Here is a 461373-nt window from a genome sequence, read left to right on the forward strand (position 1 = left end):
GGCGACAACCATTCCGACATCCGGCCCGGGCCGTTCAGCACGGACGATCCGTTTGCCGGCAACAGCGGCGGAAGCGGCTCGGTCAACGCCGACAACCTCACCATCAGCGCCACCACCTCAGGCCGGATCACGGCAGCGGCCGTCGCGGCTTCGATTTCCGAGCCGTCATTGTCCAGCTTCGCCGACAAGGCGGGTGCCGCCGGTGCCGCCGCGACCGGCGGGCCGGCGGGGATTGCGCTGGCTGCGAACAAGATCAGCTCGGGCTCGGGATCGAGCACGAGCGGCTTCACCATGGACCTTGCGGGCAGTTCGTCCGTGAGCGACGTCTCGCTCGGAACCAGTGCCTATATAAGGAACACGTCGGTCAACAAATTCACCGCGGCGACCGCGGTGAACACGAATACGATCGTGCAGGCGCTCAACGACACGATCCTCAGCAACGGCTCCGGCTCCGCCGCGGCCAACATGTCCGGGTCGTCGTCTCAGGGAGCCGCGATCGGCGCCGCCATCGCGGCTGCGATGTCCAACAATGCCACGCTCGCATATATCTACGGCACCACGATGCAGAACCAGATGTCTGTGACGGTGCAGGCGCTCAATGGCGGGTCGGAAACCGTCGTCGCCATCGGCGTGGCGGGCGGAACGTCAGCCAATGCGGCCGCCCTGTCGGGGTCGGTCGGCATCATGACGGACAGCGCCAACGCCTATATCGAGAGCTCGACCATCACGGGCTACGCGACGGGGACCAATCGCGCGATCGAGGTCGATGCCTACCAGACCACGAACATCGCAATCGGCGGCGGCTCGCTCTACGTGTCCGGCGGCAAGGCCGGTGTCGGCATCGGGCTGACTTACGCGTCGATTGCCGATCCCGCGGGCGGCAATGCCACCGACGCGCATATCCGCAGCACGTCGATCACGAATTATGACAGTCTGCTGGTGCTGGCCGACAGCGCCAGCGTCATTGCCGCCGGTGCGGCCACGGGCGGGGCAGGGGGCAACGGGCTTGCCGGTGCGATCGTCGTCGACGAGATTACGCCCACGACGACGGCCTATATCAGCAGCAGCTCGACGGTGAACATCAACGTCGGGCGCGTGACGGTGCTGGCGGACAGCGGCGCTGTGTCGGACCTCGATACGGCGCTCGGAAATCTCGTCAAGAAGTCGAACAACAATCATCTCGCATCGGACACGTGCACGGCTGCCGCCGGCAATGGCACGCAGAACTGCATCGATTTCAGCGCGGCGGCGCTCAACGGTGGCACGGGTAACGGTCCGGGCGCCAGCATCGTCTCCGTTGCGGGCACCATCCAGGCCGGCAAGAACAATGTCGGCGCCTCGATGGTGTACGACACCATCGCGACGACGCATTCGGCCTATATCGCCAACGTCCGGATGTCGACCCTTGGCAGTGTCAGTGTGAGTGCGCTCGACACCACGAAGATCCAGTCGGTCACGATCGGATTCGGCCTGGCGACCAGCCAGTTTGCCGGCGTCGGCGGCATGACGATCAGCTCGATCGCCAATACCGTTACGGCGGCTATCGGCAACAACCAGTCCGACCCGACGCAATCGACCGTGACGGCCTCCAACATCTCCGTCAGCGCGAGCGACAATTCCAGCATCACCGGAGCCGCCGCTATCGCTGGCGCCTCGACGCAAGGCAGCGCCGCGGGCCTGGCGCTTGTCTACAGCAGCATTGCCAACAATGTCAGCGCCGGCGTCACCGGCTCCAAGCTGACCGCCTCCGGCAGCGTCGCCGTCAGCGCGAACTCGAACTCCAGTATCTCGACCATCGCTGTTGGTATCGCGATGTCTTCGCAGGTCGGCCTGGCCGGTTCGGTCGCCACCAATCTGATGGGGACCAACGTCACCGCCAACATCACCGCTGCCGGCACCAACGGTATCAACGGCGCCGACGTGATCGCCGCCAACAACGTTGCCGTGATCGCCGGCAACAACGACAAGGCGGCGGTGTTCGCGGGCGCCGTGTCGATCAGCAAGGGCGCGGGCGGCGCCGCCGGTTCGCTGGTGACCAACAAGATCACCGGGGCCACCGCGGCCTATATCAGCGGGGCGAATACCAAGATCGATGCGCGCGGAACCAGCGCGACCGATGCGCTGTCGGTCAACAACGGCACGCTCGTCCATGCCTTCGATCTCGGCACCGCCCAGGCGCCGAGCGACAGCACGCCCGACCTCTCTGAAAACCAGGACGCTTTGCGCGGCCTCGCCGTCGTGGCAAGCTCGCACCAGGCGGTCGTGGCCAACGTTGCGTCGCTCGCCGCGAGCAGCGGCATCGCCATCATGATCAACCCGATCACCAATGTGATGAGCGGGGCGACCAGGGCCTATATCGACAGCGCAGCCATCGACACGCGCCTGACCTCCTCGACATTGGCGCCGCAGATCGAGGTGGCCGCGTCGAGCTTCTCCTATTCCGGCACGCTCGGCGCCGGCATCATTCCGCCCACCGGCAACGGCGGCGGCGGCGCCACGATCATCAGCACGACGATGTCGCGCGACACGCGCGCCTACATCACCAATGCCACCGTCGGCGGCGTCCAGTCGCCGAGCCCGACGGTCGGCGCCGTCACCGTGAAGGCCAACGCCGAGCAGGACGCGTCCTCGATCGCGATCGGGTTCAACACCGGCTCGGTCGGGCTGAACGTGTTCCAGGCCACGACGGAAGCCTATGTCGACGGCGGCGCGCTGACGGCCGCGTCACTGACGGTGAACGCCAACAACAACACCGGCATCTTTTCCGCGAACGGCTCCGGCGCCTATGGCAGCCAGGCCGCGATCGGCGCGGCGTTTCTGGTCCAGGTCTCGGCGAACCGGACCGAGGCCTATGTCGGCGACGAATTCCACTACCAGGGCAACGGCGCGGCGCATACGACCGCGGTCAATCTGACCGGCGCGCTCGACGTCGAGGCCAAAACGAAGAACCGCTTCGAGGCCTATGCAGTCGGCGGCGCGCTTTCGACAGGGACGGCGGCGATCGCCGGCATGGCGAACGTCGAGATCGCAAACAACACCACCATCGCCGGCGTCTACGACACCACGCTGCAATCGCCCACGGGAGGCGCGGCCGGCGCGGTCACTATCAACGCGAACGAGGACGTGGCGATCAAGGAGATCGCGGGTGCACTCGCGATCGGGGCCAGCGGAGGCGGCGTCGGCGTTGGTGCCGCGGCGAACGTCATTGTCTTCAAGAGCCAGACCATTGCGGAAAGCCGCAACAGCAATTTGAATTCGTCCGGCGCGATCAATGTCGGGGCGCTCAGCACCAAGGAAGTGCTGTCCTACGCGGTCACCGCCGGCATCGGCGGAAGCGTCGGCATCGGTGCGACCGTCGGCGTCATCATCATCGGCACCAATACCGCCGATCCGGATACGCAGGGCGAGCAGACCGGCCAGCTCAATCAGGGCGGCAACGGCACCATCGCGTCGGTGAACGCCGGCACGAATTCTTCGCATGGCAGCAACGCGGTCGCGAGCGGCACCGCCGGGAATCCGAACAATGCCAACGTGACCTCGACCTACGACGTCAGCAGCGTGCTGACCGGCGGCAATGACGGCGTCACGGCGCAGATCGCGGGCGGCAACGTCACGGGCACGCAGGTCAATGTCGCCGCCACCAGCGCCAACGCGGCCAAGATGTATCTGCTCGGCGCCGGCTTTGCGAAGAACGTCGGTATCGGCGCCGGCATCGGCTACACCAGCGTCAGCAGCAGCGTGCTGGCCAATCTGAGCGCGGTCGTATCCGCGCCTTCCGTAGCTGTTGCTGCGGTGGTCAAGGACGCCGGCACCGGACCTTATGCCGGCAAGACCATCGACACCGAGGCGATCGCCGGCGGTGCCGCGCTTTACTTCGGCGCGGACGCAGCCGTGGCGGTCGGCAACGTTGCCAACACCGTGACCGCGCAGCTCGGCGGCCAAATCACCGGCACGGGCGGCGACGGCGTCGCCGTCATGGCGCTGGACTCGTCGACCCAGGTCGTCTTCACGGGCGGCGTCACCGGCGGTGCCGTGGCGGTCGGCGCTTCGATCGCCACCGCGGGACGATCGAGCTCGGTCGCGGCGAAGGTTCTTGACGACGCCGTCGTCAATACCTCGACCCTGGCGGTTGGCGCGTCCGGCGCCGGGCAATTGACCACGACCTCGACGGCGCTTGGCGGCGGTATCGTCGCCGGCGTCGGTGCGGACGCTGAGGCTCACGAAAATTCGACGGTGCTTGCGGAGATCGGTTCGGGCTCCTCGATCACGACCTCCGCGGCCGGCGTCGGTACGCTCGTGACGGCGTCGATCACGCCCAATCTGTCGAGCACCGCGATCGGCGTCTCGGTCGGCGGCGGCGCTGTCGGCGTCGCCGTCGCCAAGTCCACGGTCGGAGCCACGGTCACGGCCGATGTCGGCGACAATGCCGTCTTCTCGGGCGGTGCGCTCGCCGTGACCGCCATGGCGCTGGTCCCGACCAGTGGCACGACGACCTATGCCTGGGCGCTCGCAGGTGGCGGCGGCTCGCTGATCGGCGCGCAGGGCAGCTTGGCCATGGCTTCCGAGAACGCGACGGTCAGCGCGTACGGCGGAACGGGGATTACGCTTCCCAACGGCGACGTGGTCATTGCGGCCGAAAATGACAGCAGCCAATACGCCCAGGCGACCGGCCTTTCGACCGGGTTCCTGGCGCTGGGTGCGACCGTCGCCCAGACGTCGTCGAGCGCGCACACTTACGCCTATCTGGGCGCGCCCGTGGATATGGACACGGCTCATCTGAATCACACTGACTACACCGGCATCCTCCAGATCACGGCCACCGGCAAGGATACCAACGTCTCCAACGCGACGGTCGGCGCGGGCGGCACTTACGCCGGCGCCGCTGCGGTCGCAACCACGAGTTCGACCGCCGTGACCGATGCGCGGTTCGACGGTGGCACGACGGATGACACGGTCTATTTCGGCGGCCTCAGCATCAACGCCAAGCACACCACGAATTATGCCGCCAGCGGTGACGCCTATCAGGCGTCCACGGCCGGTGTCTCCGCCGGCAAGGCGCAGAACGACGTCAACTCGACCACCACTGCCGAGATCGGAAACCACCTGATCATCAATTCGGCCGGCGGCAACATGGTCGTCATCTCCAACGACATCGTCAACCAGGCCGGTGGCGGCGCGCGTTCGGGCTCTGGCGGCACGTTCTCGGGCGCTGCCGCACTCAGCGACTCCCATGTCACCCAGACCGTCACCACCAACATCGGCTCCGGCACGGTCCTGAGCCTCAACGGCGATCCGCGGACCTCGGCGGCGGTGATCAACATCGAGGCCTACAACACGCTGAACACCAACGACACTGCCAGCCTGGCCACGGCCAGCTTCTTCGCGGGCGGCGGCGCCGAATCCAACATGACGGCAAACGCCACGCTCGCGGTCAACATCAACGCCCGCGAACTCTTCAGCGTCGGCAAGATCTATATTGGTTCGGCGGCGAAGATGGCGGCGGCCAACAATGCCAATGCCAGCCTCTACGGCGCGATCGCCGGCGTCGGCGCCAGCACCAACACCTGGGTGCACGCCAACCAGGCCGTCAATGTCGGCAACAACGCCAAGGTCGAGGCCTGGGGCCAGATCAACATTTTTGCCGGCATGTCGGGCGATACCATCATCTTCAGCAGCGTGCAGGCAACCGCGACGACGGTTGTCTACAACAACACCGCGATTCCGATCTCGACGCTCTACCGCGGCACGGCCAATGCAGATGACACCACAAGCCTGACGCTCGCCAACACCTCGAGCGTGCTCGGCGTACAGAACATTTCCCTGGGAGCGACCCAGGGTCAGGTCACGGCCTCCGGCAACGGCAGCAACTACAATCCGTATCTGGACATCTTCAGCGCCAAGAACAGCGATAACCACAGCCACACCAGCGGAACCGGCGATGTCGCGCTCAATGGCCTGGTGGTGGCGGGCATCAACAACGATATCACCATTACGATCGACATAGGTGCGAGCACGCCGACCGCGAGCACGACGAGTCCCTACTCGTCACTGCTGTCCGGCGGTTCGTCGACACCTACCCTCGAATATGTCGCCGACGTCGACCACTTCAACCCGATGATGAGCTGGAACCACCAGGTGGTCCAGTACACCATTGTCGGCGGCTTCAATCCCTACCAGAGCGTCGTCAACCAGCTCGTCACGCTGACCGGTCTGACCGAGACGCAAATTCGCTCACAGCTGGCGGCGGCGACGCCCGCGGCGCCCGCCACGATGTCGCCGTCAGGCACCGATCCGACCGGCGACTTCCAGCGCCAGATCAACGCGTTGATCCAGCAGGCGCCGTACACCTCCGACTCCACCGGCAATGCCTTCGCATTCGGCGATATGCTGGTGTCCGCCGGCAACGTCTCGATCCTGGCGCAGAAGCTGACTGGAAACAGCGGCACGAATCCGACTGCGCCGGCGGTGATCGCGCGCAGTTCGCCGATGATCAAGATCGAGAACAGGGGTCTCGACTTCATGGACCTGGCCAACCTCACGGTCACCAATGTAACCGGAGGAAACATCACCTACCGCCAGATCGACCATGTCGACCCGGATTCGCACTCCAACGTGACCTTCACCGCCACGCCGAGCGCGACGCCGATCATCGACATCTCGGCCACCTACAACCGCCTGGATCCCTCCAGCGGGCTCGGCGTCGACCAGAACGGCAACCAGCTGACCCGCACGCCCGACATCTATTTCGACGGTGCCGTCAACAACGAGAACGGCCTGCTCAAGATCACCAACAATCTCGGCAGCATCGTCGCGTCGCAGTCACTCAATGCCGCGACCGTCCAGATGGTGGCGCCCAACGGCTCGTTCGTCTTCCTCGGCGGCATTGGCAGCTTTTACACCTCCAACCACGATGTTCTCTCGCAATGGGCCGGCGTCGAATTCAAGCCGGCTGACGACGACACGCTGACGGCGGTGATGGCGGCGGCGACCTATCTCGGCGCCTATGGCGATTACGCGACCGCTCCGCATATAGCAGGGGGAGCCGGTCACCCGTATTTCTACTACTGCTGCGTCGACGGCAACAACGGCGTTCAGCAAACGGCCGCCAACAGCACGATCTTCACTGCGCGCATGCTGGAACTGTATTACGACGGCCTGTCGCTCTATTCGGCGATCTTCCTGCCGATGGGATCGGGGGCGCCGGGTAGCGGCAACCCCAACGCCGGCAGCGTTGGGAGCACCACCGTGCTCGGGCAGATGGAAGGGCCGACGCGCCAGACCATCACCACCGCGCCGTGGGAGCGGGATACCTATACCGGCCAGGGCGTCTACAGCAACTCGACCTACGACTACACCACGACCTCGACAGATTCCCAGGGCAACACCACCACCACCAACCACACGTCTACGTTCTACTCGCCATTCAATTGCGCGGGGTGCTCTGCCTATTTCCAGGTCGTCAATATCCAGCCCGACGTGATCACGCCGAGGACCGCGCAATCGAACGCGTCCTCGAACTGGAGCTCGACCGCGCCCACGGGGACCAACCCGCCGGATAACGCGCCCTTCATCTTCGGCAAGGCGATCATCATCTCGGCGGGGGTCATCAACATCAACGGCACGATCCAGAGCGGCACGAGCAGCGATTACTCGGTCGACATCGGCGGCACCACGTTGACCGCCATCAACGACCTCAAGAGCCGCAATGCGGGCGCGGACTTTGCCCAGGCCCAGGTCAACGCGCGGAACGGCAGCTATTACGACATCACGGCCTCCGCGACGACGGAGGCCGCAGGCGACATCAAGATCGGGGTCAAGTACAACGCTCTCACCGATCAGATCCTAGTGAATGGCGTGGTGCAGGGCTCGGGCGGCTACGTCTATCTGAACGGAAAAATCATCTCGACGTCGACCCAGGATGGTGTCTCCCAGGGCACTATCGCGGTCAAAGGTGGCGCCGGCTCGATCACCGTCAACAACACAACCGGCCTGCAGCTCGTCACCAACACCATCAATACCGGCGTCAGCGCACCGAGCGTTGTCGAGATCGTCGATCAGCTCAAGCAGCAGACGACGTGGTACGTCTACAATCCTTCCGCTGCGGGCGGCCAGCAGGTATCGACGTATCAAACGAGCGGCGTCAATGCGAGCCAGTACACCGACACGATGCTGACCAGCCTCAGTGGCACGGCAGGCATCCAGTACGCGACCAAGGCAAACATGTTCTACCAGTGGGTCGATACGGCTACGCTGGATCGTCCGACGGACTCGACGCAGTTCGACTACGGCTGGCACTATACGCCCAACGCGGCCACCGGGCAGAACTGGACCCGCACCATCAGCCTGGTTTCGGACGTGCAGCAGGCCCAGGGCGGCGGCGGCAGCACTGGCCCACAGACCTCGAACTTCCAGGAAGTCGTCACCGCGACCGGTTCCTATCACACCGGCGGCGGCAACACCCATCCCGAGAAGTGCTGCGGCGCGGACGGTCAGTACAATTGGTACCAGGAGATCTACGATCACCTGACACTGACGCTGACCAATACGGTCAAGGCGTCGAACCCGATCAACATCTCGTTCAGCGGCGGCGGCAACAGCACGGTTCTGGTCACTTCGAACTCCGGCATCGTCGTCAACGGTCCGATCAACAACCTCTCGGGCACGACGACCGTCAACGCCGCCGGGGCCAATTCGGCCATCACCAGCGGCACGAACGCGAACAACCCGATGATATCGGGCCGGAGCGTAATTCTCTCGGCGGATGGCGGCATCGGCACGATCGGCGCGAACGGTGTTCCCGTCCAGGTGCAGGTCTATGGCGGCAGCCTGACGGCGAGCTCGATCGACCACGACATCGCGATCGCGGCCATCGGCTCGCTTTCGATCAATCAGGTGAAGGTAAATTCGGCGGGCAGCACGCCGCAGGGCAGTGTCCTTATCTCGGCGACCGGGGACATCAACTCGGCCTCGCCCTACGACGTCGCCAACCCCGTCGTGATCGGCAAGAACGTCGAGATCAACTCCACCGCCGGCGCGATCGGCGCGACGAGCAGCGTCGTCAATGGCGCGAGCACGCTTACCAATATCAATCCGCTGGTGATCCAGGCGACGGGCACGACGCAGGCCGGCGGCAGCGTCGACGGCGGGGTTCTCGACAGCGCCTCGGCCACCGGCACCTACATCGTGCAGTCCAAGGGCGATTTGCGCCTCGGCACGGTCCAGTCGAGCGGCGGCCCGGTGTTCCTGGAGGCCGCCGGCTCGGACGGCAACCAGGCGAGCATCCTGAACGGAAGGGCAGCGGTTGGTCTCACCCAGGCGCAGAGCCAGCATCTGCAGGACGTCTGGGCCAGCCTCGACCTGCTCAGCGGCAACGCCGCCACCAATGCCGTCAACAGCTACCAGTCGATGGTGACGTCGGCCTACAACGACTACTTCCAGCTCAAGAACATCGCGTTCACGAACGGCAGCACCTACAACCCGACTTCGGTGGGGCTGACGGTGCTGCGGGCGCAAGTGGCGGCCAAGCTCGGCATCGATCCCGCGAACGTCTCGACGACGGACATGAAGGTCGAGGCCACGACGCGGTTCCTGAGGGATCAGTTCCTGCTCGGCAAGATCACGACCGACGAGCTCAAGACCTCGCTGACGACATTGCTCGGCACCGCACCGGCAGATCCGCTGGCGACCGTGTTCGGCAGCTCGTTGTCGTCGACCCTGTTCACGAAGCTGTTCGACGGCGTAACGACAGCCAATCAGCGCCTGCCGAGCAATACGGCGCTGCAAACGGCGCTCAACGCCTATAATGCGAACTACACCTACACGCTCGCATCGACCGAGACGGTCTACAGCATCATCACGGCGGGCTCACAATGGACGCAGAGCCAGCTCGCCTACACCGTCTCGTCGTCGGCCGTCGGCGCCGCACCGCCGCCGATCGACGAGAACGTCGTGGCCAATGTCAGCGCCAACCAGATCATGCTCTACGCGCCGCGCGGTTCGGTCGGCAATTCGGCCGCGCCGCAGGCGTTCACTTTCACGAGCGTCGATTCCTCGTCGCTGACGACGGAGCAGAGGGGATTGCTCGCGACCGCCGGCCCCGGTCAGCTCACTGTAGGCGCGGTCACCGACCCGACGACCCATGTCGTGACCTATACGGTCAGCCTGTCGCAGCAGAACCTCGTCGTTGTCGACAACCCGATCGCGATCTCGGCCAAGTCGCTGACGAATGTCTATCTCGGCAGCAAGAACAGCCTTACACTCGGCGGCGTCACTGCGAACTACGGCCCGATCGCGGCCGCGCAGGCCAACGGCATCGAAGTGACCGGCCGTGGCGACGTCAAGCTCGACGCCGTGACCAGCATCACCGCCGCCGCCGGCGTGACCGGTACGCCCGTGATCTCCGGCGATATCGGCAACCTGACCCTGATCGCCGAGCACGGCAATGTCGGTGCCCCCGGGGCCGCCGGAAGCAATCCCGCAGCCAATGCAAACGCGATCCAGATCGCGTTCGCCGATCCGAGCAACGATCAGCTCGACCAGGTCTCGTCGGCGCAGGGCATCTATGTGAAGCAGACCACCGGCGATCTCATCCTCGGCAACATTGCCGCCGGCAATGCAATTCAGCTCGCGGCGACCGGCAGCATCTACGCCGAATCCGGCTTCTCAGACCGTACCGCGATCCACATTCTGGGCACCGACCTCGATCTGCGTGCCGGCGGCAGCATCAGCTTCAACGGCTCGACCTTCCAGCCCGTGCAGGTGAATATCTCCGGCGCCGTGACCGGCTCGGCGGTCGGCGATCTCAGCATCCTCGCGGTCACCGGCGATCTCGTGGTCGGCACGAGCGGCACCTATGGAACGCTGACGGCTGGCGGAGCACTGACGCTGAACGTTCCGCGCGGCGTGCTCACCATCAATGCGGACATCACCAGCGGCGGCCTGATGCAACTGCTTGCCAACCGCGGCATGACTTTCACGGCCGGCACCAGCACGGCGCCTGTGACGGCGACCAGCAGCTCGGACGGAGTGACACTGGTGGCCGCGACACTGTCGATGGGAGCTTACGCCGCCATCAACGCGGCCGACGTGATCTCCGTGACCACCACCGGCGACGCGACCATCGGCCAGCTGAATTCGTCGCTGTCCTATGCGGCGGCCTCGAATGCGCCTTCGATCATCGTCACCGCCGGCGGCGTCGCCTCGCTGGGGGCGATCATCGACAACGGCGATGGTCAGACCAAGTTCGTCGCCGCCGGCTCGGGCGCCGAAGTCGCGCTGAGCGCATCCAACGGCATCGGCAACGCGACAAGCCGGTTCATCTTCAGCGCCGCGCGGCTGGCGGCAAGCACGAGTGCCGGCGGCATCTACCTGAAGGCTCTGACCGACACCGAGGCGAGCCTGCTCTCCGCGGTCAAGGGCAGCGTGGACATCCTCGGCACCGGTGGCCTGACGCTCGACCAGGTGCTGGCGGGCACGGCGGCGGGCGCGAGCGGCTCCTTCAGCGCCGTGGCGAACAACGGCAGCATCGTCATCGGCACCGCCGACAGCAGCGGGTCGCAGACGGTCCACGCCACCCAGAACGTGACGTTCAAGTCGCTCGCGGCAACCGGCTACAGCGGCGACGTCGGCAACATCAATGTCACGGCCGATAACGGCTCCATCCTGGCGCAGACGGTGATCTCGGGCGGCGTGACGACGCTGGGTTCGGTCTCGGCCAACGGCTCGGCAAGACTGCTCGCGGCGGCCGCGAACACCGGTCATAACCTCACGGCTTCGACCGGCAACGCACTTCTGCAGGGCACCGTTGTCAGGTGGGACAATCTCAATGTCGGCGGCACGCTCGGCATCACTGCGACGGCTGGAGGGATCACGCTCGGCACCGCCACGAGCGGCGGCACGCAGACCCTGCATGCCGTGGACGACATCGTCTTCAGCCAGCTGACCACGACGGGAATCCCGGGCGATGCCGGCGGCATCGACGTCAAGTCCGACACCGGTTCGCTCCGCGGCGGATCGATCTCCGCCAACGGCGATACGCATTTCGATGTGGCCGGAGGGGTCTCGTTCGACCGGATCAGCGGCAATGTGATCAAGCTGATTTCATCGGGCGACCTGACCATCAACTGGGTCAGCGTGGTCAAGGAGCTCGACCTCGCCGCCGATACCATCAACGTCAAGGGCGAGCAGGTCCGCTCGAACCCGTCGGTTCCGCTGATCATGAACATCACCGGCTACAATGGCGGTACCGCGAAATACGCCAACATCTCGATCGATCCTGACACCATCATCGTCAACCAGTTCAAGGTGGTGGACGCGAACTTCCTGACCGATGCACACTCCGTGACGATCCTGAACGGCTATGTTCCGGGCCAGCTCATGCTCACCACCGCCACCCAGCAGGTGCTGCTGGACAACCGTTCGCCGGCACCGACGAACGGGCCGTCGCTCCAGCTTTATCAGCCGGGCGGCGTGTTCACGATGAGCCAGGTCGGCAACGCCAATGTCAGCAACGCCTATGTGGTGTTCTACACCGGCGACGTCTCGGCGACCGTCACCAACTACGGCTCGACCCACACCTGCTGCAACGACTTCACCGGCGCGAGCATGGTGCGCAACATCCCGGTTGACGGCGAGGGCAAGGAGAGCATCGAGACCTGGCTCGCGAAGAAGGACGGGGGGACGTTCTACCTGCTCGGTCTGTCAGGCCAGGCGCGGCTCGACGCGCTGCTGACGCCGCGGGCGGTCGAGACCGTCGGGTCCGGCCCGGCCGTCAACATCGAAGGACTGAACGACATGCACAAGCTGCGCCGCCAGGGGCAGCGCGTGGGGCGCACGGGCTGGAAGGATGCGGCGGTCGAGACGGCGAGGCCGGCGATTGGCCGTCTGGCACAGGCATGGTAACGGGATTTGGAATGCGGATTCTGGGGGCAGCATTTGGGGTTGGGCTGGCAGCTTGCTGCATCGCTCCCGCACGCGCGCAGGTGCCCTCGATCAATCCCGGCGTGATCCAGAACGACGTCGACCGGCAGCGCCGGCAGCTCGAACAGCAGAGCGCGCCGCCGAAGCTCAACGGGCCGGCGGTGATCGGCGGTGAGCGGGAAAAGTCCCAGCTCCTGAAGCCGGGCGGCCCCAAATTCCGCCTGCGCAAGGTCGAGTTCGACGGCTCGAAGTTCATCACGCCGGCCGAGCTCGACGAGATCGCGAAGAAGTATGTCGGCAAGAACGTCGACATCGCCTCGCTGTTGCAGCTCGTCGCCGACATCAATGCCATCTACACCGAGCGCGGCATCGTCACGGGCATAGCGACGCTGCCCGAGCAGGATGCCAAGGGCGGCATCGTCCGCGTCAAGCTGACCGAAGGCCGGCTCCAGAAGACGACCATCGAGGGCAACAAGCAGACCCGCACCGACTACATCCTTCAGCGCGTGAAGGAGCCTGAAGGCGAGGTCCTCGACGTTCCAAAACTCAATCGCGATGTGATCTGGTTCAACCGAACCAACGACGTGCAGATCAAGGCGCTGCTCCAGCCCGGCACGAGCTTCGGCCTGACCGATCTCCAGTTCGCGGTGATCGAGCCGCCGATCGACACCCTGCAGCTCTTCACCGACAACCAGGGCGCGGAAAACACCGGGCGTTGGGAGGGTGGGGCCTTCTACAAGCGCCACGGTCTGTTCGGCGTCGACGACCGCCTGACCTTCTATGGTGTCCGTTCCGACGGTAATCTCAACGGCAACGCCGCCTACAGCGTTCCGGTCAATCCCTGGGGTGGCCGCGTCGGTGTCAGCTACACCGAAGGCAAGATCAAGATCATCCAGGGCCCGTTCGTCGCGCTCGACGTCACCGGACGCTCGAGCCAGGCCGCGGTCAATTTCAGCCAACCGGTCTGGGTGACGCAGAACTGGCTGGTGCTGCTCAACGCCGCGGAGACCGAGGGCAAGACGGTCAGCCGCTTCGCCACGGTGGCCGTGACCCAGGATCATTACGATAAGGCCACGGCGGGCCTCTCGGTGACTAATTCCGGCAACACCTATTCGATCACGGTCTCGCCGGCCGTGAACTACATCGAGTGGCAAGACCATGTGCTTGGCAACAACCGCGCGTTCAACACCTATACCGGCTCGATGTTCGCGACCAGCGCCGCAGGGCCTGCGAATTTCAGCACCAATGTGCTGGCGAGCTGGCAATACACGCAGGAAAAGCTGCTGCCGGGCGACCAGATTTTTTCGATCGGTGGCCCCACCACCGTGCGCGGTTATCCCTCCAACTCGGCGTCCGGCGACAGCGGCTATTACTTCAACGCCGAGCTGCACTACAATTGGTCGTCATGGCTCAGGGGATTTGACACCTACATCTTCACCGACTGGGGCGCGGTATATTCGACATTTCCCGGCATTACCGAACTGGGCTCGGTCGGCGTCGGCTTTTCCTGGACCTACGCGTCGTTCCTGACGTTCGAGGCCAATTACGCGACCCCGCTGAAGATGGCCGTCTCGACCCAGAACCACTACGAAGCCTATGGCCGCGTCATTCTCCGGCCGTTGTTGATGTTCCAGAAGCCGGAAAATCCCGCGCCGGTGGCGGCAATTGCCGGCAGGAGCAAGTCGTAGGGCGTATGGGACGCGCTTAACGCCGCAGCGTGAATTCTCCCGCGTCGCGGCGCTGCTCCCATTTCGCCTGTTCCAGCTCGGGCTGGTCGCATTCGATTTCGGGATAGCCGATGCAGAGATAGGCGATGAACTTCCAGGTATCAGGCACGTCGAGAATGGCGTGGATGCGATCCGGATGGAGGATCGATACCCAGCCAAGCCCGATGCCTTCGGCGCGCGCCGCCAGCCACATCGCGGTGATCGCCGCGACCACGGAATATTCCGTCGTCTCCGGCATCGTCGCGCGGCCGAGGCCGTGACCGACGTCGCTGGCCTTGTCGGCGAACACGGCGAGGTGGCCGGGGGCCTGTTCGAGACCCGACAATTTCAGCGTGGCATAGCGCGCCGCGCGCTCTCCGGCATAGGCATTCAGCGCATCGGCGTTGCACGCTTTGAAGTCGTCGATCACGGCGCGACGCCGTGCGGCGTCATCGACGATGACGAAGCGCCAGGGCTGGCTGAGGCCGACCGAGGGTGAGAGACAGGCCGTCTCGATCAGGCGATCGATGGCGCCGTCCTGCAAAGGATCGTTGCGGAAGCGGCGCACGTCGCGGCGCCACACGAATAGTTCGCGCAAGTGCTGACGGAAGGTGCCGTCGAACTCGACCATATGATCAGCCTCCCATCCGGAAGGATGCCGCCACCAGTAGAATGAGGATTTCGCCGCTCTGTTCGAACGCGCCGAGGATGTCGCCGGTTTGCCCGCCGATCTGGCGGATGGCAAGTCGCGCCAGCATCAGGCCGGCGAGGGAGAGCAGGATCAGGCTGACGAGCGCCTTGCCCGGTCCGAGCGTAAGGGCGAGCGCGAACGTTCCAACAGCGATGGCGATGGCAATGCTGCGGCCCGGCGGAGATCCCGCACTTGCCGACAAGCCGTCAGTTCGTGCGGGGGTGACCAGCGACATGAAGGCGGGCACGCCCGCGCGGGCAGCGATGTGCGCAGCGCACAGTGCGAGCATGACTGCCCACGGATTGACGATCGCCGCGAGCGCGCTCCAGCGCAGGCCGAACGACAGGATCAGCGCGCAGACGCCATAGGTCCCGATCCGGCTGTCGCGCATGATCTCGAGCTTGCGCTCGCGGGTGCGGCCGCCGCCGAGCCCGTCGGCAGTATCGGCGAAGCCGTCCTCATGCAGCGCGCCAGTGACGAGCGCGGTCGTGGCCAGCGCGAGCAGGGCGGCAAGGTTCGGTGTCAGTCCGAACCGGCTGGCGATTGCATAAACCAAACCGCCGGTAAGCCCGACCGCCAGCCCCGCAACGGGAAGCGCCCAGGTCGCGCGCGCGATGGCCCCGTCGCCGGCTGGCTTCGACGATGCCACCGGCAGGATCGTGACAAAGGACACGGCGATCCTGAGATCGGCGATGATGTCCCGCAGAAGCTCGGCGCGCGGCGTCATTTCAGATTCATCGGCAGGCCGGCGACGACGAACTCGACCTCGTCGGCCAACGCCGCGATGGTCTGGTTCATGATCCCTGCGGCATCGCGAAAGCTGCGCGCCAACGCGTTGTCGGGCACGATACCAAGGCCGACTTCATTGGTGACGAAGACGACGGGGCTCTTGAGGCGGGGCAAGGCGGTCGCGAGCTCGCTCACCTCGCGCTCCCAGTCGCGCTGCGCATGCATGAGGTTGGAGAGCCACAGCGTCAGGCAGTCGACCAGCCTTGCGCCGCCGCCGTCGGTTGCGACGAGCGCGGGCACGAGATCGAGCGGTACTTCGCGTTCCATCCAGTCGGTTCCGCGGCGCGCGCGATGCTTGGCGATGCGCGCCTCCATTTCCGCATCGAGAGCCTCGGCCGTTGCGACATAGACCGGCTGCCCGGGAAAGGAGCGCGTGCGCATTTCCGCACGCTTGCTCTTGCCCGACCGTGCTCCGCCGGTGATCAAAATGACGGCCATAAAGTCTCCTGTCGGCCAGCACTAATCACCAAACTTGGGCAAAGACAAAGCCGAAATCCGCCAGCCGGGGGCTTGCGCTCCGGCCGGGGTTTGCGCAACAGGGGCGGGACAGGAGGCGTGCGTGGGTTTTGCCGGTGCGATGGTCGTGGCGATGGCGGTGGATGCCCTGTTGGGCTGGCCGTCGTGGTTGTTCGCGCGGATCGGCCATCCCGTCACTTGGCTGGGCCGGCTGATCTCTGCCATCGACAGCGCCTGGAATCGCGCGTCCGATCCGCCGGCGCTTCGCCGGGCCGCGGGCATTGCCGGCGCACTCGTCGTGATCGCGCTCGCCGTCGCGCTCGGTTGGGCGCTTCAGTCCTTGCTTCCCTTGGGCTGGATCCAGATCGTGCTGGTTGGCGTCCTGGCCTGGCCGCTGGTCGCCTTGCGCTCGTTGCACGACCACGTTGCTGCCGTCGCTAACCCGATGCGGGCCGGTGACATCGCCGCCGCACGCGACGCGGTCTCGCGCATCGTCGGCCGCGATCCCCTGGTGCTCGATGAGGCCGGCATCGCGCGCGCGGCGATCGAGAGCCTCGCCGAGAATGCATCCGACGGCATTGTGGCACCGGTGTTCTGGGGCGCGCTGTTCGGTCTGCCCGGCATCTTGGGCTACAAGGCGATCAACACGCTGGACTCCATGATCGGTCATCGCAACGAACGGCACGAAGCCTTCGGCTGGGCGGCGGCGCGCATCGACGATGTCGCCAATTTCATTCCGGCGCGGCTGACCGGATTTCTGTTCGTGCTGCTTGCGCCACAGCGATCCGAGGCGTTGTCTTGCATGATGCGGGATGCACGCCGTCATCGCTCGCCGAATGCCGGCTGGCCGGAAGCGGCCATGGCCGGCGCGCTTGGTGTGCGGCTCAGCGGTCCGCGCATCTATCACGGCAGCACCACGAACGAGCCATGGCTGAATGAAGGTGCGCGCGATCCGCTCGCCGCCGACATCGGCGCGGGGCTGATGGTTTACCGCCGCGCCATGCTGCTGCTCGCCGGAATCCTTGCGATCCTGGTCTTCGCGTGAAAGAACAGCGCATGCGCGAGCACGGTGGAAATCTCGATCTGGCCCAGCAGCGTTTCGGCGGTCGCGCCGAGGACTGGATCGATCTGTCGACGGGGATCAACCGCCTGCCTTATCCCGTGGGCGAGGTGAGCTCGCGCGCATGGAATGCCTTACCGTCGCGATTCGAGATCGAGGCGCTGCATCAGGCGGCGCGGCACGCTTACCGCACCAGCGCGGCGGTCGTTGCGCTTGGCGGCGCACAGGCCGCAATTCAATTGCTGCCGCAACTCGCACCACCCGGCTGCGCGCGCATCCTCGCGCCGACGTACAACGAATATGCCGGGGTGCTCTCGGCTGCGGGCTGGAAGGTGGAAGAGGTCAGCGCGCTCGACGCACTGGCCGGCGCGGACCTCGCCATTGTCGTCAATCCCAATAATCCCGACGGCCGGTGCCATCCGTCAAAGGATTTGCTGGAACTGCTGCCGAGCGTCGGCCGTCTCGCCATCGACGAGAGTTTTGCCGATATGGACCCGCAACTGTCGCTCGCGCCGGAAGCAGATCGGCCGGGGCTGCTGATCCTGCGCTCCTTCGGAAAGTTCTATGGCCTTGCCGGCCTGCGACTTGGCTTCGCGCTCGGCAATTCGTCCGATATTGCCAGGCTCGCGGCGATGTCGGGGCCGTGGCCGGTCTCGGGAGCGGCGATCGCGATTGGCTGCCGCGCTCTGCGTGACGATGCCTGGGCGGAAGCCACGTCCGCGCGGCTCGCGCGTGACTGCGTTCGCCTCGACGCCATGATGCAGTCGCAACGCTGGACGCTCGTTGGCGGGACGCCGCTGTTTCGTCTCTACGAGACACCCGACGCGCTCGCCGCGCAAGAGACGCTGGCGCGTCGCCAGATCTGGTCACGCGTGTTCGCGCGAGAGCCGACATGGCTACGCCTCGGGCTTCCGGGCAGCGAATCCGAATGGACGCGTCTGGCCGAGGCTCTAGCGGGCTAGCGCGAGCAGGCCGTCGACGTCGAGATGTTGCTCGATGTGATCGGCGAGGGCATCGAGCACACTCTCGACCCTGGCGTGATACGGCTCGTCGCCTGCGGGAATGTCGAGCTTTGCCAAAAACGCCTTGCGGAAATCATCCGACCTGAAAAGGCCGTGCAGATAACTGCCTTGCACACGTCCGTCGCGCGAGATCGCGCCTTCCGGTTCACCATTCAGCTTTGCGAATGGCCGCGCGCGGTCGGGCCCGTCGGTGCGGCCGATATGGATTTCGTAGGCTTCGATCGGCTGATCCGTCGCGGCATGCACGGCCGCGATGCGCGTCAGCGTCTTCTCCGAGCTCATCACAGTTTCTACGTCCAGAAGTCCGAGACCGGGTGTGTCGCCCGCGGAGCCCTCGATCCCATCGGGATCAGTGACGCTGCGTCCGAGCATCTGATAGCCGCCGCAGAGGCCGAGCACATGGCCGCCTCTGCGGTAATGCGCCAGGAGATCAATGTCCCAGCCCTGCGCGCGCAGGAAGGCGAGGTCGCCACGGGTGGACTTCGAGCCGGGAATGATGACGAGCCTGACGTCGCCGGGAATGGCTTCGCCCGGCCGCACCATCACGAGATCGACGCCAGGCTCGAGTTTTAGCGGATCGAGATCGTCGAAATTGGCGATCCGCGACAGCGCGAGACATGCGATCTTGCATTGCCCCGGCTTGCGCGCATCGCTCAGGCCCAGCGCATCCTCGGCCGGCAGCTCGCCGGCGCGCGTGAACCAGGGCAGCACGCCGAAGCCGCGCCATGATGTTTTCTGCTCGATCAGCTTGTAGCCGTCGTCGAACAGCGTGGGATCGCCGCGGAACTTGTTGATGACAAAACCCTGGATCATCGCGGCATCGTCCGGGTCGATCACCGTCTTGATGCCGACGAGTTGCGCGATGACCCCGCCGCGGTCGATGTCGCCGACCAGTACCACCGGCACATCGGCCTTGCGCGCAAAGCCCATATTGGCGATGTCGGCCTCGCGTAAGTTCACCTCGGCCGGACTGCCGGCGCCTTCGACCAGCACGAGATCGGCGCGCACCTTCAGCCGCCCAAAGCTCTCCAGCACGGCGCCCATCAATGACGGCTTCATCGCCGCATATTCACGCGCGCGCGCGGTCGCGATGCGTTTCCCCTGCACGATCACCTGCACGCCGACATCGGTCTCGGGCTTCAGCAACACCGGGTTCATGTCGGTGTGCGGCTCGACGCCGGCGGCGAGCGCCTGGAGCGCCTGGGCGCGGCCGATCTCGCCGCCGTCGACGGTCACGGCCGCATTGTTCGACATGTTCTGCGGCTTGAACGGGAGCACGCGCAGGCCGCGTCGCGTGAAGGCGCGCGCGAGGCCGGCGACGATGAGCGACTTGCCCACGTCCGAGCCGGCCCCCTGGATCATCAATGCGCGCGCCATCGCGTCGTGCTCAGAACTCGACGCCGGCTTGCGCCTTGATGCCGGAGCGGAAGGGATGCTTGACCAGCGTCATCTCGGTGACGAGATCGGCGATCTCGATCAGCTCGTCCTTGGCGTTGCGTCCCGTGAGCACGACATGCGTCATCGGCGGCTTCTGCGTCGCCAGAAAATCGACGACCTCGGCGATGTCGAGATAGTCGTAGCGCAGCGCGATGTTGATCTCGTCGAGCACGACCATGCGCAGGTTGTGGTCGAGAATCAGCTCCTTGGCCTTCTCCCAGCCGGCGCGCGCGGCGGCGATGTCGCGGGCGCGGTCCTGCGTCTCCCAGGTGAAGCCTTCGCCCATGGCGTGGAACTGGCAGAGGTCGCCGAAATGGCCGGTGAGCATGCGGCGTTCGCCGGTATCCCAGGCACCCTTGATGAACTGCACGACCGCGCAGGGGAAGCCGTGGGCGACGCAACGGACGATCATGCCGAAGGCGGAGGAGGACTTGCCCTTGCCGGCGCCGGTGTGGACGATGATGAGGCCCTTTTCACCGCTCTTGGTCGCCATGATCTTGTCGCGTGCGACCTTCTTCTTCGCCATTTTCGAGGCGTGGCGTGCGTCGGTCTCGTCGACCGTTTGGGTATCCGGTTCAGGCGTCATCGGACGGGGTCCTTCGGCTTGACAAGAGGCGGCCGGGGGCAAATGGTGGCCCGGCGTTGGTTCCTGTCCTACGACAGGCGAAGAGGGAATGCGATAGGGTCCGAATCGGCAAGATTTGGTTCCAAAATGCAGCCGCCCCCGCGACCGTGACCGGAGAGATGCCCGAAGCCACTGACCCCTTGGGGATCGGGAAGGCGGGGATCGAAGGGGAAACCCTGCTTCGGAAGCCGGGAGACCTGCCAGCGCGGACGAGTTTTGGACCGGCGGACGGGGTGTTCCGCGACGGGGAAGCGGGCCTTCGCAAGAATGGTTCGTGCGCCTCTTCGCTTCCCGCTATTTATTCTGGAAGAGGCGATGACCGTCACACTTCACGTCTGCATCACCTGCCGTGCCGGGGAGACGCTCGGCGAGGGCGAGGCGACACCCGGCAAGCGCCTGCATGGTGCGATCCTTGATGCCGGCGTGCCCGACGGCGTCAATGTAGTTCCCGTCGAATGCCTGTCTGCATGCAGCCAGGGCTGCTCGGTCGCGCTCAGCGCGCCCGGCCGCTGGTCTTATGTCTATGGTCGCCTGTCGGATGCGAATGCGCCCGACGTGGTCGCGGGCGCCGCCGCTTATGCCGCCGCGCCCGACGGCCTCGTGCCCTGGCGCAGCCGTCCCGAGATCTTCCGCAAGCAATCGCTTGCCCGCATTCCCCCCATGGCCGTCGTGCCGGAGGCCGCCGAATGAATTCGCTCGCAAAAGTCCCGGTCACGGTGGTCACGGGATTTCTCGGCTCCGGCAAGACCACGCTGATCCAGCATCTGCTCGCCAACGCCAACGGAAAGAAGCTTGCGGTGCTCGTCAACGAGTTCGGCAGCCAGGGCGTTGACGGCGAGATCCTGAAATCCTGTGCCGATGCCAATTGCCCGGAAGAGAACATCATCGAGCTCGCCAATGGCTGCATCTGCTGCACCGTCGCCGACGATTTCATTCCGACCATGGAGAAGTTGCTGTCGCGGCCGGTAAGGCCCGATCACATCCTGATCGAAACCTCGGGCCTGGCGCTGCCAAAGCCGTTGCTGAAGGCATTTGACTGGCCGGAGATCCGTTCGCGCATCACGGTCGACGGCGTAATCGCGCTGGCCGATGCCGAAGCTGTCGCCGCTGGTCGCTTCGCGCCCGACCCGATTGCTGTCGAAGCGCAGCGCGCGGCGGACAAAAATCTCGATCACGAGACGCCGCTGTCGGAGGTGTTCGAGGACCAGATCGCCTGCGCGGACATCGTGCTGCTGACCAAGGCGGATCTTGCGGGCGCGGCAGGCCTCGAAGCGGCCAAGGCGGCGATCACCGCCGAGATGCCGCGCCGCGTGCCGATGTTGCCGGTGACCGATGGCGCGATCGACGCGCGCCTCATTCTCGGTGTCGGCGCTGCCGCCGAGAACGATCTTGCTGCGCGTCCTTCGCATCACGACGGCGAGGAAGAGCACGAGCACGATGATTTTGCTTCGGTCGGTGATCGATCTTCCTGAAGTCACCGATGTCGATGCGCTGGTCGCGTCGGTCCAGCGTCTCGCGCGCGAGCAGAACGTGCTGCGCGCCAAGGGTTACATCGCGGTTGCGGGCAAGCCGATGCGCCTGCTGCTGCAAGCGGTCGGTGAACGCGTCCGCCACCAGTTCGACAAGCCCTGGGGCGCTGGTCACAGGCAGTCAAAGCTCGTCGTGATCGGCGAGCACGGAAATATTGATGAAGCCGCGATCAAGGCGGGACTCGGTATCTGATGCACGTCGTCTTCCGCGAGAGCCGCGGTCTCGAGGAGGCCGCGACGCCAAGGGACATCGGCCAGGACCCGGCCGATCTCGTGGTGCTCTCGTATTCGGATTCCGATCTTGCGGCGTTCACGGCCGGCTGGCGCCGCGGCTGCGACACTCTGCCGTCGCTGCGGCTCGTCAATCTCGCAGAGCTCCGTCATCCGCTTTCGGTCGACACCTATATCGAGCGTACGTTGTCGCGGGCGCGCGGCATTCTGGTGCGTCTGATCGGCGGTGAGTCCTATTGGGCGTATGGGCTCGCGGCTCTGCAGCAACTGGCTAGGGATCGCGGCATCGTCCTGGCCGTGCTGCCGGCCGACGGCCGCGACGACACGCGGCTGGACGCATATTCGACCTTGCCGGTCTCGACGCTGCGGCGGCTCAAGGTGCTCTGCGACACCGGCGGCCCCGTCGCGGCGCAAGCGGCGATCGCGCAACTCGCGCTGGCCTCCGGTCTCTATGCCGGTCCGGTTATCGGCGAGATGAACGTTCCCGAGATGGGTTTTTACGACCCCGCGCGCGGCGTCATTGCGGCGCCGACTGACGGCGAGGGCAAGCCGCGCGCGCTGGTGACGTTCTATCGCTCCTATCTCACCGCCGCGGACACCGGCCCGGTCAATGCCCTGATTGCCGCGCTGCGCGAGAAGGGATTTGATGCGCATGGCGTGTTCGTCACCTCGCTGAAGGCTGCGGGCATCTCGGATTGGCTTAGGGGGTATTTCGCGAAGAATCCTCCGGCTGCGATCGTTAATGCGACGGCGTTCTCGGCGGTGGGCGAGGACGGCACGACGCCGTTCGATGCTGCATCCTGTCCGGTGTTCCAGGTCGCGCTCTCATCGGTGCGGCGCGAGGACTGGACCGAGTCGCTGCGTGGTCTGTCGCCCGGCGATCTCGCGATGCATGTGGTGCTGCCGGAGGTCGACGGCCGTCTGTTCGCGGGCGTGGTGAGCTTCAAATCGGCCGCGATGCGCGATCCCGATCTGCAATTCTCGCATCTTGCGCATCGCGCGGATGAAGAGCGCGTGAACGCCGTCGCCGCGCGCGTTGCAGCCTGGCGGCGCCTTGCCGAGAAGCCGGCTGCCGACAAGCGGTTGGCGCTCGTGCTCTCGAACTATCCGGGTCGTCCGCACCAGATCGCGCATGCGGTCGGTCTCGATGCGCTTGCTTCGGTCGAAGCGTTGCTGTCCGACCTCGCAGAGGCCGGCTTCGATGTCGCGCTGGTCCATGGACTCGGCGAAACGCTGCTCAAGCAGACCTTGAGCTGGAGCATCACCGACTACCGCGCCGCGCTCTCGCGCCTTCCGCAAGTCTTGCAGGATGATCTCGCGCAAGCCTGGGGCGCGCCGGAGGATGATCCAAGCTGCCGCGACGGCGCGTTCCACTTCGCTGCGATCCGTTGCGGCCGGTCGATCATCGCGGTTCAGCCGGAGCGTGGCGATGCGACCACGCGCGATTCCGACTATCACGATCTCGCCCGCACGCCACGCCACGCCTATGTCGCGTTCTATCTCTGGCTGCGGGGGCAGGGCTGTGATGCCGTCGTGCACATGGGCGCGCATGGCACGCTGGAATGGCTGCCCGGAAAATCCGTGGCGCTGTCGCAGACGTGCTGGCCGGAAGCCCTGATCGGCGATTTGCCCGTCATCTATCCCTTCATCGTCAACGATCCCGGCGAGGCCGCGCAGGCCAAGCGGCGTTTGGGTGCCGTCACGATCGGCCATCTGCCGCCACCACTTGCAGCATCAGCGGTGCCGGACGGGTTGCGCAGGCTCGAACAGCTTCTCGATGAATATTCGACTGCCGATGGCCTCGATCCCGCCCGCCGCCAACGCTTGATCGCCGCGATCCGTGACGAGGCACGCGCGGCTGGCCTCGAAGACGATCTTGGTCTCGATGCTGCGGCCGCACCGGCCGAAGCGATCCCGCGGATCGACCGCTTCGTCTGCGACCTCAAGGAAAGCCAGTTCGGCGACGGCCTGCATGTGTTCGGCCGCGGCGCCTGTGGCGGCGCGGAGCGAGACGCTTTGCGGGCCGCGCTTGCAGGACAGCGTGTCGCGCCGGGGCCGTCGGGCTCACCCTATCGCGGGCGTCAGGACGTGCTGCCCACCGGACGCAATCTCTTTGCTGTCGATCCGCGCGCGGTGCCGACGCCGTCGGCGCATGCCCAAGGCATCAAGCTCGCGGAAGAATTGCTACGCCGTCATCTGCAGGATCACGGCGACTGGCCGAAGGGCCTTGTCGTCGATCTCTGGGGTTCGGCGACGATGCGTACCGCGGGCGAAGAGTTTGCCATGGCGCTGCATCTGGCCGGCCTCGCACCGCGCTGGGATCACGCTTCCGGCCGTGTGACCGGCTACGACATCATCGCGCCTGCCGAGCTTGACCGGCCCCGCATCGACGTCACGCTGCGTGTCTCGGGCCTGTTTCGCGATGTCTTCTCAGGCCTTGCGCAATTGTTCGAGGCGGCAGCCGAGGCGCTGTCGGCCCGCGAGGACGAGGGCGACGAAAATCCATATCGGCACCGCACGTCGCGCGTGTTCGCGCCGCGTCCCGGACAATACGGCGTCGGCCTCTCGGCGATCCCGGACGCCTTCACGCCCGAGACGCGCGAAGCCGCCGGCGAAGCGTGGCTGTCGGCATCGTCGTGGGCGTTCTCCGCCGATGGCGAGATCAGGCCCGATCGCGCCGGTATCGAGAAGCGGCTCGCATCCGCCGATGTTTTTGTTCACGTGCAGGACTTGCCGGAAACCGATCTTCTGCTCGCGGCCGACTATGCCGCCCATGAAGCCGGCATTGCGGCGGCCGCAGCGCATCTCGGCGCGGCGGGACCATCGCTCTATCATCTCGACACGACGCGGCCCGAGCAGCCGCATGCGCGTACGCTGACCGAGGAGATTTCCCGTGTTGTCCGCGCGCGCGCGGCCAACCCGACCTGGATCGCCGGCATGATGCGCCACGGTTTTCGCGGAGCGGCCGAGATCACCGCAACGCTCGAGCACATGGCGGCCTTCGCGCATCTGGCCGGCGCCGTGCCGCCGCATCTGTTCGACCTCTACTACGATTCGACGCTCGGCACCGACGACGTCCGGGCCTTCATGGCGCGCGAAAATCCGGCGGCGCTGGCGGCGATGGAGACGTGTTTCACGCGCCTGCATGAGGCCTCGCTCTGGCGAACGCGCCGCAATTCGATCGCGGCTGCGCTGCGGGAGGCGTCATGAACGCTTCCGTGGTCAAGGGCTGGTGTCCCGGCGCGCTGCGCCCGATGCAATCGGGCGACGGGCTCGTGGTTCGTGTGCGTCCGTTCGGCGGACGGCTCGATGCCGCACAAATCTCCGGACTGGCCCGTCTCGCCGAACGCCATGGCAACGGCCTGATCGACGTGACCAGTCGGGCCAATCTCCAGATCAGGGGCGTCAGCGACACCAGCCACAGGCTGCTGCTCGACGGCCTTTCGGAATTGGCGCTGCTCGACCCCGACGCTGACACCGAATCCCGTCGCAACATTCTTGTGACGCCGTTCTGGCGTGCCGGAGACACGACACAATCGCTCGCCGCCGAGCTTGAGGAGGCGCTCGCTGGCAGCAAGCTCGAACTTCCAACCAAGTTCGGCTTCGCCATCGATGACGGCAGCTCACGCGTGCTTGCGGGCGATTCCGCGGACGTACGAATCGAACGCGATCGAACCGGCGGACTGCTGGTGCGGGCCGATGGCGACAAACTCGGCCGCTCCGTCGCGCGCGGCGAAGCCGTGACCACCGCGCTCGCGCTCGCCAACTGGTTCGTGATCTCAGGCGGCGCCAGGGGCGGGCGAGGGCGGATGGCGGCGCATCTGGCCGCCGGTGCGACCCTGCCGGCGGCATTGCTCGGCGATGCCGAGCCGGCGCCGATCATGGCCGCGGCGCGTCCCGGCCTCTATTCGCAAGGTGCGATGGTCGGCGTCGCCTTCGGACAGATGGCGCATGCGACGCTCGACCAGTTCGCCGGTTTCGGACATGCGCTGCGCATGACGCCGTGGCGGATGGTTTTGAGCGAAGGCAAGCGGGTGATGCCGAACGCGACTGGCCTGATCACCGAGGCCTACGATCCTGCGCTACGCGTGATAGCCTGCAGCGGCGCGCCACGCTGTCGCGAGGCGCATGCCGATACCCGCGGTCTGGCCGCGGCCCTGGCTCCGAACATCGGCGCGGCCGCACGGCTCCACGTCTCTGGTTGCGCCAAGGGCTGCGCCCATTCTGGTGCCGCCGCCATCACTCTGGTCGCGACCGGCGCAGGCTTCGATCTCGTGCGCGGTGGGTCGACACGCGATGAGCCCATCCTGCGGGGGCTGAGCCGCGACGATATCGTCAGAGATCCCTCAATCCTGATGGGGGGGCACTGATGCCGCACTCGTACGAGACCGACGGCGCGGCGATTTACCGACAATCCTTTGCGGCCATCCGGGCCGAAGCCGATCTTGCGCGCTTCACGCCGGACGAGGAGCAGGCGGTGGTGCGGATGATCCATGCCGCCGGCATGGTTGGCCTGGAGGCGCATATCCGCTTCACGCCCGGCATGGCGACAGCCGCGCGCGCGGCCTTGCAGAAGGGCGCACCGATCCTGTGCGACGCGCGCATGGTCTCCGAAGGAATTACGCGCGCGCGGCTTCCCGCGGCCAATGCTGTCATCTGCACGTTGGGCGACGAGACCGTTCCCGCGCTCGCGCAATCCATGCGCAACACCCGCTCGGCTGCGGCTCTCGAATTGTGGCGCCCGCATCTCGATGGCGCGATCGTGGCGATCGGCAACGCGCCGACCGCATTGTTTCATCTGCTCAACATGCTGGAGCACCGCGACTGTCCCCGGCCAGCGGCGATTATCGGCTGTCCCGTAGGCTTCGTCGGCGCCGCCGAATCCAAGGCTGCGCTGATGGCCGAACCGCCGGTGCCGGCGCTCACGGTCGAGGGCCGCCTCGGCGGTTCCGCGATCACGGTCGCCGCCGTGAACGCGCTGGCGAGCCGGAGCGAATAGCGATGGGACGCATCATTTGCTGCGGCCTCGGCCCCGGTGATCCCGATCTGATGAGCGTGCGCGCCGACCGCACGGTGCGCGGCGCGAAACACGTTGCCTATTTCCGCAAGAAGGGCCGGCCCGGCCAGGCGCGCCGCATCGTCGAGGGCATGCTGGCTACCGACGTCACCGAATATCCCATGGAATATCCTGTTACGATCGAGATCGCCTTCGACACGCCTGAATACGTCCAGCTGCTTTCCGGTTTCTACGACGAATGGGCGGAACGCCTGGCGCGGCTGGCGCGCGGGGTCGGTGTCGTCGTGCTCTGCGAGGGCGATCCTTACTTCTACGGCTCCTTCATGCATCTGCACACGCGCCTGCAAGCGCGTGTCGAGATCGAGGTGATCGCGGGCATTCCCGGCATGGTCGGTTGCTGGAATGGCGTCGGACAGCCGATCGCGCTCGGCGACGACGTGACGACGGTGCTGATGGGCACGCTCGCCGAGGACGAGCTTGCACGCCGCATGCGCGATTCCGATGCACTTGTGATCATGAAGACCGGGCGCAATCTCGCAAAGGTGCGCCGCGCGCTCGCTGCCGCCGGGCGGCTGGACGATGCCTGGTTGGTCGAGCGCGGCACCATGCCGGGCGAGCGCGTGGTGCGGCTCGCGGAGATCGATGCCGCCGACTGTCCCTATTTTGCGATCGTGCTCGTGCACGGCAAGGGCCGGCAATTGGACGCCGCCGAATGACGGGCACCCTGACCATCGCGGGCCTCGGGCCGGGCAGCGATGCGCTGGTCACGCCCGAGGTCTCCTCCGCGCTTGCCGCCGCGACCGACATTCTGGGCTATGCGCCCTATGTCGCGCGGGTGCCGCCGCGGCCGGGGCTCAAGCTGCATCCGTCGGACAATCGCGAAGAGCTGCAGCGTGCGAGCGAGGCCTTGCGGCTCGCCGCCGAAGGCGGCCAGGTCGTCGTCGTATCCTCCGGCGATCCCGGCGTCTTCGCGATGGCGTCTGCCGTATTCGAGGCGCTCGAACAGGCGCCGCAATGGCAGGAGCTGCCGATCCGCGTGCTGCCCGGCATCACCGCGATGCTGGCGGCCGCCGCGCGCGCCGGTGCGCCGCTCGGCCATGATTTCTGCGCGATCAACCTCTCGGACAATCTTAAGCCGTGGGCGGTGATCGAGAAGCGCCTGCGGCTCGCGGCGGATGCCGACTTTGCCATTGCGATGTATAATCCGCGCTCGGCGAGCCGGCCGGAAGGATTTGGCCGTGCGCTTGCGGTGCTGAAGGAGGCCGGCTGCGGCGGGCGTCTCGTGATCTTCGCGCGCGCGATCAGCGCCGCCGATGAAAAGATCGAGACCGTCACGCTGAACGAGGCGACGCCTGAAATGGCCGACATGCGCACGCTGGTGATCGTCGGTAATTCGCAGACCCGCCGCGTCGGCCGCTGGGTCTATGCGCCGAGGCAGGTGCGATGACCGAGCCACTGCATGATCTCCGCCACGCTCTCGACCCGCAATCGTTCGGGCAGTTCCGGTCGCGAGATCATGATGACTGGCAGGCCGAGTCTGCGGGCGGCGTCGATCTTGGCGCGCGCGCCGTCGCCGCCGGAATTGCGGGCGACGATCCGGGTGATACCTCGCGCGCGCATCATTTCCAGCTCGCCCTCAAGCGTGAACGGCCCGCGCGACACGATGACGTCCGCGGCGAAGGGCAGCGGCGCTTCGGGCGGATCAACGAATCTCAGCGTATAGGCGTGCTGCGGCTTGGCCGCGAATGGCGCGATGTGCTGGCGGCCGATAGCGAGGAACATGTTTGCCGGCGCGTCCGGCAGCGCGGCGACTGCAGCGTTGACATCTGCGACCTCGATCCAGTTGTCGCCGGGAATTTTGGTCCATGGCGCACGCTCAAGAGCGATCAGCGGCGTTCCGGTTTCCGCGCACGCCTCAACCGCGTTGCGGCTCATCTCGGCCGCGAAGGGGTGCGTCGCATCGATCACATGCGTGATGTCTTCACGGCGAATGTAGTCAGCAAGTCCGCTGACGCCGCCAAAACCGCCGATCCGGGTCGGCAGCGGCTGATTGGCAGGTGCACGGGTGCGGCCGCCATAGGAATAGACGGCGTCGATGCCTGCGCGCGCGATCTCCGCCGCGAGCAGGTTTGCGTCGGCCGTTCCGCCCAGAATGAGGGCGCGCGTCATGGCTGATCCCTGGCTGACCATTATCGGTATCGGCGAAGATGGCCTTGCCGGGCTGTCCGAAGCAAGCCGAAAGGCGCTCGATAATGCCGAAACTGTCTTTGGCGGTGAACGGCACCTTGCACTTGCCGGCGTGACCGGGCGCGGCCGTCCATGGCCGGTGCCGTTCGATGCAGATGTCGTGCTGAGCCGCCGCGGCCGCCCGACGGCGGTGCTCGCCTCCGGCGATCCGTTCTGGTACGGCGCTGGCGCGGGCCTCGCCGAGAAGCTGGACGCCGGCGAGTGGATTGCGCATTCCGCGCCGTCGACCTTCTCGCTCGCCGCCGCGCGACTGGGCTGGCGCCTCGAAGCAATTGCCTGTCTCGGTCTCCACGCCGCGTCATTCGAGCGCCTCGTGCCGCATCTGGCGCGAGGTGCGCGCATCATTTGCCTCGTACGCGACGGCAAGGCGGCCGGCGATCTCGCGAAATGGCTGACGGCGCGCGGTTGGGGTGCCTCGTCATTCTGGACGCTCGCCGCGCTCGGCGGGCCGCGCGAAGATATCAACGAGCATCGCGCCGATAGTTTTGCGGGTGATCTTGCCGAGAGCCTGGTTGCAGTGGCCGTTGAGGCGGCGGGCATGCAGGGCCTTCCTCGCAGCTCGGGACTACCAGACGATCTCTTCGTCCATGACGGCCAGATCACCAAGCGTCCGGTCCGGGCGCTCGCGCTTTCGGCGCTGGCGCCGCGTCCCGGTGAACGGCTGTGGGACATCGGCGCCGGTTCGGGCTCGATCTCGGTTGAGTGGGCGCTGTGCGGCGGTACGGTGATCGCGGTCGAGGCGCGCGAGGATCGTGCCGCGAACATTCGCAACAATGCGGCGGCGTTCGGGTTGGCACATCGGATCACAGTCATCACGGGAAAGGCGCCCGAAGCTCTGGTTGCGCTGGAAGTGCCGGATGCCGTCTTCATCGGCGGCGGTCTCGACGTCGCGATGTTCGACGCCGCCTGGTCGCGCCTCGTGCCCGGAACGCGGCTCGTTGCGCATGCGGTGACGCTGGAGACGGAAGCGCTGCTCGGTGAGCTGCACCAGCGCCACGGCGGCGAATTGATGCGGGTCGAGATTGCGCACGCCACTCCGCTCGGCCGCTACCGGTCCTGGGAGGCCGTGCGGCCCGTGGTGCAATGGAGCGCGGTCCGATGAAGGTCGCCGGGCTCGGATTCAAAAAGGATGTCACGCTGGCGTCGCTGCGTGAGGCGCTGCTGGCGGCCGGCGGTTCCGAAGGCCTCGCGGCTATCGCGACTGTGAGTGACAAAGCCGAGGCAGAAGCCCTCAAGCAGCTTGCGCACGAATGCGGCGTGCCGATCAAGGCGATCGCCGCCGAAATGCTGGCCGGCATCGATACGCCGACACAGTCAGAACTCGTAGCGGAAAAGTTCGGAACGGGATCGGTCGCCGAGGCCGCAGCGCTCGCGGCAGCTGGACCTCGCGCGCGACTGATCGCGACGCGGGTGGTCTCGCAGGATCGCACCGCGACTGCGGCAATCGCGGAAGGAGACGGCACGTGACGCTGCATTTCATCGGCGCCGGACCGGGCGCTCCCGATTTGCTGACACTGCGCGGACGCGATCTGATCGCCACGTGCCCGGTCTGCCTCTATGCCGGCTCGCTGGTGCCGGAGGGCGTGCTGGCGCATTGCCCGCCTGGCGCGCGCATCGTCAACACCGCGCCGCTGTCGCTCGACGAAATCGTCGCGGAGATCGCCGCCGCGCATGCCGACGGCAAGGACATCGCGCGGCTGCATTCGGGCGACCTCTCGATCTGGTCGGCGATGGGTGAGCAGCTCCGCCGCCTGCGCGCGCTCGACATTCCCTACACCGTGACGCCGGGCGTGCCTTCCTTCTCGGCCGCCGCGGCTGCGCTGGAGGCCGAGCTGACGCTGCCCGGCCTTGCCCAGACCGTGGTTTTGACGCGCACCCCGGGCCGCGCCAGCGCGATGCCCGAAGGCGAGAAGCTCGCCGCGTTCGCCGCCACACCGGCGCGGTGCTCGCGATCCATTTGTCGATCCATTTGCTCGACAAGATCGTCGCCGAGCTGACGCCGCATTACGGCGCGGATTGCCCGGTCGCGATCGTCTGGCGTGCGAGCTGGCCCGACCAGCGCATCGTCCGCGCCACGCTCGCGACACTCGACGCAGCTGTTGGCGGCGAGATGGAGCGCACCGCATTGATCCTGGTCGGCAAGACGCTGGGCTCGGCGGATTTTTCCGAGAGCCGCCTTTATGCTGCCGACTATGACCGCCGCTATCGCCCCGTGGGCGCAGAGCCGCGCTTTCCGGAGGAATCGTGATGGCGGCAGGGCTCGTCATCTCCGCGCCGGCCTCCGGCGTCGGCAAGACGACGCTGACGCTGGCGCTCGCTCGCGCCTGGCGCAATAGCGGATTGCGGGTGCAGTGCTTCAAGAGCGGCCCCGACTATATCGACCCCGCGTTTCATGCCGCCGCTACGGGACGCGCCTCCGTCAATGTCGACAGCTGGGCGATGGATCGCGGGACGATCTCGCATCTCGTCAGCCGCGGCACTGACGCCGATGTCGTGCTGGCCGAAGGCTCGATGGGCCTGTTCGACGGCGTCGCCGCGCGGGGCGTCTGCGGTACCGGGGCGACCGCCGACATTGCAGAGATGCTGGACTGGCCGGTGCTGCTGGTGATCGATCCCTCGGGACAGGCACAGACGGCGGCAGCCATCGCCGCAGGCCTTCGCGACTATCGTCCTGGCGTGCGCCTTGCAGGCGTCGTGCTCAATCGCGTTGCCAGCCCGCGCCATGAAGCCCTCGTGCGGCGTGCGCTGCTGGATGCCGGCATTGCCGTGTTCGGCGCGCTGCCGCGCCATGCCGAGATCAGCCTGCCGAAGCGGCATCTCGGACTGGTGCAGGCCGAGGAGCAAGCGGAGATCGGCAAGCTGATCGACGAGGCCGCGCGCTTCGTCGCCGAGCATGTCGATCTCGATGCGGTGCTGCAATCGGCTGCCAGCTGGTCGCCGCAACCTGCCGCAGGCGGCGTAAACGTGACGCCGCCCGGCCAGCGCATTGCGCTTGCCCGTGACGCTGCGTTCTCCTTCGTCTATCCGCATATGCTGGAAGCGTGGCGCGCGGCGGGTGCGGAGATATCGACATTCTCGCCGCTGGCTGACGAAGGTCCTGATCCGGGCGCCGATGTGTGCTGGCTGCCCGGCGGTTATCCTGAGCTCCAAGCCGGGAAGATCGCCGGCAATGCGCGCTTCCGCAGCGGATTACGCGCCTTCGCAGCGACGCGGCCGGTGCACGGCGAATGCGGAGGCTATATGGTGCTGGGTACCGCTTTGACCGACGCCGACGGTATCCGCCACGAGATGACGGGCTTGCTCGGCCTGGAGACGAGCTTTGCCAAACGCCGCATGCATCTGGGCTATCGCTTGGCAGAACTCACAGCGCCGATGCCGGGTCATCAGGCGGGTGCACGCCTGCGTGGCCATGAATTCCACTATTCGACGATCCTCGCGCAGCCCGACACGCCGCTGGCGGTCGTGCACGACGCGACAGGTGCGGTCATCACCGAGACCGGCTCGCGGCGGGGACAAGCCACCGGCACGTTCTTTCATCTGATCGCGGAGGACCGGTGAGCGGTTTTGTCTCCTTCGTCTCCGCCGGCCCCGGCGATCCCGAGCTCCTCACGCTCAAGGGTGCCGCGCGGCTGCGCGAGGCCGACGTCGTGCTCTATGATGATCTTGCTTCGGGCGCGATCCTCGATCTGGCCCGTCCCGGCGCCAATCTCGTCGCGGTGGGAAAGCGGGCAAGGCGGCCCTCGACCAAGCAGCACCACGTTAACCGCCTCCTAGTCGACTACGCCGCAACCGGTGTGCGCGTAGTTCGCCTGAAGTCGGGCGATGCCGGTATCTTTGGCCGGCTCGAGGAGGAGCTCGAGACGCTGCGCGATGCGGGCATCGGCTATGAGATCATTCCGGGCGTCACCACGGCCTGCGTCGCTGCGGCCCAGGCCGGGATTCCCCTGACCCGGCGCCATACCTCGCGCCGGGTGCAGTTCATCACCGGCGCGGACGTCACGGGCGAGCTGCCGCCAGACCTCAACTGGGCGGCGCTGGCCGATCCGGAGGCGACGACCGTGGTCTATATGGGCCGCCGCACGTTTCCGGTGCTTGTCCCAAAATTGATCGAGCACGGGCTCTCCCCAACCACGCCGGCCTTGTTCGCCGAATCCCTCGGCCGTCCCGATGAACGATTGGTCCGCACCACCATTTCGGAGCTTGCCGAGCAGCTTGCGCGGGGCGGGGCGGCCTCCACGGCGGCCGTGATCCTGTTCGGCGCGCTGGCGGGGGAATATCCGTCATGACGGCCTCGGCCGCCCTTCGCCCCTTGACGCCCGGCTTGCGAAAGAGGCACACAGGAGAGGCATGGTGCTCGACGCGGCGCAAAGCGCCGGAGCATAATCGGGAATGGGGATGGGCGGACCCAGTTGCGGCGCCCAAAACCCCAGCCGCCCCCGCGACTGTAAGCGGTGAGGGACTTCGATCAGCCACTGGGCCGCAAGGTTCGGGAAGGCCGGAGACTCCCAGTGAACCGCGAGCCAGGAGACCGGCCCTGCACGTTTTTAGGCCACGGCCGTCGGGTGTGACGGCAAGAAGGATCTGAGCCATGCATATCGAACCCGGACTAGTCTCGGACGCCAAGCTGGTGTTGAGTTACGCAACCGGCATCGCCGTCGGCGGCGTTGCGTTGAAGCTCGCGGTCGAGACCGTGCGCGAGCAGGGCATCGCGTCGTTCGCGGCGCGGACGCTCGCCACCACGGGCCTCGTGTTCGTCTTCTTCGAGATCCTGCCGCACTTCCCGGTCGGCGTCTCCGAAGTGCACTTCATCCTCGGCTCGACCCTGTTCCTGCTGTTCGGTGCTGCGCCAGCGGCCTTCGGCCTCGCCTTCGGCCTGCTGTTCCAGGGCATCTTCTTCGAGCCGCCCGACCTGCCGCAATATGGCATGAACGTCACCACGCTGTTGGTGCCGCTGTTCGCGATCCAGGCGATGGGCACGCGGATCATTTCGCGCAACACCGCTTATGTCGATCTGAAGTACCGCCAGGCACTGGCGCTTTCGACGACGTATCAGTTCGGCGTCATCGCCTGGGTGGCGTTCTGGGCGCTCTATGGCTCCGGCTTCGGTGCGGCCAACCTCGCCAACATCGCGACGTTCGCGGCGTCCTACGCGCTGGTCGTCGTGATCGAGCCGCTCGCCGATCTCGGCGTGCTGGCGCTGGCAAAGTCGCTGCGTGGTATCACCGCGCCCGGCCTCGTCACCCCGCGTTTGCACAACGCTGCCTGAGAGACAAGCGAATGGGCGGCCGTCGTGGCCGCCCTTCGCAGCCTCGATGTTCACGCTCTCCCTGATAGGCATCGGTTGCGGCAATCCCGAGCAGCTGACGCGCGCCGCGATCTCTGCGATCAACGCGGCCGATCTCGTCCTGATCCCGCGCAAGGGGACCGCAAAATCCGATCTGGCCGATCTCAGGCGGACGATCTGCGCGGATGTGCTCACCAGCGACACGAGGCGCATCGCCGAGTTCGATCTTCCCGTGCGCGATGCGGCTGAAGCGGACTACCGCAAGGGCGTGGACGATTGGCACGATGCCGTGGCCGCGACCTGGTCGCAGGCCATCGCAGATCATCTCGAAGCTGACGGCAAGGTCGCGCTGCTGATCTGGGGCGATCCATCGCTTTATGATTCTTCGCTGCGCATTGCGCGGCGGCTCAATCCCTTGCCTGAGATCGAGGTCGTGCCCGGCATCACCTCGATCCAGGCGCTGTGCGCGGCGCATGCGCTACCGCTCAATGATATCGGCGAGCCATTCCTGGTGACGACGGGCCGCCGCTTGCGCGATGGCGGCTGGCCGCAAGGTGTCGATACCGTGGTGGTGATGCTCGACGGCGGCACGGCGTTCCAGTCGCTCGATCCGGAAGGGCTTCACATCTGGTGGGGCGCCTATCTCGGCATGCCGGATCAGGTCATCATGTCCGGCGTGCTGGCCGAGATCGGCCCGCGTATCGTCGCCGTGCGGCAAGAGGCGCGCGAGCGGCATGGCTGGATCATGGACAGTTACATCCTCAAGCGCAGGCCGTAAGGCAAGCGAGGCAGCATGCTCCCCGAATGGGTCTACCAACAGTGCCCCGATATCTCGGCGGTCCATCGCGAGGCGGCGGTCGCGCGGCAGGCACAATTGACGAAACCGACCGGCGCGCTCGGCCGGCTCGAGCAGCTCGCGATCGAGCTTGCGGGCCTGCAAGCAACTGAGCAGCCGCGCGCAGCGCGGGTGCCGATCATCATCTTCGCCGGCGATCACGGCATTGTCGCGCAGGGCGTCTCGGCCTATCCGCAACAAGTGACCATCGCGATGCTGGCGAATTTTGCCTCCGGCGGCGCCGCGATCTCGGTGCTTGCACGTGAACTGGGATCAAACCTGGAGGTCGTCGACGCCGGCACGCTGGCGCAGCAGGAGATGGCGGGAATCGTTACCGACAAGCCGCGTAGCGGCACGCGGGATTTCAGCGTCGAAGCTGCGCTCACCCCCGCGGAGCTGGCGTTTGCCTTCGAAGCCGGTCAGCGCGCAGTTGCTCGCGTCGCGGCCAGCAAGCCCGATCTCCTGATCTTCGGCGAGATGGGCATCGGTAATACCACGACATCGGCGGCGATTGCGGCGAGCCTGCTCGGCATGAGTGCCGAGGAGATCGCGGGCAGCGGAACCGGCGTCGACGCGGCCGGCCGTGCGCACAAGGCGCGGGTGATCGACGCTGCGATTGCACACCATGGCGTTGCGGGCGCTTCGCCCGAGAAAATCTTGTGCGCCGTCGGCGGCCTCGAAATCGCGGCCATCTGCGGCGCCGTCATTGCGGCTGCGCAGCGCCGCATCCCTGTGCTGCTCGACGGCTTCATCGTGTCGGTGGCGGCGCTGGCGGCGACGCGGCTCACCCCCTCTTGCCAGCCATTCGTGTTGTCATCGCATCGATCGGCGGAGCAGGGGCACCGGCTGGTGCTGCGTGCGCTGAACGTGCAACCGCTGATCAGCCTCGATCTCAGGCTCGGCGAAGGATCGGGCGCGGCCATCGCGCTGCCATTGGTGCGATCTGCCTGCGCGCTCCACAACGACATGGCGACCTTTGCGCAGGCCAATGTGCCGGATCGTCCGGCCTGATCAAAGCATCCGCTGGTTGACGGAGACGACGCGCCAGCCGGTCGTGAGCCGGTCGATCCGGGTCAGCGACAGCGGATCGATGACGAAGCGCAGGGCCGACTGTGGCGTCAGATCCAGCGCGATGCACAGCGCCGCGCGGATGGTGCCGGAATGCACGACGAGCGTGGCCGATCCGGCTCCGATCCGCGAGAGCCCCAGCCGGACGCGCGTGACCTGATCCTCAAAGCATTCGCCGCCCGGCGGCCGTCCGTGCGCCGGATCGTTCCAGAACTGCGCATAGGCGTCCCCTCCGGTCGCTGCGAGATCGTCATGCCGACGACCGGTCCAGGCACCGAAATCCTGCTCGCTGAATTCGCCCACCAACTCGGGTTCTAGCCCCAGCGCGCGGGCCGTCTCGACCGTGCGCCGCGACGGGCTCGCAAAGCTCGTGGCGTTCTGCGGCAGACGCTGCCGCAGCGCCTCCAGCGCCACCCGATCACCGAGATCGGCCGGCGCATCGGCTCCATGGATCGTCCCGGCGATCCCGTCGACGGGCGCATGCCGTATCAGCCAAAGGAAGGTCTCGCCTTCCATGCTTATCTCCAAGGAAGTTGGTCGTTGTGGCAATAACGCCTGCTGGCACATTGACTCTGTCTGGATCGTAATCCTAGATGCTCGTGACGGTTTCCCCGAGAGGGGATGAAAAGGGAATGCGGTGCGGGGATTTTGTCCCCAATGCCGTGGCTGCCCCCGCAACTGTAAGCGGCGAATCTTGCGTCACGAGCCACTGGGTATCTCGGTCCCGGGAAGGCGATGCAAGGTAGTGACCCGCGAGCCAGGAGACCTGCCGTCAGCCGTGGTCACACGCGAGATGTCGGTCGGGGAGTACAGACATTCGGCTTCATCGGAAGGCTGACAAGCCAAGGTGAGACCTCGTTCGCTGTGACGTGCCACTGACGTCATACCGAGGTCTGAACCATGTTTTCCGTCCATGCCACCCGGCTGCGCAAATTCCTTGCGTCCGCTGCGCTCACATCCCTTGCCGTCCTTGATCTGCCCGCCGCGATGGCGCAGTCGGTTCGCGAACCTCTGCCGCCCGTCGAGATATCGCCCGCTCATCCCCGCAAGCTGGCCAGGCCAGCCGCCCGGGAAGGGCAGAGCCCACGCCGCGCAGTAGTTCGCCGGCCGGCGACTGCATCCGCAGCGCCCAAGCCTGTCGTGCCGACCGCAGCGGCGCAAACGCCGCTCAACACCAATGCAGTCGCCGAGAGCGCCTCGCGTCTCGGTCTGACCGTGCGGGAGATCCCCGCCACCGTCGAGGTGATTTCAGCGAAAACTATGCGCGAGCAGGGCTATCGCACAGTTTCCGAGGTTGCGCAGGGCGCCGTCGGCGTCACCTCAGGGGATAACCCGGCCGAGCCCGCGGCGTTCTCGATGCGCGGCTTCACCAACAGCCAGATCAACATGCTCTACAACGGCATCAAGATCGGTCCGCAGAACATGACTTCGCGGATCATGGACACGGCCAATCTCGAAGCAGTGGAATTCCTGAAAGGTCCGGCCTCGCTGATCTCGGGCGAAGGTGCCGCCGGTGGCGCGATCAACACCGTCACCAAGCAGCCGCACACCGGACCAATCCGGAACGAAGCCGAATTCTCCTGGGACTCGCTGAACTCGTTCGGCGCGCATTACGGTTCGGGCGGCAGCACCAACGTACAGGGACTCGACTATCGCTTCGACGTCAGCCGTGCTTCGCTCAACGGCTTTGCCGACGACACCAACACCAAGACGCTCGACGTCTCCGGCCAGCTCAACTACCGCATTTCGGACAGTCTCAAGATCTGGAGCGCGATCGAGTATCGGGAAGACCGTTCGAAAGCCTATTGGGGTGCACCGCTGGTGCCGATCGCCTTCAGCGGCTCGCATGCGACGACGGGGATCGTTTCGGGTAATTACTTCAACAGGACTGATCTTGGGGCTGTCACCATCGACGACCGCACTTTCAACACCAACTACAACGTCCTCGACAATCGAAACGTGGCGCAGGAGGTGTGGCTGCGCGGCGGCTTCGAGCTGAGGCTTGCGCCTGACCTGACGCTGAAAAGCCAGGCCTATGGTTATGGTGCGGAGCGCACCTGGTTCAACAATGAGATCGAGGCGTTCGATTCCACGACGAACAGGGTGTATCGCGAGCGCTTCTATGTCGCGCACAGCCAGCGCCTTGTCGGCAACGTCACCGACTTGATCTGGGATGCCAACATCGCCGGCTTCGACAACCGACTGGTCACGACGCTTTCGTCGAGTTATCTCGACTTCGTCAGGCCGGGCGCGGCAAACTTCCCGAACGACGATGTCTCGCTGGTCAATCCCGACCGCGGCTATTACGGCCTGCTCACGACCAGGCAGCAGACCGCCCGCATCGACAACGAGGCACTGTCGTTCGAGGACCGGCTGAAGTTGACGCGCAGCTTCGCGCTCGTCGGCGGCCTCCGCGTCGAGCATATCGGGCTCGACCGCAACTCGACCGACAAGTCCGGGCTAGAGAACGCGAACTTCCCGTTCTCGAAATCCTGGGTCCCGACAACGGGGCGTATCGGTTACACGTGGGAAGCCGTTCCGGGTCTGACCTTCTTCAGCCAGTACGCCACCGGCGCCGACATCGCCGCCAACAACATCTTCCTGCTCAATCCGACCGATCCGCTCAACCTGACCACTGCGCGCACCTATGAGACCGGCGTCAAGCACCTGTTCTGGGACAACCGGGCAGAGTGGTCGTTCTCGGCCTATGACATCCTGCGCAAGAACGTCTATGCCGCGGCCGGCGGCATGCAGCTCAACCTCGCCGGGCGGCAGGAGTCGAAGGGTGTGGAGCTGGCGGCATCCGTGCGGCCGATCGAGCCTCTGCGTCTCTGGGGCAACATCGCCTATGTCGATGCGCGCTATGCCGATTACAATTTTGTCGGCGGCTCGTTCTCCGGCAATACGCCGCCGAATGTGCCGCGCATCGTCGCGAACGCCGGCGCCTCCTGGCGCCTCTTCACGCCCTGGCCGGTGGAGCTCGGCATCACCGGCCGCCATGTCGGCGACCGCTACAACACCGATGCCAACGTCGTGACGATGAAGGCCTACACCGTCGCGGACGTCTACGCCTTCGTCGACATCCCCAAAACGGTGTTCGATGCGGTCGACCAGGCCCGCCTGACCTTCCGTGTGCGCAACATCGCCGATAAGCGTTATGCGATCTGGGGCGATCCGTTCTATCCCGACCAGATCCTCTTGGGTGCGCCGCGCACCTATGAGATCTCGGCTGCGTTCAAATGGTAGGATGCTGATCGATGATGAGCGCGATCGTCCTGTTGCATCGCTGGCTCGGGATCGCGTTCTGCCTGCTGTTTGCGATGTGGTTCGCGACGGGAATCGTGATGCACTTCGTTCCGTTTCCGTCCCTGACGGAGGCGGAACGCTTTGCCGGACTGGCGCCGGTGGATCGCGCAGAGGCGAGGATCGCGGTTGCCGATGCGGTGACCGCGAGCGGGATCGGGGATGCGACGCGCGTTCGCCTGATCCAGCGCAGCGACGGACCGGTCTATATCGTCTCGGCGCCATCGCGTGCAGGCGCAGTTCGTGCCGCCGATGGGGGCGACGCGTCGGTCGCGTCTTCCGACATTGCACTGGCTATCGCGCGAGATCATGCACGTAGCCGCGGACTCGATGCCGCGCGGGCCGCGATTGTCGCGCGCGCGGGCTATGACCAATGGAGCGTGCCGAACGGCTTTGACCGCCATCGGCCCTTGTTTCGCATTGCTCTCGGCGACGCCGCCGCAACGGAGGTCTACGTCTCCTCGCTCACCGGCGAGATCGTTTTGGACACGACGCGCAGCGAGCGCGGCTGGAATCTCGTCGGCAGCGTGCTGCACTGGATCTATCCAACGATCCTGCGAAGCAACTGGTGGCTGTGGGATCGCGTGGTCTGGACCTTGTCGTTGCTGGCCCTGATCGCAGCTTTGCTTGGCGCTGTGCTCGGCCTTACGCGGATCAAGCTGGGCGGAGGTCTGATCGGCTCACCCTATCGTGGCTGGCATGCCCTGCATCATCTCATCGGACTCGCGGCGACGGTCTTCGTGCTGACATGGATTTTCAGTGGCTGGCTCTCCATGGATCACGGGCGGCTGTTCTCGCGCGGGCAACTGACCTCGGCAGAAGCCGGCGTGATGAACGCTTCACCGAATTGGACGACGGCCGCATCGCTCGATCGGCAGCCAATATCGCTGTCGGCCCGTGAAATCGAATGGTTTGCCGTCAACGGCAATCTCTATCGGCGGGATCGGATGGGCCTTGCCGCCCAGACCTTGATCGAGGCAGGCGATGCGCCCCGCGATAGATCAACGGGATTTCTGGATGCGCAAGAGCTCCAGGGGCTGACCGCGCGCCTCGCGGCCGGCTGCGCCGTACCGTCCGTACTTGCCGACAGCGACGACTATCCCGCGCAGTCCACCGTCCCGGGTGCCCCGGTCTACCGCTCGCGCTGCGGCGACCTCTGGTTCGACATCGACGGTGCCGACGGCAATTTGCTGCAAAGGCTGGATTCGTCGCGGCGGGCTTATCGCTGGTTCTACGGCGCGCTGCACACGCTGGATTTTCCAGCCTTGATGGCGCATCCACGTCTGCGCGAAGTCCTGATTGTCGGACTGTGTATGTTGGGACTGGTGTTCTCGGTCACCGGGATCGTCATCGGCTGGCGCCGGTTGCGGTTCTCATTGTCAGTCCGAGCGATTGGGCCGGGCCGCAGCGGCTGAAACGCATAGCCGGGGACTTGCGCGTCCGGCCGAATTCTCGAAACATGGGGCCATTAAGGGACGGAGACCTCTGTGACGCAGCTCGATCTCGCCATCCGCGGCGGCACCATCGTGACGGCCAGCGACGAGTTTCGCGCCGATATCGGCATTCGTGACGGCCGCATCGTCAGCATCGCTGATCATATCGACGGCGCGTCGCGCGAGATCGACGCGACGGGGCTGCTGGCTCTGCCAGGCGGGATCGACAGCCACGTTCACATCTCGCAGCCCTCGGGCCCCGACGTGGTAATGGCGGACGACTTTGCTTCGGCGACGCGCTCAGCCGCTGCCGGCGGCAACACCATGGTGCTGCCCTTCGCGCTCCAGGAGAAGGGCACATCGCTCCGGACCTGCGTCGAGAACTACCGCAAGCTCGCCGAGGGCGAGTGCTACATCGATACTGCCTTCCACCTCATCATCTCCGATCCGACGGCGGTCGTGCTCGGGCAGGAGCTGCCTGCCCTCGTCAAGGACGGCTACACCTCGTTCAAGGTGTTCATGACCTATGACGATCTCGTGCTCAGCGACAAGCAGCTGCTTGAGGTGTTCGACGTGGCGCGCCGCGAGAAAGCGTTGGTGATGGTCCATTGCGAGGGTTATGACGCCATCCGCTTCCTCACCACCAAGCTCGAGCGCGAGGGGCACATCGCACCCTATTATCACGGCGCGTCGCGGCCGCAGGCGGTCGAGCGTGAGGCGACGCATCGCGCCATCAGCCATGCCGAGGTGATCGGCGTCCCCATCATGATCGTCCACGTCTCCGGGCGCGAGGCGATGGAGCAGGTGCGCTGGGCCCAGCAGCGCGGATTACCGGTGCATGCGGAGACCTGCCCGCAATACATCACACTGACGGCTGACGACATGAAGGGCCTGAACATGGACATCACGGGCGCAAAATACGTCTGCTCGCCGCCGCCGCGCGATGCCGAAAGCCAGCAGGCGATCTGGGAGGGTATCACTACCGGCGTGTTCCAGACGTTCTCGTCTGACCATTGCCCGTTCCGCTACGACGATCCCAAGGGCAAGCTCGCTCCGAATTCCCGCACCTCGTTCCGCTGGGTACCGAACGGCATCCCCGGCGTCGAGACGCGGCTGCCGATCCTGTTCTCCGAGGGCGTCTCGAAAGGGCGCATCAGCTTGCAGAAATTCGTCGAGCTGACCGCGACCAATCATGCGCGGATCTATGGCCTCTATCCTCGCAAGGGCTCGATCGGAATCGGTTTCGATGCGGACATCGTGCTGTGGGACCCAAAACTGACAAGGAAGATTCGACAGGCCGATCTGCACCACGGTGCGGACTACACGCCGTGGGAAGGCTTTGACGTGACCGGCTGGCCCGTCACCACCGTCGCACGGGGGACGCGTGGTGTACGAGCAGGGCAAGATCGTCGGCGACAAGGGTGCAGGCGAGGTACTCAGCCGCGGCAAATCGAGCCTGGTTTGACCGTCACATCGAACAGATGCGACCGATCATATCGGCTCGATGCCAATCTCCTTGATGATCCGGGCCCACTCGGTGCTGCGTTATGCTGCACGTCCCGGGACGTCGTTGAGATCGTGGCTTCACCCAAGGATCACCAGGAATTCACTGATGCGTATCGTCAATGTTGCCGCCGCCCAGATGGGCCCGCGAGGCCGTGGTCAAGCGCATGATCGCGCCGATGGACGAAGCCAATGCAAAAGGCGCCGACCTGATCGTCTATCCGGAACTGGCGCTCACGACCTTCTTCCCACGCTGGTATGTGGAGGATCAGGCCGAGTTCGACAACTGGTTCGAGCGCGAGATGCCGAATGCGGCGACCAGGCCGCTGTTCGAGCGCGCGGCGCAGCACCAGATGGCGATGAATTTCGGCTATGCGGAGCTGACGCCTGATGGACATCACTTCAACACCGCCTTTCTCACCGACAAGTCCGGAAAGATCGTCGGCACCCTATCGCTATGACGAGACCGGCAAGCGACCTCGTTCTACTGTGCATGGGGTTGTTTTCGCGTTTTTGGTTTTGCCCGCCCTCAGCCCTGGCGGCGCAGGAATCCGGTGATCGTGACCTTTTCCCAGATGTCGGCCGTGGCAAACGGATCGGCTCGGTTGAAGGCTTCGACTTCGCTGCGGCCGGGCGCCTCGATCAGGAACAGGCTGCCGATCATCCTCTCGCCGTCGTCGGAGACGAGCGGCCCTGACATCACGATCTTGACGCCGTAGCGCGAGGTGTCGCTCAGGAACGATTTATGGGCATCGTAATTGGCGAGCCGCGTCGGCAGTGCGCCAGTACGGTCGATGGCGTGAATAGCGAACAGCATGATGTCTCCGTTTCCTGCTCGGATTCTTGGGACGGCCGCGACGGCGGCCGTCCATGTTTGTCTTGATGGATACGCTTACTTGCCGCCGAGCTTGCCGGCTTCTTCGAAAGTCGGGCAGTTGCGCTGCTCCAGCGGCACGTCGAACGGCTGGTAATTGTCCTTGGTGATGACGGTCGGCTTCAGCACGATTTCGGCGATGACGGGCTGGTTGCGCAAGGATCGGATCGCCATCATGGTGCCGAGGCAGCCTTGAAAAAATCCGTTGTAGTCGCCGCTCGCGAGCAGCTTGCCGGACTTGATCGCGTCGATCGCTTCCTTGGTACCATTGATGCCGATCACCTGCGCCTTGCGGTTGGCGCCGTCGAGCGCCTCGATCGCGCCGACCGCCATGGCGTCGTTGGCGGCGAGCACGCCGTCGATCTGCGCGTTCGACTGCATCAAATTCTCCATCACCTGGAGCGCCTGGAGTCGCTGATAGTTGCCGGGCTGCGAGGCCAGCAGTTTTGCGCCGGCGTTTTCCTTCAGCGCGTCGTTGAAACCGCGGACGCGGTCGACATTGGTCAGCGAGCCCTTGACGCCCTCGATAATGACGATGTTGCCCTTGCCGCCCAACGTCTTGAGCAGGAAGCGCGCGGTCTCGAGGCCGAGGCTGTAATCGTCGGCGCCGACGAAGGAGAGGAACTTGCCGCCGGCGGAGCGGTCGGTGATGTTGATAACGGGGATCTTGGCTTCGTTGATCTTCTCAACCCCCGGCACCATCGCCTTGTAGTCGACCGGCGTGAAGACGATGGCGCTCGGCTTCTTCACCACGACGTCTTCGATCTGGCTGAGCTGTTCTGGGATAGAGTCAGGCTTGGTCGGAATGTACTGCAGCGTCTTCGCGTTCAGGGTCTTCGCCATGTTGTCGGCGCCGACCCGCACCGTCTGGAAGAACGGGTTGGTCTGGTTCTTGGTGAAGACGGCGATGGTCTCGCCGTCGGCGCGAACCTCGGTGGTGAACGCGGCCGCCATCAGCAGCGGCAGCGTCAAATAATACGTCAGGTAACCCAGTTTCTTATTCATGTTGTCTCCATCCCTCATTTTGCTTGTTGGAACTCCAGAACTCATTGCGCGCGGCGGCGGGTCTTCATGTCGAGCCAGACCGCGAGAATGACGATGATGCCGGTGACGAGCGGCTGCCAGTTGGCGCTGACCGACAACAGGTTCATGCCGTTCAGCACCAGCGTCAGGATCAGCGCGCCGATAAAGGTGCCGAAGACTGTGCCGACGCCGCCGAACAGCGAGGTGCCGCCGATCAGCACCGCTGCGATCGCGGGCAGTGTCAGGCTTTCGCCGATGTCGGCCTCGGCCGAATTGAGCCGCGACAGGAAGATGATCGAGGCGAGCCCCGCCATGGTGCCTGATACCGCGTAGACCAGCAGCAGGCGCCGCGCGACCGGAATGCCGGAGAGCCGTGCCGCGACCGGATTGGCGCCGATCGCATAGATCTCCTGACCCCAGATCGTTCGCTGCGCAAACAGCGTTCCGATCCCGAGGAACACCAGCAGCAGGTAGACCGGGATCGGCAGGCCGAACAGATAGCCGCTGCCGATCTGGCGGAAGCCCGCCGGGAAGCCGTGCAGGGTCTCGCCCGCCATGTACCAATAGGTGAGGCCGTTCAGCACCCAGAGCATGCCGTAGGTGGCAATGAAGGAGGGGATGCGCAGCGCCGTGACCATGATTCCGTTGAGGAGCCCAACGATGCCGCCGCAGGCAAGCCCGGTGAGGATGCCGAGCGCGGGCGAGCCGGTCTTGTGGATCACGGTGCCGGCGATGCAGGCCGACAGCGCGACATTGGCGCCGACAGAGAGATCGAGGCCCGCGGTCAGCACCACGAGGGTTAGGCCGGAGGCGATGAAGAAGGTCAGGCTCGCCTGCCTGAGCACGTTGAGGATGTTGCCGAGGCTCAGGAAGGAATCGCTGAGCACCGCCAGCACCGCGCAGATCAGCAGCGCCGCGAGCAGGCGATAGAATACCTGGATCGCGTCCTGCGACAGGAACGAGCGCGGCGGCGCGATGGCGTCTTTGCTGATGTCGGTCATGCGCGGCTCCGCAGGCCATCCAGAAACAGCGCGACGATGACGAGCACGCCAACGCTTGCGACTTGCACCGAGGACGGCATCGAGATCAGGTTCAGCCCGTTGCGTAAGACACCAACCGAGACGACACCGAGCAAGGTGCCGAGAAGCCAGCCATTGCCGCGCTCGAACGAGGTGCCGCCGACCGCAACGGCGGCGATCGCATCGAATTCGAGACCGAGGCCCGCCGTCGGGTGGCCGGAATTCATGCGCGCAGTCATCAGCAGGCCGGCGATGCCGGCCATGGCGCCACCGATCGCGTAGACCGCGATCAGAAGCCGGTTCGGCGAGAGGCCGGCATAGCGCAGCGCCTCCCGGTTGCCGCCGAGTGCGAAGATGTAGGTGCCGAAGCGGGTGTGATAGAGCAGGCCGTGGAACGCCGCATAGGTCACCAGCGCCATCACGATCGGCACCGGAATGCCCGGCAGCGTCGCCGAATAGATGTCGCGCACGCTGTGGGGAATGCCGACCACGCTCTGGCCGTCACTGACGATCAGCGACAGGCCCTGCGCCATGCCGAGGGTGCCGAGCGTCGCGACGAAGGGCGGGATGCCGAGGATGGCGACCAGCCAGCCATTGATCGTGCCAAAGGCCGCGCCGACCAGCAGGCCGGCGCCGAGGCCCAGCAGCATCGAGTGGGTTGCGAGCGAAACGATGGCGACGCCGAGCGAGGTCAGCGTCAGCACCGCGCCCATCGACAGGTCCAGCCCCTCGGTCATGATGATCAGCGTCATCGGCAGCGCGAGCATGGTCAGGATGGTCGACTGCACCAGCACGTTGGAGAGGTTGGCGACGGACAGGAAGCCGGGCGCGATGGCGCCGAACACCGCGATCAGAAGCACCAGCACGATGGCGACGCCGGGAATGCGTTGCAGTGGATTGGACTGTGAAACGACCGCGGCCTCACGCATGATGCATCCCCAGTCGCACGATGTTCTCCTCGGTGAGCTCGCTGCGCGTCAGGTGCCCGGCGATGCGCCCCTCGCGCATCACATAGGCGCGGTCGCAGACATGGCAGATCTCGACCTGCTCGGACGAGATCATCAGCGCCGCCGCGCCTTCCGCGACAAGGCGATCGATCAGGGCAAAGATTTCAGACTTGGCACCGATGTCGATGCCCCGGGTCGGCTCGTCGAAGATGAAGAGCTTTGATCCCGCAGCCAGCCATTTGCCTATCACGACCTTCTGCTGGTTGCCGCCGGAAAGAAGGCCGACGGTCTGGCGTGCGCTTGGCGTCGCGATGCGCAGCTGCCGGATCAAGCCGTCGGAGGTGCGCTGCGCGCCACGCTGGTCGAACAGGCCGCTCGGGAACAGCTTTCGCAGCGCCGATACCACCAGATTGTCACTGACCGACCGCAGCAGCGCGAGGCCCTCGCTCTTGCGGCTCTCCGGGATCAGCGCGATGCCGCGGCGGGCGGCAAGATCCGGTTCGCCCGACATAGCCTTGCCGTCGAAGAAGATCTCGCCTGAGCTCACGGGATCGGCGCCGAAGATGGCGCGCGCGACCTCGCTGCGGCCCGATCCGACCAGGCCGCACAGGCCGACGATCTCGCCTCGGCGCACCTCGATATTGATGTCCGAGATTCCGGTGGAGGCACTCAGCCCCTTGACCTCGAGCAGCAGCTCGCCGGGCTTGTCGGAAAAATTACGCGGATAGGTCATGTCCACGTTGCGACCGACCATCATGCGGACGAGCTGGTCCGGCGTGACGTCGGCAGGGCGAACGCCGTCGATGCGGCGGCCGTCGCGCAGCACCGTGATGCGGTCGCCGAGCGCGAACACCTCGGCCATGCGGTGCGAGATGTAGACGATGGAGACGCCGTCGGCCTTCAGCCGCGCGATCAGTGCGAACAGCAGCTCGGTCTCGCGGTCTGACAGCGCCGCGGTCGGCTCGTCCATCACGAGAATGCGGGCGTTCTGGCTGATCGCTTTCGCGATCTCGACCATCTGCTGCTGCGCCACCCCTAACTTGTCGACAATGGTGGAGGGATTGATCTCAAACCCGATCAGGCCAAGCACGTGCCTGGCGTCGGCGAGGATCTTGCGTCGATCGATCGTGCCGGGAATGCGCCCCCGCGGCTCGCGGCCGAGGAAGATATTCTGGGCGATATCGAGATGGGGGACGAGCGAGAATTCCTGAAAGATCACGGCAATGCCGAGCTTCTGCGCATCCGCGGTCGAGTTGATCGCGACCGGCTCGCCCTTGTAGTAGAACTCGCCGGCATCGGCGCGGTAGGCGCCGCACAGCACCTTCATCAGGCTCGACTTGCCGGCGCCGTTTTCGCCAAGCAACATATGGACTTCCCCGGGGAAGACGGCAAAGGACACGTCGTCGAGTGCCTTGACGCCGGGAAATTCCTTGCTGATGCCGCGCAGCTCCAGCAGCGGGGCAGGTGAGGTGGGTTCAACGGCCAATGCGGCGGTGCTCATGCGCGCGCTCCGCTTGCAAAGATCTTTCCGGGGTTCATCAGCCCATCAGGGTCGAGCGCCTGCTTGATCGACCGCATCACATCGACGGCCTCGCCGAGTTCGTCAGCGAGATAGTCGATCTTGCCGAGCCCGATGCCGTGCTCGCCGGTGCAGGTGCCGTCCATGGCGATGGCGCGGGCGACCATGCCGGCCTGGAGCGCCTTGGCGCCTTCGACTTCCTCCGGCTTTGCCGGGTCGATCAGGATCAGCATGTGGAAATTGCCGTCGCCGACGTGGCCGACGATGGGCGCCGTAAAACCGTGCTCGTCCGCGTCGCGCCGGGTTTCGGTCAGGCATTCCGCCAGCCGCGAGATCGGCACGCAGACATCCGTGATCACGGCACGCGCGCCGGGGCGTAAGCCGAGGCCCGCATAGAGCGTGTTGTCGCGGGCGTGCCAGAGCCGGCTGCGATCCTCCGGCGCTTTCGCCCAGGCAAAACCATGGCCGCCATGGTCGGAGGCAATGGCCTGCGCGGCCTCGGCCTGCTCGGCGACGGAGGTCTCGGAGCCGTGGAATTCGAAGATCAGGGTCGGGGCTTCGCGATAGCCGAGTTTTGCGTAGGCGTTGATACCGCGCATCATGACGTCGTCGAGCAGCTCGATACGCGCCACGGAGATCGCCGACTGGATCACGGAGATTGCGGTGTCGACGGCCTCGTGCAGGGTGTCGAAGCTGCACACCGCGGCCGAGATCGCCTGCGGCACCGGATGCACCTTCAGCGTGATCTCGGTGATGATTCCGAGCGTGCCCTCGGCGCCGACGAACATCCGCGTCAGATCATAGCCGGCGGCCGACTTGCGCGCGCGCCTGGCGGTCCGGATCACGCGGCCGTCGGCGAGCACCACCTCCAGCGCCATGACGTTGTCCTTCATGGTGCCGTAGCGCACCGCCATGGTGCCGGAGGCGCGCGTGGACGTCATGCCGCCGATCGAGGCGTCGGCGCCGGGATCGATCGGAAAGAAAAGTCCGGTGCCGCGCAGTTCCGCATTGAGCTGCTTCCTGGTGATTCCCGGCTGCACCACGACATCCATGTCGCTCTCGTGCACCGTCAGCACCTTGTTCATGCGCGCGAAGTCGAAGCAGACGCCACCCGCGACCGCGGCCGCATTGCCTTCGAGCGAGGTCCCGGCGCCGAACGGCACGATGGGCATACTCGCACCGGCGCACAGCTTGACGATTTCGGCGACTTCCTGCGTGGTTTCAGGGAAGACGACGATGTCGGGCGGCAGGTTGCGATAATGCGACTCGCTCTGCCCATGCTGATCGAGCACGCCACGCGCGACGCTCGCGCGCAGGCCGATCATGTCTGTGAGGCGATCGGCCAATATGCTCGTGCTGACCCGCGCTCCCATCCTTGCTCCCTGTCTGCCCCTGTTGCCGGACTCTTGTCTGGTCCGCCGTCGTTCAGCTTAAGCGGCTCTTGCGCTGCTCGCGACCTGCTTCAGGCCGAAATCATAGTTGAGATGAAAATACTCGCTGTCCACCATGCGACCATCCGGCGCACGGCCGGGCGGGCAGCGCACAAATTCCCGGATCAGGCTGTCCTTGACGCCGAACACCACGTCAGAGTCGAGATATTGGTCGCTGGCGACGAACACATGGGTCACGAGCTGCTCGAAGCCAGGCGCCGAGATCATGAAATGCACATGCGCGGGACGCCAGGGATGGCGGCCCTGGACCTCCAGCATGTCGCCGACCGGGCCGTCATGCGGGATCGGATACGCCGCAGGCTTGATCGACCAGAAATTGAAGCGGCCATTCTGGTCGGTGTGGAAGCGCCCGCGCATCGCGAGATCGCCGATCTTGTCGAGCTGCTGCACGTCGTAATAGCCATCATCGTCGGAATGCCAGACGTCCACGACGGCGCCGGCAAGCGGCCGTCCGTCGACGGTCGAGACCGAACCGGTCACCAGCATCGGATCGCCCTCCATCGGACCGGAGATATCAGCGCCGTTGTTTTTCTCGGGCGAGGCCTGCACGAAGAACGGGCCGAGTACCGTGGTTTCGGTCGCGCCTTCCGGCACCGGATGGTTGATCGCGTCGACCAGCATGGAGACGCCGAGCGCGTCCGACAGCAGGATGAACTCCTGGCGTTTGTCGTCGCACATGTGGCCGGTGCGGGTCAGGAAGTCGATGCCGTATTCCCATTCCTTCTGAGTCGGTCGCACCTCGCGGACGAAGGCATGAAGGTGGCGCACCAGCGCCTCGCTGACCTGCTTGATCCGCGGATCGATCGCGCCTGCGATCCGCTCCAGCACTGCGTCGGTGATCGTGTTCTCGTCGAAGTTACGCATGTGTGCCTCCGCCGATCAGAGTTTGGGTTCGCCAAGCCCGGACAATCGTTCCAGGTGCTTGACGGTCGCGATGAAATCAGTGTCGCCGTCGCCCTGCGCCACCAGCGAGCCATAGGTTTCGCGCACTTGAGCCGCGAGCTGAAGCGGAACGCCGACGGCGTGGCCGGCGCCGAGGATCAAGTCGAGATCCTTGGCCATCTGCTTGCAGGAGAAAGTCGAGTCGAAATCGCGGTTACGCAACGGCGCGGTCTTGTACTTCACCATCGGTGAGGCGACCGCGCTGTCATCGAGAACTTTCAGAATGTCCTGCCAGCCGATGCCGCCCTTGCGCGCCAGCGCCAGGCTCTCCGCCATCATGGCGGCCGACACCGCGATCATCAAATTGACCGCAAGCTTCGCATATCGCGCTTCCTCGCCGGGCCCTAGATAGGTCTGCGCGCGGGTGAAGGCGGCGAACAGCGGCTTTGCGCTTTCGTAGGCGTCCTTCGGGCCCGAGACGAAGCAGCTCAGCGCGCCGGTGTGAACGATGCTGGCGTTGCCCGAGACCGGCGCCCGCAGATAGGCAATGCCGCGCGCCTGCGCGGCGATTGCAACTTCCGTGGAGGCTTCGACGCTCACGGTGCTGGTCTCGATCAATACGGCTGCCGGCGCCATTGCGGCGATGAGGCCGGTCGGGCCGAGCATCGCGCCGCGCAACGCCGTGTCGTCCGGCAGCGACGTAACGGTCGCGGCCTTGCCGCGCACGGCCTCGGCCGGTGAAGCGGCAATCGAGATGCCTTGCGCGCGCGCCTCGTTGAGCCGTGCGTCGCTCCGGTCGAACGCGGTCACGGCGTAACCGGCCTTGGCGACGAGCACCGACATCGGCAGGCCCATCTTGCCGATCCCGATGAAAGCGATGTTCTCTAGCGCGTCTGTCATTGTTGTTGTCCTTGACGCCTTCAGGCGGCGTGTCCCTGTCGTTCGATGTCGTGCACCAGCCGCCGGCCGGATTGCACGAGCAGTTCCTTTTTTGCCTCCAGACCGTCGGCCAGCAGCCGCCCATTCCGCTTCTTCCACACGCCGCCGATCATCACGGCCTCGATATTGGCAAGGCTCGTCTGCATCACGACCGTTGCGACGGGATCGTGCACCGGGACGAGGTTGAGATCGCTGGCATTGATGATGACGAGGTCGGCGAGCTTGCCCGGCGTCAGCGAGCCGATCTGGTTCTCGCGGCCGAGCATGCGCGCTCCTTCCGTCGTGATCCAGCGCAGCGCCTCGCGGACGGGGATCGTGGTCGTCGCTGGAATGGTGCCGTTGACCTTTCGCGACTCGGCGTTGTCGAGCGATCGCTGCGTCGAGAGCGCAACGCGCGCAGCGGAGAAGAGATCGCCGGCGAGCACGGATTCCAGATCGATGCCGATGGTCGGCCGCACCCCGCGCTTGAGCAGCCGTCCGGTAATCGGAAAGCCATGGCCCTGGATCATCTCGTTCTCCGGCGTCACCGAGAAGGACACGCCGAGGTCGACCATCCGGTCCAGCAGATCGTCAGGCAGGTCGTTGCCATGGACGATGTTGATTCCGGCGCCGACGAGGCCGGCCTCGATCAGCTTCTCCCAGCCATCAGGCGTCTTCGCGGGACCGCCGCCCTGATGCATCGATGCGATCAGCTTGAGCTCCCGCGCCATGCGGAAATCGTGCATGGCGACGTCGAGCGTCGAATAATGCGGGCCGAGGATCGCGAGCCCAAGCGTGACGAGGCCGTCGCGGTCGGCGAGGGGCCCCGCCAGCAGCCGCTCGACCTCGCGGCGTGGATGCGGCACCTCCGAGAAGTGCCGCTCGCCCGGTTTCGGCTCGGGCTTTGGCGAACCGTGGAAGAAGGCAGCGCGGATGCCGCTCTCGATCAGGCCGCGCACGGCAGCGTCGGTGTGATCAGGCGTCGGATTGTTGTGGCACCAGTCGACCAGCGTGGTGGTGCCTTGGTTGATCTGGTTCAACGCGCCGACCAAGGTCGCGATATAAATGTCCTCGGGCCGGAAGACCGTTGCGAACCCGGCATGCATGCGGCGGAAATATTCCAGCAGCGTCCAGTTGGCGGCATAGCCGCGCAGCGCCGTCTGCCAGGTGTGCATATGCGCGTTGATCAGGCCGGGGATGACGATGCGCCCGGTGCCGTCCACGATCTCCGTTTCGGCCGCGCTGCTGCCGACGTCGATCGATGGGCGCACGTCGACGATGCGGTTGCGCTCGATCAGCACGTCGCCAGTGCTGAAATCGCCGATCGCATCATCCATGCTGATGATGACCGCGGATTTGATCAGCGTGCGCCGCATGGAATCAAGCCACCGCTTTGACGTCGGCGGGCGGCTCGCCGGCCCAGGCGCGTGCGATCAGGTCGCGGATGGCGTTGCGCTCGAGCGGCCGCGGGTTCCAGTAGGCGTTGGTGACGGCCAGGTCGGCAGCCTTGCCGATGCCGTCTTCGGGCATGCCGATGTCGCGTAGTGCAAGCTTTGCACCTAGCCGCTTTGCGAGATCGTAGAGTCCGCGCGACGCATCGGCAGTACCGATCGCGCGCGAGATGCGTGCCATCGCATCGGGCACGGCCGGCGCGTTGTAGGCCAGCGCATGCGGCAGCACGATGGTGTGGGTTTCGGCATGCGGCAAATCGAAGGTGCCGCCGAGCGTGTGGCAGAGCTTGTGATGAAGCGCCATGCCGACGGTGCCGAGACAGACGCCGCATAGCCACGCGCCATAGAGCGCTTCGGTGCGGGCCTCGCGGTCGTCACTCTTGGCGGCGATGGCGGGCAGGGCACGTGCCAGCGCGCGAATGCCTTCTTCCGCCATCAGCGACGTGACCGGATTGGTGTCGCGCGCATAGAGCGCCTCGACTGCATGTGCGATCGCATTGATGCCCGAGGTCGCAGCCAGGCTCGCCGGCAGCGTCAAAGTGAGATCGACATCGTAGATCACGGTCTCCGGCAGGATGGCGGCGTCGCGTACGGTGGTCTTCAGGCCGTTCTCGGTCTGGCCGACGATCGGCGTCATCTCCGAACCTGCATAGGTTGTGGGAATGCAGAGCTGGTTCACACCCGTGCGCAAGGCGAGCGCCTTGCCGAGGCCCGTGGTCGATCCGCCGCCGAGCGAAACGACGCAGTCGGCCTCGCATGCCTTCATCTCGGCGAGCGCCCGCTCCGTGACCTCGACCGGCGTGTGCATGGTGGCGCCCGGAAAGATGCCGGCATAGAGCGAGCCGAGTGCCGCGCCCAGGCTCTTGCCTTGCGCCTCCTGCTGCGGCGTCGTCAGCACCAGCGCGCGCTTGCCGCCGAGCCGCTCGACCTCGGCTTTGGCCGAGGCCAGCGTTCCGCTGCCGAACACGACGCGGCAGGGCAGGTTTTCAAAGGTGAACGTACCGATCATGCGCCGGTCTCTTTGATGGGATAATCGACCTGGAAGCGCCCGATCCGCAAGTCGCCCAGCGCCTCGCGCACCCGTAAATGTTCCGGGTGGGTGGCGTAGGCCTGGAGCGAAGCGTGGTCGGTGAATTCGGAGAACAGGACGACGTCGCAGGCGTAGTCGACATCGCTGACATCCACGCCGACCTCGATATGGGTGAGGCCGTCGATCCTGCCGCGCAGCCCCTCGAACAGGGTTTTGACCTTGATCCGGGCGGCGGAACGCTCCGCTGGCGTCTCCCCGCGCAGCCGCCACATCACGATGTGCCTGATCGGGCCCGACATTTCCCTGTTTCCTTGCCTGCTATCTTGCTTGTCTTGGCGCCATTTTGACTTGCGGGATGCGGAAATAAAGGCCAATAATCGCAAGTCTCTTTTTCTATTTGCGAAAAAATGGACCGCCTGCTCCAACTCGAAGTGTTTGCCAAGACGGCCGAACTCGGCAGCCTGTCCAAAGCTGCCGAAGCCCTGCGGATGTCGAATGCTGCCGCGAGCCGCCACCTCAGCGCGCTCGAGGAGCGGCTTGCGGTCCGGCTGATCGAGCGCAACACCCGCCGGCTGTGGTTGACGGAGGCGGGGCAGGAACTGCTGGAGCGCTCCAGCCGGGTCTTGAGCGAACTGGCGGAGGCCGAGGACATCGTCAGCGACCGCGCGCTGTCGCCGCAAGGCACACTGCGGGTCACGAGTTCGCTGTCCTTTGCTGTGATCTATCTGGCGCCGATGCTGCCGGCCTTCCGCGCGCGCTATCCGAAGCTCAACATGCAGATCACCACCGCCAATCGGTACTCCGATTTCATCGAGGCCGGAATCGACGTGGCGATCAGGACGCGCGAGCAGGAGCCGGATTCGAACATCATCGTCCGCCGCATCGGCCAGATGCGGCGTGTGCTTGCTGCTGCGCCCTCGTATCTCGCAAGCTGTGGCGAGCCGGAACAGCCCGCCGATCTCGCGCGCCACAACATGCTGGTCTACAATCTCGCCAACGATCCTTATTCGCTGCGGCTGCGCAAGGGCAACGGCGCGCAGACTGTCCGCATCACGCCGACGCTCGACAGCAATGACGGCCAGGTCATCCGCGGCGCCGCACTTGCAGGGCTCGGCATTCTCATCCAGCCGCTCTACATCGTGCAAAGCGATATCGCGGCGGGTCGTCTCGTCCCGGTTCTGATGGACTGGGAGCTGCCGCTGCTGACGATGAACATCGCTTACCAGAACCGTGCCGGACTGCCCGCCAAGATCAGGGTCTTTTCCGACTTTCTGGTCACCCACATCCGCGAGCATTCGCAGCCGGGGATCTGGATCGACGCGGCGAAGTGAGACGAACGCTTTGAGTTTCGACCGCCATGATCCGGCAGTTGATTCGCGGGCCGATCGATCAGTGTGCCGAGTTTGCGCTGGTCCGCGGCGACAAAACGCGCGACGGAAATTTGCTCGTGAAGGCGCGGGTCTTGGGTTGGACACGCGATCCGTCGATCACCTCGAGCCGGCCGCAGCTGTTCAAGGTGTGCAGCTTCCTGCCGGGCCAGGCCAGTCCGGGCCTCAGGGAGTGGCAGACGATCTGCTTGAACGTCGTCGGTGACAGTTCGACGATTTCCGCCAGGGCGAGCGCTGCCCCGTATCCGCCGGCACAATCCTGGACCGGTCGCCACAATCGGTCATTGACGGTAATGAAATTCCCCGCAGGTCGCGTGCTCGCGCGGTCGATCAGGACGGGGTTGCTGGCATGCGGCAACCACGGGCCCATGAGGTGCTCGGCGTAATAGATCGCCAGCGAATCCGAATACCCGCCGGTGCCGTCGCGCCAGGCCCCGAACAGATAGTTCAAGCCGTTGTGCCGCGTGATCGTCGCATCAGCCAGTTCGAAGCCCGAAAGCAGCGTCGCGTGCCGTTCCCATTTGTCCGGAAACCGAACGCATTTATAGATGGCGACGTCCCCATTGGTCGAACTCTCCGGGATCATCCACAACGCGCCATGGTCCTCGATGAGGAACGGATATGAGAGGTGCCAAGGCTCCTCCAGCACGGGGACGACCTCTCCGACGGGGCCGGCGTCGTTGAACTCGATCGCCGACACGATGCCTTTTCCAACCCGGTGGTCGAGATCTTCAAAGAAGACGAATGTTCGCCCCTGCCAGGTGATCGGGAACGGATCGGCGTAGAAGTGGTTTCCGGGATCTGCAAGGACGTTCCAGCCTGGGCCGGAGAGATCTCCGGTCTGCCAGACGTCTGCGCCATCATTGAAGCGCCATCCGACATGCCAATGCGGGGCATAGCAGCACAGGCGATAGATCTCCTTGGCAATCGATACGGCGAGGCCGCGCGCGACGTACGCCGCTGGCGGGCGGCCGTTGCCGGCTCGGGCCGGGCGTGCCAGCTGCGGCACGATGCGCGGTCTTCCCGACAGGATGGCCGCCACCATGGTCAGGGTTCGCGCCATGACCGTTTCTAGGCCGCCGCTCAGACCGGCCGCGATTTCGGCGGAGGGGTGGCCGCGATCGAGGATTGCACCGTCGACCTCGTCCACGATTTCGATCACCGGCAGGTCGCCGGCGAGAATGGCGGCAAGGGCTGCGTTTTCGCCTGCGGCTCCGTTGAACAGCGGACGAAGATACTGCCGGGCGGAGCAGTTCGGATCCCGCGCGGCGCCGGTGAAATCGACGATCATGTCGGCCGTACCGGCGCGAGCCTGCATCCGTTCCGGACTGATCTTCAGCCTGTCGGCGCCGCTGTGTTTGCCCTTGTGCAACACCAAGCGTTCGAGCTCGAACAGCGCGTCGAGACCGGTGGGGCGCGGCTCGGCCGTTGCCGTCCATGCGATCTGAACCGGTACATCCCGGCCGTCGACCGACAGCGTCTCGCGGCCCATCCACCGCCGCGCATGCTCAGTTTCACAACGAAACTCGATGATCATGTCGAGCCAATCCGTTTCAATGCGACCCGGTCAAATGACCTGGCCGAGAATTCGAACGTATTCCTCCACCATGGCATCCACTGAATAGCGCAGCTTCAGGCCTTTGGCGTTTTGTCGCAGTTCGTCGCTCAGTTGTTGGTCCGTCAGCAGCCTGGAGACGGCCGCCGACAGCTTCGTATGATCGGAAGCATCGACGAACAGCGCCGTCGGCTTTCCTTCAACGGACAACACCTCGCGCAAGACCGGAAGATCGGTGACGACCGAGGGAACGCCTGCGTTCGCGGCTTCCACAGCGGCCAGACCGAAGGTCTCTGCCTGGGTCGGAAATACAAACACGTCGAGAGCGGCGAGAAACTCCGCCATCTGCCGCGGGGTGATTTCGCCGAGCAGATGCAGCCTGTCCGAGACATTCAACTCATCCGCCAACTGCGTCAGCCGGGCCTCGTCGGCTCCCTGGCCGGCGAGTGCGAGGTGCCAGGATGGTTGATCCGGCAACAGGCGTATCGCCGCATCGAGCCGCTTGTGCGGGTGCAATCTTGCTGCGCAGCCGAGCAGGACGGCATCCGGCGGCAGATTGAATTTCTGTCGCGCAGCTTGCTTCGACAGGGTGAGGGCCTTGTCGTCGAAGCCGTGCGGGACATGCACCATGCGCGACCGATAAGCCCTCGGGTAGCGCGAATACTCGCGCTGCATGTCCAGCGAGTTGAGCGTGATGCGGTCGAAGAAGCCGAGGCTGCCCATGACGATGTCGGCCGCACGGACCGGCCAGCTCATCGACAGCGCCGATGAAACCTGATTGGCGATAACAGGCGCGCGGCAGACGAGGCGCGCCACGCCGGCGCCGATGACATTGCCGAAGTGCTGAAACGTCAGAACGGCGTCGGGCCTGGTGGCCCTGATATGGCGGCCGAGCGTCCACAGCAGTTGCAGCAGTGCCAGCGGATGTCCCGGCCGGTGCGATGCGCAATAGACCGTATCAGGCGGCTCATCGAACGAATCCGACTTGCGGAAGAAAAACAGATTGGTGACCCGGTAGCCCCGCGCGGTCAGCCCGGCGCCAAGCAGTCGCGAGATCTCCTGCGCACCGGCGTTCTCGGCCTGGGTCTGTACGAGAAGCACGTGCAGCTTTCGTCCGCTGCCCTCGGGCGGCGGGAGTGCTGTCGCAGCCGTCTCGCCGAACTCCTTGTTTGGCTGGTAATGGAGCACGGATCCCGACCCACTGATGAAACGAAATGTTCACCTTCTTGACTCCGTAGCTACCATGCGGGCATCGCGCGGACACCGACTAGCAATAAACGGAGTTAATGCGCGGCCTGTCGGAAGGGCACCGTTCGCGAGAGAATTCCGCTGGGTCCCAACCAAATGAAGCGAGCGCGTTAACCAATTGGTCATGGTCGGATGAGGCGCGGGTAACCGCGGATTAACCATAGATATTTACGTTGGAGGAGGCCACTGAACAGTGTTCGCCAGTTGAATCCGAGTAAAATCCATGACGTTCGGTCGCCGTGCAGACCCGACAAGTTCCGGATCGACCGGTGTCGCCGCGTCGTGGCAGCCTCGGAATGCGTCGAACGGCGAGGCTCGTGAAGCCGCCGCACGCTCTGGCCGTGCGCTCACGGCCGCGGGTGCGCTCTCCTTCTTGCGGGACAACGCTCGCCGCATCCTGACGTTCGCAGTCGCGATCTTCGCCCTTGGCGTCGTCGTTCTCCTGGTGATTCCGGTTCGGTACGCAGCGACCGCGCTGGTCGTGGTCGATCCCCGCGAGCAGCGCGTGACCACCGAGCAGGACGTTCTGCCGGGTATCGGGCAGGACAGCGCCGCGCTGCAAAGCCTGGTCGAAGTGGCGAAGTCCGACGGCTTTCTGAAGCCGCTGATCGAGCAGCTCAAGATTCGCGACGACGAAGACATTTCCGGGGGACACACCGACCCCGCGCGCCTGCTCGAGAGATTCCGTAACCGCCTCGACATTTCCCGTCGCGGGCTGACCTATGTCATCGCCATCCGCTTCACCTCGAGCCGGCCGGAGCGGGCGGCCTACTACGCCAATGCGATCGCCGAGGCGTTCGTCGCCAGCCAGGGCCGCAGCCGCACCGATGCGACCGACGAGGCCGCCGACTGGCTCAGTGGCCGGCTCAAATCATTGAACGAACGGTTGAAGACGTCAGAGGACGCCGTAGCCACGTTCAAGCTCGAGCACAGGATCGTCAACGCGGGCAAGGATTCCACCACCCAGCAATTGCGGGTTACCGAACTGTCGCAGCAGGTTGCCGCTGCGCGCGCCCGGACCGAAGAGGCGAAGGCCCGCTACGAGCAGGCGCAGCGCGACGTGAAGGCGAATGTCGAGAGCCCCGTCAAGCAGGATCTCCTGAGCGCTCTGCGCGCACAGCGGTCGGCGCTCAATGACCAGATTGCGCAGAAGCGGGCGGTGTTCGGCGATCGCCATCCCGACCTCGTCATGTCGTACAGCCAGTTGACCGATCTGAACAGGCAGATCGAGGTCGAGCGGACCAAGGGCGTCGACACCGCAAAATCGGAATACGAGGCCCAGCGTGAGCAGCAGAAGGCGCTGGAAGGCCAGATGAAGGCGGCGGAATCGCAGCTTCTGGTCGACGGTCAGGCTCTGGTCCGGCTCCAGGAGCTGCAGCGCGACGCCGAGGCCAACAGAAACATCTACGAGCAGTTCCTCTCGCGCTCCAAGACGACGAACGAGCAGCGCCTCTTGCAGAGCTCTCAGACCAAGATTGCATCGTCCGCCATTCCGCCGCTGCGCTCGACCCTGCCACCGCTGTCTTTGCTGCTCGCCGCTCTCGCGATCGGTTCGCTGCTGACATCGACGGCGGTCGTCGCCGCCACGGGACGCGGATCGGACAAATCCGCTCCTGATATCCGCGACCCCGAACCGGCTCCGCGCCAGCCCGCGACCTGGTCACGTCCGCCCGTGTGGGCCCGCATTCCCGACCTGACGCCCGGCGAAGTCCCCAGAAACATCTGGCAAGGGCCGGTGTCCGCGACCACCGAACTCGATCTCAGTCCCCATCTGCGTCCGTTGCTGGAGCGGCTGGAGAAGGTGCCGGGACCTCATGGCAAGGTCGTCTTCGTGATGTCGGTCGGCAAGCGGGCCGGCGGCAACACCGTCGCGCGGTCGCTGAACCGATGGGCCGTGAACACGGGGAAGCTGAGCGTCCTGATCCGGGTCGAGCCGGACCTCGGCGGTGCCGGGGCTGGCCTCGCCAACGGCCACGCCGACGGCATGACCACCGCGGACTTTCGCAGCGTCGACGAGCTCCTGGGCGCCGGCAAGAAGCCCGAGCCACAGCCCGCGGACGATATTCGTTCGGAGTTCGATCTGATCGTCGTCCACGCCACCTCTCTGGCCTTGCAGCCGGAGGCGGCGGCGCTGGCGGCTCACGCCGATCTTGTCGTCCTGGTCGCTCGCGAAGACGCGGTCGATTCAGCCGCAATGCGCAGGGCTATTGCTGCGCTCTCCCGGTTTGTCGGTGTGCCGACCGGCGTCGTCGTCAACCGTGTGCCGACGGACTCGTCGGCGTCCCGTCGCGGCGAAGTGCTGGGGCTGGCCGGTTGACGCCACGCGGCAACTGATTGCCGAGCCATGCAATGCCCTGACTGAGAAGACGTCTATTCGCCGGGTTCCGCGCCGCGGACCGCGTAGGCGCCGCGCTTCGATGCCGAGAAGCGCAAAAGTCCCAGAACCGAAGGATCGACCCCGGTTCGCCGCCGACAGAGGATGTTGAGGGCGATGGTCGCGAGCGCCAGCGACACAGTGGCCGAGATCGCTGCGCCAAGAACGCCGAGCCAGGGAATGAGGACGAGAAATCCGATCAGCCGCAACGCCACGTTGGCGGCAACGACAGGGACATACTCGCGCTCGTGGCCGGTCAGCTGCAAGATCGCCGCAGATGGACCGCCCGCTGCCTGGAAGGCCGTCCCGATCGCGAGCACGATCAGGACCCAGTGCTGCGCGGCAAAATGCGGCCCGAACAGGTTGAGAAGATGGGGACCGCCAACCCAAATCAGGAGAAGTCCGCTGACCACGCACAGCGCGGTCACTTCCGCCATGAGCCGCAAGGTTCGCTCGAATTCCTCGTGGTTCTTGCTGAAGTACAGTGACGGGAGCCGCCGCGCGCCAAAACTGTACAATGCGGCGGACAGCATGGCGAACATGTTGGCCAGGCGCGAAGCGGCGAAATAAATTCCGGCGGTTGCCGGGTCCAGCATCCAGTAGACCAGAATGACGTCGAAATACTGGTTCGCTGCTTCCAGGATGGACGCAACCCAGAAATGGAGCGCGCTCGATCTCCAGCGCGACGTCTCGGAGCGCACCGCCGTGCCGCGGAAATCCGGCAGAACTCGCGCAATCGCGATGGTCTGCGCGACCAACCCGACCGACATGGCAATCGTCATCACGGCGATCAATTCGGCGGGATCGAGCTGCCGATGGCCGGACATGATTGCGAGCAGAAACAGCACGACGCTGACGCGCCAGAAGAACTCCCTGTTTCCTTCTCCCATGAGAATGCTGACCAGCGAGCGAGCGATCTGGCTGCCAAGCATTAGTCCTGCATTCACAGCGATGTAGGCCGACACCGCGATGATCAGCAGCCACGAATCGCCTCTGATGTTCGCGCCGATCGCGGTTGCGCCGATCGCAATCAGCATTGCGACGGAGGAAATCCTGAAGCTCGATAGCAGAACGCCTTTGGTGAGATCGGGCTGATTTCCCACCCGATACTCGTTCAGAAATCGCACCAGCAGCGATTCCTGGCCGACCAGCCCGACGACGGCCGCCATCTGGGCCACCGAAAGCCAGGTCGCAAAGATACCGAACCCATCGGGCGACATCGTTCGTGCCGCCAGCGAGAACAACGCAAACGCAAGCGCACCGCTACCAACCTTGAGGAGGATGGTTCCGGCAACACCGCGCGTCACGTCGCGCCGCATGAACTGGACGATGGAATCGATCATGGGAATTTAAGGGGTAACTCCCCCTGGAGAGACATTTTCCGATACAGTCGACAGCCTAGCATGCCGAAAAACCGCGAGTGTTAATAGGCGGCCTCGATGCGCGTGCCGGCCGCGGCGATGTCGTGGCTATGCCAGTTGCTTCACTATGGAACATCGCTGATCCCACTGTCCCAGATCAAGCAAAGCCCGGCCCGATCGCGTGGCGGCATAGCGCCGCATCGACGGTCAATGAAGTCGAGATGAGCCGTTTGAACGCGGACTGGCTCGCCCGGAATGGCCGCCGAGTTGCCGGAGACCGAAGTTTGCAGGGCATCCTCAGCAAGGCGCGTGCCGGATATCGTCAAGCCGAGCAGCCCTCTGCTTCATTAACCGAGATATCGAGAAATGATCGCGTTTGGTCCTGTGATGCGACATCAGGCGAGAGAATTGCACGTGCAACCATCGTTGACCGTGGGAGCCTGGACCATGACGCTGGATAGCAAGTTGACCGAGCCGAGCGCTGGATCTGCGACCGCGACGATCGTCGCCGACATCGCGATCGTCGGCGGCGGCCTGGCGGGATCGCTTGCGGCAGCGGTGCTCGCGCGGGCAGGGCATCGTGTCGCTCTCGTCGACAAGCGCGCGGTCTATCCGGACGAGTTTCGGGTCGAGAAAATCGGCGGCCATCAGCTGGTCATGTTGCGCAAGCTGGGTTTCCTCGATGCGCTCGACCGCGTGGCCTGCCGATATGATCAGGTGCTCAATATCAGGGAAGGCAAGGTGGTCGATGTCAGCGTCGGCCAAGCTTACGGGCTTCCCTACGCCGATCTCGTTGCCATGGCGCGCAGCCAACTGCCTGATCCGTCCAGCCTGATCGTCGACGAAGTCACTGCAGTCAATTGTAGCGACGATATCCAGCATATCGAGCTCGCTTCCGGAAGGCGCCTCGACGCGCGTCTCGTCGTTCTGGCTACGGGCATGGCGGGCGTTCTCGGCTACAAGCTCGGCATCAAGCGGCGCGTGCTGGCCGAGCGCCATTCGGTTTCGTTCGGCTTCACGATCGCCCGCCGGGACGATGCGCCGTTCGATTTCGATGCGCTGACCTGTTACGGCGAGCGCACGGCGGACGGCATCGATTATCTCAGCCTGTTTCCCGTGCGTGCCGGTATGCGCGCAAACCTTTTCATGTTCCGCGACCCGGCCGATCCGATCATGCGCGAGCTACGCCGCGAACCGGAAGCGACGGTTTTGCGCCTGCTGCCGGGATTGCGGCCTTACCTTGGCGATTTCCATGTGACCGACAGGGTGCAGAATTGGGTGATGGACCTGTCCGTCGTGGAAGGACATCTCCAGCCCGGCGTCGTGCTCATCGGCGATGCGTTCCAGACCAATTGCCCCGCCGCCGGCACGGGCGTTGCCCGGCTGCTGGTGGACGTCGATCGCCTGTGCACCGAATATGCGCCGCGTTGGCTCAAGACGGGGGGCATGAGCAAGGAGAAGATTTCGGAGTTCTATTCCGATCCCGACAAAGTCGCGGCGGACCAGCAGTCACTGAAGATGGCGCGCTTCCGCCAGGCCCTGACGTCCCGCAACGATATCGGTTGGGACGTGCGGCGGCGGCTGCACTTCCTGCGCCGCAGTATCACCCACCGGGTCGATCAAATGCGGCCGGGCTGGCTCGCGCATGTTCGAAGCGCGCTACGCGCCTGAGAGCCGCACCCTGTCGGCGCCTCGCGCTGGTCAGCGCGTGGGCGTCGAGGTGCGGGTCGGCAGGAGCCTGAACTCCGACATTCGCTTGGCGGCGAGTTTCAGCCAGGGCGCTTGTTTCAGGGCGAACAAGGATATGGCGCCCACGGTGCTGCCCGCCTGTGTGACCGCCCACATCGGCGAAGGCTGCGCGCCGAACAGTTTCTTGTAGGGTTCGTCACCGATGGTGAAATCGAGCATCCGATCCCCGCGCTCGATGCAATCCCTCGCCACCTGCTCGAACATCAACGCGCCCAAGGACTGGCTCTTGTATCCGGCAATGTCGAAGGCGCTCATGATGACAAGGAAGCTGCCTTGATGGCAGAGTCCGAGCACGGCGGCGATCACGTCGCCGTCCATCTTCATGGCATAAAGCCGGACAAAGGAGCCGAGACCGCGGAGCGCCATTTCGGAATAGAAGCCGTAATATTCCGGGCGCTGGAGCAGGTCTCCGTCGCCTTGTGCCTGAAAGCGCGGACCGCGCAATTTTCTCATCACGTCCAGCGCCTCGATCACGGAGGCGCCGTCGTTGCAGCATGAAAAACTCAAGTCGCCCTTCTTCTGGAGCTGCCTGGACTTTTTTGCGAGCTCCTTCTGATAGGAGCGATCCATCGCACTGGCGCGCCATTGCTCGAACGGCGCGACCAGAACGCTCGCGTAGGCATTGGAGTCCATCGCGACGCGGCGGGGCGTAGCCAGGAGGTTCTCGATCGGAAGCCGTCCGTCTGGCAGCTTGGCCATTCGCAGCAGATCGAACGGGCGGACGAGGCAGCGGATTTCTGCGCAGGCACTCTCGTCCTTGAGCAGCTCGGAAAATACCTGCGGGCTGCACACCGGCGCCAGATAGTCGGAGACGCGGAGGTCGGCGAATTCGACGGTCCGTATCGGGCCGCGACGGACCCGCAGCAAGGGCAGCACCATCGCAAGGGTGCCCGTCGGGCGGTGGCGGACCGCGACAACCAGGGGAGTTGCGCCTGCATGAGACGTGAGCCTGGTGTAGAGGGTATCCAGCCAGAGCGGATGCTGGAACGCGGTGGCGGCCGAGTTTTCAAACAGCTTCGCATAGTCCGGAGACAGGAAGTCGAATCCCTGCTCGATGGCGATGTCGAACGTGTTGCTAGGTCTGTTCATGCGCAGCCAGGGAAAACCAGATAGCTCGGGACGATCGAGCCGGATCTGTGCTTTATAGCAGGGTCGTTACGGGTGAGACACCGGCGGCGTGTGATTTGCATTAATGCTTCGAGCAACGTTCGTATCGTTACCAAATCCTTAAATTTCGCGCCCGAGCGGCCTCGTGGCGCGGAGATCGACCTGCGCTAGCAAATAATTAACCGCGCTTAAGGAAGGTCGTTTCATGGCCAGCCTGTACACCGAGGTGGATTCCGGGGCATCCGGGAGCGCGATCTGGAAGACGCGCAGCGTTGGCGCTGAGAGGATTGCCAGGGCGGCGATCAGCTGTTCGATCACCGTCAACGTGGTCGCATCGATGGGCATCTTCAACGCCGGGCTGCTGCCGGCGGAGCTGAGCTTTCTGCAGCAGGCCATAGCCATCCTGATGTGGGGTGTCCTGATCTACGCTAGTGCATTCGTGCAGCCGCGTCTGCGGTTACAGGTCAATCCCGATCTGGTGGCGCTGGTCGCATTCTACGGCTTCGCCGTTGTCTCGGTGTTCTGGTCCAGCCTGAACGTCGCAGCGATCATGAAGAGCGCTGCGCTTGCGATGACGACGTTCGGCGCATTCTGTCTCGTCACGCGCGCGTCGATCTGGACGAGGTCGTGAGGACCACGGCCAATGGGCTTTTTATACTGGTCGCCGCATCGGCTTTCTGCGCGATCGCCGTGCCCGACATCGGGGTCGACCACAGCTGGATGCACAATGGTCAATGGCAGGGCGTCTACGAATCCAAGCAGACACTTGGCTTCGTGGGTGCCTATCTGATGTTCCTTGCCTGCTATCGGAAGATGACGGGGCAGGGGTGGCTGGCCTTCCTCGTTGTATTCTTGCTGGCGTCAACAAGCGTCCTCGCGTCGGAATCGCGCGGCGCCGGTGCTGTCGCCCTGGCTGCTTGCGCAATGCTCGTGACCTCAATGTGGTCGGTCGGCTGCATGAGGCTCTATGCGGTCCTGCCATTCGTCATGTGCACTCTGGCCGGATTCCTGATCCTGTATTTTTATGCGACGGGATATGACGCCATTCATATCGGCGACGCGAGTGTCGATTTTACCGAGCGGACCTTCATCTGGCACTACGCGATAAGCCATTTTGACGATGCGCCGTTGCTTGGCTTCGGCATCAACGGCTTTTGGACGATCCCGTCGATCTACGATTATTTCGAACAGAACCACGGCTGGGTGCTCGACAATTATCACAGCGGCTACATCGCGATCCTGATGGAAACGGGATTTTTGGGGTACACGCTGTTTGCCGCGAGCGTCCTGCTGTTCTCGCACAAGATCCTCCATCTGATTTCCGCACGCACGATCGACCGATCGCACTGTGCTCTCATCATCGGATTCGTCGTCCTCAGCTTTCAGACCAATTTCACGGAGACGACATTCCTTCGCTCGACGATGTTCACATCGGTGCTCCTGGTGGGGTTTTTCTTCGCGACGTGCAGACCGGTGCGATCGACGGAATTGTAGTCTTTACCAATGGATGCAGGATGACCGCCGTACGCGCTCGTTGGCCGAGAAGCTTCAATCTTGCAGCAACGGCATTTTTCTTTGCTTCGCTGTTGTCCCACGCCCATGGGGCCGAGCAGTCCGCCTCCCGCGATATGCCAAAACTGGGTCGCGGCATCAACATTCTCGGCTACGATGGAATCTGGGAAGGTGGCCAAAACGCGCCATTTCGCCTGAACAGTTTGACCGCAATCAAGAAGGCCGGGTTCTCGCACGTCAGGATCAATTTCTTCGGCTTCAAGTTCATGGGCCCGGGGAACGTCCTGGACGAGATCGTCCTGAGGCGGCTCGACGCCGTCATCGAGGACGTTCTTGCAAGGAAACTCGTTCCCATCCTCGATGAGCACGATACTCACCTTTGCCAACGCGACGTTTCCGAATGCGGCGATAAGCTCAGGGCGTTCTGGCGGCAGATCGCCGAGCGCTATGCCGGCAAATATCCGGCGCTCGTCTTCGAGGTCTTGAATGAGCCTGGTGGAGAAATGACGTCCGCCAGCTGGAATTCGCTCCTCAACGAATGTCTCGGCATCATCCGCCGCACCAATCCCGAACGGCCGGTCATTGCCGCCGTCCTCAACACGGATGAGATCCCGGTCGACGAACTGGCTCTGCCGGCCGACGACAGGCACCTCATCGTCACGTTTCATTATTACGCGCCGATACGGTTCACCCATCAGGGCGCGCCCTGGTCTCCGACGTTTTCGCGGATCGGGCCTCTGGATTGGGGCAGCCCGGACGACGAAGCGAAGGCGGCCGCCGATTTCAAGAAAATGAGCGTATGGGCGGAGAAAGAGAAGCGCCCGGTCTATGTCGGTGAGTTCGGAGTGTACGAGCGTGCGCCATCCGACAGTCGCCAGCGCTATTTGTCGTTCGTGGCGAGAAGCGCCGATAGGCTCGGCTGGGCATGGGCCTATTGGCAATTCGATCACGACTTCGCGGCCTTCGACAGCGCACGTCAGGCCTGGAAGCCGGGCATCCTGCGCGCCCTGATGCCGCCAACGCGTTGAAATTGCGCGCCCGATTCTTCTGCACGGTTTGCTGCACCTCCGAGCTTGCCGCAAATATCAGCCAGATCGCGATTGCCTTCAGGCGACAGTGAGAAAGTCAGCTCGGCGAGGTGGGGTTGCGTCAAGCGGAACCAATTCACCTCACGGAACGATTGTCGCGCTGAGACCTGTCGGGCAAAACACTCAGCACCCCGTCAACCCCTCCCCGCAAAAATATTCCACTTTACCGAAATTCGGAAATGGCGTATGTGTCGCCCATCCCGGCTCACCCTTGAGGGGCGACCATGTGTCGTGATGGTCGTAGAGCCGGGCTTGCGGTGGACGCGACAGCGTCGGGCCCGAAAGTGCGGGCAGGGCGGATTGCTCTCCGTGAGCCCGAGGCTTCGTGCCGACGAGCGGCGCTGTCAGGTTCGTCTCGTCATCAGGTCGGCGGCAACGTGCACAACGTCGTCGAAACCGGTGGCGACAAGCGAGCCGTGCGTACGGCAAAACCGTGTGGTCCTGGCCGTCGTTGCTACGGTCAAGCCTTGGCGGAGGCGGCATTCGCGTCAACCGGCGCGGTGTCCGCGACTTTCGTGAAGGCGAGGGAGGCCAACAGGAACTCGGCTCCCGGGAGAGCACGGCATACGCCGTAAAGCCACTGCGCAGGGAAGGCCGAGTGATTTGGCTACACCTGTATGCTGCTGTGCGGTTTCCTTGCGCTACACTTTCGCGCAGCGGACCGCGGGTGCCAGCCGGCACCCGGCCTTCCCTGCGCCCTCCTGGACAAGAGGGTGGAGAACCGCGGTCAATCTCGGGCGCCATGCGTCGCGAGAGCGCGGCCGTGCGTCCGAAGCGTGCGCAGACGCTCGGGCACCGATGTCTTGTCCCTAACGCTAGGGACAGACACGTTCCTCCGGTCCGCTTACGGTGGTCCGCCCGGTTGCTCAGGACCGCAGGAGCAAGCGCGTATGTCGGACGAAAGCGGACGAGGAGGAAACAGGACATGAAGATCGGTTTCGCGCGAGCTTCGATTCTTGTGGCATGCGTCCTTTATGGAAATACGGCGAACGCGGAGATTAAAATTGGAGTTGTGATCTCGGCAAGCGGCCCGGGATCCGCGCTGGGGCAGCCGCAGCTCAAGACGGTTGCAGCTCTTCCGAAAGAGATCGCTGGAGAGAAGGTCACCTATATCACCCTGGACGACGAATCAGATTCGACCAAAGGGGTTCAGAACGCACGCCGCCTCGTGATCCAGGACAAGGTCGACGTGCTGGTCGGCTCCTCGCTGACCCCGGTGACCATGCCGATGCTGGATATCGCGCTCGAATCGAAGACGCCGCTGCTGTCGCTCGCCGCCGCTACCGCGATAGTTCAACCGATGGACGAGAAGCGCGCCTGGGCCTTCAAGGTCGTTCCCAATGATGACCTCATGGCGGCCGCCATCCTCAGGCATATCGCGAAATCGGGCGTGAAGACGCTCGGCTATATCGGCGTTTCGGATGGGTACGGCGAAGGCTACTACAAGGAGGTGAGCCGCCTCGCGCCCGCTCTGGGTCTGACCGTGACCACACATGAGGTCTATGCGCGCGCAGACACGAGCGTCACCGGTCAGGCGCTCAAGGTGATGTCGACCAATCCCGATGCCGTCTTCATTGCTTCCGCAGGAACTCCGGCGGTCTTGCCGCAGCAGGCGCTCCGCGAGCGCGGATACGCTGGGAAGATATTTCAAACACACGGCGTGGCCAGTGAGGAGTTCATCAAGCTCGGGGGCGCGAACGTCGAAGGTGCCGTATTTGCAGGCGAGGCCTTTACCATTGCCGCCGATCTTCCCACAGGAGATCCGTTCCGTCGCTCGACGGAGGAATTCGTGACCGCGTATGAAGCGGCGAACGGGCAAAAGCCCAACATGTTCGCTGCCCACCTTTGGGATGTCGTCGCGCTGATTGGGAGAGCTGCACCGGATGCGCTGAAGACGGCAAAGCCCGGCACAACCGAATTTCGCGCGGCTCTGCGGGACGCGCTCGAGCGCGGGCAGAACATCTATCTCAACAATGGGCTGTCGAACATGAGCAAGGCCGATCACAACGGCTACGACGAACGCTCCGCCTTTCTGATCAAGGTGGAAGGCGGGAAATTCCGCCTGGCAAAGTAGCGGCGCCCGGACGGAATCTTCGCCGGATTATTGCGGCTCGATTTCCGGCGGCCTTGATGATCTTTCGCCATTTGGCGGTCGCACTCATGAACATCAGCCCTGATCAGGAGCGTATCCGCATCGATATTTTCATGCGCGACAATCTGCCCTGACTTAGAGTTCGCTTGCGGAGTGCATCAGAACCTCGCGGCCATTGCGGCCAGGCGTTGATGGGCTCGTTCGCGGGAAGCCTCGATGGGCTGTAGCGGTCCGATGGTTGGCCCGATCGGTACGAAACGGACATTGCTAATCCCGACAAAACGCAAAATTTCGCGCAGGTACGGCGTTGCCATGTCAATGCGACCGCGGTTCATTCCGGTGGCGAAATCGCTGCCACTGGCGATGATGACGATGGTCGGCCGGTCCTTCAGCAACGGGACATATCCCAGGGATGGGTCGAACCGGAAGGTGAGCCCGGGCTGGACGATAACGTCGAACCATTGCTTGAGCTTATAGGGAATGCTGAAGTTCCACATGGGAGTCGAGATCAGCACCCGATCGGCAAGCGCCAAGCGGAGCGCCACACGCTCGGCCTCCGCAAAGCTGTCCCGCTGCGCGTCGTTGAAGGCTTCCGCCTTCATCCGTGCGTATTTGGCCTCGACGATAGGGCCTGAAAATTCCGGCAGCCGCTCCCGCCAGATATCCATGACATCCACGTCCCAATCGGGCCGGACCCGGCGAAAGCCGTCAAGGAAGACGTGTGCGCTGGCGCTCGACCAGGAGTCGCTGCGGGGCGAGCAGGACAGGTGCAGGAGCTTTGCCACCGCTCATCCCAGCGCTTTGATGACTGCATCGGCCTTGGTCACGACGGCAACGTTTTGCATGGCGAAGTTGATCGATGCAGCGTGCCAGTCGGCGTTCATGGTGGAGCAGCAATCCTCAGGAACTACCATGAAGTAACCCTTGTCGGCACCGGTCCGTGCCGTGTGCTCGACCGACATGTTGGTCCAGGCGCCGGTGTTGATGATCATGTCGCGGCCGGTGGCTTTCAGGATCGTTTCGAGCCGCGTGCCCTCCCAGGCGCTCATTCGCACCTTCTCGACCACGAAATCGCCGGGCCGTGGCTCGAGACCTGACACCGGCGCGGCCCCCCAGCTTCCGCGCACCATCGCCTTGCTGTCGACGAGACCCTCGAACAGCGGCGCATTCAGCGTCACGCCGGGCGCGCCGGCTTCGACCACGAACCAGACATGGATGATAGCGACGCCGCGGGCCCGCGCAGCTTCCGCAAGACGCCGGACGTTTTCGACGACTTGCTGCTGCTTCGCGTGACCTGGTGCGCCGGAATCGGCGAATGCGCCGCCGTCCATGATGACGTCGTTCTGGAGATCCTGGATGATCATGGCACAGCGTCGCGGGTCGAGCTGCATCTCGCTGTCGGCCACGATCGGCGCTGCTGGCGCGGTGCCAGTGCCTGTACCGCTGCCACTCCGCCGTCCGCTCATATAGGGCTCATGACGTGGGCCGACCTTGGTCGGGATCGCGTAGACCGAATGCGTCGAAGTCAGATAGAGGGTGCGGAAATCCGGCCCGCCCCAGGCGAGGTTGGCGGCCAGTTCAGGCACGCGGAGTTTGCCGAGCAGCTCGCTCCGCGGCGAATAGACCCAGACCCCGCCGGGTGCAGTGACCCAGACATTGCCGTGCTGGTCGCACTTCATGCCGTCGGGCAAGCCGGGCTCGAGCTCGGAGCGGATGCCGCTCGCGAACACACGCGCACCCGACAGCGAGCCGTCGCCGTTGACGTCGAATACGCGGATCAGTGCCTGCACGGTGTCGTTGACATAGAGCAGTTTCTCGTCGGGCGAGAAGCACAGCCCGTTCGGCTGGTCGAATAGATTGCGGTCAACTAGCAGCTTCGGGTCGGCGCCGGGCACGACACGATAAACGCCCTGGAAGCCGAGCTGCCTCGGCCGCTCGACGCCATAGACCGGCATGCGGCCATACCAGGGATCAGAGAAATAGATCGCGCCGGAGGAGTGCACGCAGACGTCGTTGGGGCTGTTGAGCTCCTGTCCCCCAAAGTGCGAGGCCAGCACCTCGCGCCGTCCGTCCGGCCGCTCGCGGATCAACGACGATGTCGCGTGCTCGCAAACGATCAAATTGAGCTCGGCGTCATAGGTCATGCCGTTGCATTTGTTCGACGGCCGTTTGACTTCGGCGACGCCGCGCCGCGCATCCCAGCGCCGGCGCACGTCCCCCGGCATGTCCGAGAACAGCAGATAATGATCGACCGGATGCCAGATCGGTCCCTCCGTGAAGTCAAAACCGGTGCCGACCTGCGCGACCGGCGCGTAGGGGTCGATCAGGGTCTCGAATTCGGAGCGCAAGGTGACGTGCGTCATCGTCCATCCCCTGGTGTCTAGGCCGGAAACCAGTTGCGCTGGGGCACAGATTGCACGATCGGTCCGGGGACCTGGTCGTGTAGCCGGCCGACGACGTTGCCGCCTTCGATCTTGGCGGGACGGTCGTGGACCGGCAGGAGATAGCGCGAATTGCTGAGCAGCTTTTTGATGGCGGCCTTCTCGGCGCGCTTGGTGGTGCCGTGATTGCCCGTGGTGCGCGGCTCCCAGTCGTGGATCTCGTTGAAAGGCGTCACGATCTGGTCGTTGAAGTCATAGATGACGTCGCCGCAGATGGTAGCAATGCCGTCGGCGGTCTCGACGATGATGTTCATCGAGCCCTCGGTGTGCGCATTCGCTGCGTCGCAGTAGACGCCCGGCATCAGCTCGATGGGACCCGTGATCTCGAGGTCGAGAAAGCGCAGCGCGCTCTTGGTGTGCAGACGGTCGATCAGATGCTTGATGTCCGGCGCCGGATATTGCGGATGCATCAGGCCGGACACGGAATACTCGAGCTCGCGGCGGTTGACGACGACGGTCGTGTTCATCGGGAACAGATCGTCCTTGCCGGCGTGGTCGATATGCAGATGGGTGTGGCAGACGAAGCGCACATCGCCCATGCGCACGCCGTGCCGCGCAAGCTGGTTCTCGATCATGTGCTCGTGATACTGCAGGCCGCGCATCCCCAGCGTTTCCATGATCTGGTTGGAGCGGTAACCCGTATCTACCACGACCGGATATTTGCCGCCGAGGATCAGGAAGCCGAGGGTGAGGACACGGCGGGTGCGGCCGCAGTCGTGGCCGAGAACCAGAAAGCTCGATTCCAGCTCGATATCACCATAGTCCAGGATCTTGATTTCCAGCGGCATTCTGTCCCTCCCTGTGTCCGTTCTCGTTCGTTTCCTCGGCGCTCAGAGCCGATAGACGCGCATGGCGGTTGTCTTGAAAATGGCTTCGCGCTGATCATCTCGCAGCGGCGCTGCGGCGGCACGGAACGCATCGATCAGCTCGCGATAGCTGGTCCACAATTTCTCGATTGGAAAATTAGAGCCGAACAAGCAGCGTTCGGCGCCGAAGATCGCAATCGTGTCGGTCAGGACGGATGCGATATGTGCGGGGTCGTTGCGGTGGATGAAGGTTCCGAGCCCCGACAGTTTCGACACGACGTTCGGGCAGGCGGCGAGGCGGGCCATCCCGGCGCGCCACGCCGCGCGACCTGAGGGTGAAAGGTTCTCCAGCATGCCGGCGTGCTGGAGGATAAAGGTCACTTTGGGACAGGTTTCCGCAAGGTGTGCGGCGTCCGGCATCTGCGGCGTGAACACCTGGAGGTCAAAACTCAAGCTATAGTCCGCAAGGCGGGCGATGTTGCGCCGGATCACGGGATCGGTGCAGAGATCGGGGCGGGCCGCAAAGCGATAAAGCGGGTTCTCGTGCCAATGAAGTTGCATGCGGACGCCGCGTACGAGGGAATAGCGCTTCAGGCGGTCGAGTTGCGGACGCACGTCGTCCACTGAGAAATCGGCGTAAGCCACGATGGCATGCGGCCAGCCGTGCTCCTCGGCGGTCTGCTGCACCCAAGCGGCCTCGTCCTCGAAGCGGTCATTGGACCAGTTGGTCTGGACATAGACCGAGCGGGTGACGCCGCTGCCTTTGAGGTCGCCGAGATATTCCTCGATCGGGTAATCGCGTCGAATCGGCTCGTATGGACCGAAGATGCGCGGCTGCATCGAACCGACCAGCCAGGGCAGGTCGGCCTGGCGCCAGATATGATGGTGCCCATCGACGATGTCGGTCACGCAACTCTCCTTTGTCCCAGCGCCAGCACATGCGCGACGATCGACGCGCTTGATCCGCCGTCGACGAGGTCGTCGACGAACCGTTCGATTGCGACCAGCGCTTCGGTCTGCGGACGAAAGCCGGGACCAGCCGCGAGCGGCGTCAGCCAGCTCACGCGCCACGCACGGCGCGACAGTTTCGCTACCGCATCGCGCAGCGCATCGGGTTCGCCCCGCTCCAGACCGTCGGAAACGATGATCACGGCGGCGCCGCGCGCATATCCGCCGAAGCGGGGTATGGCGAGAAAGGCCTGAAGCGCGTCGCCGATTCGGGTGCCGCCGTCCCAGTCGCTGACCAGATAGGCTGCGGCGTTGAGCGCCTGCTCGCGGCGCCTGAGACGTAACGGGCGGGTGATACGGGTCAGCCGCGTGCCGAAGGTGAAGACCTCGACATTGGGCGCCGCCTGCACCAGCGTGTGCGCGAGCTTCATGTTCTCTTCGGTGCGGGTCTTCATCGAGCCGGAGACGTCGATCAGGAGCAGCAGCTTGCGTGGGCGCTGCCGACGCTTCAAACGCCCCAGCCGAAGGATTTCGCCGTCGCTGCGTACAGAGTCACGCAGGGTGCGGCGCAAATCGGCGTAGGGCCCCCGTCGGGCCCGCATGCGGCGATGGCCGCGCCGCTTCGGCAGGCGCCTGGGCGCCTCACGGGACAGCCGGCGCAGCGCGTCAGTGGTCGAGAGCTGCGCAAAGCGGCGCTCGACCAGGGCTTCCGCGCGCGCTGCTGCGAGACCGGACTCGTTGGCCTCGTCCGACAACAACGGCTCGTCGTCTCCGCGGGCCTCCTCTTGCAGCCGAACAGTCTCGTCTTCCTCCCCGTCATCGACGCGCTCGATTGCCTCGTTTCCGCGAAAGTGCAGATCGAATAGCCGGTCGAACGTGGCACGACGCTCCGGCGGAGGCGCCAGTGTTGCGAGGGCTGCCTGCCGAATGTCTTCCAGGCTGCGTGGGCCGAGCATCTGGATTGCGGCCAGGAACGAGGTCGTCTGTTCCGGTGCGACGGCAAACTTGTTCGTTCGCAACAGCCCTACGAAGGAGATGAAGACACGCGCAGCGCGCGGCAGTTCGGGTTCGGTGCTCATGCAGAGGCCTCCGCCAGCAGGGCGTCGAGGCGCGGCGAAATGAAGTGCAGATCCTCCTCGTCTTTCAGCGCAACGCCGATCGAGCGCCTGAAGGCATCGGGCCAGCGCGCGCCGCCCTTGTGCAGCAGCGTGGCGGCTTCAGCCCAGTCGACGGCCTCGGCGATCCCCGGCGCCTTGCTGAGCGGCTCGCGCCGCAGCTTCTCAACGGCCGCGACGACGGCACGCGCGGTCCCCTCGGCGACGCTGGAGGCCCGCATCATCACGATACGTGCTTCGCGCTCGGCGGAGGGATAGCCGATCCAGTGGTAGACGCAGCGCCTCCGCAACGCTTCATGAAGATCCCGCGTGCGGTTTGAGGTTAGGACGACGACCGGGCGCTCCGAGGCGCGTACCGTACCGCGCTCGGGGATCGAGATCTGGAAGTCGGACAAAAACTCGAGCAGGAACGCTTCGAACTCCTGGTCGGCGCGATCGATCTCGTCGATCAACAGCACGGTCGAGTCGGGCGCGCGCAGCGTCGCCAGCATCGGCCGCTCGATCAGAAACGCTTCGCCGTAGATATCGATGCTCTCATCGCCGGCTTGGCGGATGGCGAGCATCTGGCGCGGATAGTTCCATTCGTACAGCGCGGCGGACGCGTCGATGCCTTCGTAGCATTGCAGGCGGATCAGCCGGCGACCGAGGACAGCGGCAATGGCTTTGGCGGCCTCGGTCTTGCCGACGCCCGGCGCACCTTCGAGCAGCAATGGCTTGCCGAGTGCCAGACCGAGATAGGCTGCGGTCGCCAGTCCCTCGTCGGCGAGGTAATAGGCCGCCCTAAGCGCCTTCTCCAGTGCCTCGGGGCTATCGATGCCGACGATGTTGCTGCGGACGGCCATCGAAACCTCAGCGCCGCGCCTGAGGGCGTGCGCCGCCCTCGGCCTTGATCGCGCGCAGCACTTTCTCCGGCGTAATCGGCAGGTCGTCGATGCGGACGCCGACGGCGTTGAAGATGGCGTTCGCGACGGCCGGCAATACGGGATTCGCGCACATTTCGCCGGGGCCCTTGGCGCCGAAGGGGCCATCGGGAGCGGGGCGTTCCAACACGGCGATGTCGTGCGGGCAGATGTCGCCGGGGCCAGGCATGACATATTCGACGAAGTCGCGAGGGCCGTGGATTGGGTCGGGATAATAGGGTTCGGGCGTCTCGTAGAGCGCGTGACTGACGCCCATCCAGGCGCCACCGACGAGCTGTTGCTCGACCAGGCGCGGATTGAGCGCACGGCCGAGCTCATAGGCAGAATCCATGCGGATCATCGTGACCTCGCCGGTCTCGTCGTCGACCTCGACCTCGGCGACAAGACAGGCATGAGCGTAGCAGGTCGCCGGCGACATCTCGCCAGTCTCGGGATCGACGTTGGATAGCGGCACCAGGAAGATGCCGCGGCCCGCGATAGTCTTGCCCTGTTTGAACTGCGCGGCGATGGCGACGTCCTTGGTGGAGATCGAGCGGTGCGGTGCGCCCTTGACGTGGATGTTGCCACGCCCGTCGGTTTCGAGGTCGGCGGCATTGACCTCGAGCTCCTCGGCGGCGGCCTCCATCATCACGCCGCGCGCCTCGCGCGCCGCCGCCATCACGGCATTGCCGACGCGATGGGTGCCGCGCGAGGCGAACGAGCCCATGCAATGCGGGCCCGTGTCGGAATCGGCGGTGTCGACATAGACGTCCTCGACGGGCACGCCGAGCGTCTCTGCGCAGATCTGCCGCGTCACCGACTTCATGCCCTGGCCGAGGTCGATCGACGACAGCGCCACGGTGAACTTGCCGCTTGGATTGGAATGGACCAGGGCCTGGCTGGGATCGCCACCAAGGTTCATACCGATGGGATAATTGATCGATGCGATGCCGCGTCCGCGATGTCGGGTCATCTCAACGTCTCCTGGTGCCGAACACGGATGAGAAGCGGCCCGCTCCATGCGAGGGCGACGCCGGTCGCGGTGACGGCGGCGGTGCGGGTGGTGGCGGCTCGCGCGGTGGTTCGCGCGACGCGGCCGTCGGCAGGCGATCATAGCTCGTGCGCTGCTGCGCCGGCGCGGTTGTCCCCGCGTTGGTGTCGGCAGGCGTCCGCGGGATGGCGGCACGGCTGCCGCCACCGTCCTTGCGGGAGGAGGCGCGCTTGAACTCGTCGCGGATCGGCCATTTGGCTTTCTCGGCCGCGACCTGGACGCACTCGATCAGCGCCGTGTTCTTGGCCTCGCGCCGATGGGCCTTCATGTCGCCGTCGCGATAGGCATTGAGGATGCGGAACTCCATCGGATCCATGCTGACGAGATGCGCCAGCTTGTCCATCTGGCACTCGATCGCAAAATCCATTGCAGTGACGCCGAAGCCGCGCATTGCGGTCGCCGGCGTGCGATTGGTGAAGACGCAGTAGACGTCGCCATAGACGTTCGGGATGGTGTAGGGGCCGGGCAGGTGGGCTGCGCATTTCACCGCGGCATAGCTCGAGAGCCGCGTATATGCGCCGCTGTCGAAATATGCCCGGATCTTGCGCGCGACGACACGGCCGTCGCGCATCACGCCGTCCTTGATGTAGATGCGCTCGGCGCCGCGCGGCGGGCCATATTGCATCTCCTCTTCGCGTCCGAACACGTAGCGCTCACGGGACGTCCCGTCAGCATCGCGCCCAGGATGCATAAAGGTTCGGTCAGCGTGTCCACCTTGCCGCCAAAGCCGCCGCCGACGGTGCCGCCAATGAAATGAAAAGTGTTGGAGGGGACGTCGAGGATCTTGGCGCAGGTGTCAACCGAGAAGAACAGCGCCTGCGTCGACGTATAGACGACATAGCGGCCGTTGGTGTCGGGCGCCGCGATCGATCCGTTGGTTTCGGTCGGCGCGTGCTCGATAGGCGACATCTGGTAGCGCTGTTCGAGCACGTGATCGGCGGTCGCGAGGGCGGCATCGGCGTCGCCGAAGCGGAGTTTCTGGTGGTCATAAACGTCGTGGTAAATGAAGGCATTCTTCGGATAAGTATCGTTGACGATCGGCGCGCCGGCCTTCAGCGCATCTTCGACGTCGAACACGGCCGGCAGGGGCTCATAGTCGATCCGCACCTTCGCGATCGCCTCGAAGGCCTCGCGCTCGCTGTCGGCGACGATGGCCAGGATCGGTTCACCCTTGTAGCGGACCTTGTCGATGGCCAGCGACGGTTCGTCGTCCTTGCCGAAATTGATCAGGCTCAAGAGCGTGTTGAGATTGCGGGGCACGTCGGAGCCGCGGATGATCCGGCGCACGCCGGCTGAGCGTTCGGCGTCCGCGGTGTCGATCCGCCGGATCCTTGCATGCGAATGGGTCGAGCGGACGACTTTCAGGTGCAGCATGCCCTGGAGCTTGTGGTCGTTGAAATAGCTCGACGTGCCCGTGACATGGCCGAGCATGTCCTGGCGCTGGGTGCCCTTGCCGATCTCCTTGAGATTGTCGTCGCGCTCGTCGGCGAAAATATCCTTGCGCAATTCCAGCATGGTCTGGTCCCTTAGGCGCTTGCCCGGCCGCCGGAGGCGGCGAGGATGGCGTTGATGATCGGCTCGTAGCCGGTGCAGCGGCAGATGTTGCCGGAGATCGCCTCGACGACTTCGGCGCGACTCGGAGAGGGATTGCGGTCGAGCAACGCCTTGGCCGCCATCAGCATGCCCGGCGTGCAATAGCCGCACTGGGCGGCAAAATTCTCGGCGAAGGCGCGTTGCAGCGGATGGAGGTTGGGTCCCTGCTTCAGGCTATCCAGCGTCTCGACGGAGCGGCCGGCGACGGTCTCGGCCAGCGTCAGACAGGAGAGATGGAGCTCGCCGTCGATCAGGACACTGCACGTGCCGCAGCCCCCTTGTCCGCAGCCGAACTTCGGCGTCATGTCGCCGATCAATTCGCGAAGCGCCACGAGCAGGTTGGTTCCGCCATCAACGAAAATGGCGACATCGCTGCTGTTGTGACGAAATTGCAGGGCAGTCTTGGCCATACGATCTATTCCTGACCCAAGAGAAGACGACGCAGATGCACGCCGACGATCTCGCGGCGGTACCAGGCGCTACTGAGCGCGTTGTCAGACGGCGATGTCCCTTCCGCGGCTGCAGCGGCTGCGGCCTCGACAGTCGCGGCGTCGAGCGAGCGGCCTTCCAGCGCGCGTTCGGCCGCCCGCGCACGTATTTGCGTCGGCGCCATCGATCCCAATGCAATGCGCGCCCCGGCGATCCGTCCGCCACTGATCGGCAGATGTGCGGCGAGCGTGATGACCGAGCCGCCTTTGGGCTTGATCCGTGCGATCTTGCGGTAGTGAAAAGCTTCTGCGCTTGTCGGCCGCGTGCAGGATACCGACAAGACGAGCGTGCCCGCCTGCCTCTCGCGCGATTGCAAAAACTCCTCAATCGGAATGTCGCGCGACCCAAAGCCGCCTTGCAGGGCCACCGTGGCATCGAGTGCAAGCAGGGCGACGGTGAAATCACCATAGGGATTGGGCGCGAACAGATTGCCACCCACCGTACCCATGTTGCGGACCGCCGGGCCACCAATCGAGCGGGCAGGGGCGTGTAGGAAAGCGAGGTCGCGCTCGCCCAGAATCCGGGCGAAAGTTACGCCAGCACCCAGGGTGATCCGCGGGCCGGATGGGTCGATGCGCGTCAAGGCTTGGTCATTGGCGCGCACGACGGTCGAGAGCGAGATGTCGCCTTCGTTCAGTGCGCGCATCACGAGCGTGCCGCCGCCGAGATAGCGCGCGTTGCGATCGGACGACAGCGCGGCGGCGGCCTCGCTTGAACTCGTGAAGGTCTTCACCGTCACAGTCATGTTGACACAGCCTCCTTGAGGTGTCGGCGGATCGCTTCGAATCCCGCCTGGTAGATGTCTTCCGCGACCATGTGGGTGATGCGGTCCTTGTCTTCCGGCCGCGTCGAGAAGCGGGATTCCCAGTGCCAGAAGGTGCGGTCGCCGTCCGTCACGGGCAGCAGGCGGACATGGGCCACGTAGTTGAACATCGGGATCGGCGTATCGAGCAGGCAATAGCTGAAGGTCTGCTCCAGATCCGACAGCGTCAGCAACTGCTCGCGCAGCTCCGAGCCGTCCTGCAGCTTGAAGCGCCTGACACAGCCGATCTTGTCCGAGGCCTGCGCACGCTCGATCGTGGAGGCTGCGACCGCCGGATGCCAGCGATCGTGCCCGTTGAAATCGCGCAGCACGGCCCACACGGAACCGGTCGGCGCATCCAGGATCGTGCTCTTGACGACATGCGGCACGGCGCTCACCCTCCGAACTGGCGCTTGAGGGCGTCGAAGCCGCCCTGGAACACGCCGCCGCCGATATTTCCGACCAGTTCCGCCTCCCGTTCGGGTGCGCAGTCGAACTCTGCGGTCCATTCCATGAAGGTCTGGTCGCCATCCGTGACCGGCGTCAGCCGTAGCGTCGCGACGTAGTTCTCGACCCCCATCGGGGATTCGAGGATCGAGTAGGTGCAGAACATGTCGTAATCGGACAGGCCGAGCAGCTTTTCCCGGATACGATCGCCGTTGCGCAGGCGAAAATCCCTGACGCAGCCGATCTTGTCGGAGGGCTCGCCGCCCTCGATGCGGCTTTCCGCAATCGCGGGATGCCAGTTCGGCAGACCGTTGAAGTCGCGCACCCGCGCCCAGACGCGGTCGTTGCGCGCGTTGACGACGGTTGAGATGTAGACGCGGGCCATGGTGCGACCTCAGCCCTTCTTCCGGGGGCTACGCTCCGCGGGCGGCTCGCCGTCGGAAGGCGAGGGCGCAGCAGCCGGCTTCTCGCCGCCGCCTTTGCGCGCGGACTCCTTGATGCCCTGCATGTCGCGGGCCTCCCGGATCAGGCCCGGCATCTTGGCGAGGCTGCCGCCTTCGACGCCGATGTCCGCCAGAAGCGAGTCGATCAGCGGCGCCTGGACGCGATAACGCAGCGCCGAGTCGATCACCTCGTCGGTGGCGCTGCGGCCGCCATTGCCGCCATGGCCATTGCCGTTGAGGCCATCGACCTGAAGGATGCGGATGCCCTCGATCTTCTCCATCGGCTTGACACTCTCGCGGACGATGCCCTCGATGCGGTCGAGCAGCTTTCTGCGGAACAGCGAGTAGCGTGCCTGGTCGGTCAGTACATTTTCGGCCTCATTGAGCATGCGCTGCGCCTCGGCCTCGACCGCGGCGCGGACGCGCTCGGCTTCCGCGGCAATTCGCGTTTCCTCAGCCTGCTTCTCGGCGATCAGGATCTCCACGGTCTTCCGGCGCTTCGCGATCTCGCTCTCGCGCGCGGTGATGACGCGCTCGGTGGCTTCGGTCGCATGCACACGCGCCTCCTCGGCCGAGGTTTTGGCCGCGGATTCCTCCAACGACTTCAGGTGGATCGCAATCGCCTTCTCCATCAAAACGGTCTCGACCTCCTTCTCGCGATTGATTTCGAGTTTGCGCAGCTCGCGCTCGCGGCCGATGCGGGCCTCGTCCAGGCCGCGATCGGATGCGATGCGGGCGCGCTCGACCTCTTCGCGCGCGGCAATCTCGGACTCCTGGAGCGACTGGACGCGGGCGACCTCGAGTTGTTCGATCGAACGGCGGCGTTCGATCCGCGCCGCCTCCAGCGCTTGCTCGCGCGAGACGTCCGTGGTCTCGAGCTCCTTGCGTGCGACGATCTCGGCCTGCTTAACTTGGCGGTCGGCGTCGATGCGCTCGGACTTCTTGGTCGAGAGCGCAATGACGCGGTCCTCATCCGCGATCTCGATCGCCTTCTTATGCTCGATATTGAGCACCTCGCGTTTCCTGGAGGAAGTGATCCGCTCGGCTTCGAGCGCGAGATCGACGCCGATGCGCTGTCGCTCGATGGCGTCGCGACGCTTCAACTCGGCGGCCTCGAGCACGGCGGTGCGCTCGATCTCGAGCGTGCGCGTGTCACGCTCGGCCTGAATACGCTCGGCTGCAACGGACTTCTCCTGCGCAATCCGGGCGGCCTCGATGGCTTCGCGGGAGGCAATGTCGGCTTCCTCGACGACGCGGTTGCGGGCGATTTCCAGGGAACGAACACGTTCTTCCTGGGTGATGCGGGCGGCTTCCGTCGCTTCGCGCGCTGCGACCCCTGCGACTTCCAGCGTCTGGTTGCGTTCGATCTCCAACTGACGGGTATTCTGCTCGGCGGCGATGCGCTCGGCGGCGAGCCTGTGCTCACGGGTGATGCGCGCGCTCTCGACGGCGCGCTGCGCCTCAATCTCGGCTTCCTGGATGATACGCACCTGCTGGATCTCCAACGCGCGGGTGCGCTCATCAGATGCGATACGCTCGACATTGACGATCATGGTCTGGGCGATGCGGGCCTTTTCGGTCGCCTCGCGGGCCGCGATCTCGGCTTCGTCCACGGCGCGGGTCCGCTCGATCTCGCGGCGCCGGGTCTCCTCTTCGTTGGCGATGCGGGCGTCGGTCACCACGCGGTCCTGCTGGATACGCGCTTTCTCGATCGCCTCGCGGGCGGCTATCTCGGCTTCCTCGATGGTCCGCATCCGCTCGATTTCGCGCTGGCGCACCTCGCGCTCGGAGGCGATGCGGCTGGTATCGATCGAGCGCTGGTTGGCGATCCGGGTCTTCTCGATCTCCTCCCGTGCGAGCAGCTCCTTCTCCTCGATGGTGCGGGTGCGCTCGATCTCCCGCTGACGGGTCTCACGCTCCGAGGCGATGCGGGCTTCGGCGATCGCCTGGTCGTTGGCGATGCGCGCCTTCTCGATAGTCTCGCGGGCGGAAATCTGCGCCTGCTCGGCTTCGGTCTCGCGCAGGGCCCGCTCACGCGCGACCTCGGTGCGTTGCAGGGCGCGGCGCATCTCGATGTCGCGCTCCTGCTCGAGGCGCGCCGTTTCGCTTTCGCGCTCGATCTCAAGAGCCTGCCGCTCTGCCTCCAAATTTCGGGAGCGGATCTTGATCATCGAATCCTGCTCGATGTCGTTGCGCAGCTTGCGCTTCGCCTCGATGTCCTCCATCAGGCGTGTCAGACCTTCGGCGTCGAAGCGGTTCGAGGGGTTGAAGAATTCGAGATCGGTCTGGTCGAGATCGGTGATCGCGACCGATTCCAGCTCGAGTCCGTTCTGGGCGAGGGCCTCTGCCGCGTTCGCCTTGAGGCGGGCGACGTACTCACCGCGCTGCTCGTGCATCTGCTCGAGGGTCATCTCCGAGGCAACGGAACGAATAGCTGAGATGAATTTTCCGGCAAGGAGGGCGTGGAGCTGTTCGGGCTCCATGGTGCGGCGGCCGAGCGTGGCGGCCGCGATGGACACGGCTTCGCGGGTCGCCTGGACGCGGACATAGAAATCGGCCTCGATGTCGACGCGCATGCGGTCACGGGTGATCACGGCGTCCTGCCGGGAGCGCACGATGCCCATCGGCTGCACGTTCATGTTGACCGGCGTGTAGTCGTGAATGAAAGGCAGCACGAACGCGCCGCCGTTGATCACGACGCGCTCACCGAGCAGGCCGGTCCGGACGAATGAGGTCTCCTTGGATGAGCGGTGATAGAGCCAGTTCACGATATAAACGCCGACCACGATCACCACGACGGCGACGATCAGCCAGAGGATCAATTCACCGACTAAAGTCCCTGACATGTTTCTCTCCCTCGTCCTTCCGGCGTTATCGCGCGCCGATCGCCTTGAATTTGCGCACCTGATCCGTCAGCGCCCGCTCGACCGGCAGCCGCTCCATCGAGGAGGCGCCATAGAAGCCGTGGCAGTGGCGCGTGTTCCTCATGATGAAATCGGCATCGTCCGGATCGGCAATCGGTCCGCCATGAGCGAGCACCAGAATGTCTGGATTGACGCTGAGCGCGGCGGAGGCCCAGGTGTCGATGTGCGCTGGGCAATCCTTCAGCTTGAGCGCGGTCTGCGCGCCGATGGTGCCCCCGGTCGTCAGGCCTAGATGACAGACGATGATATCCGCGCCTGCGATAGCCATCGCCGCGGCTTCCTTCTCGCTGAAGACGTAGGGCGTCGTCAGCAGGTCCTTCTCGCGCGCCTTTGCGATCATGTCGATCTCCAGCGCATAGGACATGCCGGTCTCTTCGAGGTTGGCGCGGAACACCCCGTCGATAAGGCCGACGGTCGGAAAGTTCTGCACGCCAGCGAAGCCGAGCGCCTTCAACTGATCCAGGAAAAGATCCATGTCGCGGAACGGATCGGTTCCGTTGACGCCTGCGAGCACTGGCGTCCTGGTTACGACGGGCAGCACTTCGCCGGCCATTTCCAGCACGATTGCGTTGGCGTCGCCGTAAGCCATCAATCCCGCGAGCGAGCCGCGGCCGGCCATGCGGTAGCGACCGGAATTGTAGATGACGATGAGGTCGACACCGCCGGCCTCCTCGCATTTGGCCGACAGGCCGGTGCCTGCGCCGCCGCCGACGATGGGCTCGCCGCGCCTGGCCATGTCGCGGAATCGTTTCAACAGTGCTGCGCGTTCAAACCGGGCCATCGGTCACCTCGCTAGTCTCCGGCGCGCCCCGGTGCGGCCGAACAATGTTCGGAACGCGCCGACAATGGTGGAGGCGAACTCGGGATCGTTGATGTTTTTGGAGACGCGGATGAGCTGACGGTTGGCGGTCTGCCGCACGTTCCGCTCCAGCGCGCGGAACAGCGCCGCATCGGCGTTCCGGATCCCAGAATGGCTGTCCTCTCGCGTCGAGCGCGGAGACGCCGCCCTCGGGCAGGAAGAAGCGCACCGGGCCGTCCATCCGGTTGAGCCGATCGGCGACCCATTGCCCCATGCGCTCGTTCTCCTCCGCCGTGGTCCGCATCAGGGTGACCTGCGGGTTGTGGACGTGGAATTTCCTGCCGCGGTAGCGCTCCGGGATGGTCTCGGGGGCACCGAAATTCACCATGTCCAGTGCGCCAACCGAGCCGATGAAAGGCACCCGGCTGCGGATGATGGCGCCAAAGCGGTCGTCGGTTGCCGGGAACACGCCGCCCATCAGGAGATCGCCGACCTCCGTGGTCGTGAGGTCGATGACGCCCGCGAGCTGTCCGGAATCGACGAGCTTCTCCATTGAGCGGCCGCCAACGCCGGTGGCGTGGAAGACGATGCACTCGAAATCCCCGCCGAGGCCGGCCGCGATCTTCTGTACCGCCGGCGTCGTGACACCGAACATGGTGATGCCGACCGACGGCAATCCGCTGTCGCCGCGATCCTTGCGTGCATGCTGTTCGAGGCGCGCCTTGACCATGCCGGCCAGCGCGTTGGCGCCATTGGCGAGCACGGCGCGTGAAATCGAGTTGAGGCCCTGCACGTCGGCGACCGAATGCATCATGGTGATGTCCGCGGCGCCGACATAGGGCCCGACGTCGCCGGAGGCGACGGACGAGATGATCAGCTTCGGCACCCCGACAGGAAGGGTCCGCATACCCGGTGCGACCAGTGAGGCCGCGCCCGAGCCGCCCGCCGAAATCACGCCGGCAACATTGCTCTGGCGCCGCAGCCAGCTGGCGAACGCCTCGGCCATCGCGGTGACGGCGGCGCCGCGGTCGGGTCCGAACACCGCCGATCCGCCCCGACCGTGGTTCAAGGCGATCTCCTGAGCGGAGACGTCGCTGGCCGCGTGCCTGCCGCTGGTGGAGACATCGACCAATCGCGTGCGCAGACCGGCTCCGGTGATGATGTCGCGGATGAAGCGGAGCTCCGTGCCCTTGGTGTCGAGCGTACCGACGACGAGCACGACCGGGTGGCCCTGCGTTTGCGCCGCGACCGGTTCGCGCCTGCGCCGTGCCGTCTCGTCGAGACGCATCGCCTGTGCCGAGAACGTACGGGCGGCGGCCTCGATGCGAGCGATCGGCACCGGCTGCGACCAGCGCGTCGGCGGCGTCGGGTTCGACATGTAGATGCGGATCGCGCCGCCTGGGCGCGCTTGCCGCGGGGCAGGCTTCGCCTCCGTACCCGCGGGCAAGTCGAGGTCGAGCTCGAGCTCGGCGTGCAATCCGACGCCGAGCAGGCGCTGCTGCAGTTCGCGGTCGGCGGCCAGCCGCGCCGAATCGATGATGCGGTTGACGCGACCGTTGACCATGATGGCGACGTTGCGCGACACGGCGGTCGCCACGCCAATATTCTGCTCGATCACAAGGACGGACATGTCGCCGTCCTCGCCAAGCTGTAGCAGCATCTCCTCGACCTGGGCGACGATAACAGGCGCAAGCCCCTCGGTGGGTTCGTCCATGATCAGGAGCCGCGGGTTGGTGAGCAATGCGCGCGAGATCGCGAGCATCTGTTGCTCGCCGCCGGAGAGTTGGCCGCCGCCGTGATTCTTGCGCTCGGCCAATCGCGGAAACGTCTCGTAGATGCGCTCGACCGTCCAGGCGCCGCGGCGCAAGCCTGCAGCAAGCTGCAGATGCTCGTCGACGCTGAGCGAACGCCACAGCCGCCGTCCTTGCGGGACGTAGCCGACGCCGAGTCGGGCTATGTGGGCGGGCGGCCGCCGGGTAATTTCATCGCCGCGGACGCGGATCGAGCCGCCGCTGACCGGCGCCAGCCCCATGATGGCCTTGCACAGAGTGGTCTTGCCCATGCCGTTGCGGCCGACGACCGAGAACACGCCGGCCTCGAGCGTCAGGTCCACGCCCTGCAGCGCATGCGAATGGCCGTAGTAGACGTCCAGGCCGCGGACTTCGAGCGCGGCTGCGGAACGGCGGGCCTCACTCATGGCCGCCTCCGAGGTAAAGCTCCTGCACCTCGGGATCGGACTCGATCTCCTGCGGACGGCCTTCCTTGAAGATACGCCCGTTGTGCATCATCGTGACGCTCTCGACGACGCGCAGGGCCACGTCCATGTCGTGCTCGATGATGATGTAGCCGATATGCGCCGGCAGCGAGGTCAATATCTCGATCAGCTCGGCACGCTCGGTCGGCGACAGTCCTGCGGCCGGTTCATCGAACAGGACGAAGCGAGGCGCGCCGGCAAGCGCCAGTGCGATCTCGAGCTGGCGCTGCTGGCCATGTGCGAGCTCGGCAACGTGCTGATCCTTCACGCCCGTGAGATGGACGGCCTGCACGAGATTTTCGGCCGCGTGCATCAGCGCGTCGTTCTGGCCGGGGCGGAGAAACGAGAACCGCCCCCGTGAGACGCCACGGCAAGCGAGATAGACATTGTCCTGGACGGTGAGGCCGGGGAACAGCGCGGAGATCTGGTAAGTCCGGCGCAGGCCGCGGCGGATTCGTTCATCGGGCGGGAAGTGCGTGACGTCCTCGCCGAAGAAGCGGATGGTGCCGGAAGAAGGCGGGAAGTCGCCGGTGATGCAGTTGAACAGCGTGGTCTTGCCGGCGCCGTTGGAGCCGAGCACGGCGCGCCGTTCGCCGGGGCGGACGGTAATGGTAACGTCGGTGATCGCCGCGAGCGCGCCGAACATGCGCGTCACGCCGCGAAGCTCCAGCGCTGCGCCGGCACCGACGGCAGAGAGGCGTTGCGCGACGCTATCCATGGCTGGATCCTTGGCCAGATCCTTGGCCAGATACTCGGCCACGTCGGCCGCTTGAACTGACCGCGCCGGAACGTTGGCGCTGCCGCCAGCTCTGCCAGAGCCCGATGACGCCGTCCGAGGACCAGAACACGATGGCGAGGAAGCCAAGGCCGATCAGGAGCCGGAAGCGGTTGCCGTCGAGCCCCAGCTTGACCAGGAAGTCGAGGGCGAAGGTGCGCAGCAGCACGAAGATCAGCGCACCGATAAAGGGACCGATGGGCCGCGTGATGCCGCCGACCACTGCGATGATGAGGATATCGATGCAGGCTGCAACGCTCACGGATCCCGGCGAGATCTGTCCGTAATTCCAGACTTGGAGCACCCCGGCCAGCGCCGCGACAAAGGACGCGAAGGCGTAAGCCGCGACGCGGTGCGCATTGACGTGGAAGCCGAGTGCCGCCATGCGGCGGGGATTGTCGCGCACGCCTTGCAGCGCCAGGCCGAACGGGGCGCGAGAGATGTAGTCGACGGCGAAGTAGCAGAGTGCGGCTACCGCGAGCACGATATAATAGTAGGGAATGTCGGCGCGCCAGTTGACGCCCCAGAAATGCGGCGTGGCAACGGTGTTGATGCCGGTATGACCGTTGAAGATCGCCCAGTTCTGGTTGGTGAAATAATAGAACGCCGCGCCGATCGCGAGCGTGATCATGATGGTGTAGATGCCTTCAGTGCGCACGGCCAGCGCGCCGCCAAGCGTGCCGAAGATGGTCGCCAGCGCGAGTGCCATCGGAACCGCGAGCCACCACGGCCAGCCCAAGCTGATATTGGCGTTGCCGCTGACGCCGAACACCGCGACCATATAGGCGGAGAAACCCGCGATGGTGAGCTGCATCAGGCTGACCATGCCGCCATAGCCGGCAAGAAACATCAGACTCAGCGCCATGATTCCGAGAATCAGCGCGGTCGCGAAGATCTCGATCAGGAAGAAGCCGTTGGCGATCAGCGGCATGATCAGGAGAATGGCCGCGACGATCCAGGCCGCTGGATTGTCGATCTCCGGCCATCCGCGCAATTTGGAGTCCTGAACCGCAGCCGTGGGACGAACCGTGACGTGGGCGTCGTGAGCGAGGGACATGTCAGCGCCTCGCCAACAGGCCCTGCGGCCGAATTGCCAGCACCAGCACCATGATCAGGAAGGTCACAACGATAGCGTAGGTCGGGATGTAGACCGAGCCGAGCTGCTCGGCGAGGCCGATGATAAGCGCGCCCAGCGCGGCTCCCGGGATCGAGCCCATGCCACCGACGATCACGACAACGAGGGAGGCGAGCAGGAAGCGGATATCCTCGCCGGGCGAGAGCGACTGGAAAGTCCCGCCGACGACTCCGGCGATGCCGGCGAGCCCGGCGCCGAGCGCAAACACCACCACGAAGACGAGCTGGATCCGCACTCCGGTCGCAGCCAGGATGTCGCGATCGTCAACGCCGGCGCGGATGATCATGCCGATGCGCGTGCGGTTGAGCGCCAGCCACATCGCCACGCCGATCACGACTGAGGCGGCGAAGATCACGAGCCGGACCAAGGGATAGCGCAGATAGACCGGCTCGCCTGATGATTTGATCGCGGTGACCAGCGGCAGCTCCACAGGTCCGATCAGCCAGTTCGGGGTCTGAATCTGATAGAAATCGCCGCCGCAGGCCCACAGCATCAAATCGGCGAACACGATCGAAAGGCCGATCGTCACCATGGTCTGGCGCAGGTCCTGGCCCTCCATGCGGCGGAAGACGAGGACCTGAAGCAGGACGCCGACCAGTGCCGTCAGGATGAAGGCGACGATGAAGCTGAGAACCCATGAGCCGGTCGAGGCGCTGATGGCGTAGCCGACATAGCCGCCGAACAAATAGAGCGAGCCGTGCGCGAGGTTGACGTTGCGCATCAGGCCGAAAATCAGCGTAAAACCGCTGGCGACCAGGAAGTAGAGCCCGCCGAGCGTGATGCCGTTGAAGACAGCGTTGAGGAAGACGCGCTTGCGGCCGATCGCTTCTTCAAGGCCCTGCGGCCACACCGCGAAAATCAGCCAAAGCGCCACCGCGATCGCGATGATGACAATCAGTGCCCAGGCGGGATGGCGTTCGACAAAGCGGGTCATGATCGCCGCTCCGTCTTCACGTCACCCCAACTCTCACCCCGCAAGCGGGGCGAAGGGGCACGCAGACCGTTGCCGGCCGCAAGCCCTGCCATGAACGTGCGCTCCCTATCGAGTGCGATCCTCTTTTCGGGACCGCGTTTGGCGCATCCTAATGCGGCCATAAGGGAGGCACTTGATCGTGAGTATCTTTTCGCGTGCCGTCAGGTGCGCAAAACCTTGGCCGCGCGGCGATAATCGGTCGGCGCCATGCCGACATTGGCGGCGAAGAAACGAGTGAATCCGCTCTGCGATGAGAAGCCGAGGTCGAAGCCGATATCGGCGATCGGCGCTTCGCTCGCCACCAGCGCCTCCAGCGCCTGCTCCATCATCAGCGTGTTGAGATAGAGGTGTGGGGTGACGCCGGTCTGGGTGCGGAATAGCCGGTAGAAATGCGGCCGCGACAGGCCGGATTCGCGCGCGATAGTGTCGAGCTCGATCTCGGCGCCGGGACTTTCCGACATCATCTTGATGCACTTGCGCACGCGAAAATCTGTGACGGAGCCGTTTGCGCGAGGATCACGCGCCGTCGCGGCCTGCTGCCAGCTTTCGTCGTAACAGATATCGATCAGACCTCTCAGCTCGCCATCGAGGCTGTTGAGCGACGGTGCGCCGCACACGAGGGCGGCTGCGTGCCTGATATGCTTGTCCAGCGCAACCGACCGCGTGAACTGGGTACGGCCGAAGCGCAGACGGTCGGCGCCGGGCGCATCGGGCGCGAACCACTCCGCATTGACATAGAGCACGAAGAAAACGGCGCCGCCTTCCAGATCGGATGGCAGGAAATTATGCGGCTCCCATGGATTGACCGCGACGACAGAACCTTCGGTGAGTTCGTAATGTCCCTCGCTGACATCGATGCAAGCGGGACGTCCCCCGACATGGAAGATCAGATGACCTTCGCGATGTGCGTGGATGTTGAAAGGGCGGTTCAACTGATAGACCGTCGCCCGGCCAAAGCGGCCGTGGAAGACGGCGAGCGCCCGGCTCATGCCTTCCCTCCCAAAAGCTCTTGTCGTTTTTTCGGTAGCGTTCAACAACCGGGGAGAGAATGCAAGGGCGCACGAAGTCCGCGCCTTGCAAATCTCTCCCAAGTCCGCCATCGCTCGCGAACGAGACTACGTCAGTACTTCTTACATTCCGGTACTGTACGGCTTGGCAAACCGATCTTGGCGAACACCGCGGGATCGTAGCCGAGCGTCTGGTTGACGTTCGGAATCACCTTCACGACCTTTGAAAACAGCGCGCCCTTACCGTCGTCGACGACCTCGGTGACGAAGTTGGTGCCGATCGCCTGGCGGTTGGAATCCAGCTTGATCTTGCCGTTGGGTGCGTCGAGTTCGATCTTGGCGAGTGCTTCCTTGTACTTGGCCTGGTTGTTGGAGAGATCGCCGTTGACCTGACGCAGCGCCAGGATCAGCGCCATGGTCGAGCCGTAATAGTTGGTGGCGAGCAGCGATGGGCTCGGGAAGCGCTTGTTGGGCGGGAAGGCGTCCTGATAGTCCTTCACGAACTTCTGCCAACCGGGGTTTTCCCAGGTGTCGGCCTGGCCGCTCGCGGCCAGCGTGCCGACCAGCGCGTTCTTGGCGTTGCCCTTGGACGACAGGATGGTCTGGTCGATCATGATCGAGCCGCCCATCAGATGCGCCTTGCCGCCGGCCTGTTGGTACTGATTGAGGAAGTTGACGGCGTCGGCGCCGCCGAGGCCGAGATAGATTGCATCGACGTCGTCGGGCAGCGCGGCGATGACCGAGGCAAAGTCCTTGGTGCCAAGCGGCACCCATTGCCGGTTGGTGACCTGTCCGCCGGCACCGCAGAACTCGAGCACGAGGCCGAACACCTGGGTGTAGATGAAGGAGTAGTCTTCGCCGACGGTGGCGATCTTGCGATACTTCTTTTCCTCAAAGGCGTATTTTCCGAGGCCGACCTGCCATTGCGCGCCGTCCATGTTGTAGCGGAAGAAATTTGGAGCCGGATCGACATAGGTCGTTTCCTGGGCGCCGGAGGCGGCGTTGATGAAGGTCAGCTCGGGATGGGTCTTTGCAAAATTCTTGACCGCGATGCCTTCGTCTCCGGACAGCGGCGACAGCAGAATCTGCACCTTGTCCTGCTCGATCAGTTTTCGTACGGCGCGGACCGCGGAGTCGGGCGTCGCGTCGGTCGAGGCGATGACAAATTCGAGTTCCTTGTCGCCGACCTTCTTGCCGAGCACGTTGAGGGCCGTCTGGAAGCCGCGGATACCGTCCTCGCCGAGCACGGTGTAGGTGCCTTCGAGCGTCGCGGTGACGCCGACCTTGATCTTCTCCTGTGCGAAGGCGGTGCCCGAAAGTAATAGGCTGCTCAACGCGATCAGTCCTAGACTGCTTCTCAACATTGCTCCCCTCCCTGGGCGTTCTTGTCGCAATTTTTTACCGCACCCTCGCGCGTCCGCCGCGAGGTGCGGCGTTTTGACGAGGCTGGCGGTTCTTGAAATGGAAGCTAACCGAACTCGGATGCAGCGCACGTGTCGGAGCCGTGCGCGGCTTAACGGCCAGTCTCATTTTGAATGTTGCGGCGCAAATCGTTCTGCGGTGCACTCTCGCGCATGTCTTCGGCAAAGAGATGAACGAGCAGCGTGCTTGTTGCAGGCTCGGACGCGTCAGTTCTGGCTAATGCGAAGCCCTTGTGGCCGGGAGCGTCGGGTCAATCATCCCGCCAAGAAACCGCCGTCTACGGCGACAACTGTTCCGGTCGCGTACTGCGAGGCCGGCATGCAGAGGAAGGCAACGGCGCCTGCAATGTCTTCCGGTTGCCCCCAGCGCTTGAACGCGGTGCGGTCGGCGATGCGCTGATAATGTGCGAGATCGGTGCGGCCGGCCGCGTTGATCGCCGTTTCGATATAGCCGGGCGCCACGGCATTGACGCGGATACCTTCCTCGGCCCATTTCAAGGCGAGCGCCTTGGTCAGCATCACGACGCCGCCTTTGCTGGCGCAGTAGGCGGGAATCCGCGGCAGCGCCAGCGTGGCATTCATCGAGGCGATGTTGACGATCGACCCTCCTCTCTCGGCGAGCAGCGGACGGAACGCCATGCAGGTTCGGAACGTGCCGGTGAGATTGACGTCGAGCACCTTCATGAAGGTCTCGATTTCGAATTCCTTGTCGCGCGCGAGAATCCCGGCGCAGTTGATCAGCGCGTCGACGCGCTCGTGCTGTCGGGAGAAAGAGGTGACAGCGTCGTCGTTCGTGACGTCGAGCGATGCGAGCGTGAGCCCGGTACGCGATTTCAGCAGGGTGCGCGCAAGATCGGTCTCGTTGGCACCTGTTGCAGTCACGGTTGCGCCGAGGTCGCAAAACTGGTTGCTGATTGCGGCGCCGATGTCGCCGGCCCCGCCGATCACCACGGCATGAAAGCCGGGGGCAAGAGAAAAGATTGAGCTCATCGCAAGGATCTCACTTCAGGATTTGGGAGGCGAAGCTGTCGATTCGCGGACTACCAGCGAAAAATCGATCTCTCGATGCATGATGGTTTGCTCGCCAGCGAGGCTGCGCACCAGATATTCTCCTGCGCGCTGCCAGGTCTCTCCGGTCGGAACATGGATCGTGGTCAAGCTAGGTCGCAAATGGCGGCTCCAGTCGAGGTCGTCGAAGCCGACGACTGATAGATCGCGCGGCACCGAAAAACCGCTGCGTTCAGCCTCGAGCAGGACGCCGTAGGCGATAACGTCGTTGCCGCACACCACGGCCGTTGGACGATCACTCAGATTGAGGAGATAGCGCGCCGCCTCGCGCGCGTCGTCCAGCGTATAGGGCACCTCGACGTGCCATTGCGGGGGGCGTTCGAGGCCGTTTTCCGTGAGCGCGCGGTGAAAGCCGGCAACGCGGGCGCTGGCGCGGTCGTTGTTGCGCTGGAGGGCCGAGACGATTCCGATGCGGCGATGGCCGAGTTCGATGACATGCGTGGCTGCGCGGTGCGCGGCAGCTTCATTGTCGGTTCCGACGCAGGGGTAGGGCCGGTCCGGCTGATAGATGCCGACATTGATGAAGGGCACTGCATTGTCCGCGAGCAGCTTGCGCAACCCGTCATGATGGCAGTCGCCGCGAAGCACGAGGCCATCGACACCGCGGCTGATCAGGTTGCGCGCCTGCTGTAATTCGACATCGAGATCATAGCCGCTGGTGGTGAGAAACAGCATGTATCCAACCGAGGAGAGATACTGCTGAAGCGAAGCGATACCGCGCGCGAACATCGTGTTGTCGATCGTCGGCACGATCGCGCCCAGCGTGCGCGAGCGCCGCGACGACAGGATGCGCGCCGGTGCATGAGGGATGTAGCCGAGTGCCTCGATGGCCTGCGTGATGCGCGCGCGTAAAGAGGGACTTACCGCGTCGGGATTGTTGAGAACGCGCGAGACCGACGCGGTCGAGACGCCGGCGCGTGCCGCAACGGCGCGGATGCCCTGCTTCACAGATTTGGCGTTCGTCAGTCTCATAAATGTAACGTTACATTGACATCAGGCGGCCGTTGGGTAGCGGCGATATTGTAAATCTGCCTTAGATTGTGCGGTTTGTCCATCGCTTGACAGGGCCGATGTGATGCTTAGGATGTAACCGTTTTCAGCCAATGTTCAAACAGATCGCGTTCAAAAAGGTCCGCCAGCTTAAGGCGGGCCAACCGGGAGGAGAGTTCGATGAAGGCCAGGATGCTCGCGACGCATGTCGCATTGCCGGTTCTCGCAATTGCCGCCGCCAGTGCGCAGGCTCGCGCGGCCGATTTCGACTGGATGAAATTCAAGGGCAAGACGGTCACCTTTCTCGCCAACAACAATCCGGTCTCGCAGGCGCTGCTGACCTACAAGGCCGATTTCGAAAAGCTGACCGGCATGACGCTAAAGGTCGACGGCTATCAGGAACAGCAGATGCGCCAGCGTCTGATCACGGTCATGAATGCGAACAGCGACGAGGTCGACGTGTTCATGACGCTGCCCTCGCGTGAAGGCGAACAGTTCGCCGCCGCCGGTTGGTACGGGGATCTCACCGCGATGGCCAAGAACGATGTCGCCAGGGAATACGACCCGGCCGGGCTGAGCCAGGCCCTCCTGAAGGCTGCGACCTTCGGCGGCAAGCTGACCAGCATGCCCATGAACATCGAAGGTCCGATCTTCTATTACCGCACCGACATCTTCAAGAAATGCGGCATCGAGACGCCGAAAACGATCAAGGACGTCGAGGCCGCGGCCGAGAAGATCAAGACCTGCGACAGCGCGGTCACGCCGTTCGTCTCGCGCGGCCTCAAGCCTGCGATCGCTTACACCTTCAGCAATGTGCTGCACAATGTCGGCGGCAGCTACATCGCCGCCGGCAAGTCGAACCTCTGCTCGGCCAAGGGCAAGGAGGCACTCGACACCTATAGCCGGTTGCTGCGTGACTTTGGACCGCCCGGCGTCGTCAACTACAGCTTCCAGCAGATTTCCGCGCTCTACCGCAGCGGCCGCGCTGCGATGGCGTTTGAATCGTCGAATGAGTTGCGCACGGTGATGGAAGGCGGCGCGCGCCTCAAGGATACGGGGCTCTTGCCGTTCCCGGCGGGCGAGGCCGGGCAGGTGCCAACCACGATCGGCTGGGGCATGGCAGTGTCCTCGCACAGCAGGCAGCCGGACGCAGCCTGGTATTTCGTGCAATGGGCGACCAGCCCCGAGGTGCAGAAGAAGATGGCGCTCCAGGGCATCGCTCCGCCGCGCCCGTCCGTCGCCAAGGATCCTGAATATCGCAAGTGGATCGACGAAGAACCGGTGCGCAAGGAATGGCAGGCCGCGCTCGACGTGCTCGCCACCAAGGGCTCCTCCGAGGTCGGCTATCCCATCGTCGCCAACCCCGAGTCGCGCGAGTTCATCGGCCAAGCCGTGCAGGATCTCATCCTGAAGCAGAAGCCGATCGACCAGGCTTGTGCTGACGCCGACAAGGCGCTCGACGCGCTGATCGCACAGAAGTAACGGCCCGATGCCGGTCGGCTTCGTGCCGACCGGAATCTCAACCGATCAAGGACACCGGACGCATGTCTGATGCGGCTGCGACAATAACGCGGGACCGACAGCGACTGGAAATGTCGGCCCTCTCGGCGCCGGCCGTGATCTTCACGGTCGCGATGATCGCGTTTCCGGTCGTCTATACGATCTGGCTCGGCTTCCAGACTTTCTCCTCGACCGGCAAGCAATCCTTTGCCGGCCTCGCCAATTACTCCAAGCTGATCTCCGACTACGAATTCTGGCACGGGCTGTGGATCACCATTGCGCTGTTCGTGCTGTCGCTGATGCTCCAACTCGTCTTCGGGGTCTGGCTCGCGCTGGTGCTGTTCCACGCCAAGCGCTTGCCCGGAATCGTGCGCTCGCTATTCATCTCGCCGTTCATGATGCCGCCGGTGGTGGCCGGCATGATGTGGCTGGTGATCCTCGATCCTTCGCTGGGTGCGGCCAACTATATCCTCCAGTCGTTAGGCCTGCCGCCGTCCGACTGGCTGGCATCGCCGTCACTGGTCATTCCGACCATCGCACTGATCGACAGCTGGCAGTGGACTCCTTATGTCGCTTTGATCGTGCTGGGTGGCCTGCAATCCCTGCCACCGAGCGTCTACGAAGCCGCGCAAATCGACGGCGCAACTCCATTCAAGACGTTCCAGCGCATCACGCTGCCGCTGCTGCTGCCGACGATCGTCACCGCGGCGATCCTGCGCAGCGTCGATCTCCTGCGCTTCTTCGACATCATCTACATCACCACCCAGGGCGGCCCGGGCAACGCCTCGAACACGCTCAACATCTATGGCTTCCGGGTCGGCTTCGAATTCTTCAACATCGGCTATGCCAGCGCGCTGATGCTGACGCTGACAGCGATCGTGTTCGGCGCCGTGCTCGCCTTCAACCGCCTTCGCGGCGCGGTGGCATGGTGACACCATGACGGACGCAGTCAACACCGATCGCTGGATCCGCTGGCTCAATCTGGTGCAGCTCGTGCTGGCCGGAATCATCATCATGGCGCCCACGGTCTGGATGGTGGCTGTCCTCGTTCAAGCCATCGTTCGAGGTGACGGCCTATCCGCCGACGCTGGTCTTTACGCCGACGCTGGATAACTATGTCGAGCTGACGAAGACCACGCCGTTCCTGAGCTATGCCCTCAACAGCCTCATCGTCACCATCGGCTCGACTGCGCTCGGGCTGCTGTTCGGAATTCCTGCCGCTTTCGCCGTGTCCTGGACGCGGATTACGTGGCCGGCGATCCTGACGCTCGCGGCGCGCATGGCGCCCGGCACGCTGTTCCTGCTGCCGTGGTACGTCATGTTCAGGCAGGTCGGCATGATCGGATCGTACACGGCGCTGATCCTCAGCCACGCGGTCATCACGCTGCCGATCGTGATCTGGGTACTGCTGCCGTCGTTCGATGGTATCCCGCGCAGCATCTTCGAGGCGGCGCAGGTCGATGGATGCAGCGTTACGCGCATCCTTTGGCGTATCGCGCTGCCGCTGGTGGCATCCGGCGTCGCCGTCGCCGCGATCCTCGCCTTTGTATTCTCGTGGAACTACTTCCTGTTTGCGCTGGTGCTCTCGAATGGTGACACCAAGACGCTGATCGCGGCGGCCTTCAACTTCATCGGCGAAGGCTCGACGCAATGGGGCGCCCTCATGGCCGCGGCGACGTTGATCGCATTGCCGCCGCTGGTGCTGGCCGCCCTGGTTCAGCGCTGGCTGGTGTCTGGGCTGACGCTCGGTGCGGTGAAAGGTTAGGTATCTGATGAATTTGTCACCACGACCGAATTCGATCATGCAGGCGGCGGTCTTCCACGGCCACGACCGCATCACCATCGAGCGGGTGGCGATGCCTGACGTCGGGGCAGGCGAGCTCCTCGTGCGTGTCTCGCGCACCGCGCTGTGCGGTTCGGACTTCAAGCTCTGGCACAAGGGCGCCGAGTTCACCGCTGGCCACGAGATTTTCGGCGTCGTCGAGCAGCCCGGTCACCGCCTGCATGGCCGCCGTTGCGCCGTCTATATTCCCTTGCATTGCGATCACTGTGCCGCCTGCAAGCGCGGCGATACCCAGATGTGCCTCGAAGTCTCCAGCCTGATCGGTTGGAACAGGCCCGGCGGCTATGCCGAATATGTGCCGGTGCCGGAAAATTGCCTGCTTCCGGTGCCCGACGATATCGAGGACAGCCTCGCGCCGCTCCTGCTCGACACCATCGGCACGTCCGGCCACGCCGTGCGCTTTGTCAGCCGCGTGGTGCCGCCGGGCGAGGCGGGGCCGGTTCTCGTGATGGGAGCAGGGCCTGTCGGTCTCGGCGTCGTACTGGCGCTCCGTGCGCTCGGCTACGACGACATCCACGTCGCCGATCCGAACGCGGCGCGCCTGAAGATCGCGCAATCGTTCGGTGCGAAGGCGCATCCGGTGGGCGATGCGTCAAAACGCTTTGCCCTCATCATGGAATGCTCCGGCGCGCATGCCGCGCGCAACCTCGGGATCGAACTCGTGCTGCCGCGGGGCGCGCTGGTGTTGGTCGGCGAGAACGCCGCGCCCTGGACTATCGAGGAAGGCAAGGTGTTCCGCCGCAAGGATTTTTACATGATCCGGACCTTCTATTTCCCGGTCTCGGACTTCGAGCCGAATGTCGAGTTGCTGCGCAAGTACAAGGACGAGTACCGCGTGCTCGTCGATGGCGAGTTCGGCCTGTCGGCTCTGCCCGAGAATTTCGCGCGGTTCGCCAAGGGCGAGTTGATCAAGCCAGTTCTGGCGCTGGATTAAACGATCATGGCCTCGATATCGATCCGTAACCTCGTCAAGCGCTACGGCAATTTCACCGTGATCCCCGATCTCAATCTGGAGATCGCTGACCACGAATTCGTAGTGTTCGTCGGCCCGTCCGGCTGCGGCAAGTCGACCCTGCTGCGCATCATTGCGGGCCTCGAGCCGATTTCATCGGGAGACCTTTATATCGGCGACAAGCGCGTCAACGGCGTCCAGGCCGCGCGGCGCGACATTGCGATGGTGTTCCAGGACTACGCGCTCTATCCGCACATGCGCGTCTACGACAATATGTCGTTTGCGCTGGAGTTGCGGGGGACGCCGAAGGCGGAGATCGATGCGCGGGTGAAGCGCGCCGCCGCGCTTTTGCACATCGAGCCCTATCTCGACCGCAAGCCGAAAGAGCTCTCCGGTGGTCAGCGCCAGCGGGTCGCCATGGGCCGCGCGATCGTGCGCAATCCCAAGGCGTTCCTGTTCGACGAACCGCTGTCCAATCTCGACGCAAAACTGCGCGGGCAGGTGCGGGCGGAGATCAAGGCGCTGTCGCAGGAGCTCAAGACCACCATGGTCTTCGTGACCCATGACCAGATCGAAGCCATGACCATGGCGGACCGGATCGTCGTGCTCCAGAGCGGCACGATCCAGCAATATGACACGCCGGAGACGGTCTACGAGCGGCCGGCCAACCAGTTCGTGGCCGGCTTCATCGGCTCGCCCGCCATGAATTTCTTCGCCGTAGAATGGCTCGAGGAGCGTGCGATCCTTTCGCAAGGAGGAGCAACGCTGCCGTTGGATGGTGAGACCGCGGGCCGCCTGCGGCAGGCCGGCAGCGCTGTCGTCGGTGTTCGCCCTGAACATTTTGCCATTGCTCCCGATGCCGCCGACGGCATCGCCATCGACGTCAAGCTCGTCGAGCCGCTCGGCTCGGATACGCTGATCCATTTCGATCTCGCCGGCGTGTCGTCGATCGCGCGGGTCGATCCGTCCCTGCGGCCAAAGGTCGGCGATCGTCTCGGCCTGCGTCCGCAGGCGGGCAAGACCCATTTGTTCGATGCGACCAACGGGCAGGTCTTACGGTGAGCGCGTCGGCGAACATCGGAGATATGTCGGCGCTGGCGGACGTGGCGTCCGGGGCCCGGCCTGTGCAGGTGGTCTGCCTGGGATTGTCCGCGCTTGACCAGGTCTGGCGCGTCGATCGTCTGTTCGTGGGTGGAAGCGAGAAGATCAAGGCCGCCGGCTACGGCGCGCTTGGCGGAGGCATGGCTGCCAATGCGTCAGTCGCGGTGGCAAAGCTCGGCGCTTCCGTCGCGTTCTGGGGCCGGGCAGGCAATGATGCCGCGGGCGCGGAGATGCGCTCGGCCTTTGTTGCCGAAGGCGTCGATGTCGATAATTTCCGGCTGTTTCCCAATGGCCGCTCCTCCGTCTCCGGAATCATCGTCGATCGCTCGGGTGAGCGGCAGATCGTCAACTTCCGTGGCCTGTTCCCGGAAGCTGCGGATTGGCTTCCGCTCGAAGCGGTCGCCCGCGCATCCTCCGTGCTGGCCGATCCGCGCTGGGTCGAAGGTGCCGCGACGTTGTTCCGTGAAGCCCGCGCGCGCGGCATTCCCGCGGTGCTTGACGGCGACGTGGCCGATGCCGACGTATTCGAGCGGCTGCTGCCCTTGACCGACCACGCGATCTTCTCCGAACCCGCGCTCACATCCTTTGCCGGCTCGGCTAGAGATGAATCTCTTGCCTCGCTCGCGCGCTTCGGCTGCCGTGTCATCGCCGTCACGCGCGGTGATGCGGGCGTGAGCTGGTACGAGAATGGCCAACTGCACCAGCAGGCCGCGTTTGCGGTCGATGTCGTCGACACCACCGGCGCGGGCGACGTCTTCCACGGCACCTATGCGCTTGCGATCGGCGTCGGCCTCGATGTGCGCGCCGCCATGGCGTTTTCGGCAGCGACAGCTGCGATGAAATGCCGCCACGCCGGCGGCCGCAACGGAATCCCCACCATCAACGAGTGTCTTGCATTCATGAGGACGAAGCCATGAGAACGATTGGAAAGAACCGCGGCCTGGCACGGCTCGCAGACGCGGATGGCCACTTTCGCATGGTCGCGCTGGATCAGCGGCCGCCACTTTTCGATGCTATCGCGAAAGCAAGAGGCATCGCGCGGGATCAGGTCGAATATTCCGACGTGACGGCGGCCAAGCGTCTCCTGGTCGAGAACCTCGCGCCGCATTGCAGCTCGATGCTGTTCGACCCAAATTTCGCGGTTGCCTGCCGCGATCGATCTGCTGCCGCCGCGCTGCGGCCTGATCATGACGCTGGAAGAGCATCGCGTCGAAGAAACCGCAGGCGGTCGCAAGTCACGCGCAATCACCAACTGGAGCGTGGAGAAAATCCGTGCCATGGGGAGCGATGCCGTCAAGGTGCTGGCCTGGTACCGGCCGGATGCCGATGCCGCGGTGAACGAACATCAGAAGCGGTTTGTCCGCGAGATCGGCGAGGACTGCGCCCGCCAGGACATTCCCTATGTCCTCGAGCTGCTTGTCTATCCGTTCCTCGGCAGCGCCAATCACAGCGCTGATTACGTGGAGTCGCCGGGCAAGCTGCCGGGCCTCGTCATCGACAGCGTCCGCGAGTTTGCCAAGCCGGAATACTGCGTCGATCTCCTCAAGCTGGAGAGCCCGCTGGCGGCCAATAGCCTGCCGGCCCGCGACGGCAGTGCGCAAGCGAAAGCCGCGCAGAAGGAATTCGATTCGATTGGCGATCTCTGCCGCGAGCGCAACATCCCCTGGGTGCTGCTGTCGGGTGGCGCTGCGCCCGAAAAGTTCGAGCGCGTCCTCGACTTCGCCTATGCTGCGGGCGCCGGCGGCTTCCTCGCCGGCCGCACCATCTGGCTCGATGCCGTCCTGAAGAATTTTCCGGACCGCGCGGCGGTGTCGGCAAGCCTGCGCAACGATGGCCTCAACGTGCTCGAACGGCTCAGCGAACTGACCACGGCCAAAGGCACGCCGTGGAAGGCGCGCTTTCCTGTGTTCACTGATATCAAGCAGGAAGGTGACTTCGCGCGCGCCTATTGAGAGGGTGGCAGTTCAGCGTGGTCCGATCTCGCTCGCAGGATCTGCAACATGACGACTGACAGCTTCACCATCCGCTCGATCGAGGCGTTCTGCTATCGCTATCCGTTGGCGACGCCGGTGGTGACGTCGTTCGGAAAAATGCTCAACCGCCCCGCCGTCTTCGTTCGTGCTGTCGACGAAGACGGCGTCGAGGGGTGGGGCGAAGCCTGGTCCAACTTCCCCGCACCGGGGGCGGAGCATCGCGCACGGCTCGTCAACGAGGTGCTCGCGCCCGGCCTCGTAGGGCGCAAGTTCGATAGTCCCGCGCTGGCATTCGAGGTCCTGACCAAGGGCACCGAGGTGCTTGCGCTTCAATGCGGCGAGCCCGGCCCGTTCGCGCAGGCGATTTCGGGCATCGATCTCGCTCTGTGGGATCTCTCCGCGCGTCGGCAGCGCTTGCCACTGTGGCGGCTTCTCGGCGGGCAGTCGCGCAGGATCAAGGTCTATGCCAGCGGCATCAATCCCGGCGGCGCCGCGCAAACAGCCGAAGCCGCGCTCAAGCGCGGCCATCGCGCGTTGAAGCTGAAGGTCGGGTTCGGAGCCGAGACCGATCTCGCCAATCTGGCTGCACTGCGCGCGATCGTTGGTGCCGACATGCTCGCCACAGATGCCAATCAAGGCTGGTCAGTCACGCAGGCGCTGGAGATGATGCCGCGCCTTGCCGAATTTGATTTGCGTTGGTTGGAAGAGCCCATCAGGGCCGATCGGCCGCGCGAGGAGTGGCACAAGCTGCGCGCCGAGGCGAAGATGCCGATTGCCGCCGGCGAAAACATTTCGAGCGTCGAAGGCTTCAAGGAAGCCCTGGCCGAAGACGTGCTCGGCGTGGTCCAACCCGATATCGCGAAGTGGGGCGGGCTCAGCGCCTGCGCTGGACTGGCTCGCGACATTCTGAAGGCGGGCAAGGCCTTCTGTCCGCACTATCTCGGCGGCGGCCTCGGCTTGCTTGCGTCCGCGCATGTTCTCGCCGGTATCGGTGGCGACGGCTGGCTGGAAGTCGATGCCAATGACAATCCGTTGCGCGATCTGTTTTGTGGCCCGATCCTCAATGTGAGGGACGGCACGGTTGAATTGGACCAGGATCCGGGGCTCGGAATAGTGCCTGAACTTTCATATATCGAACGCTATCGCAGCAGTTAGACTTGCGGGCGATCTGTCGGCCTTCTGGCCACTGTGGATCACTCTTGATTGAGCTCGATTTCTTTGGCCACGATTTCGAGGCGTGGAAAGCGAGCAATGAGGCCCAGGGGCTTCCAGGTGAGTAGGCGATCCTCACGGCCGGTGCTCATAGGCGCAGATGCTCGATGCTTGCGGACCGGTCGATCCGATTAGAACCAGCGCCAGCCGCAAACACGGCGGCCGCGATGCCACCAGCAAACCCATCGGCGCCGACGCCGGCGCGGCGGAGGCCCCCAACCGGGACCCCACTGTGCTTCAGTCACGAAGTTGGGCCGCTTATCGGCAGGTCCGGGGTTGGACGCGACCGGCATCGCCTCCGCTGTGCCGATGAAGCGAAGTGCAATCGCGCCAACCGCGCCAGCGGCGACGGCGTTCTGGGCGAGACCGAGGAAATCGCGACGGGTGGGAGCGTTCATGGTTTTCTCCTCTTCGGGTTAGGTTAAGCGGCTCTCCGCGGGGATTGCAGCGCGTAGAGCAGCCAAGCGAGCCCGTGCGAAATCAGATCGACTCCCAGCAGGAATCCAAGCGCCCAGACGCTGATGGATGGGAAGCCAAACACGATCAGGAAGCCGGCGAGCAGCCCGATGACGCCAGAAGCCAGCATCAGCCAGCCACCCTGTCGCCAATGTGCAAAGCTCAGCACGCACCGGATGATGCCCGATGCCAACAGAACCGCGCCCAGCAGGGAGGTCAGGATGAGGGCACCGGCCGCCGGCTGCATGAGCAGCAGCAACCCGAACGCGAGATAGAGCGCGCCGAGCAGGATCTGCCACAGGAATCCGCCCCATCCCTTTGTCCAGAAGGCGTGGATGATCTCGAATGCACCGGCAAGGATTGCGGTAAGCCCGATCAGCTTGACGCTGATGATCGTTGCGAAGACGATGTCGCCCAGCGCCAAGATGCCGGCCGCGATCATCACGACGCCAAGGAGCGCGCATGTCCACCGGGATGGAGAACTAAAGGTCTTTACCTGGGGCGCTGCTATCGTAGGTGGCCACGTCATCCTCCCGCATTCCGGCGGCCAATCAAGTTAGCGCCACGGAAACGCTAGTCGCCGCTGTGCAACCTCGACATCCGATGAAACCCTGAATGTGTCGGCGGGAATATTGGCGGTGTCCCGAAGCCTGCCGGAAAGTGCTTCCCGGCGTTCTGGACGCGCGGGTCAGGTGGTTCGCGCCGGAACCGATCGTGCCTTCATGCGCTCGCGCAGGCGCTGGAATGTCACATAGAGCATTGGCACCATAAAGATTCCGATCGAGCTTGCGCCGAGCATGCCGGCAAAGACGGCGGTCCCGACCGCCCTGCGGCTCAGTTCAGCGGCGCCGGTTGCGAGCACCAGCGGCAGCAGCCCGAGAATGAAGGCAACCGAGGTCATCATGACCGCGCGGAACCGCATATGCGCACCCTCGATCGCGGCCTCCGCAAGTTCCGTCCCGGCTTCTCGTCGCTCCTTCGCGAATTCCACGATCAGGATGCCGTTCTTGGCGGCAAGCGCGATCAGCACCACGAGGCCAATCTGGCCATACAGATCGAGATCGAGGCCGGCGATTTTGATCCCGATATAGGAGCCGAGCACGCCGACAACTACGGACAGCAGCACCGGGATCGGGATCACCGTGCTCTCATAGAGCGCCACCAGGAACAGATAGGCGAACAGCACGGCCAGCGCGAGCACCGCTCCGGTTTGTCCTGAAGCCTGTTGCTCCTGATAGGCGGTGCCGGTCCACTCGAAACTGTAGCCCGCGGGCAGTACGGCATTGGAGACCTCCGCCATGGCCGCTATCGCGGTGCCCGACGAGACGCCTGGCGCCGGGCTGCCATTCAACGTCACTGAGCGATAATTGTTGTAGCGGGTGATGACCTGAGGCCCGGTTACGATCTTGATGCCGGCGAGCGACCGCATCGGAACCATCTGACCGGTACTGTTGCGCACATAGATGCGCCAGATATCGGAAATGTCGGCGCGATCGAGCGCCTCGCCCTGCACGTTGACCTGCCAGGTGCGTCCATAGAGGTTGAAGTTGTTGACGTAGATGCCACCCAGCGTCGCCTGAAGGGCGGTGAAGATATCGCTAATGGTCACGCCGAGCGCCTGCGCCTTGCGGCGATCAATGTCGAGATAGATCGATGGATTGGTCGCGGTGAAGGTCGAGAATACGCGCGTCAGTCGTGGATCGGCATTGGCCGCTTCGATCAACGCACTCGTGACACTGGAAATCGCGGCTGGGTCCTGTCCTTCCAGCGCCTGGAGCTGGTATTCGAACCCGCCTGAGGTCGAGAGTCCGATGATCGGCGGCATATTGAACGGTAGCACATTGGCCTGCCGGATTTGCGCGCCGGCTGCGTAAGTCTGCCGGATCAACGCCTGCACCGAATCCGCGGCCGCCTTGCGATCGGCAAACGGCTTGAGGCGCGTCACCACCAGCGCACTGTTGGGCTCGGACGCCCCGTCGAGCAGGGAGAAACCTATGATGGCCAAGACGTGGTCGACCGCAGGCATCTGCGTCAGGACGCGCTCGATCTGTCCGGTGACCTCGCTGGTTCGCGTGACAGACGCGCCGTCCGGCAGCTGTATCGAGGTGAAGAAGGCGCCCTGGTCTTCCTCGGGAAGGAACCCTGTCGGAGTCAGGTGCGACATCCCGAAAATGCCGGCCGCGAACATTCCGGCGAGTATGAGCGAGAGGCTCGCCACGCGCAGCAGACGTCGTACACCGCCGCTGTAGCGGTCGCGAATCCAGTCGATGCCGTCAAGAACGCGTCCGATCATGCCGCGCCGCGGTCCGGTATGCCGTAGGATGAGCGCACACAAAGCGGGCGACAGGGTCAGCGCATTGAGCGCCGAGATTATCATGGCGGCGCTGATCGTCACCGCAAACTGCCGAAACAACGTGCCGGAAATGCCGGGAATGAAGGCGATCGGAACGAAGACGGAGAGCAGCACCAGCGTGATCGCAACAATCGGCGCCGTGATCTGCCTCATGGCCTTCTTGCTGGCCTCGGTCGGCGAAATATCCGGTTCTTCCTCCATCACACGCTCGACGTTCTCCACGACGACGATGGCGTCATCCACGACGATGCCGATGGCGAGCACCATTGCGAGCAGCGACACCGTATTCGCTGAATAGCCGAGCATCAGCAACACGGCGAAGGTGCCGACCAGGCTGACCGGCACGGCAACGGCCGGTATCACCGTCGCGCGAAGATTGCCGAGGAACACATAAACCACGATCACGACAAGGACGAATGCCTCGCCCAGCGTCCGCAGAACTTCCGAGATCGTATCTCGTACGAAGCTCGTGGAATCGTACTGCACGAGATAGCTCAACCCCGTCGGGAATCGCTTGGACAGCCGCTGCATCGTGGCTGCGACCGCCTGCGCGGTCGTTACGGCATTGGCGCCCGGCGCCAGATAGATCGCGAGAGGCACCGCGGCGCGCCCGTCGATCCTCGCTTCGCTGTCAAGGTTCTGCGCGCCCATCTCGACCCGGGCGACGTCCTTGACGAGCAGCGTCGAACCGTCCGGGTTTGCGCGCAGCACGATATTGGCGAACTGGTCGACCGTTGCGAGCCGCCCCAGGGTCTGCACGTTGAACTGGAATTGCTGGTCGTCGCTGATCGGACGCGCACCGATGCGGCCGACCGGCGCCTGGACGCTCTGCGTGCGAATTGCTGCGATCACGTCCGAGGGCGTGAGATTGAGGCTGGTCAGCCGCTGCGTATCGAACCAGATCCGCATCGAGTAATTCATCTTGGCGAACAGGTGAGCCTGGCCGACGCCGGGTGTGCTGGAGATCGCGTCGAGCACGTTGATGATCGCGTAATTGGTGATGAACAGCGGGTCCTGCTGACCTTCGGCGCTGTACAGCACCAGAAATTGCAGGATCGCCGACGATTTCTTCTGCACCGTCACGCCCTGCTGCTGTACCTCAGTGGGCAATTGCGACAGCGCGCTCTGCACCCGGTTGTTGACGTTGACGTGTGTTGATATCGGGGTCGGTGCCGAGCGCAAACGACACCGTCAGGGTGTAGCTGCCGTCGTTGCCGCTGGTCGATTTCATGTAGAGCGCACGATCGACACCGATCACTTGCGCTTCGAGGGGCTGAGCGACGCTGGTCTCCACGACCTCGGCAGACGCGCCGGGAAAGGTGCCGGCGACCGTGACCTGCGGCGGCACGATGTCCGGGAACTGCGCTACCGGGATCCGCGTCAGCGCGAGCGCGCCTGCGATGGTGATGATGAAGGCAACGACCATCGCAAGTCGCGGGCGATCAATGAAGACGGCGGACATCATGGTTTTTTGTCCTCCGGGCGCGTGGCGGTCGAGGCGCCACGGTCTGGCAACGAGGGTGCGTCGCTTGCGCCGGCCTTCATGCTCGACTGGATCAGCGCACTGGCCGGACCCGGCGAAACCGCCTGACCCGCACGAGCCCTTTGCAGGCCTTCGACGATGACCTTGTCGCCGGCGGCGAGGCCATTGATGACGGAAGCGATGGTGGGCGTCGACTGCCCAAGCTGGATACGGCGTTGTTCGGCCTTGTCGCCGGTGCCGACGATGAGAACGTAGTCGCCCTGCTGATCGGACAGCACCGCCGAACGCGGGACCGCCAACACCTCGATGGGCTGGATACCTTCCAGCACGACCGTAACGAATTCGCCGTCGGTCAGTTCGTGGACGGTCACGCCCGCGACGGACGGCGCGCGCAGGATCGGGTTGTCGATCTCGCCGCGCACGGTGATCGTGTCGGTATTCTGGGCGATCGTGTTGTCGACAAAGTTCAGCTTGCCGGACTGGCCATACATGCGGCCATTGGGCAGTCGCAGCCGGATCACCACGGCTTCCAGACCCCCTTGCGGTCCATAACGTTCGCGCAGTTCGAGTGCCTGACGCAGCGGCACCGGGAAGGTGACGTACATCGGATCCTGGCTGACGATCGTGGTCAGCACGCCCGAGCTTGGACCGACGACATTGCCTTCAGTCACGGCTGTGCGTCCGATCTTGCCGTCGATCGGCGCGCTGATCATGGTGTAGTCGAGGTTGATCTGGGACGCATTGACTTGTGCTTGTGCGGCCTGGACCTGGGCTTCCAGGCTGCGCTCGTTGGCGATCGCTGCGTCGTAGGTCGATTGCTGACCGGCTGGCCCACTGAGCAGCGTACGCGCGCGCTCGGTCGTCAGCTTGGCGTTCTCGAGCATCGCCTGGAGCTGGGCCACCTGCGCCTGCTTTGACGCAAGATCGGCCTCGAACGGGCCGCGCTCGAGCCGGTAGAGCGGGGCGCCCTTTTTGAGCTCGGCACCGTCGACGAACAGTCGCTGTTCCAGAGACGCGGTGACGCGAGCCACGATATTGACCCGATTGACCGCCTCGATCCGCCCGAGAAATTCGCTGCTCTCGGTGATCGGTCGCTTGATCGCTTCGACGATGCCGACAGCAGGCGGAGCGCTGGAGGCTGGCTGTGCTTAGGCCATGCCGCCAGCGATGAATGTCAGGAAACTCGCCGCCAGCATCCTGACCGAAATTTCCGCAAGGTCCATTGTCCGCTCCCGGCTCCAGGGCTTGGGACAAGCTGCTATCGCTGTCCGCGCGGGCCGAGTGTCAGGTTCGTAATCCCCGCCGCAAGGTTCAATCCGATTGATCGCTCGATCGACAGCGGCTGGAGCGCAATCGTCCGGCGAGAACCTCCGATGAGAACGTTTGCTCCGAGCCCGGGACCGAACGCGACATTGCCGCTCGCGCCCACGTAGCTCCCCCGCAGCGTGCCGGGGCCGACGCGCGAGTTCCTGGCGAAGACGGCCCATGAGAGGCTTCCGGCGCTGGTCACGCCGATGTCGAGACCAACCCGCCTGATCCGCCCGTCGTAGACGTACTGCCGAGTCGGGCGTGTGGTCGTGAATACGCAACGAAGCTCCTGCGCGGAGCCAAGCACCAGCCCAACGCGTGGTGTGCTGGCGCATATAAGCCGGCCGACTCGGAACGTTTCCGCGCGCGCGGGCAGGGCATCGGCGCACATCAAAGCGAATCCGCAGATGATTGCGAGAAGCAGGTTAATGCGCATTCAGGCCTCCGTTTGGCTTCCAGTGTTGTCGGGCAAGCTCGCTGGGCTGCGGTCCTGACGAAGCCAGAACGTGATACCGAGGCCAATCAGCAGGACGGCGCCCAACAGGAAGAAGATGATGGATTGCTGCAGCCAGGATATCGCCGGAACCGTGATGCCCATCGCAAGGCCGAGGAAGGCGATCTGGGCGGACTGGAGACTGACGCCGGCGAGGAATGTCCCGAGCGCGAGCAAGGTAAGGAGAACCAGGCTTGTCGCCGGCGTCGGCAGCAACTGCTGAACTCCGGATACCAGCATGATGTTCATCGCGACCAGAACGGCGACCCAATGTAGCGCCTGGGTCCAGATTAGCCGCCAGCGCTCCTCCCTGCCGTCGACCTCGGGCCACTTGTTGATGACGCAGACTACGCCGATGGCAAGAGCAAGGAATTCCCAATAGCCGACGAGAGGCTGATGCGAAGCATTGGTGTAGGCGACGCCCGCAATGGCGAGCACAAGCGCGACGATGTAGGGCAGCTGCTGCCACAGCAAGCGGGTCATCCCCGGATGTATTGACGGCGGACCCGTTGCGGCGTTCCGTTCAGCTTCGAGCTCGCTCATGCGGCACCTCAGGATCGTCCCTTGTTGACCACCAGCGGGGGATCGCCGAGATAGTCCTCGACGTAGAACCTGATGATCGCGACCCGGCCGACCGCGACGAGTGGCATGGCGAGCGCGATGCCCATGACGCCGAACATGGCGCCCAGCAGCACGATCGCCACCAAAGTCCAGGCCGGGGGGATTTCGACGGCTTGGCGCTGGATCAGGGGGCCGATCACGTATCCTTCGATCGACTGGATCAGGGTATACACGACAACGGCCCAGATCAGCGGCGATCCTCCGAGCGGCATAGCGACGAGCGCGATCGGAATTGCGGCGACGATCGGCCCGAGATACGGGACGAAGTTCGATAAGCCCGCCTGCAAACCAAGCAGGAAGGGACCAGGCAGCCCGATCCAGTAGAGCGCGATCCAGACGCACAGCGTCATCAGGACAATGCGGATAAGTTGTCCTACGAACCAGAGCCGCAGGACGCTTCCCATCTGGTCCATCACGCCGCGCATCCGTGCGCGATAGGACGGCTTCGCGAGTATGACGAGACTTTCGCGGTGGCTATCGGGATCGAAGGCGAAGAGGATGCCCAGGAACAGGATCACCAGCACGCCAGTCAGGAAGCTCGACGCCCCGCCAAGGACGAATTGGGCGTGGCTGAAGAACCGGCCTTGGTCGGAGACCAGCCATTGCGTGAAATCCCGGCCCCATTCGGGACCGAGCAGATCGACGCCATAGGTCAGAAGATGCTGCTGCAGGACGTCAAATTGGGTGTCCATGACCTTCAGCAAAAGACGAGTTTGCTCCGGAAGCTTGCCGGCTCCCCACACGAGGCCAAGTCCGACCGCCGCAGTGAGCAGCAGCAGCACCAAGGTCAGGCGCCAGATGCGACCGAGGCGGACGACAGGCGCAATCGCCCTTGCGGCGGCATCCAGAAGGGCTGCAAACAGCACGCCCGCGAAGATGATGAGCAGGCTCGAGACGGTTTTCCAGATCAAAAAGAGGGCCACGCATACGCCGAGCAGAGCGAGGCCCGTTGCGAGAATGCTGCGCGGGCCGTGTTCGATCGCCGGCGTCCTGCGGATCGCGCTCTCGTGGAGTTGCTCCTGTCCGGACGTCGCGTCGCTCATCGTGGGAACTCGAGGACTGCAGCTGGGACCGTCGCATCCGCCCATCAGGTACGAACACGGCGGCTGCCATAGTGAGGATGCGAGCCGCCGCGATGGCGCCAGTAGCGATGCTTGGTCGGGTTCGTATTCGTATTTGGTGTGGCGGCTGCGGGCGCTGTCGCTGCGGGTTTCGGCGCCGACGCGGTCGATTGCGCTTGGGAGAAAGACTCGGCTGCGCGGCCGCGATCGACCCGATTAGGATCAGAGAGCCGTAAACCTGCCGGACGTTCATGTTCGCCTCCATTTGGTCCCAACACCTCAGATCGAGATTGCACCCACGGCCAGCGCATAAACTCCGGCACAAGCAGCGAGCGTGATCGCGGCAAAGATGATCGCCTCGAACGGCTTGAAGACGGATTCCTTGCGCTCGCGCTTGGCCAGAACGAACAGAACCGTTCCCGGCGCGTAGAGTATCGATGACAGCAGAAGAAACGTTGGACCGCCCGCGTAGAGCATGCCCATGGCGTAGAGCGTTGCGATGGCCGAGCGGATCCCGTCGACGGTGCGGGCGCGTTCGCCGGCACGGTAGGAATTGCCGAGATATGACAGTTTGAGGCCGTACGCCGCGACCAGCAAATAGGGGATCAGCGTCATCGCGCTGGTCATCTTCAGGGCGACGGTGAACGCGTACTCCGCGAACCAGGTGACCAGAACGAAGGCTTGGATGACGCAGTTGGTGAGCCAGAGTGCTCCGACCGGGACTTCGTGTTTGTTCACGACCGCTAGAAAGGAGGGCATGGTGCGGTTGACGGCCGCGGAATGCAGCACCTCCGCAGCGAGCAGCGACCAAGAGAGGTAATTCCCGAGGATCGAGACCAGCAGCGCCAGGCTGATGAAAATGCCGCCCCATCGCCCGACCATCGCTTCCATCACGCCGGCCATCGACGGTGTCGGCAGGCCCGCGAGCTCCCGTCGCGGCAGCACCCCGTAGGATAGTATCGTCACAAGGACGAGAAGGCAGAGAACGGACAGGAATCCGGTGACGGTCGCAAATCCGATGTCGGAGCGGTCGCGGGCGTAGCGCGAATAAACGCTCGCACCCTCGATTCCGACGAAAACGAATACGGTGAGCAACATCGTGCTTCGGACCTGTGAGGACACCGCTACCGCGCCCGGCTGCTCGGTCCCCCAGAAATTCTGCGAGATCAGGTCCGGATCGAGGACGATGAACGCCACGCCGATGAAAAGCAGGATCGGAATGATCTTGGCGTAGGTCGCAATCGTGTTGAGCGTGGCGGCGTTCTTGATGCCTCGCAGTACGAGGAAATGGACGCTCCACAGGAGGAGGGATGCCGATGCGATCGCCGCCGGCGTCGTGCCGTCGCCGAAGATCGGAAGGAATTGGCCGATTGTCGCCTTGATCAGGATGAGGCAGGCGACGTCTGCGAGGCAGCATCCGATCCAATAGCCGGCCGCCGAAGCGAAGCCGATATATTCACCGAAGCCAGCCTTGGCATAGGCGTAGATGCCGGCGTCCAGGTCCGGCCGACGACGGGAGAGCGCCTGAAAAACGAAGGCGAGCATCAGCATGCCGGTGCCCGCGATGATCCAGGCGATCAACGTCCCGAGGACGCCCGTGGCGTGTCCAAACGATGCGGGCAGCGCGAAGATGCCGGAGCCGATCATCGACCCGATCACGAGCGCGATGAGCGCGCTACGCGAAAGCTTTTGGTCGACCTCGTTCGACGAAGGAGCCATGAGGAGAATGGCTTTCCGGCCGGAGATGAAGTGGGCGCGACCTCGAAATGAAACGGGACCGGCCACTCTTGGTCGAGATCTTAGAAGCGACCTCCCGGTCGGAACATCAGGGATTCCATGTAGAGGGCAATGTCGGAAATCGGCCCGACGGCGACCCCGCGGCAGCGGGACGCCGGCGGGGAGGAGCTGTGCTCTAATGCCGACTGGCCGGTCCAGGCGCCGCGGCGACGATCAGCACGAAGCTGGCGCGGCAGAATTCGCCTGCTTTTGCGATTTCTGCTGCGATACGTCTGGCGTGTACGACCGCGGCTTCCTGATCCACGTGCTCATATCCGGTCCCGTCCAGGCAGAGCCCGTACTTGTCGACGACATGAAAAAAGTAGCGCATGCGGATTGAGTAGGCCGCTGTGCCGCGAGCTACCAGTGACAAGCGTGTAAGGAATCTAGGCAAAAGGGATGAGGAACTCGCGCGCACGCTATGGTTCGCCGGCCACCAGCGCGTCCGGAGATAGGTATTGTATCTGCCTGCGATCGGGTGATCAGCTGATGTTCCAATCGCAGGCCGGCCGGTATTGTGCATACTTCCTGCCCAGACGCGAGGAGGCCAAGCGATGTCCGACTATGATCCGAACGCGACTTTCTCGACCACGGCTGGCACGTCGCCTGCGATCGACGTTGGATTACGCGGCTACATGCTGCGCATCTACAACTATATGGCCGCGGGCGTTGGCCTGACCGCCGTTGTTGCGTGGCTGACTTATGAGGTTACCGGTCCCGCATTGCTGGAGAGCCCGCTGATGTGGGTTTTCATTCTAGCTCCGCTCGGGCTGGTGTTTTTTATCGGAGCGCGCATCAATACGCTGTCGGCGGCAACGGCGCGGCTGTTGTTCTTCGTCTATGCCGCGTTGGTCGGTGTCTCGCTCTCGATCCTGCTGCACATCTACACCAGTGCCTCGATCACGCGCGTCTTCTTCATCGCGGCCGCAATGTTCGGAGCGCTCAGCATCTTCGGTTACTCCACAAGGCGAGATCTGTCCGGGCTTGGGAGCTTCCTGTTCATGGGCCTGATCGGCGTCATCGTCGCAAGCCTGATCAACCTCTTCCTGAGGTCGACGGGGCTCGATTGGTTGATCTCGATCGTCGGCGTCGGTGTCTTCGCGGGGCTTACTGCCTACGACACCCAGCGGATCAAGGCGATGTATGACAACAGGGACGACGAGACCACGGCAGGTCGCAAGTCCGTGATCGGGGCGCTGTCGCTCTATCTGAACTTCATCAATCTGTTCATGATGCTCCTGCGCCTCTTGGGCGGTCGGCGCTGAAGGCTAAGCTCGAGCGGTCGTTGTCGCGGACCGGCTTTGCTATCCTGCTCGTCGATCAATGACCGAAACGACTGCATCCATGTCGACGACGAGGAGCTTATCCACGGCACCGAACGTAGCCGCGCGCGCCGCCTGCGCGACTACCCAGGGCCTCCCTCTCAACCACGAGAAATGACTGGCGCGCCTCACCTCAGGTCGACGCTGGAAAGCAGAGACCGGCGGTTTCAGGAAACCGGTCGCTCCGCCGCGCTGGCGAGCGCGTCGCGCAGGATCTTTTCCTTGGTCTCGTCCAGAGAGGTCTTCAGCACGACCCCGCCGGCGTCCTTGATCTCGTTGAGGACCTTGTCGGCGGTCATGTTCTTGATCAGAACGAAGAGGGCCGCGTTGCCGGGGTGGAGCGATGCCGAAAGCTCCTTCACGAACGCGTCGTTGATGCCGAAATCGGTCAATGCGCCTCCCAGCGCTCCGGACGCGGCGCCGAGCGCCACACCGATGATCGGATTGAGGAAGAGGACGCCGATCAGGAGGCCCCAGAAGCTGCCGGAGATCGCGCCCGTCGCCGTGGTGTTGACGAGCTGGTTCAGCTTCACGCTGCCTGTTTCTGTCTTCACTGCGATGACGGCATCGCTGATGGAGATCAGATACTCTTTTTGCAACTTGAGCAGCCGCTGGCGGACGTCCTCGGCCTTCGCCTCGCTCGGGTACACGATCGCGACAAGATCAGACATGGAGGCCTCCGTTTACATTGAGGTAGCTCGTCCAGAAGGGACTGATCCCGGCTGCACGGTGCGACATCGAGACTAGAAGGTGAGAGGCCAACCCGGCATCCGAGAAAACCCTCGGGAGCAGGGAGGATGTTCCGGACCTGCCGGAACGCGAATCCTTCGCCGGCCTTAGAAATTCAATTGGCGGCGAACATCAGCGCGGCGAGCAGCAACGCGACCAGGAGGAGGGATATGGTGGCCGTCGACCATTGGCGAAGAATGCCGTCGCCCGCTTCGACGAGGCTGCCGAGTCCGATACAGGTTCGCCGCAAGGGGGCGATCAGCTGCATGATCGTTTTCCCGGCTGCCGAAAACGCCAGGGGATGCGGCCAGGGGCTGAGCAGGATCGCAAGCGCGGCACCTCCGAACACGGTTACGAGCAATTTGACGAGCGCTTCGACTCCGAGCAGTTTCGATTCCACGGTATATGTGATCGGCAAATACGGCTCCCATGGCAGCAGGCCAAGGAGTAGCGAGCAGAGTGCCAAGGCAAGCGCCGCCAAACCGCTGCCGCGTGGCAGCTTCGCGACGAGGGCGACCGGCTGATCCGAAGGCGAAAGCGCATGGGCAAGTACCAGAACGACATAGGCGGCCGTGAACATCCCGCCGACCTGAAGCACGCCAGCCCACCACCACTGTCCCGTCCTCGCCGCCTCCTGGAGCAACAACTCCTTCGCGAGGAACGCGCCGCTCGGTTGAATTCCCATCAGTGCGAAGCCGGCTAACCCGAAGGTCATGACGCTCAAGGGCAGTGCGCGTGCGGCGCCGCGGATCTCGGTGATGCGATCATGGCCCAGTCGTGCGTAGATCGACCCGACTGCCAGGAACATTGCCGCTTTCGCGGCGGCGTGGGAGATCGCCTGCATCAATCCGCCCGCCAGGGCCTGTCCCGTTTCGAGCCGTCCTGAGGCATCGAGAGCGAGTGGAAACAGCAGGAAAAGGTACCCGATCTGGGCCATTGTCGAATATGCGACGAGCAGCTTGAGGCGCTGCTGCCGCAGGGCGACGATGCTTCCGACCACGATCGCGCCGGCTCCCAACGCTGCGAGAAATTGTGCAGCGGCAAAGCCGGGCACGCCGGGCAGCACGTTGAACCACACCCGCAGGAGGATGAAGAACGATCCCTTCACGACCAGGCCGGACAGGATCGCGCTCGCTGCGGCCGGGGCGCCGGCGTGAGCGGGCGGCAGCCAGAGGTGTAGCGGAAACAGCGCGGTCTTGGCGAGGAGGCCGGTCGTCATCAACGCTGCCGCAATCAGCGCGCCGGGCTCCGTGGAGACGCGATGAGACAGCAGCACGATATCGAGCGTGCCGTAGAGGCCGTAGAGCAGCGCCGTGCCCATCAGGTAGAGGACGGACCCGACCAACGCGAAGAGAAGGTAGCGCAACGCTGCCTGAAGCGTCTCCGCCCGGCCCTCCAGAGAGACCAGCGGCACCGCGGCGAACGTCAGTAATTCCAAGGCAACGTAAAGGGTGAAGAGGTCGCCTCCGATGAAGATGGTGTTCAGCGCCGCCCAAACCGCCAGCAGAAGAATCCAGAATGCGAACGGTGCCCGGCCGTATCCTGCTGCAAGACGAAAATCGGCTGCGGCAAAAATGGCGACCGCACAGACTACGATGGCCGTGGCGGCGAGCATCACCGCCGACCATCCGTCCGCGCGCAGGGCCACCCCCAGAGGTGGCGGCCAGGCACCGAGCAGATAGACCATGTGACCGTCGTTCTGCGGCAACGCCAGGAGAACGCCCCCGGAAATTGCTAGGCCGACCGGTATGACCGTGAAGGCGACCCGCCGGACATAGCGGTCGCCGAGCGCGAACGCCAGCAGCACGCCCGCGACTGGCACGACGATCAACAGCACCAGCAGGAGATCTGCCGCCCGTCGTCGCCAGCGCGGAGGGAGTGGCCATCATCAGCCGCCGGGCGCGTTGGAACGCGAGCTGGTCGGCGCGCGACTGCCGAGCGTCGTGGAGCCGCTGGTGTGGAACAACCGCAGCAAAAGGGCGATCGCCATTGCCGTCGCGGAAAACGCGACCACGACCCCGGTGATTACCAGGGCCTGCGGCACCGGATCGTTGCCAACACCCGCCGCAGCCCCCCTCCGTCCGACGATTCCGAACAGAAGGAACACGCCGCTACCGAGCAAGTTGAACGCGAGGATCTTGCGGAGCGATTGCGGGTTCGTGATCAGGCCGTAAAGCCCAAGCCCGACCGCAGCGGCCGCGCACAATCCGAACACCGATACGCTGCTCATCGCTATGTATTCCTTTCCGGCGCGCCAGCGAGGAGGAGGGCTAGGGTCGCTGCGATCGTGAGGATCATCGCGACCTCGATGCCGAGAATTAGCGGTTTGGCGAACGCAACCGGATAGGCGAGGAAGGCCGCTCCGAAACAAAGCCCGCCGAGGCCAACGACAAGAAACAGGCAGGGCCCGGCGACCAGGATAAACCGCAGCCATCGGCTGCTCACCGGTGGTGTGTCCGCCAATCCAGCCATGATGACCAGCAGCCACATGGACGCGAGAACCGCACCGCCCTGAAATGCTCCGCCGGGGTGATCGGCGCCTGTCCACAGCATGTAAATGCCGACGACGATCCCCGCCGGGGGCAACAGGCGGGCGAGGAAGGCGAGAACGCCATTTGGGTTGGCTTCGTGACGCGGTCCCGGACGGCCGCCCCAGGCCCGGTCCGACGCGAGCGACCAGACGCCCACGACGGCCAACAGGAGCACGACCTTCTCGAGCATGGTGTCCAGCCCTCGAAATGCCATGAGGACATTGGTGACCGGATTGGCCATTCCGGTCGCTCCGGCATTCGCGACGACCGCCGGTGCCAGCGTCGGAGCATAATCGGGCAGGATCAGGATCGCGAACGCCAGGGTTTGCCGCGATCGATGCGGACAGGATAGCGGCGATCAGACGTGTAGAACGGTCTGGTCGTTCGGCTGCCGTCGCCTCGGCATCGCGCAACCGGGCAGCCGCACCCAACAGCACAACGCCGCCCAAGCCGCCGCCGATGGCGGCTTCCGTCAGTGCGACATCGACCGCGTCGAGACGGACCCAGATCAGCGCAACCAGGAGACCGTAGGCGACGAAACCGACGGTCGCCGAATACGTCTCGGGGACGGCGATGGTCCAGATGGCGAGGCCCAGTACCACGGCGGCGAGTGCGATCTCGAAAACCGTTGCGATGCTCATCTGGCCCCGCTTCGGCGCACCGCGCGCGCGATCAATTGCGAGACGGTGGCGCCCGCCAGCAGTGCGAACATCCAGATGCTGATCAACTTCAGCCCGTCGCGAAGGCCTTCAGCTTGCGGGAGCAACCCGAGCACGACGAATCCGAGGCCGAGGTTGTCTGCCTTGGTCAGCGCGTGGAGGCGGGTCAAGGTGTCGGGGAAGCGAAGGAGGCCCACTGTACCTGCCAGGAAGAAGAACGCGCCCGTCGACACGCACGCAATCGTCATGATGTCCCGCGCGAGGTTCATTTGCCCTCCGCCGAACCGACGCCGTCGCTTTCCAGGCGGGACAGCCCTTTTTTGACGAACGCGATAGACGCGAAAGTGGCGAGCAGCGCGAGGATCAACGCCACGTCAACGGCCGCCCGGACGCCTGTCACGGTGCCGAGGAGCAGCAGCACGGCAATGCCCGCGGTGCCGATCAGCTGCGCAGCCGTCATCCGATCGGCATCGCCCGGACCGCGCAATATCGACACAAGGCCGAGGGCCAGCAGCGTCAGGATCAAGCCGACGGCGGCGGTCAGGAATTCAGTCATTGTAGAGGGCCCGAATGAGTGCCGCTTCCTCGGCGGCGAGATCGGCAAGGACCGGCTGCGTGACATCGAGGCAGTGATAGATGATCTGTCCGTTCTCCTCGCCGGCAGGCACTGTTCCGGGCAGCAGGCTGGTCAGTGTCGTGAAAACGTTTTGCCGCACGCCTCGCGGCAGCCGCGTCGGATAGGCTACGAACCCGGGACGCAGAGGCAATCGGGGGTTCAGCGCGCGGCCTGCCACGTCTATTCCGGCGACGACGGAGTGATACAGGAAAAGCGACGCCAGACGGGCAATGGCTGGGAGCGACCGCCGCGAACTGCCCGGCTCCAGCAAGTACAAGCTTGTCCAGGTTGCTACCGCGATTGCGACCGCTGCGGCAGGAACGTCTCCGACCTGAGCGCCAGCGAGCACGAGCCAGAGGCAGCCGAACCCGACCGCACGCGAAGCAACGCTCGACCACCACCCTCGGGTGATGGTGCCCGCCGGCACGTTTCGTTGTCCTGAGGATCCGCTCATGCTGGAAATCCTCCATCGGCATCACATCGCATCGTCGAGCTTCAGGGTACCTGAAGGGATCAGCCTTCGCGTTGGTGCACGACTGCGCGTAGCGATACATCATAGGTCGTTCGTCCGGCGCCAGCGTGCCGGTGCTTCGCCGGACGATTCCATCATGTGTCCTGGGCGTAGGCGGCGATATCGGGTGATTGCCTAATCGGGTCTCGGGAATCTCCCAAGCCGCGAACCCGGGCAAACCGCGATTACATCCGGACGCATCGGGTAGATTTACCGATGTCCGGGACCGGCGCTTCCGGCAAAAATGGCGGCGGGGATCGTCGGAAGACCGAGGCCTGCGGAAAGCCGATTTGCCAGGCGACGTTTCACACCGGGAACGGAAGAGCTCATGTTCAAGCGCGGCAGCCATTCCTCGTTCAGACGCATCAGAGCTATGGCCATTTTGACGGCGCTCTCGCCGGTGCTGGCAGCCTGCGGGAGGGAAACGGCAGCGAATGACACGCCAGCGCCTCGTATAGTGCGCACGACGACCGTGGAAAAGCGCAAGCTCACGACGCCCCTGACGTTCTCCGGACGGATCGAAGCCGAAGATGAAGTCAATCTGGCATTCCGGATCTCGGGTCGGCTGTTGAACAACGACACCAGGATCGGCGATCGGGTCAAAGCCGGTCAGGTGCTGGCGCGATTGGAGTCCCAGAACGAGTTGAACGCGCTGCGCCAGGCACAGGCGTCGCTTGCCGCGGCACAAGGGCAGCTGACACAGGCGCGCAATCATTTCGACCGTCAGGAGACGCTCCTGGCGCAGGGTTGGACCACACGGGTCAACTACGATGCCGCGACGCAGGCCCAGCAAACGGCGCGGTCGCAAGTCGACGCCGCCGAAGCCGCGCTGAGTGCCGCGCATGACCTCGTCGGCTTCACCGAACTGAAAGCCGATGCCCCAGGCGTGATCACCGCCACCGGTCAGGGAGCCGGGGAAGTGGTGCAGGCCGGACAGATGATCGCGAGGATCGCGCGGCAAGACGGTCGCGATGCTGTCTTCGACGTTCCCTCTCAACTGGTCAGATCGGCTTCGGCCGATCCGGAGATCGAGGTCAGCCTGGCAGATGATCCGACCATCAAGGCCAAGGGGCGCATCCGCGAGGTTGGCGCGCAGGCCAACGCCGTGACCAGGACCTTCGAGGTCAGGGTCGGCCTGACCGACCCACCGCCGGCGATGCGCCTTGGTGCGACGGTCGTCGGGCGGGTGAGCACGAGCGCGGGACCGATGATCGATATTCCGGCCTCAGCCCTGACGAGGATGAACCAGCGACCCGCCGTGTGGATCGTCGATCCAGCCGTCAGTACGGTGTCGGTGCGCAATGTGGACGTTCTGCGGTTCGACGAGGCCCAGGCGGTGATTTCGCAAGGATTGGACACCGGCGAGATCGTTGTTACCGCTGGGGTCCAGGCGCTTCATCCGGGCCAGAAAGTCCGGGTTCTCGGATCAGAGCAATGAGCGGGGTCAATCTGTCCGATTGGGCGCTGAAAAGCCGTTCGCTGGTTGTCTATATGATGATCATCGCGGTGGTTGCGGGTGGGCTGTTCTATTTCCGCCTGGGTCGCAACGAAGATCCGGCCTTTATCATCAAGACCATGGTCGTTCAGGCCGCTTGGCCGGGCGCGTCCGTCGAGGAAATGATGAAGCAGGTGACGGAGCGCCTCGAACGCCGCCTGCAGGAGACGCCGCATCTCGACTTCCTGCGAAGTTTTACCAGGGCAGGCGTCTCGACCGTCTTCGTGAATCTGAAAGGCAGTGCCAGCGCACGAGAGGTCACAGACACCTGGTACCACGTGCGCAAGTCGATCGGCGACATGCGCCATACGCTACCCGCCGGAGTGATCGGGCCTGGGTTCAACGACGAATTTGGCGATACTTTCGGAATTATCTACGGCTTTACCAGCGACGGCTTCAGCCAGCGTGAGCTGCGCGACCGGGTCGAAGATATCCGCTCAAGGCTGCTTCTCGTGCCCGACGTGTCGAAGATCGAGCTCCTGGGCGAACAGGACGAGGTGATCTTCGTCGAGTTCTCCACGAAGGAGCTTGCGGCACTCGGAGTCGACCGGTCCGCCCTTATTGCGGCCCTCCAGTCGCAAAACATCGTACGTCCGGCCGGAACGATACAGACGAGCGCCGACAGCATCTCGATACGGGTATCTGGCGGGTTTCAGTCGGAACGGGACATCGCCGACATCAATTTTTCCGCGAGCGGACGTATGCTTCGCCTGAGCGACATCGCGCGGGTGCGTCGCGGTTACACGGACCCGCCCCACCCGATGTTTCGGGTCAATGGGAAGCCGGCGATAGGACTCGCAATCGCCATGCGGGACGGCGGTGATATTCTTGCGCTGGGTGCGAACATCACGAAGGCGATGGCGCAAATTACCGCGGACCTCCCGATCGGGATCGAGCCAAGCGTGGTCGCGGATCAGCCCGTCGTGGTCAACCACGCCATTCGGGAGTTCATGGTCTCGCTGCTTCAGGCGATCGCCATCATCATGGTGGTGAGTTTCATCAGCCTCGGCGTGCGACCCGGCCTGATCATAGCGCTTGCCATACCGTTCACGCTGGCGATCGTCCTGCCGATCATGGGTCTGCTGAGCATCGACATGCAGCGGATATCGCTCGGCGCGCTGATTATCGCGCTCGCGTTGCTGGTCGACGATGCGATGACGACGACCGACGCGACCCTCACCAAACTGGCGGAGGGCGCCGGCAAGGTCGAGGCGGCAACCTTCGCCTACCGGACCCATGCGATGGCGATGCTCGCGGGCACGCTGGTGACGATCGCGGGATTCATCCCGGTCGGCTTTGCGGCAAGCTCGGCCGGCGAATACACGTTCTCGCTGTTCGCGGTGGTGACGATCGCGCTGCTGGTGTCGTGGTTCGTCGCGGTCATTTTCACGCCGCTGCTTGGCGCTGCGATCCTCGTCCCGCCCAAGCAAGGCAACTCAGCCGACCCGGGCAGGATTTTCCGGATCTACCGCAGTTTCCTAACATCGGCGATGCGCGCGAAATGGCTGACCATTACGATCTCGGTGGCGCTCTTCGTCGCCTCGGTTCTGGCGATGCCGATGATCCCGCGGCAGTTCTTTCCCTCGTCGGATCGGCCGGAGCTGCTGGTCGATGTCAGCCTGCCTCAGAACGCTTCGATCTACGCGAGCGAAGCTGCGGCGAAGCGCCTCGATGCCGCGCTCGCGAGCGACCTCGATGTGGCGCGGTGGAGCACCTACGTCGGACGGGGTGCGATCCGCTTCTATCTGCCCCTCAACGTCCAGCTCCCGAACGACTTCTTCACGCAGACCGTCGTGATCGCGAAGGATGTCGCCGCACGCGAACGCCTGCATTCCAAGCTTGAAAAGCTGCTCGCCGAAGAATTTCCCAAGGCCATCGCGTTCGTATCTCCGCTCGAGCTCGGGCCGCCGGTCGGTTGGCCGATCCAGTATCGGGTCAGCGGGCCTGACGTCGAGCGGGTGCGCGAGATCGCGCTGCAGGTCGGGAAAATCGTCGCGTCCAGTGCGGACACCAAGCAGGTGAATTTCGATTGGATGGAGCCCGACCGACAGGTGCGCATCCGTGTCGACCAAAACGAGGCGCGACAACTCGGCCTGAGCTCGCAGGCAACCGCGACCGTCCTGAACGCCGTCATCACGGGCACGCCCATCACCCAGGTCCGTGACGATATCTACCTGGTCAACGTGGTGGCGCGGGCTACCGACGAGCAGAGGGTCTCGTTGGACAGTCTGCGCAATCTGCAAGTGGGACTGCCGGGCGGACAAACGGTTCCTCTCAGCCAATTTGCGTCCTTCGAGTATGACCAGGAGTTTCCGCTCATCTGGAGGCGAGATCGGGTTCCGACCTTGACGGTCCAAGCCGCCATCGCCGGTGACAGCTTGCCGGAAAGCGTGGTCGCCTCGCTATTGCCGGCGATCGAGAAGTTCCGGAAGACGCTCCCGCCATCGTACAGCGTGGTGGTGGGTGGGACAGTGGAGGAAAGTCAGAAGTCGCAGGCATCCGTGCTGGCGGTCGTGCCGGTGATGCTATTGGTCATGTTCACAGTCCTCATGGTGCAGCTCCAAAGCTTCCCTCGACTGTTCATGGTCTTGAGCGTGGCTCCCCTGGGGCTGATCGGGGTCGTCGCAGCGTTGATGTTGTCCGGGAGGCCGCTTGGTTTCGTCGCCATTCTGGGGGTCCTCGCGCTCCTCGGCATGATCAGCAAGAACGCCGTCATCCTGATCGGTCAGATCGACGCGGAACGCGCCCTCGGCAAGACGCCCTGGGACGCCGCAGTCGACGCCAGCAGCTCCCGGTTCCGGCCGATCATGTTGACGGCCGTATCCACCGTCCTCGGGATGATCCCGATCGCGCCGACGGTGTTTTGGGGACCGATGGCATTCGCGATCATGGGCGGCTTGCTGGTGGCGACGGTCCTTACGCTCGTCTTCTTGCCGACGATTTACGTCGCGTGGTTCGGCGCGACCGAGCGGGCCGGCGGCGCCGCTCTGCGCAAACCGTCAGAGGGGGCAAAGCAAAGCCGGATAGGGGAATCCTCGTCATCGGCTAGGTAGTCAACCCTATGTTTTTCCGCTCCATGATGGGTGCATCTGTGACGACAGATAATCGGGACGCTTCTAATGACCACCAATAAGGACGTCCAAAGATTGCCGCTGCGGACCCTGACAGCCATGGTGGTCGGCGGCATGGTCGGTGCCGGCGTGTTCTCGATACCGCGCAACTTCGCGCAGGCGACGGGCATCTACGGGGCCCTTATCGCCTGGGCCATTGCTGGTGCCGGCATGCTGATGCTCTGCTTCGTGTTTCAGACGTTGGCCAACCGCAAGCCGGATCTCGATGCCGGTGTCTACGCCTATGCGCGGGCGGGATTCGGGCCGTATGTCGGCTTCTTTTCGGCGTTCGGCTACTGGGCCAGCGCCTGCGTCGGCAACGTGTCTTACTGGATCTTGATCAAGTCGACGCTCGGCGCATTCTTTCCCGCTTTGGGCCAGGGCAATACCTTGACCGCAGTCCTGATCTCCTCGGTCGGGATATGGGCATTCCATTTTCTGGTGCTGCGCGGCGTGAAGGAAGCAGCCGGAATCAACGCCATCGTCACGGTCGCCAAGATCATTCCGCTGCTGTTGTTCGTGGTGTTGTCGATCTTCTTCCTCAAGCCGTCCGTGTTCGTGGACAACCTCTGGGGCGGCGCGGCGGGCGACTATGGTAACCTGTTCGAGCAGGTCAAGGCGACGATGCTGGTGACCGTCTTCGTGTTCCTGGGCATCGAGGGTGCGAGCAACTATTCGCGCTTCGCGGAGAAGCGCGAGGACGTGGGTGTCGCTACCGTCACGGGATTTCTCGGCGTGCTGGCGCTGTTCGCGTCGGTGTCGATATTGGCCTACGGCGTCCTGCCACGCGCGGAGATCGCGCAGCTTCGCCAGCCCTCTGTCGGTGGCGTGCTCGAGGCCGCGGTCGGCCATTGGGGAGCGGTGTTGATCGGGGCCGGCGTGATCGTCTCGGTTCTCGGCGCTTATCTGGCGTGGACGATGATGGCTGCCGAGGTGCTTTCGGTGGCCGCCAAAAAACTGGACATGCCGGCGTTCCTGGCACGAGAGAACGCCAATCAAGTGCCGTCATCGGCGCTGCTGATGACCACGCTGCTGATTCAAGTGGTGCTCGTCGCCACGCTGTTCTCAGACGACGCCTTCACCTTCGCGCTGTCGCTCTGCAGCCACCTCTCGTTGATTCCGTACTTTCTGTCAGCGGCCTTTGCGTTGATGCTGGTTTTTCGCAGAGAGACTTACGAAAAGGACCCGCGCGACCTCCGCAAGGACACCATCATTGCGGTTCTGGCGACGATCTACACGATATTCCTGTTGTTCGCCGGCGGGACGAAGTTCCTGCTGCTCGGCTTCATCATCTACGCCCCCGGCACGATCCTGTACTACATCACGCGGAAAGAACAGGGCAAACAGCTCTTCACGCCGGCCGAATGGGTCTTGTTCGCGGTGGCGGTGATCGGATGTGTCGTCGGTATCCATGGCCTCGCTACCGGCTATATCAGCATCTAGCCCCAGTACGAAAGGAGCCACCAATGGCGAATTCCTCAGCCTTCGGCGTTCATTCGGAGGTCGGTCAGCTCCGGAAGGTGATGGTGTGCTCGCCAGGTCGGGCGCATCAGCGGCTCACGCCGTCGAACTGCGATCAGTTGCTGTTCGATGATGTTCTCTGGGTGGAGAACGCCAAGCGTGACCATTTCGACTTCGTCACCAAGATGCGCGACCGGGGCGTCGATGTGGTGGAAATGCACAACCTTCTGGCCGAAACGGTGGCGGTACCGGAGGGTAAAAAGTGGATACTCGACAATCAGGTCGTGCCCAATCAGGTCGGGCTCGGCTTCATCGACGAATTGAGGAGCTACCTTTCCGGCCTCGACAATCGCGCGCTTGCGGAAACCTTGATCGGTGGCCTGTCGACTCATGACTTTCCTGAAGAGCATGGCGGCCAGGCGATCAAGATGGTCAAGGAGGCGGCGGGTGCCACCGAGTACCTGCTGCCGCCGCTGCCGAACACGCTGTACACGCGCGACACCACCTGCTGGATCTATGGAGGCGTGACGCTCAACTCGCTTTATTGGCCGGCCAGACACGAGGAAACGATCCTCACAACCGCGATCTACAAGTTCCATCCTGATTTCGCCGGCAAGGTCAATGTCTGGTGGGGCGACCCCACGCACGACCATGGGCTGGCTACTCTGGAGGGCGGCGACGTGATGCCGATCGGCAAAGGAGTCGTGCTGATCGGGATGAGCGAACGTACATCCCGTCAGGCGATCAGCCAACTCGCGGCGACGCTGTTTGCGAAGAAGGCGGCCGAACGCGTGATCGTCGCGGCGATGCCCAAGATCCGCGCAGCCATGCATCTCGACACTGTGTTCACCTTCGCCGACCGCGACTGCGTACTGACCGCGCCCGACTTCATCAATCAGACCCGCGCCTACTCCTATCGCCCGAGCGACCAACCGAGTGGCGTCGAGTTGCACCCCGAGAACAAGCCATTCGTCAGTGTCGTCGAGGAAGCGCTGGGTCTTAAGAAGCTTCGTGTGGTCGAGGCGGGAGGAAGCGATTATCAGCGCGAGCGCACGCAATGGGACAGCGGCGCCAACCTCGTCTGTGCGTCGCCAGGCGTGGTGTACGCGTACGATCGAAACACCTACACCAACACACTGCTGCGCAAAGAAGGTATCGAGGTCATCACCATCGTCGGGGCGGAACTGGGCCGTGGTCGCGGTGGCGGCCACTGCATGACGTGCCCGATCATCCGTGACGCCGTGGACTACTAGCGCAGAGGCACCCTGGCGGGTGAAGCCAGGATGAAGCCTGGGCGAAGCCCAAGGCATCGGAGGCCGTGAGTTCGGGAAGCTCGGCCGGCCTCGCGGCCGTTCAGCGGCCTCGGCACATGCAGGAGCTTGCATCGACGGCCCCGAGCCCGCAATGGGCAGGATCGTCACGAGGCTCTCGCCTTCCTTGCAGCTGTTTCACACGCTCGACCCCACGCAGGCGCTGTTTAAGGCCGGGCGCCGCTCACTGATCATCGGCATCGTCATCCTCGCGATCTGTCTGGCAGTCGGATGGCTTGCTTCATTGATGCTCGGAGATGGACCTCTCCCAGAATGAATCTGCGCCGGTCTACGGTGGCGCGGTTTAGGAAGCGATGTGCACGTTTCTTTCGGCAGTCTCCGAGCTTGTGTGATCCGAGATTGTGTGGTCAGGCAGTAACAACATTCCGCGAAAGGGTCGTGCGTTGTCGGCGTCGCTTGACACAACTACTGCGGGGCCTATGGTCGCGTCGTTGGGGAAGGCGGGGCCGACAGTCTCGAGGTTCAGATGCGTGTATCTGGAGTTCTTCTGCAGCTGGTTGGAGCCTTGGGTGCCACTGCTGCAGTGGCCGCGGACGTGGACCTGAAAGAGTTCAGGGCGGATCCGCCGGCACTGCCGCTGCCTTCGTGGAGTGTGGTCGGTTCCGTGTCGTCGATGTTTACCGACAACGCTCTGTTCACGCGCGACGCCCGCAAGTCGGATGGTTATTACGAGCCCGATATCAGCGCCAGACTGGACGGATACCTGACGAACGACCTGTCCTATCGCCTCTATGCCCGCGCGCAGTATGAGGCATTCGCAACGGAGAAGGACGGGAATGCCGCAATCGCCCGCTTGGGAGGACGATTGACCGAGAACTGGAATGGCTGGCGGTTCTCGGCGATCTACGAAAATCGTTACGACTTCGACGGCGTCTACCGCGGCCTCGCGTTTACCTCGAACGACGTGATGGGATCGGTGGCCCGCGACTTTCGTATCAACAACGTCACCCTGTCGCCATTGTTGCTGCTGACCTACCGGTTTTCCGATCTTGCGGAAGCGCGCCGCTGGCGCTTCGATGCCGTTCTCGGAATCGAAGTGCAGCTCGACTCCAAATGGTCGGTCGTGAGCTCGCCTCTGTTCGAAGCCTATTGGTTCACCGATGGATTGAATTCAGGACGGCAGGACCAGCTCTATTCGGCGGATATCGGTCTGAAGTATAATTTCGCGAGCAATCTGTCGCTCACGACCACGGTGCTGTACGAGGCCCGGACGTCCAACGTTCCGATTCGGCACTACAGGGATCTTCGGATCGGTCCGCGGCTCGACTTCGCCTTCTGAGAAAGAATACGAAATGTCAACGAGACGACTCTTCGTCCTGCTGTGGACGGTTTTCGGAATGACGGCGGCAACCGCCGCGTTGGCGGACCCCCGTGATTCCGTCGAGCGGAGCCAGCGCATGGATACCGACGCGCTCCGGGATGACATCGGGCAGAATCGCCTGCGAGTTCCCGCTCATCCACTGGTGATAGTACCGGCCCCGCAAACTCCTCCGGTCTCTCGGACGAAGAAGAAGTCGGGCTCAGCCAAAGATAGCGGTCGATAGGACGTCGTCGTGCGGTAGTTCGGGCATCTGGCGATGTGCCAGAAACGACGCCACCCTGCATTTCCATAAAGCTCGTCCCTGATGGTCTGGACCGTAAGGTGACGTTCGGTCGTGTCCGGATGCGCGACGAAGAATTTTAGCAGTCATTGTCTCATTTTATCGCGTTGGTTCCAGCGATTGGCACAAACTGCATATACCGGACGAAAACTCATGTCAGTCATGCGCAGGTTTTGAAGTATTATGAATTAACCCCTTGGTTGTATGGAAAACCAGGAGGTATGATAGTGCACGTCATTCCCTTAGGGGTGCGCGTCGAATTGCGGCCCTCATGGGACATGTTGAACGGGTCATTATCTAGGTCGTCGATTGGCGACAGTCGATGTCCAGGACGGACTTAAAAGCTGGATGCGTCCAATGAAGCCGTGCAGCCTTCCTGCGAGCCTGTTGAAGCCACATGGAACCGCGAAGCGCCTCGGTCGACACCGGATGAGCGTTCTTGAGTCTTCTGAAGAACAGCCGGATAACCCAACCGGTCGTGATTTGGCTTCCATACAGGAGGGTATTCAGCAGCGGATTGCCTCGGAACTTCATGATTCGACTTGTCAATATTTGGTCGCGGCAAGTCTTGGGTTGATGCGAATCCGCGCCTGCGTCGGCGGAGCAAACGGCGTCGATAGGCTTTGCGACGACGTTGATGCATCGATCGACCGCGCTCTGAGGGATATCCGCTCGCTTACATATTTGCTGCATCCACAGGACGTGATGGAGGAAGGACTGAAGGCGACGATCGAGTGCTATGTCCGCGGCTTTGCTGCGCGCACCGCCTTGCGCGCCCGGAGCGTCGTCGACGCTGGAGTGGACGGGCTGCCATACGACAGCCAAAGGGCATTGCTGCGGATCGTTCAGGAAGGACTCGCGAACATATTCCGGCACGCGAGCGCGACGGAGGTCAAAATCCTCGTCCAGGCAACCCGCGGGCAGTTTCGACTGACCATCAGCGACAATGGACGCGGCTTCGCGGCTCACCGCGCTGAACGAGGCGGCGGAACGACGTCGATGGGTGTCGGCATTCCCGCCATGAGGGAGAGGCTCGCGCGCCTTGGCGGCAGCCTCGAGATTCGATCCGATCCGGAAAGCTCCGGGACCACGTTGTACGCGGTTATCCCGGTTCGCAACGAGGCGAAGCGGCACAAGCGGCGCTTGTTGTTGCAGTCATGAGAGCCGACGCGCATCTCCAAGGACGAGATCCGTCGGGCGACCGTCGCGCTCCGATACGGCCATCGGCTTGCGGTACTCGAAGCGGCGGCGATCGAAGCAGGAGCACTTTGCATGAAACGTATCCTGATCGCCGATGATCATGAGGCTGTCCGTTCAGGTATCCGAGCGGTGCTTGGGCAACGTGCCGATTGGGAGGTCGTGGCGGAGGTGAGCGACGGCAGAAAGGCAGTTGCCGCCGCGATCGAGAGCAGGCCGCATGTCGCCATTCTGGATTTCTCCATGCCGCGCATGACCGGAGTTGAGGTGACCCGGCGGATCAGGGAGTGCTCGCTCCCCACCGAGGTCCTGATCTTCACCGTTCACAGCTCTAGCCTGCTGGCGCAGCAGGCCTATCAGGCCGGTGCGCGGGCCTTCTTGTCGAAGTCGGAGGCGAACAAGCTGCTGCTTGCGGCTGTCGATTCACTCCTGGTTCACAAGTCGTTCGGCGTTGGAAGCGGGGTTGACCATATGGATTGCGCACCGCTCGATGAGGCGAGGCTGACGCCCCGCGAGCAACTGGTCGTCAAGCTCGTTGCCGACGGATACAGCAACAAGGGCATCAGTGCCATCTTGAACCTCAGTGTGAAGACCACAGAAGCTCACCGGGCCGCCGCGATGCGGAAGCTCGATGTGAACTCGACAGCCGGTCTGGTCCGATACGCGGTTAGAGCCAAACTGGTCGACGAGTGATGGAGCATTCCGGCGATCGGGACATCCGCGACCCGATCTCAGGGTTTTGTGGGATAACTTTCCGGAAGAGGGTCGATACAGTCAGCCGACTTGGCTGCCAGTCATCTCCGTTGATTGCCCGATAGGTTCTGGGTCGACATACGGGAGCGCCCGTCGTGAAGCGCATCGTCATTGCCGATGATCATGAGGTTGTACGGTCGGGGCTGCGCGCGATCGTCCAAATGCGCTCTGATTGGGTCGTCGGCGGCGAGGCTTGCGACGGCGAGCAGGCCCTGGCTTTGGCGATCGAAACGCGTGCGGACGTCCTGATCGCCGATTACTCGATGCCGTTCATGAATGGACTCGAAGTGAGTCGCCGCCTCAGCGCTATGCATATGCGAACGGAGGTGTTGATCCTGACGATGCATGACAGCGAGGAACTGTTGACGGAGGCCATTCTGGCCGGCGTTCGCGGCTTCCTGTTCAAGTCTGATGCCCGAGAACACCTGATATCCGCGATAGACGCCTTGCTTGATCGCAGGCCGTACTTCACTGGCGTGTTGCTGGAAAAGCTTCTGCGGGACTTCCAACTCAACAAGCAGAACAAGTCGGGCGTACTGCTCACCTCGCGGGAGCAGAGCGTGGTCCAGCTCATTGCGGAGGGGCATACCAACAAATCGATCAGCGCCATCTTGAAATTGAGTGTGAAAACCATCGAGACCCATCGTGCCGCGGCGATGCGCAAGCTCGGGATGTCATCGACGGCGGAGCTTGTTCGCTATGCGATTCGGAAGAAACTGGTCGCGCCATGAGTGCGACGACAGCGACCGACCCTGCGCTCCGAGGCTAGTTTTCGTCGTCTCGTCGAAGCACACGCGCATGCTGGCAGCGAATTCCGAGGATCCGGACCGGGCGGCCGGCGCAGACGCATTTAAGGTCCCCCAGCCGGACAAGTTTCCGCGATCCGGTTGAGTTCGCCATCATTGCGGGACTAGAGTGCCCTTGCGGGGAAAATAAAACAATGATGGCACGGCGCTATGCGGTCCGAAAGGCTTGCCCTGGCTGCGGCAGGCCAATGAAGGGTTTGCCGGACGATGCAGCGGAGGGACGGCTGCGCTACGTCTGCGCCAAATGCGACGACGACCCGCTGCGTGATCCTGCAGCGCGCAAGTGGGCGGACGGCCCGCTGCGTCCTCCGGAGAAATGAGCGCTCTCGCCAGCTATTCCGATCGGTTAGAGCAGGAACGAGGCTCTCCAGAGGGGCGTGCGCCGACCTGCTCGACGCGTAGACTGAGCGCATGGCGATCATGGAGAACTCCGACCAAGGAGATCATCCGGGAGACGCACGGCCAGATGCATTTTGCGGCGCGCGCTTACCGGTTTTTCGCGGGCTTCGCGGACAAGATCTTTGGCGATACGATACCGCTGGATCAGCGCGATTTTTCAGAAACATCCTATTTCGTAGACGACTAAAACAGCTCGGCGCCGAGCGAGCATGATGGCAACTCGCTGCCATAATTTCCTAGGATGGCCGTTCGACGAAGGCGACGGCCTTGTTGCTATAGGTCCATGTGGCACCGTCGCGTTTGCTGATCCCGAGAAAGGCGGTCGACGTACCGGCATATTTCATGGCCTGATTGCCGCCGTCGATGCCATAGGCCCATGGGTCGAGGCACAGAAACTCGGTGACCTTGTTGTCGGCCCCCGTAGTGCGGTGGCCGACGATGCCGACATAATGGGCGCCGCCGAGGGACGCCCGTACCGGCATCTTGTTTTCGAGATTCTTGATTGTCCAATCCACCGCTTTGCTGGGATCCCTTCCCACGCTCACTTGGTCGCGCGCTGTCGGTTCGGCCATTTTCCAGCCCATGTAGCGGACGAACACGATCTTGAGGATCGAACCGCACCAATATTCATTGTTCACCGCTTTGAGGAAGCCGCCATTGTTCTGGTTCCATGGCAGCTTGCTCTTCTTGTAGTTTTCCATCGACTCGTCCGTCGAGGTCGTCGACAGCGTGGGATGGGTGTGCAGCGGCTCATCCACCAGCATTTCATAGACGCGATGGCGGTTGTCCAATTCGTCGCTCGGGTCTTGGTTGCTGTAGAATTTGCGATAGGTGGGCACCTTGGCCGCCGTACTGACGGCGTGGAAATAGTGCCAGATCAAATCGGTTTTCCACGAGGGCTCGCGTGTATGGGTGTCGGACATGGAGACGTTCCATATGAGGTATTCGGCTGCTGCGGATTCGCGGCCTTTTCTCACTTGCGGTCAGACCCAGCCGCGCTGAAAGGTTAGTCCCCGCTCGATTGATGACGGTTCAATTTCGTAGGCGGAACCTCACGCGGTGCCAGCGCAGTTTTTGGGGATGCGGCAAGCCCGGTTCTGGCTCTCAACCGCAGCGCAGGCGTCCGATATTGCGGTCCAAGCCGACATTGTCGCAGATAGCGCAGGCTCTTAAACAGGCGTTCGGAATTCAACGAAGTGCCGGCGCTGACCGCAGCCTCAACGTGCTGAAGGGATGCCGAGAACGAGTGCTCTCACCATGCGTTGAAGTTGGTGACGAGTTGCTTGTCCAAGGACAAGCTTTCCATGCCACTGGAAAGCAAAATACCACTTCGGCTATGGTGTCCACTCCCGGGCATGTTTCGCTTGTGGTGCAAGAAGTGACCGAGATTTCTAGTCCAGGTGCCTTGCGCGCAGATCTTGAAGGTCCTTTTTCAACGCCACCAGATCCAGCCCGCGAGGAAAAGTGAGGCGTCCAGAGCGGATCACGAGCCGGACGTACGGATAGCGTTCCTCGGCAAGCATCGGATAACTGATCTTGTACTTGTGCCAATCTTCAACGATGTGTGCCTGTTGCTCGACGTTGTATGAGTCCCAGGAATCGCCCGGCGTGTACTTGTAGCCGGCACCGACTGTCTGCGCCCAGAAGGAGCGCGCCATCGTCCAATTTGAATCGTTGAACGCCTGCCACACGTGGGTCATTTCGTGCACGAAGAGGTCGCAGATGCGACCGAAATCGTCGCACAAGAGGCCGAAGGTGGGGTTAGGCGATGCCATGTTACTGAACGCGACATTGCCAAGATTGATGGCATACCGCATGCTTGGCACCATGGGATTGCTTCCCCTAAAGAACGGCCCATCGTTCGTCCACGGTCTTCCGCCTGCTCCGCAGGCCATTGGTAATCGCAATTGTCTCCCACGGCGGCAGCGTCGGGCCAAAGACGTTGCGCGCGAAATTCCGCTCGCTGACGTCCAGCACGCGCGCGAAGTCCGGTCGGCTTCCTTCACATGCCGGCGGGGTCGGAGCCGCTGGGGTGGGCGCAACCGGTGGAGTCGGCGCAATCGGCGGGGGAGGCGGCGTACCTGGCGGCAGATAGATGAATCCCCCTCGCCACCCACCTTTCCCGCCGGTCGTACCGGAAGAGAACGCAAAATTCTGGCGGTCGCGCGACATCGTGCGGCAGCCTACATACTCGGCCAGGTACCAGTTCACCTGTCGTGTGGCTTGTTGGAAATCGCGCTGTTTGACGAGCTTGATGCCCGGAAAGTTGAACTCGATGAGGTCCCAGGGATCGATGCCGATCCGCTTGGCGAGGGATATCCAAGTCTCGCCCGCCGTCACGGCATGCCGGATTCCTGCTGGCGGTACATAGCTTTCGACGACAGGCTTCAAGGGCCTTTCCTGGTTCGGCAATGTAAAGCCTCCCCTGCTGATTCCTGCGGAACTATGCGTTCTCGCAACCAATATCTATTGGTCGCCACTACCTCGAGTCGGTTCGATGGTTCCATTCATTCGATGCGCGAACTGGCAGTGGCAAATCGAGGAGCCTCATTCGTAGCATGAAGGCGTAGACAAGGAGCAATGTCGAATGAGCAATATCCGCTTTAGCGCCGGCCCTTTGAGCTCGAACCGAGCAGATCATGCGTTCCGCTGATGCTCACGGTTCCCGAGCACTCGAAACCGCCGAAAATTCCGCAGGAGCCGGTGACCGTGACACGCAAATCTTTGCGCTGGTACATGTCGACCGAAATGCCCAGGCGCGAAAAGTCGTTCGCGCTGTTCGGCAGAATCAGGTCGATATGCTCTGCCGCCCATTGCGGTATATGCTTGTTGCTCTTCCAGAACAGTTCATTGCCGGCGTGATGCAAAAAGTTTGGGCCCACCGTCAGTGCACCACCTACACCCTCGAACGCGAAGCCCGTTTCGTCGATGTGAACGTTTACCCGATCGGGTGCCACCGCGAAATGTAGCGAGGTGATGTCTTGTGGCTGCGGGTCCTTGCCGAATTGCGAGCTGTAGGCGTCGCCCCACTGTCCGCGATCGCGTCCAAGCCCGAAACCGTGCCGCCCCGGAAGATCGCGCGTTGAGAGTGGCCTGTCGGAGAGCTTTGGACGCCAGATCTCCCGAAATCCCTTGCCGATTGTGGCGGCCATCGACAGGTCAAGAGCCCAGTGCGATGGCTTCTCGGCACTTTGGCCTTCGGCGAAGGCGTCGAATCCTTCCGGCGTCTTGGCGATACGCAGCTTCTTGGTCAGATCTCGCCAGTGCTTCGGCAGGAAGGTGACGCCATCGAGTGTGTTCGTCGCAGCCGCGACACCATACTTCTCGAGTTGGTGTCGGATGTAGGGCTTTTCGTCGTAGAGCCGCACATCCGGGTTGGGCCCCGCAAAATACTTTGTCAAATCGATCTGCGGCCGAAACATGGTCAGCCGTGCCGCGATCTTCCGGTAAGTGTCGGTCGTCGTCGGATCGGTCGTCGTCATGGGGCGCCTTCCGCGGCAATCCTCGCCTCAGATTAGTCTCGCCCGAACGGGTTCGGGTTCAATGCCGGCGCATTCGATGAAGCTCGCGCCCGGCCCAGGTCATGCGAAGTCATGTCGCGCCAGCGCAGTGTTTGAACCTGCCGATCGGAAACGGCGACCACCATCCGTGGGGTAGTGTGAACAGTGAGGACGATCAATGTCACTGCGGAGCAGGGTATTAGACGTGCTCAATGGCCCGGCGGTCGCACGCATGCGCTTCCGGTTTCCGATCCGCGGCAGCCACGTGACGATTGCGCCGCAAACGTTTCATCACGTTGCCCGGGCGATCCGGTTGGGGCAGGTCACAGTCGCGGTTCCGACCGATCTCGCAGCGGGTGTTGCTGCGCAATATAACGATGTCGCGCGAACCCGAGCCGACGGCACAGCGGTTGCGGCTAATACGCTTGAGGTCGTGTCGGCGACGGGCCGGCTGGACGCAGCCTATATCGTCCACGAGAGCCTGCACGCGGCATACGATCTGTTGCGTACCGGCCTTGATGCCAATGCGGAAGAGGCGTCTGCCTATGTCTGCACGGCGCTCTATTGCCGCATGACTGGCCTGCCCCGCCCTCGCTGGGCCAACGGGCCGATCTACGCCAATGCCGCAGAAGTCGCCCGAACACTGCTGTCCCAGTATCAGAAGGGCGATCCCGGGATTCCCTGGGTCGGGGAGCATGAATGGAAAATGCTGCGCGCAGGTGTTGGCTTTGATCCGGTCTATACCAGCGGCCCCGGCGGTATTCTCACGGGATGGCTCCTCGGCCAGCAATATACCCACGACGGCTAGAGTGCCGGGGACCGCATCCGTTTCAGGAAACGGCAGGAGCTTCCAACTCCTGCCGTTCATCGCCAACGGAGCCGTGCACTTGAGCGCGTCACGCGACCAGCAGGCCCAGCTTGCCGACCATCGCAAGCGAGCGTTGAACGCTTTCTCGCATTGACAGCAGTAACGGCTCGGCTGGCTGCCCGGCTCCATCCTTCTGGCCTATCCGGATGGTAGGGCCGAATTTTTCGGTCATTTCGGCCGTGATCTGGTCGATGGTCCGCGCACCGTCGAGCAATTGCAGGAAATCCCTGGTCCGGTCGTCCTCCAACTGCACTGTTTGGTGGAGGAGATTGGTGACCAGCGGACCTGTTTGCGCTTGTCTTCGCGCGAGCAGGCTGGCCTGCGGATGCTCCGTAGCTTCCTTCAACAAAAAGGGACGCGACAGCAGGAACGAAACCTCGCCGCTGCAAGCCAGGATGAACATCGCCTCAGTCAACACCTTTTGGTCATCATATGCCTGCCGGTTGCCCAGCAGCGCGCGGGCGCCATCGAGCAACTCGTTAAATGATAATGCCCGCGGCCAAGCTCGGCCGAGACATAGATACGCGGCCTTCAAGAGCGGATTGATTAGCGTGACCCTGCTGCCGTCCTGGTTCTCGAATTCCATCGCGGAATCGTCTGTCACGCAGGAGTCGGAATGGACCGGGTTGGTCGTGCTCAGCAAATGGAACCGGGTAACGAAATCGAGGTCGATCTGGCGGGATAGCGAAATGCTGTTGTGGCAGAGCAAGGTGCGCCGAAAACCGTTGCCGTCGATGAAGTCCTGATATTGATCGCGCGCCATGAACTCGCTTTCCGGGAAGCGCTGCAGCGCTGCGCGAACCTCCTCGGAATAGCCGGCAAGATAGCGTCGTGAAAAATCAGCGTCGCCCAGGTATTGCAGGCCATGGCGGCTTGCGTCTTCGGCGACCTCATGCAGCAGGAAGGCCTCGGCGCCATCATCGAGATCGTCGTGAAATAAAAGTTCGTCGGGCGACTTGAGGACGCGGTTGTACTGGTCGCGCATAACCGCGCCGTGCACCGAGTCGGCCTTGGAGCCGTCGCTCAGGAACTTCAGGATCGCGCGGGCCTGTCCTACCTTCTCCTCCATGCCGGTGAGGCGGCGGGTGTGATACCGCATCATGTCGCGGACCATGTCGCGAAGATGCGAGAATGGGTGCGCGTTGTAGCTGACGTAGCAGACCCCGCGCGGAGCCAGGTTCTGCTTGAAGACCATCATCATCTTCTCGCGCACTGCCGGTGGCACCCAGGAATAAACGCCGTGCGCGATGATGTAGTCGAACCGTCCGAAGCTTGCATCGACATTCATGATGTCGCAGTGGAGAAGCTTGATGTTCTCCAGGCCCAATGTAGCGACATTTTGCTGGCCGCGCTCGATCGTCACGCCGCTCAGGTCGACACCGACGAATTCGCTGTTCGGGTATTGAAAGGCCACCGGCAACAGGTTGCCGCCGACGCCGCAGCCAAGCTCCAGCACCCGGCAACGCTCGACCGGCGCCGGCTGCATGCCGTAAACGGCGGCCATGGTAGCAAGATGGTTGGGATGAGTAAGCCCATAAACATGACCCGGGTAGTAGACCTCGTCGTATGGCGTTGGACCGATGTTCGGGTGAAGATGCTCGGCTTGAATGTTCATCGTGCTCAATTCCACGAATATGCGAACTTGTCGTTCTCGATCGAGACGCGTGCTTCCTTCACCTCTTCCTTGGCGAGCGACTTGCTGAGGAATTCGCGCGACAGCTCGGGGAGCAGGGTGTTGGTGATGATGTTGTCAATCATTCGCCCACCGGAGTCCGGGTCGTTGCAACGCGACACAATGTGCTCGACGACCGCGTCGTCATAACCGAAGGTCGCGTTATGATTGTCGCGAAGGCGCCGTCCGATGCGGTCGAGTTGCAAACGCACGATCCCGGACAGCATCTCGTCCGACAGCGGGAAGTACGGTATCGAGACGATGCGTCCGAGCAGCGCCGCTGGGAACACCTTCAGCAACTCCGGCCTTAACATCCTGGCGAGCTCTTCCGGCTCGTCGCGATACTTTGGATCGCGTGATAGGCCCATGATCAGATCGGTGCCGACGTTTGTGGTAAGGATGATCAAAGTGTTCTTGAAGTCGATCCGCCGCCCGTTGCCGTCCTCCATGGTTCCTTTGTCGAATACCTGAAAGAAGATTTCATGGACGTCGGGATGAGCTTTCTCCACCTCGTCGAGCAGAATGACGCTATAGGGCTTGCGCCGGACGGCCTCGGTGAGGCGCCCACCTTCGCCATAGCCGACATAGCCGGGAGGTGCGCCTTTCAAGGTCGAGACGGTGTGCGCTTCCTGGAACTCTGACATGTTGATCGTAATCATGTTTTGCTCGCCGCCATAAAGAGTCTCGGCAAGCGCCAGGGCGGTTTCGGTCTTGCCCACACCGGACGGGCCAGCCAGCATGAACACGCCGATCGGTTTCGACGGGTTGTCCAGCTTGGCGCGGCTGGTCTCAATTCGCTTGGCGATCATCGTCAGCCCATGGGACTGGCCGACGACGCGGCGGTTGAGGATCTCCGGTAGCTTCAGCACGGTTTCGATCTCGTCGCGCATCATCCGGCCGACCGGGATGCCGGTCCAATCAGAGACAACGGACGCCACCGACTGCTGATCTACATGGGCATAGACCATTCGCTTTTCCGGATTGATAGTCTCAAGTGTGTCGAACTTGCTGCGCAGCTCCGCGCGCCTGGCAGCCGGATCTTCGCCTTCCTTGGGCCCGGACAGGATTTCACGAATGCTGCGGATGTCCTTGAAGAGCTCCTGCTCGACCGCCCAATCGGCATCGAGGCTCGTCAGCTTGTCTTTCAGTGCGGCGATGTCGTTGGCGATCGCGACAATGCGCTCGTTGTCATCTACCCCAAGGTCGCTGTCGCTGACGAGTGCTGATCTCTCAGCTTCACGAGCGGCAATCGCAACGCGTGCATCCTCGATCAGGGCCGGCGTCGCGCTCTGGCTGATGGCCACGCGTGCCGAGGCGGTGTCAAGCAGGCTGACCGCCTTGTCCGGCAACTGCCGCGAAGGAATGTAGCGGTGGGACAGGTTGACCGCTGCGACGATCGCAGCATCCGAAATGCGAACACCGTGGTGCTTTTCCATCGGACCGAGAAGTCCGCGCAGCATGATGCAGCAGGTCTCCACATCAGGTTCGTCGATCTGGATCGGCTGGAAACGTCGTGTAAGCGCGGGATCCTTCTCGATGTACTGGCGATATTCCGCCCATGTAGTGGCGGCGATTGTGCGCAGCGTGCCACGGGCGAGGGGAGGTTTCAGGAGATTGGCCGCATCGCCGGTGCCGGCCGCGCCGCCGGCGCCGATCAGTGTGTGGGCCTCATCGATGAACATGATGATGGGGGTAGGTGAGCTCTGGACCTCGTCGATCACCGACCGCAAGCGCTGCTCGAACTCGCCCTTCATGGAGGCGCCGGCTTGCATCAGGCCGATGTCGAGTGCGCAGAGCCTTACATTGCGCAGCGGTGGCGGCACGTCGCCCGCGGCAATGCGCTGCGCGAAGCCTTCGACAACTGCGGTCTTGCCGACGCCAGCCTCGCCGGTGAGAATTGGATTGTTCTGCCGCCGACGCATCAACACGTCGATCAGTTGGCGGATTTCTTCGTCTCGGCCAAGAATCGGATCCATTTCGCCCGATTTGGCCTTGGCGGTGAGGTCCTGGGAGAACCGGTCGAGCGGCGTCGTGCCCTTCCGACCCGCTTGGGCCGCGCCTTCCGTGCCGGCGCCAACCAGGCCCGAACCGTCCATCGGCCGCATGGTCTCCTCGTCGGAGCCGGTCCAGACAGCGCGGCATTCCGCCGCCAGTGCGTCGACGTTGATCTTGGCAAATTCCCGCGAGAGGTTGTTCAGCGTGCGACGAATATCGTTCGATTTCAGGCCTGCCACAAGCAGATGACCGGTGCGGATTTGGGTCTCGCCAAAGAAGAGCGTGGCATAGTGCCAGCCGCGATCGAGCAGATCGATGACCGAATTGGCGACGCCCGGCATGTCGGTCTCGTTCTTAGAAAAGCCGCTGATCACGCCGGCAAGGTCTGACAATAAGCGCGCGCGGTCGAGCTTGTAGTGATCGACCGAGAGGCTGAGATCGTTGCGCTCCTGCTGCAGAATATGAAACAGCCAGTGCGCAAGCTCGACGTTGCGATTGCCGGCGCTCTTTGCGTGGCGCAGGGCCTGTATGAAGGCATCATAGCCGGCCCGGTTCAGCTTGCCCGTTACAGCTTCAATGCTGATGTCGGTCACGGCGGCTCCTCCTGCTCAATTCCTCCGCGGATGCTTGCCATCACGCGGAAATTGCTTCAAATTCCATAGCATTAGGCGATCAGCGCGATGGATAGGTTCAAATCGCCGCGGCATTGGCTGCGGCGCTCCGGCGGGCTCTCAATCGCTCGCCGAGCTGAAAGCGGGCATCGCGGCGATATTCTTCCGTGGAGGCCCAGTTCGGTGAGACCCAGGAGGTCCATCCAAGTCGACCACTTTGTCCGAGCCTGACCGGTACAACCTCTCCCGCAGGAATGGCGAGCTCGACCTCCCATTCCAATTCGTCGCCGATATAGAAGAAAACGGCGTCGGCCAGTGGCTCCGACAGGTTGGGTGTTTCGGTCGGCAGGAATTGTTCGTACTGAGCAAATGTTCTGACAAAGACCCGAACTCTGATCTTGTCCTCGACGCTGAACACGCGCGAACCCAGAAGGGCGTCCTGACCGAGCCTCGCATGCGTTCCGCCGAGCCGGCTGCAGTGACTTGGGTCGAATGAGAGCCAGGTGCCGACGAATTCGTCGATCTCGACTTTGACCTCGAACAGTCCTTGCAGGAACCGAGTCAACCGTGATGCACACTTCGCCCTGGGCGCCACCAGTCCAGCGAAGCTGAGCTTCGCCATGTCAGGTACCGTATCGCGATCGGCGAAAACAGCGGAGCCCAAGCCGGCGAAGGAGCCGACATAGGCGATGAAGCGATCCTCCGCGGGGCGGTCATGCTGCGCGATCGGGCGCGCATCGGCCCAGGCACGAAAGAAGAGTTGCAGGAAGCGTCCGTTGAGGAGATCGAGAAAGCGCGGGAAGGCGTCATCACGCATCAGCCACCAGCTGAGACTTTCATCGGTGGTGGCAATGGGCAGGGCGCCCTGCGGGCCCAGGAGGCCGAGAAATTTAACGAGTATCCTGAGCCGGCCACTCTGGTCGTCCACTGCCGCGAGGTTCGAGGCGGGGAACTCCAGATAAGGCACTTGGCCGAGTTCGATATATTCGTCGCGGCGCGCGGCACTGTCACCGATCCGCGGTCGATCCGGGTTGGCGCGCTCGAACTGGCGTAACGTATGGAAGAAATCGAAACGCCATGGCTCGGCCTTCATCTGGTCGATCAGCGTCATAGCGGTCTCCGCGTGCCCATGCGCGGCGGCCATCGCATGATCTCGCCGCGCTCCGGCGTCGAGATGACCGTCTGGGTGAAGGTGTTGAAGCCGGAATAGTCGGCGAAGAAGCGTTCCAGCACCGCCCCGAGCAAAAATACGCCGCTGCCCTCAAATGCTTTCTCGTCGAGCGTGACGGTAATCTCCAGGCCCCGTGCTGCGCCGCTGCCAGTGCGCTCACGCACGCGCCGCACCACGGGGCGGCTTTCTATGCTGCGCACGCCGCGGATCTTGCGTTCCGTGGCGTCGTCGAATTGGTCGGCGAACAAGGACAGCATCTCGCGCAGCGCTGCGGCGTTCTTGCCGCCACCGCGCTCGACGAGGCCAAGATAGTTGAGGCTGAGCATGTTGATCAGCCGCCAGCTGACAATCCCGCTGTTGGCGATTTCGCTGCGGCTGCGCAATTGGGCCACCACCGGCTCGCGCGGCGGCGTGGGACCGGCGACGCACATCAGATCAAGGGATGTGTCGTCCAGCAGGCGAAAATCGGCGCCGCCCTGGCCGACCGGCAAGTGCTCCGTGAGATGGCGATTGGAGCAGAGAGCCCGAACGCTCAGTTCGGCGACAGAGCCTTTGCCGCTCAATTCACCGGGCTCGAGCAGTGACAGGAACATGTCCGTCCCGGTGTAGTCGGAGGAAGAACCGTATGTCTTTTCTTCCACTGTGCGGCGCCGAGGTAAGCGGCGGACGGTAAAATAAAGCCCGTCGACCGACCCGCTGGTCCGGTCGACGGCGGCCGAATATAGCGGGCGCACGGGCCGCTTATCCTTCTCTGCCGGAAGGTGCGCGTAGACTTCGAGCACCTGGTGCGGTTCGTATTCCAGATAGCGGCTGCGATCTGGCACCACATGGTACTCGTGCGTATTCGACTTGACCGGAATGCGATCACTCGTCTTCTCGAACAGATTGATCGCCGGCGCGGTATAGAGCCTGAACGTCTCGGGGCGCACCGAGGCGGCCAACCGTGAATTATGTTCATCGAATGCGAAGACAATATCGATCGATTTGCTGCGCAGCCGTGACATCACGCTGCGAAGTCCGGTGAGGTTAATGCCGAGGAACTTGCGTGGAAACATGAAATATTCACGCAGCAGCTCCGAGCCACGAAAGATCTGGTTGTCGTTAGGAAACAGAGACTCGTTCTCGTCGAAGCCAATTTGCTGCACGCTGTCATGGGGGGCACGAGTCACCACCGGATCGCCGAAGTCGTCGAGATGCCGGAAGTAGACCCCCCTGCAATTCGAGATCAATTGCTCGTAAAGCGCGATGGCGTCGGATTCCGCACCGGACAGGTAGATCGGAAGCTCGCTCACGCGGCAGCCTGCGAACCAGGTTTCCGGCTTGGTCCGGGCCTCTGCGTCCGGCGGCTCCTCGTCGAGCCGGGCCGCACTACGATGGGTCAACGATAGCCTCAGCCCCGCGATGACATCACTGCCGACCGGGATACCGAGCGCCTGCAGAGCGCCCGCCGTCGAGAAATACTCGGCGCTTGTGACGTCAAATGGCCAGAGCACGATGTCGCGGCATAGTCGAAACCGGCAGGAAAGACTTCGTTCTCTCTCGCGATAGGTCGCGTCGAAATAGGCGCCGCGGGGCGCGATCTTCCTGCCGTCGCGCAGTGCCGGGTCGGCATATGGTGGCCGTGCGGTGACCAGCATGGCCGAAGGTGTCGGCGCAAGATAGTTCGGTACCAGTTGCTCGAGCAGGTTTGCAGTGAATTCCGGGAACTCGTGCTTGAGCTTGAGCTGAACGCGGGCGGCAAGAAACGCAGCGCCTTCCAGCAGTCCCGTGATCATCGGGTCCGAGCGGTCCCGGATCAGGCCGCCGAGGCGCTCTGCGATACCTGGATATTCTTCGGCGAAATCTCCCGCCTGCTCGTACAGCAATGACAGTTCACGATTGTAGAAATCGAGGAATTCGCGATTCATGCTAAAGTCGATTGATCTGGATGTCGCCGCTGTCGAGGTCGACGTCGGCGACAAATTCCACGGGGACGTTGAGCGGCTCAGCTTTGAGGTCGGCGTGAACGATGAAGCGCAGCTTCAGCTGCTCAGGACCGACCGAGCCGTCGCGACGAACCCGGATCGTCTTGCGATCCAGTCTGGGCTCGTAGGTCGCTAGCGTCTCGCGCAACGCGTCGGTGAGTTCGTCGTCCGTAACCTCGTCGATCGAGCGGTGGGCGATATCGGGGAAGCCGTAGTTCAGGATTGATGTCCGGACGCAATCCCGGTCGCTCAGATCCAGGGTCGATTCCAGAGCAATGGTATTGAGAAGTGTTTCAAGATCATGAGAGACCTCCCGCCGCAACAGCGTTTCCGAGATCGGAAAGCGGCCTGCGCTACGCCGCCCGGCAATGACCCGTTCACCGAATTCATCGCGCAAATTGAGCTTCTTGCGCGCATCGCGAGCTTCATGAGCCAAGCGAAAGGCCAGCATTAGCGGGGGAGAGAGACGATCCCTCTTTGGAGTAATGGTCATTTACCGTCCCCAAGACGCCAGGCTCGCTATGCCCTTTCGCGGGAGCATCAGCTGGTCTCCATGATGATGTCGCCTCGGCAGGCGGTCGGGCTCGCGACCGCTCCCGCCGAGACGTCAACCGCAATCGCACCGTGCGGCGCCGGTTCGCGCTAATCGCAACCGGCGCCAAGCAGAAGCCGACAATCAGGCCCATTCCTTGTTGGCGGGAACGTCCCAGCCAAACACCGGCGCCGCTCCAGCGCCGCCTTTTTCCGTCTGGGTCTTGTACGTCATCTTGACCTTCGCGAAATTCAGACTCACGTTTTCGGTGAGGCGATCTTCGCCGTGCGATCCGCCCGTCGATACACTCGAGACCAGAATGTGCTTCATCTCGATCTTGAGATACTCCAGCGGATTTTCACCCGCCTTGCGGACCGTGAGAATCGCCGTATCAATGTGCTTGCCGTTCGCACAGACTTTGAAAAGCTCCGGCGTGGCCTTGTCGACGAAGTGCGTGAAGTGCAGATCCTGGATGCTGACCTTGCCGGCGCCGCCGCCCGAACCGCTGTGGAAAGTGCCTGACTGGCTCTCGCCGAAAGACCAGCTCAAAATATCGATTTCGTCCTTGTGCTTGTCGTCCAGCGACTCGCCCTTGATCGGGTCGAGTTTCAAGAAGATGTCGACAGCCATAGCATAGTCCTCTCAAATTTCTGCGTGGTTACGGTTGCGATGTTGCGGCGTCAGGAACCGGGGCCGGGTAGGCGTGAAACCAGGCTGAGGCCGACGTCCATCGCCTCCAACTGAAAGTGTGGACGAAGAAAGAAGCGCGCGTTGTAATATCCCGGATTCTCCTCGTTTGCGATGACTTCAACCTTCGCAGCGGCCAGTGGCTTGCGCGCTTTCTGAGCTTCTGACGAGAGGGCTGGGTTGGCATCAACGTATTCGTTGATCCAGGTTTGCAGCCAGATCGTCAGCTCATCCTTCTCCTTCATGGATCCGATCTTGTCGCGAACCATGCACTTCAGATAGTGCGCAAAGCGGGACACTGCGAACATGTAAGGTAGTCGTGACGACAGGTTGTCGGACGCGGTGGCATCCACGCCCTTTTCGCCGAAGTACTTCTTCGGCTTGTAGAGTGACTGGGCGCCGATGAAGGCGGCCTTGTCGGTGTTCTTGCGATGGATCAGCGGGATGAGGCCCGCCTTTGCAAGTTCGTGCTCGCGGCGATCACTGATGGCGATTTCGGTCGGGCATTTCAGGTCGACGCCGCCGTCATCGGTCGGGAATGTGTGCGTCGGCAGGTTGATAACTTCGCCGCCGGACTGCACACCGCGGATGCGCGTGCACCAGCCAAACTCCTTGAAGGCGCGGTTGATGTTGACCGCCATTGCGTAGGCGGCGTTGATCCAGCCGTATTTGTCGCCGGTGTGTCCGTCCGTCTCCTCTTCGAAGGCGAACTCTTCCACGGGCTCCGATTTCGCGCCGTAGGGGAGGCGGCCGAGCGCGCGCGGCATGCACAGGCCGAGATAGCGCGAGTCGTCCTGATCGCGCAGTCCCTTCCATGCGGCATATTCCGGCGTGTCGAACACCTTGCCGATGTCGCGAGGGTTGGACAGCTCGGTCCAAGAGTCCATTCCCATCAGCGTCGGCTCGGCGCCGCTGAAGAAGGGGGCGTGTGCGGCGCCGGCGATCTTGCTGAGATCGCGGAGCAGTTGTACATCGGTAGGGAGGTGACTGAAATAATAATCGCCGATCAGGCAGCCGAAAGGCTCGCCACCCAGCTGGCCGAATTCATACTCATAGATCTGCTTGAAAAGGGGGCTCTGGTCCCAGCGTGCATCGGGATAAAGCCGCAGATTCCGATACAGCTCGTTCTTGGAGACGTTCATCACCCGGATCTTCAGGTTGGCGTCGGTCTCGGAATTGAAGACGAGGTAGTGGAGGCCGCGCCACGCACTTTCGATTGCCTGGAACTCAGGTGTATGAAGAATCTCGTTCATTTGCGCGGTCAGTTTCTGGTCGATCCGCGCGATCATCTCCTCGATGGTATCGAGGACGTCCGACTTGATGACGCTCGTATCCTTCAACGCCTCTTGAACGAGCGTGGATACGGCGTTTTCGACTTCGGTTGCAGCACGTTCAGTGCGCGGTTTGAAGCTTTGCTTCAGCAGGCTGGCAAACTCATCAGCTTCGACGGTTTTGACGTGGGTAGTGCTCTCTTTGTGAACAGCTTCTTTTGCCATGGTCCCCATTCCTTCCTTAGCTCTCGGTGCCAGGTTCGGTCGACTGGCTTGTCGCGCGTTCCCGCAGCGCTGCCATCAGTTGAGGATCGGCGAGAAGTTTTTTTAGCTGGTCCTCGGCAGCCACCTTGCCATCCATGTAGCGCAGCAGGTTGGCGAGTTGTTCGCGCGCCTCGAGCAGTTTGGCGGTGGCCGGCACCTGGCGGGCGACTGCCACCGGAGTGAAGTCTGCCATCTTGTTGAAGTGCAGGTTGACCGAGATCTTTTCGTCGGATCCATCGCTGAGGCGATTGGCGACGCGCGCCGTCACGCCGGGCTGGATTGCGGCCATGCGGCTGTCGAAATTGTCCATGTCGAACTCGAGGAATTTACGCTCCTCGACCTTCGTCTTCTCGACGCCAGGGTTATTGCCGGAAAGGTCGGAGAGGACGCCCATGACGAACGGCAGTTCTATAAGTCGCTCGGCGTCATAAGGATCTTCGTATGTGATGTGCACGCGCGGTGCGCGGTTTCGTCGAATGAATTTTTGACCGCTGTCTGTAGCCATGGTTCCCTCACTACGAAATCGCTTTAAACATCGAATTTGCGCGACGCAGATTGACTAGGGCGCTTCAAGTTGCTGCGGTCGGCAAACATGCTTGTGTCCAATTAGTGCCCTCGACCGAAAGCTCGGTTCAACGCGATCTGTCGATTGTTTTAAGCGCTCCCTCAGGTAAAACATCATTCAAAAGGCTGAGGAAATCTCGTTGTGCAAGGTCGCGCGCGCGATCGACCAAAAAGGGGATCGGGCTGGACGGCTCCGCGGTTCGGAAAAACGACGCCACCTTCGTCAGCAGACCCAAGGCCTGCGCTCTGTTTTCCACCGAAAAAACAATATCTTGGGCGCTCTCATCGGTCGTCGATGAGAGCGAGATCGCGAGCTCCGCCATCCGTTCGATCGGCAGCTCGAAGACCTTGTCCCGCCCGATGTTGATCGCAGCGCTCTCCACGTGGGACGGCACCAGCATCCGCATCACTTCAATAAATGATTTGCCGACCATCTCCTGCGCTTGACGTACCAGCAACAGCGCCGGGTTGGATGGTTCCATTCGGGCAAAATAGGCGGCCGCTGCGCCGAGCGCTGCGGACGCCTGTGCAGATGAAGCCAACATCCCGGTGGTGTCCAGCGGCACCTGTATATCGACGGAACCGGCATCTTCCGCAGTTGCGGTAATCGCCGCGGGATCACGCAACGCGACAAGACTCGCAAGCCAGGCAGCCATGCCGTTAACCAAACCGGAGAGCCTGTCGAGGCTGATAGGTTGCCCCGAGTTCATCTTCTCACGCCAGGTCGCCTTGATGCCTGCGATTTCAGCAGCGACCGCGGAGCACCGCGCGCTTGTTGCCTTGAGAGTGTCGAGATCGGTCTCGCTGACGATGCGCTCGATGGTCGCGAGATCGAGCCCGTCGGCGTCGGCGTCACCGGCGGGAATTTCGCCCTGGGCGATTTGATAAGCACGGTAGTTGAGGTTGCCGTGTCTGCGGTTCTCAATCAGGGGAAGGAACTGGAGCGGGTTGATCACGGTCGGAAACACGTCGATTGCTTCGACCGTGACGGCCCGAAGCGCGTAGTCGCCGTCCTCGCCCTTCGGATGCACCGCTTCCCACTGCTCGCGCAGCAGCAAGTTGGTCGCCCTCAGGCAGTAAAGAAAGCCGTCGAGGTCGCGGTTGAGGATTGAAAACTTGGCCAGCAGCAGGTTTAGGCGCAGATCGCGGGTACGCGCCAGAAGGGGCTGTGCGGCGGCAAATTGGCCGGCAAAATCGACTGCCTTTGGATCGAAGCGTCCACGCTCCCCATTGGCATTGACGACCTCGAAGAACGACATTGGCAGCAGGGATTCCGCACCTGCGAAGAAGTTCAGATATTGGACGTCTCCGATGGCGTCGAGATCCGGCCCGCAGGGATCGTCAGCGGTAATGGGCAGCGTCAGGGAGGCGACATCAAGCATGCGAGGATCGTCCATCTGCTCGGTCACGGCCCCGCTGCCGAGCCCGTGACGACTAGGGGATCTCGCGGGGGCGTATGATCCGATTCTATACCTATGGGTCAGATGCCTGCTGATCTTGGTTCATTTCCGAAGATGCCATTTTCGCGTGAACCGGCAAGCTCTTGGGGCCGACTACTTGATGGCCAGGGTGGTTCTTTGGACGGCTGTCGTGAAACGTCAGGAGGCCCAGCCCCGGGGCGGACTTGCCGGCACTGCCAGTGGCAGGCAGGATTTCCGCGGTTCTTGCATAACGTCTGATCAGCTCTTTGCAGCGGGTCATTCGATCGAAGGAGGGAGTTTAAGCCCACATGGGCCAGCTTACTCAGGATACCCGCCTCTGCGAACTCAAGACGCCTCTTGGCAAAGACGTTCTGGTTTTTGCCGGATTCGAAGGCTCGGAAGGTCTCAGTGAACTGTTCGAGTATCGCATCGAGTGTCTCAGTGAGGATGCCGACCTCGACTTCGACCGAGCCATTGGTCAGCAATGTACGCTGACGATAAAGCTGCATGAAAAGGAGCGCGAGTTCAGTGGCATTCTGACGGAGGCCCAGTGGCTCGGGGTAAACAACGACTATTTCAGCTACCGGATCGTGCTGAGGCCTTGGTTTTGGCTGTTGTCGCGAACCACCGATTGTCGGATCTTTCAGGACAAGAAAGCGCCGGACATCATCAAGGAGGTCTTCAACGAACGCGGCTTCACCGATTATGAATCCAAACTGACCGAAGAGGGGTCCTGTCCGAAGCTCGAATATTGCGTTCAGTACCGGGAGACTGACATGAATTTCGTGTGCCGGCTGATGGAACAGCACGGCATCTACTACTTCTTCAAGCACGAGGGCGGCAAACATACGCTGGTGTTGGCGGACTCCAAATCGTCGCATAGCCCAATCAACGGTCTTGCTGCGATTCCCTATATCCCATTGACGGGGGCCGATCGTCGAGGCGAGCAGCATATCTACGAATGGGTCTCGGAGCGCCGGTTTCGGACCGGCAAGATCGAGCTCAACGACTACAACTATCAGAAGCCCAACGCGCAGATGATCAGCGACGCCAAGGGCTCCGAGCACTACACTCGGTCGGAGATGGAGTTTTACGACTATCCAGGGAAGTTCAAGGAAAAGTCCGACGGCGAGCGCTACGCGAAAATCCAGCTTCAGGCCGAGCAGGCAATGGACCGGAGGCGCCGCGGCAATGGCGACGCCGTCAACCTGTTCCCCGGTGGGCTAACGAAACTTGAAAAGCACTCCAAGGATTCGCAGAACGTGGATTATCTCGTGGTGCGAGCCACGCACTCGTTCTCGATCGAATCTTATCGCACCGGCGGTCCGAGCGACGCCGGGCAACACGTTTATTTCGGCAGCTACGAGTTTCTGCCGAGCGATCGGCCGTTTCGAGCGCCGATGCTGACCCCGAAGCCAAGGATCAATGGCATCCAGACTGCCAAGGTGGTGACCAAAGACGACAATTCGAGCGAGGAAATCGACGTCGAGTCGCTCGGCGAAATCTACGTCCGCTTTTTCTGGGATCGCAAGAAGAAGCGGTCGTGCCGGTTGCGTGTCGCCCAGGTTTGGTCTGGCAAGCGCTGGGGCGGTCAGATCATCCCACGCGTCGGGCAGGAAGTCGTTGTCGAATTCCTGGAAGGGGATCCGGACCGGCCCCTGGTGATCGGCACCGTGTACAACGACGAATACAAGCTGCCCTACGATCTGCCGTCGAAGAAGACGATTGCGGGGTTGAAGTCCGACTCCACCAAAGGCGGCGGCGGCTTCAACGAGTGGAATTTCGAGGACAAGAAGGGATCCGAGAAGATCACGGTGCATGCCGAGAAGGACCATGACGTGACGGTCCGCGACACCGAGACACGGACCATCGGCGAAGCTGCATTCGGCGGCGACACCCGCAAGACCACGCTCAAGAAAGGCAATGACAAACTCGATATCGAATTGGGCGGTCAGCACATCACGCTGGCCATGGACCAGTCCGTCAATGCGGGCATCAGCATCACGCTCATGGCCAACGCCAATATCACCCTGCAGGTTGGTCCGAGCCAGATTATCCTGACCCCGGCGGGTATCGTCATCAACGCGCCGACGATCGCCATGACAGCGCAGGCCGGCATGGCGCTTGCTGCCGGCGGTCCGCTGGTCGCTCACGGCACTCCAACTCTTGTCGGTTGACGATCATGGGGCAGGTTAGATTCGGCACGGTACAGGATCTGTTTCAGGCCTATCCCTTGGCGCGCTATGATGTCGGCAGAGCCGACGCTGACAAGCCTTCGCTGGATTTCCTTCAGGAGGCCGCCGACGCGTGCAATTGGCACCCCGCCGTGTCTTACTGTGCCTACCTGCTTCCAAGGCGCGTGGCAATTGGCTGGGGATGTCGCTCTCTGCGACGGATGTTCGACCGTTTCGATGCCAGCGATAGCAGGTCGCTCAATATTGTGGAGACCTGGGTCCGGCAACCGGACGAGCAGTCCCGGAACAAGGCGCTGGCTGTCGGCAATGCCAACGATCCTGAGCAGCCAGCAACGTGGCTGGCGCTGGCGGCCGGCTGGTCCGGTGGAAGCGTGGTTCCCCCGGAATTTGCGCCCGTGGAAGCCAAGCCAGATCAGGCCGCACGGGCGGTGCGTACAGCACTGCTGATTGGCCTCTGCCGGCTCCCCCGTGACTCCCGGGACCAGATAATGACGTCATGCCTGGAGGATGGTATTCAATTGGCACGCGGCGAACCGCGCCCTCCGCGCTAACGAGACGATGTGATGGTGCTGCGCTTTAATATCGAGAACGAACCGAATCTTCCGGACGGCGGACCTGTGTCGTTTACGGTCACCGGCAGGCGTTCGGTCGATATTGGCCGGGACCGTCACCTCGACTGGACGCTGCCGGATCCGGCGCGGACGATTTCCGGAAAGCATTGCGAGGTGCACTTTCGCGACGGTGGCTATTGGCTGCACGACGTCTCGACCAACGGCACCTTTCTCAATGGTGCCGACCAGCGCATACGCGGGCCGCACCGCTTGCGCGACGGCGATCGGCTCACGATCGGCCACTACATCATCGGAGTTTCGCTGGAGGCTGAGGCTGGCGGGCGCACCCCACACCATGAGGCGCAACTGCACGAACCCTCGGGCCAGCAGCATGCGGATTACGGAGAGCTTTGGACGGCCGATCGTGACGTTCCGCCGCCGATCGATCCGCAACTGTTGAAGAAGCCACGCGAGGCTCCGCGGCCCGTCAATCCGGGGTTCCTGGATTGGGCGGCGAGCGTCCCGGCGCCGGGTGTGGACCCATTTCGACGGTCATCGCCGATGTCTCCGTACCAACCGTCCGTGCAGGACGACGACATGAACTGGGCAGCCGGTCCGGTCACCGCGCCGAAACCGCAAGTCGAGCGCCCGCCAGCCATTCCGACTCCACGCCGGCCGTCGGTGTGGATCGATGATGAATCAGCCGCCGCCCAGCCGCTAGCATCGCCATCGCACCCGCAGGTTGAGACGTCGCGCCCGGCGCAAGCAGCAGACGAGGGCCCTGTCACGGCCAAGCCAGTCGGTGGTACCGACTTTGCGCGACTGGTGGCGCGCGCTGCAGGATTGCCGGACAACTTCTTTGCCAGCAAGTCCGATGCCGAACTCGCCGAACAGCTTGGCATCATCTTGCGTATGACCGTGGACAATCTGATGGCGCTGCTGCAGGCGCGAACCCAAGCCAAGCAGCTGACCCGTAGCACCAGCCAGACCACCGTCCAAGCGCTCGAAAATAATCCGCTGAAATTTTCGCCGACCTCGGAAGAAGCGATGCGCATCCTCTTTGGGCCGCCGACGCGCAGCTATCTCGACGCACAGCGCGCCTTTGCACAGGGATTCAGTGATCTCAAGTCACATCAATTGAGGACCTATATGGCGATGCAGCACGCTGTCCATGAGCTGATTGCGGGCATAGATCCGACGCTGATGGCGCGCGAGCTCGAGCTTCAGCGTGGCGCAAGCTCCTGGCTCGGCACGAACAAGGGCAAACTCTGGGACGAGTTCTTGACGCGCTGGAAGGCGCATCTTGGCCGCGACAACAGCGCGCCGATCGAAACCTTTATGTTGCTTTTCTCGGACTATTACGACCGCGGTGACAAGCCCGGTTCAAAGTAAACTTTCGGCGACCACGCGGTTGCCGACAATTTCTAAGTGGATGTAGGAATGTCTTGGTACAGCAAGGTTTTCTGGTCGGAAGGTCTGTTTCTGCGGCCGCATCATCTGCAGCAGAACGACCGCTACATCGAACACTTGCTGGAAAAGCGCGTTCGCTACACGACACCATACCCCTGGGGCTTTGCCCAGCTAGAGATCGATAAGGATCTTACCGAACAGAGCAAATTCGCGGTGCGCAATGCGTCCGGCGTCATGCCGGACGGTACGCCCTTCGATATCCCTGCGGACAGCCCAATACCCGAATCGATCGATGTGCCGGAGACGGCCGCAGGCCAGATCGTCTGGCTGATGATGCCGGTCGCGGCGCCAAACACCCGCGAGGTCGACGAGGACCGCACCGACAGCGCCAGTCGCTATGTCCGTACTTCGGAAACCTTCATTGACTCGACCTCGGCGCTACGCATCGAGGAAGAGATCGACATCGCTTATCCGCGCTTGTCGTTCGAACTGCGCAAGACGAGCAAGCCCGGATACATGGGCCTCGGCATCGCGCGCATTCTCGAGGTGCGCGACAAGAACATCCTGTTCGACGACAAGTTCGTGCCGCCGATGCTGGTCTGCGCCGCGCATCCGATCATCGATGGCTGGCTCAACCGCATCATCGGCTGGGCTGAGACTAAACTCGACGAGCTGGCGCGTTACGCGGTCGATCCGTCATCCGGTGGTGGGTTGCAGAGCGTCGACTATCTGGTCCTGCAAGTGCTGAACCGTACCATTCCCGTGCTGACTCATTTCCAGCGCTCCGGCAGCGTGCACCCCGAGCGCCTGTACGAGGAATTGCTGAGGTTCGCGGGTGAACTTGCGACGTTTTCCACGGCGGAACGGCGGGCGCGCAACTACCCGGCGTACAATCACGACGATATCGAGAACGTCTTCACACCCTTGGTCAGCGACATCCAGGACTTCTTGAGCGCGCGGCTGGGCCGGCGGGCGATCCGCCTGGAGATCATCGAGCGCGCACAGAATGCGTTCGTATCGCCGATCCGCGATCGAGCGCTATTCCGAAATGCGACCCTGGTGCTGGAGGTTGCCGCACGGCGGCCGCTTGTGGAGATCCAGAACGATTTCCCGCACCTGTTCAAGGTCGGGCCGAACACCAAGATGAACGAGATCGTGCACGCAAACCTGCCGGGCCTGACGCTGGCGCATTTGCCGACGCCGCCGCCGCATATCCGGGCCATCACGGATCACGTCTATTTCTATCTCGACCGCAAGTCGCCGCTGTGGCCCGAGTTCAGTACGGCTGCGTCGATCGGAATGCACTTTTCCGGCGACTGGCCCGAGCTTGAGCTGTATCTTTGGGCTATCCTGGAAGACAGGCCATGAGCGACAAGGACAAGCCGGTCAATCCTTTCGGTCGGGGCGAACGGACGATCATCCGTCCCAATCCCGGCGGGAAGTTGCCGCCGGCGCCGACCTCTCAGCCTCCGCCGGGCGAGGGGCCTGCTGCACGCCCGGCCTATTCGCCATCACCCGTACCCTCTCCCGGCGCGCCAGCGCCACCATCATCCTTTTCGCCCGTTCCACAGGGCTCGAACTACGCCTCCGCGCCGGCCAGCCATCCAGCCGAGGAATGGATCTCGACACCCGCGCAAGGCCACGTGCCGCAACCCATGTTCCCGCCAGGGCCGCCGTTGCGCGTTGACGATCTGGTCGCGCCAAATGCCAATCCGGTGATGCGCGCTGCGGGCCCGTTGCTGCAACTGCTCGGTCGATTGCGGGTGGCGCTCATGCGAGCGTCATTCGCCAGCCTGATGGAGCAGGTCGCAGACGCGATCAAATTCTTTGAGAAGGACATCCGTTCAGCGGGCATTTCCGAGCACCAGGCCAACACAGCGAAATACATCCTGTGTGCCACTGCCGACGATATCGTGCAGCACATCCCAACCGAAGAGCGTCACGTCTGGACGCAATATTCGATGCTGAGCCGGTTCTTCGGCGAGCGTGTCGGCGGCGTCCGTTTTTTTGAGATCCTCGACCATTTGAAGGTTGATCCACTGGTCAACTATCCGGTCCTCGAACTTCAGCACACCTGCCTTGCGCTTGGTTTTCAGGGCATCCACCGGACGTCAGGGGGCGGACTTGCGAACCTGCAACTGATCCAGCGCAACCTCTATGAATTGCTGCGCCGGGTCCGACCGAAAACGATGAGCGACCTGTCGCCCAACTGGCGCGGGCAGGCGCTGGCGGGACGCCGGCAGCGTCTGCGTGTTCCGGTCTGGCTCGTGGCAGCCGTCGTTGCCGCGCTGCTGACCGGGTCCTATTTCGTTCTGCGGACGCTCCTCGCTGGGCGGGCAGAGAATGCTGCCCAGGTGGCGCTCGCGCTCCATCCGGCCGGCCCGATCGAGCTCAAGCGTCAGGTCGTTGCACCACCCCCACCGCCGCCGCCTCCGCCGCCGCCGGATCGCATTACCCAGTTGCAACGCATCCGCAATGCGCTCGCGAAGGAGAACACCGCCTGTGCCATGACGGCGGACCAGACCCCCAGCTTCATCGTGATCAGGGTCTGCGACCTAGCCTTGTTTGCGTCGGGCCAGGCGACCATCCTCGACGGCTTCAAGCCGATCGCACTCCGCGTCGCAGCAACCCTCGACAAGGAGCCGGGACGGATCCGGGTCGTCGGCCATACTGACAGTTCGCCGATCCGCACAGTCCGCTTCCCGACCAATTTCGAGTTGTCGGTCGAGCGCGCCAAGGCGGTTGCCGCGGCACTGAAACCTGGTTTGACCGAAGGTTCGCGCGTCGACGTCGAGGGCAAAGGAGCAGATGCGCCAATCGCCAGCAACACAACACCCGAGGGACGCGCCAAGAACCGGCGCGTCGAGATCTTTATCGAACGCAGCGAATAGGCACACACCGCCGGATCGGGTGGTTTGCGACGGGTACGGTTAGATGCTTGCCAAGGACATTCTCCGCATCGTTCTCTACGGAGTCGGGCTCAGCTCGCTCGGAGCGGTGATCTATTTCGCCGGTCCCTTCATCGCGTTCGGCGATTGGCGGCCGCTGGAGAACCATATCGTCCGGCAGATCGCTATTCTGCTGCTCACCACGGCCGTGGCAGGCATCGTTGGCCTCAATCTGTTCAAGCGGCGCAAGGGTGCCAAGGAGATTGCCGATGGCATCGCCGGTGCAGACCAGCCCGTCAGCGATGAACCGGTGCTCAAGGAGCGCATGAAGGATGCGCTCGCGACGCTGAAGACCGCCAGCGGCAACAAGTCGGGCTATCTCTACGATCTCCCCTGGTATGTCATCATCGGTCCGCCCGGCGCCGGCAAGACCACGGCGCTGGTCAATTCCGGGCTCAAATTTCCGCTCGCACGGGGGGCGACGCCCGCGGCGATCGCAGGGGTCGGCGGTACCCGCTACTGCGATTGGTGGTTTACAGAGGAGGCGGTGCTGATCGATACCGCCGGCCGCTACACCACCCAGGACTCCAACAGCAAGGCCGACAAGGACAGCTGGCTGGCGTTCCTGGACATCCTAAAGAAAAGCCGGTCGCGCCAACCGATCAACGGCGTCCTTGTCGCCATCAGTATCGAAGACATCCTGACGCTGCCGAAGCAGGAGCTCGCACTTCATGCCGATGCCATCAGGATGCGCCTGCTCGAGCTGCATCAGAGGCTCAAGGTCAGCTTCCCGGTCTACGCGCTATTTACCAAAGCGGATCTCGTTGCCGGCTTCACCGAGTATTTCGCCTATCTCGGGGAGGCCGGCCGCCGCCAGGTCTGGGGTGCCACGTTCCAGACCGCCGACAAAACCCAGAATCTCGTGGGGCAGATCCCGGTCGAGTTCGATCGTCTGCTGGAGCGCCTGAGCGAGGAGACGCTCGACCGTCTGCAGGACGAGCCGACGCCCCAGCACCGCGTGCAATTGTTCGGCTTTCCGGCACAGATGGCGCGGCTCAAGCCCCAGATCCACGATTTTCTCAACCTGATCTTCGAGCCGACGCGCTATCACGTGAACGCGAACCTGCGCGGCTTCTACTTTACCTCGGGTACGCAGCAGGGCACGCCGATCGATCAATTGATCGGGTCGCTGGCACGCACGTTCGGCGCCGAGGAGATCGGTTCCGGATCCTATTCGGGCACGGGCAAGAGCTTCTTCCTCGCCGATCTGATTTCCAAGGTCATCATCGGCGAAGCCGACTGGGTCTCGACCGACCGTGCCGCGGTGCGCCGCACGCTGATCCTGAAGGCCGCAGCCCTGTCATTGATCGGTCTGGTCTCGATCGGACTGATCGCAGCTTGGCTGATGAGCTACAAGCGGAACTCCGATTTGATCGAGCAAAGCCTGCAGGCGGATAGCGAGTATGCGGCCGCCGGCGCACCACTTATCAAGCAGACGTTGATTGCCGATCATGATCTCGACAAGGTGCTGCCGCTACTCTACCGCCTCCGCAACGCCCCCGCAGGCTACGGATCGCGCGGCGAGTCGGTGCCTCTGTCGGCTCGCTACGGGCTCAGTCAGCACGCCCGGCTGCTGTCGCCCTCGAAGGCAGCCTATCATGCGGCGCTTGAGCGCATGTTCCGGCCGCGCCTGCTGTATCGCCTGGAGGAGCAGCTCAATGCGCGCATAAACGAGCCTGCTTTCGTCTATGAGGCGCTCAAGGTCTATCTGATGGTCGGCGGCCTGCAGTCGCCGGACCGCGAGCTGATCCGCTCCTGGATGCAACGTGACTGGGCGGATAACCTCTATCCTGGCGCCACCAACGCGGAAGGGCGGCGTCTGCTCGACGAGAACCTCGTGGCAATGTTCGACCTCGAGACCGAACAGCAACCGCTGGTCGAACTCGACGGCCGGTTGATCAAGCAGGCCCAGAGCTCCTTGGCGCGCCTGAGCGTGTCGCAACGAGCCTACGAGTTTCTGAAATCAGAGGCTCGCGCATCGATCGCCGGCGACTGGATCGCCAGCCGCCGTGGCGGCCCCGACACGGGCGTCGTGTTCGAAACCACGACGGGGCAGCCTTTGGACGCCGTGCGGGTACCTGAGTTTTTCACGTATAACGGCTTCCATCAGAAGTTCGTTGCCCGGCTGTCCGGATTGTCAGAGCGGATGAAGCGGGAGCGATGGGTTTTGGGAGATGCCGGCCAGCAGTCGGCCATCGACCAGCAGTACGACAATCTGGCCGGCGATCTGCTCAGCATCTATTCCAACGATTTCGTGACGACCTGGCGAACGGCGCTCGGGAGCCTGCGCCTGAAGAAGCTGCTCGCCGACAAGCCGAAATATGAGGTGCTGCGGGCGCTTTCGGCGCCGACCTCGCCGATGCGGCAAATTCTGGAATCGGTGCGCGACGAGACGGTGCTGACCAAGGAACGGGCGAAGCCGGCGAGCGCTTCGGCTCCAGCTGCCGCACCGGCGCCAGCACTCTTCACGAATGCCCAGGATGGACCGCCTGGCGCGATGATCGAGGCGCAGTTCAAACCTTACCACGCGGCGCTCGAAGGCGAGAGCACCCGCCGGCCGATCGACTCGACCGTCGCGAACCTGAACGACATCGCGCAGAACCTGACGCTAATCATCGAGAATCCCCAACTGACCGCACAAGCCACAGCCGCGCTTCAGACCCAGGTCGCAGCACTCCGCAACAATGCCTCGCGCATGCCGCCGCCATTCTCCGACATGCTGCGAACAGCAGCCGCGGAGTTCGAAGGCAGCATCGCGGCTTCGACCGCCGGGCAAATCCTGCAAACGTTGCGCGATCAGGTCACGCCGGTCTGCCAACAGACCGTGACTAACCGCTACCCGTTTATCCGCGGCAGCGGCCAGGAAGTTCCGCTCGCGGATTTTGCCAAATTGTTTAGTCCGAATGGCGTTATGGACAGGTTCTTCACCCAGTACCTGGCACCTTATGCCGACACGTCGCGGTCGGACTGGGCTTGGCGAAAGGAGAGCCCCGTTGGTCGGTCGTTCTCGCCCGACACGCTCAAACAATTCCAGAATGCGGCTTATATCCGGGATGCGTTCTTCCAGACGGGCGGCGGTGTGCCCGCCGTTTCATTCGCGATCCGACCCCCTGGGGCACCGGGGCCAGGCGTGACAGTTAAGACCGAGATCGGCGGCACCACGATTGCGAGCCCAACCATTCCCGGATCGGCCCCTTCGTCCTTGTTCGGCGGCCCGCAACCTACGCCACCGCCACAGCCGCAGAGCAACTCGCCGACTACCGTCCTGTGGCCGGGCCCAGCGCCGCGAACGGCAATTTCAGTCAGTAACGACACCGGCCCGCCATCCGTGCTTGAGCGCATTGGTCCCTGGTCGTTGTTTCGGATGCTGGAGGCGGGCTCGTTAGTGGTGAAAGCGGAAACGGCCAGCGCGAGTTTCATCGTCGCCGGGCGCGAGCTCAACTATCAAATTTCGACTGGATCGTTGCGCAACCCGCTGAACCTGTCAGTGCTGCGCGAGTTTCGTTGCCCGACCGGGATATGACCATGCGTTGCGGGATATTCGGCAAAATCGGTGCGAAGCGCGATTTCATCGCGATCGCCACCCCGCGCAGCTTCCTGGAAGCCTGGGAGCCGTGGGTACAGGCTGCGCTGTCAGCAAGTCGCCACCAGCTTGGCCCAGGATGGCAGCAGGCCTTTCTGACCGCGCCGGTCTGGCGGTTTTGGCTCGGCGCCGCGATCTGCGGCACGACAGTGGCGGGTGCGATCATGCCCTCGCTCGATGGGGTGGGGCGATACTATCCCTTGACCCTGCATGCGGTGACCGGCGAGGCCGTCTCGCTGCCGCCGCCAAGCATTGATCCGCAGGACGAATGGTTCGGGCAAGTGGAGGCGTTCCTGCTTTCGACCCTGGATCGGGCCGCAACCTTCGAGCAGATCTCCGATGCATTGGATCGGCTTGCGGTGCCACGACTGCAGGAGACCATCGCCGGCGATCCGCCGGTCACGTGGCTTGGTACTGCGGCAATGGGGAGGGCTTCGGCGGTCGAAGCCTTCGCGGGGTCGTTTGCAGCACTTTGCGCTGCCAACCCACAGGTCTACGCCGCGGCTAGCTTCTGGTGGACCGCCGGAGGGGAAGGCTTCCCGCCAATGGCGCTGAGTTGTCGCGGATTGCCAGATCCGTTTCATTACGTCACGCTGCTGACCGGTGATCTCGGCCTCGCGGCATCGGGGAATGGATGACGCGCGATGGTGCATATTCCGTCCTTGTTCGATGTAGGTAGCGTCACCCATGCCGGACGGGTGCGGGAGCGGAACGAGGATTCATGTTTGGTACGAACCGACGTTGGCCTGTGGGCGGTCGCCGACGGTATGGGGGGGCACGAGGCCGGTGATCTCGCCAGTCGCATCGTAGTGCAGTCGCTTGACGCGATCGGCACGCCAGAATCAGCCGCAGACCTGCTGGCGGAATGCGAGGAGCGGCTTTTCAGCGCAAACCAGCAGATACTGGCGCTTAGTCATGAACGACAGGGTGCTACCGTCGGGACCACAGCGGCGGTTCTGCTCGTTCGCGATAGCTACTATGCCTGCATATGGGCGGGTGACAGCCGGGTCTACCTTATCAGTCGCGGCGCAATTCGCCAGGTGTCGCATGATCACAGCGAACTGGAGGAGCTGATCGCAGAAGGTGCGCTGTCGCGCGAAGACGTGAATGATTGGCCGAGCAATGCCATTACGCGTGCCGTCGGTGTCGCCGATGATCCGGAATTTGAGGTGGTGACAGGCCCCGGCCGAGCCGGAGGATATCTTCGTGATCTGCAGCGATGGCCTGACCAGGCACGTGCAGGACGACGAGATCCTGCAGCACGCGGCTACGCGACGCGCCCAGGCGGCTTGCGATGACATGCTCGCGCTGGCTCTTGTTCGTGGCGGGCTTGACAATTTGACGGTTGTGATCGTGCGACTGCTGACGCCACGATCTCAGGAGACGACAAGATCTCCGCTCAATCGGGAGCCGCAACCATGACTCCGAGCGATCCGTTCCGATCGTCCTATCACGGCGTGCCGCCCGGCACCCGTCTCAACGGCATTTACGAGATCGAAGCGGTGATCGGCGCGGGCGGCATGGGTGAGGTCTACAAATGCCGTGAGATCCAAACTGGATCGCCTGTTGCGGTGAAAATGCTACTGCCCGACGTGGTTGATAACGAGGCCGCGCTCGCGCTGTTCCGTCGAGAGGCCGCGGCACTCCACAATCTTCCGCATGACGCGATCGTTCGCTACTTCCTGTTTACCGTGGAGCCGGTGCTGCAGCGACCTTATCTCGCGATGGAGTTCGTGAATGGCCGCTCGCTCTCGAACATGCTCGATGATGGGCCGTTGACCTTCGAGGCGCTGATCAGGCTGATGCAGCGTGTCGCATCGGGACTGGAGGCCGCCCATGAGCACGGCATCATCCATCGCGACGTGTCCCCGGACAACATCATCGTTCCGCTCGACGACGTCAGGCGGGCCAAGATCATCGACTTCGGCATCGCCCGGTCGACCCAGATGGGTGACAAGACCATCATCGGCTCGGGCTTCGCTGGCAAGGACAACTACGCATCGCCGGAGCAAGTAGGGTTGTACGGCAATGACGTGACTGCGAAATCCGATGTCTACAGCCTCGGTCTTATGCTGTTCCATGCGCTGACCGGACAGAAACTCGACATGGGCGGCAGCCAGTTTCAACTGGTGGAGAAGCGCCGGCGAGTGCCCGATCTCGGCGCGGTGGATATGCGCATTCGGCCTTTGCTGGAGCGGATGCTGCAGCCTGATCCGGCATTGCGCCCGACCATGGGGGAGGTCAACAGCTGGACGCCAACCGGTTCGGCCCAGACGCCGGCCGCGCCGTTATATGGCTTCGATCCGCTGCGGCGGCCGGAAAGCGCGGCGCCGGCGCCGCAGGACCGTATGCCGTCGACCGCGCGGAGTCCGCGCAGCCTACGGCTGGGGGCGGGCGTCGCGGCTCTGTTGCTGCTGGTCTGCGGTGGATATGCCTTCTACAAGCTGGTCTGGTCAGCGCCAGGCCGCGCGGTCTTGCCGCCACCTCCGAAACTCGCCGGAACAATGGCGCCGCCGAAGATCGAGCCCGCTGGACCACAGCCCGGACGCCAAGAGCCGGAGAAGCTGTCCGCGCAGCCGACGGCGACGCAGTCTGGGGCACTCGATGGGTCCGGGCGCGCTGAGCGCATCCGCAAATACGTGGCCCAATATTCCGGCGGTGACTGCTTCTTCGTCTTGCCGATTGCCGTGAGCCCAAATGCCGCTGTCATCGAAGGGTTCGGTGCCTCGACCGCCCCATTCGACACCTTCGACAAAGCGTTTCGGCGTGATCAGGGTTTCGAGGCTTCGGTCGGCGTCAGGCAAGTGACCCAAGCGCAATGCCCAGCCGTCAAGTTCTTGAATCAGGTCGGGAGCGATCAGGCGCGAATGCCACGCATCACCTTGTCAGCGACAGAGCTGAAGGGCGGTGAAACCCTCAATGGGACCATTGAGAACTTTGCCAACCGCGTGGTGGAGCTGCTCATGGTGTCGGATCGCGGCGAAGTCCAGAGCCTGTCTTATCTTCTGAAGCCGGGCATCGACTCACTTTCGTTTACGCTCCCGACAGCGCGCGCGAGCGGTCCGCAATTGCTGTTGGTCGTGGCGGTCCCGCAGGTTCTGGACTCATTGCGCCAGCCGCGACCGATGGCGGCCGACACGTTCTTCCTGCAGGCGCTAAGCGAGGCTCAGCGCAACAAGGTGACTGTCATCGCGGCCGCGCGCTACGTGCTGCTCACCAATTGACCGGCACGCTCAGAATGTTCCGATCACCAGGATTTTCAGGTCGGCATCCGGCTTGAAGTCGCTTGCCGTATATTCAAGCGTGTTTCCAGTAGCCGACGAGGCCTTTAGCCGCCCAGGACAGAAGCTCACCAAACGGTCGCTGCCGCCTGGGTCGATAATCAGCTTGAATGACCGGATCGGCCCAGCCCAATTCGCGCCGGTCTTGAGCACGTACGATATGCGCCGCTCCTGCAGATTCGCGCTGTTGGTCTGGTTACCGCCCGCGCGCTTATCGAGCTCGGCGAGGAACGTATCCTGGACGCAGTATTCTTTCCGGTAACGCGCGACTTCCTGACCGAGTGCGCTGCTGCGGCGCAGGCTCGAGCGCAGAATGGTGTCAGGACTGGAGCCGACGCTCGGCCGGTACTGGTGTTCGACCGTGACGGCGCGTATGGGCGGAAACACCTGCTGGCGCACAGCCGAGGTCTTGATAACCCAACCCGGCGCATACTGCTGGCGACCGTTGTCGCTCATTCCGGCAGGCACCAGAAGTCCGTCGTCCACGAGCCGGGTCCGGGTCGCCGCGGGTAGATCGGTCACCCGGATCTCGCGGCCACCAATCGGCAGCAGCGGCAACTTGAGTTCGCGGAGCAGGGCACTGACATCCCTGTTGCCAACCACGGCGCGCTGATCGACGGTCAGCGGCGCCGGGTTGCCGTCGACCTTGGTCTCGAAGTCGACGAAGTTGATCGGATCATTTGACGGCAGTGCAACGTTCTCAGCCCCCGACAGGTCGATGTCGGGCAGCGGAAAGGCAACAGTAAGCGTGACTGGCTTGGCGGTGACGTTGGCGAATTGGTAGCGAACGCTGATCCTGTCGAGCGCGATACGAAGGTTCTCGCTCTCCATGGCCACGTCATTGGTGCGTACCAACTGGAGCCCACCGATCGATAATTCCGCAGCCGAGTCGTTGGCGCGTGCCGGCGAGCCTGTCGCAACCAGCAGCGCGACCATCAGGGCCCGTATCCGGAACGACAGTCGGGTGGAGGGTCCGTTCGGCAATCTGGTCTCTATGCGGCGTCGCAGCATATGCTGGCTCCATCCGATGCGGGTCAATCGATCGGCTGATAAAGATCGCCCCAGTCGGGCTTCCAGACCCCGTCTGGATCGCACACCACGAGCGCGAGCTTGACGTCGTTTGCAAGCCGGATCGCGCTGCGAAAAGCATCCTGAGCCGGCAATTGCGCGCTGACCTGGTCGGTGGTCAGCCGTCCCTGGCTCGCGGCGGCAGGCAGCACGATCGATCCGGAGGCGCCATCATTGTCGCGTTTCAGGAGTAGCGTGATCGCGTCGGACTGGACTTCGTTCACTTGCTCAAATCTATTCCGGGCCATGGTTTTCCACCGCAAGCTGAGGAAATTTCGGACGATCACCGTCCAGTGATAGAATTGAACGTGATTGAGATTGCTCACCACTAATTGACGCGCCGCATCAACGGCATCTCGGATTAGTCGATCCGACGCGGCGATCGGTTCGGGGTACATTGAGGCGAACATGCTTCGTCCAAATCATTGGATCTGGGTCTTCATCGTTGGCGCTGGCCTTATCGGAACCAAGGCGCACGCCGACGATACTGTCGTACGCAGCTTTGCCGGCGGTTCGGCTGCGTCCATGGTCGGCATCGTCCCGGCCAGCGAGGACGTGGAACTCGCGGGACCGCAAGCACTCAGCGCCAACGGGCAGGGCAACCTTTTTGTGCTCGATCAGATCAACGGTCGCATCCTCCAGTTTGACCCGAAACAGCCAAATTCCTATCCTGACGTCCTCAAGATGCCTAAAGACGTCCAGCCGACTGATCTGGTCGTCCACGATGACGACATAATGGTTTGGGACGGCGGCGTACGGACGCTGAAGGCAGCGCCGGGGCAATCCACCCGCGGACTCGGTGGTGACGTGATCCAGCTTGAGGAGGTCTCGAGCCGTGGGGCGGACGATCAGGTCGCCGTGTCCGCTTTCGCCCAGATGGGATCGCAGGCGCCCGGCAGCGCGGCAGACCTGCTCGGTCAGAACACCCGCGCGGCCATCATCAAGATGACTCGGCAGCCCGACCGGCAATATGTGGCTTCCCGAAGCAAGGGCTCGGTGATCGCCGATATCATTCCTGACAAGGGCAATGCCAGCGTACGGGTCGAGATCCAGACCATGGTCACCAACGAGACCATCGGCCAGCTCGGCCTGCGCGTGCGCAACCAACTCGGCACGGTGGAGTTTCTCGAGATCGACAACAGCGACCGCTTCTACGTGCTGGCCGAGGACGTTCCGCCATCGGGAAAGAACGCCTCCACGTTCGTCGCACGCTATGCCGCGAATGGGCGTCTCGAGGGAATCTATGAGCTTCCTCTGGAAAATACGCCGCTGACCAGACGGTTCGTCACGGTTTCGGGTGATGGCGACGTCTATTTCCTGCGAACCAAGCCGGACGGTATCGAAGTGGTGGGCGTTGGGTTCCGACCTCTGACCAATGCCTCGATTATCGACGTGCGGCCGTCGCGAACGACAACAGCGCCGGCACCACAATCCGACGTCAAATTTGACGCTTCGGCCGCCGTGAGGCCGTCCAATCGCCAGCAGGCGATCGAGACCGCGTTTGCGTTCGAGGGTATCCAGTGGAAATTGACGCAGGCGAACTACGGCAACGATCCCGATAGCCAATGCAGTGGCTTCAGCCGTGTTCGTCGGCCGTGGTATCTGCAGGGAAAAGTGAACCAGGAGGTGCGCGGCGTACCCTATTGCTGGGGCTGCCACGGTTCGCTCGCGAACTTCCGGCAGCGGATCGAGAGCGGAACGCTGGCTGGCAATGTGTGCACTCGCAATGCGCCACGGCCGGATGTGGCTGGCGTCGACTGTTCGGCATTCGTCAGCGCCGCGTGGGGGCTCTCCGTCCACTACACGACTGCCGCCATCCCCGCGATCGCAGCGCCCGTGGCAAATCCTTGGGACCTGAGGCCCGGTGATGCGCTGAACAAGCCGGGCTCGCATGTGATGTTGTTCCTGCGGTTCACGCCCGATCGCAAGGCTGAGGTGATGGAGTCCTCGACCGGTGGCTGCAACGGCCGCGTCTGTCGCAACGTCTATCCGTTGGCGAGCCTGCTCGCGCGCGGCTATGTTCCGGTCCGCTTTCGGGCGTTCGCGGATGATCAGACGACGGTTTCAGCGGGCGCCTATCAGGAGACCGAACAACCGCCGGCGGGCCGCAAAACGGCAAGCAAAAGGCGCTGAACCCAGCGTGTCGCCAGAGCTACAAAATGGGTAGGCATGATGTCGAGGTGGATCACGATGCGGATGCCCAGAGGACTTGATTGCGGGATCGGGCGGCTATGCGCCACCGTCGGGCTCGCTGCGTTGATCGGACTGGCAATCCCGCAAGCGCATGCGGCAGGAGATTTGTCGATCAGCAATCCAGACGGGGCGGCAGTGCGCGCGCTCGTGATCGGGATCGACGACTACCAGCACGTGCGCAAATTGAAGGGTGCGGTCGCTGACGCCACGGACATCGTGACCAGCCTGAAATCCATGGGGGTTGACGACGTCATCGAACTGACTAACGCCCAGGCCGACAGGGCAGGCGTCCTGCGCGAGATCAGTGCACTGGTGGAGCGGACCAAGAACAACGACCTCATCTTTCTGTCGATCGCCGGTCATGGCACCCAGGAGCCGGAGCGCCTCAAGGGCGCGGAGCCGGACGGGATGGAGAACGTGTTCCTGCTGCCAGGCTTTGAAATCACGCCAACCGGGTCCGTTGAGCGTGTTCTGGGCAGCGAGTTCAACCATTTCATCCGGCAGTTCGAGCTGCGCGGAGCGAGGGTGATCTTCGTGGCTGATACCTGTCACGGCGGCGGTATGGTGCGCGATATCGATCCGCGTGCCGCTGAGATGAGCTTCCGGCAGGTCCCGCGCTACACGTTGCTGGTCGATGAACTGAAGCCGGTGTCGGACAGCAACGATCCGAAGTCTGAACTTGACCTTGACCACACGGCGTTCCTGGCTGCGGTGGACCGCTACACCAAGGCGCCGGAAGTCCGCATCCCTGGCATCGATGGCCTACGCGGGGCTCTGAGCTATGCGGTCGCGCGCGCGGTGGAAGGCAGCGCGGACATCAACCACGATGGGAAGGTGACGCTTAAGGAGCTTTTCAGCAATGTTCGGCAGGTGGTCTATCAGCTCTCGGACCAGCGCCAGAACATCGTGACCATATCATCGCCAGCTCAGACGCCGGATACCGACGTCGCCTTCGGATTGACGCGCGGTGTCGTACTGATTCAGGGGCCGGCCGCGAGAGCGGCCTCGGGTCACGCCGGAGCCGGGGTGCCCGTCGAGGGACAGGCGCCCGCACCGTCGGTTGTCACGGCCAAGGCACCAGCCGTTCCGACCCTTGCCGGGGCGACCAAGGAACTTCCGACTGGCGACGCGCCGGGGCCCCTCCGCCTCGCTGCACCAATCCGGCTGGCGGCGCTCGACGGCAAGACGACTTATTTTGTAAGCGTGAAGCCAAAAGATGTTCCCGTGCAGGCTGTTCAACCGACGGATAATCCCGACCTGATCTGGGATCCAGTGTCGCACGACGTGATCGCTTGGGGTGATGTGGTCGCCTATGGGATGGACGTTGCCAGCCTGCCGACGGTGATTGATCGGACTGCGGCAATTCGTGAACTCAAGCGCATTGCGACCCGGTCGCCGCAGGTGATGCGTATTTGGCCAGACGATCGCCAACAACGTGCTGGCCAGACCATCGAAGTTGACCTGTCTGATGTGGCATCAAGGGCGGTGCTGCTGTTCAATGTGTCCGGCGATGGCACCATCCAATTGTTGTATCCGGTGGGTGCTGATGCGGCGTTGGCCCGATCGGCGAGTTTGCGCCTACCGCTCAGGGTCGGCGAGCCGTTCGGTGCGGAACAGATCGTTGCGGTGACCTCGCAGCAACGCATGGTCGATCTTGAGACAGCCCTAGTGCAGTTCAACCGGCGTCGCGCCTCGGGGCAGGTGATCAAGAGTCTCGAGCGTTACTTGCCGGCGGACGCGCGAATCGCCTCGATCGGCTTCTTCAGTGCTCCCTGACTATTAGGGGGCAAGCCATGCCGTCATCGCAGCCGACCCGCCAGGAGCGACCATGGCTCGCATTCCTGCTGCTACTGGCGGGTAGCGGAGCTGCGTCCGCAGCACCGTTGCCGACGGGCTCGTTGCATGTCGGCACGACGTACGCACGTTGGCTTTGGCCCGTACAAGCGGTGCGCAGGCAGACCAATACCGCGAGTGTGTCCCTTCAGATCCTGCCGAGTCAGACCGTCAACGTCGGCGGCAAGATCTCGTTCGGCGTCACCGCCAGGAAGCCTGGATATCTCATTTTGGTCGACGTCGACGCGGAAGGGCGGATGTCCCAGATCTTTCCGACCCCCGAGCTATTGGCGCAATCGAACGAACGCGACATTAATCTCGTCAAGCCGGGTGTCGAATTTGTCATCCCTGCTCCGGCGGCGCGGCAGCGTGGTTTTGAATATGTCGTCGCACCGCCGACGGGGTCCGCAGTGATGATCGCCATCCTGAGCGAGCGGCGCGTGCAATTGCTCGATTTGCCGGACATGCCCCGCAAGCTGGAAGGTCAGGCCGACGCGTTGAGCTATCTATCGGCCTGGACCAGTGACCTGCGCGTGCTGGACAACGCCAGCGGAAAGCTGTTGCCGAACAATTGGTCGTTCGACGTCAAATCCTATTCCATCAGGTGAACTCGTCCGGACGAGTCGTCCAGCTCAAAGCTTGCTGAGCCGGCTGAGGAAGCCGCCGCGGGCGATCATGTAATGAATGTCGCTGGGGAAGGGAAACGCTCTGCGAGCATTGGAAATCGCGTGTTGGAGGAACTCACCACTCGCCGGCGCAGGCTTCTGATGCAACCGTGGTTGGTCGGCGACCTGAGGTAGCATGAACCGATCCACGAAAGCTTCGTCAGATCGGCGACTCTGACCATCTGACCGAATGCCGGGAACTGATCGTAGTGACCTACGGTCACGCGGAGGTTCTTGAGGCCGGGCGCTGAGAATGCGCTTGATTGCCGTCGGAGATCGCCAGCCCGCGTCCTATCAGATCCAACTTCACGGACTGCGGCAGCGTTGACGGACCATACACGATCTCAAGCGCAGGGCCGCTCTGTCCAGCCAGCCACCGATACCAGAAGGTCGCATCGTCTGGCCGCGCCTTGGCGCCGTAAAGACAGTCAAATCCCCAACAAGCAGTCAGCTTCGCCTGATACTTTCCGAGCGTTCCGACCAGATTGCGCATGCCGTTACCACCGCCGGAGTGGCATGCGATGATGAGCTTGCCAATTTGGAGTTGAGGAATGGACGTCGAAGAGCGTCCCAGGAACTGGGCCAGAGCTCCAAGAATTTCCTCGAGGTAGCGTTCCCCCCAGTTCGACGTTGCCAGATCCTTGACGCTGTAATTTCCAGCAAAGGTGTCGCCAACGGCATATTCATAGCCCAGAAAAGGCGCTACGAGCACGACGTCCTTGCCGGAATCCCGAACTTGTTCGCGGAGCCGCGCTGGATCGTTGTGAAACAGGAATTCGTGGTCTTTGACGTAGAAGCCATGCAGCCAGATTACGATATCGAGCTTGGTGGCAGTGGTTACGTGCTTTGGCGGAAGATAGACCGCCGTCGGCTTCATGCCGGGCGCTAGCCGCTTCGTAAAGAGCGTCGCCCCTGGAAAGGAGGTGGCGTCCTTCTGTTCGAGCTCACACGCCACCACGAAGGTCGCTCCGCGTCGACCAGATCGGACGTGGACTTGGGCCGACCCGATGTTGCACTCAATTGTTCGCCATATCCTCGATACGGCTTCCTATTGGCGTGGCGAACTCGCGCCTTGCTAATTGCATACCTCGACATTCCCGGTGTTGCCACCGGGGCCTCCCCCGCCACGGTAGTCGAGGTGGCAGCCGCGACGGACCTGACGGCACAAATATTGGTCACAAACAACCTGGCCGCTGCCGCCTCCGCCACTTGCCTTCGCAGTGGCTTGTCGCCGCGGAACGTCTGCCATGGGCTCAGATCTTTCGCGCGCCGAACGATCGGCACGTGACGAACCTTCGTCCGTGTTGCGCTTGGCAACTGGCTTCTTTCCGCGCCGCTTCTCGCATTCGTTGTCATCGTTGAGGAACGAGCCCTCGGCACACGTGATCCTGACGCACTGGTCGCCGTTAGCCTTGTAGCCATGATCGCAGATCACGGGACAGACCCGGGTTGGCTTGAGTTTGATTGCGTCAAGCGCGTCGAGACTTGCGAGCTTGGCATCAAATTTCGTTCCCGCGTGCCGGTTGAACAGAGCCAACGAGCGCTGTGAGGCCGCATTCCATTGGCCATCTATGGTACCGGTGAAGCAGCCGACGCGGTTCAATTCGCTTTGTACGGACTTGGTGATATCGGCTTTTGCGATATCGGTCTGGCGCGGCTCGGCGCTGAGTGCGGCAAGCTTTGGCGGCGTATTGTCGTCAGCGGGTGCAGCGGCTGTAGGATTATCCTGGAAGGCACTCCCAACAGCCGGCTTATTCCCGGAGAGAGCAGCGACGATTGTAGATTCGGACGCAGTCCGTTTCCGTTCCGCCTCGGTGGCCTGCTCCTGCGCCGCCTGCTTCGCCTTCTCGGCGGCAATTCGGGCCTCTTCCGCAGCCTTCAGATCCGCGGCCGCCTTCTCCTGGTCGGCACGCTGGGCGCCCTGCGACATCAGGCGAGTTTTCTGCTGTTCAGCCTGCTGCGCCTTCGCTGTTGCCGCGACGCGTGCGTCCTCAGCATCGAGCTGATTAAGCTGCAGCTTCGCCAGATTTGCGTAGTATCCGTCCGGATGCTGGTCCAGGAACGCGTTCAGAGCGGGCTTGTTGCGTAGCTGCAAGGCCAATTCGTAATCACGACGAATTTCTGCCTGGGGATTGGCTGCTTGCACCGGCTCATCAGCCTTGGCAGCGGGAACAAGTGCAACGTCTTCGCCGCCCAGCGAGCCGTAGACATAGGGCTCCTGTCGGTTGCCCGTGGCTTGCAAGACATCATCGCGGACGAAGCCGAAGGCCCTGCGCAAGTCGAGCCCCGGCTTTGCGATGTACTTTACGAGAGCCGTCGCATACGGACTATTCTTGCTGTTGCCATCGAGTGCGGTTAGTCCGGCTTTCGCGGCAAACGCGATCAGCGTGTTGGAGACGGCGGGTTCGACCCTGGCCAGCCCGCGGCTGATTGATCGAGAGGCAACTGTACGCTTCATCGAATCGGCAAACGGATTGTTGCGGCACGCGTCGACGATCACCACGCGCAACAGTTTCGCAGGCTCGATTGCCAGCAGGACGCGGTCGAGCGAGAATGCTTCGTCATAGATATCAGTGTCACGTTCGAGTCTGGCGTCGGTCGGGATCAGATAGTTTGTCCCGTCGATCTCGATACCGTGGCCAGCATAGTACACCAGGGCTATGTCCGCATTGCGAGCCTGATCGGCGAATTCTCTCAGGGCCCGCCGCATATCAGTCGCGGCGAGGTTGAGCCTTGAGTCAACCACATCGAAACCTGCCTCCTTCAAGGTTGCGGTGATGGCCGCAGCGTCGTTGGCCGGGTTTGGGAGCAGAGGGGCGTTCTGATAGTTGGCATTGCCAACCACCAAAGCCACGCGCTTTGTCGCCCAGGCTGGTTGAGCTGCCAGTAACAGCGAAGCGGCAAGGAGAAGCAAAATTCGAAGGCGCCTGTATAATCTCATGGCGAACACCCAACTATGCCCATAAAATGGTAACGTCGCGAGGACGGCCGCGTAAGAAATAATTACTGAATTCGTACGCTAGTTGCGGCTGCCTATCGGCCTACAGTACCAATCTCGAGCCCGATCCATTCCTATGTGTTGTCTTGAAATGCGGACGCGTTCAAAAGGCACGGAAGATAATCGCGGCCCGGCGCTGTGGGCGGTTTCGTGTGGATGATGGGTACCGCCAGTGCCTATGTCTCGCGCGAATGAATTAAGTTTTTGAAATTACACGATTATTGCATCTTATGGTGTGCTTGCGACAGCGCGGCAGAAGGCTCTGGCTTAGTTCAAACAAAAGTTCCGCTGACGGCAGATCGAGGGGACGTGAAGTCTTGGGGGAGCGGCTTGCGGGTCGATCGTCTCGGTTACGGCTTGCACGGAGGTCAGGAGCCGGTCAGTTCGGCTTTCCATCTGCCCAGGCGATCGTCACCTTCATGTTCCCGCCGGAGCGCTCGGCCCGGAAATTGTTCCTGCGGTAGAGTTGAAATGAAAGTCCTCCGAATTGCGAAGGCTGGCCATGGTCAACCAGTCGATCGCGTCGGTAGCCGCTACCGGAAGGTCGTAGGAGCTCAAGTCGCCAGCCGGCTTGATCAGAAAGCGCTGAATGTAAGCCGCTCCATTTCGAAGGACGGCGCACGGGGATACAATCGCAATTCCGAACTTCGGAGAAGCTGATGCCAATTCCGTTGAGGGTTTACATCACGCCATTTGCCGAGAGGGGGAACGTTGAGCCCGGGCAATGGAGCAGCGAGACGGCCAAGAAGGCGCTCGACGTGGTCAATACGATCTGGTCAAAGGCCAAGATCGCGTTCGTGATCAGCGATTGCTTGATGGAGAAGCCGCTCGACATGGCAAAGAGCGCGCGCAGCAATGATCAGCGATTGCTGGGCGTTCTTGCCTCTCGGCACGATCCGGACAATGCCGTCCACATCTACCTCGTTAATTCGATTGAAAATCTGTCCGCCGGCGGAAGCTCATACCCCAATAGCCAACCGGAGCCGGCAAGCTTCGTCCAGTGGTATGGCAATGACCACGCCAATGGACGCGCCTGGGCTCACGAGCTTGGCCATCTGATGAGCCTCGATCACGTCGAGATCGACTATTCCAATGAGAAGCAGGCGGCGCAGCGTGTCAAGAACCTCATGACGATAGGATTGAGCGTCGGCTCTGACCTGACGGGCCAGCAGATTGATGCAGCCAAGGGCTCAAAGCTGGTCAAGCGATTTGGCGGATAAGTCGGCGGCCGACCGCAGAAGTCGTCACCTCCGTCGTTCTGCAGATCGCGCGCCCGCGGGAAACGGGCCATGGCGGCGACAGCCTTAAAGAGGGAGCAGATCGAGGATACGGCGCCAGGTTCCTATTCGCGAGATCCTCGTCGCTCCAATCCAGGCGTTGAGCGCGAGAGTCCATGATTGCGATCACGCTCGTAACCATTTCGCCCGCTTTGCGAAAAGCCATGCGCAATTGATACGCAAATGACCTCAACGATGAAATCACCAACGACCATATCAAGTGCTTCCGGGATATTGCGCTGCGGTTGCTGGACGACGCTTACCGTTTCGCTCTATTTTTGATGGGCGATCAGGCAGACGTAGAGCAAGCCGGTAAAGGTATTCTCCAGATGCGCTGCTTTAACAGCGGTTGGGTAGGGGCCTCCAAGTTTAGGGCGATTCCGCGAAGTCGTCGTGCTGTACGAATTCCAGGGCCCGTCCTATCGCGACTCCCTTAGATCGTCGCTGCTCCGATCGCGACAGTGATGTCGCGTATTGCACAAGCCCATACTGCCTCGGTGCCAGATCGAAATGGGAACAAGATCACAACCTTCGTTGCAGCTGTCGATTTCATGAACCTCTCTTTTCTTGCCAGCACTAAAAACAAGGTGGTCCTGCGCCGTCCGGCCGATCACCGACGAGTTCCTATTTGTCGATTGCAGGTTGAAGAGACATGTTCCACAAAACTGGTCGGGGCAAGGTTGACGTCGATCTGGATTTTTCGGGAGTGGGGGTTCTGCACGCGCGGCTTTGGAATTTCGATTTCGATGACTTTGCCGGCTACCAGTTTCGGGGCTTGAAGACAGAGCACTCCGAATTTCTGAAGAACAAAGTGGTTCCCCTGCTGGAGCACGACGCTGGTCAGATCTGGATGACGGGATCCGCGAGCCGGATCGGTACGGCTGATTGGAATATGACGACATCAGCCAACCGCGTGATTACGGTCGCGAAGTCTCTGTCCGAGATGGGCATCCACCCGGAGCAAATGCAGACGCACGCGATCGGCAATACGCAGACGGCAAATCACAGGCTGGACGAAGACAACGATAGATCCGTGGTCCTTTGGGTGCTGCCTAAGGTCTATTTCGAACCGATCATAAAGCCAGATTTGCCGCGACCCGTTCCGCCGAGACCAAAGGTCAGTCGAAATTTCAAGATAGCCATGCTGCTTGAGGTCGACGGTTCGATCTCGTTTGCAGCGAGAGCGGCAATCAAGCGCATCGTGAAGGGCAGGGCTGGAGCCGGGATTGCGTTTGCCAGCGCGTTGTTCTCCATATGGGATACGGAAAATAATTTGAAGTGCACCTACGTCTATGCGGCGGTCGGCCTGGGCTTTGGCTTAAGCCTTCCGAAGACCGGCGGCAGATCGGGTACCCTGCATGGCCCCTGGAATTCGTTTACGACCGAAAAGCCAATCTCCTGTTCGCAGTTCGGCAAGTCGATGCGCTTTACGACTATCGGCATAGGGGATGTAAGCAAGAACTGGATCCTGCTGGAAACGCCCAGGGGAGTGAAGGACGTCTACTTGAGCATCAGCACGGGCACGACCATAGGCGGCGGCGCGTCGACATACCCAGCCCATTTGAGCGCTTTCGTCCCGCTAGAGCGACCGAAGCCGTTTGGCGGGCCGTGAGTGAACCGGCTCATCATAACCTTTAGCCGCCATCGGCGAGGCGAGCTTTCGCTCGATGCGTTGCATGACGTCTCCAGACCGAGCGGGCGCAGAATCCGGTCGCAGTTATGGAGTGCTCGTGCCCAACGTGCTTGATTTGATGTGCTCCGGGTTGACCGGCCATGTGGTCCAATTTCATCATGCTGCTCACGCTCTATTGAGGAGTTTCCCCGACCACGCTCATGTTGCGGCGCATGTGATTTCTCCCTCGAAGCCTCGGATCAACATTGATTTCATTTGCCAAAGCTGATTCTTGATTTCGGTTGAATGTGGGACGTTCTTTGGGGCGCTCGCGTTGCATGTGAATGGAGAAAAGAACTGCTCCAGTGACAAAGCGCCGATTTGCCGAGCAACTGAGTGACAATAAAGATTGGCTCGATCCGTCATAGGACCGGGTGAAGATGAAACAGATCAACGAAATGAATGACTTACGTTGGAAATTTTCTTGCGCCCCGATGATGGATTGGACAGGGATTTCTCGAAAAGAAATGCAACATCAGCACTTAAGCGTGGTCGTCGAGAACCGTGCAGTACCAAATGCAGTACCGATCTAGTTTGAAGCGCGCGCAGACGATTGATGTCGTAGTTTGGCGTGCGTTGGATCGCTCGCGTCTGATGTTGCGGCATCGCTAGAGTGTCGCCCCGTTGTAACTGTGCAGGAGGATCATCTCGAGAATTGGACGTTTCTTCGATTGCCACAATCAGGAATCTTAACTTCCGATGGTTGATCGACGCCGCAAAGCGTCCGCCAAAACGGCGAAGGCAGGCGAGAGCTGCCTGCGGCTTGGATAATAGAGATGATAACCGGAAAACGACGGACACCAATCGGACAGGACGCGTATCAGGCGGCCGTCGGCAATATCCTCCCGGACATGGTCTTCAAAGAGGTAGGCCAGTCCTGCGCCGCTGCGCGCAGCGGCCAACGCCAATCGGGATCCGTTGAACGCAAGAGGTCCGTCCACTCGGACCCGCAGTTCGCGCCCGTCTTTCTCGAATTCCCAGGCATGAAAGCCGCCGAATGTTGGCAGGCGAATGTTAATGCAGCGGTGAGCGGTCAGATCCTGCGGGGTCAGCGGTTTTGGATGTCGGGCAAAATAGGATGGTGTGCCGATCACAGCCATCCGCATCTCGGGACCGATGGGCACCGCGATCATGTCCTTGTCGACCTCCTCGCCGAGCCTCACGCCGGCGTCGAAGCGTTCAGCAACGATGTCCGTGAAGCCGTGATCGATGATGATCTCCACCTTGATGTCGGGATAATCCGGCAGGAGCGTTTCGACGGTAGGCCAGATGACCGCGACGGCAGCGTGTTCACCAGCCGTGATGCGGACGCTGCCAGCAGGTTTATCCCTGAGTTCGGTCAACGCCGACAGCGCGGAATCGATTTCTTCGAAATGGGGGCCCACTGTCTGGAGCAGGCGCTCGCCGGCGTCTGTCAGTGAGACGCTCCTCGTCGTCCGCGTTAAAAGCCGAACACCGAGTCGTTCTTCCATGCCGCGGATCGTATGGCTAAGGGACGACGGCGACAGGCGGAGTTGGGCAGCCGCTTTCGTGAAACTGCGCTCCCGGGCGACAGCGAGAAATGTGGTCAAGTCGCTCATATTGTCTCGCGCCATTCTTGAATCCGTTTCAGTATTGCCCGCTAATTATGCAATCTAGTACGATCGATCCAATTGCACTAGATGGGCCACAAGTTACAGAACTGGCGTCATAAAGATCGAATCCCCCCGGGTTTGCAGCCGCCTTTGCGCAGTTGCGCGCCCGAGCGACCGCAAGAACTCCCATTATGTCGCAGCCGCCCCACACTCATGAATCTTATTCAAAACTGCATGCCAATCTTGCAGGCTAATCGCTGTGTCGAAGTGGCACTAGGCTTGGACTGAGACGTCGCTGGAGCGTGGCAAGCCCTTGAACATTCGCAGATGCAGGGAAGTGCATTTCGTGGACGCGTTGGGCTGGCGACTCGTCGCGGTTCGATCCTCTTCAAACCTTCAAACAAGGAAATATGTGATGGCTGATAGAATCTTTGATGCGAAGAGACGCCAGTTCCTCGGAACCTCTGCGTTTGCTCTGTCTGGTGCTGTCGTGGCCAGCTCGGCACTCGTTGGCGTCACTTCGGCATCTGCTCAATCCACCGCCATGAAGGAGCCGGCAGTGGTCAACTATCCCAATGAGAAAGGCGTGACGATTGAACGCGTCACTTACCCCCGCGAGGAACATTGGGATGAACATCGTCGCCAACCTGTTCAAACCTGCGAACTTCGACAGCAGCAGGAAGTATGCTGCGATCGTGGTGACCCATCCGTTCGGCGCCGTCAAAGAACAGTCCTCCGGCCTCTATGCCCAGCGTCTCGCCGAGGCGGGCTTTATTGGTCTGGCCTATGATGCGTCATACCAGGGTGAAAGCGGCGGCGAACCGCGCCTCATGGAAGTGCCAGGGCAACGCGTGGACGACATCAGTTGCGCCATCGATTTCCTCGTTCAGCACCCTCAGGTCGGCCCGGCCCGTATCGGCTCGCTGGGCATTTGCATCGGTGGCAGCTACGCGCTGAACCACGCCCAGCACGAACATCGTGTGAGGGCAGTTGCCGCCGTCAGCACGTTCGATATCGGAGAAGGCCGCCGGGAAGGTCTTTCGGGTTCGATATCTTATGGGGAGCGGATCAAACGGCTCAAGGACGCCGGCGAACAGCGCAGCCGGGAGGCACGCGGCGAGCCCGTACGCCTCGTGCCTGTCGTAGCCAATTCGCCGGCTGACTTCACGGCGGCGACTCCTGTCATGTACAGGGAAGGCTATGAGTATTACCGCACGGCACGAGGGCAGCATCCCAACTCGGTGAACCGCTATGTGTTCTCGAGTCTGCCCCAGCAGATGGCGTTCTACCCGTTTGAAATGATCGAGACGATTTCACCTCGGCCCTTGCTGGTTATCGCAGGTTCCAAGGCCGAGACGAAGTTCTGGAGCGATCGGGTCTACGAGAAGGCCAAGGAGCCGAAGCAACTGTTCGTGGTCGATGGTGCAACACATGTCGATCTCTACGACAAACCGCAGTTCGTTGGACCGGCCGTCTCGAAGCTGGCCGAGTTCTTTGGCCAGCATCTGGCCTTTGCCTGACAGGCGTCCTTCGTTGCGATATCGAGGCAGGGAAGGGGCGTTATAAAAACCCTTTCCCGCGTGGGGTGTCCTTTCAGCCGCGAGATTCCCTCCCACTTCTTTCACGCGCAGATAATGTCCTCGGCCGTCAGTTAGCTCGTTCCGACCGCAACTGCGAAAATCGAATCTACTTGTGAATATCATGCATCACGGCATGCAGAATTGAATGTCTAATCAAAGTGCGTTTGTCGATCCATATCTGAGGCATGAAATCAGCGAGCTAAGCGCCGTTCTGAAGCGATGAACGCGAAGGAGATTCTAATGAAGAAACGTCAACTGGGCAGCCTTGAGGTGTCAGCTCTCGGCTACGGCTGCATGGGGCTTGATTCGACCTATGGCAAACCGCTCGAGCGAGCCGAAGCGATCAAGATGATTCACGCGGCGGTTGACCACGGCGTCACCTTCTTCGACACGGCCGAGGTCTACGGGCCATTCACGAACGAAGAACTCGTGGGGGATGGCCTCGCCCCCCTTCCGCGACAAAGTAGTCATCGCAACCAAGTTCGGCTTCGGCATCAATCCTGACGGCTCCCGCTACGGCCTCACCAGCCGTCCTGAACACATCCTGGGTGCAGTCGAGCAGTCGCTCAAGCGGCTCAAGACGGATGTCATTGACCTGTACTATCAACACCGTGTCGACCCCGCAGTGCCGATCGAGGACGTGGCCGGGATTCTCGGTCAGCTTATCGAGCAAGGCAAGGTGAAGCACTATGGCCTTTCCGAAGCGAGCGCGGGAACCATTCGCCGCGCTCACGCTGTTCAGCCGATCACCGCCGTCCAGAGCGAATATTCGCTATGGACGAGAAATGTAGAACACAACCATGTTCTTGCGGCCTGCGAGGAGCTGGGAATCGGCTTCGTTCCCTGGAGCCCTCTGGGCGCGGGGTTTCTGGCGGGTGCAATTACTGCGGACACCAGGCTCGATCCTTCCGATTTCCGCAGCAACGTTCCACGCTTTGCGCCGGAAGCGCGCGCAGCGAACTTGGTCCTGGTCGGCGCCTTGAAACAGGTCGCGGAACAGAGGGGGATAACGCTGGCGCAAGTTGCGCTCGCCTGGCTGCTGGCGCGGAAGCCTTGGATCGTTCCGATTCCGGGCACCACGAAGTTGCACCGGCTCGAAGAGAACCTCGGCGCCGTCGATCTCCAATTGACCACGTCCGATTTCACGGCAATCGAGGGGACCGTTTCAAGCACTCCCATTCTGGGTGAGCGCCTCCATAAAGCGGCGTTGGAACTGGTCGATCACTGAGGACTTCGATCTTGATGACCGAAGCGCAGTCCTCGAGGGCATAAGCCGCCGTGTACAGTGCTTCGGCTTCGTACTCGAGGAGCGACTGACGCCAGCTCTGCTTGAGTCTGTCGCTATCGCAGCGCCAAACCAAAGCTCGGTCACTCCTTTGATGAATGGGGCATAACCCTTTGCGCAACGAAGCGACACGATTCATGCAGGAGAAAGCGACCATCGTCCCTTCCTGGAATGAGAATGCGCAAACGCTAACCTCGGATCGCCGCTCCGAGGTTCCTTGCCCTATCACCGCCAAAACTACGATGGCACTTGTTCTATGCTAGGCGTGGTCAGAGCGGCACGTTACTTTGTGCTCGAGGCAAGCGGGATTGGTAAAGAGGGTCGGAACTAGCGCGGTACTGCATGAGCTCATTCGGTACTGCAATGCTGTAGTGGAGGAGGCGCGGCGTCGTCGAGGGACAAACTGGCGATCGAGTAAGAGCTTGAAATGAAAGGAAAATGCCCCGATAGTCAGTTCTGAATTTCCGTCGGCCCCGAAATCAGCTGTTCCGGACAAGATGATAAGCGAAATAACATGTTAGCGCGTCGGTTTTCCGTCGCGCCCATGATGGATTGGACCGACCGGCATTGCAGGGTGTTCCACCGTCACCTGACGAGGCGGGCGCTGCTTTATACGGAGATGCTGACCACTGGCGCCATCATCCATGGTGACCGGGAGCGGCTGCTTGGGTTCGACAGGGTCGAGCACCCAGTGGCGCTTCAGCTCGGCGGGTCGGATCCGCGCGAGCTCGCGCTGGCGGCGCGGATCGGCGAGGAGTTCGGCTATGACGAGATCAACCTCAATGTCGGTTGCCCCTCCGATCGCGTGAAGGACGGCCGTTTCGGCGCTTGCCTCATGGCGGAGCCTGATCTCGTGGCGGGGGGCGTCGAGGCGATGAAGCGTGCGGTTGCCGTGCCGGTCACCGTGAAGTGCCGCATCGGCATCGACGACCAGGATCCGGAAATCGCGCTCGACAAGCTCGCGCGCGCGGTCGTCGCGTCCGGCTGCGATGCGCTGATCGTGCATGCCCGGAAAGCATGGCTCAACGGTTTGTCGCCGAAGGAGAATCGCGACATCCCGCCGCTCGACTATGATCGCGTCTATCGCCTCAAGCGCGCGATGCCTGACGTGCCCGTCATCATCAACGGCGGCATCCCCGGCATCGACGAGGCGAGAGCACATCTCGAACACGTCGACGGCGTGATGCTCGGCCGCGCCGCCTATCAGGAGCCATGGCGGCTGCTGTCGGTCGATCAAGACATTTTCGACGAGGCGGCGCCGCATGCCTCGATGCAGGATGCGATCGAGGCGATGATGCCCTACATCGAGCAGCAGCTCGCGCGCGGCACGCGGCTGCACGCCATCACGCGGCATTTCGTCGGCGCATTCCACGCCGTTCCCGGCGCGCGCGCCTTCCGCCGCCATCTTTCCGAGCAGGGGGTGAAGCCGGGCGCCGGCCTCGAGGTGCTGCGCGATGCGATCGCGCGTGTCGGTGCGCGCGCGCCGGCGGAGGCGGCAGCCTAGCCGTAGTCACGTGAAGAGCCGGATTGCAGTCCGCGGCGCGCCGCCTGATGTTGCGTCCGTGATCGATGGCGGCCCGCGTGATCGCGTCTGTCGGCAGTGGCGGCGCGGCTCTCGTGGGGAGTCTAGTCGACGGCCAGACGCGAGCGGCGGTGACCGGTCTGGAGCTCCGGATAGCCGGTGAGCATCAGCTTGTCGGCGCGCACGCCCCAGCTCTCCAGGCGGTCGAGGAAGCTCATGCCGAGCAGGTTCGTCTTCATCTGCCCGCGCTGAACGACGAGGGCCGGCACCGACTTCTCGACGAGGTGGCCGACGGAGAGGCGCTCAAGCGTGAGGCGGGCCGCCTTGGTGTGGCCGCCCGCGGTTTCGAGATCGACGTCGTACTCGAGCATCTCGAGCGGCAGCCCGATCGCTTTCGCGGTTTCCCAGGTCAGCACCACCGAGGTCGCGCCGGTGTCGATGACCATCGGTGCGGCGACGCCGTTGATCTTCGCGCGCAACGCGAATTCGCCGCCCTGGCCGCGCTGGATCTGCACGGCGGGGGCAGGCGATGCGGTCTGTGTGCGAAAGATGTGCGAGACCCTGCTGCTCGCGCGCGCGAGCTGGTCGGAATCGGCATAGGCAACGACGGCACCCGCCGTGCCGGCGAGCATGATGAGAACGAGCAGGAAGCGGATCATCGCGCACCTCCGGATGCGCGCCGGCCGGTCAAGTGCGTTTCGGCGATCCCGCCATGGGCGCAAGTCCAGCCTGATTCATGCGCACCGGCAACAGCGCCATGACCGCCAGCCGTTCCGCGCTTTCCATACCATGCCAGCGCGCGATCTCCGGCAAGGTGCGTCCGCAGCCGAAGCACAGTTTTGTCTTGGGATCGATCATGCAGACGGCGACGCACGGCGTTTCTTTGCTCATTCGGGCATAGTGAGGGATCGTCGGGCATGTCTGCAAGCATCTCGTTACGAGCCTGTACCTGCGCTCATGATCGGCTTGTTACGCGGCCTGCGCTTCTCGTCCGCCACCGCGGAACTGTCCGGCTGAAGCGGCGGAGAATCATCCGACATCGGCGCCAGCGCGCTCATCACGCGCTCGGGCGGGAAGGTAACGATCACCTCGGTGCCGATGCGCAGCTTCGATTTCAGCGTGAACGTACCGCCATGCAGGTCGATTAGATTTTTTGCGATCGGCAGGCCGAGACCCGCGCCCTGTTCGGCCGACTTGATCGAGTTGGAGCCTTGGCCGAACGAGGCGAGCACGACCGGGATCTCGTCCTCGGGGATTCCGGAGCCGGAATCCTTCACCGAGAGATATTGTCCGCCCGAGGCCGTCCAGCCCGCCTTGAGCCAGATCTCGCCGCCCTGCGGCGTGAACTTGATCGAGTTGGAGAGCAGGTTGAGCACGACCTGGCGGATCGCGCGCTCGTCGGCCCAGAGCCGCGGCATCGCCTGCTCGAACACCTCGTGGATGGTGATGCCGCGGCTCGAGGCGCGCAGCTTCATCAAATGATGGCAGTCGGCGACAATGCCGACCAGCGAGACTGCTTCCTCGTTGAGTTCGTAACGGCCGGCCTCGATCCGCGACAGGTCGAGGATCTCGTTGATGAGATTGAGCAGGTGGACGCCGGAATTATGGATGTCCCCGGAATACTCCTTGTAGACAGGCACGGCATGCGCGCCAAAAATCTCGCTCTTCATCACCTCGGAGAAGCCGAGGATCGCGTTCAGCGGCGTGCGCAGTTCGTGGCTCATCTGCGCGAGAAAGCGCGACTTGGCGACATTGGCGGATTCGGCGCGGTGACGGGCTTCATCCGAGATCGCCTTGGCCTGTTCGAGCTCGCCGATCAGCGCGTCCTTCTCGGCGCGCGCCTCGAGCGTGGCGAAAGTCGAGGAGTGCAGGCGGTGCGCCAGCAGCACGAAATAGCCTTCGGCGGCGAGCGCGAGCCCGGCCAGGATGTAATTGTCCAGCGAGCCGGTCATCACAAAACTCAGCGCCATCGCGACCGCGACCGGCGCCGTGGCGGCAAGGGCCGCGATCGGCAGATTGGCCGCCAGCATGCTCGATACTGCGATGACCAGCAGCATCAGGAACATCATCAGCGTTTCCGTGACCAGGTCGAGCACGGGATGGATCAGGATCGCCATCCAGCATAGGCCATAGAGCAGGTCGAGCACGACGAAGCGCGTCCGCCAGGCGCGCGTCGCGGTTGGCGAGGAGGGCGCGGCCAGGAAGCGGTGGCAACTGCGGATCATCGCTGCGTGGATGCAGAGCATGCCGGCGGTCCAGGCTGCGGCCGGAATCGGCTGCATCCACAGCCCGAACAGCACGCCGGTGGCAACGACCAGCAGCATCGCGACATAGGAGGCCGACAGCCGCGTCTGGGCATATTGGCGCAGCATCTCGGCGTCGAAAGCCGGCCGGGTTCCGCTGGTCGACGTTAACTTGTCGCGCGCCTCGCGCACCCGCTGCGCCGCAGCCCTTCGGCTGCTCGCCGACGGCGCGCTCACCGGCTCGGCCGGAAGCTGGACAACCTCGGGCTTTTCAGCGGGTTTACTCATCGCACAACAACAATTCCTGCCCGCGCGAGGCGGGCCTTCTGCATTGTCTATCTCTGGCAAGAAATCCTTAAGAGGTGACTTAAGGAGCTAAAGAATTACGTTAACCCGGCGTTAATTTTGGATCCGGCCTGAGTAGCTCATTGCAGCACCGCATGCTGCGCGATGTACACCACGGCTCCCGCCAGATAGCCGGCGAGCGCGGGGACGGCGATGCGGCGGGCATACCAGAGGAACTCGATGCGCTCGAGCCCCATGGCGGCGACGCCTGCGGCCGAGCCGATGATCAGGATCGAACCGCCGGTGCCGGCGCAATAGGCGATGAACTCCCAGAGGAAGCTGTCGGGCGGATAGTGGCCGAGGTCGTACATGCCCATGGTCGCGGCCACCAGCGGCACGTTGTCGATGACGGCGCTCAGAAGGCCGAGCACGATGACGATGAGATCCTGGCGACCGATCGCGGCGTCCAGCCATTTGGCCAGCATGGAGAGCAGGCCAGCATGTTCGAGGCTGGCGACCGCGAGCAAGATCCCGAGGAAAAACACGATCGAGCCCATGTCGATCCGCGTCAGCGCATGCGCAAGCGTGAGCGGGCCACGGACATGCTCATCCTTGTTGCGATGAAGGATCTCGCCGACCAACCACACGATGCCAAGCCCGAGCAGGACGCCCATGAAGGGCGGCAGGTGCGTGACCGTCTTGAAGACGGGCACCGCGATCAGTACGCCGAGTCCGAGATAGAACATCACGTTCCGCTCGAGCGGATCGACGCTCTGCAATCCGTCCTCTTTCGGCGGCGGCGCGATGGTCTTGCCCTTGAGTGAAAAGCTGATGAATGCGAGCGGCACCAGCAGGTTGAGCAGCGAGGGCAGGAACACCGCGCCCATGATTTTCAGGGGCGAGATCTGTCCGCCTATCCACAGCATGGTCGTGGTGACGTCGCCGATCACGGTCCATGCACCGCCGGCGTTTGCGGCGATGACGATGAGGGAGGCGAACAGCAGGCGGTCGTCGCGCTTGGCGATCAGCCGCTGGATCAGCGAGACCATGACGATGGTGGTGGTCAGATTGTCGAGGATCGCACTGAGGAAGAAGGTCACGAAGCCAATCAGCCATATCAGACGGATCTGGCTGGTCGTGCTGATGCGGGAGGTGATGACCTCGAAACCGTCATGGGCGTCGATGACCTCGACGATGGTCATCGCGCCAATCAGGAAGAACACGATCTGCGCGGTGGAGGCGACGGACTCATCAAGCTGACGGCTGACCAGCGTGTGGTCGCCCGTCGCGAGCGCGTAGATTGTCCAGAGCACGCCCGCGCCGAGCAGCGCAGACGCGCTCTTGTTCACCCCGATCGGATGCTCGAGCGCGATCGCCGCATAGGCGAGGACGAAGATTGCGGCGAGTGCGATCAGCAAGGCAGGATCACTTCATCAGGTGTCAGCGATTAAGGCGCGCGAGCAGGCTCGACGTGTCCCAGCGCTTGCCGCCCATCTTCTCGACTTCGGCGTAGAACTGGTCGACCAGCGCGGTGACCGGCAGATTGGCGCCGTTGCGGCGGGCTTCGGCCAGCGAGATCGAGAGGTCCTTGCGCATCCATTCGACCGCGAAGCCGAAATCGTACTTGTCGTCGTTCATGGTCTTGTAGCGGTTCTCCATCTGCCAGGACTGAGCCGCGCCTTTTGAGATGGTCTCGATCACGGCGGCGACGTCGAGGCCGCTCTTCTTGGCGAAGTGGATACCCTCGGAGAGTCCCTGAACCAGGCCTGCGATGCAAATCTGGTTGACCATTTTGGTCAGCTGGCCCGAGCCGGCCGGCCCGAGCAGTTTGCACATTCGCGCATAGGCGCCTGTGATGATTGGCTCGGCGCCGGAATAGGCATCCTGGGCGCCGCCGCACATCACGGTCAGCACGCCGTTCTCGGCGCCGGCCTGGCCGCCGGACACGGGTGCGTCGATGAACTTGAAGCCGGCCTTGGTCGCGGCAGCATCAAGCTCACGCGCGACCTCGGCGGAGGCGGTGGTGTGGTCGACGAAGGTCGCGCCCTTTTTCACGCCGGCGAACGCGCCGTCGGCGCCGATCGTGACCGCGCGCAGATCATTGTCGTTGCCAACGCAGCACATCACGAAATCCTGGCCCTCGGCTGCAGCCTTCGGCGTCGCCGCGGTCTTGCCGCCAAACTTGTCCGCCCATTCCTTCGCCTTGGCCGCGGTGCGGTTGTAGACGGTGACCTCATGGCCCCCTTTTTTCACGAGGTGTCCGGCCATGGGGAAGCCCATGACGCCGAGACCGAGGAAAGCGACTTTAGCCATGTGGGGTGCCTTGTCCGTAGTTCGGGTTTTACGGTTCTTGCCCGGCGAGGGGCGCCGGGTTCCGCCATTGCGGCAGATCGGGCGCACCATAAACCCTTGAGGCCGAAGGGCAACGGCTTCGTTTGGCCCCCGCCTGTGCTAGGATGGCGGACCCAAGGACTTCAAAAAAAGGGAGCGACGGCATGTGCGGCGTAAGCGTGGGCGTGCTCGATCATTTCAACATCCGGACCCGGAATCTGGCCGCGACAGTCCGCTTCTACGAGGACGTGCTGGGCCTGGAAAAAGGCGCCCGGCCGGATTTCGCCTTCCCCGGCGCCTGGATGTATAGCGAGGGGAAGCCGGTGGTGCATCTCGTCGATATTTCTCCGACTGCCGAGCCACAAAAGCCGGACTCCGGCGTTGTTCACCACGTCGCCTTCGCCAGCCGCGGATTTGACGGGATGAAGCAGCGGCTGGCCTCAAAGGGGATGAAGTTCGACTCCCGCCAAGTGCCCGGCGGCGAACTCTGGCAGATCTTCGTCCACGACCCCAACGGGGTCATGATCGAGCTCAACTACGAGGCGGCCCTGGAGCAGGGGGCGGCGCCCGCCGAGATGGCTGACGATATCGGCAGGCGGTAGCCTTTTGGGCGTTTCCGCTCTAATGGGGCATCTTGAATTCGAGGAGATGCGCTTTGACCGTGACGCAGCAACAGGTTCTCGACAGCCTCGCCAAGATCAAATCGCCCCGCGGGGTCGCGCTCGCCAATGCCAATGTGCTGAGCGCGATCAACGCCGCCGACGGCAAGGTGTTCTTCTCGATCAATGTCGATGCCGCCGAGGCGCGGGCCTGGGAATCCGTCCGGGCCGAAGCCGAGGCCGCGGTCCGCGCCATCCCCGGCGTCACCACCGTCATGGTGGCGCTGACCGCCGAGCGCAAGGCCGGCGCCGCGCCGCCGCCTCCGCCTCCGCCTCCGCCGCCAACGCCGAGCCGCGGCGCGCCAGGCGTGCAGCCGGTCCACGCCCACAAGCCGCCACAGGGCGGTCAATCGCCGATGGCACGGCAGTCCGAGATTCCGGGCGTCGCTGCCGTGATCGCGGTCGCCTCGGGCAAGGGCGGCGTCGGCAAGTCCACCACTGCGCTCAATCTGGCGCTGGGCCTGCGCGACCTCGGCCTCAAGGTCGGGCTGCTTGATGCCGACATCTACGGCCCCTCGGTGCCGCGGCTGACCGGCCTGCACGACAAGCCGGCGCTGAACGACGAGCGCAAGATGATTCCGCTCCGGCGTTTCGGCCTCGCCATCATGTCGATCGGCTTCCTGGTGGAGGAAGAGACCGCGATGATCTGGCGCGGGCCGATGGTGATGTCGGCGGTGACGCAGATGCTGCGCGACGTCGCATGGGGCACGCTCGACGTGCTCGTCGTCGACATGCCGCCGGGCACGGGCGATGCCCAGCTCACCTTGGCGCAGAACGTCCCCTTGAAGGGCGCCGTGATCGTCTCGACCCCGCAGGACCTGTCCCTGATCGACGCAAGGCGGGGACTTGCGATGTTCAAGAAGGTCAACGTGCCCGTGCTCGGCATCGTCGAGAACATGAGCTACTTCCAGTGCCCGCATTGCGGCACGAAATCCGATATTTTCGGCCATGGCGGCGCGCGCCACGAGGCCGAGAAGCTCGGGGTACCGTTCCTGGGCGAGATCCCCCTGCACATGGCGATTCGCGCCACCTCGGATGCCGGCACGCCCGTGGTCGACAGCGAGCCGGACGGTCCCCATGCGGCGATCTACCGCGCCGTTGCAGGACAGGTCCGTGACCAGCTCAAGGGCGTCATCGCCGCGGCCTGAGCGGATCCAAGCCAATCCCTTCAAACCAATACCCTGGGGACATGCGACTTTCGTAGATCCCTGTCATGCCAATGTCGCGTTTCGAAAGCGGGGCTTCCGTGTTAAAGGCCCACGGCAGTCAAGCCCCTTCGGTTCGACGCGGCCCAAAAACGCGTCGCCGGAATGAGCGGCAGCAAAGAGGAAGTTAGGGGAAACGCCCCAACAAGGAGAGACTGAAGATGAAGCGTCGTGACTTTCTGAAAGTGTCGGCAGCCGGCGCGGCGGCGACCGCCGCGGTGGCCTCGCCGGCGATCGCGCAGTCCTCGCCCGAGATCAAGTGGCGCCTGACGTCGAGTTTCCCGAAGTCGCTCGACACCATCTATGGCGGTGCCGAGCAGATGGCGAAGTACGTCGCCGAGATGACCGACAACAAGTTTCAGATCCAGGTCTTCCAGGCGGGTGAAATCGTTCCGGGCCTGCAGGCGCTGGATGCGACGCAGAAGGGCACAGTCGAGATGTGCCACACAGTGTCATATTATTACGTCGGCAAAGACCCGACCTTCGCGATCTTCGCGTCGGTGCCTTTCGGCCTCAACGCACGCCAGCAGAATTCCTGGTTGTACCAGGGCGGCGGCAACGAGCTCGCCAACGAGTTCTTCAAGAAGTCGAACGTGGTGGGCTTCCCCTGCGGCAACACCGGCACCCAGATGGGCGGCTGGTTCCGCAAGGAGATCAAGACCGTTGCCGACCTCTCGGGCCTCAAGATGCGCATCGGCGGCATTGCCGGCCAGGTGCTCCAAAAGGTCGGCGTGGTGCCGCAGCAGCTCGCCGGCGGCGACATCTATCCGTCGCTCGAGAAGGGCACCATCGACGCGGCCGAATGGGTCGGCCCCTACGATGACGAGAAGCTCGGCTTCGCCAAGGTCGCCAAGTACTACTACTACCCGGGTTTCTGGGAAGGTGGTCCGACTGTTCACGCCTTCGCCAACATCGACAAGTGGAACGAATTGCCGAAGAACTATCAGGCGATCCTCACCAACGCGACCGTCAACACCAACACCTGGATGGCCGCGCGCTACGACATGGTGAACCCCGGCGCCCTGAAGCGTCTGGTGGCCGGGGGAACGCAGCTTCGCCCGTTCACCAACGAGGTTCTGGAAGCCTGTCTCAAGGCGACCAACGAATTGTGGGGCGAGATCTCGGCCAAGAATCCCGACTTCAAGAAGTCGATCGACGCCATGCAGGCCTACCGCTCCGACGAATATCTGTGGTGGCAGGTCGCCGAATACACCTACGACAGCTTCATGATCCGCTCGCGCACCCGCGGCTGATCTTCGCAAGAAGTCGAAAGGCGATACGCCCGGTCTCGTTCGCGAGGCCGGGCTTTTTCTTTGGCGCGACGCGATCGGGATGGGCGCCGCGGAGGCCGCGGTACGAAGGGTGTCCAACAAAAAATCTGAAAAACAACCCCATGCACAGTAGACGAGGGGTGAGAGGACAAGGCGCTGTGAGCGCAGCCAACAGCTTGATGCGACGGAGCTAATTGGCAGGCAGGCCCGATCATCGTGCGGCCGAGGGCAAGTCCGCATTTTGTGAGCCAAGGCGGGGTGTGCCCAGGAGCACCAAGCGAGTGCTTCAGCGAGGCCGTTTGACTCGTCGGGCAAAACAGTGGCAGAAAGGCATAATCGAATAATCCGAAATTTTCGCCTCGGTGCCGATCCCTGGGGAGTGACGATGAGCTTCGATCCCGATGAGGTTCAAAGCGCGCTGCGCAAGGCCTGGTCGTTGGCAACCGCCAGCCAATGGACGGCGAACAATCCGGCGGCAGGGCAATGCAACGTCACCGCGCTGCTCCTTCACGAGCTCTTCGGCGGCGACTTGCTGAAGACGCCTCTGCCGGCCGGCGAACATTTTTACAATCGGATCAAAGGCCGGCGGTATGACTTCACGGCGAGCCAGTTCGATCAACCGATTGCATACAAGGATTTACCTGCAAGCCGTGCAGATGCGGAATTGGGCGCGACAAGCGATGAATTGGCTGAACTCAGAGCCGCTTTTCAGGAGCATCGTGCGAAGTAAAGCTTGGGGCCACCAGGGAAGCGATCAGAACTTACAAGCGCAATGGATTTGAAATCTACGGTCTCGATCCTCGCGTAATTCGCGTGGGAGGCGTTGCAATGACAAGTATCTCATGGTGAAGAAATCAGGTAATGGCATGGCCGTCGAAAATCTCGCGCCCGTCAGGCGCTGGAAGTCTCTTCGGGCTGTTGTACGCCCGGACCTTCCCTTCCATGGATCAACACCGCCTCTGCAGCGGCTTCGTCGATGGCCGCCATGACGTCAGCAGTTGCGGAATGATGAATCATGTGTCCCACTCCGTCGATCCGGCGCAATTTGCTTTGCTTGACCTCGCCATGCAGCCTGACCGACTGCTTGATATCGATCAAACGGTCGCGCTGGCCTGCGATAATGATCGTAGGCATCTTGAGTTCTCCATACGCCTTCGAACCCGAGAATGCGGCGGAGATCAACATCGTCGCTTGGGGGTGTTGGTTCCTTGATCAAAAGCAGACGAAAACTCGGCGCGAGGCCCCCGGCGAACGGCCTCGGACGGTGGTGCAAACTCGCGCGTGCAATAGGGGACACGAGTAGCCGATCAGGGTGCCCTCTCAGCTGTGTCGGCCTCTTTGCCGAAAACCACGGTTTGCGAACGCCGATCTATAGCTGTGGACCAGATAGTCTGACTTCTCGCTCAGCGCGCAGGACGTTTCCATACAGGCTGCTAATCCATTGCCTTCCGCTCGAGGTTACATTCAAACAGCGGATGGCGGCCTGGATTTGGGGAGCAACCTTGGTCCAGTAGAATTGAGGGTATTTGTAGACCACATCCGCGGGCGTGGCGTATCCGAGCGATTTGTTGAGCCCTATCTCCTCGAATTCATAGAAGAGCGCATTTGATTTCTTCATGTAGTTCGGATCGCCGAGCTGACCAATCAGATCAGCGGCGCGCAGCAACAAACCTTCCTCCTCGTCCAAGTCATCCTTGAGTTCGCTCGTAGGAGCGTCCGCATAGGGAAAACGCGTATATTCGATCGCCCGGGCAACGCGAGCGGCGTCGATCTGGTCGACTGCGTCGAGACGCTCCACGGCGAATAATTTTGAGCGGTCCACGTGATAGGGTGCAAGCGCTGCATCGGAAGAGCCAATCGGCAATTCGACTGTTCGGCCGCTACCATCAACGACATAGGCTCCCTCTTGGTCTCCATGAATTATTCCCCGAACGTAGCCGATGTCGTGAATCAGACACGCCAGGATGAAGTGAGCATAATCGCTGGCCGTCGTTGGCCTCAGGAGAGAGCGGCCGATCAGAATGTCGTGCCCGACCAGCGTGACCAACAAGGTGTGCTCGACGTTGTGGTATAATGCATCGCTGTTGCCGATACATTCCAGGGCCAGCTTTGCCGCGTAGGGGAGCAATTCCGGCAAGGTGGCATGCGACGAGCCGAAGCGGCCTCTTGTCTCCGAGATCAGGAACGCACCGAGCGCCTGGGACGTCAGTTCTGGAATCGTTATCACCGGCAAGCTCCTCACGTTCGTCAGGCATGAACAAATGCGATGCCAACCTGGAAGTTGCTAGCGCGCCGCGACCCGACGCAGAAATGTGCGTACGGGTGCGATTGCAGCAAGGGCTCGCAACTCACAAACCAGAACCGCTACCGTATGCCGACGCGATTGACCCCGCCATTTATGTTGCGTGGGCCAGCGGTGCCTGCCCGGACCGCCGCTCGCGCCACGGGGCGTGGCCTGAGCACGACGCCGGCCCTCGCAACGCAACTAGGCGGATAATCAACGTACTGGCAGTACACGACCGCCCCGGCTGGTGCGGAATTGAGAGTGAGACCCGCAATCCCCAACAGGGCGCTGGCAGCAATCCCTGCAATCGTTGCGGACTTGATCGAAAGACGCTTGTTCGGATGCATCGTGATCCTCCTCTTCCTGCTGCGAGCTGAAGGAGTACGGAGCTGCCTCAGGCTGAACATAACGTGAGGCTAAAGGATAGGTGATGCTTGACCTGGATCAAGGGTGTGGCCGCGATGCCAGGGGCACCTGTCCATTATCGCGCGGCGGCTTGCAGGACCCGGACAACGGCCGGATCGGTCAAGAACGCACTTCGAAGATCATGTTGAACGGCGTCTCGGTCGCGCGGCGGAAGTGCCTGAAGCCCGCTTCAGTCGCGACCTGACGCAATCTGCTTTCACCCGCCTGTGCGCCGAGCCCCAAGCCCACTTCCTGAGACAGTGATGCCGGCGTACAAATGAATGTCGAGGCGTGATAGTAGACGCATCCGACCGGGTTGAGATTGTCCTTGAGATTGTCATGAGCAAACGGCTCGACGATCATCCACGACCCATCCTTGGCCAGCATTTCCTTGACATGCTTGCCTGCACCCACGGGATCGCCCATGTCATGCAGGCAATCGAAGAACGCCACAAGATCATAGTCTTTGGCCGGAAAATCCTTGGCACTGGCCTGCGCGAACGTGATGCGGTCTCCAACTCCTGCTTCTTGCGCCAAGACCTTCGCGCGTTCAATCGAAGGCTTGTGGTAATCGAACCCGAAGAACTCCGAGTTGGGGTAGGCCTGCGCCATCACGATCGTAGAGGCGCCGTGGCCGCATCCGACGTCGGCGACCCTGGCGCCCGCTTTCAGTTTCGCTTCGACGCCTTCGAGCGTCGGAATCCAGTTCGAAACCAGATTGGCGTTGTAGCCCGGCCTGAAGAAGCGTTCGGTGCCGGAGAAGAGACACTTCGAATGCTCATGCCAACCAACGCCCCTCCCGGTTCGAAATGCTTCGGCGATTTTGGGTTCATCGAGGTAGGTGGACTGCACGACATCGAATGCGCCGGCAAAGAAAGCCGGCGACCCCTCTTCGGCGAATGCCATGGCTTGCTCTGCCGAGAGTGAGAACGCGTTTTTTTCGGGGTGGTAGTCGATGTATCCGGAGGCAGCCTGCCCGGAAAGCCATTCGCGCACATAACGCTCATGCAGACCGGTCTTCTTGGCAAGCTCGGACGGAGTGACCACCGCACCATCGGCCATCGCCTTGTAGAGCCCGAGGCGATCACCGAGCAGGATGCTTGCGCCGCCAAGCGAGATGCCGAGGTCGCCGACAAGCTTTCCTACGAGCGCGTTCAACTTTTCAAGGTTTGGTTCACGCATTGCAGCTTCTCCGCTTCGAGAACAGCCCCCTCGTCGGTTAAAGAGCCTAGGACGACCGGCGGATTGCAAGTGTGAACGCGTTCACGTTTCAGCGAATAGAGTCCGATGCCAGATTTGGGTCAGGAGCGCTAACGCTTGATCGGGCAGGGGATGTCTGCTCGCGCCCAACAACCGACACGGGCGCCGCAGGGGCGCGCGCCTGGTTGGCTGACGCGAAGCTGACAGAAGAGGTGACCGGTCTGTCGGGTGCTTTTTCGCTGGCCGAGGTGGCCGGAATGGTGGAAGAGAGCGAAGATGCGGCAAGGGCCGTGGGGTGACGTGGGTATCCGGCGGAAATGCGATGCGCCTTCTGATCGTCGAGGACAATGCCGAACTGTCGCGGCTGGTGGCCGGCGGGCTGTCGGCGGCCGGCTATGAGAGCGATATCGTCGGCAGCGCGGCCGAGGCGCGCGAGGCGGTGAGCAGCGTCAACTATGCCGCGATGATCCTCGACCTCGGTCTGCCCGACGGCGATGGCCTCTCGGTGCTGCGCGAGCTGCGCCGGCAGATGGAGCCACTGCCGGTGCTGGTGCTGACCGCGCGCGGCGGCTTGCAGGACCGCGTCAGCGGCCTGCGCAGCGGCGCCGACGACTATCTCGCAAAACCGTTCGCGATGGAGGAGCTGGTGGCGCGGCTGGAGGCGATCCTGCGCCGCCCGGGCCAGTTGCTCGGCCGCTCGCTGCGTCTCGCCAATCTCGTCTACGACACCGAAAGCCGCCAGATCTTCGTCGACGACCAGCCGCGGATCATCTCGTCGCGCGAGACCTCGGTGCTGGAGATCTTGCTGCGCCGGCAGGGGCGCGTGGTGCCGAAGAAGAACGTCGAGGACCACATCTTCGGGCTCGACGGCGAGGTCGCCTCCAATGCGGTCGAGGTCTACGTTTCGCGGCTGCGCAAGCAGCTGACCGAGCACGGCGCGAAGGTCGTGATCCACACCATCCGCGGCGTCGGCTATCTCATGGCCGAGGAGAAATAGCGTGGGGGTCGCCGGGATCTATGCGAGATCGCCGACGTTCAAATCGCTGATCTGGCGCATCGTGTTCATGCACATCGTGGCGGTCGCGGTGGTTGCCATCTTCCTGCCGCTGGTGATGTTCTGGCTGCTCAATTCCGAAGTCGACCAGTTGCACCGCGAAGCCATGCGGGCGCAGGCCGAAGTGCTGGGGGAACGGATCGTCGCGCAGCCGGACGGCTTGCTGACGTTCAATCTGCCGGACAGCCTGCGCGGTCTCTACTCCGAAGCCTATGGCCGGTATCTGTATGATATCCGCGACGCCGACGGCCGTTTGCTGTTTTCGTCCCGCCGCAAGACGGGCGCCGCGGCACAGGCGCCGCCGCTGTCCGAGACGATTTCCGGCGCCGGCGTCACGCGCATCATCGACGGCAAGATCGTGCGTATCCGCGTCGCCGAGGACCTTGCGCATCGCGACGTCATCATCGACGACATCATCTCGAACTTCTTCCGGCGGGTAGGGTGGATCACCATTCCGATCCTGCTGATCCTGCTCGCCGCCGACATCATCATCTTCCGCCGCGCCATCGCACCGCTGTGGAAGGCCTCGGAGGAGGCCAGCAATATCGGGCCGGCGCGCACCGACATCCGCCTGCCGACGGAGCAGATCCCGCGCGAGATCATCCCGCTCGTCACCGCCGTCAACCAGGCGCTCGATCGCCTCGAGGATGGCTTTCGCGTGCAGCGGCAGTTCACGGCCGATGCCGCGCATCAATTGCGCACGCCGCTCGCGATCCTGCGGACGCGCATCGAGACGCTTGGCGACGGCGCCGCACGGCAGGCGCTGCATGCCGACATCGAAGCCATGAGCCGCATCGTCGCCCAGCTGCTGGAGATCGCCGAGCTCGACACGCTGGTGCTCGATCCCGGCGAGTCCGCGGATTTGCGCGCCGTCTGCGCCGAGGTGGTCGGTGCGATCGCGCCGTTCGCGCTAGCCCAGCACAAGGACATCGCCCTCAAGGGCACCGAGGCGCCGGTGCTGGTCCATGGCAATTCCGAGATGCTCCAGCGCGCGATCTTCAATCTCGCCGAAAACGCCATCAAGTTCACGGCAAAAGACACGTCCGTCGACGTCGAGGTGAGCGAGGACGGTGCGGTGCGGGTGCGCGATTGCGGCCCGGGCATCGCGGACGCCGACCGCGAATTGATCTTCCAGCGCTTCTGGCGCGCCGACCGCCAGCGCAGCGACGGCGCCGGCCTCGGGCTCTCGATCGTGCGCGCCGTGGCCGACGATCACACGGCGACAGTCGCGGTGGAGAACCTTCCGGGCGGCGGCGCGGAGTTCACGCTGCGGTTCAGGCTGGCGGAGGGGATGCAGGCGGCCGGACCGGCGGCGGGCTGAACCTGCGCCGTCTCGATCGCGGCGTGTGGCCACCAGGCGCCCAACGGGTCTGCATCACTTCGTGCTCTGTCCTTCGATCTCCGGCTGATCGTCTAAGCCTAAAGTCGCAGGACCGGATGGCGTGGGAGCTGGGCATTTGTGTCCCTCGCCATCGTCGGGATGGAAATCGGATGAGACATGTTCCATGCTGGCCTCCAAGCCTCGGCAAGAAGGCCCATCATCACAATCCATCAGGGTAGGAAATCATGAAAAGAAGAGACTTCATCAAGGTAACCGGGCTTGGTGCGGCGGGTGCCGCGACGCTCGCCGCTCCAGCCATCGCGCAATCGATGCCCGAGATCAAATGGCGCATGCCGACGAGCTGGCCGAAATCACTCGATACGCTCTATGGCGGCGCCGAGATGATGGCCAAGATGGTCGCGGAAGCGACCGACAACAAATTCCAGATTCAGACATTTGCCGGCGGCGAGATCGTGCCAGGCCTTCAGGTGCTCGATGCCGTGCAGAACGGAACCTGCGAAATCGGCCACACCGCGTCCTATTATTATTTCGGCAAGGACCCGACCTTCACCTTCGGCTCGGCCGTGCCGTTCGGACCGAACATGCGCATCAACCAGGCCTGGTACATGCTGGGCGGCGGCCGGGACGTTCTGAACGAGTTCTACAAGAAGTACAACGTCGTTTCGCTGCTTGCCGGCAACACCGGCTGTCAGATGGGCGGCTGGTTCCGCAAGGAGGTCAAGACGCCTCAGGACTTCAGCGGGTTGAAATTCCGCATCGGCGGCTTCGCCGGAAAGGTGATGGCCAAACTCGGCGCGGTGCCGCAGCAGATCGCCGGAGGGGACATCTATCCGGCGCTGGAGAAGGGCACCATCGACGCCGCCGAATGGGTCGGACCGTATGACGACGAGAAGCTCGGCTTCGTCAAGGTCGCGCCGCATTATTACTTCCCGGGCTGGTGGGAAGGCGGGCCCATGCTTCTGGCCTTCGTCAACCAGGACAAGTGGAACGCGCTGCCGAAGCACTATCAGAGCATCCTCGAGCAAGCGGGGCACTACGCCAACAACTGGATGATGGCGAAGTATGACCAGGCCAATCCACAGGCGTTGCGGCGCCTGCTAGCGGCGGGCGCCAAGCTGCATCCGTTCTCGCCGGAGGTCATGCAAGCCTGCTTCAAGGCGGCAAAGGAGCTGCACACCGAAGTCTCGGCCAGCAACGCGGACTTCAAGAAGGTCTACGAATCGCTGACCGCGTTCTCGAACAACGGATATCAGTGGTTCCAGGTCGCCGAAGTCGGCTATGACAACTTCATGGCGCGCAACTCGCAGAGCTGATTTGCGAGCCGCGATCGGCCAAACGAAAAAACCCGGAGCGAAAGCTCCGGGTTCTTTTTTTTGCGGGCGGGCCGGGCGCTATTGCTTCGGTTGGCCGAAGTCGAGCGGCGGCAGATCGATCTGCGGAATTTCGATCTTGATGCTGTTGGGATCGACGGTGGACTGCACGCCCTTGTAGTGCATCACCATCGACGGGAACATGATCACCAGCAGCACCATGATGAGCTGGATGACGACGAACGGCACCGCGCCCCAATAGATCTGTCCCGTCGTGACCGGCTCCATGCGTTTGCCGGTGACGCGATCGGTATAACGTTCCTTTGGCGCGACCGAGCGCAAATAGAACAGCGCAAATCCGAACGGCGGGTGCATGAACGAAGTCTGCATGTTGACGCCGAGGATGACGCCAAACCAGATCAGGTCGATGCCGAGATGCTCCGCCGCGGGCCCGAGCAGCGGGATCACGATGAAGGCGAGTTCGAAGAAATCGAGGAAGAACGCCAGCACGAACACGAACGCGTTGACGAAGATCAGGAAGCCAACCTGGCCGCCGGGCAGGGAGGTCAGCAGGTGCTCGACCCAGACGTGGCCACTGACGCCGTAGAAGGTGAGCGAGAATACGCGTGCCCCGACCAGGATGAAGACGACGAAGGCGGAGAGCTTTGCCGTCGATTCGACCGCCTGACGAACGAGGTCCCAGGTCAGCCGACGTTTCATGGCACCGAGAATGAGGGCGCCGGCTGCGCCCATCGCACCGCCTTCGGTGGGCGTCGCGACACCGATGAAGATCGTGCCCAGCACCAGGAAGATCAGGAACAGCGGCGGCACCATGACGAAGGTGGTTTGTTGCGCCATCTTCGAGAGGAAACGGAAGCCCGTGAGCTTGTCGATGGCCCAGTTCGCGACGGCGACGGCGAACGCGAAGAGGATGCCGAAGAACATGCTGAGCACGACGAAGTCGGCGCCGTGGGTCTCCGAATTCCGCATCATGAACCAGCCGAACACGCAGCTCGCGAGGAACAGCACGCCAAGCGACTTCAGGCCGCGGTCGCCGCTTTCCTCGCGGAAGCCGATCGCCTCCTTGGGAAGGCCCGGCGCCGCTTTCGGAAAGATCAGGGTGACGAGAAAAGCGTACCCCGCGTAGAGGCCCGCGAGCACCAGGCCCGGAATGAACGCGCCCTCGTACATGTCGCCGACCGACTTGCCGAGCTGGTCCGCCATCACGATCAGGACGAGCGAGGGTGGAATGATCTGCGCCAGCGTGCCGGAGGCCGCAATGATGCCGGTCGCCACGCGGCGGTCATAGCCGTAGCGCAGCATGATTGGCAGTGAGATCAGGCCCATCGAGATCACCGAAGCCGCCACGACGCCGGTCGTCGCCGCAAGCAGGGCGCCGACGAACACCACCGCGTAGGCGAGGCCGCCCCGGATCGTGCCGAACAACTGGCCGATAGTGTCGAGCAGATCCTCGGCCATGCCGGAGCGCTCGAGCACCAGTCCCATGAAGGTGAAGAAGGGAATGGCGAGCAGCGTGTCGTTGTTCATCACGCCGTAGACGCGCTCGGGCAGCGCCTGCAGGAAATCCGGATGGAATTCGCCGAGCTGAATGCCGATCACGGCGAAGAAGAGGCCGACGGCGCCGAGCGAAAATGCCGCCGGGTAGCCGAGCAGCAGCACGATCACCAGCGTGGCGAACATGATTGGCGCCATATTGGCGATGAGAAACGCGGTCATTGAATCCCCCTACGATGCCGCTTGGCGATCACTTCTGTTCGATCGCTTCAACGAGGTGCTCGACTTCGGCCTCCAGCGCCGAAACCTGCGACTCGTGGGGATCCGGAATCATGCCACGCATGATGGCGATCCGCTTGATCAGTTCGGAGATGCCTTGAACAAGCAGGAGCGTGAAGCCGATCATGACGAGTGACTTGGCCGGCCATTGCGGCAGGCCGCCCGCATTGCCGGATTGCTCGTTGATCTGGAGCGAACGCAGGAAGAACGGTACGCCGGTTACGATCATGACGACGGTCAGCGGTATCAGGAAGAAGAGGTGCCCGATCACGTCGATGACGTTGCGAACCCGCTTCGGCATCATGCTGTTGAAGATGTCGATCCGGATGTGCTCGTTATCGAGCAGCGTCCAGGACGAGCACAGCAGGAACACGATGCTGAAAAGCACCCATTGCAGCTCGAGCCACGAGTTGGAGGACGTGTCCAACGTCTTTCGAATAATCGCATTCAGCGCCGAGATGACGACGGCAACCAGGATCAGCCACGCCAGGCGCTTGCCCGTCCAACGTGTGAACGCGTCAATTCCATTGCTCAGCTTCAGGAGCGCTTGCAAGATTGGTCCTCCCCGATTTGCCCCGGCCGTCTTGACTGCGCCGAGTGGCGCGTTGGCTTGTCTCGCCGCGCAGGCATGAGGCAGCCGCACCAAACCAGTGAGCGTGCCGCCAGTCAATCGGAAGTTTGTTGATAGTTAAGGGGAATAAGTCGCGGCCGGCCAGCCGATGCTAGCCGCCGGTGACACTCATGTGCCGCGAGACACTGGGGCGGTCGTGGCGGCGGTCGATGATGAAGTCGTGGCCCTTGGGCTTGAGCCCGATGGCGCGGTCGATCGCTTCCGCAAGCAGCACATCGTCATCCGATGCACGCAGAGGTTTGCGCAAATCAGAGGCATCCTCGTGGCCGAGACAGGTGTGCAACGTTCCCGTGCAGGTGACGCGCACCCGGTTACAGGATTCGCAGAAATTGTGGGTCATCGGGGTGATGAAGCCGAGCTTGCCGCCGGTCTCGGCGACGCTGACATAGCGCGCCGGCCCGCCGGTGCTCTCGGCCAGATCCGTCAGCGTGAATTGCTGGGCGAGGCGCGCGCGCACCAGCGACAGCGGCAGATACTGGTCGAGCCGTCCCGATCCGATCTCGCCCATCGGCATGACCTCGATCAGCGTCAGGCCCATGCCCTTGCCGTGGGCCCAGCGCATCAGGTCGGGAAGTTCGTCTTCGTTGAGGTTCTTCAGCGCCACTGCGTTGATCTTCACGGCAAGCCCCGCGGCCCGTGCGGCCTCGATGCCTTCCAGCACCTTGTCGATCTCGCCCCAGCGGGTGATCTCGCGAAACTTTTGCGGGTCGAGCGTGTCGAGCGAGACGTTGATGCGGCGGACGCCGCAATCGGCGAGCTCACTGGCATGTTTCGCAAGCTGGGTGCCGTTGGTGGTCAGCGTCAGCTCGCCCAACGCGCCGCTCTCGAGATGCCGCGACAGCGAACGCACCAGCGTCATCACGTTGCGGCGGACCAGCGGCTCGCCGCCGGTGAGCCGCAGCTTCTTCACGCCTTTGGCAATGAAGGCCGAGCAGAGCCGGTCGAGTTCTTCCAACGTCAGCAGATCCGCCTTGGGCAGGAACGTCATGTCTTCCGACATGCAGTAGAAGCAGCGCAGGTCGCAGCGGTCGGTGACGGAGACGCGCAAATACGAGATGGTCCGTCCGAACGGATCGGTCATCGCGCTCGACAGCGCGGCGCGGGGGCTCGCGGAAAGTCCGTTCATACCAAATGCCTTGTCCCTTACGGCAACGGGCGCAGCTTTGCGTCAGCGGTGCTCTGGAAGCAATCTAAGCATCAGACGCGTCAGAGACAATTGGGGGATAACGGAGGTCAGCGTTTGCCGGCATTCGGATCGGGAAACGGCGAACCCGCGGCCGGTGCGGCCTCAGCCGGGGCAGCGGCGGACGCCGCCGGTTTCGGCTTCTTGGGCCGGTGCGGCTTGCGGACCGGTTTTGGCGGGGTGGCCGGCTGGAGTTCAGCGAAAACCGGGCTCGGGTCGGTCGTGACCGAGGCGGGTGTGGTGAAATCGCTGGGATTCTTGATGACGTTCACCGGCACGCTCGCCGGCTGGTATTTTGGCAGGGCGAAAGCCACCGTGAAGGGGGCGTCGGGGGCCGGAATCGAGACGGAGCAGGGGGTTTTGCAGCCCGGACCGAGCGAGGTTGTGGCGTCAGCACCCGGAGGATTGGATTCGAGCCGGACCTGGACCGTCGGCGGGGCCGATTTGAACACGTCCCAGGACATCGAGGAGCAGCCGGCGAGGCTTGTTGCCCCGAGGAGGCTTGCCCCAGTTAACGCAATCGCGATGACACGACGCATGACCATCCACTTCTGCTGCGACGAACCGCCACATCCCCGGCTAAACCTAGGAGCGTCGTTCCAGGCAAGCAACCGGCGGGCCGCGCATAATTAATAGATGGTTAACGCAGGTACCGAGAAATAATCACGTGATTTCAGTGGCTTGATGTGTTCTTACGCCGTCATCAGGCTGTGGGCTGCGGCCGGCAGGTCGCGCATGTGATGGATCAGCCGGTCCGGCTTGAGCTCGGCGATCGGCACGTCCGTATAGCCGAAGCTGACCCCGATCACGGGAACTCCAGCGCGCCGGGCCACGCCGACATCGGGTCCGGCATCGCCGACCATGATGCTGGCTTTGACCTCGCCGCCGGCCCGCGCCACCGTTTCGCGAAAAATGGCCGGATCGGGTTTCTGGACGCCAAAAGTGTCGGCGCCGCAGATCGCCGCGAAGCGCCGGCTCAGGTCCAGCTGGTCCAGCAGCCGCTTCGACAGCCATTCCAGCTTGTTGGTTACAGACCGCGAGGCGATGGCCCTGGGCCGCAAAATGGTCGAGCGCGGCTTCCAGCCCCTCGAAGGGCCGGGATTCGACGGCGATATGGTCGGCGTAATAGACGATGAAATCGGCCGTCAGCCGGTCCATGTCGGCGGGCGTGACGCTGCGGCCTTCGGCCTCCAGCCCCCGCTCGATCAGCTTGCGGGCGCCGGCGCCGATCATGTTGCGGGCCGAGGCCATCGGCACGGGCGGCAGCCCTTCGCGGTCGAGCACGTAATTGAGCGCGGTGATCAGGTCGGGCGCCGTATCCACAAGCGTGCCGTCGAGATCGAAGACGATGGTGTGAGGAGAGGTCATGATCCCAGCGCTACCGGCCTGGCCGTATAGGCGCAAGGGGCGGCGCCATAAGATCAGCTTATAGAGCTGTTCCCAGACCCTGTTCTCCGAGGGGAAACGGGGCTACATAGGCCGCCGCAAGCGAGCTTTATCGGCGGCACACTCCCTAATCCAGAGGCGGGCGCATCGTGAACATGGACCAGTTGAAGCGGCAGGCTGCGGCGCGCGCCCTCGAGGATGTTCGTGACGGCATGCAGCTCGGGCTCGGCACCGGCTCGACCGCCAAACATTTCGTCGAGCTGCTCGGCGAGCGGGTCCGCGCCGGGCTGAAGGTGATCGGCGTGCCGACCTCCGAGGCGACGCGGCTCGATGCCGAGCGCTGCGGCGTGCCGCTGACCACGCTGGACGCGATCGACCATCTCGACATCACCGTCGACGGCGCCGACGAGATCGATCCCGCGCTCAACCTGATCAAGGGCGGTGGCGGCGCGCTTTTGCGCGAGAAGATCGTGGCGGCCGCCTCCGATCGCATGATCGTGATTGCCGACGACACCAAGTGGGTGCCGACGCTCGGCCGCTTTCCGCTGCCGGTCGAGGTCATCCCGTTCGGGCTCGGCGCAACGCGGCGTGCGATCGAGAAGGCATTTGCGGAATGCGGCGTTTCCGGGCAAATGGCGGTCCGCAAAGGCAAGGACGGCCACGTTTTCGTCACCGATGGCGGCCACTGGATCGTCGATGCCCAGCTCGGACAGATCGTGGATCCGCCCCGCCTCGCCAAGGCGTTGAGCGCGATCCCCGGCATGGTCGAGCATGGGTTGTTTATCGGCTTGGCCAGCTCGGCTGTTTTGGCGGGTGGCGAGGGAATCCGCGTGGTTGAACGGCGAAAGCCGAAAGGAGACTAGGAATGAAGAGCGTTTTGAAGTTCTTGCCGGTCGTGACTCTCGCTGTGGGACTGGCCCTCTCGGCCGCCCCGGCGCTCGCCCAGCAGGCGGCCCCGCCGAAATCCTCACCGAGCGCCATCGCGGCCGCCAAGGAGATCCTAGCGATCAAGAACGCCGGCGCGATGTACGCCAACGCGGTGCCCGGCATGGTCGAGAAGACCAAGATCACGCTGATCCAGCAGAACCTCAACTACCAGAAGGACCTCAACGAGGTCGCACAGATCGTCGCCCAGCAGCTCAAGGGCCGCGAGAGCGAAATCGGCGACGGCATGGCGCAGGTCTATGCCAGCGAGTTCACCGAGCAGGAGCTGAAGGATCTCGTCACCTTCTACAAGTCGCCGCTGGGCAAGAAGCTGATCGAGGCCGAGCCGCGCGCAATCGGGCTGAGCATGGCCTTCATGAACTCCTGGGCCCAAAATTTCTCCGAGACCGTGATGGGCAACTTCCGCGCCGAGATGCGCAAGCGTGGCAAGGAGATATGACAGATACTATCTGATCAGGAGTTGCTGAAAGAGGTCGGAGTGGACAATGGCTGAATTCGACGTCGACCTCTTTGTCATCGGTGGCGGTTCGGGCGGCGTGCGTGCCGCCCGCATCGCGGCCGGCTACGGCGCCCGTGTGACGATCGCGGAAGAGTACCGCATGGGCGGGACCTGCGTGATCCGCGGCTGCGTGCCGAAGAAGCTGTTCGTGATCGGCTCACATTTCCGTCATGAAATCGAGGACGCCGCGGGTTTCGGCTGGACCGTTCCGCCTGCCAGCTTCGACTGGCCGACACTGATCGCCAACAAGGACAGGGAGATCGCCCGGCTCGAGGCGATCTACACTGCCAACGTCGAGAAGGCGGGTGCGCAGGTCGTGAAGAGCCGTGCGGTGATCGAGGACAAGCACACCGTCCGCCTGCTCGAAAACGACAAGAAGATCACGGCAAAATACATTTTGATCGCCACTGGCGGCGCGCCCAATCACGGCGCCTCGATCCCCGGCATCGAGCACGTGATCTCCTCCAATGAAGCTTTCCACCTGACCAAGCTGCCGAAGCGGATCGTGATCCAGGGCGGCGGCTACATCGCGCTGGAATTCGCCGGCATCTTCGCCGGCTTCGGCTCCGACGTCACCGTGATCTATCGCGGCGACAACATCCTTCGCGGCTTTGACGAGGATGTTCGCACGCACGTCCGCGCCGAGATGGAGAAGCAGGGCATCACCATCCTCACCGGCTGCACGGTAGCGAAGGTCGATCGGCACGGCGAGGAGTTCACCACGCATCTGTCGAACGGATCGAGCCTTGCCTCCGACCAGGTGATGTTCGCGATCGGCCGCCATCCGGCGGTGGCCAATCTCGGCCTGGAGAAGGCCGGCGTCGCCATCAACCCTAGGAATGGCGGCATCGCGGTCGATCATTTCTCGAGGAGCTCGGTCGACAGCATCTATGCGATCGGCGACGTCACCCACCGCTTCAACCTGACGCCGGTCGCGATCCGCGAGGGCCATGCGTTCGCCGATACCGTGTTCGGCAAGCGCGAGGTGCAGGTCGATCACGCCACCATCCCGACCGCCGTATTCTCGCAGCCGGAGGTCGGCACCGTCGGCCTCACCGAGACCGAGGCGCGGGCGCAATTTGGCCATGTCGACATTTACAAGACGACGTTCCGCCCCATCAAGGCGACGATGTCGGGCCGCGATACCCGCGTGCTGATGAAGCTCGTCGTCGACGGGGCCTCCGATCGCGTGCTCGGCTGTCACATCGTCGGTGATGCCGCGGCCGAGATCACGCAGGCAGTCGCGATTGCGGTGAAGATGAAGGCGACCAAGGCCGATTTCGACGCGACGATTGCGCTGCATCCGACCGCGGCCGAAGAGCTCGTCACGATGCGCACCCCGACCGCGCGGCATGTGCGCCAGGCGGCGGAGTAACCCCGGCGCTCAGCCGTACAGATACCCGACCGGCTTGCCTTCGGTGCGCAGGGGACGGATGTCCTTCTGCGTGATGATCTGGCCGGCGAGGCCGTCGATCTCGTCGCGTTGCGTCGGCGTCCAGCTGCGAAGGTCGTTCATGCCCTTGAGAAGGCCGAGCCGAAGGACCTGCGTGTTCTCACCGATACCCGTGAGACAGATCGCGTTCTTGCCCGCCGTCACCACGTCGCCAGCCGCGAGCTCGAAAGTTTCACCGGCCTTGTTATTGAATTCGGCCGTGCCGCGGATGACGCGATAGATCGCAACCTCGCCCTTGGCAAAACTGGCGGCGTCCGCAGCTGTCGATGTGCTCTTCGGCAAAAGTGACTGGCCACGCGGGTCGGTCGCGATGATGTGGCCGGTGACGAGATGGCCGCTCGGAGCCTCGATCCCGATATCGCGCACATAGACCGGCATCGCCGATTTGACAGGGCTGTCGGTGAGCGGCTTGAACAGCGCATCCAGCGCCAGGGGATCCTGAAGCCAGAAGCCTGCATCGGCCGGGCGATCATGCAGTGAGTGGCTCCAGGCCACCCGCGGCGTCTCGGCCTCGTTGATCTGGTCCGGGCCGACGATGCTCGGGTTTGGAAAGGTGGTGGGATCGGTCACGAAGGCTTCGAGGAATTTGCCCGAATAGCCCATGGAAATCGGATCCGGCACCACCGTCTGCGGCGTCTTCAGGTTCTCTTCGGTCGACAGTCCCGACCAGGTGTAGAACAGCTGGCGGTGCACGATCGCGCTCTGCAACATCACCGCGCCAGGGCTGACATTGTAGAAGCGCCCGTCATAGTCGAAGGTGAACGCGCCCGAGGTGACCAGCACGAGCTGAAAGCCGCCCGGCGGAAGATGCAGGTGGAAATCGGTAGGGCCGGTGTCCGGACGGTAGATCGGCAGATTGGTCGCGACTTCGTGCAGCAGGAAGGTTTCGTTGTTGGCGTGAAAGCCTTCGTTGGCGCGATTGTAGAGTGCTTGCGGCCGGTACGTCGCCTCGAACTTCGCATTCCGGTCGCGATCGATCGCCACGAAATCCTGAGCGTTAAGGCGAACGGGCGTCCCGTCCGGGCGGGTCAGGCCGGTGAATTTGAGATCGCCGGCGGCATGCACGTTCATGGCATTCTCCGATTCTGGGCCGCTCACCCGGTCTCTCGGCGCACGCATCTTGCCGCTCCAATCGTGGGAGAGCAGGGAATCAGGCTTGATGTTGCCTTGCGAAATTTGGGCCAGTCGAGGTGACGCGCAGCACGCGGGCTCTTCGGCTCGCCGCCACGCGAAGAAAAATCGAGGTTTTGCACCTGATGTTAGATGACTCGCTTCACGGGCCTGCATGGCCCTCTTCGCCAAGCCTGCAGATCCAGTGACGAGACGCGTCTTGTCTAATTTGTCGGCAGGTCTTGCGCGGACGTGCGGCTGCGCCGATCAGCAACGCCTCGGCGCGCCGAACTTCGCTCACATCGGCACCGGAATGAGGGGCGCAACCTCCCGATCAAGCGCGTTCTCGCTCGCCGCAAGCCCTTGCGCGACGCCGACACGGTCGGTCTCGGGACGGTTCTGGCTCATCTTGCGCTTGCCTTCGAACCGCACGACGGGAATGCGCACGCCGACGATTCCGCGCAGCTGCGCAGCGATGAAGTCGGCGGGGGCATCCGTAACTGCCCACGATTTTGCGCGCGATCCTTCGTGCCTGTTCGTGAGCCGCGTCACGGCGTCGAGCAGGCGCTCCGGCTCCTGGAAGAATTCGACCGGGCCGTAGGCATGCACCGCGACGTAGTTCCAGGTCGGCACGACCTTTTCGGTCTCCTGCTTGGTCGCGTACCAAGACGGCGTCACATAGGCGTCGGGACCGCTGAAGATCGCAAGCGCGTCTCCGATCGGCGGCAGCTTCCATTGCGGGTTGGCCTTCGCCACATGCCCGTACAGCACACCATGCTCGCCTTCGCTCTCGTCGAGAAAGAGCGGCAGAGGCGTGGCGACCGGGCCTTCGGTTGTGGCCGTTACCAGACTGGCGAGGCGGGCGCCGCGAATGGTCGCCCGGATGCCCTCAATGTCGTCCTTGAACGCGGGAGGGATGTACATGGTCTATCTCCGGTGTCGGTCTGGAGATAGCTGGAATCTGGTCTGTGAGAAACTGCCAGTTGTCGTATATTCTATCAGTCCAGTTCGGCCACGGCCTGTGCGAGAAGCCTGCAGCCGCGCTCGATCTGTGCGACCTCCAGTGCCGAATAGCCCATGACGAGGCCGACTGTCGTCCGCGCTCGGCGAGGTCCGACGAACAGTGCCGAGACGGAATAGACACCAACGCCCTTTGCATGGGCCGCCTTGATCAACGCGTCCTCACGCTTCTGAGGCAGGTCATCGAACCACGCCACGATGTGCAGGCCGGCGGCCGTGCCCTCGATCCGGACGCGATCCCCGAACCGGCGGCGAAGCGCGTCGAGCAGCGCTCGCTGGCGTTCGGCGTTGCGCCGGCGCACGCGCCTGATGTGACCGTCATAGGCGCCGCTTTCGAGCATCGAAGCGAGAGCGTCCTGTTCGATCAGCGGCGTGTGCCGGTCCATGATCTGCTTGGCGGCGGCGAACAGGGATCGCAGGGCGGAGGGCACCACCAGATAGCCGATCCGCAAGGTGGGAGAGAGCGTCTTTGAGACGGTGCCGAGATAGATCACGTTGCCACCGCCTTCCAGCGCGTGCAGCGGCGGGATCGGCTTGGTGTCGTAGCGATACTCGCTGTCGTAATCGTCCTCGATCACGTAGGCGTCGTTCTTGCGCGCCCAGGCGAGCAATTGGTGCCGGCGTCCGATCGGCATGACGCCGCCCAGCGGATATTGATGCGACGGCGTGACATAGGCGAGGCGGGCCTCGATACCATCAAGCCGCGCTGTCTCCAATCCATCCGCGTCGACGGGAATCGGGATCGTCTCGGCGCCCGTCGCCTCGAAAGTGTGCCGCGCCATCTGGTAGCCGGGATCCTCCATCACGAAGCGGTCGCCGGCGTCGAGCAGCAGGCGTGCGCAGATATCGAGGCCCTGCTGCGAGCCGTTCACGACGACGATCTGATCGACCTCGCAGCGGACGCTGCGCGACCGCCAGAGATAGCCCTGAAGCGCGATCCGCAGCCGCAGCGCGCCGCAGGGATCGTCATAGGCCAGCCGCTCGGGCTTGCGCGCCATCGCAGCGGTCATGGCCTTCTTCCATGCCAATACCGGGAAATCCGACGGCGCGAGCTCGCCATAGCGGAAGTTCGCGACGAGCCCGCGCGGCGGCTCGGTCCAGCGCGGCGGGTCCCGAAGCAACCGCTCGCTGAAGGCCGACAGCCGCACCTTCCGCGCCGACGGCCCCGACGCCACGCGCGTGCGTCCGCGCTCGACGATGGCGCGGGCCACACGCGGCCGCGCGCCATGGCGTGTCTCGATAAAGCCTTCGGCGGCGAGCTGTTCGTAGGCGACGGTGACGGTCGAGCGGGCCACGCCCATCTCGCCGGCAAGCGCGCGCGAGGACGGCAGCAACCCGCCGATCCCGTACACCCGTGCCAAAATCTGATCCCTCAGGGCTTCGTAGATGTGGCGCGCGCCCATGCGGCCGGCACGGCGAGCGGGATTGGTCTTCATCTGGATCATCCACATTCCAAGCCGGCATTCGACCGAGCGGACGATGTCGGAATGTGGTTCTAGTCCGGTTCGCCGAGAGTTTCGACGTAAGCCTTGCCGTAGGGATAAAAATGCTCCTTGCGGCCGTGGTCCCACAGCGTCCTGAGACCCGGCGCCGCCTCGCATAACGAGTTCCCATTTTCACAGATCAATCACGACATCGCTTCGGGGCCGCGAGCAGCAGATCAGGACGTTGCCCTCCGCTGGCGGGTCGAGTGGATCCGGCGCGTAGCTGACCGCTCCCGCGATCAGTCCGCTCTCGCAGTTGTGGCAGACGCCGGTCCGGCACGACCAGCGCACGGGGACGTCGCAGGCTTCGGCCAGCTCCAGCAGGCTGGCGTAGGCCGGTCCCCAGCACACATTGAGTCCACTTCGGGCGAACGAAACCATCGGGCCGGGGCCGGGGGCGCCGGCCGGCGTGTGCGCTCGCTTCTGCGGGGAGGACGCTATGCCGGGCGTCAAGGATGGTCCGGCGCCGAACAATTCGGTGTGGATGCGATCCGGCGCGACGCCCAACGTGGTGAGGCCAGCTTTCAGATCGCTCATGAAAGCGGCCGGTCCGCACAGATAGAAATCGCCGTCACGCGGCACGCTCAGGCTCCGGAGCAGGCGTGCGTCCAGATGTCCGGCTGTATCGAACTCCACATTGAGACGATCGCCCGGATCAGGCGCGCTGTAACAGACGTGGCTATGGTGATGAGCGAGCCCACTTAGCAATTCGCGCGCCTCGGCGGCGAACGCATGTTCGCGGCCGTCGCGAGTGCCGTGAAGCCACCAGACGTCCCGCGTCGTCTCTTCAGCGACGAGTGCGTGGAGCATTGCGAGCACCGGCGTCACGCCGATTCCGGCGCTCAACAGGACGACTGGGCGCGCATCTTGCCGGAGCGTGAAACTGCCGCGGGGTGCACCGACCTGTACGACGTCGTCAATTCGGAGGTCATCGGCGATGTAACGGCTGGCGGCACCGTGCGCTTCGCGCTTGATGCTGATCCGATAGGGCGCGGCATCGGAGCCGCTCGAGAGCGAATAGCTGCGCGTCATCGCTTGAGCAGCCAGCGGCCCGAGTCGGACAACGACGAACTGACCGGGCAGGGCGGCGGCCACAGGATGTCCGTCGACGGGTTCGAGGATCAGCGACGTCACGTTGCCGCTTTCTGCGATCTTGCGGGCTACGCGAAACGGCCGGAATCCGCGCCAGGCCGGAGGTGGGCTCGCCGCCGATCCGAGCCCGGCGTTTCCCGCCGCTTTGTTCTCCTTGCGCTGCTCGAGCAACGCCTCGAAAGAGCGGTGCCAGCCGCGGCTCAGCGCGGGAATCCGCAGCGCCCGCTCCAGGCGTTCGCGCGGATGAGGCGGCAGGTAAAGCAGCGCATTGATCTCGAACACGCTCATGCGCTCGGGCCCCACGGCGATCTGAATGATTTCGTCACCGGCCTCGACGTCGCCTTCCTCGATCACACGAAAATAGAACCCGGGCCGGCCGTGCCTGACCACCAGCGCCGCCATGTCCGGCTCGTCCATGCGAATGCCGAGCCGGTAGCAGGTGACGCGCGGCTGCGTCACTTCGAACAGGGCCGAGCCGATCCTGTAGCGGTCTCCGATGCACACGTTGCTGTCGGCAAGGCCCTCGACCGTAAAGTTCTCACCGAACTCGCCATGAACGAGGTTCGATCGACCCAGATGTTCCTGCCAGTATCGATAAGAATCGTCCTGATAGACGAATACGGCACGATGCTCGCCGCCATGACCGGCCGTATCGCCCTGGCCGTCGCCATCGATGTTGAGCCGGCGTGCCTTGCGCGCGCCTTTGACTGGTGCCTTCCAGATGCCGGTGTGGACGGTCCTTCCTTGCCAGGCGACGTCGCGCGGCAGGCCGACATTGACCGAAAGCAAACGTGCCATTGCGTGTTCCCAACCGTGACTGCGCGGCTCCGCCGTCATCCTTGCACCCGGACCGGGTTTTTGGCTCGTTAGGCGTTGTTAGACGTTGCGAGCAAGCCTTGCCACCGGCGGCCCTCAGGCCAATCTCAGATGGCGTCACGAGACACAGTCCGCAAAGAGGGAGATCACGATGGATGATCAGGGCAAACTGGCCGCACTCCAGCGTCATTGGGACGCGTCGGACGCCAACGATTTCGAGGCCGAGCACGACATCTATCGCGAGGACGCGGTGCTCGACTATCCGCAATCCGGCGAGCGCATCCGCGGCCGCAGGAACATTCAGGAGAGCCGCTTCGTGCAGCCGAACAAGAAGCGCTTCACAGTTCGGCGCATCGTCGGGGGCGGCGATCTGTGGGTGAGCGAATTCGTGCTGACGTATGATGGGGTGCCGTCTTACGTGGTGAGCATCATGGAATTCCGCGACGGTCTGGTGGCCCAGGAGACGCAGTATTTCGGTGACAAGTTCGAGCCGTCGCCCTCGCGGGCGCATCTTGTCGAGCGGGTGGAGTAACACGGGCTCCGTCGCAATGACGGTGCGTCTGCCAAACAGACCAACACGGAACCCGATGCGGCGGCTGGTCGCAGTCTCGTCGCCTTGATTCCGACAGGCCCGTCTTTATGTGTGAAAGGAACAAGAATCCGGGCCCCTCTGGCGAGGAAGTCGACGCTGTCGGCAAAACCTCGTGATGTCGGATGACCTGTCCCGCGCGAATGCGATGGATCGGCCGATCGTCGGGCCTTCTTGAGAGTCTCTCCGACCCAATCGTCCCCATCGCAGCTCCGTGCGGTCATTTCGCAAGATAAGGGAGCAACGATGTCTGACGCCAAGCATTCAAATCCGATCGAAATCGAGATCACCGAGCCGTCCAGCCTGAACGAGCAGGCTGCGGTGGCGCTGGTGATCGTCGGCGCGCTGGTTGCGGTCGCCGACCGGCAAGTTTCACCGGTCGAACGCGACGAGGTCGTCCGTTTCATCCGGGATCGCAAGCTGGCACCGCACATCCCGGACGACCGGCTCTATGCGATGTTCGACGAGCTTGCCGAACGGCTCGAGGAACCGGATTTCGCCAATGTGGTGATCGACAATCTGCGTCCGGTCTCGGACCTGCGGCTGTCGGCTCAATTGATGGAACTGTCGGAGCGCGTCGCGGCCGCGGACGAGGACGTCCATCCCCATGAACTGCAGGCGATCAAGCTGTTGCGCCTGCTGACGCTGGTGCTACCGCGCGCAAAGCAGGTGGCGCCGGGTGCAGTGCGTGCCGAACAGCGCATTGCCGCCGAGGAGTAAGCATGAGCGCAGTTTCGGACGAGGATAAGATAGGGGCTTCGGGCGCTACCGGCCAGATGGCCGGCGGCGACCCGCGTCTCGACAAGCTTGTCCGGCGCCTGCCGCCGCGCATGGGCGACACCGTCACCTATCTGCTCAAGCCGTCCAGCCGCTGGGTGAGAATCCCCTCGGGCGCGCTGCTCATTGTCGGCGGCGTGCTCTCCTTCCTGCCGGTGCTCGGCGTCTGGATGCTGCCGCTCGGCCTCGCTTTGCTCGCGGAAGACGTGCCCGCGTTGCGATCCGCGCGCGGCAAGGTTTTGGATTGGGTCGAGCGGAAGAAGCCGCAATGGCTCGATCCGTCCGCACCTAAAAGCGATCAATCATGACTGAATTCATCACCACCGAAGCGCTGACCGCGCTGTTTCAGGTCGTCCTGATCGACCTCGTGCTCGCCGGCGACAACGCCGTCGTCATCGGCCTTGCCGCAGCCGGCCTCCCGGCCGAGCAGCGCCGGCGCGCCATTGTCGTCGGCATCATCGCCGCCACCGCCTTGCGCATCGTCTTTGCCGGCGTCGCGACCCAGCTTCTGCAAGTGATCGGGCTGTTGCTCGCCGGCGGCGTGCTGCTGCTCTGGGTGTGCTGGAAGATGTGGCGGGAGCTGCGCGAGCAGGCCGCGCATGCGAACGAGCTCGCGTTCAGCCATGGCGGCGACGGGAGCGCTGCTGCTGCTCCGCGCAAGACCTTCAGGCAGGCGGCGGTGCAGATCGTCGCCGCCGACGTCTCGATGTCACTCGACAACGTGCTCGCGGTCGCGGGCGCGGCGCGCGAGCATCCCTACATCCTCGCCTTCGGCCTGCTATTGTCGGTCGCGCTGATGGGCGTCGCTGCCGATTTGCTCGGCCGCGTGCTTCAGAAGCAGCGCTGGATCGGCTATGTCGGTCTCGCTATCATCGTCTACGTCGCCTTCGAGATGATCTATCGCGGCTCGCTCGAGCTCGCGCCTGTCATCGCGAGCCTGTAGGGCAACGATTCTGCCTATCATCCGGAGTGATCAATGACGTCTGAACCCAAAGCACTTTCGGCCGATCCGGCGCCAGCGCCGCAAATCGGCCCGTTTGCCCAGCTCATCTTCGGCTCGCGCTGGCTGCAGGTCCCGCTCTATGTCGGTCTCATCGTCGCGCAGGCCGTCTATGTGCTGCTGTTCCTGAAGGAGCTCTGGCACCTGGTCGTGCACTCGTTCGACGCCAGCGAGCAACAGATCATGCTGGTCGTGCTCGGGCTGATCGACGTCGTCATGATCTCGAACCTGCTGGTGATGGTGATCGTCGGTGGTTACGAGACCTTCGTCTCGCGCCTGAACCTGAACGGTCATCCGGACGAGCCGGAATGGCTCAGCCACGTCAATGCCAGCGTGCTCAAGATCAAGCTTGCGATGGCGATCATCGGCATCTCCTCGATCTCGCTGCTCAGGACCTTCATCGAGGCGGGTAATCTCGGCACGACGCGCAGCAATTTCACCGAGTCCGGCGTGATGTGGCAGGTGCTGATCCACCTGACCTTCATCATCTCCGCGATCGGCATCGCTTGGGTCGACCGGCTCAGCGAGAGCGGCCACCGCAACAAGGCGGCCGGTCACGGCTGAGCGCGATCGGCCTTCTCAGGCGCCGATTTGGCGCTCGCGCGCGGCATGACGGACTCTCTTGGATCATTGCTGCGGAGATTGGCATTCCTGCCCGTCACGGACAAGGCGAACACGCCATGCATCATCGCACGGCGTGCATCTCCAGAAAGGCCTTCACGCCGGTGACGGTGCCCGTGTCCGATGGCACGTAGCCGGGCAGGGTCGCCACCGCTGCGCGAAAATCAGCGCTGCGGATGAGATCGAGGATGCGCTGCATCGGCCCGGTGTCCAGGAACGCGCGCTTGCAGACGAAGAAATAATCCTCGGTCAGGAGCCGGATGAAATCGAGGCCGAAATGCCGGGCGGCGGCTTCGACGCCGAAGCACGCATCCGCCATGCCGCTCGCGACATAGGCTGCGACCGCGGCGTGGGTGAATTCGATCTGCTGCGCACCGTTGATGCGGCTCTCCTCGATGCCGTTTGCCGCGAGCAGTTGGTCGAACAGAAGCCGCGTGCCGGAATCGTGGTCGCGGTTGACGAAGCGGACTTTTGGTCCGGTCAGATCATCAAGCGAAGCGATGCGCAGCGGGTTGCCGCGCGCGACCATCAGCCCCATCTCGCGCGTGACGAAACTGATGATGCGGTCCTCGCGCGGATCGAGCCATTCGCGGGCAGCCTTGATGCCCTGGGCCCGTAGCGCGCCGTGCGGCAGATGCAGGCCGGAGAGATCGCAGGCGCCCTGCGCCAGCGAGACCAGCGAATGCTGGTTGCTGACATAGCGCAGATCGACGCCGATGCCCGGCTCGCGGTCGAGGAATTCGCGCAGTTTTGCGACCGCAAAACCGTGGCTGGCATGCACGCGGATCACCGACGGGCGCTGCTCGAGGAACGGCTTGATCTCGCTCGCCAGCTCCTGCGCCAAATTCTCAAGCTGAGGTCCGAGCCGGGCCTGCATGCGCTCACCCGCCCACACCAGCCGCTCGCCGAACGGCGTGAGTTTCGAGCCTTTGCCGCGCTGGGTCTCGACCAGCGGCGTGCCGAAAAACTCCGACCATTGCTCGATCAGATTCCAGACGTGGCGATAGGAGAGGTGCGCGTCGCGGGCCGCGCTGGTGATCTTCCCGGTCCTCCTGATTTCGTTGAGGACGCCGAGCATGATGATGGCGGTGCGCGGATTGCCCTCGCGGCGAAACCGCCAGACGGCCTCGATCTCGATCTGAAGCATCTCTTATCCTTATGAACCACGCTTCATATGTGGGGCGTCCATTTGCAAACCATATCATATTTACTCCAATACATATGCGCCTAGTCTGATCTTCCAGAACTGGAGAAAATATGATGTCCATTGCATATGATGTTGCGCATTCTCCGGCCACCGAGTTCATGTCCCGGCCCCAGCATCTGCTGATCGACGGCCGCCGCGTCCCCGCAAGCTCCGGTCGCACCTTCAAATCGCTCGATCCGGCCACCGGGCAGGTCATCGCCGTCGTCGCCGAAGGCAACGAGGCCGATGTCGAGCATGCGGTTGCCGCCGCGCGCCGGGCTTTCGAAGGCGCCTGGCGCACGATGCGGGCGTCCGAGCGGGGCCAGATCCTGCTGCGCTGGGCAGACCTGCTCAAGCAGCACGCCGACGAGATCATCGAACTCGAGTCGATCGATGCCGGCAAGCCGATCGCCGCGACCTCGCGGCAGGATTTCCCGGCCGCGGTCGACACGCTGATCTACTACGCCGGCTGGGCTGACAAGATCAGCGGCGACGTCGTGCCTGTGCGCGACGACGCCCTGACCTACACCGTGCGCGAGCCTGTCGGCGTGGTCGCGGCGATCGTGCCCTGGAACTTCCCGCTGATGATCGGGATGTGGAAGCTTGCGCCGGCGCTGGCCTGCGGCTGCACCATCGTGATGAAGCCGGCCGAGCTGACCTCGCTGTCGGCGCTGCGCATCGCCGAACTCGCGCTTGAGGCCGGCCTGCCGGCGGGCGTCTTCAACGTCGTCACGGGGCCCGGGCGGGTCGTCGGCGATGCGCTGGTTAATCACCCTGACGTCGACAAGGTCACCTTCACCGGCTCCCCCGGCGTGGGTCGTGGAATCATGAAGGGTGCCGCAAGCAACTTCAAGCGTGTCTCGCTCGAGCTCGGCGGCAAGTCGGCCAACGTCATCTTTGACGATGCCGATCTCGAAGCCGCATCCAAAGCAGCGGCCTCCGGCATCTTCTTCAATGCCGGCCAGGTCTGCTCGGCCGGCTCCCGCGTGCTGGTGCAGGAGAAGGTTTATGACGAGGTCGTCGAGCGACTGGTGGCGCGCGCAAAGTCGCTCAGGATCGGTGATCCGCTCGACCGCAAGACGGTGCTCGGGCCCGTGATCTCCGAGAAACAGATGAAGTCGATCCTCGACTATGTCGACATCGGCCGGAAGGAGGGCGCGACCCTCGTCACCGGGGGCGAACGTGTCGGCGAGCGTGGTTACTTCATCAGCCCCACGGTATTCGCGAATGTCGCGCACGAGATGCGGATATCGCAGGAGGAGATCTTCGGCCCCGTCGTCAGTGTCATCAAGTTCAGGGATGAAGCCGACGCGCTGCGGATCGCCAACGGCACGGCCTACAGCCTGGCTGCCGGCGTGTGGAGCCGCGACATTGGCAAGCTCCAGCGCTTCGCCAAGCGGGCGCGCGCGGGCACGGTCTGGATGAACACCTATGGCTACACCGACGTGCGCCTGCCCTGGGGCGGCGAGCGCGACTCCGGCCTCGGCCGCGAGCACGGCAGCGCCGCGCTCGACAACTTCACCGAGCCGAAGGCTGTGTGGATGAACCTGGCCGTCTGATACCTCCCGAGCGGCCAAGCCTGGAGCCCGCCTGATCGCCCGATCCGGCGGGCTCTTTTTTCGAGATCGGTAAAATTCTCTGCATTCCGCACAGCGGCGGCAAACCCTGCGGCCAAGAACCACGCGGCCTTAAACCCCGGCTTTGGAACCGGCGTGCATCCTGCCTGCAACAGGGTGGGGCACCAGCATGTCAGTTCTCAGGGAGGTCGTCGTCGCGGTCGCGGGAGTCTACGCGCTCCTGATCGCGTGCGACGCATTGTTCGGGGTCGGCGAGGCGCGCTTCGACGACGCCTATTACAGCGGCAGCTTCTACGCGCCGCAGCCGAAGGAGTTTCGTTTCGCCGGCGATACGCCGCCGGCGGTCCGCGTCAGCGAGGCGTTTGCGCAATTCGCGCCGGGCGAAGGCAAGCCGAACAAGCGCTACTCGTCGCTGACGACGATCATTCGTTAAGTGTCCGCCTCACTCCCCCTGGATCCATTCCGCCACGCCGCGCCACAGCGTGTCGCGATGCTCGGGGCGGAAGAAGCCGAAATGGCCTATTCCCTTGGCGCTGACCTCTGACGGTTTGACCGTCACCACCTCTGGCTTGATCGCGGTGAACCCGCTCGCAAGCAGTTCGACGGCGGGCCGCGTCGCCCACGGGTCGTCGGAGAAGCAGAGTGTGCGCAGCTCGCCCTTGAATTTTGGCAAAATTCTCCAGCGCCGGCAGCTTTGAATCGAACAGATAGCGGGGGCTCGAGACCCACTCGGCCCATTGCAGGAAAACGCCCTTGGGCAAATCCTCGCCGATGCCGGCCCAGCCCGGTGCGTAACCGAGTGGTTGGACGAGCGGCACGCCGACAAAATTCATGAAGGCGAAGACGCGGTATTTCTCTGGCGACGTCATGAGCCGCCAGGTCGCCGCCTGCGAGGCCACGAACGCGGCGCGCGAGATGTCCGTGTTGTTCGCGATCAGCCCGAGCGCCTGGCCGCCGAAGGAGTGGCCGACATAGGCCAGGGGAAGGTTGCTGTAGCGCGCGCGCATCCAGTGCACTGCGGCGGTGACGTCGAGCGCGGCCCAGTCCGACATCGAGGCCTTGAAACCGACCAGTGATTTCGGCTGGTTGTAGCCGACCATTGCCGGCAGCCGGGAGTCGCCGATGCCGCGATAGTCGTAAGTCAGGACCGCGCAGCCGCGATGGGCGAGATAGGAGGCAAAGCCGCGATAGATTTTCCGCGGGACGGCGGTGGCAGAGTTGATCAGTACGGCATGGCGTTTGGTGCCGCGCGGCAGGAACAGGGTGCCGCTCAGCGCATACCCGTCGGTCGCCGGGAAGCTGATCTCGTCAACGAAAACGTCGTCCAATGCCGCGTCCATGGGCAGAAGGTATCCTGCCAGTTTCCTCGCCGTTTCCCAGCAAATGCGAATTTGGCTTTTCCCGCAAGGGTTTGCAGTGCCAGATGGATTTACAACTGGCGGCCGGGGATTAGCCTGTGTATAAGGCGGCCCTCGCAACCCACAGATCAGGTTGCACTTTTTGCTTCACGGAGAGATTGCGATGTCCGAGCGGTGGACGCCCGAATCCTGGCGCAGCAAGCCGGTGCTACAGGTGCCCGACTATCCCGACGCCAAGGCCCTGGCCGACGTCGAGGCGCAGCTTGCGACCTTTCCGCCGCTGGTGTTCGCGGGCGAGGCGCGCAACCTGAAGAAGTCGCTGGCGCGAGTCGCTGCCGGTGAGGCCTTCCTGCTGCAGGGCGGCGACTGCGCCGAGAGCTTTGCCGAACACGGCGCCAACAACATTCGCGACTTCTTCCGCGTGCTGCTCCAGATGGCGGTGGTGCTGACTTATGCCGGTGCCGTGCCGGTGGTGAAGGTCGGCCGCGTCGCCGGTCAGTTTGCAAAGCCGCGCTCGTCGCCGACCGAGAAGATCGACGGCGTCGAGCTGCCGAGCTATCGCGGCGACATCGTCAACGACATCGCCTTCACCAAGGCAGCGCGCGTCCCTGATCCGCAGCGCCAGCTGATGGCCTACCGGCAATCGGCGGCGACGCTGAACCTGTTGCGCGCGTTCGCGACCGGCGGCTACGCCAATCTCGGCAGCGTGCATCAGTGGATGCTCGGCTTCCTCAAGGACTCGCCGCAGTCCCGCCGCTACAAGGAATTGGCCGACCGCATCTCGGACGCGCTCAACTTCATGCGCGCCTGCGGCCTCGATCTCGAGGCTCACCCCGAGCTGCGCGCCACCGATTTCTACACCAGCCACGAGGCGCTGCTGCTCGGCTATGAGCAGGCCATGACCCGTGTCGATTCCACCACGGGCGACTGGTACGCGACCTCGGGCCACATGATCTGGATTGGCGACCGCACCCGCCAGCTCGATCACGGCCATATCGAATATTTCCGCGGCATCAAGAACCCGATCGGGCTCAAATGCGGTCCGTCGCTCAAGCCCGACGAACTGCTGAAGCTGATCGACGTGCTCAATCCCGACAACGAGCCGGGCCGGTTGACGCTGATCGGTCGCTTCGGCTCCGACAAGGTCGGCGAGCACCTGCCGAACATGATCCGCGCCGCGAAGCGCGAGGGCAAAGTGGTGGTCTGGTCGTGCGATCCCATGCACGGCAACACCATCACCTCGACGTCGGGTTACAAGACGCGCCCCTTCGACCGCATCCTGTCCGAGGTGAAGTCGTTCTTCACCATCCACGCGGCAGAAGGCACGCACGCCGGCGGCGTGCATCTGGAGATGACCGGCCAGGATGTCACTGAGTGTATCGGCGGCGCCCGCGCGATCACCGACGAGGATCTCAACGATCGCTATCACACGGTCTGCGATCCCCGGCTCAATGCCGAGCAATCCATCGACATGGCTTTCCTGATCGCGGAGCTGCTCAAGCAGGAGCGCGCCGGCAAGGTCATGCCGATGCCGGCCGCAGCGGGGCTCTGAGACCTTGCTGCGGATCTTGAAGGCCACGGTCAATTCCCGCAACGGTCTGGCCTTTGCGTTCCGGTCGGAGCAGGCCGTCCGCGAGGAGATTGTCGCGCTCCTTTTGTCGCTGCCGCTGGCGTGGTTCGTCGGCGCGACCGCGATGCGCGCGGTCGAGCTGGTGTGTTCAGTCGCGTTCGTGCTGGTGGTCGAGCTGCTTAACACCGCGATCGAGAAGCTTGCCGACCGGCTGACCATGGATCACGACAAACAGATCGGCCGGGTCAAGGACATGGGCTCGGCCGCGGTCGGTGTTGCGCTCCTGATGGCCGGCGCGTTCTGGATCATCGCCATCATCGAGCGGTTGGGGTTCCTCTAAAGCGCTAATCGCGCTTTAGGTTGTTGTTTTGAGCATGATCTTTTCGGAAAACCGCTTCACACTTTTGCGGATCATGCTCTGATCGGAGCGCGGCGGCCATGACCGAACGTCTCAACGAATTCGCGGTCACGCTCGCCCAGCTCAATCCGACCGTGGGCGACATCGACGGCAACGCCGCCAAGGCGCGTGCCGCGCGCGCGCAGGCCAAGTCCGACGGTGCCGATCTCGTGCTGCTTCCGGAATTGTTCATTGCCGGCTACCCGCCGGAAGATCTCGTGCAGAAGCCTTCCTTCCAGGCCGCCTGCCGCGCCGCGATCGAGGCGCTCGCGCGCGAGACCGCTGATGGCGGCCCGGCCATGCTGGTCGGCACGCCCTGGGTGGAGGAGGGCAGACTCTACAATGCCTGCGCGCTGCTCGATGGCGGCCGTATCGCCGCGCTTCGCTTCAAATGCAACCTGCCGAATTACGGCGTGTTCGACGAGAAGCGGCTGTTTTCGCGCGGCCCCGCCGCGGGGCCGGTGACCGTGCGCGGCGTTCGGATCGGTGTGCCGATCTGCGAGGACATCTGGCTGGAAGAGTCCGAGGATTACGAGAACGTGGTCGAGACGCTGGCCGAGACCGGCGTCGAGATCATTCTGGTGCCGAACGGCTCGCCCTACGCCCGCGACAAGGCCGATGTGCGTTTGTCGGTTGCGGTCGCGCGCGTCACCGAGAGCGGCTTGCCGCTGGTCTATCTCAACCAGGTTTGCGGCCAGGACGAGCTGGTGTTCGACGGTGCTTCCTTCGCGCTCAACGGCGATCTTTCGCTCGCGGCGCAATTGCCGGCGTTCGCGGAAAGCATCACCACACTGCGCTTCACCAGAAACGGCGACGATTGGCGCTGCACCGGTCCTGTCGCGGAGCAGCCCGAGGGCGACTATGCCGACTATGCAGCCTGCGTGCTCGGCTTGCGTGATTACGTCGCCAAGAACGGCTTTCCCGGTGTGCTGCTCGGTATCTCCGGCGGGATCGACTCTGCCCTCTGCGCGGCAATCGCGGTCGATGCGCTCGGCGCCGATCAGGTGCACGGCGTGATGCTGCCTTACCGCTACACTGCGGCAAGCTCGATCGCGGACGCCGGCGAGCTCGCCGGCCGCCTCGGGATTCGTTATGAGGTGCTGCCGATCGCCGAAGCCGTGACCGGGTTCGAGACCATATTGTCCGGCATCTTCAAGAATTTGCCGCCGGATATCACCGAAGAAAATCTCCAGGCCCGCACCCGCGGCACGCTGCTGATGGCGATCTCGAACAAGACCGGGCTGATGGTGATGACCACCGGCAACAAGTCGGAAATGTCGGTCGGCTACGCCACGCTCTATGGCGACATGAACGGCGGCTTCAATCCGATCAAGGACATCTACAAGACGCAAGTGTTTCGGCTGGCCAGCTTGCGCAATGTCTGGAAGCCCGATGGCGCGCTCGGGCCCGCGGGCGAGGTCATTCCCCCCGATATCATCACGCGCCCGCCGACGGCGGAGCTGCGCGAGAACCAGACCGACCAGGATTCGCTGCCGCCTTACGACGTGCTCGATGGCATTCTCGAGCGTCTCATCGAGCGCGAAGAGCCGCTCGACAAAATCATCGCCGCCGGTTTCGACCGCGAGACGGTCGTGCGCATCGACCATCTCCTCAACGTCGCCGAATACAAGCGCCGCCAGGCCGCGCCCGGCGTCAAGGTGACGGCCAGGAATTTCGGCCGCGACCGCCGCTATCCCATCACCAACCGCTTTCGCGACAAAGGCGAGCAGCTAGCCGCCCCGGACGAGACGCTGGTGTCGCGTGGGAGCAAAGCGTCGATCGACGCGTTCGAGGGGTGAATTCCCGGCCTTGGGCGAGCCCGCGGGTCCTATAACGGCGTCGCGAAAAACACCACTCGAAGCAAGTGCGTGTACTCGGACTCAAGCACCATGATCGACACAAAAACCAACACCGCGACCGGCGGTAGCAGGATGGCATAGGCCAGGGCCAGCCGCTCCCAGGCCATATGCATGAAGACGGCAACGATGAGGCCGGCCTTCAACACCATGAACAGCAGGATCAGCGACCATCTCAGACTGCCGTGCAGGCCAAAATAGTCGACGAGATAGGAGCAGGTGCTGAGCACGAACAACCATGCCCAGACCACGAGGTAGAGTTTGATCGGGTGCTGCTGGCCCTTGGCGTGTGCTGCCGCCGGTGCGACTGCGTCATGCACATGAGCCTGGAGCTGTCCTTCCATGTGTACCGTGGCATTTGTCATGCGCCGACCTCACCAAAGATAGAAAAACGCAAAGATGAACACCCACACGAGATCGACGAAGTGCCAGTACAGGCCGGTGATTTCGACGATCTCGTAATAGCCTCTCCGGCTCGTGAAGAAGCCGCGCCTTTCGACATCGAAGTCGCCCCGCAAGACCTTGCGCGCAATTGCAATCAGGAAGATCACGCCGATCGTGACGTGGGTGCCGTGGAATCCGGTGATCATGAAAAAGCAAGAGCCGAACTGCGCCGCGCCCCACGGGTTGCCCCAGGGGCGAACGCCCTCCATGATCAACTTTGTCCATTCGAAGGCCTGCATGCCAACAAACGTCGCGCCGAATGCCGCCGTGACCAGCATCAGGATTGCGGTCCTGACGCGATCCTTGCGGTAGCCGAAATTGACGGCCATCGCCATCGTCCCACTGCTGCTGATCAAGACGAAGGTCATGATGGCGATCAGGATAAGGGGGACGTCCTTGCCGCCGAGATTGAGCGCGAAGACCTCGCTTGGGTTGGGCCATGGCACGGTCGTCGACATCCGTGCCGTCATGTAGGACAGGAGGAAACAGCTGAAAATGAAGGTGTCGCTGAGGAGGAAGATCCACATCATGGCCTTGCCCCAGGACACGTTTTTGAAGGCGCGCTGATCAGAAGCCCAGTCCGCGGCGATGCCTTGCCAGCCCGGAAGTCGCCCAGCACCTTGCCCCGTATTCGTCAGCACAGTCTCAGCCATCTGTTTTCACCCTCCCTAGCTCAGCAACTGGCGACAGATGTCGACGAAATCGTTCGTCCAACCCGTCAGGAGACCGAGCAGGACAACCCAGACCAGCAGGAGGAAATGCCAGTAGATGGTGCAGAGCTCCACGCTCAGGCGCATCTCGGCCGTCGCGGCGTTACGGTGCCATACCTTGGCTGTGGTCCTGCCGAGCGCCACCAAGCCGCCGGTCAGGTGCAGCCCGTGCACCGCGGTGATCATGTAGAAGAAGGCATTCGCCGGATTGGACGCCACGAAATAGCCGGCGGCGTTCAGCTGTTGCCACGCCAGAAGCTGTCCTGCGAGAAACGTGATCGCTGCCCCTCCAGCGGCGAGCAGACCGACGATGGCGCCGTCGATGTCGTTCCGGCGCGTCGCAACGTACGCCCATTGCAATGCGACACTGCTTATGACCAGCACGCCCGTGTTGAACCACAGTACCGTCGGCACGGGCATTGTCCGCCAGTCCGCCATGTTCATGCGCATGGAGTAGGCGCTGATGAAAAGTGTGAACAGCGAGCCGGCGACGGCGAGGAATACGCCAAGTCCGACCTTCGCTGCCGGCCAGGTCATTGCGCCCGTGCCTGGGAAGTCATCGATCGGACCTGCCTCCAGCCACGGTTTGGCAGTCAGCCGTTGCTGCGAGAGCCACCATCCGGCGATGACCGCGATCACGCCCAGGAACAGGATAACGGCGCTCACGGAGCAGCTCCCTGAATGGCCCCCGTCGTGGGCGGCTGGTTCTGTGGAATGAAGTCCTCAGCAGCACCCGGCACGCTGTAGTCATAGGCCCAACGATAGACGACCGGGAGTTCCTTGCCCCAGTTGCCGTGCCCTGGCGGCGTCTCCGGCGTCTGCCATTCCAGCGTCGTCGCTCGCCAAGGATTACCCCCCGACGGCTCGCCCTCGAACAGGCTCCAGGCCAGATTGAACAGGAACACCATCTGGGCGAAGCCAACCGTCAACGCGACCACGGTGATAAACTGGTTGAGCGAGTGGGCGGACGGCGGAATGAACGCCGCCTCGCCGAGCTCGAAGTATCGGCGCGGAACGCCGAGCAGCCCGAGATAGTGCATGGGGAAGAAGATCAGGTAGGCGCCGAGGAACGTGACCCAGAAATGAAACTGGCCCAGAACGTTGTTCAACATTCGCCCCGTGACCTTCGGGTACCAGTGATAGATCGCCCCTAGCACAACCATGATCGGCGCGACGCCCATCACCATATGGAAATGCGCGACGACGAACATGGTATCCGAAAGCGGCACATCGACCACGACGTTGCCGAGGAATAGACCGGTAAGCCCACCGTTCACGAAGGTGACGATGAATCCAAGCGCGAACAGCATCGGTATCGTGAGATGTATGTTGCCACGCCAAAGGGTCAGGACCCAGTTGTAGACCTTGATGGCGGTGGGAATGGCGATGATCAGCGTCGTCGTGGCGAAGAAGAATCCGAAATATGGGTACATGCCGCTCACATACATGTGGTGCGCCCACACGACGAAGCTGAGCGCGCCAATCGCCACGATTGCCCAGACCATCATGCGATAGCCGAAGATGTTTTTTCGCGCATGCGTGCTGATCAGGTCGGAGACGATGCCAAAGGCGGGCAAAGCGACGATGTAGACTTCGGGATGACCGAAGAACCAGAACAGGTGCTGGAAAAGCAGCGGGCTGCCACCGCCATATTTGCTGAGTTGGCCCATCTCGACCAGCGACGGCATGAAGAAGCTGGTTCCCAGCAGACGGTCGAGCAGCAACATCACCGAGCCAACGAACAACGCAGGGAATGCCAGCAGCGCCATAACGGTGGCGGTGAAGATGCCCCACACCGTCAAGGGCAGACGCATCAAGGTCATGCCGCGGGTGCGCGCCTGCAGCACGGTCACCACGTAGTTCAGCCCGCCCATGGTGAAGCCGATGATGAACAGGATCAGGGAGGACAGCATGAGGACGATGCCCCATTCCTGTCCGGGCGTGCCGGAGAGAATCGCCTGCGGCGGGTACAGCGTCCAGCCGGCGCCGGTGGGGCCGCCGGGCACGAAGAAGGTCGAAGCCAGCACCAGGACCGCGAGCAGGTAGACCCAGTAACTCAGCATGTTCACATAGGGGAAGACCATGTCCCGTGCTCCGACCATCAGCGGGATCAGGTAGTTGCCGAAGCCTCCGAGGAACAATGCGGTAAGCAGATAGATCACCATGATCATGCCGTGCATGGTGATGAACTGGAGGTACTGGTTGGCATCGATGAAGGAGAAGGTGCCGGGAAATCCCAGTTGCAGTCGCATCAGCCACGACAGCACCAGGGCCACGAGACCGATGGCCGAGGCTGTCAGTGAGTACTGGATGGCGATGACCTTGGCGTCCTGCGAAAAGACGTACTGCGTCCACCAGCTTTTCGGATGGTAGAGCTCGACTTCAGGCACTTCGGCAGGCGGAATGCCTGTGATCCCATCATATGGAACATCGACCATAGAGCACCTCCTCGGTCGTTTCCTTCGGGGGCGATGAGTTGGTTCACGCGCCCGATCCATGTTCGCAGCGGCATTTCCCTATTTGCCGCCCGATTGGTACGTCGCCCTCACGACGGCCTTTGGGCCGGATAATTCGGCAAACGTCTTCTGCTGATCGAGCCAGGCGTGATAGTCGCTCTCTTCCTCGATGATCACCTTGGCCCGCATTTGATAATGAGCGGCGCCACATAGTTCCGCGCAGAGAACATCAAAGGTCCCGGTTCGGATCGGCCTTATCCAGAAATAGGTGACCATGCCTGGGACCATGTCCATCTTGGCCCGGAACTCCGGCACATAGAAATCGTGCAGGACATCGACGGAGCGGAGCAGAACCTTGACGGGCTTGCCGGTTGGAAGATGCAGGTCGCCGTTCTCGATCACGACGTCGTCCTGGCCATGCGGATCGCTGCGATTGAGGCCCATCGGATTGTCTGGACTGATGTTGCCGACGTCGGACGTGCCCAACCGACCATCCTTCCCCGGCAAGCGGAAGCTCCATTGCCATTGCTGGCCCATGACTTCGATCTCGGTGGCGTCTGCGGGCACCGTCACGAACTGGTGCCAGACGACCAGGCCGGGTGCGAGCATGGCGGCGACGCCGATTCCGGTCCCGATACTGAGCCACCATTCAAGCTTTTTGTTTTCGGGATTGTAGTCTGCCTGTCTTCCCTCCCTATGGTGGAAGCGAAAGACGCAATAGGCCATGAATGCAACGACCGCGGTAAAGACGAATCCGGTGATCCAGAATGTGATGTTGATCGTCTGGTCGATGTAGCTCCAGTTAGTGGCAATGGGCGTCCACCACCACGGGCTGTAAAGGTGAAACAGCACCGAGCCGATCGCGACCAGAAGCAGTATCAGTGCGACAGCCATCCTGATCCATCCTTGCCATCGAAGGCTGCGCCATCGAAGGCTGCGGATACGAATCCAGGGCGAAGCTCACATTGGTCGCGATGGCGGACTCTTCTGTTGTGCTGGCATCTATACTGACATATGCGCCATCGCCGCGCCTCTTGTCTCGCCCATTCAACCGGTCGCGACATTCAAGAGAAAGATCGCGACCGCTCACTGCTGGGGGCGTCTAGGTTTTTAAGATGATCCCCCGCGAACCCGACGTCAATAGCATGTCAACGCGCTTAGCTGGCGCGACGATCCTATCGCGGTGCAAGCTGGCGAGCGCCAGTTGCATTCTCGATGTGATGCATCGCACAAATATGCGAAACACAATTCACCAAGTGGGAGCGCTGGTCATTCCGAGTCGCCCGCGCTAAGCTTGGGGCGCAGGTCGCGACGGGTTTTGTCCGGCTAAGCTCCTTCCTCGTTGAGCCTGGAACTGCCGTATTCGGCTCGATCGCGTCTCCCGCACATAAAGGCGGATGCGCGCGGCCGGAAAGCGCGCGGTTCGCCGCGGCGACTTCAGCAGAGGAGGGTGTGTCCATGGCCACTCTTTATTCCAACAACATCGTAAAACGGCACCTGTTCGGCGAGGCGGTCTCTTATCCCATTCGCAAGATCGGCTTGTCCGACCTGAGAGAGGTGCTGCGCCTGGGCTGGGAGGATTTCCAGGCGATGCCGAGTCACGCGGTCGTTGTATGCCTGATTTATCCCGTTCTCGGTCTCGTCCTGTTCAGGATGGTCCTCGGCCATTCGGTCCTGCCGCTGCTGTTTCCGCTGGCGGCCGGATTTGCCTTGATAGGGCCCTTTGCCGCGATCGGTCTCTACGAACTCAGCCGTCGCCGCGAGCGCGGCGAGGAGGTCGAGGCGTGGGACGCGATCAAGGTTTTGCGTGCACCGTCCTTCGGCGCCATGCTCGAGCTCGGCGTTCTCTTGCTCGTCCTGTTCGGGGCCTGGATCGGCGTCGCGAACGCGATCTATGTCGCCATCTTCGGTCACGCGGCGGCCGCAAGCATTCCTGACTTCGCAACCCGCGTGCTGACGACGCCGGAAGGATGGTCGCTCATCATCGTCGGTTGCGGTGTCGGCTTCCTGTTTGCCGTCGCGGCCCTATGCGTCAGCGTCGTATCGTTTCCATTGATGCTCGATCGGCATGCGACGGCGATCGATGCGATCCGGGCCTCCCTGCGGGCGGTGGCGGCCAATCCGGTTGCGATGGCGGGGTGGGGGCTGGTCGTCGCGGCACTGCTCGTGATCGGCTCACTGCCGCTCTTCGTCGGTCTCGCTGTCGTCCTGCCGGTGCTCGGTCATGCCACTTGGCATCTTTACCGGAGGGTGGTCGAGCCGAATCCGAATCCACCTGATGAACCGCCGCCGCCCCCGAAGGGGCGGCGCTATGCGGCGGACTTTCCGGCCAATCTCTTCCCGTGGAGCCGCGAGGGCGAGCAGTAACAGCAAGAGGGCCGCTCCCGGCGGCCCTCTGGGCTCGAGATTGGTGCAGAATTATTGCTTCGGTGGGATGAAGGTCGGTCCGACCGAACGGATCGGCTTGTTCTCGGTGGTGGCAGCGGTGCCAGTATCGGCGGGCGGTGCGGCGGCCGGTGTGCCGGCCGTGGCCGGGGGCGGCGTTGCGCCCTTCTTCGCAGCCGTGGCAGGCGTGCCCTTGGTGAGCTGCCGCTGCTGCATCTTCTTGGCACTCTCCTCGGTGACGATGATGTCACCCTGCTGCTCGGCCGACGCCTTGTCGTCGGCCGATTTCAGCGCGTCGGCCCAGGTCTGGCCCGCGGCCTTGCAGGAGCAGGACGGGTTGAACTCGCTGCGGAATTTGAACGCGGTCGGCAGCGCCGTGTAGGGCTGGCCGCTGGTGGAGACCGCGGAGTTCATGTCTTCGCCGGGATTGCGATGAGTGTAGAGCACGGCTTCGGCGGCCGGGCACAGCGCCTTGCAGGTCTTCTCGTCGTCGGGGAAGCGCGCGGGCACAGTCGCAAACGAGACCGGGAAGTACGCACCGTCGCAGGTGCGCACGCACACGGTGCGATAGGTGCCTGATTGCGGGCCGAGATCGGAGGGCGGCACGCCTTGTGGACTGTTGGGGTTGTTGCCGCCGAACAGATTGCTGAGGAAGTTGCCGCCTTGCGACTGCGCGGCGTTGGCATATTGCGGTCCGCAATTGTTCTGCGCTAGCGCCGCCAGCACCGAGCGGCGCTGGTTGTCGCGCTCCGGACTGAACCCGCCGGGACCGCCGCCGCGCAGGCGTTCGAGATTGCCGGTGATCTGGTCCAGATTGGCGCGCATCTGCTGGATCTGGGTGTTGACCGGACCGCATTGCGCCGACTGGCCGCTGAACAGCGAGAAGAAGCCGGAGGAATCGCAGCCCATGCGCTTGGCTTGCATGGTGACGCGGTCGAGCTCGGCCTGCTGCCGGGCCTGGGACTCCTGGTAGCGGCGGATCTGGTCTTCGCGCGCGGGGTCACCGCCGCCACCACTACGATCGAGCGCGGCGAGCTGGCCCTCCAGTCGCACGCACATCGGATTCGGTCCAAGCCCGTTCTGGCCGGGCTGAGGCGGCGGCGGCCCGGGCGGGCCGGCCTGTGCGAAAGCGCCGGTGACAAGCACGACCGTGCTCAGGAGCACGGTGCAGGCAAGGAGGAAGCGAGCTCGGGGGAGAGACAAAAATTCAGGCATATCCGCCATTCTAGCGAGGTCACGGCCACGCGTGATTTGGGGGGCCGAAGCGCGCCCTCCCATAGCCGCTTCCTGCGGCATCGTCACGTCGTTTCAGCGGCTAAAGATTGCGCCTAACGTACGCCAGTTCCGAGCGAATTCAGCGCTGGCAGGTGATTGCGACATATTCGTCGCAATGGCCATGGGAGCAGTTTGCGCCGGATTTGGGGACAGAGCCGGTAATTTCGTCGGGATCGACCCGGCGATAGGCCGAAGCCTGGGCAAAATCGCGTGACTGGCAATAGGTACGCGCGACCTGTGCGCCGCATTTCTCGCTTTTGGCCAGGCACTGGTCGACGCCGTAGCCGTCCGCCTGGTTGGGAATGATGAAGACGCGGGTCTCGGCAAGAGCGCTGGATGCCGCAAGGATGGAGGCGCAGGAAATGAGCGCGAGCAATAATCGCATGAAAACACCTGGGCGCAAAAAGGCGGAACCGCCGGCTCCAGAGTGGGCTCAAATGGTTAAGGATGATGAACAATCGACGTAGGGCGGCCGCGCAATGCGGGGATAAAACGGCATTTTCGCGGCTCCCTTGACGCGTGGGCCCTTCGTGGCCCATATGTCGCCGCATGAACGGTCTCCTCGCCATTTGCGCAATTTGCCGCGAGATTATTAGCTAGCGATTCGCTGGCTGGAGCCGTCTTTATCTCAAAAACATTGAGAGCACTGGACGCCCGGCCAACAGCCGACGGGTATCCATATGGAATTGCGCCTCTACGATACGCTGAGCCGGGAAAAGCGCACCTTCGTGCCGCTCGATGCGAAGGACGTCCGCATGTATGTCTGCGGACCGACCGTCTATGACTTCGCCCATATCGGCAATGCGCGGCCCGTGATCGTGTTCGACGTGCTGTTTCGGCTGCTGCGCCATCTCCATGGCGAGGCCCACGTCAAATATGTCCGCAACATCACCGACGTCGACGACAAGATCAACGACCGCGCCGCGCGCGATTTCCCCGGCCTGCCGCTGAACGAAGCGATCCGGAAAGTCACCGAGCAGACCGGCAGGCAATTTCACGCCGACGTCGATGCGCTCGGCGCGCTGCGGCCGAGCGTCGAGCCGCGCGCGACCGAGCATGTCGCCGAAATGCGCGAGATCATCGAAAGGCTGGTCGCCGGCGGCTTTGCCTATGTCGCCGAGGACCATGTGCTGTTCTCGCCGCAGGCGATGAACGCGGCCAACTCCGTCCTGCCGCGCTATGGCGCGCTGTCCAATCGCTCGCTGGACGAGATGGTCGCCGGCGCCCGCGTCGATGTCGCGCCCTACAAGAAGGGCAATACCGATTTCGTGCTGTGGAAACCCTCCAAGCCGGGCGAGCCGTCATGGCCGTCGCCGGCCGGCATCGCCGCGCAGGGGCGGCCGGGCTGGCACGTCGAGTGCTCGGCGATGGCCTGGAAACATCTCGGTGAACATTTCGACATCCATGGTGGCGGCATCGATCTCGTGTTTCCGCATCACGAGAACGAAATCGCGCAGACTTGCTGCGCCTTCCACCGAGAGCGCATGGCGAACTACTGGATGCACAACGGCTTCCTGCAGGTCGAGAGCGAGAAGATGTCGAAGTCGCTCGGCAATTTCGTCACCATCCACGAGCTGCTTGCGGACTGGCCGGGCGAGGTGCTGCGCCTGAATATGCTCAAGACGCATTACCGCTCGCCGATCGACTGGACCATGAAGTCGCTGGAGGAGAGCGCCAGGACGCTCGACGACTGGTATCGCGTCGCGGCCGACGTCGCGCCCGGCCAGCCGGCCGCATCCGTGGTCGAGCCGCTGCTCGACGACCTCAACACGTCGCTCGCGATCGCGGCATTGCACAGCCTGCGTGGCACCGATGTCAGCGCCCTGGCGGGGTCGCTGCGTCTGCTCGGCTTCCTGTCCGAGAGCGCTGCGCAATGGGAAAGCCGCAAGCAGCAGGCAACTGGCGTCGACGCCGGCGAAATCGACCGCTTAATCGCGGCGCGCGCGGCTGCGCGTGCGCAAAAAGACTTTAGGGAGTCCGACCGCATTCGCGACGAGCTCGTCGCCAAGGGCGTGGTGCTCAAGGATGGCAAGGACGCCGACGGCAAGCCGGTGACGACCTGGGAGCTGGCGTGATGGCACATGCGCTTCCAAAGCCTGGCTTGCGGCCGTTCCTGCTGGAGGACGTGCCGGTTCTCGCCGCGATCTTCATAGCAAGCATCGAGGAGCTGACCGGCGACGACTACAGCGAAGCGCAGCAGCAAGCCTGGATGGCAGCGGCGGAGGACGAAGAATTCGGCAACCGGCTCGCCTCCGACCTGACGCTGATCGCAACGCTGGAGGGATCGCCGGTGGGCTTCGCGTCGCTGCGCGGCAAGGATCATATCCACATGCTCTATGTGCATCCGGCCGTGGCCGGGCAGGGCCTGGCGACGATACTCGTCGATGCGCTGGAAAAGCTTGCCGGCGGCCGCGGCGCGGACAAGCTGACGGTCGACGCCAGCGACAACGCGCAGGGCTTTTTTGCCAAGCGCGGCTATGTCGCCATGCAGCGCAACAGCATCACCATCAACGACGAGTGGCTCGCCAACACCACCATGCAGAAGACGCTCGGCACCGGACCCGCGTCGGGAGCACTGCAATGAGCAAGGAGCGCCTCTATCTTTTCGACACCACGCTGCGCGACGGCGCGCAGACCAATGGCGTCGATTTCACGCTGAAGGACAAGCAAGTCATCGCGGCGATGCTCGATGATCTCGGCATCGACTATGTCGAGGGCGGCTATCCCGGTGCCAATCCGACCGACACCGAGTTTTTCGGCACCAAGCCGAAGCTCGCGCATGCGCGATTCACCGCCTTCGGCATGACGCGCCGGGCAGGGCGCTCGGTCTCCAACGATCCCGGCGTCGCTGGGCTACTGGAGGCGAAGGCGGACGCGATCTGCTTCGTGGCGAAGGCCTCAGGCTATCAGGTGCGTGTCGCGCTGGAGACGACGAAGGAGGAAAATCTCGCCTCGATCCGCGACAGCGTCGGGGCGGCCAAGGCCGCCGGCCGCGAGGTCATGCTCGACTGCGAGCATTTTTTCGACGGCTTTAAGGAAGATTCTAGCTTCGCGCTCGCCTGCGCCAAGGCTGCCTATGAGGCCGGCGCGCGCTGGGTGGTGCTATGCGACACCAACGGCGGCACCATGCCGAACGAGATCGAGGCCATCGTCACCGAGGTGGCAAAGCACATCCCCGGCGATCATCTCGGCATCCACGCCCATAACGACACCGAGCAGGCGGTGGCGAATTCGCTCGCCGCGGTGCGCGCCGGTGCGCGGCAGATCCAGGGCACGCTGAACGGCCTTGGCGAGCGCTGCGGCAACGCCAATCTCTGCTCACTGATCCCGACCTTGAAGCTGAAGCATGAATTTGCCGACGCCTTCGAGATCGGCGTCACGTCCGAGAAGCTCGCGACCCTGGTCAAAGTCTCGCGCACGCTCGACGACATGCTCAACCGCGTGCCGAACCGGCATGCGGCCTATGTCGGCGAGAGCGCCTTCGTCACCAAGACCGGCATCCATGCCTCCGCCGTGCTGAAGGATCCGCAGACCTATGAGCACGTCCTGCCTGAATTGGTCGGCAACCACCGCAAGGTGCTGGTGTCGGACCAGGCCGGCCGCTCCAATGTCATCGCCGAGCTCGACCGCGCTGGCATCGCTTACGAGAAGAGCGATCCGAAGCTGACGCGGCTGGTCGAGGAACTGAAGGAGCGCGAGGCGCAAGGCTATGCCTATGAATCCGCCAACGCCTCGTTCGAGCTTTTGGCGCGCCGCACGCTCGGCAAGGTGCCCCATTATTTCGAGGTCGAGCAGTTCGACGTCAATGTCGAGCAGCGCTACAATTCGCACGGCGAGCGCGTCACCGTGGCGCTCGCTGTCGTGAAGGTCGACGTCGCCGGCGAGCATTTGATCTCGGCGGCTGAAGGCAACGGCCCCGTCAATGCGCTCGACGTTGCGCTGCGCAAGGATCTCGGCAAGTACCAGAAATACATCGAGGGTTTGACGCTGATCGACTACCGCGTGCGTATCCTCAACGGCGGCACAGGCGCGGTCACGCGCGTGCTGATCGAGAGCGAGGACGAGAACGGCGACAGCTGGACCACGGTCGGCGTGTCCCCGAACATCATCGACGCCTCGTTCCAGGCGCTGATGGATTCGGTGATCTACAAGCTGGTGAAGACGGGGGCGCCGGCGTAGGGGATAGTGAGGTGAGCTATGGCGGCGCCATAAAACGTCGTCATTGCGAGGAGCGAAGCGACGAAGCAATCCAGACTGCTTCCGCAGAGCCGGTCTGGATTGCTTCGCTTCGCTCGCAATGACGAGGAGAGAGGGGAGCGCGACCCATGATCGACCACATCTCCGTCGGCGTGAGCAACCTCGAACGTTCCGCTACATTCTACGAATCGACGCTCGCGACCCTCGGGCTCACGCGCCTCGTCACGCGACCGCGGACGATCGGCTTCGGCAAGGCCTATCCCGAATTCTGGATCAATCTGCGCGAGGGAATGACGCACGTCACGCCAGAGAGCGGCGTGCACATCTGCCTGCGGGCCAAGACGACCGCCGAGGTCAATGCATTTCACGCTGCAGCGCTGTCCGCCGGCGGTGCATCCGACGGTGCGCCTGGTATCCGCCCGCACGACCGCGTGCGCTATTACGCGGCCTTCGTCATCGATCCGGACGGCAATCGGATCGAGGCGGTGACGTTTCCTGCGGACTAAAGCTTGCGCGCCACTTCGGGAGCGAGCTTCTTTTCCGCTTCGTCGATCTGTGCCGCAGCCGCCTTCAGCTTCGGCAAAATCTCTTCGATCCGATCAGCCTTGAGGATATCGACCGAAAGGCCGGCGCGGATGAACTCGGTCTGGCGCATGTGCGACAGCAGCGAGAACAGCGGCTCCCAGAAATTGTCGATGTTGGCGAGCAGCACCGGCTTGGCGTGACGGCCGAGCTGCTTCCAGGTCAATTGCTCGACCAACTCCTCCAGCGTGCCGACGCCGCCCGGCAGCGCCACGAAGGCGTCGGAGCGTTCGAACATCAGCCGCTTGCGCTCGTGCATGTCGGGAGTGACGATCATCTCCTGCACACGCGTCAGCGCGTTCTCGCGCATCCGCAGGAAGTCGGGGATGATGCCGGTGACCGTGCCGCCGTGATCGAGCACGGAGGTCGCGACCGAGCCCATCAGGCCGAGCGAACCGCCGCCATAGACCAGGCGGATGTTGTTCTCGGCGAGGGACTTGCCGAACGCCTTGGCGCCTTCGGTGAAACGGGGATTGGTTCCGGGGCCGGAGCCGCAATAGACACAGACGGTTTTGATCGTGCTCATTGGTGCCATGATGCATTGCAGCGAAGAGGCGTCAAGCCCCATCGGTGATTCGGGGCGTCCGGAAATCTACCGGTAAATGGCGGAAAACGATCGGAGATTCGCCATCTGGCGGGGTGCGCTGGCATCGGGAAGGCTCTATATGACGAACGAAAATCGCAAATCGTACCGTGCCCGCATCCGGCGGGCCTTTCAGGCTTTTTGATGGACCAAGCTCAATCGTTCGACGGCGCCGACGTTCCTGATCCTCCCGCCGTGGGACCATTGGAGCGGGCCACGCTGATGGGCACGCTGGCGCATCTGTGGCCCTATATCTGGCCCGGCGACCGCTTCGACCTGAAGATGCGCGTGGTCTGGTCGATGGTGCTGCTGCTCGCGGCCAAGCTGATCACGCTGACGGTTCCTTTCAGCTTCAAATGGGCGACCGACGCGCTGACAGGGGCCAACACCGCGCCGGTGCAGGCGGACAATTGGCACCTCTGGGTGATCGCCTCGCCATTGCTGCTGACCGCCAGCTACGGCGCGATGCGCATCGTGATGGCGGTGCTGACGCAATGGCGCGACGGCATTTTCGCGCGCGTTGCCATGCACGCGGTGCGTAAGCTCGCCACCATCACCTTCATTCACATGCATGAACTCTCGCTGCGCTTTCATCTCGAGCGCAAGACCGGCGGTCTGACGCGCGTACTCGAGCGTGGCCGCGAGGGCATCGAAGTCATCGTGCGCATGGTGATCCTGCAGCTGATCCCGACCATCGTCGAGGTCTCGCTCCTGATGGCCGTGCTGCTCTGGCAGTTCGACTGGCGCTACGTGGTCGCAACCCTGATCACGGTAACCGTCTACATGTACTATACCTACATCGCCACCGAGTGGCGGATCGGCATCCGCCGCAAGATGAACGATTCCGACACCGAGGCAAACACCAAGGCGATCGACTCGCTGCTCAACTACGAGACCGTGAAGTATTTCAGCGCCGAGACCCGCGAAGCGCAGCGCTATGACAAGTCGGTCGCACGCTACGAGGAGTCGAGCGTTCAGGCCTATACCTCGCTTGCGGTGCTCAACACCGGCCAGGCCGTGATCTTCACGCTGGGGCTGACCGCGACCATGCTGATGTGCGCGATCGGCGTGCGCAACGGCACCAACACGGTCGGCGATTTCGTGCTGGTCAACGCCATGATGATCCAGCTTTACCAGCCGCTGAACTTCATGGGCATGGTCTATCGCGAGATCAAGCAGGCGATCATCGACATCGAGAAGATGTTCAACGTGCTGGGACGCGAGGCCGAGATCAAGGACGCGCCCGACGCGAAGCCGCTGGTGGTCTCGGCCGGCACGGTGCGCTTCGAGGACGTGCGCTTTTCCTATGAGCCGGCCCGGCCGATCCTCAAGGGCATCAGCTTCGAGGTGCCGGCCGGCAAGACGGTCGCGATCGTCGGCCCGTCCGGCGCGGGCAAGTCGACCATGTCGCGGCTTCTGTTTCGCCTCTATGACATCTCCGGCGGCAAGATCCTGATCGACGGCCAGGACATCCGCGAGGTCACGCAGGCCTCGCTGCGCGCCTCCATCGGCATGGTGCCGCAGGACACCGTGCTGTTCAACGACACCATCCGCTACAACATTCGCTACGGCCGCTGGGACGCCAGCGATGCCGAGGTGGAAGAAGCGGCGCGGCTGGCGCAGATCGACCATTTCATCCGCATGTCGCCGATGGGCTACGAGACCCAGGTCGGCGAACGCGGCCTGAAACTATCCGGGGGCGAAAAACAGCGCGTCGCGATCGCGCGCACTGTCTTGAAGGCGCCGCCGATCCTGGTGCTGGACGAGGCCACCTCGGCGCTGGACACCCACACCGAGCACGAGATCCAGGGCGCGCTCGAGCGCGTGGCGAAGAACCGCACATCGCTGGTGATTGCCCATCGGCTCTCGACCATCGTCGGCGCCGACGAGATCATTGTGCTGGACCAGGGCCGCATCGCCGAGCGCGGCACCCACGCAAAACTGCTCGCGGAGGGGGGCCTTTACGCCAGCATGTGGAACAGGCAGCGCGAGGCCGAGGCGGCGCGCGAGAAACTGGCCCGGATGGCCGACTCCGGCGAGGCGCCCAACCGGGAGCCGCCGTCGGTCCAGGATGTCCTGACGACGCCTGCGGCGGCGGAGTGACCTTGTCTCCGGTCCCTACTCTGGCCTAAACAACACCACCGCGCGGGACGACCTGCGCCATCAACCCTGAGCGGCAGATAGCGATGTCCATTCTCGATTCGATCCAGCGTCAGATCCCGCCGATCCACAAGGAGGGCTATCCCTTCATCGGGGGCTTTGCACTGGCAAGCCTCATCCTGTTCTGGCTGTGGTCGCCTTTGGGGTGGATCGGCACTATCCTGACCGTGTGGTGCGCGCTGTTCTTCCGCGACCCCGTGCGCGTGACCCCCGTCCGCGAGGGGCTCGTGGTGTCGCCGGCCGACGGCCGCGTCTCGATGATCACCATGGCGCTGCCGCCGGCCGAGCTCGGGCTCGGCGACCGGCCACTGCCGCGCGTCTCGGTGTTCATGAGCGTGTTCAACTGCCACGTGAACCGCAGTCCGATCACGGGCAGGGTGGACCGTATCGCCTATCGGCCCGGCCTGTTCATCAATGCCGAGCTGGACAAGGCGAGCGAGGACAATGAGCGCAACTCGCTGGTGATCACGACGCCGACGGCGCGGATCGGCGTGATCCAGATCGCAGGGCTTGTCGCCAAGCGCATCGTCTGCTTCGTCAAAGAGGGGCAGGCGATCGGCGCCGGTGAGCGCTTCGGCCTGATCCGCTTCGGCTCGCGGCTCGATGTCTACCTGCCGGTGGGCACCAAGGCGCTGGTCTCGGAAGGGCAGACGGCGATCGCCGGTGAGACGATTCTGGCCGATCTCACCGGGGACGACCCGAGCCGCGCCTATCGCTCCAATTAACCAATAAGGCGGTCCAGGGGCTTTCCGCCGCAATGGCGGAGGGGAACGCAGCTTGCTATATCTCGCCTCAAGGTGAGGACGAGCCAATGACGCCCTATGATTTCAAGGATCCTGACGTGCGCCGCCGGCGGTTCCGCCCGATCCCGGTGCGGATGCTGGTGCCCAACGTCATCACGCTGCTGGCGATCTGCGCCGGCCTGACCTCGATCCGCCTGTCGATCGAGGGGCGGATGTCACTCGCAGTCTACGCCATCGTGTTCGCGGCCTTGCTCGACGGCATCGACGGCCGCGTTGCGCGCCTCATCAAGGGCCAGTCCAAATTCGGCGCCGAACTCGACAGCCTCGCCGACTTCGTCAATTTCGGCGTCGCTCCCGGCCTGATGCTGTACTTCTGGCAGCTGCACGAGCTCGGTAATGCCGGCTGGATCGCGGCGATGGTGTTCGCGATTTCTGGCGGCCTCCGACTGGCGCGCTTCAACGCCACCATGGACGATCCCAACAAGCCGGCGTTCGCCGCCAATTTCTTCACCGGTGTGCCGGCGCCGGCGGGCGCGATCACGGTGTTGCTGCCGATCTATGTGGCGTTCCTCGATCTCGGCCGGCTGCCTGCGGCGGTGACGGCTGCGTATACACTGCTGATCGCCTTCCTGATGGTGTCGCGCCTGCCGGTGTTCTCCGGCAAGACCAAGCGCATGCGCGTGCCGCCCGAGCTGGTGCTGCCGGCCTTCGTCGCGGTGGTCGTCTTCATCGCGATCCTGATCGCTTATCCCTGGCACGTACTCTCGGTGGGCACGGTGTTGTATCTCCTTGCTTTGCCGCTCGGCTACAAATCCTATCGCGACCAGCGGCGCGCGCTGGAAGCCACCGCGCCGTCGGGAGGCGAGGTCTCGTCGCCGCCGTCGGCACCGACGCTGGCTAACCTGTCGGAGCCGCCGCACGAGGACGACCGACCCGGAAGCCTGCACTGAGCGGCAAGACACTGAGCAGCAAGAGACTGAGCAGCAAGACTCGGATATCTGCCATGAGGCGCCCTGAGTTGGGTTGAGGCCGGATCTCGGCTATATCGCCAGTGCCGGCGGCACCGCGCCAACAGCGGCCGCCAATCTGGGAGAGAACGCCGTGACTGATACCGCGACCGGGCCGCTGCCCGCTTCCGTCCTCGAAGCGCTGGGCCGCTACGACACGCCGACGATCTGCAATGCCATGGAGATCGTGGCGCCCGAGCGCCGGTTGATCGGCTACACCATCAAGCAACTGGTCTGCCCGTTCCCCGATCTGCCGCCGATCGTCGGCTACGCTCGCACGGTTGCAATCCGCTCGGTGCTGAAAAATTCGCTGCCGCCGGAAGAGCAGTCGAAGCGCCGCATCGACTATTACGAATATGTCGGCACCGGCTTTGGTCCGCGCATCTCGGTGATCCAGGACATCGACGGTCCCGACGTCGGCTACGGCGCGTTCTGGGGCGAGGTGCAGAGCAACGTGCACAAGGCGCTCGGCTGCCTCGGTGTCATCACCGACGGCTCGATCCGCGACATTCCGCAATGGGCCCCGGGCTTCCAGGCGCTGGCCGGCTCGATCGGGCCGTCGCATGCCTGGGTGCATGCGGAGAGCTTTGGCGGCGAGGTGCGCGTCGCCGGCATGACCGTGAAATCGGACGATCTGATCCACGCCGATCTGCACGGCGCCATCGTGATCCCACGCGACATCGCCGCAAAACTGCCCGACGCCGCCGAGCTCTGCGGCCGCCGCGAGACGCCGATCCTCGAGATCGCCCGCAGCCCCGACTTCTCGCTGGAGAAGCTCAAGGCCGCGCTGAAGCGCTCTGCTGAGATCCACTAACGGCGGGACTGGAACGATCTACGGCTGCGGCGCCGCCCGCGGGCTGCCCTGTTCCGTCAAGAACAGGGCGGCCTGATCCGGCTCGCCGAACACTGCGGCAGCGCAGCCAATCAAGGTGAAGCCGCCGGCAAAATCCCACAGAGTAATATCTTCCGCATTGTCCGGGATGTGGATCAAGCGCGCTGCGATCACGGCCAAGGCCGCCTCGATAAAGAGCAGCACGCTGAACACCGGCAGGACGAGCTCGGGTTTGAGCATGTGGAGCGCCAGCACTGCGGGAAGCGCGGTGAGAAGACTGAACAGCGTCACCATTACGATGCCTTCCGCCATGAGTGTGCCGGCCCGCGCCAGAATACCAACTGACCCGTCACCCCCGATGTGGCGCAAGGCCGCAGCCGAAGGGTTCGCGCACCCACAGCCTTGAGTGACGGGGGCGCGAGAGCCCTTATGGTTATCAAAACGTTGAAAGTCCTGTCGGCAGTCGGCAAGCCGGCGCCTTTCAGCGCGCTGCACCCGCCAGGCGAGCCGGCTCAACTTAACCTTTACGCGTCTTTAATCGCAGCTCACTAGGGTTTCCGATGCGGTTCGGGGTTGGGCCGCGCCATCGGCCAGGACGGCCGTTGTTGTGTGCGCGTTGGAGTCTTCCATGGATATCATGACGGGCGCCGGCCTCGTGGCGGGCATTATCGTCGTCGCGACGATGGTGTTGCTGGGCGGCGATCTGCACATGTTCATCAGCGAGCATGCGATGATCATCATCTTCGGCGGATCGGCCGCAGCGACCATGATCCGCTTTCCGCTCTCGGTGCTGATGCACGGCCTGCCGCTCGGCATGAAGTTCGCCTTCACGATGAGCCGGCTGTCGGCGCACGATCTGGTCGACGAGCTCGCCCGCATCGCCGAGATTGCCCGCAAGCAGGGCCCGGTGGGGGTTGGAAAAGGTCGAGACCGACGAGCCTTTCCTCGCCAAGGGCATTCGCTACGTCGCCGACGGGTACGACCTCGATTTCATTCGGGATAATTTGGAACGCGACCGCGACAATTTCCTGATGCATCTGAACGAAGGCAGCAAGATCTACCGCGCCGTCGGCGACTGCGCGCCCGCGTTCGGCATGATCGGAACCCTGATCGGCATGGTGCAAATGTTTTCGAACATGTCAGATCCCTCGAAGCTCGGCCCGTTCATGGCGACCGCCCTGCTGGCAACTCTCTACGGTGCGCTGGTCGCGAACCTGCTCTGCCTGCCGATCGCCGACAAGCTGCATGGCAAGCTGATCGACGAGGAAACCAATCGTACGCTGATCATCGACGGCATTCTGATGATCCGCGACTCCAAGAGCCCGACTTTGGTGCGCGAAATGCTGCTGGCCTATCTTCCCGAGAAGCACCGCCACGCCGAAGGCGAGCCGGTTCCGGCGTAACGCCGGACGTCGGGATCTGACCCATGGCCAAGAAAAAACGCGAAGAAGCACATGGCGGCCATGGCTGGTTCGTGACGTTTGCCGATCTGATGGCCTTGCTGCTGGCGTTTTTCGTGATGCTGGTCGCATTCTCCACGCAGGACTCCAACAAGCTGAAGATCGTCGCGGGCTCCATGCGCGAGGCCTTCGGCGTCCAGAGCGAAGCGCGCTACGCCGGCATCATCGAATCCGACGGCCTGCCGACCCGCGCGCGGCTGAAGAACGTCGACCACATTCAGCCTGAAGACGCCTCCAACACGCCGACGCCGGACCAGGAGGATCATGACCGCACGTCGGGAGCGAAGATCAAGGTCGATCGCAATTTTGCGCTGGCGGCGGCTTCGCTGCGCCAAGCCTTGCAGGACATGCCGGAACTGACCGAGATATCCAAGCACATCATGTTCGAAGAGACCAAGCAGGGCCTCAACCTCGAGATCGTGGATCAGGACGGCCGCTCGATGTTCGCCGACGGCTCCAAGGTGCCCTATGACCGCACCCGCCGGCTGATCGAGAAGCTCGCTGTCCCGCTCAAGGCGACGCCGCTGCGCGTCTCCATCGCCGGCCATACCGCGGCTGGATTCGTGCCGACCCGCAGCGACTACGGCGCCTTCGACCTTTCAGCCGACCGCGCCAATGCCGTGCGCCAGATCCTCGAACGCGAGGGCTTGCCGCCGGCGCACGTCTTCGCCGTCGCCGGCAAGGCTGACACCCAGCCGCTGTTTCCGGACGATCCCTCGCTCGCGGCCAACCGGCGGGTGACCATCACCCTGATGCGCGAAGATCCGCCGCTGCCGCCGAATTTGAAGCCGTAGGGCGCTTTCAAGCGAAGGGACGCCGGTCGCGCGAAGAAAACGCGTCGAAATCAGAATTTGGAGCCGGTTCCGGTGCAATTGAAACGGAAAGGCTCCAAGCCCTTGCGCTACGATCTTACCTGAGGCATGTCGTCGCGCGTCGACGACCGTTGCTGCGCCGTCACAGCATTCGGCTCCGCGCCTGCTAAGGTGGCGTGTCGTTTGACAAGCGCGCCGGAACCGTCAAAAGGCGCCGGATCATTTCTCGGGAAGAAGCGTTTCTAGTCTCTCATGACGGCGAGCATCACATCGACCGAACCCCAGGACGCGCCAGTTACCTCGGGATTCTGGGGCCTGACGCTCGGGAGCATCGGCGTCGTCTTCGGCGATATCGGTACCTCGCCGCTTTATGCATTTCACGAGGCGGTACGGGGCGCGGCCCATGGCGCGCCGGTCTCGCGGGTCATGGTGCTCGGCGTGCTCTCGCTGATCCTCTGGGCGCTGCTGATCGTCGTCACCGCCAAATACGTGCTGCTGCTGCTGCGCGCTGACAACAACGGGGAGGGTGGCACGCTTTCGCTGATGGCGCTCGGCCAGCGCGCGCTCGGGCGGCGGAGCTGGTTCCTGATGGCGCTCGGCGTGGTCGGCGCTTCCATGTTCATCGGCGATTCCATGATCACGCCGGCAATCTCGGTGCTGTCGGCGGTCGAGGGCCTGAAGCTCGCAACGCCTGCGTTTGAACACTACGTCGTGCCGCTCACTGTCTTCATCCTGGCGCTGCTGTTCGCTGTCCAGAGCAAGGGGACGGCACTGGTGGCCTCGGCCTTTGGCCCCGTGATGGTGATCTGGTTCACCGTTCTTGCCGTACTCGGCATCATTCACATCGCCGACGACCCGTCGGTGCTTGCTGCCATCAATCCCTATTACGCGCTGCAATTCCTGCTGTCGCATGGCACGATCGGCCTGGTGACACTGGGCGCCGTGTTCCTGGCTGTGACCGGCGGCGAGGCGCTCTATGCAGATCTCGGCCATTTCGGCCGCAAGCCGATCCAGTCGGCCTGGATGTTCTTCGTGCTGCCCTCGCTCCTGATCAACTATTTCGGGCAGGGCGCGCTGGTGCTGTCCGATCCCAGCGCGATCGAGCACTCGTTCTACCGCATGGTGCCAGAGCATTTCGTGCTGCCGCTGGTCGGACTTGCGACCGCGGCGACCGTGATTGCGAGCCAGGCGGTGATCACGGGGGCCTATTCGCTGGTCTATCAGGCTGTGCAGCTCGGGCTCCTGCCGCGCTTCGAGGTGCGCTTCACCTCGGAAACCCACGCCGGCCAGATCTATCTTCCGCGTGTAAACCGGCTGCTCCTGATCGGTGTGATGCTGCTGGTGTTGTTGTTCCACACCCCCAGCAATCTGGCTTCGGCCTACGGTATCGCGGTCTCCACCACCATGGTCGCCGACGGCATCATGGGTTTCATCGTGATCTGGAAATTGTGGAACTGGCGCGCCGCGACGGCCGCAGTGGTGATCCTGCCGTTTGTCGTGGTCGACCTGAGCTTCTTCAGCGCGAATCTTCTGAAGCTGCTCGAAGGCGCCTGGGTGCCGCTGTTGTTCGGCGTGGCCATGGCCGGGACAATCTGGACCTGGCGGCGAGGGTCGGGGATACTGATCCAGAAGACGCGCCGGATCGAGGTGCCGCTGGACGATCTGATCCGCAGCCTGGAGAAGCGGCCGCCGCATATCGTCAAGGGCACCGCGGTGTTCCTGACCAGCGATCCCTCCTTCGTGCCGACCGCGCTGCTGCACAATCTCAAGCACAACAAGGTACTGCACGAGCACAACGTGATCCTGACGATCGAGACCGCGCATATGCCGCGAGTCGACCTGTCCGAGCGTTTCCGGATGGAGAAGATCAGCGACAAGTTCTTCAAGGTCCGCCTGCGCTTCGGTTACATGGAGCAGCCGAACGTGCCCAAGGCGCTCGCGATCGCGCGCAAGCAGGGCTGGCAGTTCGACATCATGTCGACGTCGTTCTTCGTGTCGCGGCGCTCGCTGAAGGCGTCGGCGCAGTCCGGCATGCCGCTCTGGCAGGACCATTTATTCATCGCGCTGAGCCGGTCCGCCAACGACGCCACCGACTATTTCCAGATTCCCACCGGGCGGGTGGTTGAAGTCGGAACCCAAGTCACCATTTGAACGCGATCGGCTGAGCAATGCAGAATTGCATGGCTAAGGACCAGAATCAGGCTAGGCTATGCCGATAGCGCAGGCCTATAAGCCGCGCGCCCTTCCGCCATTGTGCAGTGAAGCATTCTAGAGGCCACCAGGCTCTCCCATGACAAGTGACGTAGCGATTTCCGCCCCGGAAACGGCGGCGGCCAATGGGCATGGCGATGCCCACACGACCGCCCGTTTCGGTGCGCTGACGCTCGGCAGCATCGGCGTCGTCTATGGCGATATCGGCACCAGCCCGCTCTACGCGTTCCGCGAGGCGGTGATGGCGGCTTCCGGCGTGGAGGGCGTGCCGACGCAAGCAGCCGTGCTCGGCGTGCTCTCACTGATCCTGTGGGCGCTCATCGTCGTGGTGACGCTCAAATACGTCGTGATCCTGCTTCGCGCCGACAACAACGGCGAGGGCGGCACGCTGGCGCTGATGGCGCTGGCCCAGCGTGCGGTCGGCACCGGCGGAGCCACCATCGTCCTGCTCGGCATCATTTCCGGCGCCCTGTTCTACGGCGACGCCGTGATTACGCCGGCGCTCTCGGTGCTGTCGGCGATCGAAGGCATGAAGGACGTCACGCTGCGCTTCGAGCCCTACATCGTACCGCTGACCATCATCATCCTGGTCGGACTGTTCGCCGTGCAGTCCCGCGGTACAGCTCGCGTCGCCGCCTTCTTCGGCCCGATTATGTGCGTCTGGTTCGCGGTCATCGCGGCAGCGGCGATCCACCCGATCATCGAGCAGCCGCAGGTGCTGTACGCGCTGAACCCGCTCTACGCCGTGTCCTTCATGTTCCACCACGGCATCATCGGCTTCGTGACGCTGGGCGCGGTGTTCCTGGCGGTCACCGGTGCCGAGGCCCTCTATGCCGACCTCGGCCATTTCGGCAAGCGGCCGATCCAGATCGCCTGGCTGTCCATCGTGCTGCCGTCGCTGGCGCTGAACTATCTGGGGCAGGGCGCCCTCGTGCTCGGCGATCCCGGTGCGATCGTGAGCCCGTTCTTCCAGCTCTTTCCGCAAGGCTTTTTCCGCGGCTGCATGGTCGTGCTGGCGACCGCCGCAACTGTCATTGCGAGCCAGGCGGTCATCACCGGCGCCTATTCGCTGACACGCCAGGCGATCCAGCTTGGCCTGCTGCCGCGCTTTGAAATTCGCCATACGTCTGAAGCCCATTCGGGCCAGATCTTCATCCCGCGCATCAACCAGCTCCTGCTGCTCGCGGTGGTGCTGCTGGTGCTCTTGTTCCGCTCCTCCAGCGCGCTGGCCTCGGCCTATGGCATCTCCGTCACGGGCACCATGGTCGTCACGGCGATGATGGGCTTCGTCGTGATCTGGAAGGTCTGGAAGTGGTCGCCGTTCACGGCTGCCGCCCTGATCGCGCCGTTCCTGTTCTTAGATCTCACGTTCCTGGCCGCCAATTTGCTCAAGGTGTTCGAGGGTGGCTGGGTGCCGCTGGCGCTCGGCGCGCTCATGATCATCCTGATGTACACGTGGCGACGCGGCAGCCGGCTGCTGTTCGAGAAGTCACGCAAGCTCGAATTCCCCCTCGCCGACCTCGTGGCGATGCTGGAGAAGCGGCCGCCGCAGCGCGTACCTGGCACCGCAGTGTTCCTGACCAGCGATCCCCTCAGCGCTCCGACCGCGCTGATGCATAGTCTGAAGCATTACAAGGTGCTGCATGAGAAGAACGTCATTCTCACCATCGAGACCGCGCAGACCCCGCGCATCAATCCGGCCGAACGGGTGAGGCTGGAGCAGATCTCGCCGACCTTCTCCAAAGTGACGCTGAAGTTCGGCTTCATGGAATCGCCCAACGTGCCGAAGGCGCTGGCGATCGCCCGCAAGCTCGGCTGGCAGTTCGACATCATGTCGACCTCGTTCTTCCTGTCGCGGAGGGCGCTCAAGCCGGCCGCCCATTCCGGCATGCCGCGCTGGCAGGACCGGCTGTTCATCTCGCTCAGCCGTTCCGCCAACGACGCCACCGACTATTTCCAGATCCCCAGCGGTCGCGTGGTCGAGGTCGGGACCCAGGTAACGATCTAAAGCGACGATCTGATCCGCCATTTGAAGGTCGCATTTCAAGTCGCTGCGATTTAACTTTAACTTGCACGGATGAGCCCAAGCCTTTGTAGCGCTTGATTTTCGCTCACCGAGAGGCGAGGTTGCCGCCCGCGGGGATCACCCCGGATGCGGCTGCGACGTTGGAGGATGATATGGCAAACCAAGTACAGGATCTGACCCCGGACGAGGTCTCCAAGGGTGTCGCGGAGGGCCGCTATCTCCTCGTCGACGTTCGCGAGCCGAACGAGGTGGAAGCCGAGGCCTATCCCTACGGTGTCGTCGTGCCGCTCTCGACCTTCGATCCCAAGGCGATCCCCGATCCCGCCGGCAAGGAGGTCGTGTTCGCCTGCCGCTCGGGCAAACGCTCGGTCACGGCCTCGCTCGCGGCGCAGGCGGCAGGCCTGCCGTATGACAAGCATCTGGCCGGCGGCATGCTGGGCTGGAAGGCGGCGGGTCTTCCCAGCAAGGTCGGTGGCTGACCGGCCGATGACCAAGAGCTCGTCCCTGAACAACGTTTTCGCCGACCTTCCCGTCACCATCTTCGAGGCGATGTCGCAGGCCGCTCGCGACAACGCCGCCATCAATCTTGGCCAGGGTTTTCCCGACGATCCCGGTCCTGAGGACATCCGCCGCGCCGCGGCCGATGCATCGCTGAACGGCTACAACCAGTACCCGTCGATGATGGGCCTGCCGGAACTGCGCCAGGCGATCGCCACGCACTACGACCATTGGCATGGCCTCAAGCTCGATCCGATGAGCGAGGTGATGGTGACCTCCGGCGGCACCGAGGCGCTGACTTCGGCCATCCTCGCGGTGGTCCAGCCCGGTGACGAGGTGGTGTGCTTCCAGCCGGTGTACGATTCCTATCTGCCGATCATCCGCCAGGCCGGCGGCATTCCGCGCCTGGTCCGGCTCGAGCCGCCGCATTGGCGGCTGAATGAGGACATGCTGAAAAGCGTCTTCAGTTCAAAGACCAAGGCGGTGCTCTTCAACAATCCCCTGAATCCGTCCGCGGTGGTGTTTCCGCGCGAAGACCTCGAGCTGCTGGCGCGCTACTGCCAGGAGTTCGACGTCATCGCGATCTGCGACGAGGTCTGGGAGCACGTCACCTTCGACGAGCACAAGCACATCCCGCTGATCACGATCCCCGGCATGCGTGATCGCACCATCAAGGTCGGCTCGGCCGGGAAGATCTTCTCGCTGACGGGCTGGAAGATCGGCTTCGTCTGCGCCGCGCCGCCGCTGCTGCGCGTCGCCGCCAAGGTGCACCAGTTCCTGACCTTCACCACCGCGCCCAACCTCCAGGCCGCCGTCGCCTACGGCCTCGGCAAGCCCGACGAGTATTTCCTGTCAATGCGCAAGGACCTGACGCGGAGCAGAGACCGCCTCGCCAAGGGGCTGGAGAGCCTCGGCTTCCCCGTGCTGAAGTCGCAGGGCACCTACTTCCTCACCGTCGACCTGTCGCCGCTCGGGCTTAACGAGAGCGACACCGAGTTCTGCTGGCGGATCGTGAAGGACTACAAGGTCGCGGCCATCCCGGTCTCGGCCTTCTACGAGCAGGACCCCGTGACCTCGGTGGTGCGCTTCTGCTTTGCCAAGAAGGACGAGACGCTCGACACCGCGCTGGAGCGGCTGTCGGACGCGGTGCGCAGGCGCAAGAGGTAGGGAGATGACGAACGTCAGCCGCTCAGGGGCTCGCCTTGGTCTCGCGTTCGCCGCGGCGCTGGCGTGGCTCCCGGGTCCCGCCGGGGCCGAAGAGCGGGTCGTCAACTTCTACAACTGGTCGAACTACGTGGCGCCTGACGTCCTCGATGCCTTCACCAGGGAGACCGGCATCAAGGTGGTCTACGACACGTTTGATGCCAACGAGACGCTGGAGACGCGCCTGATGGCCGGTAAGTCCGGCTATGACGTCGTGGTACCGACGGCTTATTTCCTCCAGCGCCAGATCAAGGCCAATATCTTCCAGAAGCTCGACAAGTCGAAGCTGCCGAACCTTGCCAATGCCTGGTCGGTGGTGACCGAACGTCTCGCGATCTACGATCCCGGCAATGTCTACGCCGCCAACTACATGTGGGGCACGACCGGCATCGGCTACAATGTCGCGAAGCTGAAGCAGATTCTGGGAGCGGCCGCGAAGATCGACAGCTGGGACATCGTGTTCAAGCCGGAGAATTTGGCAAAATTCAAAGACTGCGGCGTCCACATGCTCGACTCCGCCGACGACATTTTTCCGGCGGCGCTGAATTATCTCGGGCTCGATCCGAACTCGACCAGGCAGGCGGACCTTGAGAAGGCGGCCGATGTCGTCGCCAAGGTTCGGCCCTCCGTGCGCAAGTTTCATTCGTCCGAATATCTCAGCGCGCTCGCGACCGGCGAGATCTGCTTCGTGGTCGGCTGGTCCGGCGACATCATGCAGGCCCGCGCCCGCGCCGCCGAAGCCAAAGGCGGCATCGAGATCGGCTACGCGATTCCCAAAGAGAGCGCGCAGATGTTCTTCGACAATCTGTCGATTCCCGCGGATGCCAAGAACGTCAAGGAAGCCTACGAGCTGATCAACTATCTCTACCGACCGGACGTGGCCGCCAAAAACACGGACTTCCTGTCCTACGCCAACGGCAACCTCGCCAGCCAGAAGCTGGTCGACCCGAAAATTTTGAACAACAAGAACATCTATCCGGACGAGGCGACGCTTTCAAAACTGTTCGTCATCACCGCGCGTGAGCCGGCGACCCAACGTGTCATCAACCGGCTCTGGATCAAGGTGAAGACGGGGCGTTGAGGCGCCGCGTTCCGTCATTGCGAGCGAAGCGAAGCAATCCAGAATCTTTCCGCGTTGACAGTCTGGATTGCTTCGCTACGCGTAACTGCCCAGGTGGCCGTTTGTATTCTCTTGACTGACCACATGTGTTTGTGAGTCAAGGTATGGGTGACGCCGCCAAATTCCTCATTGTCTGTGGATGCCCTGCTGGCTCTGATTGGGGAGTTGCAGGAGCGCAACCTGATGTTGGAGCAGCAGAACGCATTGCTGACGGTGCGTGTGGCCGATCTGGAGCGTCGGCTTGGTCTGGATAGCTCCAATAGCAGCAAGCCGCCTTCGAGCGATGGACCGGGCCAGGCTTCTCGCCGGACACAGAGCCTGCGTGAGCGAGGGTTGAAGAAGCCCGGCGGCCAGCCCGGCCATGCAGGCAAACACTTGAAGCGGTCCGAACGGGTCGATCATACGATCATGCATCGCCCTGTTAGATGCGGGCGCTGCCGAATGGCGCTGGAGGGTGAACTGCTGGAACTTGTCGGCAGCCGTCAGGTGTTCGATCTGCCGGCGCCGGCGCCGCTGCTCGTCACGGAGCATCAGCTCCATCGTTGCAAATGCAGCGGCTGTGGCGCGGTCACGACAGGATCGTTTCCACCCGAGGTAAGGGCGCCGGCGCAATATGGCGTCCGGTTGGCCGCTGTGGTGACCTATCTGTCGGCGGGACAGTTTCTGCCTGAAGATCGGCTCGGGCAAATCCTCTCCGATCTGTTTGGCGTGACCATCTCGGCCGGCACGATCGGACAAATGATCGCCCGGGCTGCCAGCCGGACGCAGGATTTCGCTGCGGCAGTCTGCGAGCAAATCCGCCGGGCACCGGTCAAGCATTTGGATGAGACCGGGTTCTGGGTGGGCGCCACGCCGCAATGGCTGCATGTCGCGGGCACCGCCGGGATCAATGGGCTGGTGCATTATCGCGTCTCACCCAGGCGCGGCGAGGTGCTGACGCAAGCGGCGCATATCGTTGTGCACGACCATTGGACATCCTATTTTCTTTTCAGATGTCCGGTGTCACGCATGCGCTGTGCAATGCGCATCACCTGCGCGAGTTGACGGCGCTGGTGGACATCGATGGCGAGGCCTGGGCCCGGCGCATGCGCGGGTTGCTCCGCTGCCTGTGCCACGAGGTCAATCTGGCGTCAGAGCATCCAACCGATCAGACAGGCGCGCTGCGTCCCAACAGAATCCGCGCCGCCGAGCGACTTTATGACCGCATTATCCGCGCCGGTATCGCCTGGCACGAGGCGCTACCCGCGCTGCCTCGCGACATCAAGCGCGGGCGGATCAGACGGCGCACGGGCCATAATCTCCTGTTGCGCCTCAAGTTACATAAAGAGGCGGTGCTGCTGTTTCTGCACAACTCGGCGGTGCCGTTTACCAACAACGAGGCCGAGCGCGATGCTCGGATGATGAAATTGCGGCAGAAGATCTCTGCGCCGGCTTCCGCACCTCACAAGGCGCAGACAATTTCGCCACGCTTCGCACCCTGATCGGTACCGCTCGAAAGCGCGGATGGAACATGCTCGAAACATTGTCCCGATGCCCCACACAACTCATCCACAAACTCAGCGTCGCCTAACCGAGCAAACGGACCTGGGCAGTTACCGCTTCGCTCGCAATGACGGTCACTACCGCCATCTCCGATGCAGCCATAGCCACTGCTCGGGATGCTCGCGGACCCAGCCTTCTACGACGTTCGTGATCGCCTGGGTCGTGCCCTGGATGTCGATCTTGCCGTCGGCGTCGCGCACCGGCGGGATCTCTTCCGTCAGTTCGGCGCGGAAACGGTTGCCGGGCAGGCGGATGATGCGGACGCCATGGATGGGACAATCGACCTGGCGCAAGAGGCGCGCCAACATCGGATTGGCGCGGGTCTTGCGGCCGAAGAAGGTAACCTCGACGCCGCCGGTCAGATACTGGTCGATCAGCATGGCGACGTGCTTGCCGTCCTTCAGCGCCTGCGCGAGCCGTAGCGGCGCGTCGCGTCCCGCCGGGATCAGCGTGCCCATGTTGACCTGGCGCATCTCCTGAATGATGCGGTCGGCGGAAGCAATGTTCGGCCGGCGGTAGAGGATCGCCGTGTCGAGCCCATGCGCAACCGCCGCGAGCGCAGGCAATTCCCAGTTCGACAGATGGGCTGCGAAGATCAGCGCCGGCTTGCCGTCGTCGCGGATGCGGTCGAACAGCTCGATGCTATGCTTGGGCAATTCGATCCGGCTGTTTTCCGGATGATCGCGGTCATAGTCCCAGACGTGGTCCATATGGGCGAATTCGGCGCCGACGCGGCCGAGATTGTCCCAGACGCCCATCAAGATGGATTCGATCTCCTCGGGCGACTTTTCCGGAAAGGCGGCTGTGAGGTTGGCGCGGCCGATCCGATGCTCGCGCAGGCGCGGCCCGATCAGCTTGGTGACGCGCGCGAAAAAGTCTGAGGTCTTGGCCGGATCGAAATAGCGCGTGGTGCGCAGCATGCCGACGGTGGCAGCGCCGATCAGGCCTCCACCGATCGACTTGGCGACTTCCCGCGCGCGGGCCTTCGTCCTCGCAGGAAGCAGCGCCATGCGTCCGGTCAGGCCGGTTCGCGGGTCAGGATCAGCGAGGCGTTCTGGCCGCCGAAGCCGAACGAGTTCGACATCACCGCGGTGACGCGGGCGTCGCGCGCCTTGTTGCCGACGACGTCGAACAGGATCGTGGGATCCGGATTGTCGTAGTTGATCGTCGGCGGGATGCGCTGATGCTCCAGCGTCAGCAGCGAGAAGATCGCCTCGACCGCGCCTGCGGCCGAGATGGTGTGGCCGACCATCGACTTGTTGGAGGTGACCGGAATCTTTTGCACGAGCTCGCCGAACACGGCCGATGTCGTATTGTACTCCATCTTGTCGTTCTCGGGCGTCGCGGTGCCGTGCGCGTTGATGTGGTCGATCTGGTCCGGCGTCATGCCGGCATCGGCCAGCGTCTTGTTCATGCAGCCGATGATCGGCTTGCCGTCGGGCGACGAGCGGGTGCGATGGAAGGAATCGGTGAGCTCGCCGCAGCCGGCGATCACGCCGAGGATTTTTGCGCCGCGCGCGGTGGCGGCTTCATAGCTTTCCAGCACGAGGGCGCCGGCGCCTTCGGCCATGACAAAGCCGTCGCGGTTCTTGGAGAAGGGGCGGGAGGCTGCCTGCGGCGGATCGTTCTGGGTCGACAGCGCCGAGAGCAGCGAGAAGCGCACCAGCGCCTCCGGATTCACGGTGCCGTCGGTCGCCACGCACAGCGCGGCGTCGGTCTCGCCGCGGCGGATCGCCTCGACGCCGAGCTGGATCGAGGTCGCGCCCGAAGCGCAGGCTGTCGACAGCGAGATCGGCGAGCCCTTGGTGCCGAAGGTCTCGGCGAGGTGGGCGGCGACCGAGCCGAACATGAAGCGGTGATGATAGGCGCTGTATTTGCCGCCGCCGGAGATGCGCAGCAGATCGTCATAGGTGAAGTCGAGCGCGCCGACGGCGCGGCCGAGCTCACGACGCTGCGGCCATTCGACCTCGACCGGCGCAACCGCCAGGAAAAGGGGACCCGGGAAATCAGCCTTGGCGCCGATGCCGGCCTGCGTGAGCGCTTCCTCCGTCACCAGTTCGGCCATTCGCTCGGACAGACCGGTGGAGGAGAACGGATCGACGCTGACGAAATCCACGGTGCCGGCCATCGTGGTCTTCAGGCCGTCGACCGGAAAGCGCGTGATGGTGCGAATGCCGGATTCACCGGCGACGAGCTTCGCCCAATTGTCGCCTTTGCCGTTACCGAGCGAGGTCATGATGCCCATGCCGGTGACGACGACGACGGGACGCCCGAGTTTGTCGCGTGGTGCAGTCATGTCGATCCCCCGATAGAGCTAACTAAACTGCCTCGACCAGCGCCATGCCTTCGCCGCGCCAGTGTCCGGCCCCCACGACCACAATTTGGGTGGGCGCCCCCTGCATTTCAATCTCGGTCCCGGTCGAATCGTTCGGCGGAAACAGCGCGCCGCGCGAGATCGACAGCGCCGCGAGCGCAAGGCCGAGCGGGAATTGCGTTTCCATGGTGTGGCCGAACATCGTGCCGGTCGAGCGCACCGGGAAGTCGGCGTGGCCCTTCAGGAAGCCGCGCTCTTCGCTCGTGGCGGGCTCCGCGCCGGTCGCGCCGGATATGATCGCGCCCTTGCCGTCGCGCTTCGGCAGCTTCGCCCAAAGCTTCTCCAGCGTCGCGGCCATGTCGCCGGGCTGCTTGCGGCGGGCGAGGTCGGCAATGACGCTCGACAGCTTTGCGAACGGCTTTGCGCCACGCGCTTCCGCATGCGCCTTCGATTCCAGCACCAGAAACGCGCCGGCCGAGCCGAGCGCGAAGCCGGCGTGGTCCTCGCGCGCCCACACCGGAGCGAACTTGTCCTTCAGGTTGAAGTCACCGAATTCGTAGAGGACCATCAGGTCCTTGCGCTCGCCATTATGCGAGCCGCCGATCAGCGCGATGTCGCTCTCGCCCGAGGCGATGCGCGCAAGCGCGATGCGGGCGGCGTCGGCGCCCGCCACCTCTTCGCCCATGAAGGTGCGCGAGGTGCCGCCAATGCCGTGGACGATGGCGATGTTGCCGGCGAGCAGATTGGAGAGCTGCGCCAAAAACAGCGTCGGCCTGAGATCGCTCATCAGGCGTTCGTTGAGGAAGCCGGGCGCGTTGGCGCCCTTGGCCTCGGCCGTGAGCACGCCGGTGTCGACGTTGAGATCGCGCTCGCCGCCACCGGCGGCGGCGACCATGTCGATCTTCGACAGAATGTCCTTGTTGCCCTTGATGCCAGCGGAATCGAGCGCAAGGCCTGCGGCGTAGACGCCGATGCGCTGCCAGGCTTCCATCTGGCGCTGGTCGCCCTTCTTGGGTATCTGGCTGTCGTAGGTAACAGGCATCAGGGGATGCACGATGTAGGGCGCAAAGCCCTTCTCATCGACATTGATGCGCTTCTCCTGAAGCGCGGCCCAGTTGGCGTCGAGGCCCTCGCCGAGCGAGGTGGCAAGGCCAATGCCGGTAATCCAGACTTCCGTCGGGCCGGGCTTCGAAGCAGTCTCAGTCATGGCGATACGGCCTGTTGCGGAAAGCCGACGCGTTTCGCGATCGCGTCCATGTGGGAGCGCATATCCGCATTGGGGAAGGGAATCTGCGTGAACGTCAACGTCGAATTCGCTCGCAGCTTGCCGCCGACCTTGATCTTGGCCTCGGTCACCGCGTAGCCCGAGCCTTGATGCGAAAGGCTCGCCTCGATGCTCATGAGATCGCCGGGGAACACCGAACCGCGGACCTTGGCTTCCTTGACGGCGGCAAGGATCGGCATGCGCTCGAACTTGAGCACGCCGAGCTGAAGCCAGCCCGAGGCCTGCGCCATCGATTCGATCAGGAGCACGCCGGGCATCAGGGGATAGCCCGGGAAGTGCCCCTCGAAGATGGTGCTCTCCTTCGGGACCAGCGCCTCGACGACAATCGTCTGCGCGTCGATGTTGAGGTCGACGACGCGATCAATCATGTGGAAATATTCGAGTTGCATGACCGCGCGCTTACGCGCTCGCGCCCTTGGCCGCAACCAGTTCGTCGATGCGGGCGCACAGGTTCTTTAGCACGAAATACTGCTCGGTGGTCGCCTTGCCGTCGTTGACCTCCTGGGTCCACTTTTCCAGCGGCAGCTTGATACCGAACTGCTTGTCGATCGCGAACGCGATGTCCAGGAAATCGAGGCTGTCGATGCCGAGGTCGTCGATGGCATGGCTATCCGGCGTGATCGTGTCGCGCGGGATGTCGCAGGTTTCAGCGATGATCGTAGCGACCTGATCGAATGTGGAGGACATCACTAAGCCTTTGATATTTTGCTGATATTTGTCGGATTTTCCAGAGGGGAACGGTGGGTCTGCATCGCGCCCCTGATGACGCCCTCAACCCCCCTCTGGCCGGGTCGAAAGCCCGTATATCGGAGCGCCGCCCTGAGTTCAATGGAGCCGGATGGGGTGGGGACAGGGCTGGGGATGCCGGCGGGTACCCGTTCGGTCGAGGACCGGCCGCGGGTGCTGCCAGATATCTCGCCTAGGCGTGCGGAGTCGTGATCTTGAGGCAGTCGCGGCGGCCCATCAGCACGCAATCCTGGGTCCGGCGCAGATCGGCGATGCTCACCGCAAGCCAGATCCCGATCGCGGTCAGCGCGATGGTGAAGGCCAGTGCTGCGATGTTGGCGAGCATGCGATGGCGGAAATCGTCCGGTTCAGGGCGGGCCTGCTCGTAGCGCGACAGGTCGAGCGGCTCGGGCCCGACGCGCAATTGCTGCACGGTACCGTTGCCCCGGGAGGCCGTCGGGGAAGGCGAGGTGCGCGGCCTGAACTGGAGCACCCGGTGCTCGTCATCCGAGCTTATGGGCCGCTGGGTTTTCATGGTGCAGGGATCACTCCGAAGCAGCGATTTTTAGATAGCATACGTGGTGAACGCGTTGCAGAAAATCTTCTCAACGCGCACGTGCATTGCGCATTCGCACTATCCTGCTCGGGCTGCGGTGATCACGGAACCGACGTCCGGGCTGCAGGCGGTGCGTTGCAATAACTCTGCGGCCGGCTGAATGCATTTGCCGGCGCGAAGCCCGTGGCTAGTCCAGGGAACCTGAACCACCCAGTTGCAACCATGGAAGGGCCCTTCGACCATGACCACCAACACGCGCGAGCCGAGAGTGCATCCGGTGCCGATCCTGTCGCTTCGGCCGACGCAGATGACGGTCGGCATGCGCGAGGTCAAGGAGAAGCGCAAGCGCTGGCGCGAGCACGACAAGAAGAAGCAGGCTGATCTGCTCGGCAGGCACATGATCCCCGTCGTGCACGGCCCCGACGGGCGCTATTACGTGATCGACCATCATCATCTCGGCCGCGCGCTGCATGACGAAGGCGTCAAGGAGGTGCTGGTCACCATCGTCGGCGACCTCAGGATGGTCGAGCGCGAGGCGTTCTGGGGCGTGATGGACAACAAGCGCTGGGTCTATCCCTACGACGCCAAGGGCGAGCGGCGGCCGTTCCGCGACTTGCCGAAATCGATCGTCGATCTCAAGGACGATCCGTTCCGGAGCCTTGCCGGTGAGCTTCGCCGCATGGGCGGCTTCGCCAAGGACACCACGCCGTTCTCCGAATTCCTGTGGGCCGACTATCTGCGCCGAAAACTGTCGCGCAAGGCGGTGGATGCCGATTTCGACAAGTCGCTCGAGAAGGCGATGTCCTCAGCCAAGAGCAAGGATGCGATCTATCTGCCCGGCTGGTGCGGACCGGCGGAGGATGATTAGGGCGAGACGCTCACTTCAGCACGGCGTGCGGCACCACAAAACGGACCTCATCACAGCCGCTTGAGCGAAATCATTTCCCGCGCCCCATGAAGCGGTCCTGAAACAGAGCCGGTCCATCTATGAGGTAATTGAGCTCACACAGGAGGCAGGAATGCGCCGTCTGGTTTTCGCCGTTGCCTTGCTCGCGGTCGCCTCAGCAGGGATCTCGGCCTCGTTTGCCGCAGTTCATCACACCAGGACATTGACATTTTCCGAGCGCTTTGCGCCGGCGCTCGAGTTGATGGCGAAGCGCTAACGGCATAGTCGCAGCCCGTAGCCAACGCAGCGGTAGTAGGGCCGGGCGTCGGTACCCACTTCGTTCGAAAACGCTTCAGCGCAAGGGAAGGCGATGAAGCGACCTTGGGAACCTCACATAGGTCCCCAACCAATGAACCTTTGCGTAGTTCATTCACACTTATCCACGCAGGGTTCTGCATCACACCCGCGGGGGCTGAAAGGCGCCGCATGCTGCGGATGGCAGAGTTTTCCATGACCCCGGTAACGTTGCGGCCGACGCTTTGAAAATTGCGCCCGACACTCATGGAGCGCCAGATGAACGCCCAAGATCGTCCTGAACTCGACGCAATCGTGGCGGCGGTCGCTCGGCAGCTTGCTGGCCCTTTTCGCGGCAAGCCAGTGCAGTCGGATCTCGAGCAACTACCGCTCCCCTGGGACCCGCAGCATCAGCTTCCGGACGTACTTTGGCCCAGGCGACACCTCGCGCTGGCCGGCCTCGAGTTGACCCAATCAATCCAGTACAACGGCGCCGTCGGCGTCAGCTACGGCGACGACAATTCGATCCCGCTCGTTGGGCTCAAGCCGCTGGTGGTGCGTGCCTATCCATACGTGCAGCCCGGCGTTGCCGAGCCGGACACACTCACTGGCGCACGCGTTACAGGTGAGCTGGTGCTTTCGGTTGGCGATCGAATCGTTTACCGCACCGGCCCTACGCGTGCCGACGGGACCCGGCTCGGCGCGCGTAACGAGCTCTCGCGCGAGCTGTGGGACAACGAGTTGACGGTCCCAGTTGGTGGACCCGGCGCGCTTGCGTTCCACCTCGCGCACGTCAATTCGTCGCTGAATTTTTTCGTGCCAGCATGGTATTGCCGGACCGGCCACTTTTATCTCTCCGTCCGGCTCTGGCGTGCTGGCAGCGACGGCGCTTTATCCGCGCCCCAGGACCGCGCCACGACCGGGCGCTATATCGATTTTATGGATGTGCGGCCGCCGCGTGTCGCCGTCGCCAGGGTCAACTGGACCGACAGCTCCGGCAACGTTACGAGCCCCGCCGACGCGATTATGCTCAGCACGATGCGCACGGCCGAACGGATGCTGCCGTTTCCCTATTTTGAGACGACGATTCTTGGCACATCGACGAACAGCTCGGCAGCGTTTGCGTCCGCCGCGACGGGCGGAGGTTGTAACACCGCGTGGACCGGCCTGCTCGCTGACTTGGCTGTCACGCGCATCTTCACCGCTCTGTTCCAGCTCGGCGATATTGTCTTCGCGTTTGTGCCGAGCGCAGCTGTTCCCGCCGCTGCCGGCTCCTACAACACGGGGTGCGGTCGCGCTGAAGGCGTCGGCGCCGCCTTTGCGGGGAGCGACACACGTTTTGCCTACGATTTCATTTTCGCCCACGAGATGGGACACGTCTTCACCTGCAACCACGTCGCGGTGCCAGGCGACAGCAGCGATGACCCGAACTATCCAAACTATGGCGGAAGCAAGACCTCCATCGGCGAAGTCGGCATCGATCCAGGAACGACGCCGCCGACGCTGTTCGGCCCGTCGGACACATCCGACGTCATGTCCTACAAGTCGAAGCAGTGGATCTCGCCGTACACCTATCTGAAGATCCTTAATGCGCGCGAGAATCACCAATCCGCACCGGCCGATCCGCGTCGCGTTCGTTCGCTCCTGATCCTGGCAGTGCGGGTGCATCGCCGCGTCAGCGACGAGAACCGCATCGAGATTCGCAAGGCTTACCGGATCGAAGCCGCCGGCATGGTATCACGGCCGAGCGATGGCGCCATTTCGCCGCTCTCGGTTGATCTGCTCGATGCCCATCGCCGGATCATTGCGACTCATCATTGTCTCTACACACGCGCGCAAGCGACCTGCGGCTGTTGTGGAGGAGGTGTAGCCGTTCCGCTCGACCGCGAGCCGTTCTACGATCTGCATGAAGCGATCGAATGGCCGAGCGAGGAAGTCGCTGCCATCTCGTTGCATGATGGCCGCGAACCGCTCGCGACTTTCGAAGTGGGCGAACCGCCGCAGGTCGATATGAGCGGCCCCGAACGGCGGGACCAATTCCTCGCGCTGCGCGTGCACGCGCGTCATCCGCGGGCCCAGCCGTCGATAGTCGTGCTGTTCAGCGGTGATGATCGCGAGACATGGCAACCGGTCGCGTTTGATCCTCCAGATGGCGAGGTGCTGGTGGAAAGCGAACGCTTGCCGGGCGGCGAACGCTGTTTCTTCCGCGCCATCGCAACCGCGGAATTTCGGAGCGCGAGCGCCGACAGCTCTCAATTCGAGCTGCAGCGCAGCCGTCGCCGGCTCTATCTGCGACTGCCTGATCCCCAGTGTCCGATCGCGCCAGGCGCCGTGCCGTTGGGCGCGATGATCGACTGCCGCGGGCTCGGTGTTGTCCGGTCCGATGAAATTCGGTGGCATTCGGATCTGGACGGCGACCTAGGCCTTGGGTACGAACTCGTCGCGCAATTGCAGGACGGACGGCACCTTATCACGGTAACCGCGCCGGACGGACGCGGCGGGTCACTTGCCGAACGCGGCATTATCATCGTTAGCGGTCGCCCCGCCGGCGTTGTAGGCCAAGCCCAGTTCTAACGCATACACGTGCGCTGCGTTCTCGCGGACTCCCGCCAGGATGGCTTTTCCGATCCTGGCTCATTCGAATGCAGCGCCCAGCGCGTTGCCACAGTATCACCGGTACCGAACCGGTGATCCGCCAGTATCGAACTCGCTCTAATGTTCCGGCATTTCCGTTTCGTGCGCCTCGTCCTTGCCGCCGACCATCCGGTGCAGAAGACGCTCGATGCGGCGGCCGACTGTCAACAGCACGAAGGCGAGCGCCAGCGCCACCAGGACGATCTTCCATTCTCCCGCGCCGCAGGCGATGCCGATGCAGGCGGCGAGGAAGGTGCAGGCGGCGCTGGTCAGGCCGCGCACGCGGAAGCGGTGGCCCTCGTGCACGATGACGCCGGCGCCGAGAAAGCCGATGCCGGTGAGGATGCCCTGGATGACCCGGCTCGTGGCATCGGTCATTTTGCCCGGCTCGGCGAACTGCACCGCCAGCAGCACGACGGTCGCAGTGGAGAGCCCGACGATGCCGAGCGTTTTCAGCCCGATCGGCTTGCCGTGCAGATCGCGGTCGAGCCCGATCGCTCCGGTGGCGACAGTCGCTGCGCCGAGACGGACAAGGATTTCGGGCCAGTCGAGCTCGGTCATTTCTTCGGTAAGCGTCCCATCAGATAGAACTCTTCATTCGGCCGCATGCCGGTGAAATTGGCGAGCCGGTTCGACAGCGCGAAGAAAGCGGAGATCGCGGCGATGTCCCAGATGTCGTCGTCGCTGAAGCCATGCGGGGCAAGTGCTGCGAAATCCTCCTCGGAGGTACGTTGCGCGTCGGCCGAGACCTTCATCGCGAAGTCGAGCATCGCCTTCTGCCGGGGCGTGATGTCGGCCTTGCGGTAGTTCGTAGCGATCTGGTCGGCAATAAGCGGGTTCTTGGCGCGGATGCGCAGGATCGCGCCATGCGCGATCACACAATACTGGCACTGATTGGCGGCCGAGGTCGCGACCACGATCATCTCGCGCTCGGCCTTGGTGAGTCCGCCGTCCTTCTCCATCAGCGCGTCATGATAGGCGAAGAAGGCGCGGAACTCGTCCGGGCGGTAGGCCAGCGTCAAAAACACATTCGGCACGAAGCCGCTCTTCTCCTGCACGGCGAGGAGGCGCGTGCGGATATCGTCGGGGAGCGCGTCGAGGGCGGGAGCGGGGAAGCGTTGCGCGGCGGACTTTGTCATTGGTATGGATTCCGGCTTGGGGCCGGCAACCATAGTCGATGCGGGCGTCGTGCTCAACTTGGCCAAGGGCTGTCGCCCTTGCGAGGTTGGGGACGCAGCGTTGCCTTACCGCAGCGGCTTCTTCAGCAGCGAGAAACGGTCCGGGTCCAGCCCCATCGACGGTTGCAGCATCGGCGCCTCGACGTTGGAGAGCGTCTTGGCCGGCGGCGCCGAGAACACCGGGTCGTTCGGCACGTCGCGCTGCGAGGTGGCGCCGCGCCAGCGCTCGAGCACGGCGCCGACGAAATGCATGTCGTGACCGGAGGTGACGGACGGCACGCTGCTGATGGTGGCTTCGCCGCGCGGCAACTGGTGCGGCGGCACCTCCTTGAAGCGCAGCCGTGTCGGCAGTGCGACACCTTCGCCGAACGCCAGCACTTCGCGGGTGCCGAGCGAGGGCACGAACGAGAGCAGGTTCGCGGCCGCATCCGACACCGCGGCGCGCAGCAGCGCCTGGTCGCGTTCGTTGGCAAGACGCATCGTGAACAGCGTGTTGCACTGGGAGATGATGGTGGCGTCGAGTTCGGCGGGACGCTGGGTGATGAGGCCGAGATAGACGCCGTATTTGCGGCCTTCCTTGGCGATGCGCGACACCGCCTTGCGCGTCGGCCCGAAGCCGACATTGCGATCGGCGGAGGCGTAGCGGTGGGCCTCTTCGCAGACGAACAGCATCGGCGAAACGCCGTCGCTCCACAGGCCGAAGTCGAAGGCCATCCGGCACAGCACCGAGACGACGGAGTCGATGACTTCGGCCGGAAAGCCGGCGAGCTGCATCACCGTCATCGGCTTGCCGTTGGCCGGCAGGCGGAACAGATGGCTGATCACCTCGGCCATGGTGTCACCGCCGACATTGGCGTTGTCGAACATGAAGGCGTAGCGCGGGTCGTTGCGGACCGCCTCGATGCGGGAGATCAGCTTGTGATAGATGATACGCGAGGAGCGGTTTTCGAGCTTGCCCATCCGCTCGTCGATCAGCGACATCAGATCGACCAGGCGATAGGGCACCGGCGTGTCGACGGTGTAGCCGATCTGCTTGGGATCGATGCGCTTCAGGCCGATGCGGTCGGCATTCTGGTACTGGGTGTAGACGCCCTTGGCGAGCGGAATGACCTCGGCGAGGACGTCGAGCTCCTCGGGCACGCCGGCGCGGCCACCGAACAGCACATCGACGATTTCCTCGAAATTGAACAGCCAGAACGGCAGTTTCAGATTGCGCGGGTTGAGCACCAGCGCGCGGTCGCCGAAGCAGCGTCCATATTCGTTGTGCACGTCGAGCAGGAAGATACGCAGGTTCGGGCGTGCCTTGAGGATCTCGTTGAGCAGCAGCGACACGCCGGTCGATTTGCCGACGCCGGTCGATCCCAGGACCGCGAAGTGCTTGGAGAGCATTTCCTCGATGTCGACATAGGCGACGACGGAGCTATCCTGCTGAAGGAAGCCGACATTGATCTGGTCGGAGCCGGTCGGCGCGTAGATCGTGCGCAGCTCCTGGCTCGTGATCAGGTCGACGGAATCGCCGATGGTCGGATAGTTGGTGACACCGCGCTGGAATTTGGCCTTGCCGGCGGCATTGAGGATCTCGCCCAGCAGGTCCACCGAGGCGATTGCGATCAAATTGTCGGTGCTCGAGAGGTTCTCGCAGGACACCTCGGTGATCATCGCGACGATGACCGAGCTGGCGCAGCGGATGCTGACGAAACGGCCGACGGTGGCCCGAACTTCCGAGTCCGGCATCCGGCTTTCAGCCAGCAGCCCGACCCGCGCGAGCGATCCGCGAACCGAAATCACGCGTCCAAAGGATGTCACAATGAATGAACCTGGCAAGAGCAAGTGCTTTGCCCGGACTATGCGCGGCCGTCGCTGGACAAACGGTTAAACGGCAACCGCGCGCGCTTCCTTAAATCCGCGACAATTTGGCCGTGAGGTTTGTTCCTAATGCATGCTTATGGGCGGAAACGGCCGGGAAATGCCGCTTTTCCGGGCCGGTTGGGGTGCGGGTGGGTTAAGGAATGATTTACCATATGATCTGACATCGACCTTTCTGCGCGTACAGGTGCCGCGTCGAAGCCGCTGGTGCCGCTGCGACGGCAATTGCGCGCGCTGTTCCGCGAGCTTGCGACAAAGCCGTCGATTCCGGGGGATTAGGCCAAGCTGCGCCGGATGAAGCCGATGGTTTTGGTCTGGCGAAAATAATTGCAGTGCCAAACGTCGGGCGAGTTGCCGAAATCCTCGACGCCGTGGATGGCGAGCGGGAAGCCCGTCGCTCCCAGGTCCGACATCGAGACTGTATCGACCACGAGATCGTTCTTGTCGGGAAAGATTTCGTCGGCGGCCAGGTCGCCGATCCGCAGTGCCCTGAAATTTTTCCAGAACTGCCAGCCGGGATCCGTCGTCTCGAAATTCGACTGCACGATGAAGTAGGCGGGCTGAGTCGTGCAGGGACCGAGCCGCAGCAGATTGAGCTCGTAATTGTTTTCGATCATGGATTGTCCGAACAGCCCTGGAACCAGCGCAACCAGCCCGTCAAGGAGCGGCGTGTGGGCAAGCGTGCCGGTGACGGTCATCACCACCTCGACCAGCTTGCCGGCAACCCACAGGAACGGATTGGCCCCACCGGCGAGCTGTAACGTTTTCTCGGCGAAGGTGCCGATATTGGAAAGCAGGCTCAGCGCATGCTGGAGCTTGTCGGGCGCGGCAAGCGAGGTGCCGTGGAGCGGCGAGCCCGCAAAGACGACGCGTGTCGTGGCGGCGAGCGAGCGGCCGAACGCCTCCAGCCACCACCGCACGATCAAGCCGCCGCGGCTATGGGCGATGACGTCGATTTGTCCAATTGCATCGACGAATGCGCGTCCAAGCTCGAGCGCATTCAGAACCGGGCTGACGGCAAGGGTCGCGTGCTCGAAGACGAGAACCTGATCGTACTTGTTCGGCCCGTTCAGGGCGGCGCCAAGAAACGCCTGGCCGTCGGCAGTGGCCTGGAACTCGCCGATCATGTTGACGGCGCTCGAGAAGGTGCCGTGGACCAGCAGCAAGGTGCGCCCCTTGAAGGGGCCGTGGGCATCGGCGGCGTCGATGACGAAGTTGGACGGGCCGCCCCGCAGCTGGCGTATGTGTGAGCGCAGCGAAACATCGATTGCGGTGTTGAGGCGCATGTCGATAGCGCCGATGGCTGCGGCGACCCTGTTCGGCTGGAGCCTTGGAAACTCCTTGGTCAGGATCACTGTCTGATCGGGAAGTGGCGGCGGCCCTCCGGCTCGCCGTGCGCGTCGACGGCGCTGTGGCGCTTCCGCGCGTGCCGGAACGCCGTCATACCAGCGCAGGACACCGTTTTCCTCGACCAGCGAAGCCGCAAGGATGTTGTCGTCGGGTGTGTTGGACGCGCGCCGTCTGCGTCGGCGCAGGCCGGCGACAGAGTCCATCCTGTCGTCGTGATCGACATAGAGAGGCACGAACAGGTCGTCGTTGTCCGCGACCGCCTTGATCTGCGACAGGAAACGTCCGGGGTCTTCCGCAACAAACTGTGACATGTGCGATGCCGTCATTCATCGATGATCGGAAGCGGGGTGACGTTCAGGCTTCGTGCGTGCTGGATGTCGAGCATGCTGTCGAATTCCTTTTGGCTGCGCAGATTGGCCCGTCCTTCGGTTTGCGCGTCCTTGAAGCTGTAGGCCCCGGTCAGGTAGGTGGCTTCCAGCATCACGAGGTCGCCCGACGTCACATAGGCCATGATCTCGGCGTAACTCATCTTGGTGAGCCTCCAGCCGTAGGGATCGACGTAGGGCAGTCCCGCGTCCCTGGTGGCCGCGTCCCCGACGCTCGGCACCGTTGCCGGTATCTTGATCACGTCCACGAAGTCGTCATGCGCCTCTTCCGATCGCCAATAGCCGACGAAGGCATGTCCGCTGAGCAGCACTACGACTGGGAAGATGCCGACATATTCGAGGCACGAGGCGAGCAGCAGCGCGAGGTCGATGCAGGTGCCGGTGTTGGACGCGACGATCTCGCTCGGCGTGCGCAGCCGCTGACTCTGCTCGGAATAGGCAGGAGGAGGGTTGATGTATTGGAAGCGATACTCGTTCACGAGCGCGGTCCAGATGGCTTGAACCTGGCGGTCGACGGCGCCATCCTCGTCCTGCTGATAGCCGTCGAAGCCGGCTCCGGGATCGTCGAGAATGCCGATCAGGTAGCGTCGCGAGGCGCGGATGATCGCAAGAATTGCGGGATCTCTGGGCAGCACGAAGGAGGGCAGCCACGGGTTGTTCTTGGTGTCATCGATCCATTCGTCAACGGGGATCAGCGTGACACGTCTGGTTTCCTCGAACGCCGTCTCTCCTGCGCAAGTCACTTTCACGTACACCGCCGACTGCACCCGCTCATGCAGCGAGCGCGTCAGGCCGGCGGTGAGGGGAACGATCACTTTGGAGGACAGCGGCAGCTGCAACTCTGTCATGACCGGGATCGTAAGGCGGTAAGGATAGTTCTCGGCGCCGACGCAGAGCTCGACTTGAATCGTGATCGCATCGACAGGATGCTGAATAAGCCGGGTCAGCGTCAACTTATCGAGCAAGGTCCTGTTGTTGTGCAGCAGGGAGTAGTTGATTTCCGGAGCGACCCCCAGGTCCACCTTGATCGGAATCATGAGGCTGCCCTCTTCTTTCGGGAAGATGCCTTTTTCTTGGCCGGACTAGATCTCTTAGCCGGACTGGATTTCAATGTCGGCTTCGGGATGGATTCGGTGCCCGGCGCGAAAATACTGCGTCCCATCCAGATCACGATCGACGTGCCATGCACGTCCAACGGCATCGCCTTCCACGACATCAGGAACGCATCCGGAATCGACAGAATCAGTTGATCCGTTCCGTGGCACCAGTTCCAATAGAATGTTTGAAAGAACAGCTCCGCGACATCGTCATCGATCTCGTCGAGAAAACCGAGGGCGACATGGGCTCCCTTCCTGACCAACTCGCGCGCGATACGCGCACCGGAATAGTAAAGATTGAGCGTCACGATCCGGGGTGGGGTGGTTGGGTTCACAAGGGTCTCGGCAAGCTCTTCGTACAGAACGGGAAGCTCGCTTTCGTGGGCCTGGCGAAGGATCATCCCATCAGGCAGCCGTCCGGCCTTGTCGATGATCGTGTTGAAGAGCGCCTCGTTGTTCTTCTTCATGTTCGGATAGAAATCATCGATGATCCACCCGGCATGGTGAGTATCGACCCCGGTGACGTGGATCGCTTCCCAGTTCGCACTGCGGACTTTCTCGGTGAGTTCAGTTTTCTGGGGTGTTCGCAGAATCATGCGGTATGGGTCGTCGTCCGGTCTGTTGGATGCACCGACCGCGGCATCGATACGCTGTTCCTCGTCCTTGAAGTCGTACTTGTCACCGAAGCGTCCGGGCGCGCTCTCGACGAAAAGGACGCTGTTCGGGGGGTGAGGCTTGACCTTCGCAAAACCGCTGCTGAAGAGCCGCGAGATCAAGGTGCCGTGATAACGGCCCTCTGTGCGCGTGCCGGCGCTGAGCAGGTATTCCCAGGGAATTTCGCAGGCGGCTTCGTGGATCGCGCAAGCCTCTTTATCTTGACGATCCCAGTCGTATAGTTCGACCTCGATACGGTCTACATGCGCCAGGTCCTGCAACCGTTTGGACGATACCCCCACGCGGGCGAGGTCCTTGGCGGCACGTTTGCCGATGGATTTGCGCAAGTCGGAATCGGAAGCCCAGCGCGAGCGAACCCGCAGGAGATAGGTCCACTCCTGCGCGAGGCGTGGGAGGAGTTCGGGATTTTTGATGTCGGTGTCTTCGATGCCGAATGCGCGAATGGTGGCGATCGATCCCCCCGGCGTCGAACTGCCGGCCGAACCCGTGCTCCCGGATTGCTTGGCCATCGAGCTTCCCCCGACTCCCGGCGCACCGAGCGCTTGGCTGCTGCTCGGGTTCCCCACCATACAGCTTGGGATAGCGTGCGTCGTCAAGATAAACCGCGATCGGACGGCAAATCGCCGCGCGTGAATGCTCCAAACCTTGCGCGACTAGGCCGTAGAGGTTGGCGCAGAATCGGCGATGGGACTGCGACCGATCGAGTAGTATCGGGGTAGGTTTCGATAAGACGAGTTTGTTGACGGGACCTAATAATTTGTACATTAGTACAAATGAACCGGCGGCCTCAGTGCTGCCCACCGGCGCGTGAGCGGATTGCCACCTGCGCAGATCGCCGGATCCGGTCCGGCGGATCGCAAGCCACGCCTTGGAGGAAACCATGCAGCCCGAACCGATCTTCGATCTTGCTCATCTCGGCCACATGGAGCTGCTGACGCCCAAGCCGGACGAAAGCCTGAAGTTCTTCGTCGACGTGATGGGCATGACCGTCAGCGGACAAAAGGGCGAGTCGGTCTATTTACGCGGCTGGGACGATTACGAGCGCTATTCGCTCAAGCTCACGGCGTCGAACACATCAGGCATGGAGCACATGGCGCTGCGTGCGCGCAGCCAGCAGGCGCTGGAGCGCCGCGTCGCCGCGCTGAAAGGCTCCGGCTTCGATATCGGCTGGATCGACGGCGACATGGGGCAGGGGCCGACCTTCCGCTGCCGCGATCCCGACGGCCACATCGTCGAGCTCTATTACGAGACCGAATGGTATCAGGCGCCGCCCGAGCTGAAGCCCGCACTGAAGAACCAGGCGCAGCGCTTTCCAGCGCGCGGCGTCAACGTCCGCCGCCTCGACCATCTCAACTGCCTCGCCACTGATATCAAGGCGAACCGCGAATTCTTCGAGAATTATCTCGGCTGCCGCCTCACCGAGCAGATCGTGCTGAACGACGGCCGCGAAGCGGCGATGTGGCTGACGATGTCGAACAAGAGCTACGATTTCGCCTATTCGCTCGACCATTCCGGCACCGCCGGCCGCTTCCACCACGTCACCTACGCGCTCGACAGCCGCGAAGAGATTCTGCGCGCCGCCGATATCTTCCTGGAGAATGGCATCCACATCGAAACCGGCCCGCACAAGCACGCGATCCAGCAGACCTTCTTCCTCTATGTCTACGAGCCCGGCGGCAACCGTGTCGAAGTCGCCAATGCCGGCGCGCGCCTCATCCTCGCGCCCGACTGGAAGCCAATCGTGTGGACGGAAGAGGAGCGCAAGAAGGGGCAGGCCTGGGGCCTGAAGACGATCGAGTCCTTCCACACCCACGGCACGCCGCCGGTGGACGTGAAGAAGCACGCTTAATGTGCTGAGGTCCGGAGGCGCGTGACTGTCTCGCGCACGCCGTTCCATGCCGGCCTGTCCGGTGCGAACTGCTTGCGCAGGAAGGTAACGAGTTCCTCGACCTGCGCATCGCTCATGCTGTTCTTGAATGCCGGCATGTAGCCGAGATCGCTCGACACCGGCTCGGCGATGCCGTGCAGGATGATTTGCACGAGATTGTCCGATGTCTCGCTGTGCAAATTGCTGTTGAGCGCGAGCGAGGGGCGGGCGCCGAACAGCGGCAGGCCGCCGACCTCGTGGCAGACGGCGCAGGCGCCCTGATAGAGCCGGGTGCCCGCGGAAGAAGCGACCGTGACTCGCGTCGAAGCTTCGAGCCTGCTGGCGAGTGCGTCCTGCGTTTGCCCCTCGATCGCAGTGTCATTGAACGAATTGAGATAGACGGCCATGGCGCGGATGTCCTGGTCGGGCAGGACTGCGAGATCCCTGACGATCGGCGCCATCGGGCCGGCCGCGACGCCGTGATAGCGGGAGTGGCCGGTGCGAAGATAGGCGAAAAGCTCGTCCTCGCTCCATGGGATTGGCGCGTGCGAGAGCGAAGTCAGCGGCGGCGCCTCCCAGCCCTCGGCAAAACCGCCGGCGAGATAGGCCTCACGCTGCTCGGCGCCGAGCGCGTTGCGCGGCGAATGGCAGGCGCTGCAATGGCCGAGACCCTCGACGAGATAAGCGCCGCGATTCCAAACCTCGGACTTGGCCGGATCGGGCTTGAACTCGCGCGTCTGGTGGAACAGCGCATTCCATCCGGCAAGCAGGGGGCGGAGATTGAACGGGAAAGCGAGCATATTCGCACGCTGCGTCGCGCGCACCGCAGGCTGCGCCATCAAGTAGGCGTAGAGCGCCTGCAGGTCGGAATCGCTGGTCTTCGAAAAGTGCGTGTAGGGGAAGGCGGGATAGAGCTGCCGGCCGTCGCGATGCAGCCCGTCGCGCATCGCGCGCTCGAAAGCAGGATAGGACCAGGCGCCGATGCCGGTCTCGTCTGGCGTGATGTTGGTCGCGTAGATCGTGCCGAACGGCGTATCGAGAGCACGGCCGCCGGCGTTGAGCGCGCCGCCGATCGTGGTGTGGCACTCCGCGCAATTGCCGAGCGCCGCAAGCTGCTGGCCGCGCGCGATGGTCGCCGCGGAATAGACAGATGCATCGGGTCGAGCGATCGGCGCGATCGCGCGGCCAGGCAAAAGAGCCGCACCGATGCCGATTGCCGCGGTGCAGACGGCCGCAACCGTCGCGAACAGGCCGGCGCGTTCGGCGAACGGATTTTGCCAGATGCGAGACCGCTGCGGTGTAGCAGGCGCGGGCAGGGCCTGCGGCATCATCGATGCATCGCCGTGCAGCCCCTTAAGGATACGCTCGGGCGTGAACGGCGGCTCGCGAAAGCGCACGCCCGTTGCGTCGAAGATCGCGTTCGCGATTCGCCGCAGCGCTCGGAACCGAGGCGGACTCGCCGACGCCAAGCGGCGGCTGGTCCGGCCGCGGCAGCAACAATACGTCGATCTTCGGCACGTCGGCGAAGGGGATGATCGGATAGGCGCCCCATTCGCGCGCTGCCACGGTGCCGCGCTCGAATGAGACCTGCTCCATCAGCGCGCGGCTGGTGGACTGGATGACGTTGCCGTGGATCTGGTGGCGTACGCCGTCGGGGTTGATCATCAGGCCGGAGTCCTGCCCGGCGACGACGCGCGTCACGCTGACGTCGCCGGTGGTCTTGTTCACGGCAACGTCGGCGACCCAGGCCGACCACGCCGCGCCATAGCCGGGAAATTTGCTGTGGACATAGAGTGCATAGGCAAAGCCGCGCCCGTGGACGATCTCGCCATTCTTCTCCTCGCGAACCTGCCGTGGCGTCCAGCCCGCGCGTTCGGCGACCGCATTGACGAGATCGACGGCGCGCCGGTCTTTGAGATAGCGCAGGCGGTATTCGATCGGATCGACGCCGGCCTCGGTCGCAGCCTCGTCGATGTAGGATTCATGCGCAAAGGTGTTCGGCAGCGCCGAGACGCCGCGGAACCAGGACGCGCGCACGATCGGCGCCATGTCGTGGGCGACGACGCGCATGTGGTCGTAATCGTAAGGCGGGATCGCAGTGCGGTCGCCCATCTGGAGGACGTCCGGCTTCGGCGATATCCGCCCCGTCAGCAACAGCGCCAGCGTCGGTGCGGCATTCGAAGGATAACGCGTGGCGAGATCGTAAGCAGCGACGTTGCCGTCTGCGTCCAATCCGCCATTGACGTCGATGAGTTGCGCGGTGCCCTTGGGCTCCCACGCGTGTTCCTGCTCGCGCGTGAGCTGCACGCGCACGGGCCGGCCGACCGCGCGCGAGAGCAACAGCGCGTCCGCGGTGACATCGTCGGCGCAGTTACGGCCGTAGCAGCCGGCTGCCTCTAACCTGGTGACCTCGATCTCGCTGTCCGGCCGCTCGATCAAGAGCGCCAGGTCGCCGCGCAGCACATGCGGGTTCTGCGTGCCCGACCACACCCGGATGTTGCAGTCTTGAAAATCCGCCACCGCACAGGACGGGCCGATCGAGGCATGCATCTGATAAGGCCAGACGTAAGTGCGCTGCATCGGCGTGGCCGCACCTGATATCGCCGCATCGACGTCGCCCTTGTCGATCAGCGTGCGCGGCGTCGACGGGTTGGCGCGCAGAGCCGTCTCAATGTCGGCGAGATCGGTCAGATCAGGCGTGGGCTTCCAGCTCACCGCAAGTTGCTCCGCCGCCCGGATCGCATTCTCCTCGCGCTCGGCGACCACGCCGACGAAATCGCCGATGCGCACGACGGCAACAAGACCGGGAATGTCGCGCACCGAGGATTCATCGACCGAAATCAGACTGGTGCCGACGAACGGGCCGGCGTCGACGCCGGCATAGGGCGGCCGCACCACGCGGCCGTGCAGCATGCCTGATACTCGGATGTCGTGCACGAAGGTCAGCTCGCCCGTGGCCTTGGCCGGCAGGTCGACCCGCGGCATCGACTGGCCGACGATGGCGTAATCGCCGACACGCTTCACGGCGACGTCATCGGCAAGCTCGAGGCGGATCGTCTCGCTGCCGATCAGTTCGCCGTAGCTGACGCTGCGATTGTGCCCGCGCACGAGACCGTCTTCGATTGTGAGGTCGGCAGCCGGCAGCTCCAGCCATTCGGCCGCACGTGCGATCAGGAAGTGTCGCGCTTGCGCCGCGGCCTTGCGCAGGGGAATGGCGGTGATCTGGATGGTCTCGCTCGCGATCGTCGGGCCTTGGTTCGGCACGATCGCGGTATCGCCGAGCACGACGACGACGCGCGCAAAGGAGACATCGAGCTCTTCAGCCACGATTTGCCCGAGCGCAGTACGGATGCCGGTGCCGAGATCGACATGGCCATTATAGGCCGTGACCGACCCGTCTACGGTGATGCGGAGAAAGGTCTCGGATGTGCATTCGTCCACCGTGCGGACGACGACGAGCGAACCCGATGGCCGCTCTGCTCCGTTCGAGGCAGGGGACGCCATCAGTCACCGGCCTCGGCGAGCTGGCCAGACGCACGCATCACGGCGCGCAGGATTTCGATATGCGTGCCGCAGCGGCAGAGATTGTAGCGCAGCGCCGCCAGCGCCTCCTGCTCGGTGGGCTGGGGGGTGATCGCAAGCAGCGCCTTGGTGGTCATGATCATGCCGTTGAGGCAGTAGCCGCATTGCGCCGCCTGTTCGTCGATGAAGGCCTGCTGCACGACATCGGGCTTGTCGCGGCTGCCGAGCCCTTCGAGCGTCACGATGTCGCGGCCGGCGCAGCCACTGATCGGAATAACGCAGGAGCGCGCGGCGGCGCCGTCGATCAGGACAGTGCAGGTGCCGCATTCACCGAGGCCGCATCCATATTTCGGACCGTTGAGCGCGAGATCGTTGCGCAGCACATAGAGCAGCGGCGTTTGGCGCGCCGCAGTGATCTCGTGGATCCTGCCGTTCACTGTGAGGCGGATCGGTATCTGCGTCATCCTCGTTCCCAAGCCTGCGAGCAAAGCTTCGCGAAAAATCTACGTTGGCGACGATACCGTTTGTACACAAACGTGCAAGCCGCGCATGCCGCAGTGCAGCGCGAATGCCTTCTTTGTGGACAGTGCGGATAGGCAAATGAGGTTTTATGCGGCATGCGCATCTTTTGCGCCGCACCGCCGCTTGACAGCCTTCCGGAGCGCGCGCAACATCGTTCGTATACAAATGATAACCGCGACCTCCGCTGGCTTGCACATGGAAACGACGAGCGCTGCCATCGACAAGATCCGCTGCGATGCCTGCCCCGTGATGTGCTACATCAAGCCGGGTGCGGCGGGCGCCTGCGACCGCTACGCCAATCATGACGGCAAGCTCGTCCGCGTCGATCCGCATGTGATCCTGGAGCGCACCGTCTCGCATGGCGGCAAGCTGGTGCCGTTCAGCCGCACCGAGGACTGGGACGGCAGGATTGTCCACGAGCCCTCGACCTTCGTCACCGCGATCGGCGCGGGCACGACCTATCCTGATTACAAGCCGGCGCCGTTCATCGTCTCCGCCGAAGTCGAGGGCGTCGACATGGTGACCGTGGTCACCGAGGGCATCTTCTCCTATTGCGGCATCAAGGTGAAGATCGACACCGACCGCTATCTCGGGCCAGAGACCGCGACCGTCCGTGCACAAGGGGAGGCAATCGGCCATGTCACCACCAGCGAATACGGCTCGCAGATGCTGTCGCTCGGCGGCGTGCATCACCTGACCGGCGGCTCCAAAAAGGAAGGCCGCGTCACCTGCGACACGCTGATGGACCTCGCCAATTGCAAGGCGGTCGAACTCACCATCGACGGCGGCGCGAGCGTGGTAGTGCAGGCCGGCCAGCCGCCGATCGTCAACGGCATGAAAGAAGAGCGCATGCGCGTCGGCTGCGGCTCCGCGACGATCGGCATGTTCGCAAAGCAGTGGCTCGGCAAGGTCGACGAGGTCGTCGTGGTCGATGACCACATCACCGGCGTGCTCAGCGAGCACCAGGCCGGCAAGCTGCTCGATATCGCCGACACCGGCATCAAGATGAAGGGGCGTCGCTCGACGCCCGGCCGCTATTTCCAGGTCGCCGATCCCGGCACGGGTTGGGGCGGCACCAATATCTCCGACCCGCTCGCGATCCTCGGGCCGTTCGATGCCAAGGAAGCCAAGGCCGGTCTCTCGATGCTGATGGTCTCCACGACCGGCGAGCATTCGTCTTATTACGTGCTCGACGAGGCCCTGAAGCCGGTCGAGACCGAGATGCCTGATGACCTCAAGTTTTCGGTCGAGCGCATCCAGGAGAATTGCGAGCCGGCGTTATGCACGGTGCTGTTTATGGCGGGCGCCGGCGGCTCGCTGCGGGCGGGCGTCACCGATAATCCGGTGCGGCTGACGCGTTCGGTGAAGGACGCGCTGACGCGCGTCACCAGTGGCGGCGCGCCTGTTTATGTCTGGCCCGGAGGCGGCATCACCTACATGGTCGACGTGGCGCAGATGCCGGCGGGGGCATTCGGCTACGTGCCCACACCCGCGCTGGTCGCGCCGATCGAATTCACGATGAAGCTGTCCGATTATGCCGCGCTCGGCGGGCACATGGATTATGTCAAGCCGCTCTCCGAAGTGCAGGGCGGCGACGATGTCCGCCAATTGCCCTGGCAGAACCCGATTCCGGGGCCTCGCGTATGACAAGGCTCCCGCAAATCGCGTTGCTGTCTGATGGCCGGCGGCTGCATTTGCAGGATGGACCGATTGATCTGATCGTCGAGGCAAGGGGAGAGCCGGGCGAAGTGCGTGCAGCCTATGAGGCGGCGGCGCGCCGGTTCACCGGGTTGCTCGACGAGCTCTGCGCGGAACTGCCTGAGCTGCGGGCGGCCGCTGAGCCGAAACGGACATCACTGAAGGGCGTTGTGGCGCGCCGCATGCACGCCGCGGTCGCGCCTTATGCCGTTGATGACTTCATTACGCCAATGGCGGCGGTAGCCGGCAGCGTGGCGGAGGAGGTTCTCGGCGCGATGCTCGGCGCGGCGTCGCTTGATCAAGCTTACGTCAATAATGGCGGCGATATTGCTCTCCATCTCGACAAAGGCGAGCATTTCTCGGTCGGCCTGATGGATCGCCCCGATCGCGACGGCGTGATGCGGGCCATGAGGGTCGAGGCGAATGACCTCGTGCGCGGCATCGCCACCAGCGGTCGCCACGGTCGCAGTTTTTCGCTCGGCATCGCCGATGCGGTGACTGTGTTGGCGGGAACGGCGTCGCAGGCCGATGCGGCGGCGACGTTCATCGCCAACGCGGTTGACCTGCCGGGGCATCCCGCCATCATCCGAAAGCCTGCTAGCGAGCTTCAGCCCGATAGCGATCTCGGCGCGCGTCTCGTCACCCGCGATGTCGGTGAACTGTCGCGGGCTGAAATCGCAACGGCGCTCGAATTTGGCGCAGAATGTGCACGGAAATTGTTCGATCGTGGACTGATCGAGGGTGCCGTATTGCAGCTCTGTGGTGATATGCTTGTCATCGGAACGAAAGATATTGAACGGCAACGATCGCGCCCGCTTGAGCTGGAGAACGCGGTTCATGCCTGAGCAGGGAAGCGACTTGAGGAAACAATCATGAGCGCGATCATCCGCAAGATCGTCACCGTCGTCGAAGAAACGCAGATGGAGATGGGCCGCCAGGTCTCGCCGCCGACGCGGCGTGCGGCGGCGATCGCCGTGATCGAAAATCCCTTTGCCGGAAAGTACGTCGAAGATCTTTCACCGCTGATTGCGATCGGCGAGGAGCTTGGCGAACTGCTGTCGAAGCGTGCGGTGGCAGCGCTCGGCATCGACGGTTCCAAGGCGCAGAGCTACGGCAAGGCCGCGGCCGTCGGCGAGAACGGCGAGCTGGAGCATGCAGCCGCGATCCTTCACCCGAAGATGGGCGCGCCGGTGCGCAAGGTGCTGAGCAAGGGCGCTGCGCTGATCCCGTCGTCGAAGAAGCGCAGCGGTCCCGGCACGACGCTGGACATTCCGCTGGGCCACAAGGATGCAGCCTTCGTGCGCAGTCATTTTGACGGCATGGAAGTTCAGATCAACGACGCGCCGCGCGCCAACGAGATCATGGTCGCGGTCGCCGTCACCGACAGCGGCCGTCCGCTGCCGCGCGTCGGCGGGCTGACGGTTGCGGAGATCAAGGGCGAAGACGGTTTGAAATAGAACATGATCCGGAGAAGCGGGCACAGGTTCTCCGACAAGATCATGCCGACGACGTAGAGAGTTCAAAACTGGAGGTTGGGATGCGAGCAGGAAACACTTTTGTCGGCGCGGCCTTCGCGCTTCTGGCGGGCGGCATGGCTCATTCGGCCCTGGCGCAAGATATCAAGATCGGCGAGATCAACAGTTATTCGTTGCTGCCGGCGTTCACCGAGCCTTATCGCAAGGGTTGGCAGCTCGCGGTCGAAGAGATCAACGCGGCCGGCGGTATCAACGGCAAGAAGCTGGTCGTCATCTCCAAGGATGACGGCGGCAAGCCGGCGGATGCGCAGACCGCGGCCAACGAGTTGGTGTCGAGCGAGGGCGTGGCGATGCTGACAGGTACGTTCCTGTCGAACATCGGTCTCGCAGTCAGCGACTTCGCCAACCAGAAGAAGGTGTTTTTCCTGGCGGCCGAGCCGCTGACGGACGCCGTCACCTGGTCGAAGGGCAACAAATACACTTTCCGACTGCGCCCTTCCAATTACATGCAGGCGGCAATGCTCGTCGAAGCAGCCAGCAAGCTGCCGGCCAAGCGCTGGGCGACGATCGCGCCGAACTATGAATACGGCCAGTCCGCCGTCGCGGTGTTCAAGAAGCTGATGTCGGAGAAGCGGCCTGACATCCAGTGGGTCGACGAGCAGTGGCCGCCGCAGGGCAAGATCGACGCGGGTCCGGTGGTGCAAGCCGTTGCCGCGGCCAATCCCGAGGCGATCCTCAACGTCACCTTCGGCGCCGATCTCGTGAAGCTCGTGCGCGAAGGTAACACCCGCGGCCTGTTCAAGGGACGCGAGGTCGTCTCGTTCCTCACCGGCGAGCCCGAGTATCTCGATCCGCTCAAGGAGGAGACGCCCGAGGGCTGGATCGTCACGGGCTATCCCTGGTACTCGATCAAGACGCCCGAGCACGACGCGTTCCTTAAGGCCTATCAGGCCAAGTACAACGACTATCCGCGCCTCGGCTCGATTGTCGGTTACCAGACCATCAAGTCGGCAGCGGCGATCCTGGCGAAGGCCGGCTCGACCGATCCGGAGAAGCTGATTGCTGCCGCGGAAGGGCTGTCGATGCCGTCGCCGTTTGGCGAGATCACCTTCCGCAAGATCGATCACCAGTCCACGCTGGGTGCCTATGTCGGCAAGACCGCGCTGAAGGACGGCAAGGGCGTGATGGTGGACTCGTCTTACAAGAAGGGCGGAGACTATCTGCCGAGCGACGCCGAAGTCGGGAAGCTGCGTCCGAAGGATTGATGCAAAGAGAGACCGGGCCTCGTGGTTCGAGACGCGCGGCGCTGCCGCGCTCCTCACCATGAGGATCCCGGACCTCATCCTGAGGAGGCGCGTAGCGCCGTCTCGAAGGATGAAGCCCGATATCGCGACTTACGCTTAACCCGGACCGCCGATGGCCTTTTATGTCGTACAGTTTCTAACCGGTCTCGCCAGCGCAGCGTCGCTGTTCCTGGTGGCGTCGGGCCTGTCGATCATCTTTGGCGTGACGCGGATCGTGAATTTCGCGCACGGCGCCTTCTACATGATCGGCGCCTATATCGCATTCACGCTCACCGAGCGCCTGTCGGGGACGTTCGGCTTCTGGGGCGGGATTGTCATGGCAGCGCTTGTCGTGGCGGTGATCGGTGTCATTGTCGAGATGGTGCTGCTCCGGCGCATCTATCACGCACCCGAACTGTTCCAGCTGCTCGCGACCTTCGGCCTGACCTTGATGGTCGAGGACCTCGTCGTGCTGATCTGGGGTCCCGATGATCTCGTCGGCCGCCGCGCGCCCGGCTTCAGGGGGGCGATTGATTTCTTCGGCCAGCACATCCCGAGCTATGATTTGTTCCTGATCGTGCTCAGCCCGGTGGTGCTCGGCGTTCTCTGGCTTTTGTTCCAGCGCACACGCTGGGGCGTGCTGGTACGCGCGGCGACGCAGGACCGCGACATGGTCGCAGCGCTCGGCGTCAATCAGAAATGGCTGTTCACGAGCGTGTTTGCAGTCGGCGTTTTCCTCGCTGCGGTGGGTGGTGCGCTCCAGATCCCGCGCGATGCCGTGCATCACGCGATGGATTTGCGCATCATCGTCGAGGTCTTCGTCGTGGTCGTGATCGGCGGTCTCGGCAGCATCATCGGCGCCTTCGTCGCGGCGGTGCTGGTGTCGGAACTCAACGCCTTCGGCATCCTGATCTTTCCAAAAATCTCCATCATTCTGGTCTTCCTGGTGATGGCGGCGGTGCTGATCGTGCGGCCTTGGGGCCTGTTTGGCAAACCGGAGGCCCCCGCGCGCAAGACGCCGGGTCTCACCGTCAATCCCTGGCGGCCGCTGACGTCGAATGAGCGGCTGGCCGCGCTCGCAGCGCTCATCGTGGCGGCAACGCTGCCGTTGTTCGCTGGCAACTACGCGCTCACCGTCGGCTCCGAGATCGCGATCTTCGTGATCTTCGCCGTCAGCCTGCATTTCCTGATGTCGGTCGGCGGGCTCGCGTCCTTTGGCCACGCCGCCTATTTCGGCCTCGGAGCCTACGGCGTCGCCTTCCTCGCCAAGATGGCGGGGCTGCCGATGATCGTGTGCTTGTTGCTCGGGCCACTGCTGGGCTGCATGGGCGCCGCCGTGTTCGGCTTCTTCGCGGTGCAGCTGTCCGGCGTCTATTTCGCGATGCTCACGCTCGCCTTCGCACAGATCGTGTGGTCGATCGCATTCCAGTGGGTGAGCGTAACAGGCGGCGACAACGGCATTCTGGGCGTCTGGCCGGAAAAATGGGCGGCCAGCCCATCGAACTTCTATTGGTTGTCGCTCGGCGTTGCAGCGCTCGTGACGATCGCGCTACGGGCCATGGTGTTCTCGCCGTTCGGCTACGCCCTCAGAGCGACACGCGATTCGGCGCTGCGCAGCGAGGCCGTCGGCATCAACGTCAAGCGGATGCAGTGGACGGCGTTCGTGATCGCGGGCGCAACTGCCGGAATCGGCGGCGCGTTGTTCGCCTACCTGAAGGGCAGTGTCTTCCCGGACAATCTCGGCATCTCGCTCTCGGTCGATGCGCTGGTCATGGTGCTGCTGGGCGGCGTCGAGACGGTGTCGGGGGGCGTGATCGGCGCCATCGTCTACAAGGCTTTGAACATCTGGCTGATCAGCCAGACCGACCTGTCAAAACTCGTGCTCGGCGGCTTCATCGTTCTGATCGTCGTCGTCTTCCCCAAGGGCATCGTCGGCATGCTGGAGATGCTGGCGCAGCGCCGCGGGAAGACATCGCCACCGGGATCACCCTTGCTGGCCAAGCCGATCGAGTCCGCCGAATGAGTGTCGCCCCCCCACTTCTCGCGGTCGAAGGTCTCACCAAATCCTATGGCGGCGTCCACGCCGTGCGCGGCGTCTCGTTCTCGCTGCGCGCCGGCGAAATTTTGGCGCTGATCGGACCGAACGGCGCCGGCAAGAGCACCTGTTTCGACATGCTCAACGGCCAGAACAGGCCTGATACTGGTCACGTACGCCTGCTTGGCGAGGACACCACCGGCAGGAAGCCGCGCGAGATCTGGCGGATGGGCGTCGGCCGTACCTTCCAGATCACCGCGACCTTCGCGACCATGACGGTGCGCGAGAACGTGCAGGTCGCACTGATCTCGCACGGAAAGCAATTGTTCAATCTCTGGGGATCGGCCCCGGGCTACGATCGCGGCGAAGCCGGCCGCCTGCTCGAGCTGGTCGGCATGGGCGGTTACGCGGATCGTCCCTGTGGCGAGCTGGCCTATGGCGATCTCAAGCGGCTCGAGCTGGCGGTCGCCCTGGCCAACCAGCCGAAGCTGCTGCTGATGGACGAGCCGACCGCCGGCATGGCGCCGCGCGAGCGCGTCGATCTGATGCGGCTGACCGCGCAGATCGCGCGGGAGAAAGCAATCGGCGTGCTCTTCACCGAACACGACATGGACGTGGTGTTCGAGCACGCCGACCGCATCATCGTGCTCAATCGCGGCACGCTGATCGCCGAGGGCTCACCGGCCGAGGTCCGCGGCAATCCGCAGGTGCAGGCGGTCTATCTCGGCGAGGGTCTGCTTTACGATGCCGGGCATCGCGAGGGAGCATCGGCATGAAGCTCACGGTGCAGGACCTCAACAGTCATTACGGCCCGGCCCATATCCTGTTCGACATCGGCTTCGAGGTCGGCGAGGGCGAGGTGGTGGCGCTGCTCGGGCGCAACGGGGCCGGCAAGTCGACGACGTTCCGCTCGGTCGTCGGCCTCGTCGCGCAACGTAGCGGACGCATCATGTTCGAAGGCAGAGATGTCTCTGCACGTCCTACGCATGAGATCGTGCGGGATGGGCTTGGCTACGTTCCCGAGGAGCGGCGCATCTTCACTGATTTGACGGTGGAAGAGAATCTCGAAGTCGGCCGCCAGCCCAAGCGTCCGAACGCGCCGCACTGGACCCGCGACAAGTTGTTTTCGCTGTTCCCAAATCTGGGCGAGATGAAAAATCGCCCGGGCGGCCGCATGAGCGGCGGCGAGCAGCAGATGCTCACCATCGCACGCACGCTGATGGGCAATCCGTCGCTGGTGCTGCTCGACGAGCCCTCGGAGGGCCTGTCGCCGAAGATCGTGGAGCAGATGGTCGAGGCCATCCTGACCATGAAGAAGGAGGGCGTCAGCATCGTCGTCTCCGAGCAGAATCTGCATTTCGCGCGGTTGATCTCCGATCGCGCCTATATCATTGAGCGCGGCCGCATCTGTTTCGGCGGCACCATGGCCAAGCTCGACGCGCGTCCGGACATCCGCGACGCGCATTTGTCGTTGTGAGGGGCAAGGGGAGCTGATGGCGAGAAGTGTCGCGGTGAAGAAGGGCGTCAAACCGGCAAAGCCCTCTTACGTGCTCGACGAGCAGGTCGGCTTCATTCTGCGCCAGGTCTGGCAGCGGCACAGCGCGATCTTCTCTCGCGAGATCGGCACCAATATCACGCCGACTCAATGGGCTGCGCTGTCGAAGCTCGTAGAGACCGGACCATGTTCGCAGAACCAGCTCGGACGGCTGACGGCCATGGACGTCGCGACCATCAAGGGCGTGATCGATCGTTTGACGGCGCGCGGATTGACCGAGACGAGCCAGGATCCTGAAGACGGGCGGCGGCTGCTGGTCAGCCTGACGCGCGCCGGGCAGCAACTTGCGGAGAAAGTAGCGCCGAGCGCGCTCGCGATCACGCGGGAGACGCTGGCGCGCCGCTCGACGCTAAGGAGCGCGAGATGCTGATGTCGCTGTTGAACAGGCTGCGGTGAATTCGGTCTCGTGGGCAAAGGCGCGCTTGCGTCGTGCCCACCACATCTGCAGATTTCAAGCGTTTAATGGTGGGTACGCTCCGCGTTGCCGCCTACGGCACTAACGCGCCATAAAGCAACCAACGGCATCGCCGTAGACATTGATATCGATCAGCGAACCATTCTTGCGTAGGAGGAGAAAGTATTCGTCGAGCTTGGAGCTGTATGCCAAGCAATAGTTGCGTCAGTCGTCGGCGACGATGACGCAGCGGTCGTTGCCGACGGTGGTCCAATAGGGATTAACCAATGCGGATCTGACGAAGCTGGTCGGCAATCCACTTAGGGCTCTTTGGATTGCCGATCTCTACGCCCGAGTAGGGGTAGACGTAATTGTTGATTTCGTCAAATACGCTTTGACGCAATTTCCCGAGGTCGATCGACATTACTTCCCGACCACCTCCGGCACTTTCCCCGCCGGCGGGGTGTTGCGGCTGCGCTGGGTGCGCACGATGCCGTCGATGATGGTCATGCCGATGCCGGGGAGGTCGCCGAGCTGGATGCTGTCCAGAATGTTCTTGCCGGCCGAGTGCTGCGCCTTGTCCATGATCACGAAGTCGGCGGAACGGCCCACTTCGATGAGGCCGCAATCGAGCTCGCGCATCCGCGCGGTGTTGCCGGTGGCGAGACAAAAGGCGAGCTCGGCCGGCAAATCGCCGAGCGAGGACAGCATCGAGACCATGCGCAGAATGCCAAGCGGCTGCACGCCGGAGCCGGCCGGCGCGTCGGTGCCGAGGATGACGCGGTGCAAATCGTTCATCTCGCGCGCAATGCGCAGCGTGAACAGCGCCGAGCGCTCGTTGCCGTTGTGCACCAGTTCGAGGCCGCGCTTGCAGCCCTCGCAGATGCAACGGATCTGGTCGTCGGGAAGGGCCGTGTGACCGCCATTGATATGGCCGACCACGTCGGTGTCGGCCTCCAGCACCACGTCCTTGTCAATCAGGCCGGAGCCGGGGATCGAGGGGCCGCCGGTGTGGATCGTGCTCTGGATGCCGTATTTGCGGGCCCAGCCGACCATTTTTCGCGCGGTAGGGCCGTCCTTGACGCCGCCCAGGCCCACTTCGCCGAGCAGCTTGACGCCGGCTGCGGCCAACTCCCTGAAGTCCTCCTCGACCATCTCGCATTCGATCACGGGCGCGCCGGCATGAACCTTCACGCCGCCTGGCCGCAGATTCCAGAATGCGCGCTGGGCGAAGATTGCCATCGCCTTCAGGCCGACGACGTCGCGCGGCCGGCCGGGCATATGCACTTCGCCGGCGGAAATCATCGTGGTGACGCCGCCATGCAAATTGCTGTCGATCCAGCCGATCTGGTTCTGGCGAGGCGTCCAGTCGCCTGCAACCGGGTGGACATGGCTGTCGATCAGTCCCGGCGCCACCGTGGTGCCGTTGGCCTCGACGATGGTGGTGGCGCCTTCGGTGTTGAGGTCTTTGAAGCGGCCGATCGCGGTGATCCTGCCGTTCTCGGCGACGATGGTGTCGCCGTCCAGGATCGGCTTTTCCAGCGCGCCGGACAGGATCAGGCCGATATTTCGGATCACGAGCTTCGAGGGTCCGGTGGCCTGGGGTGCGTCATGCGCCATGGAATGGGTCCTTATCCTTAACTGCAACGCTCCCGATCTTGGGCAGCCTTGACCGTGGGATCAAGCCGGATTATTCATTAGTATACAAATGATCGTGTACAAACGACGCATAGCTGACCGCCTCGGAACCGCACGGAAGCGCCACGGAAGGGTGAGATGAGCAATTTCAATCAGGAAAGCGTTTTGAACGTCCACCACTGGACCGACACGCTGTTCTCTTTCAAGACCACGCGCAGCCCGACCTTTCGCTTTCGCAACGGCGAGTTCACCATGATCGGGCTCAAGGTCGGCGAGAAGCCGCTGCTGCGGGCCTACAGCGTCGCCAGCGCCAATTACGAGGACACGCTGGAGTTCTTCTCGATCAAGGTGGCGGACGGCCCGCTCACCTCGCGGCTTCAGCATTTGAAGGAAGGCGACGAGATCATCGTCAGCCGCAAGGCCACCGGCACGCTCGTGATCGACAATCTGGAGGAGGGACGAAACCTCTATTTGATCGGCACCGGCACGGGGCTTGCGCCGTTCCTGAGCGTGATCAAGGATCCCGAGACCTACGAGCGATTCGAGAAAGTCGTGCTGCTGCACGGCTGCCGGCACGTGAAGGAGCTCGCCTATGGCGAGATGATCACCAAGACGCTGCCGAACGACGATCTGATCGGCGAGTACATCCGCGCTCAGCTGATTTACTACCCGACCGTGACCCGCGATCCTTTCCGCAACCGCGGCCGCATCACCGACCTCATCACGTCAGGCAAGCTGTTTGCCGATATTGGCCTGCCGGCACTGGAAGCCGCCCACGACCGCGTCATGATCTGCGGCAGCCCGGCGCTGGTGGCGGATACCCGCGTGCTCCTTGGCGAGCGGGGCCTTGTTGAGGGCAATCACGGCGAGCCGGCCCAATTTGTGGTCGAAAAGGCCTTCGCCGAGCGCTAGGCCCGGGATTGTCTCGCAATAAGACCGTAGTTCCGCCGCCGGGAGCCCGTTGCGGCGCCGATTCGGCACGCGATACACTGTGGGAACGAATCAGCGGAGTTCCCACATGGTTGCGGACAGCGACAGCAACATTGCCTGGCACCGGGTTCAATTGAAGAAGAATCGCGCCGAGCTGAAGGCGCTCGAGACCGCGCGCTTCACGATGGGCGAGATCGCAGCCTCGAAGCGGAGCGGCCAGACTCAGAAGGCGATCGGGGAACTCAAGCACAAGATCGCACAGTCTGAGCGCGCGGTCGCCGATCACGACAAGCGCACGCGCCGTCCGCTCACCACCGACCTGCAAAGCCTCAGCAACGGCAGCTGGAGCAATTGGGACGCCTACTCCAATCAGCGGCAGCGCAAGGCTGGGCCGCGCTCGCCGGGGCGAGGGTAGTCTCGTTTCTCGACGCCTGCACCGAAGCCGAAGCGGAGGTTCCGTGCCCTTGCGCCGGCTGCGTCGTGCACCATCTCGGTGAGAATCAACCGCTCCGGTGATCACATGGCACCACGCCTCGACTTCACCAGCGAGGCCTTCTTTCGCGATCCGCCCAGGGCGATCGCAACATTGCGCATTTCCGGTCCTGTGGTCGCAGCGCGATTTCCTTTCGTCGGCGATGTCTGGATCACCACGACCCACGAGGCCACTGCGCAAGCCCTGAAGGACGGCACCAATTTCACGCTGCGCAAGGAGGACGGCGATGTCGCAGGTTTGCGCTGGTGGATGCCGAACTACGTCAGAACCATCGCCAACAACATGCTGACGATGGACGAGCCGGACCACACAAGGCTGCGCAGCATCGTGGACGAGGCCTTCCGCCGCCGCGCGATCGTCGCGATGGAGCCGCGCATCCGCGCCATCGCGGACGGTCTCGCCGACGAGCTGTTCTCGGCAGGAAGTCCGGCCGATCTCGTCCAGCGCTATGCCCGCATCCTGCCGCTCGCGGTGATCTCCGAGTTGCTTGGATTGCCTTTGGCCGATCGCCCCAAATTCATCGCGTGGGCCAACGCAATGTCCTCGCTGACGGGTGTCGTCAGCTTCTTCCGTTTGCTATTCGCGGTCCGCAAGATGCGAGGCTATCTCGAACAGCAGTTGCAGATCGCGCGCGTGGACGGCGGCGAAGGCCTGATCGCAGGGCTGGTACAGGTCGAGCGCGAGGGTGGCCAGATCACGGCCGAAGAAATGGTCTCGATGGTGTTTCTGCTGCTGGCGGCAGGTTCGGAGACCACGACGCACCTCATCAGCGGATCGGTCTATGAACTCCTCAAAAATCCCACTCTGCGCGATTGGCTGGAGGAGGACTGGAGCCGCCTTCCTCTCGCCGTCGAGGAGTTCTTGCGCTTCGTCTCACCGGTACAGTTTTCGAAGCCGCGCTACGTGCGGCGAGACATCGAGCTCGAAGGCGTGCGCCTGAAGAAGGGCGATCGCATCATGGTCATGCTTGCCGCAGCCAACATGGATCCGGCGGAGCACGATCATCCCGAACGGCTCGATCTACAGCGCAAGCCGAACCGCCACATCTCGTTCGGCACCGGAATTCATTTCTGTCTCGGTCACCAACTCGCGCGGATCGAGGTAGCGTGTGCGGTTGAAGCGTTGTTGACGCGCTGGCCGCGGCTCGGCCTCGCAGTCGAGCCGCCGCAAATCCACTGGCGCCGACGACCGGGCATTCGGGCGCTCGACAGACTTCCGGTATTCGACGATGCCGTACCGGCCGCCTCGACGAACGAAGCCGCCTGACGATCCCGGCTCGCTGGGTACAACCAGCCAGTTCCAACATTCGATTTGATCTCAACTTATGTCGTCTCTCGGAACGGCGCGCAGTCGCATCTGTTGTGATCGAAAGCTCAAGAATCCAAGATGGAGGTTCGCAAATGGGTTCCAGCGCCGTTCCCACGTTCGACAAGTCGGCACAAACCACGCATCTCTGGCTCAATGAGATTGGTGAAGAGATAGGGCTCGACGACCAGCAATCATGGCACGTGACGGGTGCCGTGCTGCACGCATTACGCGACCGCCTGCCGATCGAACTCGCCGCGCATCTCGGATCGCAACTGCCGCTGTTCCGGCCATCGGAGCTGCCAAAGCGGGTACGTTCCCTGGACGAATTCCTTCAGATGATCGCTGCGGAACTGACGTTCGGCCGACCGGTCAATACCAAGGACGCGGCGCGTGCGGTTTTCAAGGTTTTGTCGCGGCATTTGAGCCCCGGCCAAGTCGATAAGGTCAGAGAGGCGTTGCCGGAGGAGGTGCGGACGATTTGGAGCGAGCCCGGTACGCAGGACTCGTCGGGTCGCGTCACAGCGGATACGTCCGGACGGTCGAAGCGTACGTCGCACTAGGCCGGAAAGAAACCTTTCTGCGCGATATCTGCGTTAGCCAGTCAAACCTCCTGAGATCAACTGAGGAGCACAGCCATGCAAGTTCACGAGATCATGACGCCATCCGTGCACATTGCCGATCCCAACATGACCATCCGGGAAGCCGCGCGCTGGATGCGTGCCGACGATGTCGGTGCATTGCCGGTGGGTGAGAACGATCGCCTCGTCGGCGTGGTCACCGATAGAGACATTGTGATGCGTGCCGTCGCCGAGGAGCGATCGCCGGGCAACACCTCGGTTCGAGAGGTGATGTCCGACGGCGTCTGCTACTGCTTCGAGGATGATGACGTAGAAGGTGCCTCGCAAGTGATGGCGACACATCAGGTCCGGCGCCTGCCGGTGCTTAACCGGCAGAAGCGCCTCGTCGGCGTTGTCGCCCTTGCCGACATCAGCAGGGCGGACGATGAGTGCGCCCAGGACGCGCTGAAGGATATCTCCGCACCTGCGGACGGGGAGTGGCAGTAGGGCGCTCGTTGTACGACGTCACCTGCGAAAGGAACCGATATGACCGGCAAGATGCCACCCGTCCCACACACGAACCAGAGCCCGAAGGGAACCGGCGATTCCAAGCGGACGTCCGCGGACCGGAAGCCGCGTGGCCAGCAACGCGCGCAGGATCCCGATCAGCAGGGACAACAGGGCAACATCAAGCAGAACACGACAAATCAAGGCTACCAGCAAGATCGTTGAGGAGGCGACAACCGCGATGTCGACATCCACCAAGACACCGAACAGCATCCGTCAGGGCGGACCCGGCGCATCGCATGAGAACGCGAAGACACCGCTTGAGGTGAAGAAGTCGCCCGCGGACGATTCACAGCGAAACCACAGCCGAATTTCGGGTGGCGGGGGCGAACACGACTCCCATCATACGCACGATACGGCCGGCAAGAGCGGAGGAAGGTAATCATGAGCAGCAAGCAGCCAAAGCTTTACACGCCCACCGGCAAGGATATTCGCGACAATCCGCTGATCGGTGGATCGAAAGGGGCCACCATGGCGGGCGCGTCGCCCGACGACATCGAGGATGCTCTCGGTGAGAATACGGTCGAAGGCGACGTCGAAAACGACGTGAATGTCGCCGGGGGTATTGACAAGGACGTCGCGCGCAGCGGTTCGCCTCGAAGAGGCCGGTGAACCACCGGGAGACTGACATGCAAGGCAAAAAGACCCACGAGCAGCAGGTGCGTATCCTCGAGCGCAAACCCGATGTGCCTGATGGCCGAGAACTGGATCAGGCCTTGGGCCGCAATGTCGAGGACACCGCCGTTCGTCGCGCGAAGCCCGAGGCGCGACACAGTGAATTTCCGGTGAGCCGCGGCGGTCTCAACCAGGAGAGCGACCACAACAAGCACAACCACGCTGGCCAGAGCGGCCACAAGCCGCCGAAACCATCGCCGGCGCAACAGAAGCACTGAACTTTCAGGGGGCGCTCACTGCAAGAGGAGAGATCGATGCCAGGTGGGCACGGCAGCAAGGCGCATTTCAGATCGGGCATGCACGGCAAGGGTGACGGCACCGGAGCCATGGCCGACATTCCCAAGGACAAGATCGGCGACAACATGGTCCTGTCCAACCGCGATAAGGCCCAGCATTCCGACATTCGCGGTATGGATGGCAAGTCAATCCAGACTGAGCAGTATCAGGATCATGCCGCCAACCGGCTCGACCAGGAGCCGGAGGTCGACGAGACCTGAGAGGGGCGTTCCTCCCCGCTAAACTTGCGGACCGGTTTTTCAACCGGTCCGTTTTTTTGTCGATGCCAGGTCGCGTTCCCAGCCGAACACGGAACGGCCGTCGAGATCGGGCGAGGCCGCACGCTCTCCGGCGATATAGGCTTCGACGGATGGCCCGCTTGCGGTGCGCTCCAGCCGCCGCGCTTGGTCGTCGAGGCGCTTGATCGCCTGCATCTCTTCCTCGCGTCCGAGCTTTGCGTTCTGGATCGCACCTTTCAGCACGCGAATGGTCTCGTCGTAGACCTTGATCGGGACAGGGTAGGGATGCCGGTCCTTGCCGCCATGGGCGAGCGAGAAGCGCGCAGGGTCGTTGAAGCGATAAGGCGCGCCGTGCACCACCTCGGCCACCATCGCCAGCGAGCGCACGGTACGCGCACCGACGCCGGGCGTCAGCAGCAGCTCCGGAAAATCGACCGGGCCGCGCTCGGCGGCGGCTGCGAGTGTGCCGTGCAGGCGGCGCGCGAACACGTCCTTCGGCCGTACGTCGTGGTGGGCTGGCATGATCAGGTGCGGCAGCATCGCCTGTGCGGGCTCGGACCCAGTCCCGGTGAGTCGCTCGAATTCGCAGACGATGCGATCCGGGCCGAGATCGCTCAGGAGTTCGAGCTGCGCAGTGCGCGAGACATCGGCGCGATGGTCAGTGAGATTAACGATCTCGCCTTGCAGCGGCCCGTCGATCGCGCTGTGCGGCGTGTCGACAAAGCTCTTCAACGCCTCGGAATGCCAGTGATAGCGGCGGGCCTGCCGCTTGTCGCCGTTCATGCCCTGCTGCACCACGGTCCATTTGGCGTCAGTGGTGACGAAGAAGCCGTGCAGATAAAGGTCGAATCCGTCCTGGACCGCGGCGCTGTCAACCTTCGCCACGAGGCGACTGGCACGCGTGAGTTTCGCGCCGTCGAAGCCGACGCGGTCGCCGAGCTGCAACAGCTCGTCCGGCGTCTTGCGCGAATGCTGGCCGCGACCGCCGCAGATATAGATGCCGAGCTCGTCCTGAAGCGGTCCGAGCCCGCGCTTCAACGCGCCGATCACCGAGGTCGTGATGCCCGAGGAGTGCCAGTCCATTCCCATCACGGCGCCGAACGACTGGAACCAGAACGGATGCGAGAGCCGCTGGAGGAATGCGTCACGGCCATAATGATGCACGATCGCCTGAGTCACGATCGCGCCCAGTGAGGCCATGCGGCTCGCAAGCCACGGCGGAACCCGTCCGTTGTGAAGAGGAAGATCAGCGCTGCCGGTAACGTCGAGTCATGATTGCCTAGAAATAGCGCAGTTCGGTGACGATTGCACCTAACCCGACTTCGCGCGCGAACACGCGCTAAGGGGATGTTGCATTGCATTGAGCTATTGGCGCGTGGCCTTCGTGGCGCCGCGCAAGCCTGCCTGTTGCTGGATCGTGTCGAGCGCGCCGGACGACTGCTCGTCCGTCACGAAGCGGTTGAGCAGAGGCAGCGCCTCCTCGCGTCCTTTGGGGATCGCGATGGCCATATGCTCGGCGCCCCAATTGCCGTCGAGGATTTTCGCGCCCGGCATCTGGTCGGACAACTCGAACAGCGTCGGCTTGTTGGTGGCGTAGAGATCGATCTCGCCGCGGCCGAACATGGCGATGGCAACCTTGACGCTTTCAGCGGCAACGATGGTCGCGTTCTTGAATTTCGCCGGCAGCGTGCGCTCGGAGGTCGAGCCTTTGGTGACGCCGATCTTCACGCCTGTCTTGTCGATATCCTCGATCGTGCCGATCGGGCGAGTTCGCCGGCACCAAGAAACCGAGCTCGATCGCCAGCACGGGCTGGCTGAAGCTGACCTCGTTGGCGCGGGCCGGCGTGGCATTGGTCACGGTGAAGTCGACCTGGCCGTCATGGATCGCGGTGACGATGTCGGCAACGCGCTGGAACCTGACATAGTCGATAGGAACGCCGAGCCGTTTTGCCAGCTTGCCGCCGAGATCGTAGGCGAGGCCGTGCGACGTGCCGGCCGCGTCTGTTACCATCGAGGTCGGGCTGCCTGGATAGATGCCGACGCGCAACGTTCCGGTTGGCGCCAGTAGTTTTGCTTCACCGTCGGCGTGCGCAGGCGCGCCGAGCAGGCTGATGATAGTAACCGCGAGCAAGGCTGAGCGGGCAAGGTGTCCGGACGAGGTCCTCATGTGATGAGCCCGCCTCACTGCGCGCGAATGTCGGCGGCCTTCAGCACCGGCTCCCATTTGGTTGCCTCGGCGTGCATGTAGGCGTCGAAATCCTTGGACGAGGAGCCGACCGGGGCAGCGCCGATCTTGCCGAGCGTCGACAGCACGTTCGCATCCTGCAGCGCCGCCTTCAGATCGGTATCGAGCTTCGCCACGATCTCCGGCGGCATTTTTGCCGGGCCAAGAACGCCCCACCAGACCGAGACATCGTAACCGGATACGCCGGACTCGGCGACAGTCGGAACATTGGGGAGCGCCTTGGAGCGTTCCGCCGAGGTCACCGCGAGCGCGCGCACCGGGCCGCCTTCGAGCTGGGCGATGGCTTCCGCAAGCGGATTGATACTGAGCGGGATGTCGCCGGCGATCACTGCGGTCAGCGCGGGCGCGCCGCCCTTGTAGGGGATCGCAACGATCTTGGTGCCGGACATGTGTTTCAACAGCTCACCGGCGAGATGCGCCGAGGTGCCGTTGCCGGACATGCCGTAGGAGAGCTTGTCCGGCTCCTTCTTCGCTGCAGCGAGGAGATCACCGAGCGTCTTGTAGGGGCTGTCCTTGGCGACGACGATCGCGAGCGGCGAGGAGGCGACCTCGGTGATCGCGGTGAAGTCCTTGAACGTGTCGTAAGGCACGCTCGGATAGATGAACTGGTTGAGCGGATGGCCACTCGCGACCAGGATCAGCGTGTAGCCGTCAGGCGCGGCCTGCGTCAGTGCCTGCGAGGCGACGATGCCGCCGGCGCCGGGGCGATTGTCGACCACAGGCTGTTGGCCCCAGGTCTTCGCCAGCGCCTGGCTCAGCGTGCGCGCGAGCACGTCGACCGCGCCGCCGGCCGCGTAAGGGACGAGGATGTGAACCGGCTTGCTCGGATAATTGTCAGCCGGCTGCGCGGCGCCGCCCGCCAGCAGCAGACCGGCACCCAGCATCAAGCCGCCGATCTTCTTGTTCAAACCCAGCATTTTCCAGCACTCCATTGCGGGCCTTCGCGCGCTGACCGTCGCTCTTTCGAGCCGTCCGGACGCCGCCCATGGTTCTTGTTGACGAGACCTGATCTTTTGTACGATAGTACAAATCACATGGTACGCAAGCCCACCAGCAAGGAAACGGCCCGGAAGCCGAACATGCGCGAGGCGATCCTCGCCGCGGCCGAGGAGCTGTTCGCCACCAACGGCTTCAATGCCGTATCGGTGCGCGATATCGCACAGGCCGCCGGCGCCAATCCCGGCAGCGTCACCTATCATTTCAAGACCAAGGACGGCCTGCTGCTGGAGATCTACCGGCGCCATTGCGGGCCGATGAATTTGCGTCGTTCCGAGCTGCTCGCAGCCGCCAGGCGCGTGCGCGATCTCCAGGATCGGCTGGAAGCGGTGGTGCGGGCCTATGTCGCGCCGGCCTTCACCTCGGGCAGCGATCTCGCCGGGGGCGGGGCGCGGTTCACGCGGCTTCGCGCGGTGATGTCTGCGGAGGGCAACGAGGTCACGCGCAAAATCATCGCGCAGACTTTCGACGACACCAGCCACGCCTTCATCGATGCGATCCACGACAGCCTGCCGCACGTTCCGCGCACCGACATCGTCTGGCGCAGTCACTTCCTGCTCGGCGCGCTCTATTACTCGCTGGTGACGCCGGATCGCGTCTCGCGCCTGTCGCGCGGCGAGGCCGACGGCAACGATGCCGCCAGCGCCATCGAGCAATTGGTGCAGGCCACGGTGGCCGCGTTCCAGGCGCCGGCGCTCGATCAGGCCGCGCCGGCACGGCGACGACCGGTCGTCAGCAGCAAGACTTGAAGACGCGGTCTCGTTCGGCGGTTTATCTGATGGCAATGATGTACACGCCGACCATTCCGCCGCCCGACCCGAACACGCGCACGCCGAAGTTCAAGCTGCCGAAGCTGTCCTGCGACGCGCATTGCCACATCTTCGGACCCGGCGCGAAATACCCTTACGCGCCGGACCGCTCCTACACGCCGCCGGATGCGCCGCTCGAGGATTTCCGCGCGCTGCATGCCAAGCTCGGCGTTGAGCGTGCCGTCATCGTCAATGCCAGTGTGCACGGCACCGACAACGCGGTGGCGCTCGATGCCATCGCGCAGAGTAACGGCGCCTATCGCGCGGTTGCCAATATCGACGACACCATCACCGAGCGCGGGCTTCACGTGCTGCACGAGGGCGGCTTCCGCGGCTGCCGCTTCAATTTCGTCCGCCATCTCGGCGGCGTTCCCGACAAAAGCGTGTTCAATCGGGTGGTCGCGATGGTCACGCCGCTCGGCTGGCACATCGACCTGCATTTCGACGCGATCGACCTGCCCGAATATGCCGACATGCTGGCGAAGCTGCCGCTCAGCTACACCATCGACCATATGGGACGGGTGAAGGCATCGGAAGGGCTCGATCAGCTGCCGTTCAAGATCCTGATCGAGCTGATGCAGCGCGACGAGAAGTGCTGGGTCAAGATCTGCGGCTCGGAGCGGGTGTCCTCCAGCGGTCCGCCGTTCACCGACGCCGTGCCGTTCGCGCGAAAGATCGTCGAGACCGCGCCCGACCGTGTCATCTGGGGCACCGATTGGCCGCATCCCAATGTCAAGGCGATGCCGAATGACGGGGATCTCGTCGATTTGATCCCGCTGTTCGCGCCGGAGCCGGAGTATCAGCAGAAGATCCTCGTCGACAATCCGGCGCGCCTGTTCGAGTTCGACCAATGACGGCGCTAGCGATCGACAAGCCGCGCGGCCGCGCCTGGTGGAAGGAGCTCTGGATCCAGGTGCTCATCGCCATGGCGGCCGGCGTTGCGCTTGGGATCGTCAATCCCGAGGCGGGCGCCAAGATGCAGCCGCTTGGGGACGCCTTCATCAAGGCGATCCGCATGCTGATCGCGCCGATCATCTTCTGCACCGTCGTCCATGGCATCGCGCATATGGCCGACATGGCCCGTGTCGGGCGCGTCGCCGTCAAGGCGATCGTCTATTTCGAGGTCATGACCACGATCGCGCTGATCATCGGCCTCGTGGCGGTCAACCTGCTCAAGCCCGGCGTCGGCATGAACATCGATCCCGCCAGCATCAATGCCAGCGCGATCGAGCCCTATGTCAAGCAGACCGCCGTGATCGGCTTCGTGCCGTTCCTGATCAACATCGTGCCGGCGACCTTCATCGGCGCCTTTGCCGAGGGCAACATCCTCCAGGTTCTGTTCATCTCGGTGCTATCAGGCTTTGCGCTGGTGCAGCTCGGCGAGCGGGCCGCGGCGCTGGTCAATCTGATCGACATCGCTGCCAGGATGGTGTTCGCCGTCGTCGGTTTCGTAATGTGGGCGGCCCCGATCGGCGCGTTCGGCGCAATTGCCTTTACGGTCGGCAAGTTCGGCGTCGGCTCGCTGGCATCGCTCGGCAAGCTGCTGGGCGGCTTTTATCTCACCTGCGTGATCTTCATCATCGTGGCGCTCGGCCCCGTTGCGCGTCTCTGCGGCTTCTCGCTCCTCAAGCTGATCCGCTACATCTGGGAAGAGTTGCTGATCTGCATCGCCACGACATCGTCCGAGACGGTGCTGCCGCGGATGCTGACCAAGCTGGAGAAGGCCGGCTGCGAGAAGAGCGTGGTCGGGCTCGTGATCCCTACCGGCTATTCCTTCAATCTCGACGGCACCTGCCTCTATCTCGCCGCCGCCTCGGTGTTCCTGGCGCAGGCGACCAACACACCGCTCGGGCTCGCCGGGCAGATCGAGCTGCTCTTGATCCTGCTCGTGACCTCCAAGGGCGCGGCGGGAATCGCGGGCGCCGCCTTTGTCGTGCTGGCGGCGACCCTGTCGGCTACCGGCAGCATTCCCGTGACGGGTGTCGCGCTGGTGCTCGGCATCCATCGCCTGATGTCGCAGGGGCTGACGCCGACCAATCTGATCGGGAACGCGGTCGCGACCATCGCGATTGCCAAATGGGAAGGCGCGCTCGATGGCGAACGCCTGAAGCGCGTGCTCGACGGCGAGGAACCCGCCGCCGCTGCTTGAACTGATGACGCTTACGAACAAAAGAGGGGAGTTTGTCCCATGAAAACAGGTCTCGTGATCACCGCCCATCCGGGCGATTTCGTCTGGCGCGCCGGTGGCGCCATCGCGCTGCATGCGAAGAAGGGCTTTCGCATGAAGATCGTCTGCATGTCCTTTGGCGAGCGCGGTGAGAGCCAGTTCGCCTGGAAGGAAAAAGGCGCGACGCTGGAGTCGGTCAAGGCGGGCCGCAAGGATGAGGCGGAGCGGGCCGCAAAGCTGCTCGGCGCAGAGATCGAGTTCTTCGATTGCGGCGACTATCCGCTGAAGCTCAACGAAGCGCATTTCGACCGCATGGTCGACATCTACCGCGAACTCAATCCCAGTTTTGTGCTGACGCACGCGCTGGAAGACCCCTATAATTTTGACCATCCGAACGCGGCGCATTTTGCGCAGGAAACCCGCGTGGTCGCGCAGGCCATGGGCCACAAGCCCGGCGCGCAGTACCAATACTCCGCGCCGCCGGTGTTCCTGTTCGAGCCGCACCAGCCGGAGCAGTGCAATTACAAACCGGACCTGCTCCTCAAGATCGACGAGGTCTGGAAGGAGAAGTACGAGGCATTCCAGATCCTCGCTGCGCAAAAACATCTCTGGGGTTATTACGAGCGCGTCGCGCTTAACCGCGGCATCCAGGGCAGCCGCAACACCGGCGTGCCGATGACCTATGGCGAGGCCTATCAGCGCCTGTTCCCGACGGTTGCAGAGGTGCTGGCATGAGGCCGGTCGTCGTTCGCAACATCAAGCGTGCCGATCCCGCCGGCATGGCCGAATACGGCGTTTCGACCGTGCACGAGGCCTATGGCCGCATCGGCCTGATGAAGCCGTACTTGCGGCCGGTCTGGCCGGGCGCTTCGATTGCCGGTCCCGCGGTCACCGTGCTGGCGCAGCCCGGCGACAATTGGATGATCCATGTCGCGGTCGAGCAGTGCAAAAAGGGCGACATCCTCGTCGTCGGCTGCACCACGGACAACACCGACGGCATGTTCGGCGAGCTGCTCGCGACGTCGCTTCAGGCACGCGGCGTGCAGGGGCTGATCATCGATGCCGGTTGCCGCGACGTCAAAGCGCTGCACGAGATGAAGTTTCCGGTGTGGTCGCGCGCGGTTTCGGCCAAGGGGACGGTGAAAGCGACGCTCGGCTCGGTCAACGTCCCCGTAGTCTGCGCCGGCGTCAACGTCGATCCTGGCGACATCATCGTGGCCGATGACGACGGCGTCGTCGCGGTGCCGAAGCGCTATGCGGCCGAGGTCGCCGAGAAGGCGAAGAAGCGCAATGCGGACGAGGGCGGCAAGCGCACGCGGCTCGGCTCGGGCGAACTCGGGCTCGATATGTACAGCATGCGCGAGGCCTTGGCGAAGGCGGGGCTCGTCTATGTCGACAATCCCGAGGACGTCTAAAGCGAAGAGAAGCGGAGTGCGCTGATGGATCGTCTCAAGCTGAAGGCCGTGCTGGGCAGTCATCTCCATGTCCGGTCGGTGAAGAGCGGCGAGCTCCGCTCCGACCGTTTCGATCTCGATTTCATCGATTACACGCCGACCAACACCGCATTCAAGCCGATGGTGCGCGAGCAGGCTTTTGACGTCTGCGAGATGGCAATCGTCACCTATCTGATGGCGAAGGCGCATTGCAAGCCGCTGGTGCTGCTGCCGGCCACCATGCTCGGCCGCTTCCAGCATTCCTACGCGCTCTATAATCCTGCGCATGGAACGCTCGGCCCGTCCGATCTCGAAGGCAAGCGCGTCGGCATCCGCTCGTTCACGACCACGACCGGCGCCTGGATCAGGGGCATCCTCGCCAACGATTGCGGCGTCAATCTCGACAACATCCGCTGGGTGACCTTCGAGGATCCGCACGTCGCCGAATATGTCGACACCACCGAGCGCGCACCGAAGGACAAGAAGATCCTGCAGATGCTGCTCGACGGTGAGCTCGACGCCGTCCTCGGCGAGGCCTCGAATGATCCCAAGCTGAAGACGCTGTTCCCCGATCCGGCCGCGGAAGCCGCCAAATGGTACGCGCGTCGCGGCGTCGTGCCAGTCAACCATCTCGTGGTCGTGACCGAGCAGCTCGCGAAATCGCACCCTGATGTGGTCGCGGGCGTCTATGATCTCCTCAAGCAGAACAAGGAACATATCGGCGCGGCGGCAACACCTGATCTCGTGCCATTCGGGTTCGAGGCGAACAGAAAGCCGCTGCAGCTGATCGTCGACTACGCGTTCCAGCAGTCGCTGATCCCGCGCCGATATGCGGTCGAGGATCTGTTCGACGAGACGACGCGAGGACTGAACTGATGGCGGGTGATCCCAAACGATGGCAGATCGGGCTGGTCGGCTATGGCGAGGTCGGCAGGATTCTGGCCGAGGATCTGCGCCAGCAGGACATCAAGGTCTCAGCCTATGACATCAAGCTCGGGGACGAGCAGGGCGCGACCCTGAAAGCGCATGCGGCGAAATTCGGTGTCGGGCTGGCCGCTTCTCACGCCGAGCTGACCGCGAAATCCGATTTCCTCATCTCTGCCGTCACGGGCGAGTCAGGCCGTGCCCGTGGCGCAAGCCTGCGCCGCCGCGATCAATCAGGGCACCTGGTTTCTCGATTTCAATTCGGCGTCTCCCGGCGCCAAGCAGCGTGCCGCGGCGTTGATCGACGGCGCGAACGGGCGGTATGTCGAGGGTGCCGTGATGACCTCGGTGCCGCCATATCGCATCAAGGTGCCGCTGCTGCTCGGCGGTCCCGGCGCCAGGGAGCTGGAGCCGCTTTTGAACGCGATCGGTTTTGCGGCCAAGGTTGCGAGCGACAAGCTCGGTGTTTCCTCGGCGGTCAAGATGTGCCGCAGCATCATGATCAAGGGCCTGGAGGCCATGGTGATCGAGAGCTTCACCACCGCGCGCGCCTATGGCGTCGAGGATGCGGTGCTGGCTTCCCTGGCGGAAACCTTTCCCACGATCAATTGGGAGAAGCAGGGTGCTTATTTCTTCCAGCGCGCGATCGAGCATGGCCGCCGCCGCGCCGAGGAAGTGCGCGAGGTCGCAGAGACCGTGCGCGAGGCGGGGCTGACGCCGTGGTCCGCGCAGGGCACCGCCGAGCGTCAGGGCTGGGTCGCCGATCTCGCCGACGAAGGGGTGTTCGGACCTAAGGGAACGAAGGAATTCGCCCGCAGCGCCGACTGGCGCACCGAAGCGGACAAAATCCTGGCGAAGATCAATCGCGAGAAATAAAGCGGTTGCTGCTCAGGATTTTGCCGTGCGGCAGCCGGTGAGCTCGTCGCGGGCGCGTTCGATCAGCGCTATCAGGTTCTCGGCCTTGCGGGCCAGCCGATCGGTCGCGACTTCAGTGCGGAATTCTGCGCGGATCGACCGAATGCACTTGTCGGCGATATCGAGCGTGCGGAGCGTGCGCGTCAGGTCATCCTGGGTCCGGACGCCCGCCAGATCGAGGTCCGACAGGACATGCCCGATGCCGTCGAGCCGCTTCACCGCAGCCTCGCTGGGCGTTCTCGCTCGAATGGTGTGAGTGTCGATACTGCTGAATGCGCTGAACATGTCGATGCTTCCCCGTTGAATGCAGACATCAGTGCAGGTCCTGCAATGACCGGCACCGCGGGATTTGCAATGCGCGCAGCTATCGGGAATCAGCAAGAATCTACTATCCGGGAATCTACCGGATTTGGAATTTTGAAACGATCGGCGGTAATATCGAACGGAAGTTGCTGGCGATCAGCCGCGCTTCAATACAGATATGCATTGGGAGCGGATCAGGAACCGGGGCGGAACACAGTGGGCCGCTGCCGCGCAAACGTTTGCCGGCCGTCCTTGAAGCCCATCACGATATCCGGCAACTCCGCGATGGCGAAGCGGCTGTCTTGCGTATCGAGCACGACGAGATCGGCGGGGTTTCCGACCTTGATGCCGTAATCCCTAAGGTTCATCAGCCGCGCCGGCAGCTCGGTCACGAGATCGAGGCAGGTGTCGAAGTCGTTGACCGAGGCATGTGCGACATTGGCGTAGAAATTCGCCATTCGCAGCAGTGAGGCATCGCCGAACGGCGTGAAGGGATTGAGCACGTTGTTGGTCGCGACCGAGCACAGCACGCCTTCGCCGGCGAGCTTGTGGGCGAGTGTCAGCCCGCGCGGCGCGTTGTGGGTCGCTTCGCGCCCCATCAGATAGAGATCGGTTGCCGGCAGCACGGTGACGGCAACGCCGGCTTGCGCCAGTTGCGCGGTGGCGGCCTTCAGCCGCTCCGGTGGCAGTGCGGAGAGTTTCGTCGCGTGGCCGATCGCCACGCGCCCCCCATAGTTGTGCCGCTCGGTCTGCCGGCAGACCTCGTCGAGATGCCACCAGGAGGGATCGAGATCGAAATCGAGATGGAGATCGACGTCGACGTCGAACTCTTCGGCAAGATCGAAGATGCGTGCGAGATGCGCGTTCGGGTCAGTGTCCGTGTAGGGGCAGCCACCGATCACCTCACCGCCGTCGCGGAGCGCCTGGATCAGCAGCCCTTCGCTGCCGGGATCGTTGGTGAGGCCTTCCTGCGGAAACACACAGAGCGACAGGTCGATTGCCCAGGCATAGTCGCGCTTGAGCGACTTGACCGCCTCGAAGCCGCGCAAGCCGATGCGCGGATCGATCTCGACATGGGTTCGCATGCGCGTCGTGCCGTGCACGATGGCGCGTTCCAGCACCCTGGCGCCGCGTGCATAAACGTCCTCGACCGTAAAGTCCTTCTTCATCCCGGCAACGGCGCGGATCGCTTCCGAGACGCTGCCGTGATTATGATCGCAGCGGCCGAGCAGGCACGCCTTGTCGAGATGGATGTGGCTGTCGACGAAGCCGGGCAGGGCGAGGCGCCCGCCGACATTGACCTCGATGGCCTCGCAGGCGAGTGTCGGTTCGATGGCGGTGATGCGGCCGCTCGTGACGCCGATATCCATTGGGCTGGCGGCACCGCGCAACACTGCGTTGCGAAAAATCAGGTCAAAGGCGGATTGCGTGGTCATGACTCTTGCGGAAGGAACTTAGAGCAATCGACCAGGATCGGCGGCTCCAGATTGTCGGCAGTGTAGCGAGGGAAATGTTCAAAATATATGCACGTGTTCCCCGGGAGCGGGGTTAATATTGCGCAAACCCCGGAGAATGAGCCATGTCCGTTGCCGCAAGAGCTGAAGCCGATCCGTTGTCCGATGCCGCGATCGTGGAAGCCTATCTCACCGCATCCATGATCCCCGATCCGGATGCCGCGGCGGCCTACATGGCGCCGGGCACGGTGATCACCTTTACCGGCGGGCGCGAGTTCGATCATCCGCGCGGCCCGACCTCCTTCAACGCCAAGCGCTACCGGTGGGTCAAGAAGAAGATGGACCGGTTCGACGTCTGCCCCGGCGCCGGCGAGACCGTGGTCTATAGCGTCGGCACGCTCTACGGCGAATGGAAAGATGGGACCCCGTTCGAGGGCAACCGCTACGTCGACCGCTTCGTGGTGCGGAACGGCAAGATCACCAAGATGGACGTCTGGAACGACAGCGCCGAGCGCATCCTGATCCAGCGCGGCATCGACGCGTAAGAGCCGTCCCGGCGCTCGAGCCGACCCGATTTGACGGAGACAAACGGCCGCTGGCGGCTGGCGCGTGCCTACGCTATCAACCTTGCGATTGCTGTGCCCGGCATGGACGCGCAAGTTTCTTTAGGAGCCCCCGATGCGTTTACCCACCGTTGTCCTGGCCCTCACATGCCTTGCGACTGCCGCCTCAGCCGAAGACCTCACGGGTACGCTCCAGAAGGTCAAGGAGACCAGGAAGATCACGCTGGGTTATCAGGAGGCTTCGGTCCCGTTCAGCTATCTGGACGGAAACCAGAAGCCGGTCGGCTTCGCCATGGACATCTGCCTGAAGATCGTCGACGCCGTGAAGAAGCAGCTCGGCATGCCCGACATCGCGGTCGACACTCTCGCCGTGACGTCGTCGAACCGGATTCCGCTCATGGTCAACGGCACGCTCGATCTGCATTGCTCGGCGACCACCAACAACGCCGATCGCCAGAAGCAGGTCGCCTTCACCAATACGCACTTCCTCAGCGCGACGCGATTTGCCGCCAAGAAGGCGGCGAAGATCAACACCATTGACGATCTTAAGGGCAAGGCAGTGACGGCAGTGGCCGGCTCGGTCAATTTGACGCAGCTCGCCAAGGTCAACACCGAGCGCAATCTCGGCATCAACGTGATGCCGGCCAAGGACCAGGCCGAGGCCTTCCTGTTGCTGGAAACCGACCGCGCGCAGGCCTACGCGCTCGACGACGTGCAGCTCGCAGTCGCGATCGCGCGCTCGAAGGAGCCACAGCTGTTCATGATCAGTGAGGAGACGTTCTCGAAGCCGGAGCCTTACGGGATCATGCTGCGGCGGGAGGACGCGCCGTTCAAGGCGCTCGCCGACCGCGCGACTGCGGAGCTGTACGCGAGCCAGGAGATCGAGGTCCTCTACAAGAAGTGGCTGCAATCGCCGACGCCGCCGAGCGGCCTCAACTACAACGTCCCGATGTCACCGGCCCTGCGCAACGCCTTCAAGAAGCCGAGCTCCAGTTTTGATCCTGATGTGTATGCGGTGAACTGAGGCGAGGGCGCTAGCTAGCGCGTCCGCGGCGTGTCGAGGAGTTGGCCGGCCAGCGCCACGCCGATTGCCGCGATCGCAGCCATTGCCAACGCCCCCGAGACGAAGAGCCGATGGCCGATCAGCGCGCCGCTAATTAGTGGGGCGCTGATATTGGCGCCTGACATCAGCGACTGATCGAGGCCCATGATCATGCCCTGACGGTTGATCGCCGTGCCGCGCGACAATTCCGCCGTCAGCGTACGATGAGCAGGCCGAGCATGCGCCAGGCGTAACGAATGCCGGCCAGTTCCGTCCGTCGCGGAATCCGGTCCCGTCTGCGCTGTCCTTGTTCGCTTTTGCGTGATCGGCTGAATTTATGGGGCTATATAGTTGCGAACTAATAGTTCGTGTCCTATCTAATTTGCGTGGCTCCTTCGCAGGCTCATATCCACGCCGAAATCGGCCGGCTCGTCACGCGCCTTGGCCGGATCTGGCGGCGCGAGTCGGATCAGGCGTTGTCCGATCACGGCCTGTCCTATGCGACGGCTATCCCGCTGCTGGTGTTGTCGCGCCAGGGCGCGAACGTCCGGCAGGGTGTGCTCGCCGACGAGCTCGGTATCGAGGGGCCATCGCTGGTCCGTCTGATCGACCTGCTCCAGGCCGAGGGTCTGGTTGAACGCCGAGAAGACCCAACCGACCGCCGTGCCAAAACGCTACATCTGACCAAAGCCGGCGATGCCAAGGTCGAGGAGACCAACCGCATTCTGCGGCGCGTTCGAGCCAGCCTCCTCAGGGATGTCGGGCCCGAGGAACTTGCGATAACCTTCGAGACTCTTCAGCGCATCGAGCAGCGGGCCAGTCGCCTGCAGGAAGCCAAGGCACTTCCAAAGACGTTTCCAGAGGCGAAATAGTCATGCGCGCAGACGAGCCGTTCCTAGTCCGCCACGCGGACCTCATTTTCGCGTTGAAGACGTTTGCCGCGTCGATCCTGGCGCTCGTCATCGCGCTGGCGATGGACTTGCCGCGGCCCTACTGGGCGATGGCCACCGTCTACATCACCTCGCAGCCGCTGGCGGGTGCGACCAGCTCGAAGGCATTCTTCCGGGTGATGGGCACGCTGGTCGGCGCGATCATGACGGTGGCGTTGGTGCCGAACCTGATCAATGCGCCCGAGCTTCTGTGCCTTGCGATCGCGCTCTGGGTCGGGCTCTGCCTTTATCTGTCGCTGCTCGACGGCACGCCGCGCAGCTATGTCTTCATGCTGGCCGGCTACACGGTCGCGCTGATCGGCTTTCCCGCTGTGTCCGAGCCCGGCGCCATCTTTGACACGGCGGTATCTCGGGTCGAAGAGATTTCGCTCGGCATCATCTGCGCCAGCCTCGTCTCCACCATCATCTTCCCCCGCAGCGTTGCACCTGCGGTTGCGAGCCGTGTCGATCTCTGGCTGTCTGATGCGCGCCGTCTCAGCCAGACCGTGCTGTTGCGCGAGGGCACCAGCGAATCCCGCCGCCCCAGGCGCCTCAAGCTCGCAACCGACATCGTCGAGATCGACACGCTCTCCACCCACCTTGCCTATGACCGGCTGACCGATCGCAATGCGGTGAGTGGCCTCGGTGAAATCCGCTTGCGCATGCTGATGCTGTTGCCGGTGATCGCCTCGCTCGAGGATCGGCTGGCCGCGTTAGGTGAGGAGGCACTGCGCCGGCAGCCGGAGCTGAAGCGGCTGCTGCAGGATCTGGCGCAATGGATCACGAGCGACCTCAGCGCACGGCAGCCGGCCGAGCGGATCCGCGCCGTCATCGCGGAGCGGCAGGCGGTGCTCGATGACAAGGCGTCCTGGGAGCGGATCATCACCACGAGCCTGCTGTCGCGGCTGCGCGACCTGGTCGACCTATCACGCGACTGCCGTGCGTTGACCGAGGCGATTGCCGAAGGCAGCAATGTTTCAACCCTCGATTTGGCCTTTCATTCCGAGGCCGGCGCCGCGCCCGTGCGTCATCGCGACCGCGGCCTTGCTTTGTGGTCGGCGGCCGGTGCGGCCACGGCCATCCTGATCTGCTGCGCGTTCTGGATCGGGACCGGCTGGCCCGACGGCGCGTCCGCGCCGATGATGGCAGCGGTCGCGTGCTCTTTCTTCGCCGCGCAGGACGAGCCCGCACGCTTCATCCGCAGCTTTGGCCTGTGGTCGCTGGTCGCCATTGTGGTCGTCGCTGTCTATTTGTTCGCGCTGGTGCCCGCGATTTCGCACATCGAGGTGCTCGTCGCCGCGCTCGCGCCGACCTTCTTGCTCTACGGCTTCCTGATTGCGCGGCCGGCGACAGCCGGCACCGGCATGGCGCTCGCGGCCAACACGGCGACGCTGCTGGCGCTGCAATCGACCTACAGCGCGGATTTCGCGTCTTACGCCAATTCGGCGGTCGCCTTCTTCGTCGGCGTGGCCATCGCCGAACTTGTGACGCGCATCGCACGTGGGGTGGGCGCCGAGTGGATCGCCAATCGCCTGGTGCTGTCGAACTGGACGACGCTCGCGGTCGCTGCCGAGCGCCGCGGCAAGCGCGACCGGGCGGAGTTTGCCGGCCTCATGCTGCACCGGCTCGGGTTGTTGGTGCAACGCATCGCTCATCTCTCGGAGAGCGATCGCCGCGATGCCGACAGCCTGGTCCAGCTTCGCATCGGGATCAACATCATCGACCTGCGACGCGCTCGCTATGGCCTCGCGGCATCGACCATTTCCGTCATCGACGACATGCTCGACCAGCTCGCCATCGCCTGCCGCAGATATGGGGGCGATGGAATGCCCGTCGAACTCCTGACCAGCGTCGATCGCGCGCTGGCCCGCGCGGTGAAGGATCCCAACGAAACAGCGCGCGAGGATGCCCTGATCGGCCTCGTGGGCATCCGCCGCGGCCTGTTTCCGGACGCACCGGCCTATCGGCCGCGCGCAGGCGAGAGTGTGGCGGCATGAGATATCAGATCGACATCTATGGCGTGCTCGTGCCGGCGCTGCTGTTGTGGATCATCATCGCCTATGCATTGAGCGCCGTGCTTCGCCGGCTCATGCAGCGCTTCGATCTTTATCGGCTGGTCTGGCACCGCGCGCTGTTCGATTTCGCGATCTTCGTCTGCCTTCTCGGCGTCGTCGTCTATCTCTCGGAGTTGTTGCCATGAAGGGGAATTTTGCCTGGCTCGGTCGCCTCGCACTCACCGCGCTTGCCATCGTCGCGGCGCTCGCTGTCGGCCGTGAGCTCTGGGTCTATTATATGGAGCAGCCGTGGACCCGCGACGGCCGCGTGCGCGCCGATGTGGTGCAGGTCGCGCCCGACGTGTCGGGCTTCGTGACCGAAGTGCTGGTGAATGACAACCAGAAGGTGCATCGCGGCGACGTGTTGTTCCGGATCGACCGTGAACGTTTTGCGCTGGCGTTGCGGCAAGCCGATGCATCGGTGGCCGGTCATCAGGCGACGCTCGACCAGGCCAATGCCGATCTGAAGCGCTACAACGCGCTGACGACCGACGCCGTGTCGCAGCAGAAGCAGGAGCAGGTGCTGGCCACCCAGCTCCAGGCCAAGGCGGCGTTCGATGCGGCCGTCGCCGACCGCGCGGTCGCCCAGCTCAACCTCGATCGCAGCGAAGTCCACGCCTCCGTGAATGGCGTGATCACCAACATGGATTTGCGTCCCGGCGCTTACGTGACGGCCGGGAAAGGCGTGATGGCACTCGTCGACACCGACACGCTGCATGTGGAAGGCTACTTCGAGGAGACAAAACTTGCGCGCATTCGTATCGGCGACAAGGTCCAGGTCCGGCTGATGGGCGAGAAGGTCATGCTGCCAGGCCGTGTCGAGAGCATCGCCGCCGGCATCGAGGACCGCGACCGTGCTGAGGGGGCAAGCCTGCTTGCGAACGTCAACCCGACCTTCAGCTGGGTCCGCCTCGCCCAGCGCGTGCCGGTACGCATCGCGCTGGATCTGGTGCCTGAGAATATGTCGCTGGTCGCGGGACGCTCGGCGACGGTGGAGGTGCTGAACTAGGCGCGATTGCCATTGCTCGATTCAAGCGTTCGAATATTTCTTCAGTTCGAACCGTGCGATCTGATTGCGATGGACCTCGTCGGGGCCGTCGGCGAGGCGCAGCAAGCGCGCGGTCGCATAGGCCTGCGTCAATCCAAAATCGTTCGACGTGCCGCCGCCGCCGTGCGCCTGGATCGCCCAGTCGATGATCTGGCACGCCATGTTGGGCACGGCGACCTTGATCATCGCGATCTCGGCTTTCGCCACCTTGTTGCCGACGACGTCCATCGCATAGGCGGCGTTGAGGGTCAGCAGTCGGGCCTGCTCGATCATGATGCGGGCTTCTGCGATGCGCTCCTGCGTCACCGTCTGCTCGGAAACCGGCTTGCCGAAGGCGACGCGACTGCGCACCCGGCGGCACATCTTTTCCAGCGTGCGTTCGGAGAGCCCGATCAGCCGCATGCAATGGTGGATGCGGCCGGGGCCGAGGCGTCCCTGCGCGATCTCGAAACCGCGGCCCTCGCCGAGCAGCATGTTTTCCTTGGGAACCCGCACATTGGTGAAGACGACCTCGGAGGCACGGTCGGGCACGCCGTAGAAGCCGAACACGGGCAGGGCACGCTTGATCTCGACGCCTGATGTCTCCATCGGCACCAGGATCATGGATTGCTGCTTGTGGCGGTCTGCATTGTCAGGATCGGTCTTGCCCATGAAGATGCAGATCTTGCAGCGCGGGTCGGTCGCGTTGGTCGTGTACCATTTGCGGCCGTTGATGACGTAATGGTCGCCGTCGCGGACGATCGAACTCTCGATGTTGGTCGCATCGGATGAGGCGACCGCAGGCTCGGTCATGGCGAAGCAGGAGCGGATTTCGCCTGCGAGCAGCGGCTTCAGCCAGCGCTCCTTGTCCTTCTCCGTGCCGTAGCGCTCCAGCACCTCCATGTTGCCGGTGTCGGGCGCCGAACAGTTGAACACTTCGGGCGCGAGATGCGAGCGGCCCATGACCTCGCAGAGCGGGGCATATTCGAGATTGGTCAGGCCCGCGCCGTGACTGGACTCCGGCAGGAACAGGTTCCAGAGACCTTCGGCGCGCGCCAGCGGCTTCAGCTCCTCGACAACCGGATAGACCTTCCACGGCCCGAGTTCTTCCGCCTCGCGATAGAAGCGCTCCTCGTTCGGATAGATGTGCCGGTCCATGAAACTTTCGAGCTTGCGCTTGAGCTCGACGACTTTCGGCGACATCGGGTAGAGCATCTTTCGTCTCCTTGATCGATAGACAAGCCGGTTGCGCGATCGCGCGTCGGCTCAGGCGACGCGGTACTCTCTGAATTTCTCGCGCAGCGCCGATTTGAGTACCTTGCCGGTGCCGGTCATCGGGAATTCGTCCATGAACTCGACGGCGTCAGGCATCCACCAGCTCGCGATCTTCGGACGCATGTGATCGAGCAAAGCCTTGCCGTCGACGGTCGCGCCCTTCTTGCGGACGACGAGGAGCAGAGGCCGCTCCTGCCATTTCTCGTGGTTGATCGCTACCACGGCGGCTTGCAACACATCGGGGTGAGACAACGCGACATCCTCGAGCTGGATCGATGAGATCCATTCGCCGCCGGACTTGATCACGTCCTTGGAGCGGTCGGTCAGCGTGACGTGGCCCTGTGGATCGATCACCGCCATGTCGCCGGTGATCAGCCAGCCGTCGCTGTCGAGGCCTTCGTCGAGCTTCATGTAGCCGGAGGCAACCCACGGTCCCCGCGCGCGCAGATGGCCGACACTCTTGCCATCGCGCGGCAGCTCGGTGCCACCGTCGTCGACGATGCGCAGCGCGGTGCCGAAGCAGGCGCGACCCGACACCTGGCGGCGGTCAAATTTCTCCTTGTCGCCGAGATGCTCGGAGCCCGGCCGCAGGCTCGGCATCGAGCAGCCCAGGGCCTCGGTCATCCCCCAGGCCTGAATGTAGTCAATGTCGTAGTCGCGCTTGAGCTTCTCGACCATGGCGCGCGGCGGCGCCGAGCCTGACGACAGCGTTGCGCGCAATGTCGAGAATCTGTTGCCGGTGCGTCCGAGCCAGTCGAGCAGGATCAGCCAGAAGCTCGGCACACCCGCCGACAGCGTCACCTTCTCGCCTTCGAGCAGTTCATAGAGCTTGTCCGGCTCGTAATTGCGACCAGGCAGCACCAGCTTCGAGCCGGTATAGGGCGCGGTGAACGGCATGTTCCAGCCGTTGCCGTGGAACAGCGGCGCCATCGGCATCATCACCTCGCGCACGCCTTCGACATGGCCCGGCAGGAAGTCGAAACTGGAGCAGGTCATGGTCTGCAGGATCGCGGCGCGGTGCGAATAGATCACGCCCTTCGGATTGCCCGTCGTGCCCGAGGTGTAACAGATCGTGGATGCCGATTTTTCGTCGAACTCCGGCCAGGCGAAGCCGGCGTCGTTCTCTCGTCCCAGAAGCTCCTCGTAGCAATGGACGTTGGCAAGCTTGGTTTCCGGCATTCGCTCGCGCGAGGACATCACGACATAGGCTTCGATCGATTTGAGCTGCGGCGCGATCGCCTCCACGATCGGCAGCGTAGCGCGGTCGATGAACAGCAGCCGGTCCTCGGCGTGATTGACGATGTAGACGAGCTGTTCGGGAAACAGCCGCGGGTTGACGGTGTGCAGCACATAGCCCATGCCCGGCGCGGCGTAGAACATCTCGAAGTGACGGTGCGTATTCCACGCCAGCGTGCCGACGCGGTCGCCGGCCTTCATGCCGAGCCGCTTCAAGGCCAGCGCCATGCGCTTGATGCGCGGATGGGCGTCCGCATAGGTGTAGCGATGGATGTCGCCCTCGATCTCGCGCGCGACGACCTCGGCCTCGCCGTGATAATCCGCGGCATACTGGATCAGGCCGCTGATCAGAAGCGGCATGTCCATCATCAATCCCTGCATCGTTTCCTCCGGACCGCCATGTCATTGCATGGCGTACGCTTGTGATGTGCGCTCGAGGTTAGCGGAACGCCACGCGACGTTCACGCAAAAAGCGAGGGACGTGATTGCATGCGTCACTTTTTCAGGGCTAAGTGATGCGAGCTGCCGGCGAAGCAGTGTCCGCCGGGGAGGAAATGGATGTCAGCGGAAAGACACAAGACCGGTGCAGCCGGCGAATCTACAATCGACATTGCCGCACTCCGTGCGCGCTATCGCGACGAGCGCGATCGCCGCCTGCGCACCGAGGGCAAAGCGCAATATGTCGAGGTGACCCGCGAGTTCGGGCGCTATCTCGACGATCCCTGGGCCGATTCCGGATTTGCGCGCGAGGCTGTCAGCGAAGAGACCGAGGTGCTCGTCGTCGGCGGTGGCTTCGGCGGCCTGCTTTGCGGCGCGCGACTGCGCGCGGCCGGCATCGATGATTTCCGGATCGTTGAAAAGGCCGCCGATTTCGGCGGCACCTGGTACTGGAATCGTTACCCCGGTGCGGCCTGCGATACCGAGAGCTACATCTACCTGCCGCTGCTGGAAGAGACCGGCTACATGCCTGTGCGCAAATATGCGCGGGCTCCCGAGATCTACGAACATTCGCGCCGCATCGGCCGTCACTTCGGTCTCTATGGGCGGGCGCTGTTTCAGACTGTCATCGCGCGCATAGAATGGCAGGAGCAGGAGGGACGCTGGCTGGTCGAGACCGATCGCGGTGATCGCATCCGCGCGCGCTTCGTCATCCTTGCCGGCGGCCCCCTGAGCCGTCCGAAGCTGCCTGGCATTCCGGGTATAGAAAGCTTCAGGGGACACAGCTTCCACACCAGCCGCTGGGACTATGGCTACACCGGAGGCACGGCCGAAGGTGGTCTGACCGGTCTTGGCGACAGACGCGTCGGCATCATCGGCACCGGCGCCACCGCCGTGCAATGCGTGCCGCATCTCGGCCGCTCCGCCAAAGAGCTCTACGTCTTCCAGCGTACGCCGTCTGCGATCGGGGTGCGCGACGACCGTCCGACGGAGCAGAGCTGGGCGCAGGGGCTCAAGCCTGGCTGGCAGCGCGAGCGCATGGACAATTTCACCGCGGTGATCTCCGGCGAGCCGTTCGAACAGGATCTGGTGCAGGACGGCTGGACCGGCCTGCTCGGCGAGATATTGCTGGCGCCGCGCCGGCAGAAGCAGCCGGTGACCTCGATCGAGGAGGCGCTCAAGGTCATCGAGCAGGCCGACTATCGCAAGATGGAAGAGATCCGGGCACGCGTCGATGCGATCGTCAAGGACGAGGCGACTGCTTCGGCGTTAAAGCCCTGGTACAAGGCGTTCTGCAAGCGGCCGTGCTTCCACGACGAATATCTCGACACCTTCAATCGTCCCAACGTGCATCTCGTCGACACCAGGGGGCAGGGCGTCGAGCGCATCACCGAGAATGGCGTCGTGGTCGACGGCAAGGCCTATGAGCTCGACTGCCTGGTCTATGCCAGCGGCTTCGAGGTCGGCACCGACTACGCCCGCCGCATGGGCTTTGAAGTGTATGGACGCGACGGTGTGAGCCTATCCGCGCGCTGGCGCGACGGCGTCAAGACGCTGCACGGCTTCTACAGCCGCGGCTTCCCGAACTGCTTCCAGATCGTCACGGTGCAGGCCGGCCAGAGCGCCAACTTCCCGCACATCATCGACGAGCAGTCGCAGCACATCGCCTATGTGATCGCCGAGGCGCGCAAGCGCAAAGCCCGGACGCTGGAGCCGACGCTGGACGCCGAGAATGCCTGGGTCGACGAGGTCGTCAAAGCTGCGCTCGGCCGCCAGGCCTATCTCGCGGAGTGCACGCCCGGTTATTACAACAATGAAGGCGTGTTCGATCCGATCGCCGCGAGAAACAGCCAGTATTGGCGCGGGCCGGTGGCGTTCTTGCGGCTACTCGACAAGTGGCGCAAGGAGGGCAGTTTGGCAGGGTTGGAATTGACCCAAGGAATTGCCGGAGAGGCGGACCGCTCCACGGTTCCGGCTCGAACGGCATGATCCCGGCACCATCTGGCGCGACGCGGCTCTATGTCATTGTCGGCGATCCCATTGCGCAGGTGCGCTCGCCCGCAGGCGTCAGCGCCGCCTTCGCCGCCGGGGAGCACGACGGCATTCTCGTGCCGGTTCAGGTCGCACCAGCGGATTTGTCCGATTTCCTCTCCGTGGCAACGCGGCTGAAAAATCTCGACGGCATCGTCGTGACCATCCCGCACAAATTTTCCTGCTACCAGGCCTGCGCGAGTGCGACGGAGCGCGCACATTTCCTGCACACCGTAAACCTGATGCGGCGGCGCGCCGACGGTTCTTGGCACGGCGACATGGTGGACGGTCTCGGCTTCGTCGGAGCGGCGCGGGCGAAGGGGATCGATCCGAAGGGGATGCGGGCACTTCTCGTCGGTGCCGGCGGCGCGGGGTCGGCGATTGCACTTGCGCTGGTCGAGTCCGGCGTGAGCGAACTCGCAATTCATGACAGCGCAACTGAGCGCCGCGACGCGTTGATCGGCCGGCTCAACGGGCTCGGCAAGGCGTCTGTGCGGGTCGGCACCGCGGATCCCGCGGGCTTCGACTTCATCGCCAATGCGACACCGGCCGGGATGACGGACGGCGACCCGCTGCCGGTCGATGTCACGCGGCTTGCGCCGTCGGCCTATTGCGGCTGCGTGATCACCAAGCCGGAAGTTTCGCCCTTCATCGCGGCGGCCCGAGAGCTTGGCGGCGTGACAGGAACCGGCACGGACATGTACGAGCAGCACCAGAGCATCATGGTGGATTTCCTGCTCGGTCACAACGGCCAGGGGTAGGCGGTCACCCGGGGTGTCAAAGGGCCTTGCCGGCACCGGTTGCCCCTTCTAGGGCTTGACGATCAGGGCCGACGTAGGATCATGCGTCCGCGCGAGCCGGGTCGCGCAGCGTAAGTGAGAGGAACGAGGAATGATCAAGGGCAGGACCGTTGCAAAAGGCGGTGATCGGTGCTACCGCGCTGCTTCTCTCGCTGGCGCCTGTAGCCGAGGCCGCGCAATGCGGCAGTTCGTCGGCGGGTTTTGAGGCCTGGAAGCGCGAGTTCAGCGCGGAGGCGCAAGGCAAGGGTGTCGGCCAGACCGCGCTCTCGGCCTTGATGCAGACCAATTACGCCAGTGCCACCATCGCGGCCGACCGCGGCCAGCGCAGTTTCTCGCTGACGCTCGACCAGTTCCTCGCCAAGCGCGGCGCCACCACCATCGTTGCCAAGGGGCGCCAGCTCAAGCAATCGCAAGCCGCCTTGTTCGCCTCGATCCAGCAGCGCTATGGCGTCCCGCCGGGCCCGCTGATCGCGATTTGGGGCATGGAGACCGGCTTCGGCAGCCAGCGCGGCAACCAGAACATGCTCTCCTCGATCGCGACGCTCGCCTATGACTGCCGCCGTCCCGAATTCTTCACCGACCAGCTCTATTCGGCGCTGAAGCTGATCGATCGCGGCACACGCTGTCCGGGGCAACCCGCGGCTCGATGCACGGCGAAGTCGGCCAGACCCAGTTCATGCCCAAGAATATCCTGGCCTATGGCACCGGCAATCTCGAAGTTGCCGCCAATGCGCTGAACTCGACGGCAAATTTTCTCAAGGCGCACGGCTGGCGCGCAGGAGCCGGTTACCAGCCGGGTGAGGCGAATTTCGGCGCCATCGAGGCCTGGAATGCTGCCGGCGTCTATCAGAAGGCGATCGCCCTGATGGGACGGCAGATCGACGAGGGAGGAGGAGCAGCCGCCGCGCGTTGAGCAGCTCAGCAAGCCGTGATGCGCCAGCACGAGAAAGTTGTTGCCATCAGGAACCGACAGCACGACGTTTGCTTTGATCAGTTCGGGGCTGGGCATGAGGAGACTCAACATGGCGACCCAGATCGTGATGGACCAGACTGGCGACACGCGCCACGAGTTTGATCCTGGCAATGCCGAAGCGTTGGCGCGAGCCGAACGGCGCTTTTCGGGAGCTGACCGGAGCAGGCTTCACGGCCGCGCTGCGAACCGGACCCGGCGAAGTCACCCGGATCCGATCGTTCGACCCGGCCGTGCAGGAAACGCTGTTCTATCCCCGCCTGGTCGGCGGTTGATTTGAGCTGCTCATGATCGCGGCAGTCTGGCTCCGCGGGCCGGCGCGTGCGCGTCTGCATGCCCTACGCGAACTCTATCGGCGTTTCTTCGGCGAGAACACGCCGGATGCCCGCGGCCGCCGGCTTATGGCCGAATGGCTGTCACCGGCGCAGCGCGCTCAGTTCGAGCAACACCGGTATTTCGATGTCGTCGGCCGCGATACCGGTAAGACCTATCGCATCCATTATGGCACGGCCGCCAATGTCCATGAGATCGACGAGGCCGGAATTGCGACGATGGGGTGGTGCTTCATCCCGTCGGGCTTCCTCGTCCCCGGGGACGTGATGCTCGCACAGAAGATCGCGCTCGAGACGGACGAGAGGGGCGCATTGGCGCTCGCCAACAGGTTTCCGCCGGCAACGCATTCGGAGCACTTTTACCGCCGGCCCTTCTAGCGCCGGGAAGGCGAACCGCTCAGTAATGCGTCGTGCGATAGGCATCCAGCGCGTGCGCGGCAAAAACGCCGGCGCTGCAAAGGGCGAGCAGGGCCGAGATCAGCTCGATCATAGCTCGTCCTCCTGCGGCGGCAGGGCGACGAGGTGCTGACAGCAGGAATAATCCCAGATCAGGTCGAGTAAGAATTGCATGGCGGCCGTCCCTGTATGATTTTGACCATTAAATAACCGGCTATCTGTTTCAGGCGTGTTTCGTCGTATCGGGAAACGGGTTTCGTGGGCCCCCCTTGGCTGGTTTGTGCGTTTCGGAGCCGCTACATCCCGCTCTTCCTCAATCCTGTTAGCCGCGGAAGCGGCGCATCACATTGCGAGGCGAAATCATGGCGCGGGTCGAGTGGTTCGACGATCTCACCATCGGAATGCAGTTCAAATCCCCTGAATTTCACGTCACCGAGGCCGACATCAAGCGTTTCGCGGCTGAGTTCGATCCGCAGCCGATGCACCTCGACCACGAGGCCGCCAAGGAGACCCTGTTCAAGGGCCTCGCCGCCTCGGGATGGCACACCGCCGCGATTGCCATGAACCTCGCGATCCAGACCCGCCCCTTCGGCCTGCATCCGCTGATCGGAGCGGGCGTCGACGGGCTGCGCTGGACCATCCCGGTGCGCCCCGATGACCGCCTGCATCTGGTCGGCGAGGTCATGAGCCTGACGCCGTCGAAATCCAAGCCGCAGGGCATCGCGCTGGTGAAATGGACGATGTTCAACCAGAACGGCGAGGAAGTTTACACCTTTACCCCGATCGCGATCGTGCCGCGTCGGGAGTAGGGCACGGGCCGCACTCTACACAGGCGCCTGAACCCCTTGCGAGCCGTCGGCAGAGGTGGTCATCTTGGCCCGGGAACAGGCTGGAGGCTGACATGAAACGATTCCTTCTCGCCGCCGGGGTGCTGGCCGGCGCCTTGAGCGCGGTCGCTTTGACCGCAAGGCCGGTGCAGGCGCAACAATCCAAGGTCGGCGACTGGAACATCGAAAAGCGTACGCAGGACGCGCATTGCAATGCGAGCCGCGGCTACAAGGACAAGGAAGACGAGAATCGCGACTACGTCATCGTGATCACCTATTCCGAGAAGGCCATCGTGATGGTGATGATTTACGACGGCTGGGAGTGGGACAAGGTCGGCGAGATACTCCGGGCCGACGTCGGCACCGATGACGCCGATATCATGAAGAAGGCGAAGTGGGAGGTCATGGACAAGACCACCGTGCGCGGCATCTTCGAATACGATCAGTCGATGATGGACCGGCTCTCGAAGGCAAAGCGCCTCTCGGTCGATTTTGAGGACGATGACGACGACAGCATCGAGATGCAGATCCCGCGGGCCGGCGAAGCGCTGGCGGCGCTGAAATTCTGCGAGGAGAATCGGAAGTAATTGCCGGAGCCGGCAGGATCGGCCGCGACAAAATCTTGCGGTGCGCGCCGGCGCGTGACTCATCGCACACAGTTCGCCCGCTGTTCGCATTTATCCTAGTCTTTGGCGAAAACGTCCAAGCCGCATCCTGCGGTTGACGTTACGCAAGGACGATGTTCGATATTCCAGCATTTTGTTGCAATGTTTTCCCATCGTCGAAGGCGGCGATTGACCGGCCCGTCTCCTCCGCCAGTTCCCGGTTCTCGCTCTCGCGCGCGCGCGCAGGCAACACGCAGATTGCGTCGTCCGGCCGATGACGATCCTCCAGGCAAATCGGTTCTCTTCTCTGCTCGGCGAGATCTACGACGCGGCAGTCGAGCCCGCGCTGCGCAGCGGGGCGCTGGAACAGGTCTCCCATTACGTTGGCGGGTGTGCCGCGACCATCCTCTCCAGGGATTCAGCCGGGCTCTCGATCGAGATTCATCAGCATTTCGGGACCGAATCCCGCTTCCGTCAGCTTTATCGCGACCGATATGTCGAGCTCGACCCCCTGATTGATCGTCATCTCACGCTCGCGGCCGAGCAGACGATCGGCGTGACCGACGTCATGCCTCATGCGGATTTTATGGCAACGAGCTTCTACCGCGAGTGGGTGGAGCCGCAAGGAGCGATAGACCTTGCAACCGTGGCGCTCGAGAAGTCGGCCGCGCGCACCACGATCCTGCAGGTGTTGCGCCACCGGTCCCGCGGAACGGTCGACGAGCCGATGCGTGAGCGCATGCGGCTGCTTGCCCCGCACCTTCAGCGTTCCAGAATCATGGGCCGGCAGATCAGGGCGAGCTCGCATACCGTAGACGTCCTTCCCGATGTCCTCGACGGGTTGAGCACGGCGGTTTGCCTGCTCGACGCAGACGGACGGGTCATGCATGCCAACGCAGCATGCCGCCGGCTGTTCGCCGATGCCAATCTGCTGGCACTCGTCGGCGACCGGATCGTGGCCCGCAACACCCAGGCCGACAAAATATTCCGCAGCCTGTGCGAAATCGATGCAGACAGCGAAATTCTTTCCGCTGCTCGCCGACAGATCGAGCTTGCGACGTCGGTCGATGGACAGCACTATCTGCTCCAAGCTTTTCCCCTGAAGCGGGATCGCAGTCTATCGCGAGATGTTGCCGCCACGGCGCTCTTCGTTCAAAAGGCCTCGACGACGCCATGGCTCGCAGCCGATGCGATCGCAGTGGCCTTCAGGCTGACGCCGTCCGAACTGCGCGTGCTGATGGCCATCGTCGAGATTGGCGGAGTTCCCGACATTGCGGCAAAGCTCGGCATCGCCGAGACGACGGTGAAGACACATCTCGGCCGCCTGTTCGAAAAGACAGGCGCAGGCAGGCAGGCTGATCTGGTCAAGATCGCAGCCGGCTTTGCCGTTCCGTTCGCGCGGCGAACGAACGGCGGTGAAGACGCCGTGTGATCCATTTCACACGCTTCGTTGTTACGCGCAGCGATCTCAATCCATTGTGATGAGTCAGGCTCGCGGGTCCTCCGAATGCAGGACGCGCGCCATCTGATACTTTCGTATATCGCGCTCCAGAAAAGTGACGAGCAGCAAGCGCCGCGCGACGGCATCGAACGCGCGTGTGAGGAAACGACAGCGTGTGGCCGGACCTGCTCGTCGGTTGGAGGGATTGCAGTGAGCCAATTTGATTTTTCCGTTCTCGATGTTTCAACCAACGATATTCCCGAAAACGAGCGCATCCCGCTACTTCGCGATTTTTACTGCCGCGGGGTGTTGAAGGCGGAGGTCGAGGCAAGGGACGGAAAGCCGGCCGCGGCGAGCTTCACGTCTCACGTCTTGCCGGAAGCCCAGCTGTTGATCGGAGGATTGTGCGGAGCGCGAGTCATCCGCACCAAGCAGCTCGTGGCCGATGGCGACGACAGCCTCGCCCTGATCGTGAATCGATCCGGCGTGCTTGGGATATCCGAGCGAGGACACGATTTGAGCCTTCACCCAGGAGAGGCGGTCCTGACCAGCGCGGAGGACGTCACCACGTTCGAGCGGGTGTCGCTGGGCAGCTGTTTCTCGCTGCGTGTGCCGAGACGTGTGCTGGCGCCGATGATCGTGGACGTCGATGATGTCGTGATGCGTGTCATGCCGGGGAGCTCGACGGGGCTTCGATTGCTGGTCGACTACGCGGTGACGCTGGTGCGGGAGAAAGTCTTCGCGACGCCCAATCTGCGGCAGCTGGGGGTCGGACATCTGCACGATCTTCTGGCGCTCGTGCTCGGTGCGACCCATGAGACGCGTGAACTGGCCGGACGGCGCGGCGTCAAGGGGGCTCGACTCCAGAAGGCGAAGGTCTCCATCTCCAACAATTGCTGGCGGCAGGACCTGTCGGTGGCCACGGTTGCACAGGAGCTCGGCGTGACGCCGCGCTATCTCCAGCGCCTTTTCGAGGCCGACGGCAAGACGTTCTCCTCCTTCCTGATCGACCAGCGCGTCAAGCGCGCCCATCGCATGCTGCGGGAACCCGGATATGCCGAGCGGACGGTGAGCTCGATCGCCTACGATGTCGGCTTCGGGGATCTCTCTTATTTCAACCGCTGCTTCCGTCGAACTTATGGCGCTACGCCCAGCGACGTCAGGAGCGGCGACATGCCGTGACCGCGCGCGACTGATTTCAGCGCATCACCACGCAAGGCGGCATGGTGCGCGGTTCTTGCGAACAGGCCGAGGCTTATCGCAGCGCGCCGTATTCGGTCGATTACGTGTTCTGGCGCGCGGAGTAGATCATGATGCAGCGTTGCGCGCGGCGTCGGCAGCCGGAGTGTTGAATGCGCCGTTTTTTCTTCGACCTTCTGGTCGGCAATATCGTGAAAATCGACCCTAGCGGCATGGTGTTCGAATGCGCCGAAACAACATTCGTGGTGGCCAACGAGATGGCAAGCCATCTCTTTGTGTGGCGCGACGATCTGCGCGATCGCGACGCCTGGATCTGCGTCAGGGACAATAGCGGGCGCGAGATCTACCGCGCCGCGGTCTGGTCGGAGAATGCGGAGAAGGCCGGCTGGGACCAGGCGTAGTGCCTTTGGCGGCAGTGTCGCAACTGTGCAGCAGTGGCTGACGAAACGGATTCTGTTCGTTGTGAGCCGGGGTCCGGTCGCCTCCGTCCAAGTCAAATGCGACCATCAATGTCAATCTCGTCGCGCCGAACACGAAGGTGTCATCGTTGAACTCCGTCGCGCTACCGACCTTCGTCAACTTCAACGGAGCCATCAACATCAATACGTCTGGCCGCAGCCGGCGCGGTCGAGGGCATGATGATGTCCGACCAGAGCCGCACCGGCACCGCGAAAGGTGGCGTTCGCGTCGCGTTCTGAGCCGGCGTTAGCCCCGGCGGCTTGAGCACGACGCCCGTCGGCTGGGCTCCATCTGCCCGGCCGGCGCGTCCTCCGATCGGAGGATGCAGCATGTTTGGGCTGTGGTACGCTTGGTGATATTGATCGCTCAGGCCATTTATAGCCATGCACGGACCGCGGAAATTAGCCGAACTGGTCGAGGCCATCTACGATGCCGGGCTCGATCCCTCGCTGTGGAATAACGTCGTCACCGGCATCCGCGACTTCGTCGGCGGGCAGGCCTGCGGGTTGTTTTCCAAGAATTCGATCAGCAAGTTCGGCGTCACGCACTATTATTGCGGAGCGGACCCGCACTACATCCAGCTCTATTCCGAGACGCATTCGAAGTTCGATCCGCTCACGGTCCTGCCTCCGCACGGCCAGATCGCCAGCATTCCCGATCTCGTCAATTTCGACGTATATCGGAGAGGGCGCTTTTACCAGGAATGGATGAAGCCGCAGGGCTGCAGCGATGCGGCCAACGTCGTGCTCGAGAATTCGAATGCGAGTTGCCCGGTGATGATGACGGTGCTGTCGGGCCGCCGGATGGTGGATCCGGTGATGAAGCAGCGGCTCTCGCTGATCGTGCCGCACGCCAGCCGCGCGTTGCTGATCAACCGTGCCATGACCTCGCAACTGACGCTGGCGACCGCGTTCGCGGAGGTCCTGGACAATCTTGCCTGCGGCATCTTTCTGCTCGATGCGTTCTGCCGGGTGGTGCACGCGAATTCCGCGGGGCGCGCCTTGCTCGCGGCCGACGATCTGGTTCGATCCGTTGCCGGGCAACTCGTGACCAGCAGTGCGGAGGCCAACCAGACGCTGCGGGAAGCGTTCGCAACCCGCAATGAAATTGCGCTGCTGGCCGCAACGGGCCATGCGTTTCCGCTGCTTTCACCTGGCGGCGAGCGCTACGTCGCGCACATCCTGCCGCTGTCGTCCGTGCTGCGGGACGGCAGCGAGCGGGTGGTCGACGCCGTCGGCGCGCTGCTGCTGCGCAAGGTGTCGTTTGGCGGACGGTCCTATGGCGAACTGGTCGCGCGGACGTTCGATCTCACGCCGGCCGAGCTGCGCGTGTTCCTGTCCATCGTCGAGGTCGGTGGCATCCCGGAGACGGCGGTTGCGCTCGGTATCGCAGAAACGACGGCGAAGACGCATCTGCATCGCGTGTTCGCCAAGACGGGCGTTTCGCGTCAGGCCGGTCTCGTCAAGCTTGCGGCGGGGTTCTCCAATCCGCTCGTCAACTAAGCTGCCAATTGTGCCTTCAGGGTTGAACCTTTCGCTCCCGTGATAGACTCACAATGGCCGGCGGGCACGAAGAGCATTTCGCCATCTCCATGTGTCACCATTGGCTGTTCCGATGCCCCGACCTCCAAAACCGTCCGAGTTGATCGAGACCATCTATGATGCCGGTCTCAACCCGAAGTTGTGGAGCGATGTCGTTGTCAAGCTCAATGCCTTCATCGGCAGCCAGGCCTGCGGTCTGATTTCAAAGGACCCGGTCAGCAAATCAGGCGCGACGCATTATTACTGCGGGGTCGATCCGCACTACATTCGGCTCTATGCCGAGACCTACGCTCAATACGACCCGCTTGCGCGGCTTCCGCGCTATGGCGAGGTGCGCAACATTCCCGATCTCGTGGATTTCGACGAATACCGCCGCGGCCGCTTCTATCAGGAATGGCTGCGCCCCCAGGGCTGCGTCGATGTCGCCAACGTGGTGCTGGAGCAGTCGAAGTCGCCGTGTCCGATGCTGATGACCGTGATCCCGGGCAGGGAGATGCTCGACGCCGAGCAGCGGGCGCGGATCCAATTCCTGGTTCCGCATGCGAGCCGGGCGCTGCTTATCAACCGGGCGATCGAGCGGAAGCAGCAGCGCGCGATCGCGCTCGCCGACGTCGTGGACCAGTTGAATGCCGGCGTGATCCTGCTCGATTCGGCGTGTCATATCGTCCATAGCAATCCGGCCGCGGAGACGATCCTTGGTGTCGATGATGTCCTGCGGTCTGTCGCGGGCCGGCTGGTGGCGAGATCCCCCGCTGTAAATTCGGCCCTGCGCGATATCTTCCGTGACACGGGCGAGGTCGCGTTGGCGGCCTCTGCGGGGCGGAAAATTCCGCTGATGTCGCATGACGGTTCCTACTATGTCGCGCACGTCATGGCGCTGCCGTCGCTGCTGCGCGAAGGTGCGGCGGAGCGCAGTTCCGCCGTGGGCGCCTTGTTCATCTGGAAAGCGGAACTCGACGGCCGCTCATCTGCCGGCCTCATCGACCGCACCTTCGAACTTACTCCTGCAGAACTCAGGGTCCTGCAGTCGATCGTCGATGTCGGCGGTGTCCCGGAGACGGCGGTTGCGCTCGGCATCGCGGAGACGACGGTGAAGACACATCTGCATCGCGTGTTCGCCAAGACCGGCGTTTCCCGTCAGGCCGATCTCGTCAAGCTCGCAGCTGGATTCTCCAATCCGCTCGTGCACTGAGACGCGCTCAAGGCGCAGGCGAGTCGCCGCAGCTCGCAATAGGTTCAATCAGAAGCATCATTAGAAAGTTATCGCGCGTCGTTCGATCGAATGACGCGAGTTTTTGCGTTGTCTTCTACTAGAGGTCACACGATCTGTTGTTCGACGTATCAGACATTTGTGTGAAGCAACTCACTGCAAGCGGGAGTGAAATTCCGTCAACCTCGCGTGCAGGTTGAGAGGAGAGTGTCATGCGAACGGCGTCACCAATTCTGACAAGCAGGTTTCGCGATATTGTCGCCCGCATAGGCGAGGCATTCCGCGCGCAGCGCGAAATCGACGCGCAGCGCGTGTTGCGGCGCTATCGCCACCTGCTGGAGCAGCCGCATGAAGCGCCGTGTTTGAATGAAATTATTTCGGTCTCCCGTGAAGAGGATAGTTTTGAAAATGCCAACGGAGTTGATCCGCGCGAGCGCACGACCGGCCACCCCGAACTCGAGCGTGCGTAACGTCAGCGTCGTCGCGATCGCGCTGACCGCGGCGCTCGTCGCTCTCCAACTGGTCGGCCTCGCGGTGCTGGAGCGATCTTACGCTTACGCGCATCCGTCGATTCCACTCGATCCGGCCGTTTGCACCGAGAGCGCCGATGTCCCTGTCTCGCAAATTCCCTACGACTGACCGGAGGGTGCATTGTGCCTGATGTCACCACTCTGTTGCTGCTCAGCGTTGCCGTGTTCGCCGGTGCCTTCGTCTCCGGGCTCTCCGGTTTTGCCTTCTCGGCGGTGGCGGGTGCCATTTTGCTTCGGGTGTTTCAGCCGCTCGAAGCCGTGCCGCTGATGATGGCATGCAGTATCGGCGTGCAGGCCACCAATCTGTGGGCACTTCGGCGCAACATCCGCTGGGAGGGCAGTCTGATGCTGATCGTCGGCGGATTGATCGGCGTTCCCATCGCGGTCTCGCTGTTGCAGTCCGCGGACACGCATCTGCTCCGGCGCGGCTTCGGCCTCATCGTCGCGCTCTATGCCGCTTACATGCTGCTGCGGCCGACGCTGGTGACGGCCGGCGCGGCGGTCGGGCGGCATTGGGTCGCTTTGATCGGGTTTGGAGGAGGGCTGGTCGGCGGGCTGACCGCGATGCCCGGCGCGATCCCGACGATCTGGTGCGACATGCGCGGCATGCCCAAGAGCGAGCAGCGCGGGCTGGTGCAGCCGTTCATCGCCGTGATGCAGCTGTTCGCGATCGTCCTGCTGGTCGGACACCAGGACCTCTCGTCAAAAGTCTTCGTCGACCTCGCGGTCAGCCTGCCGGCGCTGTTCGCAGGTTCCGCGCTCGGCGTGATCGCCTTCCACAGGGTCAACGAGACGGTCTTTCGCAAGACCGTGCTCGTGCTGTTGTTGCTCTCGGGGATTTCCCTGGTCTAGTGCCCGACGGTTTGCACCGGCGCCGCGCTGGTGTCGCTGCCATGATGCGTCAGCGGCTTCATGCCGGTAACGGTCCGCAGCAGCACATAGAACACCGGTGTCAGGAACAGGCCGAACACGGTAACTCCGATCATCCCGGAGAACACGGCGACGCCCATGGCACGCCGCATCTCCGAGCCCGCACCGGTCGAGAGCACCAGCGGCAGGACGCCCATGATGAACGCCATCGACGTCATCAGGATCGGGCGCAGTCGTAAGCGACTCGCCTCGATTGCAGCCCGGATCGGCGTGCGGCCTGCGAATTCGAGCTCGCGCGCGAATTCGACGATCAGGATCGCGTTCTTGGCCGAGAGTCCCACCAGCACGATCAAGCCGATCTGGGTGAAGACGTTGTTGTCGCCCTTGGAGATCCAGACGCCGAACATCGCGGCCAGCAGGCCCATCGGCACGATCATGATGATCGAGAGCGGCAAGGTCAGGCTCTCATAGAGCGCAGCCAGCACCAGGAACACCAGCAGGATCGCCAGCGGGAATACCCAGAGGCCGGAATTGCCGGCGATGAACTCCTGATAGGTCAGGTCGGTCCATTCGAAGGCAAAGCCGGGCGGCAATGTCTCCGCCGCAATCCGCGTCGCGACTTCCTGCGCCTGACCGGAAGAGAATCCGGGCGCAGCCGCCGCGTTGATGTCGGAGGACAGGAAGCCGTTGTAGCGGATCGCGCGTTCAGGGCCTGCGCTCTGGCGGATCGTCATGAGCGCCGACAGCGGCACCATGTCGCCGGAGGACGAGCGCACCTTCAACTGCCTGATGTCGTCGGCCCGCGCGCGGAACGGCGCATCGGCCTGGACATAGACTGAATAGGTGCGGCCGAACTTGTTGAAGTCGTTGACGTAGTAGGAACCGAGGTAGATCTGGAGCGTGTTGAACACCTCCGTCACGGGCACGCCGAGCTGGAGCGCCTTGGTGCGGTCGATGTCGGCGAAGAGCTGGGGCACGTTGACCTGGAAGCTCGAGAACACACCGGCGATCTCCGGCGCCTTCTGCATTGCGGCCACGAACGCGTTGGTCGCCTCGTTCAGAGCCTCGTAGCCGAGACCGGCGCGATCCTCGATCTGCAGCTTGAAGCCGCCAATGGTGCCGAGCCCGTTGACCGGCGGCGGCGGGAACATGGCGATGAAGGCTTCCTGGATCCCGGCGTACTTCTTGTTGAGGTCGGCGGCGATTGCATTTCCGCTCAGCGATGCACCTTTGCGCTCCTCGAACGGCTTCAGCGTCGAGAACACGATGCCGGCGTTGGAGGAGTTGGTGAAGCCCGAGATCGACAGGCCCGGGAATGCCACCGAGCTCTCGACACCGGGCTGGGTCAGCGCAATGTCGCTCATCTTGCGGATCACATCTTCGGTGCGGTCGAGCGTTGCACCATCAGGCAGACGCGAGAAGCCGACCAGATATTGCTTGTCCTGACCCGGTACGAAGCCGCTCGGGACCTGCTGGAACAGCAAGGCGGTCACGCCGACCAGGACCACATAGAGGCCCATCACGGCGGCCTTGCCTGAGATCACCTTGGTGACGGTGCTGCTATAATTCTCCGACGAGCGTGTGAACGCTTTGTTGAAGCCGCGGAAGAACCAGCCGAGGCCCTTTTCCATGATGATCGTCAGCCGGTCCTTAGGTTCGTCGTGCCCCCTAAGCAGCAACGCCGACAGCGCCGGCGACAGTGTCAGCGAGTTGATCGCGGAGATCACGGTCGAGATCGCGATCGTCAGCGCGAACTGCTTGTAGAACTGCCCGGTGAGGCCGGAGATGAAAGCGAGCGGCACGAACACGGCGATCAGCACCATCGCGATCGCGATGATCGGGCCGGACACCTCGCGCATCGCCTGATAGGTCGCATCGCGCGGCGACAATCCGCCCTCGATGTTGCGCTCGACGTTTTCGACGACGACGATGGCGTCGTCGACGACGATGCCGATCGCGAGCACCAGGCCGAACAGGCTCAGCGCGTTGATGGAGAATCCGAACACGTGCATCACGGCGAAGGTGCCGACGATCGACACGGGCACCGCCAGCAGCGGAATGATCGAGGCGCGCCAGGTCTGGAGGAACAGGATCACCACCAGCACCACCAGCGCGATCGCCTCCAGCAGCGTGTGGATCACAGCCTCGATCGAGGAGCGCACGAACTGAGTGGGGTCGTAGACGATCTGGTACGACACGCCTTCCGGCATGTTCTTCTTGATCTCGGCCATGGTGGCGCGAACGTGGTCGGAAATCTCGAGCGCATTGGAGCCGGGCGCCTGGAAGATCGGGATCGCCACCGCCTGCTTGTTGTCGAGCAGCGAACGAAGGCCGTATTGGGAGGCGCCGAGCTCGATGCGTGCGACGTCGCGCAGCCGCACCACCTCGCCATGGGTGCCGGTCTTGACCACGATGTCGCCGAACTGCTCCTCGTTCGCAAGCCGCCCTTCGGCGTTGACGGAGAGTTGCAGGTCGATGCCCTTGACGTTGGGGGAAGAGCCGACCACGCCGGCGGCGGCCTCGACGTTCTGCGCCTGGATCGATCTGACGATATCGCTTGCGGTCAGGCCGTGCTCGGCGGCCTTCTGCGGATCGACCCAGATCCGCATCGAATAATCGCCGGCGCCGTAGAGCTGGACGTCGCCGACGCCGTCGATCCGCGCCAGCCGGTCCTTGACGTTGAGCACGGCGTAGTTGCGCAAATACGTCATGTCGTAGCGGTTGTTCGGAGACAGCAGATGCACGACCATGGTGAGGTCGGGCGATGACTTCTTGGTGGTGATGCCGAGCTGGCGCACCACGGCGGGCAGGCGCGGCTCGGCCTGCTGCACGCGGTTCTGCACCAGCTGCGTCGCCTTGTCAGGATCGGTGCCGAGCCGAAACGTCACCGTCAGCGTCATCGCGCCGTCGGTGGTCGCCTGGCTCGACATGTAGAGCATGTTCTCGACACCGTTGATCTGCTCCTCGATCGGCGTCGCCACGGTCTCCGCAATCACCTTCGGATTGGCGCCGGGATAGGTCGCACGCACCAGCACCGAGGGCGGCACGACGTCGGGATATTCCGAGATCGGCATCGCGAACAGCGAGATCAGGCCGGCGAGGAAGATCAGGACCGACAGCACGCCGGCGAAAATCGGACGATCGATGAAGAACTTTGAGAGATTCATGGCCTTGCCCCTGCGCGAGAGACGACTCTCCCGTCATTCCCAGGCACGGGCAAAGCCCGCGAACCCGGAATTGAGAATTGATGTTCTGGTAGTTCAACGATTTCGTCATTCCGGTTCGCGCTGCCCGCGCGCTTCGGAATGACGGAGAACACTAACGCTGCACGACGTCCTGGTTGCTGTGGTTGGATGCCTGCTGCGGCCCGCGCGCACCCATCGCCGCAATCTCCGTCTTGAGCAGGGCACCCGGCCGCACGCGCTGCAGGCCGTTGACGATGATGCGGTCGCCGGTCTTCAGCCCCGCCGTCACGATACGCAACCCGTCGACCGAGCCGCCGAGCGTGATCGGCCGGTAGACCGCGCGGCTGTCGTCGCCGACCGCCATCACGAACTTCTTGTCCTGGTCGGTGCCGATCGCGCGCTCGTCGATCATCACCAGCATCTGCTGTTTCGGCTGGCCCATGCGCACGCGGGCGAACTGACCGGGGATCAGACGCCCGTCCTCGTTCTGAAACACCGCGCGGACACGGATGGTGCCGCTCTGGCCGTTGACCTGGTTGTCGATGAGCTGGATGTGGCCCTTCGCCGACAAGTCACCCGAGGTCGCCATCGCAACCGGGATCTGGTCGAGCTTGCCGCGCTGGCCGGACGCATCCGCGATCGAGTTCAGCGCACGCAGCACGACCTCTTCATCCGCATCGAACGACGCGTAGATCGGATTGACCGAGACCAGCGAGGTCAGGACCGGGGAGGCGGTGCCGGCGGCGACGAGATTGCCGACGGTGATTTCGATCTTGCCGACGCGGCCATCCACGGGGGCGCGCACCTCGGTGTAGTCGAGATTGAGCTTTGCGGTCTGAAGCGTTGCTTCAGCCGCCTTCACGTTGGCGATGGCTTCGCGGTTGGCGTTCTCACGCTGGTCGTAGTCGCGCCGCGTGACCACGGCGTTGCCGACGAGCTGCGCGCCGCGCTCAAGCTCACTCTGGGTGAACACGACCCGGGCTTTCGCCGCCTCGAGCTGCGCGTTGGCCTTGTCGACCTCCGCCGCGTAAGGCGCCGGGTCGATCTTGAACAGGATGTCACCGGCCTTCACCAGCGTGCCTTCGGTGAAGTTGGTCGACATGATCGCGCCTGCCACGCGCGGGCGAAGCTCGACGCGGTTGATGGCCTCCAGGCGGCCGGAAAAGTCGTCCCACAGCACGGTCTGCCGCGGCTCGATCATCGCGACGGTGACGGAGACGGCTTGCTCGGCCGCGGCGGCCGTTGCCGTCGCCTGGGCTGAACGGAAGTAGTGGCCGGTCGCGATCGATCCGGCTACGGCGAGGGTGCCCACGATGGCGACACCGCCAAGGAGGCGGCGAAAACGGCCGGTGCGGACGGTATTTTGGGCAGAATTTTGGGAGGGATGCATTTGCGCGCTCCAGATATGTAGTGTTCGCTACAGATGTGGAGCTGGATGCCGCAGTGCAAGATACTTATGTACCATTCACTAAGAAAATTGTAGCGGCCTACCGCAAGAATTGGAAGACGGCAGGAAAATAAAGCTAGAACAACTAGATAGGATTTGGCGTTAGTCTCCGGCAGACGGCGAATTCCGAGGAGAACAGGCACATGGGCATGGGACGCCCCCGCGAATTCGACGCCGAGACGGCGTTGGACCAGGCGATGGAAGTGTTTTGGCGCCATGGCTATGAGGGCGCCACGATTGCCCAGCTCACCGAGGCCATGGGCATCAATCCTCCGAGCCTTTACGCTTGTTTCGGCAACAAAGAGGGCCTGCTGAAAGCCGCGCTCGACCGCTACACCAAACTGCGCGGCGTCTGGATGGACGAGGTGGTGGCAGCGCCGACCGCCCGCGAGGTCGCCGAGCGGATGCTGACGGGCATCGCCGACAGGCAGACCGATCCCGCCAATCCGCCGGGCTGCCTGCTTGTGCAAGGCGGCATCGCCTGCGGCACTGGATCAGAAAGCGTCCCCTTCGAGCTCGCCACCCGTCGCGCCCAGAACGAGGACCAGCTCCGCGACCGTTTTGTTCGCGCCAAGGCCGAAGGCGACCTCAAGCCGACCTCAAAGATCCTGCCGCGCTCGCGCGCTATGTCTCGGCGGTGTCCGTCGGCATGGGCGTGATGGCGTCTTCGGGCTCCGACCGCGAGGCGTTGCAGCAGGTAGCGAGTGTCGCCGTGCAGGCGGTCGAAGCGCAGTCGGCCGACGGAAAGTGATGTCTGCCCGCGTCGCGGCCTCACTCATCTCGCGGATTGCGTAGCAGGCAGCGGTGGTGGCGGGACGAAGCCGCCGAATTCGCGTTCGAGCAATTCGACGAGATTGCCGCCGCGGTTCCACGCATGCGATCAAACTCTCTCCCGAATTCCTGCAAATCTCTGCCATCTACCAAAGGTAGATTGCTCCCGGTGAAGCGTGGTCAACAACGCGTCTTGCAAGAAGTTCTGCAGGCGTCAGGGCCCGCTTCCGACGATGAAATGGGAGTTACGCCATGCAGCATCTGCCGAACGATACCTTCGACGTCCTGCTCGACCAGTTTGGTCAAATCAAGACCGTGTACGGAGACCCCGGCTTTCCCGCAGCCAAGGACGTCTGGGGCGGCAACGACACCGTGACGGCGACGGTCGCCGCGCTCAATGCAAAACTCACGATCTTCGGCGATGACCACACGATGTTGCTTGGTCACTCGCAAGGCGGAAACGACACGCTCATCGCGGACATCGGTGGCGGCTGGAATACCGCCCTCGTGGTGGGAGATACCCAGGCGATGATCGACGACACCAAGGGCGGCAATGACACCATCGTCGCGGATGCCGGCCGCACCGTCTATACGACGGTCTCGGCCTTCGGCGATGCCGCTGGCGACATGTCGGGCAACGCGCAAGGCGGCAATGACGACATTACCGGCTCGGTCGCGTGGCGCGGCGGCGCCAACCTGTTTGCCGGCGACACCGGCGGTTCCATGATAGACACCTCGCGCGGCGGCAACGACATACTCGATGTCAGCGTGCTCACGATGGACGGAGGGGCGACTGTAAGCGGTGACGCCATTGGTTCCCTGAGGGGTCTCGCGCATGGCGGCAACGACAACTTGACCATAACCTTGAACGGCGACAGCGCCATCTCAGGCGGAACCTTGTTCGGGGATTCGGCGGAATCCCTGATGGATTTCGCCCAGGGCGGCGACGATGTGCTCACCGCCAAGCTCGACGGACAGTACACGAATGCCGTTTCGCAGATGTATGGCGATGCGTCCACCATGGTGGGCAATTCCCATGGCGGCAACGACATCCTCAATGGCGGCGCGGGCCGCGATTTCATGTATGGCGACGCGCGAATCTATGAACCGGCGACACCAGGCTCGATCACCGGCGGCATCGATACGCTGAACGGCGGAGCCGGCGACGACCGGATGTGGGGAGGGGGAAACAGCGACTTCTTCACCTTCAACACCGGCTCCGGCAACGACACGATCGTCGACTTCGATCAGGGCAACAAGGCCATCGGCAGCACGGCGGTGGAACATGACTTGATCGACGTACAGAACTACGGCTTTGCAGACTGGACCGCACTGTCGAGCCTGATCCGCGACAACGCCGCCGGCGATGCCGTGATCCATCTCTCCGCCAACGATTCGGTCACGCTCGACGGCGTCCATGCCGCGAGCCTGCATCCGACCGACTTCATCATCTGACGAAGTTGAATCAAAAGCGGCGGTGTTGCTCCGCAAAGCGCCGGGCGACATCGGGATTGCGACGGCACGCCGACGAGCTCCACCAATCTCCATCGCAATCAAACTCTATCCCGGATTCCTGCAAATTTCCGCCGTCTATCGAAAGTAGATTGGTCACGGTGAAGCGTGGTCACAGCGCGTCGCGCAAGAAGTTTGCCGGCGTCAACCCGCTTCCGACAATGAACTGGGAGTTACGCCATGCAACATCTGCCGAACGACACCATCGACGTCCTGCTCGACCAGTTTGGTCAAATCGAAACCGTTAACGGAGATCCCAACTTTCCGACCGCTACCGACACCTGGGGCGGCAACGACAGCGTGACCGCAACGATCACCCAGCCCGAAGCAGAGGTCACGATCTTCGGCGACGACAACACGACTCTACATGGCCAGTCCCACGGCGGCAACGACACGCTCACGGTCAATTTCAACTATGGCTGGAACGCCGCCCTCGTGGTCGGCGACGCCCAGGCGATGACCGACGACGCCAGGGGCGGCAACGACACCATCGATGTCGAGAACGGCTCGATGTACACCAACGTGCATGCTTTCGGCGATGTCGCTGGCGACATGTCGGGCAGTTCGCACGGCGGCAGTGACACCATCATCGGCGCGGTGGGTTGGCGAGACTACGACAATGTGTACGCCGGCGATGCCGGCGGTTCCATGAGCGGTACGGCGCAGGGCGGCAATGACACGCTCGACATCAGTCTGAACACCATGGAGGGCTCAGCGATAGCCAGCGGCGATGCTATCGGCTCCATCAGCGGCGATGCCATTGGCGGTAACGACAACATCACCTTCACCTTCGGCGCCAACATTGTCTGGACCGGCGGATTTGCGTACGGAGATTCGGCGACCTCACTGACCGACAATGCCCAAGGGGGAGATGACATTCTCACCCTCAAGACCGGTGGCCCTGACACCCTCCAGCTTACGAACCCAGCGCTCTACGGCGATGCTCCGACCATGTCCGGCAATGCTGATGGCGGCAACGATATCCTCACCGGCGGAGCGACCAACGATTTCCTGTATGGCGATGCGAAGGTCTATAACCCCGCGACGCCGGGCTCGATCACCGGCGGCAGGGATATCCTCAACGGCGGCACCGGCAATGACGAGCTTTCGGGCGGAGGAAACAGCGACACCTTCGTCTTCAACACCGGATCCGGTAATGACCTCATCACTGACTTCGATCAAGGCAACAAGGCGGTCGGCAGCACCGCGACCGAGCACGACCTGATCAATGTGGGTGATTATGGGTTTGCGGACTGGACGGCGCTGTCGAGCCTGATCAGCGATAATACCGCCGGCGATGCCGTGATTCATCTGTCGGCGAGCGACACCATCACGCTGGACGGTGTTCACGCCGCCAGCCTGCACCCGGCCGACTTCCTCATCTGAGCGAGTTGCTCCGGGAGCAACCATCTTGCCCCGCCTACAGCGGGGCGAGATGCGGGTTACACTTCCTCGTCCTGCAGATCCCCTCAGCACGCGCCACTCGTCCGCTGACACCGGCGGCGGGCCGCTCAGCCTGCTGCCGGCGTCGGCCCCCATGCGGCCAATCGTTCAATGGCCGACGCACGGCGTCTTCCGTTGGCATCGGCGGCACGCGCTGTTTTGCCCGACGAGTCAAACCGCCTTCGCTCGCGGGGGTCGCGCAATGGGGTGCGAAATTCTTCAATGATTTGTGCTGATTTGTACTGTGCATGGGGTTGTTTTCGCGTTTTTTTATCGAGCTCCCGTGGGGAACGGCGCTCCATGCTGAATCGATGGCCTGTACGCGCTGCTGCTCGCGTGGCATTGGGGGCGGTGAAGCCTGGACACTGACGAGCATGTTCGCCCTGACATTCCTTGGGACCTCGGCCAGCGTTCCGTCGGCGGAGCGCAACCATCCGGCCCTCCTGGTCGAGGCAGCGGGCAAGCGCATCCTGGTCGATTGCGGCGAGGGCACGCAGCGCCAGTTGCTGCGCAGCGGCGCCGGCTTTCGGCGGCTTGACCGCATCCTGCTGACGCACGCCCATCTCGATCACGTGCTCGGCATCCCCGGTCTGTTCTCGACGCTGGGGTTACGCCAGAACTCCGACGTGATGACCGTCCATGCAGGGCAGGGTACGCTCGACATCGTCGTCCGCATGCTCTCGGGCCTGTGGGGCGCGGGCAGGGCGCCGATCCCGGTGGAATTCGCGCCGCTGACCGAAGGACAGGTCGTCGATGCCGGCGACTTCACCGTCGATTGCTTTCCGGTCCGCCACCGCGACACCGACAGCTTTGGCTTCTCCTTCAAGGGTCCCACCCGTCGCCACCTTCAGCCCGATCGCCTCGCAGCCCTTGGTGTGCCGGATGGGCCGCTGCGCGGAGAGTTGGCCGCAGGACGGCCTGTCGCGATCGCCGACCGAACGATCGATCCCGAAGACGTCCTGGGGCCGCCGAGCGGTGGCAAGAAACTCGTCATGATCGGCGACACCGAAACCACGGATGGGCTGTCACGATACGTGGCTGACGCAGATGTGCTGGTGATCGAAGCGACGTTCCTCGATCGCGACGCATCGACCGCCCGGGACTATGGCCATCTCACCGCGCGCGAGGCGGCAGCGTTCGCGGCCGCCAACAACGTCGGACAACTCGTGCTGAACCATATGTCGGGGCGCTATCGGGACGAAGAGCTATTGGCCGAGGCGACAAGGATCTTTCCAAACACGCGGATCGCCGCCGACTTCGACCACATCGTCATCTAGCCGGCTTGACGTCACTCATCTCGTCAATCCCGACTTGATCGCGAGATCCTGCACCTCTTTCGTCGCCTGCATCAGCTTTGGCAGCGCCTGGTCGCGGAAGGTCGGCATGTCCATGCGCATCGCATCGACGGTGACGCTCAATCCCCCGATCACAAGACCCTGGGCGTCGAAGATCGGCGTTGCCAGCGTGCGCAGGCCATAGGCATTCTCGCCGTCGGAGACGGCATGGCCTTTCTTCTTCACCTGATCGAGCCGGGCGAGCAGGGCATCGAGATCGGTCAGCGTGCGCTCCGACAGCTTGACGCGGGGCCGTAACTCCAGTCGCGCGATCTGCTCGTCCCGCGCCAGATGCGCGAGCATCGCATGGCCGAGCGCGGCACTGTAGGCGGGAATGCGCGTGCCCGGACGGCGATCCATCTTGTGCCGGTCGAGGCCCGCGCCGATGCGCGCGAGATAAATCACGTCGCCGCCGTCGAGGATCCCGAGCGAGGCCGCATCGCCGACATCAGGTACGAGATCGCGCAGCAGCGGCTCGACGATCGGCCGCAACGAACCGTGCGACAGCACGGTGTAGCCAAGGTCGAGGCAGGCGACCCCGAGCCGGAACCGGCGGCTTTGCGGAACCGCCTGGACATAGCCGAGCTCGACCAGGGTCTGGATCAGCCGGAACGCCGTTCCGCGGTCGAGATCGGCGCGTGCGGCAATCTCACTCAGGGTCAGCTCGAAGGCCTCGCTGGTGAAGCTCTTGAGCACCGCGAAGGCCTTGCCGACGGAGGCGACGTGATTCTTTGGATTCTTTGCGCTAGCTTGCGATGCGCGCTTTGCGGCCTTCTTTTCGACCTTGGCCATGCTCTAATGCCTTGCCATGACATGTCGCCCTTGACGTGGCGGCAAGCTGATTTTACGACAGGTCAAGCCAGTAACAAAAGTTCGCATTCCGAACAACAGAGATTTGACGCCCGGAGGAAGTTTGTCGACATCATCACTGCACCCCCATGGCGTGTTCTCCGCCGCGCTGACGCCGCTCGACGCCGAGCTCGCCCCTGATCATGCGCGCTTCGTCGCGCATTGCCGCTACCTGCTCGACGTAGGCTGCGACGCGCATCGCGTTGCTCGGCACGACAGGCGAGGCGAACTCCTTCTCGGCTGCCGAGCGGACCGCACTGCTGGAGGCGGTAGTCGCCGCCGGCATCGCGCCGCAGCGACTTCTGCCCGGCACCGGTGTTGCCGCGCTCAGCGAGACCATCGCGCTGACGCGCCACGCGCTCTCGGTCGGCGTCGATACCGTGGTGATGCTGCCGCCGTTCTATTACAAGGGCGTCACCGATGACGGCATCTTCGCCTCCTACAGCGAAGTCGTGCAGCGCATCGGCGATGCCAGGCTCAAAATCGTGCTCTACCATATCCCGCAGATGTCGGCGCAGCCGATCTCGCATGTCCTGATCGAGCGGCTGCGCGCGGCTTATCCGTGCACCTTCACCGGCATCAAGGATTCCTCCGGCGACTTCGCCAACATGACCGCGATGGTCGAACGCTTCCCCGGCTTTTCGGTCCTGGTCGGAGCTGATCCGTTGCTGTTGCCGCTGCTGCGCAGGGGTGGCGCGGGCTGCATCACCGCGACCTCCAATCTCATCGCGCGCGACCTTGCCTATGTCTACAAGCACTTTGGCGACAGCGACGACGACGCGGCGCTGAAGGCGGCGCAGGCACGCATCGTCAAGGCGCGCGAACTGGTCTCGCGCTTCCCGCAGATGGCCTCGTTGAAGGCGCTGACGGCCGAACGCACCGGCCATGCCGCATGGCAGCGCCTGCGGCCGCCGCTGGAATCCTTGCCGCCGGGGCAGGTGAAAGAGCTGCTCGCGGATGCGGCGGCATTCGCCGCCGTCGTCTAGCGCGACGCGCCGAGGCGATCCGATGTCCGACCCTTACCGTGATGCGTTGACCGGGCTCGCCGCTATCGTCGGCGACAAGCACGTCATCGCGTCCGGACCCGACCAGGAGCCCTATGTGGTGGACTGGCGCGGACGCTATCACGGTCGCGCCGCCGCCGTCGTGAAGCCCGGCTCGAACGCCGAGGTTTCTTCCGTCGTCAAGTTCTGCGCGGCAAAGCAGCTCGCGATCGTACCGCAAGGCGGCAACACCGGCATGTGCGGCGCCGCGACGCCGGACGAGCGTACGGCCAACGTCGTGATCCGGCTCGACCGCATGCGGGCCGTGCGCGACGTCAGTCCGCTCGCCAACACCATCACCGTGGAGGCCGGCTGCATCCTCGCCGAGGTGCAGAATGCGGCCCGTGCCGTGGATCGCTACTTCCCTTTGAGCCTCGGTGCCGAAGGCTCCTGCCAGATCGGCGGCAACATCTCGACCAATGCCGGCGGCACGGCTGTGCTCCGCTACGGGCCGACGCGCGATCTCGTGCTCGGGCTGGAGGTCGTGCTGCCCGACGGGAGAATTTTGAACGGCCTGCGTGCGCTCCGCAAAGACAACACCGGTTACGCGCTCAAGCAGCTCTTCATAGGCGCAGAGGGGACGCTCGGCATCGTCACCGCAGCCGTGCTGAAACTGTTTTCGCCGCCGCGCAGCTCGGCACTGGCGCTGCTCAAATTGCAGGGCGTCGAGCAGGCGCTTGAGATCATGCAACGCTTGCGCGGTGCGGTCGGCGACCGGCTCGGCAGCCTCGAGATCATGTCGCGCTCGCAGATCGAGGTGATCGCGGAGACCGTGCCGCATGTCACGATCCCGTTCGAGCTGACGACGCCGTGGTACCTGATCGTCGAGCTGACCGACACGCTCGCGGGCGTCGATCTCGATGAGCCGCTCGCCACGGTGCTCGCAGCCGCGATGGAGGCAGGGCTCGCCGAAGACGTCATCCTGGCGTCCAACCTCGCGCAGGCGAAGGCGATCTGGGCGGTCAGGCACAGCGTCTCCGAAGGCAACAAGCGCAGCGGCTATGTCGTGTCGCACGACAGTGTGGTGCCGCTGGAGCGTCAGGCTGCCTTCGTCACCAATGTCGAGGCCCGGATCAACGCCGCGGTGCCGCATGCGCGCGTCGTGATGCACGGCCATATCGGCGACGGCAATATCCACGTGATCGCCCTGATCGACCGCGCGCGTTGCCAGGATCCGGACGCAACAGCCGCGCTGGTGGCTGAGATCAACGAGATCGTCGACGACGAGACCGCAGTGCAGGGCGGGGCGATCAGTGCAGAACACGGCATCGGGATCACCAATCGTGGCCGGCTTGCCCGCGTCGCCGATCCCCTCGATATCGAGTTGATGCGCGGCATCAAGCAACCGCTCGATCCCAAGGGCCTGATGAACCCCGGCAAGATCTTCAATGTCGGAGGCACGCGACGATGACAAGCGTCCGCCTGCTTGCCGACGATCTCACCGGCGCGCTCGATACCGCCGCGGAGTTCGTCGGCCTGTGCGGACCGTTCAACGTCACCTGGCCGGAAGCGTCCGCTCCACAGGATTCCGGAAGCCTCGCAATCGACAGCGGCAGCCGCGAGCGGTCGAAGGCCGAGAGCATCGAGATCGTCGGACGGCTGGCGCCGCTGCTCCGCGAGGCGACCATCGCCTACAAGAAGGTGGATAGCCTGCTGCGCGGCGCATGGGCTGCCGAGCTCGGCGCCTGCCTGCGTAGCGGCCATTGGGCGTCGTGCGTGGTCGCGCCTGCCTTCCACTATCAGGGGCGCCGCACCGCGGGTGGCCAGCAATTTGCGCGCACGGTGCAAGGCGACTGGCATCGGGTCGGAGAGAATCTCCTGACCCAATTGCAACTCGAGGGCATCGAAGTGCGGCAGGGCCGGGCCGATACGCTCTCGCAAGGCGGTGTTCAGGTTTTTGATGCCGAGAGCGATATCGAGCTCGATCATGTCGTCGAAATGGGACGGCGCATGCCCGGGCCCGTGCTCTGGTGTGGAAGCGGCGGGCTGGCCGGCGCGCTCGCCCGCAGCCATCGCGCCGATGCGCCGGGCCGGTTGAAGCTGCCGGTGCTGGGGCTGTTCGGCTCCGATCAGGCTGCCACCGCCTCCCAGCTTTCTGCCTGCGGTGATGCTGCCGTCGCGCTTGCTGAAGGTGGGGGCACGACGCACGTCCAACGCAAGCTGGCCGATGACGGCGTGGCGCTGGTCAAGTTCTCCCTCGCCGACGGTCTGACCCGCGCCGAGGCGGCACGGCGGATCGCTCGCGAGATGACGGCGCTGATCGCAGCGCTTGAACCGCCGGGCACGCTGATCGTTGCCGGCGGGGAGACTTTGAAGGCCGCATGCGTTGCCCTTGGCGCGCATGCGCTGCAGGTGACAGGACGTATCGTGCCGGGATTGCCGCGCTCGATCTTGCAGGGCGGCCGCTGGGCCGGCGTCGATGTCATCTCGAAATCAGGCGCATTTGGCACCAGTGAGCTCTGGCGCGATCTGCTCCACATCAATCATTTGCTCAACAAGGAGAGTCCGACATGACCTCTCGCCATCTTGCCATCACCATGGGCGATCCGGCCGGGATCGGGCCGGAGATCATCGTCAAGGCCTGCGTCGGGCTGAAGGACCGGATCGCGACGGGCGATCTGCGTCTGTTGATCATCGGCAGTGGCGCGGCGCTCGATGGCGCGAAAGCTACGCTCAGTGCCGGCATTGCGATCCCGGAAGTGAGCGCTGAGGATCGTGACTGGCCGAACCTCTGCTTCCTCCAGGCCGACGTCGAGGGCGACCCGATCAAGCCCGGCGTATTGAGCGCGGACGGCGGACGCTTCGCCTACAAGGCGATCGAGCAAAGCGTGCGCCTGACGCAGGCGGGACGGACCGCGGCCATCGTCACGGCTCCGCTCAACAAGGAAGCCCTCAACAAGGCCGGCTATCATTTCCCTGGACATACCGAGATGCTGGCGCATCTCACCGGTGTGCGCGGCTCGGTGATGCTGCTCGCCCACGGCAACATGCGCGTCAGCCATGTCTCGACCCATGTGGCGCTGGAGGACGTGCCGAAGCGTCTGACGCCGGAGCGCCTGCGCATGGTCATCGACCTCACCAACGATGCGCTGCTGCGGCTCGGCATCGCCAAGCCGAAGATCGCCATTGCCGCGCTCAATCCGCACGCCGGCGAGGGCGGCCTGTTTGGGCGGCAGGACATCGACGTGTCCGCGCCGACGATTGCGAAAGCGGTCGCTGACGGCCTCGACGTCGTCGGTCCCGTGCCCGGCGACACCATCTTCGTCAAGCTGCGCGCCGGTCAGTACGATGCCGCGGTAGCGATGTATCACGACCAGGGGCATATCCCGGTCAAACTGCTCGGCTTCCAGATCGATCCCGCGACCGGCCGCTGGCAGGAGCTCTCCGGCGTCAACATCACGCTGGGCCTGCCGATCATCCGTACCTCGGTCGATCACGGCACCGCCTTCGACATCGCCGGCAAGGGCATCGCCAACGAGCACAGCTTGATTGAGGCCATCGACTATGCCGAACGGCTGGCGGCCGGCGCCTCCGCATCCAAGTGACGAGATCGAGCCCACGATGACCGACGCCTTCACACCCATCGAAATCCTTCGCCCCACCGTCCTCGAATTCGGTTGCGGCACGATCACCGCAGCCGCGCGCTTCGCCGAGCGCATCGGCGCCAAACGACCGCTCGTGATCTCCGACCCGTTCAACGCGCGCCGCGTCGACAGGCTGACGCTGCCGGGTGCAGTGAAGGTGTTCGGCGAGGTCAAGCCCGAGCCGGACCTGCCCAATCTCGACAAGGCCGTGGCGATGGCGCGCGAGGTCAAGCCCGATCTCGTGATCGGCTTCGGCGGCGGCAGTGCGATGGATCTCGCCAAGCTGGTGGCTGTGCTCTGTACCTCCGAGGTGGCTTTTGCCGATATCGTCGGTCCGGAGAAGGTGGCCGGCCGCAGCGTGGCGCTGATGCAGATTCCGACCACGTCGGGCACCGGCAGCGAGGCCGGCACCCGCGCACTGGTCACCGATCCCGTCAGCCGGAACAAGCAGGCGGTGCAGAGCCGCTTCATGCTCGCCGATATCGCCATCGTCGATCCGGACCTGACGATGACCGTGCCGAAGGAGATCACTGCGGCCACCGGTGTCGATGCGCTGGCGCATTGCGTCGAGGCCTATACCAGCCGCAAGGCGCATCCGGCGATCGATCTCTACGCGCTCGAAGGCGCCCGGCTGGTCGGCCAATATCTCAAGCGCGCGGTCGCTGACGGCGGGGATCGCGAGGCGCGCGCGGGTCTGGCGCTGGCCTCGCTGTACGGCGGCTATTGCCTCGGGCCGGTGAACACGACCGCCGGCCATGCGGTGGCCTATCCGCTCGGGACGCGCCATCATGTGGCGCACGGGCTCGCCTGCGCGGTGATCTTCCCGCACACGCTGGCGTTCAACATGCCGGCGGCCGAGGCGAAGACGGCGGCGGTGCTCGCGGCACTCGGACTGCCGGCGCAGAGTGATGCGAAGCTTGCCTTCGAGGCGACTTATGGGTTCTGCAGGAATCTCGGCATCGAGATGCGGTTGTCTGCGCTCGGCGTGCCCCGGGACGATCTCGGCGCGATGGCCGACGAGGCGCACGCCATTCGCCGCCTGCTCGACAACAATCCGCGCGACCTCGGGCGGGATGCGATCCTGGGCATCTACGAGGTCGCGTTCTAGTCGTCTCCGCCCACGCGCGCGGCAGCCAATCAACAACAGGAAATGCAGAGGAAATTTCGATGAGATCGATGTGGCTTGTTCTTGCCTCAACCGTGCTGCTGGCGACGTCGCCGGCGAAGTCCCAGGACGGCTATCCGTCCAAGCAGGTGACGGTGATCGTTCCCTTCGCTGCCGGCGGCACCGCGGATATCTTTGCCCGCATGGTGTCCAACCATCTTCAGATGAAGTTCGGCAAGCCGTTCGTGGTCGAGAATGTCGGCGGCGCCGGTTCGATCCTCGGCGTGACGCGGCTGGCGAAGTCTGCGCCTGACGGCATCACGCTCGGGCTTGCCAGCACGTCCGCGCTCGCAATCAACCCCACGCTCTACGGGCCGAAGCTCAGCTATCAACCGGACAAGGATCTGGCGCCGGTCGCCCAGATCAGCGTCGTGCCCAACGTTCTCGTCGTCAACCCCGACAAGATCAAGGCGCGCACCGTGCCGGAGCTGATCGCCTTTCTGAAGGCGAACCCGGACAAGGTCTCGTTCGGCTCGGCCGGCGTGGGCACCTCGCAGCATCTCGCCGGCGAGCTGTTTCAGCAGATGACCGGCACCAAGATGGTGCACGTGCCCTACAAGGGCTCGAGCCAGATGCTGACGGATCTGCTGAGTGGCCAGATCGATCTCGCCTTCGACAACGTGCCGCTGCTGCTGCCGCAGGTGAAGACCGGCCAGCTCGCGATGCTTGCGACCGCAACGCCCAAGCGCGCCGCCTTCGATCCGGAAATGCCCGCCGTTACCGAATTCCTGCCCGGCTTCGAGGCCGTGGCCTGGCACGGCTTCTTCGTCCCCGCGGCGACGCCGAAGCCGATCGTCGAAAAGCTCTCCGCCGAGATCCGCGCCTTCATGCAGCAGCCGGAGACAGTGCAGAAGATGGCCGAGCTCGGCGCAGCCGCGGTCGCGGTGGATTCCCAACCGTTCGCGGCCTACATCGCCGCGGAAACCGCGCGTTGGAAGAAGGTGATCGAAGCCGCAAACATCAAGCTGGATTAGGCGTGTGGATCCGCGGCAAGTTAACAGGACCCATCCACCGCAGCGCTTGCCAGCCCAGAGCCGAGCGGGTAGAACGCTGCCACGCCTGAGCCGTGATTTGCGCCAAACGCGCTTCCGGCGACAGCCGGGCAGATCAATAAGATATTGAATTTGTTCGGCTATTCCGGTGGGGAATGGTGTAACGGTAGCACAACAGACTCTGACTCTGTTTGTCTAGGTTCGAATCCTAGTTCCCCAGCCAATTTCCGAGAGCGTCCCCAAACGCTTGAAAGTGTTGAACTCTTTTGTGCTGGGTAACTGGCGTACCCTAACGCTGACCCTAACACCTGCCCCCAACGGTGGAAGCTCGGTGCTCGGCGTGTTGAACGCGCCGCTAGACCGAACCTGGACTTGCCATGCGACCAATCAAATTGCTCACCCTCTCGTTGTCCCTTCTGGCCTTCCAAGGGGCTTCAGGAAAGGATTGGGAGGTCTTCGGGCTCAAACCCAACATGTCGATGCAGGATGCTGCTCCCGTCATGGCTGCTGCTTGCGCCAGCAAAATTGACAAACTCCTGCCTCCCAATCCCGTAGAGAATTTGGACATCCGAATTTGCAGGCGGCCCGATGGGGCATCGTTTGAAGTCTGGTTTAGATGCGGAAAGCTCCTCTCGACGTTTGTCCGCAAGAGGGTCGAGAGTGCCAATGAAGCAATGCGAGCCTTAACCGGCGAATGCCTCCCACCGAAATCAATTGAGACGCTTGGTGAACGGCGGATCAGCTTAGGTTGTGCCGGGGGTGGTTCCGCGACGATTGAGTTTCCTGAGATCGGAGAACGACTCGCTCTAACTCGGAGCTACGTATCCGGAAGCACGACTTGTCCCTAAAGTTTTCCGGCCACGCCAAGAGCAAGAAGAGCGTTGGGCACATGGCAAGGGGGCTCCATCAAGCCGCTCGCGAAGTGATGGCACAGATGGAAACCCCGGTGGATTTGTCAGGGTTGGCTTGCCGCGTGCCTTAGCTCGCAATGAATGGACACACCGCTAGGGGCCGAGATCACACAGCTTGAGAAACTCCGGGGAGAAGAAGACATCCACCTTCTCGTCGCCTTTCTGGAATTTGTAGCAATGAAGCTCAACGCCGCATTCACCGACCGCTGCAACGAGCGGGTCGCTAGGTGAGCCTGGAAGAAGCAGAATTCGACGGTGACCGGAAAGCCGCGGCAACAGCCTCGGATAAACGGTTAGCTGACCTATGCCCTCGTAAACGTCTGCCGCCGCGACACCGGTCTTAATCTCAAGCAGCAGTTTGCCAGCTTGGACCTCGACTACACCATCAACCTCGTAGCCGTAAGCGTGCAGGGGTTTATCGAGTTTACGCCCGTCCGCGTTGAGGAGGGCCTTCAGCTTTTGCCAGACTTCACCATGGATACGCCATCGCTCATTGCGATTAACCGTAGGTTGCCCCGCGATCTTGCCACCTTTCTCGGGCGGACCGAATAGTTCGACGAGGCGCTCATCGTCCTTTTTGGCGGCCGCCGCACCATCTGGACTTCTGGCGAGGCCACACCGATCCACAAAGTTGGCCGTGTTCAGACAGATCTCCTCCGCTGGGCAATCTAGCGCCGTCACAATAAACCACACCCGCTTTGCCGGCTTGCCGTCTATCGTTACAATAGCGGGCTTTAGGCCAGTTCGGTGTTCGAAGTGATGGCTCTCTATGCGAGCAGATTGCGCATTCTTGTGCAGCGTGCCTTGCCTAAGTAGATAGCGTTGCCCGGCTGAATTTCGCCCCACGCCAGACAGAGGATTTTCTGTTCCTTGCTCTGGCTCATTCAACTCGACAGTCCAATTATCGCCAGTAGGGTCTAAGCCGAGTTTGAAATCATTTCCCTTTCCGCGAAAGTATATCCTCCCTGCGGAAAGCCACCAAACGCTACCAAGCCTGTGGCCCCTGTTGCTCCATGGCATTTCGCCAAACGGAAAAGGCATCGCGGATGTCATCCAGGTCAGTTAACAATTGAAGCGAATCTTGGACCATGCATCCTCTTGGATTCTGATTTGGTCGCGCGTGCGATTTGAGGCAGGCTGCTGACCCAAAGGTAGCCATCTAATTACAGGCGGCGCTCGCCGTCGCTGCCGTGCAATCTTGCATCTAGGACAATTGAAGTTGCCCCGGAGGGTGTGTGGAGGTGATAAGTTCGAGGTCACTTTGAGGCAAGATAAGTACAGACCCGACCCGACCGTCGTTATGCTTGCCAGTTCAATTGCGTCGACGACGCCGGAAAGCAGACCGGAGCCCACAGGCTTATTCGTCGACCTCATAGAATCTTCAGACCGTAAACGAGGTGCCAAGCCCAATTCGTCCGGGTTTCCGCTCTCTCCAGGCAGGCCTCGCGCTCAATTCGCTCCCGAGTATCCTTGATATTGAATTGCGAACAAGAGCCGACGAAATTGGCGTAGTGATAGTTTTCGAGCCGAACCACGGCCGCCCCGAGCCAAACAACTGCCGTCACAAGTGCCAAGGTTGTAAAAACCAATAAGCGGCTTACCGGCGTTCCCATATGCGGTCGAAGTCCTACACGGAGGGCTGAGCATTTGCTTGCTCTAGGTCGATCTCCGGGGCGAGCTTCAGATTTCTCACTCGCGGGCCGAAGGCCTTCCTAAACTTGTCCACCTCATTAACTAGCCAGTCGACGTACTCAGGCCATTTCTCCCTTTCATAGAGGTCTGCCTCACGAGAAAGCGAGATGATCTTGTCATCATTCTCGGGATTCGCATTCCACTGCAATTGATGCCCGATCTCAGCTTCGATGGTGGAGCGGTGAATAAGCAGCTGAGGAAGAGCGGCCTCCGCAACTTTCTTTCCGAGGTACACTCGCACGCCGATGCGGCCGTCAGCTGTGTTCGCGATGTTCGACAAATATATGTTGGCTTTGCCAAGCGGCACATTGAACCAGTATTGTGCTTGCGGCGTTTGGGTAGACTGGAGCACCTTTCTTTCCAGCAGCTTCTTGCTAAATTCAGTCCAAAATTCCAGTTGCAATTTCCGGGCGTCGCTTAGTGGTCCAGCCGACTTTGCGACGTTTGCCTGACGTGCAATGTCTGTTGGCTTACTTAGCACATTGAAACGCACCGCAGGTTTCGAGGTATCGATTTGCCACAGCTCAACCTCTACGGCGTACAGATTAAGATCGACGCTTGTGTGCTCGTTGAGCCACTCGATCGCCTTCCGATGCTCATCCGTAAAACGCTCCGCGATCCAAACGACGGCGCTCGCCCCGAGGGTCGCCGCATACGTAAGAACTTTCCCAAGATGATCGTGATCGGTTTTGCCGAATTGGTTTTCAATGACGACATAGCCGCCTCGAAGTTCTCGGGCGAGTATGTCTGCCCAATAGGGACCTACCGGGACTTCAACTCGTTCGACCTGCAACTCCAGTCCAATCGCATTTGCCTAGCTTCGCAATGTTTTCTTCTCGCGCTAGCCAGGGGGTGAAGTCGATCTCTTCATGCGCCCAAACGCTCTTAGCGATAATTTTTTTTATCTCGCCCAAATCAGTCAATTCTAATCTCCCCAAGCGGCAGTCCGATTCGCAGAACAAGCTTGTAATCTGAAAAGTTGTATCGCAAGTCCTAGTCGCGTTGCCAAGCCTACTTTAGGCTCTTGCTTGTAACGTGCTCCGATGTTGCGTTGTCTCTGGCCGCAAATACTTATTCGGCACCCTCTGACTCTGAGCAACTACCCGGCTTATGACCTTCATTGATGCAACGCGATATAGCCAACCCAACCTGGAAAACGCCTGTGCAACGCCATGCGTCGCTAGCTCCCGATATAGTTTAACTGCGGTTTGACAATCGTGCGACGTTCCGCTGCGGTGGCATGCTCGAGTAGCGCGTGCATTGGCAGATGAAGCAAAGCTCAACTCAAATCCGACGAGGATGAGCGCCCACACGCATTTTCGTTTTCTCCTTACCTTGACTTGCTAAGAACAAAATGAGAACCTTGCAAGGATTTTGCGGGATAGAGGAACGCCTGCCACTACCGCCCCAACACCCCAGTCCGACGCACAAGCGCCAGAAACCGCCGCCGATCAGGCCATCGCAGCCGAGGTGATGCCCGCGAAGCTGTGAAGGCGCTGTTGATAGCGAACGAGTTCTTAGAACGCGAGATGGAAGGGCGGCTGTCGCGCGGATACACTCGCGGCCTGAAGCACGGCAGGTCCAGTACGTATTCGGGGTAACTATGCGTTTTATTCGTGCGCTTGCGGTTCTTCTCTTTTGCGCAGGCCCCTCAGTTGCAGCAGAGAAGGCAGAATCGTTCTTTAAGAAGCAGATCGACAACACGTGGGCTGTTCACGGCACCTCGTATCCGCTCAATTCAGGAAAGCCGCCTGCTTGTTTTGCCAATACCACACTGCCTGACGGCTCACTGGCCCAACTAACGGTGCATCCATCGTGGTTCGGCGACAAACGCGAGCCCCATCCCCAAGGATCGAAGCTCATAATCCGCAATATGCAGTGGAGCATCCTTGCTAAGACGGGTAAGCGCGTTGCACATATGAATCTGTACAACGGACGAACCGGTGTTCGCGAGATCGACGCGCTCTTCGCTGCTGAGGATAAGAACACTATCGTCATCGCAGATATCTCCCGTGATTTCTTTGCGACTGTTTCGAGGTCCGACCGGATTATTTTGACGTTGCGGGATGACGATGCAACTATCGTACTCACATTCATGCATTCGCAAGAGCTTATTAAGGGGCTTTACGACTGCTCGTGGAAGTACGAGAGCCTCTACAACGAATAGCGGGTGCCGCGGACGCGGGGCCATACGATGGCGCGTTTCAATTCCCGCAATCACGCAGAGAGCATTGCAGTCATATATAGCTTGCGGAGCCAACGAAGTTGAGCCGTCTTATTTTCATAGTTTCTCTATTCGTGTTGGTCTCAGTGCCAGCAATCGCCGCGGAGCGCGTAGCATTGGTCATCGGCAACGGCGCGTACTTACGAGTACCGAGCCTTCCCAATCCGACACGAGATGCGGCCGATGTTGCTCGTGCTTTGGAACGCCTAGACTTTAAGGTCACGCAGGTCAGCAATGGGACCGCTGCTGATTTACGCAAGGCACTAGTCGACTTTGGTCGTTCCGCGGAAGGCTCAGTGATCGCACTTGTTTTCTATGCCGGCCATGGAATGGAAGCCGGAGGAGAAAACTGGCTGATTCCAACGGACGCTGAGTTGAGGAGCGACACAGATGTTGAGAGCGAGGCAGTCAGTCTGAGGTCAATCAATCTTCAAGTCGGCAAGGCGCGACAGCTAGGATTGGTCATTCTGGACGCCTGCCGTAACAATCCATTTGAGGCAAGAATGAAGCGGTCCTTGGCCACGCGCACAGTAGTCCGTGGATTAGCTCCTACGGAGCCAACGGATAACGTCCTCATTGCATATGCCGCTCGTGATGGGACAACTGCCAGCGATGGCGATGGAAGAAACAGTCCATTCACGACAGCGCTCCTTCAGCACATCGAGACACCCGGATTGGAAGTCTCATTCCTGTTTCGTCGAGTGCGTGATGATGTCATGACCGCGACCAAGCGCAAACAGCAGCCCTTTGTGTACGGGTCACTGTCAAAGGAGGAGATCTACCTTAAAGGTACTACAAGTCCTCCAAATGCTCCCGCTTCTAGTGTCCCCACCTCGCCCGTTCTTCCCGCGCCCACCGTGTCTACACTCAACACTAACACCAGCGCCCCGAAGGAAGCGGCGACCGCGAGCGCAATTGCAACTGATCGCGGCGTATTCACGCCTGAGGACAGTCAGCGCGTAACAGCAATAGGAACCAAGCAGCAATTGAAAATGCCGGAGTTTACCATCTTAGCCAGTGGGTCAGCTTCATCTGGCGTGAATGCGAGGTTTGTTGGCGTGTGGTCCAGCAAGCAAGGCTGGGAAAAAGGCAAAGGCCGCCACGCGATGCTGATTATTACTGATGTTTCAGCAACCGGGTTGGCCAGTGGTTACTGGCTCTGGGGTCCCCCCACAAAGGTGTCCTGGCAGCAAACGCCGGCCGGATATTCCAGATTTGCCGAATACATTGAAGGAGACGGCTTCTCACTAAAGTTCCGTGAGACGATTGCCGTAAAGCTGGACGGGAAGAACGTGATTAGATTGGCGAACTCTAATCCCGACCATCCGACTGAGAAGCCCACGATCGACCTCTACCCGGTATGGCAACTGAGTAAGCCCGCGCCTTTGGCCGCCGACCCGTCGAACAGTAAAGAGCGCTCCCAAAAGCCAAGGGAGACATCGACCAGCGCCCCCTCATCGAGTGTTCGCGAAGATCAAACGCGAGCGGCGAAGCAAGCGCAACAGCCCAGCGGGGACTCTCGATGCGACAGGATGCATGATCGGTTGGGTTGTCTCTGCGCAGTCCAAAATGGAGGCGGGCTCTCGCCGGATGGCAAGCGTTGGTGGTCGAAGCGCCACACGAGTGATCCACCCAACGAGGCATTCGTTCGGTGCCAAATCAGGGCCGGCAGAACGTAGGGAATTCCGATGGCCCTTGAAGGTGCGAAGGCATGATGAACCACAGCCGCTCACACCCGTCGCATTGAGGATCAGCATCTCCATCGGGGCAACATTCTACCAACATCACATTCCTCGGTGAGACATCAGATCGCCTCGCTGCTTTGGGCCGCGACCGGTATCTACTACTTCGCGACCACCGAGGCTGCGGCCCTTCTGTCTTGGCAAGCGGCAGTGTTCTTCATTGCCGGGATGTTTGCTTCTGCGCTCCTATTTGGCGCGGCGAGCCACTACCTCTTCGCCGCTCACCGAAGGCTTTTTATCTCAATCGTGCACGCGGCAGGCCCACGCTGGAAGTTCTCGCAAGTCCGGCGCGTCTGTTGCTCAATGGCTTCGAGGTCGGGGCTCCGGTACTGACGGCAAGGTGGACCTTCATGGGACTGATTGGTCTAACCTGATATGGCCCGGAGCTAGGAGTCACTTTGAGCACACACGAAACACCGCGTGACCGGTCTGGCTTTCACCTAGCGGCCGCGGACCTGCTGGACGATGTCATCTAAGGCGTGTACCCATGAAGAGCTGGTGTCGGCTGGGGAAAGGCCCCCTCGACCTCGGCTAGGGGCATTCCTAGGTGAAGATCACCCGCGTTGAAATCGCGAACTGGCGTTCGATCAAGTACGTCAACTTCTGGCCGGAGGATATCTGCATCCTTGTCGGGGCGAACAACGCAGGCAAAACCAATATCCTCTCAGCGGTCAACCTCATTCTCGGGGAGCGCTGGCCGATGCCCGCGAACCTCGAAGACTCAGATTTTTATGGGCGCAACCGCGACAACAGCATCTATATCCGGCTCTGCTTAGATCACCCGCACGTGTCAGAAATCGAGTTCGACACATCTAAACCGCAGTACGCTCTGAACGCGCTCGACAATCACGGCAGGCCTGTCCGCCCTTTTAGCAATGCCGTCCGGGAAGAGCTTGCCTTTGCCTACGTGGACGCCGGTCGCAACTACGAGAGGCAGTTTTCAACATCGCGTTGGTCGATCTTCGGGCAAGCCCTGCGCCACCTCCATCAGACCCTAAAAGATAGTGGCGATCAGCTGACCAAGCTTCGCGACGCGCTGAACGCCGCGCACGGGCTCTTGCAGACTGACCAGTACAAGAACTTCGAGAAGGAGCTGAAGGAGGCGTTCGCAGCCCAGCTGAAGACCGCCCGGTATGACGTGTCGTTCGAGTTTCGGACGCTCGAAGAAACCAATCTCTACCGTAGCCTGTATCCGACGCTTGTCGAACGAGGAGTGCCTAGAAATCCGTTAGAGGTTGGTTCAGGCGTGCGCAACGTGCTTGTGCTCGCGCTGTTTCAAGCGTTCGCGAAGTCTTTCCGGGGGGACGCCGTCCTCGGCATTGAGGAACCCGAGCTATATCTACATCCGCATGCTCAGCGCAGCCTAATGAAGCAGTTTGAGACGCTGGCAGAAGCGGGCAACCAGCTCTTCATTTCGACACACAGCGCCCATTTCCTCGACGTCGCTCGGAGCGACCGCATCGTACTGGTAGACCGTTGCGACGACGACGAGGGCGATGTTTGTACCCAAGTGAAAACGGCTTCGTCGCAGGACCTCCTAAAGGCCCGCCAAGAGCTGCACCCCGAGCGTGACGGGATGACAGTGGAATCGGTGCGGGCCTTTGTGAGGAACGTGCGAACGGCTGAGATGACTGAGGCCTTCTTCGCCCGCGTCGTGATCGTGGTCGAAGGCCCTTCCGAGCGCGAAGCAATACCCGTGTTCGCCAGAGCGCAGGGCCTCGACTTCGACGAGCATGGTATTTCGATCGTATCTGCGGGTGGCAAGCCCACTATCGATACACTGTCCCAGCTTTACAACATGCACGGCATCCGCACTTTCATCTTGTTCGACAACGACGGCGGTAAAGCCATCGGAAAGGGCCGCCAACCGGACCCTATGCCGCCTACTGCGGCTGCAAGAAGCCGATGAGCCGGCAGCCTGCGTGATGGAAGACTATGCAATTCTTCAAGGTAATTGGGAGACGCAGTGCCAGGCACATGTGGAGATGATCCGGGCGGGCCTGTATGGCGAGTTGGAGACGCAGGCACGAACTGAACTCGGTATCCCCGGCGACCGAAACAAACCGTTGGTGGCACGTTTCATTGCCGAGGCCCTCGTACAGCAAGGACACGTACCTCAATTCATCAAAGATATCCTTGACGCGATTAGAAAGAAGCTGCCCTTAAAGTCAGAGGCTCTAGTGTCTTAGAGGCCGGCCTGATGGGCGACTCGATGGTGTGTAGGTAGGGTGTGGTGTCACCTCGCTCTATGCCCGGCCCTTGACGGGTGACTCAGGGTCAGGGCCTCACCGCGCCTCTATAAAGCCTGTTCACTCCCAGCCGTAGGGCTCCCAGTGAATCTACTCGCGCATGGAGGCACGCCTAGAGGGCAACCCTCATTGGTCCCCCCTTAGGTGTCTCTATGAAAGGAGAGGCTCTAGTAATTAAGTCATTGATATTTCTCACCAAAATCGATTTCTACAATCGCGCATGGGGAGCCGGTCATCTTCTCGAACTGTTGCTGCATCGCTTGGCGCACGATCTCAACTTTCGACCGGGCACAAATGATCGCATCGTGGATTGGGCAGGCCGTCACGCCGATTTGGAACAGACGGGATGTCACAGTGATGATGAGGTCGGATTCAATTTTCATCAGTGAGTATCCGAACCCGATGCCGAATAGATGCGCAATCTTATGGTGCCTTTCATAAATGCGCGCGATGGCGTCTTTCAGTTTGGTGCCTGGCGGGAAATGTTGACGAGTTTCGTCGGGCCAGTTTCCAAGCCGTCCTCGCGCAAACAGGAGCGCCGATAGCAAGGTCTTCCACCCTCTGCGGCAGCTCCCATCCAAAGAAATGTCGTAGAGATCATTCTCAGGCTGAGCACATTGGGCCCTCGCGTACGCCAGTCGGGGAAACAATTGGCCGTAGTCTGCGACTGCAATCTTCTCGGAATTTATTAGCATCAGCTGAAAGCGAGCCGACCTTTCCATTGTCAAGAAAAACGGCCCGGCTAGTCTTCCACCTTGTTGCCAACTTCCGTTGTTGAATATCCTCCGGGCCGACAGCTTGAAAGGCGCGATCACTTCACCTGCACCTCCCAGCCGGAGCCTCGCGTCCTGACGAACGAGCGTGATATTACCTGAAGCAAACCATTTATTGAGCCTCCGAACTTGCGCCCGGAGCCGGCGTGTCGCTGAGGTTTCACGGTAGTCTATCAATGCAGCGTCTCCATCCACGTCCTTCCCGTCTTTCAACACTAGCACCTCAGGCTCTTCGACACGGCAGATTGCGCCTATCCCAAACTCGGAAAATGAAAGGGCGTCCTGCAATCGATCAGTTGCGACGATTAGTGTATCGCTCTTGATACTCGCGGAGACGCGGAACCCTGTGCTCAGACGCGTCGCAAACCCGACCGCGCAGAGAATGTCGACTATATCGAGAAAGTGTTGGCCGTACGCTGGATTCTTATACCGGCCGCCTGGCCATATCAGGTTGTGAGAGCGCGGCACTGCCAGCGCGGCACTTTCCGTGAGGAGATGAAGCACAAGGAAATTGCAAGCTACTGCTTCCGCCGCGAGCTTGAATGAGCGGAGCGACTTTGCAGAGCGGCCGCGTCTCCGCCGGCCTATTGCGGATTCTTGTACTAGCAGGTGCTCCGCGAATTCCTGAATCGCGGCCATCAACTCAGAGGTCTTTGCTCTAAGTTGAGGATCGAAGTAAGCTTTGGATAGCGCATTGTGTCGAAGCATAGTCTGCTCGGTGGCAAGTGTGAAAAGTGACCCCGCTAATGCCCAACATCGGCGGACCCTAGAATTCGAGGTGATCAGAGAACGGCGCAGGTGAGTTGTAAAATATTCCCTACTTTGAAGGCGGCTCTAAGTCGGGCCGACGCCCATAACGGGAGACCTTCAACGCGAGGATCTCATCTAAATGGTCCTCAATGAACCCGTCACACTCTCTTGCAATGAGCCGCCCCATCACGCGAAGAACTTGCCCGGACGAGCGGGGCCACGCATGGATCGAAGTCTCCGATATCCGACCATCGTAGTGCTCGACCCTCCAAGTTCGATGGTAACCCGATGCATTTCGCGATCGGTGACAAACCTTGGCAACCTGCACCACGAAGAACTCTCGCGTTCTGCACGTCGCGTACTCCGCAATGATAGCTGCAACTGCAGCCGCCTTTGCGAGGATCACCTCCGATGCGACGCCCGCCTGCCGCATCCGCGCCAGAGCAATCCTCGCCCGCCGATCCGGCGTCATTCCGCGGAGTCTCGTTACGATCTCAGTCGGCCCAGCTTCATCAAGAAGCTGCCGGAGCCTCAACAGTGCTAGATCGGTGCCGCGATCAGTCCCAGTCTTTGCCGCAACGTATGATCTCGCAGAGGCGACATAGGGCTGGAGTTCGGCACCGGAGAACGTCCGAGCCCATGTCGAACCATGGCGCGCCTTGAAATCACAATGGTGACGGCACAAAAAGGGGGATAGTCCTTTCCCAGCGGCGAGCATGGTTGGACTCCTGCAAGCCAGGCCCGTAGTCCGGTCGGGTACTGTGCATCTGGCAAAAAAGTTTGAGTCCGCGGCTCGAATCCGGGCCGGAATGCTTGCAGGGCGTCCCATTGCTAAGCTCTATGCTTTCTCTGCTGCATCAATGAGATATTTGCCCCCAGACAAGCCCAGGCCCTCGCGCAACGCCCTAAGTTCAGCGCGACGCTGGGCGAACATCTCCCGCTTTCCTGTGCGAAGAAGCTTTACGAGCAAATTCTCGATCATTGCATAGTGTGTGCCACTGAGGCGCAGAATGTACTGTGGCCTCACTGAGTGACCAGTTGGGTTTCGACGACCGGATGGTGAGCCTTCATATCCTAGTGCTCTGCATATCTGCCAAAGCTTGTCCAAATAAGCCGTCTTGAATTCCAAAACGAGCGTCGGCTTCTCCGCCTTGTTGGCGATCTGTATCGCACCGAAGCTTTCAAACAATCCGACAAACCAGTGGATGTCCGCATCCGTCGCATTCTTCAGCATGTCCGCTGTCCTTTCTCTTGTTCGTTGTCGCATCGATCGCGATCAACAATTTTGATCTAGCTATGCGCAAGTAGATGCGCAACGGACAAAAAGAAAAAAGTTGCGAAAAGGCTTCAATACAAGGGGTTTTTGAGACGAGCTACCCCCTCTAGGGGATGTAGAAAGCACTGCATGTCAATCGGCTTGCAACTTTGACCCCTCATCGGCGTCCAATTTTGACCCCTTTGCGCGGCGATGTTTGCTGGTAGCGCTCGTCTCGTCGGAGCTGGCCGGGATAGCGGAGGCGAGACGAGCGCGGGTGGCGTGATCGTCGTCTCGGCTTTTGAACCGCCAGCTGTCGTTGCCGGTCTCGACGATGTCACAGTGATGGGTCAACCGGTCGAGCAGCGCGGTGGTCATCTTGGCGTCGCCGAACACGCTCGGCCATTCGCCGAAGGCGAGATTTGTCGTCACGATGACGGAGGCGCGCTCATAGAGCCGGCTGACGAGGTGGAACAGAAGCTGGCCACCCGACTGGGCGAAGGGCAAATAGCCGAGTTCATCCAGCACGATGAAGTCCATCCGGGTCAGATGCTCGGCGAGCCGTCCTTGCCGTCCGTTGCGGGTCTCGGTCTCGAGCCGGTTGACGAGGTCGACGACGTTGTAGAAGCGTCCTCTAGCGCCATCGCGGATGCAGCTTCTGGCGATGGCAATGGCCAGGTGGGTTTTGCCTGTGCCGGTGCCGCCAACCAGTACGACGTTGCGTTGCTGGGCGATGAAGCCGCCGCCGGCGAGGTCATTGACGAGAGTCTGATTGATTGGCGTGCCATCGAACTGGAAGTCGGCGATGTCCTTGGCAAGTGGCAGCTTGGCAATGGTGAGCTGGTATTTGATCGACCTGGCTTGCTTCTCATTGATCTCGGCGTTGAGCAGGTCGCCGACAATGCGCTGAGGTTCGTGCTGGCGTTTGACAGCGATCGCCATGATCTCGTCGAAGGCCGCCTTCATGCCATAGAGCTTGAGTTCGCCCATGAGGTCGAAGATTTGGGTTCGTTCCATCAGATGGTCCTCCGGAGGTTGTCGTAGCGGGCACAATCGGCGATCGGTGCATGACGGAGCGTCAGTGCGGCCGGCGTCATGATGTTGGCCGGTGGGGCGAGTTCACGTTGCCGGGCCAGGATATTGAGAACGACATCTGCGGAATGGACGCTGTGACTGAGCGCTTCGGCACAGGCCGCTTCCACCGCGGGGAGACCGTCAGTCAGCACCGCGTTGAGGATGTCGACCATCTGCCGATTGCCATCGTCGGTGCTGGCAAGCTTGCGCCGGATCCGCTCGATCGCGGCCGGCAGCACCCAGTCCTTGAAGGGAGCACCGTTGCGCAGGGCGCCGGGTTTGCGGACGAGCACCGGCACATAATGCCAGGGGTCGTAGACGGTATCGCCGCGACTAAAGGATCGCGGGTGCTCGGCAACGATGCGTCCATCCTGACGGATCACGATGCGATCGGCATAGGCTTGAACCTCGACCGGTCGTCCGACTGCGCTGGCTGCGACCGAGTACTTGTTGTTGTCGAAGCGCACCAGGCAGGTCTTCGAGACCGACGCCGTCACGGCATGGAAGCCGTCGAAGCGGCCGGCATAGGGAACGAGCTTGGGGCGTTCGGCTTCGAACACGTCCCAGATCGTCTGATCAACCAACTCCGGATGGCGATGAGCCTTGGCGTAGGCGATGCATTTGTCGAGCAGCCAGGCGTTTAACTCGTCGAGGTTTTTGAACCGCAGCCGCGGCGTGAAGAAGCGTTCCCTGACCAGCCCGACCTGGTTCTCGACCTGCCCCTTCTCCCAGCCCGACGCTGGCGTGCAGGCGACCGGATCGACCAGATAGTGGCTGCACATCTGCAAGAAGCGGCGGTTGTAGAGACGCCCTTTACCGACGAAGATCGTCTCTACCGCGGTCTTCATGTTGTCGTAGATGCCGCGAGTGCAGGTGCCTTTGAACAGGGCGAACGCCCGGTCGTGGGCGTCGAACACCATCTCCTGCGTCTCCCGCGGATAGGCTCGCACGAACAGCATGCGGCTGTGACAGAGCCGGACATGGGCGGCCTTCACCATCACCGTGGTGCCGCTCAGCAAGACCACCTCGTGGCTCCAGTCGAACTGGTAGGCTTCGCCTGGGGCAAAGCTCAGCGGAACATAAGCGGCTGCGGTCGATTGCCCGCGTTCTTTGCTCCAGCGCCTGGCGTAACGCCGCACCGCATCGTAACCGCCGTCATAGCCGCGGCCGCGCAGCTCTTCGAAGATCCGGATCAACGTCAACTGTTCACGAGCGGATTTAGTCACGTTCGACGCAAGCAGCCCGTCAAGTTCGACTGCCCATTGTCCGAGCTTTGGCCGCGGCTGCACCTGCCGCTCGTACTCGAATGAGGTCTCTCCCGACCTCAGCACCTTCCGGACCGTGTTCCGCGACACCTTCAGGTCACGGGCGATCTCCTTGATCGTCTTGCCCTTGATGAAGTGCTCGCGCCGGATCCGGGCAATCGTCTCCACGATCAGCATCCCCCACCACCTGCTTTGTTACGAAGCAGGCAGCGCAACAGACCAACCTGTAGGGGGTCAATTTTGGACGCCGATCCCCCGGCTTAGGGGGTCAATATTGCAGGCCGAATGACACCCCTCCCTGGCGAGGGGGTTTTTCAGCAGACTGATAGAGCGGGATTGAGCACCAAATACGAAAGCCGCCGCCCGGCGGGACGATGGCTTTCTGGAGGACCGAACGTGCCGTTGCTTAAGAGAACGTCCGAGCAAGAACAGTATAGCGTGGCGAGCGCACTTGCAGCGCCGTTGCAGGATAACCGAACCCAAAAACCGGTCAAAAAAAATCCCGCAGCGGATTCGCCCGTCCGCCTTCAAAGACAAAAAAACCCTCAAAAAATAGCCGCTTTCCGCGTTCCTGCCGATTTGCTGGAAGGCGAGACTTAAGTTGCACACCCCCACACCCTCTAAACTCTCTATCGACAGCTGTGTAACGCCCTCCAACGGCAACATACCCGTGTGGGTTCATACCGGTGACGTAGTCAGCGCCGTGGCCGCGACAGCGGCCCTTCAGATCGCAGAGAAACCCCTTCAACCTGACTCAGAAGGCGCGGGACAAAGCCGTGAGTCATCCACGGGGCTTCCTGGAGTCCTTAAAGCGGTCCTTTGACAAGGAGTTGTCCCGGGCTGGCATCCGACTTCCGTATTGGTTCTGCATTGATCGCGATTGGGATGGCCGGCTGCATATCCACGGCGCCTTCAGTGCCGTTACCGAGAACGAGGTTCTGAAAGGGGGCATGCGCCGGGCCTGGGGCGAGGCGCCGGCCGCGCGGCCGGCAATTCCAGATCAAGATCGTTCCGCACACGACGACGGCTGGGCCACCTATGCCACGCGCAATCTGCGCCGCGTGTCGGCTAAGATTGGCCCTACCTTCACCATGACCCGGCCGCTGCAACAGGACGCGCAATGGACCTACAGTGAGATGCGGCGGATTATGCGCGAGACCTACTGGCCCACGAAGCCGTAGACGGGCCCTGCAACACTCATCACACTGCACGGACTACCAATCGGTGCGGGCGATCCCGGAATCCTCCCGGCGGGCGTGATGCAGAAGTTGCTGTAGCCTTGCGGGACCGGAGGGATTGAGGACGGCGGCACCGCCTGCGTAAACGAACCAGGCGGGGTTCCGGGCACAGGATTTGGCAGCTCCGGCGACTGATTTGCCCTGTTCGCGGCTGCTACGCCATCTAGTCGCCTCCCAAAGCCGGCGGTCACGTCATCTAGATTCAGTCCGCCTGCTAAATGCAATCTTTTCGACTTTGAAGAAAAGACTTCAGCGTGGGCGACCGAGACCACTGAGAAATATGCGTGCTCCGTCACATTTGGCCTCACAGTGGCACCATTGATGAAAGACGTGATGAGCGCGGGTGCAGCAATCCCGAGCTGCACTATTGCGAACGGCTGCTTCACGTCGCCGTTAAGCAGCGCCATCATGCCACCGAGAAGCAGCAACACTGCCACCCGAATCCCATATCCAACGTAATTCCCGAGAGTGAGGGCATCCGGATGATCAATGATCGGTGCGAGATCAATCGAGAGCACACTGACCAATATTGGCAATAATCCGCCAAAGGCTCCTAGGAGAAAAGCTCCACAGCGCGACATGACTTACTCCCATGCCGAGTATAATCCTTTGAAAAACATTCGGATCGTAATCCGAAAGCCTAACAACCGCAACGCGAATCTCAACGCGAAGCTCTTGCGGTAGTGAAGTAAGAAGGGTGTAAGCGTTGACTAATCGAAAAATGAAGTTCCGCGACCGAAGCCTCTGCTTTGACTCTAATCGCCGCGTCAGCGATCACTTACTTTTCGGTTTTATCGAATCCGCTTCACTTGCCGGCGAATCGCAAATCGCGCACCTCGCTTCCCTTGCATCACCAACATGGGGCTGACAGATGTCCACCGACCTCGGAACGTTCATTCCGATCTCGACCTACAATGACCTCGTGCCCGCCGACGAATTCCACGACTTCCTCGAAGAGAACGAGCGCTTGCAAGCGGCGGTGATTAAGGCTGCATGCCGTCAAATGTGCGAAGATCCTCGCATCAAAAGGCTCACGGCGAAGCGGAGGCGTTGATCATGACCAATGACGCGTGGCCGGACTACAGATCGCAAGTGCGCTCTCGCGGTCGCGGCTTCGTCTTTGAGTTGTTCGCATCCCCGAAGATGTTGCCGGACGTATGCACAAGCTGCGACGGAAGCCAGCCGGGAAATTCAGCGGCGACGTTCCATTGGCTCGAGCGGAATCAGGATACCTAGCGGTCGCGCGCTTGCCCAGAATCGTCCCTCGCGATCCAAATGCAATCTGAAGTAGCCGTCGGACGGGCGCAAACGTCAGGGATGATGTCACGGAGCCGCGACCTGCAAATGTGAAGTAGCGCACGAATTGCTCGCGACAGTTTGCCTCACCTTGCCGGTGCCATGACGGGTCGGATCGGCGCGCGCTGAATCGTCCTTGGATATGCAACCCAAGGAGATTCGTGATGCCCTATGTCGATGGTTTCGTGCTGGCTGTGCCGAAGGACAAGATCGAGCCCTACAAGGCGCTGGCGAAAACGGCCTGCGCGATCTGGATGGAGCACGGCGCGCTGGATTATGTCGAATGCATCGGCGACGACGTGCCCTATGGCGAGCTCACTTCGTTTCCACGCGCGGTGATGGCCAAGGAGGACGAGATCGTGGTGTTCTCCTGGATCGTCTATCGCGACCGGGAAACTCGCGATGCCGTCAACAAGAAGGTGATGGCGGACCCCCGGCTGAAGCTGGGACGGCATGCCGTTTGACGGCAAGCGCATGATCTATGGCGGCTTCACGACGCTGCTGAGGGCGAGCGACGTGGTCGGGTGAGCGCGCGCTGCGCAGCCTCGTAGGGTGGGTACGCTGGCGCTAACCCACCCTATAAGCGGTGCTTGCTTATGCATCGTGGCAATTCGTTTCACCTTGCCGGTATCGGGCCGGCATGCCATCCTCTCATCACCAGGCATAATCAAACGGAGGCGGGCGCTTAGCCGAGCTTTCTAAAAGAAACTGGTTGGGGAAACCCCTTGGGAGGTCTGATTTCATGAGATTGAAGCACGTCACCGGGCTGCTTTGCGCGGCTGCGATGTCCCTTGTGCTCGCTTCAGGCGCGCGAGCGCAGGACAAGGTCGTCAAGATCGGCGCGATCCTGCCGATGTCCGGCGGCACCGCCTCGATCGGCGCGCATGCCAAGGCGGCGCTCGAGGTCGCCATGGACATCATCAACAACGCCCATCCCGAGCTCGGCAATCTGCCGCTGGCGAAGAACGCAGGTCTCGCCGGCCTCGGCGGCGCCAAGATCGAGATCGTGTTCGCGGACAACCAGGGCAACCCGGCCACAGGCCAGAACCAGGCGCTGCGTCTGATCACGGAGGACAAGGTGGCCGCTTTGTTCGGCTCCTATCAGTCCGGCGTCACGCTGACCTCGAGCGCGATCGCCGAGAAATACGGCATTCCCTTCCTGAACTCCGAGTCGGTCGCCGCCAATCTCACCGAGCGCGGCTTCAAATGGTTCTTCCGCACGACGCCGATCGCCACCGACTTCGCCAAGGCCTATGTCGATTTCCTCGCCGACATCAAGGCGCAGGGTGCCAAGACCGATGCAATCGCACTGGTTCACGACAACACTGAATACGGCACCTCTGTCGCCAACACCATCAGCGCCGCCTTCAAGGACAAGGGGCAGGCCATCGCAATTGACGTCGCCTATCCGGTCAACGCCACCGATTTGCAGGGTCAGGTGCTCCAGCTCAAGGAGAAGAAGCCCGACGTCATCATCATGATCAGCTACACGTCGGACGCGATCCTGTTCGCCAAGACCATGCAGTCGCTCGACTACAAGCCGCCCGTGCTGCTCGCCGACGATGCAGGCTATTCCGATCCGTCCTTCATCAAGGCGGTCGGCAAGATCTCGCAGGGCGTCTTCAATCGCTCGTCCTGGGCGGTGGGTCCGTCCGGCTCGCCGTCCGCCATCATCGCCGACATGTACAAGAAGAGCGGCGAGGAGATGGACGACACGGTCGGCCGCCAGATGCAGGGCTTCTTCGTGCTGGCCGACGCGATCGACCGCGCCGGCTCGACCGATCCCGCCAAGATCCAGGCCGCGCTGAAGGCGACGGATCTGAAGCCCGAGCAATTGATGATGGGCTACAAGGGCGTGAAGTTCGACGACAAGGGCCAGAACGTGCTCGCCTCCGGCCTCATCATCCAGCTCCAGGACGGCGAGAACTACACCGCGGTGTGGCCCAAGGCCAATGCCGAGAAGGCGCCTGTGCTGCCTTACAAGGGCTGGTGAGATTTAAAGGCGGGGCTGCGCGCTCCGCCATTCCCATGATAATTTGATCAGAGCAACGCGGCTCATGTCCTTTGTACTCGTGCAGGTGATCGTCGGCGGGCTTCTGCTTGGCGCCGTCTACGCCCTGTTTTCCTCCGGCCTCACGCTGGTGTGGGGCATGATGAACATCGTCAATTTCGCGCATGGCGATTTCGTCATGCTCGGCATGTACGTCGCCTACGTCGTCTACACGCTGTTGGGCGGAGGGCCGATCCTCGGCGCGCCGCTGGCGACGCTGGTGCTCGCGACGGTCGGTGTCGTGGTCTATTTCGCCCTGATCCGCGACATCATGAAGGGGCCGATGCTGGCGCAGATCCTCGGCACCTTCGGCCTGGCGCTGCTGTTGCGCTATTCCGTGTTCTGGTGGTTCGGCGCCAACTTCCTGTCGATGCCCCCGAATATCGTGGGCGGCACTTATGCGTTTGCCGGCCTGCGCATCGAGGCCTCGCGGCTGCTTGCCGGCGTGGTCGCGCTGCTCGTGACGCTCGGGCTACATCTGCTGCTGACGCGGACCTCGCTCGGCTCGAAAATGCTAGCGGTGGCGGAGGATCAAACAGCGGCTCAGCTGATGGGCATCCGGCCCGACACCATGCAAGCGATCGCCTGGGCGATTGCGGCCGGCGCCACCGGGCTTGCCGGAGCGCTGATTGCGAACTTCTTCTACATCGTGCCGACCGTCGGCGAGACGCTCGGCATCGTCGCCTTCGTCACGGTGTCGCTCGGCGGTTTTGGGAGCGTGCCCGGCGCGCTCGTCGCAGGGCTCCTGATCGGGGTGATCGAGTCACTATCCGGCTATCTGATCGGGGCGATCTACAAGGACATGGTCGTCTATGTCCTGTTCCTGCTCTTCCTCTGGTTCCGGCCACAGGGCCTGATGGGGAAGATGTGATGAGAAAGCTGTGATGCGACGCTTGATCTGGCTCTCGGTCGTCGCAGCGATTGCGATCGCCTATCCGCTGCTGCTGTCCTCGCCGTTCCAGCAGCGCTTGGGCGCACTGGTGCTGCTCTATGCGATTGCGGCGTCGGCCTGGAACATCGTCGGCGGTTATGCCGGCCAGGTTTCGGTCGGACACGTCGTGTTCTTCGGCTGTGGCGCCTATGCCGCGATGGGGTCCTATGTAAAATTTGGCCTGTCGCCCCTGTTCGGCATTCCCGGCGGGATGGTGCTGGCGGTGGGGTTGGCTGCGATCATCGGTGTGCCGACGCTGCGCCTGTCCGGCCATTATTTCAGCATGGCGACGATCGCGGTCGCCGAGACGATGCGGCTGATCGTCACCAACACCGACTGGTTAGGCGCGGTCGTCGGGCTCTCTGGTCCAACTGTCCCGCGCAACATCTTCGATCTCTCGTTCCTGTCGTCGCTGCCGTACTATTATCTCTTCCTGCTCATCCTCGCGATCACGCTTCTGATTAGCGTGGTGGATGACCAACAGCCGGATGGGGTTTTACCTGCGCGCCATCAAGGATTCCGAACGGGCCGCGCGCTCGCTCGGCGCACCTGCGAGCCGTACCAAGCTCTATGCCTACATGCTGAGTGCGGCGCTGACGAGCGTCGCCGGCGCGCTCTATGCCATGATGTTCGGCTTCGTCGATCCCGAGTCCGGGTTCGGCATCCTGATCTCGGTGAAAATTTTGATCATGGCGGCGCTGGGCGGGGCAGGGCTGCTGTTCGGACCGCTGGTGGGCGCCGCGATCCTGGTGCCGCTGGAGGAGATCTCCAACAGCTGGCTCGGCGGCAAGGGCGCGGGGCTCACCTTCGTGCTCTATGGCGCGATCATCGTGGTGATCGCGCGCTTCCAGCCGGGCGGCCTGCTCAGCCTGTTCACACGGCGCAGCAAGCCCAGCAAGGATACAGGAGCAGGCCATGCTCCTTGAGGCGCGCGGGATCACCAAGGCGTTCGGTAGCTTCAAGGCGGTGGACGATGCTTCCGTGACGCTGGAGCAGGGCGACATCCTCGGCCTGATCGGCCCCAACGGCGCGGGCAAGTCCACGTTCTTCAACTGCCTCACCGGCGATCTCAAGACCACGTCCGGCCGCGTCCTGTTCGAGGGCCGCGACATCACCGACTTCACGCCGGAGCTGCGCGCCGGGCTTGGGCTCGCCCGCACGTTCCAGGTCCCGCAGACATTCGAAGGCATGACGGTGCTCGAGAACGTCATGATCGGCGCCTTCCTGCGCACGGCGCATCGCAAGGAGGCCGAGACCAACGCGCGCGCCGTGCTCGAGCGGGTCGGCATGATCAGGCTTGCGGATGCACCGGCGCGCTCGCTCGGCACGCCCGGCCGCAAGCGGCTGGAGATCGCGCGCGCGCTCGCGACCGAGCCAAAGGTGCTGCTGCTCGACGAAGCCATGGCCGGTCTCAACGCGCATGAAGTGAGGCTCGCCATCGACCTCGTCCGCGACATCCACCGTTCCCGGCATTACGCTCGTGATCGTCGAGCACATCATGGAAGTGATCATGTCGCTCGCGAGCCGCGTGATGGTGTTCCACCAGGGTAAGGAGATCGCCCGTGGGTCACCCCGCGAAGTCACGTCCAACCCGGCGGTGATCGAGGCCTATCTCGGCAAGCGCGCTGCCAAGGCGGCCGCCGGCCACACGCCGGTCGAGCTGATGGGCGGGCCGGACCTATGAGCGGGGCGTTGCTCAGGATCGAACATCTGGAGGTGCGCTACGGCGATCTCATCGGCGTCTCCGACGTCTCGCTGGAGGTTCCCGAAGGCAGCGTCGTCGCGCTGCTCGGCTCCAATGGCGGCGGCAAGACCACGACGTTGAACGCCATCGCCGGCCTCATTCCCGTGCATTCCGGATTGATCCACTTTCGCGGCGAGGACATCGCCGGCGAGAGGGCGTTTGCGATCGTGCGCAAGGGGCTGGCGTTGTCGCCGGAGGGCTGGCGGCTGTTCGTGCAGCAGAGCGTGGAGAACAATTTGCTGCTCGGCGCAACGCCGCTGCACGACAAGTCGCTCCGGGCCACGCTCCTCGAACGCGTCTACGAGTTCTTTCCGCGGTTGAAGGAGCGCCGCAACCAGCGCGCCGGCACCATGTCCGGCGGCGAACGGCAGATGCTCGCGGTCGGTCGCGCGCTGATGAGCGACCCGAAACTGCTGATGCTGGATGAACCCTCGCTCGGTCTTGCGCCGGCGATCGTCGAATCCATGTACGAGACGTTCGGCCGCCTGCATCGCGAGGGTCTGACCATCCTGCTCGCCGAGCAATCGATCGAGCTCGCGCTGGAAGTCTCGGATTTCGCCACCGTGCTCCAGGTCGGCAAGAGCGTGCTGTCAGGCACGGCCGCAGCGCTCGCGCAGGACCCGCAGGTGCAGAAGGCTTATCTTGGGGTGGACTGACTGATTTTCGCCTGAAGCAGCAGCAACAGGCAGCCGGCGAGCCGCGTCTCCATCTCCTTCGTCCCGAGCGACAGCGGCCCGGGATTGTTGAGGATCGCATTCACCAGCGTGCCCAGCACGATTTGGAAGCCGAACGCGATGGTGCGGACCTTGGCGGCCTTACGCCCCTTGCCCATCGCCGGCAGCAGGAGAGGGGTGGCGCGTTCGGTGGTCGCTTTCGCGAGAGCCTTGAATGCTGTCCATTTGTCCGGACGGGTGTCGTCATGCTGGAGCGCTGCGCGCAGCACGCCCTCGTGGTTGCGCATCCAGACGATGATGCCGCTGACGATGATTTGGCAGAGCTTGTCGAGGCCCGCATCGGGCGACGGCCGCCTGATCTCGGCCAGCCGCTGCTCGCCGTCGCGCGCGGCCAGTGCCATCAGCGCGTTGAAATAGGCTTCCTTGCTTTCGAAGCGGCTGTAGAAGGCGCCGACGGTGGCACCGACTTCGGTGCAGAGCGCTTCGATCGAAAGCTCGGCGAGGCTGCGCCTCCGCAGCATCTCCGCGCCGGCGCGCAGCAGCGCCAGCGTCGTCTCGCGGCTGCGCTTCTGGCGCGACGGGACGACGCCGGGCAGGTCGAAATCACGAAACTCGGGCTGTTCCAAACGTGGCTGCTTCCGCGCTTGCATCTGGGTTAAATCATAACCATAATTCGGATTATAGTTTAGGCGAGGACGAGCCGCAGGTCAACCGTGGCCGTCGGCGGCCATCCAGGCCAGCCGACAGGGAGGATCAGATGAGCGCAGGCAGCAACACGCCGTTCCGCGGCACCGTCGGCAAGACGGTTGCGGACTCAAAACCCTGGTGGCCGGAGGCGCCGAGGCCGCCCGAGGGCGCGCCGAACATTTTGGTCGTGCTGTTCGACGACGTCGGCTTCTCCGATTTCGGCTGCTACGGTTCCGCGATCAAGACGCCGACCATCGACAGGCTCGCCGCCGAAGGGCTGCGTTACTCCGGCTTCCACACCACCGCGATGTGCTCGACCACGCGCGCGGCACTGCTCACCGGGCGCAACCATCACTCCGTCGGCGTCGGATGCCTTGCCAATTTCGATTCCGGCTATCCCGGCTACCGCGGCAAGATCGCGCGCGAGGCGGGGACGCTCGCCGAGATGCTGCGCACCCACGGCTATCGCAACTACATGGTCGGCAAATGGCACGTGACGCCGCTGACCGAAAGCGGCGCCACCGGCCCGTTCGACGGCTGGCCGCTCGGCCGCGGTTTTGATCGCTTCTACGGCTTCCTCGATGCCGAGACCGACCAGTACGCGCCGGAACTCGTCTCCGACAACACGCATATCGATCCCCCGGGGACGTATGCCGATGGCTATCATCTGACCGAGGACCTGATCGACCAGTCGATCCGCTTCATCGGTGATCACGTCGCCGATCGTCCCGACATCCCGTGGCTCACCTGGGTGGCGCTGGGGGCCTGCCACGCGCCGCACCAGGCCCCGGCCGAGATCATCAGGAGCTACGAGGCGACGTTCTCACACGGCTGGGACATCGAGCGCGAGCAGCGGCTGTCGCGTCAGAAGGCGATGGGGCTGGTGCCGGAGGGAACGCGGATGCCGGCGCGCAATGACGGCGTGAAAGCCTGGGATGATCATTCGGCCGACGAGCGTCGCGTCTTCACGCGCCTGCAGGCGGCTTTTGCCGGCATGCTCGATCATTCCGATCGTCATCTTGCGCGCCTTGTCTCATTCCTGGAGACGGCCAACATCCGCGACAACACGGTCATCATCGTGATGTCCGACAACGGCGCCAGCCAGGAGGGCGGACCGCTCGGCTTCGTCAACGCGATGGGTCCGTTCAACTTCAAGCCGGAGCCGATCGCGGAGAAGCTGAGCCGTATTGATGACATCGGCGGGCCCGACACCCACAGTAATTTTCCGCATGGTTGGGCGATGGCGTCCAACACGCCGCTGCGGCGCTACAAGCAGAACACCCATGGCGGCGGTATCCGTGATCCCTTCGTCATCAACTGGCCGAAGCAGATCGCGGCCAAGGGAGAGCTGCGGCACCAGTTCGTGCACGCAACCGACCTCACGCCGACGCTGCTGGAGCTGATCGGCATCGAGGCGCCCGCCGAGATCGCGGGCTGCCGGCAGATGCCGCTGGAAGGCGAGAGCTTTGCGCGTTCGATCGCGGACGCGTCCGCTCCTTCAAAGAGCTCGCCGCAATATTTCGAGATGTTCGGCCATCGCGGCCTTTGGCAGGGCGGCTGGAAGGCGGTCGCCTTCCATCCATCGGGCACGCCGTTCGATAGCGACAAATGGGAGCTGTTCCATCTCGATGAGGATTTCTCCGAGACCGATGATCTTGCGGCGAAAGAACCGGAGCGCCTGGCAGCGATGATCGCGGCATGGTGGGAGGAAGCCGAGAAGCACAAGGTGCTGCCGCTCGACGACCGCTTCGGGCCGCGCTTTGCGGAGAATGCCGCGCGCTTCCATGGTGCGCGCCATCATTTCGTCTTCCATGCCGGCATGGGTCATGTGCCGACCGATGTCGCGCCTGATGTGCGCAGCCGCAGCTACACGATCGAGGCGCATGTCGAGATCGACGAGGCGGGTGCCGCCGGCGTGCTGATCTCGCATGGTGATGCGACGTCCGGCTATAGCCTCTACGTCAAGGACGGCCATCTCGTGCACGACCTCAACATCGGCGGCAGTCACCAGATCGTCCGCTCGGAGCGCAAGGTGCCGTCGGGCGCGCGGCGGCTCGGCGTTCACGTTGAGCGTCTTGTGCGCAAGGAGCCGCCGGCCAAGGGCTCGCGTACCGGCATCACCGACTACACGCTCCTGGTCGACGGTGAGAAGGCGGGATCGCTGCAGACCCAGCTCGGGTTCCACACGCTGATTTCGTGGTCCGGCCTCGACATTGGCCGCGACCGCGGCAGCCCGGTGTCGCATTACGAGGCGCCGTTCGAATTCGAAGGACGGCTCTCGCGCGTCAGCGTGACCATGCACAACGACCAGAAGCTCGACGGCGACGCCGTCGGCAACGCGCAGATGGCTCGGCAGTAACGGCAGGCTTGCGGGCTGCGAGAGCGCTCGGCCTTCATGGTTCGAGACGCCCGCCTTGGCGGGCTCCTCACCATGAGGGTTTGGGATTTGCCGCGCGCTGAAACCTCATCCTGAGGAGCCCGCGGAAGCGGGCGTCTCGAAGGATGGGCCGCAAGGAAAACTCCTGCGGCAATCGGCGAAAAAGAAGCGCGCTACTTGATCCTGTCGTAAGCGGCCGCGAAATCGCCGAGCGGCATCGGGATCGCGATCGTTTCCTTCGCCATGTTCTGGAAGGAGACCTTGAGCTGTTTGCCCGACCGCAAGGTCGCAAGCAGGTCCGGCGCGATCGGGGTCGAGGCGTAGCAGCCGCGGTTCTCGCAGGTCTGGATGGGGAGATCGACCGTCTTGCCCTCGTCGACCTGGAGCTTGGCGCCGGGAAGGTTGAGGCCGAGCGGCAATTGCAGCAGCGCCACCGGTGTGCGGGTGTCGGGCGCAATGCGGATGTTGATCAGGACGATGGTCTGGCCGGTCTTGGTCAGCACCGCGTTCTGCTCCATCGCGCATTCGAGCGGCGCATCGCGGCTGACGCTTGTACAGCGCACGACCCAGCCGGCCTGCTGCGCCGGAGAGCCCTCAGCCTGCGGTTGCGTCGGAGCCGGTGCGGGCTGTGCCGCCGGGGCAGGGGGAGCTGCGTTCTTCTTGGCGCCCTGCTGGGCATACGCGGCACCCGTCGACAACAGGAGCGCGGCGGCAAGGGCGGCAAGTCTGGATTGCATGGACATGGCAGAACCGCGTTGGCGTGAACCGGGGTCTCGCTCGCTGTAGCGTCGCCAGGCGCGCGGTGCAAGCTGCTACTCGGCAGCTTCCTTAACGGTGCCGTGCGCGATCGTCTCGTCGCCTTCGCCGTCACCCTTACGGCCCCAACCCGAGAACCAGTTGTTGAGCTCGTCGAGATAGAGATAGACGACCGGGGTGGTGAACAGCGTCAGCGCCTGGCTGACGATCAGGCCGCCGACCATGGCGTAGCCGAGCGGCTGGCGGATCTCGGCGCCGGTGCCGTGACTGAGCATCAGCGGCACGCCGCCGAGCAGGGCAGCCATCGTCGTCATCATGATCGGACGGAAGCGCAACAGCGCTGCCTGCCGGATCGATTCCGCCGGCGTCTTGTGCTCGTCGCGCTCCGCGGCGATGGCGAAGTCCACCATCATGATGCCGTTCTTCTTCACGATGCCGATCAGCAGAATGATGCCGATCAAAGCAATGAGGCTGAACTCGAAACCGGCCGCCATCAGGATCGCGAGCGCGCCGACGCCGGCCGAGGGCAGGGTCGAGAGAATCGTGATCGGATGGATGTAGCTCTCGTAGAGGATGCCGAGGATCAGATAGACCACGACCAGCGCCGCGAGGATCAGGAGCGGCACGGTGCCCAGCGACTGCTGGAACGCCTGTGCCGTGCCTTGGAAGCTCGAATTGAGCGTTGGCGGCGCACCGAGATCGGCCATCGCCTTCTGCACGGCCTCCGTGGCCTGGCCGAGCGCGACGCCTTGGGCGAGGTTGAAGCTGATCGTGATCGCCGGGAACTGGCCCTGATGACTGATCGAGAGCGGGCGGACCGGATCGGTGCTCCAGGTCGCAAACGTCGACAGCGGCACCTGGTCCCCGGTCAGCGGCGATTTCAGATAGAGTTTGTTCAGGCTTTCGAGGCTGCCCTGCATCTCCGGGAGGATTTCCAGGATCACCTTGTAGGTGTTGAGCTGGGTGAAATACTGCGTGACCTGGCGCTGGCCGAAGGCGTCGTACAGCGTGTCGTCGATCAGCTGAGGCTGGATACCGTAGCGCGCTGCGGTATCGCGGTTGATCTTGAGCTGAACCGTGGTGCCTTTGGTCTGCTGGTCGGTCGCGACGTCGCGCAGTTGCGGCAACGTCTGCATCTTGGCGAGGATCTTCGGCGCCCAGTCGTTGAGCTCGGCCAGATCGGCGTCCTGCAACGTGAACTCGAACTGCGTGCGCGTCGGCCGGCCGCCGAGCCGGACGTCCTGGGCCGCCTGCATGTAGAGACGGGCGCCCGACACCTTCTCGAGCTGGGGACGCAGCCGCGCGATGATCTGCTGCGCCGAGGCCGTGCGGACGCCGAGCGGCTTCAACGTGATGAACATGTTGCCGTTGTTGCCGGCGCGGCCGCTGCCGCCGATGTTCATCGCGATCGTTGCGACGTCGGGATCGTCCATCACGATCTTGCCGAGCTCGACCTGGCGGCGCTGCATCTCCGCGAACGAGATGTCCTGGGAGGCTTCCGAGGTCGCGGTGATCAGGCCGACGTCCTGCTGCGGGAAGAACCCTTTCGGGATCAGGACGAACAAATAGACCGACAAAGCAAGGGTTGCGAAGAAGATCGCGAGCGTCGTGCGGCGCCAGGCCAGGGCATGGTCGAGCACCCATTCGTAGCCGCGCAGCATCGCATCGAAGCCGCGCTCGCTCCACTGGTAGAACTTGCCGTGGGTCACCTCGCCATGGGCGCGCAGGAAAGCGCGAGGCCATCATCGGCGTCAGGGTCAGCGACACGAACATCGAGACGAAGATCGTCATCGCCAGCACGACGGCGAATTCGCGGAACAGGCGCCCGATGATGCCGCCCATCAGCAGCAGCGGAATCAGCACCGCGACCAGCGAGATACTGATCGACACGATGGTGAAGCCGATTTCCTTGGAGCCCTTGAAGGCGGCCGCCATCGGCGATTCGCCTTCCTCGATGTAGCGGGTGATGTTCTCGAGCATCACGATGGCGTCGTCGACGACGAAGCCGACCGCGATGGTGAGCGCCATCAGCGACAGATTGTCGAGCGAATAGCCGACCACCCACATCAAGGCGCACGCGCCCAGCAGCGCCAGCGGAACCGTGATGGTGGGAATGACGGTCGCCCAGAAACTGCGCAGGAAAATGAAGATGACCATGACCACCAGCGCAATGGTCAGCAGCAGCGTGAACTGGACGTCCTCGACGGCGGCGCGGATGGTCGTGGTGCGGTCGCTGATGAGCTCGATCTTGATCGCGGGCGGTATCGCGGCCACGAGGCGAGGCAGGGTGGCCTTGATCCGGTCGACGGTCTCGATCACGTTGGCGCCCGGCTGCTTGAATATCACCAGGAACACGCCGCGCTTGCCATTGGCCCAGGCCGCCTGCTTGGCGTCTTCAGCGCCGCTGACCGCCTGGCCGATGTCGCGGATTCGCAAGGGACCGCCATTGCGATAGGCGATGATGACGTCGTTCCAGTCCTTGGCCTGGGTCAGCTGGTCGTTGGCGTAGATCGTGTAGGCGCGCTTCGGGCCGTCGATATTGCCTTTGGGGCTGTCGACCGTGGTGATCGCGATCTGGCTGCGCACGTCCTCCATCGACAGGCCCTTGGCGACGAGTTTCGCCGGATCGATCTGGATGCGGATGGACGGTTTCTGCTGGCCGCCGATGAACACCTGCGCGACGCCCGAGAGCTGGCTGATCTGCTGGGCGAGCTGGGCATCGACCGCGTCGCTGACGCTGGTCAGCGGCAATGTCTCGGAGGTCGCCGACAGCAGCAGGATCGGCGCGTCGGCCGGGTTGACCTTGCGGTAGGTCGGCGGCGAGGGCAGATTCTTCGGCAGCTGGCCGCTCGCGGCATTGATGGCGCCCTGCACGTCATTGGCGGCGCCGTCGATGCTGCGGTTGAGGTCGAACTGGATCGTGATCGACGCGGTGCCCAGATAGCTCGTCGAGGTCATCTGGGCGATGCCCGGGATCTGGGCGAATTGCCGTTCGAGCGGCTGGGCCACCGACGAGGCCATGGTCTCCGGGCTGCCGCCCGGCAGATTGGCGGTGATCTGGATGGTCGGGAAGTCCACCTGCGGCAGTGGCGCGACCGGCAGCAGGGGATAGGCGACGAGACCGACGAAGAGAATGCCGGCCATCAGCAGCGAGGTGCCGATGGGATAACGGATGAAAGGTGCCGAAATCCCTCCCGCATTCATTCCTGTCGAACCTTGTTCTGGGCCGGATCCGTACTCGCCACGGCCGTGGAGACGAGGCTTCCCGGCTGGACCTTGAATTGGCCGCCGGTAATTACTTGTTGCCCGGGCGTCAGCCCTTCGTCGATGACCGAACGCCCGTCGATGCCGTAGCTGACCTTGATCTTGTGCATCTCGGCCTTGTTGTCCTGATTGACGGTATAGGCATAGAGGCCGTTGGTGGAGTGCTGGACCGCGTCATCGGGAACGACGGTCGCATCTTTCAAGGTGCGCACCAGAAGGCGCGTCGACACCGACTGCCCGGGCCACAGCGCGTGGTCCTTATTGTCGAACACCGCCTTGAGCCGGATCGTCCCGCTGCTCGTGTCGACCTGGTTGTTGATGACCGCGAGCTTGCCCTCGGCCAGCGTCTTCTTGCCGTCGGTGGTGAAAGCGATCACCTTGAGCGCGCCGGCCTTCTGGCCCTCGCTGATATAGGGAAGCTGATCCTCCGGCGCCGTGAAGATCACCGAGATCGGCTCGACCTGCGATATTGTGACGATGCCGGTCTGCGTCGAGGCGTTGACGATGTTGCCCACGTCGACCTGGCGCAGGCCCGCGACGCCGGTGATCGGTGCCTTGACCTGGGTGTAGTCGAGCTGGGTCTGGGCGTTGGAGATTGCGGCATCGTCGGCGGCGATCTGCGCAGTGAGCTGGGCGACCGTTGAGCGCTGGGTGTCGACCCGCTGTGCGGTGGCGAATTCGCCGAGCTTCATGGCGCGCTGGAGCTCGAGATTGGCGTTGGCCAGATTCGCCTCGTCCTGCGCCTTCTTGGCCTTGGCCTGATCGAGCGTGGCTTGATAGGGACGGGGATCGATCGAGACGAGAAGCTCGTCCTGCTTGACGATCTGGCCTTCGGTGAAGGCGATCTTGTCGATCTGGCCATCCACCCGCGTCCGGACTTGTACGGTGTTGAAGCCCGCAACCGTGCCCAGACCGGTCAGGTAGACCGGGAAGTCGACCTTCTGGACCGGCGAAACACTCACAAGGATGGCGGGCGGGCGCTGCAGACCCTTCTGTGCGGTCTGGGTTTTTGCGGCGTCGGACGAGCCGAATTTGTGCCAACCATAGTAACCCGCGGAGGCCACGGCCGCGATGATCAGAATCCAGAGGATCGGCCGGGACTTTTTCATATCGTCTCGTGTCGGCTCTCGTGCCCTAAGCTACGAATTATGAGGGCAATCATTGGGTTCCAAGGCGCCTGTATAATACACGCCACGTTCCAGAGTAAACAGCACTATCGGTTGAGAATCCTAAACAATTGGAAAGCTTTGCACTGTCTAGGCAGCTCCGTGGCGCTACGGTGTGCAGCGCTGCATTTTCCCGGCGTGAACGATCAGCGTGCAAACCTTGTGCAATGCTCGAAAGCGGTGTGCGCCGCGCTGAATGGCGCCGCGCAGAGCCGCGGGGGCGGACGCTTTACAAGAACGGTTCTAAACCGTGCAGAGGCCGTTTCGGTTGTCAGGAAAATCGGCATCGTTCATATCGGCCCCGCCACCGGAGGGAGCGCAGGATGGACGAGCTGAACGGCAAGCTGATCGCGTGTCAGATTCTGATCACGGGACTGATCGCACGCGTTGCCAACGAGCAGCGTGATCCCCTGCGCTTCCTCACCGACTTCCGCGACGAGATCAAAGCCGTCGTCAACGGCGTCAACATCGCCGGCATGGACGACAGTGATCGCGTGCGCGCCGTGGCGCAGAAGACCATCGACGAATTGTTCTCGCTGATGAAGCCGCCGAGCAGCGATTGAGCTGCAACACGCGACCGTGTGGAGCAAGGTGCGTGCAGATCAACTGCATCACTATGTCGCGCGGATTTAGATCGATTACAAAGCTCGATTTTAGAATCGATTTGAACTGGACCATTTCAAGTGATCGAACGGATCACACTGCATTGACCTGCATTTTCTCGATCGATAGCACCGGCCCATCGTTCATCGCGCATGTTGCGGATCGATGAATTCAAGATGGGGTGCGTTGGGATGAAGCTGGCAGTTGTGCCGCGATCGTTGCGTTCGATCGCAGGGGGGCATTCGGTTGAGAACAAGTTCGATGGGCATTCTGGCAAGGCGGTTTCTGCCGTTGCCGGATTGATCGCGGTGGCGTCGGTGTCGAGCGGCGCAGAGGCGCAGCAGTCGAACCTGCCGCCGGTGACGGTCGACGCTCCCGTCGCGCGTCCGCGTCCCGCGGTTTCGAAGCCGACGCCGGATCAGGTCCGCGCGCGCAATGCGCTTCGGCGCGCCGCGCAGCGGCAGCAGGCGGCGCAGCAGACCGCGCCCACGGTCCCGGCCGGCGAAGTCGATCGCAATCCCTATTCCGATCCGGCGGCGCCCTACAAGGTCGACCACGTCCAGGCCTCCGGCAAATTTCCCGAGCCGATGCTGAACACGCCGAAGACCATCACGGTGCTCAGCAAGGAAGTGCTCGAGGACAAGAATGCCACGACACTGAAGGAGATCGGCCGTTCGACCGCCGGCGTGACGCTGGGATCGGGTGAGGGCGGCAACGCCTTCGGCGACCGCTTCTTCATCCGCGGCTTCGACGCGCGAAACGACGTCTTCATCGACGGCATCCGCGATCCCGCGGTCTCGATCCGCGAGAACTTCTTCACCGAGCAAATCGAGATTCTGCGCGGGCCAGCCTCGTCCTATGCCGGCCGCGGCACCGCCGGCGGCGCCATCAACATCGTCACCAAGCAGGCCGGCGACACCAACTTCAAGCGCATGGATACCGAGTTCGGCACCGACAGGACCAAGCGCGTCACGATCGATGTCAACCAGGTGATCGATCCGACCTTCTCGGTGCGCACCGGCGGCATGTTCCAGGATGCCAACGTCGCCGGCCGCGACTACGTCACCGACAATCGCTGGGGCAGTTTCATCTCGACCAAGTACACCCCGACCAGCGACATCAAGATCACCACGAACTACGTCCATACCGATCTCAGCGGCCTGCCGGATTTCGGCGTGCCTTATTACAAGAAGGGTAACGTGCCGGTGACGTCCGCCGGCATTCCGCGTGGAAACTGGTACGGCTTCCTCAACCGCGACTTCCAGACCGCGCGGCAGGATTTCGGCACCGGCACGATCGAGTACAAGGTCAACGAGGCCATCACGCTGAGCAGCAAAGTGCGCGGCGAGCACTCGCTGCTGAACTACATCGGCACGCTGCCGCAGAACCCGAATACGACCAGCCCCAATCCCTTGCTCTGGACCACGACGGCCAGCGCGCAGAGCCGGCTGCAGAACGTGGACGTGTGGGCCAACCAGAACGAGGCCACGTTCAAGCTCGACACCGGCGGAGTGAGGCACACTGCCGTGTTCGGCGTGGAATATGCGAACGAGAACATCTCGATCGACCGTTACGCCGGCCTCGCGTCGGAACTGGCCGGCAGCGCCTTCACCAGCACCGGCGCCGTTACAGGGGTCAATCTCTATTCCCCCCAGTACACCAACATCCCGTTCGGATCGCCGTCGTTGACCGGAAATCCGACGCGCTATGGTGTCAATACCAGCAGCGTGTACGTCATGGACACCGCCAACTGGCAGGACACGATCATCGTCAATGGCGGCATCCGCTACGACGGCTACAACATGAGCTCGTCGACCAACTCGCCGAATTACCTGAAAATGAACGCCGACCTCGTCAATTACAACGTCGGCCTGGTCTACAAGCCGACGTCGATCGGCAGCGTCTATGCGGCCTATGCGACCTCGGCCAATCCGTTCGGCTCGGAGCTTGACGCGACCGGCACCGACTACGGTGGCGTTCCGGCCAACACGGCCATCCTGCTCGGGCCCGAGCGCAACAAGGCGGCCGAACTCGGCACCAAATGGGAGCTGGCGGATCGTCATCTGCTGGTCAGCGCTGCGCTGTTCCAGACCACGAAGGACAATGCGCGCGAGACAAACGCCGCGGGCCTGCTCACGTCGAACGCTGCCTACCGCATCCAGGGCATCGACATCGAGGCCGAGGGCAAGATCACCGATCGCTGGAGCATCTTCGGCGGTATCGTGCTGATGCAGTCGAAGGTCACGCAGAGCAACATCGCCTCCAACCTCGGCCTGCAGCTCGCCAACGTCGCGCACCAGTCGTTCAGCATGCTGACCAAGTACAAGTTCGATGGCGGCTGGGAGCTGGGCGGGCAGGCGGTGTACCGCTCGAAAGTCTATGGCGGCACGTTCGCGGCCAATACCGGCAACGAGCTCCCGAGCTACTGGCGCTTCGACGCGTTCGTCGAGAAGAAGATCGACAAGAACTGGACCATGAAGTTCTACGCGCAGAATCTCACCAACAAGCTCTACTACGATACGCTCTACCGCAGCGCCGTGCCGTTCGTGGCGGTCGCGCCGGGCCGGGCATTCTATCTCGTGACGACGGCGAAGTTCTGATTTCGTCTATCCAAGGCTGGGATGTCCGCCATGGCGGGCATCCCTCCACCTTCCGCATCCGATGGTGAGAGTGCGTGCCACCGGTGTCCGAGGGACAAAATCGGCATCAGTTTAGAACGCTTACAAACTCGAGATTAGAACGCTTACAAAGTGACGCGCGCAGGCAAGTTTAGAATTGCTTTGAAATGGGCGGATTCCTCCGCTGTGTTGCCGTGATCGCGTTGACCCCCATCAATACGCCCGATAGCACCGGTGCGTCGCGTTGTCGCAACGCGGCCAATGGAAGCAAAAGCACTGCGGGGCGTGTGATGAGCATGACGAAAACACCGCGATCGTTGCGTCCGGTCGCTGTTCGGAAATCATTCGGCAACAATTTGGATGCTGCGACGGGCAAGACCGTTTCTGCAGTGGCCAGTCTGATCGCCGTCGCGTCAGTTTCGAGCGGGGCTCAGGCGCAGCAGTCGAACCTGCCGCCGGTGACGGTCGATGCGCCGGTCCAGCGCCCGCGCCCCGTGGCTTCGAAACCGGCGGCCGACCAGGTCCGCGCGCGCAATGCGCTTCGGCGCGCGGCGCAGCGGCAGCAGGCAGCAACAGCGCCAGTCGTCAATCCAGGCGGTCTTGCGGCCGACCGTGATCCGTACGCAAATCCCGCCGCGCCTTACATGGCGACCCGGGTGCAGGCGTCAGGCAAATTCCCCGAGCCGATCCTCAACACGCCAAAATCGATCACTGTGCTTACAAAGGATGTGCTCGAGGACATGAACGCCACGTCGCTGAAACGGGCGATCCTGAGTACGGCTGGCGTGACGCTTGGAACAGGCGAGGGCGGCAACGCCTTCGGTGACCGCTTCTTTATCCGCGGCTTCGACGCCCGCAACGACATCTTCATCGACGGTGTCCGCGATCCCGGCGTCAGCGTTCGTGAGAACTTCTTCACCGAGCAGGTTGAGATCCTGCGCGGTCCCGGCTCGACCTTTGCCGGTCGCGGTGTCGCCGGTGGTGCGATCAACATCGTCACCAAGCAGGCGACGACGGAGAAGAGCTTCTACAACATGGACACCACGTTTGGCACCGACCAGACCAAGCGTGTCACCCTCGACGTCAACCAGGTGATCAACCCGACACTGGCCGTTCGTGCCGGCGGTCTGTTCCAGGATGCCGATGTCGCCGGGCGCGATTTCGTCAAGGACAATCGCAATGGCGCTTTCGTCGCGACGACCTGGAAGCCTGTCGATGCTGTCAAGGTCACGGCTGGCTACATTCATACCGAATTGACGGGAGTTCCGGACTTCGGTGTGCCCTATTATCGGCCGAGCACCGCGACCACCGCCGGCGGTCCGTTCCCGGACTTCGGCGCCAACCGCAACAACTGGTATGGCCAGATCAATCGCGACTTCTACCGGACCGGCCAGGACATCGGTTCGCTCAACGCTGAAGTGCAGATCACCCCGGACCTGATGGTCAGCAACAGGTTCCGTGCGTCGCGCTCGACGCAGAACTACGTCGGAACGCTGCCGGAGAGCCCGATCAACGGCACCCCGCTCTCGGCTTCGACGCTCACGATGAATCCGCAAAGCCGTCTCCAGATCACCGACGTGATCGCCAACCAGACGGAGGCGACCTACAAATTCCAGGACGGGGTCGGGTTCAAGCATACCGCGCTGGCGGGAATTGAAGTCGATCGCGAGAGATCGTCGATCGACAAATATCTCGGGCTCACCTCGGAGGGGAACGGAGTGCCCGTAAGCCCATCCGGTTCGCCGACGGGCGTCAGCGTCTTCTTTCCCCAAGATACGTTTTTGCCCGGTAAAGCGCTCGCGCTGGCAGGGCTGCCGACCAAAATCGGCATCGACACCGTCAGCGGCTACGTCATGGATAGCGCGAATTATCGCGACCTCCTGATCCTCAACGGCGGTTTCCGCTACGATAATTACCAGATCAACACGTCGGGATACGGAACGGTCGGTGGCGTGAGCCAGTTTGGCCAGCAGTCTGCCGAGTTCCTGATTCCGAACTTCAACCTCGGTCTCACGCTCAAGCCGCTTCCGAATGGCAGCGTCTACGTGGCGTATGCGACCTCAGCGAATCCCTGTCGGTGCCGAGTTCGATGGGACGAGCACCGCTTATGGTGGTCTCACACCCGTCCTCAACGGCAGTACGAACCAGATTTTCGGGCCGGAGAAGAACAAGGCGATCGAGCTCGGCACGAAATGGGAGTTGTTCGACCGTCACCTTTTGCTGACGGCGGCGCTGTTTCAGACCACGAAGGACAACGCGCGCGAATCGCAGAACATTTCCGCGGCAACGGCAACGGCGACTTGTCCCTATCCAGTAACTGTGCCGGCGACTACCGGCTCGGTGTCGTGTATCACGGCCGGCGCAGCCTACCGCATCCGCGGCATTGATCTCGGTGTCGGTGGCAAGATCACCGACAAGTGGAGCGTATTCGGCGGTCTCGTACTGATGCAGTCGGAGGTGACGCAGTCGCTGGCGCCGTCCGCGAACAAGACCCTGTATCCCACCAACGTCGGCCGTCCGCTCGCCAATGTTGCGCACGAGTCGTTCAGCCTGCTCTCGAAATACCAGCTCACCGATGTCTGGGAGCTTGGCGGGCAGGCGGTTTACCGCTCGAAGATCTACGGCGGCACCTTGCTCGCGGCCAACCAGGGCACGTCGATCCCAAGCTACTGGCGCTTCGACATGTTCGCGGAGGCCAAGATCAACAAGAACTGGCAGGTCAAGCTGTTCGTGAACAACATCTTCGACAAGCGCTACTACGACGCGCTGTACCAGAGCGCGGCACCGTTCGTGCTGGAAGCACCGGGACGCGCCGCCTATCTGGTGATCTCGGCGCGCTACTGATGAAGTCATGACGAGGTGCCATGCTGACATGCATTGAAGGCGTTTTGAGCAAGGATGATGTGGCGGATTTCCGCCGCATCATGGACGCCAGCGAATGGGAAGACGGGCGCTCCACCGCCGGCTCGCAGTCGGCGATGGTCAAGCGCAACGAGCAATTGCCGCCGGACAGCGAGGTCGCGCGAAAACTCGGCAACCGCATCATCTCGGCGCTGACGTCGAACCCGCGCTTCATCGCGGCGGCAATTCCGCTCCAGATTTTCCCGCCGTTATTCAACCGCTATGCGGCCAGCAGCGGCCACCATTTTGGGCTGCATGTCGACAATGCCGTCCGCGGCGACCGCCTGACCGGCCTTCGCATCCGTACAGACCTGTCGGTCACCTTGTTCCTGGCCGAGCCGGAGGAGTACGACGGTGGCGAACTTGTGATCGAGGACAGCTACGGTTCGCACGAAGTCAAGTTGCCAGCCGGGGACTGCGTGCTCTATCCCTCGACCAGCCTCCATCTCGTCACCCCGGTGACGAGGGGAACGCGGGTTGCGTCTTTCTTCTGGCTTCAGAGCATGATACGGGACGATCAAGCCCGGAGCATGATCTTTGACCTCGACACCGCGATTCAGGCGCTGGTGGAACGGCTCGGGCGTGACGATCCCGAAACGGTCAAATTGACGGGTATCTATCACAACCTCATTCGCTACTGGGCCGAAGTATGAAGATCATGTCCTTCCAAGCAAGCGTTGCCGCAGCCTTGATGTTGGCGGCCGCCTGGCTCGCATCCCCTGTTTCTGCCCAGACACAAAGCCCGCCGGCGACGCCGGTCCAATCGACAGCTCAGCCGGCCGCGCCCGCCGCGGCTCCCTCAGCCGCCGCGCCGGCGGCGGCAAAGCCCGATGCGGCGGTCGGCATCGCGCCGGCCATGAAGGAACTGTCGCCCTGGGTGATGTTCCAGTCGGCGGACATCATCGTGAAGGCGGTGATGATCGGGCTCGCCTTCGCATCGCTGATGACCTGGACGGTGCTGATCGCCAAGTCGATCGAGCTGTCGGTTGCCTCGACCAAGCTTCGTTCGGCCCTGAAGAAGATTGCGGAGGCGCGCTCGCTCGCGGAAGCGCAGATGGCACTCGGCTCCAAGGAGGGCATCCTGCCGTCGTTCCTGGCGGCGGCGCTACGCGAGGCGCGGATGTCGGCCGGCCTGTCCAGCGATACCGGCATCAAGGAGAGGGCCGCCTCGAGCTTCTCCGAGATCGTGCGCGCGGAGGCGCGGCGCATCCGCGTCGGCATGGGTGTGCTCGCGACCATCGGCTCCACGTCGCCCTTCGTCGGCCTGTTCGGCACGGTGTGGGGCATCATGAACAGCTTCATCGGCATCTCGAAGTCGCAGACCACGAATCTCGCCGTGGTCGCGCCCGGCATCGCCGAGGCGCTGCTCGCGACCGCGATCGGCCTTGTCGCCGCCATTCCCGCCGTCATCATCTACAACTACTTCTCGCGCGTGACGAAGAGCTATCTCGAACTCGTCAGCCGTGCCTCGGGCGCGGCGGGGCGGCTGCTCTCGCGCGATCTCGACCGCAGCCACGGCAGCGTGCATTCGCGCGCGGCGGAGTGAACCATGGGCGTTTCGCTCGCAGACAATGACGACGACGATGATTTCGGCGAGACGCATGAGATCAACGTCACGCCGTTCATCGACGTCATCCTGGTGCTGCTGATCATCTTCATGGTCGCAGCGCCGCTCTCCACGGTCGACCTGCCGATCGATTTGCCGACGTCGAGCGCGACGCCGCAGAAGAAGCCGGACAAGCCGACCTATCTCAGCATCAAGCCCGATTTGACGCTTGCGATCGGAGAGAACCCGGTCCACCGCGCCGAGTTGATCGGCACCCTCGACGGCCTGTCGGACATGAGCAAGGACAAGTATGTCTTCCTGCGCGCTGATCGCTCGGTGCCGTATGGCGAGTTGATGGGCGTCATGGAGCTGTTGCGCGCAGGCGGCTATTCGCGGGTGAAGCTGGTTGCGCTGGAAGGCGCTCCGGGGGCGCCTGCGGCAGGCGCCGCTCAGCCTTAGAGGCCCGCTATGTCGGACGAACCCAGACCACCCCGGAAGCTTTGGATTTTGGCAGCGGTGGCAGCGCTCGCGCTGCATCTGGGTGGTGCCGCGCTCGCGCTGGCCCATTTACAAACCGATGACGGCGACGATGGCCTGGGGGCAGCCGGCGCGGAGTTCGCCGTCGAGATGGCCTCGCCGAAGGCGCCTGACACCGATCTTCCGCCCGGACCGGACAGTGAAGCGATGCAGGAGCAGCAGGCGCTTCCCGAGCAAAAAGCCGAGACCAAGGAAACCGAGCTTCCGAAGGATCAGTCGCAACAGGTCGACGATCCCGATCGGGTCGTCACCGAAAACATCTCGAAGAAGCCGCAGGACGAGGACCCGAAGATCGCGGCGATTGAAACCCCCGCTGCGGAGGCCTCGCCGCAGTCCGTTGCGACGGCGCGGCAGACACTCGATGAGGACGCCCGCGAGGCCGAGAAGGCGCTGGCGCCTGTGCTTGGCATCGGCAAGGACATGCTGAAGCTGACGGCCGACTGGAATCGCAAGATCAGCGCGCACCTCACGGCCCACAAGGTCAATCCGGAGGGGAAGCAGCCCAACAATCAGAAGGTCAAGGTTTCCTTCGCGATCAACCGACGGGGCAACGTGCTTTCGGTCGACGTCGTGGAGTCGTCCGGGGATGCAGCTTACGATACGGCCGCGATCTCGATCGTCCGCAAGTCCGATCCCGTCCCGCAGCCGCCGGCCGGGCTGACCGAAGACCGGTTCGAGCGCACCGTCGACATCATCTTCACGCCGCCGGACGCCAAGAAAAAGAAGAAGGCGGCTCAGCGCCAGTAGAGCCTGATCGCGACATAGACAACGACCAGGCAGGCGAAGATCAGCGCCACCGGAAGCGGACGTTTCTGGGTTGCGCCTGCGGTCGCTGCCCCGAAGAAATTGACCTTTTTCGGCTTCGGTTCTGGGCGGCGGAAGGCGGTAACATTGTCCGACGCCGTTTCAGGCGCCCGGGGACGAACGTCGGGCGGGGTTCCTGCGCCGCCCATCTCGGAATAATAGGCCTTGTAGATCACGCCGATGGTGGCCTCTGTGGCCTCGCCCTCGTTCATCTGCGCCAGCATGTTCTTGTAGCTGACGAGGAACTCCTGCGCTTCCGGAGGCAGCGCGGACGATCCGTTGAGCTTGGCCATCATCTTCCAGGTGGCAAAATCGGCCCGGGCGCGGGTGTCGGCGCGTCGCGCGATCAGCATATCGGCAGCTTTGACCAAGTCGGCCTCGAGCCCTTCGGCTTGTGTTCGGGTGTGTGGCTGTTCAACTACGCATTGCCGGTCAGAATGAGAACAGTCTGAATCACATAACCGGTCAACGTTCGCAGTATTGCTGAAATAACATCAAGATTTAGACCGAACTGGGAGCCCGCCAGCGGCAGCAGGATCAAGAGACCGATCAGGATCAGCATCCCGAACGGCTCGAGCCGGGCCAGTGGCAGAGCGAGGGGCCGGGGCAGCAGCCCGACCGCGACGCGCCCGCCATCGAGCGGCGGAATCGGCATCATATTGAACACCGCCAGCACCGCGTTGATCAACAGCGCATTCTTGAGGTTGTCGAAGATCCACTGCGCCGAGCGGGCCGGCACCCAGGGCAGGGCGTGCAGGGCAAGAGCTGCGACGAGCGCCAGCAGGATGTTGGTGACGGGCCCGGCCAACGCCACCCAGACCATGTCGAGCCGGGGATGGTTGAGGTTGCGATAATTCACCGGTACCGGCTTGGCATAGCCGAACAGGAACGGCGAATGCGCAAACAGCAGCATCGCCGGCAGGATTACGGTGCCGAATGGGTCGATATGCTTCAGCGGGTTGAAGCTGACGCGGCCGAGCTGCCAGGCCGTGGTGTCACCGAGACGGTATGCGACGAAGGCGTGCGCGGCCTCGTGGAAGGTGATGGCGAGCACCAGCGGCAGCACCCACACCGATATGTCATAGAAAGAAATGTTCACGGCTCGTCCGTCCCGGTTTGCCTGCGGTCATGCAGCCGACCCAGCCAAACCGGTGGTGCAGCAACGCTTCACCTCAACATAGGGTGGCCGGTTCCGAAATGCCACGCTGCAAATGATCCGCGTGGCCCGAAGCCGCTATGCTGCCGCCAAAATTCACGCCGGGATCGTGCCCGGATACTGCGTCAGCCCGTCGTCGAGCTTCAGCCAGGCGAGCTTCTCCGAGACCCAGATGTGCTCGGTCGGCGCGAAGGCGTTGCGATCATCGAACGTGGTGAGTGCGACGCCCGCCAGCGTGCCGTTGCGCCGCCATGAGAACAGGCGCGTGCCGCAGCGTTTGCAGAACACGCGATCGATGTTCTCGGACGACGCATAGCGGGCGGTGTCACCCTCGATGGTCAGGGCGCGCTGGTCGAACTGCGCGCGGACGAAGTAGGGCGAGCCCATTGCCTTCTGACACATGCGGCAATGGCAGACGCGAACGTTGAGCGGCTCGCCTTCCGCCTTGAACCGCACCGCGCCGCAGAGGCAGCCGCCTTCTCTGATCATGATGCCCTCAGTAGGTTGCCCGCCCGCCGGAGATGTCGAACACGGCGCCGGTCGAGAACGCGCAGTCCTCCGATGCGAGCCAGGCCGCCATCGCGGCGAGCTCTTCCACCAGCACGAAGCGCGCTTTGGGGATTTTCGACAGCATGAAGTCGATATGCTGCTGCGTCATCTGGTCGAAGATCGCGGTCTTCGCGGCCGCAGGCGTCACCGCATTGACGAGGATGTCATGCGCCGCCAATTCCTTGCCGAGCGACTTCGTCAGCGCGATCAGGCCGGCCTTGGAGGCCGAATAGTGCGAGGCGTTCGGATTGCCTTCCTTGCCGGCGATCGAGGCGATGTTGACGATGCGCCCGTATTTCTGCTTGAGCATCGTGGGCACGATCGCCTTGCAGACGATAAAGGGACCGTCGAGGTTGATGCGCAGCACCTTGCGCCATTCCTCGAGATCGGTTTCCCAGACCGGTTTGTTGACGCCGGCGATGCCCGCATTGTTGACGAGGATGTCGATCTTGCCGAAGGCGGCAAGCGTCGCATCGCGGGCCTGCTCGACGGCTGCGGTATCGGTGACGTCGACCTTGAAGATGCGGACGCTGTCGCCGATCTCCTTCGCCGTCTTCTCGGCCAGCGCGGCGTCAAAATCCCAGATCGCGACCTCGGCGCCGGAATCGACAAAACGCTGGGTGATGGCGCGGCCAAAGCCCTGCGCGCCGCCGGTGACGATGGCGACGCGGCCGTTGAGATCGATCTTGTTCATCGCGAAATCCCTTCATCTATCCCTCATGGTGAGGAGCGCGCACTTGGCGCGCGTCTCGAACCATTGAGCCCGTGGTCCATCCCTCGAGACGCCGCTGTCGCGGCTCCTCGGGATGAGGACTAATCAGAGCATGTAGCCGCCGTCGACGACGAGGTCGACGCCGGTGGTGAAGGCGCTCTCGTCACTGCCGAGATAGATCGCCATCGACGCGATCTCGTCGGCGGTGCCGAGCCGGCCCATCTTCTGGCGGGAGACGAACATCTCCTTGCCCTGCGGGCCTTGCGCGGCAGCGCGGTCGAGCATCGAGGGCGTCTCGACGGTGCCGGGGCAGATGCTGTTGCAGCGGATACCCTTGGTGATGAAGTCGAGCGCGACCGCGCGCGTCAGCAGCGACACCGCGGCCTTCGAGGAGCTGTAGACGTAGCGATTGGCCGGCGGCCGCAGCGCCGCGCAGGAGGAGATGTTGACGATGCTGCCACCGCCGCCCGCGAGCATGTCCGGCAGGAATGCCCTGATGGTCCGGTGCATCGACTTGACGTTGAGGTCGAACGAGAAATCAAAGTCCTCTTCCGAGCACTCCAGGATGGTGCCGTGATGCACGAAGCCCGCCGCATTCAGCAGGATGTCGACCTTGCCGACGCGCTTGGCGAAGGCATTGACGTCGGCGGTGTTGCGAACGTCGAGCTTCGCCGTCTCGGCAATGCCTTCCTTGGCCAGGCCCGTGATGCCGCTCTCGTTGATGTCGGTGGCGATCACGGTCGCGCCTTCACGCGCGAATGCGATGGCGCATGCGCGTCCGATGCCTGCCGCTGCAGCCGTGATGACGGCACGCTTTCCTTTGAGGCGGTCTGCCATTTGTAATTCTCCTCACCTTGCATTGGAATTTCGAGCCGTCATTGCGAGCGAAGCGAAGCAATCCAGAATCTTGCCTCGGAGGCAGTCTGGATCGCTTCGTCGCTTCGCTCCTCGCAATGACGAGTGGTTAGTGATTATCCCGCGCGACACCAAACGTGCCGGCGACGTTCTGGTAGCGTGTCGCCAACTCCATGCAGGCGCCGGTCGAGTGCTGGCCGACGGTGTTGCGATAAAGCTCCTGCCACGGCGTCTGGTTCGGCGGATGCTTGAAGCCGCCATTGGCCGCCAGTTCGGCATGGCGCTTCTTCACCTCGTCGTCGGAGATGAGAATGTTGGCGCTGCCCTTGTTGAGGTCGATGCGCACCTTGTCGCCGTTCCTGAGGATCGCCAGCCCGCCATTGGCGGCAGCTTCCGGCGAGGCGTTGAGGATCGAGGGCGAGCCCGATGTGCCGGACTGGCGGCCGTCACCGATGCAGGGCAGGGCGAGGATGCCGCGTTTGATCAACGCCGCCGGCGGCTGCATGTTCACGAACCTCGGCGCCGCCGGGATAGCCGATCGGCCCGGTGCCGCGGACGAACAGCACGCAATGCTCGTCGATGTCCAGCGAGGCATCGTCGATCCGCTCGTGATAGTCCTCGGGACCCTCGAACACGATGGCGCGGCCCTCGAAGGCGTTGAGGTCCTTGGGGTTGCTGAGATAGCGGTCGCGAAACTCCTTGGAGATCACGCTGGTCTTCATGATCGCTGAATCGAACAGATTGCCGCGCAGCACCAGGAACCCGGCGTCCTTGACCAGCGGCTTGTCGTAATTCCAGATCACGTCGTTGTCGGGCTTTTCCGCATTGGCGCAGTTCTCGCCGATGCCGCGGCCGTTCACGGTGACCGCGTTCTCGTGGATCCGCTTGTGCTTCATCAATTCGCGCACCACCGCCGGTATGCCGCCGGCGCGGTGGAATTCCTCGCCGAGATAGAAGCCGGCCGGCTGCATGTTGACCAGCAACGGCACGTCGTGGCCGACCTTCTGCCAGTCGTCGATCGAGAGTTCCACGCCGATGTGGCGCGCCAGCGCGTTGATGTGGATCGGCGCGTTGGTCGAGCCGCCGATTGCCGAGTTGATCACGATGCAGTTCTCGAACGCCTCGCGGGTGAGGATGTCCGAGGGCTTTAGATCCTCCCAGACCATCTCGACGGCGCGCTTGCCCGTCTCATAGGCAATCTGGCCGCGCTCGCGATAAGGCGCGGGGATCGCCGCACAGCCCGGCAGCGAGAAGCCGAGCGCTTCCGCAAGCCCGTTCATGGTCGAGGCGGTGCCCATGGTGTTGCAATGGCCGACCGAGGGCGCCGATGACGCCACGATCTCCATGAATTCCTCATAGTCGATCTCGCCTGCGGCGAGCCGCTCGCGCGATTTCCAGACGATGGTGCCGGAGCCGGTGCGCTCGCCATTGTGCCAGCCGTTCAGCATCGGGCCGCCCGACAGCACGATCGCGGGCAGGTTGACGGTCGCGGCCGCCATCATGCAGGCCGGCGTGGTCTTGTCGCAGCCGGTGGTCAGCACCACGCCGTCGAGCGGATAGCCGTAGAGGATCTCGACCAGGCCGAGATAAGCGAGGTTGCGGTCGAGCGCCGCGGTCGGGCGCTTGCCGGTCTCCTGGATCGGATGGGTCGGGAATTCCATCGCAATGCCGCCGGCCTCGCGGATGCCTTCGCGGACGCGATGAGCAAGCTCGATATGGTGGCGGTTGCAGGGTGAGAGGTCGTTGCCGGTTTGTGCAATGCCGATGATCGGCTTGCCGGACTGAAGCTCGGCGCGGGTCAGACCGTAGTTCAAATAGCGCTCCAGATAGAGCGCGGTCATGCCCGGGTTATGCGGATTGTTGAACCATTCCTGCGAGCGAAGGTGGCGCCGAGCGCCGTTCTCGGCGGGGGCATGCCCATTGGTTGGTTTTTTTGTCATTGGTTTCTCCTGCAATGCAAACGCACTGGCGTCCGTTTTATGGTGTCGGCTTGTGCGATGCCCAACGGCGCGAGTGATGATTTGCCTGCCCGCTGGCGGGTCGTTTCCTCACAAATCCGATACTAGTCATGGCCACTTGGTAACGCTACCAATTTGTTCGCAGCGCCCGCGCCTGAAACCGCCGGCCTGTTGTCCGAACGCCGCGCCGAGGAGCTTTGCCGCTCTATCACCTTGAAGCCGAGATCGAGCACCGGATGCTGCGGGCGCCGCCCGTCGATCGCCTCGATCAGCATGGCCGCGGCCGTGTTGCCCATCTCGTAGCGGTTGGTGCGCACGCTGGAGAGGGTCGGCACGGTGGACGCCATGAATTCGAGATCGTTGAAGCCGACGATCGCGATCTGTTCGGGTATCGCAATCTCCCGGCGCCTGCATTCGAACAGCACGCCGAGCGCGAGGTCGTCATTGGCGCAGAACACCGCGTCCATGCCGGGCTCCCGCGCCAGGAGGTCGGTGAAAAGGGCGGCGCCGAGCGTCACCGAGGTCGGTGTTGCCGTCGTGACGACGAGGCGTTGCTCGAACAGTCCAGCGTCCTTCATGGCCGAGACGTATCCGTCGAGCCGCCGCTGCACCCGTGGATCCATCCGCGCGCCGACGAAGCCGATCTTGCGGTGACCTTGCGCGAACAGGTGCGCGATCGCCGCGCGGGCTGCGTCATAGTGCGAAAAGCCGATCATCATGTCGACCGGATTGGGTCCGATCTCCATGATCTGCACGATCGGGCAGTCGGCAGCATCGAGCATCGCGCGCGATTCCGCGGTCTGGTCGATGCCGGTGACGATCAGTCCGGCCGGCTTCTGCGCGAGAAACAGACGCAGCAGCTTCTCCTCCTGGAGGATACTGTAGCGTGTATTGGACAACTGAATCGAGTAACGGCTGCTTTCGGAGGCGTCATAGATGCCGCGCAGCACGTCGGAGAACACGTTGTTGGTCAGTGACGGAATCAAGACGCCGATCACTTCGGTGCGCTGCGAGGCCAACGCGCGTGCCGCCAGGTTGGGCACATAGCCGAGCTCCTTGGCCGCGCTCTCGACCCGTGTCCGCTTGGCGACCGACAGCGCCTCGGGATTGCGGAAGAAGCGGGACGCTGTGATCGGGCTGACGCCGGCAAGTTCGGCGACTTCCGCCAGCCGGATTTTGCCTGACTTGGTGCGTTTTCGACCCATTTGCTGCTCTTAACACACTCACTGTCGCAAACAAAGGAACGTTGACAGCGCTACCAGCACAGACTAACCAAAGACAAATTGCCAAAACCGCACAAACTGCCGACAATGTCCCCCGCTAAGGCTGGGCTTCGTTCGGTGAAGTCTGAAAAAACAAGACGGTCGCGGCGCAAGATGCGTCGTGGACTTTCGAGGAGGGAGCTAGATGTCGTCTGTGCAAATCCGCGACGTGCGGAAATCGTTCGGCAATTTTGAAGTCCTGCACGGCGTTTCGATTCCGATCGAGGACGGCCAGTTCGTCGTCCTGGTTGGTCCCTCCGGCTGCGGCAAGTCGACGCTTCTACGCATGCTCGCGGGCCTCGAGAACATCACCTCCGGCACGATCTCGATCGGCGACCGCGTCGTCAACAATGTCCAGCCCAAGGAGCGGGACATTGCGATGGTGTTCCAGAACTACGCGCTCTATCCGCACATGACGGTCGGCGAGAACATGGGCTTCTCGATGAAGCTGCGGGGCGAGAGCACCGACGAGATCAACAAGCGCGTCAAGCGCGCCGCCGAAATTCTCGCGCTGTCGCCGCTGCTCGAGCGTTACCCGCGCCAGCTCTCCGGCGGCCAGCGCCAGCGCGTCGCCATGGGCCGCGCCATCGTGCGCGATCCGCAGGTGTTCCTGTTCGACGAACCTTTGTCGAACCTCGACGCCAAGCTGCGCGTCGCGATGCGCACCGAGATCAAGGAACTGCACCAGCGGCTGAAGACAACGACCGTCTATGTCACCCACGACCAGATCGAGGCCATGACCATGGCCGACAAGATCGTCGTCATGCATGACGGCATCGTCGAGCAGATGGGCACGCCGCTCGAGCTCTACGACAAGCCCGACAACCAGTTCGTCGCCGGCTTCATCGGCTCGCCCTCCATGAACTTCCTGAAGGGTCATGTGCGCGTCAACGGCGTTGCGACCTTCGAGGGTCCGAACGGCGTCAAGCTGCCGCTCAAGAACGCGCCGGCGGCGTCCGACGGCCGTCCCGTCGTTTACGGCGTGCGGCCCGAGCATTTCACCATCGCCGACGACGGCGCCGATGCCGAGATCGTCGTGGTCGAGCCGACCGGCTCCGAAACGCAGGTGTTTGCGAAGCTCGGTGGTGAGCAGGTCGTCGCGGTCTTCCGCGAACGTCACCAATTCAATCCGGGTGACAAGGTCAAGCTGAAGCCCGATCCTGCCGTGGTTCATCTGTTCGACGAGGCGACGGGCAAACGCGTGTAGCGACGCCGAACGACTGCCCAAGAAGACCCAACACAAGACTACCCAATACAAAATATAAAATTTAGGGAGAGAACGATGAGCGATTTCGACAGGCGAAGTGTGCTTAAAGTCGGCCTCGGTGGCGCGGCGTTGCTGGCTGGCCCGGGCATCGTCCCGGTGCGTGCGGCGACCTGGACCAACACGCCGGAGCCGAACGCCTCCATCCGCGTGCTGCGCTGGAAGCAATTCATCCAGGCCGAGTTCGACAAGTTCGCCGAGCAGACCAAGGCGTTCTCCGAGAAGACCGGCGTCAAGGTCAAGCTCGAGGCCGAGAGCTGGGAGGACATCAGGCCGAAGGCCGCGGTCGCGGCCAATGTCGGCGCCGGTCCCGACCTGATCATCGGCACGCTCGATGATCCCCATAAGTTCCCGGAAAAGCTGATCGATGTGACCGATGTCGCCGACTATCTCGGCGCGCAGTATGGCGGCTGGTATCCGGTTGCCGAACGCTACGGCAAGAAGGGCAACAGCTGGATCGCCATTCCGCAGGGCGCGACCGGCGGCTGCCTGAACTACCGCATCAGCCACGTGAAGGCGGCCGGCTTCGAATGAATTCCCCAAGGACACCGCCGGCTTCCTCAAGCTGTGCCAGGCCCTGAAGAAGAACAATACGCCGGCCGGCTTCGCGCTCGGCCACGCCACGGGCGACGCCAACGGGTGGTGCCAGTGGGCGCTGTGGGCATTCGGCGGCAAGGTCGTCAACGACAAGAACGAGGTCGTGATCGACTCGCCGGAGACGATCGCCGCGCTCGAATACGTCAAGCAGCTCTACGAGACCTTCATCCCCGGCGTGCTGTCGTGGAACGACTCGAACAACAACAAGGCGTTCCTCAACGGCGAACTCAGCCTGACGCTGAACGGCATCTCGATCTGGACCGTCGGAAAGAACTCGACCGATCCGAAGCAGCAGGAGATCGCCAAGGACATGAACCACGCGCCGATGCCGATCGGGCCGGTCGGCGTGTCGACCGAGCAGCAGAACGTGCTCGTCTATTACGGTTACAAGCACTCGAAGTATCCCAAGGCGGTCAAGGAATACATCAAATTCAATGATGGACAAGGCGAACTACGACGCCTGGGAGGTCTCCTCCAACGGCTACGTGTCGCCGCCGCTTCCGGCCTACAACGACAACCCGGTGTGGACGTCGGATCCGAAGATCACGCCGTATCGGGACTGCCTGAAGCGTTGCCGCGACAACGGCTATGCCGGCGATCTCGGCTATGCCTCCGCCGCCGTGATGGGCGACTTCGTCGTCGTCGACATGTTCGCCGAGGCGGCGTCGGGCTCCGTGACGCCGAAGCAGGCAGCCGCACGCGCAGCCGAGCGCGCCAAGCGTTACTACCAGGTCTGATCAGTTCCAATCTACGCGGCGTCCGGTTCGCCGGACGCCGCGACTTTTCGTTGAGGAGAGTCCGACATGGCAGTTATGGCCGAGCCCGTTGCCGCGCATGTCAAGCGCAGCAGCTTGTGGACCAGAGCATTCGAGAGCCGGAATTTCCTCGGCGCGATGTTCATGGTGCCGGCGATCGCGATTCTCATCCTGTTTCTGGCTTACCCGCTGGCGCTGGGCTTCTGGCTCGGCATGACCGATACCAAGATCGGCGGAGCCGGGCGCTACATCGGGTTCCAGAACTTCGTCTCGCTCTCCAAGGACTCGGTGTTCTGGCTGTCGGTGTTCAACACCGTCTTCTACACGGTCGCCGCCAGCGCCGTGAAATTCGCGATCGGACTTTACCTGGCGCTGCTGCTCAACGAGCGGCTGCCGTTCAAGTCGATCGTCCGCGCCATCGTGCTATTGCCTTTCGTGGTGCCGACGGTGCTCTCCGCGATCGCGTTCTGGTGGATCTATGACAGCCAGTTCTCGATCATTTCCTGGGTGCTGCTCAAGGCCGGCCTGATCACGCACTACATCGATTTCCTCGGCGATCCCTGGAATGCGCGCTGGTCGGTCGTCGCCGCCAACATCTGGCGCGGCGTGCCCTTCGTGGCGATCACGCTGCTGGCGGGATTACAAACCATCTCGCCCTCGCTCTACGAGGCCGCCAATCTCGACGGCGCCACCAATCTGCAGCGCTTCCGCCACATCACGCTGCCGATGCTGTCGCCGATCATCGCGGTGGTGATGACGTTCTCGGTGCTGATGACCTTCACCGACTTCCAGTTGATCTACACCATCACGCGGGGCGGGCCGATCAACGCCACCCATCTGATGGCGACGCTATCGTTCCAGCGCGCCATCACCGGCGGCAATCTCGGCGAGGGCGCGGCGATCTCGAACGCGATGATTCCGTTCCTGGTCGCGGCGATCCTGCTCAGCTTTTTCGGGCTTCAGCGTTCCCGCTGGCAGCAGGGCGGGAGGGACTGACCATGAGCACAGCGGACGACCAAAGCGTCGGAATGGACTACCTCGAGAGCTTCCCGCGAAAATTTCTCCGCGTCTACCTTCCGCTCGGTCTGATCATCTTCTTGCTGCTGTTCCCGTTCTACTGGATGGCGATCGCGACGTTCAAGCCGGACGCGGAGATGTACGACTACGAGAGGTACAATCCGTTCTGGATCGTGCATCCGACGCTGGAGCACATCAAGAAGCTGTTCTTCGACACCGACTATCCGCTCTGGATGTGGAACACGGTGATCGTCTCGGTGTCCTCGACCTTCATCTCGCTGTTTGCCAGCGTGTGCGCCGCGTATGCGATCGAACGTCTGCGCTACAAAGGCTCGCGCTATATCGGCCTTGCGATCTTCCTCGGCTATCTCGTGCCGCCCTCGATCCTGTTCATTCCGCTGGCGGCGATCGTGTTTCAGCTCGGCCTGTTCGACGGCAATCTGGCGCTGATCCTGACCTATCCGACCTTCCTGATCCCGTTCTGCACCTGGCTCCTGATGGGCTATTTCCGCACCATCCCCTATGAGCTGGAGGAGTGTGCGCTGATCGACGGGGCGACGCGGCTGCAGATTCTCATGAAGATCACGCTGCCGCTGTCGCTGCCGGGGGTGATCTCGGCGGGCATCTTCGCTTTCACCTTGTCCTGGAACGAGTTCATCTACGCGCTGACCTTCATCTCCTCGTCCGAGAACAAGACGATCCCCGTCGGCGCGATCACCGAGCTCGTCAATGGCGACGTCTACCATTGGGGCGCGCTGATGGCGGCGGCACTGACCGGCTCGGTCCCCGTAGTTATCCTTTATTCCTTCTTCGTGGAGTATTATGTGTCGGCGATGACCGGCGCCGTGAAGGAATGATCGCGGGGCCGCAATGAGGGCGCGCTGAGGGCAGCGCGCCAATAAGAAGGAGTAGGCTCTTGCACATTCTGGTTCTGGGCGCCGCCGGCATGGTCGGCCGCAAATTGTGTGAACGGCTGCTGCGCGACGGCCGGCTCGGCAAGAGCGACATCACCAAGCTCACCATGCATGACGTGGTCGAGCCGAAGACACCGGAAAAGGCCGGTTTTGCCGTCGAGACGGTATCAAGCGACTTCGCCGTCCCCGGCGCCGCCGAAAAGCTGATCGCCGGCCGTCCCGACGTGATCTTCCATCTCGCCGCGATCGTGTCGGGCGAAGCCGAACTCGATTTCGACAAGGGCTACCGCATCAATCTCGACGGCACGCGGATGCTGCTCGACGCCGTCAGGCTTGCGGGCGGCGGCTACAAGCCGCGCGTGGTGTTCACCTCCTCGATCGCGGTGTTCGGCGCGCCGTTCCCCGAGGCGATCGGCGACGAGTTCTTCCACACGCCGCTGTTGAGTTACGGCACCCAGAAGGCGATCGGCGAACTGCTGCTGGCCGACTATTCGCGCCGCGGCTTCCTCGACGGCATCGGCATCCGCCTGCCGACCATCTGCATCCGGCCCGGCCTGCCCAACAAGGCGGCATCGGGCTTCTTCTCCAGCATCCTGCGCGAGCCGCTCGCCGGCAAGGAGGTCGTGCTGCCGGTCTCCGAGGACGTCCGTCACTGGCACGCCACGCCACGCTCCGCCGTCGGCTTCCTGCTGCATGCCGGCACCATGGACCTCGCCACCGTCGGTCCGCGCCGCAATTTGACCATGCCGGGGGCCTGTCGGCGACGGTCGGCGAGCAGATCGCCGCGCTGAAGCGTGTCGCGGGCGACAAGGTCGCCGCCCGCATCAAGCGGGAGCCCGACCCCTTCATCGTCGGCATCGTCGGCGGCTGGCCGCGCAACTTCAATGCCAAGCGGTCGCTCGAACTCGGCTTCACCACCGAGGAAAAGACCTTCGACGACATCATCCGCATTCACATCGAAGACGAGCTCGGTGGTAATTTCGTCGCCTGATCTCTGACTGAGCGGGTAAAGTGATGGCGAGCGTTGCTTGCATCGGCGAATGCATGGTCGAGCTTCGGCAGGCCCAGGGCGGACAGTCTTCGGGACAGTCTGCCGGGCAGGGCGGTGGCCTGTACTCGCGCGGCTTCGGCGGAGACACCCTCAATACGGCCGTGTATCTGGCGCGGCTCGAGGTCAAGGTCGATTATCTCACCGCGCTTGGCGACGATGCCCTGAGCGATGAGATGATCGCGGCCTGGACCTCGGAGGGCGTCGGCACAAGGCGTGTCGCGCGGTTGGCGGGCAAGCTGCCCGGCCTCTACATGATCCAGCTGGATGCGAAGGGCGAGCGCCAGTTCTTCCACTGGCGCGACAGTGCGGCGGCGCGCCAGCTGATGAACTTGCCGGAGACGAACGAGCTGCTCAACTCGCTGATGAGCTACGACATCATCTATCTCTCTGCGATCACGCTCTCGATCTACGATGCGGCCGGACGCGAGCGCCTGTTCGCGGCGATCAAGCGCGCGCGCCTGCTCGGCACCCGCTTCGTGTTCGACACCAACTTTCGCGCGCGAGGGTGGCTGGACCGCGATGTCGCGCGCGAGGTGTTTGCAGCGGCCTTCGCGGCCGCCGACATCGTGCTGACCTCGACCGAGGATCTGCTCGCCCTCTATCCCGGCGAGAGCCAGGACCAGCTGATGGCGCGCATCCCGAGCCCCGAGCTGGTGTTCCGGCTCGCCGAGCCGGTCAGCCTGCTGCGCTTTGCCGGAGCCACCCACGAGGTCCGCGCCGAGCCCATGACCAAGCCGGTGGTCGACACCACGGCGGCCGGGGACAGCTTTGCGGCGGCCTATATCGCGGCGCGGCTCGCCGGTTCCGACCCGGTCGAGGCCGCCCAGGCCGGGCATCGCCTTGCCAGCCTCGTGATCTGCTATTCCGGCGCCATCATTCCGGGTTATGCCATGCCGCCGAAGAAGCGGCACCGGCCGGCGACCTCTCGTCAAGCGACCAAGTAAGATCGAGACCCATGACCACGACTGCCCAACAGAACCACCTCGTTGCGCTCTTCAAGGCCGCGACCGTCATCCCCGTCCTCACCATCGAGCGGATCCAGGATGCGGTGCCGCTGGCGCGTGCGCTGGTTGCCGGCGGCGTCCGCACGCTAGAGGTGACCATGCGCACCCCTGTTGCTATCGAGGCCGCGAGGGCGATGATGGCCGAAGTACCCGAGGCGATCGTCGGCATCGGCACAATTCTCAATCCGGCAGACTTCGCCCGTGTCGAGAGGCTCGGCGTCGCGTTCGGCATCAGCCCGGGCCTGACCCCGGATCTGCTTAAGGCTGCCGCCGACAGCTCCTTGCCGTTCGCGCCGGGCATCGCCACGGCGTCCGAGCTGATGATGGCGCTGGCCCATGGCCTCGACGTTGCAAAATTCTTTCCGGCCGAGCAGGCCGGCGGTATCAAGGGCCTGCGCGCGCTCGGTGGTCCGTTTCCGAACGTGCGGTTCTGCCCCACCGGCGGCGTCGACGAGGCCAATGCGGCGACCTGGCTTGCCGAGCCCAACGTGGTTGCGGTCGGCGGTTCCTGGCTGTGCCCGGCGGCGGAGATCAAGGCCGGGAACTGGGCCGGCATAACTGCCATCTGCCAGCGCACGATCAAGGCCCTGAAAGCCGCGTGAAGTCTTGCCATCGCTGGGCTAAGACTTAGGTCAGTAAGAGACCGTAGGGAGAAAAGACCATGACCGCCAGCATCGTTGGATGGGCGCATACGCCGTTCGGCAAGTTCGACACCGAAACCGTCGAAAGCCTCGTCACGCGCGTCGCCAATGAGGCGATGGCGGATGCCGGTATCTCCGCGTCCGACGTCGATGAGATCGTGCTCGGCCATTTCAACGCCGGCTTCTCGCCGCAGGATTTTACCGCCTCGCTGGTGCTCCAGGCCGACCCGAAGCTGCGATTCAAGCCGACCACCCGCGTCGAGAACGCCTGCGCCACCGGCTCCGCCGCCGTGCATCAGGGCGTCCGTGCGATTGCTGCGGGTGCGGCCAAGATCGTGCTGGTCGTCGGCGTCGAGCAGATGACGCGCACGCCGGGGCCGGAGATCGGCAAGAACCTGTTGAAGGCATCCTACCTGCCTGAGGACGGTGACACCGTCGGCGGCTTCGCCGGCGTGTTCGGCAAGATCGCCAGCTCCTATTTCCAGAAATACGGCGACCAGTCCGATGCGCTGGCGCTGATCGCGGCCAAGAACCACAGGAACGGCGTCGCCAATCCCTACGCCCAGATGCGCAAGGATTTTGGCGTCGATTTCTGCCGCGCCGAGAGCGAGAAGAACCCTTACGTCGCCGGCCCCTTGAAGCGCACTGATTGCTCGCTCGTCTCCGACGGCGCAGCCGCACTGGTGCTGGCCGACGCCGAGACCGCCAAGACCATGAGCAAGTCGATCGGCTTCCGCGCCACCGCGCACGCCCAGGATTTCTTGCCGATGTCCAAGCGCGACATCCTCCAGTTCGAAGGCTGCACGGTCGCATGGCAGCGCGCGCTGGAGCAGGCCGGGGTCACGCTGTCCGATCTCTCCTTCGTCGAGACCCATGACTGCTTCACCGTCGCCGAGCTAATCGAGTACGAAGCGATGGGCCTGACGCCGAGGGGGCAGGGCGCCCGCGCCATCAAGGAAGGCTGGACGCTCAAGGACGGCAAGCTGCCGGTCAATCCGTCCGGCGGGCTGAAGGCCAAGGGCCATCCGATCGGGGCCACCGGTGTCTCTATGCACGTGATGACCGCGATGCAGCTCGCAGGCCAGGCGCCCGAGGGCATGCAGCTCAACAACCCAAAACTCGGCGGCATCTTCAACATGGGGGGCGCGGCCGTCGCCAACTACGTCTCCGTGCTGGAGCCGCTGAAGTAAGCTCCGACCTTGTAGGGTGGGGAAGGGCGCGCAAGTGCCGTGCCCGCCAACTTGTTTGCGCTAGATGGTGGGCACGCTTCGCTTTGCCCACCATGGCTCTGATTGATTCGCGGGAAATGCATCATGAGCAATGACTACGAAGACTCGCTGTCGATGGATGCACTCAACGACCGCATCGCGATCCTCGAGGACAATATAAGGCAGCTCATCGAGCAGGCCGCGGCGGCCTCGGGCGAGCAGAACGAGTCGCGGATCGCCGACCGCATCAACCAGCAGAACGACGAACTCGACCGTCTCATCAAGATCCGTGAATCCCGCCAGAAGAAATAGCGGACGCGCAGCGCATGCGGCCATACGCCGGCCGCCCTTGCGCGCGCGGCGCTGCTGCCTTTAGCTGGACCGAAATCGCGGGTCCGCTTCTAGAGCCCCGCGCAATCGGGAGCGAACCAATGGGGCCCCTGAAGGGCATCAAGGTCGTCGACATGACAACCGTGCTGATGGGGCCCTATGCGACCCAGATGCTCGGCGACTACGGTGCTGACATCATCAAGGTGGAATCGCTCGACGGCGACGTCACCCGCCTGATCGGCCCGATGCGTCACGCCGGCATGGGCCCGGTGTTCCTCAACACCAACCGCAGCAAGCGCTCGATCTGTCTCGATTTGAAGAAGCCCGCCGGCCGCGAGGCCGTGCTGCGGCTGCTGAAGGACGCCGATGTGCTCGTCTACAACGTCCGTCCGCAGGCGATGGCACGGCTCCAACTCGGCTATGACGTTGTGTCCAAGATCAATCCGCATCTGGTCTATGCTGGCGTGTTCGGCTTCGGTCAGGACGGGCCGTATGCCGCAAAGCCCGCCTATGACGATCTGATCCAGGGCGCGACCGCGCTGCCGGCGCTGATGGCGCAGACCGGTGACGGCGTGCCGCGCTATGTGCCGAACGCGCTGGTCGATCGCATTGTCGGCCTCACCGCCGTCGGCGCGATCTGCGCCAGCCTCGTGCACCGCGACCGCACCGGACGCGGCCAGCGCGTCGACATCCCGATGTTCGAGACCATGGCCGGCTTCGTCATGGGCGACCACATGGGCGGGCTCACTTTTGAGCCTCCGCTCGACAAGGGCGGCTACGCCCGCCACCTCTCGCGCGACCGCCGGCCCTACAAGACATCGGACGGCTATCTCAGCGTCATCGTCTACAACGACAAGCAGTGGGAGAACTTCTTCAAGGCGACGGGCCGCGACGATCTGCGCGCCGATCCGAAATTTGCGAGCTTTGCCGGCCGTGCCGCCGACATCGACGTCGTCTATGCCGAGCTCGCGCGCATCTTCGAGACGCGCAGCACTGCGGAATGGATCGACCTGCTCACCAAGGCCGACGTGCCTGTGATGCCGATGCACGACCTGGCGTCGATGCTGCACGATGAGCATCTGGACGCCACGAACTTCTTCCCGGTCGTAAACCATCCGACCGAAGGGCCGATCCGCAGCATGAAGGTGACGGCCAATTGGTCGGAGACCGAGGCCGAGCCGGCGCGGCTGGCGCCGCGGCTCAACGAGCACGGCGCGGAGATTTTGCGCGAGATCGGCTATTCCGCGGACGAGATCGACGCGCTGGTCCGCGACGGCGTCACCCGTTCGCCGCCTCGGAATGACGATGCACAGGTGCTGCCATGAGCTTCATCACGGGCGTCGGCCTCACATCTTTCGGCAAGCACGAAGGTTCATCCTCGCTCGACCTGATGAGCAAAGCCGCGCAGGCCGCACTCGACGATGCCGGGCTCGAGCGCGCCGACATCGACGGCATCCTCTGCGGCTACTCCACCGTCTCGCCGCACATCATGCTGGCGACCGTCTTCGCCGAGCATTTTGGCATCCGTCCGGCTTACGCCCACGCCGTCCAGGTCGGCGGTGCGACCGGCCTTGCGATGACCATGCTCGCCCATCATCTCGTCGAAGCAGGCGTCGCCCGCAATGTGCTGGTCGTCGGCGGCGAGAACCGCCTCACCGGGCAGAGCCGCGATGCCTCGATCCAGGCGCTGGCGCAGGTCGGCCATCCCGACTACGAGGTGCCGCTGGGGCCGACCATTCCCGCCTATTACGGCCTCGTCGCTACCCGCTATATGCACGAATACGGCGTGACGGAAGAAGACCTCGCCGAATTCGCGGTGCTGATGCGCGCACACGCCTGCACCCATCCCGGGGCGCAATTTCACGATCCTATCACGGTCGCTGACGTCATGGCCTCGAAGCCCGTGGCGATGCCGCTGAAACTGCTCGACTGCTGCCCGGTCTCCGACGGCGGCGCCGCCTTCGTCATCAGCCGCGAGCGGACGGGAGAGGCCGGCGTACGCATTCGCGGCTGTGCCCAGGCGCATACCCATCAGCATGTTACCGCTGCGCCCGCCCTCAGCGAGCTCGGCGCCGAGATCTCCGTCGCCCGCGCCAAGGAGGCCACGGGCCTTGCGATCTCCGACGTGCGCTACGCCGCCATCTACGACAGCTTTACCATCACGCTCGCCATGCTGCTGGAAGACCTCGGGCTTGCCGCGCGCGGCGAGGCAGCCGCCCGCGTACGATCAGGCCATTTTGGCCGCGATGGCGCGATGCCGCTGAACACCCACGGTGGCTTGCTCAGCTACGGCCATTGCGGCGTTGGCGGCGCCATGGCGCATCTGGTCGAAACGCATCTGCAGATGACGGGGCGGGCGGGGAATCGGCAAGTGCGCGACGCCTCGATCGCGCTGCTGCACGGCGACGGCGGCGTGCTGTCGTCCCACGTCAGCATGTTTTTGGAGCGGGTGCGATGAGCGAGCGTCTAGCGGACTGGACCAGGGGCGAAGAGGCAGTCACCTATCAGACCTGCACCGCCTGCGCCCATGTGCAGTATTTCCGTCGCGCTTTCTGCGCGGCCTGCGGCATGTCCGATCCGCGCGAGGCGCGCGCCACCGGCAAGGGCAGGGTGTACGCGACATCGTTGGTCTGCCGTGCCGCCACGCCTGAGACGCGCGCGCACGTGCCCTACAATATTCTGCTGGTCGATTGCGCCGAAGGGTTTCGCATGATGGCGCATGGTGAGAATGATCTCGCCATCGGCGACGAGGTCGTCGCGAGCTTTAAGCCGTTTGCCGGAAAGCTGATGCCGTTCTTCACGAAGGGAAAATAGTGGGATTCGTCATTCGGGGGCGGTCCAAGGGACCGAGCCTGGAACGGGAGTTCTGGGCCTGGCCTGTGCGAGAGCCACCCCGGAATGACGAAAACGCAAAAACTCTACCTAGCGCCCGTAGAACAAGATGCTGGCGATGACGAGCATAGCCATCACGGCCAGCATATGCGCGAGCGCCTCCGAGGCCGCCCCCTTGGTGGCTTCCTTCATGCCTTTTCTCCCTAGACTTGGGCGTGACTCATCGATGCGCGGTGAGCGCAAGGACGGACAATTATTTTACTCGGAACACCCCACTTCGAGTATCCGCTGCGATCTAGTCCCCACGCAGCGAATATCGACTGTACCAAGGTCGATCAGCAATGCGGCGGCATTTTGACTCGATGTTGTTGCTCCTGCGTCTCTCCGCGAATAGAGTTTCAGGGAACTTTCGCCGGCAACGACAATGAGCATCAAAGGCTCCGAGAAAGCCTTCGACAAAAACATCAGGAAAATCATGGCCCGCATCAACTATAGCGACCCGTCGAAGGCATCCGACCGCACCCGCGAAATCCTCGACAAGAACCGCAATGCCAACATCTTCCGGATGATGTCGCATTCGCCGAGCTATTTCGAGCAGTACTGCCGCCTGGGCGGCGCCATCCGCCACAAGGGCGAACTTGACCCCATCGTGCGCGAGCTCGCGATTACCCGCACTGGAATTCTGTGCGAGGCGCCGTATGAGATCGTCGCGCACAAGCGCATCGGCAAGAATGTCGGCGTCACCGACGAGCAGAACCAGGCGCTCGAGACCTGGCAGTCAGCTAACTGCTTCGACGAGACACAGCGCGCCGCGCTCACCTTCACCGACGAGATCGTCAAGCTGAACAAGCCGACGGACGCGACCTTCAAGGCGATCTCATCGAAGTTGACGCCGGCCGCGCTGGTTGAATTGCAGCTCTCGGTCGGCTTCTACATCATGACCTCGAAATTCCTTGAGACGTTTGAGATCGATCTTCAGCCTGTGACGGAAGTGGTGGGCTGATCCAAAAACCGCGGCGAGGTCTGGCGATGACGATCGATGAATACACGGCCTGGGCCGCGAGCATTGCGAAAGTCGATGAGCATCCGTCCAACGAGCGGCTGTCCTATCTCGGTCTCGGCCTCGCCGGCGAATCCGGCGAGGTCGCCGAGCACATCAAGAAATTGCTGCGCGACGACTGGCTCGATCAGGCAGGTCTCGTCGATGAGCTCGGCGACGTCATCTATTACTGGGCCTGCCTGTGTGCGGCGACCGGCCAGAAGCCATCCGAATTGCTCAAGGCGAGTGCGGCCAAGATCAATCGGCGGCTGAGCGAGGCGGCGAGCCGCTGAGCCGCAACCATCGCGCTCAGGTCGAGGTCAGGATATCCACCTTGGCGTTGGCGACAATCAGACGCTCGGCCAGAAGCTGCGCCAGATTGCGCATGATGCGTTCGCTGGCGTGAGGATGCTGCTTGCGGAAGCGCTCGAAGTCCTTCAGCTGCACCTCGTGCGCCGTCGCTGCCATGTCCGCGAACACGTCCGCGGAGCGGGTGGTCTCAATCAGCGCCATCTCACCGAACGCCATGCCGGCCGTCAGCGTTGCCAGCCGCACGCCGTCGGGCAGGGTGACATGCACCGCGCCGCTGCGCAGGAAGAACAGGGAATCAGCTGCAGCGCCTGTCGTGATGATCTTCGCGCCGGATGCATAGGTCCGGATCGTGCAAATCGAGGCGAGGTCGGTCAGCTCTTCCTCGCTCATGCCTGCTAGCAGCGGCTGCTCGGCAAGCTCGGTGGTCTCGTGGAAATCGATCGAGCCGCCATGGCGATAGACGATCTGGTCTTCGGCCCATTCGATCGCGGTGTCGAGCAGGTAGAAATCGCGGACGTTCTTCAGCTCGGCGGTCCATTCCCGCAGGCTGTCCCATTCCTTGGAGGCGCGCCTGACGCCTGACAGCACGACGGTCACATTCAGCGCCGCGAGCTCCTCGAACGCTTCGGCGACCAGCCGCGCACCCGCGCGCGTGGTGGAGGTGACGCGGTGCAGATCGAAGATCACGAATTGCGGCCGCGGCCGGCCCGCAAGCCGGCGCGAGACATAGTCGACCGCCGATAGCGACAGCGTGCCGACCAGCTCGATGATCCGCACCTCCTGCTCGTGCGCCGCGAGAATATCGCGCTCCTGCGGACGGCGCACGCGCCGCGACGGGCTCTTGCCGATGTCGTAGTCGGCGATGACGGCGTTGCGCGCATCGTCACTGCGGTTGAGCATGTGAAGGTCGTAATGCGAGGACAGCGCCTCGCAGACCTTGATGCCGCGCACGCTGTTGCCGTGCTTGTCGAGCTTTGGCGAATAGCTGCCGAGCCCGAGGCGGGCGGGAAGGGCGGCCAGAATCCCGCCGCCGACACCGCTCTTGGCGGGGATGCCGATCCGGTAGATCCATTCGCCGGCATAGTCGTACATGCCCGACGACGTCATCACCGACAGCGTGCGCGAGATCGCGTAAGGCGTCAGCACCTGTTCGCCCGTGACCGGATTGACGCCGCGGTTGGCGAGCGTTGCCGCCATCACCGCGATGTCGCGCGCGGTGACCAGCACCGCGCATTGCCGGAAGTAGACGTCGAGCACGGCAGCGACATTGTCCGAGATCACCGCATTGGTCTTGAGGAGATAGCCGATGGCGCGGTTGCGGTCGCCGGTCTGGCTTTCGGAAGCGTAGACGGCCTCGTCCACCGCGAGGTCGCGCCCGGCGAAACGACCGAGCGCGAGGCGAATCTGCTCGAAGGCGTCTGCGCCCTTGCTGTCGTAGATCAGCCCGGTGCAGGCGATCGCGCCGGCATTGACCATCGGGTTGAACGGATGGTTTTCGGAATTGAGCCGGATCGAGTTGAACGGATCGCCAGAGGGCTCGACGCCGATCGCGCTCTCGACCCTGTTGGCGCCGAGCAGGTCCAGCGCCAGCGCGAACACGAACGGCTTTGACATTGATTGGATGGTGAAGGGCACCCTGGAGTCGCCGACCTCGTAGACATGGCCGTCCAGGGTCGCGAGGCTGATGCCGAAATGGGCAGGATCGGCCTTGCTCAGCTCGGGAATGTAGTCGGCGACCGCGCCCGAGGTCTCCGCCGAGAATTCCTTGAGGCAATTGTCCAGAAACCGCAGCAAAGGCGGCTTTGAGCGGGTCCAGGCGGTGGCGAGCGGCGAAAGCGGTTTCATCGCCTCTCTTTGTGCAACGCAATCAGGGCACGCGCAACCCGTCCGGCATCATGGTCTGCCGCCGGACCAGAACAAGGGCGAGCAAAACCGTGGGCACGAGGATGGCGAGGCCGAGCAGCGTCACCTGCATCTGCGACAGCGGCATGATGCCGCCGCCGGGGGTGGCCACCACGAACCCGCCGATCACCAGCAGCACGCGAATAGGCCATTCCAGCGCACCGGCGCCGCGGAGATCGCCGACGAAGGGCTGGTAGCCCTGGATGCCGCCGCAGATGAACAGCGTGCCGAAGGCCGCAAGCGCCATCAGGCCGAGGCCGGCGAGATAGGGGCTTTCCCCCTGCAGCACCAGCGCCGGATTGAGCACGAAGAAGAACGGGATGAAATAGATGATGCTCCCGACCCACATCGATTCCCAGCCCGTCTTCATCGCAGGCGAGCCGGCAATGCCTGCGGCTGCGAATGAAGCAATCGCGACCGGCGGGGTGATCGACGACAGCATGCCCCAGTAGAAGATGAACATGTGCACGGCCATCTTGTTCAGCCCGAGCTTCTCCAGCGCGGGCGCGACCAGGATGGCGAGGAAGATGTAGCAAGCCGTCGTGGTCAGACCGAGGCCGAGGATCAGGCTGGTGAGGGCGCACATGCCGAGCAGCAAGAACGGATTGTCGCCGGCGATGCGCAGCAGGTCGTTGGCGAGGCTCGACACCACGCCGGTCATCGAGAAGGCGCCGATCAGCAGGCCGCAGCCGGCAAGGATGCCGACGAGCTCGACGAAGGTGCGGCCATTGACCTCGAGGAATTTGCCGATGGTCGCGACGGTCCAACGTGTGTCCTTCGAGAACAGCTGGTTGAGGACCAGCAGCAGCGCGGTCGCGTAGAACGGCGCGTGGCTTTCGCGCTTGAAGTAGAGCAGCATCACGATCAGGAGCGCGATCACGAAAACGTAGTACCAGCCGTCCCGGATCGTATCCATGACCCGCGGCAGCTCTGCGCGCGGGATGCCTTTCAGCCCGTGTCGTGCGGCATAGGAATCGACCTGCATGAACAGCCCGACATAATAGAGTACGGCCGGGATGATCGCGGCGATCGCGACGTCGGCATAGCCAACATTGAGGAACTGCGCGATCACGAAGGCGGTCGCGCCCATCACCGGCGGCGCCAGCACCGCGCCGGTCGAGGCGCAGGCCTCGATCGCGCCGGCGTAGGAGGCGCGAAAACCGCTCTTCTTCATCACCGGGATGGTCATGGTGCCGGCGGTGAGCACGTTGGAGATGATCGAGCCCGACATCATGCCGAGCAGGCCGCTGGCAAAGATGCAGACCTTCGCCGCGCCGCCGCGGAACGTGCCGCACAGCGCGAAGGCGAGGTTGATGAAGAACTTTCCGGCGCCGGTCATCATCAGCGCGGTGCCGAACACCAGGAAGCCGATCACGGTGTCGGCAAACGCCTGGATGGGAATGCCGAGCAGGCTCTCGCCCGACAGCACGTGATAGGCGGTCGCCTGCTCCAGCGTCGATTGCGTGCCGCGGAACGGCCCGAGCCAGCCGGCCTCTGCGAACAGCGGATAGACCGTGAAGGGGAGCACGCTCAGGAGGAGGCTCCAGCCGCCGGTACGGCGCAGCGCCTCCATCAGCATCACCCACATCACGAGGCCGGCGGCGATGACGCTGTTCGGCGCGCCGCCGAATTCCCAGCCGGCCTCCGCGGCCTTGCGCACGTTCGACATCAGCAGCAGCGCGGCGGCAAAGGTCACGACGAAGCAGAGAAGGTCATACCAGGGAATGCGGTCGAGCGGCGCGCGCGTGGTTCCCGGGAAGATCAGGAACGTGAAGGGCAGCATCAGCGCGATCAGGAGATAGAAGTACTCCGTGTTGAGCTGGGTGTAGCCGACAAAAAAGCGCAGCGAGAATTGCTGGTTGATGCAGAGCAGGATGGTCGCGGCGGTCGCGGTCACCAGCGTCCAGCGCCAGGCGCCGCGCAAGCTGCGAACGCGCGTGACCTCCGCTTCCTGCATGTTGCCGGCGGCGCCATGCGGATCGTCGAACACGACCCGCTTGGCCTCGTCCTGCGGGGCGGTGGAGACTGAAGCAGACATGATCGACCCCGCGCGTGGGCAATTAACCGTTGACGATTATTCGTCGAACCCGTTCGGCATGTCGGCCTTCGCAAGCGCCGCGGCACGCGCTTTCATCCAGCCGTCGAGGAACGCCTTGTCATCCGCGGGCGGATTGGACTTGCCGTAGTCGGTCCACGCTGCGCCAAGCACCTCCTGGCGCTTGATCAGCTTGTTGTTGTGCGTGTCCTGCGCGTCACTCCATTGCCCGGCTTCCTTCAGCGCCTTCACCGCGCCGGGGTGTACCGGCACCACCCAGTTCTTGGTCTGGCGATCGGCCGCGAGCCCGCCGGCGCCGGGTGCGGAGTCCTTGTAGGAATCGTAGTTCACGATCATCGCCTTCGTCATCGCATAGACCTGGTCGGGGGCTTGCGAGGCGTAGGCGACGAAGATCGGGTAGGGGTAGTTGCCGAGCTCGATCGGCTTGTCCGGCGAGATGCCGGCGCCGCAGGTCGCGGTCTGCGGAAAGAAGAACGAGCCGACCTTCTGCATCCGCGCCCAGCCTTCCTTGTCGTTGGCGGGCAGCGGCGGCCAGATCAGGCCGCGCGGCGAGGTCTCAGCTTCCTTGGCGGGGCCGGTGATGGTGGTGCCGAAGGCCGCATCCGTGTCGTTGTTGATCAGGCCCTTCCACATCGCGCCGTAGCTTGCGAACTCGACGATCCTGACGTCCTTCTGAGTCAATCCGGCGAAGGCGAGCACCGCGAGCGAATTCTGGTTCAGCGCCGGCGAGCCGACGACGAAGCCGACGCGCTTGCCTTTGAGGTCCTTCAGATCCTTCACGCCGGCATCGGCGGCGACGCCAAGCGTACCGCAGTTGCAGTCGACCGACGAGAGCATGATCTGAAGCGGCTGCGGGCCCCATTCCCTGGTTCCAAACTCGAACACGCCTTCCTGCGCGAAGTAGGAGCCCGATCCCATCGCGGACGAGACCGCGCGTTTGGCGCGCAGCGGCGCGAGACGCGCGACGTCGTTGCCTGCGGGGAGCACGCGCACGTCGGTTGAGTATTTGTCCTTCATCATCTTGCCGACGCCGACCGCGATGTTGAAGCCGGCGGTGCCGGTGTCATAGGCCGTGAACGTCAATGTTGCCGGCAGCTTGATGTCTTCGGCGGCTGCATAGCGTGTAGACGCAAAAGAAATGCCCGCCACCAAGGCAGGCGCGAGCATGATCAGCCCACGAAGCATGTTTCCCTCCAATGATCCTCGCGTTTGCCGCGACGATTTTCTTTCTTTGTTTGAAACAGGGTTTGTTTGAAACAGATCATGTCATCGCGATGAAGCGATGGCAACGCCGTACAGCGAACTCAGCAATGAGGCTGACAGATTGTCGCGGAAACTGCGGATAATGCAGTCAGTTCGCGACGATCGCGATCGCCTGTCCCTCGGCAACGACGTCGTTGAGCTTCACCAGAAGCGATGTGATCGTGCCGCTCGCGGGCGACGGCACAGGTATCTCCATCTTCATCGCTTCGACCACCACAATTTCGTCGCCATCCGCAACGGTTCCTCCAACTTGCACGGGCATTGCGCAGATGCGTCCCGCGACCTCAGTGACGATTTTTATATTTGGCATGCCATCGCCTTTTTGTTGTCGTCGCAAAATGCCTGAGGTAGCGTCATCCGCAAGTGGAATTTAATTCCGCAGAGCGAAACAAGCGGTAGGGATCATGGGACGACGTTCAGAGCGGTTGAGTAGACAGGGTGCGCTCGCCGGCGATGCCGGTGAGAGTGATGTCATCCAGGTGGTGTCGCGCGCGTTCGACGTGCTGCGATGCTTCGAGGGCCACGAGATCAGGCTCGGCAATCTCGAGATTTCAAATCGCTGCGGCCTGCCGCGCTCGACGGTGTCGCGGCTCACGCACACGCTGACGCGGATTGGGACAGCTGGTCTATCTGCCGCGCGATCAAAAATATCGCATCGGGCCGAGCGCGGTGGCGATGAGCGCCTCGATGATGAAGGGCGCGCAGCTGCGCAGCATGATCCGCCAGCGGCTCCAGGAAGTCGCCGAGCAACTGCCTGGTACTGTCGGCTTCGTCGTGCCCGATCGCTTTCATCTGGTCTATCTCCAGTTCGCGCGCTCGGCTTCGGCGCTCGGCCTGCACGAGGGCACCGGCAGCCGTATCTCGATGGCGTCGACCGCTGCGGGAGCAGCCTACACCGCGGCGCTGGCACCGGAGGTCGGCGATTCCTTCATCACGGATATGGAACGGGAAGCCCCCGAGGCTGCGAGAATCCTGCGGCCCCGCATCGAAGCCAATCGACAGTCGCTACGCGATCACGGCTATGTCGTGGCCTGCGGCCTGTGGAGCCCGCACATCAACGGGCTCGCGGTGCCGATCTGGTCGCCGCAGTACCAGACTTTTGTGGTGATCACGATCGGTCTTCTGTCGTCGATGTATAACGAGCAGCGTCTGCATGCCGAGGTCGCTCCGTTGATGGTCGCGCTCGGCCGCTCGCTCGGCAGCCTGATGGACGGCGCGGAAGGCGACGTCTTCAACAATCGCATCTCGCGCAAACCGGTCGCAATGGCCGTGCACAACAATAACAAGCCGATCAATTCGGAGGGCGTGAATGAACTGGAAGCCGGAACTCGACGAGCTCGCCCGGCGCGAAGCCTTCGCGCGGGAGATGGGCGGCGTTGACAAGGTCAAGCGTCAGCATGACCAGGGCCGACTGACTGTTCGGGAGCGTATCGACAGACTGACCGACAAGGGCAGCTTTCACGAGATCGGTGCCGTCTCCGGCATCGGCGAATACGATTCCAGCGGCGAGTTGCAGAAATTGACGCCGGCGAACTGCGTGTTTGGACGCGCGCGCGTCGATGGCCGCACCGTCGTCGTGGTCGGCGACGACTTTACCGTGCGCGGCGGCTCGGCGGATGCGTCCATCTCCGCAAAACCGTTGATGGCGGAGGAGATGGCGCACGATTTCCGTCTGCCCATCGTGCGCATCATCGAAGGCTCCGGCGGCGGCGGCTCGGTCAAGACCATCGAGACCAAGGGTGCAGCTAATCTGCCGGGCGGCATCGGCGGCACACGCTGGTATCGCTTCACCACGGAGAATTTGTCGCGCGTGCCTGTGGTCGCGCTCGGCCTCGGCTCGGTCGCGGGGCTCGGTGCCGCGCGTCTTGCCGCCAGCCACTATTCCATCATGACCAAAAAATCCGCGATGTTCGTCGCGGGCCCGCCGGTGGTGAGGGCGTTGGGGCAGGACCTCTCGAAGGAAGAACTCGGCGGCGCCGACATCCAGACCCGCGCCGGCGCTGTCGATCATGCCGTCGACACCGAGGAGGAGGCCTTTGCCTGCGCGCGGCGATTCCTGTCCTATCTGCCGTCGTCGGTCTACGAGCTGCCGCCGACCTTGCCTTGCACTGACCATCCGGAGCGCACCGATGAGGCGCTGATGAACGCGGTGCCGCGTAACCGCAAGCAGGTCTACAAGATGCGGCCGATCATCGAATCGGTCGTGGACAAGGGCTCGTTCTTCGAGGTCGCCAGGAATTTCGGCAAACCTCTTATCGTCGGTCTCGCGCGGCTCGAGGGCAGGGCGGTGATGCTGCTCGCCAGCGACAGCTTTCACTATGGCGGCTCCTGGACCGCGGATGCCTGCCAGAAGGTGGTGCGCTGGGTCGACTTCGCCGAGACCTTCCATTTGCCGATCGTCTATCTCATGGACTGCCCCGGCTTCATGATCGGCCTCGATGCCGAGAAGGCCGGCACGATCCGTCAAGGCGTCCGCGCCATGGCCGCGGTCAACCAGACCACGGTGCCCTGGTGCACGGTGATCCTGCGCAACGCCTTCGGCGTTGCCGGCGTCGTGCATCAGCCGGCCGACCGCTACTCGATCCGCTACGCCTGGCCGTCGGCCTATTGGGGCTCGCTCCCGCTCGAAGGCGGCATCGAAGCCGCCTACCGCGCGGACATCGACGCGGCCGAGGACAAGGCGGAGAAACTGAAGGAGATTCAGGATCGCCTCAACAAGCTGCGCTCGCCGTTTCGCTCCGCCGAAAAATTCTGGGTCGAGGAGATCATCGATCCCAGGAAGACGAGGTCGCTGCTGTGCGAGTTCGCGCGACTGGCGGAGCCGCTGCGCAAGCCCGGGCCGCCGGAGAGCATGACGATCAGGCCGTAAGCAGAGCCGTCGAGGGCTGCTCGCGCTTTGCCGCGGCAGCGATGGCGTGACCTCAAAACAAGAACGCGCTACGCTCCCCGGACAAGAACAAGAGGAAGCGCCAATCGTGTACGACTTCATTATCGTGGGCGGCGGCTCGGCGGGGTCCGTGCTGGCCCACCGGCTCTCCGCAAAGAGCGCCAACAAGGTTTTGCTCTGCGAAGCCGGACAGGACACGCCGCCCGGCGACGAGCCGGCCGAGATCAGGGACAGCTATCCGGGCACGGCCTATTTCGATCCGCGCTTCCACTGGACCGAGCTCAAGGTCACGACCCAGATCGTCAGCCACAACAATCCGAACGAGGGACGTCCGCCCTTACGCAAATACGAGCAGGCGCGCGTGCTCGGCGGCGGCTCCTCGATCAACGGCCAGATGGCCAACCGCGGCGCGCCGACCGATTACGACGAATGGGAAGCGCGCGGCGCCGCGGGTTGGAGCTGGAATGACGTGCTGCCCTTCTTCAAGAAGGTCGAGCGTGATCTCGATTTCGACGGCCCGTACCACGGCAAGGACGGTCGGATCCCGGTTCGCCGGATCCCGCGGGAGCACTGGACGCGACATTCGCAGGCGTTCGCCGACGCCTTCCAGCAGGCCGGCCACCAATACTTGGCCGACCAGAACGGCGAGTTCGTCGACGGGTTTTTCCCGGTGACGCACTCCAACCAGGCCGAGCAACGCGTCTCGGCCGCGATGGGCTATCTCGATCGTGATACGCGCAAGCGCGCCAACTTGACGATCTCCACCAACACGCAAGTCAGAGAGCTGCTGTTCGAAGGCACGCGGTGCGTCGGTGTGAAGGCGACTGTCGACGGACGGGAGCAGGAATTCCGCGGCCGTGAAATCGTTCTCTCCAGCGGCGCCATCCATTCGCCGGCGCATCTGTTGCGCGCCGGCATCGGCCCGGTCGGTCACCTCAAGGATATGGGCATTCCAGTCCTGATGGGGCTGCAAGGTGTCGGCCAGCGCCTGATGGATCATCCCTCGATCTCGCTGTCGTCCTTTGTCCGCCGCGGCGCGCGCATGAACGAGCACACCAGGCGCCACATGCAGCTTGGCCTGCGTTACTCGTCCGGGCTCGAAGGCGTACCGAAAGGCGACATGTTCGTCGTCCTGCTCAGCAAATCGGCCTGGCACGCCGTCGGCGAGCAGATCGGATCGCTGCTGACGTTCGTCAACAAGACCTATTCCGAGACCGGACAGATCAAGCTCGCCTCGCGCGACCCGGCAGCCGAGCCGATCGTCGAGTTCAACTTGTTATCGGACCGCCGCGATCTCGATCGCCTGATGAGCGGTTTCCGCAAGATGGCGGCCGTGCAGATGAGCGACGTCGTCAGGGCCGTGACGGACAAGCCGTTCCCGGCCTCCTATACCGACCGCGTGCGCAAGATCGGCGTGGTCAACACCAGGAACCGGATACTGACAAAAATCGCCGCGGCCCTGATGGACGGGCCGGCGGCGCTGCGCCACTACATGATCGACAATTTCGTGGTCGAGGGTTTTACCTTCGACGACGTGATCAACGACGACGAGGCGCTGGAAGCCTTCGTGCGCAAGGCGACCATCGGCGTGTGGCACGCCTCCTGCTCGTGCCGCATGGGCCGGGCGGAAGATCCGATGGCGGTGGTCGATACAGAGGGCCGCGTCAAGGGCGTGCAGGGACTGCGCGTCGTCGACGCCTCGATCTTCCCGGTGGTGCCCTGCGCCAACACCAACTTTCCGGTCCTGATGTCGGCGGAGAAGATCGCGGCTGCGATGATGCAGTGAGCTGGTTCGCTTTTTGCGCCGTCCGCCGCGAATCAGGCGGTAGAACCTGAAATTAGGCAGGAGAATACTCGGAACTGTTCCGCAGGAGACGGTCTGGGGACATGCGTCCTGATGCGGAACCGGGAACCGGCCTCCGGCGTTCTTTGCCAAATCTCGCCTTTCGGCTTGGAACCGGGGCGCTAGACTGCGCGGCCCCGAACCGGGCCAGGGCGCGTCTTTTTTTGGCGATAGACCTTCAGGGGGTTCTATGACCGATTCTTCGAGTGGGGCCCAAACCAGCGAGTCCGAAGATTTGCCGAGGATCTCGACCGGCAGTCAGGGCCTCGACGACATCCTCTATGGCGGGCTCGATCCCAATCGCATGTATCTCTACGAGGGTCGGCCCGGCTCGGGCAAGACCACCATGGCGCTTCAATTCCTCCTTGAGGGCGCCCGCTGCGGTGAACGCGTGCTCTATATCTCCTTGTCGGAAACCAAGCGTGAGCTGACGCTGGTTGCGCAGCGCCACGGCTGGTCGCTGCAAGGCGTCGACATCTTCGAACTTGTCCCGCCGGAGACGACGCTCGATCCGGACCGGGAGCTCACCGTTTTCCATCCCGCCGAAATGGAGCTGAGCGAAACGACCGGCCTGATATTCAAGGCAGTCGAACGGATCAATCCCGCGCGCGTGGTGCTGGACAGCCTGTCCGAGCTGCGCCTCCTTGCGCAGAACCCGCTGCGGTACCGGCGCCAGGTTCTGGCCCTGAAGCACTTTTTCACCAACCGCAATTGCACGGTCATTCTCCTCGACGACCTCTCGTCCTCCCAGGACGATTTGCAACTCCATTCGATCGCGCACGGCGTCGTCATGCTCGAACAGCTCGCCATCGATTATGGAGCAGAGCGCCGGCGGCTTCGCGTGATCAAGATGCGCGGCATTCGGTTTCGCGGCGGCTTCCACGATTTCACGATCGAAGCGGGAGGTGTGCGGATATTCCCCCGTCTGGTGGCGGCGGAACATCACGCCTCGTTTGTCGGCGAGTTCACGCCCAGCGGCAACGCGCAGCTCGATCTCCTTCTGGGAGGAGGGCTCGAGCGCGGCACCAGTGCGCTTCTTCTGGGCGCCGCCGGTGTCGGCAAGTCGTCTCTCGCGCTGACCTATGCGATCGCGTCGGCAGAACGCGGTGAGCATGCGGTGTTCTTTGCCTTCGATGAAGGTCGCGGCACCGTGGAAGCCCGGGCTCGAACGCTTGGGATGCCCCTCGAAAGCTACCTGCAATCGGGACTCATCCGATTTCAACAGATCGATCCCGCCGAGCTGTCCCCCGGGGAATTCGCCGCCAATGTGCGCAAGAGCGTCGAAAAGGATAACGCCAGAATTGTCGTCATCGACAGTCTGAACGGCTACCTCAACGCGATGCCGGATGAGCGATTTCTCATCCTCCAGATGCATGAGCTCCTGAGCTATCTCGCGCAAAAAGGCGTGCTGACCGTCCTGATCCTCGCCCAACATGGGCTGGTCGGCCCGATGGAAACGGCTCTTGATATCAGCTATTTGAGCGATGCCGTGCTCATGCTGCGCTATTTCGAGGTCGGCGGAACGGTGCGGCGTGCCCTCTCGGTCGTGAAGAAACGCAGCGGCAATCATGAAAATACCATCCGCGAGTTTCGCCTGGGCCGTGCCGGCATCACGCTGGGTCCTCCGCTGAGCGAGTTCAGCGGCATCTTCTCCGGAAATCCACGTTATACGGGCACGGAGATACCAGAAGGGCCGGCGGAATGAGCGCTGCCCGCGATCATTGCGTTCTCGTGTTTGCCCCGATCGGCCGCGATGGACCGGCATCGGTCGAGCTTTTACGTAATTCGAATCTCGTAGCGATCAATTGTCGAGGTCTCCCTGAACTGGTCAGCGAGATGTCGGCGGGCGTGGGCGCGGTCCTTCTGGCCGAGGAGGGGTTGTTCGGGAAGGATACCCAGCCGCTGGCACATTGGATCGAGAGGCAGCCGCCCTGGTCTGACCTGCCCTTTGTCATTCTCACCAGCCATCGGGAGCAGCCGGCGGTGGTTGCCTGGCGCCGCAGTATCGTCGAGACACTCCGCAACGTTTCGTTGCTTGAACGCCCGGTTCAGCCGATCACGCTGACGAGCGCGGTTCAATCCGCAATGCGGGCCCGCCGGCGGCAATATGAAATTCGAACCTTGCTGCAGGCGCGCGAGCGGACGGCCCAAGAGCTCGAGAAGCTCGTGGCCGAGCGCACCCGTGCGCTCGAGGAGGCCAACAAGCATCTGCGGGCCGAAATGGAAGAGCGCGCCCGCGTCGAGGAGACGCTTCGTCAGGCCCAGAAGATCGAGGCCATCGGACAATTGACCGGCGGCGTAGCTCACGACTTCAACAATTTGCTGATGGTGATCTCCGGCGGCCTCGATTTGCTCGACCGGCAGACAGATCCTGATCGTCGGCGTCGTCTCATGGAAGGAATGGTCCAGGCGGCGCAGCGCGGTGCCGGCTTGACCAGGCAGCTTCTGACTTTTTCGCGGCGGCAGAAGCTCCGGCCCGTGGCTGTCGACATCGCATCGCAGATCGGCGGCATGCGCGAATTGCTCGATCGGAGCCTGAGAGGCGACGTTCACGTCGAGTTCGATTTTCCGGATGGTCTTTGGCCGGTGGAAGTCGATCCGGGAGAGCTCGAACTGGTCATTCTCAACCTGGCGGTCAACGCCCGCGATGCGATGCCGAGCGGTGGCACGATCGTTGTCCGTGGCGAGAACCTGGCCGGCCTGACCGAGGACGAGATCGCGGGCGATTACGTTCGTCTGTCCGTGGTCGATAGAGGTGTTGGAATGAGCCCGGAGATCCTGGCGCGGGTCTTCGAGCCGTTCTTCACGACCAAGGATGTCGGGAAAGGCTCGGGCCTGGGGCTTGCCCAGGTCCATGGATTTGCGACGCAGTCACGAGGGACGGTTCGAATCAAATCGACGGTCGGCGAGGGCACCAGCATCGAGCTCTATCTGCCGCGATCCAGGAACATCCCTTCTGGTGAACGCCATTTCATCGATCTGAACAGGGCGCGGCCGAAGAAGGCCAACCATGGCCGGATCCTCCTCGTCGAAGACGATGACGAGGTCGCCGCGCTGGTGAGCGAGATGCTGGCGCAACTCGGCTACGAGGTCACGCGCGCGGCGAGTGCTGCGGCGGCGCTCGGTGCCCTGGCGGACGGCCGCTCCGTCGATCTGGTGTTTTCGGATATCATGATGCCGGGCGGCATGAACGGTGTCGAACTCGCGCGCGAGATCAAGAGACGGCGAAGCGACATCCCGGTTCTGCTGACGAGCGGATACGCCGAAGCCGCGGTTCGCGACGCCGAAACGGCCGGCGTCCAGATTTTGCCGAAACCCTACCACATCGACGAACTCGCCGCAGCGCTCGGCGCAGCCAAGTCGGACTTTCGAATTGACGCGCAGAAAGCAAGCGCTCTGGGGCGTCGTGATTGGGCCTCATGATCGGCTTGCAGTCCGGCGTCAGTAGCGAATGCACACGCAGCCGCGTCTCAGTTGCAACGATAAGCATTCGCGTTCTGCGAGCTAATCATGCCCGTCGCTACGTGTGGATTATGATGATTGCAGGGAGCGGCCTGCAAGGGCAGCCACTTTCAGCCGCTCTTTGAGCCCATTTCAGCCAAACTGTTGTTGGTTTCTCGTTGTCGGGGCAGGGTCCTTCCAATTTGGAGCCCTGCAATGTTCAAGCCGGTTCTTTCTGCGTGTCTATTTGTTGCCTTTAGCTCAGTCGCTTCCGAAGCACGGCCCTATCGAATTCATCAAGCACCCGAATGCAATGTCACGATGCCCTGCGACCTTTCGTATTCGCAAACGCGCCGTGAGCGGATTCCCAGGTCCTCGCTAACGTCCAGGTCCTCATTACAAGCCTATCGCGCGACGCAACTGACAGTGACCGACGCAGACGGCGCCGCGACGGCGAGCATCGCTGAGGCTCGCATTGTCGGCAGTCGTCCGGCAGGTTGCCCTTCCTCCTTCTGCGGCTGCGGCGCGGCTCTGCGCGTGTTCGGCCGTATCGTGCCGGAGTTGAATCTTGCGGCGAACTGGCTGCGCTTTCCGCGGACATCACCCGCACCGGGAATGGTCGCAGCCCGACGCGGACATGTGTTCGTCCTCGAACAACACCTGGGAGGGGACACCTGGTTGGCCTACGACGCCAACTCGGGCGGACACGCGACTCGAATGCATGCGCGTTCATTGCGTGGGTATACGATCGTCAACCCGCGCGGCGGTTCGGTCACTTGAGAGACCAGCCGGCCAAGGGCAGGGGGCACGTAACGAGCCGTGGAGCCGTCGGGCAAAACACCCTGTCAAGCCTGCGCTGGAATAATATTCGTATTTACAGAAGTTCGGATAAGGCGTAGTTTGCGCTCATCCCGGCCCGCTACAAGGGCGTTTCGCGATCGTCACGAGACGCGGGCCGGGAGGCGGTGGCCGCGACTGCGTCGGCGCGCTGGGCAAGCTGCAGGGCGGGTTTTCCCGTGAGCAACTGCACACGCGGTACGACACGGCGCTGACAGCGTCCCCGTTCGGTCTCGATGGCGAGCGCACGCCAGGCATCGGGGACAGGGGCGGGGAGGTGCGCGGACGGCAAAATCGTGTGGTCCTGACGCCCGGGGTCTGTGCGTCAAGTCTTGTGGTGATGCTGCTGCCCAACCGGGCCAGCACATCAGCCATCCGCGAGGCGACGGGGGCAATAGTGCATCGCTCCCCGGGGAGAGCGCGTCATAAGCCGTAATACCATTCGCGCAGGGAAGGCCGGTTGCCCGGCGTCACCTGTGGTCCACCCCGTGCGCGTCTTGTTCGCACACGGGACTGCGGGTGCCAGCCGGCGCCCGGCCTTCCCTGCGCCCTTTCTTGCGAGAGGGTGCGAAGAAGAGAGCAAAGCTCGGGCGAAATGAGCCGCGAGAATGCGAAGCCATGTGTTCTGAGAAGCCATGCGTTCTGAATGGAAGAAATTTATGCGCAGTCTCGCGCCCCGGACGCAGCGCAGCGTCGCTTTGACGGTGCGCTGCAGAGCCGGGGTCCATATCACTGCGGCGGCGCGCGCAATCTCGACGTCGAGGCTGCGGTCTTCGGCGTCACCACCACGATCAGGTACTAGGCCATCGCCGCTTGCGGCTTTGGCTTCGGTTGTCTCGAGAGCGTCAGCACGATCAAGGAGGCGAACACGCAGAGTGCGCCGGCGATGAAGAAGGCGGGAAGATAGCTCTGATACACCGTCCGCGAAAAGCCGGCGCCGAAGGCGGCGGTGCCCGCACCGAGCTGGTGGCCGGCAAAGATCCAGCCGAACACCAGATTGGCGCGCTCGGGTCCGAATTTCTGCGCGGTGAGGCGCACCGTGGGCGGCACGGTTGCGATCCAGTCGAGCCCGTAGAACATCGCGAAGATCGAGAGCCCATAGAACGAGAAATCGCTGAAGGGGAGGAAGATCAGCGAGAGCCCGCGCAGGCCGTAGTACCAGAACAAGAGGTGGCGGTTGTCGTAGCGGTCCGACAGCCAGCCCGACATGATGGTGCCGAAGAAGTCGAAGATGCCCATCGCAGCCAGCAGACCGGCAGCCTGTACCTGCGGAATGCCGAAATCGAGGCACATCGGGATCAGGTGCACCTGCACGAGGCCGTTGGTGGATGCGCCGCAGACGAAGAAGGTCGCAAACAGGACCCAGAATGCGCGCGACTTCGAGGCGTCGCGCAGCGTGCCGAGTGCCACAGCCGTGATTGAGCCGTGGCTGACCGGCGGGCCGGGCAGGGGCTCGGTGCCTTCGTCGCCGAAGGGGCGCAGGCCGACGTCGCTCGGGCGGTCCCGCATCACAAGGAGAACTCCCAGAGCGGAAACGCAGAGCGCGATGCAGACAAAGCCGAGTGCAAGCCGCCAGCCGTATCGTTCGGTCAGGCTTGCAAGCAGCGGCAGGAAGACGAGCTGGCCGGTGGCGACGCTCGCGGTCAAAATGCCGACGACGAGGCCGCGCCGCGCCGCGAACCAGCGGGTCGCAATGGTGGCGCCCAGCACCAGCGCGGTCATGCCGGTGCCGAGGCCGATCACGACGCCCCACAGTACGACGAGCTGCCAGACCTCTGTCATGCCGAGCGACAGGATCAGCCCGGAGACGACGATGAGCTGAGCCAGCAGCGTGACGTTGCGCAGGCCGTAGCGGTTCAGGAGCGCGGCAGCGAACGGCGCCATCAGCCCGAACAGGATGAAGCGGATCGACAGCGCGGACGAGATCTCCGCCGTGCTCCAGCCGAACTCCTTCTGAAGCGGAATGATGAACACACCGGGCGCACCGACCGTGCCGGCGCTGATCAGCGCGGTGAGGAAGGTCACGCCGACCATCACCCAGCCGTAGTGAATATTGCGGCGGCCGAGTGTTGCCGCGAGCCAGTTCGAGATCATTGGGCCTCAATCCTTGGTGGCAGGATTTGAAACACCTGCGCGAGTTTGCAGAATGGCACGGGACGCGTCTGTCGGAAATGACAGAGTTCCCTCATTTCCGGACTTTTACGTCAGTGCGTCAGGCGCTCCACCGCGATCGCAGTGGCTTCGCCGCCGCCGATGCAGAGCGCCGCCACACCGCGCTTGAGGTTTTTTGCTTCGAGCGCATGCAGCAGCGTCACGATCAGCCGTGCGCCGGTGGCGCCGATGGGGTGGCCGAGCGCGCAGGCGCCGCCGTTGATGTTGAGCTTCTCGCGGGGAATGCCGAGATCGCGCTGCGCCGCCATCGCCACCACGGCGAAGGCTTCGTTGATCTCGAACAGATCGACATCGCCGGCACTCCAGCCGACCTTGTCCAGGAGCTTGCGGATCGCCGGGATCGGCGCCGTGGTGAACCATTGCGGCTCCTGGCTATGGGTGGCATGGCCCTTGATCTCTGCCAATGCGGGCAGGCCGTTGCGATCGGCGAGCGACCGCGTCGTCAGCACCAGCGCGGCGGCGCCGTCGGCGTTGGCGGAGGAGGCCGCCGGCGTGATGGTGCCGTTGGCGCGGAATGCCGGCTTCAGCCCGGGGATCTTTGCGGGATCGACCTTCAGCGGATGCTCGTCATTGGCGACGATGCGCAGGCCTGCCTTCTCGCTCAGCGTGATCGGCGCGATCTCGGCCTTGAACGCGCCACCCTCGACCGCCTTGCGCGCGCGACTCAGCGTCTCCATCGCATAGGCGTCCTGGTCCTTGCGGGTAAACTGATAGGCTTCCGCAGTCGCCTCGCCGAAATCGCCCATCGAGCGGCCGGTCTCGTAGGCGTCTTCGAGGCCGTCCATCATCATGTGGTCGATGATGCGGTCATGGCCGGCGCGATAGCCGCCGCGTGCCTTCGCCAGCAGATACGGCGCGTTGCTCATGCTCTCCATGCCGCCGGAGACGACGATCTCGGCCGAACCGGCGCGAATGATGTCGTGCGCCAACATGGCTCGCCTTCATGCCGGAGCCGCAGACCTTGTTGACGGTTGTCGCGCCGGTGGCGTCGGGCAGGCCGGCTGCACGCGCAGCCTGGCGCGCCGGGGCCTGGCCCTGGCCGGCCGGCAGCACGCAGCCCATGAAGACCTCGTCGACCTTTTCCGGCGCGAGCTTCGCACGGTCCAACGCGGCGGCGATCACATGCGAGCCGAGCTTGTGTGCGGGCAGCGGCGACAGCTCGCCCATGAAACGGCCGAGCGGGCTACGGACGGCGGAGACAATGACGACAGGATCGGCGGTTTCGGCCATGGCGGGACTCCCTGCGATGGTGGGTAAGATTGTGACCATCATATGATGCGGCGCAAAAAATGCAACCGCATCCGGCATGAGAAATTGTCGTGGCTCGGATGAGATTTGCTCGTTCGAAGGAAGGAGGCTGTGGGGCAGGCTTACCGCTTCCGGTCGACGAACGCTTGCATCAGCCGCGTCGGCTCGTCGGTCAGGAACGATTGGCCGAACACTTTCACGCTCAAATTCACCGACTCCGTCAGCGGCAGTTCCTCCCATTGCCGAAGCAGTGCCTTCTGCGATCGCAGCGCCTCGGGGCCGCATTCGAGCAGCGCCTGCACGAGGTGCTCGACGGCCGCGTCCAGTCCGCCCTCCGGCGCGACCTTGTCGACCAGACCCCAGGCCAGCGCCGTCGGCGCGTCGATGTTTTCGGCGGTCATCACCAGCCAGCGCGCGCGGGCCCAGCCGATCAGGCGCGGCAGCAGCGCGGCATGGATCACCGAGGGGATGCCGACGCGTACCTCCGGCATGCCGAAATGCGCATCATGCGTGGCAATGCGGAAGTCGCAGGCCGCGGCCACTTCGAGCCCGCCGCCGAGGCACCAGCCCGGCATGCGTGCGATCACGGGGGCGGGGAAGGCGCGCACGGCCTCGCAGAGGTCGCGCAGGCGGCTGATGAAGGCTTCGGCGGATGTCTGGTCGAGCTTCACCATCTCCTTGATGTCGGGCGCCGCCGATCATGCTCTTCTCGCTCTGGCCGCGCAGCACCATGACGCGGATGCTGCGATCAGTCGCGAGCTTCTGCAAACCTTCGCGGACCGCATCGGTCACGGGGGAGCCGAGGATGTTGAGCGAGCCGGCGTTGCAGATCGCGACATGAACGACGCCGCGCGCATCGCGCGTCACGCCGCAGTGGTGGTTGAGCATTTCCATGATGGGATCTCTGATTTCGTGGACGTTGCGCAAAGGTACGCCGTTCAGGATCACTTCCGAGCCGAAACGCATTGGTTGTCAAGCGGTGGGGGAGGCGGAGTTGCCAGCGCGAAGTCCGCGAGATAGCATGATGTACATCATGCAAAGGAGTATCCATGCCCGACAACGATCAACCCGACCTGTTTTCACCCGCGCAACGGCGCGAGCGTGTCGTGGACTGGCAAGTGCCCGCGCCGGTCGCAAAGGCGGCCATGGGGCTATCGGGCATGGATGCGATGATGGGCATCCGCGACGGCCGCCTGCCGCCGCCGCCTTTTGCAAAACTGATCGGCTTCACGATGGCCGTGGTCGAACCGGGCCGGATCGTGATGGAACTGGAGCCGCGCGAGGATCTCGAAAATACCATCGGGCTCCTGCACGGGGCGGCCGCCGCGGCGCTGATCGATACTGCCATGGGCTGTGCGATCTCGACCCGGTTGGAGGCCGGGCAGAGCTCGGTCACTCTCGATCTGAAAATGACCTTCCTGCGTCCGCTCTCGGTTCGTTCCGGGCTGATCTCGGCCGAAGGTAAAGTGATCAAGCTGGGACGCCAGAGCAGCTACGCCGAAGGTTTTGTGCGCGACGGCAAGGGGGCGCTTGCGGTCCATGCAACTGCAACCTTTTCGATGATCGGCAATATCTTAACATGAATTAATGCGCCGCTTGGTCCATTTCTGTGTTATGAGATGATCTTCGACATTCAATGAGACCAGCATGCGCTATTCCCGGGAACACAAGCAGGAAACACACGACCGTATCGTGAAGAAGGCTTCCGTGCGGCTGCGCGAAAAGGGCGCCCACGGCATTGGCGTCGCCGACCTCATGAAGGAAGCGGGTCTGACCCATGGCGGCTTCTACGCGCATTTCGATTCCCGCGAGGCGCTGGTGATCGAGGCGTTTGGCTACGCCATGGATCGCGGGATGGACCATTGGCGCAAGATCTCCGACGAGGTCGCGCCGGAGAAGCGGCTGGCGCTGATCGCGGAAGCCTATCTCTCAGCGCTCCATCGCGACAATCCCGGCCATGGTTGCTCGATCCCCGCGCTCGGCGCCGAGATCGCCCGCGAGAGCCCGAAAACGCGAAAGGCCTTTGCCGGCAAGCTCGACGAGATGATCGAGATGATGACCGATTTCATCCCGAACCTCCCGCGCAAGGCCGCGCGCAAGCAGGCAATCGCGACGCTGACCACCATGGCCGGCACCATGCTGTTGGCGCGCATCGCCGGCTCGAGCGAACTGTCGGACGAGGTGCTGAAGACGGGCAGGGAGAGCGCGCTGGATGGCGCGCGCCGTGAGCCGAAGACTGCGGCGGCGAAGAAGGCGAAGCAGAATTAGCGACAGCCAGAGGCTCCAGGCCTCATCCTGAGGAGACCGCGAAGCGGTCGTCTCGAAGGATGGTCGCGGGTGAGATACCGGCCTCTATGGTTCGAGACGGCGCTGCGCGCCTCCTCACCATGAGGATCTGGCAGTTGGGCTCTCAACACCCCGAATTCACCGCCCCGCAAACAGCGCACGCTCGCGCTCGACGATCTCGCTGATGTAATCCGCCACAGCCCTGATCCGCGCGAGGTCCTTGCTGTCGGCGTGCATCAGCATCCAGAAGGTGCGGGTGATCGAGACCTCTTCCGTCAGTACCGCAAGCAGCTGCGGATAGTCGGCAGCCATGAAGTGCGGCAGGACAGCGATACCGAAGCCTGCGAGCGTGGCGTTGAGCTGCGCGATCAGATTGGCGCTGCGCAAGCGTGCGGAGATCTTCGGCGACACCTGCGGCAGATAATCGAGCTCGGGCGTGAACAGCAGCTCCTCAATATAGCCGACGAAGCGGTGTTGCGGCAGGACCTCGCGCGAGGTGATTTTCGGGAAACGGTCGAGATAGGCGGGCGCGGCATAGAGCCCGAGGCGGTAGTCGAGCAGTTTGCGGCCGACGATGCGGCCTTCCTTCGGCATGGTCAGGCTGATGGCAATATCGGCCTCGCGCTTGGAGAGGCTGAACAGCCGCGCGGTCGCGACCAGTTGCAGATCGAGGTCGGGATAGCGGTCGGCGAACGGCGCGAGCCGCGGCGCCAGGAACGCAGTCCCAAAACCGTCGGGCGCGCCGATCCGCACCGTGCCGGTCAGCCGGGCCACGGAGCCGCCGACCTGCTCCTGGTTGGCGACGATGGTCGATTCCATGGCCTCCGCGCTGTCGGCGACGCGCTGCCCGGCCTCTGTCAGGAGGTAGCCGGTCTTGCGCCGGTCAAACAGCTTCGCCGAGAGGTGCTTCTCCAGCCGGTCGACGCGGCGGATGACGGTGGCATGGTCGACGCCGAGCTGTTTTGCCGCAGCCGAAACCGAGCCGCCCCGCACGATGGCCAGCACAAAGCGGAAGTCGTCCCAGTCGATAGCGCCTTGATCCAGCATTTTCGCACATCTATGGTGCATTATCTCAGACTTGAATCCTATAAAATGCAGGTTGATAGGATTTGTCAAAGCGATCGTGCTCGACTTCCAGGGAGATCATTCCATGCGTTCAATCGGACATTTCATCGGCGGCAGGGAGGTCAAGGGCACATCGGGCCGCACCGCCGACGTTTTCGAGCCGATGACCGGTGACGTCCAGGGCAAGGTAGCGCTGGCGTCCAAGGCCGAGGTCCGCGCTGCCGTCGAGAACGCCCGCGCCGCGCAGCCGGAATGGGCCGCGACCAACCCGCAGCGCCGTGCCCGCGTGATGATGAAATTCGTCGAGCTGGTGCAGCGCGACTACGACAAGCTTGCCGAGATGCTGGCGCGTGAGCACGGCAAGACCGTGCCCGACGCCAAGGGCGACATCCAGCGCGGCCTCGAAGTCGCGGAATTCGCCTGCGGCATCCCGCATCTGATGAAGGGCGAATACACCGAAGGCGCCGGACCCGGCATCGACATCTACTCCATGCGCCAGGCGCTCGGCGTCGTCGCCGGCATCACGCCGTTCAATTTCCCGGCGATGATCCCGATGTGGAAGTTCGCCCCCGCGATCGCCTGCGGCAACGCCTTCATCCTGAAGCCGTCGGAGCGCGATCCCGGCGTGCCGATGATGCTGGCCGCGCTGATGATTGAGGCGGGCCTGCCGGCCGGCATCCTCAATGTCGTCAACGGCGACAAGGAAGCGGTCGACGCCATTCTCGACGATCCCGACATCAAGGCCGTCGGCTTCGTCGGCTCCACGCCGATCGCGCAATACATCTACGAGCGTGCCGCGCAGACCGGCAAGCGCTGCCAGTGTTTTGGCGGCGCCAAGAACCACGCCATCATCATGCCCGACGCCGACATGGACCAGGCCGTCGATGCACTGATCGGCGCCGGCTACGGTTCGGCCGGCGAACGCTGCATGGCCGTCTCGGTGGCCGTGCCCGTCGGCAAGTCCGCCGCCGACCGCCTGATGGAAAAGCTGATCCCGCGCGTCGAGTCGCTCAAGATCGGCACCTCGATCGATCCGTCGGCCGATTACGGTCCGCTGGTGACGCGCGAGGCGGTCGAGAAGGTCAAGGGCTATATCGATATCGGCATCAAGGAAGGCGCGACCCTCGCCGTCGACGGCCGCGGCTTCAAGATGCAGGGCTACGAGAACGGCTTCTATCTCGGCGGTTCGCTGTTCGACAACGTCACCAAGGACATGCGGATCTACAAGGAAGAGATCTTTGGTCCCGTGCTCTCGGTCGTGCGCGCGCACGACTACAAGGAAGCGCTGGCGCTGCCGTCCGAGCATGACTACGGAAACGGTGTTGCGATCTTCACCCGCGACGGCGATGCCGCACGCGACTTCGCGGCCAAGGTCAATGTCGGCATGGTCGGCATCAACGTGCCGATCCCGGTGCCGATCGCCTACTACACCTTCGGCGGCTGGAAGAAGTCCGGATTCGGCGATCTCAACCAGCACGGCCCGGACTCGGTCCGCTTCTACACCAAGACCAAGACGGTGACCTCGCGCTGGCCGTCCGGCGTCAAGGAAGGCGCGGAGTTCTCGATTCCGCTGATGAAGTAAGGCTGTAGCCCAGCCCGTCATTGCGAGCGTAGCGAAGCAATCCAGACTTTCTCCTCGGACACACTGGATTGCTTCGTCGCTTCGCTCCTCGCAATGACGAGAACAGTGAGCAGCCCATCATGCAGTTCGCTCTGAACGAGGATCAGATTGCGGTTCGCGACATGGCGTTGGCGTTTGCGGCTTCGAAGATCGCGCCGCACGCGCTACGCTGGGACGAGGAGAAACATTTTCCCGTCGAAACCATGCGCGAGGCGGCCACGCTCGGCATGGGCGGCATCTACATCCGCGAGGATGTCGGCGGCTCCGCCATGACGCGGTTCGACGCGGCGCTGATTTTTGAGGCGCTGGCGACGGGCTGTCCGACCACCTCGGCTTTCATCTCCATCCACAACATGGCGTCCTGGATGATCGATGCCTACGGCAGCGACACCCAGCGCCACACATGGTTGCCAAAGCTCTGCACCATGGAGCTGATTGCGAGCTACTGCCTGACCGAGCCCGGCGCCGGCTCGGACGCTGCAGCGCTGCGCACCCGCGCCGTGCGTGACGGCGATCATTATGTGCTGAACGGCCAGAAGCAGTTCATTTCCGGCGCCGGTGGTACTGATCTCCTGGTCGCGATGGTGCGCACCGGTGGCGATGGTCCCGGCGGCATCTCGACCCTGGTCATCGACGGCAAGACGCCGGGCGTCTCGTTCGGCGCCAACGAGCGCAAGATGGGCTGGAACGCGCAGCCGACCCGCGCCGTGATTTTCGAGAACGCCCGCGTGCCGGTCGCCAATCGCTTAAGCGAAGAGGGCGTCGGCTTCAAGATTGCGATGGCCGGTCTCGACGGCGGACGTCTCAACATCACGGCATGCTCGCTCGGTGGTGCGCAGACCGCGTTCGACAAGGCGCGCTCCTACATGAAAGAGCGCAAAGCCTTCGGCAAGCGCCTAGAGGAATTCCAGGCGCTGCAATTCCGCCTCGCCGACATGGCAATCGAGCTCGAGGCCGCGCGCACATTCTTGTGGCGCGCAGCGGCGGCGCTGGACCGCAAGGACCCGGACGCCACCATGCTATGTGCCATGGCCAAGCGTTTTGGGACCGACGCCGGCTTCGAGGTCGCCAACCAGGCGCTCCAGCTCCATGGCGGCTACGGTTACCTCAGCGAATACGGGATCGAGAAGATCGTGCGCGATTTGCGGGTGCACCAGATCCTCGAAGGCACCAATGAAATCATGCGGCTCATCGTGGCGCGCAAACTGATCGAGGGCGGGCGATGAGTGGTGTGGAAGAGCACGATCTGGTCGCACGGGTCGAAGGCTCGGCCGGCATTATCAGGCTCAACCGTCCGAAGGCGATCAACGCCGTGACGCTGGAGATGTTTCGCGGCATCGACAAGGCGCTCGACCGTTTTGAGACCGATCCTGCCGTTGCCGTGATCGTGCTGGAAGGTGCCGGCGAGCGCGGCCTGTGTGCCGGCGGCGACATCCGCGCGCTCTGGGAGAGTTCGAAGGTCGACGGCGATCTCGGCAAGATTCTGTGGCGGGAGGAGTACATCCTCAACGCCCGGATCAAGAAATTCCCAAAACCCTATGTCGCCTTCATGGACGGCATCGTGATGGGCGGCGGCGTCGGGCTCTCGGCCCATGCGAGCCATCGAATCGTCACCGAGCGCACCAGGCTCGCGATGCCCGAGGTCGGGCTCGGTTTCTTCCCCGATGTCGGCGGCACCTATCTGTTGTCACGCTCGCCGGGCGAGATCGGCACCTATTTTTGGTCTCACCGGCCAGACCATGAACGGCCCCGACGCCATCCATGCGAAATTCGCCGATGCCGTGGTGCCGGTTGCCAAATGGCCGGGGCTGCGCGAGGCGCTGACCAAGGTTCGCCAGGGCGTGACCGCGGCTGATGTGAGCAAGTTGATCAACGGTTTTGCCGCCGGCGAGGCCGCGGGGCCGGTGGCGGCCAGGCAGGCGACGATCGACGCATTGTTCGGCTTCGACCGCATGGAGGACATCGTCGCTGCGCTCAAGCGCGACGGCTCGGAGTTCGCCCATGCGACATTGAAGACGCTCAATGAAAAGTCACCGCGCGGCATGGTGGTAACATTGAAGCTTTTGCGGCTTGCACGCACGGCGTCGAGCCTGGAAGAGTGCCTGGTGCGCGAATATCGCGCCGCGCTGGAAGTCTTTCGCAGCGATGATTTTCGCGAGGGCGTGCGCGCCGCCGTGATCGACAAGGACCGCAATCCGACCTGGTCGCCGCCGCGCATCGAGGATGTCACGCCGGACCTGCTTGTGCCGTATCTCGCCGAGATTGGCGCCGACGAATTGAAGTTCAACTAATCAGCGAAACGCATCACGGGAGGACATCGAGATGGCCACGATTGCATTCATCGGTCTCGGCAACATGGGCGGCCCGATGGCGGCCAATCTGGTCAAAGCCGGCCACAAGGTGGTGGCCTTCGACCTCGCCGAGGCCTCGCGCAACCAGGCCAAGGCCGATGGCGCCGGCATAGCCGACAGCGCGGCGGGCGCCGTGAAGGGCGCCGATGTCGTCGTCACCATGCTGCCCGCCGGCAAGCACGTTCTCGGCGTGTGGGGCGAGGTCGTTCCCGTGATGACCAAGGGCGCGCTGATCATCGATAGTTCCACCATCGACGTCGAGAGCGCACGGCAGGCGCATGCGCTGGCGGCCAAGAACGGCGTGCTCGCGGTCGATGCGCCGGTTTCCGGCGGCACCGGTGGCGCCAAGGGTGCGACGCTGACCTTCATGTGCGGCGGCGAGGAGAGCGCGTTTGTGGCAGCCAAGCCGGTGCTGGAGAAAATGGGCAAGAAGATCGTGCATTGCGGCGGCGCCGGCGCGGGCCAGGCGGCAAAGATCTGCAACAACATGATCCTCGGCATTTCCATGATCGCGGTGAGCGAAGCCTTTGCGTTGGCTGAGAAGCTCGGCCTCTCGCATCAGGCGCTGTTCGACGTCGCCTCGACCTCGTCGGGCCAGTGCTGGTCGCTCACGACCTATTGCCCGGTGCCGGGACCGGTGCCGACCTCACCGGCCAACAACGACTATAAGCCGGGTTTTGCCTCGGCGCTGATGGTTAAGGATCTGACGCTGGCGCAGGACGCCGCCAAGGCCGCGGGTGCGGCGACGCCGCTCGGCAAGCATGCGCAGGAGATCTATCAATCCTTCGACGCAGCCGGCCATGGCGGGGTGGATTTTTCCGGAATTATCAAGCACGTTAGGGGTCTGGCCGGGAAAGCTTGATGACGACATTTCAGGAAGCGCGCGCGTTTCTGCTTCATAACCGCACGGATTACGAGACAGCGGTCAAGGACTTCCGCTGGCCCGAGCCGGTTCCTTTCAACTGGGCGCTCGACTGGTTCGACGCCGAGCTGGCGGCGAATATTGACAGCAAGGATCGTCCTGCGATCTGGATTGTCGATGCCGCACAGGACCGGCAGACCAAATTGTCCTTCGCGGCACTCTCGCGCCGCTCCAACCAGGTGGCGAACTTCTTCCGCGCGCAGGGCCTGAGGCGCGGCGATCATCTCCTGCTGCTGCTCGGCAATGTGGTTCCGCTGTGGGAGACGATGCTGGCTGCGATAAAGCTCGGCGTCGTCGTGATTCCCGCCACCACGCTGCTCACGGCCGACGAACTCCGCGACCGGCTCGATCGCGGCAAGGCGAAGGCGGTGGTCGCCGCCGAGGATCAGGTCGCAAAATTCACCAGCCTTGGTGCGGAGAACATCGTCCGCATTGTGGTCGGTGCGGCCTCCGACGGCTGGCTTGCCTATGAGGGAGCGGCAAAAGCTTCGGAGCAATTCACGCCTGACGGCCCGACCAACGCCGATGACGCGATGCTGCTCTATTTCACCTCGGGCACCACGGCAAAGCCAAAACTGGTGCGGCACAGCCAGCGCAGCTATCCCGTCGGCCATCTCTCGACCATGTACTGGATCGGGTTGAAGCCTGGCGATGTCCATCTCAACATCTCCTCGCCCGGCTGGGCCAAGCACGCCTGGAGCTGTTTGTTCGCGCCGTGGAATGCGGGCGCGACCGTGTTCGTGGTCAACCAGCCGCGCTTCGACGCCAAGGGATTGCTTGCCACCATCGGCCGCTGCGGCGTCACCACGCTGTGCGCGCCGCCGACGGTGTGGCGGCTGTTCATCCAGGAGAACCTCGCAGCTTTCAAGGTGGCGTTGCGCGAGGTCTGCGGCGCAGGCGAGCCGCTCAATCCTGAAGTGATCGACCAGGTGCAGGCCGCCTGGGGCCTCACCATCCGCGACGGCTATGGCCAGACTGAAACGACCGCGCTCGCCGGCAACTCGCCCGGGCAAAAGATCAAGGTCGGATCGATGGGCCGGCCCTTGCCGGGCTACCGCGTGCAGGTCAGCGACGCCGACGGCTATCCTGCCAGGGAAGGCGAGGTGGCGCTGCTGCTGGGCCGTGAGCGCCCTGCCGGCCTGATGCAGGGATATCGGGGCGACGACGGCGGGCTGTCCGGCGCCGAAGGCGAACTCTATCGCAGCGGTGACGTCGTGTTCGAAGACGAGGATGGCTATCTCACCTTCGTCGGCCGCTCCGACGACGTGTTCAAATCCTCCGATTATCGCATCAGCCCGTTCGAGCTGGAGAGCGTGTTGCTCGAGCATGAGCTGGTGGCGGAAGCCGCCGTGGTGCCGAGCCCGGATCCGATCCGGCTCGCGGTTCCCAAGGCCTTCGTGCTGCTGACCGCGGGCGCGGAGCGCTCGCCGGCGACGGCGCTCTCCATCTTCCAACATCTGCACACGCGTCTTGCGCCGTTCAAGCGCATCCGCCGCCTCGAAATCGTCACGGAGCTGCCGAAGACGATCTCGGGAAAGATCCGCCGCGTGCAGCTACGACGTCTCGAGCGCGACGACGACCGCAATGATCCCCTGCGCGGCCGGGAATTCCGCGAGGAGGATTTTCCGGAGCTGCCGAAAACACGGAGTGAGACCTAAGTGAACGAAGTCTGGAAGAAGCCGCCGATTTCTTTGGACGCCTATCAGGCCATGGTCGGCAAGGAGATCGGCGTGTCGTCGTGGCACCTGGTCGACCAGCCCCGCATCGACACCTATGCCGACGTGATCGAGGATCACCAGTTCATCCATGTCGATCCGGAGCGTGCGAAGAAGGAGACAGCGTTCGGCACCACCATCGCGCACGGCTTCCTCACGATGTCGCTGCTGTCGATCATGTCCTATGAGGTGATGCCCGTCATCGCGGGCACCACGATGGGCGTCAATTACATAACAACACGGTTTCGACAAGCTGCGCTTCATCTCGCCGGTGCGCTCGGGCAAGCGGGTCCGCGGCCGCTTCGTCCTGGCGGAAGCCAAGCTGCGCAAGGCGAACGAGCTGCAGTCCCGCACCAACGTCACGGTGGAGATCGAAGGCGAAGACAAGCCCGCGCTGGTCGCGGAGTGGCTTGGCTTGATCTATTTCGCCTAGGGTAGGTCGGCATGGCCGGGCTTGACCCGGCCAGCCATCGCTGCTCAAAAGCTGTTCAAATCTCTCGCGGAGCTTTCTCACCCTCTCCCCTGTGGGAAAGGGTGGCTTCGCGGAACGCGAAGCCGGGTGAGGGTATCTCTCCGCGAGCTCCGCCGTCGATAGAGACCCCTCATCCGGCGCTTCGCGCCACCTTCGCCCACAAGGGGAGTAGGAAGAAGAAGCAGGAACTGCACAATGGCAATCAGGTTCGACGGACGCGTCGCCATCGTTACCGGCGCGGGTAATGGTCTCGGGCGGGCGCATGCGCTGGGGCTGGCGAGCCGCGGTGCGAAAGTCGTCGTCAACGATTTCGGCGGCGCGCGCGATGGCAGCGGCGGTTCGCTCTCGCCCGCGGAAGCCGTGGTCGAGGAAATCCGCAAGGCCGGCGGCACCGCGATGGCCGACGGCGCCGACGTTTCGAATTTCGAGCAGGTCACCGCCATGGTCGAGCGCGCCACCAGGGAGTGGGGCAGCGTGGACCTCTTGTGCGCCAACGCCGGCATTTTGCGCGACAAATCGTTCGGCAAGATGGAAGCGGCCGATTTCCAGAAGGTGCTCGACGTGCACCTCGTCGGCACCTTCTATTGCTGCAAGGCAGCCTGGGCCGGCATGCGCGACCGTGGCTACGGCCGCATCGTGCTGACCACGTCGTCCTCCGGCCTCTACGGCAATTTCGGCCAGGCCAATTACGGTGCCGCCAAGTCCGGCATGGTCGGCCTGATGAACGTGCTGGCGGAAGAGGGCCGTAAGACCGACATCCGCGTCAACATCATCTCGCCGACGGCGGCAACCCGCATGACGGAAGAGCTGCTGCCGCCGCAGGCGCTTCAGTTGATGAAGCCGAACGCGATCACGCCCGCGGTCGAGTACATGCTCAGTGAGGACGCGCCGACCCGCACCATCATGGGCGCTGGCGCCGGTTCGTTCGCGGTGATCAAGATCGTCGAGAGCGAAGGCGTCAACCTGCCGGAGGCCGAGTGGACCCCGGACGCGGTCGCGGCGCATTTCGCCGAGATCAGCGACATGTCGAAGGCGAAGGCGTTACAGGGCGCGTTCGAGCAGACGCAGAAATACGTGGCGCAGGCCGCGGCGCGCGCCGGGGTAAAACTCTGACAGCCGTCGCCGTCATCGGCGCCGGCCCTGCCGGGCTGATGGCGGCCGAAGTGCTGGCGCAAGGCGGTGCTCGGGTCACCGTCTACGACGCGATGCCGTCCGCGGGCCGCAAATTCTTGATGGCCGGCCGCGGCGGACTCAATCTCACCCACAGCCGAGCCGCTGCCGCAGTTCATGGCGCGCTACCGCGAGGCGGCGCCGAAACTGAACGCGGCGATCGAAGCGTTTCCACCTGACGCCTTGCGTGCCTGGAGCGAGGCGCTGGGTGAGCCGACGTTTGTCGGCTCCAGCGGGCGTGTGTTTCCGAAAGCGTTCAAGGCCTCGCCCTTGCTGCGGGCCTGGCTGCGACGGCTCGATGCCGCCGGCGTGCGCTTTGCCTTTCGCCATCGCTGGACGGGCTGGGACGGGGAGGGACGGCTAGTCCTTGAAAAACCCGGCGGCGCCGCCGCCATCGCCGCAGACGCCACGGTGCTGGCACTCGGCGGCGCAAGCTGGCCGCGACTGGGCTCCGATGGCGGCTGGACGACGATCCTGGCCGACAAAGGCATTTCAATCTCGCCGCTGCGGCCTGCGAACTCCGGCTTCATCGTCGCCTGGTCCGAAATCTTCCGCACGCGCTTCGAAGGCGAGCCGCTCAAGGGCGTTACGCTGTCCTTCGGTCCACAGCGCGCGCGCGGCGAGGCCGTCATCACAAGCGGCGGGATCGAGGGTGGGGCGATCTATGGATTGTCGGCCGAACTGCGCGAGGCGATTGCGGCGAACGGCGAAGCGGTCCTGCACGTCGCTTTGCGGCCGGACGTGCATCATGGCGAACTCGTCAAGCGTCTGTCCGCCTCGCGCGGCAAGCAATCATTCTCCAACTTCTTGCGCAAGGCTGCGCAGCTGTCTCCGGTCGCTGTCGGGCTGTTGCAGGAAGCGGCCATCGGTGCGGGTCAATCGTTGTCGGCAATGTCGGCTGAACGATTGGCGGAGCTGATTAACGCCGTGCCGATCAAGCTCGCAGGCGTGGCGCCGATCGCGCGCGCGATCTCCAGCGCCGGCGGGATTTCGTTCGACGAGCTCGACGCGGACTTCATGATCCGCAAGCTGCCGGGCGTGTTCGCAGCCGGTGAGATGCTGGACTGGGAGGCGCCGACTGGTGGCTATTTGCTTCAGGCCTCGTTCGCGACGGGGGCTGCGGCGGGTAGGGGTGTGCTTAAGTGGCTCGACCGCTAAACACCGTCATTGCGAGCGTAGCGAAGCAATCCAGAATCCTCCACGGAGGTAGTCTGGATTGCTTCGTCGCAAGAGCTCCTCGCAATGACGGCTGTGGAATCGTCGAAGCCCCTACCGCAGCTTCCCCCGTGCCGCGACTGGAAGCGTGCCGATGATTTCTTCGCCGCGCACCATCACCACCTCGTCCATCATGTTGACGACGACGCAGACATGATTGGGCACGATCCGCACGATGTCGCCGACATTCGGACGCGTGTTGCTGCGGGAGAGGTCGAGGAAGCCGTGTTCTTCCGCGAAGCGCGCGATCTTGGCTTCGGGGTGCTCCAGGATCAGGCCGTGGCCGTCGAGGCCGCCGGTATCCGTGGTCAGCGTCTTGGAGCCGGCATCGAGGATGCCGCGCTCGGGCGCGGCGCGGCTCACCACCGTCGAATAGATGTGCAGCGCGCAGTCGTCCCAGGTGGCGGAGCCGGCGGCGACCTGCATGCGGTCGTTGTAGATGTAGGTGCCGAAGCGGTGCTCGGTGCCGCCCTTGAGCTTGCCGAGATTCTTCAGGTTTGGCGTGCCACCGGTCGAGACGATTTTTGCATCCAGCCCGTGCGCGCGCACGCCGGACAGAGCCTCGTCGTAGAACTTTTGCGCGTCCGCCCAGCCGGTCTCGGTCGGATACAGCATGAAGCCGGCGAACTCGAGCCCCTTGGACGCGGCGATCTCGCGCGCGAGCGCAATCGCCTCGGCCGGCGTTTCAACACCGGCGCGCTTGCGCCCAGTATCGCATTCGACGACGACCGACAGCGGTCGGCCCGACGCAGCGGCGGCCTTGGGCAGACCGGCGACGACGGTCGAGTTGTCGGCAGCGGCCGTCATGTTGGCCTTGGCCTGCAACGCCCCTAACCGCGCCATCTTCTCGTCGCCGAGCAGGTTGTAGCTGATCAGGATATTATCGATGCCGGCATTGGCCATGATCTCGGCTTCACCGAGCTTCTGGCAGGTGACGCCTTTCGCGCCGGCCGCGATCTGCATCTTCGCGATGGTCGGATTCTTGTGCGTCTTGATGTGGGGACGGTTGGCGACACCCGCGTCATCGCAGGCCTTCTGGATGCGCGCGATGTTGCGTTCGACCTTGTCCATGTCGATGACGGCGCAGGGCGTGCCGTATTCGCGGGCAATTTTTGCAGCGAGTGTCGTTGTCATGGGTCAAGCTTTCTCGATCTCTTCGCGCCGCACTTCGAGCTCCAGCCATTTGTCCTCGGCCTCGGCCAGTTCCCCTTGCGCTTTCGTCAGAGCGTCGGAGGCCTGATCGAAGCGCTTGCGATCTTTGCGGAAGAGATCGGGGTCGTCAAGGAACCGCTGCTGCTTGGCGATTTCGGCCTGCAGTTTGGCGATGGTCTTGGGCAGCGTCTCCAGCGCGTGTTGCTCGTTGAACGTCAACCGTCGTTTCGTGACGCCGGAAGGTGCTGCTGACCGCGTCTCTCTCTTCTCTTCGGCGGCTTTCGCCGTCGCGCGCTTCAAGTCGACGCCACGCTGGGCCAACATGTCGGTGTAACCGCCGGCATATTCGAGCCAGCGCCCATCGCCCTCGGGCACGATCACGGACGTCACCACGCGGTCGAGAAAGTCGCGATCATGGCTGATCAGAATTACGGTGCCCTCGTAGTCGCCGAGCATTTCCTCGAGGACGTCGAGGGTCTCGAGATCGAGGTCGTTGGTCGGCTCGTCCAGCACCAGGAGATTGGAGGGCTTCGCCAGCGCGCGTGCCAGCATCAGCCGGCCGCGCTCGCCGCCGGACAGCACCTCCAGCGGCGTGCGCATCTGTTCCTGGGCGAACAGGAAGTCCTTCATGTAGCTGACGACATGCTTCGGCTTGCCGCCGACCATGACGTGGTCGCCGCGGCCGCCGGTCAGCGCCTCGGCCAGCGTCGATTTGGGATCGAGACTTTCGCGGTGCTGGTCGAGCGTCGCCATCTCGATGTTGGCGCCGAGCCGTAAGCTGCCGCTGTCCGGTGCGCTGCCGCCGGTCAGCATCTCGATCAACGTCGTCTTGCCGGCGCCATTCGGGCCGACGATGCCGATGCGATCGCCGCGCTGGACGCGGATCGAGAAGCCGTCGACGATCTTTCGCTCGCCATAGGACCGGCTGATATTCTTGGCCTCGATGACGAGCTTGCCGGACTTGTCGGCTTCGGCAGCCGCGAGGTTGGCGTTGCCCGTCGCTCCGCGATGGGTGCGGCGCTGATCGCGCAGCGCGTGCAGGTTTCCAAGCCGCTTGACATTGCGCTTGCGGCGGCCCGAGACGCCGTAGCGCAACCAGTGCTCCTCGTTGACGATCTTGCGGTCGAGCTTGTGCTGGTCGCGCTCTTCCTCCGCGAGCACCTCATCGCGCCAGGCCTCAAAGGCGCTGAAGCCGCGGTCGATCTGCCGGATCTGGCCGCGGTCGAGCCAGGCGGTACTGCGCGAGAGATTGCTCAGGAAGCGCCGATCGTGGCTGATGATCACCAGCGCGCAGCGGCGGCTCTCCAGTTCGCCCTCCAGCCATTCGATGGTCGTGAGATCCAGATGGTTGGTCGGCTCGTCCAGCAGCAGGATATCGGGCGAGGGCGCCAGCACGCGCGCCAGCGCGGCGCGGCGCGCTTCGCCGCCCGACACATGCGCCGGGTCTTCTTCGCCGCTGAGGCCGAGCTGTTCGACCAGATAGCGCGCCTGATAGTGATCGTCGCCGGCATGGAGGCCGGCCTCGACATAGGCCAGCGTGGTGGAGAAACCAGCAAAATCCGGCTCCTGCGGCAGGTAGCGGATGGTGGCGCCGGGCTGCACGAAACGGCTGCCGCCATCCGGTTCGACCAGGCCGGCAGCGATCTTGAGCAGCGTCGATTTGCCCGAACCGTTGCGGCCGATCAGGCAGACGCGCTCGCCGGTCGAAACCGACAGTTCGACGTTCGCCAGGAGCGGCGTGCCGCCAAAGGTCAGCTTGATATCGCGCAGTTGAATCAGCGGTGGCGCCATGCGGTGTCTCAGTCCTGTCTTGTCGCGGCCTGGTCGGCGCGGCGGCGCTGAATGCGGCGGATGGTCTGGTCGAGCGTCGACAGAAACGTCGAGCGGTCGCGTGGTGCAAACGATTTCGGGCCGCCCGTGACTTCGCCCGCAGAGCGCAAATCCGTCATCAGGTTGCGGACCGCGAGCGTCATCCCGATCGATTCTTCCGTGAACGGCTTGCCGTTGGATGCAATCACATCGGCGCCGGCCTTCACGCAGCGGCTCGCGAGCGGAATATCCGAGGTTATAACGATATCGCCGGGCCCCGCGCGCTCGGCGATCCAGTCGTCGGCGGCATCCATACCGGCGCCCGCGGCCACCCGCTCGATCAGCGGGTCCTGCGGCACGCGGATGAAATTGCCCGCGACCACGCTCACGGGCAAGCCGTGCCTGCCGGCAACGCGATAGATCTCGTCCTTGACGGGGCAGGCGTCGGCGTCGACGTAGATGCGGGTGGTGTTTTGAGGGTTCGTCATTATCCGTAGATGGGGCTTGCGAAGCGGTTCCGCAGCCCGCGCGTGGTACCCCATTCGGGCCGCAAAGGCGAGGGGATTGACCCCGGTTCCTCAAGGCCTACGATCGGTCCGCAACAACAAGAATTCAGAGCAAGAATTGAGGGAAGGTGACCCCATGCCGAACCGGCTCGAAACCCATCGCGTCGTGGCCTACAACACTGCAAAACAATCCGAAAACAAGATGCATGACGACAATGTGGCGCGCCGCTTCGGCTTTTCCGGCGGGCTGGTTCCGGGCGTCGATGTCTTCGCCTACATGATGCACGTGCCGGTGGCGCGCTGGGGCCGCGATTTCCTGTCGCGCGGGCTGGTCGAGGCGCGCTTCATCAAGCCGGTCTATGACGGCGAGACCGCCGATGTCGATGCGACCGAGCACAATGGCTTGCTCACGATCGAGGTGTTCAGCCGCACCGAGCTCTGCGCCACCGGGACGGCAACGCTGCCGGCGGCCGCCGCGACTGCGGTGTCGTTGAGCGAGTATATCGCGGTGCCTGTGGTGGCCGAGCGTAAGCCAGTCAGCGCAGCGACCTTCGAAACCGGAAATTGGCTGGGCACGACGCCCCGGCGCTGGGCCGGGCAGGATGCAGCCGACTACCTCGCCGACATCAGGGAGCCCGATCCGATCTTCGCGCGCGAGGGGCTCGGCCATCCCGGCCTGATCCAGCGCGTCATGAACCGCGTGCTGGTGGACAACACCATTCTGGGCCCGTGGATCCACGTCGGCAGCCGCATGCAGCTGCTGTCAGCCGCACGCGCCGGCGACGAGATCACCGCGCGGGCAAAAGTTACCGCGAACTACGAGAAGAAAGGCCACCGCTTCGTCGAGCTCGACGCGCTGGTGCTCGCCAACGGCACCACGCCGCTGGCGCATTGCCAGCACACCGCGATCTACCAGCCGCGCGAGCAGGCGGCGGCGTAACAACAAGCGCTGTCATGCCCCGCGAAGGCGGGGCATCCAGTACGCCGCGGCTTCTCGATTCTAGCCGCGCCGCCTCTGGAATACTGGATCGCCCGCTTTTGCGGGCGATGACAGTTGTGGACGCGGAGATTACGCAGCCTTACGCCGCCTTCGCATCCTGGATCGCGCGCCACACCCGCTCCGGGGTCAGCGGCATGTCGATATGCTTGATGCCGTAGTCGGAGAGGGCGTCGATCACTGCGTTCACCACCGTCGACAGGCTGCCGGCGCAGCCGGCTTCGCCGCAGCCCTTGCTGCCGAGCGGATTGGTCGTGGCCGGCACGGGGTGGTCGCCGACCGTCATGAACGGAACGTCCTCGGCGCGCGGCAGGGCGTAATCCATCAGCGAGCCCGTGATCGGCTGGCCGCTCTCGTCGTAGCGGATGTGCTCCATCAGCGCCTGCCCAATGCCCTGGACGACGCCGCCATGGAGCTGGCCCGCGACCAGCAGTGGGTTGATCACCGTGCCGAAATCGTTGACCGCGCTGTAGCGCACGATCTGCACGACGCCGGTTTCAGGGTCGATCTCGACCTCGGCGACATGGCAGCCGTTCGGGAAGGCCGACGGCACCGGTTCGCTGGTGTGGTCGACGTCGAGGCTGTCGGGCACGCCCTCCGGCGTCTTGCCGTCGTGCAGGCGCTTGGCGAGTTCCATGATGTCGATGCTGCGGTCGGTGCCGGCGATCGTAAAACGGCCGCCTTCGAATTCGATGTCGGCTTCGGATGCCTCCAGCATATGCGCGGCGGCGCGCTTGCCCTTTTCGATCACGAGCTTGGCGGCGCCCACGATCGCCATGCCGGTCGCGGTGATCGAGCGCGAACCGCCGGTGCCGTTGCCGGTGTGGACGATATCGCTGTCGCCCTGCACCAGCTTGACGCTGTCGAAGGGCACGCCGAGCTGCTCGCACAGCACCTGCGCGAACGGCGTGGCGTGGCCCTGACCGTAATCGAGCGTGCCGGTGATGAGCTGCACGGAGCCGTCGGGATCGAACACGATCTTGCCGAGCTCGACGCCGGGAGGTGCCGTAACCTCCAGATAGGAGCCGACGGCGATACCGCGCAGCTTGCCGGCCTTCTTGCTCTCCTTCTTGCGCTTGGCAAAATTCTCGTGGTCGGAGATTTCGAGCGCCTTGTTGAAGACAGCCTGGAAGTCGCCGCTGTCATAAGTGACGCCGGAGGACGCGGCGAACGGCATCTGGTTCTGCTTGATGAAGTTGCGCTTGCGCAAGGTCAGCCGGTTGATGCCCATCTCGTCGGCGGCGCGGTCGATCAGCCGCTCCATGTAGTAGTTGGCCTCGGGCCGGCCGGCGCCGCGATAGGCGCCCATAAGCGTGGTGTTGGTCAGCACCGTCTTGATGTCGACGGCCATCAGCGGTGTGCGATAGACGCTGGAAAAGTTCTTGCTGGTGTTGAGCGAGAGCGGACTGGGCGCAACGCCGGTGATGTAGGCGCCGAGATTGCCGTAGCCCGAGAGTTTGGCGGCGAGGAAATGCCCCTCTGCGTCCAGCGCGAGCTCGGCGTGAATCTTCTGCGCACGGCCGTGGCTGTCGGACAAGAAGCTGGTCGAGCGTTCGTCCAGCCATTTCACCGGCCGTCCCAATTCCTTAGCCGCGTACAGGATGCACATGTATTCGGGATAGTTGACGTTCTTCATGCCGAAGGAGCCGCCGACATTGGCGGTGAGGATGCGCACCTTCTCGTTCGGCACTTTCAGGTTCTTGGCGAGGTTGGCGCGGTTGCCGGCGACGCCCTGCGTCGGCATCTGGATGGTGTAACGCTCGGTCTTCTTGTCGTAGGAGGCAAGGCCAACGCGGGGCTCCATCGAGACCACGGCGACGCGGGTGTTTTCGATGTCGACCTTGGTCACGTGAGCGGCACCGGCGAAGGCTGCATTGACCTTCTCGATGTCGCCATAGTGGTAGTCGAGCGCGACATTGTTCGGGATGTGGCCATAGAGCAGCGGCGCGCCGGGCTTTGCGGCGTCCTCGGGGTCGGTCACCGCGGCCAGCGGCTCGATGTCGAGTTCGACGGCCTCGGCCGCGTCGCGCGCCTGAGCCAGCGTCTCCGCGACCACGAAGGCGACGGGATCGCCGACGAAGCGGACCTTGTCGGTCGCCAGCGGCTGGCGGTTGGTCTGGCGCAGGGGCGAGCCGTCGCGGTTCTTCAGCGGCAGGCCGCAGGTGAAGGGGCCATAGCCGGCCGCATCGAGGTCCGTGCCGGTCCAGACCCCCAGCACGCTCGGCAGTGCCTTGGCGGCGTCGGTGTTGATGCCGCGGATGATACCATGGGCATGGGTGGAGCGGACGACGACGGCATGGGCTTGGCCGGGCAGGTTGAAATCGTCGGTATAGCGGCCCTTGCCGCGCACCAGCGTGTCGTCCTCCTTGCGGCGGACCGGCTGCCCGACACCGTATTTTTGCAGTGCAATAGCGTTTTCGAGCGTGGATGATTTGGTGTGTTCTTGCATGGAAATGACCTGAAAAGCCGGCATTTGCGCATTTTCGCGCCAGCGGGGGACCGGATCCTGTTGAGATAACCCACCGGCCCGTTCACGACAACGCACGAATGGGCATGGTCCCATGTGATGCGTTGTTGCGCAGGACTGACGCACTGCTAATGTTTCAGGCGAAAAAGCAATTCCAGCTCGGCCCACCCGGCCGCGGAAAGACAATTTGTATGAATGACCACACGCGGCTCCGCGACGGCCTTGCGCCGCACGGTGAGCTGGGGTCGATGGCGGCGGTGGCGTTTGCCACTGAACCGGCCGTCGGCGCGCAAGCGCCGGGAACCGGCGTCTATGCGGCGCTGGACCTCGGCACCAACAATTGCAGGCTCCTGATCGCCTGTCCCACCCATGACGGCTTTCGCGTGGTCGATTCGTTCTCGCGCATCATCCGGCTCGGCGAGGGTGTCTCGGCAACCGGCTGCATCAGCGAGGCTGCGATCGAGCGCGCCGTCGTGGCGCTCGGCATCTGCCGCGACAAGATCAATCTGCGCAAAGCCAAGCGATTGCGGCTGATCGCCACCGAGGCCTGCCGCGCGGCCTCGAATGCGGAGGATTTTCGCAGCCGCGTCGCGGCCGAGACCGGCATCGAGCTCGAGGTGATCGACCGCGAGACCGAGGCGGCGCTCGCCGTGCTCGGCTGCTCGCCGCTGGTCAATCCCAGGGGGCGGGGCGCGATCCTGTTCGACATCGGCGGCGGCTCGACCGAGCTGGTGCGGATCGAGCGCGACTCGGAGAATCCAGAGCCGCGCATAAAAGCCTGGATGTCGATTCCGTTCGGTGTGGTCACACTGGCCGAGCAATTCGGCGGGCGCGACGTGACGCCGGAGATCTACGCTGCGATGGAGCGCGAGGTCGCCCGTCACATCACGCCGTTCGCCGAACAGCATGGCGGCGATCTTGCCGACATGCATCTGCTCGGCACGTCGGGCACCGGTGACGACGCTTGCCGGCATCCATCTCAAGCTCGCGCGCTACGACCGGCGCCGGATCGACAGCATCTGGATGAATGATACCGACGTCACCGCGACCATCAACATGCTGCTCGGCATGAGCTACGAGGAACGCGCCGGCAACAGCTGCATCAGCGTCGAGCGCGCCGATCTCGTGCTGGCCGGCTGCGCCATCCTCGATGCGATCCGCCGCGCCTTTCCGCTGCCGCGCCTGCGCGTCGCCGACCGGGGCCTGCGCGAGGGCATGCTGGTCGAGATGATGCGCGAAGACGGCGCACTCAGGAGCTGGTGAGATGGCCAAGGACACCACCGGCCGCTTGCACGTCCAGGTCAAGACCCATGGCAAGCGCAAATTGTCGTCGAAGCTCTGGCTGGAGCGGCAGCTCAACGATCCCTATGTCATCAAGGCGAAGGCGCTGGGCTATCGGTCGCGCGCCGCGTTCAAGCTGCTGGAGATCGACGACAAATATCGGCTGCTCAAGCACGGCATGGCGGTGGTCGATCTCGGCGCTGCGCCGGGCGGCTGGAGCCAGATCGCTGCCAAGCGCGTCGGCTCCGTCGACGGCAAGGGCAAGGTGATCGCGATCGACCTGTTGGACATCCCCGAGATTGCCGGCGTCGAGTTCGCTCAGCTCGATTTCATGGACAATGACGCGCCGGACAAGCTCAAGGCCATGCTCGACGGCGGCGCCGATGTCGTGATGTCCGACATGGCCGCCAACACCACGGGCCACCGCAAGACCGACCAGCTCCGCATCGTCGGCCTGATCGAGACCGCCGCCGCCTTTGCCTGCGACGTGCTGAAGCCCGGCGGAACTTTTTTGGCAAAGGCGTTCCAGAGCGGCGCCGACGCCGAGCTGCTCGCCCAGCTCAAGCGCGATTTTGCGACGGTGCGTCACGTCAAGCCTGCCGCAAGCCGTGCGGATTCCTCGGAGCGCTACGTGCTCGCGACGGGATTTCGGGGCGGGGCGACGGAATAGCAACAAACTCCGTCATTGCTCGCAATGGCGAGAAGAGAGACTATCCCAGCCGCTGATCCCGCGCGTCCTGGGTATCCTCCGTCGCTGCCTTGATGGCGGCACTCGCCGCGCCCTTGCCCGCACCCTTGCGGCTCGCGATCTCGACCGCCTTGCGGCCGGAGACTTCGTGGCCGGCATCATCGGGCATCTGCCAGAAGAACCAGCTCGACGCAGCCGAGGTCAGGGCGATCACGACGAAGGCCGGCGCAAACACGGTGGCGTTGAGCTCGCTGACATGGCTGAGCCACATCGTGGTCTCCACCGAGGCGGCACCCACGGCGACGCCGGCCGAGATCGCGAGCTGCTGGTTGACGCTGACGAGCGTGGTGGCGCGGCTCATCTGCGCAGTCTCGACGTCGGCATAGGCCACCGTGTTGATCGCGGTGAATTCCAGCGAGCGGAAGAAGCCGCCGATCACCAGGATGATCATGATGATGAGCAGCGGCGTCGTCACCGTGAACAGCGCACAGGCGGCGAGGAAAACCGCGCTGACGAGTGCGTTCACCGTCATCAGATTGCGGAAGCCGAACGCGCGGATGATGCGTGCGGCGAGCGCCTTCATGCCCATGGCGCCAAGCGAAGAGCCAAACGTGACGAGACCGGACTTGAACGGCGACAGGCCGAAGCCGATCTGCATCAGCAGCGGCAACAGGAACGGCAGCGCGCCGATGCCGAGCCGGAATATGAACCCGCCGAGAATGGCCGCGCGCAGCGTCGGCAGCCTCAGCAGCGAGAAGTCGAGCACCGGCGATCCCGTTCGCCGCGCGTGAATGACGTAGAGCGTCATCGAGATCGATCCGCCGACGACCAGGGCGGCAATCGTGCTCCACGGCAACAGATTGAGACCGGCAACCGAGAGCCCGAAGGCAATGCCGGCAAGGCCGAGGCCCGCCAGCACCATGCCGTAAAGGTCGAACGGCTCACGTTCCTCGCTCTTGATGGGATCGATGAAGCGCAAGGCCCATGAAGATGCCGAGCAGCCCGATCGGGATGTTGATCAGGAATATCCAGTGCCACGACGCATAGGTGGTGATGAAGCCGCCGAGCGGCGGCCCGATCACGGGGCCGATCAGGGCAGGGACCGTCACCCAGGCCATTGCATTGACCAGCGCGCTCTTGTCGACGGAGCGCAGCAGCACGAGGCGTCCGACCGGGGTCATCATCGCTCCGCCCATGCCTTGCAGGATGCGCGCGAACACGAAATCGTTGACGGATGTCGAGAGCGCGCAGCCGACCGAGCCGACCATGAACACGCCGACCGCGATCGCAAACACCATGCGCGCGCCGAACCGGTCGGCGGTCCACCCGCTCGCCGGGATGAACACCGCAAGCGACAGCAGATAGGAGGTGATCGCGAGCTTGAGGGTCAACGGGCTGGTGCCGATGTCGGCCGCGATCGCCGGCAGCGATGTGGCGATGACCGTCGAATCCATGTTCTCCATGAAGAGAGCAGTGGCCACGATCAGTGGAATGACGCGTTGCTTGTCGACCATGACGAATTGGTAATGGAAATCGGAAGGAAGGGCGGAGTTGCGGCTTATCACCGCCGCCGAGCCGCGACCATTGCGGATCAACGCATAGCACCTAAATCCTGCGTAACAACGGTGTGACCCCCATGCGGTTGCATCGGCCGCCGGAGATCCCGCGATGACCTACATCCTTGCCGCGCTGCTGCCGCCGATTGGGTTGCTCCTGAACGGCCAGCCGTTCTCGGCGATCCTGAACCTCGTTCTCTGCGTGGTCTGCGTGATTTTAGGCCTGGTCTTCCACGTCCTGCTGCTGGTGCCGTCGGCGCACGCTCTCATCGCGGTGCACATGAAGCGGGAGGACCGGCGGCACCGAGAGGTTGTGGACGCCATCCGCCGGCACGGGCCCAGCCATCTACGCTGAACCGGCTATCCGCGCTGAACTTGCCTAAAAAGGCCTGTGCATGGCTGGCCGGCGGTCCGATTTGCTTTGATTCGTCACCCTCCCGTGCTATCGACCCGCGTCAACCCCACCGATGGGCTCCGATTCTCCGGCGATGCCGCAAGGTACGCCGAGGGCGGCGCTCATCCATAGCTATTTGCGGCAGGGCCGCAGGAAGGAGTTGGCAAATGGCCACGGTGCAACTTCAGGGCATTCGCGAAGCCTTTACGTTCGACGACGTGCTGTTGAAGCCGGGCCTGTCGGACGTCATGCCGGGCGAGGTCGACATCCGCTCCCGCGTCACCCGCGCCATCCCGCTCAACATCCCGATCATGGCCTCCGCCATGGACACGGTCACCGAAGCCCGCATGGCGATCGCCATGGCGCAAGCCGGCGGCCTCGGCGTCATCCACCGCAATTTCGATCCCGAAGGGCAGGCCGCCCAGGTGCGGCAGGTCAAGCGCTACGAGTCGGGCATGGTGGTGAACCCGCTCACCATCAGTCCCGACGCCACGCTGGACGACGCGCTCAAGCTGATGAGCGATCACGGCATCTCGGGCATTCCCGTCGTCACCGGTGCGGGCAAGTCCACGCCGGGCAAGCTGGTCGGCATCCTCACCAACCGCGACGTCCGCTTTGCCACCGACCGCCAGCAAAAAATCTCTGAGCTGATGACGCATGAAGGTCTCGTCACGGTGCGTGAGAATGTCAGCCAGGACGAGGCGCGGCGGTTGCTGCACCATCACCGCATCGAGAAGCTGCTCGTCGTCGACGATCAATATCGCTGCGTCGGACTGGTCACCGTGAAGGACATAGAGAAGGCGGTCGCGCATCCACTGGCCTGCAAGGACGCGCAGGGGCGCCTGCGCGTCGCCGCCGCCACCACGGTCGGTGATAGCGGCTTCGAGCGCACCGAGCGGCTGATCGATGCCGGCGTCGATCTCGTCGTGGTCGACACCGCGCACGGCCATTCCCGTCACGTTCTCCATGCGGTCAACCGCATCAAGCGACTGTCCAACTCAGTGCAGGTTGTTGCCGGCAACGTCGCGACCTCTGAGGGCGCACAGGCGCTGATCGATGCGGGGGCGGACTGCATCAAGGTCGGCATCGGCCCGGGCTCGATCTGCACCACGCGCATCGTCGCCGGCGTCGGCGTGCCGCAGCTCACCGCGATCATGGATGCGGTCGAAGCTGCCAAGAAGGCCGACATTCCCGTCATCGCCGACGGCGGCATCAAGTTCTCCGGCGATCTTGCCAAAGCGCTCGCCGCTGGCGCCGACATCGCGATGGTCGGCTCGCTGCTCGCCGGCACCGACGAGACGCCCGGCGAGGTGTTCCTGTGGCAGGGCCGCTCCTACAAGGCCTATCGCGGCATGGGCTCGGTCGGCGCGATGGCGCGCGGCTCGGCCGACCGCTACTTCCAGCAGGACATCAAGGACACGCTGAAGCTCGTGCCTGAGGGCATCGAGGGCCAGGTGCCTTACAAGGGCCCGGTCGGCAACGTCATGCACCAGCTCGCCGGGGGCTTGCGCGCCGCGATGGGGTATGTCGGTGCAAAGGACATGAAGGAGCTGCATGAGAAGGCGAACTTCGTCCGCATCACCGGTGCGGGCCTGCGCGAAAGCCACGTCCACGACGTGACCATCACGCGTGAAGCGCCGAACTATCCGGGCGGCGGTTAGTCGTCTCGCTTTCGTGCCCCGGACGCAGCGCAGCGCTTCTTTAGCGGTGCGCTGCAGAGCCGGGGCCCATCTTTCCACCTGATCGCATGTGGCGTTCTGGGTCCCGGCTCTGCGCAGCAGCGCAAGGGCGCTGCAGCGCGTCCGGGACACGAGAGGCGCGCGCTCGCATCAGTGCCGGTTACTCCAATGCTTTTGTATTGACGCGCTTGCCTCCCTCCGCTTCGCTCGCGACGAAGAAAACTCCGGAGGAAGCCATCATGTCCCAAGGCAAACGCATCGTTCTCGCCGCGCGTCCCGTCGGCGAGCCCAAGCCGTCCGATTTCCGCATCGAGGAATTCGCCGTACCGTCGCCTGCGGCAGGCGAAGTCCTGCTGCGCACGATCTGGCTGTCGCTCGATCCCTATATGCGTGGGCGCATGAGCGACGGTCCGTCCTACGCGACGCCGGTGCCGGTCGGCGGCGTGATGGAAGCCGGTACGGTTTGCGAGGTCGCGACGTCCAACAATCCGAACTTCGCCAAGGGCGACATCGTGCTGTCGCGCGCGGGCTGGCAGACGCATGCGATCTCCGACGGCAAGGGGCTGAACAAGATCGACCCGAAGCTCGCGCCAATCTCGACGGCCATTGGCGTGCTCGGCATGCCCGGCATGACCGCCTACACGGGCCTGCTCGATATCGGCAAGCCGCAGGAAGGCGAGACCGTCGTCGTCGCCGGCGCCTCCGGTGCGGTCGGCTCGGCGGTAGGCCAGATCGCGAAGGTCAAGGGAGCACGCGCAGTCGGCATCGCCGGCGGCAAGGACAAATGCGACTACGTGGTGAAGGAGCTCGGTTTCGATGCATGCCTCGATCACCGCGATCCTGATCTGGCGGCGAAGCTGAAAGACGCCTGTCCGAAGGGCATCGACGTCTATTTCGAGAATGTCGGCGGCGCCGTGTTCGAGGCGGTGTTCCCGCTGCTCAACCCGTTCGCGCGCGTGCCGGTCTGCGGCCTGATCGCGCACTACAACGACACCGAGGCCAAGCCGCCGAAATGGGCGGCCAGCATGATGCGCGCGACCCTGACCAAGCGGCTGACGTTCCGTGGCTTCATCGTCTCCGACTTCGCCTCCCGCCACGGTGATTTCTTGCGCGACATGTCCGGCTGGGTCCGGGACGGCAAGGTCAAGTACAAGGAGTTCGTCACCGAGGGCCTGGAAAGCGCGCCCGGAGCCTTCATGGGGCTCCTGAAGGGCGCCAATTTCGGCAAGCAGCTGGTGCGGGTCGGGCCGGACAAGGCTTGATCCGCCGCTCCGGCCCCCTCGGGGGCGGAGATGGTTAATAAAGAGTGACCGATCGGCCACACCTGCCCGCAAAAGCCGCAAGTGTGACCGTCGGTTCATTGACGGGCCGGCGAAGGCATTGAATCATTGCGCATATTTCAGGTGCGATGATGTTAGAGATTGTTGTTTTCTGCGTAATCCTTTTGGCCGCCGGCTATTGGGCGACCATGTTCGTCATGGGCCGTCGAGACGACGTCATCCATGGCAAATTCGTTCACGGCGACGATGAGCGCGCGTTCACGCAACCCGCGATGCCCACGCCTTTGCCGCCATTCCCCAAGCGTCCGGTCAAAGCCGCGCGGCCTGCCAATGTTCAGCCTGCCAATACCGGGGCCAAGCCGGTGAACAGCGCGGCGCTGCAATCCTTGCTTGCCGCGATCCAGCAGGATCTCAAAAGCGTCGCTTGAACAGCCGCCAATTGAGCTAGTGCTCACCACCGATCTGAGCGAGCAGCTCCTCGATATCGACATCGACCTGGCCGGCCGCCCTGACGTGGCGGACCTCAAAGCTGTCGGGCTGGAAGCGGTACTCCACGAACCCGACCTCCTTGATCGCGATCCGGTCCTGGCGCGCGTCGTTGATCCCTGAAGCCGGCTGACGGCGCCCAGACGTGGCGGGTGTGGCGCCAGGTGAAGTCGCGCCGCTGGTGCACGTGACCGTTGGCGATCAGGCGCAGGTCGATATGCGCAAACATCTCGAACTGCTCGGCTCGAAGGCGAGCCCTGAGTTCATCACCAGTGAATTGAGGCCTATCGACAGTTGGTCGCCTCATCGGGAACGCCGGTTCAACTCGTTGATTGTCAGGAACAGCGGTGACGGCTAATGGACGCTAGCTGTGCCTTCCGCCGGATGGGAAGATCCCGGGAAAATTCCGATGTCCATTCAAATGGTTTTGCTGCCGGTCTTCGTGCAGGTCGGTCTCACCTTCGCGCTTCTGATCGCCATGGCGCTGGGGCGCCGGCGCGCGCTCGTCTCCGGCGAGACCAAGAGCCGCGACATTGCCCTGGGCGAGCCCAACTGGCCGCAGGACGCCACACAATTCGCCAATTGCTTACCGCAACCAGTTCGAGCTGCCGGTGCTGCTCTATGTCCTGATCGCGCTGGCGCTCCCCTTGCGCCATGCCGATCTCTTCATCGTGCTGATGTCCTGGGTGTTCGTGGTGACGCGGTTCGTCCATGCCGGCGTATTCGTCTCCTCGAACCAGCTCGGCCCGCGCTCCACGATCTGGCTCGCCGGCGTGCTCGTGCTGCTGGCGATGTGGATCTACTTCGCGCTGAAAATGCTGTTGCTGATCTAGGCGCTAATCGCCAATCCTGATCTGCAGGATTCACTGAAAGATTTGAAATGACTCCCGCTGCCCGGCTGTCCGCAGCCATCGAACTGATCGACACCATAGAGAAGGACCGCGTTCCCGCGGCCAAGGCACTGAAGGAGTGGGGCACCGCGCACCGCTTCGCCGGCTCCGGCGACCGCGCCGCGATCGCCGGCCTCGTCTGGGACGTGCTGCGCCGCTATGCATCGAGTGCGTTCCTGATGGATGCCGACACCCCGCGGGCGCGGCTGATCGGAATGCTCCGGCTCGAGCGCAACATGGACGCGGCCTCCATGGCCGCACTGTTCGACGGCAGCCGCTTTGCCCCCGCGCCGCTCACCGACGCCGAGCAGGCCGCGCTCGCCGCGCGCTCGCTGAAGGACGCCCCCGCCGCGATCGCCGGCGACTATCCGGAATGGCTGGAGCCGTACTTTGCGAAAGCATTCGGCGAGGACCGCGTAGCGGAGGCCGCCGCGATGGCGAGCCGGGCGCCGCTCGACCTGCGCGTCAACACGCTAAAATCCAATCGCGACAAGGTGCTGGGGGCGCTTGCTCATCTTCATGCGAAACCGACGCATTGGTCCGCAACCGGCCTGCGCATCGCGCTTTCGGCCGATGCACGCAACCCGGGCGTCCAGGCGGAAGAGGATTTCATCAAGGGCACAATTGAAGTGCAGGATGAGGGATCGCAGCTTGCGGCCGCTTTGACCGCGGCAAAACCCGGCGAGCAGGTGATCGATCTCTGCGCCGGCGCCGGCGGCAAGACGCTGGCGCTCGCCGCGATGATGCAGGGTAAGGGCCGGCTGATCGCAACCGACAGCGACAAGCGGCAGCTTGTTCCCATTCACGAGCGCCTGTCGCGCGCCGGCGTCCACAATGCCGATGTGCGCACGCCCAAGGGCGAGGCCGATCCGCTGGCCGACATCAGCGCCACCGCCGACCTTGTCGTGATCGACGCGCCGTGCACGGGAACCGGAACCTGGCGCCGCAACCCCGACGCCAAATGGCGCATGCGCCCGGGGGCACTGGAGATTCGCCTGAGGGACCAGACCGCGGTGCTCGATCGCGCGGTTCCGCTGGTCAAGGCCGGCGGCCGCATCGCCTACATCACCTGCTCGGTGCTGCCCGAGGAGAACGGCGAGCAGGTGAGGGCGTTCACCGGCCGCCATCCCGAATTCGCGGTGGTGCCACCCGAGCAGACCGCGAGTGTGCTCTGGGACAAGGCGGAGGAGTTTGCGCAGGCCGCGCTGCAATCGCCTGAGGGATGGCTGATGACGCCGCGGCGGACGGGCACGGACGGGTTCTTCGTCTCGCTGCTAAAGAAGTCTGGCTAGATCCACTCAAAACAAAAACCCCGCGAACCGTTACCGGTCGCGGGGTCTGTTGTCTCAACGCTTCTAACCGGTACGTCCGTGGTCAGAGCGCTGTTGCGCTGGCGATTAGCCGACGCGGAGATTGTCAGCGGAGGACTTGCCGCTGCGACGATCGGCGACGATGTCGAACGAGACCTTCTGGCCCTCGTTGAGGGTCGAGAGGCCGGCGCGCTCGACGGCGCTGATGTGCACGAACACGTCCTTGTCGCCGTCATCCGGCTGGATGAAACCAAAACCCTTTTGATTGTTGAACCACTTCACGGTGCCCATAGCCATGGGGAATTTCCTTTGCTTGAGAAGTTAACACGCAGACCGGAACGCGACATTGCGTCCATAGTCCTCATCAGTCGATGTTGGAGAATTCATCTGAAGCGTGCGCGCCCGTCAGCAACGAAGCGAAGCGGCCCAGTCGTTCGGCCAAGTATCGATGATCACAATATAGCGAGATTTTGGGGCCACTTCAAGGCACCACCCGTGGTTCGGGATGTCGCGCCAATTTGCTATTTTGCGGTGCAAATTAACCACCGGGAGGCCTCAATCGACGATGAAAAGCGTTGCCCCGGTCGCTGTGGAGGACCGATGCGCGGCGTCGCCGAAATCCGAGACCTGGTAGCTCATCCCCGCCGTGAGCTTGAACGTGCGGCCGTCGCGCAGCTCGCTGTCGAGCTCGCCTTGCAGCACGTAGAGCACGTGGCCGCGATCGCACCAATGGTCAGCGAGATAACCCGGTGAATACTCGACCATCCGCACCCGGAGATCGCCGATGTTGAGCATGCGCCACTGGGCCTGCCCGGTCTCGCCGGGATGGATGGTCGGGGTGACCTTGCTCCAGTCGGTGACGGTGAAGGGGGACGTCGGGAGTTTCATGGTGGGGTCCTGGTCTTGGTGCCGGCGGCGGTGTTGTTAGCGTATGCGTTCGCCACAGTCTCCGTCATTGCAATGACGAGGATAGGCTTAGGGCGCCAAATGATTAGCCGAGCCCTGCACGATCAGCCCCGCCGCGTTCACCCGCAAATACTCGCAGATCCGCTTTCCCCGCTCGTTCTCGTAGAACACCACCACGCTGTCAGGGCTGACGAACAATTCGATCAACGAGAAATGCAGGTTGGGCAACAGCCCGAGCGCCTTTCCCCAATAGGCGCGCAAAGCGTCCTTGCCGCGCACGGTGCCATCCGGCTCGAACCCCATCGCAGGGATGCGGTCCGAGGTCATCACGGCCTCGTCGTCGTAGAGCGTGAGCACGCGTTCGAGATCGCCAGTATTCCAGGCCTCGACCCAGGTGCGGCCGAGCGCGGCGAGATTCGACGGCTGATGATGCGGTGGCATGGCGTCCTCCCTGGTCGGCCCCTGGTGAGTGACGGGGCATATTAGGTCAATAATACTGACATATGTCCATTTGTCCATACCCAAAGAAGAATGTGGGCGCGCGGCCCGCGCGGTTGCGGGAAAAGCCCCCGTCGCGTATCTGCTTGCCATGACAGCAGCACAGAACGACCGCTCCGCGTCGACGCTCTCAGTGGCCTCGGCGCACGACAAGATTCTCATCGTCGACTTCGGCAGCCAGGTGACGCAGCTGATTGCGCGTCGCGTGCGCGAGGACGGCGTCTATTGCGAGATCGTCCCGTTCAACAAGGCCGAACAAGTTTTCAAGGAGATGAAGCCGAAGGCGGTGATTCTCTCCGGCGGGCCTGAGTCGGTGCATGAGGCCGGCTCGCCCCGCGCGCCCCAAGCAATCTTCGATTCCGGCGTGCCCGTGCTCGGCATCTGCTACGGCCAGATGACCATGGCAGCCCAGCTCGGCGGCACCGTCGAGGGCGGCCATCACCGCGAATTCGGCCGCGCCGATGTCGAGGTCAAAGCCGCGAGCGAGCAAGCTGTTCGAGGACGTCTGGTCGTCAGGCGGCAAGAACCAGGTCTGGATGAGCCATGGCGACCGCATCACGAAGATGCCGCCGGGCTTCTCCGTCGCCGGCACCTCGCCGAACGCGCCCTTCGCGATCATCCAGGACGAGACGCGCAAATATTACGGCCTGATGTTCCACCCCGAAGTGGTGCACACGCCCGACGGCGCAAAACTGATCCGCAATTTCGTGCGCAAGATCGCGGGCCTCTCCGGCGACTGGACGATGCGCGCCTTCCGCGAGGAGGAGATAGCGAAGATCCGTGCGCAGGTGGGCAAGGGCAAGGTGATCTGCGGCCTCTCCGGCGGCGTCGATTCCGCCGTGGCCGCCGTGCTGATCCACGAAGCCATCGGTGACCAGCTCACCTGCGTGTTCGTCGATCACGGCATGCTCCGCCTCGATGAAGCCAAGACCGTGGTTGACCTGTTCCGCCACCACTACAACATCCCGCTCGTGCACGTGGATGCGTCGAAGCAATTTTTGGGCGAGCTCGAAGGCGTCACCGACCCCGAGACCAAGCGCAAGACCATCGGCCGCCTTTTCATCGAGGTGTTCGAGCAGGAGGCCAAGAAGATCGGCGGCGCCGACTTCCTGGCGCAAGGCACGCTCTATCCCGACGTGATCGAGAGCGTCTCCTTCACCGGTGGCCCCTCGGTGACGATCAAGTCGCACCACAATGTCGGCGGTCTCCCTGCGCGCATGAACATGAAGCTGGTCGAGCCCTTGCGCGAGCTGTTCAAGGACGAGGTGCGCAAGCTCGGGCGCGAGCTCGGCCTGCCCGAAATCTTCGTCGGCCGCCATCCGTTCCCGGGCCCCGGCCTCGCCATCCGCTGCCCCGGCGATATCACGCGCGAAAAACTCGACATCCTGCGCCAGGCCGACGCCGTCTACATCGACCAGATCCGGAAAGCAGGCCTCTACGACGACATCTGGCAGGCTTTCGCCGTGCTGCTGCCCGTGAAGACGGTAGGCGTCATGGGCGACGGCCGTACCTACGACTTCGTCGTGGGCCTGCGCGCCGTCACCTCAACCGACGGCATGACCGCGGACTTCTACCAGTTCGATATGAAGTTCCTCGGCGAGACCGCCACGCGCATCATCAACGAGGTGAAGGGCGTGAATAGGGTGGTGTACGACGTGACCAGCAAGCCGCCTGGGACGATTGAGTGGGAGTAGGGGGGCGTAGAAAAGGCGGCGTTTGGATAGTAGCGGATAGGACTAGGAATTCAGTTTAACAGATCGTCTTCGATAGTGTCGAAATGAACGGGACACCAAACATTCACCGAGGCACTCATGAGTCCCGCATCGATGGAGTGATTGTTAGTCCAACCAGAATTCCTTCCGGCGAAAGGAACCGTGTGACAGTCTGACCCCATGGCTCCTTCTTGTTCTTGATGAGCAGTCGATAGCCTCGCGATTCCAGTTCCGCAGTTGCGCCTTCAACGTCTTCGACATCAAATTCGAGGCCATGCTTGGGGAACAGGTGTATTGTCTGGCCAGGAATCTTTGCCAAAGCAGGACTGTGCCGCCTGATCGAGCGGCCACAAGGCGAAAGTCCGAACTCCTTTCAGAGCCTCAGTATGCAGGTAACCACCCTGCTCCTTCTTGAATGAGATATTGAGGGTCTCGCCGTATAATTTTCCGCCCGCGACTCTATCGCGGACGATTGGCCCAAACCCGGCAACGAACAAGACTTTGATACGCTCGAACTCTTGCATATGAGCCATATGAGCTCCTCTTGCAGAAGCGGGACTTACGGTTCCATCAGAGACTGGCCCACACGATGGGCGCGCGTAGGCGCTGCACAGGTCGGCCATTGTGTGAACGCCAGTGCCGCCATATGGGTTTCCTACAAGGGAAACACTACGGATGTGGGTTTGGACTGACCCTTCATGGCGCTCGCCGATTCGACGCGCCATATCGGCGCGATTGGACCAAAAATCCCCGGTCGCATGGACGGTGACGGTCTTTTTTCAGCGAGGCGTTTCTGCTTACATTCGTCGGGCTTTCAAAAAATCGACCGATCGTCGGCGATAGTCGCTGAAAACCGAGCAGATTCCAAATCGCCGAAATTCTCCTTTGAATTCAAGAGTGCAAATTTCTGACGGATCGGGCAGTCGGTTCTTCGTCGTACAGGGAAAGACTTTTGTCTGTTAAATCAAAGCATTATAATCGCTCAAAATAATCGAGTGGGAGTAGGGAGTTTCCTCTCCAGGTTCGGCATCACTGGATTAGGCAGTTACTTCCTCGAGAGGCGTCGTCGCATAAATCATGGGATTTGGGGTATTCATCCATCGATCGGACTCGATCTACGATGACAGCCCGGCTGAACAATATCAGTTTCCCAGTCAATATCTCCGCCGTGTTGAAGCCTGCATCGGCGATTGGATCATCTATTACGAACCAAGCAAGGTCTCGGAGACGCGCGGCTACTTTGCGATTGCTCGGGTTCAGCAGGTGATTCCACGACCCTGGTGCCTCGGGGATGTATCTCGCTCTGATCGAGCCCGGAAGTTATCTCGATTTTGCCAATCCAGTCCCTTTCAACGGGCCGACTGGTCCCGCAGAGCGCGGCGTCCTGAATGAGCAGGGCCGAATTTCAGGACGTGCGCAGTCGGCAGTCCGCCCAATCTCTCCGGACGATTTCAATAGAATATGCGAACTCGGTTTGGCGGAGGGCGCGCCCTTGTTGCCCCGGGTGGATGAGGACGTTCGACTGCTTCAGGTTGAGGAGAGGCAGGCGCCGTTTAGGTTCGACCAGCAGAGAGACCGCGTTAGCCTCACAGTGTCGAGAGTCTTACGCGATCGAGTTTTTCGTCGGATCGTGTTGCGGGCCTATGATGAGCGTTGCGCGATTACTGGGCTAAAGCTCATCAACGGGATGGGGCGCGCAGAAGTCGCCGCGGCTCACATACAAAGGTTGAGGCGAGTGGTCCGGACATCATCAGCAATGGCATCGCTCTTTCAGGTACCGCGCATTGGATGTTCGATCGCGGTCTGATCAGTTTGGCAGACGATTTGGAGATATTGATCTCGCGCCAAACAAATGATCCCGACGGAGTGCGGTCGATCATCAACAAGACCGGTCGCGCCCTTGCGCCGCATCGGATATCCGATCGGCCTCACCCCCATTTTCTTAATTGGCATCGCGAGCATTGTTTCAAGCAATAGGTGCGGTCGTGTCAGGCACTTCCGGCCGCTCGGCGTGCCTGTGCTCGATCACATTGTCGAGTTGCCGCCCTCCTGACGGAATCCGTGCCAAACCGCAAGATCGGTCGGGCAAATCATGGCCGTCAGCGTCTAGATTGAGCCGCCACGGAGGAGGGATGATGAAGGCGGCGCTGCAAAACTATCAGGCCCGGATGCGGCGGGTGCTGGATCATATTGACCGGCATCTCGACGATGATCTGGACCTGGAAACGGTGAGCGATGTTGCGGCCTTCTCAAAATTTCATTTCCACCGGCAGTTCACGGCGACTTTCGGGTTGTCAGTGCATCGCTATATCCATCTGGCCCGTATGAAGCGCGCTTCGCATCAGCTGGCCTACATGGACGCCCTTGATGTCACTGAGATCGCGATGGATGCAGGTTACGATGCACCCGACGCCTTCGCCCGCGCCTTTCGGCAACGGTTCGGGCAATCGCCGTCATCGTTCCGGAAGTCTCCCGACCGGGAGCCGTGGCTTGCGGCCTTCGTGCCTCTCGACAACGCCAGGAGCAAGCTCATGCAGACAATTTTTACCACTGACGACGTAACGATACGCGATGTGTCCCCGACACCAGTGGCGATCATGGAGCATCGGGGCGACCCGGCAACGCTTCCCGCCACCATCCAGCGGTTCATCGCGTGGCGCAGGGCCGCCGGCCTTCACCCCAGGACAAGTCCGACCTTCAACGTCTGGCATTCCGAGCGGCGTCCTGTGCCGCCCGCCGAATATCGCGTGGACCTTTGTGTCGGGACCGGCCTTGCCCATCGAAGCGAACGGCGAAGAGATCAAAGCCGGCGAGATTCCCGGCGGACGCTGCGCCGTGCTGCGCGTCGTCGGCTACACCGACAATCTGGAACCGGCCGCGCTCTTTCTTTATCGCGAGTGGCTCCCGGCCAGCGGCGAGGAAGCGCGCGACTTCCCGATCTATTGCCAGCGGCTGAGCTTCTTCCCGGAGGTGCCGGAGCATGAGACGGTCGCGGAGCTTTTTCTGCCGCTGAAATAGCGCCGCCTCATCGTGCAGGTCGCCTTGCACAAACGCCGGGTCTCTGTTGCGCGCCCCCGTGCTACGACCGCGGCGTCCCCTCTGGAGCCTGCCTTCATGTCCACCGCCGCCGACCCCAGCCAGTCACCCGCACCCGCAACCGCCACCGAAACCGACCCCGAAACCCTCGGCTGGATGAAAGGCTTCCCGCCGGCACCGGACCGCACCGTCAGCTTCCAGAACGGCTCGTTCCGCAGCTTCCCCGAGCTGCGCTGGGGGCGTGGAGCAACATCCGCCAGCTGGTGCCGACCGTGAACGTCTGGCGCGGGGCGGGGCCCGCGTCGGTGCTTCCGCGCGAAGACCATGACATCGGCGCGGTCGCCTCGATCACGATGGATGGACGTCCCATGACGTTCGCAAAAATGCTGGAGGAGACCTATGCCGACGGCATCGCCGTGATGCATCGGGGCAAGCTGATCTACGAGCGCTACTTTGGCGCGTTGAAGCCGCACAAGCCGCATATCGCGATGTCGGTGACGAAATCGTTCACCGGCACGCTCGCCGGCATTCTGGTCGCCGAGGGCAAAATCGATCCGCAGGCGCCTGTTACGGAGTATGTGCCGGAGCTGAGGGCCAGCGCATTCGGCAATGCGCGCGTGCGGGAGGCCATGGATATGACCACGGGGCTCGCATACACCGAAGTTTACACCGACAGGAATTCCGCGGTGTGGGGGCTGCGGAGGGCGAACGGCATGGCGCCGATTCCGCCGGACTATGACGGAGCGACCAATATTTTCGATTTCCTCGTCGCGCAGAAGAAGCAGGGCGAGCACGGCAAGGCCTTTGCCTACAAGACCGTCAATTCCGACGTGCTGGCCTGGATCATCAGGCGCGCCAGCGGCATGACGTTGTCCGATCATCTCTCCGAGCGGATATGGACGCCGATGGGCGCCGAGGAGGACGCGCATTATCACGTCGATCGCATCGGCACCGAAAGCGGCGGCGGCGGCCTGTCGACCTGCTTGCGCGATCTCGCCCGCTTCGGCGAGACCATGCGCAATCACGGCCGCTTCAACGGCCGCCAGATCGTGCCATCATCTGTCGTCGAGGACATCGCGCGCGGCGGCGATCCCGAAAAATTCAAGCCGGCCGGCTACACCACGCTGCCAGGTGCGTCCTATCGTAATCAATGGTGGGTCACGCACAATGCCCACGGCGCCTACATGGCGCGCGGCGTTCACGGCCAGGGCATCTACGTCGATCCCAGGGCCGAGATGGTGATCGCGCGTTACGCCTCGCATCCGGTCGCGGGCAACGCCGCCAACGATCCCGTGACGCTGCCGGCCTACATGGCGCTGGCGAAGGAGATGATGGCCGGCGGTTGAGGCCGCTTACGGCACCTCCCGCCAGCGCATCGGCAATATGCCGTCCTGCCTGAAACTGTCGAGGAAGCGGAAGCGAGCGGCTTGCGGATTGCGGTGGGCTTCGATCTTTGTGCCCAGGATCTGCACGACATCGTTCTCGTCATAGGCGGGCCAGGGCGGCAGGCCGGATCCGTTGGGATCTCCGTGTGCGGCGAAATTCACCCAATAGCTCATCATCGTCCGCGCCAGGGCGCGGTCTTCTTCGGCCGGTGGCGTCGTGCTGCCGATCACCTGTTGCGGCGTCAGGGTGCCGAACACGAACGGAACGTCCGTGACATGCGAGGCGATCGGCGTGTAACGCGAGGTGTAGCTGAAATGATAACCGTAAACGGGCGCACGTCCCCCGCGGCGATGCAGCCGCAGCCACTGCAAGCATTGCTCGCCGACCACAGTGTCGCCGTTAAGCGCCGCCGCGGACGCTTTGGCCTCCACGTCGGTCGCGGCGGGATAGACCTTCAGGAAATCGGCGATGCGTTCCTTGCCGAACATCTCCGCAGCCGCGGCGACAAAGGCTTTCGCCGATTGATCGGGGAGGGACTGCGAGGCGAAAGGGACTTCCTCGGCAGCATTCCAGCCCGCCAGCAAGGGGATATGCATCTGTTCGCCGCGCCGGAAGCGCCGCGCGGGCACATCAGGCACAACATGATGATCGATGCTCGGCGAGAAGGCGGTCACGACGGGGCTGGTCCTGAAACTCCACGGCGCGGCTGCATTCAACCGGTCGGCCGGCATGCTGCGCAAGGCCGCGATGGACCCGTTGCCCTGTTGCCGGGCGAAAGCGAGGCCACGCGCGCGAGCTTCTTCAAAGCCCTGGAGTGGGCCGTGCTTGCCATCCCAGAACGCGCCGCTCTGTGTCCAATAGCCTTGTGAAACAGTCCATGCGCGAGCGGCGAGGCCATCAAGATGCCGACGGCCATGGCGCCGGCGGATTCGCCGAACAGGGTGACGTTATCGGGGTCACCGCCAAAACCGGCGATGTTGGCCTTGACCCAGCGCAGCGCCATCAACTTGTCCTGCAGACCGTAATTGCCTGAGGGCGCTTCCGTGTCGAGATCGGGATGGGCGTAGAAGCCGAAGATGCCGAGGCGATAATTGAAGCTGACCACGACGACACCCTTGGCGGCCAACGCGCCGCCGTCGGTCGCGGGATTGGCCGAGGAGCCGAACTGAAAGCCGCCGCCGTGAATCCACACCATCACGGGCCGCTTCTCGTCCGCGTGCTTCGCCGCGGTCCAGACATTGAGATAGAGGCAATCCTCGTCGCGCGGTCCCGGCCGCTGGTCGTTTTCGAGTGCCGATAGACACCCCGCGCCGAACACCAGCGCATCGCGCATGCCGTCCCATGGTGCGGGCGGCTGCGGTGCGCACCAACGCAAAGGTCCGACCGGCGGTGCTGCGTAGGGAATGCCTTTGAACGCCAGCACGCCGCTGGCATCGCGTGGGCCGCCACGCACGGAGCCGGCTTGTGTGCTGACCACACGTTCGGCTGCTGTAGCGGTCGTGAAGGCATGCATGGTCGTATCTCTTGCTCGCGTGTGCGCACCTGGCCGCAGCCAGGCAGGTTCAGGCGACAGCCTATCGACTTTCTTATCTGCTCGATTTAGGTATTCCGCCAATCAATTGCTAAAAACAGGCAAGCATGCGGCAGTCCCTTCACTTTCCGTGGACGAATCTCGATGTGGACGATCGCTCCGCACCTGTCATCGCCGTGCGCGTTGACGTGATCGGGACCAAGGCGGAGGTGCCCGATCACAGGCACCGCAAAGGACAACTTATTTTCGCGCTGGGCGGCGGCGTCACCTGTCGCGTTCCCAATGGCCTGTGGATGGTGCCGCCGCATTGCGCAGTTTGGGTGCCCGGGAACATGCGGCACAGCAACCTCGCGACAGAAAATGCCCTGCTGTTCTTCGTCTATATCGAGCCCGACGTCGTGGACTTGCCGGATCGGTGCTGCACGCTCTCGATCTCCCCGCTGCTGCGTGAAGTGATCGTCGAGCTGTCCGATCAGATCGCGGATGACGAGGCGAGGGTTGCCCTCCTGGCGAGCGTCCTTCTGCGCGAACTCCCTCACATGCCGGTTCAGCAGCTCCATCTGCCGCTCTCGCCCGAGCCGCGTTTGAAGAAGATTGCTGTAGCGCTGGCAAAAGACCCTTCCGACCGTAGGACCCTGGCCGAATGGGCCCATCGCGTTGCGCTGAGCGAGAGCAGCCTCGCGCGTCTCGTCGTCAAGGAAACGGGGCTGAGCTTCGGGCGCTGGCGTCAGCAATTGCACCTGATCGTCGCCTTGCGAGAACTCACCTCCGGCGCCAGCGTGCAGCAGGTTTCGGCCGACCTCGGCTACGAGTCGGTCGCGGCCTTCATCACGATGTTCAAGAAGGCGCTCGGGAAGCCGCCGGCGAAATATCTGCGCAGTATCTCTCCTTAATATAAGAATTGACTTATATTAGCTCCGACCGGTATTCATTCTTGCATGAAACGACAAGGAGGAGCGCCATGGAAATCGACGTTGCCAGGGTATTGGGGCTTGTGACGCGTTCGGTAAAGAATTTCGAGAAGGACGGGAGAGCGGCCAGTGCAGTGACATTGACGCGGCTTTACGAGACGAGCGTCGACGATCTCTGGGACGCAGTGACCAGCCAGCAGCGCATTCCGCGGTGGTTCTTGCCGGTCGAGGGAGACCTCCGGCTCGATGGAAAGTACCAGCTCAAGGGGAATGCAGGCGGTACCATCACGGCATGCACGCCGCCGACCCATTTTGCTGCGACGTGGGAATTCGGCGGCGCCATGAGCTGGATCGATGTCATACTGAAAGCAGAACGAAGTCAGGCGCGCTTGACGCTCGAGCACACTGCGATGATCGAGGATCATTGGAATCAGTTCGGTCCGGGGGCCGTGGGGATCGGCTGGGATCTCGCCATTGCGGGACTCGAGCGATATGTTGCGACCGGGGCATCGGTCGACCACGAAACGGCCGAGGCATGGATGGGCTCTCCCGCGGGCAAGGAATTCATGACGAGTAGCGGCGAGTATTGGCGCGCGGCGCACGTCGCGAGCGGCGTCGATGCGGCTTCGGCAAAGCAGCGCTCTGATCGCACCATCGCTTTTTATCGCGGTGAGATGCCGCCTGACATCGCCCATCCGGGCACAGGAAGCTGATGCAAATCTTCGAGGTCCTCGCTGATCCCGTGCGCCGTCGCATCCTCGAGCTGCTCGCGCCTCGGGAAATGGCGTCCGGCGAGGTCGTCGAAGTGATCGGGGCCGAGTTCGGGATCACGCAAGCTGCTGTCTCGCAGCACCTCAAGGTGCTGCGCGAGAGCGGCTTTGCAACGGTTCGGGCGGAGGCGCAGAGACGACTTTATTCGGTCGATGTCGCGGGCCTTCGGGCGGTGGACGCATGGATCGATCAATTCAGGATCTTCTGGGAGCCGAAGCTCGAAGCCCTGGCGACGGAGATCGCGCGCGGCAAGCGGGAGCGTCGCAACGCGCCGATCACTAAACGGAGCGGGAGGCGGGCTTGAGAAATCGCGAACAAAGGTGGCGATAGGAGCGATTAGTCACCTTCACCCGCGTGACAACTTCTCGAACCGCTTCACCAGCCGCTCGCGCTTCAGCCGCGACAGTCGCTGAATCCAGAACATCCCGTCGAGCTGGTCGATCTCGTGCTGGTGACAGATGGCGCGCAAGGCTTCCGACTCCTCGGTCTGTATGTTGCCGTCGATATCCTGATAGTTGATCCGCACGCGGGCGTGGCGCTGGACCTCGTCGGTGACCCCGGGCATCGAGACGCTGCCTTCGCGATGCAGGATCATCTCGGGCGAGGCCCATTCGATCTCCGGATTGACGTAGGTGCGCGCGCCCTCCCTGGCGTCGAGCTCGAGCACGACGACGCGCAAGGGCACGCCGATATGCGGCGCCGTGATGCCGATGCCGGGCGCGGCGCGCATGGTCTCAAGCAAATCCGCTGCAAGCTCGCGCAAGGCGGCGTCGAATGCAGTGACGGGGCGAGCCGGCATCGCGAGGCGGCGGTCGGGATAGCGGACGATCGGGCGAATGGTCATGCAGGCTCCTACCACTCACGGATGGTTGAAGCATCCCGTTCTTGACGCCCTACCAACTGGAAGGTAGCTAATCGGCCATGACCAATGTTTCCTCGACTGCCGACGACATCCTCGCCTGCGCGCGCACCTTGATCATCGCGGGCGGCTATAACGGCTTCAGCTACGCCGACGTGGCCGATGTTGTCGGCATCCGCAAGCCGAGCATCCACCACCATTTCGCCAGCAAGGTCGATCTGGTCCGCACCCTCGTGTCGCGCTACCGCGCCGAAGCCGAGGCTGGACTGTCGGCGCTCGAGCGCAATGTCCCTGATCCGCGCGATCAGCTCAAAAACTATGTCGCGTATTGGGAAGCATGCATCAATGATGCGACGGCGCCGTTCTGCGTGTGCGCGCTGCTTGCCAGCGAGCTTCCGATCTTGCCGGAGGAAGTCGCGCTCGAAGTCCGTGCGCACTTCCGTTCGCTGGCTTCGTGGCTGACATCGGTGATGGAGCGCGGCAAGCGGAAGGGGCGGTTCAAACTCTCCGGCACAGCCAAGGTCGAGGCTGAAGGCTTCATGGCGACCATTCACGGCGCGATGCTGTCGGCGCGCGCCTATGGCGATCCAAAAATGTTCGGTGTGATCACCACCCCGCTGCTGGATCGGCTGTCCACCAGACATTGAGAGACATCGGCGAGACGACCACGACACCCGGCAGCCAAGCCGGGCGAGGCGCCTTGCTATCGGCGAAAGACTACCAACTAGTAGGTAAAGGAGGGTAGAATGGCGTATCATCAATTGGATATCGTTCGTGCCGATCGCGAGCGATGGCTGAAGTTCTACTACTTCATCCGGGCGGCGTTCTCGGTCGCCTGGGTCGGAGCTTCGTTTGCCGTCGGGCCGTCATCTCCGGTGATCGCGGGAGCCTTGCTCGTGCTCTACCCGGCATGGGACGCCGCGGCCAATTTGGTCGACGCGTTGCGCAGCGGCGGGCTCGCTCAAAACCGCACGCAGGCTCTGAACGTCGTGGTCAGCCTGGCGACCACCGTCGCGGTGCTTGTTGCCTTGCAGATGAGCATGAACCGGGTGCTCGGAGTGTTCGGGGCCTGGGCGATCCTGTCAGGACTGCTCCAGCTCGGGACGGCCATCCGCCGCTGGAGGAGTTTTGGCGCGCAATGGGCCATGGTGCTCAGCGGGGCCCAGTCGGCGCTCGCAGGCGGCTTCTTCATCTTTCAGGCCACGACGCCGATGTCTCCATCGATCGCGAATGTCGCAGGCTATGCTGCGGTCGGCGCGCTCTATTTTCTGGTCTCGGCCGTATGGCTGACCGTCAGCGAGTTGCGCCGCAGCGTCAAGAGGACACAGCAGGGATGATTGCGACGGCGTTGGCGGGATCATGACATGATGCCGGTGTTTTGCCCGACGAGTCAAATCGCGGTCTTGCAGTTGAGGCACATCGTAAGCCATTGATCCCGCAGGGGCCGTCTACTGTGCATGGGGTTGTTTTCGACATTCTTGTTGGCGACAATGCCGCCAACAACAAGAGTCGGAGGAAAACTTCATGCGCACAATCGCAATCGCGCTGGCGGCGACCATCGCAGCGGCAACGCCGGCCGCGGCCGACTATCTGGTCAAGGAAGTCGGCAGCTTTCACGTCGGCGGCCACACCGAAACGCTGAGCGGTCTTGCTTCCAAGGAGATCGTGTTCTCTCCAGGCGCGCCGCCGATCAAGGTCGATCCGAACGGCGAGTTCGAGGTCGAGCAGATGTACGTTCAGTTCGTCAAGCAGGCAGCGCCGAAGTCGAAATTGCCGCTGCTGCTCTGGCACGGCGGCGGCCTTTCGGGGGTGACATGGGAGACCAAGCCCGACGGCAAGCCGGGCTGGCAGCAGTTCTTCCTGAATGCGGGCTATGACGTCTACGTCTCGGATGCGGTGGAGCGCGGCCGCGCCTCCTGGGCGCGCTATCCGGAGATATTCAAGAGCGAGCCGTTCTTCCGGCCCAAGAAGGAAGCATGGGAGTTGTTCCGGATCGGGCCGAGCTACGAGGTCGGCGGCAAGCGCGAGGCATTCGAGGGCGAGCAATTCCCGATCGAGGCGTTCGACCAGTTCGCCAAGCAGGGCATTCCGCGCTGGGCCACCAATGACGCCGCCACGCAAAAAGCCTACGATGCATTGGTGCAGAAGGTGTGCCCGTGCATCATCCTGGTGCACAGCCAGGGCGGCAATTTCGGCTTCACTGCCGCGCTCAATGCGCCGGACAAGGTGAAGGCGCTGATCACCGTCGAGCCGTCGGGGGCACCCGATCCGGTCAAGGCCGATGCTGCGAAACTCAAGGGCGTGCCGCATCTGATCGTGTGGGATGATTTCCTCGACAAGGTCCCGGTGTGGTCCAAGCTCGTGGTCAATCCGACCAAATGGGGCCAGGCGATCGCGTCGGCCGGCGGCAATGTCGATACGTTCGAGCTGCCCAGGATGGGGATCAAGGGCAACACCCACATGATGATGATGGACCGCAACTCCGACGACGTCGCCAAGCTGATCAATGATTGGATCGGGAAGCAGGGACTGGCGAACTAGGCGGAGCGTGAGCGCGGCCGGTCCCGAAAAAATTGCTCCGATGCCGTGGTGCCGGCTGTCGGCCCGCGCAGTTCCCATTCGTCTTCCAGCCAGACAGACCTGACGGAGACCAAAATGAACTCTTCCTCGTATCGCTGGGTGGTCGTCGCCGCGGGCGGCTTGCTCGGCTGCGTCGCGATCGGCGGCATGTTTTCGCTGCCGGTGTTTTTGCAGCCGATTGCAAAGGACACCGGCTGGTCCGTGACCGGCATTTCCAGCGCGATGACGATCGGCTTTCTGGCGATGGCCTGTACCAGCATGGCCTGGGGCACGTTGAGCGACAGGTTCGGGCCGCGGCCGGTGGTGCTGACGGGCTCGGCGGTGCTGTCCGTCAGCCTGTTCGCGGCGAGCCACGCCACCTCGCTGCTGGCGTTTCAGTTCGTCTTTGGCCTTCTGGTCGGGGCCTCCTGTGCAGCGATCTTCCCGCCGATGATGGCGACCGTGACCGGCTGGTTCGACACCCATCGCAGCCTCGCGGTGTCGCTGGTGTCGGCCGGCATGGGCATGGCGCCGATGACGATGGCGCCGCTCGCGGCCTGGCTCGTCTCCGGCCATGATTGGCGCACCTCGATGCAGATCGTGGCGCTGGTGGTTGGCGCCATCATGATCCCGGTCTCGTTCCTGGTGCGCCCCCCGCCGGCGCTCGCGCACGCCGTGGCCGCGCCTGCGGGCGAGGGTGCACCGCAAGGGGAAATGTCGCTGGCCGAGGCGCTGCGCTCGCCGCAATTTTTAATCCTGCTCGCGACCAACTTCTTCTGCTGCGCCACGCATTCCGGCCCGATCATCCACACCGTCTCCTATGCCGTGAGCTGCGGCATTCCGCTGATTGCGGCGGTGACGATCTACAGCATCGAGGGCTTTGCCGGCATGGGCGGGCGCATCGCCTTCGGCCTGATGGGCGACCGTTTCGGTGCCAAGCGCGTGCTGGTCTCGGGTCTGCTGTTGCAGGCGTTCGGCGCACTCGCCTATGTCTTCGCGCATCAGCTCGCGACGTTCTACGCGGTCGGGGCCGTCTTCGGCTTCATCTATGCCGGCACCATGCCGCTCTACGCGGTGCTGATCCGCGAGAACTTTCCGCTCAAGATGATGGGTACGGTGATCGGCGGCACCGCGATGGCCGGCAGTCTCGGCATGGCCACGGGCCCGCTCGCTGGCGGCCTGATCTACGATGCGTTCTCGAGCTACGCCTGGCTCTACATCGCCTCCTGGGCGATGGGCCTCGGCGCCTTCCTGATGGCGATGAATTTCAGGCCGTTCGCGAAGCCTCAAGCGAAGGTGGCGCCGGCGGCGGCGTAAGCAGGTTCATCGAGGCGCAGCGCTAGAGCTGCGCCTCGATCGCGCGCTTGTCGATGATGGACCACACTTGCCGTATTTTTCCGTCGCGAAATTGATAGAACACGTTTTCGCAAAAGGACAGGCGCCTGCCGTTCACATCCAGCCCCAGAAACGTTCCAGCCGGCGTGCAATCGAACTTCAGCCGGGCGGCGATTTGCGGCGGATCGCAGACCAGCAGCTCGATGTCGAAATGCAGATCCGGAATTGCGCGAAAATCCTGCTCCAGCATGGCACGATAGCCGGATAGTCCGAACGGTCGCGCATTGTGGGCGACGTTATTGTGGACGAACTGTCCGAGGGCGGGCCAATCCCGCCGGTTCAGGCAGGCGATGTAGTCGCGGTAGATGTCGGCGAGGTCGGACCTGGTCATGGCGTTGCTCCTGCGGCTCCGGCCATAACGCGGCAACAGGGCGATCGGCGCCGGCGCTCACAGACGTTTTTCGAAGAACAGGTCCGGGTAGGGATCGTCATTGAAGCGGGGGATCTCGGTCCAGCCGCTTCCTCGGTAGAGCTGGCCGGCCTCCGCCAGGGCGCTGTTGGTGTCGAGCCGCAGCAGCTTGATGCCGAGCCCGCGCGCAGCATCCTCGGTCATTTCCATGAGGCGCCGGCCAAGCCGCAATCCGCGCGCTGCCGGTGCGACCCACAGCCGCTTGATCTCGGCATAGCCGTGATCCGTGCCCTTGAGCCCGACGCAGCCGATCGGCAGCGTGTCCGAGATCGCGACGATGAACGTGCCGCGCGGGCGGCGCATATCCTTGGCGTCAGGATCGCGCGACAGCGAGACGTCAAAGCCCTGCTTGAAGCGGCGGCCGAGCTCGCCATAATATTCGCCGAGGCAATAACGGGCCTGTTCGCTCCGTGGATCCATCTCGTCCAGCGTGACGCGCTCGCGCGTCAATGCGGAGGCAATCAAATCCATCGCCGCCAGCAGCGCCTCGCGTTGCGAGTGTTGGGCGAGGAAGCTCTCGGCCTGCGTATTCGACAGCGCCTCATAGGCCGCGAACTCGCGCCGGCCCGCACGTGTCAACGTTGCCACGCGGCGGCGCGCATCATCTTCATGCGCAATGGTCTCGACCAGCCCTTCGTCCTCGAGGCTGCGGAGCAGGCGGCTCATCAGGCCGGAATCGAGGCCGAGATAGTCGCGAATCTCGGCCACGTCCGACCGCCCGTGCCCGATCGCGTTGAGCACGCGCGCCGCCCCCAGTGGCCGCCCGCGTCCCAGGAATGACGTATCGAGCGCGCCGACAGCCGACGTGACGGCACGGTTGAAGCGGCGGACGCGGGAAACAGGGTCCAGCATGATGTCTGACTTTAGTCAGGCATATTATCGAAGTCAATCACTGCAGGCCCTCGCTTCAGCAGCCTCAGCAGCGGCTGCGCTTCAGTCCAGGCCCAGCGCCTTGCGGGACTTCCGCGTAAGTTTCGCCACGATCAGCATGTGCGCCTGCGCCAGATAGGTTGTGAGCTCGGCGTCTGACAGTGCGCTGTTGCCGACGAGCTGCACCCATTTGGCGCGCGCCAGATACGGCGCCGGCCGCGCGAGGCCGTGCTCGATCAGCATGGCATAGGCCATGTTCGAGACCTTGAACATGTAGCCGCCGGAGCGCGCGGCAAAGCCGCCGCCGAGTGCGAACATCTTGCCGCCGACCTTGAACACGGAGGTGCCTTCCCACTGTACCACCTTGGTGACGGCGGGCAGGTGCAGGCAGCGGGTTTCGAAGGTTTTGGGAGTCATCGCCCAAGCGATAGCACGGCGCACGCGGCTTGCAACGCCGCCTCGTCACGGAGATTAGCCTGATGGCGAGGTGAGGGCGCCGGGCTACAAGACTTTGTGTTGCCCGTCGGCAAAACACGCCATCCGTTGGTCGATGCCGGCCATCAAAAATATTCCACTTTACCGAATTTCGGAAACGACGTATGTGTCGCCTCACTCCGGCCCAAGGAAGAGGGGCGTATCGCGATCGTCACGAACGCGGGCCGGGCGGCGGCGGACGCTGGGCACACCGGCGCGAACGGCTTCGCAGGGCGGGCAACCGTGAGCGAAGGCGTCGCGCACACGACCGGTGCGCTCTCGCGTACGGCAAAACCGTGTCGTCCTGACGCCCGGGGTCTGTGCGTCAAGTCTTGCGGTGATGTGGCGGCCCGACCGGGTCCGCGCATCTGTGAGGCGACGGGGGCAATAGTGCATCGCTCCCCGGGGAGAGCACGGCATAAGCCGTAAAACCGCTGCGCAGGGAAGGCCGGTTGTTTGGCTTCACCTGTATGCCGCTGTGCAGCTTTTCGTAGCGCAACTTTCGCACAGTGGACCGTGGGTGCCAGCCGGCACCCGGTCTTCCCTGCGCCCTCTTTCATAAGAGGGCAAGGCGATGAAGCAAAGCAAAGCTCGGGCGAACATGCCGCGAGGATGCGAGCCCATGCCAGTCCTTCAACGATGGTCGTGCCCCAGACGCAGCGCAGCGCCTCTTCGCGGTGCGCTGGAGGCGGGGTCTGTGCAACAGCGATGGGCGTAGCTTCCTTGGCTCTGCGAAGCGTCACTGCGTGCCGCACCGCGTCCGGGACACGAGAGGGAGGAGCGTTGTCGCCACACTCCGTCATTGCGAGCGCAGCGAAGCCATCCAGGATCTCTCCGCGGCGACAGTCTGGATTGCTTCGCTGTGCTCGCGATGACAGGGATGATGCAGCTGCGCGCCTCATTGTGAGTTGTGCCCGCGCCGCGGACCGTTACCATGCGCCGGCTGCCGTGGAACACGGGAGCCGACATTGTGACCGGGAGGCGACATGAGTGGGCAGGAACGCAAAACAAAAGGCTCGGACCTGTTTGTTGCCGCGCTGGAGAACGAAGGCGTCGACCGCATCTTCGGTGTGCCCGGCGAGGAGAATCTCGATCTGGTGGAATCGCTCCGCACCTCCAGGATCGAGCTGATCCTGACCCGCCACGAGCAGGCCGCCGCCTTCATGGCCGCGACGTACGGGCGGCTGACCGGCAAACCCGGTGTTTGTCTTTCCACGCTCGGTCCGGGCGCGCTCAATCTGTCGACGGGCGCGGCGTATGCGCATCTTGGTGCGATGCCGATGATTTTGATCACAGGCCAGAAGCCGATCATGAGCAGCCGGCAGGCGCGTTTCCAGATCGTCGACGTGGTTGCCACCATGAAGCCGTTGACGAAGCTGTCGCGGCAGATCATCAGCGCCTCCACCATCCCGACTGTGGTGCGCGATGCGTTTCGCGTGGCGATGGAGGAGCGGCCGGGGCCGGTGCATCTCGAACTGCCCGAGGACATCGCGGGCGATGAAGTGCCTGATGTCCCGATGATCCCGGTTCATCCGATCGAGATCCCGGTCGCCCATCGCGCCGCGCTCGACCGCGCCGCCGAGATGATCTTGGCTGCGAAGCACCCGCTGGTGATGATGGGCGCGGCGACCAGCCGGCCGCGCGCGACCCACGGCATCGCGACCTTCGTGCGGCGGACCGGCATTCCGTTCTTCACCACGCAGATGGGGAAGGGCACGGTGCCGGGCGGTACCAATCTCTACATGGGCACCGCCGCGCTGTCCGAGCGCGACTACGTTCATGACGCGATCGACGCCGCCGATCTGATCGTCGCGATCGGCCACGACCCGATCGAGAAGCCGCCCTTCATCATGGGGCCCTCGGGCCCGAAGGTGATTCACGTCAGCTACACGCCGGCCAGCGTCGAGCAGGTGTATTTTCCGGATGCGGAAGTCGTCGGCGACGTCGGCCCGAGCCTGGAACTGCTCGCCGACCGGCTCGAAGGCAAGCTGCCGCAAGCCGCCGCGCTGCTGCCGCTGCGCGAAACGATTCTCGGCCGGATCGCCGATCGCGCCACTGAAGCGCGCTGGCCGCCGACGCCGCAACGCATCGTGCACGACATCCGGCAGGTCATTCCGGAGAACGGTATCGTCGCGCTCGACAACGGCATGTACAAGATCTGGTTTGCGCGCAACTATCGCACCCGCGTCGCCAACACGCTGCTGCTCGACAACGCGCTGGCGACGATGGGCGCCGGCCTGCCGTCGGCGATGATGGCCGCGATGCTCTATCCCGACCGCCGCGTGCTCGCGGTCGCCGGCGACGGCGGCTTCATGATGAACAGCCAGGAGATGGAGACCGCCGTCCGCCTCAAGCTCAACCTGGTCGTGCTGGTGCTCGAGGACAAGGCCTACGGCATGATCCGCTGGAAACAGGCCGTCGACCATTTTGCCGATTTCGGCATGACCTTTGGCAATCCCGATTTCGTCCTGTACGCGCAGGCCTATGGGGCGAAGGGACATAGAATCGAGAGCATCGACAGTTTTGCTCCGACGCTGGATGCCGCCTTCAAGGAAGGCGGCGTGCATCTGGTCGTGATCCCGATCGATTATTCGGAGAATGTGCGGGTTCTGGTCGACGAACTCCGGGCGCGGGAGAAGTAGCGCCGAGGCCATCGAATGGTCTCGGAGGATCATGGCAGCCATTCCTTGATATATATCGTGTTACGATATATTGGCGGGCACAAGAATCCCTCCCAAATCAAATCCTTCAAGAGCAATTCATGCGCCAGACCGTGGACATTACCGGCGGCCTCCCGCGTCCTCGCGGCAAGCCCGGAGATTTCACCGCCGACCGCCGCGTGCTGGTCCTGATCGGCATGGCGGTGCTGGTCGGCAGCCTCGGCGCCGGAGCCGCGTGGGTGCTGCTTAAGCTGATTGCGCTGGTGACCAATCTGGTCTGGTTCGGTCATATCAGCACCGAGAATGTCTCGCTCGCGAACGCCCATCCGGGAATCTGGATGGTGCTGGCGCCGGCGCTCGGTGGCCTCGTGATCGGGCTGATGGCGCGGTTCGGCTCGGAGAAGATCCGCGGCCACGGCATCCCCGAAGCGATCGAGGCGATCCTGATCGGCGGCAGCCGGATGCAGCCGAAGGTCGCGATCCTGAAACCGCTGTCCTCGGCGGTGTCGATAGGAAGCGGCGGTCCGTTCGGCGCCGAGGGGCCGATCATCATGACCGGCGGTGCGATCGGCTCGATCTTCGCGCAGTGCTTCCATCTCACCGCAGCCGAGCGCAAGACGCTGCTGGTCGCCGGTGCCGCTGCCGGCATGACGGCGATCTTCGGCACGCCGATCGCGGCGGTCCTGCTCGCAGTCGAACTGCTCCTGTTCGAATGGAAGCCGCGCAGCTTCCTGCCTGTCGTGACGGGGGCGGTGATCTCGGCGGCGTGGCGCCCGTTGCTGTTCGGGACAGGGCCATTGTTTCCGTTCGCGGAGCGGCCGGATCTGCCCTGGTGGGGACTGGCAGCTGCGGTCGGCGTCGGGATCGTGGCCGGCCTGCAATCCGGCCTGATGACGCGGCTGCTCTACGCGATCGAAGACCTGTTCGACCATCTACCGGTGCACTGGATGTGGTGGCCGATGCTCGGCGGCCTCGCCGTTGGCCTCGGCGGACTCATTGATCCGCGCGCGCTCGGCGTCGGTTACGACGTGATCGCCGATCTGTTGTCGGGTCACATGGCGCGCGACGAGGCGATCCGGCTGCTGCTGGTGAAGTCCGCGATCTGGGTGATCGCGCTGAGCTCGGGTACGTCAGGCGGCGTACTGGCGCCGCTGCTCATCCTCGGCGGCACGGCCGGCTGGATCGAGGGACTGGTGCTGCCCGGCGGAACGTCGTTCTGGGCGCTGGTCGGGATGGCCGCGATGATGGGCGGCACGATGCGCTCGCCGCTGACAGGCGTGATGTTCGCGATCGAGCTGACCGGTAACATCGACATGCTGCTGCCGTTGCTGGCGGCAACCGGCGCGGCGCATGCGGTTACCGTGCTGCTGCTGAAGCGCTCGATCCTGACCGAGAAGATTGCGCGCCGCGGTCAGCACATCACGCGCGAATACGCGATCGATCCATTCGAGCTGCTGCGCGCCGCCGATGTCATGGTGACGAATGTCGACACGCTGCCGGTCGACATGCCTGTCGACGCGGCGGTCGCTTTCTTCACCTCCGATCAGCGCCGTCACAAATCCTATCCGGTGGTCGCCGCCGACGGGCGGCTCGCCGGCATGGTCACCCGTGCCGACGTGCTGCGCTGGCGCACCGAGGGCGATCACCAGGCCGCAACGCTCGACGATGTCGTGTCGGATACGTCGGCAGTGGTGGCACATCCCGACGACGTCCTGGGGCGGGTCGCCGATCTCATGGTCGCCTCGGATATCGGCCGCTTGCCGGTGGTCGACCGCGCCAACCATCGTGTGGTGGGTCTGGTGGCGCGCAAGGATCTGCTGCGAATTCGCGCGGTCGTGAATGCGCAGGAGGAGGACCGCAACGCATATTTCCTGCGCGAAAAGGCGCTTGTGCCGGAGGCGCGGATCGCGGAAGCTCAGCCCCTCTGAATTCCAGCACCGAAATTCCAGCACCGACAGGAATGAGCATGACTCGCGTTCGCTGTATCACCGAGATGGGCATGGGCGTGGACGTCCACGGCAAGGACGCCACCAAAGCGGCCAAGCGCGCGGTGTCGGATGCCATCAGGCATTCGAGCCTCGGTTTCTTCCGGATGATCAACAAGACCGCGAACGA

At 63.3% G+C, this 461373-nt stretch carries 377 protein-coding genes, 1 tRNA gene, 47 pseudogenes and 3 riboswitches (2 of these 428 cut by a window edge); of the genes and pseudogenes, 246 read left to right on the top strand and 179 right to left on the bottom strand.

Annotation, left to right across the window (positions count from 1 at the left end):
• Positions 1-12900, top strand: the 3' portion of a protein-coding gene (locus ACVWYI_RS15575; RefSeq protein ID WP_456662518.1) for a beta strand repeat-containing protein. It extends 1206 nt beyond the left edge of the window; 12900 of the gene's 14106 nt are visible here — the last part of the coding sequence; the start codon falls outside the window, past its left edge; the stop codon is at positions 12898-12900.
• 11 nt (positions 12901-12911) lie between these two features.
• Positions 12912-14606, top strand: coding sequence for a ShlB/FhaC/HecB family hemolysin secretion/activation protein (locus ACVWYI_RS15580; protein WP_456662519.1), 1695 nt, complete (start codon positions 12912-12914; stop codon positions 14604-14606).
• 16 nt (positions 14607-14622) lie between these two features.
• Here the strand turns inward: ACVWYI_RS15580 and bluB are convergent, their stop codons facing one another.
• From bluB to cobU, 3 genes are read right to left on the bottom strand one after another with little or no spacing between them, the layout of a single operon-like run.
• Complete coding sequence (gene bluB, locus ACVWYI_RS15585) at positions 14623-15255, bottom strand: 5,6-dimethylbenzimidazole synthase (protein WP_456662520.1); 633 nt, start codon at positions 15253-15255, stop codon at positions 14623-14625.
• A gap of 4 nt (positions 15256-15259) precedes the next feature.
• Positions 15260-16042 carry an adenosylcobinamide-GDP ribazoletransferase gene (gene cobS, locus ACVWYI_RS15590; RefSeq protein ID WP_456662521.1) on the bottom strand — a complete coding sequence of 261 codons (783 nt, stop codon included), beginning with the start codon at positions 16040-16042 and terminating at the stop codon, positions 15260-15262.
• On the bottom strand, positions 16039-16542 hold the full coding sequence (cobU, locus tag ACVWYI_RS15595; protein WP_456662522.1) for a bifunctional adenosylcobinamide kinase/adenosylcobinamide-phosphate guanylyltransferase: 504 nt from the start codon (positions 16540-16542) through the stop codon (positions 16039-16041). Before cobU ends, cobS begins: the two co-directional genes overlap by 4 nt.
• Before the next feature lie 121 nt (positions 16543-16663).
• Here cobU and cbiB point away from each other — a divergent pair, with 121 nt between their 5' ends.
• A complete protein-coding gene (gene cbiB / locus ACVWYI_RS15600; protein WP_456662523.1) occupies positions 16664-17605 on the top strand; it encodes an adenosylcobinamide-phosphate synthase CbiB in 942 nt (313 codons plus the stop codon).
• An 11-nt stretch (positions 17606-17616) separates the two neighbouring features.
• On the top strand, positions 17617-18582 hold the full coding sequence (gene cobD, locus ACVWYI_RS15605; protein WP_456662524.1) for a threonine-phosphate decarboxylase CobD: 966 nt from the start codon (positions 17617-17619) through the stop codon (positions 18580-18582).
• Here cobD and ACVWYI_RS15610 read toward each other — a convergent pair.
• Positions 18571-20019 (bottom strand): cobyric acid synthase, encoded by a 1449-nt coding sequence (locus ACVWYI_RS15610; protein ID WP_456662525.1) that lies wholly within the window; start codon positions 20017-20019, stop codon positions 18571-18573. The two genes, cobD and ACVWYI_RS15610, sit on opposite strands and share 12 nt — an antisense overlap.
• 10 nt (positions 20020-20029) lie before the next feature.
• A complete protein-coding gene (cobO, locus tag ACVWYI_RS15615) occupies positions 20030-20665 on the bottom strand; it encodes a cob(I)yrinic acid a,c-diamide adenosyltransferase (RefSeq protein ID WP_354105825.1) in 636 nt (211 codons plus the stop codon).
• Between the two features lie 40 nt (positions 20666-20705).
• Positions 20706-20923, top strand: a riboswitch (cobalamin riboswitch).
• Positions 20924-21019: 96 nt separating this feature from the next.
• Between cobO and ACVWYI_RS15620 the strand changes: the two genes are divergently transcribed.
• The 7 genes and pseudogenes from ACVWYI_RS15620 (at position 21020) to cobJ (ending at position 28928) form a co-directional block, all read left to right on the top strand.
• Positions 21020-21394 (top strand): DUF1636 family protein, encoded by a 375-nt coding sequence (locus ACVWYI_RS15620; RefSeq protein WP_247350160.1) that lies wholly within the window; start codon positions 21020-21022, stop codon positions 21392-21394.
• Positions 21391-22426 (top strand): annotated as a pseudogene (gene cobW / locus ACVWYI_RS15625) (cobalamin biosynthesis protein CobW). The gene ACVWYI_RS15620 and the pseudogene cobW overlap by 4 nt, the downstream one beginning before the upstream one ends.
• Positions 22426-25674, top strand: a complete 3249-nt coding sequence (gene cobN / locus ACVWYI_RS15630) for a cobaltochelatase subunit CobN (protein ID WP_456662526.1) — start codon at positions 22426-22428, stop codon at positions 25672-25674. The pseudogene cobW and the gene cobN overlap by 1 nt, the downstream one beginning before the upstream one ends.
• Positions 25671-26834 (top strand): precorrin-3B synthase, encoded by a 1164-nt coding sequence (gene cobG, locus ACVWYI_RS15635; protein ID WP_456662527.1) that lies wholly within the window; start codon positions 25671-25673, stop codon positions 26832-26834. The genes cobN and cobG overlap by 4 nt, the downstream gene beginning before the upstream one ends.
• Positions 26834-27463, top strand: coding sequence for a precorrin-8X methylmutase (locus ACVWYI_RS15640; RefSeq protein WP_456662528.1), 630 nt, complete (start codon positions 26834-26836; stop codon positions 27461-27463). The genes cobG and ACVWYI_RS15640 overlap by 1 nt, the downstream gene beginning before the upstream one ends.
• 2 nt (positions 27464-27465) lie before the next feature.
• On the top strand, positions 27466-28197 hold the full coding sequence (locus ACVWYI_RS15645) for a precorrin-2 C(20)-methyltransferase (RefSeq protein ID WP_456662529.1): 732 nt from the start codon (positions 27466-27468) through the stop codon (positions 28195-28197).
• Positions 28194-28928: a precorrin-3B C(17)-methyltransferase gene (cobJ, locus tag ACVWYI_RS15650; protein ID WP_456662530.1), complete on the top strand. Its 735-nt coding sequence runs from the start codon at positions 28194-28196 to the stop codon at positions 28926-28928. Before ACVWYI_RS15645 ends, cobJ begins: the two co-directional genes overlap by 4 nt.
• On the opposite strand, the gene ACVWYI_RS15655 is transcribed toward cobJ, so the two are convergent.
• Positions 28904-29650, bottom strand: coding sequence for a cobalt-precorrin-6A reductase (locus ACVWYI_RS15655; protein ID WP_456662531.1), 747 nt, complete (start codon positions 29648-29650; stop codon positions 28904-28906). The genes cobJ and ACVWYI_RS15655 overlap by 25 nt on opposite strands.
• On the opposite strand from ACVWYI_RS15655, the gene cbiT reads away from it, so the two are divergent.
• The 8 genes and pseudogenes from cbiT (at position 29649) to cobT (ending at position 36858) form a co-directional block, all read left to right on the top strand.
• A complete protein-coding gene (gene cbiT, locus ACVWYI_RS15660) occupies positions 29649-30830 on the top strand; it encodes a precorrin-6Y C5,15-methyltransferase (decarboxylating) subunit CbiT (RefSeq protein ID WP_456662532.1) in 1182 nt (393 codons plus the stop codon). The genes ACVWYI_RS15655 and cbiT overlap by 2 nt on opposite strands.
• Positions 30827-31195, top strand: a complete 369-nt coding sequence (locus ACVWYI_RS15665; protein WP_456664530.1) for a cobalamin biosynthesis protein — start codon at positions 30827-30829, stop codon at positions 31193-31195. The genes cbiT and ACVWYI_RS15665 overlap by 4 nt, the downstream gene beginning before the upstream one ends.
• Positions 31192-31976 (top strand): annotated as a pseudogene (gene cobM / locus ACVWYI_RS15670) (precorrin-4 C(11)-methyltransferase). Before ACVWYI_RS15665 ends, cobM begins: the two are co-directional and overlap by 4 nt.
• On the top strand, positions 31976-33286 hold the full coding sequence (locus ACVWYI_RS15675; RefSeq protein ID WP_456662533.1) for a cobyrinate a,c-diamide synthase: 1311 nt from the start codon (positions 31976-31978) through the stop codon (positions 33284-33286). Before cobM ends, ACVWYI_RS15675 begins: the two are co-directional and overlap by 1 nt.
• On the top strand, positions 33283-34014 hold the full coding sequence (gene cobA, locus ACVWYI_RS15680; protein ID WP_456662534.1) for a uroporphyrinogen-III C-methyltransferase: 732 nt from the start codon (positions 33283-33285) through the stop codon (positions 34012-34014). Before ACVWYI_RS15675 ends, cobA begins: the two co-directional genes overlap by 4 nt.
• Positions 34015-34059: 45 nt before the next feature.
• A riboswitch (cobalamin riboswitch) is annotated at positions 34060-34279 on the top strand.
• Positions 34280-34316: 37 nt separating this feature from the next.
• Positions 34317-34994 carry an energy-coupling factor ABC transporter permease gene (locus ACVWYI_RS15685; protein ID WP_456662535.1) on the top strand — a complete coding sequence of 226 codons (678 nt, stop codon included), beginning with the start codon at positions 34317-34319 and terminating at the stop codon, positions 34992-34994.
• Positions 34995-35040: 46 nt separating this feature from the next.
• Positions 35041-35790 carry a precorrin-6A synthase (deacetylating) gene (gene cobF / locus ACVWYI_RS15690; RefSeq protein ID WP_456662536.1) on the top strand — a complete coding sequence of 250 codons (750 nt, stop codon included), beginning with the start codon at positions 35041-35043 and terminating at the stop codon, positions 35788-35790.
• A 15-nt stretch (positions 35791-35805) separates the two neighbouring features.
• Positions 35806-36858 carry a nicotinate-nucleotide--dimethylbenzimidazole phosphoribosyltransferase gene (gene cobT / locus ACVWYI_RS15695; protein WP_456662537.1) on the top strand — a complete coding sequence of 351 codons (1053 nt, stop codon included), beginning with the start codon at positions 35806-35808 and terminating at the stop codon, positions 36856-36858.
• Here the strand turns inward: cobT and ACVWYI_RS15700 are convergent, their stop codons facing one another.
• Positions 36859-37431, bottom strand: coding sequence for a histidine phosphatase family protein (locus ACVWYI_RS15700; RefSeq protein WP_456662538.1), 573 nt, complete (start codon positions 37429-37431; stop codon positions 36859-36861). It abuts the gene before it with no gap.
• 70 nt (positions 37432-37501) lie between these two features.
• Positions 37502-37703, top strand: a riboswitch (cobalamin riboswitch).
• Between the two features lie 112 nt (positions 37704-37815).
• Between ACVWYI_RS15700 and ACVWYI_RS15705 the strand changes: the two genes are divergently transcribed.
• The 4 genes and pseudogenes from ACVWYI_RS15705 to ACVWYI_RS15720 form a co-directional block, all read left to right on the top strand.
• Entirely contained in the window at positions 37816-40161 is a 2346-nt protein-coding gene (locus ACVWYI_RS15705) for a TonB-dependent receptor domain-containing protein (RefSeq protein ID WP_456662539.1), read from the top strand.
• An 11-nt stretch (positions 40162-40172) separates the two neighbouring features.
• Positions 40173-41633: a PepSY domain-containing protein gene (locus ACVWYI_RS15710; RefSeq protein WP_456662540.1), complete on the top strand. Its 1461-nt coding sequence runs from the start codon at positions 40173-40175 to the stop codon at positions 41631-41633.
• A gap of 72 nt (positions 41634-41705) precedes the next feature.
• Positions 41706-43116, top strand: a pseudogene (hydA, locus tag ACVWYI_RS15715) (dihydropyrimidinase).
• 147 nt (positions 43117-43263) lie between these two features.
• A pseudogene (locus tag ACVWYI_RS15720) lies at positions 43264-43600 on the top strand (nitrilase-related carbon-nitrogen hydrolase); the annotation flags it as partial.
• An 83-nt stretch (positions 43601-43683) separates the two neighbouring features.
• On the opposite strand, the gene ACVWYI_RS15725 reads toward ACVWYI_RS15720, so the two are convergent.
• The 11 genes from ACVWYI_RS15725 to ACVWYI_RS15775 all read right to left on the bottom strand — a co-directional run bounded on the left by ACVWYI_RS15725 (position 43684) and on the right by ACVWYI_RS15775 (position 54567).
• Positions 43684-43971 carry a YciI family protein gene (locus tag ACVWYI_RS15725; protein WP_456662541.1) on the bottom strand — a complete coding sequence of 96 codons (288 nt, stop codon included), beginning with the start codon at positions 43969-43971 and terminating at the stop codon, positions 43684-43686.
• 75 nt (positions 43972-44046) lie between these two features.
• Entirely contained in the window at positions 44047-45033 is a 987-nt protein-coding gene (locus ACVWYI_RS15730; protein ID WP_456662542.1) for a sugar ABC transporter substrate-binding protein, read from the bottom strand.
• 41 nt (positions 45034-45074) lie between these two features.
• Positions 45075-46052 carry an ABC transporter permease gene (locus tag ACVWYI_RS15735; protein WP_247444889.1) on the bottom strand — a complete coding sequence of 326 codons (978 nt, stop codon included), beginning with the start codon at positions 46050-46052 and terminating at the stop codon, positions 45075-45077.
• Positions 46049-46999 carry an ABC transporter permease gene (locus ACVWYI_RS15740; RefSeq protein ID WP_456662543.1) on the bottom strand — a complete coding sequence of 317 codons (951 nt, stop codon included), beginning with the start codon at positions 46997-46999 and terminating at the stop codon, positions 46049-46051. The genes ACVWYI_RS15735 and ACVWYI_RS15740 overlap by 4 nt, the downstream gene beginning before the upstream one ends.
• Positions 46992-48518 carry a sugar ABC transporter ATP-binding protein gene (locus ACVWYI_RS15745; RefSeq protein ID WP_456662544.1) on the bottom strand — a complete coding sequence of 509 codons (1527 nt, stop codon included), beginning with the start codon at positions 48516-48518 and terminating at the stop codon, positions 46992-46994. The genes ACVWYI_RS15740 and ACVWYI_RS15745 overlap by 8 nt, the downstream gene beginning before the upstream one ends.
• Positions 48515-49909 (bottom strand): FAD-linked oxidase C-terminal domain-containing protein, encoded by a 1395-nt coding sequence (locus ACVWYI_RS15750; RefSeq protein ID WP_456662545.1) that lies wholly within the window; start codon positions 49907-49909, stop codon positions 48515-48517. Before ACVWYI_RS15750 ends, ACVWYI_RS15745 begins: the two co-directional genes overlap by 4 nt.
• A gap of 57 nt (positions 49910-49966) precedes the next feature.
• Positions 49967-50851 carry an intradiol ring-cleavage dioxygenase gene (locus tag ACVWYI_RS15755; protein ID WP_456662546.1) on the bottom strand — a complete coding sequence of 295 codons (885 nt, stop codon included), beginning with the start codon at positions 50849-50851 and terminating at the stop codon, positions 49967-49969.
• Positions 50852-50866: 15 nt separating this feature from the next.
• The gene (locus tag ACVWYI_RS15760; RefSeq protein ID WP_456662547.1) at positions 50867-51769 is read right to left on the bottom strand and encodes an NAD(P)-dependent oxidoreductase; all 903 of its coding nucleotides are present in this window, start codon (positions 51767-51769) and stop codon (positions 50867-50869) included.
• A gap of 20 nt (positions 51770-51789) precedes the next feature.
• Complete coding sequence (locus tag ACVWYI_RS15765; RefSeq protein WP_456662548.1) at positions 51790-53163, bottom strand: amidohydrolase family protein; 1374 nt, start codon at positions 53161-53163, stop codon at positions 51790-51792.
• Positions 53164-53167: 4 nt separating this feature from the next.
• Complete coding sequence (locus ACVWYI_RS15770) at positions 53168-54247, bottom strand: maleylacetate reductase (RefSeq protein ID WP_354044141.1); 1080 nt, start codon at positions 54245-54247, stop codon at positions 53168-53170.
• Complete coding sequence (locus ACVWYI_RS15775; protein WP_247350212.1) at positions 54244-54567, bottom strand: Dabb family protein; 324 nt, start codon at positions 54565-54567, stop codon at positions 54244-54246. Before ACVWYI_RS15775 ends, ACVWYI_RS15770 begins: the two co-directional genes overlap by 4 nt.
• Before the next feature lie 108 nt (positions 54568-54675).
• Between ACVWYI_RS15775 and ACVWYI_RS15780 the strand changes: the two genes are divergently transcribed.
• Positions 54676-55599: a LysR family transcriptional regulator gene (locus ACVWYI_RS15780; RefSeq protein ID WP_279659824.1), complete on the top strand. Its 924-nt coding sequence runs from the start codon at positions 54676-54678 to the stop codon at positions 55597-55599.
• A 58-nt stretch (positions 55600-55657) separates the two neighbouring features.
• On the opposite strand, the gene ACVWYI_RS15785 is transcribed toward ACVWYI_RS15780, so the two are convergent.
• Both ACVWYI_RS15785 and ACVWYI_RS15790 read right to left on the bottom strand, forming a co-directional pair.
• The gene (locus tag ACVWYI_RS15785; protein WP_456662549.1) at positions 55658-57193 is read right to left on the bottom strand and encodes a glucosamine inositolphosphorylceramide transferase family protein; all 1536 of its coding nucleotides are present in this window, start codon (positions 57191-57193) and stop codon (positions 55658-55660) included.
• 30 nt (positions 57194-57223) lie between these two features.
• Entirely contained in the window at positions 57224-58399 is a 1176-nt protein-coding gene (locus tag ACVWYI_RS15790) for a glycosyltransferase family 4 protein (RefSeq protein WP_456662550.1), read from the bottom strand.
• A gap of 283 nt (positions 58400-58682) precedes the next feature.
• Here ACVWYI_RS15790 and ACVWYI_RS15795 point away from each other — a divergent pair, with 283 nt between their 5' ends.
• Positions 58683-60776, top strand: a complete 2094-nt coding sequence (locus ACVWYI_RS15795) for a Wzz/FepE/Etk N-terminal domain-containing protein (protein WP_456662551.1) — start codon at positions 58683-58685, stop codon at positions 60774-60776.
• A gap of 53 nt (positions 60777-60829) precedes the next feature.
• On the opposite strand, the gene ACVWYI_RS15800 is transcribed toward ACVWYI_RS15795, so the two are convergent.
• Positions 60830-62176, bottom strand: a complete 1347-nt coding sequence (locus tag ACVWYI_RS15800) for a lipopolysaccharide biosynthesis protein (protein ID WP_456662552.1) — start codon at positions 62174-62176, stop codon at positions 60830-60832.
• A gap of 465 nt (positions 62177-62641) precedes the next feature.
• Between ACVWYI_RS15800 and ACVWYI_RS15805 the strand changes: the two genes are divergently transcribed.
• Positions 62642-63865: an FAD-dependent oxidoreductase gene (locus tag ACVWYI_RS15805; protein WP_456662553.1), complete on the top strand. Its 1224-nt coding sequence runs from the start codon at positions 62642-62644 to the stop codon at positions 63863-63865.
• Between the two features lie 30 nt (positions 63866-63895).
• Here ACVWYI_RS15805 and ACVWYI_RS15810 read toward each other — a convergent pair whose 3' ends face one another.
• Complete coding sequence (locus ACVWYI_RS15810; protein ID WP_456662554.1) at positions 63896-65032, bottom strand: GNAT family N-acetyltransferase; 1137 nt, start codon at positions 65030-65032, stop codon at positions 63896-63898.
• A 223-nt stretch (positions 65033-65255) separates the two neighbouring features.
• Between ACVWYI_RS15810 and ACVWYI_RS15815 the strand changes: the two are divergent.
• The 3 genes and pseudogenes from ACVWYI_RS15815 to ACVWYI_RS15825 all read left to right on the top strand — a co-directional run bounded on the left by ACVWYI_RS15815 (position 65256) and on the right by ACVWYI_RS15825 (position 69724).
• Positions 65256-66544 (top strand): annotated as a pseudogene (locus ACVWYI_RS15815) (O-antigen ligase family protein).
• 20 nt (positions 66545-66564) lie between these two features.
• Entirely contained in the window at positions 66565-67590 is a 1026-nt protein-coding gene (locus ACVWYI_RS15820) for a glycoside hydrolase family 5 protein (protein WP_456664531.1), read from the top strand.
• Between the two features lie 985 nt (positions 67591-68575).
• A complete protein-coding gene (locus ACVWYI_RS15825) occupies positions 68576-69724 on the top strand; it encodes an ABC transporter substrate-binding protein (RefSeq protein ID WP_456662555.1) in 1149 nt (382 codons plus the stop codon).
• Between the two features lie 176 nt (positions 69725-69900).
• Here ACVWYI_RS15825 and ACVWYI_RS15830 read toward each other — a convergent pair whose 3' ends face one another.
• The 22 genes and pseudogenes from ACVWYI_RS15830 to ACVWYI_RS15935 all read right to left on the bottom strand — a co-directional run bounded on the left by ACVWYI_RS15830 (position 69901) and on the right by ACVWYI_RS15935 (position 94104).
• Positions 69901-70527 (bottom strand): FMN-dependent NADH-azoreductase, encoded by a 627-nt coding sequence (locus ACVWYI_RS15830; RefSeq protein ID WP_456662556.1) that lies wholly within the window; start codon positions 70525-70527, stop codon positions 69901-69903.
• 3 nt (positions 70528-70530) lie between these two features.
• Positions 70531-72105 carry an isochorismatase family protein gene (locus ACVWYI_RS15835; protein ID WP_456662557.1) on the bottom strand — a complete coding sequence of 525 codons (1575 nt, stop codon included), beginning with the start codon at positions 72103-72105 and terminating at the stop codon, positions 70531-70533.
• 17 nt (positions 72106-72122) lie between these two features.
• On the bottom strand, positions 72123-72971 hold the full coding sequence (locus tag ACVWYI_RS15840; protein WP_247340972.1) for an MBL fold metallo-hydrolase: 849 nt from the start codon (positions 72969-72971) through the stop codon (positions 72123-72125).
• A 42-nt stretch (positions 72972-73013) separates the two neighbouring features.
• Positions 73014-73898 carry an amidohydrolase family protein gene (locus ACVWYI_RS15845; RefSeq protein ID WP_456662558.1) on the bottom strand — a complete coding sequence of 295 codons (885 nt, stop codon included), beginning with the start codon at positions 73896-73898 and terminating at the stop codon, positions 73014-73016.
• Positions 73895-75016: a vWA domain-containing protein gene (locus tag ACVWYI_RS15850; protein ID WP_456662559.1), complete on the bottom strand. Its 1122-nt coding sequence runs from the start codon at positions 75014-75016 to the stop codon at positions 73895-73897. The genes ACVWYI_RS15845 and ACVWYI_RS15850 overlap by 4 nt, the downstream gene beginning before the upstream one ends.
• Positions 75013-75894, bottom strand: coding sequence for an AAA family ATPase (locus ACVWYI_RS15855; protein WP_456662560.1), 882 nt, complete (start codon positions 75892-75894; stop codon positions 75013-75015). The genes ACVWYI_RS15850 and ACVWYI_RS15855 overlap by 4 nt, the downstream gene beginning before the upstream one ends.
• A gap of 7 nt (positions 75895-75901) precedes the next feature.
• Positions 75902-76924: a xanthine dehydrogenase family protein molybdopterin-binding subunit gene (locus ACVWYI_RS15860; protein ID WP_354044086.1), complete on the bottom strand. Its 1023-nt coding sequence runs from the start codon at positions 76922-76924 to the stop codon at positions 75902-75904.
• Between the two features lies 1 nt (position 76925).
• A pseudogene (locus ACVWYI_RS15865) lies at positions 76926-78517 on the bottom strand (xanthine dehydrogenase family protein molybdopterin-binding subunit).
• 11 nt (positions 78518-78528) lie between these two features.
• Entirely contained in the window at positions 78529-79005 is a 477-nt protein-coding gene (locus ACVWYI_RS15870; protein ID WP_354044079.1) for a (2Fe-2S)-binding protein, read from the bottom strand.
• A 5-nt stretch (positions 79006-79010) separates the two neighbouring features.
• Positions 79011-79829 carry an FAD binding domain-containing protein gene (locus ACVWYI_RS15875; protein WP_247340956.1) on the bottom strand — a complete coding sequence of 273 codons (819 nt, stop codon included), beginning with the start codon at positions 79827-79829 and terminating at the stop codon, positions 79011-79013.
• On the bottom strand, positions 79826-80275 hold the full coding sequence (locus tag ACVWYI_RS15880) for an SRPBCC family protein (RefSeq protein WP_247340954.1): 450 nt from the start codon (positions 80273-80275) through the stop codon (positions 79826-79828). The genes ACVWYI_RS15875 and ACVWYI_RS15880 overlap by 4 nt, the downstream gene beginning before the upstream one ends.
• Before the next feature lie 5 nt (positions 80276-80280).
• Positions 80281-80718 carry an SRPBCC family protein gene (locus ACVWYI_RS15885; RefSeq protein WP_247340951.1) on the bottom strand — a complete coding sequence of 146 codons (438 nt, stop codon included), beginning with the start codon at positions 80716-80718 and terminating at the stop codon, positions 80281-80283.
• A 9-nt stretch (positions 80719-80727) separates the two neighbouring features.
• Entirely contained in the window at positions 80728-83622 is a 2895-nt protein-coding gene (locus ACVWYI_RS15890; RefSeq protein WP_456662561.1) for a flotillin domain-containing protein, read from the bottom strand.
• Positions 83623-83647: 25 nt separating this feature from the next.
• A complete protein-coding gene (locus tag ACVWYI_RS15895) occupies positions 83648-84481 on the bottom strand; it encodes a phosphoenolpyruvate hydrolase family protein (protein WP_247340947.1) in 834 nt (277 codons plus the stop codon).
• Positions 84482-84484: 3 nt separating this feature from the next.
• Positions 84485-86696: pseudogene (locus ACVWYI_RS15900) on the bottom strand (Tm-1-like ATP-binding domain-containing protein).
• Positions 86689-87471, bottom strand: a complete 783-nt coding sequence (locus tag ACVWYI_RS15905; RefSeq protein ID WP_456662562.1) for an ABC transporter ATP-binding protein — start codon at positions 87469-87471, stop codon at positions 86689-86691. The pseudogene ACVWYI_RS15900 and the gene ACVWYI_RS15905 overlap by 8 nt, the downstream one beginning before the upstream one ends.
• The gene (locus tag ACVWYI_RS15910) at positions 87464-88585 is read right to left on the bottom strand and encodes a branched-chain amino acid ABC transporter permease (protein ID WP_456662563.1); all 1122 of its coding nucleotides are present in this window, start codon (positions 88583-88585) and stop codon (positions 87464-87466) included. Before ACVWYI_RS15910 ends, ACVWYI_RS15905 begins: the two co-directional genes overlap by 8 nt.
• Before the next feature lies 1 nt (position 88586).
• The gene (locus ACVWYI_RS15915) at positions 88587-89597 is read right to left on the bottom strand and encodes a branched-chain amino acid ABC transporter permease (protein ID WP_247444862.1); all 1011 of its coding nucleotides are present in this window, start codon (positions 89595-89597) and stop codon (positions 88587-88589) included.
• Between the two features lie 200 nt (positions 89598-89797).
• Positions 89798-90625, bottom strand: a complete 828-nt coding sequence (locus ACVWYI_RS15920; RefSeq protein WP_354105860.1) for a helix-turn-helix transcriptional regulator — start codon at positions 90623-90625, stop codon at positions 89798-89800.
• 131 nt (positions 90626-90756) lie between these two features.
• The gene (locus tag ACVWYI_RS15925; protein ID WP_247340939.1) at positions 90757-92007 is read right to left on the bottom strand and encodes an ABC transporter substrate-binding protein; all 1251 of its coding nucleotides are present in this window, start codon (positions 92005-92007) and stop codon (positions 90757-90759) included.
• 312 nt (positions 92008-92319) lie between these two features.
• Positions 92320-93054 carry an SDR family NAD(P)-dependent oxidoreductase gene (locus tag ACVWYI_RS15930; RefSeq protein WP_456662564.1) on the bottom strand — a complete coding sequence of 245 codons (735 nt, stop codon included), beginning with the start codon at positions 93052-93054 and terminating at the stop codon, positions 92320-92322.
• A 15-nt stretch (positions 93055-93069) separates the two neighbouring features.
• Positions 93070-94104 carry a LacI family DNA-binding transcriptional regulator gene (locus ACVWYI_RS15935; RefSeq protein ID WP_247444858.1) on the bottom strand — a complete coding sequence of 345 codons (1035 nt, stop codon included), beginning with the start codon at positions 94102-94104 and terminating at the stop codon, positions 93070-93072.
• A gap of 198 nt (positions 94105-94302) precedes the next feature.
• Here ACVWYI_RS15935 and ACVWYI_RS15940 point away from each other — a divergent pair, with 198 nt between their 5' ends.
• The 9 genes from ACVWYI_RS15940 (at position 94303) to ACVWYI_RS15980 (ending at position 102646) form a co-directional block, all read left to right on the top strand.
• Positions 94303-95604: an ABC transporter substrate-binding protein gene (locus tag ACVWYI_RS15940; protein ID WP_456662565.1), complete on the top strand. Its 1302-nt coding sequence runs from the start codon at positions 94303-94305 to the stop codon at positions 95602-95604.
• 110 nt (positions 95605-95714) lie between these two features.
• Positions 95715-96554 carry a carbohydrate ABC transporter permease gene (locus ACVWYI_RS15945; RefSeq protein WP_247444856.1) on the top strand — a complete coding sequence of 280 codons (840 nt, stop codon included), beginning with the start codon at positions 95715-95717 and terminating at the stop codon, positions 96552-96554.
• A 4-nt stretch (positions 96555-96558) separates the two neighbouring features.
• Positions 96559-96735 carry a hypothetical protein gene (locus tag ACVWYI_RS15950; RefSeq protein ID WP_456662566.1) on the top strand — a complete coding sequence of 59 codons (177 nt, stop codon included), beginning with the start codon at positions 96559-96561 and terminating at the stop codon, positions 96733-96735.
• Positions 96689-97387 (top strand): carbohydrate ABC transporter permease, encoded by a 699-nt coding sequence (locus tag ACVWYI_RS15955; protein ID WP_456662567.1) that lies wholly within the window; start codon positions 96689-96691, stop codon positions 97385-97387. Before ACVWYI_RS15950 ends, ACVWYI_RS15955 begins: the two co-directional genes overlap by 47 nt.
• 7 nt (positions 97388-97394) lie before the next feature.
• Positions 97395-98399: a zinc-dependent alcohol dehydrogenase family protein gene (locus ACVWYI_RS15960; RefSeq protein WP_456662568.1), complete on the top strand. Its 1005-nt coding sequence runs from the start codon at positions 97395-97397 to the stop codon at positions 98397-98399.
• A gap of 6 nt (positions 98400-98405) precedes the next feature.
• The gene (locus ACVWYI_RS15965; protein WP_247340932.1) at positions 98406-99479 is read left to right on the top strand and encodes an ABC transporter ATP-binding protein; all 1074 of its coding nucleotides are present in this window, start codon (positions 98406-98408) and stop codon (positions 99477-99479) included.
• Positions 99476-100435, top strand: coding sequence for a sugar kinase (locus ACVWYI_RS15970; RefSeq protein WP_456662569.1), 960 nt, complete (start codon positions 99476-99478; stop codon positions 100433-100435). The genes ACVWYI_RS15965 and ACVWYI_RS15970 overlap by 4 nt, the downstream gene beginning before the upstream one ends.
• Before the next feature lie 225 nt (positions 100436-100660).
• Positions 100661-101470, top strand: coding sequence for a tagatose 1,6-diphosphate aldolase (locus ACVWYI_RS15975; protein ID WP_456662570.1), 810 nt, complete (start codon positions 100661-100663; stop codon positions 101468-101470).
• Positions 101471-101518: 48 nt separating this feature from the next.
• Entirely contained in the window at positions 101519-102646 is a 1128-nt protein-coding gene (locus tag ACVWYI_RS15980) for a mandelate racemase/muconate lactonizing enzyme family protein (protein ID WP_456662571.1), read from the top strand.
• A 188-nt stretch (positions 102647-102834) separates the two neighbouring features.
• On the opposite strand, the gene ACVWYI_RS15985 is transcribed toward ACVWYI_RS15980, so the two are convergent.
• The 9 genes and pseudogenes from ACVWYI_RS15985 to ACVWYI_RS16025 form a co-directional block, all read right to left on the bottom strand.
• Positions 102835-103101, bottom strand: a complete 267-nt coding sequence (locus ACVWYI_RS15985; protein WP_247340928.1) for a twin-arginine translocation signal domain-containing protein — start codon at positions 103099-103101, stop codon at positions 102835-102837.
• Positions 103102-103124: 23 nt separating this feature from the next.
• Positions 103125-103601: an HdeD family acid-resistance protein gene (locus tag ACVWYI_RS15990; protein WP_456662572.1), complete on the bottom strand. Its 477-nt coding sequence runs from the start codon at positions 103599-103601 to the stop codon at positions 103125-103127.
• A 246-nt stretch (positions 103602-103847) separates the two neighbouring features.
• Positions 103848-106977 (bottom strand): annotated as a pseudogene (locus tag ACVWYI_RS15995) (efflux RND transporter permease subunit).
• Positions 106974-108218, bottom strand: a pseudogene (locus ACVWYI_RS16000) (efflux RND transporter periplasmic adaptor subunit). Before ACVWYI_RS16000 ends, ACVWYI_RS15995 begins: the two co-directional pseudogenes overlap by 4 nt.
• 35 nt (positions 108219-108253) lie before the next feature.
• Positions 108254-108739 carry a DUF992 domain-containing protein gene (locus ACVWYI_RS16005; RefSeq protein WP_456650517.1) on the bottom strand — a complete coding sequence of 162 codons (486 nt, stop codon included), beginning with the start codon at positions 108737-108739 and terminating at the stop codon, positions 108254-108256.
• The gene (locus ACVWYI_RS16010; RefSeq protein WP_456662573.1) at positions 108740-109339 is read right to left on the bottom strand and encodes a hypothetical protein; all 600 of its coding nucleotides are present in this window, start codon (positions 109337-109339) and stop codon (positions 108740-108742) included.
• Positions 109340-109347: 8 nt separating this feature from the next.
• Positions 109348-110460, bottom strand: a complete 1113-nt coding sequence (locus ACVWYI_RS16015) for an AI-2E family transporter (protein ID WP_456662574.1) — start codon at positions 110458-110460, stop codon at positions 109348-109350.
• Positions 110461-110757: 297 nt separating this feature from the next.
• Positions 110758-112197: a basic amino acid/polyamine antiporter gene (locus ACVWYI_RS16020; RefSeq protein WP_456662575.1), complete on the bottom strand. Its 1440-nt coding sequence runs from the start codon at positions 112195-112197 to the stop codon at positions 110758-110760.
• Between the two features lie 193 nt (positions 112198-112390).
• Entirely contained in the window at positions 112391-112585 is a 195-nt protein-coding gene (locus ACVWYI_RS16025; protein ID WP_456662576.1) for a DUF6894 family protein, read from the bottom strand.
• Between the two features lie 223 nt (positions 112586-112808).
• Between ACVWYI_RS16025 and ACVWYI_RS16030 the strand changes: the two genes are divergently transcribed.
• Positions 112809-113519, top strand: coding sequence for a Bax inhibitor-1/YccA family protein (locus ACVWYI_RS16030; protein WP_456662577.1), 711 nt, complete (start codon positions 112809-112811; stop codon positions 113517-113519).
• Between the two features lie 224 nt (positions 113520-113743).
• On the opposite strand, the gene ACVWYI_RS16035 is transcribed toward ACVWYI_RS16030, so the two are convergent.
• The 8 genes and pseudogenes from ACVWYI_RS16035 to ACVWYI_RS16070 all read right to left on the bottom strand — a co-directional run bounded on the left by ACVWYI_RS16035 (position 113744) and on the right by ACVWYI_RS16070 (position 118565).
• Positions 113744-114247, bottom strand: coding sequence for a DUF1269 domain-containing protein (locus tag ACVWYI_RS16035; protein WP_456662578.1), 504 nt, complete (start codon positions 114245-114247; stop codon positions 113744-113746).
• A gap of 173 nt (positions 114248-114420) precedes the next feature.
• Positions 114421-116142, bottom strand: a complete 1722-nt coding sequence (locus tag ACVWYI_RS16040; RefSeq protein ID WP_456662579.1) for a complex I subunit 5 family protein — start codon at positions 116140-116142, stop codon at positions 114421-114423.
• Between the two features lie 51 nt (positions 116143-116193).
• Positions 116194-116535, bottom strand: coding sequence for an NADH-quinone oxidoreductase subunit K (locus ACVWYI_RS16045; RefSeq protein WP_456664532.1), 342 nt, complete (start codon positions 116533-116535; stop codon positions 116194-116196).
• A gap of 2 nt (positions 116536-116537) precedes the next feature.
• On the bottom strand, positions 116538-117077 hold the full coding sequence (locus ACVWYI_RS16050; protein WP_456662580.1) for a Na(+)/H(+) antiporter subunit B: 540 nt from the start codon (positions 117075-117077) through the stop codon (positions 116538-116540).
• A gap of 226 nt (positions 117078-117303) precedes the next feature.
• A pseudogene (locus tag ACVWYI_RS16055) lies at positions 117304-117477 on the bottom strand (hydrogenase subunit MbhD domain-containing protein); the annotation flags it as partial.
• Entirely contained in the window at positions 117474-117764 is a 291-nt protein-coding gene (locus tag ACVWYI_RS16060; protein ID WP_247340913.1) for a cation:proton antiporter, read from the bottom strand. The pseudogene ACVWYI_RS16055 and the gene ACVWYI_RS16060, both read right to left, overlap by 4 nt.
• A complete protein-coding gene (locus ACVWYI_RS16065) occupies positions 117761-118051 on the bottom strand; it encodes a monovalent cation/H+ antiporter complex subunit F (protein ID WP_456662581.1) in 291 nt (96 codons plus the stop codon). The genes ACVWYI_RS16060 and ACVWYI_RS16065 overlap by 4 nt, the downstream gene beginning before the upstream one ends.
• A complete protein-coding gene (locus ACVWYI_RS16070) occupies positions 118044-118565 on the bottom strand; it encodes a Na+/H+ antiporter subunit E (protein WP_249803911.1) in 522 nt (173 codons plus the stop codon). The genes ACVWYI_RS16065 and ACVWYI_RS16070 overlap by 8 nt, the downstream gene beginning before the upstream one ends.
• A 385-nt stretch (positions 118566-118950) precedes the next feature.
• On the opposite strand from ACVWYI_RS16070, the gene ACVWYI_RS16075 reads away from it, so the two are divergent.
• The 10 genes from ACVWYI_RS16075 (at position 118951) to ACVWYI_RS16120 (ending at position 130962) form a co-directional block, all read left to right on the top strand.
• Positions 118951-120060 (top strand): efflux RND transporter periplasmic adaptor subunit, encoded by a 1110-nt coding sequence (locus tag ACVWYI_RS16075; protein WP_456662582.1) that lies wholly within the window; start codon positions 118951-118953, stop codon positions 120058-120060.
• Positions 120057-123170 (top strand): efflux RND transporter permease subunit, encoded by a 3114-nt coding sequence (locus ACVWYI_RS16080; protein WP_456662583.1) that lies wholly within the window; start codon positions 120057-120059, stop codon positions 123168-123170. The genes ACVWYI_RS16075 and ACVWYI_RS16080 overlap by 4 nt, the downstream gene beginning before the upstream one ends.
• A gap of 66 nt (positions 123171-123236) precedes the next feature.
• Entirely contained in the window at positions 123237-124670 is a 1434-nt protein-coding gene (locus ACVWYI_RS16085; protein WP_354105880.1) for a basic amino acid/polyamine antiporter, read from the top strand.
• 23 nt (positions 124671-124693) lie between these two features.
• On the top strand, positions 124694-125941 hold the full coding sequence (gene arcA / locus ACVWYI_RS16090) for an arginine deiminase (protein WP_247340908.1): 1248 nt from the start codon (positions 124694-124696) through the stop codon (positions 125939-125941).
• 151 nt (positions 125942-126092) lie between these two features.
• Positions 126093-126275 (top strand): hypothetical protein, encoded by a 183-nt coding sequence (locus tag ACVWYI_RS16095; RefSeq protein ID WP_247444833.1) that lies wholly within the window; start codon positions 126093-126095, stop codon positions 126273-126275.
• Between the two features lie 279 nt (positions 126276-126554).
• A complete protein-coding gene (locus ACVWYI_RS16100; RefSeq protein WP_456662584.1) occupies positions 126555-127298 on the top strand; it encodes an outer membrane beta-barrel protein in 744 nt (247 codons plus the stop codon).
• Between the two features lie 751 nt (positions 127299-128049).
• On the top strand, positions 128050-128781 hold the full coding sequence (locus tag ACVWYI_RS16105; protein WP_456662585.1) for a sensor histidine kinase: 732 nt from the start codon (positions 128050-128052) through the stop codon (positions 128779-128781).
• 111 nt (positions 128782-128892) lie between these two features.
• Positions 128893-129510, top strand: coding sequence for a response regulator (locus ACVWYI_RS16110; protein ID WP_247340904.1), 618 nt, complete (start codon positions 128893-128895; stop codon positions 129508-129510).
• Between the two features lie 155 nt (positions 129511-129665).
• On the top strand, positions 129666-130301 hold the full coding sequence (locus ACVWYI_RS16115; RefSeq protein WP_247444830.1) for a response regulator transcription factor: 636 nt from the start codon (positions 129666-129668) through the stop codon (positions 130299-130301).
• A 391-nt stretch (positions 130302-130692) separates the two neighbouring features.
• On the top strand, positions 130693-130962 hold the full coding sequence (locus ACVWYI_RS16120; protein ID WP_456662586.1) for a hypothetical protein: 270 nt from the start codon (positions 130693-130695) through the stop codon (positions 130960-130962).
• 49 nt (positions 130963-131011) lie between these two features.
• Here the strand turns inward: ACVWYI_RS16120 and ACVWYI_RS16125 are convergent, their stop codons facing one another.
• From ACVWYI_RS16125 to ACVWYI_RS16140, 4 genes are all read right to left on the bottom strand, one after another.
• Positions 131012-131698 carry a hypothetical protein gene (locus ACVWYI_RS16125; RefSeq protein WP_456662587.1) on the bottom strand — a complete coding sequence of 229 codons (687 nt, stop codon included), beginning with the start codon at positions 131696-131698 and terminating at the stop codon, positions 131012-131014.
• 468 nt (positions 131699-132166) lie between these two features.
• Positions 132167-132592 (bottom strand): hypothetical protein, encoded by a 426-nt coding sequence (locus ACVWYI_RS16130; RefSeq protein ID WP_456662588.1) that lies wholly within the window; start codon positions 132590-132592, stop codon positions 132167-132169.
• Positions 132593-132617: 25 nt separating this feature from the next.
• The gene (locus ACVWYI_RS16135; RefSeq protein WP_456662589.1) at positions 132618-133166 is read right to left on the bottom strand and encodes a hypothetical protein; all 549 of its coding nucleotides are present in this window, start codon (positions 133164-133166) and stop codon (positions 132618-132620) included.
• Between the two features lie 212 nt (positions 133167-133378).
• The gene (locus ACVWYI_RS16140) at positions 133379-134197 is read right to left on the bottom strand and encodes a hypothetical protein (protein WP_456662590.1); all 819 of its coding nucleotides are present in this window, start codon (positions 134195-134197) and stop codon (positions 133379-133381) included.
• Between the two features lie 256 nt (positions 134198-134453).
• On the opposite strand from ACVWYI_RS16140, the gene ACVWYI_RS16145 reads away from it, so the two are divergent.
• Entirely contained in the window at positions 134454-135083 is a 630-nt protein-coding gene (locus tag ACVWYI_RS16145; RefSeq protein WP_354043939.1) for a hypothetical protein, read from the top strand.
• A gap of 88 nt (positions 135084-135171) precedes the next feature.
• On the opposite strand, the gene ACVWYI_RS16150 is transcribed toward ACVWYI_RS16145, so the two are convergent.
• The 9 genes from ACVWYI_RS16150 to ACVWYI_RS16190 form a co-directional block, all read right to left on the bottom strand.
• Positions 135172-136758 (bottom strand): methyltransferase regulatory domain-containing protein, encoded by a 1587-nt coding sequence (locus ACVWYI_RS16150; RefSeq protein ID WP_456662591.1) that lies wholly within the window; start codon positions 136756-136758, stop codon positions 135172-135174.
• Positions 136759-136763: 5 nt separating this feature from the next.
• Positions 136764-139403 carry a type VI secretion system ATPase TssH gene (gene tssH / locus ACVWYI_RS16155; protein WP_456662592.1) on the bottom strand — a complete coding sequence of 880 codons (2640 nt, stop codon included), beginning with the start codon at positions 139401-139403 and terminating at the stop codon, positions 136764-136766.
• A gap of 97 nt (positions 139404-139500) precedes the next feature.
• Complete coding sequence (tssG, locus tag ACVWYI_RS16160) at positions 139501-140565, bottom strand: type VI secretion system baseplate subunit TssG (RefSeq protein WP_456650501.1); 1065 nt, start codon at positions 140563-140565, stop codon at positions 139501-139503.
• Positions 140529-142499, bottom strand: a complete 1971-nt coding sequence (gene tssF / locus ACVWYI_RS16165; protein WP_456662593.1) for a type VI secretion system baseplate subunit TssF — start codon at positions 142497-142499, stop codon at positions 140529-140531. The genes tssG and tssF overlap by 37 nt, the downstream gene beginning before the upstream one ends.
• A gap of 1 nt (position 142500) precedes the next feature.
• The gene (tssE, locus tag ACVWYI_RS16170; RefSeq protein ID WP_456662594.1) at positions 142501-143007 is read right to left on the bottom strand and encodes a type VI secretion system baseplate subunit TssE; all 507 of its coding nucleotides are present in this window, start codon (positions 143005-143007) and stop codon (positions 142501-142503) included.
• 225 nt (positions 143008-143232) lie between these two features.
• On the bottom strand, positions 143233-143718 hold the full coding sequence (locus ACVWYI_RS16175) for an Hcp family type VI secretion system effector (RefSeq protein ID WP_247340886.1): 486 nt from the start codon (positions 143716-143718) through the stop codon (positions 143233-143235).
• 50 nt (positions 143719-143768) lie between these two features.
• On the bottom strand, positions 143769-145271 hold the full coding sequence (tssC, locus tag ACVWYI_RS16180; RefSeq protein WP_456662595.1) for a type VI secretion system contractile sheath large subunit: 1503 nt from the start codon (positions 145269-145271) through the stop codon (positions 143769-143771).
• 16 nt (positions 145272-145287) lie between these two features.
• The gene (gene tssB, locus ACVWYI_RS16185; RefSeq protein WP_354043919.1) at positions 145288-145815 is read right to left on the bottom strand and encodes a type VI secretion system contractile sheath small subunit; all 528 of its coding nucleotides are present in this window, start codon (positions 145813-145815) and stop codon (positions 145288-145290) included.
• Between the two features lie 127 nt (positions 145816-145942).
• Positions 145943-147256, bottom strand: coding sequence for a type VI secretion system protein TssA (locus ACVWYI_RS16190; RefSeq protein ID WP_354044572.1), 1314 nt, complete (start codon positions 147254-147256; stop codon positions 145943-145945).
• Positions 147257-147603: 347 nt separating this feature from the next.
• Here ACVWYI_RS16190 and ACVWYI_RS16195 point away from each other — a divergent pair, with 347 nt between their 5' ends.
• From ACVWYI_RS16195 to ACVWYI_RS16235, 9 genes are all read left to right on the top strand, one after another.
• Complete coding sequence (locus ACVWYI_RS16195) at positions 147604-149472, top strand: type VI secretion system Vgr family protein (protein ID WP_354105890.1); 1869 nt, start codon at positions 147604-147606, stop codon at positions 149470-149472.
• 5 nt (positions 149473-149477) lie between these two features.
• Positions 149478-150041, top strand: a complete 564-nt coding sequence (locus tag ACVWYI_RS16200; RefSeq protein WP_456650498.1) for a DUF6931 family protein — start codon at positions 149478-149480, stop codon at positions 150039-150041.
• A gap of 12 nt (positions 150042-150053) precedes the next feature.
• Entirely contained in the window at positions 150054-151433 is a 1380-nt protein-coding gene (gene tagH, locus ACVWYI_RS16205) for a type VI secretion system-associated FHA domain protein TagH (protein WP_456662596.1), read from the top strand.
• 48 nt (positions 151434-151481) lie between these two features.
• On the top strand, positions 151482-152819 hold the full coding sequence (gene tssK / locus ACVWYI_RS16210; protein ID WP_456662597.1) for a type VI secretion system baseplate subunit TssK: 1338 nt from the start codon (positions 151482-151484) through the stop codon (positions 152817-152819).
• Complete coding sequence (gene tssL, locus ACVWYI_RS16215; RefSeq protein WP_456662598.1) at positions 152816-154342, top strand: type VI secretion system protein TssL, long form; 1527 nt, start codon at positions 152816-152818, stop codon at positions 154340-154342. The genes tssK and tssL overlap by 4 nt, the downstream gene beginning before the upstream one ends.
• Before the next feature lie 43 nt (positions 154343-154385).
• Entirely contained in the window at positions 154386-157922 is a 3537-nt protein-coding gene (tssM, locus tag ACVWYI_RS16220; RefSeq protein ID WP_456662599.1) for a type VI secretion system membrane subunit TssM, read from the top strand.
• Complete coding sequence (tagF, locus tag ACVWYI_RS16225) at positions 157919-158620, top strand: type VI secretion system-associated protein TagF (RefSeq protein ID WP_456662600.1); 702 nt, start codon at positions 157919-157921, stop codon at positions 158618-158620. Before tssM ends, tagF begins: the two co-directional genes overlap by 4 nt.
• Positions 158621-158626: 6 nt before the next feature.
• Entirely contained in the window at positions 158627-159280 is a 654-nt protein-coding gene (locus ACVWYI_RS16230; RefSeq protein ID WP_456662601.1) for a PP2C family protein-serine/threonine phosphatase, read from the top strand.
• Positions 159281-159400: 120 nt separating this feature from the next.
• The gene (locus ACVWYI_RS16235; protein ID WP_456662602.1) at positions 159401-161206 is read left to right on the top strand and encodes a protein kinase domain-containing protein; all 1806 of its coding nucleotides are present in this window, start codon (positions 159401-159403) and stop codon (positions 161204-161206) included.
• Between the two features lie 9 nt (positions 161207-161215).
• On the opposite strand, the gene ACVWYI_RS16240 is transcribed toward ACVWYI_RS16235, so the two are convergent.
• Both ACVWYI_RS16240 and ACVWYI_RS16245 read right to left on the bottom strand, forming a co-directional pair.
• Positions 161216-162199: a DUF4424 domain-containing protein gene (locus ACVWYI_RS16240; protein ID WP_456662603.1), complete on the bottom strand. Its 984-nt coding sequence runs from the start codon at positions 162197-162199 to the stop codon at positions 161216-161218.
• Between the two features lie 98 nt (positions 162200-162297).
• Positions 162298-162741 carry a hypothetical protein gene (locus tag ACVWYI_RS16245; protein ID WP_354105895.1) on the bottom strand — a complete coding sequence of 148 codons (444 nt, stop codon included), beginning with the start codon at positions 162739-162741 and terminating at the stop codon, positions 162298-162300.
• Between ACVWYI_RS16245 and ACVWYI_RS16250 the strand changes: the two genes are divergently transcribed.
• From ACVWYI_RS16250 to ACVWYI_RS16260, 3 genes are read left to right on the top strand one after another with little or no spacing between them, the layout of a single operon-like run.
• A complete protein-coding gene (locus tag ACVWYI_RS16250) occupies positions 162740-164464 on the top strand; it encodes a hypothetical protein (RefSeq protein ID WP_456662604.1) in 1725 nt (574 codons plus the stop codon). The genes ACVWYI_RS16245 and ACVWYI_RS16250 overlap by 2 nt on opposite strands.
• Positions 164465-164521: 57 nt before the next feature.
• On the top strand, positions 164522-166300 hold the full coding sequence (locus tag ACVWYI_RS16255; protein ID WP_456662605.1) for a caspase family protein: 1779 nt from the start codon (positions 164522-164524) through the stop codon (positions 166298-166300).
• Positions 166301-166317: 17 nt separating this feature from the next.
• The gene (locus ACVWYI_RS16260; protein WP_456662606.1) at positions 166318-166965 is read left to right on the top strand and encodes a DUF4384 domain-containing protein; all 648 of its coding nucleotides are present in this window, start codon (positions 166318-166320) and stop codon (positions 166963-166965) included.
• Positions 166966-167242: 277 nt separating this feature from the next.
• Here ACVWYI_RS16260 and ACVWYI_RS16265 read toward each other — a convergent pair whose 3' ends face one another.
• A complete protein-coding gene (locus ACVWYI_RS16265; protein WP_456662607.1) occupies positions 167243-167980 on the bottom strand; it encodes a hypothetical protein in 738 nt (245 codons plus the stop codon).
• A gap of 117 nt (positions 167981-168097) precedes the next feature.
• Positions 168098-169963, bottom strand: coding sequence for a caspase family protein (locus tag ACVWYI_RS16270; protein ID WP_456662608.1), 1866 nt, complete (start codon positions 169961-169963; stop codon positions 168098-168100).
• 872 nt (positions 169964-170835) lie between these two features.
• Between ACVWYI_RS16270 and ACVWYI_RS16275 the strand changes: the two genes are divergently transcribed.
• The 3 genes from ACVWYI_RS16275 (at position 170836) to ACVWYI_RS16285 (ending at position 173502) form a co-directional block, all read left to right on the top strand.
• Positions 170836-171240 (top strand): hypothetical protein, encoded by a 405-nt coding sequence (locus ACVWYI_RS16275; RefSeq protein ID WP_247340864.1) that lies wholly within the window; start codon positions 170836-170838, stop codon positions 171238-171240.
• A 709-nt stretch (positions 171241-171949) separates the two neighbouring features.
• Positions 171950-172909: an OmpA family protein gene (locus tag ACVWYI_RS16280; RefSeq protein WP_247340861.1), complete on the top strand. Its 960-nt coding sequence runs from the start codon at positions 171950-171952 to the stop codon at positions 172907-172909.
• Between the two features lie 440 nt (positions 172910-173349).
• The gene (locus tag ACVWYI_RS16285) at positions 173350-173502 is read left to right on the top strand and encodes a hypothetical protein (RefSeq protein WP_247448090.1); all 153 of its coding nucleotides are present in this window, start codon (positions 173350-173352) and stop codon (positions 173500-173502) included.
• Between the two features lie 156 nt (positions 173503-173658).
• Here the strand turns inward: ACVWYI_RS16285 and ACVWYI_RS16290 are convergent, their stop codons facing one another.
• On the bottom strand, positions 173659-174564 hold the full coding sequence (locus tag ACVWYI_RS16290) for a LysR family transcriptional regulator (RefSeq protein ID WP_456662609.1): 906 nt from the start codon (positions 174562-174564) through the stop codon (positions 173659-173661).
• A gap of 608 nt (positions 174565-175172) precedes the next feature.
• Between ACVWYI_RS16290 and ACVWYI_RS16295 the strand changes: the two genes are divergently transcribed.
• From ACVWYI_RS16295 to dusA, 3 genes and pseudogenes are all read left to right on the top strand, one after another.
• Positions 175173-176063: an alpha/beta fold hydrolase gene (locus tag ACVWYI_RS16295; RefSeq protein WP_456662610.1), complete on the top strand. Its 891-nt coding sequence runs from the start codon at positions 175173-175175 to the stop codon at positions 176061-176063.
• A gap of 300 nt (positions 176064-176363) precedes the next feature.
• A pseudogene (locus ACVWYI_RS16300) lies at positions 176364-177351 on the top strand (aldo/keto reductase).
• A 571-nt stretch (positions 177352-177922) separates the two neighbouring features.
• A complete protein-coding gene (dusA, locus tag ACVWYI_RS16305) occupies positions 177923-178912 on the top strand; it encodes a tRNA dihydrouridine(20/20a) synthase DusA (protein WP_456662611.1) in 990 nt (329 codons plus the stop codon).
• A 122-nt stretch (positions 178913-179034) separates the two neighbouring features.
• On the opposite strand, the gene ACVWYI_RS16310 is transcribed toward dusA, so the two are convergent.
• The 5 genes from ACVWYI_RS16310 to ACVWYI_RS16330 all read right to left on the bottom strand — a co-directional run bounded on the left by ACVWYI_RS16310 (position 179035) and on the right by ACVWYI_RS16330 (position 183771).
• Positions 179035-179589 carry a TIGR02281 family clan AA aspartic protease gene (locus ACVWYI_RS16310; protein ID WP_456662612.1) on the bottom strand — a complete coding sequence of 185 codons (555 nt, stop codon included), beginning with the start codon at positions 179587-179589 and terminating at the stop codon, positions 179035-179037.
• Positions 179590-179617: 28 nt separating this feature from the next.
• Entirely contained in the window at positions 179618-179821 is a 204-nt protein-coding gene (locus tag ACVWYI_RS16315) for a DUF1289 domain-containing protein (protein WP_354043848.1), read from the bottom strand.
• A 44-nt stretch (positions 179822-179865) separates the two neighbouring features.
• A complete protein-coding gene (locus tag ACVWYI_RS16320) occupies positions 179866-181461 on the bottom strand; it encodes a sensor histidine kinase (protein WP_247340857.1) in 1596 nt (531 codons plus the stop codon).
• Positions 181462-181598: 137 nt separating this feature from the next.
• On the bottom strand, positions 181599-182876 hold the full coding sequence (gene nhaD, locus ACVWYI_RS16325; RefSeq protein WP_456650480.1) for a sodium:proton antiporter NhaD: 1278 nt from the start codon (positions 182874-182876) through the stop codon (positions 181599-181601).
• A 22-nt stretch (positions 182877-182898) separates the two neighbouring features.
• Positions 182899-183771, bottom strand: coding sequence for an NAD(P)-dependent oxidoreductase (locus ACVWYI_RS16330; protein ID WP_354103835.1), 873 nt, complete (start codon positions 183769-183771; stop codon positions 182899-182901).
• A gap of 182 nt (positions 183772-183953) precedes the next feature.
• On the opposite strand from ACVWYI_RS16330, the gene ACVWYI_RS16335 reads away from it, so the two are divergent.
• From ACVWYI_RS16335 to ACVWYI_RS16350, 4 genes are all read left to right on the top strand, one after another.
• Positions 183954-184391 carry a VOC family protein gene (locus ACVWYI_RS16335; protein ID WP_456662613.1) on the top strand — a complete coding sequence of 146 codons (438 nt, stop codon included), beginning with the start codon at positions 183954-183956 and terminating at the stop codon, positions 184389-184391.
• A gap of 53 nt (positions 184392-184444) precedes the next feature.
• On the top strand, positions 184445-185596 hold the full coding sequence (locus tag ACVWYI_RS16340) for an Mrp/NBP35 family ATP-binding protein (protein WP_456662614.1): 1152 nt from the start codon (positions 184445-184447) through the stop codon (positions 185594-185596).
• Positions 185597-185814: 218 nt separating this feature from the next.
• The gene (locus tag ACVWYI_RS16345; protein ID WP_027517246.1) at positions 185815-186906 is read left to right on the top strand and encodes a TRAP transporter substrate-binding protein; all 1092 of its coding nucleotides are present in this window, start codon (positions 185815-185817) and stop codon (positions 186904-186906) included.
• Between the two features lie 403 nt (positions 186907-187309).
• Positions 187310-187654 carry a YunG family protein gene (locus tag ACVWYI_RS16350; protein ID WP_456662615.1) on the top strand — a complete coding sequence of 115 codons (345 nt, stop codon included), beginning with the start codon at positions 187310-187312 and terminating at the stop codon, positions 187652-187654.
• Between the two features lie 161 nt (positions 187655-187815).
• On the opposite strand, the pseudogene ACVWYI_RS16355 reads toward ACVWYI_RS16350, so the two are convergent.
• The 4 genes and pseudogenes from ACVWYI_RS16355 to ACVWYI_RS16370 all read right to left on the bottom strand — a co-directional run.
• Positions 187816-188118, bottom strand: a pseudogene (locus ACVWYI_RS16355) (alpha/beta fold hydrolase); the annotation flags it as partial.
• Positions 188119-188293: 175 nt separating this feature from the next.
• Positions 188294-189151: a metal-dependent phosphohydrolase gene (locus ACVWYI_RS16360; RefSeq protein WP_354043823.1), complete on the bottom strand. Its 858-nt coding sequence runs from the start codon at positions 189149-189151 to the stop codon at positions 188294-188296.
• Positions 189152-189288: 137 nt separating this feature from the next.
• The gene (locus ACVWYI_RS16365; protein ID WP_247340845.1) at positions 189289-189555 is read right to left on the bottom strand and encodes a hypothetical protein; all 267 of its coding nucleotides are present in this window, start codon (positions 189553-189555) and stop codon (positions 189289-189291) included.
• A 178-nt stretch (positions 189556-189733) separates the two neighbouring features.
• Positions 189734-190795 carry a class I SAM-dependent methyltransferase gene (locus ACVWYI_RS16370; protein ID WP_456662616.1) on the bottom strand — a complete coding sequence of 354 codons (1062 nt, stop codon included), beginning with the start codon at positions 190793-190795 and terminating at the stop codon, positions 189734-189736.
• Positions 190796-191135: 340 nt separating this feature from the next.
• Between ACVWYI_RS16370 and ACVWYI_RS16375 the strand changes: the two genes are divergently transcribed.
• The 3 genes from ACVWYI_RS16375 (at position 191136) to ACVWYI_RS16385 (ending at position 194522) form a co-directional block, all read left to right on the top strand.
• Entirely contained in the window at positions 191136-191810 is a 675-nt protein-coding gene (locus tag ACVWYI_RS16375; RefSeq protein WP_247446102.1) for a response regulator transcription factor, read from the top strand.
• Positions 191811-191877: 67 nt separating this feature from the next.
• Positions 191878-193188, top strand: coding sequence for a sensor histidine kinase (locus ACVWYI_RS16380; protein ID WP_247340985.1), 1311 nt, complete (start codon positions 191878-191880; stop codon positions 193186-193188).
• Positions 193189-193433: 245 nt separating this feature from the next.
• A complete protein-coding gene (locus ACVWYI_RS16385; RefSeq protein ID WP_247340842.1) occupies positions 193434-194522 on the top strand; it encodes a TRAP transporter substrate-binding protein in 1089 nt (362 codons plus the stop codon).
• Between the two features lie 78 nt (positions 194523-194600).
• Here the strand turns inward: ACVWYI_RS16385 and ACVWYI_RS16390 are convergent, their stop codons facing one another.
• The 5 genes and pseudogenes from ACVWYI_RS16390 to ACVWYI_RS16410 all read right to left on the bottom strand — a co-directional run bounded on the left by ACVWYI_RS16390 (position 194601) and on the right by ACVWYI_RS16410 (position 199495).
• Entirely contained in the window at positions 194601-196256 is a 1656-nt protein-coding gene (locus tag ACVWYI_RS16390) for a TRAP transporter large permease (RefSeq protein ID WP_247340841.1), read from the bottom strand.
• A 28-nt stretch (positions 196257-196284) separates the two neighbouring features.
• Positions 196285-196866 (bottom strand): TRAP transporter small permease subunit, encoded by a 582-nt coding sequence (locus ACVWYI_RS16395; protein ID WP_247446690.1) that lies wholly within the window; start codon positions 196864-196866, stop codon positions 196285-196287.
• A gap of 169 nt (positions 196867-197035) precedes the next feature.
• A complete protein-coding gene (gene moaA / locus ACVWYI_RS16400; RefSeq protein WP_456662617.1) occupies positions 197036-198070 on the bottom strand; it encodes a GTP 3',8-cyclase MoaA in 1035 nt (344 codons plus the stop codon).
• Positions 198071-198177: 107 nt separating this feature from the next.
• On the bottom strand, positions 198178-198666 hold the full coding sequence (locus tag ACVWYI_RS16405; RefSeq protein WP_247446996.1) for a hypothetical protein: 489 nt from the start codon (positions 198664-198666) through the stop codon (positions 198178-198180).
• A 153-nt stretch (positions 198667-198819) separates the two neighbouring features.
• Positions 198820-199495 (bottom strand): annotated as a pseudogene (locus ACVWYI_RS16410) (HAD family hydrolase).
• Between the two features lie 167 nt (positions 199496-199662).
• On the opposite strand from ACVWYI_RS16410, the gene rpiA reads away from it, so the two are divergent.
• Genes rpiA through gor form a run of 3 tightly spaced genes read left to right on the top strand, consistent with a single transcriptional unit; the run spans position 199663 to position 202332 of the window.
• Positions 199663-200376 (top strand): ribose-5-phosphate isomerase RpiA, encoded by a 714-nt coding sequence (gene rpiA, locus ACVWYI_RS16415; protein ID WP_456662618.1) that lies wholly within the window; start codon positions 199663-199665, stop codon positions 200374-200376.
• A 2-nt stretch (positions 200377-200378) separates the two neighbouring features.
• Positions 200379-200897 (top strand): DUF2059 domain-containing protein, encoded by a 519-nt coding sequence (locus ACVWYI_RS16420; protein WP_456662619.1) that lies wholly within the window; start codon positions 200379-200381, stop codon positions 200895-200897.
• 46 nt (positions 200898-200943) lie between these two features.
• Entirely contained in the window at positions 200944-202332 is a 1389-nt protein-coding gene (gor, locus tag ACVWYI_RS16425) for a glutathione-disulfide reductase (protein ID WP_247340833.1), read from the top strand.
• A 9-nt stretch (positions 202333-202341) separates the two neighbouring features.
• Here gor and ACVWYI_RS16430 read toward each other — a convergent pair whose 3' ends face one another.
• The 4 genes from ACVWYI_RS16430 to ACVWYI_RS16445 all read right to left on the bottom strand — a co-directional run bounded on the left by ACVWYI_RS16430 (position 202342) and on the right by ACVWYI_RS16445 (position 207914).
• A complete protein-coding gene (locus tag ACVWYI_RS16430; protein ID WP_456662620.1) occupies positions 202342-203481 on the bottom strand; it encodes a hypothetical protein in 1140 nt (379 codons plus the stop codon).
• Between the two features lie 336 nt (positions 203482-203817).
• Positions 203818-204444, bottom strand: coding sequence for an FMN-binding negative transcriptional regulator (locus tag ACVWYI_RS16435; protein WP_456662621.1), 627 nt, complete (start codon positions 204442-204444; stop codon positions 203818-203820).
• A 74-nt stretch (positions 204445-204518) separates the two neighbouring features.
• Positions 204519-205985, bottom strand: coding sequence for a MocR-like pyridoxine biosynthesis transcription factor PdxR (gene pdxR / locus ACVWYI_RS16440; protein ID WP_247446696.1), 1467 nt, complete (start codon positions 205983-205985; stop codon positions 204519-204521).
• A 171-nt stretch (positions 205986-206156) separates the two neighbouring features.
• Positions 206157-207914: an MOSC domain-containing protein gene (locus ACVWYI_RS16445; protein WP_456662622.1), complete on the bottom strand. Its 1758-nt coding sequence runs from the start codon at positions 207912-207914 to the stop codon at positions 206157-206159.
• A 169-nt stretch (positions 207915-208083) separates the two neighbouring features.
• Here ACVWYI_RS16445 and ACVWYI_RS16450 point away from each other — a divergent pair, with 169 nt between their 5' ends.
• The 5 genes from ACVWYI_RS16450 (at position 208084) to ACVWYI_RS16470 (ending at position 210862) form a co-directional block, all read left to right on the top strand.
• Positions 208084-208464 (top strand): nuclear transport factor 2 family protein, encoded by a 381-nt coding sequence (locus ACVWYI_RS16450; protein ID WP_247446698.1) that lies wholly within the window; start codon positions 208084-208086, stop codon positions 208462-208464.
• Positions 208465-208767: 303 nt separating this feature from the next.
• Positions 208768-209241: a TerB family tellurite resistance protein gene (locus ACVWYI_RS16455; protein WP_456662623.1), complete on the top strand. Its 474-nt coding sequence runs from the start codon at positions 208768-208770 to the stop codon at positions 209239-209241.
• Positions 209242-209243: 2 nt separating this feature from the next.
• The gene (locus ACVWYI_RS16460; RefSeq protein ID WP_247446702.1) at positions 209244-209606 is read left to right on the top strand and encodes a hypothetical protein; all 363 of its coding nucleotides are present in this window, start codon (positions 209244-209246) and stop codon (positions 209604-209606) included.
• Positions 209603-210241 (top strand): TerC family protein, encoded by a 639-nt coding sequence (locus ACVWYI_RS16465; protein ID WP_247340826.1) that lies wholly within the window; start codon positions 209603-209605, stop codon positions 210239-210241. Before ACVWYI_RS16460 ends, ACVWYI_RS16465 begins: the two co-directional genes overlap by 4 nt.
• Before the next feature lie 33 nt (positions 210242-210274).
• The gene (locus ACVWYI_RS16470; protein ID WP_456662624.1) at positions 210275-210862 is read left to right on the top strand and encodes a TIGR00645 family protein; all 588 of its coding nucleotides are present in this window, start codon (positions 210275-210277) and stop codon (positions 210860-210862) included.
• Between the two features lie 121 nt (positions 210863-210983).
• On the opposite strand, the gene ACVWYI_RS16475 is transcribed toward ACVWYI_RS16470, so the two are convergent.
• Positions 210984-212066 (bottom strand): substrate-binding domain-containing protein, encoded by a 1083-nt coding sequence (locus ACVWYI_RS16475; RefSeq protein WP_456662625.1) that lies wholly within the window; start codon positions 212064-212066, stop codon positions 210984-210986.
• Positions 212067-212179: 113 nt separating this feature from the next.
• Between ACVWYI_RS16475 and ACVWYI_RS16480 the strand changes: the two genes are divergently transcribed.
• Positions 212180-213664, top strand: a complete 1485-nt coding sequence (locus ACVWYI_RS16480; protein ID WP_456664533.1) for an aldehyde dehydrogenase family protein — start codon at positions 212180-212182, stop codon at positions 213662-213664.
• A 187-nt stretch (positions 213665-213851) separates the two neighbouring features.
• Positions 213852-214115, top strand: coding sequence for a hypothetical protein (locus tag ACVWYI_RS16485; RefSeq protein WP_247340821.1), 264 nt, complete (start codon positions 213852-213854; stop codon positions 214113-214115).
• A 9-nt stretch (positions 214116-214124) separates the two neighbouring features.
• Here the strand turns inward: ACVWYI_RS16485 and ACVWYI_RS16490 are convergent.
• Positions 214125-215022, bottom strand: a pseudogene (locus tag ACVWYI_RS16490) (alpha/beta hydrolase family protein).
• A gap of 181 nt (positions 215023-215203) precedes the next feature.
• On the opposite strand from ACVWYI_RS16490, the gene ACVWYI_RS16495 reads away from it, so the two are divergent.
• The 3 genes from ACVWYI_RS16495 (at position 215204) to ACVWYI_RS16505 (ending at position 218806) form a co-directional block, all read left to right on the top strand.
• On the top strand, positions 215204-216592 hold the full coding sequence (locus ACVWYI_RS16495; RefSeq protein WP_456662626.1) for a class II 3-deoxy-7-phosphoheptulonate synthase: 1389 nt from the start codon (positions 215204-215206) through the stop codon (positions 216590-216592).
• 4 nt (positions 216593-216596) lie between these two features.
• Positions 216597-216950, top strand: coding sequence for a diacylglycerol kinase (locus ACVWYI_RS16500; RefSeq protein ID WP_247340819.1), 354 nt, complete (start codon positions 216597-216599; stop codon positions 216948-216950).
• Positions 216951-217048: 98 nt separating this feature from the next.
• Entirely contained in the window at positions 217049-218806 is a 1758-nt protein-coding gene (locus ACVWYI_RS16505; RefSeq protein ID WP_456662627.1) for an NAD+ synthase, read from the top strand.
• A 29-nt stretch (positions 218807-218835) separates the two neighbouring features.
• On the opposite strand, the gene ACVWYI_RS16510 is transcribed toward ACVWYI_RS16505, so the two are convergent.
• The 5 genes from ACVWYI_RS16510 to ACVWYI_RS16530 all read right to left on the bottom strand — a co-directional run bounded on the left by ACVWYI_RS16510 (position 218836) and on the right by ACVWYI_RS16530 (position 223367).
• Positions 218836-219228: a cytochrome C oxidase subunit IV family protein gene (locus ACVWYI_RS16510; protein WP_354043747.1), complete on the bottom strand. Its 393-nt coding sequence runs from the start codon at positions 219226-219228 to the stop codon at positions 218836-218838.
• A gap of 9 nt (positions 219229-219237) precedes the next feature.
• Positions 219238-219960 carry a heme-copper oxidase subunit III family protein gene (locus tag ACVWYI_RS16515; RefSeq protein WP_456662628.1) on the bottom strand — a complete coding sequence of 241 codons (723 nt, stop codon included), beginning with the start codon at positions 219958-219960 and terminating at the stop codon, positions 219238-219240.
• Between the two features lie 15 nt (positions 219961-219975).
• On the bottom strand, positions 219976-220683 hold the full coding sequence (locus tag ACVWYI_RS16520) for a cytochrome c oxidase subunit 3 (protein WP_247446708.1): 708 nt from the start codon (positions 220681-220683) through the stop codon (positions 219976-219978).
• Complete coding sequence (locus ACVWYI_RS16525) at positions 220680-222455, bottom strand: cbb3-type cytochrome c oxidase subunit I (RefSeq protein ID WP_247340814.1); 1776 nt, start codon at positions 222453-222455, stop codon at positions 220680-220682. The genes ACVWYI_RS16520 and ACVWYI_RS16525 overlap by 4 nt, the downstream gene beginning before the upstream one ends.
• A gap of 78 nt (positions 222456-222533) precedes the next feature.
• The gene (locus ACVWYI_RS16530) at positions 222534-223367 is read right to left on the bottom strand and encodes a cytochrome c oxidase subunit II (protein ID WP_247340812.1); all 834 of its coding nucleotides are present in this window, start codon (positions 223365-223367) and stop codon (positions 222534-222536) included.
• A gap of 564 nt (positions 223368-223931) precedes the next feature.
• Here ACVWYI_RS16530 and ACVWYI_RS16535 point away from each other — a divergent pair.
• Positions 223932-224840, top strand: coding sequence for a DUF2189 domain-containing protein (locus ACVWYI_RS16535; RefSeq protein WP_456662629.1), 909 nt, complete (start codon positions 223932-223934; stop codon positions 224838-224840).
• A gap of 51 nt (positions 224841-224891) precedes the next feature.
• On the opposite strand, the gene ACVWYI_RS16540 is transcribed toward ACVWYI_RS16535, so the two are convergent.
• Positions 224892-226082: a DUF2865 domain-containing protein gene (locus ACVWYI_RS16540; protein ID WP_456662630.1), complete on the bottom strand. Its 1191-nt coding sequence runs from the start codon at positions 226080-226082 to the stop codon at positions 224892-224894.
• A gap of 130 nt (positions 226083-226212) precedes the next feature.
• Positions 226213-226518 carry a hypothetical protein gene (locus ACVWYI_RS16545; RefSeq protein ID WP_354103817.1) on the bottom strand — a complete coding sequence of 102 codons (306 nt, stop codon included), beginning with the start codon at positions 226516-226518 and terminating at the stop codon, positions 226213-226215.
• 295 nt (positions 226519-226813) lie between these two features.
• Here ACVWYI_RS16545 and cysS point away from each other — a divergent pair, with 295 nt between their 5' ends.
• From cysS to ACVWYI_RS16565, 4 genes are all read left to right on the top strand, one after another.
• Positions 226814-228208 carry a cysteine--tRNA ligase gene (cysS, locus tag ACVWYI_RS16550; protein WP_354103816.1) on the top strand — a complete coding sequence of 465 codons (1395 nt, stop codon included), beginning with the start codon at positions 226814-226816 and terminating at the stop codon, positions 228206-228208.
• Complete coding sequence (locus ACVWYI_RS16555) at positions 228208-228717, top strand: GNAT family N-acetyltransferase (protein ID WP_456662631.1); 510 nt, start codon at positions 228208-228210, stop codon at positions 228715-228717. Before cysS ends, ACVWYI_RS16555 begins: the two co-directional genes overlap by 1 nt.
• Complete coding sequence (cimA, locus tag ACVWYI_RS16560) at positions 228714-230312, top strand: citramalate synthase (RefSeq protein ID WP_456662632.1); 1599 nt, start codon at positions 228714-228716, stop codon at positions 230310-230312. The genes ACVWYI_RS16555 and cimA overlap by 4 nt, the downstream gene beginning before the upstream one ends.
• 146 nt (positions 230313-230458) lie before the next feature.
• Complete coding sequence (locus ACVWYI_RS16565) at positions 230459-230836, top strand: VOC family protein (protein WP_456662633.1); 378 nt, start codon at positions 230459-230461, stop codon at positions 230834-230836.
• Here the strand turns inward: ACVWYI_RS16565 and ACVWYI_RS16570 are convergent.
• On the bottom strand, positions 230833-231438 hold the full coding sequence (locus ACVWYI_RS16570) for an LOG family protein (protein WP_247345475.1): 606 nt from the start codon (positions 231436-231438) through the stop codon (positions 230833-230835). The genes ACVWYI_RS16565 and ACVWYI_RS16570 overlap by 4 nt on opposite strands.
• A gap of 201 nt (positions 231439-231639) precedes the next feature.
• Between ACVWYI_RS16570 and ACVWYI_RS16575 the strand changes: the two genes are divergently transcribed.
• From ACVWYI_RS16575 to ACVWYI_RS16590, 4 genes are all read left to right on the top strand, one after another.
• Positions 231640-233598 (top strand): ABCB family ABC transporter ATP-binding protein/permease, encoded by a 1959-nt coding sequence (locus tag ACVWYI_RS16575; RefSeq protein WP_247345477.1) that lies wholly within the window; start codon positions 231640-231642, stop codon positions 233596-233598.
• 77 nt (positions 233599-233675) lie between these two features.
• Positions 233676-234380, top strand: a complete 705-nt coding sequence (locus tag ACVWYI_RS16580; RefSeq protein WP_346730951.1) for a phosphatidylserine decarboxylase — start codon at positions 233676-233678, stop codon at positions 234378-234380.
• Positions 234381-234466: 86 nt separating this feature from the next.
• Positions 234467-235348 carry a CDP-alcohol phosphatidyltransferase family protein gene (locus tag ACVWYI_RS16585; RefSeq protein WP_354046579.1) on the top strand — a complete coding sequence of 294 codons (882 nt, stop codon included), beginning with the start codon at positions 234467-234469 and terminating at the stop codon, positions 235346-235348.
• A gap of 151 nt (positions 235349-235499) precedes the next feature.
• Positions 235500-236219: an RraA family protein gene (locus tag ACVWYI_RS16590; RefSeq protein ID WP_456662634.1), complete on the top strand. Its 720-nt coding sequence runs from the start codon at positions 235500-235502 to the stop codon at positions 236217-236219.
• 18 nt (positions 236220-236237) lie between these two features.
• Here ACVWYI_RS16590 and ACVWYI_RS16595 read toward each other — a convergent pair whose 3' ends face one another.
• Positions 236238-236549 (bottom strand): hypothetical protein, encoded by a 312-nt coding sequence (locus ACVWYI_RS16595; protein WP_247446718.1) that lies wholly within the window; start codon positions 236547-236549, stop codon positions 236238-236240.
• Between the two features lie 316 nt (positions 236550-236865).
• Between ACVWYI_RS16595 and ACVWYI_RS16600 the strand changes: the two are divergent.
• The 8 genes and pseudogenes from ACVWYI_RS16600 (at position 236866) to tnpC (ending at position 247137) form a co-directional block, all read left to right on the top strand.
• Positions 236866-237640, top strand: a pseudogene (locus ACVWYI_RS16600) (motility protein A).
• A gap of 23 nt (positions 237641-237663) precedes the next feature.
• Entirely contained in the window at positions 237664-238491 is an 828-nt protein-coding gene (locus ACVWYI_RS16605) for an OmpA/MotB family protein (protein ID WP_247345491.1), read from the top strand.
• Between the two features lie 270 nt (positions 238492-238761).
• A complete protein-coding gene (locus tag ACVWYI_RS16610) occupies positions 238762-240660 on the top strand; it encodes a potassium transporter Kup (protein ID WP_247345494.1) in 1899 nt (632 codons plus the stop codon).
• Positions 240661-240799: 139 nt separating this feature from the next.
• Positions 240800-242728, top strand: a complete 1929-nt coding sequence (locus ACVWYI_RS16615; RefSeq protein ID WP_456662635.1) for a potassium transporter Kup — start codon at positions 240800-240802, stop codon at positions 242726-242728.
• Between the two features lie 170 nt (positions 242729-242898).
• Positions 242899-243225, top strand: coding sequence for a rhodanese-like domain-containing protein (locus tag ACVWYI_RS16620; RefSeq protein WP_015686918.1), 327 nt, complete (start codon positions 242899-242901; stop codon positions 243223-243225).
• 7 nt (positions 243226-243232) lie between these two features.
• Positions 243233-244411 (top strand): aminotransferase, encoded by a 1179-nt coding sequence (locus ACVWYI_RS16625; RefSeq protein WP_456662636.1) that lies wholly within the window; start codon positions 243233-243235, stop codon positions 244409-244411.
• 4 nt (positions 244412-244415) lie between these two features.
• Positions 244416-245528 (top strand): polyamine ABC transporter substrate-binding protein, encoded by a 1113-nt coding sequence (locus tag ACVWYI_RS16630; protein ID WP_456662637.1) that lies wholly within the window; start codon positions 244416-244418, stop codon positions 245526-245528.
• A 147-nt stretch (positions 245529-245675) separates the two neighbouring features.
• Positions 245676-247137 (top strand): annotated as a pseudogene (gene tnpC / locus ACVWYI_RS16635) (IS66 family transposase).
• 49 nt (positions 247138-247186) lie between these two features.
• On the opposite strand, the gene ACVWYI_RS16640 reads toward tnpC, so the two are convergent.
• The 6 genes from ACVWYI_RS16640 to ACVWYI_RS16665 form a co-directional block, all read right to left on the bottom strand.
• Complete coding sequence (locus ACVWYI_RS16640; RefSeq protein WP_456662638.1) at positions 247187-248119, bottom strand: lipid A biosynthesis lauroyl acyltransferase; 933 nt, start codon at positions 248117-248119, stop codon at positions 247187-247189.
• A gap of 8 nt (positions 248120-248127) precedes the next feature.
• Complete coding sequence (locus ACVWYI_RS16645) at positions 248128-249405, bottom strand: beta-ketoacyl-ACP synthase (protein WP_456662639.1); 1278 nt, start codon at positions 249403-249405, stop codon at positions 248128-248130.
• A gap of 22 nt (positions 249406-249427) precedes the next feature.
• The gene (locus ACVWYI_RS16650; protein WP_456662640.1) at positions 249428-250630 is read right to left on the bottom strand and encodes a beta-ketoacyl-ACP synthase; all 1203 of its coding nucleotides are present in this window, start codon (positions 250628-250630) and stop codon (positions 249428-249430) included.
• A complete protein-coding gene (locus ACVWYI_RS16655) occupies positions 250627-251097 on the bottom strand; it encodes a 3-hydroxyacyl-ACP dehydratase FabZ family protein (protein ID WP_456662641.1) in 471 nt (156 codons plus the stop codon). The genes ACVWYI_RS16650 and ACVWYI_RS16655 overlap by 4 nt, the downstream gene beginning before the upstream one ends.
• 10 nt (positions 251098-251107) lie before the next feature.
• On the bottom strand, positions 251108-251395 hold the full coding sequence (locus ACVWYI_RS16660; RefSeq protein ID WP_007592476.1) for an acyl carrier protein: 288 nt from the start codon (positions 251393-251395) through the stop codon (positions 251108-251110).
• A 232-nt stretch (positions 251396-251627) separates the two neighbouring features.
• Positions 251628-251969: a hypothetical protein gene (locus ACVWYI_RS16665; protein WP_247345517.1), complete on the bottom strand. Its 342-nt coding sequence runs from the start codon at positions 251967-251969 to the stop codon at positions 251628-251630.
• Positions 251970-252231: 262 nt separating this feature from the next.
• On the opposite strand from ACVWYI_RS16665, the gene ACVWYI_RS16670 reads away from it, so the two are divergent.
• The 3 genes from ACVWYI_RS16670 to ACVWYI_RS16680 all read left to right on the top strand — a co-directional run bounded on the left by ACVWYI_RS16670 (position 252232) and on the right by ACVWYI_RS16680 (position 255744).
• Entirely contained in the window at positions 252232-252858 is a 627-nt protein-coding gene (locus tag ACVWYI_RS16670; protein ID WP_354103805.1) for a ParB-like protein, read from the top strand.
• Positions 252859-253009: 151 nt separating this feature from the next.
• Complete coding sequence (locus tag ACVWYI_RS16675) at positions 253010-253153, top strand: hypothetical protein (protein WP_247446726.1); 144 nt, start codon at positions 253010-253012, stop codon at positions 253151-253153.
• A gap of 284 nt (positions 253154-253437) precedes the next feature.
• Positions 253438-255744: a hypothetical protein gene (locus ACVWYI_RS16680; protein ID WP_456662642.1), complete on the top strand. Its 2307-nt coding sequence runs from the start codon at positions 253438-253440 to the stop codon at positions 255742-255744.
• Positions 255745-255882: 138 nt separating this feature from the next.
• On the opposite strand, the gene ACVWYI_RS16685 is transcribed toward ACVWYI_RS16680, so the two are convergent.
• The 6 genes from ACVWYI_RS16685 to ACVWYI_RS16710 form a co-directional block, all read right to left on the bottom strand.
• Positions 255883-256365 carry an MgtC/SapB family protein gene (locus tag ACVWYI_RS16685; protein ID WP_456662643.1) on the bottom strand — a complete coding sequence of 161 codons (483 nt, stop codon included), beginning with the start codon at positions 256363-256365 and terminating at the stop codon, positions 255883-255885.
• A complete protein-coding gene (locus tag ACVWYI_RS16690; RefSeq protein ID WP_247345533.1) occupies positions 256362-256943 on the bottom strand; it encodes a peroxidase-related enzyme in 582 nt (193 codons plus the stop codon). The genes ACVWYI_RS16685 and ACVWYI_RS16690 overlap by 4 nt, the downstream gene beginning before the upstream one ends.
• 105 nt (positions 256944-257048) lie before the next feature.
• Positions 257049-258788, bottom strand: coding sequence for an ATP-binding protein (locus tag ACVWYI_RS16695; RefSeq protein ID WP_247345535.1), 1740 nt, complete (start codon positions 258786-258788; stop codon positions 257049-257051).
• A gap of 335 nt (positions 258789-259123) precedes the next feature.
• Positions 259124-260509 carry an esterase/lipase family protein gene (locus tag ACVWYI_RS16700; RefSeq protein WP_456662644.1) on the bottom strand — a complete coding sequence of 462 codons (1386 nt, stop codon included), beginning with the start codon at positions 260507-260509 and terminating at the stop codon, positions 259124-259126.
• A gap of 11 nt (positions 260510-260520) precedes the next feature.
• Positions 260521-261621: a hypothetical protein gene (locus ACVWYI_RS16705; protein ID WP_247345542.1), complete on the bottom strand. Its 1101-nt coding sequence runs from the start codon at positions 261619-261621 to the stop codon at positions 260521-260523.
• Entirely contained in the window at positions 261618-262865 is a 1248-nt protein-coding gene (locus ACVWYI_RS16710; protein WP_247345544.1) for a hypothetical protein, read from the bottom strand. Before ACVWYI_RS16710 ends, ACVWYI_RS16705 begins: the two co-directional genes overlap by 4 nt.
• 371 nt (positions 262866-263236) lie before the next feature.
• Between ACVWYI_RS16710 and ACVWYI_RS16715 the strand changes: the two genes are divergently transcribed.
• Positions 263237-264205, top strand: coding sequence for a catechol 2,3-dioxygenase (locus tag ACVWYI_RS16715; protein WP_247345546.1), 969 nt, complete (start codon positions 263237-263239; stop codon positions 264203-264205).
• On the opposite strand, the pseudogene ACVWYI_RS16720 reads toward ACVWYI_RS16715, so the two are convergent.
• Both ACVWYI_RS16720 and ACVWYI_RS16725 read right to left on the bottom strand, forming a co-directional pair.
• A pseudogene (locus ACVWYI_RS16720) lies at positions 264202-267727 on the bottom strand (molybdopterin cofactor-binding domain-containing protein). The gene ACVWYI_RS16715 and the pseudogene ACVWYI_RS16720 overlap by 4 nt on opposite strands.
• Complete coding sequence (locus ACVWYI_RS16725; RefSeq protein ID WP_456662645.1) at positions 267727-268209, bottom strand: (2Fe-2S)-binding protein; 483 nt, start codon at positions 268207-268209, stop codon at positions 267727-267729. The pseudogene ACVWYI_RS16720 and the gene ACVWYI_RS16725 overlap by 1 nt, the downstream one beginning before the upstream one ends.
• Before the next feature lie 253 nt (positions 268210-268462).
• Between ACVWYI_RS16725 and ACVWYI_RS16730 the strand changes: the two genes are divergently transcribed.
• The 8 genes and pseudogenes from ACVWYI_RS16730 (at position 268463) to ACVWYI_RS16765 (ending at position 276709) form a co-directional block, all read left to right on the top strand.
• Positions 268463-269914, top strand: a complete 1452-nt coding sequence (locus ACVWYI_RS16730) for a 6-hydroxynicotinate reductase (protein ID WP_456662646.1) — start codon at positions 268463-268465, stop codon at positions 269912-269914.
• Positions 269911-270810 carry a UPF0280 family protein gene (locus ACVWYI_RS16735; RefSeq protein WP_456662647.1) on the top strand — a complete coding sequence of 300 codons (900 nt, stop codon included), beginning with the start codon at positions 269911-269913 and terminating at the stop codon, positions 270808-270810. Before ACVWYI_RS16730 ends, ACVWYI_RS16735 begins: the two co-directional genes overlap by 4 nt.
• A 27-nt stretch (positions 270811-270837) precedes the next feature.
• The gene (locus ACVWYI_RS16740) at positions 270838-271422 is read left to right on the top strand and encodes an amino acid synthesis family protein (protein WP_247345560.1); all 585 of its coding nucleotides are present in this window, start codon (positions 270838-270840) and stop codon (positions 271420-271422) included.
• A gap of 80 nt (positions 271423-271502) precedes the next feature.
• Positions 271503-272705: an ABC transporter substrate-binding protein gene (locus ACVWYI_RS16745; protein WP_247446736.1), complete on the top strand. Its 1203-nt coding sequence runs from the start codon at positions 271503-271505 to the stop codon at positions 272703-272705.
• A 151-nt stretch (positions 272706-272856) separates the two neighbouring features.
• A complete protein-coding gene (locus tag ACVWYI_RS16750; RefSeq protein WP_456662648.1) occupies positions 272857-274746 on the top strand; it encodes an ABC transporter permease in 1890 nt (629 codons plus the stop codon).
• Entirely contained in the window at positions 274743-275534 is a 792-nt protein-coding gene (locus tag ACVWYI_RS16755) for an ABC transporter ATP-binding protein (protein ID WP_456662649.1), read from the top strand. The genes ACVWYI_RS16750 and ACVWYI_RS16755 overlap by 4 nt, the downstream gene beginning before the upstream one ends.
• Complete coding sequence (locus tag ACVWYI_RS16760; protein WP_456662650.1) at positions 275531-276235, top strand: ABC transporter ATP-binding protein; 705 nt, start codon at positions 275531-275533, stop codon at positions 276233-276235. Before ACVWYI_RS16755 ends, ACVWYI_RS16760 begins: the two co-directional genes overlap by 4 nt.
• A gap of 16 nt (positions 276236-276251) precedes the next feature.
• Positions 276252-276709 (top strand): annotated as a pseudogene (locus ACVWYI_RS16765) (MarR family winged helix-turn-helix transcriptional regulator).
• Between the two features lie 278 nt (positions 276710-276987).
• Here ACVWYI_RS16765 and ACVWYI_RS16770 read toward each other — a convergent pair.
• Together ACVWYI_RS16770 and ACVWYI_RS16775 are read right to left on the bottom strand one after the other, a co-directional pair.
• Positions 276988-277131 carry a hypothetical protein gene (locus ACVWYI_RS16770; RefSeq protein ID WP_456662651.1) on the bottom strand — a complete coding sequence of 48 codons (144 nt, stop codon included), beginning with the start codon at positions 277129-277131 and terminating at the stop codon, positions 276988-276990.
• Entirely contained in the window at positions 277131-278327 is a 1197-nt protein-coding gene (locus ACVWYI_RS16775; RefSeq protein ID WP_456662652.1) for an amidohydrolase family protein, read from the bottom strand. The genes ACVWYI_RS16770 and ACVWYI_RS16775 overlap by 1 nt, the downstream gene beginning before the upstream one ends.
• Before the next feature lie 156 nt (positions 278328-278483).
• Between ACVWYI_RS16775 and ACVWYI_RS16780 the strand changes: the two genes are divergently transcribed.
• From ACVWYI_RS16780 to ACVWYI_RS16825, 10 genes are all read left to right on the top strand, one after another.
• Entirely contained in the window at positions 278484-279257 is a 774-nt protein-coding gene (locus ACVWYI_RS16780; protein WP_456662653.1) for a ferredoxin--NADP reductase, read from the top strand.
• Positions 279258-279363: 106 nt separating this feature from the next.
• Positions 279364-279690 carry a hypothetical protein gene (locus ACVWYI_RS16785; RefSeq protein ID WP_456662654.1) on the top strand — a complete coding sequence of 109 codons (327 nt, stop codon included), beginning with the start codon at positions 279364-279366 and terminating at the stop codon, positions 279688-279690.
• A gap of 105 nt (positions 279691-279795) precedes the next feature.
• A complete protein-coding gene (locus ACVWYI_RS16790) occupies positions 279796-281034 on the top strand; it encodes a cytochrome P450 (RefSeq protein ID WP_456662655.1) in 1239 nt (412 codons plus the stop codon).
• A gap of 134 nt (positions 281035-281168) precedes the next feature.
• Positions 281169-281636, top strand: coding sequence for a DUF2267 domain-containing protein (locus tag ACVWYI_RS16795; RefSeq protein ID WP_456662656.1), 468 nt, complete (start codon positions 281169-281171; stop codon positions 281634-281636).
• Between the two features lie 75 nt (positions 281637-281711).
• A complete protein-coding gene (locus ACVWYI_RS16800) occupies positions 281712-282140 on the top strand; it encodes a CBS domain-containing protein (RefSeq protein ID WP_247446746.1) in 429 nt (142 codons plus the stop codon).
• A 39-nt stretch (positions 282141-282179) separates the two neighbouring features.
• Positions 282180-282365: a hypothetical protein gene (locus ACVWYI_RS16805; RefSeq protein WP_456662657.1), complete on the top strand. Its 186-nt coding sequence runs from the start codon at positions 282180-282182 to the stop codon at positions 282363-282365.
• Positions 282366-282381: 16 nt separating this feature from the next.
• On the top strand, positions 282382-282582 hold the full coding sequence (locus ACVWYI_RS16810; RefSeq protein ID WP_247446748.1) for a hypothetical protein: 201 nt from the start codon (positions 282382-282384) through the stop codon (positions 282580-282582).
• A gap of 2 nt (positions 282583-282584) precedes the next feature.
• Positions 282585-282812 (top strand): hypothetical protein, encoded by a 228-nt coding sequence (locus ACVWYI_RS16815; RefSeq protein WP_247446749.1) that lies wholly within the window; start codon positions 282585-282587, stop codon positions 282810-282812.
• 17 nt (positions 282813-282829) lie between these two features.
• The gene (locus tag ACVWYI_RS16820) at positions 282830-283093 is read left to right on the top strand and encodes a hypothetical protein (RefSeq protein WP_456662658.1); all 264 of its coding nucleotides are present in this window, start codon (positions 282830-282832) and stop codon (positions 283091-283093) included.
• Positions 283094-283129: 36 nt separating this feature from the next.
• Complete coding sequence (locus ACVWYI_RS16825) at positions 283130-283372, top strand: hypothetical protein (protein ID WP_247446751.1); 243 nt, start codon at positions 283130-283132, stop codon at positions 283370-283372.
• A gap of 39 nt (positions 283373-283411) precedes the next feature.
• Here the strand turns inward: ACVWYI_RS16825 and ACVWYI_RS16830 are convergent, their stop codons facing one another.
• The 4 genes from ACVWYI_RS16830 to ACVWYI_RS16845 form a co-directional block, all read right to left on the bottom strand.
• Positions 283412-284590: a DUF763 domain-containing protein gene (locus tag ACVWYI_RS16830; RefSeq protein WP_456662659.1), complete on the bottom strand. Its 1179-nt coding sequence runs from the start codon at positions 284588-284590 to the stop codon at positions 283412-283414.
• A gap of 165 nt (positions 284591-284755) precedes the next feature.
• On the bottom strand, positions 284756-285118 hold the full coding sequence (locus tag ACVWYI_RS16835; protein ID WP_456662660.1) for a hypothetical protein: 363 nt from the start codon (positions 285116-285118) through the stop codon (positions 284756-284758).
• A complete protein-coding gene (locus ACVWYI_RS16840; protein ID WP_456662661.1) occupies positions 285036-285557 on the bottom strand; it encodes a transporter substrate-binding domain-containing protein in 522 nt (173 codons plus the stop codon). Before ACVWYI_RS16840 ends, ACVWYI_RS16835 begins: the two co-directional genes overlap by 83 nt.
• 14 nt (positions 285558-285571) lie before the next feature.
• Positions 285572-286552, bottom strand: coding sequence for a tripartite tricarboxylate transporter substrate binding protein (locus ACVWYI_RS16845; protein WP_456662662.1), 981 nt, complete (start codon positions 286550-286552; stop codon positions 285572-285574).
• 117 nt (positions 286553-286669) lie between these two features.
• Between ACVWYI_RS16845 and ACVWYI_RS16850 the strand changes: the two genes are divergently transcribed.
• The 7 genes and pseudogenes from ACVWYI_RS16850 (at position 286670) to ACVWYI_RS16880 (ending at position 292840) form a co-directional block, all read left to right on the top strand.
• The gene (locus ACVWYI_RS16850; RefSeq protein ID WP_247446755.1) at positions 286670-287380 is read left to right on the top strand and encodes a TetR/AcrR family transcriptional regulator; all 711 of its coding nucleotides are present in this window, start codon (positions 286670-286672) and stop codon (positions 287378-287380) included.
• Positions 287381-287409: 29 nt separating this feature from the next.
• Entirely contained in the window at positions 287410-288294 is an 885-nt protein-coding gene (locus tag ACVWYI_RS16855) for an amidohydrolase family protein (RefSeq protein WP_456662663.1), read from the top strand.
• Positions 288291-289589 carry a C4-dicarboxylate transporter DctA gene (gene dctA / locus ACVWYI_RS16860; RefSeq protein WP_456662664.1) on the top strand — a complete coding sequence of 433 codons (1299 nt, stop codon included), beginning with the start codon at positions 288291-288293 and terminating at the stop codon, positions 289587-289589. The genes ACVWYI_RS16855 and dctA overlap by 4 nt, the downstream gene beginning before the upstream one ends.
• Before the next feature lie 39 nt (positions 289590-289628).
• Positions 289629-290342: a PIG-L deacetylase family protein gene (locus tag ACVWYI_RS16865; protein WP_247345618.1), complete on the top strand. Its 714-nt coding sequence runs from the start codon at positions 289629-289631 to the stop codon at positions 290340-290342.
• Positions 290339-291022 carry a 4-carboxy-4-hydroxy-2-oxoadipate aldolase/oxaloacetate decarboxylase gene (locus ACVWYI_RS16870; protein WP_354103782.1) on the top strand — a complete coding sequence of 228 codons (684 nt, stop codon included), beginning with the start codon at positions 290339-290341 and terminating at the stop codon, positions 291020-291022. Before ACVWYI_RS16865 ends, ACVWYI_RS16870 begins: the two co-directional genes overlap by 4 nt.
• A gap of 24 nt (positions 291023-291046) precedes the next feature.
• Positions 291047-291916, top strand: coding sequence for a hypothetical protein (locus ACVWYI_RS16875; RefSeq protein WP_456662665.1), 870 nt, complete (start codon positions 291047-291049; stop codon positions 291914-291916).
• Positions 291916-292840: pseudogene (locus ACVWYI_RS16880) on the top strand (DUF1932 domain-containing protein). The gene ACVWYI_RS16875 and the pseudogene ACVWYI_RS16880 overlap by 1 nt, the downstream one beginning before the upstream one ends.
• Positions 292841-292852: 12 nt before the next feature.
• Here ACVWYI_RS16880 and ACVWYI_RS16885 read toward each other — a convergent pair.
• Both ACVWYI_RS16885 and ACVWYI_RS16890 read right to left on the bottom strand, forming a co-directional pair.
• Positions 292853-293164, bottom strand: a complete 312-nt coding sequence (locus ACVWYI_RS16885; protein WP_456650423.1) for a hypothetical protein — start codon at positions 293162-293164, stop codon at positions 292853-292855.
• Between the two features lie 212 nt (positions 293165-293376).
• On the bottom strand, positions 293377-294618 hold the full coding sequence (locus ACVWYI_RS16890) for an amidohydrolase family protein (RefSeq protein ID WP_456662666.1): 1242 nt from the start codon (positions 294616-294618) through the stop codon (positions 293377-293379).
• 143 nt (positions 294619-294761) lie between these two features.
• Here ACVWYI_RS16890 and ACVWYI_RS16895 point away from each other — a divergent pair, with 143 nt between their 5' ends.
• Both ACVWYI_RS16895 and ACVWYI_RS16900 read left to right on the top strand, forming a co-directional pair.
• A complete protein-coding gene (locus ACVWYI_RS16895; protein WP_456662667.1) occupies positions 294762-295181 on the top strand; it encodes a nuclear transport factor 2 family protein in 420 nt (139 codons plus the stop codon).
• Positions 295182-295314: 133 nt separating this feature from the next.
• The gene (locus ACVWYI_RS16900) at positions 295315-296223 is read left to right on the top strand and encodes an amino acid ABC transporter substrate-binding protein (RefSeq protein WP_456662668.1); all 909 of its coding nucleotides are present in this window, start codon (positions 295315-295317) and stop codon (positions 296221-296223) included.
• Between the two features lie 14 nt (positions 296224-296237).
• On the opposite strand, the gene ACVWYI_RS16905 is transcribed toward ACVWYI_RS16900, so the two are convergent.
• On the bottom strand, positions 296238-296447 hold the full coding sequence (locus tag ACVWYI_RS16905; RefSeq protein WP_456662669.1) for a hypothetical protein: 210 nt from the start codon (positions 296445-296447) through the stop codon (positions 296238-296240).
• Positions 296448-296627: 180 nt separating this feature from the next.
• On the opposite strand from ACVWYI_RS16905, the gene ACVWYI_RS16910 reads away from it, so the two are divergent.
• The 4 genes from ACVWYI_RS16910 to ACVWYI_RS16925 are packed head-to-tail and all read left to right on the top strand — an operon-like array spanning position 296628 to position 300233.
• Positions 296628-297113 (top strand): MarR family winged helix-turn-helix transcriptional regulator, encoded by a 486-nt coding sequence (locus ACVWYI_RS16910; protein WP_247345643.1) that lies wholly within the window; start codon positions 296628-296630, stop codon positions 297111-297113.
• 2 nt (positions 297114-297115) lie between these two features.
• Positions 297116-299167, top strand: a complete 2052-nt coding sequence (locus tag ACVWYI_RS16915) for an FUSC family protein (RefSeq protein ID WP_456662670.1) — start codon at positions 297116-297118, stop codon at positions 299165-299167.
• A complete protein-coding gene (locus ACVWYI_RS16920; RefSeq protein ID WP_456662671.1) occupies positions 299164-299370 on the top strand; it encodes a DUF1656 domain-containing protein in 207 nt (68 codons plus the stop codon). The genes ACVWYI_RS16915 and ACVWYI_RS16920 overlap by 4 nt, the downstream gene beginning before the upstream one ends.
• Positions 299367-300233: an efflux RND transporter periplasmic adaptor subunit gene (locus ACVWYI_RS16925; protein WP_456662672.1), complete on the top strand. Its 867-nt coding sequence runs from the start codon at positions 299367-299369 to the stop codon at positions 300231-300233. The genes ACVWYI_RS16920 and ACVWYI_RS16925 overlap by 4 nt, the downstream gene beginning before the upstream one ends.
• Before the next feature lie 21 nt (positions 300234-300254).
• Here ACVWYI_RS16925 and ACVWYI_RS16930 read toward each other — a convergent pair whose 3' ends face one another.
• Both ACVWYI_RS16930 and ACVWYI_RS16935 read right to left on the bottom strand, forming a co-directional pair.
• A complete protein-coding gene (locus tag ACVWYI_RS16930) occupies positions 300255-301466 on the bottom strand; it encodes an acyl-CoA dehydrogenase family protein (RefSeq protein ID WP_456662673.1) in 1212 nt (403 codons plus the stop codon).
• 51 nt (positions 301467-301517) lie between these two features.
• A complete protein-coding gene (locus ACVWYI_RS16935) occupies positions 301518-303143 on the bottom strand; it encodes a long-chain fatty acid--CoA ligase (protein WP_456662674.1) in 1626 nt (541 codons plus the stop codon).
• 177 nt (positions 303144-303320) lie between these two features.
• Between ACVWYI_RS16935 and ACVWYI_RS16940 the strand changes: the two genes are divergently transcribed.
• From ACVWYI_RS16940 to ACVWYI_RS16970, 7 genes and pseudogenes are all read left to right on the top strand, one after another.
• Entirely contained in the window at positions 303321-305189 is a 1869-nt protein-coding gene (locus ACVWYI_RS16940; protein ID WP_456662675.1) for a flavin-containing monooxygenase, read from the top strand.
• A complete protein-coding gene (locus ACVWYI_RS16945) occupies positions 305186-305992 on the top strand; it encodes a shikimate dehydrogenase family protein (protein ID WP_247446770.1) in 807 nt (268 codons plus the stop codon). Before ACVWYI_RS16940 ends, ACVWYI_RS16945 begins: the two co-directional genes overlap by 4 nt.
• 130 nt (positions 305993-306122) lie before the next feature.
• Positions 306123-306944 (top strand): annotated as a pseudogene (locus ACVWYI_RS16950) (lytic murein transglycosylase).
• A 109-nt stretch (positions 306945-307053) separates the two neighbouring features.
• A pseudogene (locus ACVWYI_RS16955) lies at positions 307054-307276 on the top strand (hypothetical protein).
• A 12-nt stretch (positions 307277-307288) separates the two neighbouring features.
• Complete coding sequence (locus tag ACVWYI_RS16960; protein ID WP_456662676.1) at positions 307289-307711, top strand: hypothetical protein; 423 nt, start codon at positions 307289-307291, stop codon at positions 307709-307711.
• Between the two features lie 380 nt (positions 307712-308091).
• Complete coding sequence (locus ACVWYI_RS16965) at positions 308092-308538, top strand: MaoC family dehydratase (RefSeq protein WP_247345672.1); 447 nt, start codon at positions 308092-308094, stop codon at positions 308536-308538.
• A 92-nt stretch (positions 308539-308630) separates the two neighbouring features.
• Positions 308631-309143, top strand: a complete 513-nt coding sequence (locus tag ACVWYI_RS16970) for a hypothetical protein (protein ID WP_247345677.1) — start codon at positions 308631-308633, stop codon at positions 309141-309143.
• A gap of 139 nt (positions 309144-309282) precedes the next feature.
• Here ACVWYI_RS16970 and ACVWYI_RS16975 read toward each other — a convergent pair whose 3' ends face one another.
• Positions 309283-309540 (bottom strand): hypothetical protein, encoded by a 258-nt coding sequence (locus ACVWYI_RS16975; protein ID WP_354103873.1) that lies wholly within the window; start codon positions 309538-309540, stop codon positions 309283-309285.
• Here ACVWYI_RS16975 and ACVWYI_RS16980 point away from each other — a divergent pair.
• The 9 genes from ACVWYI_RS16980 (at position 309436) to ACVWYI_RS17020 (ending at position 316394) form a co-directional block, all read left to right on the top strand.
• Positions 309436-310593, top strand: coding sequence for a LuxR C-terminal-related transcriptional regulator (locus tag ACVWYI_RS16980; protein WP_456662677.1), 1158 nt, complete (start codon positions 309436-309438; stop codon positions 310591-310593). The two genes, ACVWYI_RS16975 and ACVWYI_RS16980, sit on opposite strands and share 105 nt — an antisense overlap.
• A 219-nt stretch (positions 310594-310812) precedes the next feature.
• Positions 310813-311784 (top strand): helix-turn-helix transcriptional regulator, encoded by a 972-nt coding sequence (locus tag ACVWYI_RS16985; protein ID WP_456662678.1) that lies wholly within the window; start codon positions 310813-310815, stop codon positions 311782-311784.
• A gap of 23 nt (positions 311785-311807) precedes the next feature.
• Entirely contained in the window at positions 311808-311909 is a 102-nt protein-coding gene (locus ACVWYI_RS16990; protein ID WP_456664534.1) for a hypothetical protein, read from the top strand.
• A gap of 45 nt (positions 311910-311954) precedes the next feature.
• Positions 311955-312203, top strand: a complete 249-nt coding sequence (locus ACVWYI_RS16995) for a DUF6894 family protein (protein WP_354046688.1) — start codon at positions 311955-311957, stop codon at positions 312201-312203.
• Between the two features lie 441 nt (positions 312204-312644).
• On the top strand, positions 312645-313763 hold the full coding sequence (locus ACVWYI_RS17000) for a helix-turn-helix transcriptional regulator (protein WP_456662679.1): 1119 nt from the start codon (positions 312645-312647) through the stop codon (positions 313761-313763).
• 112 nt (positions 313764-313875) lie between these two features.
• Positions 313876-314994 (top strand): helix-turn-helix transcriptional regulator, encoded by a 1119-nt coding sequence (locus ACVWYI_RS17005; protein ID WP_456662680.1) that lies wholly within the window; start codon positions 313876-313878, stop codon positions 314992-314994.
• 230 nt (positions 314995-315224) lie between these two features.
• A complete protein-coding gene (locus ACVWYI_RS17010) occupies positions 315225-315482 on the top strand; it encodes a hypothetical protein (RefSeq protein ID WP_456662681.1) in 258 nt (85 codons plus the stop codon).
• Entirely contained in the window at positions 315475-315651 is a 177-nt protein-coding gene (locus ACVWYI_RS17015; RefSeq protein WP_456662682.1) for a hypothetical protein, read from the top strand. The genes ACVWYI_RS17010 and ACVWYI_RS17015 overlap by 8 nt, the downstream gene beginning before the upstream one ends.
• A 14-nt stretch (positions 315652-315665) precedes the next feature.
• Positions 315666-316394 (top strand): sulfite exporter TauE/SafE family protein, encoded by a 729-nt coding sequence (locus tag ACVWYI_RS17020; protein WP_456662683.1) that lies wholly within the window; start codon positions 315666-315668, stop codon positions 316392-316394.
• Here the strand turns inward: ACVWYI_RS17020 and ACVWYI_RS17025 are convergent.
• Together ACVWYI_RS17025 and ACVWYI_RS17030 are read right to left on the bottom strand one after the other, a co-directional pair.
• Entirely contained in the window at positions 316391-319579 is a 3189-nt protein-coding gene (locus ACVWYI_RS17025; protein ID WP_456662684.1) for an efflux RND transporter permease subunit, read from the bottom strand. The genes ACVWYI_RS17020 and ACVWYI_RS17025 overlap by 4 nt on opposite strands.
• Positions 319580-319730: 151 nt before the next feature.
• Positions 319731-320987, bottom strand: coding sequence for an efflux RND transporter periplasmic adaptor subunit (locus ACVWYI_RS17030; RefSeq protein ID WP_456662685.1), 1257 nt, complete (start codon positions 320985-320987; stop codon positions 319731-319733).
• Positions 320988-321187: 200 nt separating this feature from the next.
• Here ACVWYI_RS17030 and ACVWYI_RS17035 point away from each other — a divergent pair.
• The 4 genes and pseudogenes from ACVWYI_RS17035 to rnz all read left to right on the top strand — a co-directional run bounded on the left by ACVWYI_RS17035 (position 321188) and on the right by rnz (position 326047).
• Positions 321188-321795: pseudogene (locus tag ACVWYI_RS17035) on the top strand (TetR/AcrR family transcriptional regulator).
• A gap of 272 nt (positions 321796-322067) precedes the next feature.
• Positions 322068-323270 carry a calcium-binding protein gene (locus ACVWYI_RS17040; RefSeq protein ID WP_456650401.1) on the top strand — a complete coding sequence of 401 codons (1203 nt, stop codon included), beginning with the start codon at positions 322068-322070 and terminating at the stop codon, positions 323268-323270.
• A 237-nt stretch (positions 323271-323507) separates the two neighbouring features.
• Entirely contained in the window at positions 323508-324713 is a 1206-nt protein-coding gene (locus ACVWYI_RS17045; RefSeq protein ID WP_456662686.1) for a calcium-binding protein, read from the top strand.
• A gap of 431 nt (positions 324714-325144) precedes the next feature.
• Complete coding sequence (rnz, locus tag ACVWYI_RS17050; protein WP_456662687.1) at positions 325145-326047, top strand: ribonuclease Z; 903 nt, start codon at positions 325145-325147, stop codon at positions 326045-326047.
• A 15-nt stretch (positions 326048-326062) separates the two neighbouring features.
• Here rnz and ACVWYI_RS17055 read toward each other — a convergent pair whose 3' ends face one another.
• Positions 326063-326896, bottom strand: a complete 834-nt coding sequence (locus ACVWYI_RS17055) for an IclR family transcriptional regulator (RefSeq protein ID WP_456662688.1) — start codon at positions 326894-326896, stop codon at positions 326063-326065.
• A gap of 121 nt (positions 326897-327017) precedes the next feature.
• Here ACVWYI_RS17055 and ACVWYI_RS17060 point away from each other — a divergent pair.
• The 7 genes and pseudogenes from ACVWYI_RS17060 to ACVWYI_RS17090 all read left to right on the top strand — a co-directional run bounded on the left by ACVWYI_RS17060 (position 327018) and on the right by ACVWYI_RS17090 (position 333960).
• Positions 327018-327939 (top strand): annotated as a pseudogene (locus ACVWYI_RS17060) (dihydrodipicolinate synthase family protein).
• Positions 327940-327961: 22 nt separating this feature from the next.
• A complete protein-coding gene (locus ACVWYI_RS17065) occupies positions 327962-329407 on the top strand; it encodes an FAD-binding oxidoreductase (protein ID WP_456662689.1) in 1446 nt (481 codons plus the stop codon).
• Complete coding sequence (locus ACVWYI_RS17070) at positions 329404-330510, top strand: four-carbon acid sugar kinase family protein (protein WP_247446780.1); 1107 nt, start codon at positions 329404-329406, stop codon at positions 330508-330510. Before ACVWYI_RS17065 ends, ACVWYI_RS17070 begins: the two co-directional genes overlap by 4 nt.
• Positions 330507-331541, top strand: coding sequence for a 4-hydroxythreonine-4-phosphate dehydrogenase PdxA (gene pdxA / locus ACVWYI_RS17075; protein ID WP_247345738.1), 1035 nt, complete (start codon positions 330507-330509; stop codon positions 331539-331541). Before ACVWYI_RS17070 ends, pdxA begins: the two co-directional genes overlap by 4 nt.
• A 16-nt stretch (positions 331542-331557) precedes the next feature.
• On the top strand, positions 331558-332688 hold the full coding sequence (locus ACVWYI_RS17080) for an iron-containing alcohol dehydrogenase (RefSeq protein ID WP_456662690.1): 1131 nt from the start codon (positions 331558-331560) through the stop codon (positions 332686-332688).
• A 59-nt stretch (positions 332689-332747) separates the two neighbouring features.
• Positions 332748-333719, top strand: coding sequence for a Bug family tripartite tricarboxylate transporter substrate binding protein (locus ACVWYI_RS17085; protein ID WP_456662691.1), 972 nt, complete (start codon positions 332748-332750; stop codon positions 333717-333719).
• A 167-nt stretch (positions 333720-333886) separates the two neighbouring features.
• Positions 333887-333960: transfer RNA gene (locus ACVWYI_RS17090), tRNA-Gln, on the top strand.
• Positions 333961-334741: 781 nt separating this feature from the next.
• On the opposite strand, the gene ACVWYI_RS17095 is transcribed toward ACVWYI_RS17090, so the two are convergent.
• Entirely contained in the window at positions 334742-335536 is a 795-nt protein-coding gene (locus ACVWYI_RS17095) for a hypothetical protein (protein ID WP_456662692.1), read from the bottom strand.
• A 739-nt stretch (positions 335537-336275) separates the two neighbouring features.
• Positions 336276-337133, bottom strand: coding sequence for a DUF4268 domain-containing protein (locus ACVWYI_RS17100; RefSeq protein ID WP_456662693.1), 858 nt, complete (start codon positions 337131-337133; stop codon positions 336276-336278).
• Between the two features lie 810 nt (positions 337134-337943).
• On the opposite strand from ACVWYI_RS17100, the gene ACVWYI_RS17105 reads away from it, so the two are divergent.
• The 4 genes from ACVWYI_RS17105 (at position 337944) to ACVWYI_RS17120 (ending at position 342495) form a co-directional block, all read left to right on the top strand.
• Complete coding sequence (locus ACVWYI_RS17105; RefSeq protein ID WP_456662694.1) at positions 337944-338507, top strand: hypothetical protein; 564 nt, start codon at positions 337944-337946, stop codon at positions 338505-338507.
• A gap of 173 nt (positions 338508-338680) precedes the next feature.
• Positions 338681-340243 (top strand): caspase family protein, encoded by a 1563-nt coding sequence (locus ACVWYI_RS17110; protein WP_456662695.1) that lies wholly within the window; start codon positions 338681-338683, stop codon positions 340241-340243.
• 610 nt (positions 340244-340853) lie between these two features.
• Entirely contained in the window at positions 340854-342215 is a 1362-nt protein-coding gene (locus ACVWYI_RS17115) for an ATP-dependent nuclease (RefSeq protein WP_456662696.1), read from the top strand.
• Positions 342216-342231: 16 nt separating this feature from the next.
• Positions 342232-342495: a hypothetical protein gene (locus ACVWYI_RS17120; protein WP_456662697.1), complete on the top strand. Its 264-nt coding sequence runs from the start codon at positions 342232-342234 to the stop codon at positions 342493-342495.
• Positions 342496-342734: 239 nt separating this feature from the next.
• Here the strand turns inward: ACVWYI_RS17120 and ACVWYI_RS17125 are convergent, their stop codons facing one another.
• From ACVWYI_RS17125 to istA, 4 genes and pseudogenes are all read right to left on the bottom strand, one after another.
• Positions 342735-343967 (bottom strand): hypothetical protein, encoded by a 1233-nt coding sequence (locus tag ACVWYI_RS17125; protein ID WP_456662698.1) that lies wholly within the window; start codon positions 343965-343967, stop codon positions 342735-342737.
• Positions 343968-344916: 949 nt separating this feature from the next.
• Entirely contained in the window at positions 344917-345312 is a 396-nt protein-coding gene (locus ACVWYI_RS17130; RefSeq protein ID WP_456662699.1) for a hypothetical protein, read from the bottom strand.
• A 174-nt stretch (positions 345313-345486) separates the two neighbouring features.
• The gene (gene istB / locus ACVWYI_RS17135; RefSeq protein ID WP_456661642.1) at positions 345487-346350 is read right to left on the bottom strand and encodes an IS21-like element helper ATPase IstB; all 864 of its coding nucleotides are present in this window, start codon (positions 346348-346350) and stop codon (positions 345487-345489) included.
• 8 nt (positions 346351-346358) lie between these two features.
• Positions 346359-347849: pseudogene (gene istA / locus ACVWYI_RS17140) on the bottom strand (IS21 family transposase); the annotation flags it as partial.
• A 219-nt stretch (positions 347850-348068) separates the two neighbouring features.
• Between istA and ACVWYI_RS17145 the strand changes: the two are divergent.
• Together ACVWYI_RS17145 and ACVWYI_RS17150 are read left to right on the top strand one after the other, a co-directional pair.
• Positions 348069-348272, top strand: a complete 204-nt coding sequence (locus ACVWYI_RS17145) for a hypothetical protein (RefSeq protein WP_456662700.1) — start codon at positions 348069-348071, stop codon at positions 348270-348272.
• Between the two features lie 176 nt (positions 348273-348448).
• Entirely contained in the window at positions 348449-348853 is a 405-nt protein-coding gene (locus ACVWYI_RS17150) for a hypothetical protein (protein WP_456662701.1), read from the top strand.
• Here the strand turns inward: ACVWYI_RS17150 and ACVWYI_RS17155 are convergent.
• Complete coding sequence (locus ACVWYI_RS17155; protein WP_456662702.1) at positions 348832-349491, bottom strand: hypothetical protein; 660 nt, start codon at positions 349489-349491, stop codon at positions 348832-348834. The genes ACVWYI_RS17150 and ACVWYI_RS17155 overlap by 22 nt on opposite strands.
• 290 nt (positions 349492-349781) lie before the next feature.
• Between ACVWYI_RS17155 and ACVWYI_RS17160 the strand changes: the two genes are divergently transcribed.
• The 9 genes and pseudogenes from ACVWYI_RS17160 to ACVWYI_RS17200 all read left to right on the top strand — a co-directional run bounded on the left by ACVWYI_RS17160 (position 349782) and on the right by ACVWYI_RS17200 (position 355587).
• Complete coding sequence (locus tag ACVWYI_RS17160; protein WP_456662703.1) at positions 349782-349964, top strand: hypothetical protein; 183 nt, start codon at positions 349782-349784, stop codon at positions 349962-349964.
• Positions 349965-350370: 406 nt separating this feature from the next.
• Positions 350371-350734 (top strand): annotated as a pseudogene (locus tag ACVWYI_RS17165) (DUF1428 domain-containing protein).
• A 214-nt stretch (positions 350735-350948) separates the two neighbouring features.
• Positions 350949-352199: an ABC transporter substrate-binding protein gene (locus ACVWYI_RS17170; protein ID WP_456662704.1), complete on the top strand. Its 1251-nt coding sequence runs from the start codon at positions 350949-350951 to the stop codon at positions 352197-352199.
• 64 nt (positions 352200-352263) lie between these two features.
• Positions 352264-353127, top strand: coding sequence for a branched-chain amino acid ABC transporter permease (locus ACVWYI_RS17175; protein ID WP_456662705.1), 864 nt, complete (start codon positions 352264-352266; stop codon positions 353125-353127).
• Between the two features lie 13 nt (positions 353128-353140).
• A pseudogene (locus ACVWYI_RS17180) lies at positions 353141-353581 on the top strand (branched-chain amino acid ABC transporter permease); the annotation flags it as partial.
• A 79-nt stretch (positions 353582-353660) separates the two neighbouring features.
• Positions 353661-354113 carry a branched-chain amino acid ABC transporter permease gene (locus ACVWYI_RS17185; RefSeq protein ID WP_456662706.1) on the top strand — a complete coding sequence of 151 codons (453 nt, stop codon included), beginning with the start codon at positions 353661-353663 and terminating at the stop codon, positions 354111-354113.
• Positions 354103-354738: an ABC transporter ATP-binding protein gene (locus ACVWYI_RS17190; RefSeq protein ID WP_456662707.1), complete on the top strand. Its 636-nt coding sequence runs from the start codon at positions 354103-354105 to the stop codon at positions 354736-354738. Before ACVWYI_RS17185 ends, ACVWYI_RS17190 begins: the two co-directional genes overlap by 11 nt.
• Positions 354686-354871, top strand: coding sequence for an ABC transporter ATP-binding protein C-terminal domain-containing protein (locus tag ACVWYI_RS17195; RefSeq protein WP_456662708.1), 186 nt, complete (start codon positions 354686-354688; stop codon positions 354869-354871). Before ACVWYI_RS17190 ends, ACVWYI_RS17195 begins: the two co-directional genes overlap by 53 nt.
• Positions 354868-355587 carry an ABC transporter ATP-binding protein gene (locus ACVWYI_RS17200; RefSeq protein ID WP_247345816.1) on the top strand — a complete coding sequence of 240 codons (720 nt, stop codon included), beginning with the start codon at positions 354868-354870 and terminating at the stop codon, positions 355585-355587. Before ACVWYI_RS17195 ends, ACVWYI_RS17200 begins: the two co-directional genes overlap by 4 nt.
• On the opposite strand, the gene ACVWYI_RS17205 is transcribed toward ACVWYI_RS17200, so the two are convergent.
• On the bottom strand, positions 355569-356255 hold the full coding sequence (locus ACVWYI_RS17205) for a TetR/AcrR family transcriptional regulator (protein ID WP_456662709.1): 687 nt from the start codon (positions 356253-356255) through the stop codon (positions 355569-355571). The genes ACVWYI_RS17200 and ACVWYI_RS17205 overlap by 19 nt on opposite strands.
• A gap of 107 nt (positions 356256-356362) precedes the next feature.
• Here ACVWYI_RS17205 and ACVWYI_RS17210 point away from each other — a divergent pair, with 107 nt between their 5' ends.
• A complete protein-coding gene (locus ACVWYI_RS17210; RefSeq protein WP_456662710.1) occupies positions 356363-358651 on the top strand; it encodes an arylsulfatase in 2289 nt (762 codons plus the stop codon).
• Between the two features lie 191 nt (positions 358652-358842).
• On the opposite strand, the gene ACVWYI_RS17215 is transcribed toward ACVWYI_RS17210, so the two are convergent.
• The 3 genes and pseudogenes from ACVWYI_RS17215 to ACVWYI_RS17225 all read right to left on the bottom strand — a co-directional run bounded on the left by ACVWYI_RS17215 (position 358843) and on the right by ACVWYI_RS17225 (position 363798).
• A complete protein-coding gene (locus ACVWYI_RS17215) occupies positions 358843-359412 on the bottom strand; it encodes an invasion associated locus B family protein (protein ID WP_456662711.1) in 570 nt (189 codons plus the stop codon).
• A 69-nt stretch (positions 359413-359481) separates the two neighbouring features.
• Positions 359482-362629 (bottom strand): annotated as a pseudogene (locus tag ACVWYI_RS17220) (efflux RND transporter permease subunit).
• Positions 362626-363798, bottom strand: a complete 1173-nt coding sequence (locus tag ACVWYI_RS17225) for an efflux RND transporter periplasmic adaptor subunit (protein ID WP_456662712.1) — start codon at positions 363796-363798, stop codon at positions 362626-362628. The pseudogene ACVWYI_RS17220 and the gene ACVWYI_RS17225 overlap by 4 nt, the downstream one beginning before the upstream one ends.
• Before the next feature lie 380 nt (positions 363799-364178).
• On the opposite strand from ACVWYI_RS17225, the gene ACVWYI_RS17230 reads away from it, so the two are divergent.
• The 7 genes and pseudogenes from ACVWYI_RS17230 (at position 364179) to ACVWYI_RS17260 (ending at position 372807) form a co-directional block, all read left to right on the top strand.
• The gene (locus ACVWYI_RS17230) at positions 364179-364418 is read left to right on the top strand and encodes a hypothetical protein (protein WP_247345835.1); all 240 of its coding nucleotides are present in this window, start codon (positions 364179-364181) and stop codon (positions 364416-364418) included.
• A gap of 231 nt (positions 364419-364649) precedes the next feature.
• Positions 364650-367058, top strand: coding sequence for a TonB-dependent receptor (locus tag ACVWYI_RS17235; protein WP_456662713.1), 2409 nt, complete (start codon positions 364650-364652; stop codon positions 367056-367058).
• Between the two features lie 308 nt (positions 367059-367366).
• Positions 367367-369920: pseudogene (locus ACVWYI_RS17240) on the top strand (TonB-dependent receptor).
• A 20-nt stretch (positions 369921-369940) separates the two neighbouring features.
• A complete protein-coding gene (locus tag ACVWYI_RS17245) occupies positions 369941-370630 on the top strand; it encodes a Fe2+-dependent dioxygenase (protein WP_456662714.1) in 690 nt (229 codons plus the stop codon).
• Complete coding sequence (gene exbB / locus ACVWYI_RS17250; RefSeq protein WP_247446794.1) at positions 370627-371523, top strand: tonB-system energizer ExbB; 897 nt, start codon at positions 370627-370629, stop codon at positions 371521-371523. Before ACVWYI_RS17245 ends, exbB begins: the two co-directional genes overlap by 4 nt.
• A gap of 3 nt (positions 371524-371526) precedes the next feature.
• Positions 371527-371982 (top strand): TonB system transport protein ExbD, encoded by a 456-nt coding sequence (exbD, locus tag ACVWYI_RS17255; protein ID WP_247446796.1) that lies wholly within the window; start codon positions 371527-371529, stop codon positions 371980-371982.
• 9 nt (positions 371983-371991) lie between these two features.
• Positions 371992-372807, top strand: coding sequence for a TonB family protein (locus ACVWYI_RS17260; protein WP_247446797.1), 816 nt, complete (start codon positions 371992-371994; stop codon positions 372805-372807).
• Here the strand turns inward: ACVWYI_RS17260 and ACVWYI_RS17265 are convergent.
• The 7 genes and pseudogenes from ACVWYI_RS17265 to gntR all read right to left on the bottom strand — a co-directional run bounded on the left by ACVWYI_RS17265 (position 372795) and on the right by gntR (position 379299).
• Positions 372795-373217 carry a hypothetical protein gene (locus tag ACVWYI_RS17265; protein ID WP_354046979.1) on the bottom strand — a complete coding sequence of 141 codons (423 nt, stop codon included), beginning with the start codon at positions 373215-373217 and terminating at the stop codon, positions 372795-372797. The two genes, ACVWYI_RS17260 and ACVWYI_RS17265, sit on opposite strands and share 13 nt — an antisense overlap.
• A gap of 65 nt (positions 373218-373282) precedes the next feature.
• On the bottom strand, positions 373283-373963 hold the full coding sequence (locus ACVWYI_RS17270; protein WP_456662715.1) for a site-2 protease family protein: 681 nt from the start codon (positions 373961-373963) through the stop codon (positions 373283-373285).
• Positions 373964-374116: 153 nt separating this feature from the next.
• On the bottom strand, positions 374117-374509 hold the full coding sequence (locus ACVWYI_RS17275; RefSeq protein ID WP_354103715.1) for a GFA family protein: 393 nt from the start codon (positions 374507-374509) through the stop codon (positions 374117-374119).
• A gap of 7 nt (positions 374510-374516) precedes the next feature.
• Positions 374517-375263 (bottom strand): SDR family NAD(P)-dependent oxidoreductase, encoded by a 747-nt coding sequence (locus tag ACVWYI_RS17280; RefSeq protein ID WP_247345861.1) that lies wholly within the window; start codon positions 375261-375263, stop codon positions 374517-374519.
• A 123-nt stretch (positions 375264-375386) separates the two neighbouring features.
• The gene (locus ACVWYI_RS17285) at positions 375387-376118 is read right to left on the bottom strand and encodes an SDR family oxidoreductase (RefSeq protein ID WP_247446799.1); all 732 of its coding nucleotides are present in this window, start codon (positions 376116-376118) and stop codon (positions 375387-375389) included.
• Positions 376119-376245: 127 nt separating this feature from the next.
• Positions 376246-378076 (bottom strand): annotated as a pseudogene (locus ACVWYI_RS17290) (IlvD/Edd family dehydratase).
• 122 nt (positions 378077-378198) lie between these two features.
• Positions 378199-379299: an HTH-type transcriptional regulator GntR gene (gene gntR / locus ACVWYI_RS17295; RefSeq protein ID WP_456662716.1), complete on the bottom strand. Its 1101-nt coding sequence runs from the start codon at positions 379297-379299 to the stop codon at positions 378199-378201.
• Between the two features lie 202 nt (positions 379300-379501).
• Here gntR and ACVWYI_RS17300 point away from each other — a divergent pair, with 202 nt between their 5' ends.
• From ACVWYI_RS17300 to ACVWYI_RS17365, 14 genes and pseudogenes are all read left to right on the top strand, one after another.
• Complete coding sequence (locus ACVWYI_RS17300; protein WP_247446800.1) at positions 379502-380563, top strand: ABC transporter ATP-binding protein; 1062 nt, start codon at positions 379502-379504, stop codon at positions 380561-380563.
• A gap of 75 nt (positions 380564-380638) precedes the next feature.
• Positions 380639-381954 (top strand): annotated as a pseudogene (locus ACVWYI_RS17305) (ABC transporter substrate-binding protein).
• Positions 381955-382020: 66 nt separating this feature from the next.
• Positions 382021-382968, top strand: coding sequence for a carbohydrate ABC transporter permease (locus ACVWYI_RS17310; RefSeq protein ID WP_456662717.1), 948 nt, complete (start codon positions 382021-382023; stop codon positions 382966-382968).
• A gap of 2 nt (positions 382969-382970) precedes the next feature.
• Positions 382971-383846: a carbohydrate ABC transporter permease gene (locus ACVWYI_RS17315; RefSeq protein ID WP_354046753.1), complete on the top strand. Its 876-nt coding sequence runs from the start codon at positions 382971-382973 to the stop codon at positions 383844-383846.
• Positions 383847-383905: 59 nt separating this feature from the next.
• Positions 383906-384894: pseudogene (gene denD / locus ACVWYI_RS17320) on the top strand (D-erythronate dehydrogenase).
• Between the two features lie 23 nt (positions 384895-384917).
• Positions 384918-385898: a sugar kinase gene (locus ACVWYI_RS17325; protein ID WP_456662718.1), complete on the top strand. Its 981-nt coding sequence runs from the start codon at positions 384918-384920 to the stop codon at positions 385896-385898.
• Positions 385899-385909: 11 nt separating this feature from the next.
• Positions 385910-386560 carry a bifunctional 4-hydroxy-2-oxoglutarate aldolase/2-dehydro-3-deoxy-phosphogluconate aldolase gene (eda, locus tag ACVWYI_RS17330; protein WP_456662719.1) on the top strand — a complete coding sequence of 217 codons (651 nt, stop codon included), beginning with the start codon at positions 385910-385912 and terminating at the stop codon, positions 386558-386560.
• A 59-nt stretch (positions 386561-386619) separates the two neighbouring features.
• Entirely contained in the window at positions 386620-387789 is a 1170-nt protein-coding gene (locus ACVWYI_RS17335) for an acetyl-CoA acetyltransferase (RefSeq protein ID WP_456662720.1), read from the top strand.
• A gap of 123 nt (positions 387790-387912) precedes the next feature.
• Positions 387913-388119 carry a hypothetical protein gene (locus ACVWYI_RS17340; RefSeq protein ID WP_354046762.1) on the top strand — a complete coding sequence of 69 codons (207 nt, stop codon included), beginning with the start codon at positions 387913-387915 and terminating at the stop codon, positions 388117-388119.
• Positions 388120-388238: 119 nt separating this feature from the next.
• Positions 388239-389462 carry a CaiB/BaiF CoA transferase family protein gene (locus ACVWYI_RS17345; protein WP_456662721.1) on the top strand — a complete coding sequence of 408 codons (1224 nt, stop codon included), beginning with the start codon at positions 388239-388241 and terminating at the stop codon, positions 389460-389462.
• Positions 389459-390595 (top strand): thiolase family protein, encoded by a 1137-nt coding sequence (locus tag ACVWYI_RS17350; protein ID WP_456662722.1) that lies wholly within the window; start codon positions 389459-389461, stop codon positions 390593-390595. Before ACVWYI_RS17345 ends, ACVWYI_RS17350 begins: the two co-directional genes overlap by 4 nt.
• Positions 390592-390951 (top strand): Zn-ribbon domain-containing OB-fold protein, encoded by a 360-nt coding sequence (locus tag ACVWYI_RS17355; protein ID WP_456662723.1) that lies wholly within the window; start codon positions 390592-390594, stop codon positions 390949-390951. The genes ACVWYI_RS17350 and ACVWYI_RS17355 overlap by 4 nt, the downstream gene beginning before the upstream one ends.
• 493 nt (positions 390952-391444) lie before the next feature.
• Positions 391445-391972: a carboxymuconolactone decarboxylase family protein gene (locus ACVWYI_RS17360; RefSeq protein ID WP_456664535.1), complete on the top strand. Its 528-nt coding sequence runs from the start codon at positions 391445-391447 to the stop codon at positions 391970-391972.
• Positions 391973-391998: 26 nt separating this feature from the next.
• On the top strand, positions 391999-392301 hold the full coding sequence (locus ACVWYI_RS17365; protein WP_247345910.1) for a nucleoside triphosphate pyrophosphohydrolase family protein: 303 nt from the start codon (positions 391999-392001) through the stop codon (positions 392299-392301).
• Between the two features lie 16 nt (positions 392302-392317).
• Here ACVWYI_RS17365 and glsA read toward each other — a convergent pair whose 3' ends face one another.
• The 4 genes from glsA to ACVWYI_RS17385 all read right to left on the bottom strand — a co-directional run bounded on the left by glsA (position 392318) and on the right by ACVWYI_RS17385 (position 397851).
• Positions 392318-394165, bottom strand: a complete 1848-nt coding sequence (glsA, locus tag ACVWYI_RS17370) for a glutaminase A (RefSeq protein WP_456662724.1) — start codon at positions 394163-394165, stop codon at positions 392318-392320.
• 22 nt (positions 394166-394187) lie between these two features.
• The gene (locus tag ACVWYI_RS17375; RefSeq protein ID WP_456662725.1) at positions 394188-396260 is read right to left on the bottom strand and encodes a TRAP transporter permease; all 2073 of its coding nucleotides are present in this window, start codon (positions 396258-396260) and stop codon (positions 394188-394190) included.
• Between the two features lie 36 nt (positions 396261-396296).
• Complete coding sequence (locus ACVWYI_RS17380) at positions 396297-397463, bottom strand: TAXI family TRAP transporter solute-binding subunit (RefSeq protein ID WP_354103702.1); 1167 nt, start codon at positions 397461-397463, stop codon at positions 396297-396299.
• A 166-nt stretch (positions 397464-397629) separates the two neighbouring features.
• Complete coding sequence (locus tag ACVWYI_RS17385) at positions 397630-397851, bottom strand: acetyl-CoA carboxylase biotin carboxyl carrier protein subunit (protein ID WP_354046776.1); 222 nt, start codon at positions 397849-397851, stop codon at positions 397630-397632.
• Positions 397852-397945: 94 nt separating this feature from the next.
• On the opposite strand from ACVWYI_RS17385, the pseudogene ACVWYI_RS17390 reads away from it, so the two are divergent.
• The 7 genes and pseudogenes from ACVWYI_RS17390 (at position 397946) to ACVWYI_RS17420 (ending at position 407351) form a co-directional block, all read left to right on the top strand.
• Positions 397946-398921 (top strand): annotated as a pseudogene (locus tag ACVWYI_RS17390) (IclR family transcriptional regulator).
• The gene (locus ACVWYI_RS17395; RefSeq protein ID WP_456662726.1) at positions 398851-400410 is read left to right on the top strand and encodes an acyl-CoA carboxylase subunit beta; all 1560 of its coding nucleotides are present in this window, start codon (positions 398851-398853) and stop codon (positions 400408-400410) included. The pseudogene ACVWYI_RS17390 and the gene ACVWYI_RS17395 overlap by 71 nt, the downstream one beginning before the upstream one ends.
• 106 nt (positions 400411-400516) lie before the next feature.
• Positions 400517-402214 (top strand): GMC family oxidoreductase, encoded by a 1698-nt coding sequence (locus tag ACVWYI_RS17400; protein WP_456662727.1) that lies wholly within the window; start codon positions 400517-400519, stop codon positions 402212-402214.
• Between the two features lie 247 nt (positions 402215-402461).
• Positions 402462-403976: an ATPase domain-containing protein gene (locus ACVWYI_RS17405; protein WP_247345932.1), complete on the top strand. Its 1515-nt coding sequence runs from the start codon at positions 402462-402464 to the stop codon at positions 403974-403976.
• Positions 403973-405694, top strand: coding sequence for a response regulator (locus ACVWYI_RS17410; protein WP_456662728.1), 1722 nt, complete (start codon positions 403973-403975; stop codon positions 405692-405694). The genes ACVWYI_RS17405 and ACVWYI_RS17410 overlap by 4 nt, the downstream gene beginning before the upstream one ends.
• 234 nt (positions 405695-405928) lie before the next feature.
• Positions 405929-406492 (top strand): hypothetical protein, encoded by a 564-nt coding sequence (locus ACVWYI_RS17415; RefSeq protein ID WP_247446820.1) that lies wholly within the window; start codon positions 405929-405931, stop codon positions 406490-406492.
• 703 nt (positions 406493-407195) lie between these two features.
• Positions 407196-407351, top strand: coding sequence for a hypothetical protein (locus ACVWYI_RS17420; RefSeq protein WP_354103695.1), 156 nt, complete (start codon positions 407196-407198; stop codon positions 407349-407351).
• Here the strand turns inward: ACVWYI_RS17420 and ACVWYI_RS17425 are convergent.
• The 3 genes and pseudogenes from ACVWYI_RS17425 to ACVWYI_RS17435 all read right to left on the bottom strand — a co-directional run bounded on the left by ACVWYI_RS17425 (position 407348) and on the right by ACVWYI_RS17435 (position 410863).
• Complete coding sequence (locus ACVWYI_RS17425) at positions 407348-408643, bottom strand: MFS transporter (RefSeq protein ID WP_456662729.1); 1296 nt, start codon at positions 408641-408643, stop codon at positions 407348-407350. The two genes, ACVWYI_RS17420 and ACVWYI_RS17425, sit on opposite strands and share 4 nt — an antisense overlap.
• 110 nt (positions 408644-408753) lie before the next feature.
• Positions 408754-409951: pseudogene (locus ACVWYI_RS17430) on the bottom strand (acetyl-CoA C-acyltransferase).
• Positions 409952-410091: 140 nt separating this feature from the next.
• A pseudogene (locus tag ACVWYI_RS17435) lies at positions 410092-410863 on the bottom strand (enoyl-CoA hydratase).
• A 155-nt stretch (positions 410864-411018) separates the two neighbouring features.
• Here ACVWYI_RS17435 and ACVWYI_RS17440 point away from each other — a divergent pair.
• Positions 411019-411552 carry a PaaI family thioesterase gene (locus tag ACVWYI_RS17440; protein WP_456662730.1) on the top strand — a complete coding sequence of 178 codons (534 nt, stop codon included), beginning with the start codon at positions 411019-411021 and terminating at the stop codon, positions 411550-411552.
• 64 nt (positions 411553-411616) lie between these two features.
• On the top strand, positions 411617-412237 hold the full coding sequence (locus ACVWYI_RS17445) for a TetR/AcrR family transcriptional regulator (protein WP_456662731.1): 621 nt from the start codon (positions 411617-411619) through the stop codon (positions 412235-412237).
• A gap of 156 nt (positions 412238-412393) precedes the next feature.
• Here the strand turns inward: ACVWYI_RS17445 and ACVWYI_RS17450 are convergent, their stop codons facing one another.
• Entirely contained in the window at positions 412394-413302 is a 909-nt protein-coding gene (locus ACVWYI_RS17450) for a LysR family transcriptional regulator (RefSeq protein WP_354046790.1), read from the bottom strand.
• Positions 413303-413405: 103 nt separating this feature from the next.
• Between ACVWYI_RS17450 and ACVWYI_RS17455 the strand changes: the two genes are divergently transcribed.
• The 8 genes and pseudogenes from ACVWYI_RS17455 to ACVWYI_RS17490 all read left to right on the top strand — a co-directional run bounded on the left by ACVWYI_RS17455 (position 413406) and on the right by ACVWYI_RS17490 (position 422729).
• Complete coding sequence (locus ACVWYI_RS17455) at positions 413406-414902, top strand: CoA-acylating methylmalonate-semialdehyde dehydrogenase (protein ID WP_247345963.1); 1497 nt, start codon at positions 413406-413408, stop codon at positions 414900-414902.
• A gap of 119 nt (positions 414903-415021) precedes the next feature.
• Entirely contained in the window at positions 415022-416167 is a 1146-nt protein-coding gene (locus tag ACVWYI_RS17460) for an isobutyryl-CoA dehydrogenase (RefSeq protein WP_456662732.1), read from the top strand.
• Positions 416164-417232: pseudogene (locus ACVWYI_RS17465) on the top strand (enoyl-CoA hydratase/isomerase family protein). Before ACVWYI_RS17460 ends, ACVWYI_RS17465 begins: the two are co-directional and overlap by 4 nt.
• Before the next feature lie 13 nt (positions 417233-417245).
• Positions 417246-418154: pseudogene (mmsB, locus tag ACVWYI_RS17470) on the top strand (3-hydroxyisobutyrate dehydrogenase); the annotation flags it as partial.
• Positions 418154-419872 (top strand): AMP-binding protein, encoded by a 1719-nt coding sequence (locus ACVWYI_RS17475; RefSeq protein ID WP_456662733.1) that lies wholly within the window; start codon positions 418154-418156, stop codon positions 419870-419872. The pseudogene mmsB and the gene ACVWYI_RS17475, both read left to right, overlap by 1 nt.
• Positions 419873-420362: pseudogene (locus tag ACVWYI_RS17480) on the top strand (MaoC family dehydratase).
• Between the two features lie 234 nt (positions 420363-420596).
• A complete protein-coding gene (locus tag ACVWYI_RS17485; protein WP_456662734.1) occupies positions 420597-421514 on the top strand; it encodes an SDR family NAD(P)-dependent oxidoreductase in 918 nt (305 codons plus the stop codon).
• Positions 421515-421552: 38 nt separating this feature from the next.
• Positions 421553-422729 (top strand): annotated as a pseudogene (locus ACVWYI_RS17490) (TIGR03862 family flavoprotein).
• Positions 422730-422840: 111 nt separating this feature from the next.
• Here the strand turns inward: ACVWYI_RS17490 and ACVWYI_RS17495 are convergent.
• The 3 genes from ACVWYI_RS17495 to ACVWYI_RS17505 are packed head-to-tail and all read right to left on the bottom strand — an operon-like array spanning position 422841 to position 426235.
• Positions 422841-423920 (bottom strand): D-TA family PLP-dependent enzyme, encoded by a 1080-nt coding sequence (locus ACVWYI_RS17495; protein ID WP_456662735.1) that lies wholly within the window; start codon positions 423918-423920, stop codon positions 422841-422843.
• Positions 423921-423923: 3 nt separating this feature from the next.
• A complete protein-coding gene (locus tag ACVWYI_RS17500) occupies positions 423924-425729 on the bottom strand; it encodes an ABC-F family ATP-binding cassette domain-containing protein (protein WP_247446833.1) in 1806 nt (601 codons plus the stop codon).
• 8 nt (positions 425730-425737) lie between these two features.
• On the bottom strand, positions 425738-426235 hold the full coding sequence (locus ACVWYI_RS17505) for a YaiI/YqxD family protein (RefSeq protein WP_247506122.1): 498 nt from the start codon (positions 426233-426235) through the stop codon (positions 425738-425740).
• A gap of 154 nt (positions 426236-426389) precedes the next feature.
• On the opposite strand from ACVWYI_RS17505, the gene ACVWYI_RS17510 reads away from it, so the two are divergent.
• Positions 426390-427193, top strand: coding sequence for a hypothetical protein (locus ACVWYI_RS17510; RefSeq protein ID WP_456662736.1), 804 nt, complete (start codon positions 426390-426392; stop codon positions 427191-427193).
• A gap of 139 nt (positions 427194-427332) precedes the next feature.
• Here the strand turns inward: ACVWYI_RS17510 and ACVWYI_RS17515 are convergent, their stop codons facing one another.
• On the bottom strand, positions 427333-429699 hold the full coding sequence (locus ACVWYI_RS17515) for a xanthine dehydrogenase family protein molybdopterin-binding subunit (protein ID WP_456662737.1): 2367 nt from the start codon (positions 429697-429699) through the stop codon (positions 427333-427335).
• A gap of 209 nt (positions 429700-429908) precedes the next feature.
• Between ACVWYI_RS17515 and ACVWYI_RS17520 the strand changes: the two are divergent.
• Positions 429909-430980 (top strand): annotated as a pseudogene (locus tag ACVWYI_RS17520) (Ppx/GppA phosphatase family protein).
• Position 430981: 1 nt separating this feature from the next.
• A complete protein-coding gene (locus ACVWYI_RS17525) occupies positions 430982-431668 on the top strand; it encodes an RlmE family RNA methyltransferase (protein WP_247346005.1) in 687 nt (228 codons plus the stop codon).
• Positions 431669-431708: 40 nt separating this feature from the next.
• Here the strand turns inward: ACVWYI_RS17525 and ACVWYI_RS17530 are convergent.
• Positions 431709-433200 (bottom strand): annotated as a pseudogene (locus tag ACVWYI_RS17530) (MFS transporter).
• 154 nt (positions 433201-433354) lie between these two features.
• On the opposite strand from ACVWYI_RS17530, the gene ACVWYI_RS17535 reads away from it, so the two are divergent.
• The 4 genes from ACVWYI_RS17535 to ACVWYI_RS17550 all read left to right on the top strand — a co-directional run bounded on the left by ACVWYI_RS17535 (position 433355) and on the right by ACVWYI_RS17550 (position 437023).
• Positions 433355-433597 (top strand): hypothetical protein, encoded by a 243-nt coding sequence (locus ACVWYI_RS17535; RefSeq protein WP_456662738.1) that lies wholly within the window; start codon positions 433355-433357, stop codon positions 433595-433597.
• 206 nt (positions 433598-433803) lie between these two features.
• Positions 433804-435297 (top strand): IMP dehydrogenase, encoded by a 1494-nt coding sequence (gene guaB / locus ACVWYI_RS17540; RefSeq protein WP_247346022.1) that lies wholly within the window; start codon positions 433804-433806, stop codon positions 435295-435297.
• A gap of 257 nt (positions 435298-435554) precedes the next feature.
• Complete coding sequence (locus ACVWYI_RS17545) at positions 435555-436577, top strand: NADP-dependent oxidoreductase (protein ID WP_456662739.1); 1023 nt, start codon at positions 435555-435557, stop codon at positions 436575-436577.
• Positions 436578-436726: 149 nt separating this feature from the next.
• Positions 436727-437023, top strand: coding sequence for a hypothetical protein (locus tag ACVWYI_RS17550; protein WP_456662740.1), 297 nt, complete (start codon positions 436727-436729; stop codon positions 437021-437023).
• A gap of 16 nt (positions 437024-437039) precedes the next feature.
• Here ACVWYI_RS17550 and ACVWYI_RS17555 read toward each other — a convergent pair.
• Positions 437040-437328, bottom strand: a pseudogene (locus ACVWYI_RS17555) (metallophosphoesterase); the annotation flags it as partial.
• On the opposite strand from ACVWYI_RS17555, the gene ACVWYI_RS17560 reads away from it, so the two are divergent.
• From ACVWYI_RS17560 to ACVWYI_RS17570, 3 genes and pseudogenes are all read left to right on the top strand, one after another.
• On the top strand, positions 437227-437439 hold the full coding sequence (locus tag ACVWYI_RS17560; RefSeq protein WP_456664629.1) for a hypothetical protein: 213 nt from the start codon (positions 437227-437229) through the stop codon (positions 437437-437439). The pseudogene ACVWYI_RS17555 and the gene ACVWYI_RS17560 sit on opposite strands and share 102 nt — an antisense overlap.
• Positions 437440-437490: 51 nt before the next feature.
• Positions 437491-437914 (top strand): annotated as a pseudogene (locus ACVWYI_RS17565) (MAPEG family protein).
• A gap of 47 nt (positions 437915-437961) precedes the next feature.
• Positions 437962-439263, top strand: a complete 1302-nt coding sequence (locus ACVWYI_RS17570) for an RsmB/NOP family class I SAM-dependent RNA methyltransferase (protein ID WP_456662741.1) — start codon at positions 437962-437964, stop codon at positions 439261-439263.
• A gap of 105 nt (positions 439264-439368) precedes the next feature.
• Here the strand turns inward: ACVWYI_RS17570 and ACVWYI_RS17575 are convergent, their stop codons facing one another.
• The 3 genes from ACVWYI_RS17575 to ACVWYI_RS17585 form a co-directional block, all read right to left on the bottom strand.
• Entirely contained in the window at positions 439369-439578 is a 210-nt protein-coding gene (locus ACVWYI_RS17575; protein WP_007592195.1) for a cold-shock protein, read from the bottom strand.
• Between the two features lie 258 nt (positions 439579-439836).
• On the bottom strand, positions 439837-440169 hold the full coding sequence (locus ACVWYI_RS17580) for a DHCW motif cupin fold protein (RefSeq protein WP_456662742.1): 333 nt from the start codon (positions 440167-440169) through the stop codon (positions 439837-439839).
• A gap of 87 nt (positions 440170-440256) precedes the next feature.
• Positions 440257-440628 carry a nuclear transport factor 2 family protein gene (locus ACVWYI_RS17585; RefSeq protein WP_354046832.1) on the bottom strand — a complete coding sequence of 124 codons (372 nt, stop codon included), beginning with the start codon at positions 440626-440628 and terminating at the stop codon, positions 440257-440259.
• A 148-nt stretch (positions 440629-440776) separates the two neighbouring features.
• On the opposite strand from ACVWYI_RS17585, the pseudogene guaA reads away from it, so the two are divergent.
• A pseudogene (gene guaA / locus ACVWYI_RS17590) lies at positions 440777-442379 on the top strand (glutamine-hydrolyzing GMP synthase).
• A 115-nt stretch (positions 442380-442494) separates the two neighbouring features.
• Here guaA and ACVWYI_RS17595 read toward each other — a convergent pair.
• Both ACVWYI_RS17595 and ACVWYI_RS17600 read right to left on the bottom strand, forming a co-directional pair.
• A complete protein-coding gene (locus tag ACVWYI_RS17595) occupies positions 442495-442716 on the bottom strand; it encodes a VOC family protein (protein ID WP_456662743.1) in 222 nt (73 codons plus the stop codon).
• Positions 442658-442930 carry a hypothetical protein gene (locus ACVWYI_RS17600; protein WP_456664630.1) on the bottom strand — a complete coding sequence of 91 codons (273 nt, stop codon included), beginning with the start codon at positions 442928-442930 and terminating at the stop codon, positions 442658-442660. Before ACVWYI_RS17600 ends, ACVWYI_RS17595 begins: the two co-directional genes overlap by 59 nt.
• Before the next feature lie 165 nt (positions 442931-443095).
• Between ACVWYI_RS17600 and ACVWYI_RS17605 the strand changes: the two genes are divergently transcribed.
• From ACVWYI_RS17605 to ACVWYI_RS17620, 4 genes and pseudogenes are all read left to right on the top strand, one after another.
• Complete coding sequence (locus tag ACVWYI_RS17605) at positions 443096-443308, top strand: hypothetical protein (protein ID WP_456650345.1); 213 nt, start codon at positions 443096-443098, stop codon at positions 443306-443308.
• Positions 443309-443474: 166 nt separating this feature from the next.
• Positions 443475-444374: pseudogene (locus ACVWYI_RS17610) on the top strand (HNH endonuclease).
• 158 nt (positions 444375-444532) lie between these two features.
• Positions 444533-445415: pseudogene (locus ACVWYI_RS17615) on the top strand (AraC family transcriptional regulator).
• A gap of 96 nt (positions 445416-445511) precedes the next feature.
• Positions 445512-446779, top strand: a pseudogene (locus ACVWYI_RS17620) (serine hydrolase domain-containing protein).
• A gap of 6 nt (positions 446780-446785) precedes the next feature.
• Here ACVWYI_RS17620 and ACVWYI_RS17625 read toward each other — a convergent pair.
• A pseudogene (locus ACVWYI_RS17625) lies at positions 446786-448332 on the bottom strand (carboxylesterase/lipase family protein).
• Positions 448333-448457: 125 nt separating this feature from the next.
• Here ACVWYI_RS17625 and ACVWYI_RS17630 point away from each other — a divergent pair.
• The 3 genes from ACVWYI_RS17630 to ACVWYI_RS17640 all read left to right on the top strand — a co-directional run bounded on the left by ACVWYI_RS17630 (position 448458) and on the right by ACVWYI_RS17640 (position 450336).
• Entirely contained in the window at positions 448458-449243 is a 786-nt protein-coding gene (locus ACVWYI_RS17630) for an AraC family transcriptional regulator (protein WP_456662744.1), read from the top strand.
• A gap of 68 nt (positions 449244-449311) precedes the next feature.
• The gene (locus ACVWYI_RS17635; protein WP_456662745.1) at positions 449312-449974 is read left to right on the top strand and encodes an SRPBCC family protein; all 663 of its coding nucleotides are present in this window, start codon (positions 449312-449314) and stop codon (positions 449972-449974) included.
• Positions 449974-450336, top strand: a complete 363-nt coding sequence (locus tag ACVWYI_RS17640; protein WP_456662746.1) for an ArsR/SmtB family transcription factor — start codon at positions 449974-449976, stop codon at positions 450334-450336. Before ACVWYI_RS17635 ends, ACVWYI_RS17640 begins: the two co-directional genes overlap by 1 nt.
• 42 nt (positions 450337-450378) lie before the next feature.
• Here the strand turns inward: ACVWYI_RS17640 and ACVWYI_RS17645 are convergent, their stop codons facing one another.
• Positions 450379-450876, bottom strand: coding sequence for a peptide deformylase (locus ACVWYI_RS17645; RefSeq protein ID WP_456662747.1), 498 nt, complete (start codon positions 450874-450876; stop codon positions 450379-450381).
• 77 nt (positions 450877-450953) lie between these two features.
• Between ACVWYI_RS17645 and ACVWYI_RS17650 the strand changes: the two genes are divergently transcribed.
• From ACVWYI_RS17650 to ACVWYI_RS17665, 4 genes are all read left to right on the top strand, one after another.
• The gene (locus ACVWYI_RS17650) at positions 450954-451538 is read left to right on the top strand and encodes a TetR/AcrR family transcriptional regulator (RefSeq protein WP_456662748.1); all 585 of its coding nucleotides are present in this window, start codon (positions 450954-450956) and stop codon (positions 451536-451538) included.
• 99 nt (positions 451539-451637) lie between these two features.
• Positions 451638-452228 carry a DUF308 domain-containing protein gene (locus ACVWYI_RS17655; protein WP_456662749.1) on the top strand — a complete coding sequence of 197 codons (591 nt, stop codon included), beginning with the start codon at positions 451638-451640 and terminating at the stop codon, positions 452226-452228.
• 187 nt (positions 452229-452415) lie between these two features.
• A complete protein-coding gene (locus ACVWYI_RS17660) occupies positions 452416-453432 on the top strand; it encodes an esterase (RefSeq protein WP_456662750.1) in 1017 nt (338 codons plus the stop codon).
• A 114-nt stretch (positions 453433-453546) separates the two neighbouring features.
• A complete protein-coding gene (locus tag ACVWYI_RS17665; protein ID WP_456662751.1) occupies positions 453547-454767 on the top strand; it encodes an MFS transporter in 1221 nt (406 codons plus the stop codon).
• A gap of 22 nt (positions 454768-454789) precedes the next feature.
• On the opposite strand, the gene ACVWYI_RS17670 is transcribed toward ACVWYI_RS17665, so the two are convergent.
• From ACVWYI_RS17670 to ACVWYI_RS17680, 3 genes are all read right to left on the bottom strand, one after another.
• Complete coding sequence (locus ACVWYI_RS17670) at positions 454790-455176, bottom strand: ester cyclase (RefSeq protein WP_354046847.1); 387 nt, start codon at positions 455174-455176, stop codon at positions 454790-454792.
• A gap of 57 nt (positions 455177-455233) precedes the next feature.
• A complete protein-coding gene (locus ACVWYI_RS17675; protein WP_354046849.1) occupies positions 455234-456106 on the bottom strand; it encodes a bifunctional helix-turn-helix transcriptional regulator/GNAT family N-acetyltransferase in 873 nt (290 codons plus the stop codon).
• 81 nt (positions 456107-456187) lie between these two features.
• Positions 456188-456541: an MmcQ/YjbR family DNA-binding protein gene (locus ACVWYI_RS17680; RefSeq protein WP_354046851.1), complete on the bottom strand. Its 354-nt coding sequence runs from the start codon at positions 456539-456541 to the stop codon at positions 456188-456190.
• A 1043-nt stretch (positions 456542-457584) separates the two neighbouring features.
• Here ACVWYI_RS17680 and ACVWYI_RS17685 point away from each other — a divergent pair.
• The 3 genes from ACVWYI_RS17685 to ACVWYI_RS17695 all read left to right on the top strand — a co-directional run.
• The gene (locus ACVWYI_RS17685) at positions 457585-459240 is read left to right on the top strand and encodes an acetolactate synthase large subunit (RefSeq protein WP_456662752.1); all 1656 of its coding nucleotides are present in this window, start codon (positions 457585-457587) and stop codon (positions 459238-459240) included.
• Between the two features lie 119 nt (positions 459241-459359).
• Positions 459360-461186 (top strand): chloride channel protein, encoded by a 1827-nt coding sequence (locus tag ACVWYI_RS17690; RefSeq protein ID WP_456662753.1) that lies wholly within the window; start codon positions 459360-459362, stop codon positions 461184-461186.
• A 38-nt stretch (positions 461187-461224) separates the two neighbouring features.
• Positions 461225-461373, top strand: partial view of a Lin0512 family protein gene (locus tag ACVWYI_RS17695; RefSeq protein WP_247346143.1) — the 5' portion only. It continues 199 nt past the right edge of the window; the window shows 149 of its 348 coding nt (coding positions 1-149); the start codon lies at positions 461225-461227; the stop codon falls past the right edge of the window.

This window comes from Bradyrhizobium sp. LB13.1 (genome assembly GCF_054056815.1).

Coding starts and splice junctions, on each gene's coding strand:
- ACVWYI_RS15580 (WP_456662519.1), top strand. CDS start 12,912: ATGCGGATTCTGGGGGCAGCATTTGGGGTTGGGCTGGCAGCTTGCTGC.
- bluB (WP_456662520.1), bottom strand. CDS start 15,255: ATGGTCGAGTTCGACGGCACCTTCCGTCAGCACTTGCGCGAACTATTC.
- cobS (WP_456662521.1), bottom strand. CDS start 16,042: ATGACGCCGCGCGCCGAGCTTCTGCGGGACATCATCGCCGATCTCAGG.
- cobU (WP_456662522.1), bottom strand. CDS start 16,542: ATGGCCGTCATTTTGATCACCGGCGGAGCACGGTCGGGCAAGAGCAAG.
- cobD (WP_456662524.1), top strand. CDS start 17,617: ATGCGCGAGCACGGTGGAAATCTCGATCTGGCCCAGCAGCGTTTCGGC.
- ACVWYI_RS15610 (WP_456662525.1), bottom strand. CDS start 20,019: ATGGCGCGCGCATTGATGATCCAGGGGGCCGGCTCGGACGTGGGCAAG.
- cobO (WP_354105825.1), bottom strand. CDS start 20,665: ATGACGCCTGAACCGGATACCCAAACGGTCGACGAGACCGACGCACGC.
- ACVWYI_RS15620 (WP_247350160.1), top strand. CDS start 21,020: ATGACCGTCACACTTCACGTCTGCATCACCTGCCGTGCCGGGGAGACG.
- cobN (WP_456662526.1), top strand. CDS start 22,426: ATGCACGTCGTCTTCCGCGAGAGCCGCGGTCTCGAGGAGGCCGCGACG.
- cobG (WP_456662527.1), top strand. CDS start 25,671: ATGAACGCTTCCGTGGTCAAGGGCTGGTGTCCCGGCGCGCTGCGCCCG.
- ACVWYI_RS15640 (WP_456662528.1), top strand. CDS start 26,834: ATGCCGCACTCGTACGAGACCGACGGCGCGGCGATTTACCGACAATCC.
- ACVWYI_RS15645 (WP_456662529.1), top strand. CDS start 27,466: ATGGGACGCATCATTTGCTGCGGCCTCGGCCCCGGTGATCCCGATCTG.
- cobJ (WP_456662530.1), top strand. CDS start 28,194: ATGACGGGCACCCTGACCATCGCGGGCCTCGGGCCGGGCAGCGATGCG.
- cbiT (WP_456662532.1), top strand. CDS start 29,649: ATGGCTGATCCCTGGCTGACCATTATCGGTATCGGCGAAGATGGCCTT.
- ACVWYI_RS15655 (WP_456662531.1), bottom strand. CDS start 29,650: ATGACGCGCGCCCTCATTCTGGGCGGAACGGCCGACGCAAACCTGCTC.
- ACVWYI_RS15665 (WP_456664530.1), top strand. CDS start 30,827: ATGAAGGTCGCCGGGCTCGGATTCAAAAAGGATGTCACGCTGGCGTCG.
- ACVWYI_RS15675 (WP_456662533.1), top strand. CDS start 31,976: ATGGCGGCAGGGCTCGTCATCTCCGCGCCGGCCTCCGGCGTCGGCAAG.
- ACVWYI_RS15685 (WP_456662535.1), top strand. CDS start 34,317: ATGCATATCGAACCCGGACTAGTCTCGGACGCCAAGCTGGTGTTGAGT.
- cobF (WP_456662536.1), top strand. CDS start 35,041: ATGTTCACGCTCTCCCTGATAGGCATCGGTTGCGGCAATCCCGAGCAG.
- cobT (WP_456662537.1), top strand. CDS start 35,806: ATGCTCCCCGAATGGGTCTACCAACAGTGCCCCGATATCTCGGCGGTC.
- ACVWYI_RS15700 (WP_456662538.1), bottom strand. CDS start 37,431: ATGGAAGGCGAGACCTTCCTTTGGCTGATACGGCATGCGCCCGTCGAC.
- ACVWYI_RS15705 (WP_456662539.1), top strand. CDS start 37,816: ATGTTTTCCGTCCATGCCACCCGGCTGCGCAAATTCCTTGCGTCCGCT.
- ACVWYI_RS15710 (WP_456662540.1), top strand. CDS start 40,173: ATGATGAGCGCGATCGTCCTGTTGCATCGCTGGCTCGGGATCGCGTTC.
- ACVWYI_RS15725 (WP_456662541.1), bottom strand. CDS start 43,971: ATGCTGTTCGCTATTCACGCCATCGACCGTACTGGCGCACTGCCGACG.
- ACVWYI_RS15730 (WP_456662542.1), bottom strand. CDS start 45,033: ATGAATAAGAAACTGGGTTACCTGACGTATTATTTGACGCTGCCGCTG.
- ACVWYI_RS15735 (WP_247444889.1), bottom strand. CDS start 46,052: ATGACCGACATCAGCAAAGACGCCATCGCGCCGCCGCGCTCGTTCCTG.
- ACVWYI_RS15740 (WP_456662543.1), bottom strand. CDS start 46,999: ATGCGTGAGGCCGCGGTCGTTTCACAGTCCAATCCACTGCAACGCATT.
- ACVWYI_RS15745 (WP_456662544.1), bottom strand. CDS start 48,518: ATGAGCACCGCCGCATTGGCCGTTGAACCCACCTCACCTGCCCCGCTG.
- ACVWYI_RS15750 (WP_456662545.1), bottom strand. CDS start 49,909: ATGGGAGCGCGGGTCAGCACGAGCATATTGGCCGATCGCCTCACAGAC.
- ACVWYI_RS15755 (WP_456662546.1), bottom strand. CDS start 50,851: ATGCGTAACTTCGACGAGAACACGATCACCGACGCAGTGCTGGAGCGG.
- ACVWYI_RS15760 (WP_456662547.1), bottom strand. CDS start 51,769: ATGACAGACGCGCTAGAGAACATCGCTTTCATCGGGATCGGCAAGATG.
- ACVWYI_RS15765 (WP_456662548.1), bottom strand. CDS start 53,163: ATGCGGCGCACGCTGATCAAATCCGCGGTCATCATCAGCATGGATGAT.
- ACVWYI_RS15770 (WP_354044141.1), bottom strand. CDS start 54,247: ATGATCGGTACGTTCACCTTTGAAAACCTGCCCTGCCGCGTCGTGTTC.
- ACVWYI_RS15775 (WP_247350212.1), bottom strand. CDS start 54,567: ATGTCGGGCCCGATCAGGCACATCGTGATGTGGCGGCTGCGCGGGGAG.
- ACVWYI_RS15780 (WP_279659824.1), top strand. CDS start 54,676: ATGGACCGCCTGCTCCAACTCGAAGTGTTTGCCAAGACGGCCGAACTC.
- ACVWYI_RS15785 (WP_456662549.1), bottom strand. CDS start 57,193: ATGATCATCGAGTTTCGTTGTGAAACTGAGCATGCGCGGCGGTGGATG.
- ACVWYI_RS15795 (WP_456662551.1), top strand. CDS start 58,683: ATGACGTTCGGTCGCCGTGCAGACCCGACAAGTTCCGGATCGACCGGT.
- ACVWYI_RS15800 (WP_456662552.1), bottom strand. CDS start 62,176: ATGATCGATTCCATCGTCCAGTTCATGCGGCGCGACGTGACGCGCGGT.
- ACVWYI_RS15805 (WP_456662553.1), top strand. CDS start 62,642: ATGACGCTGGATAGCAAGTTGACCGAGCCGAGCGCTGGATCTGCGACC.
- ACVWYI_RS15810 (WP_456662554.1), bottom strand. CDS start 65,032: ATGAACAGACCTAGCAACACGTTCGACATCGCCATCGAGCAGGGATTC.
- ACVWYI_RS15820 (WP_456664531.1), top strand. CDS start 66,565: ATGACCGCCGTACGCGCTCGTTGGCCGAGAAGCTTCAATCTTGCAGCA.
- ACVWYI_RS15825 (WP_456662555.1), top strand. CDS start 68,576: ATGAAGATCGGTTTCGCGCGAGCTTCGATTCTTGTGGCATGCGTCCTT.
- ACVWYI_RS15835 (WP_456662557.1), bottom strand. CDS start 72,105: ATGACGCACGTCACCTTGCGCTCCGAATTCGAGACCCTGATCGACCCC.
- ACVWYI_RS15840 (WP_247340972.1), bottom strand. CDS start 72,971: ATGCCGCTGGAAATCAAGATCCTGGACTATGGTGATATCGAGCTGGAA.
- ACVWYI_RS15850 (WP_456662559.1), bottom strand. CDS start 75,016: ATGAGCACCGAACCCGAACTGCCGCGCGCTGCGCGTGTCTTCATCTCC.
- ACVWYI_RS15855 (WP_456662560.1), bottom strand. CDS start 75,894: ATGGCCGTCCGCAGCAACATCGTCGGCATCGATAGCCCCGAGGCACTG.
- ACVWYI_RS15860 (WP_354044086.1), bottom strand. CDS start 76,924: ATGACCCGACATCGCGGACGCGGCATCGCATCGATCAATTATCCCATC.
- ACVWYI_RS15870 (WP_354044079.1), bottom strand. CDS start 79,005: ATGGCCAAGACTGCCCTGCAATTTCGTCACAACAGCAGCGATGTCGCC.
- ACVWYI_RS15875 (WP_247340956.1), bottom strand. CDS start 79,829: ATGACTGTGACGGTGAAGACCTTCACGAGTTCAAGCGAGGCCGCCGCC.
- ACVWYI_RS15885 (WP_247340951.1), bottom strand. CDS start 80,718: ATGGCCCGCGTCTACATCTCAACCGTCGTCAACGCGCGCAACGACCGC.
- ACVWYI_RS15890 (WP_456662561.1), bottom strand. CDS start 83,622: ATGTCAGGGACTTTAGTCGGTGAATTGATCCTCTGGCTGATCGTCGCC.
- ACVWYI_RS15895 (WP_247340947.1), bottom strand. CDS start 84,481: ATGGCCCGGTTTGAACGCGCAGCACTGTTGAAACGATTCCGCGACATG.
- ACVWYI_RS15905 (WP_456662562.1), bottom strand. CDS start 87,471: ATGGATAGCGTCGCGCAACGCCTCTCTGCCGTCGGTGCCGGCGCAGCG.
- ACVWYI_RS15910 (WP_456662563.1), bottom strand. CDS start 88,585: ATGTCCCTCGCTCACGACGCCCACGTCACGGTTCGTCCCACGGCTGCG.
- ACVWYI_RS15915 (WP_247444862.1), bottom strand. CDS start 89,597: ATGACCCGCTTTGTCGAACGCCATCCCGCCTGGGCACTGATTGTCATC.
- ACVWYI_RS15920 (WP_354105860.1), bottom strand. CDS start 90,625: ATGAGCCGGGCGCTCGCCGTCTTCCACGGCCGCTTTGGCCGGGCGACG.
- ACVWYI_RS15925 (WP_247340939.1), bottom strand. CDS start 92,007: ATGTTGAGAAGCAGTCTAGGACTGATCGCGTTGAGCAGCCTATTACTT.
- ACVWYI_RS15930 (WP_456662564.1), bottom strand. CDS start 93,054: ATGAGCTCAATCTTTTCTCTTGCCCCCGGCTTTCATGCCGTGGTGATC.
- ACVWYI_RS15935 (WP_247444858.1), bottom strand. CDS start 94,104: ATGAGACTGACGAACGCCAAATCTGTGAAGCAGGGCATCCGCGCCGTT.
- ACVWYI_RS15940 (WP_456662565.1), top strand. CDS start 94,303: ATGAAGGCCAGGATGCTCGCGACGCATGTCGCATTGCCGGTTCTCGCA.
- ACVWYI_RS15945 (WP_247444856.1), top strand. CDS start 95,715: ATGTCGGCCCTCTCGGCGCCGGCCGTGATCTTCACGGTCGCGATGATC.
- ACVWYI_RS15950 (WP_456662566.1), top strand. CDS start 96,559: ATGACGGACGCAGTCAACACCGATCGCTGGATCCGCTGGCTCAATCTG.
- ACVWYI_RS15960 (WP_456662568.1), top strand. CDS start 97,395: ATGAATTTGTCACCACGACCGAATTCGATCATGCAGGCGGCGGTCTTC.
- ACVWYI_RS15965 (WP_247340932.1), top strand. CDS start 98,406: ATGGCCTCGATATCGATCCGTAACCTCGTCAAGCGCTACGGCAATTTC.
- ACVWYI_RS15980 (WP_456662571.1), top strand. CDS start 101,519: ATGACGACTGACAGCTTCACCATCCGCTCGATCGAGGCGTTCTGCTAT.
- ACVWYI_RS15985 (WP_247340928.1), bottom strand. CDS start 103,101: ATGAACGCTCCCACCCGTCGCGATTTCCTCGGTCTCGCCCAGAACGCC.
- ACVWYI_RS15990 (WP_456662572.1), bottom strand. CDS start 103,601: ATGATCGCGGCCGGCATCTTGGCGCTGGGCGACATCGTCTTCGCAACG.
- ACVWYI_RS16005 (WP_456650517.1), bottom strand. CDS start 108,739: ATGCGCATTAACCTGCTTCTCGCAATCATCTGCGGATTCGCTTTGATG.
- ACVWYI_RS16010 (WP_456662573.1), bottom strand. CDS start 109,339: ATGAGCGAGCTCGAAGCTGAACGGAACGCCGCAACGGGTCCGCCGTCA.
- ACVWYI_RS16015 (WP_456662574.1), bottom strand. CDS start 110,460: ATGAGCGACGCGACGTCCGGACAGGAGCAACTCCACGAGAGCGCGATC.
- ACVWYI_RS16020 (WP_456662575.1), bottom strand. CDS start 112,197: ATGGCTCCTTCGTCGAACGAGGTCGACCAAAAGCTTTCGCGTAGCGCG.
- ACVWYI_RS16025 (WP_456662576.1), bottom strand. CDS start 112,585: ATGCGCTACTTTTTTCATGTCGTCGACAAGTACGGGCTCTGCCTGGAC.
- ACVWYI_RS16030 (WP_456662577.1), top strand. CDS start 112,809: ATGTCCGACTATGATCCGAACGCGACTTTCTCGACCACGGCTGGCACG.
- ACVWYI_RS16035 (WP_456662578.1), bottom strand. CDS start 114,247: ATGTCTGATCTTGTCGCGATCGTGTACCCGAGCGAGGCGAAGGCCGAG.
- ACVWYI_RS16045 (WP_456664532.1), bottom strand. CDS start 116,535: ATGAGCAGCGTATCGGTGTTCGGATTGTGCGCGGCCGCTGCGGTCGGG.
- ACVWYI_RS16050 (WP_456662580.1), bottom strand. CDS start 117,077: ATGGCCAATCCGGTCACCAATGTCCTCATGGCATTTCGAGGGCTGGAC.
- ACVWYI_RS16060 (WP_247340913.1), bottom strand. CDS start 117,764: ATGAACCTCGCGCGGGACATCATGACGATTGCGTGCGTGTCGACGGGC.
- ACVWYI_RS16065 (WP_456662581.1), bottom strand. CDS start 118,051: ATGACTGAATTCCTGACCGCCGCCGTCGGCTTGATCCTGACGCTGCTG.
- ACVWYI_RS16070 (WP_249803911.1), bottom strand. CDS start 118,565: ATGAGCGGATCCTCAGGACAACGAAACGTGCCGGCGGGCACCATCACC.
- ACVWYI_RS16075 (WP_456662582.1), top strand. CDS start 118,951: ATGTTCAAGCGCGGCAGCCATTCCTCGTTCAGACGCATCAGAGCTATG.
- ACVWYI_RS16080 (WP_456662583.1), top strand. CDS start 120,057: ATGAGCGGGGTCAATCTGTCCGATTGGGCGCTGAAAAGCCGTTCGCTG.
- ACVWYI_RS16085 (WP_354105880.1), top strand. CDS start 123,237: ATGACCACCAATAAGGACGTCCAAAGATTGCCGCTGCGGACCCTGACA.
- arcA (WP_247340908.1), top strand. CDS start 124,694: ATGGCGAATTCCTCAGCCTTCGGCGTTCATTCGGAGGTCGGTCAGCTC.
- ACVWYI_RS16095 (WP_247444833.1), top strand. CDS start 126,093: ATGGGCAGGATCGTCACGAGGCTCTCGCCTTCCTTGCAGCTGTTTCAC.
- ACVWYI_RS16105 (WP_456662585.1), top strand. CDS start 128,050: ATGAGCGTTCTTGAGTCTTCTGAAGAACAGCCGGATAACCCAACCGGT.
- ACVWYI_RS16110 (WP_247340904.1), top strand. CDS start 128,893: ATGAAACGTATCCTGATCGCCGATGATCATGAGGCTGTCCGTTCAGGT.
- ACVWYI_RS16120 (WP_456662586.1), top strand. CDS start 130,693: ATGAGCGCTCTCGCCAGCTATTCCGATCGGTTAGAGCAGGAACGAGGC.
- ACVWYI_RS16125 (WP_456662587.1), bottom strand. CDS start 131,698: ATGTCCGACACCCATACACGCGAGCCCTCGTGGAAAACCGATTTGATC.
- ACVWYI_RS16130 (WP_456662588.1), bottom strand. CDS start 132,592: ATGCGGTATGCCATCAATCTTGGCAATGTCGCGTTCAGTAACATGGCA.
- ACVWYI_RS16140 (WP_456662590.1), bottom strand. CDS start 134,197: ATGTTTCGGCCGCAGATCGATTTGACAAAGTATTTTGCGGGGCCCAAC.
- ACVWYI_RS16145 (WP_354043939.1), top strand. CDS start 134,454: ATGTCACTGCGGAGCAGGGTATTAGACGTGCTCAATGGCCCGGCGGTC.
- ACVWYI_RS16150 (WP_456662591.1), bottom strand. CDS start 136,758: ATGAACATTCAAGCCGAGCATCTTCACCCGAACATCGGTCCAACGCCA.
- tssG (WP_456650501.1), bottom strand. CDS start 140,565: ATGGCCGCCGCGCATGGGCACGCGGAGACCGCTATGACGCTGATCGAC.
- tssF (WP_456662593.1), bottom strand. CDS start 142,499: ATGAATCGCGAATTCCTCGATTTCTACAATCGTGAACTGTCATTGCTG.
- tssE (WP_456662594.1), bottom strand. CDS start 143,007: ATGCTGGCCTTTCGCTTGGCTCATGAAGCTCGCGATGCGCGCAAGAAG.
- ACVWYI_RS16175 (WP_247340886.1), bottom strand. CDS start 143,718: ATGGCTGTCGACATCTTCTTGAAACTCGACCCGATCAAGGGCGAGTCG.
- tssC (WP_456662595.1), bottom strand. CDS start 145,271: ATGGCAAAAGAAGCTGTTCACAAAGAGAGCACTACCCACGTCAAAACC.
- tssB (WP_354043919.1), bottom strand. CDS start 145,815: ATGGCTACAGACAGCGGTCAAAAATTCATTCGACGAAACCGCGCACCG.
- ACVWYI_RS16190 (WP_354044572.1), bottom strand. CDS start 147,256: ATGCTTGATGTCGCCTCCCTGACGCTGCCCATTACCGCTGACGATCCC.
- ACVWYI_RS16195 (WP_354105890.1), top strand. CDS start 147,604: ATGGGCCAGCTTACTCAGGATACCCGCCTCTGCGAACTCAAGACGCCT.
- ACVWYI_RS16200 (WP_456650498.1), top strand. CDS start 149,478: ATGGGGCAGGTTAGATTCGGCACGGTACAGGATCTGTTTCAGGCCTAT.
- tagH (WP_456662596.1), top strand. CDS start 150,054: ATGGTGCTGCGCTTTAATATCGAGAACGAACCGAATCTTCCGGACGGC.
- tssK (WP_456662597.1), top strand. CDS start 151,482: ATGTCTTGGTACAGCAAGGTTTTCTGGTCGGAAGGTCTGTTTCTGCGG.
- tssL (WP_456662598.1), top strand. CDS start 152,816: ATGAGCGACAAGGACAAGCCGGTCAATCCTTTCGGTCGGGGCGAACGG.
- tssM (WP_456662599.1), top strand. CDS start 154,386: ATGCTTGCCAAGGACATTCTCCGCATCGTTCTCTACGGAGTCGGGCTC.
- tagF (WP_456662600.1), top strand. CDS start 157,919: ATGACCATGCGTTGCGGGATATTCGGCAAAATCGGTGCGAAGCGCGAT.
- ACVWYI_RS16230 (WP_456662601.1), top strand. CDS start 158,627: ATGGTGCATATTCCGTCCTTGTTCGATGTAGGTAGCGTCACCCATGCC.
- ACVWYI_RS16235 (WP_456662602.1), top strand. CDS start 159,401: ATGACTCCGAGCGATCCGTTCCGATCGTCCTATCACGGCGTGCCGCCC.
- ACVWYI_RS16240 (WP_456662603.1), bottom strand. CDS start 162,199: ATGGTCGCGCTGCTGGTTGCGACAGGCTCGCCGGCACGCGCCAACGAC.
- ACVWYI_RS16250 (WP_456662604.1), top strand. CDS start 162,740: ATGCTTCGTCCAAATCATTGGATCTGGGTCTTCATCGTTGGCGCTGGC.
- ACVWYI_RS16245 (WP_354105895.1), bottom strand. CDS start 162,741: ATGTTCGCCTCAATGTACCCCGAACCGATCGCCGCGTCGGATCGACTA.
- ACVWYI_RS16255 (WP_456662605.1), top strand. CDS start 164,522: ATGCGGATGCCCAGAGGACTTGATTGCGGGATCGGGCGGCTATGCGCC.
- ACVWYI_RS16260 (WP_456662606.1), top strand. CDS start 166,318: ATGCCGTCATCGCAGCCGACCCGCCAGGAGCGACCATGGCTCGCATTC.
- ACVWYI_RS16270 (WP_456662608.1), bottom strand. CDS start 169,963: ATGAGATTATACAGGCGCCTTCGAATTTTGCTTCTCCTTGCCGCTTCG.
- ACVWYI_RS16275 (WP_247340864.1), top strand. CDS start 170,836: ATGGAGAAGCCGCTCGACATGGCAAAGAGCGCGCGCAGCAATGATCAG.
- ACVWYI_RS16280 (WP_247340861.1), top strand. CDS start 171,950: ATGTTCCACAAAACTGGTCGGGGCAAGGTTGACGTCGATCTGGATTTT.
- ACVWYI_RS16285 (WP_247448090.1), top strand. CDS start 173,350: ATGAAACAGATCAACGAAATGAATGACTTACGTTGGAAATTTTCTTGC.
- ACVWYI_RS16290 (WP_456662609.1), bottom strand. CDS start 174,564: ATGGCGCGAGACAATATGAGCGACTTGACCACATTTCTCGCTGTCGCC.
- ACVWYI_RS16295 (WP_456662610.1), top strand. CDS start 175,173: ATGAACATCGTCGCCAACCTGTTCAAACCTGCGAACTTCGACAGCAGC.
- dusA (WP_456662611.1), top strand. CDS start 177,923: ATGTTAGCGCGTCGGTTTTCCGTCGCGCCCATGATGGATTGGACCGAC.
- ACVWYI_RS16310 (WP_456662612.1), bottom strand. CDS start 179,589: ATGATCCGCTTCCTGCTCGTTCTCATCATGCTCGCCGGCACGGCGGGT.
- ACVWYI_RS16315 (WP_354043848.1), bottom strand. CDS start 179,821: ATGAGCAAAGAAACGCCGTGCGTCGCCGTCTGCATGATCGATCCCAAG.
- ACVWYI_RS16320 (WP_247340857.1), bottom strand. CDS start 181,461: ATGAGTAAACCCGCTGAAAAGCCCGAGGTTGTCCAGCTTCCGGCCGAG.
- ACVWYI_RS16330 (WP_354103835.1), bottom strand. CDS start 183,771: ATGGCTAAAGTCGCTTTCCTCGGTCTCGGCGTCATGGGCTTCCCCATG.
- ACVWYI_RS16335 (WP_456662613.1), top strand. CDS start 183,954: ATGTGCGGCGTAAGCGTGGGCGTGCTCGATCATTTCAACATCCGGACC.
- ACVWYI_RS16345 (WP_027517246.1), top strand. CDS start 185,815: ATGAAGCGTCGTGACTTTCTGAAAGTGTCGGCAGCCGGCGCGGCGGCG.
- ACVWYI_RS16350 (WP_456662615.1), top strand. CDS start 187,310: ATGAGCTTCGATCCCGATGAGGTTCAAAGCGCGCTGCGCAAGGCCTGG.
- ACVWYI_RS16365 (WP_247340845.1), bottom strand. CDS start 189,555: ATGCATCCGAACAAGCGTCTTTCGATCAAGTCCGCAACGATTGCAGGG.
- ACVWYI_RS16370 (WP_456662616.1), bottom strand. CDS start 190,795: ATGCGTGAACCAAACCTTGAAAAGTTGAACGCGCTCGTAGGAAAGCTT.
- ACVWYI_RS16375 (WP_247446102.1), top strand. CDS start 191,136: ATGCGCCTTCTGATCGTCGAGGACAATGCCGAACTGTCGCGGCTGGTG.
- ACVWYI_RS16380 (WP_247340985.1), top strand. CDS start 191,878: ATGCACATCGTGGCGGTCGCGGTGGTTGCCATCTTCCTGCCGCTGGTG.
- ACVWYI_RS16385 (WP_247340842.1), top strand. CDS start 193,434: ATGAAAAGAAGAGACTTCATCAAGGTAACCGGGCTTGGTGCGGCGGGT.
- ACVWYI_RS16390 (WP_247340841.1), bottom strand. CDS start 196,256: ATGACCGCGTTTCTCATCGCCAATATGGCGCCAATCATGTTCGCCACG.
- moaA (WP_456662617.1), bottom strand. CDS start 198,070: ATGAACGGACTTTCCGCGAGCCCCCGCGCCGCGCTGTCGAGCGCGATG.
- ACVWYI_RS16405 (WP_247446996.1), bottom strand. CDS start 198,666: ATGCGTCGTGTCATCGCGATTGCGTTAACTGGGGCAAGCCTCCTCGGG.
- ACVWYI_RS16420 (WP_456662619.1), top strand. CDS start 200,379: ATGAAGAGCGTTTTGAAGTTCTTGCCGGTCGTGACTCTCGCTGTGGGA.
- gor (WP_247340833.1), top strand. CDS start 200,944: ATGGCTGAATTCGACGTCGACCTCTTTGTCATCGGTGGCGGTTCGGGC.
- ACVWYI_RS16430 (WP_456662620.1), bottom strand. CDS start 203,481: ATGAACGTGCATGCCGCCGGCGATCTCAAATTCACCGGCCTGACCCGC.
- ACVWYI_RS16435 (WP_456662621.1), bottom strand. CDS start 204,444: ATGTACATCCCTCCCGCGTTCAAGGACGACATTGAGGGCATCCGGGCG.
- pdxR (WP_247446696.1), bottom strand. CDS start 205,985: ATGATCCAGATGAAGACCAATCCCGCTCGCCGTGCCGGCCGCATGGGC.
- ACVWYI_RS16445 (WP_456662622.1), bottom strand. CDS start 207,914: ATGGCACGTTTGCTTTCGGTCAATGTCGGCCTGCCGCGCGACGTCGCC.
- ACVWYI_RS16450 (WP_247446698.1), top strand. CDS start 208,084: ATGGATGATCAGGGCAAACTGGCCGCACTCCAGCGTCATTGGGACGCG.
- ACVWYI_RS16455 (WP_456662623.1), top strand. CDS start 208,768: ATGTCTGACGCCAAGCATTCAAATCCGATCGAAATCGAGATCACCGAG.
- ACVWYI_RS16460 (WP_247446702.1), top strand. CDS start 209,244: ATGAGCGCAGTTTCGGACGAGGATAAGATAGGGGCTTCGGGCGCTACC.
- ACVWYI_RS16465 (WP_247340826.1), top strand. CDS start 209,603: ATGACTGAATTCATCACCACCGAAGCGCTGACCGCGCTGTTTCAGGTC.
- ACVWYI_RS16470 (WP_456662624.1), top strand. CDS start 210,275: ATGACGTCTGAACCCAAAGCACTTTCGGCCGATCCGGCGCCAGCGCCG.
- ACVWYI_RS16475 (WP_456662625.1), bottom strand. CDS start 212,066: ATGCTTCAGATCGAGATCGAGGCCGTCTGGCGGTTTCGCCGCGAGGGC.
- ACVWYI_RS16480 (WP_456664533.1), top strand. CDS start 212,180: ATGTCCATTGCATATGATGTTGCGCATTCTCCGGCCACCGAGTTCATG.
- ACVWYI_RS16485 (WP_247340821.1), top strand. CDS start 213,852: ATGTCAGTTCTCAGGGAGGTCGTCGTCGCGGTCGCGGGAGTCTACGCG.
- ACVWYI_RS16495 (WP_456662626.1), top strand. CDS start 215,204: ATGTCCGAGCGGTGGACGCCCGAATCCTGGCGCAGCAAGCCGGTGCTA.
- ACVWYI_RS16505 (WP_456662627.1), top strand. CDS start 217,049: ATGACCGAACGTCTCAACGAATTCGCGGTCACGCTCGCCCAGCTCAAT.
- ACVWYI_RS16510 (WP_354043747.1), bottom strand. CDS start 219,228: ATGACAAATGCCACGGTACACATGGAAGGACAGCTCCAGGCTCATGTG.
- ACVWYI_RS16515 (WP_456662628.1), bottom strand. CDS start 219,960: ATGGCTGAGACTGTGCTGACGAATACGGGGCAAGGTGCTGGGCGACTT.
- ACVWYI_RS16525 (WP_247340814.1), bottom strand. CDS start 222,455: ATGGTCGATGTTCCATATGATGGGATCACAGGCATTCCGCCTGCCGAA.
- ACVWYI_RS16530 (WP_247340812.1), bottom strand. CDS start 223,367: ATGGCTGTCGCACTGATACTGCTTCTGGTCGCGATCGGCTCGGTGCTG.
- ACVWYI_RS16535 (WP_456662629.1), top strand. CDS start 223,932: ATGGCCACTCTTTATTCCAACAACATCGTAAAACGGCACCTGTTCGGC.
- ACVWYI_RS16540 (WP_456662630.1), bottom strand. CDS start 226,082: ATGGCGGATATGCCTGAATTTTTGTCTCTCCCCCGAGCTCGCTTCCTC.
- ACVWYI_RS16545 (WP_354103817.1), bottom strand. CDS start 226,518: ATGCGATTATTGCTCGCGCTCATTTCCTGCGCCTCCATCCTTGCGGCA.
- cysS (WP_354103816.1), top strand. CDS start 226,814: ATGGAATTGCGCCTCTACGATACGCTGAGCCGGGAAAAGCGCACCTTC.
- ACVWYI_RS16555 (WP_456662631.1), top strand. CDS start 228,208: ATGGCACATGCGCTTCCAAAGCCTGGCTTGCGGCCGTTCCTGCTGGAG.
- cimA (WP_456662632.1), top strand. CDS start 228,714: ATGAGCAAGGAGCGCCTCTATCTTTTCGACACCACGCTGCGCGACGGC.
- ACVWYI_RS16565 (WP_456662633.1), top strand. CDS start 230,459: ATGATCGACCACATCTCCGTCGGCGTGAGCAACCTCGAACGTTCCGCT.
- ACVWYI_RS16570 (WP_247345475.1), bottom strand. CDS start 231,438: ATGAGCACGATCAAAACCGTCTGTGTCTATTGCGGCTCCGGCCCCGGA.
- ACVWYI_RS16575 (WP_247345477.1), top strand. CDS start 231,640: ATGGACCAAGCTCAATCGTTCGACGGCGCCGACGTTCCTGATCCTCCC.
- ACVWYI_RS16585 (WP_354046579.1), top strand. CDS start 234,467: ATGACGCCCTATGATTTCAAGGATCCTGACGTGCGCCGCCGGCGGTTC.
- ACVWYI_RS16595 (WP_247446718.1), bottom strand. CDS start 236,549: ATGGCGGAAGGCATCGTAATGGTGACGCTGTTCAGTCTTCTCACCGCG.
- ACVWYI_RS16605 (WP_247345491.1), top strand. CDS start 237,664: ATGGCCAAGAAAAAACGCGAAGAAGCACATGGCGGCCATGGCTGGTTC.
- ACVWYI_RS16610 (WP_247345494.1), top strand. CDS start 238,762: ATGACGGCGAGCATCACATCGACCGAACCCCAGGACGCGCCAGTTACC.
- ACVWYI_RS16615 (WP_456662635.1), top strand. CDS start 240,800: ATGACAAGTGACGTAGCGATTTCCGCCCCGGAAACGGCGGCGGCCAAT.
- ACVWYI_RS16620 (WP_015686918.1), top strand. CDS start 242,899: ATGGCAAACCAAGTACAGGATCTGACCCCGGACGAGGTCTCCAAGGGT.
- ACVWYI_RS16625 (WP_456662636.1), top strand. CDS start 243,233: ATGACCAAGAGCTCGTCCCTGAACAACGTTTTCGCCGACCTTCCCGTC.
- ACVWYI_RS16630 (WP_456662637.1), top strand. CDS start 244,416: ATGACGAACGTCAGCCGCTCAGGGGCTCGCCTTGGTCTCGCGTTCGCC.
- ACVWYI_RS16640 (WP_456662638.1), bottom strand. CDS start 248,119: ATGGCGCTGCTTCCTGCGAGGACGAAGGCCCGCGCGCGGGAAGTCGCC.
- ACVWYI_RS16645 (WP_456662639.1), bottom strand. CDS start 249,405: ATGACTGCACCACGCGACAAACTCGGGCGTCCCGTCGTCGTCGTCACC.
- ACVWYI_RS16650 (WP_456662640.1), bottom strand. CDS start 250,630: ATGACTGAGACTGCTTCGAAGCCCGGCCCGACGGAAGTCTGGATTACC.
- ACVWYI_RS16655 (WP_456662641.1), bottom strand. CDS start 251,097: ATGCAACTCGAATATTTCCACATGATTGATCGCGTCGTCGACCTCAAC.
- ACVWYI_RS16660 (WP_007592476.1), bottom strand. CDS start 251,395: ATGTCCTCCACATTCGATCAGGTCGCTACGATCATCGCTGAAACCTGC.
- ACVWYI_RS16665 (WP_247345517.1), bottom strand. CDS start 251,969: ATGAAAACCCAGCGGCCCATAAGCTCGGATGACGAGCACCGGGTGCTC.
- ACVWYI_RS16670 (WP_354103805.1), top strand. CDS start 252,232: ATGACCACCAACACGCGCGAGCCGAGAGTGCATCCGGTGCCGATCCTG.
- ACVWYI_RS16675 (WP_247446726.1), top strand. CDS start 253,010: ATGCGCCGTCTGGTTTTCGCCGTTGCCTTGCTCGCGGTCGCCTCAGCA.
- ACVWYI_RS16680 (WP_456662642.1), top strand. CDS start 253,438: ATGGAGCGCCAGATGAACGCCCAAGATCGTCCTGAACTCGACGCAATC.
- ACVWYI_RS16685 (WP_456662643.1), bottom strand. CDS start 256,365: ATGACCGAGCTCGACTGGCCCGAAATCCTTGTCCGTCTCGGCGCAGCG.
- ACVWYI_RS16690 (WP_247345533.1), bottom strand. CDS start 256,943: ATGACAAAGTCCGCCGCGCAACGCTTCCCCGCTCCCGCCCTCGACGCG.
- ACVWYI_RS16700 (WP_456662644.1), bottom strand. CDS start 260,509: ATGTCACAGTTTGTTGCGGAAGACCCCGGACGTTTCCTGTCGCAGATC.
- ACVWYI_RS16705 (WP_247345542.1), bottom strand. CDS start 261,621: ATGATTCCGATCAAGGTGGACCTGGGGGTCGCTCCGGAAATCAACTAC.
- ACVWYI_RS16710 (WP_247345544.1), bottom strand. CDS start 262,865: ATGGCCAAGCAATCCGGGAGCACGGGTTCGGCCGGCAGTTCGACGCCG.
- ACVWYI_RS16715 (WP_247345546.1), top strand. CDS start 263,237: ATGCAGCCCGAACCGATCTTCGATCTTGCTCATCTCGGCCACATGGAG.
- ACVWYI_RS16725 (WP_456662645.1), bottom strand. CDS start 268,209: ATGACGCAGATACCGATCCGCCTCACAGTGAACGGCAGGATCCACGAG.
- ACVWYI_RS16730 (WP_456662646.1), top strand. CDS start 268,463: ATGGAAACGACGAGCGCTGCCATCGACAAGATCCGCTGCGATGCCTGC.
- ACVWYI_RS16735 (WP_456662647.1), top strand. CDS start 269,911: ATGACAAGGCTCCCGCAAATCGCGTTGCTGTCTGATGGCCGGCGGCTG.
- ACVWYI_RS16740 (WP_247345560.1), top strand. CDS start 270,838: ATGAGCGCGATCATCCGCAAGATCGTCACCGTCGTCGAAGAAACGCAG.
- ACVWYI_RS16745 (WP_247446736.1), top strand. CDS start 271,503: ATGCGAGCAGGAAACACTTTTGTCGGCGCGGCCTTCGCGCTTCTGGCG.
- ACVWYI_RS16750 (WP_456662648.1), top strand. CDS start 272,857: ATGGCCTTTTATGTCGTACAGTTTCTAACCGGTCTCGCCAGCGCAGCG.
- ACVWYI_RS16755 (WP_456662649.1), top strand. CDS start 274,743: ATGAGTGTCGCCCCCCCACTTCTCGCGGTCGAAGGTCTCACCAAATCC.
- ACVWYI_RS16760 (WP_456662650.1), top strand. CDS start 275,531: ATGAAGCTCACGGTGCAGGACCTCAACAGTCATTACGGCCCGGCCCAT.
- ACVWYI_RS16770 (WP_456662651.1), bottom strand. CDS start 277,131: ATGTCGATCGACCTCGGGAAATTGCGTCAAAGCGTATTTGACGAAATC.
- ACVWYI_RS16775 (WP_456662652.1), bottom strand. CDS start 278,327: ATGGCGCATGACGCACCCCAGGCCACCGGACCCTCGAAGCTCGTGATC.
- ACVWYI_RS16780 (WP_456662653.1), top strand. CDS start 278,484: ATGAGCAATTTCAATCAGGAAAGCGTTTTGAACGTCCACCACTGGACC.
- ACVWYI_RS16785 (WP_456662654.1), top strand. CDS start 279,364: ATGGTTGCGGACAGCGACAGCAACATTGCCTGGCACCGGGTTCAATTG.
- ACVWYI_RS16790 (WP_456662655.1), top strand. CDS start 279,796: ATGGCACCACGCCTCGACTTCACCAGCGAGGCCTTCTTTCGCGATCCG.
- ACVWYI_RS16795 (WP_456662656.1), top strand. CDS start 281,169: ATGGGTTCCAGCGCCGTTCCCACGTTCGACAAGTCGGCACAAACCACG.
- ACVWYI_RS16800 (WP_247446746.1), top strand. CDS start 281,712: ATGCAAGTTCACGAGATCATGACGCCATCCGTGCACATTGCCGATCCC.
- ACVWYI_RS16805 (WP_456662657.1), top strand. CDS start 282,180: ATGACCGGCAAGATGCCACCCGTCCCACACACGAACCAGAGCCCGAAG.
- ACVWYI_RS16810 (WP_247446748.1), top strand. CDS start 282,382: ATGTCGACATCCACCAAGACACCGAACAGCATCCGTCAGGGCGGACCC.
- ACVWYI_RS16815 (WP_247446749.1), top strand. CDS start 282,585: ATGAGCAGCAAGCAGCCAAAGCTTTACACGCCCACCGGCAAGGATATT.
- ACVWYI_RS16820 (WP_456662658.1), top strand. CDS start 282,830: ATGCAAGGCAAAAAGACCCACGAGCAGCAGGTGCGTATCCTCGAGCGC.
- ACVWYI_RS16825 (WP_247446751.1), top strand. CDS start 283,130: ATGCCAGGTGGGCACGGCAGCAAGGCGCATTTCAGATCGGGCATGCAC.
- ACVWYI_RS16830 (WP_456662659.1), bottom strand. CDS start 284,590: ATGGCCTCACTGGGCGCGATCGTGACTCAGGCGATCGTGCATCATTAT.
- ACVWYI_RS16840 (WP_456662661.1), bottom strand. CDS start 285,557: ATGAGGACCTCGTCCGGACACCTTGCCCGCTCAGCCTTGCTCGCGGTT.
- ACVWYI_RS16845 (WP_456662662.1), bottom strand. CDS start 286,552: ATGCTGGGTTTGAACAAGAAGATCGGCGGCTTGATGCTGGGTGCCGGT.
- ACVWYI_RS16850 (WP_247446755.1), top strand. CDS start 286,670: ATGGTACGCAAGCCCACCAGCAAGGAAACGGCCCGGAAGCCGAACATG.
- ACVWYI_RS16855 (WP_456662663.1), top strand. CDS start 287,410: ATGGCAATGATGTACACGCCGACCATTCCGCCGCCCGACCCGAACACG.
- dctA (WP_456662664.1), top strand. CDS start 288,291: ATGACGGCGCTAGCGATCGACAAGCCGCGCGGCCGCGCCTGGTGGAAG.
- ACVWYI_RS16865 (WP_247345618.1), top strand. CDS start 289,629: ATGAAAACAGGTCTCGTGATCACCGCCCATCCGGGCGATTTCGTCTGG.
- ACVWYI_RS16870 (WP_354103782.1), top strand. CDS start 290,339: ATGAGGCCGGTCGTCGTTCGCAACATCAAGCGTGCCGATCCCGCCGGC.
- ACVWYI_RS16875 (WP_456662665.1), top strand. CDS start 291,047: ATGGATCGTCTCAAGCTGAAGGCCGTGCTGGGCAGTCATCTCCATGTC.
- ACVWYI_RS16885 (WP_456650423.1), bottom strand. CDS start 293,164: ATGTTCAGCGCATTCAGCAGTATCGACACTCACACCATTCGAGCGAGA.
- ACVWYI_RS16890 (WP_456662666.1), bottom strand. CDS start 294,618: ATGACCACGCAATCCGCCTTTGACCTGATTTTTCGCAACGCAGTGTTG.
- ACVWYI_RS16895 (WP_456662667.1), top strand. CDS start 294,762: ATGTCCGTTGCCGCAAGAGCTGAAGCCGATCCGTTGTCCGATGCCGCG.
- ACVWYI_RS16900 (WP_456662668.1), top strand. CDS start 295,315: ATGCGTTTACCCACCGTTGTCCTGGCCCTCACATGCCTTGCGACTGCC.
- ACVWYI_RS16915 (WP_456662670.1), top strand. CDS start 297,116: ATGCGCGCAGACGAGCCGTTCCTAGTCCGCCACGCGGACCTCATTTTC.
- ACVWYI_RS16920 (WP_456662671.1), top strand. CDS start 299,164: ATGAGATATCAGATCGACATCTATGGCGTGCTCGTGCCGGCGCTGCTG.
- ACVWYI_RS16925 (WP_456662672.1), top strand. CDS start 299,367: ATGAAGGGGAATTTTGCCTGGCTCGGTCGCCTCGCACTCACCGCGCTT.
- ACVWYI_RS16930 (WP_456662673.1), bottom strand. CDS start 301,466: ATGCTCTACCCGATGTCGCCGAAAGTCGTCGAGCTCAAGCGCAAGCTC.
- ACVWYI_RS16935 (WP_456662674.1), bottom strand. CDS start 303,143: ATGCAGGGATTGATGATGGACATGCCGCTTCTGATCAGCGGCCTGATC.
- ACVWYI_RS16940 (WP_456662675.1), top strand. CDS start 303,321: ATGTCAGCGGAAAGACACAAGACCGGTGCAGCCGGCGAATCTACAATC.
- ACVWYI_RS16945 (WP_247446770.1), top strand. CDS start 305,186: ATGATCCCGGCACCATCTGGCGCGACGCGGCTCTATGTCATTGTCGGC.
- ACVWYI_RS16960 (WP_456662676.1), top strand. CDS start 307,289: ATGATCGCGGCAGTCTGGCTCCGCGGGCCGGCGCGTGCGCGTCTGCAT.
- ACVWYI_RS16965 (WP_247345672.1), top strand. CDS start 308,092: ATGGCGCGGGTCGAGTGGTTCGACGATCTCACCATCGGAATGCAGTTC.
- ACVWYI_RS16970 (WP_247345677.1), top strand. CDS start 308,631: ATGAAACGATTCCTTCTCGCCGCCGGGGTGCTGGCCGGCGCCTTGAGC.
- ACVWYI_RS16980 (WP_456662677.1), top strand. CDS start 309,436: ATGACGATCCTCCAGGCAAATCGGTTCTCTTCTCTGCTCGGCGAGATC.
- ACVWYI_RS16975 (WP_354103873.1), bottom strand. CDS start 309,540: ATGGGAGACCTGTTCCAGCGCCCCGCTGCGCAGCGCGGGCTCGACTGC.
- ACVWYI_RS16995 (WP_354046688.1), top strand. CDS start 311,955: ATGCGCCGTTTTTTCTTCGACCTTCTGGTCGGCAATATCGTGAAAATC.
- ACVWYI_RS17000 (WP_456662679.1), top strand. CDS start 312,645: ATGCACGGACCGCGGAAATTAGCCGAACTGGTCGAGGCCATCTACGAT.
- ACVWYI_RS17005 (WP_456662680.1), top strand. CDS start 313,876: ATGCCCCGACCTCCAAAACCGTCCGAGTTGATCGAGACCATCTATGAT.
- ACVWYI_RS17010 (WP_456662681.1), top strand. CDS start 315,225: ATGCGAACGGCGTCACCAATTCTGACAAGCAGGTTTCGCGATATTGTC.
- ACVWYI_RS17025 (WP_456662684.1), bottom strand. CDS start 319,579: ATGAATCTCTCAAAGTTCTTCATCGATCGTCCGATTTTCGCCGGCGTG.
- ACVWYI_RS17030 (WP_456662685.1), bottom strand. CDS start 320,987: ATGCATCCCTCCCAAAATTCTGCCCAAAATACCGTCCGCACCGGCCGT.
- ACVWYI_RS17040 (WP_456650401.1), top strand. CDS start 322,068: ATGCAGCATCTGCCGAACGATACCTTCGACGTCCTGCTCGACCAGTTT.
- ACVWYI_RS17045 (WP_456662686.1), top strand. CDS start 323,508: ATGCAACATCTGCCGAACGACACCATCGACGTCCTGCTCGACCAGTTT.
- rnz (WP_456662687.1), top strand. CDS start 325,145: ATGTTCGCCCTGACATTCCTTGGGACCTCGGCCAGCGTTCCGTCGGCG.
- ACVWYI_RS17055 (WP_456662688.1), bottom strand. CDS start 326,896: ATGGCCAAGGTCGAAAAGAAGGCCGCAAAGCGCGCATCGCAAGCTAGC.
- ACVWYI_RS17065 (WP_456662689.1), top strand. CDS start 327,962: ATGTCCGACCCTTACCGTGATGCGTTGACCGGGCTCGCCGCTATCGTC.
- ACVWYI_RS17070 (WP_247446780.1), top strand. CDS start 329,404: ATGACAAGCGTCCGCCTGCTTGCCGACGATCTCACCGGCGCGCTCGAT.
- pdxA (WP_247345738.1), top strand. CDS start 330,507: ATGACCTCTCGCCATCTTGCCATCACCATGGGCGATCCGGCCGGGATC.
- ACVWYI_RS17080 (WP_456662690.1), top strand. CDS start 331,558: ATGACCGACGCCTTCACACCCATCGAAATCCTTCGCCCCACCGTCCTC.
- ACVWYI_RS17085 (WP_456662691.1), top strand. CDS start 332,748: ATGAGATCGATGTGGCTTGTTCTTGCCTCAACCGTGCTGCTGGCGACG.
- ACVWYI_RS17105 (WP_456662694.1), top strand. CDS start 337,944: ATGCGTTTTATTCGTGCGCTTGCGGTTCTTCTCTTTTGCGCAGGCCCC.
- ACVWYI_RS17120 (WP_456662697.1), top strand. CDS start 342,232: ATGGAAGACTATGCAATTCTTCAAGGTAATTGGGAGACGCAGTGCCAG.
- ACVWYI_RS17125 (WP_456662698.1), bottom strand. CDS start 343,967: ATGGCCGCGATTCAGGAATTCGCGGAGCACCTGCTAGTACAAGAATCC.
- ACVWYI_RS17130 (WP_456662699.1), bottom strand. CDS start 345,312: ATGCTGAAGAATGCGACGGATGCGGACATCCACTGGTTTGTCGGATTG.
- istB (WP_456661642.1), bottom strand. CDS start 346,350: ATGGAACGAACCCAAATCTTCGACCTCATGGGCGAACTCAAGCTCTAT.
- ACVWYI_RS17155 (WP_456662702.1), bottom strand. CDS start 349,491: ATGTCGCGCTGTGGAGCTTTTCTCCTAGGAGCCTTTGGCGGATTATTG.
- ACVWYI_RS17160 (WP_456662703.1), top strand. CDS start 349,782: ATGTCCACCGACCTCGGAACGTTCATTCCGATCTCGACCTACAATGAC.
- ACVWYI_RS17170 (WP_456662704.1), top strand. CDS start 350,949: ATGAGATTGAAGCACGTCACCGGGCTGCTTTGCGCGGCTGCGATGTCC.
- ACVWYI_RS17175 (WP_456662705.1), top strand. CDS start 352,264: ATGTCCTTTGTACTCGTGCAGGTGATCGTCGGCGGGCTTCTGCTTGGC.
- ACVWYI_RS17185 (WP_456662706.1), top strand. CDS start 353,661: ATGACCAACAGCCGGATGGGGTTTTACCTGCGCGCCATCAAGGATTCC.
- ACVWYI_RS17190 (WP_456662707.1), top strand. CDS start 354,103: ATGCTCCTTGAGGCGCGCGGGATCACCAAGGCGTTCGGTAGCTTCAAG.
- ACVWYI_RS17195 (WP_456662708.1), top strand. CDS start 354,686: ATGGAAGTGATCATGTCGCTCGCGAGCCGCGTGATGGTGTTCCACCAG.
- ACVWYI_RS17200 (WP_247345816.1), top strand. CDS start 354,868: ATGAGCGGGGCGTTGCTCAGGATCGAACATCTGGAGGTGCGCTACGGC.
- ACVWYI_RS17205 (WP_456662709.1), bottom strand. CDS start 356,255: ATGCAAGCGCGGAAGCAGCCACGTTTGGAACAGCCCGAGTTTCGTGAT.
- ACVWYI_RS17210 (WP_456662710.1), top strand. CDS start 356,363: ATGAGCGCAGGCAGCAACACGCCGTTCCGCGGCACCGTCGGCAAGACG.
- ACVWYI_RS17215 (WP_456662711.1), bottom strand. CDS start 359,412: ATGTCCATGCAATCCAGACTTGCCGCCCTTGCCGCCGCGCTCCTGTTG.
- ACVWYI_RS17225 (WP_456662712.1), bottom strand. CDS start 363,798: ATGAAAAAGTCCCGGCCGATCCTCTGGATTCTGATCATCGCGGCCGTG.
- ACVWYI_RS17230 (WP_247345835.1), top strand. CDS start 364,179: ATGGACGAGCTGAACGGCAAGCTGATCGCGTGTCAGATTCTGATCACG.
- ACVWYI_RS17235 (WP_456662713.1), top strand. CDS start 364,650: ATGAAGCTGGCAGTTGTGCCGCGATCGTTGCGTTCGATCGCAGGGGGG.
- ACVWYI_RS17245 (WP_456662714.1), top strand. CDS start 369,941: ATGCTGACATGCATTGAAGGCGTTTTGAGCAAGGATGATGTGGCGGAT.
- exbB (WP_247446794.1), top strand. CDS start 370,627: ATGAAGATCATGTCCTTCCAAGCAAGCGTTGCCGCAGCCTTGATGTTG.
- exbD (WP_247446796.1), top strand. CDS start 371,527: ATGGGCGTTTCGCTCGCAGACAATGACGACGACGATGATTTCGGCGAG.
- ACVWYI_RS17260 (WP_247446797.1), top strand. CDS start 371,992: ATGTCGGACGAACCCAGACCACCCCGGAAGCTTTGGATTTTGGCAGCG.
- ACVWYI_RS17265 (WP_354046979.1), bottom strand. CDS start 373,217: ATGCTGATCGCGCGACGCGCCGACACCCGCGCCCGGGCCGATTTTGCC.
- ACVWYI_RS17275 (WP_354103715.1), bottom strand. CDS start 374,509: ATGATCAGAGAAGGCGGCTGCCTCTGCGGCGCGGTGCGGTTCAAGGCG.
- ACVWYI_RS17280 (WP_247345861.1), bottom strand. CDS start 375,263: ATGAACAAGATCGATCTCAACGGCCGCGTCGCCATCGTCACCGGCGGC.
- ACVWYI_RS17285 (WP_247446799.1), bottom strand. CDS start 376,118: ATGGCAGACCGCCTCAAAGGAAAGCGTGCCGTCATCACGGCTGCAGCG.
- gntR (WP_456662716.1), bottom strand. CDS start 379,299: ATGGGTCGAAAACGCACCAAGTCAGGCAAAATCCGGCTGGCGGAAGTC.
- ACVWYI_RS17300 (WP_247446800.1), top strand. CDS start 379,502: ATGTCGTCTGTGCAAATCCGCGACGTGCGGAAATCGTTCGGCAATTTT.
- ACVWYI_RS17310 (WP_456662717.1), top strand. CDS start 382,021: ATGGCAGTTATGGCCGAGCCCGTTGCCGCGCATGTCAAGCGCAGCAGC.
- ACVWYI_RS17315 (WP_354046753.1), top strand. CDS start 382,971: ATGAGCACAGCGGACGACCAAAGCGTCGGAATGGACTACCTCGAGAGC.
- ACVWYI_RS17325 (WP_456662718.1), top strand. CDS start 384,918: ATGGCGAGCGTTGCTTGCATCGGCGAATGCATGGTCGAGCTTCGGCAG.
- eda (WP_456662719.1), top strand. CDS start 385,910: ATGACCACGACTGCCCAACAGAACCACCTCGTTGCGCTCTTCAAGGCC.
- ACVWYI_RS17335 (WP_456662720.1), top strand. CDS start 386,620: ATGACCGCCAGCATCGTTGGATGGGCGCATACGCCGTTCGGCAAGTTC.
- ACVWYI_RS17340 (WP_354046762.1), top strand. CDS start 387,913: ATGAGCAATGACTACGAAGACTCGCTGTCGATGGATGCACTCAACGAC.
- ACVWYI_RS17345 (WP_456662721.1), top strand. CDS start 388,239: ATGGGGCCCCTGAAGGGCATCAAGGTCGTCGACATGACAACCGTGCTG.
- ACVWYI_RS17350 (WP_456662722.1), top strand. CDS start 389,459: ATGAGCTTCATCACGGGCGTCGGCCTCACATCTTTCGGCAAGCACGAA.
- ACVWYI_RS17355 (WP_456662723.1), top strand. CDS start 390,592: ATGAGCGAGCGTCTAGCGGACTGGACCAGGGGCGAAGAGGCAGTCACC.
- ACVWYI_RS17360 (WP_456664535.1), top strand. CDS start 391,445: ATGGCCCGCATCAACTATAGCGACCCGTCGAAGGCATCCGACCGCACC.
- ACVWYI_RS17365 (WP_247345910.1), top strand. CDS start 391,999: ATGACGATCGATGAATACACGGCCTGGGCCGCGAGCATTGCGAAAGTC.
- glsA (WP_456662724.1), bottom strand. CDS start 394,165: ATGAAACCGCTTTCGCCGCTCGCCACCGCCTGGACCCGCTCAAAGCCG.
- ACVWYI_RS17375 (WP_456662725.1), bottom strand. CDS start 396,260: ATGTCTGCTTCAGTCTCCACCGCCCCGCAGGACGAGGCCAAGCGGGTC.
- ACVWYI_RS17380 (WP_354103702.1), bottom strand. CDS start 397,463: ATGCTTCGTGGGCTGATCATGCTCGCGCCTGCCTTGGTGGCGGGCATT.
- ACVWYI_RS17385 (WP_354046776.1), bottom strand. CDS start 397,851: ATGCCAAATATAAAAATCGTCACTGAGGTCGCGGGACGCATCTGCGCA.
- ACVWYI_RS17395 (WP_456662726.1), top strand. CDS start 398,851: ATGAACTGGAAGCCGGAACTCGACGAGCTCGCCCGGCGCGAAGCCTTC.
- ACVWYI_RS17405 (WP_247345932.1), top strand. CDS start 402,462: ATGACCGATTCTTCGAGTGGGGCCCAAACCAGCGAGTCCGAAGATTTG.
- ACVWYI_RS17410 (WP_456662728.1), top strand. CDS start 403,973: ATGAGCGCTGCCCGCGATCATTGCGTTCTCGTGTTTGCCCCGATCGGC.
- ACVWYI_RS17415 (WP_247446820.1), top strand. CDS start 405,929: ATGTTCAAGCCGGTTCTTTCTGCGTGTCTATTTGTTGCCTTTAGCTCA.
- ACVWYI_RS17420 (WP_354103695.1), top strand. CDS start 407,196: ATGGAAGAAATTTATGCGCAGTCTCGCGCCCCGGACGCAGCGCAGCGT.
- ACVWYI_RS17425 (WP_456662729.1), bottom strand. CDS start 408,643: ATGATCTCGAACTGGCTCGCGGCAACACTCGGCCGCCGCAATATTCAC.
- ACVWYI_RS17440 (WP_456662730.1), top strand. CDS start 411,019: ATGCCCGACAACGATCAACCCGACCTGTTTTCACCCGCGCAACGGCGC.
- ACVWYI_RS17445 (WP_456662731.1), top strand. CDS start 411,617: ATGCGCTATTCCCGGGAACACAAGCAGGAAACACACGACCGTATCGTG.
- ACVWYI_RS17450 (WP_354046790.1), bottom strand. CDS start 413,302: ATGCTGGATCAAGGCGCTATCGACTGGGACGACTTCCGCTTTGTGCTG.
- ACVWYI_RS17455 (WP_247345963.1), top strand. CDS start 413,406: ATGCGTTCAATCGGACATTTCATCGGCGGCAGGGAGGTCAAGGGCACA.
- ACVWYI_RS17460 (WP_456662732.1), top strand. CDS start 415,022: ATGCAGTTCGCTCTGAACGAGGATCAGATTGCGGTTCGCGACATGGCG.
- ACVWYI_RS17475 (WP_456662733.1), top strand. CDS start 418,154: ATGACGACATTTCAGGAAGCGCGCGCGTTTCTGCTTCATAACCGCACG.
- ACVWYI_RS17485 (WP_456662734.1), top strand. CDS start 420,597: ATGGCAATCAGGTTCGACGGACGCGTCGCCATCGTTACCGGCGCGGGT.
- ACVWYI_RS17495 (WP_456662735.1), bottom strand. CDS start 423,920: ATGACAACGACACTCGCTGCAAAAATTGCCCGCGAATACGGCACGCCC.
- ACVWYI_RS17500 (WP_247446833.1), bottom strand. CDS start 425,729: ATGGCGCCACCGCTGATTCAACTGCGCGATATCAAGCTGACCTTTGGC.
- ACVWYI_RS17505 (WP_247506122.1), bottom strand. CDS start 426,235: ATGACGAACCCTCAAAACACCACCCGCATCTACGTCGACGCCGACGCC.
- ACVWYI_RS17510 (WP_456662736.1), top strand. CDS start 426,390: ATGCCGAACCGGCTCGAAACCCATCGCGTCGTGGCCTACAACACTGCA.
- ACVWYI_RS17515 (WP_456662737.1), bottom strand. CDS start 429,699: ATGCAAGAACACACCAAATCATCCACGCTCGAAAACGCTATTGCACTG.
- ACVWYI_RS17525 (WP_247346005.1), top strand. CDS start 430,982: ATGGCCAAGGACACCACCGGCCGCTTGCACGTCCAGGTCAAGACCCAT.
- ACVWYI_RS17535 (WP_456662738.1), top strand. CDS start 433,355: ATGACCTACATCCTTGCCGCGCTGCTGCCGCCGATTGGGTTGCTCCTG.
- guaB (WP_247346022.1), top strand. CDS start 433,804: ATGGCCACGGTGCAACTTCAGGGCATTCGCGAAGCCTTTACGTTCGAC.
- ACVWYI_RS17545 (WP_456662739.1), top strand. CDS start 435,555: ATGTCCCAAGGCAAACGCATCGTTCTCGCCGCGCGTCCCGTCGGCGAG.
- ACVWYI_RS17550 (WP_456662740.1), top strand. CDS start 436,727: ATGTTAGAGATTGTTGTTTTCTGCGTAATCCTTTTGGCCGCCGGCTAT.
- ACVWYI_RS17570 (WP_456662741.1), top strand. CDS start 437,962: ATGACTCCCGCTGCCCGGCTGTCCGCAGCCATCGAACTGATCGACACC.
- ACVWYI_RS17575 (WP_007592195.1), bottom strand. CDS start 439,578: ATGGCTATGGGCACCGTGAAGTGGTTCAACAATCAAAAGGGTTTTGGT.
- ACVWYI_RS17580 (WP_456662742.1), bottom strand. CDS start 440,169: ATGAAACTCCCGACGTCCCCCTTCACCGTCACCGACTGGAGCAAGGTC.
- ACVWYI_RS17585 (WP_354046832.1), bottom strand. CDS start 440,628: ATGCCACCGCATCATCAGCCGTCGAATCTCGCCGCGCTCGGCCGCACC.
- ACVWYI_RS17600 (WP_456664630.1), bottom strand. CDS start 442,930: ATGGCTCATATGCAAGAGTTCGAGCGTATCAAAGTCTTGTTCGTTGCC.
- ACVWYI_RS17605 (WP_456650345.1), top strand. CDS start 443,096: ATGGCGCTCGCCGATTCGACGCGCCATATCGGCGCGATTGGACCAAAA.
- ACVWYI_RS17630 (WP_456662744.1), top strand. CDS start 448,458: ATGCGGCAGTCCCTTCACTTTCCGTGGACGAATCTCGATGTGGACGAT.
- ACVWYI_RS17635 (WP_456662745.1), top strand. CDS start 449,312: ATGGAAATCGACGTTGCCAGGGTATTGGGGCTTGTGACGCGTTCGGTA.
- ACVWYI_RS17640 (WP_456662746.1), top strand. CDS start 449,974: ATGCAAATCTTCGAGGTCCTCGCTGATCCCGTGCGCCGTCGCATCCTC.
- ACVWYI_RS17645 (WP_456662747.1), bottom strand. CDS start 450,876: ATGACCATTCGCCCGATCGTCCGCTATCCCGACCGCCGCCTCGCGATG.
- ACVWYI_RS17650 (WP_456662748.1), top strand. CDS start 450,954: ATGACCAATGTTTCCTCGACTGCCGACGACATCCTCGCCTGCGCGCGC.
- ACVWYI_RS17655 (WP_456662749.1), top strand. CDS start 451,638: ATGGCGTATCATCAATTGGATATCGTTCGTGCCGATCGCGAGCGATGG.
- ACVWYI_RS17660 (WP_456662750.1), top strand. CDS start 452,416: ATGCGCACAATCGCAATCGCGCTGGCGGCGACCATCGCAGCGGCAACG.
- ACVWYI_RS17665 (WP_456662751.1), top strand. CDS start 453,547: ATGAACTCTTCCTCGTATCGCTGGGTGGTCGTCGCCGCGGGCGGCTTG.
- ACVWYI_RS17670 (WP_354046847.1), bottom strand. CDS start 455,176: ATGACCAGGTCCGACCTCGCCGACATCTACCGCGACTACATCGCCTGC.
- ACVWYI_RS17675 (WP_354046849.1), bottom strand. CDS start 456,106: ATGCTGGACCCTGTTTCCCGCGTCCGCCGCTTCAACCGTGCCGTCACG.
- ACVWYI_RS17680 (WP_354046851.1), bottom strand. CDS start 456,541: ATGACTCCCAAAACCTTCGAAACCCGCTGCCTGCACCTGCCCGCCGTC.
- ACVWYI_RS17685 (WP_456662752.1), top strand. CDS start 457,585: ATGAGTGGGCAGGAACGCAAAACAAAAGGCTCGGACCTGTTTGTTGCC.
- ACVWYI_RS17690 (WP_456662753.1), top strand. CDS start 459,360: ATGCGCCAGACCGTGGACATTACCGGCGGCCTCCCGCGTCCTCGCGGC.